General features: G+C 43.0%; 354 protein-coding genes, 7 tRNA genes, 6 rRNA genes, 3 pseudogenes and 1 riboswitch (2 of these 371 running past the window's edge). Of the genes and pseudogenes, 188 read left to right on the top strand and 182 right to left on the bottom strand.

The window, feature by feature from the left end:
* Positions 1-658: the 5' portion of a C45 family autoproteolytic acyltransferase/hydrolase gene (locus PNK_RS05175; RefSeq protein ID WP_059060721.1), read on the bottom strand. 584 nt of this gene lie to the left of the window's left edge; 658 of the gene's 1,242 nt are visible here — the first part of the coding sequence; its start codon is at positions 656-658; the stop codon falls past the left edge of the window.
* Positions 659-821: 163 nt separating this feature from the next.
* Here PNK_RS05175 and PNK_RS13350 point away from each other — a divergent pair, with 163 nt between their 5' ends.
* Positions 822-998, top strand: coding sequence for a hypothetical protein (locus PNK_RS13350; RefSeq protein ID WP_158021706.1), 177 nt, complete (start codon positions 822-824; stop codon positions 996-998).
* A gap of 143 nt (positions 999-1,141) precedes the next feature.
* Here PNK_RS13350 and rrf (PNK_RS05170) read toward each other — a convergent pair.
* The 7 genes from rrf (PNK_RS05170) to PNK_RS05140 all read right to left on the bottom strand — a co-directional run bounded on the left by rrf (PNK_RS05170) (position 1,142) and on the right by PNK_RS05140 (position 9,180).
* A 5S ribosomal RNA gene (rrf, locus tag PNK_RS05170) occupies positions 1,142-1,256 on the bottom strand.
* Between the two features lie 156 nt (positions 1,257-1,412).
* Positions 1,413-4,359: ribosomal RNA gene (locus tag PNK_RS05165) — 23S ribosomal RNA — on the bottom strand.
* A 290-nt stretch (positions 4,360-4,649) separates the two neighbouring features.
* A tRNA-Ile gene (locus tag PNK_RS05160) sits at positions 4,650-4,726 on the bottom strand.
* A gap of 12 nt (positions 4,727-4,738) precedes the next feature.
* Positions 4,739-4,811, bottom strand: a tRNA-Ala gene (locus PNK_RS05155).
* Positions 4,812-4,945: 134 nt separating this feature from the next.
* Positions 4,946-6,485: ribosomal RNA gene (locus tag PNK_RS05150) — 16S ribosomal RNA — on the bottom strand.
* The 16S, 23S and 5S rRNA genes sit together here with 2 tRNA genes alongside, the layout of an rRNA operon.
* A 376-nt stretch (positions 6,486-6,861) precedes the next feature.
* Positions 6,862-8,028 (bottom strand): hypothetical protein, encoded by a 1,167-nt coding sequence (locus PNK_RS05145; protein ID WP_032123683.1) that lies wholly within the window; start codon positions 8,026-8,028, stop codon positions 6,862-6,864.
* Between the two features lie 339 nt (positions 8,029-8,367).
* Entirely contained in the window at positions 8,368-9,180 is an 813-nt protein-coding gene (locus PNK_RS05140) for a GNAT family N-acetyltransferase (RefSeq protein ID WP_059060719.1), read from the bottom strand.
* Between the two features lie 613 nt (positions 9,181-9,793).
* Here PNK_RS05140 and PNK_RS05125 point away from each other — a divergent pair.
* On the top strand, positions 9,794-10,072 hold the full coding sequence (locus PNK_RS05125) for a hypothetical protein (RefSeq protein ID WP_059060713.1): 279 nt from the start codon (positions 9,794-9,796) through the stop codon (positions 10,070-10,072).
* A 20-nt stretch (positions 10,073-10,092) separates the two neighbouring features.
* On the opposite strand, the gene PNK_RS05120 is transcribed toward PNK_RS05125, so the two are convergent.
* Together PNK_RS05120 and PNK_RS05115 are read right to left on the bottom strand one after the other, a co-directional pair.
* Positions 10,093-10,866, bottom strand: a complete 774-nt coding sequence (locus PNK_RS05120; protein ID WP_032123682.1) for a GSU2403 family nucleotidyltransferase fold protein — start codon at positions 10,864-10,866, stop codon at positions 10,093-10,095.
* Positions 10,863-11,594: a type IV toxin-antitoxin system AbiEi family antitoxin gene (locus tag PNK_RS05115; RefSeq protein ID WP_059060710.1), complete on the bottom strand. Its 732-nt coding sequence runs from the start codon at positions 11,592-11,594 to the stop codon at positions 10,863-10,865. Before PNK_RS05115 ends, PNK_RS05120 begins: the two co-directional genes overlap by 4 nt.
* Positions 11,595-11,710: 116 nt before the next feature.
* Between PNK_RS05115 and PNK_RS05110 the strand changes: the two genes are divergently transcribed.
* Positions 11,711-12,103 (top strand): hypothetical protein, encoded by a 393-nt coding sequence (locus PNK_RS05110; RefSeq protein WP_059060708.1) that lies wholly within the window; start codon positions 11,711-11,713, stop codon positions 12,101-12,103.
* Between the two features lie 296 nt (positions 12,104-12,399).
* On the opposite strand, the gene PNK_RS05105 is transcribed toward PNK_RS05110, so the two are convergent.
* Complete coding sequence (locus PNK_RS05105; protein WP_059060706.1) at positions 12,400-14,109, bottom strand: hypothetical protein; 1,710 nt, start codon at positions 14,107-14,109, stop codon at positions 12,400-12,402.
* Between the two features lie 488 nt (positions 14,110-14,597).
* On the opposite strand from PNK_RS05105, the gene PNK_RS05100 reads away from it, so the two are divergent.
* Positions 14,598-16,034, top strand: a complete 1,437-nt coding sequence (locus PNK_RS05100) for a hypothetical protein (protein ID WP_032123672.1) — start codon at positions 14,598-14,600, stop codon at positions 16,032-16,034.
* 446 nt (positions 16,035-16,480) lie between these two features.
* Here the strand turns inward: PNK_RS05100 and rrf (PNK_RS05095) are convergent.
* From rrf (PNK_RS05095) to PNK_RS05075, 5 genes are all read right to left on the bottom strand, one after another.
* Positions 16,481-16,595, bottom strand: a 5S ribosomal RNA gene (rrf, locus tag PNK_RS05095).
* Between the two features lie 156 nt (positions 16,596-16,751).
* Positions 16,752-19,698 (bottom strand): 23S ribosomal RNA (locus tag PNK_RS05090).
* A 290-nt stretch (positions 19,699-19,988) separates the two neighbouring features.
* Positions 19,989-20,065: transfer RNA gene (locus tag PNK_RS05085), tRNA-Ile, on the bottom strand.
* 12 nt (positions 20,066-20,077) lie between these two features.
* Positions 20,078-20,150 (bottom strand) — tRNA-Ala (locus PNK_RS05080).
* A 134-nt stretch (positions 20,151-20,284) separates the two neighbouring features.
* Positions 20,285-21,824 (bottom strand): 16S ribosomal RNA (locus PNK_RS05075).
* Between the two features lie 460 nt (positions 21,825-22,284).
* Between PNK_RS05075 and PNK_RS05065 the strand changes: the two genes are divergently transcribed.
* The 3 genes from PNK_RS05065 (at position 22,285) to PNK_RS05055 (ending at position 25,211) form a co-directional block, all read left to right on the top strand.
* A complete protein-coding gene (locus tag PNK_RS05065; protein WP_059060701.1) occupies positions 22,285-23,163 on the top strand; it encodes a fasciclin domain-containing protein in 879 nt (292 codons plus the stop codon).
* Between the two features lie 223 nt (positions 23,164-23,386).
* Positions 23,387-24,532, top strand: a complete 1,146-nt coding sequence (locus PNK_RS05060) for a fasciclin domain-containing protein (RefSeq protein WP_059060699.1) — start codon at positions 23,387-23,389, stop codon at positions 24,530-24,532.
* 106 nt (positions 24,533-24,638) lie between these two features.
* Entirely contained in the window at positions 24,639-25,211 is a 573-nt protein-coding gene (locus tag PNK_RS05055; RefSeq protein ID WP_059060697.1) for a hypothetical protein, read from the top strand.
* Positions 25,212-25,429: 218 nt separating this feature from the next.
* On the opposite strand, the gene treY is transcribed toward PNK_RS05055, so the two are convergent.
* The 12 genes from treY to PNK_RS04995 form a co-directional block, all read right to left on the bottom strand.
* Positions 25,430-28,315 carry a malto-oligosyltrehalose synthase gene (gene treY, locus PNK_RS05050; protein ID WP_059060694.1) on the bottom strand — a complete coding sequence of 962 codons (2,886 nt, stop codon included), beginning with the start codon at positions 28,313-28,315 and terminating at the stop codon, positions 25,430-25,432.
* 187 nt (positions 28,316-28,502) lie between these two features.
* Positions 28,503-29,897 carry a hypothetical protein gene (locus tag PNK_RS05045; protein WP_059060693.1) on the bottom strand — a complete coding sequence of 465 codons (1,395 nt, stop codon included), beginning with the start codon at positions 29,895-29,897 and terminating at the stop codon, positions 28,503-28,505.
* 184 nt (positions 29,898-30,081) lie between these two features.
* A complete protein-coding gene (hemH, locus tag PNK_RS05040) occupies positions 30,082-31,140 on the bottom strand; it encodes a ferrochelatase (protein WP_059060690.1) in 1,059 nt (352 codons plus the stop codon).
* A 227-nt stretch (positions 31,141-31,367) separates the two neighbouring features.
* The gene (locus PNK_RS05035) at positions 31,368-33,401 is read right to left on the bottom strand and encodes an ATP-dependent Clp protease ATP-binding subunit (RefSeq protein ID WP_059060688.1); all 2,034 of its coding nucleotides are present in this window, start codon (positions 33,399-33,401) and stop codon (positions 31,368-31,370) included.
* A 200-nt stretch (positions 33,402-33,601) separates the two neighbouring features.
* A riboswitch (cobalamin riboswitch) is annotated at positions 33,602-33,829 on the bottom strand.
* A 266-nt stretch (positions 33,830-34,095) separates the two neighbouring features.
* A complete protein-coding gene (locus PNK_RS05030; RefSeq protein ID WP_059060687.1) occupies positions 34,096-35,667 on the bottom strand; it encodes a DEAD/DEAH box helicase in 1,572 nt (523 codons plus the stop codon).
* A gap of 753 nt (positions 35,668-36,420) precedes the next feature.
* Positions 36,421-36,720, bottom strand: coding sequence for a hypothetical protein (locus PNK_RS05025; protein WP_032125481.1), 300 nt, complete (start codon positions 36,718-36,720; stop codon positions 36,421-36,423).
* Positions 36,721-36,922: 202 nt separating this feature from the next.
* A complete protein-coding gene (locus PNK_RS05020; protein ID WP_059060685.1) occupies positions 36,923-37,657 on the bottom strand; it encodes a cytidylyltransferase domain-containing protein in 735 nt (244 codons plus the stop codon).
* Positions 37,657-38,325, bottom strand: coding sequence for an HAD family hydrolase (locus tag PNK_RS05015; RefSeq protein ID WP_059060683.1), 669 nt, complete (start codon positions 38,323-38,325; stop codon positions 37,657-37,659). Before PNK_RS05015 ends, PNK_RS05020 begins: the two co-directional genes overlap by 1 nt.
* Positions 38,304-40,223: an NAD-dependent epimerase/dehydratase family protein gene (locus PNK_RS13010; RefSeq protein ID WP_079992813.1), complete on the bottom strand. Its 1,920-nt coding sequence runs from the start codon at positions 40,221-40,223 to the stop codon at positions 38,304-38,306. Before PNK_RS13010 ends, PNK_RS05015 begins: the two co-directional genes overlap by 22 nt.
* Entirely contained in the window at positions 40,213-40,803 is a 591-nt protein-coding gene (locus PNK_RS05005; protein ID WP_051981942.1) for a GNAT family N-acetyltransferase, read from the bottom strand. Before PNK_RS05005 ends, PNK_RS13010 begins: the two co-directional genes overlap by 11 nt.
* Positions 40,804-41,119: 316 nt before the next feature.
* On the bottom strand, positions 41,120-42,178 hold the full coding sequence (locus tag PNK_RS05000; protein ID WP_059060681.1) for a hypothetical protein: 1,059 nt from the start codon (positions 42,176-42,178) through the stop codon (positions 41,120-41,122).
* 262 nt (positions 42,179-42,440) lie between these two features.
* Positions 42,441-45,179: a bifunctional acetate--CoA ligase family protein/GNAT family N-acetyltransferase gene (locus PNK_RS04995; protein WP_059060680.1), complete on the bottom strand. Its 2,739-nt coding sequence runs from the start codon at positions 45,177-45,179 to the stop codon at positions 42,441-42,443.
* A gap of 274 nt (positions 45,180-45,453) precedes the next feature.
* On the opposite strand from PNK_RS04995, the gene PNK_RS04990 reads away from it, so the two are divergent.
* The 3 genes from PNK_RS04990 to PNK_RS04980 all read left to right on the top strand — a co-directional run bounded on the left by PNK_RS04990 (position 45,454) and on the right by PNK_RS04980 (position 49,001).
* The gene (locus PNK_RS04990; protein WP_059060678.1) at positions 45,454-46,920 is read left to right on the top strand and encodes an RNB domain-containing ribonuclease; all 1,467 of its coding nucleotides are present in this window, start codon (positions 45,454-45,456) and stop codon (positions 46,918-46,920) included.
* A gap of 142 nt (positions 46,921-47,062) precedes the next feature.
* Positions 47,063-48,064: an F-box protein gene (locus PNK_RS04985; protein ID WP_059060676.1), complete on the top strand. Its 1,002-nt coding sequence runs from the start codon at positions 47,063-47,065 to the stop codon at positions 48,062-48,064.
* Positions 48,065-48,239: 175 nt separating this feature from the next.
* Positions 48,240-49,001 (top strand): hypothetical protein, encoded by a 762-nt coding sequence (locus tag PNK_RS04980; protein WP_059060674.1) that lies wholly within the window; start codon positions 48,240-48,242, stop codon positions 48,999-49,001.
* A gap of 86 nt (positions 49,002-49,087) precedes the next feature.
* Here the strand turns inward: PNK_RS04980 and PNK_RS04975 are convergent, their stop codons facing one another.
* Positions 49,088-49,789 carry a pirin family protein gene (locus PNK_RS04975; RefSeq protein WP_059060671.1) on the bottom strand — a complete coding sequence of 234 codons (702 nt, stop codon included), beginning with the start codon at positions 49,787-49,789 and terminating at the stop codon, positions 49,088-49,090.
* Between the two features lie 199 nt (positions 49,790-49,988).
* On the opposite strand from PNK_RS04975, the gene PNK_RS04970 reads away from it, so the two are divergent.
* The 3 genes from PNK_RS04970 to PNK_RS04960 all read left to right on the top strand — a co-directional run bounded on the left by PNK_RS04970 (position 49,989) and on the right by PNK_RS04960 (position 55,241).
* Positions 49,989-51,530, top strand: coding sequence for an FAD-dependent oxidoreductase (locus PNK_RS04970; RefSeq protein WP_059060669.1), 1,542 nt, complete (start codon positions 49,989-49,991; stop codon positions 51,528-51,530).
* Between the two features lie 180 nt (positions 51,531-51,710).
* Entirely contained in the window at positions 51,711-53,522 is a 1,812-nt protein-coding gene (locus tag PNK_RS04965) for an ABC-F family ATP-binding cassette domain-containing protein (protein WP_059060668.1), read from the top strand.
* Positions 53,523-53,636: 114 nt separating this feature from the next.
* Positions 53,637-55,241 (top strand): peptide chain release factor 3, encoded by a 1,605-nt coding sequence (locus PNK_RS04960; RefSeq protein WP_032125470.1) that lies wholly within the window; start codon positions 53,637-53,639, stop codon positions 55,239-55,241.
* Between the two features lie 76 nt (positions 55,242-55,317).
* On the opposite strand, the gene PNK_RS04955 is transcribed toward PNK_RS04960, so the two are convergent.
* Positions 55,318-55,845, bottom strand: a complete 528-nt coding sequence (locus PNK_RS04955; protein WP_079992811.1) for a methyltransferase — start codon at positions 55,843-55,845, stop codon at positions 55,318-55,320.
* 124 nt (positions 55,846-55,969) lie between these two features.
* The gene (locus PNK_RS04950) at positions 55,970-56,404 is read right to left on the bottom strand and encodes a hypothetical protein (protein WP_059060666.1); all 435 of its coding nucleotides are present in this window, start codon (positions 56,402-56,404) and stop codon (positions 55,970-55,972) included.
* A gap of 1,044 nt (positions 56,405-57,448) precedes the next feature.
* Between PNK_RS04950 and PNK_RS04940 the strand changes: the two genes are divergently transcribed.
* The 3 genes from PNK_RS04940 to PNK_RS04930 all read left to right on the top strand — a co-directional run bounded on the left by PNK_RS04940 (position 57,449) and on the right by PNK_RS04930 (position 60,485).
* A complete protein-coding gene (locus PNK_RS04940) occupies positions 57,449-58,249 on the top strand; it encodes an inositol monophosphatase family protein (RefSeq protein WP_059060661.1) in 801 nt (266 codons plus the stop codon).
* Between the two features lie 188 nt (positions 58,250-58,437).
* Complete coding sequence (locus PNK_RS04935; protein ID WP_059060658.1) at positions 58,438-59,622, top strand: hypothetical protein; 1,185 nt, start codon at positions 58,438-58,440, stop codon at positions 59,620-59,622.
* A gap of 86 nt (positions 59,623-59,708) precedes the next feature.
* Positions 59,709-60,485, top strand: coding sequence for an SDR family NAD(P)-dependent oxidoreductase (locus tag PNK_RS04930; protein ID WP_059060656.1), 777 nt, complete (start codon positions 59,709-59,711; stop codon positions 60,483-60,485).
* 56 nt (positions 60,486-60,541) lie between these two features.
* On the opposite strand, the gene PNK_RS13005 is transcribed toward PNK_RS04930, so the two are convergent.
* The 3 genes from PNK_RS13005 to PNK_RS04920 all read right to left on the bottom strand — a co-directional run bounded on the left by PNK_RS13005 (position 60,542) and on the right by PNK_RS04920 (position 63,471).
* Positions 60,542-60,697, bottom strand: coding sequence for a DUF3309 family protein (locus PNK_RS13005; RefSeq protein WP_079992810.1), 156 nt, complete (start codon positions 60,695-60,697; stop codon positions 60,542-60,544).
* A gap of 324 nt (positions 60,698-61,021) precedes the next feature.
* Positions 61,022-62,062: a tRNA dihydrouridine synthase gene (locus PNK_RS04925; protein WP_231909304.1), complete on the bottom strand. Its 1,041-nt coding sequence runs from the start codon at positions 62,060-62,062 to the stop codon at positions 61,022-61,024.
* A gap of 146 nt (positions 62,063-62,208) precedes the next feature.
* Positions 62,209-63,471 carry a hypothetical protein gene (locus tag PNK_RS04920; RefSeq protein WP_059060654.1) on the bottom strand — a complete coding sequence of 421 codons (1,263 nt, stop codon included), beginning with the start codon at positions 63,469-63,471 and terminating at the stop codon, positions 62,209-62,211.
* Between the two features lie 415 nt (positions 63,472-63,886).
* On the opposite strand from PNK_RS04920, the gene PNK_RS04915 reads away from it, so the two are divergent.
* Positions 63,887-64,789, top strand: coding sequence for a DUF6492 family protein (locus PNK_RS04915; RefSeq protein ID WP_032125463.1), 903 nt, complete (start codon positions 63,887-63,889; stop codon positions 64,787-64,789).
* 38 nt (positions 64,790-64,827) lie between these two features.
* Here PNK_RS04915 and PNK_RS04910 read toward each other — a convergent pair whose 3' ends face one another.
* Positions 64,828-65,658, bottom strand: coding sequence for a hypothetical protein (locus tag PNK_RS04910; protein ID WP_059060652.1), 831 nt, complete (start codon positions 65,656-65,658; stop codon positions 64,828-64,830).
* Positions 65,659-65,854: 196 nt separating this feature from the next.
* On the opposite strand from PNK_RS04910, the gene PNK_RS04905 reads away from it, so the two are divergent.
* Positions 65,855-66,649 carry a hypothetical protein gene (locus tag PNK_RS04905; RefSeq protein WP_059060650.1) on the top strand — a complete coding sequence of 265 codons (795 nt, stop codon included), beginning with the start codon at positions 65,855-65,857 and terminating at the stop codon, positions 66,647-66,649.
* Positions 66,650-66,721: 72 nt separating this feature from the next.
* Here PNK_RS04905 and PNK_RS04900 read toward each other — a convergent pair whose 3' ends face one another.
* Positions 66,722-67,150 carry a hypothetical protein gene (locus tag PNK_RS04900; RefSeq protein ID WP_197560231.1) on the bottom strand — a complete coding sequence of 143 codons (429 nt, stop codon included), beginning with the start codon at positions 67,148-67,150 and terminating at the stop codon, positions 66,722-66,724.
* A 334-nt stretch (positions 67,151-67,484) separates the two neighbouring features.
* Between PNK_RS04900 and PNK_RS04895 the strand changes: the two genes are divergently transcribed.
* From PNK_RS04895 to PNK_RS04880, 4 genes are all read left to right on the top strand, one after another.
* A complete protein-coding gene (locus PNK_RS04895; protein WP_079992809.1) occupies positions 67,485-68,876 on the top strand; it encodes a TolC family protein in 1,392 nt (463 codons plus the stop codon).
* A gap of 3 nt (positions 68,877-68,879) precedes the next feature.
* Entirely contained in the window at positions 68,880-70,427 is a 1,548-nt protein-coding gene (locus tag PNK_RS04890; protein WP_231909303.1) for a multicopper oxidase family protein, read from the top strand.
* 149 nt (positions 70,428-70,576) lie between these two features.
* Positions 70,577-70,870, top strand: coding sequence for a metal-sensitive transcriptional regulator (locus PNK_RS04885; protein WP_032125459.1), 294 nt, complete (start codon positions 70,577-70,579; stop codon positions 70,868-70,870).
* A 29-nt stretch (positions 70,871-70,899) separates the two neighbouring features.
* Positions 70,900-71,136, top strand: a complete 237-nt coding sequence (locus PNK_RS04880) for a hypothetical protein (RefSeq protein ID WP_059060645.1) — start codon at positions 70,900-70,902, stop codon at positions 71,134-71,136.
* Positions 71,137-71,260: 124 nt separating this feature from the next.
* Here PNK_RS04880 and PNK_RS04875 read toward each other — a convergent pair whose 3' ends face one another.
* The 7 genes from PNK_RS04875 to PNK_RS04845 form a co-directional block, all read right to left on the bottom strand.
* Complete coding sequence (locus PNK_RS04875; RefSeq protein ID WP_197560230.1) at positions 71,261-73,657, bottom strand: heavy metal translocating P-type ATPase; 2,397 nt, start codon at positions 73,655-73,657, stop codon at positions 71,261-71,263.
* Between the two features lie 190 nt (positions 73,658-73,847).
* Complete coding sequence (locus tag PNK_RS04870; protein WP_059060640.1) at positions 73,848-75,407, bottom strand: hypothetical protein; 1,560 nt, start codon at positions 75,405-75,407, stop codon at positions 73,848-73,850.
* A 52-nt stretch (positions 75,408-75,459) separates the two neighbouring features.
* Positions 75,460-76,827, bottom strand: a complete 1,368-nt coding sequence (locus PNK_RS04865; RefSeq protein ID WP_162264030.1) for a hypothetical protein — start codon at positions 76,825-76,827, stop codon at positions 75,460-75,462.
* A gap of 1,793 nt (positions 76,828-78,620) precedes the next feature.
* A tRNA-Met gene (locus PNK_RS04860) sits at positions 78,621-78,693 on the bottom strand.
* Between the two features lie 13 nt (positions 78,694-78,706).
* A tRNA-Met gene (locus PNK_RS04855) sits at positions 78,707-78,779 on the bottom strand.
* A gap of 130 nt (positions 78,780-78,909) precedes the next feature.
* Complete coding sequence (locus PNK_RS04850) at positions 78,910-80,208, bottom strand: 3-deoxy-D-manno-octulosonic acid transferase (RefSeq protein WP_059060637.1); 1,299 nt, start codon at positions 80,206-80,208, stop codon at positions 78,910-78,912.
* 21 nt (positions 80,209-80,229) lie between these two features.
* Entirely contained in the window at positions 80,230-81,177 is a 948-nt protein-coding gene (locus PNK_RS04845) for an MBL fold metallo-hydrolase (RefSeq protein ID WP_059060635.1), read from the bottom strand.
* A gap of 436 nt (positions 81,178-81,613) precedes the next feature.
* Between PNK_RS04845 and kdsB the strand changes: the two genes are divergently transcribed.
* From kdsB to ruvX, 3 genes are read left to right on the top strand one after another with little or no spacing between them, the layout of a single operon-like run.
* Positions 81,614-82,378 carry a 3-deoxy-manno-octulosonate cytidylyltransferase gene (kdsB, locus tag PNK_RS04840; RefSeq protein ID WP_059060633.1) on the top strand — a complete coding sequence of 255 codons (765 nt, stop codon included), beginning with the start codon at positions 81,614-81,616 and terminating at the stop codon, positions 82,376-82,378.
* On the top strand, positions 82,354-83,985 hold the full coding sequence (locus PNK_RS04835; protein ID WP_032125451.1) for a CTP synthase: 1,632 nt from the start codon (positions 82,354-82,356) through the stop codon (positions 83,983-83,985). Before kdsB ends, PNK_RS04835 begins: the two co-directional genes overlap by 25 nt.
* Positions 83,972-84,466, top strand: a complete 495-nt coding sequence (gene ruvX / locus PNK_RS04830; RefSeq protein WP_231909302.1) for a Holliday junction resolvase RuvX — start codon at positions 83,972-83,974, stop codon at positions 84,464-84,466. Before PNK_RS04835 ends, ruvX begins: the two co-directional genes overlap by 14 nt.
* Before the next feature lie 63 nt (positions 84,467-84,529).
* Here the strand turns inward: ruvX and PNK_RS04825 are convergent, their stop codons facing one another.
* On the bottom strand, positions 84,530-86,815 hold the full coding sequence (locus tag PNK_RS04825; RefSeq protein WP_059060632.1) for an amino acid permease: 2,286 nt from the start codon (positions 86,813-86,815) through the stop codon (positions 84,530-84,532).
* A gap of 797 nt (positions 86,816-87,612) precedes the next feature.
* On the opposite strand from PNK_RS04825, the gene zwf reads away from it, so the two are divergent.
* The 7 genes from zwf (at position 87,613) to PNK_RS04790 (ending at position 95,472) form a co-directional block, all read left to right on the top strand.
* Entirely contained in the window at positions 87,613-89,163 is a 1,551-nt protein-coding gene (zwf, locus tag PNK_RS04820; RefSeq protein ID WP_079992944.1) for a glucose-6-phosphate dehydrogenase, read from the top strand.
* Between the two features lie 19 nt (positions 89,164-89,182).
* A complete protein-coding gene (locus PNK_RS04815; protein WP_032125449.1) occupies positions 89,183-90,262 on the top strand; it encodes a glucose-6-phosphate dehydrogenase assembly protein OpcA in 1,080 nt (359 codons plus the stop codon).
* A 1-nt stretch (position 90,263) separates the two neighbouring features.
* Positions 90,264-91,046: a 6-phosphogluconolactonase gene (gene pgl / locus PNK_RS04810; protein WP_059060630.1), complete on the top strand. Its 783-nt coding sequence runs from the start codon at positions 90,264-90,266 to the stop codon at positions 91,044-91,046.
* A 290-nt stretch (positions 91,047-91,336) separates the two neighbouring features.
* Positions 91,337-92,365 carry a tRNA (adenosine(37)-N6)-threonylcarbamoyltransferase complex transferase subunit TsaD gene (gene tsaD / locus PNK_RS04805; RefSeq protein ID WP_032125447.1) on the top strand — a complete coding sequence of 343 codons (1,029 nt, stop codon included), beginning with the start codon at positions 91,337-91,339 and terminating at the stop codon, positions 92,363-92,365.
* A 77-nt stretch (positions 92,366-92,442) separates the two neighbouring features.
* The gene (gene rpmG, locus PNK_RS04800; RefSeq protein WP_032125446.1) at positions 92,443-92,598 is read left to right on the top strand and encodes a 50S ribosomal protein L33; all 156 of its coding nucleotides are present in this window, start codon (positions 92,443-92,445) and stop codon (positions 92,596-92,598) included.
* 27 nt (positions 92,599-92,625) lie between these two features.
* Positions 92,626-94,770: an ABC transporter permease gene (locus PNK_RS04795; RefSeq protein ID WP_059060628.1), complete on the top strand. Its 2,145-nt coding sequence runs from the start codon at positions 92,626-92,628 to the stop codon at positions 94,768-94,770.
* Complete coding sequence (locus tag PNK_RS04790; RefSeq protein ID WP_059060626.1) at positions 94,771-95,472, top strand: ABC transporter ATP-binding protein; 702 nt, start codon at positions 94,771-94,773, stop codon at positions 95,470-95,472.
* A 132-nt stretch (positions 95,473-95,604) separates the two neighbouring features.
* Here PNK_RS04790 and PNK_RS04785 read toward each other — a convergent pair whose 3' ends face one another.
* Both PNK_RS04785 and PNK_RS04780 read right to left on the bottom strand, forming a co-directional pair.
* Positions 95,605-96,327: a hypothetical protein gene (locus tag PNK_RS04785; protein WP_059060625.1), complete on the bottom strand. Its 723-nt coding sequence runs from the start codon at positions 96,325-96,327 to the stop codon at positions 95,605-95,607.
* A 30-nt stretch (positions 96,328-96,357) separates the two neighbouring features.
* Entirely contained in the window at positions 96,358-97,305 is a 948-nt protein-coding gene (locus PNK_RS04780; protein WP_059060623.1) for a hypothetical protein, read from the bottom strand.
* 314 nt (positions 97,306-97,619) lie between these two features.
* Here PNK_RS04780 and PNK_RS04775 point away from each other — a divergent pair, with 314 nt between their 5' ends.
* From PNK_RS04775 to tdh, 6 genes and pseudogenes are all read left to right on the top strand, one after another.
* Positions 97,620-98,678, top strand: a complete 1,059-nt coding sequence (locus PNK_RS04775) for a thioredoxin domain-containing protein (RefSeq protein ID WP_158021704.1) — start codon at positions 97,620-97,622, stop codon at positions 98,676-98,678.
* Between the two features lie 8 nt (positions 98,679-98,686).
* Positions 98,687-99,829, top strand: a complete 1,143-nt coding sequence (locus PNK_RS04770; protein WP_059060620.1) for a trans-sulfuration enzyme family protein — start codon at positions 98,687-98,689, stop codon at positions 99,827-99,829.
* A gap of 190 nt (positions 99,830-100,019) precedes the next feature.
* Positions 100,020-101,210, top strand: coding sequence for a glycine C-acetyltransferase (locus PNK_RS04765; RefSeq protein WP_032125440.1), 1,191 nt, complete (start codon positions 100,020-100,022; stop codon positions 101,208-101,210).
* Positions 101,211-101,418: 208 nt separating this feature from the next.
* Positions 101,419-101,829 (top strand): hypothetical protein, encoded by a 411-nt coding sequence (locus tag PNK_RS04760; protein ID WP_032125439.1) that lies wholly within the window; start codon positions 101,419-101,421, stop codon positions 101,827-101,829.
* A gap of 24 nt (positions 101,830-101,853) precedes the next feature.
* Positions 101,854-102,210, top strand: coding sequence for a hypothetical protein (locus tag PNK_RS04755; RefSeq protein ID WP_032125438.1), 357 nt, complete (start codon positions 101,854-101,856; stop codon positions 102,208-102,210).
* A 288-nt stretch (positions 102,211-102,498) separates the two neighbouring features.
* Positions 102,499-103,524: pseudogene (tdh, locus tag PNK_RS04750) on the top strand (L-threonine 3-dehydrogenase).
* Positions 103,525-103,578: 54 nt separating this feature from the next.
* Here tdh and PNK_RS04745 read toward each other — a convergent pair.
* On the bottom strand, positions 103,579-106,260 hold the full coding sequence (locus PNK_RS04745; RefSeq protein ID WP_059060617.1) for a hypothetical protein: 2,682 nt from the start codon (positions 106,258-106,260) through the stop codon (positions 103,579-103,581).
* A 315-nt stretch (positions 106,261-106,575) separates the two neighbouring features.
* Complete coding sequence (locus PNK_RS04740; protein WP_231909300.1) at positions 106,576-108,969, bottom strand: heavy metal translocating P-type ATPase; 2,394 nt, start codon at positions 108,967-108,969, stop codon at positions 106,576-106,578.
* Positions 108,970-109,231: 262 nt separating this feature from the next.
* Here PNK_RS04740 and def point away from each other — a divergent pair, with 262 nt between their 5' ends.
* Entirely contained in the window at positions 109,232-109,762 is a 531-nt protein-coding gene (gene def / locus PNK_RS04735) for a peptide deformylase (protein WP_059060613.1), read from the top strand.
* A 250-nt stretch (positions 109,763-110,012) separates the two neighbouring features.
* Here the strand turns inward: def and secG are convergent, their stop codons facing one another.
* From secG to PNK_RS04720, 4 genes are all read right to left on the bottom strand, one after another.
* On the bottom strand, positions 110,013-110,306 hold the full coding sequence (gene secG / locus PNK_RS04730) for a preprotein translocase subunit SecG (protein WP_032125434.1): 294 nt from the start codon (positions 110,304-110,306) through the stop codon (positions 110,013-110,015).
* A 6-nt stretch (positions 110,307-110,312) separates the two neighbouring features.
* Positions 110,313-111,098, bottom strand: coding sequence for a triose-phosphate isomerase (tpiA, locus tag PNK_RS04725; RefSeq protein ID WP_032125433.1), 786 nt, complete (start codon positions 111,096-111,098; stop codon positions 110,313-110,315).
* A 233-nt stretch (positions 111,099-111,331) separates the two neighbouring features.
* A complete protein-coding gene (locus PNK_RS13345; RefSeq protein ID WP_158021703.1) occupies positions 111,332-111,481 on the bottom strand; it encodes a hypothetical protein in 150 nt (49 codons plus the stop codon).
* A 203-nt stretch (positions 111,482-111,684) separates the two neighbouring features.
* Positions 111,685-113,793, bottom strand: coding sequence for an MORN repeat-containing protein (locus PNK_RS04720; RefSeq protein WP_059060612.1), 2,109 nt, complete (start codon positions 113,791-113,793; stop codon positions 111,685-111,687).
* 349 nt (positions 113,794-114,142) lie between these two features.
* On the opposite strand from PNK_RS04720, the gene xseA reads away from it, so the two are divergent.
* From xseA to PNK_RS04700, 4 genes are all read left to right on the top strand, one after another.
* Positions 114,143-115,636: an exodeoxyribonuclease VII large subunit gene (gene xseA, locus PNK_RS04715; protein WP_032125431.1), complete on the top strand. Its 1,494-nt coding sequence runs from the start codon at positions 114,143-114,145 to the stop codon at positions 115,634-115,636.
* The gene (locus PNK_RS04710) at positions 115,629-115,901 is read left to right on the top strand and encodes an exodeoxyribonuclease VII small subunit (protein ID WP_032125430.1); all 273 of its coding nucleotides are present in this window, start codon (positions 115,629-115,631) and stop codon (positions 115,899-115,901) included. Before xseA ends, PNK_RS04710 begins: the two co-directional genes overlap by 8 nt.
* Positions 115,902-116,356: 455 nt before the next feature.
* Positions 116,357-118,267 carry a 1-deoxy-D-xylulose-5-phosphate synthase gene (locus tag PNK_RS04705; protein WP_059060610.1) on the top strand — a complete coding sequence of 637 codons (1,911 nt, stop codon included), beginning with the start codon at positions 116,357-116,359 and terminating at the stop codon, positions 118,265-118,267.
* Between the two features lie 77 nt (positions 118,268-118,344).
* Positions 118,345-119,187 carry an NAD(+)/NADH kinase gene (locus tag PNK_RS04700; protein ID WP_032125428.1) on the top strand — a complete coding sequence of 281 codons (843 nt, stop codon included), beginning with the start codon at positions 118,345-118,347 and terminating at the stop codon, positions 119,185-119,187.
* Between the two features lie 1,074 nt (positions 119,188-120,261).
* On the opposite strand, the gene PNK_RS13740 is transcribed toward PNK_RS04700, so the two are convergent.
* The gene (locus PNK_RS13740; protein WP_231909299.1) at positions 120,262-120,804 is read right to left on the bottom strand and encodes a hypothetical protein; all 543 of its coding nucleotides are present in this window, start codon (positions 120,802-120,804) and stop codon (positions 120,262-120,264) included.
* Here PNK_RS13740 and PNK_RS04695 point away from each other — a divergent pair.
* Positions 120,797-122,095: a COG1470 family protein gene (locus tag PNK_RS04695; RefSeq protein ID WP_231909298.1), complete on the top strand. Its 1,299-nt coding sequence runs from the start codon at positions 120,797-120,799 to the stop codon at positions 122,093-122,095. The genes PNK_RS13740 and PNK_RS04695 overlap by 8 nt on opposite strands.
* 190 nt (positions 122,096-122,285) lie before the next feature.
* The gene (locus PNK_RS04690) at positions 122,286-123,659 is read left to right on the top strand and encodes a hypothetical protein (RefSeq protein WP_059060608.1); all 1,374 of its coding nucleotides are present in this window, start codon (positions 122,286-122,288) and stop codon (positions 123,657-123,659) included.
* 81 nt (positions 123,660-123,740) lie between these two features.
* On the opposite strand, the gene PNK_RS04685 is transcribed toward PNK_RS04690, so the two are convergent.
* Positions 123,741-124,724, bottom strand: a complete 984-nt coding sequence (locus tag PNK_RS04685; protein ID WP_059060606.1) for a hypothetical protein — start codon at positions 124,722-124,724, stop codon at positions 123,741-123,743.
* 116 nt (positions 124,725-124,840) lie between these two features.
* Between PNK_RS04685 and PNK_RS04680 the strand changes: the two genes are divergently transcribed.
* From PNK_RS04680 to PNK_RS04625, 12 genes are all read left to right on the top strand, one after another.
* Positions 124,841-125,134: a hypothetical protein gene (locus PNK_RS04680; RefSeq protein WP_032125425.1), complete on the top strand. Its 294-nt coding sequence runs from the start codon at positions 124,841-124,843 to the stop codon at positions 125,132-125,134.
* 48 nt (positions 125,135-125,182) lie between these two features.
* Positions 125,183-125,791: a Maf family protein gene (locus tag PNK_RS04675; protein ID WP_059060604.1), complete on the top strand. Its 609-nt coding sequence runs from the start codon at positions 125,183-125,185 to the stop codon at positions 125,789-125,791.
* A gap of 43 nt (positions 125,792-125,834) precedes the next feature.
* Positions 125,835-127,472 carry a HEAT repeat domain-containing protein gene (locus PNK_RS04670; RefSeq protein WP_059060602.1) on the top strand — a complete coding sequence of 546 codons (1,638 nt, stop codon included), beginning with the start codon at positions 125,835-125,837 and terminating at the stop codon, positions 127,470-127,472.
* A 110-nt stretch (positions 127,473-127,582) separates the two neighbouring features.
* Complete coding sequence (locus PNK_RS04665; protein WP_059060600.1) at positions 127,583-128,776, top strand: hypothetical protein; 1,194 nt, start codon at positions 127,583-127,585, stop codon at positions 128,774-128,776.
* A 391-nt stretch (positions 128,777-129,167) separates the two neighbouring features.
* A complete protein-coding gene (locus PNK_RS04660) occupies positions 129,168-131,342 on the top strand; it encodes an LPS-assembly protein LptD (RefSeq protein WP_059060598.1) in 2,175 nt (724 codons plus the stop codon).
* Positions 131,343-131,591: 249 nt separating this feature from the next.
* A complete protein-coding gene (locus PNK_RS04655) occupies positions 131,592-132,827 on the top strand; it encodes a hypothetical protein (RefSeq protein WP_059060597.1) in 1,236 nt (411 codons plus the stop codon).
* Between the two features lie 29 nt (positions 132,828-132,856).
* On the top strand, positions 132,857-135,871 hold the full coding sequence (locus tag PNK_RS04650; RefSeq protein ID WP_059060595.1) for a hypothetical protein: 3,015 nt from the start codon (positions 132,857-132,859) through the stop codon (positions 135,869-135,871).
* Positions 135,872-136,056: 185 nt separating this feature from the next.
* Positions 136,057-137,454 carry a UDP-glucose dehydrogenase family protein gene (locus PNK_RS04645; protein ID WP_059060593.1) on the top strand — a complete coding sequence of 466 codons (1,398 nt, stop codon included), beginning with the start codon at positions 136,057-136,059 and terminating at the stop codon, positions 137,452-137,454.
* Positions 137,451-138,335, top strand: a complete 885-nt coding sequence (locus PNK_RS04640) for a polyprenyl synthetase family protein (protein WP_051981936.1) — start codon at positions 137,451-137,453, stop codon at positions 138,333-138,335. Before PNK_RS04645 ends, PNK_RS04640 begins: the two co-directional genes overlap by 4 nt.
* Positions 138,336-138,581: 246 nt before the next feature.
* Positions 138,582-139,268 carry a sugar transferase gene (locus PNK_RS04635; protein WP_051981935.1) on the top strand — a complete coding sequence of 229 codons (687 nt, stop codon included), beginning with the start codon at positions 138,582-138,584 and terminating at the stop codon, positions 139,266-139,268.
* 241 nt (positions 139,269-139,509) lie between these two features.
* The gene (locus tag PNK_RS04630) at positions 139,510-140,031 is read left to right on the top strand and encodes a hypothetical protein (RefSeq protein ID WP_059060590.1); all 522 of its coding nucleotides are present in this window, start codon (positions 139,510-139,512) and stop codon (positions 140,029-140,031) included.
* Positions 140,028-141,299: a replication-associated recombination protein A gene (locus PNK_RS04625; RefSeq protein ID WP_059060588.1), complete on the top strand. Its 1,272-nt coding sequence runs from the start codon at positions 140,028-140,030 to the stop codon at positions 141,297-141,299. The genes PNK_RS04630 and PNK_RS04625 overlap by 4 nt, the downstream gene beginning before the upstream one ends.
* Positions 141,300-141,303: 4 nt before the next feature.
* Here the strand turns inward: PNK_RS04625 and PNK_RS04620 are convergent, their stop codons facing one another.
* Positions 141,304-141,807, bottom strand: a complete 504-nt coding sequence (locus PNK_RS04620) for a hypothetical protein (protein ID WP_158021702.1) — start codon at positions 141,805-141,807, stop codon at positions 141,304-141,306.
* Positions 141,808-142,384: 577 nt separating this feature from the next.
* On the opposite strand from PNK_RS04620, the gene folD reads away from it, so the two are divergent.
* On the top strand, positions 142,385-143,263 hold the full coding sequence (gene folD, locus PNK_RS04615; protein ID WP_059060586.1) for a bifunctional methylenetetrahydrofolate dehydrogenase/methenyltetrahydrofolate cyclohydrolase FolD: 879 nt from the start codon (positions 142,385-142,387) through the stop codon (positions 143,261-143,263).
* Between the two features lie 27 nt (positions 143,264-143,290).
* Entirely contained in the window at positions 143,291-144,301 is a 1,011-nt protein-coding gene (locus PNK_RS04610; protein ID WP_059060584.1) for an FAD:protein FMN transferase, read from the top strand.
* Between the two features lie 4 nt (positions 144,302-144,305).
* Here PNK_RS04610 and PNK_RS04605 read toward each other — a convergent pair whose 3' ends face one another.
* On the bottom strand, positions 144,306-144,584 hold the full coding sequence (locus PNK_RS04605) for a hypothetical protein (RefSeq protein WP_158021701.1): 279 nt from the start codon (positions 144,582-144,584) through the stop codon (positions 144,306-144,308).
* A gap of 340 nt (positions 144,585-144,924) precedes the next feature.
* Between PNK_RS04605 and PNK_RS04600 the strand changes: the two genes are divergently transcribed.
* The 4 genes from PNK_RS04600 to PNK_RS04585 all read left to right on the top strand — a co-directional run bounded on the left by PNK_RS04600 (position 144,925) and on the right by PNK_RS04585 (position 148,738).
* Positions 144,925-146,295 carry a MarR family transcriptional regulator gene (locus tag PNK_RS04600; RefSeq protein WP_032125415.1) on the top strand — a complete coding sequence of 457 codons (1,371 nt, stop codon included), beginning with the start codon at positions 144,925-144,927 and terminating at the stop codon, positions 146,293-146,295.
* A gap of 223 nt (positions 146,296-146,518) precedes the next feature.
* Complete coding sequence (locus PNK_RS04595; protein WP_051981931.1) at positions 146,519-147,199, top strand: phosphoribosyltransferase; 681 nt, start codon at positions 146,519-146,521, stop codon at positions 147,197-147,199.
* Positions 147,187-148,101, top strand: coding sequence for a ribose-phosphate diphosphokinase (locus PNK_RS04590; protein WP_059060582.1), 915 nt, complete (start codon positions 147,187-147,189; stop codon positions 148,099-148,101). Before PNK_RS04595 ends, PNK_RS04590 begins: the two co-directional genes overlap by 13 nt.
* Positions 148,102-148,108: 7 nt before the next feature.
* Positions 148,109-148,738 (top strand): dienelactone hydrolase family protein, encoded by a 630-nt coding sequence (locus PNK_RS04585; protein WP_059060580.1) that lies wholly within the window; start codon positions 148,109-148,111, stop codon positions 148,736-148,738.
* A gap of 10 nt (positions 148,739-148,748) precedes the next feature.
* On the opposite strand, the gene PNK_RS04580 is transcribed toward PNK_RS04585, so the two are convergent.
* Positions 148,749-149,402: a hypothetical protein gene (locus PNK_RS04580; RefSeq protein WP_059060578.1), complete on the bottom strand. Its 654-nt coding sequence runs from the start codon at positions 149,400-149,402 to the stop codon at positions 148,749-148,751.
* Between the two features lie 433 nt (positions 149,403-149,835).
* Between PNK_RS04580 and dnaN the strand changes: the two genes are divergently transcribed.
* The 5 genes from dnaN (at position 149,836) to PNK_RS04555 (ending at position 154,245) form a co-directional block, all read left to right on the top strand.
* Positions 149,836-150,960, top strand: a complete 1,125-nt coding sequence (gene dnaN / locus PNK_RS04575) for a DNA polymerase III subunit beta (protein ID WP_059060577.1) — start codon at positions 149,836-149,838, stop codon at positions 150,958-150,960.
* Positions 150,961-150,971: 11 nt separating this feature from the next.
* Entirely contained in the window at positions 150,972-152,060 is a 1,089-nt protein-coding gene (gene recF / locus PNK_RS04570) for a DNA replication/repair protein RecF (protein WP_059060575.1), read from the top strand.
* Between the two features lie 150 nt (positions 152,061-152,210).
* Entirely contained in the window at positions 152,211-152,672 is a 462-nt protein-coding gene (gene smpB / locus PNK_RS04565; protein ID WP_059060573.1) for an SsrA-binding protein SmpB, read from the top strand.
* 3 nt (positions 152,673-152,675) lie between these two features.
* Complete coding sequence (locus PNK_RS04560) at positions 152,676-153,098, top strand: 23S rRNA (pseudouridine(1915)-N(3))-methyltransferase RlmH (RefSeq protein ID WP_059060571.1); 423 nt, start codon at positions 152,676-152,678, stop codon at positions 153,096-153,098.
* 217 nt (positions 153,099-153,315) lie between these two features.
* A complete protein-coding gene (locus PNK_RS04555; protein ID WP_059060569.1) occupies positions 153,316-154,245 on the top strand; it encodes a macro domain-containing protein in 930 nt (309 codons plus the stop codon).
* Positions 154,246-154,309: 64 nt separating this feature from the next.
* On the opposite strand, the gene PNK_RS04550 is transcribed toward PNK_RS04555, so the two are convergent.
* Positions 154,310-154,801 (bottom strand): hypothetical protein, encoded by a 492-nt coding sequence (locus PNK_RS04550; protein ID WP_032125407.1) that lies wholly within the window; start codon positions 154,799-154,801, stop codon positions 154,310-154,312.
* Positions 154,802-155,245: 444 nt separating this feature from the next.
* On the opposite strand from PNK_RS04550, the gene PNK_RS04545 reads away from it, so the two are divergent.
* The 3 genes from PNK_RS04545 to PNK_RS04535 all read left to right on the top strand — a co-directional run bounded on the left by PNK_RS04545 (position 155,246) and on the right by PNK_RS04535 (position 157,457).
* Complete coding sequence (locus PNK_RS04545) at positions 155,246-156,343, top strand: PIN/TRAM domain-containing protein (RefSeq protein ID WP_032126011.1); 1,098 nt, start codon at positions 155,246-155,248, stop codon at positions 156,341-156,343.
* Positions 156,344-156,727, top strand: a complete 384-nt coding sequence (gene acpS / locus PNK_RS04540; protein ID WP_032125406.1) for a holo-ACP synthase — start codon at positions 156,344-156,346, stop codon at positions 156,725-156,727.
* A 241-nt stretch (positions 156,728-156,968) separates the two neighbouring features.
* Complete coding sequence (locus PNK_RS04535; RefSeq protein WP_032125405.1) at positions 156,969-157,457, top strand: hypothetical protein; 489 nt, start codon at positions 156,969-156,971, stop codon at positions 157,455-157,457.
* Positions 157,458-157,636: 179 nt separating this feature from the next.
* Here PNK_RS04535 and PNK_RS04530 read toward each other — a convergent pair whose 3' ends face one another.
* Together PNK_RS04530 and trxB are read right to left on the bottom strand one after the other, a co-directional pair.
* Positions 157,637-158,461, bottom strand: coding sequence for a hypothetical protein (locus tag PNK_RS04530; RefSeq protein ID WP_059060567.1), 825 nt, complete (start codon positions 158,459-158,461; stop codon positions 157,637-157,639).
* On the bottom strand, positions 158,461-159,411 hold the full coding sequence (gene trxB, locus PNK_RS04525) for a thioredoxin-disulfide reductase (RefSeq protein WP_032125403.1): 951 nt from the start codon (positions 159,409-159,411) through the stop codon (positions 158,461-158,463). The genes PNK_RS04530 and trxB overlap by 1 nt, the downstream gene beginning before the upstream one ends.
* Positions 159,412-159,684: 273 nt before the next feature.
* Here trxB and PNK_RS04520 point away from each other — a divergent pair, with 273 nt between their 5' ends.
* The 4 genes from PNK_RS04520 (at position 159,685) to PNK_RS04505 (ending at position 164,500) form a co-directional block, all read left to right on the top strand.
* Entirely contained in the window at positions 159,685-160,260 is a 576-nt protein-coding gene (locus PNK_RS04520) for a hypothetical protein (protein WP_032125402.1), read from the top strand.
* Between the two features lie 229 nt (positions 160,261-160,489).
* Complete coding sequence (locus PNK_RS13865; protein WP_269446524.1) at positions 160,490-160,615, top strand: hypothetical protein; 126 nt, start codon at positions 160,490-160,492, stop codon at positions 160,613-160,615.
* A gap of 325 nt (positions 160,616-160,940) precedes the next feature.
* The gene (locus PNK_RS04510) at positions 160,941-162,395 is read left to right on the top strand and encodes a sodium/proline symporter (RefSeq protein WP_032125400.1); all 1,455 of its coding nucleotides are present in this window, start codon (positions 160,941-160,943) and stop codon (positions 162,393-162,395) included.
* A 344-nt stretch (positions 162,396-162,739) separates the two neighbouring features.
* Entirely contained in the window at positions 162,740-164,500 is a 1,761-nt protein-coding gene (locus PNK_RS04505; protein ID WP_059060562.1) for an MORN repeat-containing protein, read from the top strand.
* 103 nt (positions 164,501-164,603) lie between these two features.
* Here PNK_RS04505 and PNK_RS04500 read toward each other — a convergent pair whose 3' ends face one another.
* The 5 genes from PNK_RS04500 to PNK_RS04480 all read right to left on the bottom strand — a co-directional run bounded on the left by PNK_RS04500 (position 164,604) and on the right by PNK_RS04480 (position 169,989).
* Positions 164,604-166,070 carry a sodium/proline symporter gene (locus PNK_RS04500; protein ID WP_059060560.1) on the bottom strand — a complete coding sequence of 489 codons (1,467 nt, stop codon included), beginning with the start codon at positions 166,068-166,070 and terminating at the stop codon, positions 164,604-164,606.
* Between the two features lie 629 nt (positions 166,071-166,699).
* Positions 166,700-166,933, bottom strand: a complete 234-nt coding sequence (gene acpP, locus PNK_RS04495; protein ID WP_032125398.1) for an acyl carrier protein — start codon at positions 166,931-166,933, stop codon at positions 166,700-166,702.
* Positions 166,934-167,275: 342 nt separating this feature from the next.
* Positions 167,276-168,028 (bottom strand): 3-oxoacyl-ACP reductase FabG, encoded by a 753-nt coding sequence (gene fabG / locus PNK_RS04490; RefSeq protein ID WP_059060559.1) that lies wholly within the window; start codon positions 168,026-168,028, stop codon positions 167,276-167,278.
* 3 nt (positions 168,029-168,031) lie between these two features.
* Positions 168,032-168,982 carry an ACP S-malonyltransferase gene (gene fabD, locus PNK_RS04485; RefSeq protein ID WP_032125396.1) on the bottom strand — a complete coding sequence of 317 codons (951 nt, stop codon included), beginning with the start codon at positions 168,980-168,982 and terminating at the stop codon, positions 168,032-168,034.
* Between the two features lie 8 nt (positions 168,983-168,990).
* Positions 168,991-169,989 (bottom strand): beta-ketoacyl-ACP synthase III, encoded by a 999-nt coding sequence (locus PNK_RS04480; protein ID WP_032125395.1) that lies wholly within the window; start codon positions 169,987-169,989, stop codon positions 168,991-168,993.
* Between the two features lie 478 nt (positions 169,990-170,467).
* Between PNK_RS04480 and PNK_RS04475 the strand changes: the two genes are divergently transcribed.
* From PNK_RS04475 to PNK_RS04460, 4 genes are read left to right on the top strand one after another with little or no spacing between them, the layout of a single operon-like run.
* Complete coding sequence (locus tag PNK_RS04475) at positions 170,468-171,718, top strand: urea ABC transporter substrate-binding protein (protein ID WP_059060556.1); 1,251 nt, start codon at positions 170,468-170,470, stop codon at positions 171,716-171,718.
* 8 nt (positions 171,719-171,726) lie between these two features.
* Entirely contained in the window at positions 171,727-173,823 is a 2,097-nt protein-coding gene (locus PNK_RS04470; protein ID WP_051981927.1) for a sensor histidine kinase, read from the top strand.
* A 52-nt stretch (positions 173,824-173,875) separates the two neighbouring features.
* Positions 173,876-174,298, top strand: coding sequence for a response regulator (locus PNK_RS04465; RefSeq protein ID WP_197560229.1), 423 nt, complete (start codon positions 173,876-173,878; stop codon positions 174,296-174,298).
* On the top strand, positions 174,291-175,448 hold the full coding sequence (locus PNK_RS04460) for a PP2C family protein-serine/threonine phosphatase (RefSeq protein ID WP_059060554.1): 1,158 nt from the start codon (positions 174,291-174,293) through the stop codon (positions 175,446-175,448). The genes PNK_RS04465 and PNK_RS04460 overlap by 8 nt, the downstream gene beginning before the upstream one ends.
* 113 nt (positions 175,449-175,561) lie before the next feature.
* Here PNK_RS04460 and lpxD read toward each other — a convergent pair whose 3' ends face one another.
* The 9 genes from lpxD to PNK_RS04415 form a co-directional block, all read right to left on the bottom strand.
* Positions 175,562-176,611, bottom strand: a complete 1,050-nt coding sequence (gene lpxD, locus PNK_RS04455; protein ID WP_059060553.1) for a UDP-3-O-(3-hydroxymyristoyl)glucosamine N-acyltransferase — start codon at positions 176,609-176,611, stop codon at positions 175,562-175,564.
* 200 nt (positions 176,612-176,811) lie between these two features.
* Complete coding sequence (locus tag PNK_RS04450; RefSeq protein WP_032125391.1) at positions 176,812-177,405, bottom strand: OmpH/Skp family outer membrane protein; 594 nt, start codon at positions 177,403-177,405, stop codon at positions 176,812-176,814.
* Between the two features lie 40 nt (positions 177,406-177,445).
* Positions 177,446-179,794, bottom strand: coding sequence for an outer membrane protein assembly factor BamA (gene bamA, locus PNK_RS04445; RefSeq protein ID WP_079992808.1), 2,349 nt, complete (start codon positions 179,792-179,794; stop codon positions 177,446-177,448).
* Positions 179,795-180,071: 277 nt separating this feature from the next.
* Positions 180,072-180,671, bottom strand: a complete 600-nt coding sequence (recR, locus tag PNK_RS04440) for a recombination mediator RecR (protein WP_032125390.1) — start codon at positions 180,669-180,671, stop codon at positions 180,072-180,074.
* A 106-nt stretch (positions 180,672-180,777) separates the two neighbouring features.
* The gene (locus PNK_RS04435) at positions 180,778-182,133 is read right to left on the bottom strand and encodes a PP2C family serine/threonine-protein phosphatase (protein ID WP_059060551.1); all 1,356 of its coding nucleotides are present in this window, start codon (positions 182,131-182,133) and stop codon (positions 180,778-180,780) included.
* A 625-nt stretch (positions 182,134-182,758) separates the two neighbouring features.
* Positions 182,759-184,057 carry a pyruvate dehydrogenase complex dihydrolipoamide acetyltransferase gene (locus PNK_RS04430; RefSeq protein ID WP_059060549.1) on the bottom strand — a complete coding sequence of 433 codons (1,299 nt, stop codon included), beginning with the start codon at positions 184,055-184,057 and terminating at the stop codon, positions 182,759-182,761.
* Positions 184,058-184,077: 20 nt separating this feature from the next.
* Positions 184,078-185,064, bottom strand: a complete 987-nt coding sequence (locus PNK_RS04425; protein ID WP_032125387.1) for a pyruvate dehydrogenase complex E1 component subunit beta — start codon at positions 185,062-185,064, stop codon at positions 184,078-184,080.
* Between the two features lie 36 nt (positions 185,065-185,100).
* The gene (gene pdhA / locus PNK_RS04420) at positions 185,101-186,015 is read right to left on the bottom strand and encodes a pyruvate dehydrogenase (acetyl-transferring) E1 component subunit alpha (RefSeq protein ID WP_231909296.1); all 915 of its coding nucleotides are present in this window, start codon (positions 186,013-186,015) and stop codon (positions 185,101-185,103) included.
* A gap of 498 nt (positions 186,016-186,513) precedes the next feature.
* Entirely contained in the window at positions 186,514-187,782 is a 1,269-nt protein-coding gene (locus PNK_RS04415; protein ID WP_059060547.1) for a dicarboxylate/amino acid:cation symporter, read from the bottom strand.
* A gap of 190 nt (positions 187,783-187,972) precedes the next feature.
* Between PNK_RS04415 and PNK_RS04410 the strand changes: the two genes are divergently transcribed.
* Positions 187,973-189,469: a tetratricopeptide repeat protein gene (locus PNK_RS04410; protein ID WP_059060544.1), complete on the top strand. Its 1,497-nt coding sequence runs from the start codon at positions 187,973-187,975 to the stop codon at positions 189,467-189,469.
* Positions 189,470-189,572: 103 nt separating this feature from the next.
* Here PNK_RS04410 and PNK_RS04405 read toward each other — a convergent pair whose 3' ends face one another.
* The 5 genes from PNK_RS04405 to PNK_RS04385 are packed head-to-tail and all read right to left on the bottom strand — an operon-like array spanning position 189,573 to position 194,564.
* A complete protein-coding gene (locus PNK_RS04405; RefSeq protein ID WP_231909295.1) occupies positions 189,573-190,280 on the bottom strand; it encodes a YggS family pyridoxal phosphate-dependent enzyme in 708 nt (235 codons plus the stop codon).
* Between the two features lies 1 nt (position 190,281).
* Positions 190,282-190,785, bottom strand: coding sequence for a hypothetical protein (locus PNK_RS04400; protein WP_059060542.1), 504 nt, complete (start codon positions 190,783-190,785; stop codon positions 190,282-190,284).
* A gap of 9 nt (positions 190,786-190,794) precedes the next feature.
* Positions 190,795-191,829: a flotillin-like protein FloA gene (floA, locus tag PNK_RS04395; RefSeq protein ID WP_059060540.1), complete on the bottom strand. Its 1,035-nt coding sequence runs from the start codon at positions 191,827-191,829 to the stop codon at positions 190,795-190,797.
* A gap of 3 nt (positions 191,830-191,832) precedes the next feature.
* Positions 191,833-192,306, bottom strand: coding sequence for an NfeD family protein (locus PNK_RS04390; RefSeq protein ID WP_059060539.1), 474 nt, complete (start codon positions 192,304-192,306; stop codon positions 191,833-191,835).
* Positions 192,303-194,564 (bottom strand): NfeD family protein, encoded by a 2,262-nt coding sequence (locus PNK_RS04385; RefSeq protein WP_059060537.1) that lies wholly within the window; start codon positions 194,562-194,564, stop codon positions 192,303-192,305. The genes PNK_RS04390 and PNK_RS04385 overlap by 4 nt, the downstream gene beginning before the upstream one ends.
* Positions 194,565-195,037: 473 nt before the next feature.
* Here PNK_RS04385 and PNK_RS04380 point away from each other — a divergent pair, with 473 nt between their 5' ends.
* From PNK_RS04380 to PNK_RS13590, 3 genes are all read left to right on the top strand, one after another.
* Positions 195,038-195,292, top strand: a complete 255-nt coding sequence (locus PNK_RS04380; RefSeq protein WP_158021699.1) for a hypothetical protein — start codon at positions 195,038-195,040, stop codon at positions 195,290-195,292.
* 75 nt (positions 195,293-195,367) lie between these two features.
* Positions 195,368-195,712: a hypothetical protein gene (locus PNK_RS04375; RefSeq protein WP_158021698.1), complete on the top strand. Its 345-nt coding sequence runs from the start codon at positions 195,368-195,370 to the stop codon at positions 195,710-195,712.
* A complete protein-coding gene (locus PNK_RS13590; RefSeq protein WP_032125378.1) occupies positions 195,645-196,088 on the top strand; it encodes a hypothetical protein in 444 nt (147 codons plus the stop codon). The genes PNK_RS04375 and PNK_RS13590 overlap by 68 nt, the downstream gene beginning before the upstream one ends.
* 54 nt (positions 196,089-196,142) lie before the next feature.
* On the opposite strand, the gene PNK_RS04365 is transcribed toward PNK_RS13590, so the two are convergent.
* Positions 196,143-196,979: a class I SAM-dependent methyltransferase gene (locus PNK_RS04365; protein ID WP_051981924.1), complete on the bottom strand. Its 837-nt coding sequence runs from the start codon at positions 196,977-196,979 to the stop codon at positions 196,143-196,145.
* A 697-nt stretch (positions 196,980-197,676) separates the two neighbouring features.
* Here PNK_RS04365 and PNK_RS04360 point away from each other — a divergent pair.
* From PNK_RS04360 to PNK_RS04340, 5 genes are read left to right on the top strand one after another with little or no spacing between them, the layout of a single operon-like run.
* Positions 197,677-199,029, top strand: coding sequence for a hypothetical protein (locus tag PNK_RS04360; protein WP_032125377.1), 1,353 nt, complete (start codon positions 197,677-197,679; stop codon positions 199,027-199,029).
* Position 199,030: 1 nt separating this feature from the next.
* On the top strand, positions 199,031-199,729 hold the full coding sequence (locus tag PNK_RS04355) for an aspartate/glutamate racemase family protein (protein WP_032125376.1): 699 nt from the start codon (positions 199,031-199,033) through the stop codon (positions 199,727-199,729).
* Complete coding sequence (locus PNK_RS04350) at positions 199,726-200,739, top strand: ABC transporter substrate-binding protein (protein ID WP_059060535.1); 1,014 nt, start codon at positions 199,726-199,728, stop codon at positions 200,737-200,739. Before PNK_RS04355 ends, PNK_RS04350 begins: the two co-directional genes overlap by 4 nt.
* Entirely contained in the window at positions 200,736-201,614 is an 879-nt protein-coding gene (locus PNK_RS04345; protein WP_032125374.1) for an ABC transporter permease, read from the top strand. Before PNK_RS04350 ends, PNK_RS04345 begins: the two co-directional genes overlap by 4 nt.
* Positions 201,615-201,616: 2 nt before the next feature.
* Complete coding sequence (locus PNK_RS04340) at positions 201,617-202,333, top strand: ABC transporter ATP-binding protein (protein ID WP_032125373.1); 717 nt, start codon at positions 201,617-201,619, stop codon at positions 202,331-202,333.
* A 76-nt stretch (positions 202,334-202,409) separates the two neighbouring features.
* Here PNK_RS04340 and hemL read toward each other — a convergent pair whose 3' ends face one another.
* Positions 202,410-203,711, bottom strand: a complete 1,302-nt coding sequence (gene hemL, locus PNK_RS04335) for a glutamate-1-semialdehyde 2,1-aminomutase (RefSeq protein WP_059060533.1) — start codon at positions 203,709-203,711, stop codon at positions 202,410-202,412.
* A gap of 107 nt (positions 203,712-203,818) precedes the next feature.
* Here hemL and PNK_RS04330 point away from each other — a divergent pair, with 107 nt between their 5' ends.
* From PNK_RS04330 to PNK_RS04295, 8 genes are all read left to right on the top strand, one after another.
* The gene (locus tag PNK_RS04330) at positions 203,819-205,615 is read left to right on the top strand and encodes an autotransporter assembly complex protein TamA (protein WP_059060531.1); all 1,797 of its coding nucleotides are present in this window, start codon (positions 203,819-203,821) and stop codon (positions 205,613-205,615) included.
* A 55-nt stretch (positions 205,616-205,670) separates the two neighbouring features.
* A complete protein-coding gene (locus PNK_RS04325) occupies positions 205,671-209,537 on the top strand; it encodes a translocation/assembly module TamB domain-containing protein (RefSeq protein WP_059060529.1) in 3,867 nt (1,288 codons plus the stop codon).
* A gap of 455 nt (positions 209,538-209,992) precedes the next feature.
* Positions 209,993-210,388 carry a hypothetical protein gene (locus PNK_RS04320; RefSeq protein WP_059060527.1) on the top strand — a complete coding sequence of 132 codons (396 nt, stop codon included), beginning with the start codon at positions 209,993-209,995 and terminating at the stop codon, positions 210,386-210,388.
* Positions 210,389-210,649: 261 nt separating this feature from the next.
* Positions 210,650-211,462 carry an MlaE family ABC transporter permease gene (locus tag PNK_RS04315; protein ID WP_059060525.1) on the top strand — a complete coding sequence of 271 codons (813 nt, stop codon included), beginning with the start codon at positions 210,650-210,652 and terminating at the stop codon, positions 211,460-211,462.
* Between the two features lie 38 nt (positions 211,463-211,500).
* The gene (locus tag PNK_RS04310; protein ID WP_051981921.1) at positions 211,501-212,277 is read left to right on the top strand and encodes an ABC transporter ATP-binding protein; all 777 of its coding nucleotides are present in this window, start codon (positions 211,501-211,503) and stop codon (positions 212,275-212,277) included.
* 5 nt (positions 212,278-212,282) lie between these two features.
* Positions 212,283-213,533, top strand: coding sequence for an MlaD family protein (locus PNK_RS04305; RefSeq protein ID WP_032125368.1), 1,251 nt, complete (start codon positions 212,283-212,285; stop codon positions 213,531-213,533).
* A gap of 15 nt (positions 213,534-213,548) precedes the next feature.
* On the top strand, positions 213,549-214,118 hold the full coding sequence (locus PNK_RS04300; protein ID WP_059060523.1) for a YqgE/AlgH family protein: 570 nt from the start codon (positions 213,549-213,551) through the stop codon (positions 214,116-214,118).
* A gap of 106 nt (positions 214,119-214,224) precedes the next feature.
* Positions 214,225-214,854 (top strand): FMN-dependent NADH-azoreductase, encoded by a 630-nt coding sequence (locus PNK_RS04295; RefSeq protein ID WP_032125366.1) that lies wholly within the window; start codon positions 214,225-214,227, stop codon positions 214,852-214,854.
* Positions 214,855-215,366: 512 nt separating this feature from the next.
* Here PNK_RS04295 and rpsI read toward each other — a convergent pair.
* Positions 215,367-215,756: a 30S ribosomal protein S9 gene (rpsI, locus tag PNK_RS04290; RefSeq protein ID WP_032125365.1), complete on the bottom strand. Its 390-nt coding sequence runs from the start codon at positions 215,754-215,756 to the stop codon at positions 215,367-215,369.
* Between the two features lie 17 nt (positions 215,757-215,773).
* Positions 215,774-216,214 carry a 50S ribosomal protein L13 gene (gene rplM / locus PNK_RS04285; protein WP_032125364.1) on the bottom strand — a complete coding sequence of 147 codons (441 nt, stop codon included), beginning with the start codon at positions 216,212-216,214 and terminating at the stop codon, positions 215,774-215,776.
* A gap of 374 nt (positions 216,215-216,588) precedes the next feature.
* Here rplM and miaB point away from each other — a divergent pair, with 374 nt between their 5' ends.
* Entirely contained in the window at positions 216,589-217,929 is a 1,341-nt protein-coding gene (miaB, locus tag PNK_RS04280; protein ID WP_032125363.1) for a tRNA (N6-isopentenyl adenosine(37)-C2)-methylthiotransferase MiaB, read from the top strand.
* A 90-nt stretch (positions 217,930-218,019) separates the two neighbouring features.
* Here the strand turns inward: miaB and PNK_RS04275 are convergent, their stop codons facing one another.
* From PNK_RS04275 to PNK_RS04225, 11 genes are all read right to left on the bottom strand, one after another.
* Positions 218,020-218,649, bottom strand: a complete 630-nt coding sequence (locus PNK_RS04275) for a superoxide dismutase family protein (RefSeq protein ID WP_032125362.1) — start codon at positions 218,647-218,649, stop codon at positions 218,020-218,022.
* Positions 218,650-218,821: 172 nt separating this feature from the next.
* Positions 218,822-220,816 (bottom strand): NAD-dependent DNA ligase LigA, encoded by a 1,995-nt coding sequence (ligA, locus tag PNK_RS04270; RefSeq protein ID WP_059060521.1) that lies wholly within the window; start codon positions 220,814-220,816, stop codon positions 218,822-218,824.
* Between the two features lie 163 nt (positions 220,817-220,979).
* Positions 220,980-221,756, bottom strand: a complete 777-nt coding sequence (locus tag PNK_RS04265) for a hypothetical protein (protein ID WP_059060519.1) — start codon at positions 221,754-221,756, stop codon at positions 220,980-220,982.
* A gap of 905 nt (positions 221,757-222,661) precedes the next feature.
* Complete coding sequence (gene glgB / locus PNK_RS04260; protein ID WP_059060517.1) at positions 222,662-224,836, bottom strand: 1,4-alpha-glucan branching protein GlgB; 2,175 nt, start codon at positions 224,834-224,836, stop codon at positions 222,662-222,664.
* A 77-nt stretch (positions 224,837-224,913) separates the two neighbouring features.
* Positions 224,914-226,020, bottom strand: a complete 1,107-nt coding sequence (locus tag PNK_RS04255) for a hypothetical protein (protein ID WP_059060515.1) — start codon at positions 226,018-226,020, stop codon at positions 224,914-224,916.
* Positions 226,017-227,339, bottom strand: coding sequence for a tRNA (N(6)-L-threonylcarbamoyladenosine(37)-C(2))-methylthiotransferase MtaB (gene mtaB / locus PNK_RS04250; protein WP_051982030.1), 1,323 nt, complete (start codon positions 227,337-227,339; stop codon positions 226,017-226,019). Before mtaB ends, PNK_RS04255 begins: the two co-directional genes overlap by 4 nt.
* A gap of 228 nt (positions 227,340-227,567) precedes the next feature.
* Positions 227,568-234,836 carry a hypothetical protein gene (locus tag PNK_RS04245; protein ID WP_059060513.1) on the bottom strand — a complete coding sequence of 2,423 codons (7,269 nt, stop codon included), beginning with the start codon at positions 234,834-234,836 and terminating at the stop codon, positions 227,568-227,570.
* 265 nt (positions 234,837-235,101) lie between these two features.
* Complete coding sequence (gene radC / locus PNK_RS04240; protein WP_158021696.1) at positions 235,102-235,794, bottom strand: RadC family protein; 693 nt, start codon at positions 235,792-235,794, stop codon at positions 235,102-235,104.
* Between the two features lie 21 nt (positions 235,795-235,815).
* Positions 235,816-237,162 carry a GTPase HflX gene (gene hflX, locus PNK_RS04235; protein WP_059060509.1) on the bottom strand — a complete coding sequence of 449 codons (1,347 nt, stop codon included), beginning with the start codon at positions 237,160-237,162 and terminating at the stop codon, positions 235,816-235,818.
* Positions 237,152-237,925 (bottom strand): MBL fold metallo-hydrolase, encoded by a 774-nt coding sequence (locus tag PNK_RS04230; protein WP_079992941.1) that lies wholly within the window; start codon positions 237,923-237,925, stop codon positions 237,152-237,154. The genes hflX and PNK_RS04230 overlap by 11 nt, the downstream gene beginning before the upstream one ends.
* Positions 237,926-237,961: 36 nt before the next feature.
* Positions 237,962-238,549 (bottom strand): hypothetical protein, encoded by a 588-nt coding sequence (locus tag PNK_RS04225; protein ID WP_059060504.1) that lies wholly within the window; start codon positions 238,547-238,549, stop codon positions 237,962-237,964.
* 179 nt (positions 238,550-238,728) lie between these two features.
* On the opposite strand from PNK_RS04225, the gene PNK_RS04220 reads away from it, so the two are divergent.
* Positions 238,729-239,739: an NAD(P)/FAD-dependent oxidoreductase gene (locus PNK_RS04220; RefSeq protein WP_059060502.1), complete on the top strand. Its 1,011-nt coding sequence runs from the start codon at positions 238,729-238,731 to the stop codon at positions 239,737-239,739.
* A gap of 548 nt (positions 239,740-240,287) precedes the next feature.
* On the opposite strand, the gene PNK_RS04215 is transcribed toward PNK_RS04220, so the two are convergent.
* The 5 genes from PNK_RS04215 to PNK_RS04195 all read right to left on the bottom strand — a co-directional run bounded on the left by PNK_RS04215 (position 240,288) and on the right by PNK_RS04195 (position 249,317).
* Complete coding sequence (locus PNK_RS04215) at positions 240,288-241,094, bottom strand: hypothetical protein (protein WP_158021695.1); 807 nt, start codon at positions 241,092-241,094, stop codon at positions 240,288-240,290.
* 208 nt (positions 241,095-241,302) lie between these two features.
* Positions 241,303-242,472: a citrate (Si)-synthase gene (locus PNK_RS04210; protein ID WP_059060500.1), complete on the bottom strand. Its 1,170-nt coding sequence runs from the start codon at positions 242,470-242,472 to the stop codon at positions 241,303-241,305.
* Positions 242,473-242,498: 26 nt separating this feature from the next.
* Positions 242,499-243,485 carry a malate dehydrogenase gene (locus tag PNK_RS04205; protein ID WP_059060499.1) on the bottom strand — a complete coding sequence of 329 codons (987 nt, stop codon included), beginning with the start codon at positions 243,483-243,485 and terminating at the stop codon, positions 242,499-242,501.
* Positions 243,486-243,767: 282 nt separating this feature from the next.
* Entirely contained in the window at positions 243,768-246,494 is a 2,727-nt protein-coding gene (locus PNK_RS04200; RefSeq protein WP_059060497.1) for a coiled-coil domain-containing protein, read from the bottom strand.
* Positions 246,495-246,605: 111 nt separating this feature from the next.
* Positions 246,606-249,317, bottom strand: a complete 2,712-nt coding sequence (locus PNK_RS04195) for a coiled-coil domain-containing protein (protein WP_059060495.1) — start codon at positions 249,315-249,317, stop codon at positions 246,606-246,608.
* Positions 249,318-249,986: 669 nt separating this feature from the next.
* Between PNK_RS04195 and PNK_RS04190 the strand changes: the two genes are divergently transcribed.
* Entirely contained in the window at positions 249,987-251,075 is a 1,089-nt protein-coding gene (locus PNK_RS04190; protein ID WP_059060493.1) for a hypothetical protein, read from the top strand.
* Positions 251,076-251,171: 96 nt separating this feature from the next.
* On the opposite strand, the gene PNK_RS04185 is transcribed toward PNK_RS04190, so the two are convergent.
* On the bottom strand, positions 251,172-251,858 hold the full coding sequence (locus PNK_RS04185) for an adenylate kinase (RefSeq protein ID WP_231909293.1): 687 nt from the start codon (positions 251,856-251,858) through the stop codon (positions 251,172-251,174).
* A 567-nt stretch (positions 251,859-252,425) separates the two neighbouring features.
* Here PNK_RS04185 and ribD point away from each other — a divergent pair.
* Positions 252,426-253,535: a bifunctional diaminohydroxyphosphoribosylaminopyrimidine deaminase/5-amino-6-(5-phosphoribosylamino)uracil reductase RibD gene (gene ribD / locus PNK_RS04180; protein WP_231909292.1), complete on the top strand. Its 1,110-nt coding sequence runs from the start codon at positions 252,426-252,428 to the stop codon at positions 253,533-253,535.
* A gap of 1 nt (position 253,536) precedes the next feature.
* Here the strand turns inward: ribD and PNK_RS04175 are convergent, their stop codons facing one another.
* From PNK_RS04175 to PNK_RS04160, 4 genes are all read right to left on the bottom strand, one after another.
* Positions 253,537-254,709, bottom strand: a complete 1,173-nt coding sequence (locus tag PNK_RS04175; RefSeq protein WP_059060491.1) for a class I SAM-dependent rRNA methyltransferase — start codon at positions 254,707-254,709, stop codon at positions 253,537-253,539.
* Between the two features lie 207 nt (positions 254,710-254,916).
* Positions 254,917-255,315, bottom strand: a complete 399-nt coding sequence (locus tag PNK_RS04170; protein ID WP_231909291.1) for a DUF423 domain-containing protein — start codon at positions 255,313-255,315, stop codon at positions 254,917-254,919.
* Positions 255,316-255,319: 4 nt separating this feature from the next.
* Positions 255,320-255,769 carry a YbhB/YbcL family Raf kinase inhibitor-like protein gene (locus PNK_RS04165; RefSeq protein ID WP_059060489.1) on the bottom strand — a complete coding sequence of 150 codons (450 nt, stop codon included), beginning with the start codon at positions 255,767-255,769 and terminating at the stop codon, positions 255,320-255,322.
* A gap of 8 nt (positions 255,770-255,777) precedes the next feature.
* On the bottom strand, positions 255,778-256,236 hold the full coding sequence (locus PNK_RS04160; RefSeq protein ID WP_158021694.1) for a hypothetical protein: 459 nt from the start codon (positions 256,234-256,236) through the stop codon (positions 255,778-255,780).
* Between the two features lie 173 nt (positions 256,237-256,409).
* Here PNK_RS04160 and PNK_RS04155 point away from each other — a divergent pair, with 173 nt between their 5' ends.
* Complete coding sequence (locus tag PNK_RS04155; RefSeq protein ID WP_059060486.1) at positions 256,410-257,183, top strand: class I SAM-dependent methyltransferase; 774 nt, start codon at positions 256,410-256,412, stop codon at positions 257,181-257,183.
* Between the two features lie 293 nt (positions 257,184-257,476).
* Here PNK_RS04155 and PNK_RS04150 read toward each other — a convergent pair whose 3' ends face one another.
* From PNK_RS04150 to leuS, 3 genes are all read right to left on the bottom strand, one after another.
* Positions 257,477-258,721 (bottom strand): autotransporter family protein, encoded by a 1,245-nt coding sequence (locus tag PNK_RS04150; RefSeq protein ID WP_269446531.1) that lies wholly within the window; start codon positions 258,719-258,721, stop codon positions 257,477-257,479.
* A 4-nt stretch (positions 258,722-258,725) separates the two neighbouring features.
* Positions 258,726-260,183, bottom strand: a complete 1,458-nt coding sequence (locus PNK_RS13860; protein WP_158021693.1) for an autotransporter outer membrane beta-barrel domain-containing protein — start codon at positions 260,181-260,183, stop codon at positions 258,726-258,728.
* 607 nt (positions 260,184-260,790) lie between these two features.
* Positions 260,791-263,328, bottom strand: coding sequence for a leucine--tRNA ligase (gene leuS, locus PNK_RS04140; RefSeq protein WP_059060480.1), 2,538 nt, complete (start codon positions 263,326-263,328; stop codon positions 260,791-260,793).
* Between the two features lie 355 nt (positions 263,329-263,683).
* On the opposite strand from leuS, the gene rnr reads away from it, so the two are divergent.
* From rnr to PNK_RS04120, 4 genes are all read left to right on the top strand, one after another.
* A complete protein-coding gene (gene rnr / locus PNK_RS04135) occupies positions 263,684-266,038 on the top strand; it encodes a ribonuclease R (protein WP_079992803.1) in 2,355 nt (784 codons plus the stop codon).
* Positions 266,039-266,286: 248 nt separating this feature from the next.
* Positions 266,287-267,000, top strand: a complete 714-nt coding sequence (locus PNK_RS04130) for a DUF502 domain-containing protein (protein WP_079992802.1) — start codon at positions 266,287-266,289, stop codon at positions 266,998-267,000.
* Positions 266,997-267,632 carry a DUF502 domain-containing protein gene (locus tag PNK_RS04125; RefSeq protein WP_059060478.1) on the top strand — a complete coding sequence of 212 codons (636 nt, stop codon included), beginning with the start codon at positions 266,997-266,999 and terminating at the stop codon, positions 267,630-267,632. Before PNK_RS04130 ends, PNK_RS04125 begins: the two co-directional genes overlap by 4 nt.
* Positions 267,629-268,054, top strand: a complete 426-nt coding sequence (locus PNK_RS04120) for a DNA polymerase III subunit chi (protein WP_032125338.1) — start codon at positions 267,629-267,631, stop codon at positions 268,052-268,054. Before PNK_RS04125 ends, PNK_RS04120 begins: the two co-directional genes overlap by 4 nt.
* Before the next feature lie 65 nt (positions 268,055-268,119).
* Here the strand turns inward: PNK_RS04120 and PNK_RS04115 are convergent, their stop codons facing one another.
* The 4 genes from PNK_RS04115 to PNK_RS04100 form a co-directional block, all read right to left on the bottom strand.
* Positions 268,120-268,416, bottom strand: a complete 297-nt coding sequence (locus tag PNK_RS04115; RefSeq protein WP_231909289.1) for a putative quinol monooxygenase — start codon at positions 268,414-268,416, stop codon at positions 268,120-268,122.
* Positions 268,417-268,584: 168 nt separating this feature from the next.
* Entirely contained in the window at positions 268,585-269,418 is an 834-nt protein-coding gene (locus PNK_RS04110; RefSeq protein WP_158021692.1) for a hypothetical protein, read from the bottom strand.
* 143 nt (positions 269,419-269,561) lie between these two features.
* The gene (locus PNK_RS04105) at positions 269,562-269,972 is read right to left on the bottom strand and encodes a hypothetical protein (RefSeq protein WP_059060475.1); all 411 of its coding nucleotides are present in this window, start codon (positions 269,970-269,972) and stop codon (positions 269,562-269,564) included.
* A complete protein-coding gene (locus tag PNK_RS04100; protein ID WP_059060473.1) occupies positions 269,965-271,473 on the bottom strand; it encodes a hypothetical protein in 1,509 nt (502 codons plus the stop codon). Before PNK_RS04100 ends, PNK_RS04105 begins: the two co-directional genes overlap by 8 nt.
* A 307-nt stretch (positions 271,474-271,780) precedes the next feature.
* On the opposite strand from PNK_RS04100, the gene PNK_RS13630 reads away from it, so the two are divergent.
* The 6 genes from PNK_RS13630 to PNK_RS13335 all read left to right on the top strand — a co-directional run bounded on the left by PNK_RS13630 (position 271,781) and on the right by PNK_RS13335 (position 277,186).
* A complete protein-coding gene (locus PNK_RS13630; RefSeq protein WP_173636862.1) occupies positions 271,781-271,954 on the top strand; it encodes a hypothetical protein in 174 nt (57 codons plus the stop codon).
* A 36-nt stretch (positions 271,955-271,990) separates the two neighbouring features.
* A complete protein-coding gene (locus PNK_RS13000; RefSeq protein ID WP_079992801.1) occupies positions 271,991-272,152 on the top strand; it encodes a small basic protein in 162 nt (53 codons plus the stop codon).
* Between the two features lie 169 nt (positions 272,153-272,321).
* Positions 272,322-272,774, top strand: a complete 453-nt coding sequence (gene ybeY / locus PNK_RS04095) for an rRNA maturation RNase YbeY (protein ID WP_032125333.1) — start codon at positions 272,322-272,324, stop codon at positions 272,772-272,774.
* Between the two features lie 298 nt (positions 272,775-273,072).
* Positions 273,073-274,446 (top strand): hemolysin family protein, encoded by a 1,374-nt coding sequence (locus PNK_RS04090; protein ID WP_059060471.1) that lies wholly within the window; start codon positions 273,073-273,075, stop codon positions 274,444-274,446.
* A gap of 502 nt (positions 274,447-274,948) precedes the next feature.
* Complete coding sequence (gene rny, locus PNK_RS04085) at positions 274,949-276,508, top strand: ribonuclease Y (protein ID WP_059060470.1); 1,560 nt, start codon at positions 274,949-274,951, stop codon at positions 276,506-276,508.
* A 330-nt stretch (positions 276,509-276,838) separates the two neighbouring features.
* Positions 276,839-277,186 carry a hypothetical protein gene (locus PNK_RS13335; RefSeq protein WP_158021691.1) on the top strand — a complete coding sequence of 116 codons (348 nt, stop codon included), beginning with the start codon at positions 276,839-276,841 and terminating at the stop codon, positions 277,184-277,186.
* On the opposite strand, the gene PNK_RS04080 is transcribed toward PNK_RS13335, so the two are convergent.
* On the bottom strand, positions 277,098-280,703 hold the full coding sequence (locus PNK_RS04080; RefSeq protein WP_059060468.1) for a tetratricopeptide repeat protein: 3,606 nt from the start codon (positions 280,701-280,703) through the stop codon (positions 277,098-277,100). The genes PNK_RS13335 and PNK_RS04080 overlap by 89 nt on opposite strands.
* Positions 280,704-281,037: 334 nt before the next feature.
* Here PNK_RS04080 and PNK_RS04075 point away from each other — a divergent pair, with 334 nt between their 5' ends.
* Complete coding sequence (locus PNK_RS04075; RefSeq protein ID WP_059060466.1) at positions 281,038-283,041, top strand: DUF3604 domain-containing protein; 2,004 nt, start codon at positions 281,038-281,040, stop codon at positions 283,039-283,041.
* Between the two features lie 55 nt (positions 283,042-283,096).
* Here the strand turns inward: PNK_RS04075 and PNK_RS04070 are convergent, their stop codons facing one another.
* Positions 283,097-283,909: a carbonic anhydrase gene (locus tag PNK_RS04070; RefSeq protein ID WP_197560228.1), complete on the bottom strand. Its 813-nt coding sequence runs from the start codon at positions 283,907-283,909 to the stop codon at positions 283,097-283,099.
* 268 nt (positions 283,910-284,177) lie between these two features.
* Between PNK_RS04070 and PNK_RS04065 the strand changes: the two genes are divergently transcribed.
* The 4 genes from PNK_RS04065 to PNK_RS04050 all read left to right on the top strand — a co-directional run bounded on the left by PNK_RS04065 (position 284,178) and on the right by PNK_RS04050 (position 287,540).
* A complete protein-coding gene (locus PNK_RS04065; RefSeq protein ID WP_059060463.1) occupies positions 284,178-284,447 on the top strand; it encodes a hypothetical protein in 270 nt (89 codons plus the stop codon).
* 170 nt (positions 284,448-284,617) lie between these two features.
* Entirely contained in the window at positions 284,618-285,352 is a 735-nt protein-coding gene (gene ubiE, locus PNK_RS04060; RefSeq protein WP_059060462.1) for a bifunctional demethylmenaquinone methyltransferase/2-methoxy-6-polyprenyl-1,4-benzoquinol methylase UbiE, read from the top strand.
* Positions 285,353-285,365: 13 nt separating this feature from the next.
* Complete coding sequence (locus PNK_RS04055) at positions 285,366-285,782, top strand: acyl-CoA thioesterase (protein ID WP_059060460.1); 417 nt, start codon at positions 285,366-285,368, stop codon at positions 285,780-285,782.
* Between the two features lie 237 nt (positions 285,783-286,019).
* Positions 286,020-287,540, top strand: coding sequence for a hypothetical protein (locus PNK_RS04050; protein ID WP_059060457.1), 1,521 nt, complete (start codon positions 286,020-286,022; stop codon positions 287,538-287,540).
* 27 nt (positions 287,541-287,567) lie between these two features.
* On the opposite strand, the gene PNK_RS04045 is transcribed toward PNK_RS04050, so the two are convergent.
* From PNK_RS04045 to PNK_RS04030, 4 genes are all read right to left on the bottom strand, one after another.
* A complete protein-coding gene (locus PNK_RS04045; RefSeq protein WP_059060455.1) occupies positions 287,568-288,719 on the bottom strand; it encodes an AMP-binding protein in 1,152 nt (383 codons plus the stop codon).
* 39 nt (positions 288,720-288,758) lie between these two features.
* Positions 288,759-289,682, bottom strand: a complete 924-nt coding sequence (menA, locus tag PNK_RS04040) for a 1,4-dihydroxy-2-naphthoate octaprenyltransferase (protein WP_059060453.1) — start codon at positions 289,680-289,682, stop codon at positions 288,759-288,761.
* Positions 289,683-289,697: 15 nt separating this feature from the next.
* Positions 289,698-290,525, bottom strand: coding sequence for a 1,4-dihydroxy-2-naphthoyl-CoA synthase (gene menB / locus PNK_RS04035; RefSeq protein WP_032125324.1), 828 nt, complete (start codon positions 290,523-290,525; stop codon positions 289,698-289,700).
* A gap of 354 nt (positions 290,526-290,879) precedes the next feature.
* A complete protein-coding gene (locus tag PNK_RS04030) occupies positions 290,880-291,848 on the bottom strand; it encodes a hypothetical protein (protein WP_059060452.1) in 969 nt (322 codons plus the stop codon).
* Between the two features lie 603 nt (positions 291,849-292,451).
* Here PNK_RS04030 and PNK_RS04025 point away from each other — a divergent pair.
* Positions 292,452-294,044 carry a coiled-coil domain-containing protein gene (locus PNK_RS04025; protein WP_158021690.1) on the top strand — a complete coding sequence of 531 codons (1,593 nt, stop codon included), beginning with the start codon at positions 292,452-292,454 and terminating at the stop codon, positions 294,042-294,044.
* A 26-nt stretch (positions 294,045-294,070) separates the two neighbouring features.
* Here the strand turns inward: PNK_RS04025 and PNK_RS04020 are convergent, their stop codons facing one another.
* From PNK_RS04020 to PNK_RS13330, 13 genes are all read right to left on the bottom strand, one after another.
* Positions 294,071-294,808 (bottom strand): alpha/beta fold hydrolase, encoded by a 738-nt coding sequence (locus PNK_RS04020; protein WP_059060448.1) that lies wholly within the window; start codon positions 294,806-294,808, stop codon positions 294,071-294,073.
* Positions 294,805-296,442 carry a 2-succinyl-5-enolpyruvyl-6-hydroxy-3-cyclohexene-1-carboxylic-acid synthase gene (gene menD, locus PNK_RS04015; RefSeq protein ID WP_079992800.1) on the bottom strand — a complete coding sequence of 546 codons (1,638 nt, stop codon included), beginning with the start codon at positions 296,440-296,442 and terminating at the stop codon, positions 294,805-294,807. The genes PNK_RS04020 and menD overlap by 4 nt, the downstream gene beginning before the upstream one ends.
* Positions 296,376-297,446: a chorismate-binding protein gene (locus tag PNK_RS04010; protein WP_158021689.1), complete on the bottom strand. Its 1,071-nt coding sequence runs from the start codon at positions 297,444-297,446 to the stop codon at positions 296,376-296,378. Before PNK_RS04010 ends, menD begins: the two co-directional genes overlap by 67 nt.
* 117 nt (positions 297,447-297,563) lie before the next feature.
* On the bottom strand, positions 297,564-298,670 hold the full coding sequence (locus PNK_RS04005; protein ID WP_032125319.1) for a DNA polymerase III subunit: 1,107 nt from the start codon (positions 298,668-298,670) through the stop codon (positions 297,564-297,566).
* Positions 298,667-299,350, bottom strand: coding sequence for a dTMP kinase (gene tmk / locus PNK_RS04000; protein WP_059060441.1), 684 nt, complete (start codon positions 299,348-299,350; stop codon positions 298,667-298,669). The genes PNK_RS04005 and tmk overlap by 4 nt, the downstream gene beginning before the upstream one ends.
* Positions 299,351-299,357: 7 nt before the next feature.
* Positions 299,358-301,943, bottom strand: a complete 2,586-nt coding sequence (gene gyrA, locus PNK_RS03995; RefSeq protein ID WP_059060440.1) for a DNA topoisomerase (ATP-hydrolyzing) subunit A — start codon at positions 301,941-301,943, stop codon at positions 299,358-299,360.
* 83 nt (positions 301,944-302,026) lie between these two features.
* Positions 302,027-304,534, bottom strand: a complete 2,508-nt coding sequence (gene gyrB / locus PNK_RS03990) for a DNA topoisomerase (ATP-hydrolyzing) subunit B (RefSeq protein WP_051981916.1) — start codon at positions 304,532-304,534, stop codon at positions 302,027-302,029.
* A gap of 36 nt (positions 304,535-304,570) precedes the next feature.
* The gene (locus PNK_RS03985) at positions 304,571-304,909 is read right to left on the bottom strand and encodes a DciA family protein (RefSeq protein ID WP_032125317.1); all 339 of its coding nucleotides are present in this window, start codon (positions 304,907-304,909) and stop codon (positions 304,571-304,573) included.
* Positions 304,910-305,957: 1,048 nt separating this feature from the next.
* The gene (locus PNK_RS03980; RefSeq protein WP_059060438.1) at positions 305,958-307,013 is read right to left on the bottom strand and encodes an outer membrane beta-barrel protein; all 1,056 of its coding nucleotides are present in this window, start codon (positions 307,011-307,013) and stop codon (positions 305,958-305,960) included.
* A 71-nt stretch (positions 307,014-307,084) separates the two neighbouring features.
* Positions 307,085-308,026, bottom strand: a complete 942-nt coding sequence (gene ispH / locus PNK_RS03975; protein WP_032125315.1) for a 4-hydroxy-3-methylbut-2-enyl diphosphate reductase — start codon at positions 308,024-308,026, stop codon at positions 307,085-307,087.
* A gap of 68 nt (positions 308,027-308,094) precedes the next feature.
* On the bottom strand, positions 308,095-308,574 hold the full coding sequence (locus PNK_RS03970; RefSeq protein ID WP_032125314.1) for a low molecular weight protein-tyrosine-phosphatase: 480 nt from the start codon (positions 308,572-308,574) through the stop codon (positions 308,095-308,097).
* 40 nt (positions 308,575-308,614) lie between these two features.
* Positions 308,615-310,651, bottom strand: coding sequence for a bifunctional serine/threonine-protein kinase/formylglycine-generating enzyme family protein (locus PNK_RS03965; RefSeq protein WP_059060436.1), 2,037 nt, complete (start codon positions 310,649-310,651; stop codon positions 308,615-308,617).
* 275 nt (positions 310,652-310,926) lie between these two features.
* Positions 310,927-311,949, bottom strand: coding sequence for a tetratricopeptide repeat protein (locus PNK_RS13330; RefSeq protein WP_158021688.1), 1,023 nt, complete (start codon positions 311,947-311,949; stop codon positions 310,927-310,929).
* A gap of 1,190 nt (positions 311,950-313,139) precedes the next feature.
* On the opposite strand from PNK_RS13330, the gene yidC reads away from it, so the two are divergent.
* From yidC to PNK_RS03925, 9 genes are all read left to right on the top strand, one after another.
* Positions 313,140-315,629, top strand: a complete 2,490-nt coding sequence (gene yidC, locus PNK_RS03955; RefSeq protein ID WP_059060432.1) for a membrane protein insertase YidC — start codon at positions 313,140-313,142, stop codon at positions 315,627-315,629.
* 159 nt (positions 315,630-315,788) lie between these two features.
* Positions 315,789-317,147 carry a chromosomal replication initiator protein DnaA gene (gene dnaA, locus PNK_RS03950; protein WP_032125310.1) on the top strand — a complete coding sequence of 453 codons (1,359 nt, stop codon included), beginning with the start codon at positions 315,789-315,791 and terminating at the stop codon, positions 317,145-317,147.
* A 258-nt stretch (positions 317,148-317,405) separates the two neighbouring features.
* A complete protein-coding gene (locus tag PNK_RS03945) occupies positions 317,406-317,996 on the top strand; it encodes a hypothetical protein (protein WP_059060430.1) in 591 nt (196 codons plus the stop codon).
* A 121-nt stretch (positions 317,997-318,117) separates the two neighbouring features.
* Positions 318,118-319,443, top strand: a complete 1,326-nt coding sequence (ahcY, locus tag PNK_RS03940; RefSeq protein ID WP_032125308.1) for an adenosylhomocysteinase — start codon at positions 318,118-318,120, stop codon at positions 319,441-319,443.
* A gap of 60 nt (positions 319,444-319,503) precedes the next feature.
* Positions 319,504-319,650, top strand: a complete 147-nt coding sequence (locus tag PNK_RS13325) for a hypothetical protein (protein ID WP_158021687.1) — start codon at positions 319,504-319,506, stop codon at positions 319,648-319,650.
* 161 nt (positions 319,651-319,811) lie between these two features.
* A tRNA-Pro gene (locus tag PNK_RS03935) sits at positions 319,812-319,886 on the top strand.
* An 85-nt stretch (positions 319,887-319,971) separates the two neighbouring features.
* Complete coding sequence (lgt, locus tag PNK_RS12995; protein ID WP_079992799.1) at positions 319,972-321,138, top strand: prolipoprotein diacylglyceryl transferase; 1,167 nt, start codon at positions 319,972-319,974, stop codon at positions 321,136-321,138.
* A gap of 410 nt (positions 321,139-321,548) precedes the next feature.
* On the top strand, positions 321,549-321,815 hold the full coding sequence (locus PNK_RS03930) for a 2Fe-2S iron-sulfur cluster-binding protein (RefSeq protein ID WP_032125307.1): 267 nt from the start codon (positions 321,549-321,551) through the stop codon (positions 321,813-321,815).
* Between the two features lie 178 nt (positions 321,816-321,993).
* On the top strand, positions 321,994-322,731 hold the full coding sequence (locus PNK_RS03925) for an iron-sulfur cluster assembly accessory protein (protein ID WP_173636861.1): 738 nt from the start codon (positions 321,994-321,996) through the stop codon (positions 322,729-322,731).
* An 89-nt stretch (positions 322,732-322,820) separates the two neighbouring features.
* On the opposite strand, the gene lpdA is transcribed toward PNK_RS03925, so the two are convergent.
* The 3 genes from lpdA to PNK_RS03910 are packed head-to-tail and all read right to left on the bottom strand — an operon-like array spanning position 322,821 to position 328,157.
* On the bottom strand, positions 322,821-324,218 hold the full coding sequence (gene lpdA / locus PNK_RS03920; RefSeq protein WP_059060428.1) for a dihydrolipoyl dehydrogenase: 1,398 nt from the start codon (positions 324,216-324,218) through the stop codon (positions 322,821-322,823).
* Between the two features lie 25 nt (positions 324,219-324,243).
* Positions 324,244-325,434 carry a 2-oxoglutarate dehydrogenase complex dihydrolipoyllysine-residue succinyltransferase gene (gene odhB / locus PNK_RS03915; protein ID WP_059060426.1) on the bottom strand — a complete coding sequence of 397 codons (1,191 nt, stop codon included), beginning with the start codon at positions 325,432-325,434 and terminating at the stop codon, positions 324,244-324,246.
* Positions 325,431-328,157: a 2-oxoglutarate dehydrogenase E1 component gene (locus PNK_RS03910; RefSeq protein WP_059060424.1), complete on the bottom strand. Its 2,727-nt coding sequence runs from the start codon at positions 328,155-328,157 to the stop codon at positions 325,431-325,433. The genes odhB and PNK_RS03910 overlap by 4 nt, the downstream gene beginning before the upstream one ends.
* A gap of 292 nt (positions 328,158-328,449) precedes the next feature.
* Here PNK_RS03910 and PNK_RS03905 point away from each other — a divergent pair, with 292 nt between their 5' ends.
* The 4 genes from PNK_RS03905 to PNK_RS03890 all read left to right on the top strand — a co-directional run bounded on the left by PNK_RS03905 (position 328,450) and on the right by PNK_RS03890 (position 333,369).
* A complete protein-coding gene (locus tag PNK_RS03905) occupies positions 328,450-329,121 on the top strand; it encodes a hypothetical protein (protein WP_032125304.1) in 672 nt (223 codons plus the stop codon).
* On the top strand, positions 329,118-331,520 hold the full coding sequence (locus PNK_RS03900) for a hypothetical protein (RefSeq protein ID WP_059060422.1): 2,403 nt from the start codon (positions 329,118-329,120) through the stop codon (positions 331,518-331,520). The genes PNK_RS03905 and PNK_RS03900 overlap by 4 nt, the downstream gene beginning before the upstream one ends.
* Before the next feature lie 158 nt (positions 331,521-331,678).
* Entirely contained in the window at positions 331,679-332,740 is a 1,062-nt protein-coding gene (locus tag PNK_RS03895; protein WP_059060420.1) for an NAD(P)-dependent alcohol dehydrogenase, read from the top strand.
* A 41-nt stretch (positions 332,741-332,781) separates the two neighbouring features.
* A complete protein-coding gene (locus tag PNK_RS03890) occupies positions 332,782-333,369 on the top strand; it encodes a hypothetical protein (RefSeq protein ID WP_059060418.1) in 588 nt (195 codons plus the stop codon).
* 437 nt (positions 333,370-333,806) lie between these two features.
* Here the strand turns inward: PNK_RS03890 and PNK_RS03880 are convergent, their stop codons facing one another.
* The gene (locus PNK_RS03880; protein ID WP_059060416.1) at positions 333,807-334,544 is read right to left on the bottom strand and encodes a dienelactone hydrolase family protein; all 738 of its coding nucleotides are present in this window, start codon (positions 334,542-334,544) and stop codon (positions 333,807-333,809) included.
* Positions 334,545-334,942: 398 nt separating this feature from the next.
* Between PNK_RS03880 and PNK_RS03875 the strand changes: the two genes are divergently transcribed.
* From PNK_RS03875 to hemW, 3 genes are all read left to right on the top strand, one after another.
* Positions 334,943-337,021 carry a cytochrome c biogenesis protein gene (locus PNK_RS03875; protein ID WP_059060415.1) on the top strand — a complete coding sequence of 693 codons (2,079 nt, stop codon included), beginning with the start codon at positions 334,943-334,945 and terminating at the stop codon, positions 337,019-337,021.
* A gap of 317 nt (positions 337,022-337,338) precedes the next feature.
* Complete coding sequence (locus PNK_RS03870; RefSeq protein WP_032125985.1) at positions 337,339-337,800, top strand: hypothetical protein; 462 nt, start codon at positions 337,339-337,341, stop codon at positions 337,798-337,800.
* Positions 337,784-338,941 carry a radical SAM family heme chaperone HemW gene (gene hemW / locus PNK_RS03865; RefSeq protein ID WP_059060414.1) on the top strand — a complete coding sequence of 386 codons (1,158 nt, stop codon included), beginning with the start codon at positions 337,784-337,786 and terminating at the stop codon, positions 338,939-338,941. Before PNK_RS03870 ends, hemW begins: the two co-directional genes overlap by 17 nt.
* A gap of 100 nt (positions 338,942-339,041) precedes the next feature.
* Here hemW and PNK_RS03860 read toward each other — a convergent pair whose 3' ends face one another.
* The 6 genes from PNK_RS03860 to PNK_RS03835 form a co-directional block, all read right to left on the bottom strand.
* Positions 339,042-339,764: an SAM-dependent methyltransferase gene (locus tag PNK_RS03860; protein ID WP_059062348.1), complete on the bottom strand. Its 723-nt coding sequence runs from the start codon at positions 339,762-339,764 to the stop codon at positions 339,042-339,044.
* On the bottom strand, positions 339,757-340,800 hold the full coding sequence (holA, locus tag PNK_RS03855) for a DNA polymerase III subunit delta (protein WP_059060413.1): 1,044 nt from the start codon (positions 340,798-340,800) through the stop codon (positions 339,757-339,759). Before holA ends, PNK_RS03860 begins: the two co-directional genes overlap by 8 nt.
* A gap of 166 nt (positions 340,801-340,966) precedes the next feature.
* Positions 340,967-341,161: a hypothetical protein gene (locus PNK_RS03850; protein WP_032125297.1), complete on the bottom strand. Its 195-nt coding sequence runs from the start codon at positions 341,159-341,161 to the stop codon at positions 340,967-340,969.
* An 849-nt stretch (positions 341,162-342,010) separates the two neighbouring features.
* Complete coding sequence (asd, locus tag PNK_RS03845) at positions 342,011-343,084, bottom strand: aspartate-semialdehyde dehydrogenase (RefSeq protein WP_079992795.1); 1,074 nt, start codon at positions 343,082-343,084, stop codon at positions 342,011-342,013.
* Between the two features lie 5 nt (positions 343,085-343,089).
* A complete protein-coding gene (locus PNK_RS03840; protein ID WP_059060412.1) occupies positions 343,090-344,595 on the bottom strand; it encodes a leucyl aminopeptidase in 1,506 nt (501 codons plus the stop codon).
* Between the two features lie 12 nt (positions 344,596-344,607).
* Positions 344,608-345,108, bottom strand: coding sequence for a single-stranded DNA-binding protein (locus tag PNK_RS03835; protein WP_059060411.1), 501 nt, complete (start codon positions 345,106-345,108; stop codon positions 344,608-344,610).
* A 302-nt stretch (positions 345,109-345,410) separates the two neighbouring features.
* Here PNK_RS03835 and PNK_RS03830 point away from each other — a divergent pair, with 302 nt between their 5' ends.
* Positions 345,411-346,250, top strand: a complete 840-nt coding sequence (locus PNK_RS03830; RefSeq protein ID WP_059060410.1) for a hypothetical protein — start codon at positions 345,411-345,413, stop codon at positions 346,248-346,250.
* Between the two features lie 128 nt (positions 346,251-346,378).
* Here the strand turns inward: PNK_RS03830 and PNK_RS03825 are convergent, their stop codons facing one another.
* Positions 346,379-346,891 carry a CesT family type III secretion system chaperone gene (locus tag PNK_RS03825; RefSeq protein WP_032125294.1) on the bottom strand — a complete coding sequence of 171 codons (513 nt, stop codon included), beginning with the start codon at positions 346,889-346,891 and terminating at the stop codon, positions 346,379-346,381.
* Between the two features lie 504 nt (positions 346,892-347,395).
* Between PNK_RS03825 and PNK_RS03820 the strand changes: the two genes are divergently transcribed.
* Positions 347,396-349,459 carry a glycogen debranching protein gene (locus tag PNK_RS03820; protein WP_231909288.1) on the top strand — a complete coding sequence of 688 codons (2,064 nt, stop codon included), beginning with the start codon at positions 347,396-347,398 and terminating at the stop codon, positions 349,457-349,459.
* Between the two features lie 106 nt (positions 349,460-349,565).
* Here PNK_RS03820 and PNK_RS03815 read toward each other — a convergent pair whose 3' ends face one another.
* On the bottom strand, positions 349,566-350,429 hold the full coding sequence (locus tag PNK_RS03815; protein ID WP_059060409.1) for a SpoIID/LytB domain-containing protein: 864 nt from the start codon (positions 350,427-350,429) through the stop codon (positions 349,566-349,568).
* A 40-nt stretch (positions 350,430-350,469) separates the two neighbouring features.
* A complete protein-coding gene (gene ruvB / locus PNK_RS03810) occupies positions 350,470-351,459 on the bottom strand; it encodes a Holliday junction branch migration DNA helicase RuvB (protein WP_032125291.1) in 990 nt (329 codons plus the stop codon).
* Positions 351,460-352,233: 774 nt separating this feature from the next.
* Between ruvB and PNK_RS03805 the strand changes: the two genes are divergently transcribed.
* The 5 genes from PNK_RS03805 to PNK_RS03785 all read left to right on the top strand — a co-directional run bounded on the left by PNK_RS03805 (position 352,234) and on the right by PNK_RS03785 (position 357,455).
* Positions 352,234-354,630, top strand: a complete 2,397-nt coding sequence (locus PNK_RS03805; protein WP_059060408.1) for a methyl-accepting chemotaxis protein — start codon at positions 352,234-352,236, stop codon at positions 354,628-354,630.
* Between the two features lie 226 nt (positions 354,631-354,856).
* On the top strand, positions 354,857-355,402 hold the full coding sequence (locus PNK_RS03800; RefSeq protein WP_032125289.1) for a hypothetical protein: 546 nt from the start codon (positions 354,857-354,859) through the stop codon (positions 355,400-355,402).
* A gap of 4 nt (positions 355,403-355,406) precedes the next feature.
* Positions 355,407-355,886: a hypothetical protein gene (locus PNK_RS03795; protein ID WP_032125288.1), complete on the top strand. Its 480-nt coding sequence runs from the start codon at positions 355,407-355,409 to the stop codon at positions 355,884-355,886.
* 15 nt (positions 355,887-355,901) lie between these two features.
* Positions 355,902-356,876, top strand: a complete 975-nt coding sequence (locus PNK_RS03790) for a hypothetical protein (protein ID WP_032125287.1) — start codon at positions 355,902-355,904, stop codon at positions 356,874-356,876.
* Between the two features lie 18 nt (positions 356,877-356,894).
* A complete protein-coding gene (locus PNK_RS03785) occupies positions 356,895-357,455 on the top strand; it encodes a hypothetical protein (protein WP_059060407.1) in 561 nt (186 codons plus the stop codon).
* 44 nt (positions 357,456-357,499) lie between these two features.
* Here the strand turns inward: PNK_RS03785 and PNK_RS03780 are convergent, their stop codons facing one another.
* On the bottom strand, positions 357,500-358,201 hold the full coding sequence (locus PNK_RS03780; RefSeq protein ID WP_059060406.1) for a class I SAM-dependent methyltransferase: 702 nt from the start codon (positions 358,199-358,201) through the stop codon (positions 357,500-357,502).
* Positions 358,202-358,338: 137 nt separating this feature from the next.
* Between PNK_RS03780 and PNK_RS03775 the strand changes: the two genes are divergently transcribed.
* Complete coding sequence (locus PNK_RS03775) at positions 358,339-359,301, top strand: hypothetical protein (RefSeq protein ID WP_059060405.1); 963 nt, start codon at positions 358,339-358,341, stop codon at positions 359,299-359,301.
* A 177-nt stretch (positions 359,302-359,478) separates the two neighbouring features.
* On the opposite strand, the gene mgtE is transcribed toward PNK_RS03775, so the two are convergent.
* Positions 359,479-360,882, bottom strand: a complete 1,404-nt coding sequence (gene mgtE / locus PNK_RS03770) for a magnesium transporter (protein ID WP_032125979.1) — start codon at positions 360,880-360,882, stop codon at positions 359,479-359,481.
* A 416-nt stretch (positions 360,883-361,298) separates the two neighbouring features.
* Positions 361,299-362,351: a hypothetical protein gene (locus PNK_RS03765; RefSeq protein ID WP_059060404.1), complete on the bottom strand. Its 1,053-nt coding sequence runs from the start codon at positions 362,349-362,351 to the stop codon at positions 361,299-361,301.
* Between the two features lie 505 nt (positions 362,352-362,856).
* Between PNK_RS03765 and typA the strand changes: the two genes are divergently transcribed.
* Positions 362,857-364,674, top strand: a complete 1,818-nt coding sequence (gene typA, locus PNK_RS03755; protein ID WP_032125283.1) for a translational GTPase TypA — start codon at positions 362,857-362,859, stop codon at positions 364,672-364,674.
* 701 nt (positions 364,675-365,375) lie between these two features.
* On the opposite strand, the gene PNK_RS03750 is transcribed toward typA, so the two are convergent.
* From PNK_RS03750 to PNK_RS03740, 3 genes are all read right to left on the bottom strand, one after another.
* On the bottom strand, positions 365,376-365,819 hold the full coding sequence (locus tag PNK_RS03750; RefSeq protein WP_032125282.1) for a hypothetical protein: 444 nt from the start codon (positions 365,817-365,819) through the stop codon (positions 365,376-365,378).
* Between the two features lie 188 nt (positions 365,820-366,007).
* On the bottom strand, positions 366,008-368,092 hold the full coding sequence (locus PNK_RS03745) for a tetratricopeptide repeat protein (protein ID WP_158021686.1): 2,085 nt from the start codon (positions 368,090-368,092) through the stop codon (positions 366,008-366,010).
* A gap of 261 nt (positions 368,093-368,353) precedes the next feature.
* On the bottom strand, positions 368,354-370,423 hold the full coding sequence (locus PNK_RS03740; protein ID WP_059060399.1) for a thioredoxin domain-containing protein: 2,070 nt from the start codon (positions 370,421-370,423) through the stop codon (positions 368,354-368,356).
* A gap of 641 nt (positions 370,424-371,064) precedes the next feature.
* Between PNK_RS03740 and PNK_RS03730 the strand changes: the two genes are divergently transcribed.
* The 6 genes from PNK_RS03730 (at position 371,065) to PNK_RS03705 (ending at position 378,998) form a co-directional block, all read left to right on the top strand.
* Positions 371,065-372,678, top strand: a complete 1,614-nt coding sequence (locus PNK_RS03730; protein ID WP_059060396.1) for a tetratricopeptide repeat protein — start codon at positions 371,065-371,067, stop codon at positions 372,676-372,678.
* Between the two features lie 63 nt (positions 372,679-372,741).
* Entirely contained in the window at positions 372,742-374,109 is a 1,368-nt protein-coding gene (locus PNK_RS03725) for a COG3014 family protein (RefSeq protein WP_059060394.1), read from the top strand.
* A gap of 1 nt (position 374,110) precedes the next feature.
* Positions 374,111-374,722, top strand: coding sequence for a hypothetical protein (locus PNK_RS03720; protein WP_059060392.1), 612 nt, complete (start codon positions 374,111-374,113; stop codon positions 374,720-374,722).
* A gap of 764 nt (positions 374,723-375,486) precedes the next feature.
* Complete coding sequence (locus tag PNK_RS03715) at positions 375,487-376,719, top strand: hypothetical protein (protein ID WP_032125274.1); 1,233 nt, start codon at positions 375,487-375,489, stop codon at positions 376,717-376,719.
* On the top strand, positions 376,716-377,948 hold the full coding sequence (locus PNK_RS03710) for a hemolysin family protein (protein WP_059060390.1): 1,233 nt from the start codon (positions 376,716-376,718) through the stop codon (positions 377,946-377,948). The genes PNK_RS03715 and PNK_RS03710 overlap by 4 nt, the downstream gene beginning before the upstream one ends.
* Before the next feature lie 6 nt (positions 377,949-377,954).
* A complete protein-coding gene (locus PNK_RS03705; protein ID WP_059060387.1) occupies positions 377,955-378,998 on the top strand; it encodes a pyridoxal-phosphate dependent enzyme in 1,044 nt (347 codons plus the stop codon).
* Here the strand turns inward: PNK_RS03705 and PNK_RS03700 are convergent.
* Entirely contained in the window at positions 378,962-379,936 is a 975-nt protein-coding gene (locus tag PNK_RS03700; RefSeq protein WP_059060385.1) for a DUF1853 family protein, read from the bottom strand. The genes PNK_RS03705 and PNK_RS03700 overlap by 37 nt on opposite strands.
* 53 nt (positions 379,937-379,989) lie before the next feature.
* Here PNK_RS03700 and PNK_RS03695 point away from each other — a divergent pair, with 53 nt between their 5' ends.
* Complete coding sequence (locus PNK_RS03695; protein WP_059060384.1) at positions 379,990-380,640, top strand: DUF6629 family protein; 651 nt, start codon at positions 379,990-379,992, stop codon at positions 380,638-380,640.
* A 26-nt stretch (positions 380,641-380,666) separates the two neighbouring features.
* Here the strand turns inward: PNK_RS03695 and PNK_RS03690 are convergent, their stop codons facing one another.
* Positions 380,667-381,077, bottom strand: a complete 411-nt coding sequence (locus PNK_RS03690) for a DUF1622 domain-containing protein (RefSeq protein WP_079992794.1) — start codon at positions 381,075-381,077, stop codon at positions 380,667-380,669.
* A gap of 51 nt (positions 381,078-381,128) precedes the next feature.
* Here PNK_RS03690 and PNK_RS03685 point away from each other — a divergent pair, with 51 nt between their 5' ends.
* The 5 genes from PNK_RS03685 to PNK_RS03665 all read left to right on the top strand — a co-directional run bounded on the left by PNK_RS03685 (position 381,129) and on the right by PNK_RS03665 (position 386,164).
* Complete coding sequence (locus tag PNK_RS03685; protein WP_059060382.1) at positions 381,129-382,886, top strand: M3 family oligoendopeptidase; 1,758 nt, start codon at positions 381,129-381,131, stop codon at positions 382,884-382,886.
* Positions 382,887-382,952: 66 nt separating this feature from the next.
* Positions 382,953-383,399, top strand: coding sequence for a hypothetical protein (locus PNK_RS13320; RefSeq protein ID WP_059060379.1), 447 nt, complete (start codon positions 382,953-382,955; stop codon positions 383,397-383,399).
* 19 nt (positions 383,400-383,418) lie between these two features.
* Entirely contained in the window at positions 383,419-384,249 is an 831-nt protein-coding gene (locus tag PNK_RS03675) for a protein kinase domain-containing protein (protein WP_158021685.1), read from the top strand.
* Between the two features lie 179 nt (positions 384,250-384,428).
* Positions 384,429-385,784: a protein kinase domain-containing protein gene (locus PNK_RS03670; protein WP_059060375.1), complete on the top strand. Its 1,356-nt coding sequence runs from the start codon at positions 384,429-384,431 to the stop codon at positions 385,782-385,784.
* A 170-nt stretch (positions 385,785-385,954) separates the two neighbouring features.
* Positions 385,955-386,164 (top strand): hypothetical protein, encoded by a 210-nt coding sequence (locus PNK_RS03665; protein WP_059060374.1) that lies wholly within the window; start codon positions 385,955-385,957, stop codon positions 386,162-386,164.
* Here the strand turns inward: PNK_RS03665 and trhA are convergent.
* Positions 386,148-386,804 carry a PAQR family membrane homeostasis protein TrhA gene (gene trhA / locus PNK_RS03660; RefSeq protein WP_059060372.1) on the bottom strand — a complete coding sequence of 219 codons (657 nt, stop codon included), beginning with the start codon at positions 386,802-386,804 and terminating at the stop codon, positions 386,148-386,150. The two genes, PNK_RS03665 and trhA, sit on opposite strands and share 17 nt — an antisense overlap.
* Positions 386,805-386,970: 166 nt before the next feature.
* On the opposite strand from trhA, the gene PNK_RS03655 reads away from it, so the two are divergent.
* Positions 386,971-387,474 (top strand): DUF6790 family protein, encoded by a 504-nt coding sequence (locus tag PNK_RS03655; RefSeq protein ID WP_059060370.1) that lies wholly within the window; start codon positions 386,971-386,973, stop codon positions 387,472-387,474.
* Between the two features lie 9 nt (positions 387,475-387,483).
* Here PNK_RS03655 and recQ read toward each other — a convergent pair whose 3' ends face one another.
* On the bottom strand, positions 387,484-389,661 hold the full coding sequence (gene recQ, locus PNK_RS03650) for a DNA helicase RecQ (protein ID WP_059060368.1): 2,178 nt from the start codon (positions 389,659-389,661) through the stop codon (positions 387,484-387,486).
* Between the two features lie 248 nt (positions 389,662-389,909).
* Here recQ and PNK_RS03645 point away from each other — a divergent pair, with 248 nt between their 5' ends.
* The 3 genes and pseudogenes from PNK_RS03645 to PNK_RS03635 all read left to right on the top strand — a co-directional run.
* Positions 389,910-391,115: an alpha/beta hydrolase family protein gene (locus PNK_RS03645; protein ID WP_059060367.1), complete on the top strand. Its 1,206-nt coding sequence runs from the start codon at positions 389,910-389,912 to the stop codon at positions 391,113-391,115.
* Positions 391,112-391,771 (top strand): deoxyribose-phosphate aldolase, encoded by a 660-nt coding sequence (gene deoC, locus PNK_RS03640; RefSeq protein ID WP_059060365.1) that lies wholly within the window; start codon positions 391,112-391,114, stop codon positions 391,769-391,771. The genes PNK_RS03645 and deoC overlap by 4 nt, the downstream gene beginning before the upstream one ends.
* A 150-nt stretch (positions 391,772-391,921) precedes the next feature.
* Positions 391,922-392,125, top strand: a pseudogene (locus PNK_RS03635) (DUF885 family protein); the annotation flags it as partial.
* Positions 392,126-392,150: 25 nt separating this feature from the next.
* Here PNK_RS03635 and PNK_RS03630 read toward each other — a convergent pair.
* On the bottom strand, positions 392,151-393,221 hold the full coding sequence (locus tag PNK_RS03630; RefSeq protein WP_059060361.1) for a hypothetical protein: 1,071 nt from the start codon (positions 393,219-393,221) through the stop codon (positions 392,151-392,153).
* 8 nt (positions 393,222-393,229) lie between these two features.
* A complete protein-coding gene (locus PNK_RS03625) occupies positions 393,230-393,469 on the bottom strand; it encodes a hypothetical protein (protein ID WP_032125264.1) in 240 nt (79 codons plus the stop codon).
* 292 nt (positions 393,470-393,761) lie between these two features.
* Between PNK_RS03625 and PNK_RS03620 the strand changes: the two genes are divergently transcribed.
* Positions 393,762-394,772: an alpha/beta fold hydrolase gene (locus tag PNK_RS03620; protein ID WP_059060359.1), complete on the top strand. Its 1,011-nt coding sequence runs from the start codon at positions 393,762-393,764 to the stop codon at positions 394,770-394,772.
* Positions 394,773-394,858: 86 nt separating this feature from the next.
* Here the strand turns inward: PNK_RS03620 and PNK_RS03615 are convergent, their stop codons facing one another.
* Positions 394,859-395,776 (bottom strand): NAD-dependent epimerase/dehydratase family protein, encoded by a 918-nt coding sequence (locus PNK_RS03615; RefSeq protein WP_059060358.1) that lies wholly within the window; start codon positions 395,774-395,776, stop codon positions 394,859-394,861.
* Positions 395,777-396,054: 278 nt separating this feature from the next.
* Here PNK_RS03615 and proB point away from each other — a divergent pair, with 278 nt between their 5' ends.
* From proB to PNK_RS03595, 4 genes are all read left to right on the top strand, one after another.
* A complete protein-coding gene (proB, locus tag PNK_RS03610; RefSeq protein ID WP_032125261.1) occupies positions 396,055-397,173 on the top strand; it encodes a glutamate 5-kinase in 1,119 nt (372 codons plus the stop codon).
* A 2-nt stretch (positions 397,174-397,175) separates the two neighbouring features.
* Positions 397,176-398,447, top strand: a complete 1,272-nt coding sequence (locus PNK_RS03605; RefSeq protein WP_059060356.1) for a glutamate-5-semialdehyde dehydrogenase — start codon at positions 397,176-397,178, stop codon at positions 398,445-398,447.
* 112 nt (positions 398,448-398,559) lie between these two features.
* Entirely contained in the window at positions 398,560-399,402 is an 843-nt protein-coding gene (gene proC / locus PNK_RS03600) for a pyrroline-5-carboxylate reductase (protein WP_059060354.1), read from the top strand.
* A 245-nt stretch (positions 399,403-399,647) separates the two neighbouring features.
* On the top strand, positions 399,648-400,133 hold the full coding sequence (locus PNK_RS03595) for a peptidylprolyl isomerase (RefSeq protein ID WP_059062339.1): 486 nt from the start codon (positions 399,648-399,650) through the stop codon (positions 400,131-400,133).
* Between the two features lie 120 nt (positions 400,134-400,253).
* Here the strand turns inward: PNK_RS03595 and PNK_RS03590 are convergent, their stop codons facing one another.
* Both PNK_RS03590 and aroQ read right to left on the bottom strand, forming a co-directional pair.
* Positions 400,254-402,755 carry a response regulator gene (locus PNK_RS03590; protein WP_059060352.1) on the bottom strand — a complete coding sequence of 834 codons (2,502 nt, stop codon included), beginning with the start codon at positions 402,753-402,755 and terminating at the stop codon, positions 400,254-400,256.
* A 132-nt stretch (positions 402,756-402,887) separates the two neighbouring features.
* A complete protein-coding gene (gene aroQ / locus PNK_RS03585; RefSeq protein ID WP_059060350.1) occupies positions 402,888-403,472 on the bottom strand; it encodes a gamma subclass chorismate mutase AroQ in 585 nt (194 codons plus the stop codon).
* Positions 403,473-403,646: 174 nt separating this feature from the next.
* Between aroQ and PNK_RS03580 the strand changes: the two genes are divergently transcribed.
* The 3 genes from PNK_RS03580 to PNK_RS03570 all read left to right on the top strand — a co-directional run bounded on the left by PNK_RS03580 (position 403,647) and on the right by PNK_RS03570 (position 407,506).
* Positions 403,647-406,361 (top strand): sensor histidine kinase, encoded by a 2,715-nt coding sequence (locus PNK_RS03580; protein ID WP_059060349.1) that lies wholly within the window; start codon positions 403,647-403,649, stop codon positions 406,359-406,361.
* Between the two features lie 21 nt (positions 406,362-406,382).
* The gene (locus tag PNK_RS03575; RefSeq protein WP_032125257.1) at positions 406,383-406,754 is read left to right on the top strand and encodes a response regulator; all 372 of its coding nucleotides are present in this window, start codon (positions 406,383-406,385) and stop codon (positions 406,752-406,754) included.
* A gap of 89 nt (positions 406,755-406,843) precedes the next feature.
* The gene (locus PNK_RS03570; protein ID WP_059060347.1) at positions 406,844-407,506 is read left to right on the top strand and encodes a DsbA family protein; all 663 of its coding nucleotides are present in this window, start codon (positions 406,844-406,846) and stop codon (positions 407,504-407,506) included.
* Between the two features lie 77 nt (positions 407,507-407,583).
* Here PNK_RS03570 and PNK_RS03565 read toward each other — a convergent pair whose 3' ends face one another.
* Together PNK_RS03565 and PNK_RS03560 are read right to left on the bottom strand one after the other, a co-directional pair.
* Positions 407,584-409,371, bottom strand: coding sequence for a CHASE3 domain-containing protein (locus tag PNK_RS03565; RefSeq protein ID WP_059060346.1), 1,788 nt, complete (start codon positions 409,369-409,371; stop codon positions 407,584-407,586).
* A gap of 3 nt (positions 409,372-409,374) precedes the next feature.
* Complete coding sequence (locus PNK_RS03560) at positions 409,375-410,487, bottom strand: FUSC family protein (protein ID WP_059060340.1); 1,113 nt, start codon at positions 410,485-410,487, stop codon at positions 409,375-409,377.
* 525 nt (positions 410,488-411,012) lie between these two features.
* On the opposite strand from PNK_RS03560, the gene PNK_RS03550 reads away from it, so the two are divergent.
* From PNK_RS03550 to PNK_RS03540, 3 genes are all read left to right on the top strand, one after another.
* Complete coding sequence (locus tag PNK_RS03550) at positions 411,013-411,585, top strand: ferritin-like domain-containing protein (RefSeq protein WP_032125253.1); 573 nt, start codon at positions 411,013-411,015, stop codon at positions 411,583-411,585.
* A gap of 106 nt (positions 411,586-411,691) precedes the next feature.
* Complete coding sequence (locus PNK_RS03545; protein ID WP_059060335.1) at positions 411,692-412,156, top strand: Dps family protein; 465 nt, start codon at positions 411,692-411,694, stop codon at positions 412,154-412,156.
* Positions 412,157-412,173: 17 nt separating this feature from the next.
* Entirely contained in the window at positions 412,174-413,139 is a 966-nt protein-coding gene (locus PNK_RS03540) for an NADP-dependent oxidoreductase (protein ID WP_231909286.1), read from the top strand.
* A 71-nt stretch (positions 413,140-413,210) separates the two neighbouring features.
* Here the strand turns inward: PNK_RS03540 and PNK_RS03535 are convergent, their stop codons facing one another.
* Complete coding sequence (locus PNK_RS03535) at positions 413,211-414,152, bottom strand: hypothetical protein (protein ID WP_059060333.1); 942 nt, start codon at positions 414,150-414,152, stop codon at positions 413,211-413,213.
* Between the two features lie 225 nt (positions 414,153-414,377).
* Between PNK_RS03535 and PNK_RS03530 the strand changes: the two genes are divergently transcribed.
* Positions 414,378-416,552: a methyl-accepting chemotaxis protein gene (locus PNK_RS03530; protein WP_059060332.1), complete on the top strand. Its 2,175-nt coding sequence runs from the start codon at positions 414,378-414,380 to the stop codon at positions 416,550-416,552.
* 96 nt (positions 416,553-416,648) lie between these two features.
* Here PNK_RS03530 and PNK_RS03525 read toward each other — a convergent pair whose 3' ends face one another.
* Positions 416,649-419,225 carry a protein kinase domain-containing protein gene (locus PNK_RS03525; RefSeq protein ID WP_059060330.1) on the bottom strand — a complete coding sequence of 859 codons (2,577 nt, stop codon included), beginning with the start codon at positions 419,223-419,225 and terminating at the stop codon, positions 416,649-416,651.
* 449 nt (positions 419,226-419,674) lie between these two features.
* On the opposite strand from PNK_RS03525, the gene PNK_RS03520 reads away from it, so the two are divergent.
* Positions 419,675-420,586 carry an enoyl-[acyl-carrier-protein] reductase gene (locus PNK_RS03520; protein WP_059060327.1) on the top strand — a complete coding sequence of 304 codons (912 nt, stop codon included), beginning with the start codon at positions 419,675-419,677 and terminating at the stop codon, positions 420,584-420,586.
* Positions 420,583-421,209, top strand: coding sequence for a histidine phosphatase family protein (locus tag PNK_RS03515; RefSeq protein ID WP_059060325.1), 627 nt, complete (start codon positions 420,583-420,585; stop codon positions 421,207-421,209). The genes PNK_RS03520 and PNK_RS03515 overlap by 4 nt, the downstream gene beginning before the upstream one ends.
* Positions 421,210-421,261: 52 nt before the next feature.
* Here PNK_RS03515 and PNK_RS03510 read toward each other — a convergent pair whose 3' ends face one another.
* Together PNK_RS03510 and PNK_RS03505 are read right to left on the bottom strand one after the other, a co-directional pair.
* Positions 421,262-423,853 carry a hypothetical protein gene (locus PNK_RS03510; RefSeq protein ID WP_158021684.1) on the bottom strand — a complete coding sequence of 864 codons (2,592 nt, stop codon included), beginning with the start codon at positions 423,851-423,853 and terminating at the stop codon, positions 421,262-421,264.
* A 601-nt stretch (positions 423,854-424,454) separates the two neighbouring features.
* Positions 424,455-425,312 carry a hypothetical protein gene (locus tag PNK_RS03505; RefSeq protein WP_158021683.1) on the bottom strand — a complete coding sequence of 286 codons (858 nt, stop codon included), beginning with the start codon at positions 425,310-425,312 and terminating at the stop codon, positions 424,455-424,457.
* Between the two features lie 103 nt (positions 425,313-425,415).
* On the opposite strand from PNK_RS03505, the gene PNK_RS13315 reads away from it, so the two are divergent.
* Entirely contained in the window at positions 425,416-425,559 is a 144-nt protein-coding gene (locus tag PNK_RS13315) for a hypothetical protein (RefSeq protein WP_158021682.1), read from the top strand.
* Here the strand turns inward: PNK_RS13315 and PNK_RS03500 are convergent.
* The 4 genes from PNK_RS03500 to PNK_RS03485 are packed head-to-tail and all read right to left on the bottom strand — an operon-like array spanning position 425,556 to position 429,478.
* On the bottom strand, positions 425,556-427,046 hold the full coding sequence (locus PNK_RS03500; RefSeq protein WP_059060320.1) for a hypothetical protein: 1,491 nt from the start codon (positions 427,044-427,046) through the stop codon (positions 425,556-425,558). The genes PNK_RS13315 and PNK_RS03500 overlap by 4 nt on opposite strands.
* Positions 427,043-427,762, bottom strand: coding sequence for an SDR family NAD(P)-dependent oxidoreductase (locus tag PNK_RS03495; RefSeq protein ID WP_059060319.1), 720 nt, complete (start codon positions 427,760-427,762; stop codon positions 427,043-427,045). Before PNK_RS03495 ends, PNK_RS03500 begins: the two co-directional genes overlap by 4 nt.
* Positions 427,759-428,550, bottom strand: a complete 792-nt coding sequence (gene folB / locus PNK_RS03490) for a dihydroneopterin aldolase (protein WP_059060317.1) — start codon at positions 428,548-428,550, stop codon at positions 427,759-427,761. The genes PNK_RS03495 and folB overlap by 4 nt, the downstream gene beginning before the upstream one ends.
* Positions 428,543-429,478, bottom strand: a complete 936-nt coding sequence (locus PNK_RS03485; protein ID WP_079992792.1) for an HAD-IIB family hydrolase — start codon at positions 429,476-429,478, stop codon at positions 428,543-428,545. The genes folB and PNK_RS03485 overlap by 8 nt, the downstream gene beginning before the upstream one ends.
* Before the next feature lie 30 nt (positions 429,479-429,508).
* Here PNK_RS03485 and PNK_RS03480 point away from each other — a divergent pair, with 30 nt between their 5' ends.
* From PNK_RS03480 to PNK_RS03455, 7 genes are all read left to right on the top strand, one after another.
* Positions 429,509-430,069, top strand: coding sequence for a flagellar biosynthetic protein FliO (locus PNK_RS03480; RefSeq protein ID WP_158021681.1), 561 nt, complete (start codon positions 429,509-429,511; stop codon positions 430,067-430,069).
* A 387-nt stretch (positions 430,070-430,456) separates the two neighbouring features.
* Entirely contained in the window at positions 430,457-431,308 is an 852-nt protein-coding gene (locus PNK_RS03475) for a hypothetical protein (RefSeq protein WP_059060313.1), read from the top strand.
* A gap of 500 nt (positions 431,309-431,808) precedes the next feature.
* Positions 431,809-432,747, top strand: a complete 939-nt coding sequence (locus PNK_RS03470) for a hypothetical protein (RefSeq protein WP_032125244.1) — start codon at positions 431,809-431,811, stop codon at positions 432,745-432,747.
* A gap of 92 nt (positions 432,748-432,839) precedes the next feature.
* Positions 432,840-433,016 (top strand): hypothetical protein, encoded by a 177-nt coding sequence (locus PNK_RS13310; protein WP_158021680.1) that lies wholly within the window; start codon positions 432,840-432,842, stop codon positions 433,014-433,016.
* A gap of 51 nt (positions 433,017-433,067) precedes the next feature.
* Positions 433,068-433,538: a YbjN domain-containing protein gene (locus PNK_RS03465; RefSeq protein ID WP_032125243.1), complete on the top strand. Its 471-nt coding sequence runs from the start codon at positions 433,068-433,070 to the stop codon at positions 433,536-433,538.
* A gap of 4 nt (positions 433,539-433,542) precedes the next feature.
* On the top strand, positions 433,543-434,265 hold the full coding sequence (locus PNK_RS03460) for a putative quorum-sensing-regulated virulence factor (protein WP_032125242.1): 723 nt from the start codon (positions 433,543-433,545) through the stop codon (positions 434,263-434,265).
* A complete protein-coding gene (locus PNK_RS03455) occupies positions 434,262-435,068 on the top strand; it encodes an SDR family oxidoreductase (RefSeq protein ID WP_059060311.1) in 807 nt (268 codons plus the stop codon). Before PNK_RS03460 ends, PNK_RS03455 begins: the two co-directional genes overlap by 4 nt.
* Before the next feature lie 128 nt (positions 435,069-435,196).
* On the opposite strand, the gene PNK_RS03450 is transcribed toward PNK_RS03455, so the two are convergent.
* The 4 genes from PNK_RS03450 to PNK_RS03435 form a co-directional block, all read right to left on the bottom strand.
* Positions 435,197-437,128, bottom strand: a complete 1,932-nt coding sequence (locus PNK_RS03450; protein ID WP_032125240.1) for an ABC transporter ATP-binding protein — start codon at positions 437,126-437,128, stop codon at positions 435,197-435,199.
* A gap of 9 nt (positions 437,129-437,137) precedes the next feature.
* Positions 437,138-438,088, bottom strand: a complete 951-nt coding sequence (locus tag PNK_RS03445; protein WP_032125239.1) for an acetyl-CoA carboxylase carboxyltransferase subunit alpha — start codon at positions 438,086-438,088, stop codon at positions 437,138-437,140.
* 29 nt (positions 438,089-438,117) lie between these two features.
* The gene (locus tag PNK_RS03440; RefSeq protein WP_032125238.1) at positions 438,118-439,119 is read right to left on the bottom strand and encodes a L,D-transpeptidase; all 1,002 of its coding nucleotides are present in this window, start codon (positions 439,117-439,119) and stop codon (positions 438,118-438,120) included.
* A 586-nt stretch (positions 439,120-439,705) separates the two neighbouring features.
* Complete coding sequence (locus tag PNK_RS03435; protein WP_158021679.1) at positions 439,706-440,065, bottom strand: hypothetical protein; 360 nt, start codon at positions 440,063-440,065, stop codon at positions 439,706-439,708.
* 272 nt (positions 440,066-440,337) lie between these two features.
* Here PNK_RS03435 and PNK_RS03430 point away from each other — a divergent pair, with 272 nt between their 5' ends.
* Entirely contained in the window at positions 440,338-440,616 is a 279-nt protein-coding gene (locus tag PNK_RS03430; RefSeq protein WP_032125236.1) for a hypothetical protein, read from the top strand.
* Positions 440,617-440,740: 124 nt separating this feature from the next.
* Here PNK_RS03430 and PNK_RS03425 read toward each other — a convergent pair whose 3' ends face one another.
* The 3 genes from PNK_RS03425 to tyrS form a co-directional block, all read right to left on the bottom strand.
* Positions 440,741-442,267: a hypothetical protein gene (locus PNK_RS03425; RefSeq protein ID WP_059060310.1), complete on the bottom strand. Its 1,527-nt coding sequence runs from the start codon at positions 442,265-442,267 to the stop codon at positions 440,741-440,743.
* A 384-nt stretch (positions 442,268-442,651) separates the two neighbouring features.
* Positions 442,652-442,984: an HU family DNA-binding protein gene (locus PNK_RS03420; protein WP_032125234.1), complete on the bottom strand. Its 333-nt coding sequence runs from the start codon at positions 442,982-442,984 to the stop codon at positions 442,652-442,654.
* A 241-nt stretch (positions 442,985-443,225) separates the two neighbouring features.
* The gene (gene tyrS / locus PNK_RS03415; RefSeq protein WP_231909284.1) at positions 443,226-444,506 is read right to left on the bottom strand and encodes a tyrosine--tRNA ligase; all 1,281 of its coding nucleotides are present in this window, start codon (positions 444,504-444,506) and stop codon (positions 443,226-443,228) included.
* Between the two features lie 419 nt (positions 444,507-444,925).
* Between tyrS and PNK_RS03410 the strand changes: the two genes are divergently transcribed.
* Together PNK_RS03410 and PNK_RS03405 are read left to right on the top strand one after the other, a co-directional pair.
* Positions 444,926-445,357, top strand: a complete 432-nt coding sequence (locus PNK_RS03410) for a BON domain-containing protein (RefSeq protein WP_079992791.1) — start codon at positions 444,926-444,928, stop codon at positions 445,355-445,357.
* A 100-nt stretch (positions 445,358-445,457) separates the two neighbouring features.
* Positions 445,458-446,144: a hypothetical protein gene (locus PNK_RS03405; protein WP_059060308.1), complete on the top strand. Its 687-nt coding sequence runs from the start codon at positions 445,458-445,460 to the stop codon at positions 446,142-446,144.
* 48 nt (positions 446,145-446,192) lie between these two features.
* Here PNK_RS03405 and PNK_RS03400 read toward each other — a convergent pair.
* Positions 446,193-446,950 (bottom strand): annotated as a pseudogene (locus PNK_RS03400) (Nif3-like dinuclear metal center hexameric protein).
* 220 nt (positions 446,951-447,170) lie between these two features.
* On the opposite strand from PNK_RS03400, the gene rpiA reads away from it, so the two are divergent.
* Together rpiA and PNK_RS03390 are read left to right on the top strand one after the other, a co-directional pair.
* Complete coding sequence (rpiA, locus tag PNK_RS03395) at positions 447,171-447,869, top strand: ribose 5-phosphate isomerase A (RefSeq protein WP_059062334.1); 699 nt, start codon at positions 447,171-447,173, stop codon at positions 447,867-447,869.
* 163 nt (positions 447,870-448,032) lie between these two features.
* The gene (locus tag PNK_RS03390) at positions 448,033-448,446 is read left to right on the top strand and encodes a bifunctional nuclease family protein (protein WP_032125232.1); all 414 of its coding nucleotides are present in this window, start codon (positions 448,033-448,035) and stop codon (positions 448,444-448,446) included.
* A gap of 57 nt (positions 448,447-448,503) precedes the next feature.
* Here PNK_RS03390 and PNK_RS03385 read toward each other — a convergent pair whose 3' ends face one another.
* The gene (locus tag PNK_RS03385) at positions 448,504-448,800 is read right to left on the bottom strand and encodes an HPr family phosphocarrier protein (RefSeq protein ID WP_051981894.1); all 297 of its coding nucleotides are present in this window, start codon (positions 448,798-448,800) and stop codon (positions 448,504-448,506) included.
* A 678-nt stretch (positions 448,801-449,478) separates the two neighbouring features.
* On the opposite strand from PNK_RS03385, the gene pepF reads away from it, so the two are divergent.
* The 3 genes from pepF to groL all read left to right on the top strand — a co-directional run bounded on the left by pepF (position 449,479) and on the right by groL (position 453,439).
* A complete protein-coding gene (gene pepF / locus PNK_RS03380) occupies positions 449,479-451,314 on the top strand; it encodes an oligoendopeptidase F (protein ID WP_059060306.1) in 1,836 nt (611 codons plus the stop codon).
* A gap of 145 nt (positions 451,315-451,459) precedes the next feature.
* Positions 451,460-451,777 (top strand): co-chaperone GroES, encoded by a 318-nt coding sequence (locus PNK_RS03375; protein ID WP_032125230.1) that lies wholly within the window; start codon positions 451,460-451,462, stop codon positions 451,775-451,777.
* Between the two features lie 39 nt (positions 451,778-451,816).
* A complete protein-coding gene (groL, locus tag PNK_RS03370; protein ID WP_032125229.1) occupies positions 451,817-453,439 on the top strand; it encodes a chaperonin GroEL in 1,623 nt (540 codons plus the stop codon).
* 87 nt (positions 453,440-453,526) lie between these two features.
* Here the strand turns inward: groL and PNK_RS03365 are convergent, their stop codons facing one another.
* The 5 genes from PNK_RS03365 to PNK_RS03345 all read right to left on the bottom strand — a co-directional run.
* A complete protein-coding gene (locus tag PNK_RS03365) occupies positions 453,527-454,555 on the bottom strand; it encodes a ubiquitin carboxyl-terminal hydrolase family protein (protein WP_059060304.1) in 1,029 nt (342 codons plus the stop codon).
* Positions 454,556-454,657: 102 nt separating this feature from the next.
* Positions 454,658-456,634, bottom strand: coding sequence for a hypothetical protein (locus PNK_RS03360; RefSeq protein ID WP_059060303.1), 1,977 nt, complete (start codon positions 456,632-456,634; stop codon positions 454,658-454,660).
* 204 nt (positions 456,635-456,838) lie between these two features.
* Positions 456,839-459,637 carry a hypothetical protein gene (locus tag PNK_RS03355; protein WP_158021678.1) on the bottom strand — a complete coding sequence of 933 codons (2,799 nt, stop codon included), beginning with the start codon at positions 459,635-459,637 and terminating at the stop codon, positions 456,839-456,841.
* Between the two features lie 108 nt (positions 459,638-459,745).
* A complete protein-coding gene (locus tag PNK_RS03350) occupies positions 459,746-460,939 on the bottom strand; it encodes an alpha/beta hydrolase (RefSeq protein WP_059060300.1) in 1,194 nt (397 codons plus the stop codon).
* 154 nt (positions 460,940-461,093) lie between these two features.
* Positions 461,094-461,373, bottom strand: the 3' portion of a protein-coding gene (locus tag PNK_RS03345; RefSeq protein WP_059060298.1) for a hypothetical protein. 950 nt of this gene lie beyond the right edge of the window; the window shows 280 of its 1,230 coding nt (coding positions 951-1,230); the start codon falls outside the window, past its right edge; its stop codon occupies positions 461,094-461,096.

Raw genomic sequence — 461,373 nt, 5'->3', positions numbered from 1 at the left:
GGCGCAAAAGAAAAGCCATTGGCATGCCATTCCATTGCCCGTAACCCCTTCCTCCAATTTCACCGATGGCAATGTGCTGGGCGTTCATTCCCGTAATGGAACCAATAAATCCCGCATAAGAAACATTGAGGAAAGAGATTTTTCCAAGCGGTTCCATGACCATCAATACTGCGGTGTCCTGCAAATCTTGCCCGGCTCCATAATCTAAGACGCGCACATGATAGAGCTCGCCTTTTTCTGTAGCTTGCCCAGAAACTGTCAGACCTGAGCAATGAAACATTTCAGGAAAAAGATTCAATAAAAGAAGCTTCTCAAAGGGAAGCTGCGCCCCATCTGCCATTCCACACAGCTCATCGATCATCGACTGTGGAATATGGGGCATGATAGAGGGCAAGGTCTCCATAAATTGCTTGATGATCGGCATGTCTCGGCCGAGTAAAATCTTTTGGTCAATATACCGCTCAACATTGTAGGCTATCGCTGATTTAAGCAAACGCCCATGCTGATAACCCATTTGGTAAGGAGTTCCTTTGAGATGCAAGATAAGCTGAGACTCTTTGCTTTCTAAAAGTCCTTTTCCTTCCCTTGCTAGCTCTTTTGCTTGTAGACCAATCATAGTAACCAGTAAGCCAAATGAAGCTAAAATAAACCTAAACATTCCTATACCTATGAAATATAATTCGTTCAGATATTTTTTAAAAGCCATTAGACCAACAAGTCAATTTAATTTGCAAATTCAACTCTTTATAAAGGATGTCTTTTATTGTTATAATAATACTAATGAAGGAGTTCTTTAAATTTTTAGTCCTCAGGAGGGATGAATGCCTCACAGGTCAGATTCGCGCAGCCGCACAAAACCAACTCAGCACGAGTACAAGCACATTCAAAAGGCAATTGAAAGCCTTGAGCAGTGTTTATCCTCGGAATTTCTAACCGAACTGGAGCGACACAATCTCGAAGAAGCCGTCAGGAAGCTCAAGTCGCTTGAGTCCAATTGAAAATTTAAACTTTTGACAACTTCTGAGCGAACGATGAGTAAGAGGAAGATAATGCGGGCGTGGAGGGCGACTAGAAAAAAATGGATTATTTGAGGGCAAAAAAAAAGGCCTTAAAACGTTTGTTTTAAGGCCATGAAAAAAAAGCTTGGCGGCGACCTACTCTCCCACACTCTTGTGTGCAGTACCATCGGCGATCAGAGGCTTGACTTCTGAGTTCGGAATGGGATCAGGTATTTCCCTCTCTCTAATGCCACCAAGCGAAAATCATAAAAGTTTAGTCTTGTCGTTTAAATCTGAATCGTAAATTCACTAAACCAAAAACAGTGCTTGAAAATAATCTCACACGCTTGATTTTGTATATTGGACCACACTTTGTGCTGAAGGGAATGGTCTTCGTCCTTCAGTAAAAAAAAGGTGGTCAAGCCGATCGACCGATTAGTATTGGTAAGCTCAACGCATTACTGCGCTTACACACCCAACCTATTAACCACATCGTCTATATGGTGTCTGATAGGGATACCTTATCTTGAGGGAGGCTTGGCGTTTATATGCTTTCAACGCTTATCCGTTCCGAACATAGCTACCCGGCAATGCTCTTGGCAGAACAACCGGCTCACCATTGGTTCGTCCACTTCGGTCCTCTCGTACTAGAAGCAGCTCCTCTCAAGTATCCTACGCCCACAAAAGATAGGGACCAAACTGTCTCACGACGTTTTGAACCCAACTCGCGTACCGCTTTAATTGGCGAACAGCCAAACCCTTGGGACCTTCTTCAGCCCCAGGATGCGATGAGTCGACATCGAGGTGCCAAACCGCCACGTCGATATGAACTCTTGGTGGCGATAAGCCTGTTATCCCCGGAGTACCTTTTATCCGTTGAGCGACGGCGATTCCACATTCCACCGCCGGATCACTAAGCCCGACTTTCGTCTCTGTTCGACTTGCAGGTCTCACAGTTAATTTGCCTTATACCTTTACGCTCTACTCGTGATTGCCAACCACGATGAGGCAAACTTTGGACTCCTCCGTTACTCTTTAGGAGGATACCGCCCCAGCAAAACTGCCCGTCTGACAATGTCCGAATCCCAGCTTCATGGGATTTCGTTAGATTCCCGACTTATCAAGACCAGTATTTCAACGACGACTCCAGCCTACCTGACGGCAGACCTTCTTAGTCTCCTGGTTATTCTACACATGACAAGTCAAGAGCCAATATCAGAGTACAGTAAAGGTTCACGGGGTCTTTCCGTCTTATTGCGGGTAAACAGCATCTTCACTGCTACTACAATTTCACCGAGTCTCTTGTTGAGACAGTGCCCAGATCGTTATACCATTCGTGCAGGTCGGAACTTACCCGACAAGGAATTTCGCTACCTTAGGACCGTTATAGTTACGGCCGCCATTCACCAGGGCTTAAATTCAATGCGTTGCCTTACGGCTAACATCTCCTTTTGACCTTTTGGCATTGGGCAGGCATCACACCATATACTTCGACTTAGACGTCTTTGCATAGTGCTGTGTTTTTGTTAAACAGTCGCCTGGGCCATTTCTCTGCGGCCACATGATGCTCAAGCAGCAAGTGCTGTCACAACTTGTGGCTCCTCTTCTCCCGAAGTTACGAGGATAATTTGCCGAGTTCCTTAACAAGAGTTCTCTCGCGCGCCTTAGAATATTCTTCCCACCCACCTGTGTCGGTTTTGGTACGGTCGCCATCAACGATTAGAGTCTATTTCTTGGAAGCATTGCGCTACACTATCGGTTCCTCCGAAGATTCCCCTTAGTCCCAACCTGGCGTTATGTTGGCGGATTTGCCTACCAACCGGCCTCATTGTTCCACGGACACATCCAATGGTCCGCGTGCTTGACGTACTCCGTCGACCCTTCATCATAGTTTTAGGCGGCGCAGGAATATTTAACCTGCTTTCCATCACCTACGCTTTTCAGCCTCGGCTTAGGGACCGGCTAACCCAGGGAAGACGAGCTTTACCCTGGAAACCTTAGGTTTTCGGCGAGGAGGATTTTCACCTCCTTTATCGTTTACTCATGCCATGCATTATCACTAGTATGCGCTCCAGCGCTCCTTACGGTACGCCTTCGACGCTGCATACTACGCTCTCCTACCGCTTATTCTTATACAGAATAAACCCGCGATTTCGGCTCTATGCTTTAGTCCCGGATATTATCGGCGCAGAGTTTCTCGATTGGTGAGCTGTTACGCACTCTTTAAATGATGGCTGCCTCTAAGCCAACATCCCAACTGTTTTAGAAACTCCACTTCCTTACTCACTTAGCATAGAATTAGGGGCCTTAATCGGCGATCTGGGCTGTTCCCCTTTTGACAACGTAGCTTATCCCACGCTGTCTATCTCCCGGACGACTTTACAGTATTCGGAGTTTGATTTCCTTTGGTAGGTCGGTAGACCCCCGCGTGAATTCAGTGCTCTACCCCTGTAAAGGGCTGTCCGAGGCTAACCCGAAAGTTATTTCGAAGAGAACAAGATATCTCCAAGTTTGATTGGCCTTTCACCCCTATCCACAACTCATCCAAAACTTTTTCAACAGTTACTAGTTCGGTCCTCCACAAGGTGTTACCCTTGCTTCAACCTGGTCATGGATAGATCACTTGGTTTCGTGTCTGCGCCAAATGACTTAACGCCCTTTTAAGACTTGCTTTCGCTTCGGCTTCGGAACGATGTCCCTTAACCTTGCCATTTAACGCAACTCGCTGGCTCATCATGCAAAAGGCACGCCGTCAGCCATTCCCAAAAAATTGGGCATAGGCCTTCGACCGTTTGTAAGCTATTGGTTTCAGGTTCTATTTCACTCCCCTAACAGGGGTTCTTTTCACCTTTCCCTCACGGTACTGGTTCACTATCGGTCATTAACGAGTATTTAGCCTTGGAGGGTGGTCCCTCCGGATTCAGACCGGGTTTCACGTGTCCGGCCCTACTCAGGTGCTCATCTAGCTAGCTTGCTTTTTCGCATACGGGGCTTTCACCCTGTGTCGCCTGACTTTCCAGAAATGTTCTGCTAAAGTTTGCTAGCCATTGTGATGAGTCCTACAACCCCGCTATTAGAAATAGCGGTTTGGGCTCTTCCCAGTTCGCTCGCCGCTACTATGGGAATCTCTGATTTGATTTCTTTTCCTCTGCCTACTTAGATGTTTCAGTTCGGCAGGTGTCGCTTCCTTAACCTATGTATTCAGTTAAGGATAACCAGACATTACTCTGGTTGGGTTTCCCCATTCGGATATCTCCGGGTCAAAGCTTTTATCCAGCTCACCGAAGCTTTTCGCAGGTTTCGCGTCCTTCATCGCCTGTTAATGCCAAGGCATCCACCAATAGCCCTTAATAGCTTGACCAAAAATTAGTCTCAAGCAATTAAGTATGAGTACGACTCACATAAGTATTGCTACTTATGTCACTTAAATTTTGTGTGAAGATTATTCTCAAGCGCTGATTTTGATCAGTGAATTGTTTTAATAAGATGATTTACATCTACTTTACGTATTCACGTTTCATTGTTTGTTACCAAACAATCAACGTTTTTAGATTAAACTTGATTCTTAAACTTTTATGACTTTCAAAATAACGTATTTGCCTACACGAAGCAGGCTATTTTATAACAATAAGCTGTTATGTAAATTTTAACTGGTGCGGTTACCAAGACTTGAACTTGGGACCTCGACATTATCAGTGTCGCGCTCTAACCAACTGAGCTATAACCGCAAGTGCAAATCTTGGAGGCTAGGAGATTCGAACTCCTGACCTTCTGAATGCAAATCAGACGCTCTACCAACTAAGCTAAGCCCCCGATTCAATAAAGATCGGATGTCTTAAGATTTGCGATCTTTTATAGATAACGATGCTTTCACAGCACAAGTAAGACAATGTACGAGCTAATAGAGCTTGCCCAACCTGTTTGCTAATTAAAGCAAACTGTCCTTTAAAGGAGGTGATCCAGCCCCACCTTCCGGTAGGGCTACCTTGTTACGACTTCATCCCAGTCATCGGCCTTACCTTACACGCCTCTTTCCTTGCGGTTAAGCCAGCGGATTCGGGTAAAACCAACTCCCATGATGTGACGGGCGGTGTGTACAAGACCCGGGAACGTATTCACGGCGATGTTGCTGACTCGCCATTACTAGCAATTCCGTCTTCATGTAGTCGAGTTGCAGACTACAATCTGAACTGGGGCCGGCTTTCGGGATTTGCTTCACCTCGCGGTTTCGCTGCCTTTTGTACCGACCATTGTAGCACGTGTGTAGCCCCAGACATAAGGGCCATGCGGACTTGACGTCATCCTCACCTTCCTCCTGGTTAACCCAGGCAGTCTCATTAGAGTTCCCACCTTAAATGTTGGCAACTAATGATAAGGGTTGCGCTCGTTGCGGGACTTAACCCAACACCTCACGGCACGAGCTGACGACAGCCATGCAGCACCTGTGCAGCAGTCCCGAAGGAAAGGCCTATTTCTAGACCGGTCTACTGCATGTCAAGTCTGGGTAAGGTTCTTCGCGTTGCATCGAATTAAACCACATGCTCCACTGCTTGTGCGGGTCCCCGTCAATTCTTTTGAGTTTCAGCCTTGCGACTGTACTCCCCAGGCGGTATACTTAACGCGTTAGCTACGGCACAACTAGGGTTGAGTCCAGTTACACCAAGTATACATAGTTTACGGCAAGGACTACCAGGGTATCTAATCCTGTTTGATCCCCTTGCTTTCGCGCTTTAGCGTCAGGAATAAGCTAGAAAACCGCCTTCGCCACCGGTGTTCTTCCACATATCTACGCATTTCACCGCTACTTGTGGAATTCCGTTTTCTCCGCCTACCCTCGAGAGATGTAGTTTCAAATGCTGTTCCGAGGTTGAGCCCCGGGATTTCACGTCTGACTTACATCCCCGCCTACGCGCCCTTTACGCCCAATAAATCCGATTAATGCTTGCACCCTCCGTATTACCGCAGCTGCTGGCACGGAGTTAGCCGGTGCTTCTTTACCTGGTACGTTCAAACTTACTGGATATTAGCCAGTTTATCTTATTCCCAAGCGAAAGAGCTTTACGACCCTAAGGCCTTCTTCGCTCACACGGCGTCGCATCGTCAGGCTTTCGCCCATTGCGAATGATTCTCGACTGCAGCCTCCCGTAGGAGTCTGGGCAGTTCTCAGTCCCAGTGTTGGCGGTCAATCTCTCAATCCGCCTAGACGTCTTAGCCTTGGTGCGCCTTTACCACACCAACTAGCTGATATCGCATGGGCCCCTCTTTAACCGCGAGGTCTTACGATCCCCCACTTTAATAAGAAAAAGATGTCTTATTCTCACCGTATCTGGTATTAGCGGTCGTTTCCAACCGTTATCCCAGAGTTAAAGGCAGGTTACCCATGTATTACTAACCCTTCCGCCACTGAACCCGAAGGTTCCGTTCGACTTGCATGCCTCATCCACGCCGTCAGCATTCAATCTGAACCAAGATCAAATTCTCACAGAAAAAATAAACTCTTGAAAAATTGAGTTGATTATATTAATCGTATCGCATCTTGAGCGATACTAATATGTGTGACAGGTAAACTGTCTCACACAAGCTCTATTGTTTATGCTTGCACATTGTCTCTCTTATACTGTCAAAACACTCATGCAGAGCTCGTTGGCATCTGCTATTTACGATTTATTCATCGTTGAAGTACCAAAAGATTAGCGAAACGGAGAATTAACTGCAACACATAAATAAAAAAAAAGAAAGAAAATCACCCTAATCCACTCATTATCAAAATACTTTGCAACACACTAAAGAATTCACAGGCGAACTCTTTAGCTCTACTCTTGGGTGTAGGACCTCGAACGCGGCGCTCACATTGGCCATTAATTTAGACCTCTTCAAGCTCGACGCGATATCCCGCTGCTTGACTCCCCGTTCGCTGCAGCACTTTAAATGTTGTAAAAGGTTTAAATAGCACCTCGTTCTCTGGAAGTTGGCTAAAGCTCCGAACGTATTTGCCATTTTTAGAGTAAATGATGAATTTGACCCGGGAACACTCCTCGCTACAAGGGCCGCCACCAGCAAACATTCCACCTGGTGCAGAGGCACTCATAAACCCTCTTTCGACGATTTCTGCTCCCTCTTCCATTTCCTCAAAAACATCTATTGGCACATGAGCCATTCTAATGACTCGACACTCAGCCTTATATCTGTGTGGAAGTGCATTTAACCTAGCTGCTGTTATCATGCTTATGAAAAGCAATTCTTTAGCCACGCGATCGACTACCTCACTGTTTTTTTGAAGAACCTGTTTGACGGTTTCTTGAGTCGCAAATGGCAAGCGTCCCTCTACTAAGACGCCTTTGCGCAATAAAGGGTTGAGCCAAGAATAGAGGCCGTGGGTTGTATAACAGCGGATAAAAGGCTCTGACATCCTAAATGGTGAAGAACCCTCTGCCTGGATTGTTTCGAAAACAAGTGAGCGGTTTAGGTAGCTTTGCAATTCTTCTTGAGAACATCCACCCCACTTCTCTTCTAAGGCACGCCAATCGACATGATTCAGAAGCTCGCTTAAAGCCATTTCTTGTTCATGATGTCGAACTGTCAGGTACCCTTCCGGTTGCAAAGCAACCATAAACCGCCGTTCTTTTTGCTCTCCCACAAGCTCATCAAAGATCTGCTGTAAAAAATCCTGGGCAAATTCCCGAACTGAAAGCGCTGGAGGAGACGTTTCATTGGGCCGAGCCTGTGGGACATTCGTGCAAAATGAAGGCTCAAACCCACGCTCTGGAAACCGGCCATTTGATTGAGCAAAAAGACGCTGGCTCTCGCCAAAGAAACGGAAGGCGAGCAATGCAATCGAATTGATAAGGGGAATGCTCAAGATGAGCCCTGCCATGAAATGCTTTGCCCCCTGAATCCAGCTAATTTCTTTGCCACCAAATGCTAAAGCAAGATTATGCTTAGCTTCTCGAAAGGGCTGAGTCAATAAGAATGTAGGAGTAATGGGTGCTGACAGTCCATGAGGAGATAAATAAGCCATATCTAAAACCATAAAGTTTCATTGTTAATAAAACCCCATGACTCTAGCTGTAGTTCGTTAATTTCTTTTAAACCGGCTGTTAATTTAATAAAAAACAACCGTTAATCTGGCTATTGTATAAAAAAAAGACCCTAAAACGATTGTTTTAAGGTCTAATTAATAATCCGCTGGCCCTTGGTTCAAGTCCAAGTTGCCCCATCCTTTTGGACACTGCTTGTAGTCCATTAACGTAGTAAATGGTTCACAAGTCTTGACCCCTTTCCACTGCCGAAACCACCCATACAAATTCAACCTGATTTTATCCGAAATCTATAAACTAACTTAAAAAGACACATCTATAAAGCTGGAAATTTAAGAGACATTCCATCTGAGGAACAAATATCTACAATTTTCTTCAAAACCAAGCTTTTTAGCGACTATGGCTGAGGCAGGATTACTAATATCACAATTCCAATAAGGTTCTATATCATTTTTATAGCAGTAATCCAACATAAAGGCACTGACAATAGTCCCTAAGTTCTGATTGCGATAATTTTTATCTGTAATAACGCCAATTTCCGCTGTATCCTTAGCAATAAATCCATAAGATTCAGCCGCGACTTTACCTTGGTCAATTAAGCAAAATCCCATTCCGTTATTAAAAAAACGATCACTATCTCCATATAGACTTAAAAGGTATGAATACCAATTACATTGAGAAAAATTTTCGCTGTTAACCTTATCTACTAAATATTGATGAGAAAGAGATTTCTTAAGAGTATCCACGTTGAAAAAACCAAAAGGCCTCCGCAATTGAAGCCTGTCAATAGGCTTAAACCCAGCTTCTTCAAAGGAGAGTCTAAACTCCCAATCGGAAAAGGCTACTAAAGACACTTTGGGGAGGGATTTCAAATAAGCGATTACTTTCTTTAAAGAATCCTGATCCAATTTACCACCTAGATAGACAGGGGCATTGAGATTAGCGATTACCGAAGAACTACAGACTAAAACAAAGGATGGATTACTTTTATCGTCCGTAAAAATTGTCCCTACACTCCTTTTTTCCAGAATAGAATGTAAAATGGATGCATAGGTATTAAAACCATCAAAAAACGGCTTAGCAATCTCATACTCATCTGAATTAAGCATTTCTAATTCATTTTCTTCAGTTAACGAATATTCCATTTTCATCTCTCGCACAAACCAGTTGTATTTCGCCTATTAGGAATACAGCAACTACATAAACCCATTTATCATTCAGACGACTAAAAAAAATCGCTCCCAACATACCTCTTGATTGAGAATTTTTCAACGTTGCATCGCAAAAAATATACCTTTGTCTAGATTTCATGTCTTGCGTGATATTTGCTATAGCTCGTTTACCACTGTTCAATTCCTATTAAAAATGGAGTGGAAAAGATCAAAGATTATATTATAAATTTTATTAGAAAAAGCGTTATATTTTATGATGTGAGTCCCAATTGCTGAATTGGCGGGGTTAAACATAGCGCTTCTCGCTTCCTTTAGCATGCAATTCTTGATTCGAGTTGAAATAGCTCACTTTTAAAAAGGATTGAATGATGGACATAAACGCAGAGATAAGAACATTTAATAATTTAAAGTTTCAAACAGAAGAAACAGCTGGCAAAATTCTCTGGATTGAATTCAAATTAAGATATCTTGCGGAGAGATCTCAGAAAGTTGTTGATAAATTGAATGAGGTCACAAATTTAAAAGATGAAGATCAGAAATATTATTAGAACTGTAAATTAGATGATTTATTGAAAGTGATAAAAATGTGTTTCAAGAACAATTATCAAAAGAAGAAAGAAATATAATTAACCAATATCAAATGGTAAGGAACTGGTACCTCCATTCAAACTTTGTTGGGACTTTGGAAAAATTAGGCTTACCTACTGGCGCAAGGCTGATAAAAAACGGCCAAAAAGTTCCCTTAGAAAAGAAAGAAATAGGTGAATCTTTAAAAGCTTTACACACTAATGAGGGAATAAGAAATGAGCTCTCGGATCTCTCTGTAATACAGGCTTCCAAAAGAAGTTTTGAGTACCTCTATTAACACATAGACGAAAACAAAATTTAAATAAAAGAGTGAGAGATTTGCTCAAAATTAAGCTTGCGTAATTTCCCAGAAGGATCTTGAGCTTCTAACTTCATCCAATCACTCGGAGATGCATTTTCAAACCAGTTCTTTAAATTTTTCTGAAAAGTTTTAAACCATTTTGGATGTTGTTTTGCTAGTCCCTTGAATTCATCTAAGGCATGGTCAGAAAATTCACCCAACTGAGAAGCAACATACCAAATACCATAAAGATCCTTAAGTATCTTTAGCGAACTTTTGCGTTTCGTAAAAGTTAGGCCTTTATGGAGTATCCAAGCAGCGGGTGTCACCACATTTCCAGTAACGTTTGAGTAGGTCTGAAACTTTAATGTTGTCTGCAAACTTAAAGTTAAGTAGCTGAGTGGTTGAGCTACCACGCCTGCTATAACTACATTTTTATCTTTGTTGTTTCTGGCAGAGTCATCGGTCAAGAATTCGATTTCAACCTCTGCCCCTGCAATGTCCTTCACATAGGCTTCAGTTGCTGGATCGTCTAGATCTTTAAAAACATGATTGAAGCCAGCTTCTCGAAGGTAACTTTGAATATTCTTTTTCGATATTTCTGGAATTTTTCTTGGAATGAGAGAATCGATATCTCGTGTACCAACCGGAGGATTTTTCAATTTTGGATCGCTTAAGTAAAGTTTGTAGATAAAAAGAGCAAAACCACCTCCAATGATGACAAAATCTCGCCATGGGCCAATAGATTCTAAAAATTCCGAAATGATTTTGTCTTCTTGATTAGATGTCATGACGATTTACCGCCTTTAAAAATACGCTTAAGCTCGGGAAGGCGTTCTGCCATAAATTCTGCTTGTTCTTGTCCACGTAAAGGAAAGTGATATAAATCCAAAAAAGTCAAAATGGAAGGAGAGGCATTGATATCTAGATTTGCGTCGCAATTATTTTTAAGCAAGCTTTTGTAGTAGGGCTCTATAAGCAAAACTTCATAGCCTCTTTCTTGAGGTTCTAATAGTAGTTTTTTCTCAAGTTGTGGTCTAAGCAAAGGATCAAGCAGGTATAGTTCAAGGGTGTTTAAGTTGGTGTTTTTATATCCATACACTTCAGCAGCAGAATGAAGAGCCAATACTACTTTATTGCTTAGATTGGACTTTTTGATTGTCTCTAAAAGCTCTGCTTTATCCTGGAACCCTGAACGATAAGTTCTCATTTTGCATTTTTTGACAATGCTGTAATGTTCTAACCAGCCTTCAAGAAGGCGTTTGGATTCTTTCAAGAAGAATTTTTTGGCCGTTCTTATTCCCTCGACTTGCAAAATTCCTTTTAAAACTAAAGTCTCAAAAACGCGTTGCACCGATCCAAGACTTACTCCCGCTTCTTTAGACACATTTCGCACAGATAACTCTCGACTCTTTATGTCTTCTCTCAATAACCAATCAAGAACCACGGCAGATTTGTCCGAATAGATATTCCCTTCCACAAGTTTTTCATTTGAGCCTATCAAAAATCGACCTTCCATACGCCCTCCTTGTCTGTTCATTATTTTACACTGTTCAATATTTATGGGACAGGTTAAAATTCGGAACAGTCAAAAGACAACTCTAACTGTATAAAAAACAAGAAAAGGGGCTCAACATGGAAATGATAAATAAATTAAGGACTCATTACGAGCAATACCCACCACGTCTGTCTTATGGTGGGAATGAAGGAAAGAATGTAACAGCAAAAAGTTACCCAAAGTGGCCAACTGAAGAAGAATCTAAGCCCTTAGGAGTCTCTGCTGTAAAAGTTTGGTATGAAAAGTTTCCTGCAAAAGCTGATACTTTTCCAGTTGAAGGCTATTGTGTCGTGGACGCTTGTTTGGATGAAAGCGGGCGTTTGACTCCGGATGCATTGCCATTGTGGCCAGAAATGGAAGGGCATGAGCTGTCTATTTGCGTTTATGTTGACATGTATGACCGAATCTTTATGAGGGCTATCGGAGGGTTTACGTCATTCAATACGAGAGCAACTATAAGATCTGCCTAGAACATTTTTCTCTAGGAAAGTCACCAAATCAAGAATTCCTGATTTGGTGATGTGTTTTTCAAACGCTAAATTCATCACCAAATCGATCATTATCCTTGATAATCGAAACGTCGGCAATTTTTAACTTCTGCATGCGTTTTTATCATTAACTAATCTCGCAAAATCCGTGGAGCACTGGTGGACCAAATAGGAGTAGCAAGCCACGTTAAACCACCTCAAATTGATTTTTGGTGGTTTAAGAAGAAGGAAGGGACTCATAATCCGCTTAAACGGTAAGAGCAGTGGCCTTCTCCTGCTTATCTAGAAAGGTGTCTCCAAAACGCTGTCATGCGATTCCAAAATTCGAAAGCTGTCTTTTGGGCATAGCTTTTAAATCGGTTGAAAGCGTTTATCAATCTAAACTTTAAAGTAGGGATCGCCTCGGCATTTAGCTCAACACCTCTCCCTATGCTAGCAGACGCTGAAACCCCATCTTCTGAATCTGATGATTTTGCTAATGCAGCAACTTCATTAGTCGGCATCAAGGCATCATCGACTCGATCCAGCGTATATAAAGGATCTATCCAAGGAGTTTCGGAAGCAAGGGCTGTCAAATCAAAATCTGGGAATTGAGCTAAAACGTGAACGCTCGTTTCAGCTTGGCCAGCCTCTCTTATTCTTTCATAGTTTGTGCCATTCATGCTTTGCTCTTCGCGATTTGCACACGCTTCACTTTTTTCCTCTTCCAAACTCATCAATGAAACGGGTTCTTCAACTCTCAATGCAGGGAGTTCTTCAAAGAAATCAGCGTATGGAGTAACAAGTGTCGGGCTTTCCCCGCCATCTGTTTTTCCATCTTCTATCTCGCTAACTTGCTCACTGTTTTGCTGGAAGATAGATAAACCTTCAAACAAACCATTATCCATCACAAACCCAATACCAGAGTCCTCATCCTCTTCATCTTTAGCTTCAGTTTCACCATTGACTTCTAAGTGGCTCTGGAGATGCTTTTCTTCTATCTGCCTGGTTAAACAATCGATGGAGTTTTCAAGCTCCTCGACCTCTACACAATAAAGTTCAATATCTTTCAGCAGCATGCATAGGGCATCTTTAAAAGCTTGAAACACCGATTTAGGGTTTTTCCAACTCCAAAAATCCTCTTGGTTTTCTTCAAGATTATTCCATGCATTGAGAACTTTTTCTAAGCATCTTCTGTTGGCAACACCTCTATTGACAATCTCTTTGAGCTCTTCAAAGGGCATGCTCTCTTTTCTTAAGAAGACAAGCAGCTCGTTTAAATTTTCTTTCGACTCTCTTGTGCTTAAAGTGAAAGCCGGAGTTTTTTTCTCATCCAAAAGCTTTAGCTGGATGAGATCTAAGTCTATCCCATTAAAGCTTTCTGTTAAGTTGGCATTCCTTTCCTTAAGGCGGGCTAACTCATTTTTTTTAATTGCTAGCTGCCCCTCCAAACTCTTTTTGAATGCTTTATGTTCCTGCCTTTCGCTAGACGACCGCATGCTTCGTTCCTGAACTTTATTTACTAAGCGACTGCAGTTTTCATTCAAGTGATCATACCCTTTCTGTGGCTCTCTAAGAGGGTTTTCTTTATTTAATTTATAGTGAAGGAATGTTTGCAAATTCTGCACCTCTTCAGAAGACTCTTCTCCAATCACTCGACTTGCCAACTTAGGAATCAGGCGATGGGTTAAAAAGTCGTTTAAATAGGTTTTACTTTGCTTCTCAGTGCTTTTATAGTAGGTTGAAAAAACTGTAACGAAAGCTGGTGACATCAGAGTAAATTTATGTTTCTCTAAATCATACAGGGAAACATCCGCACACTCATAATCCCCCAACTGCTGCAATTTCCAAAGTTTGTCCTGAGCCTGTCTAAGTGCCGTTTGAAAGTCTTCAAAAGCTTGCAGCACGGCGATTGGAACTTCTTTTAACTTTTGATACAGCAGCTCTCTTCCAAGCGCATAATGAAGTGGCAAATCCTGAGAAGCTGGGCTTGATAAATTAAAATTCATATAACCATTAATTTTTTTATTAAAAGAATTCATATTTTAAAGATAAAAGTCAATAAAAGCAAAACAAACAACTGCAAAAACAATTTCATTCTCCTTCATTATACTAAAGCGAGTGAAAATGCTATAAAGAAAATATTTAGATAAGATAAAGGGCCATTTTCATAAATAAAAATTTGGCCCGACTGACTTAGAAATAACAAATCCACTTCTCACCGATTCTCTCTCTCCCTTGATTGATAATCTGTCAACCACATATGCTGCTTGGTCGAATCCCTTATCTTGAAGAAACTATGTCGTGAGAAAGGTCTGGCATTTGTAGCATAAAAAATAGAGCAAACTCTTTTAGAGCGTTTAATCTGCCGTTTATTAAAATTTATATTACCACAACAAACTCACGATTATTAAAATAAATCATTCGACTAAATAAACTAATAATGATAAAATAACAACTTCTTAATAATAAGCTTTTTACTTAAAAGGAAATTATCATGATCCATCTAGATCCCTATTCGGGAGTTCATTCTATGGTAATGGCTCAAGATCCGGAAATTATAACAGATGCTTTCAAGCATGTAGGAAACGCATTAAAAAGCGCCCTGAAAGGAATTCCTTCTGTTTGTGGCAAAATCAAGCAAGCCATTCATAACAAGCGTTACAGCCATCTTCTTAATTCTGCTCAAGGCAATCCTCAACTATTTTCTAAAATCGATGCTGCCGTCAAAAACACCCTTCTACAAGGCGGCACACAGATTGTGGAAGACTCAAAAGACTACAACCAGCTATTTAAAGTGTGTAAAAAAGCGGTTTATAACAAGTTAAACGAAAGAATTTCGCTTATCAGCCAACTCGAAAAAATGTCCGATTGTGAAATTGGCGAGTACTATGCCTCGGGTAGATTTAAAGAAGATGAACTTCTCGCCACTTTCTCTCAAAACGCCCTTCCAGAGGCGATTAAGCAAAAAGTAGCTGTTTATAGCCAGCAGCAAAAAGATCAGAAGACTATCGATAACATCAAACAGAAAAGTCAAAATATTGAGCAAATCTGCCAAACGTTGACAACTTCAAAGCAAGCCGTGTCTCAGACAGCAGATCAACTGTTAAATATGCATGATGAAGGGTATGTCCATCCTCTTCAAGAAAACTTTTTAGCAAAGAAAGACTATTTTCACACTCGTGTTTTAAGTACAGAAGCTAAAATAAAATACGTTCAGACCTTTCTAGATGAAGTGCAAAAGCATCCAAATCTTGCTCAATCGGCGTTGGCCGGCAATCAAGCATTAATTAAGATCGCTCGTCAAACATGCGAAGAAGTCAATCCTCGCAAGTTTAAGAACGAAATGAACAAAGCACAAAAAGAAATCGTACAATTAGCGGTTATGCGTACGATGAGCCACAACTTTACTAAAGTTGTCTCGTTATTGAATACCTATCTCAAGAATTCTCGTGATTCTAAGATGCGATCCAATTTGGATACTGCTTTAAACGACTACTTAAACGGCTGCAAAGCAACGGAAAAACTCTCTGTCTATAAATTGAATTACCCGCATCATGCCGCGGACATTCAGCTTATCCGAGATTTCATACAAGAGAGAGATAAACTGCAGTCTTTGAACGACGCCGACTTTAGCGATCAACTCATCATACTTAAGTTCGCGTATGTTAACCGCGCTGCAGATAAAAATCTGCAACAAGCTTTTGGAAAACAAAATCAGAAAACTTTTCATAAGCCATCTCAGTCTATTAGCGTTATTCCTCAAACAATTGAAAAAACACCTTCTCTAAAAGACTTAGTCCATCCTAAGCCAAAGGGCACTTCTAGCGATACGAATCAGAAGACGCTAAGCAACCCTGCAGAAGCTTGTGTCCACCAAAAAAGAGAAAGGCGCTATATCCATACCCGCTTGTCCAGCGCAGCGGCGGCTTAAAGACTTAAGCTATTCAAGTGCCTTTGACAGGTAATTGAATAGCTTAATTTTCTTCTAATGAAGCTCTTAGTCAAAATGCAAAACTTCCTCCCTTGATCAGCTCTCCGAGCTCTGTTTATTTTTTATTCCGTCATCCATAGTCCCTCGCTAGACGCTCACTATGGGCTCTAAGATCAGTCGGCCTAAAGACCTCTAACACATTAAGTTTATTTGACAGACGTTAACAAAAAGAGCCATGTGCTTGGATAGAATATTACCTACGTGATCGTATTGAATCAGCGTTGTGAGAGGCCGGTAGGCCGGCTGAAAACCTCTAGTGAGGACCGAGCGAACGATGAGTAAGGGGAAGATAATGTGAGCGTGGAGGGCGACTAGAAAAAAATGGATTATTTGAGGGCAAAAAAAAAGGACCTTAAAACGTTTGTTTTAAGGCCATGAAAAAAAAGACTTGGCGGCGACCTACTCTCCCACACTCTTGTGTGCAGTACCATCGGCGATCAGAGGCTTGACTTCTGAGTTCGGAATGGGATCAGGTATTTCCCTCTCTCTAATGCCACCAAGCGAAAATCATAAAAGTTTAGTCTTGTCGTTTAAATCTGAATCGTAAATTCACTAAACCAAAAACAGTGCTTGAAAATAATCTCACACGCTTGATTTTGTATATTGGACCACACTTTGTGCTGAAGGGAATGGTCTTCGTCCTTCAGTAAAAAAAAGGTGGTCAAGCCGATCGACCGATTAGTATTGGTAAGCTCAACGCATTACTGCGCTTACACACCCAACCTATTAACCACATCGTCTATATGGTGTCTGATAGGGATACCTTATCTTGAGGGAGGCTTGGCGTTTATATGCTTTCAACGCTTATCCGTTCCGAACATAGCTACCCGGCAATGCTCTTGGCAGAACAACCGGCTCACCATTGGTTCGTCCACTTCGGTCCTCTCGTACTAGAAGCAGCTCCTCTCAAGTATCCTACGCCCACAAAAGATAGGGACCAAACTGTCTCACGACGTTTTGAACCCAACTCGCGTACCGCTTTAATTGGCGAACAGCCAAACCCTTGGGACCTTCTTCAGCCCCAGGATGCGATGAGTCGACATCGAGGTGCCAAACCGCCACGTCGATATGAACTCTTGGTGGCGATAAGCCTGTTATCCCCGGAGTACCTTTTATCCGTTGAGCGACGGCGATTCCACATTCCACCGCCGGATCACTAAGCCCGACTTTCGTCTCTGTTCGACTTGCAGGTCTCACAGTTAATTTGCCTTATACCTTTACGCTCTACTCGTGATTGCCAACCACGATGAGGCAAACTTTGGACTCCTCCGTTACTCTTTAGGAGGATACCGCCCCAGCAAAACTGCCCGTCTGACAATGTCCGAATCCCAGCTTCATGGGATTTCGTTAGATTCCCGACTTATCAAGACCAGTATTTCAACGACGACTCCAGCCTACCTGACGGCAGACCTTCTTAGTCTCCTGGTTATTCTACACATGACAAGTCAAGAGCCAATATCAGAGTACAGTAAAGGTTCACGGGGTCTTTCCGTCTTATTGCGGGTAAACAGCATCTTCACTGCTACTACAATTTCACCGAGTCTCTTGTTGAGACAGTGCCCAGATCGTTATACCATTCGTGCAGGTCGGAACTTACCCGACAAGGAATTTCGCTACCTTAGGACCGTTATAGTTACGGCCGCCATTCACCAGGGCTTAAATTCAATGCGTTGCCTTACGGCTAACATCTCCTTTTGACCTTTTGGCATTGGGCAGGCATCACACCATATACTTCGACTTAGACGTCTTTGCATAGTGCTGTGTTTTTGTTAAACAGTCGCCTGGGCCATTTCTCTGCGGCCACATGATGCTCAAGCAGCAAGTGCTGTCACAACTTGTGGCTCCTCTTCTCCCGAAGTTACGAGGATAATTTGCCGAGTTCCTTAACAAGAGTTCTCTCGCGCGCCTTAGAATATTCTTCCCACCCACCTGTGTCGGTTTTGGTACGGTCGCCATCAACGATTAGAGTCTATTTCTTGGAAGCATTGCGCTACACTATCGGTTCCTCCGAAGATTCCCCTTAGTCCCAACCTGGCGTTATGTTGGCGGATTTGCCTACCAACCGGCCTCATTGTTCCACGGACACATCCAATGGTCCGCGTGCTTGACGTACTCCGTCGACCCTTCATCATAGTTTTAGGCGGCGCAGGAATATTTAACCTGCTTTCCATCACCTACGCTTTTCAGCCTCGGCTTAGGGACCGGCTAACCCAGGGAAGACGAGCTTTACCCTGGAAACCTTAGGTTTTCGGCGAGGAGGATTTTCACCTCCTTTATCGTTTACTCATGCCATGCATTATCACTAGTATGCGCTCCAGCGCTCCTTACGGTACGCCTTCGACGCTGCATACTACGCTCTCCTACCGCTTATTCTTATACAGAATAAACCCGCGATTTCGGCTCTATGCTTTAGTCCCGGATATTATCGGCGCAGAGTTTCTCGATTGGTGAGCTGTTACGCACTCTTTAAATGATGGCTGCCTCTAAGCCAACATCCCAACTGTTTTAGAAACTCCACTTCCTTACTCACTTAGCATAGAATTAGGGGCCTTAATCGGCGATCTGGGCTGTTCCCCTTTTGACAACGTAGCTTATCCCACGCTGTCTATCTCCCGGACGACTTTACAGTATTCGGAGTTTGATTTCCTTTGGTAGGTCGGTAGACCCCCGCGTGAATTCAGTGCTCTACCCCTGTAAAGGGCTGTCCGAGGCTAACCCGAAAGTTATTTCGAAGAGAACAAGATATCTCCAAGTTTGATTGGCCTTTCACCCCTATCCACAACTCATCCAAAACTTTTTCAACAGTTACTAGTTCGGTCCTCCACAAGGTGTTACCCTTGCTTCAACCTGGTCATGGATAGATCACTTGGTTTCGTGTCTGCGCCAAATGACTTAACGCCCTTTTAAGACTTGCTTTCGCTTCGGCTTCGGAACGATGTCCCTTAACCTTGCCATTTAACGCAACTCGCTGGCTCATCATGCAAAAGGCACGCCGTCAGCCATTCCCAAAAAATTGGGCATAGGCCTTCGACCGTTTGTAAGCTATTGGTTTCAGGTTCTATTTCACTCCCCTAACAGGGGTTCTTTTCACCTTTCCCTCACGGTACTGGTTCACTATCGGTCATTAACGAGTATTTAGCCTTGGAGGGTGGTCCCTCCGGATTCAGACCGGGTTTCACGTGTCCGGCCCTACTCAGGTGCTCATCTAGCTAGCTTGCTTTTTCGCATACGGGGCTTTCACCCTGTGTCGCCTGACTTTCCAGAAATGTTCTGCTAAAGTTTGCTAGCCATTGTGATGAGTCCTACAACCCCGCTATTAGAAATAGCGGTTTGGGCTCTTCCCAGTTCGCTCGCCGCTACTATGGGAATCTCTGATTTGATTTCTTTTCCTCTGCCTACTTAGATGTTTCAGTTCGGCAGGTGTCGCTTCCTTAACCTATGTATTCAGTTAAGGATAACCAGACATTACTCTGGTTGGGTTTCCCCATTCGGATATCTCCGGGTCAAAGCTTTTATCCAGCTCACCGAAGCTTTTCGCAGGTTTCGCGTCCTTCATCGCCTGTTAATGCCAAGGCATCCACCAATAGCCCTTAATAGCTTGACCAAAAATTAGTCTCAAGCAATTAAGTATGAGTACGACTCACATAAGTATTGCTACTTATGTCACTTAAATTTTGTGTGAAGATTATTCTCAAGCGCTGATTTTGATCAGTGAATTGTTTTAATAAGATGATTTACATCTACTTTACGTATTCACGTTTCATTGTTTGTTACCAAACAATCAACGTTTTTAGATTAAACTTGATTCTTAAACTTTTATGACTTTCAAAATAACGTATTTGCCTACACGAAGCAGGCTATTTTATAACAATAAGCTGTTATGTAAATTTTAACTGGTGCGGTTACCAAGACTTGAACTTGGGACCTCGACATTATCAGTGTCGCGCTCTAACCAACTGAGCTATAACCGCAAGTGCAAATCTTGGAGGCTAGGAGATTCGAACTCCTGACCTTCTGAATGCAAATCAGACGCTCTACCAACTAAGCTAAGCCCCCGATTCAATAAAGATCGGATGTCTTAAGATTTGCGATCTTTTATAGATAACGATGCTTTCACAGCACAAGTAAGACAATGTACGAGCTAATAGAGCTTGCCCAACCTGTTTGCTAATTAAAGCAAACTGTCCTTTAAAGGAGGTGATCCAGCCCCACCTTCCGGTAGGGCTACCTTGTTACGACTTCATCCCAGTCATCGGCCTTACCTTACACGCCTCTTTCCTTGCGGTTAAGCCAGCGGATTCGGGTAAAACCAACTCCCATGATGTGACGGGCGGTGTGTACAAGACCCGGGAACGTATTCACGGCGATGTTGCTGACTCGCCATTACTAGCAATTCCGTCTTCATGTAGTCGAGTTGCAGACTACAATCTGAACTGGGGCCGGCTTTCGGGATTTGCTTCACCTCGCGGTTTCGCTGCCTTTTGTACCGACCATTGTAGCACGTGTGTAGCCCCAGACATAAGGGCCATGCGGACTTGACGTCATCCTCACCTTCCTCCTGGTTAACCCAGGCAGTCTCATTAGAGTTCCCACCTTAAATGTTGGCAACTAATGATAAGGGTTGCGCTCGTTGCGGGACTTAACCCAACACCTCACGGCACGAGCTGACGACAGCCATGCAGCACCTGTGCAGCAGTCCCGAAGGAAAGGCCTATTTCTAGACCGGTCTACTGCATGTCAAGTCTGGGTAAGGTTCTTCGCGTTGCATCGAATTAAACCACATGCTCCACTGCTTGTGCGGGTCCCCGTCAATTCTTTTGAGTTTCAGCCTTGCGACTGTACTCCCCAGGCGGTATACTTAACGCGTTAGCTACGGCACAACTAGGGTTGAGTCCAGTTACACCAAGTATACATAGTTTACGGCAAGGACTACCAGGGTATCTAATCCTGTTTGATCCCCTTGCTTTCGCGCTTTAGCGTCAGGAATAAGCTAGAAAACCGCCTTCGCCACCGGTGTTCTTCCACATATCTACGCATTTCACCGCTACTTGTGGAATTCCGTTTTCTCCGCCTACCCTCGAGAGATGTAGTTTCAAATGCTGTTCCGAGGTTGAGCCCCGGGATTTCACGTCTGACTTACATCCCCGCCTACGCGCCCTTTACGCCCAATAAATCCGATTAATGCTTGCACCCTCCGTATTACCGCAGCTGCTGGCACGGAGTTAGCCGGTGCTTCTTTACCTGGTACGTTCAAACTTACTGGATATTAGCCAGTTTATCTTATTCCCAAGCGAAAGAGCTTTACGACCCTAAGGCCTTCTTCGCTCACACGGCGTCGCATCGTCAGGCTTTCGCCCATTGCGAATGATTCTCGACTGCAGCCTCCCGTAGGAGTCTGGGCAGTTCTCAGTCCCAGTGTTGGCGGTCAATCTCTCAATCCGCCTAGACGTCTTAGCCTTGGTGCGCCTTTACCACACCAACTAGCTGATATCGCATGGGCCCCTCTTTAACCGCGAGGTCTTACGATCCCCCACTTTAATAAGAAAAAGATGTCTTATTCTCACTGTATCTGGTATTAGCGGTCGTTTCCAACCGTTATCCCAGAGTTAAAGGCAGGTTACCCATGTATTACTAACCCTTCCGCCACTGAACCCGAAGGTTCCGTTCGACTTGCATGCCTCATCCACGCCGTCAGCATTCAATCTGAACCAAGATCAAATTCTCACAGAAAAAATAAACTCTTGAAAAATTGAGTTGATTATATTAATCGTATCGCTTCTTGAGCGATACTAATATGTGTGACAGGTAAACTGTCCCACACAAGCTCTATTGTTTATGCTTGCACATTGTCTCTCTTATACTGTCAAAACACCTACACAATCACTCAGAGGCGATTATTATTCTTGCAACACTGTCGTTTTTTACGTATTTCGTTCGCAAGAAGTTCCTAATGTAACTAAAAGTCGTGATTTGCTGCAACATCTTTTCTTTCGCTCTTTATTTTTTTTATTAAAAGTTCATAATCAACCATTTACGATTCAATGTTTTTTAGGTGGAAAAAGCGCTGTGGTGATTTAATAGTTTAGGCCATCAAAAGGTGAAAGTTGTTTTCTCATTTCAAATAATTTATACGCCTGTATAATCCAGATAGACATGTCCGATCGAACATCTATATATTAGGAGGTAATTCATGCAGACATTTTCCAAAGCAGCATTAATCGCTTTTTTAGCCGTTTCCAGCTTATCGATTAACCAAACAGATGCTTTTTGCGCCCGTTGTCAAAAAATTGAGTCCGACCGAGAAAAGGAACAAGCCGCGCATCCCAAGGCTGCTGGCTATTATGATGATGAGATTAGTCTGGCAACCGAAGAGTCTACAGGGCTGCCTTCTACGACGCTGACACCGATAGAACCAGCTGCTGGATCTGTCGATCGCTCGGCCTTAGGTGCGCCCGCGATTAAAGCCCCTGCTGCTCAAAATGCGCATGGCATGAAAAAACCTGAGACAGCAAACGGCTACAATTTTACATCGCCAAAGCAGAGCACCCCTTCCTCTTCGGCACAAAATAATCTAAATGAAAAGGGAGCAACCAGTCGAGCGGCTGAGGGTTTGCCTTCTTTACCAAAAGAAAGCACATTTAATGTATCGCAACAGCCAGCCAAACTGCGCAATGCACAAACATACTCGACGATTGAAACCATTTTACTATCTAAAGATTTGCTAACAACGCTCGGAGGATCTTTCACTCTTTTTATCCCTTCAGATGAAGCCTTCCGGCACCTTCCGCAAGGAACGCTTCATGAACTTTTCCGTCCAGAAAATAAGGAACAACTTTCAGCACTAGTTGGAGGCTATATTGTGCCCACTAAAATTGTGCATAAAGACATTAAAAATGTACAAGTCAGCACATTGAGCGGTAAAAATTTAGATATTCGCGTACAAAATGAGACTTTAACCGTCAACGGAGTACGGGCGATTCATTTTGAATCGGTAGGCGATAATGGAATCATTTACATCCTAGAGACCGTCTTACCCTCGCCCTCTGCAGTTTCTACATCCGCTCAATAATATAAAAGCTCAAGAAGCATTGATTTGTCTGCTTGAGCTTTTTTGCCTTTCAGCATTTTCGATTGAGCAGCAATTCCTCAACAGATGCTATCCCTGAACAGATGCTATCCCTGCAGTCGATTCTCTTCAGTTATTTTAAATTTTTCTTTATAAAAAAAATACGATGAGGCATGAAAGGACTATAATCTTTTTAGTAGGATTTGCTTAACCCCGTGGAGTTTTTATGGATAAGATGACAAAATTATTCGCTCTTGCGGCTTTTTCTCTAACCGCTTATCAGCAAATGGTTTTGGCCGATTATCGGCCTGAGTGGCAATCTAATGATGCGACTTCGGCACCAGCCAATTCACGCCAAGGGCCTGCTTATAGTCAGTCAACGAATCGGGATAGTAATCAAGAAAGTGGGCGTCGAAAAGAGCCTAGCCTACGAGAAGACCGCCGCCTCCTGCGCGATGAGCGTCATGTTATTCGCGATGAAAACAGACTGGAAAGAGATGAACGCAAACTGTTGCGCGATGATTTTCGTTTAAAAAAGGATGAAAATAGGCTAAAAGAGGAAAACCGCGGCAATACTGCCCCTAAATTTACCTCTCCTGAAGCAACTCCAAAGAGCTATCCACTAAGCGACTGGCCTCCTAAGGCATCTAAAAATGATTCTAAAGCGGAGCAATATTCTCGCTCGAGCGATGCCGATAATGACGATAATGATTCTGATGACGATACTAGCGATCAAGACAATCGCGAAGATGTGTCTTACCACAATCACATGGGAACCCCAAGAAGTTACCAGTATGAAAATGAGAGAAACGGGGATAGGGACTCTAAGACCCCCCAACCAGATAATCGCTCATCTTATAATAGCGGCCACTCCCACTCCCACTCTCACGCGCATCAGCTGATTAGCGAGGCAACAACACCTGCTGCTGCACATCCTTCAAAAAAGGTGCACTTTAACCGCCCTCACGAAACGACAATCGTAGATATCGCAGCGAACGACCCTTCGCTTTCAACCTTTGTCCAAGCTCTTCAGGCCTCAGACTTGTCACAAGTTCTAGCAGGTAAAGGACCATTTACTGTCTTTGCGCCCGACAACCAGGCTTTCAAGAAAATATCACCTATTCAGTTAAGTGATTTATTAAAGCCTGAAAACAAGCAGAAGCTGACGACATTCTTAAAGAACCACGTCATTGCCGGAAAAATTTTAGCGGCAGACATTAAAGAAGGGCATGTAACGACGGCTAATGGTAAAGAGCTAACGATTAAAAAGACTGGGACTAAAGTGACTGTGAATGGAGCCAATGTCACCAAAACGGACTTAACAAGCTCAAATGGAGTTGTACACATTATTGATGCGGTTTTAGTACCTTAATTTTCCACCGCTTTAGAGCAGTAAACGACATTTTACTGTTCTTAGACCATTTACAATGGCTTTTTAGCCTAAAAATATTTGATTCTCAACCTAAAAGGAGATTTGTATGAAAATGTTGTCTAAATCAGTATTAGCTTCGATCCTTTCCACATTAGTTGCTGCTAGCGCGATGGCTCAGTGCCCTTCAGGTGGATGTCCTTGGGGTAGCTACAACCGCAACTATGGCGGATCTGGCGGATACAGCAACTACTCTTATCCTCAGCAAGGCTATTACAATGCACCAAGTCGTGGTTTTTACGGTCATGATGGCGATCACTTTGATCACTCGTCTAATAATGCCTACCCCTACCCATATGGTGGACAAACTTATTACAATGATTTCGAAGATCACAAAGGTTTTGACCATCCAGCAGGCGGATACGAGCAAGGCTATAATAGATCGGGCTTCCAACAAGACGACTATTATCAAGGCGGACAACAGGCTTATGATAACTCACCTGACCGCGACTATGGCTTCAGTGAACATCCAGCAGGCAATCAAGGTTACAACTATAACAATCAAAGCTATGGTTCAAACCAGTCATTTAACACAGCATCTCAAGGCCAAGGCAGCAGCACTTATACTAACCCAATGCCTGCTCCAACACAGCCAAATACAAACAATCCAAACGCTCGTTAATCTAACGAATCTTAGTTGGCTTGCATAGTCCAGGACCTTGCTGAATTAGCATTAGCAAGGTCCTTTTCATTTGGCTCAAATTCCCCTTTCTCCTTTAATTTTCTCTTTTTCTTGAAGAAGCGGCTTTGCAACCCTCGCCTGCCAGGTACGGCAAGTGCTTCCAATTCGGTGATGTACGTTCATTCACCCATCAAATTGCATCATGGGTTAAGACATGTCTAAAGGATCTTTTCCAGAACGAAAAAGGGTAGCGCGGCAAAAGCTTGGAATAAAAAGAGCGGGCGATCGGCCTCTATTTGCACTACTTGACCGCTTAGAATGTCCCGATAACTGCCAGCTAGGCGGGGTGCAACAAGCAGGTGAGTATCTTCCCAAACGTCACCGACGGGCAGCGTCGTTGCAGGATTTGTCAGCCGCGTGAAAAAGCGGCCAACGCCAATTAAAAGATGTTCTTGCCCCCACGAGCGGCTAAAAGCTACAGCCTGACGTGCTTTTTTTCCAGCTGATTCAATGGGATGATAATCCCCTTCTTGAAAAAGCTTGGAAGCCCTCATCCTAAAGTTTAAGAGTTGTGAGGTGACATATAATTTAATTAGGCCATCTTCGGGCGTTTTGATAAGATGGCTCACAAATGCACCATGATCGAGCTCTTTTTTTTGTTTGATCATCTCGAGTAGCTGGCGCCGATTTGAATAATCAACTGGATGACGGTTATCAGGATCGACGAGTGTAAATTCCCATAGCTCGCTTCCCTGGTAAAAGTCAGGAATGCCTGGACAAGTCATCTTGAGTACAATCTGCGCTAATGAGTTAAATAATCCGGCCTTAATGATGGGTTTAATAAATTGAGTGAAATCCTCTAAGAAAGGATTATCCTGGCCAGGATTTAAAATTTTACCAATAAACTCTTGGATCCCCTTCTCATATGCTTCATAGGGATTGGTCCAACTCGTATGAACTTTAGCTTCCTTCAGAGCTTTCAACATATACTTGTTAATGCGGTCGATATACTGAGGCCGGCTATTTATATCCATCTCATGAAGTGGCCATGAGCCGATTAGTGTCTGATAAAGCAGATATTCTTCATTGTGGTCAGGTATTTTTCGATTATCCAACGATACTTTAAAAGGCTTGTTGAGCTGGCTCCAGCATTGAAGAGCCTGCTGCCAAGCTTCGGGATTCTCAGATAAAACATTCATTCTAGCTCTGACATCTTCGCTTCTCTTTGTATCGTGTGTAAATGTTGTCAATAGCGTGTGCGGCCAGTTTTGTTTTCTTTCCTGATTCTTTGCATGAAAATCTGTTCGATGCGTTCCAAACTGAGAAGGATCCATTCCAACCTCATTGAGCGAGGCAAGAGGATAGTGCCGATAAAAGGCTGTATCTTCCACTCCTTTAGCTGTCACGGGCCCTGTTAGTTGCTGAAAGCGCATGACAAACAGGCGCCGAAAAGCGATCTGCTCTTCTGTTAGACCTGGTGGATCCTGCAATAACAACACGCTTTGAATAAAGTCGAAAATTGACAAATCACCCGCAGGATTGGCACGCTTAGCATAGTCAATAGCGGCCACAATACAGCGAAGATCAGCCTCTTTCACACAAACGTCATTCAAGCGAATATAGCTGCGATAAACAGGAAAACAAGCAATGATTTCCCTCAGCGCTGTTCTTAAACTTTCAAGAGTATAATCACGCGACCACCGATGCTGTTCGGAAATCTCCTCCAAATGGCGAGCTAAGATGTGAAGCTCGCTTGACATCGAAACAATGAGAATCAATTTTTTACAGGTATAAATGACCTCATCCATCTCTTCGTTACGCCTAATAAATTGCTCATAGATCGCAAGAATGTCCTCTCTATGCTCGGGCAAAACAAATAACCCATTGACTAAATTCAAAAAGTCGTAACCCGTAGTCCCACTCACCAACCAGTTTGAACGGAGCCTCTCTTCCCCTACTAGAATTTTCTCGACAACCATATAGAAGGGATCCGCTAATTTATCCGTAACGTGTCTTACCTCTGCACAACGGCGCTGCAGACGAATAAAATACTGCTCAGGATCAAACAATCCATCTACGTGATCAATACGCAAGCCTGTAACCAAGCCCTGTGCAACGATTTTTAAAGTGAATGCATGAATGTCTTCGAATACAGCTTCATTCTCAGATTGCATGCTCACAAGCTCGTTGATATCGAAAAAACGCTTGTAGTTAATCTCATCATTCGTCACGCTCCAAAAACTTAGCCGATAGGATTGATTCCTTAAAAGCTCTTCCAAGCGATTAAAACTGCCAAGATCTTCTGTATTACCGCTTAAGATTCGCATCGACTCTTGAACGGCCTCTACAATCAAAGGGGCTTTTTCCCCTTTTTCCATCAGCCGCTTTAACCTGTTTTTTATAATTTCTTTTTCACGGTGACGCTCTATGCATTTATCAGGATCGGTCTCTGTCGCGTTCGGTAAATGATCCAATGCTGTTACAATGCTTTCTAATTCGAGTAGATAAGAATCCGACGCTCCCAGCTCATCTTTTAACTTTTCGATAGCAGGAATTAAAATTGCTGGCCATGTGCTGGGATTGAGAGGAAATCGCCGGGTGCCATATTCAACTAAGAATGCTGCGCCATCGCAGACAATTTTAAAACCTTGCCTATCAACGACTTTTCCATATTGCTGATCGAGAACTGGCAGCAAAACTTTATTTTTCAGCTCTGCTTTTGGAGGATTCCAAACGATGTTAAAGTGTTGAGCATAAAGAGAGCTTGGCCCATTCTCAAGAACATCGCTCCACCATTTATTTCCATCTGCGATGCACATGTGATTGGGAACGATATCGATCACTAACCCCATTCCATTACGGCGCAACTCTCCCGCCAGTTGTTGCAGCTCTTCTTCCGTGCCAATTTCCGGATCGATTTGATTTGAATCTAAAACATCGTATCCATGCAGGCTTCCTGGATTAGACTTGAAAATGGGAGAGGCGTAAAGATCGGAAATTCCCAATTCACGAAAGTATTGAACTAATTCAAGAGCTTGCTTGAACGTGAAGTATCGATTGAATTGTAAACGATACGTTGCCCTTGGAATATGAAGCATTTCCATAAATCATTGACCTATTCACTGAACCCAGCTTATCGCGAATCGTAAAGTGCTCTTCTTTCAAGGTCAATGAAATTATTTAATAATCTCCGAAGAATTTCTCCTTGTTTCATACAAAACTAAGCGGGTTATAAAAACTAAATTTTCATTTCGTTTATAACCCGCTGCTGCTCTTAAGAGGCTGGCTCCTCTAACGATCCGTGCCCATTTCTAAAATGGAAGTTGTTGAAGGGGGAGTCCCAAATAAAACTTCTGCTTGTTGCAGTGTATACCCTATCGAATCAAGGGCCACTTCCAAGGAGCCTATCCCCGCTTCCTTAAACTGACTGTTGCCCGCGATTAAACGACTTGTCCACTGATCATAATCCCCTCGCTTCATAAGATAGGGAGTTTCTTTCACTGGAATGTAAAATTTTTTGCCTTGAATGGTATATTGCAAGTAATCAAAGTCTTGCACTCTCTTACCCTGAAATGTCACCTCTTCATCTATTTTTTTATAAAAAATATTTCTCAGTTTATCATCGGCAATTTGCAATTTGAAGCGGTTATGCATCAGATTATCTGTACAAACTAGCTGGATAGTCATGGCTGCTTTTTGCTCTTTTGTAAGGATCGGCCAAAGCTTTTCAAAGTCCCCATCCATTAGCTCCATCAAGTAGCCACTACAGCTTCCTTTTAGATTCATAGGTATAAACTCACGCCCCTTCTTGACCGCCTCAGTATCAACCTTAAAGGTCTCAAAAATACGAGTTAAATGACAAGTATGCCCGAAATCTAAAGCATGAGAAATGGTTCCAATCGCAAGCCTATTTTGATCACAATCTGTCTTAGTGATTTTTAGGGCCTTGAGATCACCAGCTGTTTTGTCCAATACTTTATAAACAACGCCCTCGCCACCCGATCCCAAACAGGCCTGTTTAACGAAGGACTCTTGAAGCGATCTTTCATCTAAATGACGTGTTGCCTGATAAGAATTAAAATAAATCGCTTTAAGATCTTGCGAATCGGCATCTTTAGACTCTGTAATATTCACAAAACCTTCAAATTCTCCGGGATAAAATATTTCTCGAGAAATCTTCTTGTTAGCATAGTGCTTAATCTCTCCGATACTGAGCTTGCTTTCAAAAGAACCTTCTAAGTCGCCAAACTTTGCCGCTTTTTGAGAGCATAATAAATGCAATTTTTGCCCCCAAATGTTCAACGTAATCAAACGCCCTTCTTGTCCTTTAAAAAGCATTCTTAAAGGTAAATATGTCGGGAAACGCTGCTCCGCAATAGGCGCCTTTCGATTTTGCCAACTACCATGTTCGCGGCTCCAAACATACACTTCCTGCATCGGCTCGTTTTCTTCTACCTCAATCTGATAGATCTGGCGATACAGGGTCGGATTGAGCTCGTTTTGAAACATAGAGTTTGCCCTGATCGGATAATCCGGAAAAAAAGCAATTCTCGCACCTTCAAAAACATGATTTGATACCTTACTAATGACTGCACTAATCGTTTGTTCCGTCTCTGAATCGCAATCAACTAAATAAGACATGATGTTATGTTGAACATGATTAGAAACCAAATTAGATAAAACCATAAACACCTTTAATATTAGAATTTTAATCAATAATAACAAATTAAATAAAAATTTACTATAAAAACAATCAATTAAATCAAAAAAAACAAAATATATTTATTAGTTTTTATGAAATAGCAGATTTCAAGAAGAATCGATCGAATCTTAGCTGAGTTAGAAGTTGCTCTAAACTCAGCAATTGTTATTAGACCTTGATTGGCAGCTTAGCAGATACTTTGTGATGAGACAGGTTTTCAAAAATAATGGTACGGATGGCTTCTATCCAAAGAGGGTGGCTATTTAAGCCTTCCACTAAATGAAGTTCCTCTCCGCCTAGATGCTTAAATTCCTCTGCATACTCAAACGAAACTTCGCACGTTGTTTCCAGACAGTCGCAGACAAAGGCAGGGCAAAAGACGAGGACCCGTTTATTACCTCTTTCCACGCAAGCTTTAAGTTGATCGGCCGTATAGGGTTGAATCCAAGGTTCTTTACCAAGCCTCGACTGGAAACATATCGTGTAGAGAGAAGTATCTAATGCAAGCTTGCGAGCAATGGCATGTGCAGTCGTATAACACTGCGCCTTGTAACAAAATTGATTATCCTTTCCAAGTTGCTGACAGCACTGAGCCTTAAGGCAGCATCCAGTAGCATCAGCTTTTCGTATCTGCCTTTCTGGTAGTCCATGAAAACTGAATAAAATATGGTCGTACGAATCGAGATCGTACTGTTTGGCACGTTGGCAAAAGGCTTCAATCATGCCGGGGTGGTCGGGATAACTATTGATGAAGGTAAGCTTGGGAATGACCTGCCATTGTTGTAGGTGACTCATTACTTGCTGATGAACCGATCCGGTTGTAGCCGATGCATATTGAGGAAACAGAGGGAAGATCAGAATTTCATCAACATGAGCCTTTCTCAAGCTTTCTAATCCTTCTGCAATCGACGGAATTTGATAGCGCATAGCCAATTCCACTTTAAATTGCTGCCCGAGCAGACTTTGGAGCTTGCTTTGGACGGCCAATCCATGAACGAGTAGAGGCGATCCCTCCTCCGTCCATAGCTTTTGATAAAGCTTTGCCGACTGTTTATAGCGGAAAGGAACGATAATCCCCCTTACTAATAACTGTCTTTGCAGCCATGGAATATCGATGACACGGCCATCGGTTAAAAACTCATTGAGGTAATGAAAAACATCTTTAGGCTGAGGAGTTTTGGGCGTTCCCAAATTCACAAGCAAAATGCCCGTCTTCTTGTTTGTCATATTCTTCCTTGCGCGCTGTCTATGGAAATTTAAAGCAAATCGCTTATGCGATTTAAAAGAGCGATTTTTAAAAGTCAATTCTTGCTCAAAGAAATCATTAAACTTTCACTCATAAAAAGCCTTAAAAAAAGACAGGACCTTAAAAAATATTAAGGCCCTGTGGAATATGTTGTTAAAAAATTTTAGTGAAGAGGCTGTTGATAGATTTTCGGTGGTCTAGCAAAAACCTATTCATCCCCAAGTCTTGGTTCATTCTCTCCAAGCACAACATTATCGACTTCAGTTTCAACTTCGGCGGCTATTGCATGAACTGGTTCTGCCGGTTCGTTTGCAGCTCTTCCGTCCACTTTTTCTGCGATACGTTCATCAACCTGTTTTGCTTCATCAAATACTTTGCTGATGAGGGCTTCATCTACTTGCACATGAAAGCTTTCTTTGACTTCATCTAACTTCTCTTGCAAATACGATTTATAAGCACCGATTCCATAAAAGTAGGTTAAGAGATAAAGCTTTTGCTCTTCACCAGTCACCCGCGCCACTCTTCTCTCTTGGGCCAGATTCGGCCTCGCGTTTGCCATTCGATGTGTCAATTTATAATAGCGGTTCTTAAAAACTAATTCTTGCTCAATTAGGAGCCTAATTTTCTGAATTTTTTGCTTATGAATCAGGTGTTCGCTTTCAAGCACTCTCACTCTCTCGCGCAGTGCTGCATATTCGCGCAAATCGGCAGAGGTTTCCTTTATATTGCGCGATAAGTGCGATTCAAAATTCTGGACAGCCTGCCGAGCTTGCTCAAGCTCTGGGCAAACAAAATGGGAATTATAAGTCCATTCACACCGCCCAATTGCATCTTTCATCAACTTGATTGCTTTTGCGGGACGGCCGATTTGGGGCAAATACTCTTCCGACTCAGTCAGTTCTAAAACCTTGTCAATGGCATCATCGGTAACGGGAATTTTAGCTGCGACGCGGTTGACCAATTCGCTAAGAATCAGCCTATTTTGTGTTTCATCTGCATCATCAACCACGATCGGCACCACTCGCCGTCTAAATGAACCATCGTCATCCAATTCTTTAATTTTTTCAAATTCCTTAAACGTTGTAGTGGCAATAAATGCAGGACTTGGCCGATCTTCCAAAAACCGCTTCTTAAAGGCCTGAAAAGCCCCGCCATTTTTCACCAATTGATCAATCTCATCTAGATGAAATAAGACTTGATGTTCGTATCCTGCCAATTGATCTTTAACTTGGTTGATTAATTCCGAATGGCCGAAGCTGACATTCGACATGAGCAACCCGCAGTCGACCTCATAGTTGGCTAATTTTTGCAGCGCCTGGGGGAGACGCCCCTCTTTCTTCAATTGAATTAATCGCTTGCCTGCGGCCGATTTCCCCGCGCCTGACCTCCCAAGTAAAAGCACATTGGATCCGGTTAACAAGGCAGAAATGATGCGATCCATTGTCGCACTCATGCCGACTGTTGGCTCAATGAAGCCTAGCTCCATTTGTTTATCGAGATTGGTACAGTTGACAATCTCATCAGGCAGCGGCTTTAACCATTTTTGATAGCAAGCAGCTAAAACGCCTCCACATACGATGATGCCAGCAGCAATGGCATATACTTTTGCCGTTACAACAAAAATGGGCTGAAGAACTTGAATGAGAAAAAAAGGAATCACGAAGAACTTGTATACAATTTCAAGAAGTAGATGCTTTTCCCATAAAGTCGTAAATTTTTTGTGAGAGTCTAAAAAATTGAAGGCACCTAAGAAGATGTTAATCAGATTGGGAATAAAATAGATCGCCATGGGTCGAAAGCGGTTCCATTCCGAATGTACCTGTTGCTTAAATGAAATTTCAGGACTAATCGGGAAAAGAGGTGCTCTTAAAGCTGCCCATTCAAAAATGTTTTCAAAAGGAGGAAATCCGTCTGCCTGCGCTTTGAAACGAGCCACTTGGCTTAAGCTTTCCAAATCAAGAATGTCTGCCAAAAAAGTCAATGCTTCTTGAGGATCTTTGGCAATCATCCCCGTAATTACCTCTGACAAGAATCGATCGAGCGCTTCATGATCGCCCTGATGCTGCCGAATGATCGATTGAATGTCAGCTTTCCAAACGGTCCACTGTTTAACATCCCATTCTTCTGATAAAAGGAGCCTTCCAAGCTCATCTAACTGCCGAATCGCATTTAAGGGCGATGCAGGTTCTACAGCCTGCTGATGAAAAAAAGGGATATAAGGTCTCATCGCATTCACTAACATTACTCACTCCTCAATCATGATTAAATTAATTTAAGAGGGAAATGTGCGTGGCTGACACCCAATAAAAGCTGCTAAACAACTCTCATAAAAGGAATAGATAAACGCTTTCCCCCATCCTGTCTTTTAGGAGACAGTCATCCTCATTCGCGTTAGCTTAAGTTTTGTCTATTATCATCCAAAACTTGCAGTAACGCGCAGATTGCGATAGGTATAGAAAAGCAGGTCTTCTGGCTCCGAAATCACTCTCTTGCTCAACCTTCCCGCCAACGAGATTTCTCTCTTAGAGGCAGTGGTTTAAATAAATCTATTGCAGATTTACCTTAAGCATTCGTCATTCGATACAGCGGCCTAACCGCACAGGATTTACACCTGTTTCCCTATTCTCCTCTAAAATCATCTTTAGAGGCACTTTTCTATAAAAATATTCATTGGCGCTAAAAGCTTATAATTCTTATTAAATAAAAAGTCAATCTGCTTTATTAAACTAAACTTTTAGTGATCGTGTTAAATTATACAAAAAAATATCAAAGATAAATTCTAGTGTTTTTTCCTTAAACTGATGCGTTTCAAGAAGGATCATTTCCATTTTGATATGCAAAAAAAATAGCCCTAACACATCGAAGCAATTTCAATGTGTTAGGGCTATATCAAATAACTATCAAAAAGATTCGCTCTTTTCTAGTTTCTCTTCAGCTTAGACTGCGCGGGCGCGTTCTTTAAATCCGCCTGCACTGCCACTACCTGAACGAGTCGAGTAGTTGCCAGCATTGGAGCGATTCTTTGGAAAGCCTGATTTCTTATAACCGCCTTTATCAAAGTCTTTTTTAAACCCACCAGGCTTACCAGAAAACTTCTTTGGACCATTATTATTAGCTCTGCGACGCTCGTCATTAAAACGGTCGGAACGCTGTCCTTTTGTTTCTCTTTCTTGCCCTCTTGGCTCGACGCCGATGTTATCTGGGCCTTGAATCGTTTCTTGATCCAATACGAAAGAGATGAACTTAGAAGCCATAGTCGCATGATCCATCTCAACCATCAGTTCCAAGACTAAAGAAACATCCTGGTGAACAGCTTGACCTTGAATGCGATCAACCAGTTTCTGGCGTTTTAGCTTTTTCACATCTTCGAGATTTGGAATGAGTTCTCGCTTAATTGGAGCGCCAATGATTTTTTCATAACGTTGGAAATCGCGCCATTCACGCAAAGTCACAAACGTGCTCGCCATACCTTTGTTACCTGCTCTTCCTGTACGGCCGATACGGTGTACATAGCTCGCAGGATCGAATGGTAGGTGATAATTGAAAACGTGAGACACATCCGATACGCTCAATCCTCTTGCAGCAACGTCTGTTGCGACTAAGACGCGAATTTGTTCGGCGCGGAAATGACGAATCACCTCTTCACGCTGAGGCTGTTCCATGTCTCCATGCAAGCCACGCGCATGGTATCCACTAGCAACGAGCAAAGTTGAAAGACGATCGACATCTTTTTTCGTACGGCAGAAAATGATCGCCTTGCTTGGTTCTTCGCTATCTAGCAAGCGGAGAATCGCATCATCGCGCTCTTCTTCGCGAATCACATAGTAAACTTGCTTAATGTCTTTGTTAGTTGTCTCTTTTTGAGTCACACTGATAAACAATGGGCTCTTCAAGATTTGTTGTGCCAAACGTTGAATCTGTGGAGGCATCGTTGCTGAAAATAGCAATGTTTGTCTTTTTGCTGGCAAGAAAGTGAAAATCTTTTGAATGGCTTCTAAAAAGCCCATGTCTAGCATTTCATCGGCTTCGTCTAGAACAACAATCGCTGGTCTAAAGTCTGTTAAACTGTCAGATTCTAGAAGATCGAGCAAACGACCAGGAGTCGCTACGAGTACCTGAACTCCTCTCTGCAAGGCTTCAATCTGTGGTCTAAAAGATTTTCCACCGCAAATCGTAGCAGTGCGAATTCCCAAATGACGGCCTAGGCGGAAAAGCTCATCGCTTACTTGGCTTGCAAGCTCACGAGTCGGAGTCAAAACTAACAACTGTGTGCCTGGCTTTTCGCTGATCAAATGCAAAGCCGGAAGGCCAAAAGCTGCCGTTTTTCCAGTACCTGTATGGGCTTGCGCAACCATGTCATGTCCAGCTAATACTGCTGGAATAGCTTGCTTCTGAATCGGGCTCGGCGTTTTAAATCCGGCTTCATGCAGTGCTTGTACAATCGGCTCTTTTAAGCCAAATTGATCAAAATTAAATTCTTCAACAGGTGATTGATTTTCTGGGGTCATATAATTTTCTTTTCCTAAAGTATATCCCTATAGGGGATCTTATAGTTGATATTTGTGGTGCTGGTTGCATAAACGACAAGGTATCGAGAATATGTATCTTTGAATCTCAGATAAAAAAGAAAATAACATGACGCTTGGTCAGCTGTGCTTGGCAAAGCAAATTACCGGGGCTGATTAACGACCTTTTTCTCTATAAACCCATCGTTAATAAATGTGTCCTTGGCTAATCCAGCCATTGAATAAAGAAACGCACCTAATAACCTGGATTTCGCCCCAGGTCATACCAATCATTATTGGTAAAGTCTCTTTTCTCATCCCCTACTCATCTATTTAACTAGATCGAGTAGATGAAAAATGATCTTTTAAATCCCTATCCTTCATTCAACAGGCCTTTTTATAACCCTCTTGCAGTGAAGAGGTTTAAAAAGAACGAATCAAAGCCAAGCTTTAAGAGATGCCTCAACGATCGAATAGGCCAGATGCCTATTTGGAACCATTCTTAGGTTCTTAGTTGGATTGACTACAAAAGCTGCAGTCAAAAAATGACAGAATCTCTGGATCTAAAAAATTAAATACGGACAATTTATTGCTATATAATGTTAAGATTAGCAAAAGGGAGATTTAAAATAAACCATTAAATCATAATATAATATATTAATTCTTTTTGAAAAAGCGTGCCATAAAAAAACAAACCAACTCATTTTTAGAGTCATGTTTCTTATAGCACGCCTTAACTACCGTTAAATCAAAAGATTAACGAGAGTGAGGGAGAGGGAAGACTTCTTTTTTCTGCCAGCGATTGATCTCTTCTTCGTCTTCGATCTCGCTATCGTCATAAGGAATCGCGTAGATATCAGAACCATCCGCCTGATCACGATTCATGATGTTAAAGCGCGCGTCGGTTTTAGCAGCCTGACTTTGATCAAATTGTCTATTTGGATTAGCTGGATTGTTGGCCTGATTGGCAGCCGGTTGATTAGGCGCTGCTTCAATCGATAGAGTGAGTAAACAAAAGGCTGTTAGAATTCCAGATAGTTGTTTTTTATTGCGCATATGCTTCTCCTATAAAGCAATTTTTTGCGAATGATGTATAACAAAACTTTTGATTCCGGTCAAATCCCATCATTCGTTTGACCCATCCTGATACAAATCTATTTAAAAGAGAAATGTTTTATAGACAATTATTGAAAGTGCGCCCAGTTCTTATCTGCAGCAGTCTCCTTCTTTCCCTGCAAAAAAACAGTCGAGTCCCCTCTCAAGAGACTTTTTTTTGTTCAATATGTGCGTTGATCAAATTCCACTCAGGATACTTCTTCAATAGGTTCAATACATCTTGCAGGCGAAAAGTGGGGTTGTCCGGATAAAGGTGCTCTAAGATCAAACGGATCAGAGTAAAATCCTCTTGCGTATCAACGGTCCAGCGATACTGGCTCAAAGAAGGATGGTGAGCCATATTTTTTAGTTTAAAAAGCTCTGGATGCCGATAAAGGTAGACTGTAACGTGTTCCCGCTCTTCCGGCTTAATAGCTAGCTGATAAGCTTTTTTAAGAGCTTCAAAAGAAAAAATCTCAACGTCCAGCCCTCTTGGATAAGTCCTCTTCAAGCTATTTGAGATGTAATCAATGGCCGGACTCTCTCTTTTAAAAGCATCTATGACGGCATCGACGATCTCCGGATCAATAAGCGGGCAATCGGCTGTAACCCGCACAATAGCATCCGGCCGCCTTTGCAAGGCTGCTTGATAATACCTTTCAAGAACATCATTTTCAGATCCCCGAAAGCAGGCAACCCCTTCTTTTTGGCAAAAATCCTCTACAATATCATCAGAGGCTTCTGTAGTGGTCAAAACAACAATCTCGTCAGCATTTTTCACCTCTCGCAAGCGCTCGACTATGTACTTCAAAAGAGGTTTACCAAAAACGGGTTGCAAAATTTTACCAGGCAGCCTGGTCGATCCCATGCGGGCTTGCACAAAGATTTCTACGCGCATCACATCTCCAATCGCTTCAATAGCTTATCATCTAATTCGTTTAAACTATGAATTTGCACCTCAGCCTCATGCGCCTCGTCTATAAAAACATTGCTGTAAGGACCTGTTAAGACTCGAATCGTTTGGAATCCTAAAGGTTTTATTCCAACAAAATCTTTGTTGGGATTATCGGCAATGTAAACAACCCTGGATGGGGAAACCTTCTCAAGCCGGCAAATTTTTTCGAAACAATAAGGCGAGGGTTTGCTGCGGTGAAGCCCATGAGCATAAGTAAAAAAGCAGCGCTTCACAAAAGGGGCCAATTTCAAGGCCAAAAACTTGCTTTTTTGCACCAGCTTATTTCCATCCGTAACAATGTAAAGAGGATGCTGCTGCAGCCTTTTTAAACAGGCCTCGGCCGTAGGATAAAGATGAATAGTAGGGCTGTGGGACCGATAAACGCTTAAAGCCCTTTTGACAAGCTCCTGTCGATATTTCCCAACTTTTTGCAAAAATCGATCAAATACCTTCTCCCGCTTAATCTCCAGTTCTTTTTTCAATCCCTCGTAAATCAGCTCTGAGTGGATTCCAATTAAGGGGCTTAGATCTATTGAAACAGCCTTAAATCCGCTGAAGACAAAGGTTAGCTCTTCATAAAGTGTATCGTCTAAGTCAAATACGATGACCATGGAATCATCCTATCTGTCACATAGCGAATTTGGCGTATCTCTCCATTTCTGCGTCTGAAAGGATAAGACTGTAGGCTCAGCCCCAGGCATTCGATAAAAAACCAAAAAAAGCTGTCCAGTCCAGCTGCCAGGCTTGCTGTGGAAGCTCCGCCAAAGCGAGGATTGCATTCGATAACGTGGAACAATCCCTGATCGTCTTCAATAATTTGAAAAATGACATGTCCATACACATTCAAACGATCGGCCATGTCTTGACAAAGATGTTCTAAGGCCGGGTAAGATACCGTCGTTGTGACTTGAGACTCTCCGCCTACAACATAGTCCCGCAGACGCGCTACACATCCTTTGACACGTCCTTCCTTAGAGCGATAGACATCTACGCTCCACTCTTTTCCTTCAATAAAAGACTGAAAAATAGCCTCTTTCAATGACTGTCCCCATTGGATAGCCTCTTCTTTAGCAAGCTTAAAACCAATCTTTTGGGAGCCAGCCCCTCTTCGCTCTTTAACAACGAATAAAGAGGCTCTAATATTGTCTGGAGACAGGGCTGTTGGAATCACCGGAAAATGGTGTTTAGTTAAAAAATCGGCAAATTGCTTTTTATCAAGACAGGTTGTCACCGCTTCAAGACTTGAGCACATGACGTGGATGCCTTGAGCTAGAAGCGCTGGTGCATGACGCGCATAAAAATCAAGATCTGCATCGCGCGTTGGAATAATGGCCTCGATGTGGTTCCTTTGGCAATAGTCGATCACCTCTTCAACCGTTAATTCCTTGAGTGGAGGGCAAAGCCAAAATTCGTCTACTCCGTATTGTCCAATACAGTCAGGATCGGAATCGCATCCATGAATAGTTTTAAACTGCCCAATCTTATCTGCAGCTTTGCGAACAGCTTCTATTAGCGGCATTTTTTTAGAAATGCTCGTGATAAGGACCGCAGAATGATCGAGCTCTTGCGCAGGCAATTGAAGTGCTCTTTTCTCGAATTCAATTAATTTGGGCAGAGCCTGTGCTAAAGAATGAGTAGGCCTCCAATTGATCCACTCTTCGAGTTTTCTAATATCTGCCTGGGAATGCTCAAATGGGATATTGCTTTCTACATACTCTGTCTGCAGCTTTGGAAAATGCGAATGCAAGAGATCAATAAACGACTGTACGGATTGAGAAACTCCCGATCCCACATTGACGACACCCGAGTGATTCGTCTTAGCCAATCGCAACAAGGCCTCAGCCACATCATCTGCAAAAACATAGTCAAATTGACCTTCAGGTCGGAAAACCATTAGCTTTTCTCCGCGCAGAGCGGCTCTTATCCATCTTGAAATGACATCTCGAGAATGGTAGCCGTATACCCTAAAGATGCGTGCTGAAGTAAAAGACACTCGTCCTTTAAGGAATTGGCTTAGAAAACGCAGCTCCAGTTCGTGGAATAGTTTTGCTCCTCCACAAGTATTTCGAGGATAGATTTGATCATTCTCGCTTAGTATGGATACATCGCTTTGCTGGGCCGGAAACTGGTATAGGCGCGGATCGTAAATGAGATAGCTCGAGGCAAACACCACTTTTTTAAGGGAGTTTCCTTGCTTCAAACAATTCATCAAATAGTGGCTAAGCTGAATGTTATGATGAAAATTCTCGGCAAAGAAGGGAAAACTTTCTTCAGAACGCTCAAATGTAGCAGCAAGGTGAAAGAAAATTTCAGGATCGAAAGCGAGTAGATTTTCGGGAGCAATTGTGTTGAGATCCCCCTGTCTATAGCGGACCTTTCCAAGCCACTCCCTAGGACAAGGTTTGAGATCGCCTACAAAAACATCAGCCCCTTCTTTCAATAAAAAGTTGACAAGTGCTGTTCCAATGACCCCTGCACCACCACTTACAAATATACGCTTATTGCGCATGCCCAACCTCTCCTTCTAATAATCCATGCATAATCGAATCGACCCACTCTTGCCTCTTATACACATGATCTCTCAAAACCCCTTCTCTCTTAAAGCCGCATGCCTCTAAAATCTGCATATGCTTCTTTCGAAAGGCAAAGGTTTCGGTAAAAAGGCGGTGCAATTTGATCTCTTTAAAGGCTATCTTGCTCAACAGACTAAGAAAATGGCTAAAATCGGCAGTATATTGCCCTTGATCTTCTGCTCTAGCCGGATCGACCAAAAAAGAGACCTCTGCGCGGCGAGCCTCCCAATCGATGTTAGTTAACCCTCCATATCCTATGAAAGCATGCTGAAAAAGAAAACTAAATAACACTTGCTTAGGCTCTTTCAAGTCAAATGCTGGCTCGACGACCTCTTCAAAGTAGAGCCTCTGTTGCTCTTGTGTAATTGGAGTCAGCTGCCTCAATACATCCGTCTGGGCATTGCGCCAAAGTCGGATACTTTCCGCATCATCTCTTCGGATGACAACAAGTTGATAGCCATCTTGATCTTTAAAATCACTCTTTTTCAAACACTGGTAAATCGGCGCGGTCTCCATCAAACCTCAAAATGATATGCTTGCATTAAAACTAGCAGCTTCACACTTTTCCAAAAATAAGTTCAACCAACAACGACCCATTTTTTTAAAGCGAGATTAAGTTTTAGAAAAAAACGAATGATGCCTATTTAACTAGCAAAAAGAAGCCCTGTATAGAAAAAACAAATAGAGGCGTAAATAGAAAATTAGAATCAGATTCACAAATATTTCTAGAACACGCATGAGCGGGAAGAATATTTAAAATGAAGCAAAACAGCAGGTCCGAAAATCGTGCTCGCCTACTGTTACCTTCTATTTAAGCAATTGATGGCGTGAATCAATCCATCAAACTTTTTTTAAGCTTACCCAGCTCCTGCTGCATGCCATTTATATAAGCGTCACTCGAGGGAGTTTTGAATATCAATTGCTGTTGATTGAGCTTTTCCGCAAACTTTGTCAGGAGCTTGACAAAATTCTTTCTTTCTTCCGTTCCTTTAGGCAACTTAGGAAGGAGAAGCTTGGCTTGTTTATGCAAAGAAGTTGCCCGTTCCATCATATATTTGACTTTTTCGCTAATCTCTTTGCGTGTATGAATATCACCTTCTTCAACGCTCAGTTTGGCGTAATAGGGAATTGCCTTGAGATCCTCCTGATGCTTTTGCAGCTCAGACAAAAAGAGCTTTCCTTCCTCATCACTAAAAAAATCGCCATTTTGATTGGTAAAAGCCTTGACCGCGCCAGCATAATTGAGACATTGGCCTTTCAACCCATCCAATTTGATTTTTAAAACCCACACAAGAGCTTTTTGTAATCTTTCAATCTCTTGCTCAATTTTAACAACGTCCGAATCCAATAAACGCTTTGCCCCCAGCCCTTCTTTTTCCTCTATGTCCTCTTCCTTTAAAACACGAGCCTCAATAACGTCAGACTCTAACCTTTTTTCCTCTGTTTTGCCATCCTTGAAACTGCCGACCTTTTTCTCAACAAAGTCCTGCTTTTCTTTCCCCTGAACTTCGATGATATTTTCTACAATCGCCCTCAATCCCTCTAAATATTCTTTTTGTTGTAAACGCGCCGATTTATCTGATTGATAAAAGAGATAGCGGAAAAATCCCCGTATTCCCCCTGTATCTGCCCGAATAGCAGAAATTTCTTTGCTTAAAACCTGATGCAATTGATTTAATTCATTCGCATTTAGCTTATCCTGATTGTTTGAAATAAAATGAGCAATCCTCAAGTAAACTAAATTTCCTACCTGAAAGCGATCAAGCCTAACGTGTTTAACCTCTTTAAATGCTAGAGTATCTCCATATCTATTAACTTTTAAAGGCTTATGTTGAGCAATGCACTCAGTAATCATTCCCAATTGCTCAGAAGGACCTTGAATTTGATTCATAATTCACCAACTAATAGTTATTACTATTAAACTCAATAATTAAATCTAAAAATAATTATAGCATTAATAAAATAATTTATTAACATCAAAACCACTAGTTACTATAAACAATCAAAATTAACCCAAATAAAGATTATTATAAATTTCTTGTAAATTTTAATTGCTATTGGCAGTTAGGCTGGATTGAATGAGAGGAAAAATGAATTCATTTAAGGATTAAGAAGAAAAAGGCAAAAGAGTGAAATTCTGCCTTTTTGATGAGTTACCCTTTCCACTTAGCGTGGATGATGACGGGGTCCTGAGTTGGAATAAGCTCGAAACCGGCGCGTTGGCAAATCTTTAGCATGCCACCATTTTCCGACAGAATATAGGCATCAATTTCTTCTATTTTTTCTTGTTTAGTGATGGCTATTAAATGCTGAAGCAATTGAGTTCCCAAGCCAAGGTGGTGATAAGCATCGATAATCGTGATTGTCAATTGAGCAAAATGGGTGCCGGGAATGCGAAAGAGGCGTCCAACTCCTATGATCTCCTTATGCCCATTTTTACTCACTTCTGCAACGATCGCCCATTCTCGATCGTAATCATTAAAGCAAATTCGCAGAAGCCTTTCATGGGCCACTCTTTCATCTAGACTGACAAATTCTAGATAGCGCTGTCTGACGCTATTTTCTGATAATTCGTGATGGAACCGGACGATGAGCGGTTCATCTTCTGGCCGGATAGGCCTAAGAATGACAGATGTTCCATCTTTTAGATTCATCTTACTCACGTAATTGAGCGGATAGGGGCGAATGGCTAATTTAGGTAAATCTTCATCCTTTATTTCCGCCTCGTGCAAAACGATTCTAGCATCGAGCGCTACAAGACCTTCATCTGACACCAAGAGCGGATTAATATCGCATTCTTTGATCCGCTTGTTTTCAACAATCAGCTGTGAAAATCGCACTAGGATCTCTTTTAAGAGTTCAATGTTGACAGCTTTCCTTCCGCGCACACCTAAAAGAGCTTCATAAATCTTTGTTTTCTGCATGAGCTGAAGGGCTAAGTTTTTATTGAGAGGTGGAAGCGCCAATGCCCTGTCTTTAAAGACCTCGACCAGTTGCCCCCCCATGCCAAATAATAAAACGGGACCAAACTGAGGATCGGTCGAACTTCCCAAAATCAATTCGTATCCCGTTTGCTTAATCATCTTCTGAACAGTCACACCCTCGAAGTGGTGTGCACTCATTTTTTCCGTTACTGATTTTAAAATTTCATCAAATGCACGAAGAACCTCTTCAGGAGATTTCAAGTTAAGTTTAACACCACCAACATCGGTCTTATGCGTAATTGTTTGTGAAAACAGTTTTAAAACGACTGGATATCCAACTTTATCAGCCAATTTAACAGCCTCAGAAGAATCTTGGGCCACAAATGTCTGTACTACCGGGATTCCATATAGGTCCAGAACTTGCTTCGATTCAAACTCAGTCAAGATAGCCCTTTTGTCGCTCAGTACCCCATTAATGATCGCCTGTACTGTTTCTAAAGATTGCTCTTCTCCTTTCCAGGCCATTGAATTAGCAGCTGGTGTTTCGTATAATGTTTTCAAGTTTTGACTATAGCGCCACATCGTCGCAAAAGCCCGTGCTGCATCATCTGGATAGTTAAACGTTGGAATATTGGCCTCTGACAAAATCGTCTTACCCGTTTCGACCGTTTCTCCCCCCATCCAGCTGGCAAGCAAAGGCTTATCGCTTAGATGAGCAAAGCGAGTGAGCGTTTGGGCCGTCCCGCTAGCATCTGTCATATCTTGAGGTGAAAGAATGACTAATAAACCATCTGTCTGTTTGTCGTGAGCTAAAACATCGATCGTTTGAGCATAGCGTTTAGCATCGGCATCGCCTAAAATGTCAATAGGATTACTGCGGCTCCAGGCAGAAGGTAGGAATGTATCGAGTTCTTGAATAGTCTTTAGTCCCACAGGGGCCAATTCTGCCTGATTTAAGACCGTAGCATCGGTTGCTAAAACAGCTGGTCCGCCCGCATTTGTAATAATTGATAAACGGGGCCCCTTAGGGAGTGGTTGGCGGGCCAATACAGAAGCCATACTAAAAAGTTCTGAAATACTATTGACTCGCAAGACTCCGATCCTCTCTAAAGCAGCATCAAACACTTCATCACTGCCTGCTAAAGAGCCTGTATGAGAGGCGGCAGCTTTAGCGGCGGCTTGGCTTCTACCAGCTTTAATCACGATAATCGGCTTTTCTAAGGCCACTTCTCGTGCAGCCGTCATAAATGAGCGCGCATCTCCAATTGTTTCCATATAAAGTAAAAGGCTGTGCGTATTGGGATCGCTTCCCAAATAGTCGATGAGCGTTCCCCAGTTGACATCGGCCATTGATCCAATCGATACAAATGCACTAAAACCCACCTTTTCTTGAAGGCTCCAGTCTAGTACTGCCGTGCACATAGCCCCTGACTGGCTAATAAAGGCCAGCTGTCCAGGCAGTGCCATTCCTTTAGCAAAAGTTGCATTCAATCCCAAAATTGGATTCATGACACCCAAGCAATTTGGGCCAATGATTGATAATGGCCCCTGGCTGGCATAAAAAAGAATTTCTTCTTCAAGTTTTTGACCTGCTGCTCCAAGTTCTTTAAAGCCGGCCGAAATGATAATTGCTGTTTTAGCCCCAGCTTCAACGCATTCTTTAACAATGCCTGGAACAGTTGGCGCAGGTGTTACGATAATGGCCAAATCAATCGTTTCCGGAACAGAAGAAATGGTCGGAAAAGCCTTTAGCCCAAAGACTTGATCCCGTTTAGGATTAACTGGATAAATATTGCCTTTAAAGTCGCCAGCCAACAGATTGACCATGATTGTACAACCAACGCTTCCAGGTGTATCTTTAGCTCCTATGACAGCCACAGCCTTAGGATGGAAAAGAGCATCTAATCGTTGGGGATAGCGATGAATAAAATTTTGCGACGGATCTGTTCGATTCACATACTTTTCCATATTTAGTTCTCCATTTAGAATGGCCATCTACCAGCTTCGAAGTATACCGATGCGACTTTCAACATAGGCTATTCCAAGTTAGAAGCGCCTCACTCAATCGTCAATTGCATTAAATCATCATCCTCATTAAAAAATATAGAAAGATTTATTTACATCAAGAGTGCTGAAGTATTTTTTATACCTACACTTATTCCTTAGAAACTTTCTCGTTTGTTCAAAAGCCATTTTACGGCTTAAAACATGTGCACAAGACACCTTCTTATCAAGGATTTTTATGACATTTCAAGGACAACCAGCCATCGATTTAACAGAGCTTGCCAAAACAGCTATGCGGGAACGAGATCTTTTAACAGAATTTTCCTCGGATGTTCAAAAAGCAGCTGATCAAGCACCTGAGGCTATTTCTTTCCCTCCTTCTACAAAAGATGCGAGGCAGTTACTTTGGTGTTCGATCGACAACGATGACTCAAGGGACTTAGACCAGCTCACGTATGCTGAAAGCCTTGATGAAGGGCGATTTCGAATTTTTATTGCCATTGCAGACGTCGATGAACGCGTTCCTAAAAATTCCTTGGTCGACCGCCATGCCCAATACAATACGGTGTCTGTCTATACTCCGACAAAAGTATTTTCAATGCTTCCAGAGCGATTTTCAACCGATCTTACTTCGTTAAATGAAGGCCAAGACCGATTAGCAATAGTTGTTGAAGTTGAGGTAAATGCTGATGGATCTTTGGGGGCACACACCCTTTACCAGGCGCTTGTCTACAATCATGCCAAACTTGCCTATAATAGCGTCGCAGCATGGCTTGATGGCACTGAGCCCATGCCTAACAAAATCGGAGAGGTCGCTGGCATGGAAGCGCAACTCCGCCTTCAAGATCAGATTACTACGCTCTTAAAGCAATACCGTCACTATCATGGAGCGCTTACTTTAGAGACTCTGGAGCCTCAAGCTGTTGTTCAAAATCATCGCATCGTCGACATCAAAATTGCTAAAAAAAATCGGGCCCGCGATTTAATCGAAGACTTTATGATTGCAGCTAATACTTCAACAGCTATTTTTTTAAAAAACCGCGAACTTCCTTCTTTTAGGCGCATTGTTAGGGTTCCCAAGAGATGGGACCGCATCGTAGAAATTGCAAAAGAACTGGGCGAAAAGCTTCCCGATGAACCAGACTCGAAAGCATTGGATCTGTTTTTGATCAAGCGTCGCTCGCTTGATCCCCTTCATTTCCCCGATCTTTCCCTGACAATCATAAAGCTTCTCGGTAACGGTGAATACATCGTTGAATATCCAAATGATATGCCAATTGGTCATTTTGGATTGGCTTTAAGAGACTATACCCATTCAACAGCTCCAAACAGGCGCTATCCGGATCTTATCACTCAGCGCATTCTCAAATCAGCGCTTGAAAACAAGTCCCTTCCCTATCCTTCGAAAGAACTAGAAAAGCTAGCTAAACACTGCACTATAAAAGAAGATGAAGCCGAAAAGGTTGAGCGTAAAATGAGAAAATCTGCCGCTATTCTTCTTCTTTACTCAAAATTCGGAGAGGTGTTTGATGCAATTGTAACAGGTGCAAGCGTAAAAGGAACCTGGGTGCGAATTCTTCACCCTCCTGTCGAAGGCAAACTTGTTAAAGGATACGAACATAAGGATGTCGGTGACCAAATTCGCGTCAAACTCACAAATCTGGATATAGAAAATGGCTTCATCGACTTTGTAAGAGTTCATTAAAGCACTCTTAAGCTCGCAAACAAGGCTTGCGCCCCTCAGAAACGAGCCTTTATAGCGGCTAGTTTCTTGGGATAGACGTCTAAAGGGATGTTAATTTTTTGATTGTGCAAGTAAGCATCAAATTTATGGGAAAATGAGATTTATGAGCTATTTTAATGCGCTATCATCAACTCCGCATGCTTTTAGCACAGAGCCTGACAGCTCCCTTTTAAAGAGCAATCAAAATGCAATGAATCAATCATCAAACCAAGAAGTTTCACAGAATCAGTCCTCAAACCTGGATGAGCTACAGGTCGAGGCTGCAAAGAAGGAGGAAAATGCATACGAGCCCCTCCCTCTCATTTCAGACCTTCTGCTGAAAATTTTTTCTCATTTGAAACCTGCTGAATTGGATCAAGTGGGACAGACATGCCAAGAACTCTACAGCCTTTGCCAAACGAATTGGCTTTGGAAAAAGCATGTCCAAATAGATTTCTCAGACTGCCTGTCCCTAATTCCCGAAAAAGAGGAACAAACAATTAATTGGCGCTCTCTTTACCAAACGGAACTATTCTGGAAGAACAAATCCATTCAATTTATTCGCAAGCATGCATGCGCTTCTTTTCCAAGACAACAACGGATAACGTCTGCCGCCCACTCCTATTTTTTAGCCCTCAATGATGAAGGAAGATTAAGGGCTATTGCCTATTTTAAAAAACCCCTCAATTTAAAAGATGCAGCTGGCACGCCTCAAACGATTGCGGCAGAAGAGTGGAAAGTCAGCCTGCTCGTTCATTCTCAATTTGTCCAACATGCGACACTGGATGGTCACTATCCAATTAACGCTGCGATCGAATTAAAAGTTCTTTCGTCGCTTACGCCTCTGCAAACGAGAAGAATCAATCAATTGAATGATCAAATTAAAAGCTGGCTAAAAACGACCGCTAAGGCTGAAGACCTTGACGCCAAAGTTGCCAAAGCATTAGCCGGCCATTTTACTCCTAAGACCACCATAGAAGGCGTGCGAGGAGGAGAAGGACTCATTACACCAGACGTGAAGGCCTATTTCGTTTTTTTTAGAGAACTTCCCGAACGCTTTAAGTTTATCCAAGAGCATGGCATCCTGTTTAATGATTTGGAAAACTCTCATTTAGAGGATGTTTAAAGATTAATCCTTGACCGTTATCAATTAATCAGTTAACAATTTAGTTTTGAGCTTTTTTTAAATTCTTCGGCTTGTGACTCGCTATTTTTTGCAAAACGCCCATTTTTACTTATTCCTCTGCTCATCATTAGCGTTAAGTACTTGATAAATTATCAAACTAAGGAAAGGAGGAAAAATGCAAGCTACTAATAACCTATACACAGGCTCAATTTCACAAGATTTACAGGAAAATCCTCTTTTATCCTCCTCTCAAAAGAATGGACAATATCCCGCCTCTCCCAGCCTGATTTTAAGCGATAGTCGCATTTGCCAAACGAATGTAGAGAGCGAGCAATCAGTCCAAGATTTCCACATTCGCAAGCCAGGTCAAGAGCAGCTAACCCGACTAAGGACATATTTATGCTCTTTTCATCCTCTACATAACGCTTCGCTGCCTTGCCGGATTAACTATTATTTGGCTTTAAATGAAGAAGGTGAAATCGTCGCCATCTCGACCTCCAATAAAACAATGTCTCTGCGCAATCACAAGAATGAATTAAAAGAAATCAATTCCATAGACTGGAAAATTCAACTATTGATCCATGCTCAATTCATACAAATGGGCATGTTAGATGGAGACTTTCCCTTCAATTCAGCCATCACATTGAAAATCATCCACCCTCTAAGCGAACAGCAATGGAAAGCTGCTGAGTGTCTGCAACATGCAATTGATGGATGGCTCGATAAGACAGCTCAAGCGTCTGATTTAGATTTAAGAATTGTCAACACGCTTAAGTCGAAAATTAAAACTCAGCGCGGTGCCGTCTTAACGCCTAAAATCAAAGCCTATTTCCTTTTGCTAAGAGAACTTCTAACAAAGTGCTGCTTGATTAAAGAACAAGGCATTTTGTTGCCTCCGAAAAAGCGAGGCACTTTTACTAGTCATTCAAGCTCTTAAGACACTTTCACAAGGTCCCGAATTTTGCCTACCCAAATTGCCTCTGGCGACTAATTTTACGCATTCTAGTTATAGTCGGCACATGGCTAATCCAGATCAAAGAATATGATTCTGCTTGTCTTCAAGGCCTTTAATTGGAGCATTTCTGAACGGCTAATCGCTGCTCCATCTCCATCTTCCAGTTCTTTTCCGTCCCACACAATCTTCCCTTCCATGACTTGCAGCCAACCATAGCGATTAGGTTCAAGTTCCATCTTCAATTCCACGCCTGGGCTTAAATTGGATAGATAGACTGAAACATCCTGGTTGATCTGCAATGACCCCTCTCGCCCATCTTTAGACAGAATCAAACACCATTGGTTCTGCCTTGTGGCAGGATCTAAGAATTTCGACTGATAACTTGGCTTTAGCTTTTTCTGAGAGGGAGTGATCCAGAATTGATAGAAATGGGCGCTGTCTCTATCAGACGCATTAAATTCGCTATGTTCTAAGCCTCGACCGGCAGACATAAGTTGAATATGGCCCGCTCGCATAATTGAGCCATTCCCTAAGCTATCCTGATGAGACACGCCGCCTTCCAAGATAATCGAAAATATTTCCATATCCTGATGAATTTTTACAGGAAAGCCGACGGCTGGATTCAGCCAATTCTCATTAATGACGCGAAGGGAGCGAAATCCCATTTTATCTGGGTCATGATACTCGCCAAATGAAAAGGTGTGAAACGTTTTTAACCACCCATAATCAAAATAGCCTCTTTGCGACGCGCGCCGAATTTCGCCAGTCATATACACCTCATAAAGACTCAGTCGTGATTTTTATAGGCCGATCCAACATTTAACACGATCAGTTTTTTTTTAGAAAGAGAGACAAAAAAAGATTATAAAAAATAATTTCTGTTTTTATAAAAAATCGACTAGATTGCAGATTTGAATCTTTCTGACTAAATGTCTTAAGTGATTTATCATCATACAGAAAGGGAATCCTATGTCCATAGATAAAAACAAAAGCATTTCAATATGGATGGAAGAAGAGCTCCCCTCCTTCGCTTCGCTCAATCATTCACTTGCAACAGACGTCTGCATCGTCGGAGCAGGCATTGCCGGGCTCACTTGCGCTTATTTACTCTGCAAAGAAGGGCTGGCTGTCACCGTTTTAGAAAGTGGTTTAATAGGCTCGGGAGAAACTTCCCACACTACCGGTCACTTGGCTTGGCTTTTAGATGATCGCTTTTACGAGCTTGAACGTCTATTAGGGCTAGAGGGCGCTTATTTAGCTGCTCAGAGCCATTTAGAGGCCATCAAAACAGTTAAAAAAATCATCGAAGAAGAAAACATCGAATGTGATTTTAAAGAACTCGATGCCTATTTGTTTCGGGCTCCAGAGGATCCTCCCTGCATTCTAACTAAAGAATTTGCCACCCTGCAGAAATTGAATATGCCGGTTGAGCGCCTTGAGCAGGCGCCCTTTCCCCACTTCGACACAGGCCCCTGCTTGCGCTGTCCTCATCAAGCCCAATTCCACGTTATGAAATATTTATTGGGTTTGATTAAAGCGATCGAACGAATGGGAGGGAAAATCTTTTCCCATACGACTGTTACGCAAGTAATCGATGGATCTATTTGCCGCATCATTACCGAAGAAAACCATGAAATTTCTGCCAGACAAGTCATTGTCGCAACTAATACACCCATCAATGATCGCTTTTTTATTCATACTAAACAAGCTTCCTATCGAACCTACGTCATAGCAGCACGCATTCCAAAAGGATCTATTCCAAGGGCCTTGTACTATGACACTCTGGACCCCTATCACTATATCCGCTTGTATTCACATCCGAGCGACGAAGAAAGCGACTGGATTATCATCGGCGGAGAAGATCATAAAACAGGACAGGAAGAGCATCCCTCAGAAAAATATCTCATTCTCGAGAACTGGGCAAAAGAGCGCTTCCCGAATATGAGCAAGGTTGAATTTTACTGGTCAGGCCAAATTATTGAAACAATAGATGGCTTAGCATTCATTGGACGCAATCCTCACGACGACAATGTCTACATTGCAACTGGGGACTCTGGCAATGGCTTAACACATAGTACCATTGCTGGATTGCTCTTAACCGATTTAATCATGAAAAGAAAAAATCCCTGGGCTCATCTCTATGACCCATCACGCAAAACACTGTCTGCTTTTACAGAATTCACAAAGGAAAACCTAAACGTTGCAGCTCAATACGGCGAGTGGCTAATGCCTGGTGAAATCGACCGTTTAAACCAACTCCACTCCGGCGAAGGAGCGATTATTAGAAAGGGATTAAAAAAATATGCCATTTACCGCGATTCAGAAGGAGGCTTGCATTGCTATTCTGCCGTCTGCCCTCACTTGGGCTGCTTTGTCAAATGGAATCAAAGCGAAAAGAGCTGGGATTGCCCCTGCCATGGCTCTCGCTTTGCAACAGATGGTCATGTTCTAAATGGACCAGCAATTAGCCCTTTAAAACCGGCTCAAGACGCTTTAAAAAATATTGATTGAAAAAAGATTCACAAAGCCAATTGCCCCTGAATAAAAGAAAAACGCCTTTCCTATTCTTTTCTTGTCATTCATTGGCAAAAATTGTTATTATGATAAACTACTATTTAATTAATTATTTAATCCATTCAGCAATTAGTGATAATTTCCTCATTAAAAGCTGCGACATTCACTATTTTTATTATGACATTACTCTTAAGCTGCCAAGGGCTCACCAAATCATTCAGCTCACGCCTGTTATTTAAAGACATGGCTTTGGGAATTTTTCGCGGTGATAAAATTGGATTAATTGGGCCAAATGGATCGGGCAAGTCAACGCTATTAAAAATCCTAGCAGGCATAGAACCGTCCGATGAAGGAACTGTTGCACGTAACCGATCGTTGCGGGTCGGATACATTCCTCAAGAAACCATTTTTCCAGCGCTTTCATTACAGGACATTGTGAGCAATGCCTTAGCCGACGATCATCATTTAAGCGCCGAGGAAAGAGAAACTCAAGCCATTATCACCCTCAGTAAACTAGGCTTTACAGAATTTACAACTCTCGCCCCTTCTCTTTCAGGGGGATGGAAAAAGCGATTGGCTTTGGCCGTCGAACTTGTTAAATCGCCCGACGTCCTTCTGCTCGATGAACCTACTAACCACTTAGATTTAGAAGGGGTCATTTGGCTCGAAAAGTTTCTTAAAACAGCTCCTTTTGCTTATATCGTGATTAGCCACGACCGCTATTTTCTCGAACACATCACGACCCGCATGATCGAGCTCAACAAGAGCTATCCCAAAGGGCTATTTAGCGTTGAAGGCTCCTACAGTTCCTTCCTAGAGAAAAGGGATGAATTTTTAAGCGGCCAGGTCCAGCAAGAGCGCTCTTTAGCTTCTAAAGTTAGGCGGGAAGTGGAATGGCTGAAGCAAAATCCTAAAGCACGTACAACAAAGTCTCAGTCGCGCATCCAAGAGGCAGAGCGGCTGATTGGAGAACTGGACGACATCAAAACTCGCAATAAAGACACAAAAACGCAAATCGACTTTTCCTCGACCAAACGCGACACTCAAAAATTACTAGTTGCAACCAATCTTACCAAATCCATGGGAGAGCGCCAGCTTTTTGCTGGAGTCGACCTAACTCTTTCTCCTGGCACAAGACTTGGGATTGTTGGATTGAACGGCAGCGGCAAAACAACTTTGCTCCGTTTATTGATGGGAGAGCTCTCACCGGACAAAGGGACGGTTAAATATGCGGATGGAATCAAAATTGTTTATTTTGACCAGCACCGTGCCCAGCTCCCAGACGATACAACTTTAAGGCGTGGATTGGCTCCTGAAGGCGACACCGTATATTATCGTGGTCAGCCCATCCACGTCAATTCGTGGTGCAGACGCTTTCTATTCAGTCCAGACCGTCTGGACCTTCCTTTCGGACAGTTATCAGGAGGAGAAAAGGCTCGGGTCCATTTAGCGCGCCTCATGCTTAAGCCTGCCGATATTTTATTACTCGATGAGCCGACCAACGACCTAGACATTCCAACCCTTGAAATTCTTGAAGAAAGCTTAAGCGACTTTCCAGGGGCCATCGTGCTCATTTCGCACGATCGCTATTTGCTAGATCAAATCTCCAACGTGATTCTAGGACTTGGAACAGAAAGCGATGCAACCCTTTTTGCCGATTACCGTCAATGGGAGTACCACCAAGCGCGGCTCGAACAAGCCCCCTCTAAAGAAAAAGAAGAAAAAAAAGAGAGTTCAACTAGCCGTCCAGCGGAGAGCCGCTCCAAAAAAATGAGCTATTCAGAAAAAAGAGAGTGGGAACAGATCGAAGGAAAAATCTTGCAGCTCGAAGAGGAAATCAAAAAACTCGAAGTCCTCATACACGACCCCGTAGTGGCAAGCCAGGCTGACAAACTTCAACAAGCCTGTGAAGAACTCGATCAAAAGCACACGACTTTAGATTCTCTCTACCAGCGGTGGGAAGAATTGGAATCCAAGAACGCTTCCTAACCTGAACTTTAGGTCCCCAGAAAGGGTCTTAAAAAGGATGAATTAAATAACATAAAACTTTATACTAAAAGACTTTATTCATCCTGTTCTTTGAGAAAAACTAGGTAAATTTCTATGACACCAAGTGATATACAGCAATTATCAGAAGCCTGCCAGAAAAGGCGTACCTTTGCAATTATCAGCCACCCTGACGCCGGTAAAACCACTTTAACTGAAAAACTGCTTCTCTATTCTGGAATGATTCATACAGCCGGAATGGTGAGAGGCCGTAAGGGACGCAAGGCGGCTGCGTCGGATTGGATGGCCATGGAACAAGAAAGAGGGATTTCCATCACGGCATCTGCCATGCAGTTTACCTATAAAGATACTATTATCAACGTGCTCGATACCCCTGGCCACGAAGACTTTTCAGAAGATACTTACCGTACATTGACAGCCGCCGATTGCGCTATCATGGTTATTGATGCCTCAAAAGGCGTTGAAAGGCAAACGCGCAAGCTTTTTGAAGTGTGCCGTCTGCGCAAAATCCCAGTCTTAACCTTCATCAATAAAATGGATATGCCAGGTCGCGATCCTCTTGACCTGATGCATGAGGTTGAAAATGTTTTACAAATCCATTCCACCCCCTTTAACTGGCCCATCGGGGCTGGTAAGGACTTCTGCGGAGTCGTTGACTGCGCAACACGTGAATGTTTATTTTTCTCTAAAATTTCTGCTGGGGGAGCCCAAAAAGCAGGCATTGCCCGGCTTCCTTTAGAAGATGAAGGAGTAAAAAAACGCTTAGGAGAAGAACAGTACCAACAGCTCTTGCAAGAATTAGAACTGCTTGAAATGGCCGGCAATCCTTTTTGCCAAAACGACTTCCTGGCAGGCGATGTCACACCTGTCTTTTTCGCTTCCGCCTTGACAAACTTCGGTATTGAGCCCTTCTTCGATGCCTTTATCCATTTAGCACCCTCTCCTCACATAAGATTCGCCAACAGCGATAAAGGCGAAGATGTAGAAATCGACCCCATTCAAACACCGTTTAGCGCCTACGTTTTCAAATTGCAAGCCAATATGGATAAGCGACATCGCGACAGCATGGCATTCTTGCGGATTTGCTCCGGACGCTTCGATCGTGATTTAGTCGTCAAGCACCATCGCTTAGGTAGAGAAGTCCGCTTATCACGACCCCACGGAATGGTGGCAGGTGAGAGAACGACGCTCGACATCGCTTACGCGGGTGATGTGATTGGAGTGATCAATCCCGGCGTTTTTGCCATTGGAGATACCATCTCTTTAACTGGCGGCTTCAACTTCAAACCGCTCCCTCAATTTCAGCCTGAAATTTTTGCACGTGTACAACCGAAAGATGTGGGCAAAAGAAAGTCTTTCGATAAAGGCGTCTTACAGCTAACAGACGAAGGAGCCATTCAATTGCTTAGGCCCTTTGACCTTAGCGGAGACTTAATTTTTGCCGCTGTTGGTCAGCTTCAATTCGAAGTCATGCAGTATAGATTAAAAGATGAGTATGGCGTAGAAACACTTGTCAGCCCCCTCCCCTATCAATGCAGCGCTTGGCTACTTGGCAATAAAGATACATTCAAAAAAACGACGACAGCCATCATCGTTCAGGACCGCTTTGACCGCCCCATGGTCTTATTTAGCGAGCAATGGGAAAAGCAGTATGCTATCAAGCAAAATCCGGACCACCAACTCGTTGACATTCTTTCTTAAACCGTTCACACACGATAGGCTCAACGCAGAGCCACCCTTCAGGCAAGCTCTGCGTTAATGATTTCAACCTGAAATGTCAGCCCATGCGATAAATAAAAATGGGTGTATGGTAAAGATCGTCAGCATAGGATCTGTGAATAGGAGTCCATCCGTGAATGGCAAAGGTATGAGTTAAAACCAGCGTACCGGGCTTTAATTCACATTCAAACTTTTCTTTCAACTTATACATAGCTCCTGGATAGAGATAGCACACAATCAGCGCGCTATTGGCTAAAGGAACCTGAAAAAAATCTTTTCTATATAAGTGCACCCAGCTCAATTTTTTCAACCTGATCAATAACCATGAAATAAGAAAAGGAATGGGTGAAATTTCGTAAGCATCAATCGGATGCTGAGGATAACGCTTAGCTAATGCAAGCGCCAAATGCCCCCACCCCGATCCTAACTCAACTATCTTACCATCTACAGTCAAAGGCAGAGCTTTCAGAATCGCTCTTCTAACTTTTGAGGAGGTCGGCGTAGGTGTAATCCCATAACGCCATGAATACCATAAAATATTAAGCAGAAAGAAGAGGAGAAGGATAAGAAACAGAACCCATTCCATTTGAGCAATCTCATGAAAAAACCCCAGGTTTTAGCCTGGGGCCAAGGCGTGACTTATTTCGACTTAAAGCCGCTTTTTTATAAGTGCTAAAGCTTTTAATTTGAGCCAATTGAAAACGGCTTTCTCAAGCGCATTTTCTGATTTGTCTTAATTGTTGAAGATTACATTTAGCATAATTTGAATAGAAATTTTCTTCATCCTCATCATCTTCGTCGCTAGAATCATCATCGGACTCCTCATCTTCATCCTCGTCATCGTAATCGTCGTCATCGTCATCGAAATCATCATCATCGCTAGAATCATCATCGGCCTCATCATCCCCATTGCCTGCAGCGCGATAAGGTTTTGAATTGACTAATGTTTTATCAGAAAACTCTTCGTCTTCCATGGCTATAGAAAAAGAAACGGACTTGAGAGCCTCTTCCTCCTCATTTTTTATGCAATAGACCGGGTTTGCTCCTTGTCCGCTTAGAGAAGAACTCGCTTGACCTACCTGTTGATCAGGTATCCGGAAAGCCATTCGGCTGCCATTTTCTTGTTTATGATTTCTAGAAGCCATACTAAATCTCTTGTTAATGTTTAGTTTTGTATTCTAAGTCTATTTCCCATTCAGCTTGAATAGGATGACTTTTCTCTCATGATAGAATGCTTTCATCTCTTTATTGCCACAGGGTGAAAATAAGAAGTGGATTTATAAGAGAATGTTGGACACCTTAGATGCGCTTTTAAGCATTCTTTCGCTGACTCTAGTCTAAGAATAGAATAATAGGCTAATTCCCACAACAAATTTAAAATATTTTATACATAAAATTAGAGTACCCTTCCACATCCTGCTACGGCTTGCTAGAAATCATAGTGGAAGTTGGTGAAGGCCACGATGACACAGATCTTGATAGAGTTGAGATTTAAAAGAATTTTCGCATCACTAGTGATGTGGGCACTAAAGGGTATTCACAAAATCCGATCGATTGATCCATTCGGTTAATTTGTGAATACCTTCTTATAACGGGTTGAGGGACACTGGAAGTCATCATCCTAGCTGCTAATAATGATATCGATATTCACCTGTTTGAATTAAACATCCATTAATATCATACTATTCTTCAACAGGTCTTATTTTTTAAGTATGTCTTCATCTTTGTTAGCAAGAATGGTAAGCCATTGATATTTCTGCACCTTCAAGTAAAGATTTTCTTTTAGCTCTGAATTTGTAGAGTAATGCAATATATGATTATATTGTGCTCTTGCTCTTTTAATTTGACCTGTCTTCGCATAGCACTCGCCAAAATAACGCGAATACAAAACCAGCTCTTGATCTTCTTCATTCAGGGAAGAAATACTTTCCTCAATTACTTGATATGTTGAGGAAGCAAAGGCTTTTGAATATCGAGATTGGCGATTAAAATAAGGAAAGTTAACTTTATTCTATTGTTTAACCCTTCATTTTTTATTTTTGAACACCGTCTAATCCTCAGTCAACCGTGGATAGAGGCAATAAAAGTAGCAAGAAAAGATAGGCTATGAAAGAATCAAAACATCGCAACTTTACATTTTCTGACTCCCGTCTCAAGTTTCTAGTTCAAAAACGTATGAGAGAAATCACATGCCCCTTTCTTTTGACCTGTCTTCCCTGACCTTTGTTGCTATGCAAGCGGCGCTCAAAGCCGGCGAAATTATTAGAAAAGGGTTTGGTACCTCTTATCAAACTACGGCTAAACCCGGCAGGCAAAATTTCGTCACAGAATACGACAAACAGTCGGAAGCTTGTATCATTGCAGCTATTCAAAAACAATTTCCTTCTCATGCCTTTCTGGGAGAAGAAAGCGGTCTATCGCAATCCATCGACGAAGAAAATATTCTATGGATCATTGACCCATTAGATGGAACGACTAATTTTACCCACCATTTGCCTTTGTTTGCCGTAAGCATCGCCGCCTATTACCGAAATGAAAGTCTATGTGGAGTCATTTATCAGCCCCTTACAAATGAATTATTTGTCTCAGAAAAAGATAAAGGCTCTTATCTAAACGGGGAAAAGCTTAAGGTCAGTTCCACTCAACTCATAGAAGACGCCTTGATTGGAGCCGGATTTCCCTATGATGTACATGACCATCCCACACTTGGAATTGAACAATTAGCCCATTTAACAAGGCTTGGAGCAACTTTACGCAATTTAGGCTCGGCTTCATTAGCTTTAGCTTACGTGGCAGCAGGTAAGCTTGATGGATTTTGGATGAATCACCTACACCCATGGGACTGGGCAGCTGGTAAACTGCTCATTCAAGAAGCTGGGGGCTTACTGACTTTTTATAAAGAGCCTCACCAACCCTTCACCACTTCCTCAAGCATTTTAGCAACGAATCAAGCCCTGCACCAGCAACTCCTCATACACCTCACCAGCTAACGCGTGAATGTTTTTTAAAATCTGCCCTTAAAAACCCGCCAAGAAACTCGATTTAAAAAAAATACTTCCTTACTGCCTCATTGATAGGCATTTTGAAAGAAACGATTAATTTTCAGATTGAAGTTGAATGACTATTATGCTAAACCTAGCCACTTTAAATTGAACTGAAATTTATTGTTACGGGTTTTATGACTAATTTCAAGCGCCTTCCTTCGTATTTTTTATCCGGTGTCAGCTATTTTTTTCTGCTCACAACGCCTCTTGCCAATCTTTTTGCAATTCCAATCGATCAAAGTGTGCAAGACGAATACATCCATGCATTGGCTTCTTTGACCTCTTCTCTTCAAGATCAAAGCACCGCTGCAAAAACATTTCTGTCTGCAGATGACAGCTTATTTACAGATCAGGATATTGACAATCTGTGGGTCCGCGCATCTCAAGCAATCGCCCCTCTTCCCAGCACCCCTGCTGTAGAAGAAGCTACAGATGGCCTTCAAAAAGCCTATACTCTTTACAGCCAAGCTAAAAATGGCAATAGCGCGCAGACAAGCGCGCTTTTAGACAAAGCTTATCATTCTGTGGCAGCCTTATGGGAAAAGGCAGTCGATCAAGAATGCTCAAGCTTATGCAAAAAACAAACAGCAGCCATCAACCAAGACTTCGAAAATAATACAGTCATCCCTAAAAATGTGAAAGCAAAGATACGTCCTTACATCATTGAGGACCATCATCCGATGAAAGCTAAACTGGATGAGATCTTTTATAAACAGCGTGTCACGACCAATAAAAAAACATTTAAAAAAGCGGGTTTTAAGACCCTCAGACAAGGACCTCGCTCTTACGTACACGTGGCAAGACATCCGCTCTTGTCTGGCTACCTTGTCAAAGCTTATATGGATGATGAATTGAGAGAAAAAAGAAAGCGCCCAAGCTGGCATTGGCTTGCTAAACGATGTGAAGGGGCTAAAAAAATTGATGAAATCATTAAAAGTCGAAAAATTCGCTTTTTTACAGTCGCCTCTAAATGGATCTATCCTCTTCCAGAACACCCATCTCCTCCATTAGACTCTTCTCATACGAGGCATTATGCATTGCTGTTAGCCAAAGATATGAACTTAGTCTCAAAGGATGCTAACCTCCACGTCTGGTCTCATGACATTACAGAAGCCCATCTTGATGAACTCTATGCCATCATCAGCCGGGCAAAAGGATCCAGCTATCGCCCAGATAACATTTCGTTTACAAAACAGGGAGTCTTTGCCTTCATTGATACAGAATATCCTTCTCAAGGCCCAGACTACAAAAGCATCCGTCCCTTTTTGAATTCAAACATGCGCGACTACTGGGATCAACTTGTTAAGCATGGCAACTAGTTTCCAAAAATAACTGTAAATCTAAGGCGTTGAATCCTATGATGAGATAAGATTCAACGCCTCAGCTCGTAAAGGAGCGAACCATTATGACATCTCTGTTCAGCCAATCAACAGTCATGATTACAGGCGCCAGCTCTGGATTTGGAGCCGAAACGGCCCGCCTGTTTGCCAAAGAGGGCGCCCGCCTCATCTTATTAGCCAGACGCAAAGAGAGGCTCGAACAACTGCAGCAAGAGTTAAAAGAACGCTATCAAACTCAAAGCCATCTCATTGCGACAGATATAACTGATTATCAAAGAGTTGAGGAAGAGATAATCAAGCTCCAAGGCTCTTTTGAAATGCCAACCATTTTGATTAACAATGCAGGCATGGTTAAAGGATTGGACAAGCTATGGGAGATTCAGCCGGATGCCTGGAATGAAATGCTCGATACGAATATTAAAGGAGTATTGACAGCAACGAGACTGATTTTACCATCGATGCTAAAAGCAAATGACGGGCATGTGATCAATGTTGGAAGCATCTCTGGCCATTCGACTTATCCGGGAGGAGGTGTGTATTGTGCGACCAAATTTGCACTACGGGCGTTAACAGATACTCTGCGCATGGAACTCGTCTCTACACCGATTCGTGTTTCCCTGATTTCCCCTGGAATGGCTAAAACCGAGTTTAGCTTGATTCGTTTTGAGGGCGACGAAAAGAAAGCCAATCAGGTTTACGAGGGTGTAGAAGCCTTGACAGCAACCGACATCGCCGAAACCATTATCTTTGCCGCTTCTCGTCCTTCCCATGTCAACATCGCCGATATTATTTTGTATCCAAAGTGCCAAGCATCGACAAGCCTTATTCACAGACGTCAATAAAACAAAAAGCCGGTCGCAAAATCTAGCTACCGGCTTCAAAATATATTAGGCAATTATCAGATCCTTCCCAATAAAATTAGAATAATAAATATAATCAATACGGTACCCAAGATACCGCTTGGGCCATATCCCCAACCAGCACTATATGGCCAGGTTGGCAGTGCGCCTAATAAAATCAAAATCAATAAAATTAACAGAATAGTACTTAACATAACCTACTCCATTGTTTGATGATAAGATTCCATACAACCTATTGAACGAATATAGGCTTCCCATATCCATGCATCTCGACTACAATCAACCCTATTTCACTAACAAAGAAATAGTTACAATCAAAAAACAACGACTTAGGAAGCTGGCCTCTACAGAATACCCCTATGCTCAAAGCAAAGTTTATCCCTGAGAGGGTGCGATATTTTTAATTATAGCACGTTCAATTTTTTTATTTATGCAATGAAACATTAATAATGCTTATAAGGCGACAATTTGCACCTACAGAAAAAGAAATGAAAGCAGGTCAAAGAGAAAAACGTACTTTAACATTCATTCGTTGAACAATAATTTGACTCATCGCGACAATCGAGTGTCTCAAGCCAGTTAGGTTGCTCCCATCCTTCTCGATAAAGAGAGAGGGCAAAGGTTAGAAAGTCTTGGACTTCTGTAAACCGCGTGGTTAAAACATCCTGCTTTTTACTGCGAAGCCAGGAGCTGCCTTTAAACAAGAAACTCATCAGCTGTTTAAGCTTATTAATTTGCCCCTTTGTTGGCATATTAATCATGTCCTGCGTAAAAATTTGGATATAGCGTTCAAAATCCTGCCACGTTCTGTGATAGGGCTCTCCCGAAAAGGAGGCTTTAATTTCGTGAAAAATGAAGGGATTGATGACGCTTCCTCGTCCAATCATCAACGCATCACAGCCTGTTTGCTGCAGCATGTTTAAAGCATCTTGGACAGTCAGGATATCGCCATTTCCAACAACGGGAATAGATAGAAGTTGTTTAGCTTCAGCGATCAGGTCCCATTTTGCAGGCGGCCCATAGCCATCGACTTTGGTGCGGGGATGAAGGGTGAGAAATTTAATTCCACTTGCTTGGGCTGCTAGTAAATTGTCTTTAAATAAAGCCGTATCGGCAAAACCGGATCGCAATTTAGCCGTCACTGGAATATCCACAGCATCAACCAAAGCCTTGGCTATTTTATACAAATGCTCTGGCTCCTTCAACAAACTCGATCCAGCTCCTCTTCCCGTGACAGTATTAGACGGGCATCCGCAGTTAAGGTCGATACGAGGGGCTCCTCTCTCTGCAACGGCTCTCGCCATCTCTGCCATTAAATCGGGATCGGATCCCATCAGCTGGGCTGCCTGAGGAATGGGATGAGTCTCATCCGCCTCATAACGTTTCGCTAAACTCGGAACATGAGCATTAGTTGGAACACGCATAAATTCAGTACAAGCCTCATCAAAGCCACCAATCGACGCCATCGCTCGTCTAAAACTGCGGTCTCCCACTCCCTCCATAGGAGCAAGAAATAAATAAGGGCAACCAGAGGGTTGTTTGGGAAGCAAAGTACTCATAATAAATGGGATCTTATAGGATTGTGAATAAGATGGTTAATCACCAAGAGATGACGATTACCTGAATTCCAACGTGCATCTTTTAACCAACGCCAAAATAAGCAGATTAATTATATGTAGAAAACTCATTTGATTAAAGGGATATTTCACTCTTTTCCACTAAACGTAAAAGCATAGACTTTAATACCTTGAGGAATTGTCAAGACAAGTTCATGCCTTCCATTTTCGCCTTTTAAATTGAGAAGCTGATAAAGGCGCGACTTATCGACAAAAATGTCCCCTGTGTCATTGGCATCGCTTGAATGATAATTCGCAGGAATAGGTTTACCATCCAATTGCAATTGGATTGGCAGTTCGCTCTTTCCTCCAAGAACAAGATAGACTCTGTCGGCTTTAAAATTGACCTTCAACTGGGAAGTATTGGACTGAGAAAGAATATCATTCGCGTGAGCCTCCCATTTTCCCTTCAATCCCACTTGATTCAGCCCAATTGTATCGAAGCGATCGTTATAAGAGTAGGTCAGATCAGGTAGAAGCTGAGGTGTTTGCATGAGAGAGTTTCCCCTTTCATACCCTAAGTAAATGGCAGGCGTGATGTCTACTGAAGCAGTTGAAATGATTCTTGAAAAAGGGTCTTGATCTTGATTGGGAAAACTTGGGTTTGGAGAGCGTAAGGGTTGGAGCTGCTTGTCTACCCAAGCCTGATTTTCAATTTGCATATCGGGCAGGTCATGTAGGACAGCGTGCTCAAAGAAGGTATCCCAATTGTAGGCAAAAATCGCAGCCGTTACAATCATAAGACCGCCAATGACTTGACGAGCTTTATCAGCATAATCTACATAAGTTGGTGCTTCATCAATGAACGGGCGCGTTCCTGATGCGAAAAGGAACAAGGGGACTCCAACTCCTAGACTATAAATGCAGGCCAATAGAGTGCTAACGGCTGTGACGTGCTGAGTCGTCATGAGCGTGGCACAAGCTGCTAATATCAACCATGCAAAGGGGGCCCATGTAAGACCGAGCATTCCTCCTAATAAGATGCCTCCTCTTTTTTCCTCCTCAATGTTTGGAGAAAAAAGCAGGTCTGTATTCCACTTTGTAAATAGAGCGACACATTTAGCAAATAGCAAGCTAAAGGTTGGAAGGACTAAAACGAATCCAAAAAAACCAATCAGCAAAACAGCTGTATATCTGACAGCCGTAGCCTGCAATCCAAAGTGCTGCATAAATAAAGTCAAAGCCGTAAAACAAGCGACAAAACTCACGAGCCATCCCGTCAAAATGGCTACGGCTCGGCTTTTATCCAAACGGTCATTTGGCGGAAGCAACGGGGTGATCACAGGAAGGATTGAATAAGACAGAATGGTTACTAGGCCCGCTAAAAAAGCAAAGATTAGAATCAGCAGCATGACTCACCCTTTTTAAATAATGAAATCGAAGAAAACCTTTTCTATTGGAGTTAAGATTTTTTTTCACCAGAAATAAGAGCGATCCCTCTTTTCGTAAAGAAGTTTTCCATACATCCACTCTTGGCAAAGGACAAATGGGCTTTAGCCCCTCTTTTATGGCAATTTTTTAAAAGAACTTTACGAAAAAGCCGCTTATTGTTAAGAACTTTCTTTCAAATGAATATTCCAAATGCAAATACAAATTTAAAAAAACACTTTTCACACACTATCGAGCAAAACGGAAGCCACTATCGATAGACTAAGCTAGGAAACTGTAAGCCTTGCGTTAGATTATTTCGTAAAGGCTGCATTGCCCTACAATCGAGACAAAGGTTTATCATCCTTTCAAATCCACTGTAATTTTAACGAGGAGACTATGAACAGACGCTTACTGCTAATCTTATTTATCTTGTGTTTTCATACTTTCATACATGCAGAAAAAAATCAGCATACCAAAAAAATGTATCGATTGGCTAATGATCCTATTGATATCGTCATCGTTTCTCATCCTAAAGACAAAGAAACATTAGACCATTGTATCAATGGCATCCGCGAAAATGGGCACAATGTCAGGCGAGTCATCGTCGTATCAGAGACAAAGTTAACTGAAAATGCTGAATGGTTTGATGAAGCAAAATTCCCCTTCAACAAAAACGACATTGCTTTCGTCATTGGACGAGGCGACAAGAAAAAAAGCGAAAAGTTTTTCAAAAAATCGAACCGTGGCGCTGGATGGTACTTGCAGCAACTATTGAAGCTCTATTCCCCATTCGTTATACCAGGCATTTCTTCAAACGTGCTCGTCATCGATGCCGACACCATTTTTATGAATCCTGTCAAATTTCTTAATGAATCGAATGGCGGCCTTTTTTGCATCAGCTATGCTCCTGGTAAAGAGCCCTATTTTAAACACGCCGAACGTTTAGTGCCAGGCTATGAGCGCATTTATCCAGAGTTCTATAGCGTGTGCCATCATATGCTCTTTCAAAAACCTATTTTGAAAGAATTATTCAAGACTGTTGAAAAGCACCACAAATGTGACTTTTGGGTCGCCTTTTGCTCGTCTGTTGATACAAAGGGAAAAAAAGGAGCTTCGGAATACGAGATTTACTACAACTACGCTCTAAGACACACAGACCAAGTCCAAATACGGGAATTGATCTGGGCTAATAGTGCTCATTTAAGTGATTGGCCCTATTACAAGAGAGATGGCTACCACTTTGTCTCTTTCCATACATATATGAAAGGAAAGTGGCCCAGCATTTATGCCAATCAATAAGTGCAAGGATGGGCTTAAAAGCCCATCCTATTATATCCCTAGCCATCGATTGACCGCTTAGCAAGTCTTCGCTCGTTTTCTTCATCTTCGAGCTTGTTCCACAAAGCAATTGCATAAGCTTGCAATTCTTCGTTTAGCGCAGGCACAATGTGCTTAAGGAAATGCCCCTTCATTTTTCCCACATGTTCCGTGTCTACAAAAGCTATTTTACCTTCCTTAGTAAAAGGCTGATTGCGCGGAAATGCATCACACCCTCCTACAGCATGTAAAATGGTGCAAAGCTCGGTTAACATCTCTACACTCATATTGTAATAAAGCTGCCGGCATATGCCATTTGGATCATTGTAATCTCTGTGAATATCCATGTTATCGACGACTAAGACGTAAGAACGATCTTTATCGCCTTGAGAAAATGATCGGGGAAGTTTAATAAGCCATTTTTGCGGAATGACAAGGTACTTGTAGTTGTGTGTTAGAATGTAATTGCGCAAGACTTGAGCCCCTTTTTGGCGCTTGAGAAAATTTTCTAACTGCTTTGCTTGCGGCATGCTATTGGGGAACTTTTTAAAGAGGTAATCGGGTACATGAGGATGTCCCCCCACCATAAGCTTGCGATGTCCTCTAATGACGTGAAAGCCAGCTTTTCTAAAATGGCTGGAGGACTTGAACATATTAGGATTACTAAAAAGAATGCTTAAATATCCCTTCAAAGGGTGATTTCGGGGCAACATATAAGGCTCTAAAGCCTTATCCGCTCCATTCTCGTTTTGCTTCTTTCTCAACTCTAAATCGGCAGAAAGAGAGGCATGAGAACTAAAAAGAAGTGTTAAAAGAGAAATAACAAGAGGAATAGTCCGTTTTTTTAACATATCAACCTTCAGTATGTTTTAATGGTAAGATTTACAAGCAGGCTATGTAAAAGTAGATTCAATCATTTGCAAACCTGTCAAAAAGAGTGTCTTACTGTATAAAAAACTCCACTCAAATAAATCAAGAGATTGGATCAAAAAATAAGGTTTGCATAGAATGTCGGACCACATCAACTCATCAATTGTGGTTATCATTATGCAGTTTCTTTCCAGATTATCTCTAACGGCTCTTCTAATCCTCGGATTACACCTCTGTTTTACGCCTATACAAAGTCACGAATGCGTAAATGAATTCTCCCTTCGCAAGCACGAACTAAAAGAGTATTTACTGCCCAATGACCACCCTCTTCAATCTGCCTTAAAAAACATTTTCAATGATTCAAACATGTTTGAATCCCCATCTCACTGGCATCTGGCAGGCTTTCAAGTGCTCGACAGGGTACACCGCAACTTGATGCTCGCTCGCCACCCCTCCATCAAGAATTATCTCTTTAAAAAATTTAGCAATCCCATTTCGCAAAAAGACCAAGTCAACAATTACCTAAAACGCATCAGTGGTGCGCGCAGCCTTAGAACATTTATTGCAAAAAACCGCTTGCAACACATTACCGTTCCAAAAAAGTGGCTATACCAACTGCCAAAAAAGTTCAATGACTCAAAAACGAAGGAAAAAACCTATATTCTGATTGTTGAGGAAATGGATATTTGTAGCGGAGGAGCAGATCCCTTTGGAGAGGTAGCTCAAAAATACTATCATATTGAAGATGAGGTGTTAAGAGAGCTATGTATCGTTCTTTATCACTTTAGAGGACTAGATTCCATGCTTCACAACATGCCCTTTACCTATCAAAATAAAATCGCATTCATTGACACCGAAAAGTGGAAAATAAAAAGAAAGGGATACTTGCGAAATGCCATGCAGTTCCTTTCGCCAGAAAAGCAAGCCTATGCACTAGCTATTTTTCAAGAGCTTGAAAATCAAAATCAGTGAGAAAGACGTTGAAGAAAAAAGGCCTTGCACAGTCTGTCAATCGACAAGTTTCGCAAAACAAAAGAGTACGGCTTAATGGCACTTATAGCAATGATCATACGTTTGACTTAGTCTTCCGAGTGCAAGTGCCCCAAAAAGCAGACCTACATCCCTCAAAGCCACATCGTAATAATGCTGGAGAAATAGTAAGTTAATGATGATGGCAAGCAGCCAAAGGGCTACGATATAGGCAAAGATTTTTGGCTTTAGCCATACGCCAATGCCTGCAATGACCTCGATAACGCCCACAACAAGCATGGTTGTATGGGGATTTCCAAAGACATTAAATGGAGAAGAAAGATACTGTTCCCAGTTAGTCATGAAATTAAAAAATTTATCCAGTCCAAAAAGGATAGGAGCAACTGTAAAGACAAAATGCAAAAGTTGATAGGCTTGATAACTCGGCTCTCTACAATACGAAATATCGCAGGGCTGCTTAATAACCTCATCAGACATGACCATACTCTCTCCTTAATTATTTTCTCCACACTTCTCGTTTAGATAGAGCGCGCTCTAAATAACTGGTAATCAAATGAGAATTTAGGTGAGGCACAAGTAGAATTTTGATAGAGCAACTCAAACCTTACTCTAAAAACAGGGGTGTAAAAAGTAAATAAAATATTTTTTAAATATTGGAATTTATCCGTAAAAGATGCTTCTTACAAATGGGAAGCTTCAGACATTTGACTCGAGAAGGAGCTTAGAAAGAGGAATGGTTTTGAAAGCATACATTCAATAAAAAACTTGCTTTTTGAGAAGATGAGCTGCTATTAAAAATCGGGTATGATGGATCGATATGATGAATAAATGGAGTTGCTTAGTTTCTTATCTTCTCGCTTATTTAATGAGTAGCTGTTCCATTATTGGAAGGGAAAACGGAGAGCAAGTTACAAATTTAGTTCGGGCACAAATAGCCCAAGAGGTGGATTGGCAAAAAGAATGTTATCATGACTCTCTTTTGACAGACATTATTAACAAGATGGCTAACCAAAAGCTCTCTATCGATCAGGCAGTTCAAATCGCACTCCTCAACAACCCCCACGTTCAAGCTGCCTTTGAAGAGGTCGGCATTGCTCAGGCCGATTTAATCGAAGCAGGTCTCCTTTCTAATCCGATCTTTGAAGGATTTATTCGCTATCCAGACAAAAAGCATTTGAAAAGCAATACTGAGCTGTCTGTTATGCAGAGCTTTCTCGATCTTTTCCTTATTCCTCTAAGAACAAAGATTGCCGCGGCCGAATTACAAGCTGTGATTTATAAAGTCAGTCATCGAATCATTCTACTCTCATTTGAAGTCGAAACAACCTATTACCAATTGATGGCCGCCCACAAAAAGAAAACACTGCTTAAAATGATGATTGAATTGGCTGAAGTGGCCAATCAGATCTCCCTTGCGCAAAACAGGATTGGCAACGTTAGTGATTTAGATCTTAACTTGCGCACGGCTCAGTATTTAGAAAAAACAGTCGAACTTGTAGAAGTCGAAAAAGAGATGATCGAACTGCGAGACATGCTCAATCGACTCATGGGATTGAGCCATGACAGCTGCTGGATCATAGAAGATGAATTCTCTTTTATACCGGAATGTGAATTAGATTTAGATTGCTTGGAGTGGAAGGCTTTTAATGAAAGGCTTGATATTCAAGCTGCAAGATGGGAAGTTGAACGCATCCGAAGATCTTTTCCAACAGCCGAAGGGTGGACGTTTACAGACTTGCAAGGAGGAATTCTAACCGAAAGGGATTCCGATGGCATACGTGTAACGGGTCCTCAGTTTGCAGCCAGGCTCCCCATCTTTAATTATGGCCAAGCCGTAAACAAACGCTTCATGGCTCAATTTAGGCAAGCCCAAGCCGATTTAATCGGCTTAGAGATCGATTCCTATGCCGAGGTGAGAAAAGCCAGAAATACTTTGCTTGTTTTCCGCAATCAAGTCATCTTTTATGCAACTAAAATTTTACCCAATCAAGAGCAGATCGTAAATTCAACAGAAGAGCTTTACAATGTCATGGGAATAGGAATTTATGCTCTACTCGATAGCAAACGCAACCAACTTCAAGCTTATTACAATTACTATCTTGCTCTAAGGGATTACTGGGTAGCTAAAGTCAATTTGAACAAAGCTGTGGGCGGGAAATTTGACATCATTGGAAATCACTGCCGAGAAGCCTGTGAAGGAGAAGAATAAACAATGAAAAAACAACTGGCCCTCATAGCATGCCTACTTACTAGTTTTTTAGCAGCCCAACATGCAGGACACTCTCCCTTTTTCCAGAGCTTAGAACTCAATCAAGGCAATTCCTCTGGCAATGCATCAGAACCTTCTACCTCTTCTCGAATGAATGAAATCCCTGATGAAGCAACTAAATACCGGGCTGTAGTTACTCCTAACGTTGGATCGCTTCCTTGGACAATGGATGGGGATATTAAAGTTTTTCATTTAATAGCCGAGCACGTCAGAAGGGAATTCGCTCCAGGATTTTGGGTCAACTGCTGGGGCTATAATGGCTCGAGCCCAGGTCCGACAATTGAAGCTGTTGAAGGCGATAGAGTCCGCATTTACGTCACAAACAAGCTCAATGAGCCCACTTCAACCCACTGGCATGGACTCATTTTACCAAATGGGATGGATGGCATAGCAGGACTTACCCAAAAAGCCATTCTGCCTGGTGAAACCTTCAAGTATGAGTTTACACTCAAGCAGAATGGGACTTTCATGTATCATCCCCATGCCGATGAAATGGTTCAAATTGCACTTGGAATGATGGGCTTTTTTATCATTCATCCCAAAGTGAATGAGAATCCTCCCGTAGACCGCGATTTTGCCATTTTTCTGCACGAATGGCACATTCCCATGGGAGCAAAAACTCCAGCTCCTTTTGAAATGCTGGATTTCAATATTTTTACTTTCAATAGCGTCCTTTACCCAATGACTGAACCATTAGTAGTCAAAAAAGGAGATAGGGTCCGCATCCGCTTAGCAAATGTCATGATGAATAGCCATCCAATCCACCTTCATGGTCATGAGTTTACTGTCACAAGACGAGGTGCTAAACACTTGCCTCTATCGGCCCAATATACAGAAGTCACCACATCTGTTGCACCGGGCGAAACAAGGGATTTCGAGCTGATTGCCGATAATCCAGGCGACTGGCCTTTTCATTGCCATAAATCGCACCATACAATGAATCAAATGCAAGACGACTTACCTAATCTAGTTGGGGTCGATCGAGGCACAATCAACGAGAAGATTCGCAAGTACTTCCCCGATTTTATGGGGCTCATGAGCATCAATGGGATGGGGGAAATGTTTGAAATGTTTGGACCTTCTCGCAATGAGATAGACATGGGAATGAAAATCCCCAAAAATCAATCTCCAATCGGAAGCCCCGGCCCTTTCGGCATCATCGAGCTTGGAGGCATGTTTACACTCTTTAAAGTGCGTGAAAATCTGGCCAACTATACTGATCCCGGCTGGTATCAACATCCTTCTGGAACAGTTGCAAGTGCTATAACCGGCGAAGAACTCGAACGCCTTTCCCAACTACCAAAACGAAGCGACTTCAAACTATCGTCCCCCAACCAAGAAACAATCAGTTGGCTGAGCCAAGAAGAAGACAAGCGCGCCCCATATGAAGCCCACTCAAATTGGATGGAAGGCAAACCAGCTCATGGACATGAATCATCAGGGCACCTCATGAACCCGCAAGAAATGGATCTGCCACATGCTAACCACTAAGCGAACCTTTGAGAAAATGTAGCTCCTCCTAGCAATAACAGACCATTTTTTGCCCGCTCAATTCCTGCTTTTCAAATTGTGTTGACAGTTTTAATACCCGTTTATACCATAGGGGGGTATGGTATAAAAACAAAAAAAGGAATGATGGTATGGATAAGCAATGCTGTGTGTCGGAGCATCCATCGCACAAGAAAGAGCTTCCTCACTTAAATCGCATTAGTGGACAAGTCGAGGGAATCAAAAAAATGATCGAAGAGGGACGATATTGCCCAGAGATCTTAACTCAGCTGCGAGCCATTCGCGCTGCCATCAAAAGCGTGGAATTGCGCATTTTAGATACCCATCTTTCTTTTTGTGTGACTCAAGCTTGCCTTTCCCATGATGAGCAAGAGCAAAAAAAGAAAATCGAAGAAATTCGAGAACTGATTAAAAGATTTGATTAACGCAGTTTTTATAAAAAAAGGAGAATTGCATGAATATGAAAGCATTTTTAGGATTATTGGGAGCCTCTTTAATGGCCATCAGTTTTATAACAGCGGCCCCTTCGCAGGAAAATTGCAGCTGCCAAAACTGTGCTTGCGCGCCCGGCAAGCAGTGTGGCTGCTTGCAGCAGACAGAGTGCCGCTGTTCAAACCAATGCCAATGTAAAGATGGCTGTGCATGCAGTAAACAGCACTCTTGCAGCGCTCATTGCCGTTGCGGTCAATAATAAGAATTATACCTGAAAAAATAGTGTGAATGAATCATGACCGCTTTTCATTCACACTATTGAGAAAAAAATCTCAAGACCACGCCTCACTCCTCTTACTTCTTGAACGTCGCCTTCCTCGACCTCAAAGCTTCAATTTACGCAATCTTAAAGCATTAACAATGACCGAAAAAGAGCTCAAGCTCATGGCTAAAGCAGCAATCATCGGATCGAGCAGCAGACCCGTCAAAGGATAAAGCAGCCCTGCTGCGATGGGAACCCCCAATACGTTGTAAATGAAGGCAAAGAAAAGATTCTGGCGGATATTCCTCATCATTGCATGGCTTAAATGAATCGCACGCACAATGCCCATTAAATCCCCCTTGACCAGCGTCACCTCAGCACTCTCCATGGCAACATCAGTTCCGGTCCCCATTGCAATGCCCACATCGGCCATAGCTAAAGCAGGGGCATCATTAACACCGTCACCAGCCATAGCCACCAATCCCTCTTCGTCTTTAGCTTGTCGAATAAATTCTTGCTTATCCTGAGGAGCAACTCCAGCATGAACCTCATCTATCCCCAATTGTTTAGCAACGGCCTTAGCTGTGTATTCGTTATCACCAGACAGCATGACAATTTTTTTTCCTAACCGATGAAGCTCTTTAATGGCATCAGAAGCGGAATGCTTAATAGGATCACTGACAGCAATTAGTCCAGCAGCTTGTCCATTGATAGCCACAAAAAGAACCGTTTGAGCAGCTTTTTGAAGAGGCTCTCCCCTTTCTTGCAGAGAAGCCATTCTTGTAACTTTTTGTGCCTGCAAAAAAGAAAGCTTGCCAACCACTACTTCTCGTCCCTCGACCCTTCCGATGACTCCACCACCGGTCACTGAATTAAATTCTTGAACTTTAGGAAGAGTTAAATGCCGATCCTTGGCTTCTTGGATAAGCGCTTGTGCAAGTGGATGTTCGCTGCTTTGCTCTACGGCTGCAACTAGGCGGAGAAGGTCATTTTCTTTTTCATTTAAGCTTACAACTTGTGAAACCTTTGGTTTACCATCAGTCAATGTACCGGTTTTATCAACAACAACTGTTTTTACTTTCTCAAGCTTTTCTAGAGCCCCGGCATTTCTGATAAGCACTCCATTCTCTGCACCCTTCCCCATTCCAACCATAATCGACATGGGTGTGGCGAGGCCAAGAGCGCAAGGGCAAGCTATAATTAAGACGGCAACAGCATTGACCAAACCATATACAAAAGAGGGTTCTGGGCCAATTAAAGCCCATATGATAAAGGTTAAAATAGCGATCAGGACAACTGCTGGTACAAAATAGCTAGAGACTTTATCAGCCAAGCCTTGAATAGGGGCTCGACTGCGCTGAGCAGCGGCAACCATTTGTACAATGCGCGCCAATAGCGTTGCATTCCCAACCTTTTCAGCCCGCATTAAAAAGCTTCCTGTTTGATTAATGGCCCCTCCAGTTACCACATCACCGGTGCTCTTTTCAACGGGTATGGGCTCTCCTGTCATCATGGATTCATCAATAGTACTTTTTCCCTCGACAACTTTACCATCCACTGGAACCTTATCTCCAGGCTTCACACGCAGAATATCGCCAACTTTTACCCGGTCGATCCCAACCTCCACTTCTTCTCCATTGCGTATGAGCCTTGCAGACTTTGCTGCACGTCCAAGAAGGGCTTTAATAGCCTGGCTTGTCTTGCTGCGCGCTTTTAACTCAAGAACTTGGCCTAGCAGCACTAAAACCGTAATAATTGCCGCTGTTTCAAAATAGAGTGGAATAGTCCCTTGATGCTTAAATGTGTCTGGAAACAGGCCCGGGAAAAAATAGGCAACCAGACTGTAGAAGTAGGCTGTTCCGATGCCAATTGAAATTAAACTAAACATATTGAGGTGCCGGTTCACAAGCGACTGCCATCCTCTTTGAAATAAGGGCCAACCACACCAGAGAACGACAGGAGTACTCAAAATCACTTGTAAGAGATGAGACGTTGGAGAAGGGATTATATTCCTAAAAGCTGGAAACATTTCGCCCATTCCTAAAATGAAGACGGGTAAAGCCAGCAAAAGACCGATCCAAAAACGGCTTAGAAAGTTTTGATATTCGGAATCATCTGCTCTTACCTCAACATCTTTTGGCTCCAGCACCATTCCACAAATGGGACAATTGCCAGGATGATCCTGCTGAATTTCTGGATGCATGGGACATGTGTACGTGCTTTGACTTGATAGGACTGGGATCATAGGCTCCAATGCCATCCCACAAATGGGGCAATCGCCAGGCTTATTTGAGCTTATCTCTGGATCCATCGGACAAAAATAGGCCTGCCCAGCTTCAACCTTTTGGCTCTGATTCACTGAGGATGTGAGATAGCGAGCGGAATTGCCTTTAAATTTCTCCACACAATGTGCGCTGCAAAAAGCAAATGATTGTCCATTGTAATCAAATGTGTGAGGGGATGTTTCGGCATCTACCATCATTCCACAAACAGGATCGAGCTGTTTTTTTACCATCATTTCTCCTCAAAACATTATGAAAGATTGCCTGTAGGCAATGAATCTAAAATAATTTATTAGGAATTTTAGAGAGAATAAGAATCTGAAGGAAAGAGTCATTTATAGGCTCTATACAAAAGGAGGGCAAGAGTACTTTGCTGCACTCTCCTCTGCTATCCGGATGGTAGCAAGAGGAGATACAGCCTTTTTCTTAATAGGTCCAGTTATCAAAATCTTCAAAACGCAATCCGGAGCGTTCCAGATTGCTATGCGATTTCTTTACAGGTTGAACATATGGCACCCCTACAGGTTCAACAGGCGCAGCCACAGGCTTGACAGGCGACACCGCTACTGGTTCGACAGGCAATGCTGTTGCTGACACAACATTAGAGGAAACAAAGATCTCTTCTAAAGCTGAGACCTCATCGTCACTGTCAAAGTCTGTAGTGAAATTAGAGCCTGTCTCTGTCCCCATATAATGCGTTGTAGAATCAATCGATGTCCCAAGCTTCAATATCTGGTCATCCTCATCCTCATCCGAACTGTAATGGAATTCATCCTCTCTCGGCGTTGTTTGATTCGAAGAGGAGACTAGAGAATTAGCTTCCCGCGGTGTCGTTCCACGAGGTGTAGCTTGCTGTGAAGCCACCTGCGGATTCACTGGTTCATTAATATCTAACGTTTCATGCATAGAAGAGAAAAGGCATGCGATTCCTGAATCACTATCATTTTCCACTGCAGCCTGGGTCTCCTCTCTTATTATACTGGGAGATTGGTGGGAGGCTTTTGGCGTAGTAGGCGGGCTTATATGGAAGTTATCTTCTTTAGGTTGCGTAGATAAAGGAGGCGCTTCTACTGATTGTTCTGCCGTGATTGAATGCTCTGCTTTTGGTGAAAGCTTCTGTGGAATTTGCTCTCTTGGTGTGATTTCTTTAGATAAAGCTGGGGTTGGATGAATGACTTCGCTCACCGGTAAAGAAGAAGTCCCTTCTTCGACTGATTCCTGAGTCTTTACCTCAAGTGTCGAAGTTGCATCTTTCGGGTGAGGCGTAGCCTCTCTCCCTCCTGTTAATGGACGGCGAGATTGAGCCTTGGAAGATTTTATTTCAGCCTCTACCTCGTTAATTCCCTCAAAGTTTAAAAGAGGAATGTCCGGTTTAATCCGTACAGTCTTCTCTCCATTTCCACTAGTACTCAGCCTGCGCGGCATCTCCCGCGGTGTTGGTTGCATGCGGGGTGTCGATCGCGAATAAGATGTAGGCGAATCCCCTGTAGTCATATAGACAGTATCAGCATTCACGTTAGTTCTAGAAACTGGATTTTCAACAGGTGGAAGAAGTTGTTGTTTAGGGCGCCCCTTGAATTCCTGCCATAAAATCGAGCTCACGACACTAACCGTTGTGATGACAGCTAAAATGTAAGAATCGAACTTTAGTTGCAGGGCTCTATTTAATGCCACGTTAAGCCCCGTTGTTAAACCACCTGTGACTAGCACTTGAATCGCACGACTCGCTAGGTTTTTTTTAAAAGAATCTCTACCTGCTTGATGAGGTAAAAGAATATCTATTCGAGAAACGATTTTTTCTGATATCACCCACATTGCCAAATTACTTGCTGCCAAAATACCTGTTTGTCTCAGATTATAACGGATAAATGTTTGGGCTGGTTGAATCAGGGTGACAATTCTGTTGAACCACGCTTTTCCAACCGAGCCGGTTGTTGTAATAGTGTAACGTAATTGATCTCTAATCCCACTTAAATAAATACTCATGATTACCTCATCGATTATATTAAAAAAATCGCTTTTTTAATTGGTTCACAGGCTAAAAATAGCCGAACCAAGTTTTTTTTCCAGGTTGCTCTGGGGCCTTCGAATCCCGTTCTAGTTTGAAAATCTTGTCCCAGATAGTTTGAATCTCTATATGTGGATCTTTGATTGCTTTAAAACTATTTTTCTCCTCGTTAATTAATTGCGTGATCTCTTTTTGCAAAGCTTGTAAATTGCCCCCCGCTGTTGTTGCCTCTTCTACCACTTTCGAGAACTGTTCTTGATCTTGTGCATCTTTAGGTAATTTTAAGGTTGATCTAGCCCAGAGGCGTTCTTTAAGTTCAACAATTTTGCACAACAGATTTAAATGCATTTCCCAGTCTTGTTTAAATGTATAGCCAACTTCCATTTCACTTAATGCTTTGCTTGAACTCTCTGTAGAATCTAAAGTTAAACCGGCAAATAGGTTTCTCACTTCTTTTACCCTATGAATAATCCGTTCAGCCACAAGCTTTTTTTCTGTAGATTTCGATTCATTGGCAGCAGCCAAAACCTGACTTGAATCGAGTTCTTTTTCGATACATCTAAATGTTTCGAAATACTTGGCTTTGATTCGCTCTTTGTAGGCTACTACCAGAAAATCTTTGGTAATAAATTTATTATCTAACGCATACCTTAAACAGGTTAACTCCTCTTTCATCTTCACTAAAGTGGCAAGCTTGTCGATCAAGGGCTCAAACTCTGTCCGGCTAGGTTGCTCAGTTCCTTTAGATGTAGAGGCTAGTTTAGAGTTAGTTTCTATCAAATCTTCCAACCTGTACAACTCATCCAGCCTGTATTTGATACCAAACTGGTAGTAAGGTCCCATTGAAAATAAAACAAGGTTGTAGCTAGGCTTGCCTTCCCACATGATTGTTAACTGACTGGCTAGCGAAGTTAAATGTTCAATACTTACATTCGTGAGTTCCTCGATAAATCTGACAACTCCATTGCTCTTATCAAAATCAATTCTATTCTTGTCGATACTCAAAAGAGTCCTCTCCAACCCTCCCAAACTTGACAAGTCAATTTCAGGATTTTCTTCGCCCTGAGCCTTTTTTTGAAGCTTATCCTTCTCACTCATTGCTTTTAAAATGACACTTGGAGTCGATTGTCCCAGCTCATCAGATATCGTTCGCATGGTTTTTAAAAATGCTTCATACTTCTGCTGAAAATTGGCTGTCCTCGCTGCGCGTTGCTGAATTTGCTCAACTGTATAGATTTTAGGACCCGATTTAAGGGTCCAAACGCGGTTATCTATTGGCGACGGAGGTGTCTGTGTAGGCGTGATTATAACATGTGCTGTATGCATTACCCCTGTTGGCTCTACAGGGGTAATTACTGTATTGTTTGAATCGTACCCATCTACCAAATCTGTTTGCACATGTAGGGGTTGGGTTAGTAGTGGTTGCATGCTATTACTCCCTTATTTGCTTCTTACGTTTTTCTTTTTTTGAGTAATCGTATAAGCTTTGGTTTGTTCATTAATTTAATTATCATCCACCTAGTAGTATTTGCAGATGATTTTTGGCATACGCCAACTTGATTGATTAACAATTAATAAAAGAATTGACGCCTGTTTTACATTCGTCAATTCTTTTAGAAGCAACTATCTATTCAATTTCTACATGTTGCTTTTAATCATTTCATCGAATGTTAGAAAAAAAATGCATTACTATCGTGTCTTTTGAATGTTTTAGAATTACCTAAAATAGGAAATAGATCCGAAGACCTCTTACAAAATAAATTAACATTATGTTCATTCATTTTTTAGACTCTTTCCTTCTTCAGGTCTCTCTTGAATTGGTCCGATCTTCAGCTCATGCACGTTCAATGCCCTCATAGCTGATATGTGTAAAGAAATTTTTTCACATAAAAATGAGATATTGTCAAATAAATTATAGCAAAACAAATTTGAAAATCCCATCTAGTGCGTTATATAAAACACTTCAGGAATAAGTGTAAACAAGAAAAAGGAATATTAAGCTATAAGCATTTATAGCCATATATGGAATGGAATTGCTAATTTACAGGCATTTAGCGGCCATGTCGTACTTTCTTAGCGATTTATAAGCCTCAAAGAACGCTCTCAAGAGAAATGGATTACACATCATAGCCTTGCAAATAGCTTGTCAGTGCCATCTTTTACATCTTTATCTTCTTACAATAACACTCGAAAATTTCCGCCTGAAATGCATCATTAGCCTTTAAGCTATAATGAAAGAGCGCACGGTGAAATGCTATTGATTCTCATCTATATCTTCCTGATTCTCATAACATCCTGAAATCACTTCAATTCTTTCTCCAAGCCTGACGCTAATACCTGGACCTTTGGGTGGTAAATAGATCTAGTAGTAGCTACGGTATCATAGTACCCATTAGCATTGTGAAAAGTTTTTTAGAGCTGACATTACCGCTAGAAACTAGCCGATGGCATACTCATTCTCAAACTTGCATTGAGTCTTAAGTAAGTTTAACAAGGCTCAAGGTAGGCTTTAAGATCAGCTCACCTTTCATCCCCTAACGACATGTATGCTTGCAAGATGATGAAGCATTTAATTGATTTGTTTGCGGCCGCTTGGTCGACCCATTTTAAAGCCCATAAACAAAGGAAAACGCAAAAGATGAAATGGAGCTCGTAAGAACGGCAATCATTATCTGAGACACGTCAAAGAAAAGGAAACCCCTTAGAGCTACAACCTAAAGCTAGAGCCAGAATTTTAGGACTCTCCATAGAGTTTTGAAAGTTCTTTTATTACATCTAAATGTCTATTTTTGCTATGCCAGATCAACTAAAAGAGGAAATGGTTAAAAAATACCATTGAAAAAATGTTGTAATGCAAGGGCAATCACTTGGCGAGGAAATGGGAGTCTGTATGGGCTTTGGAACTGATGCACAAACCTTTTTTGATGGACAGTGCCGGAAATGCCTCAGAAGGAATAATATTTATCTGATAGCTATCCGCCAGTCCATGACGATGGAAAATAACGCCTGCTGTTTATCATTTTTGAGGTAGGGATGTTGCAGAGAAACTCGCTCAAACCAACCAAAAAGAATCCATAATGTCTTTCAACATTCGAACAATTATTGCAGAAGCGTCTTATCAGGGAACTATATAAAGAGATGAAGGGATCAGTATAGAAAAGACAAGTAAATGAAGGAGGATATAAACGATGTAGCGGCAGCCGGACTTGAACCGACGACACACGGATTATGATTCCGTTGCTCTACCAACTGAGCTATACCGCCAAACAAGAGAAAATAGCGGGGGAAGGATTCGAACCTCCGGCCTTTGGGTTATGAGCCCAACGAGCTAACCCCTGCTCCACCCCGCGTCACAAGCAAACTGGGTTAAGTTTGCTGAAGAAACATTGACTATAGCAAAGCGTATAATTTATGACAACCCCTTTTGTTTTATTTTTTCAAAATAGTTTCATTTTTACTCCCACAAGTACCTGGGAAGAACTATTTAATTTTGCACAAAATTGGTTCGATTGCATTTAACGTGCGCTTAGTTGATCCTTTTAAGTTTTGAATCAGTCTCAGACCATTGTGCCCAATTTCATGGCGAAGAGAATCACTCATCAGCCACTCTTCTAAAGTTTTTCCAAGCTGCTCCTGAGTGACTTGCATGCCTGCCTGAGCCTGCTGGATAAGATCCACCAATTCGAGCTGCGAATACATAGAAGGACCGAACAAGACGGGCTTGCCATACCAGCACGGCTCTAAAATATTGTGCCCTCCAACTTTTGTTGTAAAACTTCCAGCCACTAAAGCGATGTCAGACAGTTGATAGCACATGCGCAGCATCCCCATTGCATCGATTAAAATGATTTGTTCTTTTCCAGTTCTTCGATTGATATCGGTGAAACTAATCCATTCTAGCGGCTCATTTTCAAGGAGCGTCGCAACCTCTTTGAATCGCTCTGGATGGCGAGGAACGAGGATCACCTTGAGCTGTGGAAATCGATTCCAAATGTCTTTAGCCAGATCAAGAATGAGTTGTTCCTCAGGATAATGAGAGGAGCCTACTGTTAAAACGACTTGGTTTGGACTGATTCCCAGTTTTTCTCTCCACTCTCTAACCTCTGCATCTGAAAGTCTTGGATATTCATCATCTAATTTAAGATTGCCTGTCACCTTTAACTTTTCCGTTGCTGCGCCAACTTGTAAAAATCTCTTTCTATACAATTCATTTTGAACGCATAGAATATCGAATAAATTGAAGAGCATACGAGAAAAAAAAGGGATTTTGCAAAAACGAGCTTCAGACTCGCTCGACATTTTTCCATTTACCAAAGCAAGAGAAGCGCCTTGCTTTTTAGCACAGCGCAAAAAGTTAAACCAAAAGTCTGATTCACAAAGGATAACCAATTGCGGGGAAGCCTTACGGATAATTCTTCGCACAAGCCAATAAAAGTCAAAAGGGAGAAAGACGTGGAAATCGGCGAAAGGCAGGCTTCTTTTCGCCTCAGCCTGCCCAGTTTCTGTAACAGAGGAGACGACAAGGCGAGAGGTTGGATAACTCAATTTCAACTCGCGCGCCAAAGACACTATAGCCTTAGTTTCGCCAACCGAAACGGCATGAATCCAAATTAATGGCTGTTCATTCTTCTCGATATTAGGATAATTAAACCCTAAGCGCAGCAACAAGCTTTGATGGTACTTTTTGTGCACAAAAAAATAGTAGAGCATCCTTGGTATGGCAATAAGGGCAAGGATCCATAAACAAATTTCATAAACAATGATCAGTAAACGATTCACAGATTAACTCATGGCTCTAGGTTAATTAACTTTTTTTGATTCGCCCGGTTTTAAGGTCCAAAATTGATCAATCGGCAATTGATGGGCATGCATGGCTATATGCAAGCTTTTCACCGGCTCGTCAATCCCCTCATCAGCTAAAGGAAAAGTTCCAAAATGAATGGCTAAACTTTGCTTGGCATTTAAGTCGAGGTGGGCTTGAACAGCTTCTTGTGGAGAGAGGTGGATAGATTGCATTAACCAGCGCGGTTTATAAGCTCCAATAGGCAAGCAAGCAAGCGTTGGATTTCCACATCTCGTTGCAATTTCCTTGAAATGCTTTCCATATCCGCTATCGCCCGCAAAATAAATGACCTGATCGATTCCTTTAAGAACAAATCCTCCCCAAAGGGTGCGATTGCGGTCCCCCAAACTCCTTGAGGAAAAGTGCTGTGCAGGTACGAAAATGAGAGTTTCATGCTCAGAAAAGGCTATTTCTTCCCACCAATCGAGTTCCCTAACCTGGGCAAGCCCCTCCCTTTCCAAAAAACTTTTATTTCCCATGGGGACGTAAAAAAGAGGTTTATGGTGCTTTTCCAAAAGCCGAAGAGTGGGCAAGTCCATATGGTCATAGTGATTATGGCTAACCAACACGATATCGATCGGAGGGAGATCCTCAAACTTAACTCCTGGTGCCGCCACGCGTTTAGGCCCTAACCAGTTAAAGGGCCCCGCTCTTTCAGACCAGATGGGATCCGTTAAAATATTCCACTTTCCCATCTGAATCAATAGGGTTGAATGTGTAATAAATGTCACAACAATGCCATTCGACTCTAGGCGAGCTTTTTCCACCTGACATTGCTGTACAGGAACAGATGTTGGCCATTTGGTGCGCTTTCTTGTCAGCATCCAATAAAATACTTGCCAAAGCGGACGTAAGATCACATCTTGGTTAAAATAATATTTCCCGTCGAAATGTTCGGATGGCATGAAAGTCTCTTAGGTCTTATGGAAAATAGGCACAATAGAATCACTGCTTCTCCTATTCTCCATGAATTTTTTATACTGTGCAAACTGTGCTGCATGCTAATTTTTTCGAACAAAGCCTTGCAGACAACATGCTCTCTTCACAAGAGACTAGAATAACTATCCCCGTATTATTAAGCAACTTAGAGGGATTTCCCTTCAAAATTCATTTTTTAGGCAAAAGGTGCGACGGATAGTGTATTTTTAAACAGCTCTAATGTTAGAGTAAAAAAAGCCCCCAATAAAATCTAACCGAGTCTCTTAAGATCTCTAGAGTTAGTTTTGGCTCTCATCCAGAAATTAAACAATTAATTTTAACCCTTGATGATTTCCTTGTTATTTAATAAGTGTTAAGCTACCATTGTCCCGTTATTGATTTATTTTTAAGATAAAGTGGAAGATGACCGAAGAAATTATTGGGATTATTCCCGCTCGTTATGGCAGTACGCGCTTTCCAGGAAAACCCCTCTTTCCCATTCTCGGTAAAACCCTCCTCCAAAGAACTTATGAAAATGCCAAGCGTGCGGCTTCTTTAAGTGAAGTCATTGTCGCAACGGATGATCAACGCATTTTCGACCATGTGAAGTCGTTTAATGGCCAAGTCGTTATGACATCGCCCGACTGTCCAACCGGAACAGATCGTTTAGCAGAAGTTCTTCGCCTCCATCCTGAATGGATGCAAGCCGCTGTCATTGTCAATATACAAGGGGATGAACCCTGTTTAGAGCCTCAAGCCATCAATTTGGCCGCAGATGCTTTACTAAACGATTCTAATGGCCACATGTCGACTGTTGTGACCCCACTATTATCAGAAGAGGATGCGTTCAATCCATCCATCGTCAAGTGCGTCATGGATCAAAAAGGAAATGCCCTCTATTTTAGCCGCACCTTGATTCCCTCCAATAAAAGGCAGTGCTTTGAACCACAAACGTCCTATTTCCGTCATTTGGGGTTGTATGCCTACCGTCCAGCTTTCATATTGGAGTATCAACAATTATCTCCCACGCCTCTGCAACTAGAGGAAGACTTAGAACAATTAAAAGTATTGGAACACGGATATCGCATTAAAGTGGCTGTAGTCGACCATGTCAGTATTGGCGTTGACACTCCCGAAGATATCCATAAAATTGAGCAATGGTTATGCAAACAAAATACATTTTTATAACAGGTGGCGTTTGTTCCTCTTTGGGCAAAGGTCTCACCTCTGCTGCGATTGGATTATTGCTTGAGAAGAAAGGCTTAAAAGTAGCCATGCTTAAGCTCGATCCTTACCTAAACGTTGATCCGGGCACAATGAGTCCTTTCCAACACGGAGAAGTCTATGTGACTGATGACGGAGCCGAAACTGACTTGGATTTAGGTCACTATTACCGCTACACCAACTCCAGCCTATCGCGTGCTTCTAATGCAACTTCAGGGCAGATCTACAACACCGTTATTCGTCGTGAACGCCATGGTGATTACTTGGGAAAAACAGTCCAAGTCATTCCTCACATCACAGATGAGATTAAGCAGAGAATCATCAATTGCGGCAAACAGCAAGAAAAAACAGATGTTGTTTTGGTTGAAATAGGCGGCACAGCAGGTGACATCGAATCACTGCCTTTCTTAGAGGCTATTCGCCAATTTACTTATGATCATCGCTCTGACTGCCTCAATATCCACTTAACCTATGTTCCCTACTTGCAGGCCGCCGGCGAAGTAAAAACAAAACCTTCCCAGCACTCTGTACAGGTTTTAAGGGGCATTGGCATTTTCCCTGACATCCTCGTTTGCCGCTGTGAAGTGAATCTGTCTGATGAAGTTAAAGAAAAAATCAGCCTATTCTGCAACGTCAACAAAAAAGCGGTTATCGAAGAAATCGACGTCAAGCACAGCATTTATGAAGTTCCTTTAGACTTGCACAAACAAGGCATTGACACTCTTATTTGCGAACTCCTCCACCTCCCAAACCCTCCCGTCGATTTAACCGAGTGGGAAACAATCATTGAAACGATTAAGAATCCAAAAGGTTCTATCACGGTTGGAATCGTTGGAAAATACGTCCAACACCAAGATGCTTATAAATCAGTATTTGAATCTTTGGTTCATGGTGCATTGGCAGCCGGTTACAAGCTGCATATCAAGCGCTTTGAAGCAGATAAGCTTCCGACAGAACCTGCCCAATTAGCAAAAGCCATTGAGGGATGCGACGGCTATCTCGTTCCTGGCGGATTTGGAGAAAGAGGATGGCTCGGTAAAATTCACACAGCTAAGCACTGCCGCGAAAAGAAGATTCCTTATTTTGGAATTTGCCTCGGCATGCAAGTTATGGCGGTTGAATTTGCAAGGCATGCTGTTGGACTGGAAGACGCAAACTCGACCGAATTCGATCCTGACACCAAACACCCGGTCATTTCTTTGCTAAGCGAACAAAGGGGTGTTCAAGATCTTGGCGGTACTATGCGCCTGGGAGCCTACATTTGCGACTTGAAGCCGCACTCAAAGGCCCATAAAGCTTATAAACAGCCTCAAATCAGCGAAAGGCATCGCCATCGCTATGAGTTCAATAATAACTATAAAGAAGCAATGGAAAAAGCCGGTTTTATCATCGCAGGAACGCTCAAAGGGGAAGCCCTTTGTGAAATTGCAGAAATTAGCGATCATCCTTGGATGGTTGGAGTTCAATTCCACCCAGAATTTAAGTCCAAACCTACAGATCCACATCCACTCTTCCGTGATTTCATTCAAGCCATGATTACTCACAACAAGAGTCTGCATGCAAATGAATAAGCCAAAGCCAAGTCGAATTCTTGGCATTGATTTTGGCATGAGCCGCTTAGGCTTGGCATTGTCTGATGAGAGAAAGATTATTGCCATGCCTACGGCTACTTTGCAAGCCGAAAAACGCTCTGAGCAAACGGTTCTCAAATTATTGGAGACCATTTCCAAGCTATGTGAAACGCACAGGTGCGACATAGAAGAGATTGTGATCGGCCTCCCCCTCATGATGAGCGGCCGCACTGGTTTTTTAGCTGATGAAGTCAAGCACTTTGCTCAGTTATTGACCCAATCCACTTCAGTCCCCATTCGCCTATGGGACGAGCGCTTGACAACCGTGCAAGCCGAGCGTTCCTTGCGCGAAAGTAGTCTGACGCGTAAAAAACGATCCAAAGTCGTCGATACGGTTAGTGCTGCCATCATTTTGCAAAGCTATTTAGATAGCAGGCCCAATCCAGAGCTTTTTAGCAACGCCCCCATCTCTTCTGTTTAATGTAACTAGAAAAAAGTTCTAGATGCTGGTGAATCTTCATTCACCAGCTTTGAAATGCACCTCCTAGAGCTCTCCATCGATCGGATCCAATTGCAAGACCTCTTGCAAATTGGTCTGTTCGGCGCTCATGACTAAGGCAACAGGCGGAAACTCAGCACTCTTCTGAGGAAGACTCTGGAAATAAGTTGCATACTCTTCCAACAACTCCCCTTCGAATGGCGGACGCATCCCCAAAAAGACCATCGCTGCATCCATAGAAAATGATTTCATGATACCAAACCGCTCTTGCTCTGGATTGGGCGAAACCAAAATACTGGTTTCAATCTTTAAACGATTGCGTTTAATCAATTCTTGAAACTCTTGCAAACGCTGCACTCGTACACTTTCATCAGAAACGACGCTTACCAGGCAAATACGGGTGCGCCTCCAAGCGGGATTCTTGCGAAGCATGTAAGCGAAAACTGTCATTAATTCGCAGTTGCGCTGTGAATGATCATCCCACCATATGTGAATATCACCTTTGATTGGGGAGCGGCTAGTTGGATGCTGGGAAGACTTTTGCTCCTCATTCACAATAACCACATTGCGTCCACGCCTATGCGCCAAGCGAATAACCTCTAGATAATTGATTAGATTTTCCTCTTGGGATGTTCCTCCGCATACAATGGTATTTGGCGTCAATGGGCCAATGCCATAATGGGCAATCATTTGCTTCATGCCAGATGTTACTGTTTTGGCTTGATTTAGCGTGACCAATGCTTCAATCTTGTGATGCTTAAGAAGAGTCTTAATCGTGTGATCCAACTCTGCAATTTGCTCATGATTAGCCTGTTCCGGAGCAAAGAAAGAGGCCATTGTCAAAAACCCTTTTGTCTGCGTAATAGCGGTCGAAAAGCTCAGAATGTGGTCCGATACTGAAGAAGGTTTGCCTGTAAAGACCAAGAAGTGTGGCCTCCATGAGCGTGATGAGGGCACAGCGCATGCCAGGCGGTAAATGGCAAAGCGAGAGAAAAACGCTAAAATTCCGTAGCGAATATCGTCCCACTTAGAATGAATTCTTTGCCTTTTCAGTGCCATGTAAATTGCTAAGACCATACCTAAAGCTAAAATCGCAGCCCCGGAATTGATCATCAGCATAGCGATGACGCACAGCACAGTTCCTGTCAAAGAAATGATCCAGGGTAAAGGAAAAGTTGGACGCCAGCTGGGATTAGCCATTAAATCTTCCAATCCAGTTGCCAAGTTCAACATGGCATAGCAAATGAGGCAAATCATCGTTAGCAGCGGAGCAATTACGTTAATACTGCCAAAGCAGACGCCAATTAAAGCTAAAGCTACGGTTAAAGCTGTTGCAATGCGAGGCTCACGATAGGTTCCATATTCTTTTGCGAATACTTTTGGCACAATACCATCTTCAGCTAAGGCCTGCAATGTACGTGGCGCTCCTAGGAGTCCGCCAATCGCGCTCGACAAAGTCGCTCCCCAAATCCCTAAAATAATCAGTGATTCAAACTTGGCAACGTGCTGAATAACTAGCGGATCTGAAACCAGCCGCTCTAATGACACCGACTGGAACAGAAAAATTGAAATAGCCATATAAACAAAATAGGCCGTTAAAACAGCAGTAATGGTTCCAAGCGGCAAAGAACGGCTTGGATTCTTCAAATCACCCGATAAAGAGGCGCTAGACTCAATTCCCGTCAACGCAGGGAAAAACATTGCAAAGATACCCCAAAAAGAAGGAGATGAGTCGCTGACAGGAGTATAAGAGTAGTTTTCAAGCATCTCTGAGCCACCTGCAAAGAGGGAGTAAAGAGAAGCGATGATGATGACAAAGATGGCCATCTGAATTTTCAATGCAAAATTTGTTGAAACATAGGCCAAAAGGGTTAATACAGCAAGCGTCGCAACTCCAATCGCCGGAAGAGAAAATTGGGGATAGAGAGAATGAAATGATTCGGCAAAACCAACCGTACAAAAGGAAATGCTAATACTTTGCTTCAAAAAAAGAGGAAGTCCGATTGCGCTACCCACCTCAATGCCAAGCGCGCGGGAAATCATGTAATAGGCACCTCCTTTCCCTACTTTAATATTAGTAGCTGCGGCAGACATCGATAAAATGGTGATTAAAGTAATGACGCTTGCCAACGTGATGATTGTCAACGTAGAGTAAAGACCTGCGCTCCCGACAATCCATCCTAAACGAAGAAAAATAATCACGCCAAACATCATCAAGATACTGGGGACATAAATACCGAAAAATGTTCCAAATTTTGTTTTTTGCTCAATAGAAGCCTCTTCTACCATGGATGGTTGAAAGGCTTTAATTTGATCGACTGTAAAACTCATAAGCCGCTTCCTATTTCAGTTAAATCGTTAAATAGGAGGGATAGGAGAGAATAATCATCCAAAACTTTAAGGCCACATCACAATGAAAGCCGCCAGTTTGTAAAAAAAACTATAAATTGGTTGTATGACTTAAGCCCATACACACATTTTCAAGCTTTTTAATGGTGTGATTCTGCCTACCCACCTAAAATAGTGGGGCTCGCAAACAGGGATATCCCTGCTAAAGCGACAACACATTTAAAATTGTATTTTACTGCAATCCAAATCCAGTTCACTAAATGAAGCTATCTAACCCGAGCGGACCAGCTAGTTGATTTTAATCATTTGAGTGTATTGAATTCGGCACTGGCAAAAAACCCACTTAAATTGGGCATAAACGTGTCGGGAAAGAAAGAGGTGTCTTCTGCAGACTCTCGCTCTAGCGTTTAAATCTTCTAGAGCTTCTTCCCCATTGATTTCTTCAACCTTTTTAAGGCTGAAGCGTGTTCGTTTGCATTGCAGCTTTGAAAACTTACCTAAAGTTAAGATAAGTTCTGAAAAATTCCTATTCGGTCCATTAAACTATAACTTGTGTTTAAATGCAAGAATCTAGCAATCTTGTCAACTTTTTATTTCAATATTCTGCATCACATCGCTCTTAAACCTGGCTGCAGAAAAAATCAGACTTTCGGCAGTCAAGCATGCAAAGACCAACTTTAGATGCCGAAGTAAACTTCCTATCTTGAGTATAAATTCACATAGATTCAGAAATGATAATTCGCTATGCTGCATTTAAATTATTAGATGGTTTACGTACTATGATGTCTTCTCACTCTTTTGCTAATCCCCTTACAGAAACAAATCGATCGGCAAAAATCGCAGAATCATGCATTTTAGTCATCTTTGGTGCGACTGGCGACTTGACAGCTCGTAAACTCGTTCCAGCCCTTTACAATTTAGCTCGTGAAGGTCAATTGCCTGCCCATTTTGCCTGCGTAGGGTTCGCCAGAAGGCCTAAGAATCATGATCAATTTCGAGAAGAAATGCTTCAGGCTGTTAATCAATTTTCCCGTTCAAAACCAGTTGACCAGGAACTTTGGAAAACTTTTCGCGAGCAGCTTTATTACCATCAATCTGAATTTGATAATGACGAAGGATATGAAAGTTTAAACCGCTTTTTACAAAAACTCGATTCACAAATGGGAACAAAAGGGAATCGAGTTTTCTATTTATCCATTCAGCCAAGCTACTTCACAACGGTTGTTGAAAAACTCAGTCAACATCACTTAACCTATCCGGTCGATACTGTTAAGGATAAGTGGAGCCGGGTGATCATTGAAAAGCCTTTTGGAGAAGATCTCGACTCTGCAAGGCAGCTGCAGCAGGACCTCATGCAGCACTTAAATGAAAACCAAATCTACCGCATCGATCATTACCTTGGCAAAGAAACGGTACAGAACCTTCTCGTCTTCCGCTTTGGCAATCCCATCTTTGAATCGGTTTGGAATAATCATCACATTGACAATATTCAAATTACAGTGGGGGAAGAAATTGGCATCGGCACAAGAGGACGCTTTTGGGAAGAAGCAGGCATGCTACGAGATATTGTGCAAAATCACATGATGCAACTTCTTTCCATGGTCGCCATGGAGCCCCCTACCAATCTGTCGGCTAATGCAATTCGCGATGAAAAAGTGAAAGTGATCGAATCCATCCGCCCCATACCACTAGACACAATGGATCAACAGGTGATTCGCGGGCAATATGGGCCAGGTTTTATCAATGGCGAGCCGGTCAAGGGGTATCGGGAAGAAGACAATGTCAATCCTGAGTCTTTTGTCGAAACCTATGTAGCCATGCAATTATCGATCGATAACTGGCGCTGGGCTGGCGTTCCGTTTTATTTAAGAGCTGGCAAGCGTCTGCCTAAAAGGGCTACAGAAATTGCCATTACATTTAAAAAAGCTCCGGGCTATTTGTTTGAGGGAACGACTTCCTCGATCGACTCTAACGTATTAGTCATCCGCATTCAACCGGATGAAGGAATTTCACTAAGAATCAACTGCAAAGTGCCAGCTCTTAACACTGTGATACAGCCAGTAAAAATGGATTTCCGGTACGGCTCTTACTTTGGTGCTGCACCTCCAGAAGCTTACGAAAGATTGATTTGCGACTGCATGGCCGGTGATAATACCTTATTTGCAAGGGATGATGAGGTCATCATGTCTTGGAAATTGCTTACACCTGTTTTAGAGCATTGGCAAGAAACAACGCCTAAAGATTTTCCTAATTATGCTGCCGGCACTTGGGGACCAGAGGCCGCAGAAGAGATGTTAAAGCGTCAAGGACGGCATTGGAGACTCATTTAACCCAATTTCGGTGATTGATATGGATACTAAAGAAAATGTTGCATCTACTAACATTCAAGCAGAATTAAATCGCCTTTGGGATACACAGCCAGGTTCATCGAAAGCCAAAGCGTGCTTATTCAATCTGATTATTTATACTCAAGAAACGTGCCGCTCCGATTATTTCAAAGACATGGTCCGGATGATCATTGAGCAGTTTCCGTGCAGGATTATTTTCATTCAGGGCGACCGCTCAACGCACGACTCCTACTTGCGCGTCCACGTTTCAGCGGAAACTGGAAAAGACAAGCGAGGGATGGCTTGCGATCAAATCCTAATAGAAGCTGCTGGAAAAGATTTATCTCGGGTTCCTTACTTAATTTTGCCCTTATTTATTCCGGGACTGCCCATTTATCTACTTTGGGGAGAAGATCCAACGACCGAAAATACTGTTCTCCCGCATCTGCAAAAATTTGCCACACGGCTCATATTCGATTCAGAATGCACAGAGGACCTGCAACACTTCAGCCAGATCATGCAACAAAAACTCAATTCGTCATCGATTCAAGTGGTCGACATGAACTGGGCCCGCATTGGGGGTTGGCGCGAAATTTTAGCTCAAACGTTCGACAGCAAAGAGCGGCTGGCGCAGCTTGCCTCCGTTCAATATGTCAAAATTATTTACAATGATCTGCATTCCCCTTTCTTTCGGCATCCCGATACACAAGCGATCTACTTGCAAGCGTGGCTAGCATCGAGGCTTGGCTGGAAATTTATCAAGAGTGAAAAAAAAGAGAATACCCTCGTTCTCAACTATCAAGGGCAACAAGATCCTATACAGATTGATCTAGTAGCCGACACAAGAACTGACCTACTCCCAGAAGACATCATAGCGGCCGAAGTATCCAATCAAAAAAACTACATCTGCAATCTCATGCGCCAAGGGAATAACCAAGTCGTCGTGCATGCATCGAATCAATATCAATGCGAGCTCCCCTTTACCCTATGGCTTCCAACGATTCGATCAGGACGAAGCTTTATGCAAGAAATCTTTTATCAAAAGGTAAGCGATCACTACTCAGAGATGCTGAACCTGATTAGCAAGACAAAATGGAGTTAGTATGGCAGGACTTCAATGGAAAGCCGCAATTAAATCGCTGGATGAAAGACGGGATATTATCATTCCGGGCAATATGGAAAAGACTATTCACTTTTGCGTTCAACAGTTTTTAGAAACTGGGCGTGAGGCAATCGAAGAAAGGGGTCTTTTTACCCTTGCTTTGTCAGGTGGACAAACGCCAAATGCCATCTTCAAAGAACTTAGTAATCCATCTTATCAAAAAGCGCTTGATTGGACAAAAGTTCTTTGTTTTTGGAGCGATGAACGCAGCGTCCCGCCAACTGATCCTGAAAGTAATTATGCCATGGCCATGAAATCAGGACTGGCAAAGCTGCCCCTGCCCCAAGAAAATATTTTCCGGATGGTAGCAGAGAACGACATTGAAGAAAACGCTCTCGCATACGAAGAACTGATTCGCGAGAAAGTTCCATCGGTAAGCTTCGACTTGTTAATGCTAGGCATGGGCGAAGATGGACATACAGCCTCGCTTTTTCCACGCACACACGGACTTCACACTAAAGATCGCTTAGTAATCGCCAATTATATTCCGCAAAAACATACGTGGCGCATGTCTTTAACCTATGAATGCATTCATGCTGCCAAGGTTATTTCCATCTACGCCATGGGAAAAAATAAAAGCGAAATGGTTGCGCAAGCCTTAACTTCTGCCTATGATCCTGATAACATCCCCATTCAACGCGTCGGAACGCCACACCACAAGGCGCTTTGGATTTTGGACAATGAGGCCAGTGAAAAGCTTTTGCACGTTTTAGGTTTGTCTTAAAACCAGCCTTCTTTTTGGCTAGGGTGCGCAACCAGCCTCTAGGTTGAGATTGAGTGCGCCTAACTAAGCCGTTTTAGAACTTTTTTCGACTCTGGACTTAAAGTAGTTTATTCAACATAGCCGCTTGGTTTAAGTTTTAAGAAATGAGAAATCGCGCATAAAGGCAAAGGGTGAGAAGAAGAAAGGCTGAAAAGGAAATGTCTTTATAACTCAATTTTTGGTAAACTTTTCATCACCCTTAGAGGATGGTTCGCAACTATGCACTCCTCTCATATTGATGGAAGGATCTTATGCTCGTTTTAGGAATTGAAAGCACGTGTGATGAAACGGCCTGCGCGATTGTGCGTGATGGCCAAGATATTTTGGCAAATGTTGTTGCATCGCAAATCGACCTGCACGACGAGTACGGCGGCGTCGTTCCAGAACTTGCCTGCAGGCGCCACATCGATCTCATGATTCCTGTAATCGAGCAGGCTCGCGAACAAGCAAAAATCTCGTTAGATGACATCGACTTAATTGCCGTCGCCCACGGCCCTGGGTTAATCGGCGCTTTGCTGATCGGGCTCAACACCGCCAAGGCTTTATCGTTTGCACTGCAAAAACCCTTTATCGGAGTTAACCACGTTGAAGCGCATCTCTATGCAGCTTTAATGTCTAATCCCCAAACCGTCGAATTCCCCTGTCTTGGCGTCGTCCTATCGGGAGGGCATACGGCTCTCGTCTTAATCAACCAAATCGGCGAATACGAACTCATCGGGCAAACGGTTGATGATGCGGTCGGCGAGGCCTTTGATAAAGTTGCCAAGATGCTAGATTTGCCTTATCCGGGCGGTCCGCAGATCGAACAACTGGCCCGTTTGGGCAATCCTCAGCGGCATTCATTCAAGGCTGGCCAGGTTAAAGGGCATCCCCTAGACTTTTCCTTCAGCGGACTCAAAACTGCCGTGCTATATACCATTAGAGGACCCAAAGGACAAGGAAGCGACATCGTTTTAACAGACGCGGACAAAACCGATATCGCCGCTTCCTTCCAGCAAGCGGCCTTAGAAGACATCGTCAAAAAAACGCTCTCGGCCGCCAATCGGCACGGAATTAAAACGCTTTTATTTGGCGGAGGAGTTACCAATAACCAACACTTACGTCACCTCTTTCAAGTAGCCGCCCCCTCCTTTAATTATTGCTGGCCATCTGCTGGACTCAGTCTGGACAATGCCGCCATGATTGCTGGTTTGGGGTATCACCGCTATCGTTTGCAAGGAAAAGGAGATGAAATGGAACTCGAGCCACTCGTCCGGATTCCTTTTCATTCAAAACCTTGACAATAACCATTGAATTTAAATCATTTGTTAGGGTAAGATAATGGGTTTTAAGAAAACCCTTTGGACGGAGCTTAACAATGGCTAGTAAACGTGAAAAAATCAAAATGAAAAGTTCTAAAAGTCACTTTCATTATTACACGACAAAAAACAAAACATCAACACCTGGGCGTTTGGCATTAACAAAATACGATCCAGTTATCCGTGAAAGAGTTGAATTCAAAGAAACAAAATAACTTTTTCATCCCTACTGCGTGTTGGATATGTTTGAGCTTTCTGTCGCCTGCAAATACCTAATTCCTCGCCGGCGACAGCTCTCTGTTTCCATCATCAGCCTTATTTCCGTGCTGGTGATTACACTCGTTGTTTGGTTAATCGTCGTTTTTTTTTCTGTCACTGACGGATTAGAAAAAAACTGGATTCACAAATTAACGGCTCTTACAGCTCCTGTACGCATTACCCCTACCGACGCCTATTACAATTCTTATTACTATCAGGTTGACAGCCTAAGCGAAAACTCTGGCTACAGCCATAAGACTATTCGCGAAAAAAAAGAATTCGCTTTAGACGATCCTTACAATCCAGATTATGATGAAGAGATTCCTTCTCACTGGCCTACACCCGATCGCCAGCCTGATGGATCGCTGAAAAACCTTGTCCATCTAGCCTACGCCTCTATCGACGAACTTCAAGGTATTTCAGGCCTAAAGGCACAAGACTTTGAGCTGACTGCAGGGCACATTCGCATCCGTCTTTTAAGAGACATGGCTGTCATGCATGCCCACAATCTCTACGGAGGAACGACTCAATCTTATCTTGCCTACCCCTCTTATCTGGGTAATTTCGAATCAGACAATCCCAATCTCGGTCAAACACTCCTGCCGCTGGAAGCCAAAGATCTCAATAACTACCTACAACTGATCGCCATAGCCGAAAGCACAAAAGAAGACCAGGCAGATGAAAAAGTGCTTTTCAATGCAGACACTGTACAAAAGCGCTTGAAAGCTTTTTTTGATCAGGTCACTGTCAACCAATTGCAAGCCCGCTCCTTTGGCTGGACCATTCCGCGCTCACTACTCCCCACTACCGGAAAATGGGAAGGTTGTGCCGTCCTGAAAGAGCAGACTGTTTTGCGCGTTGTCATTCCAAGCAACTCCTCTAGCTGCTCAGACATAAAAAAAGCACTCGAGGAGCAAGGGTTGAGTGTTTTAAAAGGACAATTGAATCTCGATCAAGGCGTTCTGACTTTTACTCAGCCTGATCAAGCGATTCACTCCCTATCGAAGCGCATACCCATCACATTTGCCGCCGGAACTCCATTTTCGGCGCATCTAGTCACTGATTCTCTGGAACAGGCAAAAAAACTTGATGACATTAAATTCGAAGTAGAACTTCCTCTTCAAGGCGACATTCTCAAGGGAGTTGTTCCCTTTCGAGGCCTAGAAATTGCTTCAGCCCAATTCAGCTTTTCCTACCCCGACAATGCTTCGACGACTCCTTTTTGGATCCACCAAAACCTTCCCTCACTCCGCTATACCCTTCCCAAAGATTCAGATGTCGGCGAAGGAATCGTTTTACCAAAGAGTTTTAGAGAAGCGGGCGTCTTAGCCGGTGATCGCGGTCATTTAAGTTATTTTGCTGCAACAGCAAGCCTCCTGCAAGAGCAGCATTTACCCGTCTATGTAGCAGGGTTTTATGATCCAGGCATTATTCCAATTGGCGGTAAATTCATTTTAGCCAGCCCTGAAGCAACATCTATTATCAGAGCTTCACACCAGCAAGATGACAAAGCGGCTTTAACTAATGGAATCAATATCCGCTTCGATCGTTTAGAACAGGCTGAGGAGGTAAAAACTCAACTCCTTAAAGCTTTTCAAGCAAAAGGAATTAGCCGCTACTGGGATGTACAGACCTATCGAGAATATGAATTTACAAAGGAAATCCTTCAGGAGCTGCAAAGCCAGAAGAATATTTTCATGCTCATCGCAGTTGTAATTATCATTGTGGCATGCTCCAACATCATTTCCATGCTGATCATTCTCGTAAACGACAAGAAGGTTGAAATAGGCATCCTTCGTTCGATGGGAGCCTCTTCCAAAAGCATCGCTCTGATTTTTGGACTAGCAGGAGCGGCCATTGGCGTCTTTGGAAGCGTTCTTGGCATTTTAGCTGCCGTTTTGACTTTGAAGCACTTGGGAACATTAATAGCTTTCCTCAGCCGTCTACAAGGCTATGACATGTTTAACACTGCTTTTTATGGGCAAATTTTGCCTCATGAATTAAGCTACGAAGCCTTATTATTCGTTTTTGGAGCAACTTGCGCCATTTCTTTATTGGCTGGTATTGTCCCTGCAGTCAAAGCCTGCTTACTCCGCCCCTCACAAATACTGAGATCCTCAGGAGGTTAGATGCACGAATCTGCTCAAACTCACCCCATTCTGGAAGCTCAAGATATCCAAAAGACCTTCCACCACCCAGTGTCAGTCAAAATCTTGCAAAGTATCAATCTGAAGGTCTCAGCCGGGGAATCAGTGGCCATCATTGGGCGATCAGGCGAAGGCAAAAGCACCTTATTGCAGATTTTGGGTACCCTTGAACAGCCTTGTCACGGTTCTTTAAAAATTAATAATCAGGAAGTTGGTTCATCTAATCGCACACACTTTCGCAACCAATTCATCGGATTTATTTTTCAGTCTTTCCATCTGCTCGAAGATTACACGGCATTGGAAAACGTAGTCATGCCTGCACGCATTGCGCGCCAAGACATTTCAAAAGGCAGCGCTGGTGAGCAAAGAGGAATGGAGCTGTTAGCAAAGGTTGGATTAGCCGAACGCGCTCACTTCAACACCAAGCTCTTATCCGGAGGCGAAAAGCAACGCGTCGCACTAGCAAGAGCCATGTGCAATGACCCCAAAATTATTTTTGCAGACGAGCCTTCGGGAAATTTAGATCGGCAAACAGCCACCCTCATCCATGACATTTTGCTAGGTTTTGTAGCCGATCAGCAAAAAGCACTCATCCTCGTTACACATGATAAAGAGCTTGCTAAACTTTGCTCGACGCAGTATGAGCTCATCAATGGACGCCTATACCTCTCGAGCGCAAGCTAGATTCAGCTTCGCATATATTCTATGAAATAGATTATTGAACATGTACCGCATTAGCAAGTCCTAAACCATGCTGACTTGCTTGTCCTTTGAGTCTCAGGCAAGGCTCGGAAGAGCGGACTGATCTAGCATGAATTAAAGCGGGGGAAGAATCCTTTTCAACCACTCTGCTCTTTGAGAGGGCGTCGAAGCAGCTCCCTCATCGATCTCTGCAGCTAAATGATTGCAAAAATTCATATACTTATACATCATTGGAATCAAGAAAATATTCTTGGCAATGCTTTGCACAAGAATAAAAAGAGGAATCGATGTGTGCAAGGGAAGAGTAAAACCCATTCTATGAGTCAAACCGTGGGCCAAAGAAAAGCTCGTATTGTCTAAAATTGTCGATTTAAATACGTTCCAAAGCCTGAAACGGCTCATCTCAACAAAAGAAGCATCCTGTACATTTTCAGCCGTTATTTCGCGATAAGGCCTAATGTTAAAAACATAGGAAAAGCAGTCATCGATTTTTGTTAACACATAATCTTTAACGACAATGACTTTCCAGCACGTCAGGCGTAGTTGATCGCTAACAGCCATTTCTCTATCATCTTGCCGCTCTAAATAGTCAAAATAATGCCTTGCACCCAGGAAATTTCCACCCTCTAACTCTACGCGCTGGAAAAGCTGCTTCACTTGGTAAGCGACCACAAACCAAACGGCATAATTAATCGGGTTGATACCAGACTGAGGATAGACAGCTCGTCCAATCAGTCCATAAGCACCTCCGAAAACTGCGGCTAAACCAAACGATCCCACAGATGTAAATAGATGGCTTGGAGCTGGAATAAATCGATCTAATGATACTTGAAACATACTCAAATTCGGTTTCTCTTTCTAAACTTATTACACTGCAATTAAATCTGCTTGTCGGTCGAGCTCTGTTGGATTCACAAGAATAAACCCATTTTCGCCTTCCACCTCAATCTGCTCAGGCCATTCAGCCATTTGACTTCTATCGCGCTCTATCTCGCTTGGGTTGATTAAAATAAACCCATCAACATCTTCGACTTGGTCTACAGTTAAAGAGTTTTCTGCTAAATTATTATGCAGATCATAGTCTAAGTTTGCAAGTGCTTGTGCTTGCAGTTGATAAACGCCAGCTATTCTCATATGCAAATGAGTCAAAAATGTAATAGCATGTAGCACCATGAATACATGACCGCCTAGAACTTTATAGCCAAAGGATTCAACCAAAGAAATACCAAGCTCTTTGGGAATCGCAACGCTCAATGTTGCGGCAGCTTCACGCCAAAATTCGCGACGCCATACTTCCCAACGCTCTGGGTTGATGATAGAAATCCCCTCCTCATCTACTTGCCTTCGCGTTCTAATTCCAAGCAAATGGGAAAAAAGGGAATCGACTTTGTGTTCAATATACTCTACACTCGACACAAGCTTCCAAGCACGGCTGCGTAACCGAGCACCGAAAGAAGCTTGCGGTTCATTTTCGTATCTCTCTCTATCCCCTAAAATCTTTAAAGCCGTGAAATGCGTTAACTTCGCAGTCTCTACAATGGCGGCACTTGCCACTCCCGCCAATACATTCGGAATTGGAGAAAAAGGAGCATTAGGCTTCATAAAACCGATGAAAATCATCCCTCTATGCATCCAATAGATAACATAACCACCCAGGGCTCCAACCGTTAAATTACCCAAAGTCTTCATGATAACTGAGCTCTCTTCAGACTCTCCAGCTCCAGCTATTGGAGGATTAACCACGACCGGAGCCTGGGCAAGAGAATCTGGAGCAATTGGAAATGAAGCATTTTGTATATTATTAGTTGGCGTCATAAACTCTCTTTTTATGTTATTAAAAAATAATATAAGCGAAATTATATTCAAAACTAATTTAATAGTCAATATTTACTAAATTAATTTTTAGTAAAGATGTTGGGATATGAGTCGTTGTTTCCGATTGTGTAGTGTCTCTTATGCGCTGAAAGAAATTTCTTGACAATAGCGCTCTCTTTTTCAATGATGACTTTAATAGTTTAGTGAGAAAGATGACCACACAGCGGAAAATGGGCAGCAGTGTGCTAGCCTAGTATTGAATATGGACACGAGAACCTTAACCAAGTGAACGAATGAACACGAACCCCTCTAAGATGAATAAAGCAAAAACGATAAATTGGAGTTTCTGGATTGTGGGACTCGCTTTGATAGCGGGGCTTATTTTATCAATTTTATCTTGGCTGGAACTTTGTGTTGAGCACTGCTCTGCCAATCAACATTACCGCTTATTTGGTTTTCCTTTTGCTTCTGTTGGAATGGCTTTTTTCATCACAACGATGGTGATCCATTTTAGTTCTAAACAATCTCCATTGTTGAAAACGATAACAGGCTGGTTAATTGCGATGGCATTGGGATCAGAAATCATGTTTATTTTGATTCAAAAGTTCCAAATTGGGCATTGGTGTCCTGTTTGCCTAAGTATTGCCGTTTCCATTGCAATTGCAGGACTCGCCCTATCTTGGGATTACATTAAAACAATCTATTCAGATATACAACAAGGCAACCGAGGTAACATCATGAGCAAAATCAAACAAGGATTAACATCTTTTTCTTTCATTCTCTTAGGTTTTTTAATGGCTTTTATTGGAGTTGGTAAATCGAATGAAGCAGAAGCGGCGGTGACAGATATGAAAGGAAGGCTTGCATTTGGTTCTAAAACGAGCCCTGTCGAAGTCTATTTTGTTACAGACTGGTTTTGCCCTTCCTGCAAAAAAGTTGAGCCTCAAATAGAAAAGATATTTCCCACGCTTCAATCTCAAGTAGCCTTTTACTTTATCGATTATCCAATCCATAAGAAGAGTCTCAATTTTACGCCTTATAACTTGGCATTTCTGATTAACTCGAAGCCTCAATATTTAAAGGCTCGCCAAGCATTGGCAGAACTGACCGACAAGACTGAGACCCCGACAGATAATGACATCGCGAAAGCAGTAAAGCCTTACAATATTCCATTTAAGGAATTGTCTTTCTTGGACGTTAAAACAGGCATGGAATTTTTCGATAAGATCGTTGAGAAATACAATTTAAATGCGACTCCTACGATTATCATCACAAACACCAAGAGCAATAAAGTGATCAAATTTGAAGGAAGAGATGAAATCAGTGAGGAGAAAATTCTCGAAGCGATTGAATCTATGAATAAGGCAGCTTAAAGGTAAACATGAAATTTGCCACAAAGGCTATTCACATGGGGTGGGAGCCGGATCCTGTCACTGGATCTGTCATGCCACCTATTTATATGACCTCTACCTTTGAACTCGACGCCCCAGGCATAAGCCGGGGCTTTGACTATACGCGCGCCAACAATCCCAATTTTGTCATTTTAGAAAAAACGCTAGCCTCCTTGGAAGAGGCAACTTATGCAACAGTCTTTTCATCGGGAATCGGAGCTTTAATGGCCCTAACATCCACTCTTGTCAGTGGTGATAAGGTTGTAGCTATCGATGGAGTATATGGGGGAACGTACCGCCTCTTCACGCAGATTCTAAATAAATTCGGCGTCGAATTTATTAATCTTTTTTCAACCTCTATCGATGACATTGAAAAAGCGCTGATCGAACATAAGCCTAAATGGTTGCTTTTTGAAACGCCGACTAATCCCCTCATGAACCTCTTCGACATCGAAGCACTCTCTCAACTTGCAAGAAAACATGGTGTTTTAAGCGTTGTCGATAATACCTTTGCCTCTCCTTATTGCCAAAATCCCTTGAGATGGGGAGCCGATATCGTTTGGCACAGCACAACAAAATACATTGGTGGTCACTCAGATGTATTGGGGGGTGCTATCATGACAAATAATGGAGAACTTAAAAAAAGCCTGGATTTTGCAAGAAAAACCCTCGGCCTCAATCCAAGCCCTTTTGATTGCTGGCTAATCACAAGAGGCGTCAAGACCCTCGCTGTCCGCATGGAACAACATCAGAAGAACGCACTTACTCTCGCCCAATTTTTAGAAAAGCATCCTAAAGTTAGGCAAGTCAATTACCCCGGACTTCCCTCTACCCCCTCTCATCATCTTGCTAAAAAACAAATGAGAGCCTTTAATGGGATGTTGTCTGCCGAATTCAACCTTTCATTAGAAGCAACCTTGAAGATGATCGCTTCCTATCGCTATTTCACGCTAGCAGAAAGTTTAGGCGGGGTCGAGTCATTGGTCAGCCATCCCGTTACGATGACACACGCCATCATACCCAAAGAAGAGCGCGAGCGCCTTGGCTTACGCGATGGGCTCATCCGCTTTTCTGTCGGCTTAGAAGAAGCTTCTGATTTAATAGAAGACCTGTCCCGAGGACTAGAATCCTAGCCGCTTTAAAAGCCTCCCTAAAAACTTACTTATATCATGTCAATTTAGAAGGCACTTAGAAGCTTTTTAGTTCTCAAGAAAAAAGTTGCGAAAAACAGCTGTACCTTGTCTAATACCTGTTAGGCTTCTCAAACATTCACAGGAACCCGTGAATCAGCCTAGCGCTTGATTCAACTACCCCTAGTACTTTATGGATACATCATTTCTTACACATATTGAAAATCAACTAGAAGAACTTAAAACTCAGGGCTTATATAAGCAAGAAAGAGAAATCACATCACCGCAAGATGCAGAAATTACCGTTGCAGGCAGCAAAAAAGTGTTAAACTTTTGCTCCAACAACTACTTAGGCCTTGCTAATCACAGCTCCGTCATTCGGGCAGCGATGGAAAGTTATTCTCACTATGGCTTTGGCCTCTCCTCAGTCCGCTTTATCTGCGGCACACAAACGGTTCACAAGGAGTTAGAAAGACGTCTTTCACATTTTTTGGGAACAGATGAAACGATCCTTTATTGTTCTTGCTTTGATGCCAATGGAGGCCTCTTTGAAACGCTGCTTGGACCAGAAGATGCCGTCATCAGCGACGCGTTAAATCACGCCAGCATTATTGATGGAATCCGGCTATGTAAAGCCAAACGTCTGCGCTACGACAACAACAATATGAAGAGTTTGGAAGAACAGCTTAAAGAAGCTAAAGACTCCCGCTTCCGCTTGATTGCGACCGATGGGGTCTTTTCAATGGACGGAACCATTGCCGATCTCCATGCCATTTGCGATTTAGCCGATGAATATCAAGCTCTCGTCATGGTTGATGACTGCCACGCAGTTGGCTTCATGGGAGCCAAAGGTCGGGGCACATCAGAATTTTGCGATGTCATGGGACGCGTCGACTTGATAACGGGAACTCTCGGTAAAGCACTTGGAGGCGCATTGGGCGGCTACACTTCCGGACGCAAACCCCTGATCGACTGGCTACGGCAGCGCTCCCGCCCCTATCTGTTCTCCAATACATTGGCTCCAAGCATCGCCGCCGCTTCATTAAAAGTGCTCGACCTCATCGAAGGCTCAGACGACAGACGCGAGCGCCTCCAAGCAAACAGTCGCTATTTCCGTGAACGAATGACAAGCCTTGGCTTTAACCTCGTTCCTGGCTCCCACCCCATTATTCCCGTCATGCTGGGAGATGCTAAGCTCGCACAAGAATTTGCTGCTCGCATGCTCGAAGAAGGTGTTTACGTCATAGGCTTTGCCTATCCCGTCGTTCCCCAAGGAAAAGCTCGCATTCGCACTCAAATGTGCGCCAACCATACGCAGGCGGACTTGGATCGAGCCCTTCAAGCCTTCGAAAAAGTGGGCAAAGACCTTAAGGTCATTTCCTAGCCTGCCAAATTGAGGATCCCAAACCTTAATCCCGCTTATTTAACCTTAGTGAGGCTCTTGCAAAATGCAGGAGCCTCATGAGTTACGTCCCTTCACAACGATTTCTCTTGAATCACCTCAATCTTTTAATTAAATAAAACAATTTAACATTTAAATTTTAATCAATTTTGATTATAATAAAATTTTAAGGTTTAATGTTTTAGTTAATATGAGTCAAAATGATTTGAAATTGCGTATGTCATTTATTCAACAGGCGCTTACTCGCTATTCGCGCGATCCAGAAAAAGAAGAGTTAGCAAGAGGAATTCAGTCTCAGTTTCAGCAGCCGACCATGGCTAAGGTTTTTAAATCCATTACTCATTTTATTGAGCATCATCCTCAAAGCAGCCTTAAATCTTTAAGATCCTTACAGATCTCAATCACCAAACTTCTTCGCCAAGAGGAAAAATTTAAAAATTCAAACGAATCTATTCTTTACAAGGCGAATAAAGTGGTTGATTTCTTCGGTTCCCTTTTCATTCCGAATTGGTCCAAGAAGCGTATCCAAGAAATTGAGAATGCTCGTCAAGAGTTAGAGATTTTAAAAGATACTGTCCAAAAAAAAATCATTGAGTATTAGGTTAATGAAAGACTAGAAGGGCTCGTGTCTCTCGAACAGGATAAAAGAAGATTCTTCAAGAGATTATCTTACAAGAGCCGTGCCCTTCCCCTTTTAGAATGCGAAAGAGAAGGGCGAGATCCCTTTTTCTGCAATTTTTACTACAATTCGCGCTTTTGCCAGCTGACAATCCAAGCTTGCAATCAGTTTCAGTATTTGCAGACGAATCGTCAAAGGCTCATTTACCTGGATGCTTTATTTAAAGATGCGCAGACATTGTTTCGTGCAAGTGTTAAAGGTGCCCCAAGCCAAGAACTGACTCAAGAAAAGCATCTCATGCGGCTTCTCGTTTTAAAGATCGATATTCCTCCCTCTTTTAAAGATGGAGGCTTTATTATCTGAAAAAGAAAAACGAACGACTTTAGGACAGACTCTATCTGATTTTTCAGCGACTCTTGCCTCCATTATTAAGTATTAGCACCATTCCTCTTTTCACTAATCTTTTTGATGCTTACATTTATACTTGAGCTTTAATGACGCAAAGTCCTTTTCTACTTTCTCCGATTATTTATCTGCAAATGCTTTTACTAGTTTAGCTTCAGGGGATGATTTAATTTTGGCAAAATGAGTTGATAGTTTAAAATTCTCATTTATTTAAACACCTAAACGATAATTTTATAAAAGGTTACTATGAAAGGTTTAGTCAAAAGAGAACGCACCGAGGGACTTTGGATGGAAAAAGTTCCAATGCCTGAAGTAGGTGATCATGAAGTCCTGATTAAGACGCGCAAAACATCCATTTGCGGAACAGATCTTCACATTTACAAGTGGGATGCTTGGGCACAAAAAACAATTCCAGTCCCCATGGTAATTGGCCATGAGTTCATGGGAGAAATTGCAGCCCTTGGCAAAAATGTCAAAGGCTTAAAAGAGGGAGACCGAGTCTGTGGAGAAGGTCATATCGTTTGTGGCCAATGCCCCAATTGCCGGATGGGTCGCAAACACGTATGCATGCATACAAAAGGGTTGGGAGTTAACCGTTCCGGCTGTTTTGCCGAGTATTTTGTCCTTCCAGCCGAAAATGTCTTCCCCTTACCAGCTTCTGTTTCCGATGATTTAGGAGCGATTTTCGATCCTTATGGCAATGCTGTCCATACGGCCCTTTCGTTTAATCTGGTTGGAGAAGATGTTCTCATTACAGGAGCCGGACCGATCGGTATTATGGCTGCCGCAGTTGCCCGCCAAGCTGGTGCACGTCATGTTGTCGTTACAGATCTCAATGATTATCGCTTAGATCTAGCAAAAAAAATGGGAGCGACCCATGCAGTGAACATTAAAAACACCTCTTTAGATGAAGCCATGCGTTCTCTTGGAATTGACTATGGCTTTACAGTCGGATTGGAAATGTCCGGTCATCCCAATGGACTAGCAACTTTAACTGAAAAGTAACGCCATGGCGGTAATATTGCTCTTCTAGGCATCCTTCCTCCGGGAACTGCCATCGATTGGGATCTCATTATTTTTAAAATGCTGACTATTAAGGGCATTTACGGACGAGAAATCTTTTCAACTTGGTATCAAATGGTCCACCTACTAGAAAGCGGCCTCAACTTGGCTCCGATCATTACCCATCAATTTCCTATTGACGATTATGAAAAAGGATTCCAAACCATGTTTTCCGGCCAGTCTGGCAAGGTTATCCTCAACTGGGATTAAGTGAATATTTAGCAAGAGAAGCCTGTTTCCAGGCTTTTCTTGCTAGTAGCCAATTTACATCTTTAGCTTTTCAGCCGCTTCAGGCAACTTCAGAATTTGACATTGCGCTGTCAAAATCTTCTTCTTAAACAGGTCTTCAATCGTATAGCACCCTAACTCTCTAAACTTTTCCCAAGCCGCTTTTAATTCCTTTCCTTGCTTAAGGTAATACTGTAAACAAAAAATAGTTTGCCGTCTTCGAATGATTTTTAAGCTTTCTGCCGTCAAAGAAGTGCAAATGGGTGTCAAATTAGGAACCGACGAAGAGCTCAACTTATTCAAAGTCTTTTGCAGAAAACGCTTTTGCTTAAAGGGAAGGTAATCAATCTTGATCAATTCGCCACAGATTTCAATAAAAAATGTTTTGATGTTGCCTTTTTCTGGCAAGTCGAAATTGAAAAATTGAAGAAGCTCTTCAAGAAACGCGTTTGCCTCTTTAATTGAATAGGCTGGATTAAAAAGTTTATTCCATACAATCTCCCATTCGTTAGTCTGAGGCACCAGAGTGGTAAATAACCCCCGTATTTTATGGCTTAATTTTTCAATGAAGACTTGCCGATCCTTGGAAATTAAAAGATAGCCCAAATCGCAGTCCGTCTTAATGCCAACCAATTGTAATTGACCCAAATTTTCAACCCCTGTTGGACTGTTTGGAAAAATGCCGACAGGCTCCATGACTTTCTTTGGAAGGCTACTCCAAAAGCCTTCATAAAGAGAGGTAAAAGGATCGTATTCTTCTTGGCGCTCCTTTGGATTGATTAATTTTTCGACCGCTTCCAAACGACTAAAAACAAGCGAGGCACGTCCTTCCAACAAACCTTTTCTAGCTTCATACTCTTCAATAATCTCCTTTAGGCTCTCGAGGGTATTTGGATGAGGATAGCGATTGCCGAGTGTCTCGAGATATCTCATCAATCTATTGACAGAAAAGCCAAAGCTTGTACGCCCTAAGCTCACTAATTCTCGGGTACTCTTTTGATAACTTTCATATTGGGCTAAGGAAATCATTTTCCCATCTTTAATGCCCTTATCCAAACTGCAGAGCAGCTGATTTAATTTAAGCTTATAGTCAGCATAGGTCTCTTGCAGAAGAAAAACCCTCTTGTCGGCATAGTCTACCAATTGCTCTTCTGAAAAAGCTTCTAAAATGGTCTTAAATTGATCTGTGCGAAGTTTTGCTATGAGAGGATGAATAATGTTATAAGCTTGGTTGCCGTCAATCGATATAACCAAAAACTTTAACTGCTCATCAGTCAAATGCCTAGCCAGCTTCAAAAAAGTCGCTCGATAGGCAGGATCGCTACAAGCAATCCCGACCAAGAAAGGGGGCATTTTTGTGATAAAAGAGATGTAATTAGCTTCTAAGTCCTCAACACTATTTGCCATGAGTTGCAAATACTCATGACAATTTTCTACTGAAATGCCTCCATCAACATCGATTAACTCTGTAGTCATGTCTAATGCCATGACAGAGTAGAGAAGCGTTTTTATGCTCTCTGGAGCCTCCTCATCATCCATTCCGTTCTGGCTGACTTCCTCTATTAAATCTCGCGTAGTCGAGTCCATTTTAAAGCTCGAAAACAATTTCGTTCTTCCGCTCGCACTGCGATTTAGCAAGAAATCTTCTATCTCCTTGGTTTCTAGGCAGACAAGCATGAAAAGAAGAGCTTGCGAATCAACGGCTTCAAGAGTTTGCAAAAAATCGTTTTTGCTCTCTCTCACAATGCGATTATAAAAAACTCGAAAAAGGTCTTTGCGTTCATCATAGTCCCCTTTTCTTTCATACAATTCATCCAACCAATTGCATAACAGCAGCACATTATGACACTCTTGGGCAAGAACAGTCTTTCTCTGATTGTAAGACATGACACTCAACATATTGACACGGCTCTTAGCACTCAAAGACTTAAAGTGGTCCGTCAAATGCTTCAATTTATTCTGATTGCAGTAAGAATTGAGGATATGATTCAAAATATCTTCCAATTTAACATCGTAGGGCAGCTCCTGGGATAGAGCATCAATGAGTACTTGATAACCGCCTTCAAAGTTTTCTAAAGACCCCTGTTCTGCAAATTTGTTTAAGCCAAATTTAGTCCATTGCGGATTCAACGCGGCTAATAAAATCGCATAGCAATCTTCTGGCAAATTGCCGGCGCAAAACCGAATTAATCCTCTCATTTGCTTTCTATTCAAAACCTCTACGAATGCGACAAAACGACCTCGCTTTTGAAAATAGGTCAACCCATCCTCTCGTTTAGCCTCTTCCAGCATCTTCTCAAAAGCATTTTTCCATTCGCTAGGCGTCATGATTTTAATCAGCTGCTGAATTAAACTTTTGCGCACATCCGTTCCCAAGGCTAGCAAAAGATGACCCATTACAAGAGGCTGATGCATGAAAACAGTGCGAACAATGGGCAGCTCTTTTGATTTTATTTGATTGACACAAGCCTCTAAATGATTTGATAAAAGAATGGGATTTTGGAGTTCTCTTCGCATACCATCGACAAACCCAGAAAAATAGTGCACAGCCTGTTCTTCTTGAAAAAGTTTAGCCATCCATATCTCGATACATGCCGGATCTTTCAATACTTGATTGATCATGATCTTCACAAAAGAGCCTTTTTGCGGCTGTTGTATTAACGTGTGATTATTAATATGATAAATGGGAAAAGGTGCGATACCAGAAAAAGAATTCATTGCAGCCTCCTTATTTTTGATTACAGCGCCACTAAACAAAAATTCTATTAAATGGGTTACAAACGAAGGAATCAAAAAGCAGCTTCAAATATAATTAAGAGCCTTGTTAATCAATTTGCATTGAAATTTCAATATTAATGATAGATGACTAATACTCAACTACAATCGTTTTAAATCGTGAGTTTTATGTTAATAAAATAATTTTCATATTGTTTTTTTGATAAAAACATTGCTCAAGCTTGGACGTGTCTATTGCTAATCGCCTAAATTTCAAGTTATTTCCAGGTAGGTTGAATGTAGGGAATTTGACACGCCCTAGATCCTTTTCGCATTAAACAAGACGATTAAGCTGCTAGCCACCATGGCGAAGGCAGCAAAGAGGGGGGTTAGAGCTCCCGATAGGGCTAATGCTAGGCCTACGCAGTTATAGAAAAATGCCCAAAAAAGGTTTTGTTTAATGATTGACTGACCTTTTTTTGCCATTTTGCGCAGCGTCGAAATCGCTTGAAGGCGATCTGTTGTCAGTAAGAGATCAGACACTTGAATTGAGATATCCGTCGCCGACATGACGGCTATTCCTATATGAGAGGCTGTAAGAGCCGGGGCATCATTGATTCCATCCCCTATCATGGCGACAATTTCATCATTCTTTTTTAACTTATCGATTAAATCTCTTTTTTGCAAGGGATGGCAGCCTGCATGCCAAGCGTGAAACCCGCAAGTGCGAGCAACTTGTTCAACGGCTTGTGAGGCATCCCCTGACACAAGCAACACCTTGGCATCGCTTAGAGTCTGAACAAGCTGTTTAGCCTCGGGTCTGATGCGATCGCCAAGCCGAATGGCTGCCAAGCACTTATTGTCACGAGCAAAAAAGACAACTGTCTGCGCTTCTGCTTGCGCATTGTCGGAGCATGGCAATATAGTTATCCCTTGCTGCTCTAAAAAGGTTGCAGATCCGAGCAAATACACACTTAAGCCTTGCTCTCCTTTGATTCCTCTTCCAATCACCTCCTCTTTTTTTTCGATGCTCATAGCAGGGCAAAGAAGTGATCGGTCGATCGCTGCGGAAACTGGATGGTTAGAACAGGAGACCAAGCTCTTTAACAAGCGCTTTTCTTCGAAAGAAAGGGTTTCCAGTCCATTTAAAACAGTGTATTTACCTTCTGTGATTGTGCCTGTTTTATCGCAAACAACAGTTGTCTCTTTGCCAAGGAAAGCCAAGCTGCCCCGATTGCGCACAATAATGCCAAGCTTTGCCAAGGCGTTAAGCAGCTGAGACTCTGCCAATGGCGCTGCGATCCCAATTGCGCAGGGACATGAAATGAGCAGCACAGAAACCGCGCGAATGATTCCTGTTTGCAAAGAAGTTTGCCCTTGATCGCTAACATCAAAGGCTAAGCAATAGGCACATACACCAACAGCTAAAGCCAGAACAAACGGGACAAACCACTTAACGATTGGATCAACCGCCCGCACATAATGCGATTTATGGCCAATATCGTGTTCAACCATTTCTATGATGTGGAAAAGGGCTGTCTCTTCCGCCGTCGCAGTCACCTTCACAACTAAATGGCCTTGCTGCAAGACAGTTCCAGCCAGGACAGACAAGCCTGGTCGTTTGGAAACAGGCAAAGATTCACCTGTCATCAAGGACTCGTCGCAAATCCCCTCACCTTCTTCGACCAATCCATCTAGCACAATTTTTTCACCGCTAAGCACAATGAGGCAATCGCCTATTTGAATCTCTTTCAATGGCACAAACTGCCCTTGGCCTGACTTTAGTCGTTTCCGTCCACGCCTTGGCAAGGCTCTCGTTAAATGAAGCAGGGAATCTTTGGCTGAGAATTTTGCTTTCGATTCAATCATTTTGCCGAGCAAAACAAAAACGATGATGACTGTCATGGAGTCGAAATAAACATAGGGACTGCCTCGCCACAATTCATAAATAGAGAGTCCAGTTGCAGCCGCAACCCCTAAAACGACAAGAGATTCCATTCCCCACAGCCCCACACGCGCTCCTGTATAAAAGCGGCGCCAAATAGGCCACGCACTATAGGTTAAAACGGGTAAAGAACCTAAGAGAGAGAGCCATGCAAATAAGGTTGGGTAGCCATCTGTATCGTCATAAAAGTAACTCGCATAAATTGGATAGGCAAACATCATGATATTCATCGAAAAAAAGGCCGCAATGACCATGCGCAGCGACAATGTACGGCTCACTGCTTGCTGACGCGGGTCATGCAAAAAGGCGGGGCGATATCCCAACTGTGTAATCAAGCGAAGGATCTTCTCTTTTGAAATGGAACAAGGAGCATACTCGATCGATGCCAGATCAGTTGTGTAATCCACAGCACACCGCCTTATTCCAGCCTCTTTAAGGAGAGTCAAACAAATCACTTGGGCACAGGAAGGACACCACATGTCTTGAATTTCAAGATGGAGCTTTTCGCTATTACCCTCTTGCGCTTCTTCCTTATTTTGCCTGATTTGCTCCAGAAGTGCGGGATTTGCGATTAAGCCAGAGCGAAGGGCCTGTTGAAAAAGAGGATGCTCTTGAGGGTTTACAAGCGCTTCTTGACTGGCTAAAATTTGATAAACCGCTTGACATCCTGCACAGCAAAAAGGCAGTTCTCCATCCCTGTAAGAAGAGGCTAAAAGAGGGCTTTGGCAGAGAGTACATTCAGAAGAAATCGATTGCTCAACAGACACTGTAAACTCCTTGAGAGACATCTAAAATTGGAAATTGCGCATCAAATACTGCTCAATGTGCGCGTTCAATTGTATAAACTCAATAAAAAATCTTAAAAGCCAGATTTGCCCTAGCCTGCTTACCCTAAAAACCTAAAAACCGCTTTGCTTCACCTATTCTCAATTAGAGCTTAAACCCGTTTAATGCGAATGAATTGAATTGAGAAGGGATTTGTGCTATAATGATAAGCACAATAATTAATCTCCTTTACCAAGAGTTTTTATGAAACTTCCCTTAGCCTATTTCGGCGACCCCGTTCTACGCAAAAAAACAGCGCCCGTAGAAGACATTAACGACACCATTCGTCAGCTCATCATCGATATGACAGAAACGATGGAAGCAAACGATGGCTGTGGCTTGGCAGCGCCTCAAGTTCATCAGTCCCTCGCACTTTTTATCACCTGCATTCCCCGCTACGTAGACGATGATACGGTCCTACCGGGAAAATTAAAAGTCTTCATCAACCCCAAAATCGTCGCTTATAGCCCAGAAACATGGGAGTGTCAGGAGGGATGTCTGTCGATTCCAGGCATTCGCGAGACAGTTTCTCGTCCGTTAAAAGTCACCATCCAAGCCACCGATCTCGAAGGCAATCCTTTTATAGAAGAATTTGTCGGATTCGATGCACACGTGGTCATGCATGAAAATGATCATATTAACGGCGTTCTCTATATCGACCGCCTCCCACCAAGACGTAAGAAGGAGCTCGAACAACACCTAAAAGCAATCAAGAAAAAGTATTCTAAAAATTAGTTTCGCCTAGTTTCCTTTCACGCAATAATGGCCAAATACCTTGTGCATTCAAGGGCGTTTGGCCATTTGCATTTCTCGAAGTGATTCAAAAACCAGTTAAGCGAAGAGGGATAGAATCCAGAAAAAATTGTGCAGAGAGAAGGAACGAGGGAGAATCACAATATCCTTGCGGGTTAGGCCTATCGATGCGGAAAAGAAAATTGGAAGAAAAAAAAGAACGGCAATGGGGTACTTGCCGTTCTTGACAGAGTTAGTTAGACTCGATGTGGTCCATTGTAAAGGCAGGTGCATTGGCCTTTGAGTGACCTAAAGCAGTTGTCCATAATGACAGCAAAATGCAAGCTACCAAAAACACAAGAGCCAACCAGGCTGTAAACTTTTTTAAGACATCTGCTGTCGAAGTTCCAAAAAGAGATTCGCTAGAATCGCCACCAAAAGAAGCACCTAAGCCTGCACTTTTACTTTCTTGCATCAAAATCACTGTACACAGAAAGACGCAAACAAGCAAGAAAAGGGCAATAGTAAAAAAGTATAGAAACGTCATAGTTGCTTAACCTTGAGATTGAATTTTTGACTTACTATCATTCACAATTTGAATAAAAGATTCAAGAGAAAGTGACGCTCCTCCGATCAAAAGACCATCAATATCGGGCTGACTCAACAATTCTTTAGCATTAGAAGTATTCACCGATCCTCCATACTGGATCACAAGCTGCTCTGCCAATTCCGAAGAAAACTGTTCCGCCATCACTTGGCGGCAAAAGCTCTGCACCTCTTGTGCGATCTCTGGGGTCGCACTTTGGCCATGACCTATGGCCCAAACAGGTTCATAGGCAATGACTAAGGATTTCAACTGCTCTGCAGCCAACTCTTTTAAACACTCTGTTAGTTGCGTTTGAATCACATGCTGCGTTTCGCCGGCCTCATATTCTTGCAGGGTCTCTCCAACACATAAGACGGGTCTCAATCCGGCTTCTAAAGCCCGCTTGACCTTACGATTGATAAAAGCATTGTCTTCGTGATAAAGGCGACGGCGCTCAGAATGCCCCAATAAAACAAAAGAAGCTCCCGCCTCCTTCAACATTTTACCAGCGATCTCTCCTGTAAAAGCTCCCTCAGACGCATCATTCATATTTTGCGCCCCAATCATTAAAGGAGTTTTTTGAACTTCTTGTGCAAGAGAATAAATGGCAGTAAAGGGAACGGCTAACCAAACCCCCACGTCATCTTCTTCAACGACAGGAATAAGCTGACTCACAAAAGACTGAGCCTCCTGAATGGTCTTATACATTTTCCAATTACCTGTAATGACCACGGGACGGTGAAATGAAACCATCAAACGCTCTCCTTTAACTCTCAAATCTTAAGAAAAAATTGTAATCTAGCCAAAGAAGAAATTCAAGCAATTTTGCGTCCTCGCATTTAAAGGATATTGATGATTTTGTAAATCAAATCCAATCTTAAGAGAATCTGACAGGCTTCCAATTCGAAGTCTACCAACTCTTTCTTCCTGGCCGAACCTAACCCATGAGCCTCTTACAAAATTCTAGCCACTTGCAAAAGCTTCAGTCAAAAAGGAGCAGCTATCCAGTCATTTTCACCGATAAAAAGTTCCTCGTCAAACATCGCATCGTCATCAAGCGGTGCTTCGACCGCTTTTCCATGCGTCCTTTCAACAAATAAGGCCTGCCTCTCTGAAACAATCTCTTGTATTGCCACTTATATTGCTAGTAACGGTAAACTAAATATTTATTACATCCTATAAGACATTTCAATAATTAATTAACATCTCATCAAATAATAAAAAAAATAATTAAAATTCCTAATCCCAAACAAATTAATCAGCAGACAGAACAATTGAGTTGAGCAATTTATTTGTAAGACGCAAAAAGAAGGCTGCATAGAGGCAGCCTTCTAAAGAATTATTCAATAGAAATAAATCCTTCGACAGTGAGACCGTGCGTCGTTTTATAGACCCCTCTCCCGCAAGGCTGGTCAGATTTAAATTCCCCAGTAAATACATCGCCATTAGCAAAATGCATGACGCCCTGCCCAGATGCTTGAAAGTCAAGGTATTCACCCTGATAGGTATTTTTATTAGGATAAGTCATGATCCCGCCATACATGCCGTCATTCTTAAATTCCCCAGCATAACTTCTCTTGTCGGCAAATTGCATATTCCCTTTGCCATGCTTCCGCCCTTCAACAAATTCCCCATCATATAGATAGTCCGCAGATTGAAGAGTTCCCTTTCCATGAAATAGTCCTTTTTGCAAAGCTCCTTTATAAACCACTCCTTTAGGGAATGTGACCATACCTTGCACCATATGACCATGCACAAAAGTTCCTTCATAAATAGTGCCATCCGGCACTATTTCTTTCCCAAATCCATGCTTCAAGCCATTTTCAAATGCGCCCGTATAGCTAGATTTGCTTACGCAACAACTCCCCTTTCCTTGCAAAAGGCCAGCTTCATCAAAAACGCCCTGATACCAGTCGTTGTTGGGATAAGCAAGAAAGCCTTGCCCCTTAATTTTTTCATCTTCAAATAGCCCTGTATAGATAGAAGGGTGGTCGCCTTTTTTCTCAATAACCCCTTTCCCATGCCTTTTTCCTTTAACAAAAGAGCCTTGGTAAGTATCTCCGTTAGGATATATCAATAACCCCTCCCCATGCATAAGATCTTCGCTAAATTGCCCCTGATAGCTTAAGCCTGTTTTTTTGCTTGTAAAGGTACCAGAGCCATGCATTTTGCCATTTTTTAAATCGCCTTCGTATACGTCCTTATTGGAAAAGATCACAAGTCCCTTGATGGGACATTGAGTGCCATGAAAAATACCCACAATTTCCCGATCCGCCATTTCCAGGGATCCCTTGCCCAAAAGAATCCCTTCAGAGAAATGACCGCAAAACTTATGCTTATTAAATAAAGTTAAGACCCCCTCACCATGGGGTTTTCCGTTTAGACAGTCCCCATCGTATAAAGATCCATTTGGCAAATTTAAGTGTCCACTTGTCACTGGCAAGTCATTTTCAAATTGCCCCTCAAAAATTGTGCTATCGGGATAAAAAAGCCTGCCTTTGCCATGCTTCTTAAGGCCGCGCATCTCCCCATCATAATGCGACCCATCCGGATAATAAACAGTCGCAAAACTTTGCTCTTTGCCTTTTATAAATTCTCTTTCGTAGACAGCTCCATCAGGCATGGTTATTTTACCATAGCCATGCTTGACAAGCCCCATTCCTTTGACCATCCCTTCATACTTAATTTGATTAGAATACATGATCGTTCCCTGTCCGTTGGGCTCATCTTCTTCGAACTCCCCCTTGTAAACAGTTCCATTGCGATAGCTCAAAGTCCCCTTTTGCCGCACGCCATCAATCACTTCGCCTTCGAAGCGGCATCCATTTTCATACGTAAATGTCCCTTTACCAGTCATCTTACCCAAAACGAAATCACCCGTATAAATGCTCTTGGAAAAGGTTAATTCCCCACTGCCATGAGGTATGCCTTCAACAAACACTCCTCTATAAACAGCCCCGCTCGAATAAGTCATCACTCCTTCTCCATGAAAGCGATGACCAAAAAAATGTCCCCTATAAACTGAACCATCTTTGAGAAGCATCTCCCCATACCCGCTCTCAATGCTTTTAGTAGATATTTTAGATACCCTATGCATATCGACTAATCCTAAAATCCTCTCCTCCGATCGTCTTGAGCCTATCGCACCCTTCCCAACTGTTTCTTCACAAGAATCTTCAAAATGCTTAGACTTCTTCGGTGACAATACCAGACCCTCAGAAGGGTAGAATGCCATCTCCTGGGATTCCTGGCTCGTTACTGAGCTCTTAGCACCTTCCATCGCACAATATTTTCGTTTCTTAGGAGGTATATCAAAAGGAAGAGCTGAATTCGTAACCTTAACGACTGAGGCCAAGGAAGTCTTGCCGCTTGAAGGCCGGCCGCTACCTCTTTCTGGAACATTCGATGGATTAAATGAAGTTGAAAAATTGTTCGGCAAGGGTTGCATAAAAATTTCCTTATAAAAATTAATATAAAAATTAAAAACAAATCAATCTCAGAAAAGAGAGAATCTACGGCCCAGGTATTAATAATATCAGCTAACACAAAAACCACACATAAACCAAACAATTAAATTTTACATCAAGATTTCTTTTATCAATTATTAAAAGTCCAGTATAAGCCAAAAAGCTAAAGAAGCTCTTATTAAAGATGATTCGCGAATCGCACCTACTTACGATTGCTGAATAACTGAATAAAAACTTATCCTTGCTTACCGGATACTTTCAAATTAGAATGATTGTCTCGCTCTAGCGCGGGTACCCACATTTTTTAATTTTTTTAATTCGTAGTTTTTTATGGAAAATGGCTCGCAACAAGCTCCTCTACTAACTGTTACCCAGCTTACGCAAGCGATCAAGCTAAGCTTAGAATCGATGTTTCCTTTTATTTACATGCAAGGGGAAATTTCTAATTTCAAGATACAGACTTCTGGCCACTTGTACTTTTCGCTGAAAGATGCCAATGCTCAAATTTCGGCAGTGATGTTCAAAGGAGAGGCATCAGCACTTAGATTGATGCCAAAAGGGGGCGACCATGTCATGATCAAAGGTGAAATCAGCGTTTATCCCCCTAAAGGAAATTATCAGCTGATTGTGCGTGAACTTTCCTACATGGGATTAGGCGAGTTATTGCAAAAACTTGAGCAGTTAAAAATCAAACTCCATCAAAAAGGCTGGTTTAAGTCTGCGCATAAAAAGCCTCTTCCCCGTTTTCCAAAAAGAATTGGTGTTATTACGAGTCCGACGGGTGCCGTCATTCAAGATATTTTACACATTTTGACTCGCCGCTTTTCAGGCTTTCAACTTATTTTAAATCCCGTCAAAGTTCAAGGTGAGGGAGCCGCTAAAGAAATAGCAGAGGCCATCAAGCAGTTTAACCACTATCAATTGGCCGATGTTTTGATTGTTGGAAGAGGTGGCGGAAGCCTCGAGGATTTGTGGGCCTTTAACGAAGAAGTTGTAGCCGAAGCCATTTATAACAGCGACATTCCAATCATTAGTGCTGTTGGCCATGAAACCGACCATTGTATTGCCGATTATGTAGCAGACGTGCGTGCTCCCACTCCATCAGCAGCAGCCGAAATAGTCATTGCCGAGAAAGGGCAGCAGCTTGAGCACTTAAGAACGCTCAAAAAACGGATGCAGCAATCAATTCAAAACCTTATGCAGCAAGGGCGCTACCGCTTAGAAGGATTGAGTCGGCATCCTTTTTTCACACAGCCCAGCCTTCTTCTCGAATGGCGCATGCAAAAAATGGACGACTCGCGAGAAGATTTAACCTACAGCATGGAGCAAATCATCCGTTTTAAGAGGCATCGCTTAGAATCATGCATGCGGCAAGCCTTGGCCTTAAAGCCTATCAATCAAATTCAGCATCTACGCCGTCGGCTTCTCGATTGGAATCGAGTATTAACCCAGCGGCTGCAAGATCGCATTTGGCAGGCCAAAAGGCAAATTCAGCACGATGAGTATCGGCTGCAGCAAGCCTGGACGCATCACTGCCTTCAAAGGCGCCATCTCATCGATGGTAAACGATACTTGCAGCGCATCGATCAATTTATTACAGAGCGTCATCTATCTTATCAACAAAGGCTCTTGCATATTAATAATTTATTAAAGGCCATCGATCCAAAAAATCTTTTGAAACAAGGCTATAGCATTCTATTTGCGGAAAAAGAGTCGTTCGTTATAAATTCAGTCCATAAGCTTAAAAAAGGACAACAAGCCAAACTCTTATTGTCTGATGGCGAAGCCTTAATTACAATCAATGAAGTGCACCCCCGTGAATAATAACACTCCTCAAGACTCTACTAGCTTCGAAACTGCTCTCTCTCGCCTAGAAGAAATTCTCGAACGCATGAATGGTGGAACCATCAGCTTAGATGAATCTCTTAAGCTTTATGAAGAAGCTGATCAATTAATAGCGATTTGCAATAAACGTTTAAACGAAGCAGAGCGCAAAATTGAAATTCTTGTTAAAAACCGAAGTGGAGAGCTGGCAATTGGCAGTGACGATAAGCCTCTCGTGCAAGATTACAAAATTCCGAGTGCTTAATCGCTTATCTTCCAGGCTTTGTTTTTACACCCTATCAAAATCTCAAGAATTACTTTTTGTCAATTATGGACTTATTGCAATTTAACAGACATTTTCCAGCAAAAAAACGTTGAATTATGCCTTGCTAATGAATTAGAATAATTGCCTCTAGTTTTAATTAATCGCTATTCTCAGAATAACCGTAAAATTCAAACAGAAGATGTGCATAAGCACAAAACATCCGACAAATGCGTTTTTTCCGTGCTTTGATTTTTAAAAGATTGCGACTAGGTCTTAAGCCTTTGCCAATCATTTAACAGATGAGGCTTTAAAAGCTTATATTTCAGATGTTTTGTGGATGATCATAGCAAAGTCACATTTGCTAGGCTGGCAAGATTGAATAGCACTTAGTTATTTCAATCTATTGAGATGATTTCTCTTCTACCAACCAATAAGAGCTCACGAAGGATTTTAGAATGAAAAAAGCTTTTCTTTCCTCAATTAACTCGCCTGAAGACATTAAAAATCTATCGATTCAAGAACTCAATCAATTAGCTTCTGAGATCCGCCATCGCATCATTGAAGTGTTGTCCGTCAATGGGGGGCACTTAGCCTCTAATCTTGGTGTAGTTGAACTCACCTTAGCCCTTCACAAAGTGTTCGATTCCCCAGATGATAAATTCATTTGGGACGTGAGCCATCAAACCTATGTGCATAAGCTTCTAACCGGCCGCAATGACCGCTTTGACGAAATTAGGCAATTCAAAGGATTGTGCGGCTTTTGCCACCCAAAAGAGTCGCCTCACGACCACTTTCATGCAGGGCATGCCGGAACAGCCCTTTCATTAGCTTTGGGTGTTGCCAAAAATCGAGATTTAACTAAAAGACAAGAATACGTTGTCCCAATCATTGGCGATGCCACGCTGACCTGTGGTTTAGCTTTAGAGGCGCTTAACAATGTTTCAAGGGATCTCAAACGCTTTATTGTCATTCTCAATGACAATGCGATGTCTATTTCTAAAAATGTAGGCGCCATCACCCATATTTTAAGCCGCCTATTAAGCAATCCAACAACCAACAAGATTTATCAGGAACTTGACACCATCGTTTCTAAAATCCCAAGCTATGGTCCCCTTCTTTCGCAGCAAGGGCATAAAATCACCGAATCCTTAAAGAACCTTGTAAGCCCAGCCGCCTATTTCGAACAATATGGCTTGTCATATATTGGCCCCATTGACGGGCATGACGTGAAAAAACTCGTCGATGTACTCGAAGGAGTCAAAGATTCAACCTGGCCAGTCGTCATTCACGTATTAACGAGAAAAGGCGAAGGAATGGATGAAGCCATTAAAAATCCTATATCTTACCATGGAGCCAAGCCTTTTAGCCGCGATACGGGAAAATTTCTGCCAAACCCGACAAGCAATCCAACTTTCCCTAAAGTATTTGGAACCCACCTTTTAAAAATGGCGGAAAAAGATCCAAGCGTTGTAGCAGTCACTCCGGCCATGTCGGCAGGTTCCTGCCTTGATGAATTTATGAAAGCCTTTCCCGAGCGCTGCTTAGATGTTGGAATAGCCGAGTCCCATGCAGTTACCTATGCAGGAGGGATCGCTTATGGAAGGAAAATGAAAGTTGTCACATCGATTTATGCAACTTTCTTGCAGCGCGCTTTTGACAACCTTTTTCACGACGTCTGCCTCCAAGAACTCCCTGTTGTATTTGCAATTGACCGGGCCGGTATTTCAGGCCCAGATGGTGCAACTCATCATGGCATTTACGACATTTCCTTCCTCAATGCAATGCCCAATATGATTATTACTCAGCCGCGCAACGGCCACGTCTTAAAAGAACTCATGGAGTCTGCCTTTTCATGGAAGCGGCCTGTAGCCATTCGTTACCCGAATTTAGCAACCGATGAGCCCAATGAGCCGATTAAAGAGAGAGAGCTTGGCAAGGGAGAAGTCCTCGTTGAAGGAAAAGATCTTCTCATCATTGCGCTTGGGCACATGAATGCAACAGCCTTAAAAGCCCGAGACTTGCTCGCCGAAAATGGCATCGAAGCTACTGTATTAGACCCTGTTTTTGTAAAGCCCCTCGATGCAGACCTTCTCTGCCGCTTACTTTTGACTCATAACAAGATTGTGACTATTGAAGAGCACTGCGTAGTCGCTGGAATGGGCTCGATTGTCAACAATTTCTTGATGAAGCAAGGATTCAACCAAGTTCAAGTCTTGAATTTGGGAATTCCCGAAACCTTCTTAGACCACGGAAGCAACAAAGATCTATTAAATGAGATAGGATTGGTTCCTGAGAAGATTGTTAAGCAAATTCAATCCCATTTTAATTTAGCACTCACAGGCTCTTCTCAAGCCATTAATATATAAAAGCAGCATAAAAGGGAAAAATGTCTTGAAAACTTTTCTGGGTTTTTCAAGACATTCTCTAAGGTAGCCGTAAGCTTATGATGATTGCGTTATTTCCCAATGAAAGCAAAAACTCTTCTCTAAAGATTGCCACCGAAATTTGCCAATTTTTGGCTGAAAAAGGTGTGCGAGTGGTTGCTGAAGATCGGCACACTCAAACAATCGGCGCAGATCCCCTCTCACAAGTCAATCAAGACCAGATTAATTTTCGCATTTCATTAGGCGGAGATGGTACCATTTTACGCCTCGTTCATCGCCATCCGACTCTCCAAGCTCCTCTGCTTGGAATCAATCTAGGTAGCCTGGGCTTTCTAGCCGACATTCCTCTCCACGACATTTATCCAAGCCTCCAAGACCTGCTAAATGGGCATTACCATGTGCAAAAAAGAATGGTGATGGAGGGAATCACAACAACTGGATCAAACTGCTTTGCAGTCAACGAAGTCGTCATTCATCGCGCTCAAAACCCTTGCCTGATCGATCTTGCCGTTTATGTAGATGAACGCTATCTCAATACTTTTTCAGCAGATGGATTGATTATTTCCACACCCAGTGGATCGACAGCCTATTCGCTTGCAGCCGGAGGGCCCATTTTAACACCCGAGCTCAACGCTTTTGTCCTGACCCCTATTTGCCCGCATACCATTTCCAATCGCCCCATTGTGCTGATGCCAAAAAAATCCCTCCAGGTGCGCTATCTAAGTGCCCTTCCACCCGTAGAAGTCTCTGCCGACGGCATAGCAAGCTTTAGTCTATCTACCGACGAAGTATTTACCGCTCACCTTTCCAACCAAACCTTCAATCTGGTAAGCTTATCCAGGCATGACTATTTCTCCACCTTGCGTGAAAAATTAGGCTGGCAAGGACGGCTTAAGACTTAGGATCCATCCTCCGTTCGCCAAACGAATGATTTTTACGCACTTATAATAAAATTCAGCAAAAAACGTCCTCATCAGGATTACTCCGCACCCCCTCTCCCTTTTTTTATCAAGTTTTTTTTATACCATTACGGCAAGATTTTTTTTACACTCTGCAATATTTTCTATCGGATTGGATCACAACCACTTAAACATTATTTTATTCAAAACCAAAGCTTGATAATAAAAATCTTCTGGAAGAATTAATTCCTAAGGGGTATTTAAAGGAGTTAAATCCTTTTTTGTTAGACGACACCTGATCAACATGTCCGCATGAAGAGAAAAGTCGATCTAGGAAGGGGTAATAAGAAACGAAAACGAAAAGTTATCCTTTAAACTCTAAAAACTAACAGGAGTTCTTGTATGAAAAAAATCTTAGGTTTCAGCGTATTGGCAGCTTTGGTTATGTCTTTATCTAGCTGCTGCTGCGATCGCGACCCATGCTGCGAGCCATGCCCACCAAAGCCACGTTGCTGCGAACCAAGACCATGTTGTCCAAAGCCAGTATGCCCTCCTAAGTGTGAGCCAAGATACTACGACAACGAGTGCTGCTACTAACATGCAATTTGCGTGCCATAGCATGCGAAACCTAAAAGCAGAGGGGGCAACCTCTCTGCTTAGTTATATAAAGCCTAAATAAATTGGCAAAAAAAGGACTTGTGTGAATTGAAAGAGTCGAACACTAAAGCTCACGTTAATCCAACTGATGAGTCCTATGTGAATGCGAAGTATTCAACGTGCACACGACACCTGATTAACTGTTTCGCAATCAAATACGAATCATGAGTGGCAATAGGGGTTTAGAAATGGTCGATTCATCTCACTCTTTCTTAGCCAAACCATTCAATGAATTGTATAGGGCATGTAACGATACTGACGCGAAAATTAAAAGTCAAAAAGAATTATCTAAAAAATCTTCGTACAACCAAGACCTTAACACAAGGAGTCTTTAATGAGAAAACAACTAGGGATATTAGCCTCGTTGGTTTTTTTAGGTGTTTCGGCACTTCTTTGGACAGGCTGTTCCGGTTCAAACCGTTACAGTGATGACTGTTGCGAACCATGCGCTCCTGTTTGCGAGCCATGCAAGCCAGTATGTCCGCCTCCATGCAAGCCTTGTCCAGAGCCTTGCAAACCTATCTGTCTTCCACCAAGACCAATCTGCGATGAGCCATGCGAACAAGTATGTCCTCCTCCAAGACCAATGGCTGAGCCATGCAGACCAGCATGTCCTCCTCCATGTAAGCCAGTTTGCCCAGAGCCATGCCCACCAAAGCCATGTCCTCCACCATGCAAACCAGTTTGCCCACCACCTTGCAAGCCTGTATGTCCGCCACCTTGCAAACCAATGTGCCCACCAGAGCCATGTAAGCCAATTTGTCCTCCAGAGCCATGCAAACCTCTTTGCCCACCAGAGCCATGCAAACCTGTATGTCCTCCTCCATGCAAGCCAGTTTGCCCTCCTGTAGACAATTGCCCATCTAAGTGTGCAGCTCCTTTGAAGCCATGTAAATTTGGCCCATCAGGCGAGTGCTCTTGCAATGGTGTAACAGTCAGAGCGAAAAACCCAAAGATGTGCATCCTTGGTGATCAATATCCTTTAGATCTCGAAATCACAGCTTGCTGCGATGTTTGCGAAGTTATCTTGACAACTACGCTTCCAGAAGGCGTTACTTATATGAGAAGCCAGCCTGAAGCTAGAATGGAAGGTCGTAACCTCGTTTGGCAATTTGGCAGCATCAATAAAGGCCAAACTATCCCAGCCAGAATCTGGTTGAAGAGTGAAAGAGAAGGCGATCTTTGCACATGCTTCTGCGTAAAAGCAACACCAGTTGCCTTCTGCGCTCTCTTGTGTGCAAAACCAGTTCTCGTTTGCGAGAAGTGCGCTCCAGCTGAAGTTGGCCCAGGCGAGCCAATCAATTACACAATCACAGTTACAAACATCGGTACATGCCCAGCTGAAGATGTTGTCGTCACAGACAATCTCCCAGAAGGTGTAGAACATGCCAGCGGCCAAAGAACACTTAACTTCAAGTTAGGCACACTAGAAGCTTGCCAAACGAAGAAAGTTAACTTCTGCGTCAATGCATGCCGTCGTGGAAATGTTTGCAACACAGCGATCGTATCTGCTTGCAATGCAAACCAAACATCTTGCGAAGCTTGCACATGTGTTGCTTGCTGCCAAGTTGAGTGTCAAAAAGTTGGACCAAAAGAAGTACCTATTGGCCAAAATGCTGACTACCAAATCACAGTTGTTAACACAGGTGACAAGTCCTTGCATGAAGTTGTCGTAACAGATATGGCTCCTTCTACAACAAGCATCGTGACAGCTCCTGGCGCTAACATCTGCGGCAAACAAGCAGTTTGGAAGCTCAGAGAGTTAAAAGCTGGTGAAAAAGTAACATTCAACATCACGTTGACAACTTGCACACCTGGCTACTTCGTAAACAGAGTCAACCTCACAAACTGTGAAGGCTGCAACTCTTGCTGCGAATTTGGTACACATTGGAAAGGACGTCCAGCTCTTGATATCTGCATCACAAATTCAGATAACCCAATCTGCGTCGGTGAGACAAGCCGCTTTAAAGTTGTTGTCACCAACAAAGGTCAAGAGTATGATTCAAATGTTAACGTTGTTGTCAACTTCCCAGCAGAATTAGCCCCAGTCAATGCATCTGGCGCATCTGCTGCACAGTTGAATGGACAAACAGTAACATTTGCTCCATTCCCAAATCTAGCTCCTCGTCAAACACTTGAATACTATGTCACAGTTAAGGCCAATGGCCGCGGTGACCTACGTCCTAAAGTACAAGTAAGCTCGGATTTCATTAAGAATCCGATCACACAAGAAGAAAGCTTGATTGTGAACTAAGACTCTGATTCTCTGAATCAGTTCTCTGAAAGGCAGACCCTTTGGGTCTGCCTTTCTCATTTCGCGCATTTTCACAAACATTTACCATGCATTCTTCCCAGATCATTTAGTCTATTGCAGGAAATGATGATCAAAAAAAGTTGGCATCTTATTTGCAAAAGATAGGTCAAGCTCATTGAAGGAGATGGCCATGACAAAAGATTCCCCACACTATCAAATCTATGCATGCCTTCCATTCGTCGAACTCGCACAAGAAGCGAGCATTCAGATTGGCCCCGTTCGTTTCTGGCCGGCATCTAAATATACTCAATACGTCGAAAAAGAGTATCATGCAGCTTTTGAAGCGTATATGGCATCTATTGGACAAATTAAAGCACAAAGTGGCGAGAAAAAAATTAAATGGATCAATACGATTAAATTGAATCTTGCCGGAACAACCTGCCTTTCCATTTCCAATTACGTTCCTCAAAGCCAAAGAGAGGCAGTCTTAATCGACTCACTTTACCTTCTCTATTTCGCATGCATCTTTCGCGATCTTTACTACAGCAATGAAATCCCTTCTTTCAATGCCTTTCGAAAAATCATCCCTTCCTCGCTAGATTTCATTCAAGCGCGGCAAAATTGGGAAAACCTCTATATCAACGAGACTTACCGGGAAGAGACGGTCTGCATTAACCTTTTTGATCAAGAGATTTGCAAGGGGCTGGGTAAAACACTTTCGGCCATTTACGAAGAAAACACCCCTCCCATGGATTCTACCATCGTTCACGCCTATAAAAGGCTGATTCGCTCGATCCGCTATCTCGTTGATCGCTTCTTTCAACGCTTTGTGAATTTAGTTGAAAAAGGGCTCCATTTTTCAGAAGAATTATTCGAACCAGAAGATGTCATTTTCCTGGCTTCGAGCTTTGAGGCCTTATTTGACATCAACGACAAGCAGGTAACTGCCGACTTTAAACACAAGGTGCGTCCCCTCCTTCATTTGAAGTTTTCAAAACCATTAGAAATATTCTGGAAATGGGTCGATGACTTCTATGAAGTTAGGCGCAAGATTGTTCATGGAGGGGTCACTCCCGATCCCCTTTTTCGCATCAACCCAAACTTTGAAATTTCGCACATCTTAATCGGCATTAAGCTCTTCATTTATTCGGCCTATTATACGCTCTACAGTTATCATTTATTGCATTCAACCCATGACGATCCCTATACACCGCCAGATTTCAAGTGGATCCACCCTGAAGAAATTCTTCTATTCTTTTGGACCGAAGAAAGCCTCTTAAACAAGCTAAAAGTCTACGTCAAGCAGGCAGAAGAGGAGAGTAAAAAAGAGGAGGTTTATGCCGACATTTACCTCTTAACCAGCTTATTTGTTTCAATGTACGAAAGATATTATTCCACCCCACACAACCATGAAATACGCTTCATCCCAACCCCATTAGCAGATATTCAACACACCGGCGAACAGCTTATCGAACACTTAGATCACGCAACCGATCACCGTTTAATGAAAGCCATTGCTCCGCACTTTAAGCGGTCTTTAAAAAAGAGGCTGCAAGAGGTATAAGAAAGATTAATCAGGATGTTAGTCCTGTTTTAAATTAGAGTGGATGAACCAAAAACTTGGGGTTAATCGGATGGGTAAAGCTTACAACCTTGGGTGCTCGATCTCTTTTGTCAATCGCCTCTTTACTCGCTCGATTTGACTAGTTAAGTTTCCCTCAATCAATCCGTTTCTCACATTTCCAACTCCTTCGGGGTCGACATAGAGGCTGATTAAAAGCTCGGCTATCACCTCTTTAAAAGTCGCCATGCGATAGCTAATCTTGAGATTGTCAATCAAGACATTCATTTCAAGACTGATATTCTCCATTTCTCTTCTCAATTTTATGCGCAGCTGCCTCAGCTGTTCTTTAAGAAAGGGAATGGTAAATTTTCCTTGATGATCTTGTTTCAACTGGTCGACTTGATCCGCAAACGCCTCAATCTTTTGCAAGCGACTCCGAGTATAGGCGATGTGATCTTCAAAGAGTTTGATTAAATGTTGGGGAGAAGCAAGCAGCAAAACTCTTATTTTCTGCAGATTTAAGGGATGATCTTTGGCTAATTGAGCCAGATAACAATCGATTTCTTCCCTAAACTGCAAAAAGGCCTTTTTACGCTCTTCTTCTTGCTCGTAAGCCGTTTTTTGCACACTATTTTCGAAAATTGAGAGCGCTTTTTGCTCGATAGCTTTTAGACGGCGTTCGATGGCTTGCGGATTGCCAACGTGAAGGTAATGAAAAGCATAGTCATTTTTCAAAGATTTTAGGCATTCCAACTTAGCCTTGATGACCTTAAACTCTTTGGACACCAAAAATGAGCTCTGCAAAGTATTCGTCTCAAAATTAGAGAGTAACTTATCGATTGCATCCAAATGGCCACTTTTATTAAGGTGGGTTTGAATCCAAAAGACAATGATCTCCCATGTAGAAGAATATTTGGAAGGAACTTTAAGACGATGGATGCATCCCCGACTGTCTTGCATTAACGTTTCATTAGGCTGCAGTGGGTGAAGAATGAGATCTTCATACTCCATCTCTAGTCCGAAGACATTCAAAGGATTCCATCGAGACAGCATGCTCTCAATCATAATTCCGCCCAAGAAGATTTAAACACCTTCTTAATGAATTGTACAGCTAATTACAACTTATCAGGGTAAACTTGTTATTTAATAAATTTCGCATAAATTTCTTATAAAGTTGGTTCATGTCATCACTCGAAGTCCGCATCTTTTTAGGCTATTTATTGCAGGGTGAAATTGCCGTTCACCTAAGTCAGGGATCGCAAACCCTAAAACAGCGTTGGCAGCTCGAAACGCCCTTAACACAGGCTTATTGGCAAGAAAGGGAATACATTGGCCTGTTTATTGTGGAAGCATCCTCCTATGAACAGTTAAAACAAACTGAACAGGCGATTAAATCTCAGTTGCAAGTTTATTGTCCTAAACTTAATCTGGATAAACATACAATTTATCTTTTCCCTCAAGTTTTTTTATCTTAGAAGCTATTCACTTCTTTCATTGTGAATAGGTTTTAAAAGTTTGGACACATGAAATTGATTTTAGGATCGCAATCCCCCAGAAGAAGAGAGATTTTAAATTTTTTCTCACTCCCTTTCGAGCAAGTTAGTCCTTCATTTGACGAAGACTCCGTTCCTTTTGATGGTGACCCTCGCCTTTACGTGACTATTTTATCTGCCGGTAAAGCGAACTCACTTAAAAGTCGCTTTCCACAAGAGATCATTGTCACCGCCGATACTATTGTTTACAAAGATGGCAAAATTTTTGGCAAACCGCGCAATAAAGAAGAGGCCTTTCAGAACTTGCGTGAATTAGCCGGCCATTGGCACACTGTCTTTACAGGCATTACTCTTTGCTACCAGGATAAAGAGATCCATGTGGTACAGGACACCCACGTCCTATTCAACTCTCTTTCCGACCAACAAATCCACTATTATCAAGACTCTCTCCATTGCGCCGATAAAGCGGGTGGCTATATGATTCAAGGCGCTGGAAGCCTGATTGTCAATCGCATTGAAGGCTGTTACTACAATGTGATGGGATTGCCGGTCAATGCCCTTCGACAAGCCTTGCAAGAAGCCGGAATCGATCTATGGCAGCATCTAAAAGACTTACCAAAAGGCCATCTTTGTGAATAAGTGCTTGTTTAGTTTGTGTGTCATATTGGGCTGGCTGATAAGAATGCCCCTCTGCGCAAACGAGTGTACTCTCGCATCAGAAGGGCGTATTTTATTTCTCATCCAACAAGGCGATCATTCTCAAGCCATAGCGCTTTACAATGCCTGCGCTCAAATGAGTGGACAGCACGACTACGAATTGCTGCATCGAATAGGCCTTGGGATTTTAGATTATGGCTATCGGCAAAGTGATCCTGAAATCCAGCTTCTATCGCTTTTTGGCGCCGGGGCATCTGCTCACGAAGACGCTTACTACATTCTAGAAGATGGATTAAAAAATCGCTACCCACAGATCCAACTCATCGCTTTGAGTGCTTTGGCAAAGATTCAAAATGACCGCGCAGACCAAGCCATGCTGCGTGCAATGGGATCGAACCAATTACTTGTCCGTTTAGAAGCCGCCAAGCAGCTTTGTTTAAAAAAGCACCCAGAGGCTGTCAATCAAACAGAATCGTTCATGTACAAGTCCCCCAAGGCTTTAGCTTCTATCTATCCCCCTCTTTTAGCCTCTGCCGGAACACCTCAAGCCATTCGCATTTTGCGCAAGCTTCTTCATCACTCTTCAGAAGAGGTTCGCTTGGCTGTCATCCTCAATGTTGCCAAATACAAAAGAGACGATCTTCTTCCGCAAATCCGGCAACAAGCCTTTGAAGTCAACCATAGCCAACAAGAAGCCGGTGCCTATGCGCTTGGGCTCTTTCACGACGCACAATCGCAAGTAAAACTGCAAAAGTTAGCTCAATCCACCTATCCAACAGTTGCCTTAGCCGCCCAATTAGCCCTTTACCGCCTAGGTGATGAGAATGCCCCCAATGCCATCGAACAAGAGGCATTAAAGGGAAATTTATTTGCCTTAAGTGCTCTTAGCGAAATTCCTGAAAAATCGGCCACGTTAGAGAATTTTGTAACTCATTCGGACACCCAAGTACGCATCAATGCCATCCTAGCCCTTTTACGCTTGAAAAACCCCGTCAGCTTTAGTCGCCTTAAGGAAATATTGCTCCGCAATAAAAAGGATTTAGCCTTTATTCCCCATAAATCCCCTGGTAAAACACTTAAAGTTTGGAAGGTCGTTCCCTCTGCAAGCCAAACAATGCAAGACGATATGAATGCCTATCAATCTCATTTAGAGCTGAAAGAATCGATCGTCGAAACCATCCGGGAGTTGTCGGAAGCCTCTTTCCTCGCGCTTGCCCATCAAATCTTTAATGCCCAGCAAAATGACTTGGTTCCTTTGACAGCGACTCTCTTAGAAGACATGGGAACAACGGACGCCATTGCCTGCTTAAAAGCACACCAACAACAATTAGGTGCCCCTCTTGTTCGCCATTACTGCAACCTGGCCCTCTATCGGCTACAAGAACCGGGTCCTTACGGTGAACAACTCAGACAATGGGTGAAGACTCAAAACAAAACAGAATTCATCCGTTTCCAAGCAGGCGATTTCAGTCCATGGGATCTGAATAAAAACCACTACAACCTAACCCCAGAAGAAGCATCCCAACTTCTCATCAAGGCCTTTGAGGCTTTTGCCATCAATCAAGATGCCCAAGGAATCGAATCCTTGCTCGACGCCATCGCTAACGGACACGCCAAAAACAAGTATGCATTGGCAGGCCTCCTCTTGCGCGCTACGCAATAAACGCATGACGTATAATAATACTTTTAATATATTTTCCAATAAAACAAGCACATGTTATAATCCATATAGATAACTAATAAAAGCCATTTTTAATTAACATGGAGTTTTATATGTTATACGGTGATTATTCAGCCTGGAAACCTGGTGATATATTTCAGAATCATCCTCAACCCGATCAAGTTGAACAAACACAAACAGAAGAATCTTCCCATCCCCATAACCCGACAACCGAAGAAAAAGAGACTAAGCAAGGTCATTATTCACAAGTGCTCACAACGGGTCAATTGAAGCAAGAGGGAGTCTTATTTGAGTTAGCTTTAGGCGATATGATGGCTACAGATTTAGAGAATCCACCTCCTCTAGGCGATGAGTTACCCCCTTTACTGCTCAAAAGCTTCGAAACCATTCCAGTTACAGACATTTCCCTTAGTGAAGCCGCTGCCTCCCCTCCTGTTAGTTTCAAAGAATTAATCTCATCCGTTGATAACTACAAGACATCTTTGGGAAGTGATGAAAATACCGCTCGACCTCATTTAATATTAAATAAAACGTTTTTATTTTTTCCGATTAATAGTGTTCGGAATTTTGTTAATAAGGCGCTTAAAAATGAATGGCAGCCATCAAGTTTTTGGAAATTATTTGCTCAAAAAATTGGTTTAAGTCCTGAAGGATTAAGTAAATATGAATATGTCTCTCTTACATTGCAGAGTTTTTCAAAAATCAAAGATTATCAAAAGGAGATGAATCAACGCCTCCTTGAAGCAAATAATCCTAACCAGTTCATGCAGGAAATAAGCGGACTCTCTTGTCACCCAGGTGCAAACTCTGCCCAATCTCTTATTCAAACCATTGAATATACACTCAAAATAGTAGAAGAGCAGTATGCCTATCACAAAAAAAAGGGAACGCTCGAAGCCTTTTTTAATGAAGCCTTTGATGATTCAAACATTTGTTTTGAAGCACGTGCGCGCCATTTACAAGAGTATGCGAACAATAACCCTATAATGAATAATAAAACTGTCGATGTTAATATACTACCCGACTATACAAGAGAAAGCCCTTTCAATAAAATTTTTGAAGAAGAATTGAGAGTTTTGAGAGAGATCAAAAAGCGCAATCACACCTTAAAAGAGGATGAAAATATAACAGGCGAAGAATTTAAAAATTATTTAATCAATGAACGTAAAATCCTAGAAGTCGAAGGGAAAGAAAAAAAAGAGTCTCAAACTATTCGCCTCATAACCGAGCAAGACGTGGATGCGCTCATTGAATTTTATCGAGACACTGTCATGATTCTAGACTAAATCTAGGCCATTAGTCAATTTGAGGACACGCCCTAGTAAATGAACAGATAAAAAGCCAGGTCAAAGATCTTATTTTAAGCAGATGATTTTTTCAATATCATCACAAACTCCCCAGCAAACTGGGCGCGCCCTCTTTCAAAAATAGCTTCCCTATCGAAAGAGAGCTTTTCAAGTCTCATTTGTCCCTCCTGGCCAAATCTCTTCTTTCTGACTAATAACTTGATGTAAATCATTTTGAGATGGATAAGTGAATGCAGCCCCAGAGAATGTACTTTAGGAATTGCGACTCATTTTGCCTTACTTTTATCATTAAAAGTATTTCTCATCTTTAGAGTTAATCGTTTTCCAGCTATACTCTTTCTCTATCGTCTCCCACAACCTATCAATCAATATGTATAGATCTTATCTTTCGCGCTCGTTCTCGACCGTTTTTCTCCTTATCTTAAGCATTGCTTCTATTTTTCCTTGCATGGCCCAAGAGATCGCCAAACTCGTTCAAGAAGGCTTTACAGAAGGGGTTACTGTCGATTTAAGAGAGCCCTTATACGAAGATGGAGTCCTTTCTAGTGATAAAGGAGGCGTTATCACAGCGCCCCATATGCGCATTCAAGCCCTGCACATTCGCTACACGCGCAAAGTGATTGATGCTGTGCCTGTCTTGACTATCGAAGCCGAGGATCAACTGATTGTCGAATTCGGCGAGTACCTTTTTATTGGAAAAAAACTTTTTTACGATTTCCAAAAGAAAGAAGGGATTATTTATGATGGACGCACATCTGTCGAGCCATGGTTTTTCGGAGGAGAGAAAATTGAACTGCGCTCTGATGGAAGCTATCTTATTTACAATGGATACTTAACGACATCGGAAAAAGATCAGCCTGAATGGGGGCTCTACGCCGGCCGTGTGCATGTGGAGGAAGAGCACTACATAAAGGCTCAACAGGTGCAGCTCCGTCTACAAAATTACCCCATTCTCTGGGTTCCTTCTTTGGCTGCTAATCTCGACTCCATCTTTGATTCTCCCATCCGCTACCGCTTTCGCTGGGGAGGCAAGCAGGGTCCTCGCCTAGGCTTAACTTATGAAGTCTTTTCATGGGAACGCTGGAAAACCTTTATCCGCTTTGACTACCGCTTAACGCGTGGCCCAGGAGGTGGGATTGAGACGCGCTACCGTTCCGCAGATCACAAGACTGAACTTCAAAGCATTAACTACCTTGCCCGCGATTCGTCGCTCTTAGACCCAGACGAAAAAGTTCGCTATCGTTTCGAAGGAATGTTTAAAACGCTTTTGGATCACGATAAAGTCAGCGTTTTATTGACTTATGACAAGATTAGCGACCGCGATATGCCGAGCAGCTACTACGACCGGGATTTTGACTTCGATCCTTCCGAACGGACTCAGCTTTTGATACGGCGTCAAGAAGAGAATTGGATTGGAAACTTCTACACTCGCTTACGGGTCAATAGCTTTCAAACAGTCAAGCAAGAACTTCCAACCTTTGCCATTAGTTTTAAACCTCTTGAATACCCAAAAACTGGCATCATTTTCGAAAATTGGGCTAATGTCTCTTACTTGGATTTTAAGTATTCCAAACACTTAGTCAATGTTCACGACTATTCCTCCACTAGATTCGAATACAGGCCAACTCTCTACCGTCCCTTCGTTTATGGGCCTGTAACCATTACACCGGAGACAGGCTTTATCGGTATTTTTTATGGCAGCAGTCCCAATCGCGACTCGCAATGGCTAAGTCTTGGATTAGCTGGCTGCAATATTGAGACGCAACTGTATCGCTATTATGGCACTTTCAAACATGTGATCAATCCTTATACCTCTTATCATTATTACTCTTCTCCCACCTCGTCTCCACACGAGCACTATATTTTTGATATCACCGATGGCTGGACGCATCTCAATCAACTGACCTTTGGTATGAGGAACTCCCTCTTTTCCAAGCATGGTAACTGCATTTCGCGCCTCTTTTATGCAGATATTTATACACACGCATTCTTCGACTCCCCGACCATGCACCGAACCTTCCCCAAATTGTACGGTAAATTCGTTTTCTCCTCCCTACAAACAATCCGCCACACCATCCGAACTGCCTGGGACTTCGAGCATGGACAATTGGATCACTTTAATTTCCGTTCTGAATGGACTTTGAGTGCTGACTTCGCAGTTGCAGCCGAATATCGCCATCGCAGTGCCTATAGCTGGCGCAAGGTAGATCCGGATAATTTTTTCCTAGATAATTTTCGAAGCGAAGAAAGTCTGCTCCATTCAGCTTTGTCTGATCGCCGAGATACCCTCTTACTTCACTTTTTCTATCGCTTCCATCCCAATTGGGCTTGCGAATTCTCTTCGCGCCAAGGCTGGAATCGAAAAAGAGAGCCAAGCTATTTGGAATACGAAATCGACCTACTCACAACGATTCAAACAGCCTGGCATCTACGCCTGTCTTTCCAGCACAGAGAAAATGATAACCGTGTCGCCATCTACGTCAATGTTGGTCTAAAAAGACCCGATGAAAATTGCTGTGAACGCAAAGTTTATTGCTACGACTAATGACCCGGCATGCCATGCTAGCTTACCTTCCTTTACTTCTCTAAAGTAATGCTCGATCAATCGATCCGATCGAGCACTACTATTTAAAACTACCTCTATTCCTTGTCTCCTAATTATTATTTTCTTTTATATCTCACTAAAAAACAATCACAATAAAAAATCAATAAACAAATACATTTTTATCTGTTTAATGCTATAATAATATTTGAAAATCATTATATCAAGATTTAATATATTCAGGAGGATAATATGAATAATGTCAACATATTAAACATCCGATTATTCGAAAACAATAACAAGCAAGAACAAATTAAATACTCTAAAGAAATCGATCGCAAACAAGAAATTACTATCCGACATAAGATTTTAAGCATTGCACATTCTATTCGCTCTCAGTTACCAAAAGAAGATATACAAGATTTGAAATTCGTCATGAAATCCAATGGGGAATTTCGCATTATAGTCCGAATGAAAGATAAGGATGTGGAATACAATTTTGACAATCTTGATTCTAAGGTAAAAAAAGAGGCCTCGTTGCTAATTGATATCGTCAAGCGATTAAATATTACCTCTTTAAAAGATGCCCCAAAAGCCCCTTCTTACCCTTTAATTCAGACTCATACCACTTTTACAAATTCCTTTTCAAAGCCCGAACCCAAATCGGTTCTTCAGCGAGCTGCAACGTTTTTCCAAACTTTTTTCTCATTTTATGGCTTTGTCCGTCCTCTCACAAATCGATTAATTGGAAAAGAGATTGACCGTTCTTTAGGAATGACCGATTTGAAGAATTTATATATCAACAATCAAGACTTGTTAAATCAGATCAAACAAGAGATTCGAACCAAACATCCAAGTATTTTTGAGCATTACTCAGAGAGCGAGATTAACTCTTATATCAATGATCAATTGATTCACCGGATTAATGACCGATTAGCCCGGCTCAATATGCCGCCTATTAGTGAAAAAACTCTATATCAGTTGGACGTGCAAAGAATCCTTAAACACATAGCCACCAAAGGCTTATCTAAAGATGGATACTCTAGCTTAATGAAGGTAAATCCCTTAGATATGCCCCTTAAAGAACTAGCTGAAGTACCAATCACCTCTCAAGAAGAGGATGCCTTAGCAGAGATTTGGAAAGGAGTTATAGGAAACCTTTTTGCCAAAGGGCGACTTGACAAACTATCTTCAGAATCAGATGAGCGCGGTATTATTGTTCAAACTGCTTATGTAAACCATTATCTAGAAGCATTGGAACTCATGCCTGAACCAATTAAACGCGATTTAGCAGACTTTATTGCAGAGCTCAATCAGAAGCAATCCCCTGAAGCTCTACAAGATTTTATCATTCAGCATTCTGCCATAACGGGCGGAAAAGTAAAAACGGCTGATCCTCTTTTTAAAGAAAAGCAAGTCACTTACCGCGAAAAAATTCAGCCTCAAATTAAAAGTTTTCTAGAAAAAGTTTTAAAAGAAAAAAAATAGACTCTTCCCAGGTCGTCAAGTATTTAACCATGCAAGGAAGCAGCTATGCAAAAATAGAACAGCTGACAGATGAAATTTGGAAGAGTTTATCAGAAGATGAATCAAAATTATATGACAAGGAAACAATTAAAAAATTTATTTTCAATGAATTGGAACATAAAGCTGTCTTTGATTACCATTTCAGCACTCCTCAAATTGCCAATTTGAGAAATGCAAGACATGGTGATGAGATGAAAGGCAAACATAAAGAGATCATTGACGGCAACATAGAAAAGTATAGAGATAAAAGAAGTGAATTAAAAGCCAAATATAAAGAAGAATTGCAGCTACAGAGAAGCAAGACGATTGACCCCTTGGTTCAATTACCTCCCCTTGAATTACCTTTAGAGCTCGCATCAGAAGAAGATCGGCAGGCAACCATTCAAGAAATCCTAAGCCAAATTCCACAGTCTCTTCAGCTCATCGAAAAAAACTTAAAGCAGATCGACAAAGAGGTCAAGAATTTAAAGAAAGTGCAGGGGCGAAGAGCCACTGAGGCGAAAGAGTCTATCACAGCTAAACTCTTAGAAAAATCTGAATTGGAAGTTAAAAAAAGCTCTTTAGAAGCACTTAAGGTAGCCAAAGAGAAAGGCGACCGAGAACTATTGAATAAACTATTATCTGAAATGGCTAGAATCTCAGTCAAAAGCCGTAAAGTGGATGTCACAACTCTAAATCCACTGTATATTAATGCCTTACAAGATGCGCTCAAGACTGAAGAAAAAAAACTAGCCGAATTAGATGAAAAAATTTCCCAAATCCATAACCATCGCGAAGCTAAAAAACTGCGCGAGGCTAGACCACCTATCGAAGAAAAAATAGTTGGGCTCAAAGCTTTGTTTGAAAGAATTGAAAAAATCAAAGAAAATCACGAGTCTGTCAATCAAGTAGAAAAGCAATATCAAGCTCAACTGCAAAAAGTGGATGAGGTATTTATTGCCCATTACGAAAGGCTTTTAAACTCTTACGTTTCAATCGAAGCCCTGCAAAGTTTTGCCAAAAATCCCTATCTTGCAGATCTTTATCCTATAATGTGGGAAAAAGCTCTTAAGAAGCTGCTCGATGCAACTCCTGCTGCTACAGGACCAGCTCCCAAATTCGATCAAGCGCTCAAAAAAAGCCTCCAACCCTACATTCAAGCCAAAGCAAAGCTTTTAAGCTTAAGCATGGCAGAAGATGCAAAAATTATTGAAATGCTAGACCGAATAGAGAGCCGCATTCAAACAGAAGAAGTAAAAAACTATATCCAGGAAGCTGCGCAAACATATCAAGAGCCAACTGTTGAAGAAATGCTGTTTGACGAGGAAGTTTTAAATCATATTACGACACCTGAATCATCCCCCTTCAGAGCAGATCAACAGGCTGATTTAATGCGATTGACCAAGTTATTTAACAGAGCTACGAAAGTTGAAGTGAAGCGTGGAAAACATCAACCCCCTGTGCCACTCACAGGATCAGAAAAGCAAGAACTTAAGGAAGCGCTTAATCGGCTCGAAAAAGATGATTCTATTTTTGAAGCCTTGAAGCGCTTTTCTTCAAACGACGATCGTGAGGATGTCGAGCAATTTTTAAGCTTCATACCGCCTTTCATCCGCTGGATTGCCAAAAAATTTGTGGTTGATGACGCAAAGAAAGTAGAAAAATTTATTCCAGGAGGAATCACCAGTCAATCCATTGAATTCCTAACGACATATTTATCTAAAACAAAAAAAATAGCCAAAGAAGAAGCTGCCATCAAGCAGCTGCATTCTAAAGCTGAAACTCTTATTGCAAAATATCGGGAAAATCCCGAATCCATCACCCCAGCAGAGCGTTTAAGTTTGAAAGAGTTGGGAATAATCAGCCGTGTGGCACGCCTAAATGAATCTGATGATGAAGATAAAAAAAGCTTTCTCGCTCAACTGGATGCGTTAGGATTAATCGAGGTAGATCCTAAATTACAGGATTTGAAAGAACTTGCCCAGAAGTCCCAAGCCCTCTTAAAAGAAATCGATGACCTTATCAGGCCAAGCATAAATGCTCATTATAAAGATGGAGATTTATTGGCTTATGTTGGTAACAAAAAAAGCACCTGGATGGGCACTCCTATTTCTTTTGAAGAACGCATGACCATGTTTGCTGCCAATGGCTTTACCCACGGTGCCAAACTTTATCGGAAAAATGATGAAGTTCAAATTTCTCACATCTACGGAAATTTAGAGCAGGATAAAATCAGCCTTTATCAGCTTTGCATTTCTGATGTTTGGGAACTAGACGTGGTTCCACTTGTTCCAGCTTCCATGCAAGATGTCTTAAAAGAGGTCTACGGAGAGAATTGGAAGACAACCGTTAATGAATTATATCAATCGATAGAACAAGAGCTTCACACAAAAGGCGCAACACAATTTGCAAACGTGGGCAACAACCAAGAAAGAAGATTAGCAGCAGGCTTTGCCGATCATCCCCTTTTATTCAAACTTCTTGGCAAAGAAGGCATAAAAGGGCATGAAAAGGAATTTGAAAGAGATTTTAATCAAATCCACGGCAAGTTCTTCGAAGGAGCTCCACTGCACGATGACCAAATATGCTCTGAATTTGCAAGTAAGGCAACTCTTGTTTCAATGATCGAACTGAACAAGCGGCTTACAAGAGACATTCAGGCAAAACTAGGAAATGATTATTTCCCAAAAGAGGTTTTGGCTAAATTAAATGCCAATGGCACTGCTCTTCCTAGTGAAGTTAAAGATTATTTACAGGGTATACGCCACTTCAAAAAAGATCGAGAGATCACAAAAAAAGCAGAGAAAGATCTTAAACAGCTGCTTAAGAATAATGGCTACACTCCTCAGGAAATTAATCTCATTATACGTCTCGGCAACGAAGAAGTGCTCGATTTGCCCTACAGCAAGAAAGAGCGGCTTAAGGCCATCCACCCAGGACGTATGGTTAGCCTTCTAGTCGATAAAAAATGTGCGCGATTAAGACCCCCTCCTAAGGCTGTCGAAGCTTTGATCGCCATGAAGTAAGGGCTTGCAATCTTGAATTTAGCCCGATCAGAATTACCTGATCGGGCTTCTATGTAAGAATCCCCCCTTTTTTCTTTTTTTGCTTTCCAAGTCCCTCTTTTCATTCACTTTTGCTTATATACCCAATGCACCAAAAGCGGCAATGCGCTATGATAGTTGCTTCATGTGAGAGTAAAGGTGTTTTTATGAATCTTCTTATTATTGGCGTAGGCTACGTTGGCCTGGTCACCGCAACCTGCTTTGCCGAAATGGGTTATCGCGTTACTTGCTTAGATATCAATAAAGAAAAAATTGAGAATCTTAAAAAAGGGCTCATCCCCATTTACGAACCAGGCCTTGAAGAAATGGTTAAGCGCAATATCAAAGCCAATCGCTTAACTTTTACAACTGACTACGCTTCCGCAGTTCCCCCAGCGACTATCTGTTTTATCGCAGTCGATACCCCCACCACTCCTGAAGGAGGAGCAGATACCACTCAAGTTCAACGAGTTGCAAAAAGCCTCGGGCAATTTCTGAATCACTATTGTGTCATCGTCTCCAAATCTACTGTCCCGGTTGGAACAACCCACCAAGTTGCTTCGCTTATCCAAGAGAGCTTAACAGAGCGGAATGTCGACGTTGAGTTTGATGTTGTATCCAATCCCGAATTTCTAAAAGAAGGGAATGCGGTTCAAGATTTTATGAAGCCCGACCGCATCATTGTAGGAACCGATACTCCGCGCGCTGCAGCTATCATGCGCGATCTCTATGCACCTTTCATGCTTAATCATGAAAGATTACTCATCATGGACATTCTTTCTGCCGAACTTGCAAAATATGCGGCGAATGCCATGCTCGCCACGCGCATCTCTTTCATGAATGAAATGTCAGGCTTATGCGAAAGGCTGGGAGCTAATATCAATTGGATTCGCAAGGCGATTGGATCGGACGAAAGAATCGGCAATAAATTTTTATATCCAGGCCCAGGTTATGGAGGCTCTTGCTTGCCAAAAGACGTCAAAGCCCTTGTGGCGCAAGCTCAACAAGCCGACTATCCTCTGACACTCTTGAGCGCTGTTCATGACGTCAATCAGAAACAAAAGAGAGTCATTGGGCAAAAGGTAAAGGCTTATTTTAGTTCTAAAGGAGGACTAAAAGGTAAAACATTTGGCATCTTGGGACTCTCTTTTAAACCCGATACGGATGATATGCGTGAAGCCTCTTCATTAACTCTCATCCAAGATCTTTTAGCCGAAGGAGTTTGCCTTAGACTATATGATCCAATCGCCATTCCAAGAGCCCAGCAACTGCTTGGCGCCCCAGACTCTATCACCTGGTGCCAAACAGAACTAGAAGCTGCCGAGAATGCCGACGCCCTGATTCTCATGACCGAGTGGAAACAGTTTCGCTTACTCAATTTCCAATCGTTATTGGATGGCATGAAGGGAAAGGCCTTTTTCGATGGACGCAATCAATACAATCCCGATGAGATGGCTCGCAAAGGCTTCGATTATTTCAGTCTCGGCCGCTCCCCTACCTACGCACAGGCTCCTGAAGAATTGTCCGCCTCTCTTTCAGCCACCAATCCAGGAATTCATCTATGAGCGATATAGCCAATTACCTACAGTCTCAAGGTCAAGCGATTGAAAAGCACCTCGATCAACTCGTTTCTTTGAGACATGGCCCTTATCAACATTTGATTGAAGCCGCGCGCTATGCACTCTTGGGAGGAGGAAAAAGGCTCCGCCCCATTTTAGCATTAGCTACTGTACAAATGCTTGGAGGCAATCAAACAACAGCCCTGTCTCCGGCTTGTACGCTTGAGTTGATTCACACCTACTCATTGATTCACGATGATTTACCATGCATGGATGATGACGATTACCGGCGCGGAAAGCTAACAGTCCATCGCAAATACACAGAAGGCCACGCCGTTTTAACTGGCGACTTTCTCTTGACCTACGCATTCGAAGTATTGGCTACAGATAAACACCTTTCTCCAGATAAAAAGGTTAAACTCATCACCCTTTTATCGCGGCAAAGTGGCTGCGACGGCATGATCGGCGGCCAAGTTTTAGATCTCGCTTGCGAAGGAAAAAAAATCGACTTAGAGACGCTGCGTCTTCTCCATCGCAACAAAACGGCCGCCTTGATTACGGCATCCGTCGAATTTGGGGGCATCCTTGCCGATGCGACTGAGCCTCAACTCATACACTTGAGGGAATTTGGTGAAAATGTGGGCCTTGCCTTCCAGGTTGTCGACGACATTTTAGATGTAACTTCAAGCGAAGCCAAGCATGGGCGTGCTGTTGCATCGGATCTTTTGAATGACAAGTCGACCTACGTAACGCTGCTTGGACTGGAGCAAGCCAAAGCCTACGCTCTCAATTTTTATCATCAGGCTCTTAAAGCTTTAAAACCGCTTCCTTTCGACACCTCATTTTTGGTGAATTTGGCCGACTTTATCATCCGACGCAATCACTAAGCTCCTTAAATCCGCGCCTCTCTTGCAAAAACGACTCGTTTTTGCAAGAGGCTAGAAATTCTCGAGTAGAGCTCAATTTGATTGATTCTATTAATAGCAAGCCCTTCCCTCCTTTCGATCGAGCTCATAATCAATATTTTAACTAAATGAGACTCTCCTATTGGTTTTTTTTCCTGCAATGTTTATAAGGAAAGTAGACAAACCTAGGGTTTAGTTTATTAAACAAAACAACCGACAGTAAAATATATGGAAGATATCGACAATTTGCCTCAACGCCCCATTATTCCTCTCCACTCTCACCTCGATTATAAAATTAAGCATGTCCCTTTCAAAAGAGCTTTTGATATTTTTTTTAGCCTCACTTGCCTCATCCTCGGCTCCCCATTCTTTTTACTCATTGCCCTCTTCGTCCTACTGACTTCCCCTGGGAAAATCGTTTATTCCCACGAAAGAATTGGCAGAGGCGGAAAACCTTTTCTCTGTTATAAGTTTCGCACCATGTACAAAGATGCCGATCAGCGCCTAAAAGACATTTTAAATGCCAACCCTGAATGGCGTAAAGAATGGGAAAGGAGTTACAAACTCAAGAAAGATCCCCGGATCACCCCTTTTGGATCCTTCTTACGCAAAACATCGCTCGATGAGCTGCCCCAGTTCTGGAATGTCTTAAAAGGAGACCTAAGCGTTGTGGGACCCCGTCCAGTTGTTAAAGCAGAAGTCGAAAAGTACTTGGGCGTCAAAGCCTATAAAATTCTCTCGATTAGGCCTGGGTTGACTGGCCCATGGCAGGTTTCTGGCAGAAGCGATATTACTTGCTATCAAACGCGTGTGCAGTTAGACGAATACTACGTCGATCATCACTCCATCCTGCTAGACCTAAAACTTATAGCTAAGACAATTCCCGCCATGCTTTTTTCCAAGGGAGCCTACTAGTCTGTGTTTTAGGGGCAGATAACTCCTTGGCGACTATTTGCTCGACATGGATTGAGCCTATCTTTCATGATAGGCTCTTAAATAACCTCTTCAAAGAAATGCAATCCCTGCCTGACACATTGTCCTTAAAGGACAAAAAAACAGCTCTTAAGCAGTCTATTGTTGTTCGAAGAGCTTCATTTGAGGTAAGATTGTACATTTCAAAACCGGCAAGTAGTTGGTTACTGGCTAAAAGAAAGTTATGGCACGTTTATCTATTCTATTTTTATATACTCTTAGCCTAGCATTGATTCTGCCATCCCTATTGCCAAATCTTCCCCTTTTATTTTTTGCCCCTTTCCTCATTTCAGCTGTTTACCAACAAAATAAAATAAGCTGTTTATGGCTGGCAATGGCTTGTGGTTTAGTGATAGATCTCCTCTCTTCGCAGATGAGATTTGGCTTTTATGCGCTCAATTACGTTTTAGCTGTCAAGTTACTCTATGGTTATAAATACCATTTTTTTGAGGACAGCGTGACGACTTTACCTATTTTAACTTCTATTTTTGCTATCCTATTGACGACCATTCAGCTTATCTTGCTCTATCTATTTGGTTATGGAATCATTCCCACATGGGCCTGGATAAAAAATGATCTGATTTTGATGCCGCTCTGCGATGGCCTGTATGCCTTTATCGCCTTCTCTCTACCAGCTCTCTTTTTATCTCGTCCCTCTATTCCCAGGCGCTCTAAAACTATTTTACAACGAAAGGCGGAACCATGAAAAAATTGCAGCCTCTAGCTGAAGAGTTGCGCCCAAAAAACCTGGAAGATGTCGTTGGGCAAGATCATCTGCTTGGGGAAAATGGTTTGATCACCAAGACGATTCAGGCTCAAACGCCTCTTTCAATTATTCTTTGGGGACCGCCGGGCTGTGGTAAAACATCACTCGCACGCCTGTATGCAAAAGCCTTCAATATGCGCTTTGTAGCGATGAGTGCCATTTTTAGCGGCATTGCAGACTTAAAAAAAACGGTCAAAGAAGCGCAAGATGAACCCCTTTTTCATAAAGGCACCTTATTATTCGTAGACGAAATTCATCGCTTTAATAAGGCCCAGCAAGATGCTTTTTTGCCCTACGTCGAAAACGGTACGGTTATTTTAATCGGTGCCACAGCCGAAAATCCCTCTTTTTATTTGAATGGAGCCCTACTATCGCGCCTGCGAGTCTTACCCCTTTATCCCTTAGATGCTTTCAGCCTTGAGCGGCTGCTCGAACGATATGAAAAACATTTTGCACCTCTTCCTCTAACACCCGAGGCTCGCCATCTGCTCATTGCTTGGGCCCAAGGGGATGGACGCTACCTTTATAATTTAGTGGAAAATTTGAGACATTTATCGAACGAAAAACTCGATGTTCCTCTATTAGAAGAAGTTTTACAAAAAAGATCGCCCTTATTTGACAAAGCGGGAGATCAGCACTACAACCTGATTTCTGCCCTGCACAAGTCGGTTAGGGGATCGGATCCAGATGCTGCTCTTTACTGGTTTACCCGTATGCTTGAAGGGGGTGAAGAGCCCTTGTTTCTCGCACGGCGTTTAATACGCATGGCCGTCGAAGACATTGGACTAAGCGATCCGCAAGCGCTTCAATTAGCTATTGCAGCCAAAGAGGCCTACCAAATGCTCGGCTCTCCAGAAGGGGAGCTCGCTCTTGCCGAGGTTGTCGTTTACCTTGCCTTGTCTCCTAAGAGCAACTCAATTTACCAAGCCTACAATGAAGCGAAGCAAGTAGCCTCCCAAACAGGACACTTGAATCCCCCTGCCATTACTCTCAATGCTCCTACACAACTAATGAAAAAACTAGGATATGGAAGGGGTTACATGTATGATCATGACCAACCAGAGGCTTTTTCTGGCCAAAACTACTTCCCATCTGAACTTGAGCGCCAACAGTTTTATCTGCCAGTTGAAAGAGGTTTTGAACGCGAGCTCAAAAAACGGCTCGATTACTTTGAGCAACTACGCCAGAAAAGAATAAAAACGATCTAAGTCGTTAGGATGAAGGGGGCAGTGGGGAATTGACCTTTTTCGGGGAATTTTGCTCTCTACGAATGCAATCGATGAATAATTTGCTCTTTGCCAGTTGCATTTCATCAAGAAGCGTTTGAATCTGGTCTTCGCTCGTAATTCCATGATTTTTCATGACTTTAGCAAATACCTCATATAATGTTTCCCGATAAATTTTAATTGCCACATCACGCTGACTTAAATCTTTGAACGGATTGGGATCCAATTTAGCCGCTTTTTCAGCCACAACTTTCTCTAATTCCTGCCCTTTCTGAGCCAAATCTTCCGCTATTGCCGCTGCTTGTTCCTCTTGAACATTCGATTTCAATAAAATAGCTTTTACTAAAGGTTGCGGAAAATAGGTCATGAGCTCTTCCTTTGTACAAAAAGAAGGCTCTACTGCCACCCCAGTTTTTTCATCAGTCGCTACGTCAGCAAAACAATTCAAAGCCATAATTGTACAACATACACACGAAAGTATCTGTCTCATATAAATCCTTTTGCATTTTAGAAATTCATTTTGTTCAATCAATTCTCAAGGTATCTGAAAAGCTGGCTTTGAAGCCATGTAAAGCTAGCTTTTCAAATACCCTGTACTTTTGAGGATGCTTAACACCTTAAAAAGTAAGACCCTCTCCTCATTCTCCATTTTCTTGTTTTTCCATTAAATTGCCTATGAAAATTATTCCATTTACTCTGAAGTTTGATTTTTATGCACGAAAATCTAAAAAATCTCAAAACTACAGCCCATTTAAACTTAATTAATGATTCAATCATTTAAACATTTATATATAGCCCACTCCAGTGGCCCCGAACATTTTAACAAATCCTGAAAAAACTTTTCTCAAAGTTGATCTTATCTTCCAAAAAAGCCTGCGCTCTCCCCAAACTGGTCACAAAAAGTTCATTGTCAAAATCTTGCATTTGATGCAAAAGGGAGCTTTGCAGATTCTTTGTAGATATTAGCTCACATGCTATGATTGAATACCGCATACACAAGTATTTGGTTTTTAGAGGATGTTTGACAAACACTTAAGACCCATTCCATTCTACTAAGAGGAGCGCTCATGATCATTGATGGAAAAAAAATTGCCGCTACGATCCAGCAGGAAATAAAAGAATCGGTTCAAAACCTATCGGCGCGCCCTCCTTGTTTGGCAGTTGTCATTATCGGCGATCACCCAGCTTCTCAAATTTACGTTAATCGAAAAACCCAAGCCTGTGAATCTGTCGGAATGCGCTCTCTTAAAATCGAGCTTCCAGCCACATTCAGTGAATCTGAACTCCTAGCAGAAGTGGAGCGCTTAAATCAAGACCCGGCAATCGACGGAATCCTCGTGCAGCTTCCTTTGCCCGCCCACATTAACCCTAATCGGATTACCTATCATATCAGTCCCGAAAAAGATGTCGATGGCTTCCATCCTTTTAATGTCGGTAAAATGTTAATTGGAGAATTAGACGGTTTCCTGCCCTGCACACCTTTGGGCATTAAAACCCTCCTCGAGCGTTCATCCATCGACATTTCAGGCAAACATGCCTTAATCATCGGAAGAAGCAATATTGTTGGCAAACCCATGGCAGCCTTACTCATGCAAGCAACTCCTGGAGGCAATGCAACTGTCACGGTCGCCCACCGCCACACAACGGATCTCAAAAGCCTTTCTCTATTGGCAGACATCATAATCGTCGCCATAGGACAGCCCAAATTTATCACAGCTGACATGGTTAAAGAAGGAGCCATCGTCGTTGACGTTGGAATTAATAAAGTTGCCGATGCAAGTAAAAAGAGCGGCTATCAAATAGTGGGAGACGTCGACTTTGAACATGTCGCCCCTAAATGCTCATTCATTACGCCAGTTCCTGGGGGAATTGGCCCCATGACGATTGCCATGCTTTTGCACAATACCTTTCTTAGCTACAGGCAACGATTCCCCACAAAAAACTAAGCGGCCATCAAACTTTTCAGGTACATCGTGCAGATTTTTTGCTCCAGCCTAAAGAAGCTCTTTTTAGCCCTCATCCTTCTTAGCGGCGCTGGCTGCCAAACGCAAGCACCGTCTCCACAAGTGACAGCCTTTCAAGAGACTGTCATGACCGTCAGCTATCGAATTTTGGTGGGCCACTCCTTGTCTGAGCTGCAAGTAGAACAGATTCGAGCGCTTATTCGTACAACTTTTGAAGAAATCGATGCCGTCTACAACAAATGGAATCCAAATTCTGAACTTTCACATCTAAATCGTTTAAAAGCAGGAGAAATCAAGCCGCTTTCTCCCGGTCTTTTCCAGTTTTTCCAACGAATCGATACTCTAGTGCACTTAAGCCATGGCCGATTTGATCCAACAGTTGAGCCCTTGCAAAAACTTTGGAAAAGCAGGCTAGAACAGAATCAAATGCCAAGCGAACAAGAGATTGCCAATCTTAAATCATGCATCGGATGGGATAAGATCCACTTCGCAGACGGAACATTTTATAAAGAGGACAGCCGCACCCAATTAGACCTTGGAGGAATTGCCAAGGGATGGTGCGTCGACCTGCTCATCCAACGCCTAAATCAAGCAGGATTTGACAACCTTTACGTCGAATGGGGCGGAGATATTCGCACATCAGGCTTACACCCCCATCATCGCCCCTGGAATGTCTACATCAGCCGCCTAGGCGATTCCGATCCTCGCCATGCCCTAGCTTATGTAAGCTTAAAAGATCAAGCTATCGCTACAAGCGGCGACTACTTTCAATACTGGACCCTCAAAGAAGATGGACAAGAAACAACCTATTGCCACATTTTTAACCCTTTAACTCTCAAACCATTGGAAGTAAAAGCTGGATCCATTGCAAGCGCCAGCCTCATTGCCGATGATTGCTTGACGGCCGATGGACTCGCCAAAGTATTGATGCTATTTGATTCTAAAGAAGAAGCCGAAGATTGGATCAAGCAAGCACAGCTCGGCACCCCAAACTTAAGCTATTGGATGATAACAAGATAGGAAATCATTCTTTATTCAGATCGTGATTAGAAGGATCGTGCAACACGTCTATGAGAGACTCATAACCCTTAATGAACTGTTTGCGAAAAACTTGTGAATCAGTATGAATGTGCGAACGAAGTTTTTGAGCATAGATTTCAAAAGGCTCCCAGTCAGATTTATACCCTTCTTCTAGGCTTTCCAAAACAAATGCAGCCAATTCCCCTATCGACTCATCTTCTATCTCTTTAGATGGCTTCGATAGCGGCTCTTGGTTGTCTCGATTATTATGTTGACTACGCATAGCCTGCTCCTTTTCGCAAACTTCCATCCTTAATCCACCTTTTATTATAATGACCTCTGTATAAAAACAACAAATTATTTGTAACAAATCTTTATTTACATTATACATTTTGTTTAAAATTGATTAAAATCACATACGTCAATAAAATAGGTTCGAATATTTTCTATCATTCAGTGACACGCTATATTACCGTCCTTTCCCTTTCGACCGCCGCTGATCTCGACAGGAACTTAAGTTAACTTTTAAGCACCTGAAAATTTGGACACTAGAGCCAAAACTCACAAGATACCTCGTGTATCTAGCTGAATACTGTAAAACATTGTAGCTAGTAGGTTTAATAATGAATGTGTCTTCCATCGTACGTAAAACTAAAATTGTTTTAACAGACTATCCTTATCGTCGAGATATTGAAAATCGCTTATTGCTTTCTCATTTAAGCATCATCGAAGTTGACGTTTTACAAGAAATTCTCCATAGCTCTCTTAAAATTTCAGTGGATCAGCTAGCTGACAGCTTAGACATTTCCGCACACGAATTAATTGTAATCCTCGATCGATTGAGTGCGACCAAACTCTTCAAAAGAGAGCAGCATACCCTGACTGTAGATAAGGAAATGCGCAAGTATTACGAGATTCAGCTGGAAAAATTTGACGACGATTTTGAACCCAACTTAGAGTTTTTACAGAGTCTGCTCAATAAAGTGCCTATTCATATTCTTCCCGCTTGGTATGCGATTCCAAGAAGTTCGGATAACATTTTTGCCTCGATTGTAGAAAAGTTTTTTCTGACTCCAAAAATCTATCGCCAGCACTTAGAGGAGCTTGAATTTGACGACCCCATTTTAACTAACATCATGCAAGACGTCTATCAAGCACCAGGCTTTAAATTGACAGCTTCTGCCTTGATAGAAAAATATAACCTTTCACGAGAGCGCTTCGAAGAGGCTCTTCTTCAGCTCGAATATCACTTTGTCTGCTGCTTAACCTATAGGCGAATGGGCGATCACTGGGAAGAGGTCGTTACTCCTTTTTATGAATGGCATGAGTACTTGCTTTTTGAATCTACCACTCGTCCAAAGGCCATTGTTAATAAAGCAGAGATTCAATCTACCTGTTCAAAAGAGTTTGGATTTATCAGTGAAATGGCCTCCGTCTTGTCGGCCTGCCAAAGCAAGCCTATCCAGCGAACAGCGCTTACGCCTCTTTACTTGCAGACAACAAAAGAGTTCGACTCTCTGCTTGCCAAGCTAATCCAATTTGGATTTATCCAGCAAGCCGCTTCCGGTTTCAGCGCGACAGACAAGGGAGTCTTATGGCTCAAAAAATCGATTTATGAGCAAGTGAATGCTCTTGCCGTAGACTGGCTCAGTGAACCGCCTGCTGCGGCTCCGTTTTCTGCCTCGCTCTGGAATCCCCGCAACCTTCGCTTGATTGAAAAATATTTGAAGCGCTTGCACCACCAAGAATGGGTTTATCTCGACGATTTCTTAAAAGGTTTTGCGGCTCCCTTAGGCGACCGAGAGCCCATTTCCCTCAAAAATAAAGGGAAAAAGTGGAAGTATCTCCTCCCAACCTACCTGCCAGAAGAGCTTGCTTTCATTCGCCTCATGATCACAGAGCGCCTATTTGAACTCGGAATCGTATCAACAGGCCTGCACAACAACCAAGTCTGCTTTTGCGTGACCCCCTTTGGCCATCAATTTATTCACTAGATTTTTTCGAGCAGCGGACAAAACCGCTGCTCACCCCTCCCACCCCATTGCCACTTCCCCCTTCCCTCAAAACCCTTTAAGTTTATCAATCCCAGCTGCCCCTCGATTTGACACTAAAACACTCTTTTGCTAAGAAGTAGAAATCAAACAAGATTCAACCTACTCGAATTGAAACCCAATTGCTGCCTATGAAGGTAGACCACTTAGGGTTTGAGGATTGCCCATGGTTTTCAAAAATCGACGCGATGCAGGAAAGCAGCTATGCAAACTGTTGACTGAATACCAAGGACAAGAAACGGTGATTTATGCGATCCCACGGGGCGGGATTGTGGTCGCTGAACCGCTAGCCAACTATTTAGCAGCACCTATCGACCTGCTTCTCTGTCACAAGATCGGTCACCCCTATCAGCCAGAATATGCCATTGCAGCGATTTCAGAAAGCGGCCATGTGATTGGAAATCCTCGCGAAATCATGTCTATCGATCAAAAATGGTTCCAAAATGAAAAGAAGCAGCAGGTCGAGGAAATCAAAAGAAAAAGAAAAGCCTATTTGAAGGAGAGAGGCCCCATTCCTCTGCAAGGTAAAATTGCAGTAATTGTAGACGATGGAATTGCAACCGGCCTAACTATGCAAGCTGGAATTAAGGAATTAAGAGATCGCCGTCCCTCAAAAATTATCGTAGCCGTACCTATTGCTCCCAAGAGCACAGCAGATATAATCAAAAACGTTGTCGACGAATTCATCGCCGTCGATGTGCCAAGTGATGAGAGCTTCCTTGGGGCCGTAGGAGCCTACTATGACGAGTTCTACCAGGTGGAGGATGACGAAGTTATTGCCATTTTAGACCTTTGCATCAAAGAAGCTAAGAAATATAAGCCTGAAGGGACAGAGTGGAGCAGATAAAACCGAGCCTACTTTTTACTAGCTACCCTCATGAAGCCTTAGCACAAGAGCTCGCTTGCCACTCCTCTTTGGAATGTCGAACGTTCTTGCTCGATCATTTTCCCAATCAAGAACTTTGCTTGGCTCTTTCAACATCCGTAGCCAATCGAAATTGCGTCATTCTCGGATCGCTCACACCCCCTGAAATTCATTTGGTCACCTTCCTCATGCTTTGCCATACTTTAAAAAAAGACAAAGCCAAGCAGGTATCTGCCTGCATTCCTTATCTTGCTTACTCGCGCCATGAAAAAGATGAGCCTCAAAAAAGCCAGATGACAGCCTTAGTAGGCGCTCTTCTTAAGGCGGCAGGCTTAGATTCAATCCTAACGCTCGATCTTCACAATCCTAAAAAGAAAGACCTTTTTCCCATTCCCATTCATTCTATCTCCCCGGCTAAACTATTTGCTGAAGAAATCCGACGGCTGGCTTTGACCGAAGCGACCATCGTCGCTCCGGACAAGGGGGCGATTGCACGCTGTGAGGATCTTGCTCAAGAGCTCGAAAAAAAAGAAAACCTCATTTGGATCGAAAAAATGCGCGATCAAAAAAATATCTTTCACTACGACTTGCGATTTGGCGTAAAAAAGCAAGCCCTCATCGTCGATGACATTCTCGATACGGGGCAAACGCTTATTTCCTGCTGTGAAAAACTAGTCGAGAAAGGAGCCCAAGAAATGGTTGTAATGATCACACATGGGCTCTTTACAGGTGAAAAGTGGAAAGAGCTATTTGACATCGGCGTAACAAAAATCTATTGCACCGATTCTGTCCCTTTGAGTTCAAAGCTGCAAAATGACCCCCGCATTCAAGTCCTTTCTGCGGCTCCACTCCTACTTGAGGCCTTGAGTATTTATTCACCATGAGGGAAAAATGGAAAAATTGATTCACATCAAGCAAGAAAAAGTGACTTTGGAAGGAATGCTAAAATTACCGCCAAAAGCACAAGGGCTCGTCCTTTTTGCCCACGGGAGCGGAAGCAGCCGCTTATCACCTCGCAATAACTATGTAGCCGATAGTTTAAATGAAGGCCATCTTGCCACTTTGTTAATCGACCTACTCTCCCCTCAAGAAGATGAGATCTATCAAACACGCTTTGACATTAACTTATTAACCGATCGCCTAGTAAGAGTGATTGATTGGCTGCAACAGCAGAGTGAAACCAAAGAACTTCCCATTGGGCTTTTTGGATCCAGTACAGGAGCTGCTGCTGCACTCCAAGTAGCTGCCGCATTAGGAGACAATATTAAAGCCGTCGTTTCGCGAGGCGGACGTCCAGACTTAGCCATGACGGTATTAGAAAGAGTTGTTGCACCTACACTATTAATAGTTGGAGGAAGCGATTTTGGCGTCATCAAACTGAATCAAGAGGCTTATGAGAAGCTCCATTGCGTCAAGAAGCTCGCATCCATTCCACACGCAACCCATCTGTTTGAAGAGCCCGGCTCTCTAGAACAAGTGGCTCAAAACGCCCAAGATTGGTTTAAAAAGTACTTGAAATAACACCCATAGTCTAACGAATTTTTAAGACATCGATAAAGAACATTGTAGCAATCTTCGTTATAGCAGCTAAGGGATAGGCAATACCATTAGCTAAAATAGGATTCTTAAAGAGGATCGTCAACACAATGCTCGATGCGAATAAAGCAACCGAAGCCAGCCTATCCGACTTGAATTCAATCATTAAAAGCCTCGTTTGGCTCAAATGGCTAAAGCGATCTGGACTCCAAACGAGGCTTTTGATCGCTCCTTCCAAAGTAATGAGTCCCAGCGCATCATCTCTCCAAGAGGCTTGTGAAAACAGCTGCATTGCCGTGCTATGACAACCTAAAATAGCTCCGTTGATCAATGAGGAGGTGAGAAGTGCATAAAAAGTATAAGAAACAAAGGTCGAAATGGCTATGCCCGATAATGGAGCTATCCAGCTAATCCTGCGAAAAACAACATCCTCGTCTCCTGCAACACGTTGAATGAAAGCGGTAGGCAAAAAAACAGACTGAAACCTTGAAGATGAACTTACAACATTTTGAGCTATTTTTTGAGACGCGTAAAAAACCACTCCACTAATCAATACAGGTGAGGCATAAATCGTCTGAACGATTTCGCGGCAGCGCTCGGCATTCCTAAATGTTGGAGATGGCAATAAAGGCAATAAAAAATCATTCATAAAACTCCCTATGACAATTCTCGCACGAACCGATGCATGCCAACTAAAGATAAAAGTCTGTAACGAGCGGAAAAGACCAAATCCATCCCAGACTAGAGTCTTAAAGCACAATCAATCCAATCATGACTCAGGTCTTCTTGGAAAGCCTCTTATCAAGCTTCCCCCCTTCTTTGCCTAGATGTAAATTCATTTAATCATAAAAAAGAAAAAGTTAAGCCTATTCAAAAGTTTGGTTCAATCTTATTTTAATTTTAATATGGTTGATTCAAAAAAATCTTCCAAAGTCATGCATAAATACTAACAGGCGTCTAAGAGAAAGCTGGTGCGGCACACTCCCCCGGGAATGCTTTGACGCGCTTTTTGCCTTGACAGCGAGGACTCGATCGCGTATCTTCAAGCACCATTATAGATTATAGGCAAAGGAATTGAGGCTATGAAATTTGTTATCTCTACCCAAGAACTCAACTACCTCATCAGCAAAATTTTGAACGTCGTATCTCAAAAGCCAACGATTCCCATTTTATCGAATTTTTTGTTGGAAGCTTATAACGACGAATTAATTTTAACAGCAACCGACCTAACTGTCGGTATCCGCTGCCATACCGAAGCCAAAATTTTAGAAGAAGGCGCTACCACTTTGCCTGCTAAACGTTTGGCCCAATTAATCCGTGAATTGACCGCCGTCAACGTCGAAGTGTCGACCAATAGCAATGAAGTCACAACCATCGTGGCTGGGACGTCCCGCTTTAAGTTGAATGGGATGAGCAAAACCGAATACCCGGCTCTTCCAGATCTCTCGCAAGCGCATACCTTCCACATGAAGCAATCTGAACTAAAAGATTTGCTTTACCGCACCTCATTTGCTGTTTCAAAAGAAGACAATCGCTATGTCTTAACAGGCGTCTTGATGCAGATTGCCAATGGAATGGCAACTTTTGTGGGAACTGATGGGAAGCGCTTAGCACGCTCACATGGTCCGATCGACATCGGCTCTTCTTTTACAGGCCAGTCTATCATTCCTTTAAAGGCTGTCGATGAAATTCTAAAGAATTTAAGCGACGAAGGCGATGTGAAAATTTCTTTAATGTCCGATAAGATTGCCGTAGAAGCCAACCAGATACGCCTTTTAACCAAGCTTCTTGCTGGCGACTATCCTGATGTCAATCGCGTCATACCAGAGCGCTCTGATATTATTGTATCCTTGCACCGCGAAGAATTATCGAGCTTATTGCGTCAAATCTCTCTTTTCACGGCTGACCACAATCACTCAGTGCGCTTTACTTTTTCACAAGGCGAGCTCAAGTTGACGGCCAACACGATGGATATTGGAGAAGGGAATGTTACGATGCCTGCCAATTATCAAGGGTCAAAGCTTGAAATTGCTTTCAACCCCGGCTTCTTCATTGACATTTTGCGCCATTGCAAAGGTGAAACTGTGACAATGGGCTTAACCGATGCTTATAACCCAGGTATCATCACAGATGGCGACCAGCTCTCCACTCCGTTGCAGGCCTCCCCTCTTTTTGTGATCATGCCGATGCGTTTGTCTGAAGACTAAAAGAAGGTTTCATGGCTCTCCGCTCTCTTTACTTGCACCATTTTCGCAACTATGAAGAGGCTTATTTAGAGTTCAGTCCTTCCGTCAACTTCATATGCGGGCCGAATGCAAGAGGCAAGACAACGCTCTTAGAAGCCATTCATTGCCTAATGATCGGCCGCTCATTTCGCACCTCTACCGATTCCGATTTGATTCAAAAGGGCTTTTCCTCATTTTTTCTTGAAGCCCATTTCCTCAAACACGGAATCGCTCAAACGCTGCGCTATGGATTAAGAGAAAATGAGCGGAAAGTCATCTACAATAGCACGGCTCTAACGAGTCTATCGGCTCTGCTTGGACTGATCCAAGGTGTGATTATTACGCCCGACGACGCCCAACTCGTCAAAGGGGCTCCACAGCAGCGCCGACAATTTCTAGACATCCAAATAGCCCAAATCGACCCCTTATACGTCCATCATCTCAATCGCTATGCAAGGGCTTTACGCCAGCGCAATCACCTCTTGAAAGCCAAGCAGCAGGCAACGATCGAAAGCTGGGAACAAGAGATGGCTCATTCAGCCGCTTATCTTGTCTCCCAAAGACGGCTGACAGTCGACGATTTGCAAACAAAAAGCCAATTCTACTATCTCGAGCTAACGGGAGAAAAAGAAAATTTGACCCTCGACTATCGCTCGAGTATTGGCAAGGAAGCAAGCGTTGAGGAGACAAAATGGCGCTATATGCAACAACTACTGAAGAATCGACCAAAGGAAATGCTCATTGGGCATACCCTCACGGGTCCTCATAAAGACGACTTGATCATTGCCATCGGCGACCGCGATGTGCGCAACTTTGCAAGCGAAGGACAGCAGCGCAGCTGTGTCAATGCGCTCCACTTCGCTGAATGGAAACGCTTAAAAGAACTCGGCGACGAGGAATTCCCCCTTTTTATGATCGATGACATGGGCATGAGCCTTGACTCAAACCGCAAGGAGCGTTTACTTGCTCAGCTTCAAACACTTGGGCAGGTTTTTTTAACAGCCACTGATCCAGCACTACTGGATGACTTTAAAGGCGATAAAAAAATTTTCAACCTCCCCTTCTACGGCAAGCCTCCTTGAACCCAACTTGCTAACCGAGCTAATTTTCAAAAGAATCGATTGATCGCCTTGCCACTTACTCCCCTATCGTTTAACATGGTCTATCGAAAACATATGAATAGATACCAATTGGTATACAACACTCTAATCAGCTTTAAAGCACCACAATCTATGAATGAAAAACACGCCGACCTGGTCTCAAACCGAAGAGCCACGCACGATTACGAAATTTTAGAAACATTCGAGGCAGGAATCGTTTTACAAGGAACAGAAATTAAATCTATCCGTGACCATGGCGCTACTCTGCAAGACGCTTACGTCAAAGTCCTGGATAGTGAACTTTGGCTGATCGGATGCAACATTGCCCCGTACCGCTTCGGCAATATCTATAACCACGAAGAAAAGCGCGATCGCAAATTACTCATGCACAAGCGAGAAATCAGACGCTTTAAAGTGGCTTCGCAAGAAAAGGGATTAACTCTCATTCCTCTAGCTCTTTATCTCAAGCATGGACGCATTAAAGTCCGCATCGCCATCGCTAAAGGTAAAAAAACAGTCGATAAACGTGCTGACATCAAAGAGCGCGATGACAAACGGCGCATCCAACAAGCGATCAAGCAACAGCAGTATTAACCCATGCTTAAACTCAAGATCCTCTCTGTTGGGAAAACTAAGGAAAAATGGCTGGATGAAGCATTTGGAGAATATCAAAAGCGGCTAAAGCCCCTCATGCAAGTCGATTGCCAATGGGCTAAAGACTCCTCCCAATTACTGGACTGGGCCCTAAAAGAGCCCTATCTCATCTGCTTAGATCCCACAGGATGTCTCTTGTCCAGTGAACAATTTGCAACCCTCATTGAACAAAGCTGGGATAGGGGAGGATCGCGCCTAACCATTGTCATTGGAGGGGCAGAGGGGCTCCCACTCGAGCTTAAACAAAACGCCCAACTCATTAGCCTCTCTCCTCTCACATTCACCCACCAAATTACACGCCTAGTTCTCATCGAGCAAATCTACCGTGCAACCGAAATTCAGAAAGGCTCAAATTATCATAAATAGCCTTTTCAACTTGCAACCCTTAGCTTACCCTAGCTATCTCAATTGACATTCAATTCAAACCACTTGTTTATATAAATAAACTAGCGATTTATTTAAACTTTAGATATAATTAATGATTTAATAATTTACTATCTTATTTTATGATCAACAGTCAAAATAGTTTATATCGAGAATTGCCCTTTTGGACTCCAATCGTTCATCCTCAAGCGACTTCAACATGGACAAATCTTTTTTATTTCAGCTGGGAGTTTTTGCAGATCGCTACGTTTATTTAGGAAATCAAGAAATCGTCTTGAAGGCCCATCAACAACGTCTGCCGCCCCATACTGTGCGTTATATAGCAGAGACAAAAAAAAGTGATGATTTTTTAGTAGCGGTCGTTTTAAAGATCAGCTCGTTTTTGCTATCCGGTTTTATTTTACCGGTTATTGCTCTACCCATTAAAGGACTTTACAAGGCGTATATTCATCGGCTGGAAATTCATCAACTAAGAGATAGTCGAGCAGCCCAGATCACTCAAACGCAGCCGATGAGTCCGAGTCCGATTCAGACTCCCGAAAATGTCACAATGACCGAAAAAGCAATTGGCAGCTCAAAAATCGCACTCGTAACAGGAGACCTAACCAGCGAATCGGCCGATCTTATCGTCAATGCTGCCAATGCGTATCTAATGGCTGGAAACGGGGTCTGTGGCGCCATCTACAATGCAGCAGGATCCGAGGTTTTTGAGGAATGTCGTCGTATATTAAAATTTCAGTCAAAGGATCGCTTATCTTGCGGTGAAGTTGCTTTGACAGCGGCTGGGCAGTTAGCGCCTCGCATCAAAGGCATTGTACATGCGGTCGGACCAGATTGTAGAATTCTTACTGAAAATCAAGAGCGAAGAGAGTTACTGAGAAAGGCTTATGAGAATGCTCTAGCAGCCGCCATCAAGAAACATCCAACCTCTTGCACCATTTCGTTCCCCTCTATCAGCACAGGTATTTATGAATTCCCTGCAAATGAAGCAGCAGAAGTTGCTTTAAACGCCGTGAAAGACTTTATCCTGCAACACCCGGAAACCGCCTTAAATGTTCGTTTTGTTTTTTTAAAAAACGATAGCAGCGCAATCTTTAATTATAAAACAACACTGAACAATTTTGATTGATCCAAAGAGCGGGAAAACATTTTCCCGCTCTTTAAGAGAATGACAACCTCTGTCTTGATTTTTCTTAAGAGGCTTTTTGAGAACGGGTTGAAAAAGCCCGTCTAAAATAAAGCATGGCGCCCTGAATAAGCGCTGAGCCAATAATCACATCAACAGCTCCTCTTACATCAATGGGCGTAAAACGCATGAGAACGCCTAAAAGGATCATGGACCCGAGGAGAATATAGTATTTCTTAGTGTATATTTGACTAATGTTTGCCGGATTCGGAAGAGAACGAATACGATCGACACTCGATTGTACAGTCTTTGCAAAAACAAATCTTCCCTTGATAAATCCTACCCACAGTGCTATAGCAATCAAAACTAAAACTGCCTGATCAGGCCCACCTGTTAATGACATCAACGGATCCAAAAGGGGGCGACTCATTGTTGTTAAATTATCTTTTAAAATTGATTCAACAATAAAATTTAGACCTAAAGGTAAAAGTAAGCAGCCTACGGCTAACCAAATCAATCCCGATATAACGACTAAAGTTGTATGACTGACTTTAAACATGCGACCTCTCTATATTTGGGTTGAAAAAAGTGTAATCGATTCAATAAGTTATTTTCCAAGCATTTCCCCGTTCGAGAGACAAACCCCTATCTTTCGAACTCTATCACATACCAGTTTCGAAACCTTAAAATGAATCTAATGAATTAAGTTTTTTAAATTTATGTACATAAAATGAAGATTTTGTTAAGATCAAACAAGCGTTGCTTAAATCGACTGAATTAATAGGATTCCTAGTATAATTGTCGTGTCAGAGATTTGTTAGATTGCTACATGATTTATTTTGTTGGTTTGTCTGCCAACTAACCGATAACTGTCAGACGAACCAACAAAATAAATCTCATTGCAAGATCAAGCATGCATGATGCAAATGCTCTAGCAAAAGCAAGCGGTATTAACTACTCCATAACTGGTTTATTAAGCCATTTAGCACACAGGATTAAAGGCATGAGTATTTCACTCTCATTTATACGAGTTTTATTCCTCATTATATGCGTTTTATTTTCCGTTACTTTTACAACCCAAAATCTCGAAGGCGGATTAAATCTCATCAATGCAGCTGTGGGGCTGCTCGGCGGGATTGCTTTTGCAGGACTGTTGGTTGGATCCGACTTTGTTTTTAAGCGCTTTAATTTGAGATCTTTCAATACAGCTATTTTAGGGCTATTCTGCGGATATTTAATGGCTCAAGCCATTTTATTTATTTTAACAGGTGTAACAGGGATAGAATCGTCTGCTGCAGCGTTAACACCCATTCGCTTTTTTGTTTACCTTTTCTGCGCCTATCTTGGCATGGTCATGACAGCAAGAGCTGCGGAAGAGCTTCACGTAAGCATCCCATTTGTTGAATTCAAGGCGATGGGCCATAAAAAGAAGGACGTTTTAGTAGATGTGTCGGTCTTAATGGATCCACGCATCATCGACTTGGCGTCATCTGGCCTTTTAGACCATCACTTAATCATCCCGCGCTTTGCCATTAAAGATATGTACGCCCAGGCAGAAAGCAATGATGAAGCGGTCAAAGCCAAGGCTCGCCGTTCATTAGAAGTCATCAAAAAACTCGAAAGCCTTCCAGCTTTAGACTTACGTTATGTCGATACTGATTTCCCTGAAATCAAAGAACCTATGACAAAGCTTATCCGCTTAGCTAGGTTTTTAGACACCAACATCATTACATCAGACATCAACCGCATCCAGCAGTCCTCCATCGAAGGGGTTCGCATCATCAACATTCACATGTTGTCAAATGCATTAAAGCCCATCACTCAGGCCGGAGAAGTCATCAACATCAAGATTCAACGCTACGGAAAAGAAGCACGTCAAGGTGTTGGCTATCTCGAAGACGGAACCATGGTGGTCGTCAATGGCGGTGCTGAATTTATTGGCGAAACGATTAAAGGACACGTGTTATCTGTTAAACACACCTCTTCAGGACGCATGATTTTTTGCAATGCATCCGAAGAAGGCAGCTTGTTGACCGAGCAGGATTTCGCTCATACCTTATCAGATTTAGAAAGTAGCCATAAAAACTACCTGGCTCTCTAAATGATTTTAGGAATAGGAAATGACATTATCGAGATCGACCGCGTTAAGCGCAACATAGAACACTATCAACAACGCTTTCTCGATCGCATTTTTACTTCAAGAGAGCAGGCTTATTGCTTAAAACGCAAAGAGCCTGCCATTCATTTTGCCGGCCGTTTTGCAGCCAAAGAAGCTATCGTCAAGGCTCTTGGTACGGGCTTCAGCCAAGGAATCTCATGGCTAGATATTGAAATCTACAACGATGAGAAAGGCAAACCTTCCATCAACGTTTCGCCAAAAATCGCGGAACTCTTTGACTCTCCAGAACTTTCCCTCTCAATTAGCCATTGCCGTGACTACGCAACAGCTTTTGCCATTTGGACTAAAAATCCAAAATTCTCATAAGAATCCCTGTGCTAAAGCCCCTTTAAAAGCTTGAGGATTAGTCATAACATTCTCAAGGACATCAAAATAATCGCATAGTACTACAAAGTAAATATCCTTTATAAGCAAAACTCTTATTAATTATTTAATCGATTCATATCATTTAAACAAAGAATCTATCTTTAAAAAAAATTATTTTATTTTATTACAGATTTATTTATAATAAATATGCATTTTTAATAATAACAACAGGTTTTTATAAATGATTAATAATGATCCAATTCATTCATTTAATATTGATTCAATTTATATAGATGAGTGTAATTCCAACGATTCATCAAATTTTTTAACCTTCAGCCTATCAACTACCTCGCAAGCATCAGAAAAAAAGGGAGTAAAAAGAGCAAGAGAGGATGGTTGTTTTGAAGTCAATGCCAAAATACAGAAAATCGGCCTTATAAGATGGTGTGGAAAAGAGTTATGTGATGACGTTGTTCGACATGTCACCTTATTTTTAGATTTCCGCTCCCTTAATCGATTCGAACAATCTCACAAAGCCCATCGAACAATCACGGATCTGGCCTGGAGAGAACTGCGTCTACAAGCAGGCTTTAAAATGCATCCTGAAAGTCAAAACACAGACAAGCCAGAAAAATGGAGTTTTCTTATTGAACATCGACTCAACAATGAGTTGAAAATTTTTGTAGACATCTTTGCCTTTGAAGATCAGCTGGATTTGCCAGCCACCTAAGTATAGAGCTTCAGGTTCTGCCACGATCAATTTTAGAGGTTAAATGTCTATCGCCTGCGCGATTATGATAGAGATTCTTAGTAAGAGCTCATTAGATCTGCATTGCATTTGTCTGGAAGATATCACATAACTTCTGTGATGTCTTCCTTAGCAAACAACTGTGAATGCTTGCCGTTTGCCTATAGGCCAAAAGTATAGAGTAATGAGAGGCTAATTTGGTGAGCCTGAACAGGAAAATTGCGTGCATAAACCCGTTTAGCATATTCAATCGATGCACTGCCAAAAAACTGGATAAGATAAGTATAGCGGCATCCTAAATCAATCGATTGATGATCAATCGCACCATACCCATGAAAATGAGAGCGATGGAGCTGCTTACTCCCCAGCCCCCATAGCGTATGGACAAAGAATTCAAACTCATGACATTGTTTGATGCGCTGCGCATAAGCCATATCATAGCGCATCCAAGGAGATCCCCTTGCGGCAGATCCCAAAGCAGCCATTGCCCAAGCTCTTGAAATCCATTGGTCACCCTGAGCCCACTCTTTGCCAACTGACAAAAAAATCTCTGCCTCGCTTCGGCCGTGATGGAAGGAGCTTTTATCTTTCAAACTCCAGTCAAAAGCCTGAATGAAGCCAGCCCCGGTTGTTAAAGTAACTGGATCGCCCACAATGTCGTCTAACCACACGATACGCCCATTTAACCTGATCTGATCGATGCTACCACTTTGCCGTCGAGTCCGAGCAGCTGTCGCTTCTACATCCAAAGAAAAATCAGGCTTTGCAGCCAAGGCCAGGCTTGTCGTTAAAAAAAAATCATGCGAAGCATAAGGGAATCGATGAGAACCGGCAGCTAAATCTTGAAAGGCTTGAAAGCGCAAAGTAGAATTCCACTCAAATTCGAGGTAATTACCTATCCAGGGACGATACTCTACAGTCCACCCCAAAATAGGTAATAAGGAGAAGAAAAAAATGCAGATTAAGCCATTTTTTCCCAAACGCATTAGGTGTCCAATCCTTTTTCGGCAAGCCATCTTTCGGCATCAAGAGCAGACATGCATCCACTGCCAGCTGCCGTAATCGCTTGGCGGTACTCGTGGTCCTGGACATCCCCTGCAGCAAAAACCCCTTCTATACTCGTATGGGTCCCTTTAAAGACTTTGATATAGCCATTAGGATGCACTTCTAATTGATCATTTAAAAAAGCTGTATTGGGTGTATGACCAATCGCAAAGAATAGCCCCCCTGCTTCATGTTCAGTCAATTCGTTGGTCTTAACATTCTTGACAGTCACGTTGCGCACTACCTGATCCCCTCCGACATGCACCACTTCCGAATCCCATAGAATCTCAATCTTAGGATGATTCATAGCCCGCTCTTGCATAATCTTTGAAGCACGCAATTTGTCTCTTCGATGCACGATATAGACACGGCTTCCAAATTTAGTCAAGAAAGTCGCCTCTTCTACAGCTGAATCCCCCCCTCCAATCACAAATAAAGGGCGATTGCGAAAAATAGGAGCAGCCCCATCGCACACAGCACAAGCTGTGACGCCTTTTTGCCAAAACTCACCATCTCCGGCTCCTGGGATCTCCAAACGCTTGGCCGTAGCGCCAGTCGAGACAATGATTGCTTGGGCCTCGTAATGTGTCTTACGCCCTTTAACAACAAATGGATAACTTTGTAAATCTACACTTTCAACATCTTCACTAATCACTTCTGTCCCAAAGCGAATCGCTTGCTGTCGAAACCGATCAACCAATTCTGGACCTGTAATTCCTTCTGGAAAACCCGGAAAATTCTCGACTTCCGTCGTTGTCATCAACTGACCACCAGCCGGCCCTGTATAAAAACCTTCAAATAAAACAGGCTCTAAATTGGCACGTGCCGCATAAATGGCAGCCGTATACCCAGCTGGACCAGATCCAATAATCAGTAATTTAGCTTTCTTCATGGCTCCTCTTTTTTCAAACGTATGTTCTGGGCAGCGCTATCATCATTGAACAGATCAAAATTGCCCCCTTTTCAATAAAAAGAATAGTTTATCTGCATAAGATCAAAAGTGCAAGCAGATAAATACTAATAAACCTTAACAGTTGTTTAATCCTCAACAAATAAATTAATTTTAAACTAACAATTGACTAATATTATTAAATATAATAAAATTTATTTAAATAAATTAAAAAGTAATACGTTTTAATAATATTAATAATAAAAAAAGGTTAAAATGAATTATTTAAGTACAACTTTGAATGCAGTCGATGCTAATGCCCGCTATTACGCAGACAGCTGTGTTACAACACTATCTGATGGAGTTTCAAAGGGCAAGCAGTCGATAACAAATGGTATTACGAAGGGAACAGAAGCTGTGGCTGCCGGTTGCAAAGCTGCATCAAATAAGACATCTAACTTTGTAGCAAGCAATTACCAAACGATTTTCTTTGCAGCATCGACCTGTGCCACGGCCTATTTTGCTCCCCATCTCTTCTTACCGGGTACCATCGCAGCGGTGATTGTTCGCTTGGAACTTCGCAAACTGATTGATACCTATATTAAAGATGAGCACAATCCCTACATTAAGGATTCAAAATTCGGGCCTAAATACGTTAACACAACAGAATTTGTGCTAGCTCTAGCTGCGGCTGTCGATGCAGCAGCTCTGGCAACAGTCTTTTACACTAGTTCTTGGACTGTTGCGCTAATGCCAATCTTAGGCGGAGTCGTAGCCGGCAATGTCGCAACCAAGATCGGCATGGACTTATTTTATCCAGCCTCTCAACCAGCCCAGGCCTTGGTAGCATAAACTCTCCTTAAAAGAATCGTTCAGCTCATTCCGGCTGAACGATTAAAATCTTTTGTCGCAGGGTCCCTCTTTCTGCTTTTTCTATAACTACTTTTCTTTTTATCATTAACAATAAAACTTGTATTAATCTCTTATTAAAAACATGATCTGATCTTTTTATTCCTACTCTTTGTTTAAAATAAATGACTCATGTCGCCCCGTTAACATATTGATTAAAAGCAGATTAGATATGTCCCCCTATTCTTTCCATGCGCTTGGAACAGACGGTCTGGACAACAGAGCATTTTTTCCAACGCCATGCCTGCACTTTCGTATTAATTGGGACCTCATGTGCATCGACTTGTTTAATGCCTAACGCCTTTTTTGCCGGGACACTCGTGGCATTTGCAGGCTCTCATCTCTTAGAACAGAACTCTCAACTTTTCGATAAAGCTCCTTATGTTAGCAGGCGCTGCTACTGCTGGATATTGTGCTTATAAGTTTTCAAAAAATTCTCGTTCGGCGACGATTCAAACCCGTCGCCCCAATAATTGATTTTAGATCTCACCTCTTATCTGGCCTATTAATTCGCAAGTGTTTATAAGAAAAAGGCCAAAGCAAATCCAGAGATTCATTTTAAACTTTTCTCAAAAAGATAGAATAGTTAAACCGTTAATCCAAGAGTTTTACGAGAAACACTTATGCATACTCAAGTCATCGCAGCCTTCATCGTTTATTTCAGTTTATTACTTATTCTCGGACTTATTTTTCACACGAAACAGAAAACCTCCTCTGATTTCATCATGGGTAATCGCTCATTGAGTTTTTGGCTGGTCGCTCTTTCTGCGCATGCAAGTGACATGAGTGCCTGGCTTTTCATGGCCTTTCCAATGACCATTCTAGTATTAGGTCTCCCCCATGTCTGGATTGCCGTGGGCCTTTTAGGCGGCATGTTTCTCAATTGGCAGTTTGTCGCCCCCAAGCTTCGTTCGATGACTGAAAAATATGACTGCTATACCCTTTCTTCTTTTTTTGAAAAGCGCTTTCACGATCATTCCGGCTCTATTAGATTGCTCAGTGCCGTCATCATGGTAATCTTTTTAACCCACTATCTCTCGGCTGGACTGATTGCCATGGGATATCTGCTTGAATCTCTCTTTAATTTAAATTACTTTTTCGGCCTTTCACTTGCCATGCTAGTCGTAGTGATCTATACATTTGTTGGAGGTTATACAACAGTTGCTTGGACTGATTTATTTCAAGGCATTTTCCTCCTCCTCATGATCATTCTAGTGCCATTCATGGCATTTTCAAAGATTGATGGGTGGCACTCTATCATAGAGATTGCTCAGCAAAAAAATATTCCCCTCACATTTGCCGGCGACAACACTTTTGACTCCTGGGTCAAAATTTTATCTTTATCGCTTGGATGGGGGCTTGGCTATTTTGGAATGCCTCACATCATTACCAAATTCATGGGAATCAGAGACGTTAAAGAAATGCACAAATCGAAATGGCTAGGAATGTCTTGGCAAGTAGTCGCTTTGGGAGCTGCTGCCGTCGTTGGATTAATCGGCATTGCTTATTTTCCCAATGGGCTCGAAAAACCAGAGATGGTCTTCGTTGAAATGGTAAAGGACTTATTTAATCCCTTCGTAGCAGGATTCATCCTTTGCTCCGTTATCGCTGCCAATATGTCAACGATGGATTCTCAAATTTTGGTGTGCGGATCGATACTGAGTGAAGACTTATACAAGCACTTTCACAAAACCCCTCCCTCTGATCGCAAACTGCTATGGTTCTCAAAATTAAGCGTTGTAGCCGTGGCTGTTTTTGCTCTCTTACTGGCCTTCAATAAAAGCTCGACCATCTTAGATACCGTCCTCTACTCCTGGTCAGGACTGGGCAGTGCATTCGGACCCATGGTCTTAATGAGCCTCTACTCCGAAAAAACCAATCGCTACGGAGCCATCGCAGGAATGATCGTGGGAACCTGCGTTGTCATGATCTGGCCAACACTCAATCCCCTTTTAACTCAATATGAACTCCTTCCCATGATCCCAGGATTTATTTTGAGTGCGCTCGCCATCTACTTAGTTTCCATGTGGACCAAAACAACCCCCTCACTCGATAATAATATCCCATCCACTCTCTAATCTTCTTTGAGCAGTCAACAATGCTGACTGCTCATTAATTACCCCACTCACCGTGATTCTTTTTTTACTTTCGACAACAACTTGTAAATTAAATATCAACAATTTTCAAATAAAGATCAAAGTTAATACAAAATTTAATTTATCTTTAAATTATTAAGATGATCTGCTAAATTTTCTAACTTGACATTAGACTAATTTCGAAACTTGCTTTGATTGAAAAATTGCCATTTTGGCTCTTTGCGCCAAAAATTTTCAATTTTAAATCAAAGCAAGTTTGAAAAGAGGCCTATTATATTGAATGGCGAACAAGAGCCGTTCTTCAAATAACACAACATAGGTTTATCATGATCACATTTCCGAACATTTCTCCGGTTTCGCTGGAAAGATCTCATCCAAGTTCAGTTAGTTTGATCCAAAACATCACGTTTTTCCTAGGAAGAATTTGGACGTTTATTTCGCTTACCAGCCACGTTTCCATTCAACTCATTAGACGAATCAATGGGGCTTCACAGCCTATTTTTAAGGCAACTCAAAATGCATTGCCTTCACTTCAAGCGGAACGCATTCACTCACCCCGCAAAGATCACACCCCTAGAATCGAGCCGCGATCAACGCCTTTGAAACCACCTTCTTCTGAAAGCGATCAAGAGAAGCCGCAAATTACAGAAAGAGAAAGAGGAACACCAAGACATTCCCCAAAAGCATCTCCGCTCTCTTCACCTAGAAGTCAAAGCCCAATTTCTTTTGAAAAAGAACCATCCCTGCTCCTTCCACTAGGATCCACCAAGGTGGCAGAATGGCCGCAGTCACCAAAATTGTCTCGAGATAGTGTATCATCGCCAGTTCAATCTCCGATAGAATCACCACAGCCTCATCATCCAAATCCTTCTCAGGCAACCCCTTCCCAGGTCCCGCTAATTCCCAATTTGCATTTACCCTTGCAATCTAAAAGTCTGTCTGGGCACTTCCCGCTTAGCTCACCAACCGTTTCTGGCTTTGAAGATGACTATGGAGATGAGAGCTTGCATTCGAGCCGCTCTTCCCAATCAGCCACCTCTTCCGATTTTGATGACGAACTCGAAGAGCTCGCTGCAATTGAAGACGACCTGCTAGAAACTTGCCTTATTGAAGCCTATCTATATGACTATGACACTCTAGAAGATGCTTTGGATGCTGCAGACATTTACGATGAAACGCAGCAACCAATTGAGCTAAAAGATGCGAATGGCTCATGCATATTAGTCTGGAAAGAGTCTATCACCTATGTCGGAGATCTAGAAGCTGGCAAATTGCATGGGCACGGCCTATTTTACCAGGGACTTCCAAGAGATCCTCAGAAAAAAGTTTTACTCGAAGGGGAGTTTAAAGAGAACCGCTTTGTATCTGGATGGGTTAACTATCAGAATGAGCGCATTTATGAGAGCTCATCTTTTGAGGATGGGGAATTGACAACCTCTCGAGGAACCCTCAGATTCGATTTAAAAGGCAGCCCTGTCGAATATAGAGGGGCCCTTCAAAACGGCTTACCTCACGGAATCGGTAAAATACTTCGCCATACCAAAGATGGCTCAGAAATTATTGAAGAAGGCTTATATGAGGAAGGATGCTTAAGAGAAGGAATTCGAGAGGAATCCAACGGAAAAATAAATCATGCAACCGTGAAAACCTACTATGAAGGCTGCTTTAAAGACGGGCTTAAAGATGGAAAAGGCATAATAAAAGCGGTCTACCATTTTTGCCGCGATGATAAAACGTTCACCTTTTCAACGCATGCCGAGGCCGATTACGAACAAAATAAGGAACCGCAACTAGGCAGCCCTGACCTCTTTTGGAGCGATGGAGCCGAGGGAAGGCTTCACCTTGGTGATACTCCATACGCAGACATCAAGTTAACCAATGGGTTTAGCTACACGCTATATCCTAAGTCTCTCACAGACTTGTCGGATGTTGCCTTTATTACGGGCCGAGGCATTTTACGCTCACCCGCAGGCGATCAATACGAGGGTGGTTTAAAAAATGCCTATATGGATGGACAAGGAAAAATCACTTACGCCGACGGCAGAGTAGAAGAAGGCATTTTCCAAGAAAATCAGTTGATTTCTTAGAGAGCTAATAGCCGCAAATCTACATTTTCGATCTACTTGGATGCCAACCAGGGAATCTAAGTAGATCGATTCACTATAATTTGTGCTATACATAAATTCGGGTTTAAGAAACCTGCTCATGTACAAGGGGCATCGACTCCCTATCCCCCACAGTCCTGTTCGTCAATGCAGATACCAAAAAGATAGAGCCCATGCCAGATAAAAAGCCTGGTATCATGGCTGGAATGTGATAAGCCATAAGCATTGGATTAAGATGAGGCCATGTCATAACGACAATCCCACCAACAATAATGCCTGAGACCGCTCCGTAGCGATTAGCCTTTTTTGAATAAAGAGAGGTCAGCACTAAAGGCCCAAAAGCACTGCCAAGCCCTGCCCATGAATAGCTCACCGTTTCCATAATTGTAACGCTTTTATTCATAGAAAGCATGAAAGCCACAATAGAAACTCCTACTACCCCAAAGCGAGAACTTAGCAATTTCTTTTCAGGCGTTAAAGAATGATGAGCCAGCCTACAATAGATGTCCTCGCTCAAAACCGAGGCACAGACCAAAATCTGCGAATCCATCGTTGATAGGCTAGCTGCTAAAACGGCGCAAAGAATGAATCCGGCTAAAAATGGGGAAAAAAGGGATTTGACCATTTCAACGAATACCATCTGAGGGTCTGAAAGACCTTCTGGAAAAAAGCCAACAGCGATAACTCCCACCATTATTGCCGCAGACAACACAACTAACTGCCAACTCATTCCAAGCCATTTAGATTTATTCAATTCAGAAGGGCTTTTAATACTCATGAATTTAGTTACAACATGCGGCATGCCAAAATAGCCTACCCCCCAGCTAAAGGCCAATAAAAGCATCGAAAGCCAGGCTAAGGGATCGCTGCTTGGTAAAATCGACAAAGGAATATCTTTCATGGCTGCAAAATTTGCCACTTCAGCAAAACCATCCATTTTAAACAAGGCTAAAGCTGGAACAATTAAAATGACTAATAACAAAAACATGCCTTGAACAAGATCGGTCCAAGCCACAGCGACAAAGCCGCCAACGAGCGTATAAGCAACAACAACGCATACCGTCAGCAACAAACCCACATAGTAATTTAAGCCAAAAAGAGACTCTAGCAGCACCCCGATGCCAATCATTCCAGCAGATAAATAGTGAGTCAAAAATAGAACGAGCATGACAGCGCTTAGGGATCTGATCGTTCCTGAACGATCTTGAAAGCGCTTCTCAAAAAAAGAGGAAAGGGTATAACAGTCGTATTTTTCTGTCATCGCACGCAGTTTAGGAGCAACAAATTGCCAGTTCAAGAACATGCCAGCTACCAGTCCAAAGGCTATCCAGACCTGAGATAATCCCAGCAAAAAAACAGACATTGGAAGGCCCATAAATAACCAAGCACTCATATCGCTTGCATGCGCCGAAAGAGCGACCAGCCAAAAGCTCAAAGAACGGTTGCCCATGATGAAATCAGCAGAAGAGGTTTGCTTTTTGTGAGCAAGAAGCCCTATTATTAATAGAATGGCAAAGTAGCACAGGAAAGCAGCGATGAAAAATAGATTCATTGTTTATTTATCCTTCTAACAAAACACAAATAAGTATCACAGATCGCTAAATGGGCTCCCTCTTGGCTTAGGAAAAGATCGTCCATTGAATTTAGCAGAGATTAATCACATGCTCTCAAAACCAGCAAATGATCAACAATTACTATTTTAGGATTAGACATTCAAGAGAGAGAGTAGAAAACTAAATGACTTTTGCCGAGCAGATTTCTCAAATAACTTAGTCGAGGTTAAAAGGCCTCCTAAAAAGAGATGCGTCATTTTAAGCAACAAAAGATCATTCCATTCAGCTTAATGCCACTCAATCCCCTAAAATCATGCTCAAATAACACCTGCAATTTTGCCAAACATTACCTGAGGCCTTATTTTTATCCCATCAATTTTAGCCATGTCGGAAAATTTTTAAAGCTCCATACGCTGTGACTATTTATAGGCAAAAATAGCTCGATGCAACTTTTGAGCTCATAGCATTCGAAAATCGCGACTAGAGGAAAATTTTAGCACAAATAGCAACACTGCTATTTACTAAATAATGAATAGAATGAGCTAATAGAGTGGTCGAGAATCGATTTCGAGAGAATTACCGAATAAAAGCAAGCCATGCTTTCGCATGGCTTGCTTTTGACTATCCACTAACCTTTGCGGTTTTCAAGGTAGCTGATGACATCGCGAACGGTCTTGAGCTTCTCAGCATCTTCTTGAGAAATTTCGCATCCAAAACGCTCTTCGAAAGTCATGATGAGCTCTGTCAAATCCAATGAATCTGCGTTGAGATCTTCGACAAACGATTTTTCTGTCGTTACATCGTCTTTATCGACTCCCAATTGTTCTACAACAATATCAATTACTTCTTGTTCAATTGACATAAGTATCCTTTCGTTAAGGCTGTTAATTTTTTCATTAAATTTATAAATTAGTCATTTACACAGAGAACTCTTGATCATTTAATCGAATAAGCCTCTAAGCTCGTATAATCTTTGCCAAAATGGACTCTATTCCCTATCAATTAGCAAATGAATCCATTATTCAAGGGTCAATAGCAAGGAACTCTATGCATGAAAGGGAAAACTTTTAAATGGTCCATTTTCCCTTTCAACTAAAAGAGGATATTTTCTTAAAAAGTCTCATTTTAAATCAACTGTTGAAATGACTTAAACTGTGTATCTTCCAAACTTTTTTATCATTAGGACAACTTCCAAAGTTGCCTATTACATCACCATTCCGCCATCCACAGTCAAAACTTGACCAGTGATATAGCTAGAAAGAGGGCTAGCTAAAAACCATGCCATATTGGCTATGTCGGCCACCTCTCCCATATGACCTAGCGGAATATCTTTTAAAATCGCCTCTTTTTGGGCATCTGATAAAAGGTCGGTCATCTTAGTGCGAATAAAACCGGGAGCAATGCAATTGACCAAAATCCCTCGCGATGCGAGCTCTTTAGCTAAAGCTTTTGTAAAACCAATCATTCCTGCTTTTGAAGCCGCGTAATTGACTTGACCTGCATTGCCGGTTAATCCAACAACAGAGCTAATATTGATAACTCTTCCCTTTTTAGCTTTCATCATCCCACGCACAACAGCTCGGCAGGTATTATAACAGGACTTCAAGTTAATATCGAGCACCCGATCCCAGTCCTGCTCCGACATTTTCATTAAAAGCTGATCAGCTGTGATCCCAGCATTATTGACCAGAATATCTATTTGACCAAATTGCTCGACGACTTTTTTCATGGCCTCATCAACCGCTCCAGTTTGAGAGACATCGACTACAGCAAAATGAACATCGGAAGTTTGCGTTTGGCTTCGAATCTCTGCCACCGCTGAAGCACCAGCCTCTGCATTCGTTCCAAATATAACGACTTTTGCTCCCTCTTCGGCAAATTTCAACGCAATGGCTTTTCCAATTCCGGCATTTCCTCCGGTAATGATGGCGACCTGATCTTTTAGCAACTGTTTCATCATTTATCCTTTCTCTATAGTCTTTAATAGGTCTAGATCTTCAACTTTTTCAATTGATAGCGTAGGGGCTTTTGCACCGATGCGTTTGTTCAATCCCGACAGCGTTTTACCTGGCCCAAATTCGATAAATAAATCGACGCTCTGCTTTTCAAGAGCCCGAATGCCTTGCTCCCAGCGCACAGAATGAGTCACTTGCTTAATCAAATTGTGCTTGACTTGAGAAAGTTCAGAAACAAAATCTCCAGGAACATTCATGATAAGTTGAGAGCAGCCTTGCACAAAAGGCGCTTGTTCGATGAAAGGTGCCAAACGATCCTCTGCCGGCTGCATCAGGCCACTATGAAAAGCTCCTGAAACCTGAAGTGGAAGGACCCTCTTTGCTCCAAGTTCTTTTGCTGCCGCAGAGCCTGCTTCAATGCCTTTTGCTGTTCCAGAAAGGACAATTTGTCCAGGACAGTTGAAATTGGCTACCCATAAATCATTGGGTAGATTGATCTTGTGAACCATGCTTTCTACAACTTCGTTGTCCAATCCCATGACGACAGCCATCGTCCCTTTGGTCTGTTCGCAAGCGGCGTGCATAAAATCCCCGCGATGCTGAACCAGAGGCAAGGCATGACGAAAAGGAAGCCATTCACCAGCTGTCAAAGCTGTGTATTCTCCAAGGCTCAAACCTGCGCAAGCAAAAGGCTGCAAATCATAAAGCTCGCGTACAACGCGCAGCACAGCCATACTCGCGACAAAAATTCCTGTCTGGCTATTCTTAGTTTGCGTCAGCTCTTCTTCAGAACCATTAAAAACAGCAGTAGAAAGAGGACGTTTTAATAAATCGTCAGCCTCTTCAAAAGTCAAACGAGCAGCAGAAAACTGTTGAGCAAAATCTTGAGCCATTCCAGGATACTGCGCTCCTTGTCCTGGAAATAAAAAAGCAATGCGGTGAATTTTCTTTTCCATATATCCCTTTATCTTGCCACTTTTGTCAGGATGGAGGCTCCCCACGTTAAACCGCCACCAAAAGCGGTCAATAACAGATGTTCTCCATCATTAAATTCTTGTTCGCGCATTAATTCATCCAAGGCAATCGCAATGCTGGATGCCGATGTGTTCCCATATTTGTGAACGGTCTGGTATACTTTTTCATCGGGAATGTTAAAGTTTTTAGCTATGGCGTCAATGATTCGCTTATTGGCTTGATGGGGAACTAGCCAGCTCAGATTGGCCTCTTCAAGTCCTGCCTGGGCAAGGCAATCACGAGCTGCCGCGCTCATGCGCCTTACGGCGTGCTTAAACACTTCATTGCCACTCATTTTAAAGTAATGCAATCCTTGTGCTACAGTCTCTGCCGAAGCTGGATTGCGGGACCCGCCTGCTGGAATGAAAATCAAATTGGCTAAATCGCCATCGGCTCCCAAACAGAGTGTATCAATGCGGAGCCCTTCTCCTTCGACTGCCACAACTGCTGCTGCTGCCCCGTCTCCAAACAATACACAGGTTGCACGGTCTTTATAATCGATAAAAGCCGACATTTTTTCTGCTGCCACAACAAGGATGTATTTGTACATTTTTGATTCAAGGTAGGCCTTAGCCAGCGAAAGAGCGTATAAAAAGCCGGTACAAGCCGCCTGTATATCCATTGCCGCTGCTTTTGACGCCCCGATCTTGGATTGAATGAGATTGGCTGTACTAGGAGAGACATAGTCAGGACTCATCGTCGCAACAATAATCATATCAATTTGATCAGATCCTATTCCTGCTGAGTCGAGCGCTTTTTGAGCCGCATAGGCTCCCATATCAGACGGAAATTCATCCTTTGCAGCTAAACGGCGCTCATGCATACCGGTCCGCGAAACGATCCATTCATTAGTCGTCTCGACTAGCTTTTCTAAATCTTGATTTGTCAAGATACGCTCGGGAAGATAAGATCCTAGCCCCGTGATCCGCGCGGTTAAACGATTTGCCATGCACTTTTTCCTTCATTCCTTTCTCAATAAGGGTTTTAATATAACAAACAATCTAATAAATAAAAAGTCTGTGTATTGCTGCCACACTTTATCTCAGTAAAACGTCAAGCAAATGTTTGTTTTACACTCCTTCTTCCTTCCCTTTTAGAGCATCAAGCCAAAACTGCGCCGAGCCGGATGTTATTTAAATCACCCTAACTTAATCAAAAAGACATTCGTCATATCGTAAAACAGATTAGGCTTATTTTTTCTTTGGCTTATCAAGCTAATGCTCGACCAAACGCTTCGTGAATTCCAGAGCCAGTATTAATAAAAAAATTTATTTATGAATTCAAATTTTTATGCTTTTATGGAAAGATGAAATGTTACTTGATGAGATCTCCTAGCGTTCAACATCTAAAAGAATGGAACTGCCAGATAACTTAAGAGTTCAAAGCACGAGGTGTCTCTAATAACGAATGGAACTTTAAGAGCAAACATGAGAACACTCCTAGCCATTTTATTCATTTTGCTATTGATCTTCCAAATCAGCTTATTCGTCTTTGACTTCTATTTTTTCCGTCCTTCCTCTACTCCTTTCAAAGTTGGATTAGTCTTTTCTACTACCGGATTTCGTGCCCAAGCGGAAAAGCCGGCATTAGAAGCTGCCTTAATGGCTATTGAAGAGATCAATCAAAAAGGAGGAATTCATGAAAGAAAAATTGAGCCCATCATTATAGACGCCCAATCAGATTGGGAAAAAGCCAAACCGGCCATTGAACGGCTCATTTCAAAAGATCATGTCGATGTATTTTTTGGAGGATGGACAAAGGCCAGCCGCTACACAACTAAAGAGTTATTTGAAAAATATAACAGCTTGTTGATTAATCCTTTTCAATTTGAAGGCACCCTAACCTCTCCCAATATTATTTGGGTGGGAGCGACTCTTAACCAGCAAGTATTGCCAACAGTCGCATACATCCTAAAAAATGTAGGCAAGCGCATTTACTTAGTCGGTTCAAAAGATTACATTCTCTCGCACCTCATTAGTACGATGGTCAAAGATCAATTGAGCGCTCTAGAAGGTGAAATAGTAGGGGAGACATACATTCCAATCCACGAGCAGGAGATGGATGATCTCATGCTCGATATTGAAGCAAAGAAACCAGACGCCATTTTAAGCTCTTTAATAAGTGAAAGCAACAATGCTTTTTACACGAATTTGGTTAAGGCTGGAGTAACGGCATTACCTCCTCCCGTTTTTTCGCTGAGTACCGATGAGATTATATTGCAACAAGCCCCTGAAGAGATAGTTGGCACTTATGCTACTTGGAACTATTTTCAAAGCATTGATACGCCACGCAACCACGCATTTGTAAAAAATTTCCAGACTTTTTCTGATTTAAAAGCGATTGATAACGCGACCGAGGCGACTTATCTAGGCGTGCATTTATGGGCGAAAGCCGTGGCAGAAGCTGGAACGACCAATCCAAGAGCTTTGAGCTACATCCTTGCCAGCATGCGCATAGAAGCCCCAGAAGGAACTGTTATCATGGATATCGAAGGGAGAAGAGCATGGAAATTTGTCAGAATTGGGCAGGTCCAGCCCAATGGACAATTCAGGATTGTCTGGCAATCAAAGACTCCCATTCGCCCAGTACCTTTTGAAATTCATCGCTCGCAAGCCGAGTGGGATGAATTAACAGACTATTTATATAAAGAAATCATACCGCCCAATGCTTCTCCGTAAAGGCTGACATGCAAAATCCATTCACTTTTTTTCGAAATTTAAGTCTAAGAGTGCATCTCATTTTATGGTTTCTACTCCTTGTATTGCTGCCTCTTGGCTGGACAACCTTTGTATCTTATGAATTGTCTAAAAAAATCATTTTAGATCAGTCAACCAATCACTTACGGGCTTTAAGTCTAAGGCAAGCTCAATTGATCGAGACCTATTTCAAGGAAAAAGAGCGCAACGCGGCCTACTTAGCCAAAGACGAAACATTGGCAGAGGCAACCGAAGCTTTTAGGCAAGCGTTGATGCTAGGAAGATTCGCACCCCCGTATCAAACGATCGAACAGGAATATCGCTCGCTTTTGGCCTATAAAACCGAAACTCTCGGTTATCGAAACATGTTTTTGTTAACAAAAGATGGTGAAATTGTTTTTTCTCTTTTTCCTTCCTACTTAAAAGTCGGAATGAATTTACTCAGCAATTCCCCTCCTATTCCCGATCTTGTAGAAGTCATCAACAATACTGCCAACTTCTTAGAGATCCAGGTCTCCCCTCTGCTCTATTTTCAGCCCACAGCTCCAACTACCTTCATTAGCGTACCGACACTAAAAGACGGCAAATTAGAAGGGGTTGTTTTGGTCCAACTCGACAATTTGGCTATTTATCGTTTGATAGGGAATTATAATGGCTTAGGAAATACTGGTGAAACGATTTTAGTTGGTAAAGATAAGAAAGAAATTGTCTCTATTACGCCTTTGCGCAATTTAGACGATGGAATCGCTGTACATGAAATTTCTTCAGCTAGCTCCTTTGGAAAGTTTATTCAACAAGTCTTGGAGGGCCAACGGCTAGTTGATAGAGTCATAGACTACCGAGACAAAGAAACCCTGATGGTTGGAAGGCATTTTCTGCCAGCCTTAAATTTGGGAATCATTACCAAGATGGATACAGAAGAGCTTTTAGCTCCTATTAATAAATTGAAATACCTTTTTTGGATCTTAGGCATGACGACCGCTGCAATTGTCGCACTGGTCGCCTCGAACGTTGCCAAAGAAATTACCCATCCTCTTTTAATTCTAACAAAAAAAACACGTCTCATGGCGGCTGGTGACCTCTCGCAACGCATTGAAAATCCATCAAAGAATGAAATTGGACGGCTAGGCGAGTCTTTTAACGACATGGCCTCTCAATTAAATAATATGATCCAAAACCTCGATACGCTTGTGGCAACCAGGACGCAAGAAGTCGAAATGCAAAATATCCAGCTTGAGCAAACAATAGACGAACTTCAACAAACACAAAACCGTTTGATCAATCAAGAAAAACTAGCCTCTCTTGGAGCCTTGACAGCCGGTATTGCGCATGAGATCAAAAACCCCTTAAACTTCATCAATAACTTTGCAGAGCTTTCATTAGATATACAAACAGAAATCCGCAAAAAACTTTCTCAAATCCAAGCACAGCCATCCGAGGAGGAAAAGAGCGAACTTGATGAGTTATTTGAAAGGCTTGAACTCAATATGACTAAAATTTTCGAACATGGAAAACGGGCTGACAGCATTGTACGTAATATGCTTCAACATTCGCGAGGGACGCCTGGCGAAGAGGATTTAACCAATTTAAATTCCCTGCTTGATGAATATGTTGGCTTATCTTATCACGGCATGCGAGCCCAAGATATATCTTTTAATGTCAAAATCGAGAAATTTTACGATCAAACGCTCCCTCTTATTCCGCTTGTCCCTCAAGAAATGAGCCGAGTCTTTCTTAATTTGCTCAATAATGCCTACTATGCCGTTCATCAAAGGAAGCTACTCGAGCCATCCTCTTTTATTCCAATCGTCCGCGTATCGACTGAAAATCACCACGACCACGCCGTAATAAAAATATGGGACAATGGGATGGGAATGTCTGAGGAAGTTTATTCAAAGCTCTTCACTCCCTTTTTTACAACCAAGCCAACAGGAGAAGGCACAGGCCTTGGGCTCTCCTTGAGTTATAATATTGTACAAGGTCACGAAGGAACCTTAATTGCCAATACGGTATATGGTCAATTTACAGAGCTAGTTATCACACTGCCATTTGGGCATAAACAGCGGACAAGCCAGAAACATCATTGAAATTATACGTAAGCCTCGCTATACCAGTAAATGTTGCAACCAAAGGTTTATAGTGGAAAAAGCAATACTTAGAGTTTTGGTCATCGATGATGAAGAAGATATCTATCTTTTGTTTGAGCAGCAATTTCGGTCCGAGATCAAGAAAAAATCTTTAGAGTTCCACTATGCACGCTCTGCAGAAGAGGCCTTGATCTTTTTACATCAACCCATTGATCCCCAATTAGTTTTGATCTTATCCGATATCAGTATGCCTGGTATGAATGGGCTAGAACTGCTTAAGCTTTTAAAAAATGCTTACCCGGAGATCACAGTTTTTATGATTACAGCTTATGGGGATCACGAAAACAGTAAAACAGCCCTGGAGCTTGGAGCATCGGAAATTATCAGTAAACCCATTGATTTCTCCTATTTAAAAGAATTAATCTTAGATTTCATGCTCAATCAGTTAAAAAAAATGGATGAAAGCGATGGCTAAAATTCTCGTTGTTGACGATGAACCCGACGTCGAACTGTTAATCAGGCAAAAATTTGCTAAGCAGCTCAAGACTAAAGAGCTCGAATTCATTTTTGCCTCCAATGGCACAGAAGCCTTAAAGGCCTTACATCAAGACAAGGAAATCAGCGTCATCTTGACAGACATTAACATGCCAGAAATGGATGGTTTGGTCCTCCTTTCCCACCTCCCAGAGCTCAAACGCATCTTCAAAGCAGTCATTATTTCAGCTTACGGTGACATGTCTAACATCCGCAAAGCCATGAACCGGGGTGCTTGCGATTTTATTACGAAGCCCATCGATTTTAAAGATTTGGAAATCACTATTTTTAATGCCATTGAACAGTGTTTGACTCTAAAGAAAGCTATGGAAGCACAGGCAATGCTTTCGGATCTAGAAAAAGAGCTGGCAATTGCTTACAACATTCAGCAATCTATCATACCACACCACTTTAAACCCATTCCAAGCTCTCAAACTTTTGATATTTTGGGAACAATGATTCCCGCAAAGCACGTTGGCGGAGATTTTTTCGACTTTTTCCAAATCGACCACAACCATCTTGGATTTCTCATTGCCGACGTATCTGGAAAAGGAATTCCTGCAGCGCTATTCATGGCAATGAGCCGAGCCATCATTCGCACGGTTGCTCAAAAAGCCTCTTCACCGAAGAATTGTTTAAAAGAAGCCAACCGCATCCTTTGCATAGACAACGATGCCTGCATGTTTGTCACTGCATTTTATGGCATCTTAAACATTCAAACAGGCCGGGTCGAATGTGCGAATGCAGGCCATAACCCTCCTGTTTTATTGCAGGCGGATGGCGCCCTATTCGGACTCGCTCGCAATGAGGGCATCCCTCTTGGAGTGTCTGAAGATGCAATTTATCTTCAGCATGAATTTCAGCTCAAAAAAGATGATTGCTTGATCCTTTATACCGACGGTATTACTGAAGCCATGAATCCTCAACAGGAACTGTACACTGAGGAAAGATTTATCAACTCTCTAAAGACCTGGAAGCCTGACTCTTTGACGACATTAGTCGACCATATTTTGCACGACTTGTATCAATTCACGTCAGGCGCACCCTATTCTGATGACATCACACTCCTATGCTTGAAACAACAGGTTTGAAGCATTGGCAGTTTTTAAGATGGGGAAATTGCTTCAAAGACGACAGTAAATGAACCACTGTCAAGGAGCAATTTCAAACAACCTTGAGAGGCTGCAAGCGGATGACTCGAAGCTCAGATTACTTCTTCGAGCTTTTGCAAGCGAGCCTCGACCCCTTTGAGCTGGTTAACGAAGGTTTCAATTTTTCTCAAAAAAACTTGATTGCGGTTATAATCAGCAATAGGAACAGCTGGGATCCCTCCATACTTACCTGCAGGTAAAGACTTTGTGATACCACTTTTTCCAGCAACAGTCACACCATCAGCTAAATGAATATGGCCAGCTACAGCCACTTGACCGGCCAAAACCACGTATTTACCTGTGGTCGTTGAGCCTGCAATGCCGCTTTGCGCAACGATGATATTGTATGGACCGATGCTGACACCATGTCCTATTTGGACCAGGTTGTCAATTTTACTGCCCTGTCCAATAACTGTGCTTTTAAAGCGGGCACGGTCAATCGTCGCATTGGCACCAATTTCAACATCATCTTCAATGCGAACATTGCCAACTTGATTGAGTTTGACATGCCTTCCTTGTTTATCAGTCAAGTAACCAAAGCCACACGAACCGATGACGCATCCTGGCTGCAAGATGACACGGTTACCTATCCAACAATCTTCCCTAACAACAACGCGCGGATGAATGAGGCAGTTCTGTCCAATTTGAGTGCAGGCTCCGATATACGAACCAGCTCCGATAAAAGTATGCGCCCCAATTACAACGCCTTCATCAATCACGGCTTGAGGACCAATTGTAACCCCATCAGCAATTTGAGCCGTATCGTGAATCACAGCAGTCGGGTGAATGCCTGTGAATCCACTTGGATGAACGCGTTGTGGAAATAGTGTATCTACAAGTTGTTGAAAGGCTCGAGATGGCTGTTCCGATACCAGGTAATTTTTACCATCCACAAGCGGCGCTTGAGAATCGATGAAGATGACTCCAGCTTTTGAATCCTTCATGGCTTGCAAATAGCGTGGATTCGCCAAAAAGGAAGCATCTTCAGACGAGGCATTTTCCAAATCGGCGACATTGCGAATGAGATGAGTAGGATTGCCGACCAATTTGCAATTCGTTATAGTCGCAAGCTCTTGCAGATTAAAACTTTTTTCTTCTCTCATAAAACCAGCTTTAAATTTTATGTTGCAGCATCGCTCATTAAACGATGGTTAGCTAAGGGGCTAATATTTAAATTTTTATCGGGTGCTAAGAAGCCGTCTTCAAATCTAATTACAGTTTTGAGACGGCTTCTAGTGACATTTCTAGAGATCTAGTCTTGAGCGAACTCAAAACCAGGCTAAGTGCAAATCTCTTTTAAAGATTATCTCTTTGCTGAATCTTTTGATTCGACATCAAAAATAGCATTCATCTTAGCAACAACTCGGTCTGTGATATCCAACTGAGGAGCAAAATAAGTGCATGCTTCATCGCTAAAGATCACATCGATTGTTTGTCCGCTAGAAGAATCTTGAGCCACTTGATTTGATGCTTTCGCAATCGTGTCTGTCAACTTCTGAACGATTTTAAGATTTGTTTGCTGCAGAGTCTGAATGTATTGATTTTGGAGCTGCAACCCTTCATTTCTCAAATTACGCTTTTTGCGTTTGAGCTCAAGCGCAGCTTCTTCAGAGATACTATCCATGTAGTCTTCATCATTTAGCTTGGCTTCGATCTCTTCTAAATCATGCTCTTTATCTTGGAGGATAGACTCCATCTGCTTCTTCATTTTTTCAAAATTAGCCTGCTCTTGCTTGCCGAGTTTTGACTCATCCAAACATCTCTTTGCATTGACAACCCCAATTTTGAGCGATTGTCCAGCAGCAGAACTATAGCTTGCCTGTTGAGCAAATGCGGGTGCTGTTAAAGCACAAGCACACGCAGCAACTGCTAAGAGCAAATGACGTAAATTTTTCATAATGTTCTCCTTATTGGTAAGTAAATCGAAATCTCATATCTTAAAAATTTCCACCTAAAGAAAGAAAGAATTTTTTAACTTCACTACGATTAGTCGCATTCAATGGATAACCCATACCAAGTGTAATTGGTGGAATACTATCAATTAACTTAAAGCGCGTTCCGTAACCCACGGCGACGCTTAATCTTCCAAACTCCCAGGTATCTTCAGACAGGTGCCCCGCATCCAAGAATCCAAAGACTTCGACGTCAGCCACAATGCGGCGAGACAACTCAACCGAGTAAAGCTGCATCGAAAGTCCCCCACGAGGAACATGCGTGTGGTCATATTGAGGCCCTAAACGATAAGGACGGAAGCCGCGGACAGCAAAGTCACCTCCCAAGAAAATTCTTTCATCCAAAGGAAGGTCATCATAATGTGTGTCTCCAATAGGCTGAATAAAGCGGAAATCAGCTCTGTATTTCAAGACCATGCGGCTTCCTACTGGATAATAGTAGGAGTTAAAATAGCCAATGCTAAAAAACGTATGGTCGCCGCCGAGGCCTGCATACTCTAATAACAATTTCGATCTAAATCCGCAACTTGGTTTAAGAGGATGGTTAGTCGAATCATAGTTTAACGATGTACCAACGGCTGAAATCAAACCATGGATATGAGAATCGTCTTCCAATTGAGAAATCGATCCACCACCGTGATGCAAGTGAACCGCGCCATTCTTTAAACGATACTGCACACCAAAGCGAACAAATTGATTAATGTTATACTGAGCACGCAAGACTAAAGAAATGGTATCCAAATCATAGTCTTTCGAAATATAGCGCGTACAAGATTTAGATAAGTCAAAGCCTATCGTCCACTTTGTATCCATGAAATAGGGCTTTGTCCACGAGAAGGTGTAGTTGCGGCTCTTTTGCCCGATCTGCGTTGTAAATTGAGCATACTCACCACCACCTCTTAAGGCACGTAAACCATCGCGCCACAGGTAGTAAAAGCCTTCGTGATTGAAGTTTCTTTCGGTGATGTTAATCCCTCCAAAAAGCTCCTCAACACTACTGTATCCCATAAATGCGCTGAATTGCCCTGTGCTCGTTTCTTCAACCTCGATATACACATCGCGATAATTACCTCCCAAGCAAGATTCAGTTCCCTTTACAATGTAAACATTGACATGCTTGAAGTAACCGATGTTGATTAAACGTTGCTCTGTGGCTTTAAGCTTCAAGGTGTTGAATACCTCGCCTGGAATCATTAACGTTTCATGCAAAATAACAGACGTCTTCGTAGAAATATTGCCAAAAACGCGAACCAAGCCAACGTGAAACTGCTCTCCTTCTTCGATTTTGAAATGAACATTGTAGCGATAGTCGCACTCATCCAATTCAGGTTCAAAGTCAACGACAGCATCTACATATCCCAAACGACCATAAGCATCCGTTAAGGTGTCTAAAGTCTCTCTAATCTCTTCAATGGAAAAAGGCTCTCCTGGGCGGACACCAAATAGACGATCAATTTCTTCATCGCAAATGACCTGGTTGCCTTCAAAAGAAAGTTGGCCAAAATAATAGCGCTCTCCTTTGTCTGCAGTGATAGTAACAATAATGCGGTCAGCCTCGCAAGACTCTGTAACAGTGATATCAACAGATGCGTCTGCATAACCTTCGTTTTGCAAGTAGTTGGTAATAATCAAGCGGTCTTGCTGAATCGCATCTTCATTGTAAGTTCCTTCTTGAGTGAACCAACTCATAAAAATATTGTACTTCTTTGTGATCATCTGCCCAAGAATGTCATGCTCTTCATTCTCACAGAAGTTCTCAAAGATGATTTTTTGAATTTTCCCCGATCTTCCTTCTACAATCTCAATCGTGATGTCTACTTCATTCGTTTCACAATCCAAATCAACATGGTAATCTAAATGTGCCTCAAAGAAGCCTTTACGAATGTAGTAGGCTTTAAGCTTATGAAAAGCCTGATTGAACGCTTGACGCTCAAAAGTTGCAAAACAACCAATTCCAAGTTCTCTTTGAAGGCGGTTAGTCGATACACGATGATTTCCATGCCAACGAATCGAGTGAATAGTTGGCTTAGGCCAAACATGCAAAATGATCGAAACGCGGTCATCGTCGGTCTTTACTGCCGGATCAACGCGATCATAGTCTTGTGCAAGCGTTTTTAGATCTTCATCAAAGTCTGCCTGAGAAAAGAACCCGCCGGGCTGCGTACGCAAACGAGTCAAAATAGCCTGATTGTCTACTACGGTTCCTGTCCTTGTATGGACAATGATGTCAACGGTGTCAATTGTTTGATTTTCAAACTGTAGAATTTGTCCATATACAGAATGAAGAAAAAGTAGGCACAAACAATGGAAAGCAAAAATAATTTTCTTCAACATAACAAGCCTCGGCGTTGGCAAAAGGAATTCCTTATTGCATCTATTAGTACACGTGGAAAAGGTAAGTGATCATAGGTGATCAACAGCTATTTTGCAACTAGAAGTCGATTAATGAGTTGAGATATGCGGAAGTGACTTCAAAAATTGGATTTTCTACCGCCCTAAAGCCTCAGGCTTGAGGCTATCGCCGATCAAAGAGCAAATTACGGACCCAAGCATGTTAAACTCAAAGCTTAGGTTAATAGCCATATACTTAGTAACCCACACATTTCCGCAGTTAAAACTGGTTACGGCCCGCTAAAGCCCGCGCAAGCGTGCCTCCATCGACATAATCTAAAGAACTTCCCATTGGAATGCCGAATGCTAGGCGAGATATTTGAATCCCATAAGAGGCCAGCTCCTGCTTCAAAAAAAGTGATGTAGCATCGCCCTCTAAAGTGGAATCTAAAGCGATAACAACCTCTTTAATATTTAACGCGCGGATGCGCTGCTTAAGCTTGGCGATCGATAGATGCTCTGGACCTCGATTGTCTAAAGGAGACAGCACCCCTCCTAGAACGTGATATAAACCGCGATATTCGTGCGTTTCTTCAATCGAAAAGACATCGCGAGGAAAAGCTGTGACACAAATGACCTGAGCATCCCTTTTATTGAAATCGCAAAAGTAGCAGCTCTCCTCATCGACTAAGCACCCGCAAGAGGAACACTGTTTTAACTTATCTTTAGTGCTCTTAACAATATCGCTCAGTTCCCCCAATTGCTCGGCTGGCCATGTCAGTAAATGAAAAGCAAAACGTTCGGCACTCTTATTGCCAACGCCTGGAAATTTCTTTAACATGTGAATCAACTTCAACAAATGCTCAGGATAACGCATCATAGCCTCATTTTAAGTGCTGAATTTTAACATGTTCGTCTTCCTTTTGTATAGGCAAAAAGGGAAGAGAATCAGGTTTTTATAAGCAGCTGTTGTCAAACAACTATTTTTAAATCACCCGTAAAGCAATAACTGAAATGTTATCTTCGCTACACTTGGCGTCCAATGCAAAATGGGCAATTTCTTGGGCTATATCTGTTTCATCGCTCAGCCAACAAGGAGCAATGACCTGATCGACCAACTCTTTATTTTGCACATAGTCCCAAACTCCATCGCAGGCCAAGACGAGCAGATCGTTTTTTTCTAATTCAAACAGTGTCACTTTGGGCTTCTGAATAACAGCTGGATGACCATTTAGCGTATTAAATTCTTGATCTCCAATGGAACGACTTACATTGACGCCATAAAAGGGATCAGGGAATCTAAGATATTTAGAATTCAATGCCTTTGGCCAATTATCGGCAATGCCAGGCTTATCCAAGGCACTCGATGCCCGCTTAGCGTCTTTCTCAGAAGACCAGTCGCGTACACAAGATAATGGAAAGATAGAAATGTCCCCGCCCACTTTCCTAAACAACTTAGCCTCTGAATCTCCAAGAGTGGCCACATAACAGCGATTTGTTTGCTTTTCAATAAAACAAATAACAGCCGTACTCCCCCCTGATTCAGCAATTTGCTTTTCGAGCACTTCTTGATGAATCTGAGCCAATAAAGTAGAGAAAGCCTCGATCCGATTATTTGAATGCTCTGCCCATTTCTCTGAAAATAGCTGTTGACAGCGCAAGGAGATGTACTCTGCAATCCTTCCTCCATCGCCATGCCCATCACAGATCCCTAGCACATAGCCATTCGAAAGCTGTCTATGAAAATGGGAGTCTTCCATTGAGCTGCGCCGACCTTTTAAAACAGCATCCTGCACGTTAAAAGACAATTTCCTTCTCACAGAACCTGATAAATCAAGCCTTGGCATGGCAGCCACTTGGGCAGGATCTTTTTTCCGATGCTCGTTAAAGGCCTTTTTCAAATTCTTTAACATGCGCACTTCCGATAAGTTAACTGGAACGACTTCAGCAAGTGGATCTTCCGAGGCCTTTACTTGCTCATCTCCCTCTATAAGGGCTATAGGCTCCCTTTGCTGAACGATCGGGGCCGGCATCTCACGAACATCCAGTTTAGCGGGAAAATCTACTTCAGATCGTGGATTCACACTAGAGTCCTTAAATAGACAGCTAAAGACCTGTATGCTTAAAGCGACAATCCTTTCTATCAAAGAGACAAAAACACCTAAAAGTGGAAGCTTTTCTACGAAAGCAATAATCTTATGACCATAGCGATAACTTTCCTTGCAAGTCAGAGAAAGCTCTTGATGCCTTCCTGCATAAGGCGCCGTAAAAGGAAAAGTACAAAACTCATAAAAAGAAAGTTGATAACCTCTTTCATGGCTAGCCAAAGTAAAGTCCGACATGTCTAAAACTCTTAGTTGATAAAAATAACTTTAAGCCGGAAAAATAACGTCATACATTCAGTTTTAAAAACTCTAGTTAATTTTCATTCTAAGTTTTACTAATAACTCAGATTAAAACTGAATTTGTGACGTTATTCTTCCGATTTCGGTATAAATTTAAGCAAACGACAGCAAAAATTTCAATTACTTTAATTGTATGCTAATTGAATGACACGTATAGTTGCATAAACTAGTTTACTGTGGGAGAGTTAGCGAAATCAGAGCAAATAATGGACTTAGCCATCTATCGAATCTGATCCTTCCTATCCAAGACCACAGCTCTTTTTGTTAGCGTTTATAAAGTAAATGCATGTGTGAGAGGCTGGGAGGCCGACTGATTTTAAAGCCCATAGTGAAGAGCCTGGCGAGGAACGATGGATAACCGAATTAAAAAACCAAGAAGAGCTCGTTAGAGCGACTGATTGTAAATTTCAGCTCTAGGGTAACTTAGAGAGTATTTAAAAATCCGAGTTTATTTGTGTGCTAAATTGTCTAAAAGTTGCGAAATTTTTTGCAACTTTTAGACAATTTATAGCAGCAAAGCAGCCAGATCATGTTTGGTAAACACCCTCTTAGCCAGCACGAATTAAACTAAAAGCAGGGCTGGATTCTCCAAAAGCTGCTTTAGAGCCTGCAAAAATTTAGCGGAAGCTACGCCGTCGATGACGCGATGGTCAACCGACAAGGTTAGAGTCATGATTTTACCCGGCACGACTGAACCATTGCGGACAACGGGAACATCTTGAATTCCACTCACAGCCAAAATAGCCGCTTGAGGCGGGTTCAAAATAGCTTGAAACTCAGATACACCAAACATGCCGAGATTTGAAATGGTAAAAGACCCTCCCTTATATTCTTGAGGATCGAGTTTCCCGTCGCGGGCTTTCTGCGCCAACGAGCGGACCTCGGTAGATATTTCTCCCAGGTTCTTAAAATCAGCATGCCTAACAATCGGTGTAATGAGTCCCGATTCCAAACTGACCGCGATGGCAATGTCGATAGTCTTAAATTGAATGATCGATTGATTGACTGAATTAAACCCGCAATTGATAGCAGGATGTTGGCGCAATGCCAGGGCTGAGGCCCTTACAACCAAATCATTGACCGAAACTTTAATTTGACCATTCTTCAACTGCTCTCTTACAGCCACGAGTGGTTCAGCATCAATTTGCAGAGAAACATAAAAATGAGGAATAAAAGATTTAGATTCTTGCAAGCGCTGCCCAATAACTTTACGCATGGGCGTAAGAGGCAACTCTTCGTAAGTGCCTGGAGGCAAGGAAGGGTTTTCCCTGTGACCAAATGCCACCGTATTGGCCGGCTGGGCTTTTTCAAGATCGCGGCTCATGATACGCTTGTTCGGACCACTCCCTTTGACTGTTGATAAGTCTAACCCTTTTTCTTTAGCCAACTTTTTTGCCAAAGGAGATGCTAAAAGGCGCTTTTCAAGCCTCTCTGTTGGAAACTGAAATACATAGTTTTCTAAAGCTGGCTCAGGAGTAAAGCTAGGCTGTTGAAGAACAGCTCCCTTGCGCTTTGGCTCTTCATCTTGCGCTTTGGCAGCTTGAGGCACTTCTTCGACATCTTTTTTCTCTTCTTGTAACTTAGCGACATCCTGAGGCTGATATCCCTCTAAGCTTTCATTGGGATCTGATGTTAAAACAGCAATGGATTGATTGACAACCGCATCCTCACCTTCTTGAACGAGAATTTGCCTCACCCATCCCTCATCGAGAGCATTGTATTCGACAGTCGCTTTATCTGTTGCAACTTCGATCAACAGATCACCTGCCTGAACCGAGTCTCCAACTTTCTTATGCCACTTAACAAGCGTTCCCTCTTCCATCGTAGGTGAAAGCTTTGGCATGGTCAATGTGAAAGGCATAGCAACTCGTCTCCTAATTTTTATTGCAGTGTTTTATAGATTGCAGCTAAGACCCTCTCCACATTGGGAATCGTCTCTTTTTCTAAAACTTTAGAGTAAGGCATCGGTGTCTCTCGCTGGCAAACCCTTTCCAAAGGAGCATCTAGATAGCCAAAACAGTGCTCCATGATTTGAAAGCCTACTTCAGCAGCAATTCCTGCAAAAACGTGTCCTTCTTCTACAATAACGCAACGACTTGTTTTGCGGACAGATGTTGCAATGGTCGCAATGTCTAACGGCTTTATTGTCCGAAGATCGATGAGCTCAACGCGTATCCCTTTTTTCGCCAATTCTTTGGCAGCTTCTTTACAAACATTGACCATACGGCTGTGAGTAATTACGGTAACATCTTGCCCTGGAATGACGACTTGCGCCTTACCGATAGGAACGAGATATTCTTGTGTCGGAATCTCCATTTTATCCCCATACAACAGCTCCGACTCCAAAAAGAGAACTGGATTGTTGTCGCGAATCGCCGACTTCAATAATCCCTTTGCATCGTAAGAGTTGCTCGGAGCCACAATGTGCCAGCCCGGCAAGTTACCGTAAATAGCCTCTACGCAGTGGGAATGCTGACTGGATACCTGAGCCGCTGCACCGTTTGGCCCTCTAAAAACCATCGGAACAGAAAAGCGATTGCCTGACATATAATGCATTTTTATTGCATTCGATATCATCTGATCAGCAGCAACAAAGGAAAAATTAAAACTCATAAATTCGACAATAGGCCTTAAGCCTGTCATGGCGGCTCCTACGCATAAGCCTGCAAAGCCAAGCTCTGAAATAGGCGTATCAACAATACGAGTCGGGCCCCATTTATCCAACATTCCTTTTGTCACTTTGTAGGCGCCATTATATTCGCCAACCTCTTCACCCATGACAAAAACAGCAGAGTCCCGCTCCATTTCTTCATCGATCGCTTGACGAAGCGCTTCTCTCATTTCTACGACTTGTTTTCCATTATCCATTATTGAAATGCTCCTATGGATTGACTTTGGATGGGCTTATGGGGCAAAAACATCTTCTTCCAGAGTTTGAAGATCCGGCCATGGACTATTATCTGCAAATTGCATGGACGCAATCACCTTTTCGCGCAATTCTTTATCCATCTCTTTAATCTGTTCTTCGGTCAAAATCCCTTGCTCGGTTAGCACGGCTTGCATGGCTAAAATAGGATCTTTAGTCATGATTTGCTTAAGGTTTTCTTTTGACCTATAAAGACCTGGATCGGAAATTGAATGACCTTTAAAACGCTCTGTTACCACTTCAATTAGGACCGGGCGCTGCGTCTCTAAAACCTCTTTAAAAACATGCTCAAACCCGGCATAGCAATTGAAAAAGTCCATTCCATCAAAAGTGTAACCTTTCATGTTATATCCTGGAGCTTTATCTTCAGCTAGGCGATCGACGCAGACTGCACGTTGAACAGCTGTTCCCATTCCCCATTGGTTATTCTCGACAACGTAAATGCAAGGAAGGTTCCAAAGCGATGCCAAGTTTAAAGATTCATGGAAAGATCCTTGGGGAACAGCCCCGTCTCCCATAAAGCAAATCGAGACTTGATCTTTTATACCCTTATATTTAAGGGTAAAGCCCGCCCCCGTCGAAATGGGCACTTGGCCCGTCACAATACCAAATCCCCCAAGCAGACGCTCAGTAAAAAAGTGCATAGATCCGCCGCGCCCCATCGCATTTCCTGTTGCACGACCGTACAACTCTGCCATTAATTCATCAGGCGTCGCACCAAGAAGCAAAGCCAATGCGTGACAACGATAAGAAGTTGCATACCAATTGTTTGGCCCCAAAGCTTGAACGGCCGCCGTTTGAATCGCTTCTTGCCCTATATAGGCATGAAAAAAGCCACCAATCTTTCCTTGCTGATAGGCAGACTCGGCACGCAACTCAAAATTGCGAATCAATAACATCCGTCGGAAACACTCAATGAGCGTTTGTGCTCCCAATTTTTTTATTGACAGCTGCTCGGTCTACAGAAAAAAATTGACGTGAAACGCATGTATTCATTTCTATCCTTATTTGTGGGAAGACCTTTAAATAGTTAGAACTATCTTATCAGATCGGCTAAAAAAAGCAAAAAAAGATAGTCCGCTCAAATAACGCAAGCCAACTCTTTTGTCCAATCTTTGCTCTATTTTTTTAATAGAGGAAAATTTATAACGGTCTTGCTCTTTGAAAGTCAAGCTTTCAGATTGGCAGCGTCATCTACAGACAGGCTCTATGATTGCAAGAAAGCGTACATGTTTCATTCTACTCACGACTGAATAGCTGCAAGGAACATGTCCGGAAAAAGAAAACAGAACAGATAGTAAGCGATCTTACAGGAAAGCAAACGGCCTATTATCAAGCATGGGGCTCTTGCAACGTTCCTGTCATTTGCAAGAGCCTCATGGGTTTAAGCCCTAACTGACACTATTCATGGCACCTAGATGAAGATTTGTATTCGATTCCAGCAAGGAAGAATCCTCTTGCTGAACTTCCTTATTTACCACGGCAGCCACACATGAATCAGACCACACATTGATCGCACTTTCCAGCATGTCAATGAGCGTGTAAAAAGGTAAAATGACCCCTAAAATATTGAGAGGAACATTCATCGCCGCTAAAAAAGCGCTCGCCAAAAAGTAGCATCCCATCGGGACGCCAGCATTCCCAATCGCAGCAATAGTTGCCAAAATAACCCAAAGCCCCATTTCAGCCAACGAATAGGTGACGCCTTGACTCATTGAAACAAATAAGACTGTCGTTAGAATAAAGGCTGCACACGCATTCATGTTGATGGTCGTGCATAGCGGCAATGTAAAGCTTGCGACTTTGCGAGAAATCCCCACATTTTCTTCCGCACAACGCATCGCCATTGGCAAAGCCGCTGCCGATGATTTCGTAAAAAAGGCAACAGATAATGCCGGAAACATACCCCGCGCCATGCGAATGGGAGAAATCCCTTTGATTTTAAGTAGAGTCGGCAAAACCACGCCTGCCTGAATTACATTCGCAGCAAGGACAACTGTCAGGTAAAGAGCTAAACTTTTAACATCTAATCCCTGACTTAAATCGCGCATGAAAAGGGTAATAAACGCCCAAATCGCAATTGGCATAACGGCCACGATCCAGCGAGTGATCGTAATGATGGCTGCATAAATGCTCGAAAAAAATGAATGGAGGACTGTGCGGTGCTGAACTGGCAAAGTAACGATTGCAAAGCTCAAGAGCATCGCCAAGAATAATACCCCTATCACATTATTTTCACTAAATGGCTGAATGATGTTGGAAGGGACAATTTGAATGAAAAAAGAGAGATAACTTGGTTGAGTACCATTCAATGCCACCGTTTGATCGGCAACAATTTGCCCCCTAACTGGATCGATGGCCAAAAATAAAGCTAAAGCAATGCTGGCCGCAATGATCGTCGTCAATAGCGTGTATTTGACAACCTTTTTGCCAAGCAACTTAATTTGCTGCATATTTTCCATGCCCGATGCAGTCGATACAATGGAAAGAAAAATGATGGGCAGGCTGACGAGCTTTAAAAGGTTAATAAATAATTGAGAAATAGTCTCGGCCGCACTAAAAATGAAAGGCTCTTGTAAGTACCCACTACAGACGCCACAGATAGTCGCTAGAGCAAAAAATAAATTTGGATTTATTTTATGTTTGACTTCTGTGCACATGGCGTAACCTCTTGTATGGTTGTTTGGAGGTTATCCTTTGTAAGGCACATTTTCTATTTTTATCAATAAAAAATTAGCCTTAACCAGTACTATCAAAATTCAAACGTCATTAATTTTAATATTCCAATTAATAGAAAAAAGACTTATTATGTTAAAATTTATATTAATTTTAACATAATTTAAAGGCTACATGCAAATTTCCCATTTTTTTAGCACACAATTCTTTCATGGATTTAAAGATAAATTAATTGAATCCCTAAGTCCTCAGCAAAAATTAATCTGCCAGATTGCATCGACTGCCCTTGTAGGTGTAGCAGCAGTTTATGGGCTCATCTTTTGTTATCGCAAGTTAAAGGCTGCTATTCTCAATAGCATACCACATCCAACTTTAAGCCAACAGCCTCTTTCAAGCCCTTTACAACCTTTCACTCCAAGCAACGAAGCTGAAAGACGTCAAACATCTGAGCCAGATTTTCTCCAGAATCCTTTCCCCTCTCTTGCAAATAACGAAGCCGTAAATGTATGGAACAAAGCAAGCGAGTTAAATAAACAGGGTAAGCCTGAAGAAGCATTAGTAGAAATCGAGTTAGCTTTGGCTACCGACTCTAGAAATCTATTATTAGGAATTTACGGAGAAACTCTTCGGGTGCTAGGAAAATTAGACCAGTCAATAGAGGTCTTTCACGAATGTTTAACTCTCGATCCAAGAAATGACTATGTTTTAGCCTCCTATGCACAAATCCTCCATATGCAAGGCAAGTTAGATGAGGCGGCTGCAGAGTTCGAGAAATCCCTGGACATTAATCCCACTAGACTTTTTGCAGTCACTCATTATGTGAAACTCTTATGCAATCAGGATAAAAATGCTGAAGCCGCAGCCGTTTTAAGAAAGTACTTAGAAAACATACCTGATGATGCGGAAATTTTAAGCTGGCTTGGTGACATTTTAAGAAATCAAAAGAAACAATTTGAGGCGGCGGATGTATTTGAAAAAGTACTAAGCATTGATCCTACCCATCGCTTTGCGCTAGCCTCATATGGTGACTCTTTACGCATGTTGTATCAATTTGATAAAGCCGCTGCAGTCCTAAAAAAGCACCTGGAGCTTTATCCTGACAACACTTTTGCGTTAAGTTCATATGGGGATGTTCTCCGATTCCAAAAAAAATTCGACGAATCTGCCCATGTTTTAAATCATTGCCTAAAACTCGATCCAGAAGACGATTTTGCCTTAGGTTGCTTAGGACAAGTTCATTTGGATCAAGGCAACATCCAAGAAGCTACACGTCTATTTTCTGAAGTCTTGCAGCTTAATGACGAAAATACATTTGCCCTGACAGGCTATGGTGTGCTCTTTCGTTTGGAAGGCAAGCTTGCTCAATCGTTGGTCTGGCTAGAGAAGTCGGTTGCCCTTGATCCGGACTCAGAAACATTAGGAGAATACGCAGAAACTCTTCGTTGCCTGGATAGGCCAGAGGAGGCCCTTCCTCATTTTGAAAAAGCCTTGACAGATGAACCGCAAAAAATCAGCTGGTTCTTAGGAGCTGCCAGATGCTTATGCATGCTAGGTCGTCTGCCTGAAGCGCGAGTTAAATTTCAAGCTGTGCTAGATATCGAACCAAGCCATAAAGAAGCGCTGGACGGCTATAACTTATGCGAAGATCCGAATTGGGGACAAGCTATCTAACATTTCACGCTGATAACTTTGGATCGGCGTTTTTGGCCGATCCTATCGAGAGATAACGGTCTAGTTTTTTTTGAAAGGGCTTGGATTGCAACAAGCAAGCTTGCTAGTGCCTTACCAAGGGGCGGCCGCCAAAAATGGCCGACCCAATTCTCACAAGCGTGGCTCCCTCTTCAATGGCTATCTCATAATCATTGGTCATTCCCATCGACAAGTGAGAAAAAATAGCGGGATTCTGCATATATCCTTTCCATTTATCCCTTAAATGGGCGAGAGCCTTAAAACAACTGCGGATAAGAACTTGATCATTGGTAAAAGGAGCAATGGTCATCAATCCTTCGATTCTCAAGGCGGGAAGTTGAGCCACCCTTTCCAGCACGGCTTCCCAACACTCCTGCGAGAAGCCATGCTTAGATGCCTCACCAGAAATATTGACCTGCAGCAAAATGGGCGTTTCTTTTTGCCTTGCTTGGCCCGCAAAGGCAATTTTTTCGGCTAGTGCAAGGCTATCGACAGAGTGGATGAGTTTAATTGAAGAATCTAATACCTTGCCCACTTTATTGCTTTGAAGACTGCCTATTAGATGCCAATTGCAATCGTTTGGCAAAGCAGGTATTTTTGGCAAAAGCTCCTGCACCCGATTTTCACCGAAGTGACGCCCCCCTGCCTGATACGCCTCTTGAATGAAAGAAGGGGGATGTGTTTTAGTCACGGCAATGAGCGCCACCTCTTCAGGTTTGCGTCCACAAGCCATAGCTCTTTGCCATATAGAATCTTGAATCATCCGATAGCGATCAGCAATTGACTCCATCATTCTATTCCCACGGTCTCAAACTTTTAGGTTTATCCAAAATCTCCCGAAAAACCACGAGATCTTTTAGATCAGCGAGCCGCTCAACCATGAGACGTATCCGAGCAGGCTTTTGAAGAATTTCTACTCCATGCGTATAATAATGGGCTTCATGCCGCTTAGCTAAGGGACTGACTAGTTGCTGCTTTTCTAAAGGGCTTGCTAACTTACGCGACTCTAACTGATTTTTAGCCAGCGCATCCTCTTTTGAGGAGGTTTTTTTAGACTTTTTCACCTCTGCGTAAGCTGGACGGTAAGCAATAGGCGGCGGCGGTGAAGGAGGCGCCTCTCGTTTGAGGCGCTCCTTTTCCATAGCCTTTAGAAAAGCCTGGATCGGATCGTCTTCTGGAAATTCCTCCTGAGAATCCCTTGGCTCACCTTGGCCGGCTAGCTGCCGCCGATTGCGAAAGAATAAAAACAACAAAGAGAGTAGGCTTACCGCAAAACCGATAAATTCTACGACTGACATGTCGAACTCCTAGCCCTGGTTTTGTTTCTTTTCAACATCCGGCTTCGCCAAAGCGCTCCGCATATCCGTATCCGACTGAATATTTTGGATGCGCTGATAATCCATGATTCCAAGCTTTCCAGTTCTAAAAGCCTCAGCCATGGCTAAAGGAACCGCTGCTTGCGCCTCAACAAGCTTAGCCTCCATGTCTCTCACTTTGGCTAGATTTTCTTGTTCCTGTGCGACAGCCATCGTGCGACGTTTTTCTGCCTCGGCTTTAGCAATGCGAATATCCGACTCCGCTTGGTCTGTTCGCAATTTCGCGCCAATGTTTTCTCCAAGATTAATTTCGACAATGTCGATAGAAAGAATCAAGAAAGCTGTCGAAGAGTCGAGCCCCTTTTCCAACACAAGTTTAGAAATGCGCTGTGGAGATTCAAGAACCTGTTTATGAGTATCCGATCCGCCGATGGCGCTCACGATCCCCTCACCAACTCTTGCAACAATTGTCTCTTCTGTTGCACCGCCGACTAGCTGGGCAATGTTAGTTCTAACCGTTACACGAGCGCGGCAATTTAATTGAATCCCATCCTTGGCAACCCCTGTAATATACCCGCCATGACTTGGACAATCGATCACGCGTGGATTAACCGAGGTTTGAACCGCAGCCTTAATATCTCTGCCTGCAAGGTCGATAGCTGTCGCTCTGCGCCAGTCTAGTGGAATATTGGCCTTATCGGCTGCAATCAGAGCCTCAACAACGTTTGGCACATGGCCGCCAGCCAAATAGTGCGTCTCTAAATCGCCGACGCTGATTTGCTTAAGCCCCGCCTTAAATAAATTGATGCGAGCATTGACGATCACTCTAGGTGGGATTTTGCGCAAACTCATCCCAATAATATTAAATAGAGGAATGGGCGTTCCCGATACAAAAGCTTGAAACCACAAACTGATAAATTTGCCCAAAATACTCAAAATAATAATGAGAATGACAGCCAACACAAACACAAGAAAATAAAATTCCATACTCACATTGTCAGACATCCCCTGTAATAAAACCGACATAACTTAAGTTTCCTTGTTACTAATTTTCACTATAAGACTCTCTTCTTGCCCAGAGACCACTTCAACATGCTCTCCTTTCGGAATATACCCAGTCAAAGAGATTGCTTGATGCTGCTTACCATCTATGAGGATATATCCACCGGGTTTTAGATCGGACAATACCACCCCTATTTTGCCAATGGCTTCCTGATCGAAAGAAGAAGCCTGGTACCCTTCTTGATCTTCGTTTAAATATATGCTGTATTCCGGCTTTGCTCGAACAATGCGCCAAAGAGCAAATCGAATGAGCAATCCGACACAAAGAATTGTTCCAAGCACAAAAAAGACAATAGCCAATAATGAATTGGTTTGGGAGGCAAAAAGAAGGATGCTCACCAAGACAAAAATGCTGCCCAACACTCCCATGACAGCGCCTGGAATGTAAAACTCTATTAAAATGAGTAGAAGGCCAATAAAAAGTAAAAGAAAAGGGGTCATAAGAGTTCGTTTTCCGTTAAAAGACTAACTATAATTGTGCTCCCCTCTAAACGCGCGACAATAATCGGCTCGCCAGCCTCGATGAATCCTCCCGTGCTCAAAGCCTCGTAGATACGATCCTTGACAATGATCTTTCCGGCTGGACGAAGGGTAGTCAGGGCCTTTCCAATCGCGCCCGACTGAGGAAGGTCGATTGGATTTTCACCCGCAATAAAACCCTCTTGCTCCCTGCCTATCAAGACAAAGCGGCTAAAACCTGCAAAACTTGGAAGCACATACTGGGCCAATAAGGCAATGATGACAGCACTCGCAAGCATGGCTCCGCAAAGCCAAGCCAGTCGCTGGATCACATACTGCCCTGCAGCATTCATTGTTTGGGTGTCATATTCAAAACTAACCGAGCTTAAACCAGGAATGAGCATTCCAAATAAACCAGCAATAAACAAAATAAATCCCACTATCCCCAATAATCCAAACGTTGGCAAGACAAAAAGCTCAACCAAAATGATGGCAAGACCGGTCAAAAGCAAAATCAGCTCCAGCCAATTCGCAACTTCCAAAGAGAAGCTCGATAAAATGATTAAAAACAAACACGCTGCAGCAACCGCTCCTGGCAGGCCAAAGCCTGGCGAGTTTAATTCGATATAGCCCCCAATCATCAAGCCCATAAAAAGAAGCGAAGAAACAATAGGGGTGGCCAATAAAACAAAAAAATGCGTTTTCCAATCCATTTGATAGGGCTTAACGGTAGCTTGAGGAATCTTAGAAAAGTAGGGCGTATGAAAAAGAAGCATCTTTTCTACAGGCCATTGACCTGCCGCCTTTTCTTCAGGAGAAATCACTTCTAGTTTTTGAGGAGGCAACAAAAGATCCGCCACACCGTATTCTAGCATTTGTTCTGCTTCTAAAGTCAGCAGCTTTCCTTTTGGACTGATCACCTTATCAGGATCGGCTCCTGTCAAGCGAACCTGACTCTCATTGTCGAGCTTTACCACTTTGCCATGGCGCCATACAAGAATCGTGTCTTTATCCACCATCGCTTCGGCAATCAAAGGATTGCGGTCAAAAAAACGTGCCCGGCTTGCAAAATCGGCCCTCAAAGCTGAATTCACCTTTTCAGAAGCCGTCTCCATTTTCCCGCCTTCGCCTGCATAGACAGGTTCTGCAGCCCCCATACTTCCATCCTTGACCACGCTTATGAAACGGGTCGAATAGGCCAGCATGGCACCAGCCGAAATGGCCCAGTTGTTAATGAAGGTGACAACGGGAATATTATATTGCAGATCGATCTCTTTTAGAGCGTCCGAGATCTTCTGCGCCGCAAAAACCTCTCCACCGGGAGTATTGAGCTCTAAAATAATAAAAAGAGGAGGATTTTTCTTATAATGGTCAAGCCCTTGCTTAATGTAAAGCCAGGTGGATTGGCTAATTGAGCTTTCATGATCGCCCACATAAAGATACCCAACCGTGTTGGGACCCTCTTTATTAAAATGGATGGCACGCTGAAGTCTTTCTTCAATCGAGGTTGAAGAGGTCGTTTTTCCCTCCTCTACTATTCCCTCTTTTGAATCCACTTTACTTTCAATTGCATAGCGCTTTTCAAATTCCCCAAGAGGCATAATTGATTTTACAATCCCCAGATCCTTGAGCTGATTTTGATTAACAACTAAGGTTTGCCCTCCAGACGAAATTAATGGAAAGTTTGTTTCTTTTTCTCTTGCGATCTTCCAACCTTGATTATCAATGACTCGCACAGACGGATCTGTCATGGCATCTGCTAAAAGATATAGGGTGGGTGCGTCCGAGCTTTGAGAATCAATTAAACTGCGCACCCGATTCTGAAGCAAATTGGTCGGAAGAACTCTCTCAGCACCAGAGGGAATATCCCCCCAGGAAGCTACAAGAGAAGTATTAATTTCATCAGCTAAAAAGGGAAGCATGGCTGCCGGCCCCACCACATTATCGTCCAAGTAGACCACGACTGTCAGCTGCTTCAGCTTTTTTAGACTGTAGATCGATTTGGCAAGGTCGAGCATTTGAATGAGATCGCCAGATGTCGAATTAATCACAATCACCAATGTCTGCTTAGATTCCTCTGACAAGCGAGTTAGGGTCTCCTTAGCAGATGCCAACTCATCTTTGCCTAAGAATCCCTTTAAATTTATCTTGGTCGTTTGACTCTCGGTAGAGTGAACCATCCCCCAAAAAGATATCAAAGAGGCGAAGAAAATAGAAAGTAAGGCGGGAAACTTAAACATATGACCTATCGCTCTTTACCGGTAATTGAATGCCATTCTCAAATATTAAAATCTCAATTCGCGACTATGCTCCCTAATGGAAGAATGCATGAATAGTCCCTTATGCAAGCCCCATTCTTAACATATAATAGAATTAAAAGAAAAAACAAGCGCGAGGAAATCTTCTTCCCGCTCTAATTTCAAAAAACAATAAAAATCAACACCTCATTAATAAGAAATTATTTTAAAAAAATACAAACCAATCATTTTCATATTAAAATAGAATTTCGAAAGACTTAACACTAAAAAAGCATGAGGAGTTTAGTTTTGAAGATGTTCAAAAATTTAAAGATATTAAAAAAGAGGCAAAAGAGCTGCTCAAAAAGGCGATTGATTCCCATATTAAGGCCGAACTAAAAGAAATCATAAAAACATATGACAGCCTCGTAGAGTCGACTGAAGTTTTAAAAGGTTTGAGAGAGTTGAGCCGGGCAGTGAGAAGCAAAACAACAACCGATGAGCAAAGAGTGGCACTTCACAAATTTGCGCACTTCCTTTTTGGGGATCTGTCCGAAGATCCAGAGAGCCGGAGTGGAGTAGGCGTTCAGGGAGACGTGATTTCAGAAGACTTGGACAAATTAGTAGATGATGAACTGACAAATATTCAAGGCAAGCAAGGAATTTTTGCGCCTGACAAGTGGAAGGCAAAATGGAATGAGGTGCGTCAAAAAATGTGGAGTGGGGTGTAAGAAATTGCAAGCCTACCCAGAAAAAAACCCATTATCTGGATGACTGGAAGCAACTCGGCTGCTTTAATCGGCATTATGAGAGTTGCAGATGATCGCTTCATTGTGAAAAATAGAATCAATCCTCTACAAATAGAACCAACTCCAACTCTAATTCCAACAGGAGCTTTAAGACTCCTCACCTTTTTAGTGCCGATGAGCGGAGAATTAGAGAGTGGGATTACCAAGGATAGCGGGATCAATTTTGGATCTTTATCGGGTGTTGGGATTGCTCAAATGCAGGTCGCCTCCTATTACGCCTATAATGAAAGCTTTCAATTCGATCCTGAAAAAGAAATGAAGCTCATCCTCGATTATGATCCAACTGCAAGGCCACACCCAATACGTAGAGAATACTATTCAACCAATCGAGCATTCAGATGATTATGCACAGAAGTCAGATATTCAAAGCATAATTGACATCGTTGATCAAGTTCCCATTTTAGATCTTGATTCGGAAGAAGAAAACTTTTTAAGTGACTCATTCCCCATTATTTGGGCATCTACTACTCTTTACGGAAAAGAAATGAGAGGAAGTGTCTTAAACGAGCGCAGGATCCACAATAAGGCCGACTTAGGCACTGACTTGCACATCGCCTTTACTTCGGCTGATAAGGTGCAAACACTTCAAACCTATTTAGACAAGATGAATGTCGATGTCAAAGTCTGTAGCTTAGATGCCGCCCATTATCTTAGAAGCCTTCAAGGTGACTTTTCTCCAGAAGGTGCTACATCTCCCGAAAATGCCGAATCGGCTTAATCCTTATTACGGCATGCCGCTTTAGCAGGCATGTCGTCAATTAATCCTGCCCTTCTAGTAAAGCCTGCGTGCGATTATTTCTATTTTAACATCAGGGATGGCAACAGAGCCAGTAAAAAAGAGATCTTTTTGAATCATCTGATCGGCAAGTTCTTCAATAAAACTTTGCTGAAGATCTGGTGCGAGATGATCTACGAAATTGACCAAAGGCTTAAGCCAGGCAATAAAAGCCTCTTTATTCTCATATATCGTGACAGACTCTTCAGCTCTAAGTGCTTGAATGTCTAATCCAATTACCTGTAGCAGGTTTTTATAGGCCTTTGGACTGTAGTAAACTCTTTCCATCTTAAAATGTGGAAAATATCCCCTCCACTTTTCAGTGGATGCAATTTTTTTAGCGAGGGTGCCTAAATTGCTTGAAGACTCTCCAGGTATAACAAGCAGCATCCCTCCTCCAACTTTGAAACTCTCTTTCATCGAAATCAGCGCTTTTTCCTGCTCAACTATCCATTGAAGGGTGCAGAATGAAACAACCTTATCGAATTCCTCTTTAAAAGGAATATCATTCGCATTTCCTTTTATAAATTTCAAATTACCTTCTTGAAAGGCGTTTGAAGCCTGTTCAATCATTTTTTCAGAAATATCTAAACCCACCACAGATCCGCTTTGCACCTGATTTGCTATCAAAGCTGTGATTCTGCCATCTCTGCACCCCACATCGAGAACCTTGTCTTGCTCTGTGAAGGGAAAATTTGCCAAGCTTGTTAGAGCCCATTCCCATTGTTGGTTTGAATTTTTTTTATACTCCTCTACCAAAGAAATTCCCTCCGCAGCTCTACAAGGAGTATGAGTGCAAAACAAAACAATAAGGTTTACAAATAGTCGGAACATAGTCTTCCTCGCTAAAAATTTTCCAAAAGTTTCTGATAAAAATATAAGCACTGCAACGCATCTAAAAAAATACAAGACTTGACTGCGCAAACAGTTCTGAAAGCACCGCCGGGCAATCTTCCAATTAATTTTACTTGCCTAAAAAAGAAGGCTAAAGCTAAAATTGAGGGTAATTCTTAAAATATAGAGATTTATGTACTCGCAAGTCCATTCATCACTTTCTAGCCTTTCTTTTGCACCTAACGCCATATGGCGTTGGCGTCGCTAATTATTCCCCTTTTATTTTGTCTATACGTTTGTCCAAAATTTAAATTAACAGTCAATTTGCATGTGAGGGCATCATAAAGCGGACCGCATTGGTTCAAAGCTTAAGCACCTCTCACAACAGGAGGAATCTATGTCTATACACCTTGCTGCCGATAGCCTTGATCTATTTCATAAGCGGAATCTTTTTATTTTCCCGTTTTCTCAATTCTGCTTTTCTTTTTCTCCTTCCTGGTGCAGCTGGCACGCCTAATTCTAATCCCTTTTTTTATTGTCTTTAAACGCATTCTGAAAGGTTTTTGACCATCCTTAGATGATCATTCCCCGTCAGGACATATTTTAGCTAAGCAATCAGAGCGCATGCTCCTGCGGGAAAGCTTTGTGCTCAGATTTTAATTTTAAATAATTTTTATATTTTTTTTAGGAGAATATCATGACTAGCCTAACACTCACACGTTTCTATCAAACAGAAACATGTACTCAGCAAACATATTGCAGCTTTCTATTCAACAAGTCTGCAGAAGAGTTGGAGATCAACTCTCAAATAGCCGAACACGTATTTGGGGCTTTAGAAGAAAGAGCCATTACTCTTTTTCAAAAGGGACAGCTCAGCTATTTCGATGCGCTCGGAGGCAACAATCAATGCCATTTGGTCGCCTCTCTTATCACAAACATTTACCAGCACTACTTAAAGGGCTATCTGAACATTGAAAAAGGAGGCCGTAAACCTGAAAACCAGTTCTTGCAGCTAACATTCTTAATCAGTTCGATTTTCTTTAGACGGAAAGAAGAAACGCTGAAATTGCTATTTCTAGAACAGTCTCTCAAATCTTTAAATCTTAAAGCTAAAGATCTATCCCTTATTTTAAGCGCTCCAAACGTCTTGCAGGAAAGCAAAAGGTTGTTAAGTCAGCACATACAGACTTATATTATAAAAACTTTAAATTCGTTTCCACAGTCTAGCCTTGAAGAGGAGACTCTGCTGCAGGAATTAAAGTCATTGACAAGTGAAGACCGCTTATTTTCCGGCTCTAAGACAGGCAAAGAGCTGTATTGCTATCCAAAGTTTTCAGGCGTTTTAGTTCTTATGCAACGCCTGGAAAAACTCCCCACTCCTCTAATTTTTAAAGCCAAAGTGCTTTGCGAACACGGGCAACGCCTCAAAAAGTTTGGCTGCATGCGTGGACAAGATGTATTGAAGCCTCTTGAAGAGCTCGATCTTAAAGATCAGGCTCCTTCCTTAATCGTCGAGGGATTTTCCGCCTCCAATACAAACATTAACATGGAAGCGTATGGCACCCTGCGCGCCTTCTGCCCTCATAGCCTTCTAGGAGATAAGCCAGGAAGTAAAGCCAGTTTTCTTTCGCATAAAGGCTTTATCCACAAATTAGACACCCATTGCAAAGCATGCACCCCATGTCAAGATGATCATTGTCAATCGCTCCAGCTGCTCGGTAAAAAAATTGAGGAATTGGCATTAAGCGGATTTGACCTCTTAAATTTGGTCAGTGCCGATTTTACCGCTGACTGTCAGCCTGAGTACGTCAAGCGTTTCTTTGCAGACTCTTCCGACTACCCAATTCTCTCCAAATTGTTTAAAGAGGCTCATCAAAAGGCAGGCGAATATGGCCTTTCCTCAAACAACCCCTCAACTTTTTTAATTGAGCATCTTTATGCCGATACCATCGAACATGCCAAGAGCCCAAAGCGCTTTCTCGACGCGCCTGGGATTGAGCATGTCAAAGCGATGCTAACGGGAGAAAATCAAAAAGAAGGAGGGCTCTAAAATGGCTCCTGTAAAACAAAAATTGGGAATCATTGGAGGCGCGGGCCCTTATGCCAGTGCGCTCCTCTATCAATCCATCATTAAAAAACACTATGAAGCAGAAAGGGAGCAAACACCAGAGATCGTATTGCTCAACTATCCCTTCACAAGAGGATTGTCTCTCAAAGAATCGCAGTCTCATATGCAGCAGCTCCGCTTGGAGCTGCAGTACTGCATGAATTGCTTGGCTTTACAAGGCGTAGATCGCTTTGCCATTGCCTGCAATACGCTTCATTCTTTTCTGCCAGGACTCGATTTGAAAGGAATGAACGTATTGTCTATTCCACAGCTTGTCATAGAAACGGCGTTGAAGGCAGACTTGCATAAACTTTTGCTTTTAAGTACAGCAACGACGATTCAAAGCAGATTATATCAACATCCATCGATTAGACTAGTCACCCCTCAAGCTCCTGAACAAAAAGTTCTAGATGCAATCATTGATCGCATCTTAGCTGGGGTGATTAGCAAAAAAGACAGTGAAGAGCTGAGCCATCTCATCCACACATGTGCCTTAAGAGATGGCATTGATGGCATCATACTGGGCTGTACCGATTTGCCGGTGTTACACGCCCATCATCCCATTGATGTAGGCCCTTTGCCTATCTTAGATTCCATTCAAATCCCGGCCCATCATTTCATTCACGTTGAGAGGTTAGTATGAAAAAGAGTCTTATTATTATCTGCCTTTTATTGGGCTTATCTTTTGCAATCGCAGAGTTTTTTCAAGATAAAAGCATTGACTCGGATACAGATGCAACAACAAATCAAAAATTATTTAGAGTTGCGATCTTAACGCCCGTCACCCACCCGAGTTTGGAGCAGATCCAGCAAGGTTTTTGCGAAACGCTTACCCATAATGGAATCGATCGCTATCAATTTACCGTTTACAATGCACAAGGCAGTCAAACGTTGATGCGGTCTGAGCTCGAAGAAATGAGTAGCAAACGGTATGACCTCATTTTTGCCATCGGGACGCAGGCCGCCAAAATGAGCAAAGAAGTCCTAACAAAAAAACACCAAACAACGCCTTTAGTCTTTGCTGCCGTTCCCAATCCAGAAGAGCATCATCTCGTCCAATCGGAGAGCACACCCAATGGATTTGTGACAGGCATCAGTGAAATCACCGATTACTCTAAGCAAATGGATCTTTTGGCTCATCTAAAGCCAGACTTGAAAAGCGTCTTGCTCGTCTATGATCCGACGAATGCAGGTTTGGATCGAGACAGAATAATTGTAGAAAATAAACTATCAACAATGGGAATCAGACTCATTCCAATCGAAGTTTTTAAAACCAATGAAATCAAACAAAAAGTCTCTCCATTCATTCATGAAGTGGATGTTGTCATGACTCTCAAAGATAACACGGTTGTGGCCGGACTTGAAACCTTGGTTAAGCTCTGCCATACCACGCAAACCCTTTTGATGGCAAGCGATCTAGATTCTCCATTAAAAGGAGCCGCTATTGGCTTTGGAGTGAAAGAATATGACTTTGGGGTAGAGGCTGCCAAAAAGGCACGCCTCATTTTGCACGACGGCCTTTCACCGCATCAAATACCTGTGACAGCAGTCGATCAATTCAAGCTCAAATTCAATACACTTTCAATGGCACAACAAGGGCTGCCACTCGATCCATTCTTACACTATCTAATCGAAAACGGAGAGGGAATATGACATCCATTTTAGAGCAAATGCTCCTTGTTTTGCCGCTTCTGATTGGAGCCTATCTTTCACTTTCGCTCATGAAAGTGCCAGATTTAAGCCTAGAAAGCGCCTACCTTTTTGGAGCCACACTGGGATTGACTTGTCAATCCCTTCCCTTGCCAATCGGAATCAAAATTCCGCTCGTCATTATAGCCGCCATCGCGGGAGGAATGTCAGTGGGTCTTGTTGCCAGTTGCTTGAATCAATACTTCTGCTTGCCCTTTTTACTCGGCGCCATCATGACAAATGGCCTCTTTCACGGATTAACGCTGCTGATTTTAGGGCAGTCGGTAAAAAGCTTTGATCCCGGCTTTAATCTGCTGGCTCTCTTGCCATTTGGATTTTCCCATCAGGAATTGGGAATGCTGATGGCCATCAACCTTTTCATCGTTTTAATCGTCGGAATTATTTTATCGAGCCAGCTCGGGGTGTCATTTGCCATCTTTGGCAATAATTCCCAATTCTTCAAGCACCACGGCCTATCGACGAAGTATATCGTAATTGCCGGTATTTGCCTAGCTGATGGCTGTGCTGGCCTTGGAGGCTATCTATTTGCCCAGTCAAATGGATTTGTCGATCTCACAATGGGATATGGAATTATTTTGCTATGCCTAACCTCTCTAATTTTAGGCAAAATGCTTGTTCAATCCTCATATCCAACACTTGCCATCCCGTGCATCGGATTGCTCTGCTACTTTGTCATTCAACAATTTTTGCTGAATGTGGGACTAAACTTAAAATACTTTAACGCCTTTCAAGCCTTGCTCATCATGGCAGCATTGATGACCTACTACTATCAAAAAAGCCCTCTTAACCGACTCGATATTGACCATTTAGGAGTTTAATTATGAACGCAAATGCCCTCTCTATCTCTCTAAATCGCTATCAATTTCAGAACTCTTCCACTCCTTTTTTTGAAAATCTTGCTTTTCAATTAGAGAGAGGAAAACTCCACTGTTTGAAAGGTAAAAATGGGTCTGGCAAATCAACGCTATTCTCCCTTTTAAGAGGCAATATGCAAGGACAGCAGTGCGAAGGCTCGATTACTGTACACGGCAAAGTGTATGACCTTTCTCACCCGCAAGCATTCGTCAAAATTAACAGGCACCTGTCTTTGGTCAATCAGCGCTATGACGCCATGATTGCAGACCAATTCAGCTTTGCCGATAATTTGCAATTTGCTTGCCTAGCCAATTACCCATCCCCTTTCAAGTCCCTAAAAATGTCTAAGCCTTTGCCGGACTTTTTGGAGACCTTCAAGATCAATGTTGATACTCCCGCTTACTTATTATCTGGCGGTCAACGACAAATTTTGGCGCTATCGATGGTTTTGCAAAAACAACCCTCTATTTTATTGTTGGATGAACCTACGGCAACACTCGATCCGGCAAATGCCAGACTCGTTTTTGAATTTTTGCATTCGCTTGCCAAAAATCATCAACTGACCATGTTGATCATCAGTCACGACCCAGAGCTAGTCGAAGAATTTTGTGATGGAAGTCATCTAGAAGTTATCGTAGGGCAAGAGGGAAAAAGAATGCTTTGTCAAAGAGCCTTACGATAGCCAAAAAACTGCAAAAAAACGGCGAAGGGCTTTCTTCGCCGTTTTTAAACCAAAAATTTTGGTTAGGAATAAGAGTCTAAGCATAAGTCTCTTCTAAAAACGCCAAGACAGCCTCGCGTGTACGAATGAGATTCTCTTCTTGATGAGCTTGGGAAATAAACCATGCCTCATGCTGCGAAGGTGGAATGTAAATTCCTTGATCGAACATGGCTCTGAAAAACTTAGCAAACAAAACTGTATTGGCTTCCAAAGCATCTTTTAAATTGTGGATGCTTTTCTTGCAGAAAAATAGCGTAAACATCGATCCGACTTGCTGAATGCAGATGGGCCATTTCTTATGGTTGGCGTGCTCCTTAATTGGATCTAGAAGCAAATCTGTTTTCTTTTGAAGCTCTAAATAAAAACCAGGCTCTTGCAACAGGCGCAAGCTTTGCAGTCCGGCTTCCATAGCAAGTGGATTCCCAGAGAGCGTTCCTGCTTGATACACAGGGCCAAGAGGAGCCAGGAATTCCATAATTTCCGCCCTTCCCCCAAAAGCCGCAGCTGGAAATCCTCCCCCTACAATTTTTCCAAAACAAGTCAAATCGGGTTTCACAGGATAAAGCTCCTGTGCTCCTTTCATCGCCACCCTAAAACCAGTCATGACTTCGTCAAAAATAAGCAGGGCCCCCATAGCCAAAGTCTCGTCTCTTAAAAACTGGATAAATTCAGAAGTGGCAGGTACGACACCCATGTTACCGGCAATAGGCTCTAAAATTACAGCTGCAATGCGATCGCGATAGTCTGAATGATTGAAGACGGCTCGACACGCTTCGATGTCGTTATATGGCAAACAAAGGGTATGCTTAACAATCTCGTCAGGAATTCCGGCCGACGAAGCGGTTGGAGAAATTTCTAAGACGCCAGATCCCGCTTGCACTAGAAAGAAGTCCGCATGCCCATGGTAGTTTCCAATAAATTTTACCAGGATTTCTCGATTCGTAAATCCCCTTGCCAGACGAGCAACACTCATGGTTGCCTCTGTTCCAGACGACACAAAGCGGATTTTTTCGACCGAGTCAATCAAACCCGTCACTTCTTTGGCAAGTTCCCCTTCAATGGGTGTCGTGATGCCAAAAGTTGTCCCTTTCTTCATTCTCTCCTGCACCGCCTGCAAAATAACTGGATGCGCATGTCCATGAATTAAAGCCCCCCATGAACCACAGTAATCAATATAGGTTCTTCCATCGACATCCACCAATAAATCGCGATGGGCGTGATCGATGACCATTGGAATTTGCCCTACATTCGCACATGCCCGAACAGGCGAATTGACCCCTCCTGGGATGACTTGACTCATTTGACTATAGACCTGCTCACTGACTGGACGACTTACCATAAAAAGCCTCAAAAATTAAAAAACAAAAAGAGAGTTTAATTTATTCATCAAAATTTATATTATTCTTGGTTTAAGTCTTTATCTTGAAACGAATAAGGTATAATCTCTTGTTTATTTCCGCTGTCATTAAAAATTTAGGTTTGCACTTTAGCAGAGTCGTTTTTATTTTTGCAGTGTTATTTTTGACATCTTTCTCTACCTGTTGTGCTTATGACGTTCATTTTGAAGGAGTGGAAGATAAGTCAACTTTAAAACTCGTTGAATCAGTCTCTCAACTCGTCAAACTCAAAAATAATCCCCCCGCCACCCTGGTAGGGTTGAAAAGGCGTGCCGAAGGAGATATTCCGAATCTGACTTTAGCTCTGCACAGCTTGGCTTACTATGAAGCGAAGGTCAGTTTTCAGGTTGCCGATCATGGCTCTTCTGTTGTCATCCAAATTGAAACCGGGCCCATTTATCCTTTATCCGATTTTACCATCCGTTACTTTCAAAACGGTGAAGAAACCACGCCAGCTTGTCCTCCTTCTCTTGAAGATCTTAAAGTGGTCCTAGGACAGCCTGCCATCCCCGAAACGATTCTTACAGCCGAAGATATTTTGCTCGACAAACTCAATTTACAGGGCTATGCCTTTGCGTCGATTCGCAAGCGAGATGTTTTTGCCGATCAACAACAAAATGTTGTCATCGTATCGATAGAAGTAGATACAGGCCCTTTAACCTATTTTGGGCCTATAGATATCAAAGGGCTTGACCGCTTACAAAAAAGTCTTTTTTATAAAAAGTTGCGCTGGCACGAGGGGGAACTGTATGATCCTAAAAAGCTCGAGAAGACGCAAGAAGCGCTCGAACTGTCTGGTCTTTTTCGATCAGTTAACATTCGAACGGATCAGCAATCCCTCAATGGAAACCTTTTGCCGATAGAGATCAACGTCGTAGAGGCAAAGCAGCGAAGCATTGGATTTGGATTAAATTATACAACCCAGCTTGGACCAGGTATCACTGGCGAGTGGGAAGATCGCAACATTGCGGGAGAAGGGCAAAAACTAAGCTTTCGTACAGATATTTGGGAAAAGCTTCAAGACACTCGTGTCACCTATCTTATCCCAGATTATAAGCGTCAAAACCAAAATTTGATCTGGCAGCTTGATTCCCATCGTGAACACACCAAAGCCTTTACCGAAAAAGCCTTGTCTCTCTCAGCTACAATTGAAAGAAAACTTTCCGAGCGCTTGCGCATATCATATGGATTAATGTATAAGTTGCTTCGAAGTGAGCGCTCCGAACGCAATGGAACTTTCGATTTAGCTAAAGTTCCCCTCCAGCTCCAATGGGCCAACGTCGATAGCATCTTAGATCCTACTAAAGGAGCCATGGTACATCTGAGAGTCATCCCGTCTCTGCAGTTTATACCACCCTGCTTTGCCTATTCGATCAATACCCTGACAACGTCATTTTATCAAGCACTAACGAAAGACAAGCGGCATGTTTTTGCTGCTAAGCTCATGCTTGGATCGATCATTGGAGCTAGCAAGCACGATATTCCACCTCCAGAGCGTTTTTATGCAGGCTCTGAAAATGCCTTGAGAGGCTATCGATACTTGACAGTAAGCCCCATAGGCAGGGATCATAAACCGCTTGGTGGCCGCTCCTTATTGATTTATTCTTTAGAGCTGCGTAGCCGGATAGGTAAAAATTTTGGTTTAGTGACTTTTTATGAAATTGGGAATGTTTTCAGAAATTATTACCCCGACTTTCGCAAGGAATTTTTACAGTCTGCAGGAGTTGGCATCCGTTACCACACCCCTGTTGGTCCATTGCGAGCCGATTTTGCCGTCCCTTTGAATCGTAGGCACCACATCGATAATCCATTTGAAGTCTACTTCAGCATTGGACAAGCCTTTTAATTAAGTTTACCTTGAGCATAGGTGAGTAATCGCCGTTGAACAGTTAGAGAACGTAATGACAATTTTGAGAACTCTTCTAAAATTCATCTTAGCCTTAGTTTTAATCGTTGTTTTGCTTTGGCTTGTTGCTTTAGGAGCCTTGCATACAAAGATAGGCCAAAAATGGGCGCTCAAGCAAACCGTTCATTATTTCGAAAGACAGACTCAAACGCGCATTCATGCTGATGATATTGATTTTATTTTCCCTTTAGGCCTTAGCATTCAAGGGCTTTCGCTCACTGATGGCGGGGAAGAGATGCTGACTATTCAACAATTAGACTTCTCTTGCGCCTATTGGCTTTTGCTCGAAGGACGATTTGTCTGCTCATCTCTCCACGCAAAAGGCATTCACGTCATCAAACTTCCCTCAAACGAACAGGCAAGCACAAGTGAGGCGCCGTCTAAGCCCCTCAAAATACTCGAAAATGCCTTGATCCCGTTTTATGTCAAGTTTGAGAACATTCTCTTTAGAGACATTGAACTAAGCCCAGCCGTCATAAATAGACTCGCCTTGCCAGCTCAAATCGCTGAGAAAGCCAATCAATCGCTTTTCAGTTTGAAGGGGTCCGTTAGCAACAACCCTTTTAGAAATACCATTTCTTCCCAGCTGCTTATTCGAATCACTGATAAAACCGAGCAGACTCCTCCAATCTTATTCGGAATCGATTTATACGATCGCCAACTGGCTTTATCTACGCATTACAACCACCTATCATATCCTATCAAAATCGGCGACGAACCAACTATTATCGACGCAACCATGGCTCTGTTTGCAGCGGCTCCCTTAAACATTTGGCAAGAGGCTTTAGAAAATGGGATGCAGGGAGACAATTCTATCGAGGGACAATTCAAAATCATAGCCAATCTGCCAGACACGCCCTCATCCCTTGCAACGCTGCTTGGAAATGAAGTTGTACTCAAAGGAAAGTATGCATGGAAAGCAGATAATCGCCTCCATGTATGGAACACCCAATTGAAAAGCCATGGGATAAATTTGAAGGGCAGTGCGGTCATTGACAGCAGCTACAACATCCACGATGGACTGTTTGAAGGGAATTTACAAAACCTATCTTATTTATCTCCCTTTATCCAAAGAGATTTGGAAGGCCCCCTTGCTCTTCAAGGAGAAATTTCCGGCCCATTAATGACTCCGACAATGACCTTGCAAGGATCCAGCGCTGCTATAAGAATTCAAAACCATCTCTTTAAACAGGTCAGTTCCACCTTGATTGCAGCTTTTCAAGCAGATCATTTAGAAGGAATCTTAAATCTTTCTCTTAATTATAAAGACAACCCCTGCCATCTGCTGACAGCTTTTAAATCGAGCCCTGGATGGATCCAATTTTCAGATTTAGAGCTTAATGCTCTACATTCTCGGATTCAAGGCTCGCTGCAACTTAATTCAAGCAACTCGATACTAGAAGGTTATTTAGAAGCTTATTCGAGAAATTTCAATGAATTTACGGCTTTTCTTCCCTTCCCCATTTATGGCGAGGGGGAGGCTAAAATTCACTTGAAACCCATTTCCGGCCAAAGAGGAATAAGGCAAGGGGGCATTTGCGACCTATCGGGTTATGCATTGCGTTGGAGCGATTTATATGCGGAACAGCTGACAGGCCAAATTGTGATTGAACCATCTGACAGCGGAAAGGACATTTATCATCTAACCTCTAAGATTGATGCCCAAAATATTCGATGGGCTGATAAGCAAATGGCTTCCCTTTCTTTAACATCTACTCATGAAGCCGATTTAATCAATTTCTCTCTAAACGATCTATCAGCAAAAGTTTTTGCCAAGGAAGTTAAATGGCCCCAAGGCAAGGCCCAAGAAGCCGCTGTAGACGTTTATCTAGCCGATCCTTTGAAGAGCCTGCAAGGAGAGTTAAGGTTTTCAATTCAAAAAATTAAAACACCCGTTGCTGTATTTGACCATCTCCAAGGTCAGACAACCATTAATCCATCTGACAAGTTTTGGCCGTTCACTCTGCAAGGCCAGGGACAGTGGAAAGATCAATGGACTGCACAAACTGAGGGCTTCTGGCATATTGGAAAAGATTCACGCGAACTGATCCTCACTCATTTAAATGGATCATTTGGCCCGTATCCGCTAATGCTCTTAAAGGATTTAACGCTTGTCCAAGAATCAGATAAAATCCAAGTCTCGGACTTATTAGTTAGGTGGGGTGAGGCAGAGCTTGCAGCCGAATTTTTAATGGAAAGGCAAACAGTTTCTTTTCATTTTAATACCAATGAAATATCCACAGAAATTCTCCACTCTATCGCCCCAGATCTCCCACTGACAGGAAAAGCTTCTTTCAATGGCTACCTGGAAGGTCTCATTCAACAACCGACTGGTGAATTAAAGGTTCATCTGCACAACATGCAAATCACCGAGGACATTTTTACCCAGAAACCATTGATTCAAGGAGAAATTGACTTCAGCATTCACGAATCTGGAATCGAACTGCAAAGCACCTTGAATGGTATCGGTAATACTCCTGTGATTGCCTACGGAACACTGCCGTTTACAGCGAGCCTGTCCCCCCCTGGTCTAAATGTCAGTCAAATTACCCCCTTCTCCTTGAATTTAGAAGCCGAGGGCAAGATCGATCCTTACATGCATCTTCTGTACAACGATAGCACAAATCTTACAGGCGATGTGAAAATCGCTTTGAATTTGAGTGGCCAGATTAATGCTCCGCGCATTCAAGGTTCTATTGATCTTTATAACGGAGCCTATGAGAGCCTGAGCTCTGGGAGTACTTTTCACAATATTCAAGCACATTTAGAGGGAGATGGCTCAAAAATAGTTCTTAAAAATTTATCTGCTGAAAACACCAAAAGCGGCTCTATTACAGCCTCTGGGGTCATTGATGTGGATAAAAATAAAGACTTTCCATTCGATCTTCAAATCCATCCCTCGCACATTTTTATTATGGAATCAGACTATGCCAATATTTCGGCAAGCGGGCCTTTAAGGCTAATTGGAACGCGTAAAAAAGCTAAATTGCAAGGGAATCTGGCAGTAGACACTGCTGTTATTGACATGGAAGGCGCTTTGCCCAAGCAAATTAAATCCGTTGAAGTAAAATATATCAATTTGAAAGAAGGAGAGCAACTTCCACAGCATTTGGAAGCCCCTTCAACCCTATCTTCAGTCGAATTTGACATCAAGCTTCAATTTCCTGGTAAAGTTCTGATCGAAGGCAAACACCTGACATCGGAATGGAAAGGAGCCATCGCCATTACAGGAACTCCAACAGATCCGTTATTAAACGGCGATTTGAGAGTCATGCGTGGAGAGTATAATTTTAACGGAAAAGTGTTTAATCTGACTCAAGGAAGCATCCATTTCGCAGGATCTCCCGGCAAAAAAACAAGCATCTACGTCGTTGCCAGCAAAGAAATTGACCGTATCAAAGCCGATATCATCGTCAAAGGCCCTACGAATAAACTTGTCGTTAGCTTTAGATCGAATCCACCTCTCTCTCAAAGGGAAATCTTATCTTACATTCTTTTTAATCGGGGGATTTCAGATATCACGCCCGATCAAGGCGATCAGTTGAGCCAATCTTTTATTTCACTAAATGAAAGTGAACAAACATCCAGCAGCGATGACTTTTTAACGCGCATCCGCAATAACATTGGAATAGACCGTCTAGACATTACCTCCAATGACAGCGAAAATAAAGACCTTGCGCTGCAGGTTGGCAAGTACATCACTGAAGGTGTTTTTGTATCCATCAATAAAAGCATCAGTGATATCGGCAACCGCCTAGCGATTGAAGCCAAAATTCACAAGAATTTAAAGGCGCAAGCCGAAGTTGAAATTGGAGGCGATGCACAAGGTAAGGTTTCATTAAAATGGAAAAAGGACTATTAACCAGAATTTTGAGTTTACCTATCTATAGATAAGTGATTTCTCAAGGTTATTCCAGCCTGCGCGCTCCGGAAACCTCTTTGCAAGGCTAAATTTGTAAGAGAGGCACCCAGGTCTTTTCTCTAATCTTACTTATTGCTTAGCAAGCTACAGCTGTTCTTTTCAAACCCTTTTTATCAACTTATTTCTTGACAAAAATCTTTTAGCTTTTTTATCTTCCCCATCTTGCGTCTCCAATTTCTTTTGAAGATGCAATAGCAAAGTCGAACGAAAGGTATATCAAGTACCAAAAAGTTGACCGAGCCAAACTGTGTGATAGAATAACTTCAGTTTTATTTACGCTCTTTGAAAGCCAAATGGACAAAGTGTCCTAGCAAATGCTACTCCAACTTGAAGTTCGAGTCAGCAGCTAAAAACTGAAGGACGGAATCATTACTGAAACTACATAGGAGTTTTTCATGTTTGCAAATCTGAATGCTAAAACCTTCAAGATCGATACAATTGTTCCTACTCTTCAAACTGCAGCCGTTTTTGGCATTAACGAAGTCTTAGGCAGCCTAGGCCACTACTCTGTTACTTCTCAAGCGGCAATGATTGTTGGCGGTGTGGCAGCACTAGTCACTGGCGTCGCTCGCAATTTCTTCGATAATTCCCTCGCTCGTTATGCTTCAACGGCCATAGGCGTGTTGGCTGGTGTGGGTGCATGCCGCTTCTTCTATCCACCTCTTCAATCTTTCGATCCAAAAGCTGCTTTAGCCATTGGGGGCGTTCTATTCGTCATCCAAGCAGCAGCCGACTTTGCTCGCCGTCCAAGAATGGCTAGAGTGGGAGCTGTAGAAACGGTAACGATCTAATCTTACGTGTCCCTGAGGAAATTTCCTCAGGGACACTTTTTTTGTTGGCTTCTTCTCATTGTGCCCCTATCTTGACTCTAATCTTTGCATCTCCTAATATGCGCTTGAAAATTTTATTAAGAAACATGGGGTCGGGCATCTCGACTATTTTGTGAATGAAGAGGGTGTGTTCTCAAACTCAATTTGCGACTTTAAGACTGGTAGTTGCTGCTATGCTTGGCATAGTTAAGCCCTAAAAGTTGCAACCCCCGCAAGCCCGCCATGCCAAGAAATTTACGTTTAATGGAGTCTCCTATTCTTAGCATTCTTTCCTCTTTTGGAGATTACGTTCTGCTCATTGCAGGAGTCATTTTTGTCACGCTGCGCCGCCCACCGGCTTGGATCCTTGTGCGCGATCAGCTATTCGATATCGGAGTCATGTCACTACCCGTTGTTGCCATTACAGGATTTTCAACCGGCATGGTGCTTGCTGCCCAATCATTTTTTCAGCTCTCAGACAAAGGATTAGCTAGCGCAACTGGATTGATGGTAGCCAAAGCCATGTTGGTAGAATTAGGGCCTGTTTTGACAGCCTTTATGGTCACTGGAAGAGTGGGAGCTGCCATGTGCGCGGAACTTGGAACCATGCGCGTTACAGAGCAAATCGATGCCATGCGTTCGATGTCTGTTAATCCCCTTAGATATTTAGTTGCTCCCCGCTTTGTTGCCGGAATGCTTATGATGCCTCTTTTAACGGTATTTAGTGCTGTCATGGGGATTTTTGGTGGCTACATCATCGCCGTCTATTTTTATAAAATGTCTCCGAGCGCTTTCATCGATCCCCTGCCCATTCACATTACGACATTCGATTTTGTAAGCGGGATGGTTAAAGCCTTTGTTTTTGGAATTCTGATTGTTACCATATCCTGTTATAAAGGAATGACGACTCGGGGCGGGGCGGCCGGCGTTGGACGCTCGACAACTAACAGCGTTGTCATTTGCTATTCTGCGATTTTAATTATTAATTTCCTCTTAACACTAGGACTCAATTCTTCTTATACGTATATTACAGAATTTATGGCCGAATGGTTCTAGTTTATGAATAACGTAATCGAAAAATTGACGATTAACCTATGATCCACGCACACAATGTCTGGAAAAGTTATGGTAAGTTGCAAGTTCTCAAAGGACTCAACTTAGATATTTTAGATGGGGAAACGCTTGTCATTCTGGGAAGATCTGGCGTTGGAAAAAGCGTATTACTCAAGCAAATCATTGGTCTGGAAGCACCCGATGAGGGCTACGTCGAAGTGGAAGGCGAGCGCATTACGGATTTGAATAAACGGGTTTACCGCGCCAAAATCAAGCCCATGGGAATGCTTTTTCAAGGAGCTGCCTTATTCGACTCAATGGATGTGGGTGATAATACAGCTTTTTATTTGCGCCAGCATCCCCACGCGGCATTCTCTGAATCGGAGATTATCGATCGGGTCGATGCTGCTTTAAAAATGGTTGGGCTGGAAGGAACTCAAAGAAAAATGCCATCCGAGCTTTCAGGCGGGATGCGCAAACGCGCTGCCTTAGCCCGTTTAATCGTCTACCGCCCGCAAATTATCCTATACGATGAACCAACAACAGGATTAGACCCCATTACGTCAATGCAAATCAACGAACTCATCAACAAAACCAAGCATGAGCTTAATGCAACCAGCATTGTTGTCACTCACGATATACGATCTGCCCTAGAAGTGGGAGACCGCTTAGCCTTTCACAACGATGGCAAAATTGCTCAAATTGCCCCAAAAGAAGATTTTTTTAAAATTGACGACCCTACTCTACATGAATTTTTCAATAATGCTATTATCGATAAAAGCAGTCTTGAAAAACATCAACTTTCTGGAGGTTCTTAGATATTATGGCTGCATCGGTTAAGAACATCCTTATCGGAATTTTTGTTCTCCTCGCTTTAGCAATTATTGTCTTTATGATCTTATTTCTCCATCCCTCGGTTGGAGATAATGCCAAGACTTTGCGTGTGCGCTTTACCAATATCGATAAAGTTAATGTAGGGACGCGTGTCACCTATGCCGGACGCCCTGTCGGAGAAGTCGTTTCGATTTCCGAATTACCGGATGCTAGAACAGACCGCATCGCACATAATGGCGACATCTATGTCTATGAGCTCATTCTTAAAGTAGACTCCAGCGTCAATGTCTACAATACGGATGAAATCTCTATCCGCACCTCTGGCTTGCTTGGCGAAAAAAATGTAGAAATTGATCCGCAACCGCTCCATCCAGGAGAGCGCCTTTTTTCAGTTGAAGATCAGATCCTTTATGCAACGCCAGCCGGCTCTGTGGAAGATACTTTGAAGCAAATGGGCCAACTCTCTGCTAAATTTCAAGTTGTATTGGATGATTTCCATGATGTTATGATGGAAATCAAAAAAGAGAAGATTGTTGAAAATCTGGCTCAAACTATGAAAAATGCGGTGAACATTACAGATTCCCTCAACCAGCCTGATAAATTGAATCGAACCTTGAATAACCTAGTCGATCTGTCAGAACGCGCCCACCGATCTTGGGATGTGATCGATGAAACGCTGCACAACGTGCGCCACCTAAGCTACCGGGCTGAAAACTCTTGGGCATCTGTAGACAATACTCTTCAAGAATTTAATAACGCATCCAAAGAACTTAGCCTTGCCTCCAGCCGCCTGCATCAAATCACTGAGCAGACGGATCAACTCGTTGCTAATATAGCTCAAGGTCAAGGAACAATTGGCCGCCTGTTTGTGGGTGATGACCTTTACTTGCGCTTCAAGTCTATTTTAAATAAAGGTGAAACAATTTTTAGCGATGTCAAGCAATATGGGATTTTATTTCAAAATGATAAACGCTGGCAACGAATTCAGGCCCGTCGCATGCGCTTATTGGAAAAATTATCTGATCCAGCTCAATTTGCAAATTATTTCAATCGAGAAGTTGATGAAATCTCAACTTCCCTTTCTAGCGTTTCTATGGTATTAAATGAGGCAGAGTGCTATCCGTACTCGCTATTAAATACCCCCGAGTTTAGCTGCCGTTTCGCCGACTTGCTCAGACGAGTGACAGAAATGGAAGACTCCTTAAAAATGTACAATGAACAAGTGGTCGCTCAAGAGTGATGCAGGAGACTATTGATGGAAAATATGCCCTATTCTCAAATTCAAAAAGGAACTTTTCTGATTGCCACCCCAGATATTGACTCCGGCTTTTTCTTTCGCGGCGTCATACTCATTTGCGAGCACAATGCAAATGGCTCATTCGGGTTATTAATCAATAAGAGCCTGGATTTAGAACTTCCGGAAGAAATTGTCAATATCAGTCAGTTGGTTAATCCAAATATCAGTATTCGCGCTGGAGGCCCCGTTCAAACCAATCAGATGATGCTCCTGCATACCTCCGATCAAATCGAGCATCAAACATTGAAAATTTGCGATGGTGTCTTTTTAGGAGGCGATCTACAGTTTTTACAAGAAGCCATCACAGACCAAAATGGCCCGCATATTCATTTATGCTTTGGCTATGCGGGATGGGGTGCAGGTCAACTCGAACGTGAATTTTTAGATGGACACTGGTTCTTGCATCCGGCCGACTCAAAGCACATTTTCTACACACCGGCCGAGAAGCTATGGCAATCCCTTCTACGGGAAATGGGTGGTAAATACGCAACATTATCCATGATCCCCGAAGATTTATCCCTCAATTAACCATTACCGACCCTTCAAAACAAATACATTAAATTTTTAATTTTATTGTTTTGACAAACAAAATCTCAGACTGCTAAAAGATAAAAAATTTAGCAGGAGAATTTGAATGAGTCGCCTTCTTTATATTGAATCTTCTCCAAGAAAAAAACGAGCAGCCTCGATCGACGTTGCCCACACATTCTTAAATGAGTATCGGGAAACTCATCCAACAGATGAAGTCATTACTTTAGATCTTTGGAATCATGACATCCCCCCTTTTGATGGAGACATCATCGATGCTAAATACGCCATCATGCATAACCAAGCCCATACAGAAGCTCAGCGCAAAGCTTGGCGTGCAGTAGAGCACACCATTGCAGAATTCAAAAATGCCGATAAATACGTATTCTCTTTACCCATGTGGAATTTTGGCATCCCCTATAAACTCAAACATTACATAGATGTCATCGTTCAACCAGGATACACCTTTAACTACTCGCCAGCAGATGGATATAAAGGACTCGTCACAAATAAGCCTGCGTTATTAATTTGTGCACGAGGCGGAGCTTATGGCTCAGGAACTGGTGGTGAAAGCCTCGACCTGCAAATTCCCTATATGGAAACGATTTTGAAATTTATCGGGTTTACCGATATTAGAAGCCTGATCATTGAACCCATGCTGAGTGGGCCTGAAGTCAAAGATAAAGCCGTCCAAAAAGCAAAAGAAAATGCAGTTAAATGGGCCAATTCCTTTTAAGAAGCCTCGCGATGCTGAATGAGCCATTCTGCATCGCCCTAAATCCTAGGAAATAACAACTCTCTAAGGCCTCAAAAAGCCCAAAGCTTTTATTTTGCCACTGTCAATGTCTTCTAAAGGCTTTTAATAAATTGTCCACCCTTACCCCTTCCTTGGCAGTCATTCAATCCCAAGTAGAGATGAAACTATTTCAATCCATTCCGATGAACCTCAACGGGTTATCAATAGCATGAAGCTCAGCTTATTAAAAGAGATTGTACAAAATATTGATCTAGCCAGGCTGCAAAATAAAATCAAAATATCGATATTATCTTCGCACATGTCTAAAATGATTGAAGGTGAAGATTAATGCTATTTGCAACGATTACGAATCCTAGTCTGCTTCAATAAGCTGTTTTGAAAGCGGGCCAAATAGGTAATGAGGATGAGTCAAGAAAAGGCAAAACCGGGAAGATATAATGAGAAAAAAAGACACAAAAGACTTGTCCTTTGTGTCTTTGAAGGAAATGCTTTTAACGCTTAGAGAACTGGAAGCGCTTACGGGCACCAGCACGGCCGTATTTCTTACGTTCTTTCTTACGAGAATCGCGAGTTAAATAGCCATGGCTCTTAAAATCATGACGGAGGTTTTCATCGTTTTCAACAAGCGCTCTTGCCAATCCTAAACGGATAGCAACCGCTTGAGCTTCAACACCACCACCTTTAACGCGGATGATCATGTCGTAACGATTATTGCCGCCCAACTTTTCAAGAGGAGCGAATACGGTTCTGCGTTGGATTTCAAGGGGAAAGTACTCTTCAAGTGATCTTCCGTTAATATCAACTTGGCCGTTCCCACTTCTAAGTCTGATGGACGCAACAGCTGTTTTTCGTCGTCCAGTTGCTACTGTTTCTTCTAACATAATCCTCTTACTTCTTCTTAAATGTTAACGTGAATAGGTTGTTGAGCGGATAGATCGTGCTCTTTTCCGGGGAATACACGTAATTTTTTAATTTGTTGTCTTGCCAAACGAGTTTTTGGCATCATACCTTTTACAGCGTGCTCAATGATGTATTCAGGCTTACGAGCTTTCATAATGCGGTAAGGAATCTCACGCAGACCGCTCATTGAACCTGTATAGTAGTGATATGTCTTCTGAGCTTCTTTAGAACCCGTTACTTCAATTTTATCAGCGTTGATCACGATAACGCCATCTCCACAATCCATATATGTCGTGTAAGTTGGCTTATGTTTGCCGCGAAGAATTTTCGCGATTTCAGATGTCAAGCGACCTAAAGTCTTTCCAGAAGCATCTAAAACAAACCAGTTTAGCTTTGTCTCATTTTTATTCGGAATAAATGTTTTAGCGTTTTTTTGCATGTCCTCGAACCTTATGCGTAATTTTCACTCTTTTTATCTTAAAAAAGAGTTCAGGCTAACGGTTAGGTCGCTAAACCTGACTATTTAACTATAATAAGCCGTAATCATATCGATTTAGACCTATTTTTGCCAAGCTTTTTTTCATAGTTGAAATAAAGATCTTCAACCTTTAAACTTTCTCTTTTTGACTAAGAGAGTGTTCAAAACTTGGAATGATTGCTTTGATGTTTTAAAAACCTTCTTAGATCTTTGAATGTGAATGATTCTTGAGAACCCATCTTCACACTTTAGATGTTTTTACTCAAAATGTATACCGAAACGAGTCGGTATAAAGATGGTTCTCAATTTAACGATAACTAACCCAATTAAATTTTATGCGACAGTTGAAAAAATTTTACGTCCGTACATATGGCTGCCAAATGAACGAATTGGACTCCGAGGTAATGATCGGCCAATTGGAAACACGAGGGCTTGTGCGCAGTCATGATGAAAATGATGCCGATCTCCTCATCTTTAATACCTGCTCGATCCGTGATTTAGCCGAAAGAAAAGTCATGGGCAAGCTTGGTCAGCTCGGCTTAACCAAACAAAGTCAGGCCATTATCGGAGTGACAGGCTGTATGGCTAATGCCAAAAAAGATTCTCTTTTTCAAAAACTTCCCCATATCGACTTCGTTCTGGGAACCAATAACATTCACGACTTAAATCACGTCCTCGATGAAGTTCTAGCTTCCGGACAGCAATCTATCCGCACGGATGATCACTTTGAATTTGAACTCGATTACCTCAATGCCAAGAGAGAAGATAAGGTCAAAGCCTATGTCTCGATCATTCGCGGTTGCGACAAATTCTGCACCTATTGCGTTGTCCCTTATACGCGCGGATCCGAAGTTTCCCGTTCACCAGAAAGCATCTTAGAAGAGTGCCGCCACCTGGTTGAGCAGGGCTATAAAGAAATTACCCTACTCGGACAAAACGTCAATAGCTACGGAAAAGACAAACCGGAATGGAAGTGCCTATTCCACGACCTGCTCTATCAACTGGACAAAATACCTGGTCTCGAAAGAGTGCGTTTCATGACAAGCCACCCAGTCGACATCACAAGAGAGTTGATGGAAGCTATTCGCGATCTTAGAACGCTTTGCGAATTCGTTCACTTCCCCCTACAAGCTGGTGCGAATCGCGTGCTTAAGAAAATGCACCGCATTTACACCGTAGAGCAGTACTTAGAGAAAGTGCAAATGCTGCGGGAGATTGTTCCAAATGTTGCACTCGGAACCGATATCATCGTCGGATTCCCAACTGAAACGGAAGAGGAATTCCAAGAGACCTATCGCCTCTTAAAAGAGATCGAATACTCTGTTGCCTTTCTGTTTTCTTATAGCCCGCGCAAAGGCACTCCTGCCATGCGTTGGAGAGATGATATTCCAGAAGAGATCAAACAAGACCGCCTCCAGAGACTCATCCAATTGCAAGAAGACATTTACGCCAAGCAAAGACAAAGCTTTTTAGGAGGCACAGTAGAGGTGTTAGTCGAGCGACGCAATTTTAAAGACGATCGCTTGGTAAAAGGAAGAACGCGTTGCTGGAAGAACGTCTTGTTCCCAGGTGGGGATGAATTGATTGGTACGATGCAGCACGTGCAAATCCATGGCTATAGCCACCAAACACTTTTAGGCGAATGGGTTCCCACACCTATCATCCAATCTTTCTAAGATCGTTCGCTATAAAACAAGAAGGCGGGTTATTAAGACCCGCCTTTTCCCTTGAAGTTGCTTCAATTAGAGCTTAATCGTCCAAGACCATCAAGGCTTACTCTCAATGACCCCACATCCAATTCGAGCACCTGAATTTCCAGATGGCTGAGAGACTAGGTCATCCTCATCGGCATGAATCATAATCGACCGGCCAATGATTGAGTTATCCCCTTCTAGTTCAATGAGATTATCTACTCTCTCATAATGCGCATGCCCTTTTGCATCGGCTTCTAGGTTTCCAAAATCACCAACATGCCTTTCTGGGCTATCAGGACCACCATGCTTGTGATTGGTCGGATTAAAGTGCGCACCAGCAGCCATTCCATCTTCACCGCCGCAGTCACCATGCTCATGAACGTGAAAACCGTGCTTCCCAGGAGTTAGCCCATCAATATCGGCAACGATCTTTACTCCGCCAGGCACTTTCGTAAACGTCACAATTCCTTTTACATCACTCTTTATTCCATGAACGACTGCTTCAGCTTTTTTAACTTGCCGAGCTTGAATGACGCCTGCATCAGCTATTTCATTATTCTTATTGTTTCCATTGCGGGCGTGGGGCTTGCGAGAATCGGTACAGGCACAGCTTGTGACCGCGGTGATGAGCAAGGCTCCCACAAAAAAACGTGAGAATTTTAACGCGTGGCAAAATGATGTTGGTAAGTGTTTTTTTAACATACTCTCTATCCTTAGTGTTGCTATGTACGATCTTGTTGAAAAAATTACCATAACGAACCAAATGGTATTATTCAATCAATTTTACAATAAAAACTATAACCCTAGAGAAGAGAAAATTGGGTTTTCCGCTACGCGAATGCACCCAATCTTTCTAGAAAAGAGAATCTTTAGATTAAGCTAAAAGCGCTGTAAAGTCTTCTTCGCTCAAAACAGTAATTCCAAGTGAACGGGCCTTATCGAGCTTTGAGCCCGGATCTGCACCAACCAGTACATAGTCAGTCTTTTTGCTAACCGAGTCAGACACCTTCCCTCCCCGTTCTTTAATCAAACTAGAGGCTCCCTGCCGGGTATAATGCTCCAAACTTCCTGTTAAGACAAATATCCTGCCTTGAAACACATGATCGGTAAAAATCTGCACCTGTCTCGTACGTGGCTTAACACCCAGCTCTAAAAGACGAAAAACTTCTTGCCGATGCTGCTCTGTCGCAAAATATTCAACGACTGCTTGAGCAACTTTTTCACCGACACCTTCAATTTTCATCAATTCGCCTTCGCTCATTTGCATTAAAGCTTCTACACTCCCAGCTCTTGCAGCCAACAGCTCAGCCGTTCCAGTTCCTACGTATTTAATACCGAGGGCCATGATGAACCTCTCAAGCGAAACCTCTTTTGCCTGTTCAATGCTGCTAAGTAAATTGTGAATGGATTTGGCTTTAAAGCCACTCAACTGGGCAACCTGTGTCTCTGTCAATGCAAAGATATCTGAAGGGGATTTGACAAATCCTTTCTGAAAAAGTTGTATGACTACTTTCTCGCCCATGTGATTGATGTCCATTGCTTGTTTACCGGCAAAATAAGCAAGCCTCCTGATTTGCTGCTCGGGGCAGAGGCTTTCATTGGGACAGCGCACGGCAACCTCTCCTAGCATCCTTACAACAGGCGTACCACAGGCTGGGCACTCTTTTGGCATTTCCCAGGCTATTGACTCTTGAGAGCGGCGTGAAAGATCTACACTGACTACCTTGGGAATGACGTCCCCCCCCTTTTCAATCGTCGCAAAGTCCCCAACGCGAATATCTTTTCTTTGAATTTCTTCTTCATTGTGAAGTGTTGCCCTGGCAATGGTACTGCCGGCTAAAAAAACAGGTTCAAGCTCAGCAACGGGAGTCAAAATACCTGTGCGCCCAACTTGAACAGTAATCAACACGATACGCGTCACGGCCTGTTCGGCAGCAAATTTATAGGCAATGGCCCATCTGGGATTTTTACCTGTCACTCCAAGCCGCCGTTGGTCCTTAAAATCGTCCAACTTGATGACAATTCCATCTATATCATAAGGAAGGGAAAGGCGAATGGCCCGAATTTTTTCGGCAAATTGCCATATATCTTCTAAATGATGACAATAAGCGTGGTAATCAAGCGTTGGAAGGCCGACTGAGCGCAAAAAAGGAATGACTTCTGACTGTTTGGTCACTGTGGCCGAGGATTCTTCGGCAACGCCATAAAAAACAATCGCCAATTTGCGGTCTGCAACGGTTTGCGGATCCAAAAGCTTTAATGAACCAGCAGCAGCATTACGGGGATTGGCCCAAAGAGGCTCGCCATCTTGAAGTTTTTGTTCATTCAACTCTGTAAACACTAAGCGAGGCATAAAAACCTCTCCTCTAACTTCCAGAAAATCAGGAACTTCTTTACCTGAAAGCTGTAAGGGCAGTGCCGCAATGGTCCGCATGTTCGTTGTAATGTCATCTCCCTGCTTGCCATCCCCCCTTGTCACGCCGCGCGTAAAAACCCCCTTTTCAAATGTCGCCGAAATGGCAATTCCATCCATCTTCAACTCTGCTGAAAAAGCAAATTGTTTTTTATCCACCAACTTCTGAATGCGCTTGATAAAATCTTCAATCTCCTCTTTCGAATAGCTATTGGCAAGCGATAGCATAGGAGTTTGATGAGTGACCGTTTTAAATCCGGTAGTTAGACTTTCATTCACCCTTTGCGAGGGAGAGGCAGCAGTAATCCATTCCGGATGGCTGGCCTCCATGTATTCGAGGCGTTTAAAAAGTGCATCGTACTCTTCATCAGAAATAGCCGGTTGATGCTCAATGTAATAAAGTCTGTTATGGTGCCAAATTTCACGGCAAAGGTCTTCATATTGCTGCTGGGTCATTTTTTTACTACGATAGATTAAAAAGAAACTAAAAAAATAACACACTCAGGCAAAAAGGAACAAATGAATAGTTAAACAACTACCTGCAGAAAATGGCATGAATTGGAACGTTTAAAATAAATACAATAAAAGGCCAAACATGTTTGGCCTTTTATTGTTCTTGTTACGGCAAAGCTGCAGGCGAATACGTATAAGCAAAAGTCACTTCTTGCCCAAATTGCCCTGAAGCTCCCGACGTATTAAAGGTAGAGCTTTCAATGGGATTAAGACTGTTATTAACAATAAGAGAGCCAAAGCTGCTAAGAGTCCCGCGACTGATTCTGTTCACATAGAAAGTTGCCACATAAGTCCCGATCAAAGCAGGTGCAGGAACAATTAAAGTTTCAAAATTGCTTGTCGTTGTAAGCGGAATCGGAGCAGTTGTATGCGTGGATTGATCGGGATAGGTAAGAATGCCGATTATTTCACCTTCGAGCAAAGGTAAACCAATATCTGTTGTTACGACATTAAAGGTAAATGCCAGTTCGGCAGGACCTCGTGGAATAGAAAAACTACCTGAAGGACCCGTTGGACCGGTGTTACCACTACCGCCGATCGGCCCAATCGGGCCAATTGGCCCAACCCCACCACTATAACCCGAAGATCCCGCATACCCGGTTGGCCCCCGGCTTCCACTATGGCCTTTATGATTCGATCTTGCCAAAGCAGCTATTCCAGTTCCCGCACCAACGAGAGCAACCGCTCCGAGCATATAAGCCTGACATGTAGTCAGACAGCAGGGGCTAGGTTCGCAGCAAGCATTCTCATTGCAAGCATCAGCGTAATTCTCCTGAGCATGCAAATGCGACGTCTGAAAACCACCGAAAGCTATTATCAAACAAAAAAAGCCCAATCCAACGTTTTTTGACCGGGCTATCATACGTAATAAAAAACTATTCATAATCATCCTACATTAAAAGATTTAGCCGTTGCTATTTCACTGAATAAATAGTTACAAAGCAATGACTCGCAAATTCAAAAGTCTTTATAAAAATGTAAAACAATCAGAAATTATTGATAGTCGAAAGTATATGAATAAGAATAATCCATAGAAAAACTTAGTTCATTGCTTAGACACTAGCCTCCTTTCACCTGATTTCTTTTCAAGACCCATATACTCCAATACTTATTTTTCCATAAATATTTTTTACAAAAATATCACAAACAACTGACAATCAGATATTTAAATAATTAATATCATTTAAATATCACTTATTTAATTCCAGTTTTTGTTTCTTTTCACCAACATCTAATTAATTTTCTGAGTGAAAGTTGGAATAACATTAATAATGGATAGTCAAAAATCGATATTAGAACGTGCCATCAATCAAACAATCATTATTTGAAAGATCCAAAGAATGGCGACTCACATTTGCATGAAGCAGGACTTTTTTTGCTATAATTAACGGATCAGAGAGTGTTGCTATTTGCTATAAAATCACTCCCAACTTTTTGTAAGCTATTTATATAGCATCTTGGTGATATAGCTCAATCGGCGCGATGCGCTAGTCTTTCAGCCATAGTTATTCTTGGCCAACGAGCCTCAACATAAGCTGTAGGTCATTTACATTTTTTATTCTGCAACAATTTTGCCATTCAAATCTCTCCTGGGGCCATAGGCTGCTGTCAGCCAGAATTTGCTTCACATAGAATATTCCCTGGGCATCCATTGTCAGGCCTTCTCATAGATAAGCGCCTCACTTTTCCATTATGCAAGGATCATGGGGCAAGCCCCATGCATTTTTAGTCGAAAGATAAGCCTGTCTTTAGGGTAAAATTCGCATTGCATATGCGCAGAGGTTGGAATTATACCAACTTAAAAATCATCGTGGCCAAAGGGGCTAAAGCTAAGCGGACTCCAATGACTTTTCCAGCCGCGTCTTTAATGACTTCTGGATGAGTATGCTTGCCTGATCCGCCATATTTTTGATCATCGGAATTGAAAATTTCTTCAATGTTCTGAAACTGGCTCAAATGAAGAACGTAGTCTGAATGATACAGCGGTGTATAATTGTGAACACAAAGTAGCTTCTCTTCAGAACTCTTGCGAAGATAACTAATCACACTGTTTTGAATGTCAGCAAAATCAACCCATTCAAACGACTCATGGGTACAATCTTTTTGCCAAAAGGCTGGGTGATTAAGATAAAAATGGTTGATATCCCTAACAAAATTTTGGATTCCTTGATGTGTCGGAAATTGCAGTAAAAACCACTCGAGATCCGATTTACAATTCCACTCATTCCACTGCCCAATCTCAGCCCCCATGAAGAGCAGCTTCTTGCCTGGCTGGCAAATCATGTAACTTAGTAGAAGGCGCAAATTGGCAAATTGCTGCCACATGTCGCCCGGCATTTTGCTAAGCAAACTTCGCTTGCCATGAACCACTTCATCATGCGACAGGACAGAAATGAATTTTTCTGAAAAAACGTAAATCAAACCAAATGTTAAATCGTGGTGGTGGTGGGAGCGAAAAAGCGTGTCTTTGGAGAAATAGCGAAGAGTGTCATTCATCCACCCCATATTCCATTTGAAGTCGAATCCAAGCCCTCCACTTTCCACCGAATGAGTAACACCCGGGAAAGAAGTAGACTCTTCTGCAATGGTTAAGACGCCGGGGCAGCGAGAATGGACAATTGAGTTGAGATGTTTGATAAACTCAATCGCTTGCAAATTCTCCTTACCGCCAAAATCGTTCGGAATCCACTCACTTTCTTCACGTCCATAATCCAGATACAGCATTGAGGCAACAGCATCCACCCTCAACCCATCTATATGCATGACTTCAAACCAGTAAAGAGCATTGGCTATCAAAAAGTTAGATACTTCGTGGCGTCCAAAATTAAAGATGTGCGTGTGCCAGTGAGGATGATAACCTTGGCGAGGATCGGCATGCTCATATAAGGCCGAACCGTCAAAACGCCCAATCGAAAAAGCATCCATCGGAAAGTGGCCAGGAACCCAGTCTAAAATGACTCCGAGCTGGTGATTGTGAAAATAATTGACAAAGTACTGGAAATCTTCCGGGGTTCCAAAACGACTGGTAGGGGCATAAAATCCAGATACTTGATAGCCCCAAGACTCATCTAAAGGGTGCTCTTGAATGGGCAGAAGCTCCACATGTGTAAACCCCATGTCTAAACAGTAGGCAACAAGCTCGTGTGCAAGCTCCCGGTAATTGAGAAAATCGTTTCCCCTTTTTCTCCAAGAGCCTAAATGCACCTCGTAGACATTCATGGGAGCAGATGTCAAATTGGCACTCGTACGCTTTTCTATCCACGCCTGATCTTGCCACTTAAAGCGCTCAATATTGGCAATCACTGAAGCGGTGGCCGGGCGCAACTCGCAGGAATAAGCAAAAGGATCTGATTTGAGAATTCTTTCGCCTTGCTGAGTGTGAATTTCAAATTTATACTTCTCTCCCTCACCAATGCCAGGAACAAACAATTCCCATATACCCGAATAGCCCATGACGCGCATAGGATTAACTCGGCCATCCCAATAATTAAAGTCTGCGACTAACGAAACGCTTTTAGCATTAGGAGCCCATACACTAAATTTAACGCCGCTAACGCCACCATGAGTCGTAAGCCTTCCCCCCATGCACTCGTAGAGCTCATAGTGAACACCTTTCCCAAACAGGTACTGATCCATTTCCCCAAAAGTTGGTAGAAACGCATAAGGATCGTAAGCAAGCAATCCATTTTGATGAAAAACGCGGTAGTCCAAAGCCGTTGTATGCCCAGGCACTACACATTCAAAGATCCCCTCTTCATGAATGCGCTTAGCTTCAATCAGATCTCCAAACACTTCGATAAAGACTTGCTGGGCGCCTGGCCTCCACAAATGGATCACTTTAGACCCTCCAAAAAAAGGATGAAGCCCTAAAATCGTATGGGGTTGATGGTGAATCATTTGAATAATGCGAAGTAAATTGTCGTAAAAATGGGGTTCAAATTCAGTCGGCTGCATAGTCATCATCACGCGTTATAACCTGTTAATGCAAAAAGCTAAAATGCTTCTGGCAAGACATTCAATCATAGCTAGATCTTACTTGATTAATTAAAATTGTCAAAGAGGTAATGACAATTTTTTTCTAGAGCAAGCCGCTCACCAGAGCGAATCCACACCCCTTTTTCCGTACCATTTTTTCTAAAGCGGCAACGTTCGGTTTTTTTGAAGTGGCAAACAAGCTCTTGATCACTATGAGAATGAAGAGAAACGCGACGAATGACCTTTTTAGTCCATTCCAAGTCTAGAGTCCCTTTATCATCCAACTGGACGTTCAATAAACGACCGCAATGCAACTCTGGAGGTAGAACTGGCAGTAGGGTCACTACGTTTTGCTGCTGCTCAATAAAATGGCGTCGCATGAGATGCATGCCTTGCTTCAAAATAACCAATGGCGACTGATCGACGATAGGAAACGCGGAATCAACAATCCCTTGAAAGTATTCATCATGCCAAAAAGGGACTAAAATCCCCTGAAAGGCGGCTTGAAAAAGCTGCGTCCATGATGAAGCACTCTCATCAGGTCGATTGTGATTGATTGTTTCTTCGCATTTAAGCAATAGGCGCTGCATCCCGGATTCGATTGAGCGGTTAGGGAAAGAAGGAATCCATTGACTAAGCCGATGCCAAACGGGAAATATTTCAACTAAATCCAAACGGCGCTTAACAAGATCCCAATCTTGTGATTTATGGTTACCTAAAGACAGCCTCTCGTGTCCGGCATGCTTGATTGCAGGCAATGATATTTGCAAGCCATTGCTGAGGTTTAACAAGTCGACAGGCTGGTGAATTAAAACCGATTGCTCATCCTCTTTGTCCTGCATAATCAAACGCCCCTGAGGAGCCTTATCAAGAAAAAAGGCTATTTCCTCTTCTCTTTGAGCCTCTATTTCATAGCGGATGAAACCGCAGGATGCCTCCCCCCAAACCCGAATGACTCCTTTTTCCAGGTCCTTTTGCACAGTAAAGTCCTTAAAAGGCCCTTTCAAAACAAGGTGATACTCGCGCAAAAGCTCAGGAAAAGAGCCATCCAAGCGGAACAAACGCAGCAAAGTAGGAAACACTTGAACAGCATAAGCAGTGCCCGGTAACAAGCAAAAAGTTCCTGGCTGATGACTAAAGGGACGGAGCCGTTCTGCGATTGAAAAGGTCATGCAATGTTTTCCTTTACTAGTTTGAGGGGGTGGGGTTTAGAGATGAGCCGTCCGATCAAACCGCTTGGCGTATTGGAAACGAGCTCGACCTCTACGAGCTGATTGGACCGCAATGCATCACTTTGAACCCAAACATTCAAAAAGTTCTCCGTATGGCCCGAAATCTCGCCCAGTCGTGTATCATCCATGCTTTCAGTCAAAACCCACATGCGCCGCCCAACATAAAGCTCTCGCAATTCAAAAGCCGTCTGCTCGGCTATACGCAACACATCTTGCTTGCGCGAGCGAATGACCTCTGGTGAAACTTTGTTAGGCATAAGAGCCGAACGAGTACGAGGACGATCACTATATGGAAACATGTGAACCTTGGCAAATTTAACCTGCTGCATCACCTCGATGGTATCAGCAAAGTCAACATCCGTTTCACCTGGAAAACCAACGATGATATCCGTTGTAAAAGTAAAGTCGGGGCTCGCTGAACGAAGCCGATCCACGGTATCAAAAAAGATCTGTCGCGTATATTTTCGATTCATGCGCTTCAAAATAACATTAGAGCCCGACTGTAACACAATATGCATCGAATGGCATGTCTTCTTACCATTGAGGATTGCATCTGCAAGGTCATCATCCACTTCGTCTGGATCGATAGAAGAGACTCGCAAACGCTCCAACCCAGGGAGTTGATCGACTAGGCGGATGAGCTCAGCCAATCGGACCGGCTCTTCTTCCTTTGCTACCCCACCGTCAAAATCACCTATATTAATCCCTGTTAAGACAATCTCTTTATAGCCATTGGCAAGCAATGCTTTCGCCTCTTGAATCACTTCTTCGACTGTGCGCGATCTCGAACGGCCCCTTACATAAGGGATTATGCAGTAAGTACAAAAAGAATTACACCCATCCTGAACCTTTAAAAATGCACGCGTATGCGACTCAAACCGGGTAATGGAAAATTCAGGAAGGTCGGCTTCCGGAAAAATGCGGGCCAGCAGATGCTCTTTTTCGCTGTTGGGAACAACGTGAGCCACTCCTTCGATTTGCTTAATCACATCCGGCTGTCTTTCAGCAAAACATCCGGTAACCAATAATTGAGTTCCTTGATTTTCACGCGCTAACTGACGGATCGCATGGCGACTGCTGCTGTCTGCAGATTCGGTGACGGTACACGTATTGACAATGCAAATTTCAGCCGCTTCATCTTCCCCGGCTTGTGTATAGCCTAAAGCAATCAATTGATCTTGATACGCCTGCGATTCATATTGATTGGTACGGCAACCCAATGTGACGATCTTAAATGTCTTGTTTTTCTCTTCTTGCATGTACATTCACTCTTAAATTTGGAAAAAGTTTAGCATAGCTTGAAACGCGATGTAAATTAAAAAACTCGACTTAAAGGTGTTCACAAAATTCAATAAGTTGATTTTCTACAATTGCCCGAGAAGTTGCTGCAAAATCATTGAAAGATACAAATAAAAAATAGGCAACCTTTCTTTCAAAAAATTGCCTATTTTATTTTGTTAAAGCGGCTGACTAGCTACTTAATGTTCTTAAGGAGTCACTCTTCGCTCTCTTAGAGTTTCTTCAACAGTTTCTTGCAAGACACCGGCTATTTTATAAACCAGATCTTCATTCGCAAGAACATGAGTATCAACAGGCTGCCCTTCAGGTATTTTCGTGAACCAATTTAAAATTCTTTCACGATTTGCATCGAGAGAAAGAAACTCATGGAACTTTTTCCTCAGCCACGCTTCAAGTCCCGACTGGGTAAAGAGGAATCCAAGAACTGTTCCAATCACCTTAAAGAAGATGAATCCAAATACGGCATCTAAGGCGTTCTTGAATTTTTTGCCTATTTTCCCAAAGGCCTTTTCAACGAGTTGATCGAACTTATACTGTGCCGCCTTCCATGTGCTCCTAATGAAATAGGTAACACTGGCATCTGCCACATCATAAGTTTGCTGTTTAATTTTCGCATCGAGTTCAGGAATACGTCTCGCATCTTTCGCAATTTTTTCAGCACCTGTAGAAGCATCAAACTTGATGGTTGGCTCTCCTGTTACAGGATCGCGCTTAGCGGCACTTTCCAAAGCCTTTTCCAGGCTTTTTTTAATGAACTGGCCATCAAACTGCTTTCTCAGCGATGCACCAAGAGATTCCTTAACCGAAGGATTAATCTCTCCAGTCTTTGGGTTCTTTATCTGCTTCTTGATCAAGGCTGGCAATTCGAGCATATCAATCAGGGCACTCATAAATTCGCCAGACACATGGTCAAGCTGATCGTATGAAGGATCATCAGGGATGCTAAAATCAATCTCGACTTCCCCATTCAAAGTCTCAAGAGTCGAATCTAAAGAACTTGAAACGATTTCTTTGAGCATTGATTCCTCTAAGACCGTTTCGACGATCTGATTGATTGCTGATGGAAAGATATCTTTTTTAAGAGCCTGCCATACAGGCTTTCTTAATGCCTCGTCAATAAAATCCAAATCGTTTTTGCCATTTGGGAATATGACACTCAACAATGTTTTAGTTGCAGAATCTCCAAAGAATTCCTTTCTTTGCTGCTGATGCGCATTGGCCTCTTCCCGAATCACATCTCTAACAGATTTTCCGTCTTGGAGTTTACCCAAACGCTTTTTAGCGGCTTTACTTAAAGGCTCGCCTCGAATGTCCTCAATCTTCTTGATTAAGATTTTATGAGTGAAAACGAGATCCCCCTTAAGCTCTTGCTTCATCAAACTGGTCAATTCCTCTTTCAAGCGAGCCTGCTGTTCGACAGTTAAAATGCCAAGCAGCCTTTCATTGATAAGCGCAACTGACCGATCATACGTAATAGGCTGGACCGGAATGGCAGAATGCAATCTGCCGCCTGCAGCCGCCAGGAAATCAGCCTGAGCAATATTGGCTCTTCCTCCGGCCTTAGCCATTTTTTGAGCTTCATTCAATGTCTTGATGTGATTAGTCGCGACAAGTAAGATATTGCCCATTAGCTTGCGATTGAATTGAGCCCCTTCAGCCTCCTCAAAGTCGACTGTTTTCGCAAATAGTCTATTGAGGTTGACTAAAACAAGATCGTTGACAAAATTGGCTGCTCTCATCTTCTCTTCAGGCAGATTTGTGGATTGCGCCACTCTTCCCATTTGATCTTGCAGCATTCCTTTTAAAGCCGGAGCGCGCGTGTAATTGAGCAACACACGAGCCACTTCGACATTACCTCTTGCCAACTCTTCCAAGTACTCATCTACCCCTTTAACGATCTGATTGACAACTCGTATTCCATTATCACCAGATTTGGTTAAAAAGTGCGGAACAGCCTGGCCAATGACAACATGAGCCACATCGCGTGCTATAATTGTTGCGTAGGCCTCTTGAGAAGCCTGATCTATTCCAAAACGCTTCAGATCTTCTTTGACGTTACCGGCAGAGAGAGTCTCTTCTGCTTTATGAATGCCCTCATGAATCTTCAGCACTAACTGGCCTAACTGGTCCTTTAGCAAATCATACACTTGTTTCTTCATAGGCTCTGGCAAACCATTTAAGGCATCCTCAGAGTCGATCCCCAAGATGTCTTTAAATATTTCATCGTTTAATTCTTGAGCTATCAGGACCGTGCTTGGCAATTGCTGCACACCCTCAATATCCCGAAGAGTTTTAGCCTCTTGAAACTTACGCTCGACGACAGCCAATAAATTCTCTAACAAAACAACTAAGCTGTCTTTGCCATCGGCTGGCGGATTCTTCTCCGCAATGCGCATAAACAAGCGCAGAATCATCCCTTCCACATATTCAGATGCAAATCCAGATAAATCTTTATAAGCAGCCTCTCCAGGACGTGTGACAGCATGAAGCTTGTCAGCAAGCTCCTGTTTTAACTCATTGTCAATCTGGGGCAATGCCTGCTGCAGCGACTCTGTCAACTCTTCTGGCGTGGCCTGAATGGTAGACAACTGCTCTAATACGGTACGAATATTTGCTGCATAGCCTCTTTCCTCTAAATTCCTGACTAAATCAGCCTTAACTTCCTCTTCGTTGTCTAATTGGACAGGAGCTGCGCTTAAGAAAGCTTCCGCTAATAATTCACTTGTTAAAGGCTGCTCAGTTAGATTCCCAGCCAATTCCACGAGCTTATTAGAAAACGCTGTCAACTCTTCCGAAGTCGGCGCCCGCTCTGCCAAGTCAACAAAGATACGCTCCGCAATAGGGCGCGCACTTCCGAAAACAACCGGCGCTAAACTAAAGATATCTTTAGAAATGGCTGTTGCCAAGTTGCCAAACATTTTAGATCCGGATAACTGGCGAACCCTTTCTTTATTCTTTGCTTTTTCGATAGCCGGGAAAAGCAATGGACTCAACTGGAGATAAGCTTGTTCTTTAATGACATCATAAGCCATTTTTTGAACAGCTCCAGGAACGCCTGGCAAATCCCTCTCAGATTTAATACCAAGAACATTTACCATAAGCTCATCGATCATGAGCTGGGCAGCCTCTTCACGGCTCTTACCCCTAATGAAGGCTGGATTTTGAATCAACTCTTTCAGTTTTCCTGCAATAGCTTCTAGAGACTGCTCACCATCATTGACTTCTGCTAGTTTGACAAAAACAGCCAGCAGCATTCCTTCCACATAACGCTCAACAAGCCCCCAGTTAGCTTGGAAAGCAGGATCGCTTCCTGACAAGACTGCCTGAAGTTGTGGTGCCATCAAGGCGTGCAAGTTAGTAGCGCCAGGAATCGCATCATTGAGCAATTCGGCAATCCGCTCAGGTGTAAACTGAACTTTTTTAATCTTTTCAACTACTTGCTGATCTTTCAAAGCCGTTTGAAGAGCAATCTTAGCCTCTACCTCTAAATCTGTATCCGTAGCTTTTTCGTAGGCTTGAATGACCAAATCGGAATTCAGATCGGTTTTGCCTAGCTGAATGAGGAAATGGCGCAGCTTAGCAGCCACTTGATGCGCTTTTTTATCCAAGAGTTCAGCATCCATGTCTCGATTTCCTGCAGCCAGTACCTCTCTTACACGAGCTTCTACTAATCCTTCATCTCTAATAATCGAGAATAGCCCTTGCGCAAGGCGTTGCAACTCTTCTTCAGCTACCTCACCTTTCAAGTGTGGTTTAAGAGTATCGAAAGTAAGCAAGCTGCGGCCAAGATCTAACATCTCTCCATTGAGAGCATTTTCCATCTCAACAATCTGTTCATTAGATGGATTTTCAATGCCTGCCAGGATTAGAACCGATTGAGCAAATGGTCTATAGCTCGTAATCAGGTTCGGTATCTCTTTTACAAGACCTTTGGATGCTGCTTGAGCAAGTTTGGCAAGCAAGCCTCCTCCATCGCCCAATTGGCCAAGTTTTTGGCGGTTGCTGTCAGCCTCTATGGCTGGTAAAATCATTGGCGTAATTTGCTCGAATAACAGGCGAGCCAATTGAGTTTTCTTGGCTTCTTCAATATGCTTCCAAAGCTTATCTTGAACAGATTCTGGCAATTGGAGCTTTTCTTTTTGATCTAGCCCTAAAAGAATAGACAATTCTTGCGCAAGATTTCTGAATACTTCCAAGTGGGTATCCAACTGAGCAATCAAGTCCTTATTTTCACGCGTCAGCTCATTGATTCTTTCCTGGGCAGTCATGACGCCTATCATCCAGTCACAAGCCACCTTCCATGCTTCTGCATTAGGCAAATTAACTTTTCTGCTTTCAACTCTAATGAGCTTTTCTTTCTGGTCGATATCAGCCAGAATATATTCCAGTTCCTTAGCTGCATGCTCCAGTGTTTTTTCAATATTTAATGCATCAGACACTAATTTCAGCCTTTCTTTAGGAAGCTCTAAGAGGCGGATAAGCACTTCGCAATGAGCCGCTTGCTGTTGGATTTGATTGAGCTCGACTGGATCTTGAATGCTTTCGCTCTTATCGATCAGCTTTGCTCTTAGAATTTTTAATGCGGCTAAGTCAGAAACGAGGCCGCGCGCTTCTTTTTCAATTTCTAATTGAGGCTGAATCCCTTTACGAAAGGCAATCGCTTCACGGACACGGCCAAGTTGTTCGTCATTCCAAACAACTGTAGAGTTAACATTGAGCTGTTCAAAAATTTTAAACTTTTCCTTTGTCAGGCTTTCTACATAATTATCAGCACGCACTCCACGCGCAGTCGCTTGCAAGAAGTTTTGAATCAATTGCAACTGAGTAGGCTCAATATCGCTTGGCAATGTTGCCATCAATTTGCGCAGCTCTGCAATCTTCTGCTCGTTGGATTGGATCAAGCCCTGTATACCAAGAGCCGCCTGCATAATGACTTTTTGCTCGGCTGTAAACTCAGGAAGTGCTTTTTCGAAGGCCTGATGGATATTCTTAAGTAGTTGAGCAGCATAATCTTCACCATCATCTTTAAAATTGCTTTCAATAGTGTTGATTAAGGCTTTTAGAATTCCTGCTTGAACCCCTTGCTTAAGTAAAATGGCCGATCCTGTCTCTTGCTCCCCTTCCTTGACTCCAAGCGCACTTACATTGTTTTTGAACCACTCTTTCAGTGTATTGTCAAATTTCACATCTGGCAAATAAACGCTGAACAATTCCTCAAGCGTGGCACCTAAAGCTTCCGACGACGAAGCAAGATCGATATTCTTGGCGAGAATGCCATCTACCACTTGATCGGCGATAGCCTGGCTAATGGCCAAGAACTGATCTCCACCCTTGTAGGTTTGTACCTTTTCAACAACTGTTGCATGAAGAGACTGAATCACTTGAATGTCAGGAGCCGACTCCGTCAAAGTCTTCTGCAAGCTCTTCGCCTGCTCTATCAGTTTGGGAGTAAAATACTCAATAACTTCCGCTGGCAGTGGCAATTGCTTAGTAAAATCTATCCAAAACTGGTCGGGAATACTTTCACCCGTTTGCAAAGACTTAAATTTGGCAATGGCGCCATCAACTAATTCCTTAATAAACTTATCTTGCTCTACTGGCTGTTCATCAGAAATAACGAGAGCCGATCCTTGAGCCACTAAAGCCAAGGTTAAATTATGCAAAACATCTTGGACAAACAAACCCGCCTTTAATACATGCGGATCTTCAGTGTGCAAGAGTGCTTGAGCCGACTCGACAATCCAGCTAGCTAGCTGCCCCTGAGACATTTTTGCAACGATACCTTCTTTAGATAGCGTTTCTTTAGCTTCTGCTGTCTTTGGATCTTGCTGTTTCTTCAAGGCATTGGTGAGCGCCTCTTCCACTCGATCTACAACACTTGGATCTGCCTGGATGTAAGTCTTGGCGCCATTCACAAGTAAGGATGCAGGAGCATCGATTATGCCATCAATATTGACATCACCTACGCGAGCATGCACGATCGCTTCCCATCCATGACGGCGTGTTGCATCATTTTCCAGTGGATTATAGGCTTTAACCAACATTTCGGTCAGCATGTCGCTTCCCTTATTATAGAGATAATTCTGGACGAACGAAATGTTTAAAATGCTTGAAAAAGGAACGATGATGTCATTGGTTCTATTGGGTAAAAGATAAGCCAGAACATCTTCGATCACGGGCTTGAAAATAGTTTTAAGCTCGAGGTGTCGCTTATGAGCAGTTTCCATGCTCCGCATCAACGAACTAGCGTCCTCCCAACGATTTTTTAAATCTGACTCGGCATACTCCCCATCCAAATAACTTAGCTCGAACTCTGAAAGTTCTTCGAACTCTGGAAAAAGAACTTTTCGACCATTATCAGATAAGTTCCCAGTGGTAACCCACTCGCTTAAGATCTTTTGCTTCTCGGGTTCATTGTTCAAGTTTGGAAAAAGTTTTTTAAGGAGATTTCCTTGCTTTTTGCGGTGTTCTCGGTATTGCTCCTCAAGTTGACTCATTCTAGCAGGATCGATGTGAGCCTCTACCTTCTTTACAAATAAGGAGATCATGCTTGCCAGCGCAGGCTGGTTATCAAAATTGTGAATGGAGTCTTTATTTTGCTTCATTTGGACAGCAAGATTTGCAAATGCATTGGCAATGTTGATATCGATCAAGTCTTTAACGGCGTGAGGATCGAGAGGAATGGAGTCCATTTTATTCTTGGCAATCCCTTCCAATAAAGCACTTACAAAATTAGACAGCTCTACAAATTGTGGCCCCGCTCCAGCCAGAATCATGCGTTGGTGACTAGTGCTTAGCAACTTGGCTTTATCCTGTTTATTGACAAAATAAGAGGCGTAAGCTTTAAAAGCGACCTTACTACCTTTTTTGGCAACATAAGTCGTAGCTGATTTCACCGCAGAACCCACTGTCAAAACACCCGATCCAACCGCGTTCAACACGCCCCATAAATGGGAATAGCTGGTCTGATCAGTTTTTTCTGCCGTCGATGTTAAATTAGGTTGCTTTGCAGACCTCTGCGGCCGTGGCTGAATGATTAGATTTTCTTCTTCCACATTCTCTGCATCAATATTCAAAAGAAGATCTGAATCGCTCTCTACTGTAGGCACTTCATGCTTAAATTCAATGACATCATTTAATACTTCTACATCCGACATATCCGATTCATCTTCTGAATCTTTAGATTCCAAATCCAACTCGTCATCTAGCTGATCTTCCTTTATATCATCTCGCCCCTTAGAAGGGATTTTTTCGGACTCCCCCCATTTCAGCCAAGTTGGAGCTGACCATGTCCATGGTTTCCATGCACTAAAATGAGAGGCAGATTTGTCAAGCGTCTCTTGAGCCTTTTCGGTTGTCGTCTGCTTGATGCCAGGCTCAATAGACAGATTATCTAACTCTGGCACTTCAAAATTGCTCTGGACATCACCTCTAGGTGAAATTGGAGGCGTACTCATAGGGAAACCCCATCTAAATTTTTTTAACTTTTATTAATTAAATTATCTATATTCATAATAGCAAACTAAATCATATTAGTAAATAACGCGTAGACCAAAAAACGCCTCTTAAAACAAAACTTAAAAATTCTTAAAATATTCTTTAAAAACCAAGAAGATCACATAGAGTACATTGTTTAAGGTTAATAAATTTTAAAAATTTTATTTGCCTAAAATAAAAAGCAGCATTTTTCTTGAGATTAAGTTTAGGTTAGTATGGTAAACATTATGGCTCGAATGAAAATCCATTTTGTCGAAGGGAAAGGTAAGAGTGTTTACCAATGATGAGGTGATCATGCAGAGGGATGCCGATTAAGCGGCCCGCTTCCAATAAAAGCCGCGTGAGTTCCAGATCCTGAGCTGAAGGCGTTGGATCTCCGCTTGGATGATTATGGGCCACGAGCAAACTAGCCGCCTTGTGCCGAATGGCTGGGTAGAAGACCTCACGCGGGTGAACAAGCGTTTGGGACAAGCTTCCAATCGAGACCACTTCATGGCAGATTAAAAACCCCTTCGTATCTTGCAAAATGACGACGAATACCTCTCTGCTTTCATTTTCCAATTCATCTTTGATGAGTTGATAAGCATGGGAGGGGTGTTCAATTCGATACCTGGATTTGATTTGTTGACGCGAAGCTCGGCTCCCAAGATTTAAAGCCGCCTTTAATTGAACGGCTTTAACTAATCCAATCCCCTTAATTTCTAACAGCTCTGCCAAAGTAGCCTCTGTCAATTGTTGCAGACCTCCAAAACGGGCGACCAGCTCTTGCGCCATTTGAAGAACGGGCATAGTCTTGCTTCCGCTTCCCAAAATAACGGCAATCAGTTCAATTAAAGAGAGGCTATCCGGCCCAAACCGGAGAAGTCTCTCTCTTGGCCGATCTTCTTCTGGCAAGCATTGAATGGAATAATGCCCCATGGAATTTATACCTTTATACTATCAATCCGATGACTCTTCCTGATCCCGAGTTTGGTAATGGAAATATTTATTGACAATGGCCGTTGGCAAATCTGCCTTTAACAAAATATCATTTTCATCGTAATCTTGATTCAAAATGTTGCCAACTCTCATGATTTCGCTGACGCACGCATACGCACTTTGTGGAATGCGGAGCTCAACAACCTGCCTTTGCCGGCTCATCTCTTGAATCATCACATCTTGCAACTCATCGAATCCAAGCTTCTGCAGTGCAGAAATTTGAACGTTTTTCGGATAGGTCATTCTGATGCGATGGATCATTTGCGGATTGGAGCATTTGTCAATTTTATTTAAAACGGTAATAATTGACTTTTTTCCAGCCCCTAACTCTTTTAACACCTCATGCGTCGTTGCAGCCTGTTCCTCAGCCATGGGGTGGCTCACATCGATGAGATGCAGCAAAATATCGGCTTCAATAGCTTCTTCAAGCGTACTCTTGAAAGCAGCGACGAGTAGGTGAGGCAGCTTACGGATAAAGCCGACTGTATCGATCAGCAAGACCTCCTGATTATTAGCCAACGTAAATTTACGAGTCGTCGTATCAAGTGTTGCAAAGAGTTTGTCTTCTACAAAAACTCCAGCATCCGTTAAAGCATTAAGCAAGGTCGATTTTCCAGCATTTGTATAACCGATGATGGCAAAGACCGGAATTTCAGAACGTACGCGAGAGATGCGCTGCGTTTCACGGTGCGCTTTGACCTCTTCAATCTCTTTTTGAAGCTGGTCAATTTTGCGTTTGAGAATGCGTCGGTCGATCTCAATTTGCTTTTCCCCCTCGCCCTTCAAGTAGGCTCCGCCGCCACCCGAGCCGGACGTCCCTTGCTGTCGAGATAAGTGCGTCCACAGCCTCTTTAAACGAGGAGCTTCATACTTGACTTGCGCAAGCTCAATTTGCAAACGAGCCTCCTTGGTTTGAGCCCGCTGCGCAAACACCCCCAAAATCACTTCAGTCCTATCCATCACAGGTATTTCGAAAGCCTTTTGCAAGTTCCTTTGCTGAGCAGGTGTGATTTCGTCATCAAAAATCACCAAATCGACTTTCAGCTCGCGAGCCTTCTCGATCAGCTCTTCTAATTTACCCTTGCTCAAATAGGTCGATGCATCATATTTGCGAAGCGGACAAGCGACCTTCTGCGCAACTTCAACGCCAAACGTGCGCGTTAAAAGAGCTAACTCATCTAAATGCTCCTCGCAAATCATTTTTTGCTGACTGCCGTGATAAACAGAAATCAGCAATGCTCTTTGTATTTTCTCTTCTTCATGAAGAATTAGATTAGATTCATCTTTAATCGTTTTTTCATTCATCATAACTATTATTCCTTAACTCATTAAAATCTAATTCGAGCCCATCATACGCCAACTTCACATGCGATGAAAGATAAGCATTCACTTTTTCATGCTCCAACTCATGTGAAATATGAGTCAACCAAACAGACTCAGCACCTGCCCGCTCTGCAAAGTCAACAGCCTCATCTATCGAAAAATGAAGAAGAGATGGCGTGTACCGCAAAGCACTTATAATCAAAGTTTTAACACCCTTTAGACGTGAAAAAATGGTCTCTGGAAAATGGCGGATATCGGATAAGTAAGCTAGGTCTCCCATTCGAAAGCCATTCACCGCCATCCCACCCTGTTCATAGGTGACATAGTCAATTGTCAAGCCTTCAAAATGCACGCGTCCTTCTATTTGATCGGGCAAGAGTTGTAGATGAAGGCGGGAGATAAAATCTTTATCCCCTTGTATAGCCCCAAAAAGATAATGATAGCGCATTTGGATATCTTCTGCTGTCACTTTTGAGAGCAGTATGGGAAGTGGACTCGATCGATTATAATAGATTGGGCGTAAATCATCAATACCGGCTGTATGATCGTGATGGGCGTGCGTAAACAAGACACCATCCAAACGGCTTATTTTGTGTTGCAAAGCCTGCATGCGAAAGTCTGGACCTACATCGATAATCAGCTGCTTGTTTAACTGCGTTTTAATCAAGACAGATGGGCGAGTACGGCGATTAAAAGAAGAGGGCGACTGGCAAACGGCGCATCCACATCCAATGACTGGGATTCCCATGGAAGCCCCTGTGCCAAGAAATAAAAGCTTGCCCATTTAAGACTGACTTGGTTGATGGGCCATGAATAAGTGCATAATTGCCTCATAGATGCCAGCCTGATAAAAATAGGCCCATTCTCCTTCAGCTTGTTCTCCATGCAACTGGATGCGAAAAAAGTCCTGTGGGGTAAACTGGACCACCTGGAAAATTTTTGCGGCGATATTCGCGTGATTGACATCGGTCCGCAGCTTAGTCGTCAGGAGCACGGGATACGATTGGAACAGAAGCTGTATGTCATGCTCTACTTTTTCAAGACTCTTTTCAGGGGCAACCAATTGGTAAAATTTGCCGTAAGCCTCAAAAGAGACGGGATAGTGTGTAAAATGGCCTTTTTTACGGTCAAAGTAGGAAAAATCCACCTGATCGAAAATAAAGTTTACAGTCTGGCCCGTATGTGGATGCTTGTCTCTCAAATTAATTTGATTCATTACTGAGGGTGCTAACAGAGCATTTCCTGCAAGATAGCGGCCGGATGGGCTGTAAACATAAAGCATGAGAGCTGTCAAGAGACAGGCACATAGCACCGCCATTCCAAGAATGGCGATGACGCGCCTCACTTGTCTTTTGATGGTAAGCTTTTCCAATGGACTCCTTGCACTAGAACTAAAGACTTGCCTCTAGATTTAAAGGCTTATTAATAAAAATGGATTCTCTCCAAAAAATGGGTTAAAATCTATAAAATAATAGAATTTCACTCAAAAAAGCGCTAAACTAAATGGCTATGCAAACCCCATCTAACCCACTTTCATAGGCGATCACTTCGATGCACATCACTATTGTAGGAGCTGGATTTTGCGGACTAGCTACCGCTTGGCATTTGCTCAATCAACAGCCAGCCTTAAGCTCTTTGAAAATTCGTCTCATCGATTCAGTTGGTATCGGAGGCGGAGCCTCCGGGATCGCCGCAGGACTGCTGCACCCTTATGTCGGAGCACACGCCAAGCTCAACTGGATGGGGCGGGAAGGATTTCAAGAAACGCTCAACTTGCTTCAAGTTGCCTCAAAAGTTGTTGGAAGGCCTGTATACGCACATGGAAAAGGAATTTTACGATTAGCATTAACGGTGCAGCAAAGAGAAGACTATAAACGCTGTGTTGACGCTCATGCTCCCGATGTCGAGTGGCTGACAAGCGAGCAATGCCAAACCCTCGTACCCGGTATTGCAGAAGCCCCAGGTTTATGGATTAAAAATGGACTGACAGTCCATTCCTCTTTATATCTCCAAGGTCTTTGGAAGGCTTGTGAAGAGCGGGGTGTTGTATTCGAACAAAAAAACATCCGCTCCTTAAAAGAGATTGAAAACACAGATCTGCTTATTTTAACAACAGGCGCTGCCACACGTACAATCCCAGAACTCTCTCATCTAGCTCTCAGAACTATCAAAGGACAAGTTATCGAGCTTGCCTGGCCAACTCACATGCCCCCTCTTTCCTGCGCATTAAATTCCCAAGCTTACATCTTAATGTCTGAAAACCAGCAAACATGCCTTGTCGGAGCTACATATGAAAGAAACTATCTGAATGAAAACGCACAGCCCAAACTAGCCCTCGCGGATATTATGCCTAAGGCATGTGCCATTTTACCTTTTCTTCAAGACCTGCCCTTAATCAATTGCTACGCAGGAGCGCGCGTCATGACCCCGCAACGCCACCCGCTCATTCACTCTCTTTCCCCGACCCAGTGGCTTTTGACAGGCATGGGTTCGAAAGGACTGCTCTATCATGCATTGATGGCAAAAGAACTCATTAAACGCACCGCTATAAATTCCAAGTAGACTTTGATTGCAGATAAGCATTCCACTCATTGCCATGGGACTTTTGTTTAGATATATAAAAAAAGTGCACCCCATTAAACCCAAGGGATCCGCGGATTATGAGGATGCAATACATTCGTCGGTGTACCGCCACTGCACCACCCTTCTTTAGAAATAGAATCTTTTGTCGAGCTTACATGATATTTTCCTCTTTAGAAGAAAGATTGAAAGGCTAAAGTATTCATCGACAATTCATTATTGGATCAAGAATAAGGACCTAATTGACAAGTGGCTGGTTCTAGTGAGCGTGTTGATAGCATGCTCGAACCTTCTCTTCCCATTTCACTTTAATTTATAGGTTGGAATAAGACAGCAATAGGGCTTCTATCCATAATTCTAAAACCGGAAGGGGAAGCTGATACAATTCTATTTGGAAAGTAACTTTATCAATACCACTTCCTCGTTCTTCTACTTTATTTAAAGGTGGCAGCAGAGGACGCATTTGAACTAAACGGAAACGGTGGAGAGGAGAAGATAGTTTGCCCTTCTTATCCTCCACCTGAGATTGGCTAGTCTTGGCGCTGCAGCTTTTGCATCAACACATGGGCCTCAGCCGCAAAATTAAAAAAGAAAATGACGGGAGGGGTTAAAAAGGCAGTGAAAGGAAGCATAATGAAAAACCATTTAAGCACGGTGTGTACAGGCGTCTGACAATCCAAACAAATGGCGCCCGTAATCCAGGCAGCAAGGGTCAATAATCCCAAAATGAAGGCCACTGGCAATAAAGATAAAAAGACCAAAATCATATTATTGAAGGGATTTTGCTCTAAACGCTTAATCGTCATTTGAAACACAGCCCCTTTTTCCATTCCTTTCAAAGCAATAATTGGGGCAACAAAAAACAGAATCAACAAGCTAATCAAGCACAAAATCAGCGTACCCAGGTTAATAAGAAAAGGGGCAAACGCTAAAATGAGACTAAAAAGTTCACCAACTGCAGGCATCTCCTGTAAAAGCACAAAAATGCCCAGTAAAATCCAAAGCAGTAAATAACTTAAGATAATTGGAATGGCAAAATAAGAGGCACCAATAATGACTTCCCACGAATTAGCTAAAATACCCCAATAGTTGACCTCCCGTTTTTTGACTTCATCATGATAGATGCGAATCAGCATGATTCCGGTCGAAAGCAAAATGCCCGCACAAATAAAAATGGGCAGGAAAGTCAAACTCAATTGAACCCATTGTCCAGCATGCAAAGCCAAGCCTCTAAAAAAAACAATTAAGACTCCACTTAAAGCTAGTATGCAAAAGACTAAGAGAAGCTTCTTTTTGGCAAATGTTAAAGAAAGGGCTCGGTTAAAAATGAAGGACATTGCATTAAAATCCATCGCGGTCTTTACTCTCATTAACTAAAGGATTTAGGACTTTAGGGCTGGCTGATTACCCTCTTAAAACCCAACGGCTCCTATGAAGGTAATTGGGCTGAAACTTAGGTATTGTATCGCATGGCAAGCAATTTGTCCTGCTAAATCTTAGCCGTTTTGGCACCAAAACCCCTTAATAGAGCCTTGGTGCTATTTTTTACCCCGCCAACTCTTCCTTCGCCTTAAAGAAGTACTTAGGTCTGATAATGGGTGTCCCTTTGCCCTCCCTCGCCTCTTCGCGCTCATAAACAATTTGCCTGCCGATTCCAACCACCCGGGCGAGCCCGAATAAGACCGTGTAATAATCGGGATAAGGGAAACCGGCTGCCGTCAATAAAATTCCCGAGATAGCGTCCACATTTGGATAAGGGTCAGAAATTTTGGGATTTTCCTTTAAAACTTTAGTTCCGGCACTTCGCAGCAAGCGGGCCATTTTAACAAGCGGGTGATTGGGGTAGTACTGATCGGCAACTTGATAAAGCAGGGTAGCTCTTGGATCCTCTACCCTCAAAACTGCATGGCCAAATCCAAAGACCAGCTCTTTTTTTTCTAAACGATCGCGTATAGCTTGCTCAACCTGAGCTTCATCCGCACCCTCGCCTAATTCTTGGACGAGTCCATGCACAAATGTTAAACAATCTTGATTGGCTTTGCCGTGGCGAGGCCCCGCAAGTGCGCACATGGCAGCAGAAATGGAACCATAAAGGTCTTCTAAGCCTGAAGCTACAGCTTTCCCCACAAAGGCAGATAAGTTTCCGCCCCCATGGTCATAATGTAGAATATTAAACAGTTTAAAAGCCCGGGTCAGCTCCTCTTTGTTTCCATTGGGAACTTTCAACATTTGGGTAAAATTTTCCATGTAGCCAAGCTCTGGTTTAGAGGGATTTGTTGCTCCCCAACCTGCATGGTGGTTGATCACCGTTGCGGCGATTTCTGGCACTTGAGCAATTAGATTTAGGCAGTCTTCCCGGTAATCATTTTTCCCCTCAAAAGTTCCTGCCAATAGAAGGGCTGCAGAAAACAACTTCATGGGATGTCCATTCTTGGGTAGTTGCTGAATGGATTTAATCAATTCCGGTACACACTTTGAGCGTCCTCTCAACTCTTCAGTAAACTTTGCTACCTCATCAGCTGTCCCTACACGACCATGATTCAACAGATAAATGACCTGCTCAGGCTCCCAGCTGTCGAGTTCAGAAACGGGATGCCCCACATAAAAGAGGCCTTTAACAGGATCTACACTCGAAGTTGTGCAATACCCTACTGGATACCCTCTTAACCCTGTTTCCAAATTATCCTTCGTCACCTCAAAAAGTACTTCAGACATGGCTACTCCTTATCTATTGGAGACTGTTATTTGACTGCTTTAACAAGGTCTCTTTCTTCTTTTAATTCCTTCTCCGTCATTTTCAGCTTCTTTTCCAAAAATGAATCCAATGCTAGCCCAGGTACAATGGAAATCTTGCCATCGGCCCCTGTACGACACGGAAATGAAAAAATCAACCCCTCTTCCATCCCATAAGGATTCCCATCAGAGCAAATGCTTGCAGAAAACCATTTTCCTTCGGGTGTTGGAAAAAAGCGATCCCGAATCGCATCAATCAACGCACTGGCAGCAGAAGCAGCTGAAGACTTACCTCGAGCCTGGATAATGGCCGCTCCCCTCTTTTGAACCAAACTAATAAAATCATTTTCTAGCCATTCGCGATCACGGATCACGGACTCTACCGGACTACCACCGATCTTGGCATGCATAAAGTCTGGCACTTGAGTCGCAGAGTGATTTCCCCAAATGGTCACATTGGAGACGGCTGTTATGGGAACCTCAGCTTTTTGAGCAAGGAGAAAGGTCGCGCGGTTCTGGTCAAGCCGCGTCATCGCGTAGAAATTTTCTTTCGGAATGCGCGGAGCATGCTGCATGGCAATCAGGCAGTTCGTGTTGCAAGGATTGCCAACAACAAAAATCTTCACTGAAGGATCTGCAACCTCATTTAAGGCACGTCCTTGCTCGATAAAAATTTTTCCATTCTCTTGAAGCAAATCCCCTCTTTCCATTCCGGGCCCTCTTGGCTTAGCTCCAATCAGAAGAGCATAATGAACTCCCTCAAAGGCTTGATAAGGATCGGCAGTCACGCGAATGGAGGTCAAAAGCGGATAAGCCCCATCCTCCAGCTCCATCCGCACCCCTTCTAGGGCTTGCAAAGCCGCCGGCACTTCTAAAATTTGCAACGCAATGGGTTGGTCGAGTCCAAATAAATCTCCACATGCAATTCTAAACAAGAGGCTGTAGGCAATCTGTCCAGCTCCACCTGTCACGGCAATTTTCAAAGGTTTTGGCATAGTCGCTCCTCATTCTTAAATGAGCCTACTATAGTGCGCCTAGTGTTATTCCGCAAAAAAATTCTATATCTTTTATTTTTAGGTCGCTTACACCGATTTTTCTGAAGTGGAGGAAAGATAGGGCTAGAGAATCTCTTCTTTATTGTGAAGCAAAAATGATAGGCACTTCGAGTTCAATCCGTGAGGCTCTTTAAAAGACTAGATCGGGTTTAAAGACAAAGACCCCAATCACAGCAATGTGAATGGGGTCTTAAAGCAGACTCGAAGTTTTGAGCGCAACGATTAGCTTGTAGAAAAAGTGGTTACATAAGTCGAAAGCGAGCGCGCTGCCGTTTTCATTTCTTCCGATGCAAATTCATTCGTTTTCATTTTTGGCCACAACCCAGCGTAGGTACATCCCGTGCTGTTGTAAAGATACAGGGTTTCTTTCGTATTTGGACCATAATAAAAGCGTTCATCGGCAGGAACAGTCAATCCAAACTCATTCAATTTAGTTGGCTGTCCTGGATAGAAGACGGCGATGCGCACGCCTATCAAATTAGCTACCAGTTCAATTTCGACGTCGCCCAAATTGCTAGTGCTAATTAAACCCCCATTTAGCAACCAAGATTGATAGTCCTTAACGTTCTTTTGCAACCATTGTTCTAAGATTGGCTCGTATTCCTCGGCAGTCATTCTACCTTGAACAGGGCGGCTAGTTCTGCTATGATTAGCCGCAATTTTATTCGCAAAACGGTCGGCATTTTCTTTGACATCTAAGTATGCAGCCATCGCATTTTTTAGTTTCTGCGTAGTTGAACCATGGGCCTTAGAAGTATCTGTCATAAGGATGGAGGTCATCGCTGACATTAAACATCCATGACTATTATACATAGGGTGCTTATAGATAAACTGATTTAACAATCCCTTAATCTCGAGGTTTCCTAATTGCTGATCGCTTGTGCTTGACGTGTAGAGAATGTTATTCGGATTATCGATAACCTTCTTTGACATTCCAGCATAAATCGTTTTATACATGCTGACAGAGCCTTGAATTGTAGTCGCAAAATCTTCTTGCGAATAAGGGGAAAACCTATTTGACGTTTTAACTTTAAGGGCTTCTAGATCAGGAGTCCATTCTACAATCGGGTTTGCCGGTTGAACAGGCTGATCAACAATAGGCGCTTGCACCTCTTCTTTATGAAAAGGTTCCAGATCGTAATCATCTGCTTTTCCACCCAATGTTTGCCCCAATCCCTTGTTCGCAAAATTTTTCTCGATTGCGAGGGCGATATCACAGATCAATTCATAAGCATTCTGCACAAGTTTCACACGTCCGGAAGCCCCGCTACGCATAAATGCTTTTGTGCCCTGCAAATCTGGATGCTCATGTGCGATAAGAGGATCCAATAACAGGTTTTGAAGATGTCCTTTTTCATCTTCTGAAAGCTGAGCAAATATCCGTTTAGCACTCAAAGGATCTATTCCGAACGGCAATGACAAATCTCCGATAGCAGGAGTAAAGTCATCGATAATGGTTGGCAATACACATACCTCTACTTCACGCTGAGTCTCTACGACCTTGCGCCCCTCTACCTCACTCTCCACTCTAGTCTCGCGCACGCCTTTCATGCAGCGCACTGGCATAGAAGAGGCCATTGTTACCCCCTCATTATTAAGCCTGAGAGCATAAGAGTGCTGATCAACTTGAATGAGGCTTGAATGGGAGATAAAGTCCCATACCATGTGACGATAAAGCGCACTTTTATTCTCTGTGTATTTCCCTTCCGTGTCGTACCAGATAGAAGCACTCGCGTTCCAATTGATTTTTGGATTATCCTTCTTAGCCATCTCGATTAAATCGTCAAATGCAAATTCTAAACTTGTATGCATAAGCTCTGCAGCCGTTTTTTTACCTGCATAACGCTTCGTATAATCAGTCCATCGTTCTTCCTCGCCATCTTCAACGCCAAGACCATAATCACCTGCAATTTCACCACTTCCAGGACATTTCAAAGGAATAGGCCCAAGCTCAAGGTGAGCGCGTTGCACGTCATTCAAAGAAACTTGACGCAATCCTGTGAGTTCTAAGTTTAAGCTTTGCTCTTTATTAAACGCCGACTGGACTCTTGTTGCTTCTTCTCCCAATTGCTGTGCTTCCATTCTCAATTGAGAAATCGACATTCCATTGAGTTCTCGCGCCCTTTCTGAACGCAATTCAGCATTGCGTTGTTTTGCAGCTTCCAGTTCATTGCCTCTTTGAACAATACTTTCATTCAATTGAAGCTGATTGCGTCTTAAGTGGGCCTCATTAGCTTCTAAGCTTGTAAGCCTCTGAGTAAGCTCTTCTTTCTCTTGCTCGAGTCGGCTTGCATTCCTTTCAGCTTCTTTTTTACCAAAAAATGCTTGCCCAACTTCGCTTTGCATCACTTCTTTTTTTTCTTGTGAAATGCGCAAATTTACTCTTAAGGTATTCAATTGACTTTCAATGCTTGTTGCATGAGCTTGTCTCTTTTCCTCTACGACTTCTTTAATCTGCTCATTATGAGCCTCTAAGGTCGCTAGACGTGAATTTTGATTGGAATTTTGAAACATCCCATACAATCCACCTGTCACAATATTTGACAGTAAAATGCCCACTAACTGAATAAAGGGTGTAGCTACCTGAGTGATCTGGTGATCCAGCTCTGTTAGGTTTGCTACATCTATAACTCGAAGTTCCAAGTTATCGATTGCAGCTGCCACAGCTTCGCCAGTTTCATCTCGGTTCAACCGCCTTCTGATCTCATGAATCTCTGCATTTAAACGATCAAATTGTCCGAATATTCTTGCTGCTTGTGCTTGCAGATGTTGTTGCTTTAGATGGAGTTCTTTAATTTTATGATCTTTTGCAAGACTCTGGATTGTTCCGTAAACTCCCAAACTAATGATGTTAAAGAATAGGAATGAAAAAGACTCGAAAGAAAAGGGAGAGGTGGTAGTTGGGATTTGAAAGTCTCTTGTTTCAATTGGACGCAATTGGCTAATCATACACTTCCTTCTTGTATACAGCTCGTTAACTAAACTAATATTATAATTATTTATTAAACAGAGAGTCTAAAAAGCCGCACTAAGCGACTTTTTAGTCCCTTTTAAATTCTACTAATCGCGGTCTACTATTTCGCGTGACGACCAATACTGTCTAAGCTGCTGAATGGCATCATAAGCCTCATGCCCCATCTCTGGACTCTTCAATTTCGGAAATAAACCATAATAAGTCGATCCAGACTTGTTGTATAACAACAATGTCTCTTGCGTATGTGGTCCAAAATAACGCTCTTTGTCAGCTGGGACCAGCAAACCGTTTTCATCAATTTTTGTCTCTTGACCAGCCACAAATACTCCAATTCGGACACCAAAAGCGAGGGCTGTCAATTCGATTTCAATTTGACCATAGTTTGACTTGTCAAGTCTATCCTCTGCCAAAGCTTTCTGATATTCCTCTACAGTCATCCCCTCTCTTCCAAATATCCCGTTGGTACCGCGTCTTACTATAGTATGAGTTTGCCTAATGCGATCAGCAAATTTTCTTGCTGTATCAGGGTTATCTAAGCTCGCAGCGACTAACTTTCTAAGCTGAACGACCATTTGTTCCGAGATAGAATCGCGCTGTCCCATCAAGACAGTTAACAGACTGCCGAATAAAGTATCTTGCATACTACCGCTTGCGAATGAACTTCCATGATATTGATGAGAGATACCATAACGCATGGCAGATGACTCCCAAGCATTGTTAACTATGCGAGTATTCCAGCGCACAGGATTATCCCATGACTCATCATCGTCTATTGCTAATGGTTTCAATAACAGATCCGGTGTCATAAATTGGAAAACTGTCTGATACTGGAGTTGCGCCTCAAAGAAATTCTGAACAAAAAGCTGGCGATTAAGATCGACTTCGCCTCCAAAAAGCAAATCCATATTTGGCGTCCATTGAACATAGACAGGCTCCCGAGAGTCGTTAATAAGCATCTGCTCTTTTTCTAAAGGCAATAAATCTTCAGCATTAGCCTTTTCAGACCAAAGCTCTGTCAATAGCCCCTTATCTTCAAAATTTTTCTCCAATGCCAGAGCCATATCACATATCAAATCACAAGCCGTTCTTACAAGCTCAACGCGTTTATTATCTACTTGCCCTAAGAAGACTTGCAGATCTACTAGCTGCTGCGTATTATTAGCAATCAAAGGCTCCATCAAGAGATTAAAAAGATGCTTTTTCTCTTCTTCAGATAATTGTTCAAAAATCCATTTAGCACTTGGCGGATCGATACCGTATCTTAAATCCCGATCTTCCATTGGCGGGGAAAAATCGCCTGTCTGAGTCAGTAGTACACGCAGTTGAAGTTCTCGGCCATCTCCGGTATCACGATACGTTTGAACGCGTACGGGATTAGAGGCTCTCATTAAAATGTCATTATTGTTGAGGTTGAGCCCATAGCCATGACAGTCCACCTGTTGCAGTCTTGCATTTTCAACAAAGTCCCAGACAATTCGTCGGAAAACGGCTTTCTTTTGGGGGAGATACTTCACATTTTGGTGAATCTTGGAACTTTTGTTAAAAGTAATGTAGGCATCCGTCTCTTGCGCTTTTGCAAGCAAATCATCAAATGCAAATTTAAAGCCTGCTTGAACTAATTCCACAGCAGTTTTTTTATCATTATAGCGCTTTGCATAATCGGACATGAGATCATCATCATCCTCTCCCATTACAAGCCCATAAGCACCTGCTAGTTCTCCATCCTCAGCCCTCTTTTCATACTTCGGTGCAATAGGACCTAAATTTTTTTGAGTCCTTTGGATTTCGCCCCAATTCGATTGGATGAATTTGCGCTGACTTACCTCTTTTTGAATGAGAGCCACGCGATCGGCAGCAGCCTTAGCCAATTCAATATCTCGCTGGCAAGCAGCGATTTGCCCCTGAAGTCTTCTAGCCTCAGTCCCTTGCGTATTGCCGGATCTTGTTAGTCTCTCATGTTCTTCATTAAGATTTCTCAGCTCCCTATTGTGACCGTTCAAAAGCGTCTCTAAATCTTGAACTGCTTTTCTCAATTGTACATCTGTCGTTTTTGCAGCCGTAAACTGATTGCTAAGCTCCCTTGTTTCCAATTGTAGCGCTTCAACCTGCTGGTTTAAACGAGTAATCGATGCGCGCGTTTCTTCTAAATTTATTTGACGGATCTCTTTCAACTCTCTTTCGCTTGCCAACATACCCCGCAATTGCGCGACTTGCATATCGATGGCGCCACCCTTAGTATCTTTTAACAGGTTAATTTGCCCAATAATATAGCCATTTTCTGCAGTGATTAATTCGATCTGATTTTTTAACGCACAATTCTGATAAGCGCCATAAAGGCCTAAGGTAATCACATTGACAAATAGCTGGCCGAAAAAGGCAATACAGTCCAGGGCAACGCGTGCTACGCTGCTTTCAAGCCTCTCATTCAAATTGCTCAAACGTGTACGATTATAATTGTTTCGGCCTTCAATCGCATTTAGTGTAGACTGAATATTTTGATCATCAGCTTCCGGGTTAGTCAGACTCTCATTTACATGAGCACTTACTTCTCTCAAATTATTTTCTAACTCTTCCCAAGACTGGTTAAGCGCATGAGCCTTTTGCTGCAGGATGTCTCCATTAAAATTCAAAGCTGCTATTTTGTGTTGTTTGGAAAGAATTTCAATGCTTCCATAAACTCCAAACGTCATGGCATTGAGCAATATAAAGGCTAGTGACTTCGATGAAAGCACTGATTCGGGTTGCGGTGGAACAAAATCAGGATTAATCCCAATAGGTCTAACAGAAGTATCTATCATCTCAAACACCTTTTAATAGAAGAGATTATTAATTTAATACATTAATAATATTTTTCATAGTTTTAATTTAAAGTCAACACAAACAAAATTTTACAGTTTTACTTTAAGTGCGATTAACAACTAATAAACTTCAATCTCAAGAGCATTCCACTTATCACTTAAAGAAATTAGAAACTTAGCAAGCTTTTGAAAACATCCTTTAAAGCTTTTATTAATTTTTAATTAAATCTCAAGCACTTGAAGGTTAAAATCTTACATCAACAGAACCATTCAAAATTATTTGTTCGAATGGCTAAGTGCCCATCTTCGAGAAAGCGGGGCTTTCTTTTTTCAAAATGCCTACAAGAAAAATGCATAGGGTTTTTTACTCTAATTTGCTACAAGACTTAAAAAAGCAATTTGGGCTTAGACGCACAATAGCACGGACACTCAGAGTGCCCATTTACTTGCAAGATGTGCATGTTCCTGGGCGAACACCGCAATTATTTTTCGCAGTTGGATATTAGGTCAACTGGATAAATGATAAATAAGAACTATGATTTGAGTTAGGGGCTATTTTCAAAATCAAGTCCTAACAGCCGTGATGACATTATGTTGACTCAATGAGTGCAATTTTCTCTGCAACCCTGATATAAAAACTAATTTTACACACTAACTAGCAGATGGCTTATGACTTTTCATTCACCTAGTAACGAAGAATTACTCAACCTGTTAAAGCAGGCTTCACCTACGCATTTACAAGAAATCCTGCCCGCCCTAGCAGAACCGCAGCTTACACAATGCGCGAGGTTTCTGGATGAACATTCCATTCCCAATGCTTTTTCCAAGCTTTCGCACATTTTAGAACAGGTTAATGAATCTAATCGCTTAGAAAGCTTTGCAAGGGGCCTATCGACCAATCAGTTTCTCATGATTCTCGAACATCTTTCCCAAACCCCTTCACTAAAGCATAAACTTTCCCCCTTATTAGTAGGCCTTCCCTCGCCAATCTTTCTCCAGACTCTTGAAAAAATCAATCCTCTATTCTTAAATTGCTTGAAGCACGAAAGCATGACTGAGCCGCTGCAACACCTGCTAACTCTTTTCATCCACGATTGCGAGCATTTACTGCAGACAACTCATGAATCCGTTGTGAATCATATGCGTCTTATTCACGAGCTGCAGCCTCAAACTCTTTCTTTTGAAGAATTAGAAGACTTAGAAGCTCAAATTTTCAAGCTCCATCAAGTACTCATCGCCCGATTAGAAGCCATTAACCATGCCCAAGCTATCCTTTGGAATGCAAATCGTATTGATTTAATTGACAAACTCAGCCAGCTAAAAGAGCAGTTTTTCTTCTTGCTGAAGCAAATAGGACATGCCTCAGACACGGAACCAGCAGCAGGCCTTTACCAAGCGCTGGAAGAGCACTTAGCTCAAATATTTACAGCTGCCGACCCTTCTTTGGATATTGATACGAGTTTACAAGATGAGGATTCAGCCCTAGAGGGATTCACAAAATTCTCGATTTGGTACTTCAAAGATTATTGGGAGCTTGGCCTTCTTCCCTCCCTCAAACAGGCTGAACAGCTCGAATTAGATCCAGCCACCCATTCAGAGCAGGAGCTTTTAAATCACAGGCAACAGCTATTTATGGCAGTACAAGAAAGCTTAGACAAGCTAAAATTAAGCAGTGTGAGAGACTTAAAAAAGGCCAGGATTTTTTCTAAATCTTTACTAGAACACTATATTAAAGCTCATAGGCATTTATTGACCTAAAGGGCAGGCAAGCGACAAAAAATACACAAAGATTGAGAGTTAAGCTCTCAATCTTTGAAGTCTAATTTAATCCCTATAAAGGCAGCCAATTGAGTTTTAAAGATGGTTGTCGATGTATCTTTTCAGTTCCGAATAAACGACATCGGGTGGCTGATTTCCATCAAAAGAGGTTAACACCTCTTGCTTTCGATAGTATTCGATGAGCGGACGCGTTTGCTCATGATACACTTTCAATCTCTCCAAAACAACTTCAGGAGCATCGTCGTGGCGGCGATAAACCTCTCCACCGCATTTATCGCAAACACCTGGATGAACAGGCGGTGAAAAATCGCGGTTATAAATGACTCCACACTGTTTACAGACCAAACGACCACTCGCGCGTTGCACAATGACATCATCTACAACATCTAAACACAAAACCAAAAAAGGCATTTTAAGGTCTCGCTTTTTTCCCAATTGATCAGCCTGAGCAACTGTGCGCGGAAAACCGTCTAACAAGTATCCCCTTAAGCAATCGGGATGCTCCAGCCGATCAAAAAGCATATCCATCACAACCTCATCGGGCACTAATTTACCAGCTTGAATAAAGGCCTTCGCCCGCATGCCAATCGAAGTCTCTTTTGACATGTGCTCCCTAAAAAGATCTCCTGTAGAAATATGTGGAACTTGATAAGCATGAGCAAGTCTCTTAGATTGGGTGCCTTTTCCAGAACCTGGAGGACCTAATAAAATTAAAGCAAGGGCAGCTTGAGGACTAATAATTGGTTTTGTACTTTGTAACATAATCATCTAAGGGTTAAATAAAAATAATTACGATAGATCAAATAAAAAAGTAAATCAAGATGCAAATTCAATCTATTTGTTCCGCAACACAAGGCACCCCTAGGCACATTTAATCCCATAATACTCCCTCTTTTCGACCTACAACTTGACAGATTAATCATAAGTTCATATAATCTAATAAGTTAGATTTCATTTTCACGACTCAACGAGATATCCACGCGGCTTATTTTTCAGACTCCCCTTGCACTTACCAAAGAATAAATACACGAAGAAAGGTTTTATGATTTAGAAGGTTCAGGGACGTTCGCTTCTTATTCCTCGCTTTTCTTCGTGTACTTATTCTTTGGTAGTTTTACTAAGCAGGCCAAGTTTCTCTTCATTCATGGCAATCAGTTTTGTCTATCTAGTGTGAGGCATAACCTCATGGATCCGCTATTCTTCCCGCCTATTAAAATAAAGACTACTTTTTCTTTCAATTTGATTGGTTATTGGCTTAAACGGCTAGCTTGAGAAATAATCCCCAGAAGGAGCATGATGAATCTCTGACTAAGCTTTAGAGATAACCGTTTGAGAGTTCCCATCGTCATGCACACAATCTTCATGCAACAAGCCTTAGTTCTGGCTGAAAAGGCCCGCTTTCAGGCCCCTCCGAACCCTTGGGTCGGCTGCGTCATCGTCAAGGATCAGCAAATTATTGGACAAGGCTATACTTCCCTTCCAGGTCAAGCTCACGCAGAAGTCAAGGCTTTGCATGAGGCTGGAGAAAAGGCACAAGACGCCGCACTATACGTTACTTTAGAACCATGCTCTCACTTTGGACGCACACCTCCTTGTGTCGAAGCTATTATCCGAGCGGGAATCAAACAAGTTTATATTGCACAAGAAGACCCCGATCCGCGTGTCCAAGGAAAAGGAATTCAGCGTTTACAGGAAGCCGGAATTCAAGTGTTTACAGGACTGTGCGAAGAGGAAGCCCGTCTCTCTCTTACTCCCTATCTCTATCAGAGACGCACACGCCTTCCTTATACAGTCATTAAAATTGCGGCAAGCGCAGATGGGCGCACAGCCGCAGCCGACGGAACATCTCAGTGGATCACCTCGCCAGAAGCACGCCTAGACGGCCATTTTCAGAGAGCCCAATCTCAAGCAATTATTGTAGGGGCTGGCACGGCTCTTATCGACACTCCTAATCTGACAGTCAGGCACCCTCTTGTACATCTGCCTCAACAACCCTTGCGCGTTATCTTGGATGGGAACGGAAGAGTTCCGGCCGAAGGCCCTCTTTTCGACCTATCCCTGGCCCAGACTTTGGTGCTGACAAGTCATTCATCGAGCATCAGGCAGAAGGAGTGGGAAAATAGAGGGGCAGAGGTCGTTTTGATTTCAGCCGACCGAGATGGACGGCTCGATTTAAAAGATGCCTGGAACTTGCTTGGCAGCCGAGGTATTCTTCAAGTATTAATTGAAGGAGGATCTACGCTGCAAACCAACTTGTTCAAAACACAGCTTGTCAATCGTCTTTCTCTCTATTTGGGAGCGCTTTTGCTCGGAAGCCAGGGATTGCCTCTATTTTCAGAAAAGATTGCGACTTTAAAGCAAGCCTATCCCCTTTCTCTAAAAAGCATTAAGCAATTGGGAGATAGCGTACGCATCGATTACGACACTCTGCATCAATAGCTTATTCGACGTAAAGGAGCAGGCTTTTCAAATAGTCGCTTTCAGGATGGAAAAGATTGACAGGATGATCCCCCGCCAAGCGGTGTTTTCCAATGATGCGCACTTTGCGTTTAGCGTCTACCGCCGCTTGAAAAACAACCTTTTGAAATAAACTTTCATCTACATGGTGTGAACAAGAACAGGTCAAAAGAAGCGAACTGGCTGGCATCTTTTGCATGGCAAGGCGATTGATGTCTTTATAGCCGCGGCAAGCAGGCACAATATCTTTATGCCTTTTTGCAAAAGCCGGAGGATCTAAAATTACCAGATCATAAGGCAGACTGCTTTCTCGTAAAAAAGCAAACACATCAGCACAAATAAATCCTTGTTCAGCCGCATTAAAGCCGTTCAAGCCAATATGCCTCTTGGATGCATCAACAGCCTCTTGAGAGATATCCACCGAATCCACATGCTTGGCACCCCCGGCCAAAGCGTAGACGCTAAAGCCCCCTGTATAAGAAAATGCATTCAAAACTCGCTTTCCATGGGATAGCGAACGAATCCATTGCCTCATTTCTCGATGATCGAGAAAAAAACCGGTCTTTTGCGACTTCATCACAGAGGTTGTAAACGTCAGGCCATTCTCAAGAAATGCAATCTCTGGAACATCCTCTCCGGCCAATAAACCTTGAACATCTCCAAGTCCCTCCTCTTTACGCGACGGCAAGGCTGATTTTTCATAAATAGAGCGCGGCTGAAAATGTTTCTGCAATGTTTCGATTAACCAAGGCTTAAGCAAGTCGATTCCTTTGGTAGCGCTTTGCAAGACAAAGACATCACCATACACATCGATTGTCAAACCCGGGATCCCATCCCCTTCACCGTGAAGCAAGCGGAATGCATTTGTCACTTGCGGATCAAATAATTGCTTTCTTAAGGCCCATGCCGCTAACAAGCTTTGTTCGATGCTTTCTAAGGGAGGCGTTGCATCAAAAGAGACCATGCGTCCCGCAATGCCGGAACGTCGATTAAAGTAACCGCTCCCAAGCAATTGCCCCTCTGAAGAATAAACGGGAAGAATGTGACCATCTTGAAATGCAGGATAGGCTTGCACGGCTCCTGAAAAAATCCAATGGTGGTAGTTTCGTACAGCTTTATCTTTGCCGGGTTTTAAAATGACACCGTTTTTTTGCATGAAATCACGAGAGGGTTAGGCTTTTAGACTTTTTCGCATCCGCTGGCGGAACGATCGATTTAAAACGTTAGACAAAAACAATTCTGCAAAAAGTCTAATCCATGAAAGATTAAATGAATAGATGAAAGATCTAAGGTTTTCACATTCATAATGCCTACATTCAAATCATTTCTAGGCAGGTTAAATTTCAATTTGACACGCCTTTGACTAGCCTTGACGAGTAAGCATCCCTCCAAGAACCAAACAAGCCCAGCCAATGAGCAAAAAGAGGCCGCCGACAGGGGTGATTATTCCCCAACTTCTCACTTCTGTTAAGACGAGGATGTACAAACTTCCTGAAAACAGCACTGTTCCCAAAATAAATGACCACCCTGCCGCAGCGAACCATGAAGAAGCAAAAGGTCCAAGACAGAGAGCCACTATAATCAAGGCTAAAGCGTGATAAATTTGATAACGTACAGCAACTTCAAAGACGTTAAGATAGTCAGGAGAAAGTTTAGAACGCAAAAGATGGGCCCCAAAGGCTCCAGCTCCTATTGAAAGCATTCCCAATAAAGCCCCAAAAACGAAGAAAAATTGCTGCTGAAATGACATGGATGTTGACACTCTCTTAGCGTTGATACGTTCCAATTAATTCAGCTCTTTCAATGATATGCCCTTTCATAGCCTCTTCCACATCCGTCTTTTTAGATCCTTCAGGAATAGAGAGCTCTTGGTCCAACGCATAAAGCTTAAAAAAATAGCGGTGGGGCTTTCCTGGCGGAGGAGCTGGACCGCGGTAAATGGATTGACCGAACCCATTTATCCCCTGTTTAGACTCTACACTCACACGAAGCTCGGGAGCCCCTTCTGATAATTCTTCAAGTCTTGGCGGAATATTCCAGACAATCCAATGATCAAATGTGCCTCGCGGCGCATCGGGATCATCGACAATCAATGCCAAACTTTTGGCACTAGAGGGAAGCTGTAAAAATTTCAAAGGAGGAGAAATGTCGGCTCCATCGCCTGTGTATTTAGATGGAATAGGATGCTGAGACTCAAAAACCGACTCAATGATCATTCGACCACCTATGCTTGTTTGCTTTTACCAGACTCTTGAATTTTTTGTGAAAAAGCCTTCCACTTCTCTTTTAAATTTTTGACAGTTTCATCAGAAACCATTTCTGTATTTAACTTAGCAAATAAAGAGGCGATTAACTCACCAATGTTTTTCTGGGCTACTGTCGATGGCTGCGTTTTATGATAAGTGAAAAATGTGTTTAAAGCCTGCGCAATGCGCTCGTTAATTTGCTTGCCTTGCGCCAAAACAAGTTTTCTGTTTTCAAGCACATCGGTATCAATCGTCTCATTTATTCTTTCCAGATCACGAATGATATCTATAATATCCGTTTTGGTAACGGCATTCGCATTCTGCTTGCATTTATTTTCTAACGTTTCAATTTTGGCGGACAGGCTATCAACTTGTTGCTGGAAATTCGCCTTTGATAAAGGATCACTAACCATATAACTAACTCCTAAAGACACCATTGATTGAGACTCCCTTTCAGCATTTAAACATTTTTTGGCATCATATCAACTAAAATTAAATGCGTCAATTGCATTATTTGATTCTAATTGATACTAATATGAGTCGAAGCTCGACAAAAAATAACTGATCATGAGATTCTTAGACAAAAAAAAATTCGGAAAAATTGATATTTATGGCAAAACAACCTACTACATCTTGGAATTCTGTTGGTCGCTGGTACGATGATGCTGTTGGCGAACAAGGACACTATTATCATCAAAATATTATCATTCCAAACATCGTAAAAATGCTCAATTTTTCGGACAAAGAAAAGGCAGCAGCATTGTTGGATTTGGCTTGCGGTCAAGGCGTTTTAAGCCGCCATCTTCCGCCACATGTCTCTTACACTGGAATCGATATCGCCCCCCAATTGATCACTTCCGCTCGTCAATACAATCGCAATCCTAACCATCAATTCATGCAGGGAGATGCAACCTATCCACTCCCCACAAAAAAAACAGATTTTACCCACGCGACCATCATTTTGGCCCTTCAAAATATTGAAGCCCCTCTCAAAGTTTTCCAAAATGCAGCTCGCCACCTTCAACCGAACGCTCCCTTTATCATTGTTCTCAACCACCCATGCTTTCGCATTCCCCGCCAATCTTCTTGGAAAGTAGATCAAGAAAATAAAGTCCAATATCGCCGCATCGACCGCTACATGTCAGACATGAAAATTCCGATTCAAATGCATCCGGGGAAAGGGAAAGAATCGCAACAAACTTGGTCTTTCCACCATCCTTTGTCCTCTTATACTCACTGGCTATATGAAACAGGATTCACCGTTGATCTCATCGAAGAGTGGTGCTCGAATAAGATCAGCGAAGGAAAGGCTGCCAAAATGGAAAACCGCAGTCGGGAAGAAATCCCGCTCTTCATGGCCCTTCTTGCAAGAAAAAAAGGCTAATTCTTTCTTTCAAAATGTCAGCCACTCGGATGAGTGGCTGCACTAGTCATAGCGCATTCATCTCCCATCATCTTTCTTTAACCTCGCCGCAGATCTTTAAAATAACCCCTAAAAAATAACCCTTCACGCTTTCTAGATTTTTGCAAGAATCTTACATATGCTGAACAGCTTGTTAGGCAACACATGACCAGTCTCTTTGCCGCCAATAAATTGCTGAATGTGCAGATTAAGCTACACAGCTTCTAGAACAGCCTCTTGAGGCTGATGAAGCCATGCAACTTAAGCATAGATTGTTAGAAATTTGCTTGAAGACCCGCCATTCCCCCATAAGAATATCCACGGCCATTAAGATAAACATCTCCGCTAAAAGAACCATAAAAAGAGATACTATCTGTAAGCTGAGCCGTCACCCCAAAACTGCCTTCAAACCAACTACCATGTAAATCAGAAACAAAACCTATCGGCCCTTCTCCTGAAGGAAAGAATGTTTTAGACTTACCATGAAAGTCGTGCCAAATATCAGTTCTAATCCATACAGTTAATTGACGAGCTTCATTAGAAGGAAAAGCCCCGAGACACCAGGTATTAAACAAACGTACACCAAACCTTCCCAAAACAGATTGGGTTCTATGAAAATCAATTTTGGCAATGAATTCTCTTGCGTCATGTAAGGACAATGTCTGATAAACAACTTGAGCTTGAGGCTCCAAAGTAAAATATTTAAGTTTCCAGGGATACCCCGCTTCAACCGACCCCATAAAATCTTGACCGTGAGTTTTTAAAGACCGAATGCGTCTCGAGTCAGCTTTAATGCGATCGTACCAACTAGTCTGAAGCACACTATCTATATACCATCCGGAACAACCAAAGTGTGTCCAATAAGCTCCGGCTGTATAAGCATTAAATTTATTCGTACCTGCATTTATATGAGCAATAAAATGCCTTACACTGCTTCTACCGCGTCCAATAACCCCTAAAACTCCCACATGATCGCGGCTGCCATCCCAATGGATTCCTCGATAAATGTCCACGCCTGCTTGAAAAGCCGAAAAGTTGAATTTGAAATTAGGGCCATGATGGAAAATATCTCCCCCATGCTGCTTGCCATTCTGATTGATGAAACGAGTCCAGAAATTTTTAAAAAATGAACTTGTATTGAAGTCATAGCATTCGCATTCACATTGCTGAGATATATCACCCACGCGTTGATGTAATGTGTCAAGCAATGCGCGCCCATAAAGCAATACTGTAGAAGGTAAGGCGGAATACAAAGAAACTTCCCGTCTGAAATGAGGAATCGGAGGAGGAGTTGGTGGAACTGGTGGTGTTGGAGGAATAGGGATAGGAGGAATTGGAATTGGTGGAACAGGTGTTGGAGGCGTAGGAGATGGAGGAGTTGGATCCAGAGTAGAGCGCAGATACCAATTATCAGGATCTGTGCCATCCATATCGCCGCGGAATAGGGCATATTCATAAGGACCCGCGATCACCAAATTCCCTAAAGAAAAAGCATCAGGGCTCGTTGTTCCTCCATTGATTGCATCAACGACTAAAATTCCGTCGCCAACTGTCAGCGCTCCTCCCCCCTGTCGTATTATGAATCGTCAAGGCTGTACTACCCGAAGCTGTTCCACCGTTAATAATAAGCAGATCTGAAGGTGAGCCATCCCCTCCCAAAAATGTATTAAGCCCCATGGAACCGTTTTGACCGATATAAGGACCGCTTACTGTCAATGTTTTAAAAATGTCTCCTTGAGCGACGAAATCAATGATTCCGGCATTTATCAATTGATTTGTAATAGTCGAATTGGCTGTTAAATTCCAAGTACTTGAATTGACTGCAAGGTTTGTGACATCCAATGCTGCGCCCGTCCATGTGGAATTACCTAAAGTCACGTTACCCGTATTGCCACTTATTACCTGCATATCTCCTGAAAGATTAGAAGTGTCAGCAATCCAGTTTAAAGTAGCAGGATTAGACCCGTCGACTAAAAGAAGACGATGATTGGCTGCAGCATCTGCGGAAACACCCGTAAAATTTATATTTGCAATTCCTCCGGCAATTGAAATTAAATCCTCATTTGCTGCAGAAAAAGTTGTATTCGTAGCCTGAAGCGCATTAACTCTTCCAACATTCCCAAAAGTTGTTATAGCGCTTGCCCCATTTCCATTTGTTGAAATAGCGGAATTGGAGATGTTTGCTTGGTTGTCTGCGCTAAAACCTATCATGAAAATGCCCTGAGCATTTGTCCCCGAAGTCTCGATGCTGCTATCAAATACATTGCCTGTACTTCCATCTTGAATGACAAATCCGTGAGCATTGTTGCCACCAGCTGTAGTGACACTTGTGTTATTTTGTAGCGTGATTGTTGTGTTATTTTGAGCATAAGCGCCAAATACAGCGGCATTGGCATTGATATTGACTGCCGTGTTGTCCACAACAATTGAAGCGCCCCCATCAATAGAATGTACGCCATACACTTCACTATTAATCGTGCTATCTTGGACAACAATAGAAGAGCCATTTCTAGCGACTACGGCCCCAAAAGAAGGAGGACCTACGCCTTGTGCTGTATTAATGATGCAATTATTAAGAGAGGCGGAGCTTGCAGCGCCGGTGCCCAAACCTACATCAACCCCCTCTCCTCCATTAGCAGTTGTTGTAATGGTGCAATTCGTCGCATTGACTGCATTCCCCCCCAACTGCACAAACAAGCCGACTCCTGCTGTTCCGTTTGTCTGAATACTCACATTGTCCAAAGTTAATAGTGAGTTCGTTCCCAATAATTGAGCGCCATTAGTGGATGCACCTATTGTCAAAATGCTACCGGTATTAAAACTCATTTTCCCACTATTGAGAAAAAGCGCATTTGCACTGGCTGTTGTAAAAGAAACGTTGTTGAGGTTTATGGTGGAGCCAGTCCGATTGGCATACGCTCCATAGGCTCCACCACCACTTGTTGTAACCGATCCATTACTAAAATTGATCGTCCCAGCCAAGTTGGACTGTAACCCCGGAGTCGCAACAGTGGTAATAGTACACCCACTTTCTGTTGCAGTTGTCCCATTTACAACAATCCCCGACCCCGGTATAGGACAGGCTGCATGAGAAGCCGTATTAAGAAAACTGAAGAATATGAAGGTAAAGAATACACTTCTCGGTTGCTTTAAATACATGTTGTTCTACCTAGTTAGCCAATGCCTTCCCTAAAATATTTTAGACCAAGGCCATCATTATACTTTGGTTTCATTCATTCTCTAGCAAAGGAACAAGCCCTTTTCCTCGTGAACTTACTGTATAAGAGCAGCGAGCAGTGCATGGTAATTCGATATATGTAAAGACACGATTTGGCTAAAGTCTGATCAATATCAATTAAAGCTATTAAATACTATAAATATGATTATGAAAGTCATAGATTTACTAATTAGCACAGATGGACAGGTAGAGGTACTTAGCTGTGGAAAATTGAAAGAGAATGAAGAATAAAGAATAAACTCTTCGAGGTCTTTTCCAAATGAGGGAATGAGCAGCTCAATCCTTTAAAGAAATCTCCTCGAATGCTTGCTTTACACGTCAGGCTATGCAGCCTGACGTGTAAAAGAGACTTTAAGCTAGTACAATGCTGAGAAGCTTGTTTGGCACAAAAATGACCTTTTCAATCTCTTTGCCACCAATAAATTGCTGAATGTGCGGGTTAAGCTTAGCAGCTTCCAGAACAGCCTCTTGAGGCTGATCTTTCGGCAACTCAAAGCGCCCTCTCACCTTTCCATTGACCTGTACGACGTAAGTGATCACCTCGTCTTGCAAATACTTTTCCTCTATCTGGGGAAAAGGTGTATAAGAAAGCGATTCTTCACAATTCAGTTGCTCCCAAACCTCTTCGGCAAGATGTGGTGCAAAGGGAGCCAGCACTTGGGTTGCCATGCGAACGACAATGCGAGGGTAGATGGGAAGCTTTGTAAAATCATTCATAAATTCCATCATCTTCGCAATCGCCGTATTAAACTGCAGCGACTCGACGTCCTTGGTCACACCGTGAACCAAACGATGTCCAAGCTTTAAGGCCTCATCAGAAATTTCATTCGACACTTTCTCAGAAAAAGCCATGTCGTAAAAACGGTTGAGGAAACGACGCGCTCCAGAAACAGCATCGGTATTCCACACTTTTTCTTTATCTAGAGGCCCCATAAACATTTCATAGATGCGAAGAGCATCTGCACCATATTCTTGAATAACGTCATCTGGACTTTCTCCATTCAACTTACTCTTTGACATCTTATCGATTTGGCTAGTCAACTCCTCCCCAGTGCGCCGGTCGTAATACTTGCCCTCTTTTTCTTGAACATGCTGAGGTTCGACGTAAGCGCGGGACTGATTCTGATAGGAACGAGCAACAACCAACCCCTGATTGCGCAGTGTTTGGAAAGGCTCAAGCGTGTGGACATAGCCGCAATCATAGAGCACTTTATGCCAAAAACGAGCATACAGAAGGTGTAAAACGGCATGTTCCACTCCGCCTACGTATAAATCGACAGGAAGCCAATACTTTTCTTTTTCTGGATCAAATGCCTGCTTGTCGTTGTGCGGATCGCAAAAACGCAGGTAATACCAGCAAGACCCTGCCCATTGAGGCATGATATTGGTATCACGAAAAGCTTTCTTGCCAGTTTTTGCATCGACAATCTCTACCCATTCACGAACTTGCGTCAGCGGTCCCTTGCCATCCCCCGTTGGTTTGTAGTTGGTAATCTCTGGCGGGCATAAAGGAAGCTCATCTTCATCTAAGATGCGGATTGAGCCATCTTCAAACTTCAGCAATGGGAATGGCTCGCCCCAATAGCGCTGGCGTGAAAAAAGCCAGTCGCGCAATTTATAGGTTGTTGCGGCCTTTCCTTTCTTATTCTTTTCTAGCCATTCGATCGTGGCACGCTTAGCCTCTTCCACCTTTAAGCCATTCAGAGTCAAGTCACCGTGCGAACTATTAATGCTAATCCCTTCTCCTGGCCAGCATTTCTTTCCAGCAACGACATCTTGCCGAATACTTTCTTCTTCATCTTGAGGGTCATAAACAGGAATAATCGGCAGCTTAAAGCTTGTCGCAAATTCAAAATCGCGCTCATCGTGAGCTGGAACAGCCATGATAGAGCCCGTTCCCACATTCATGAGCACATAGTCAGAAATCCAGATCGGAACCGATTGGCCATTAACAGGATTGATGGCATACGCTCCTGTGAAAACGCCTGTCTTTTCACGATTCAATTCGGTACGGTCTAAGTCGCTCTTGCTAGCTACCTGAGCCTGATAGTCTTCAACAGCACTAAGTTGCTCAGCTGTTGTTATGCGAGGAACTAAGGGATGCTCCGGTGCCAAAACGACGTAAGTGGCCCCAAATAAGGTATCCGGACGAGTCGTAAAAACTGAAATAGGCTCCTTTGTCGACGCTTCAGTAAACTGTACGTGAGCCCCTTCGCTCTTTCCGATCCAATTGATTTGCAACTTCTTTAAGCTTTCAGGCCAGTCTAGCAAATCCAAATCTTGAATGAGGCGATCAGCGTAAGCCGTAATTTTTAGAATCCACTGCCGAAGAGGTCTTCGCTCAACTGGATATCCCCCATCTTTAGTTTTGCCATCTTCAATCTCTTCATTGGCCAATACTGTACCAAGGGCTGGGCAGTAATTGACGAGCATTTCAGCCTCATAGGCCAGCCCTTTTTCATAAAGCTTCGTGAAGATCCATTGCGTCCATTTATAGTAACTTGGATCACTCGTAGCCAATTCTCGATCCCAGTCATAGCTAAATCCAAGAGAACGAAGCTGGCGGCGGTAATTGTCAATATTTTCTTGTGTAGACTTAGCTGGATGAGTGCCTGTCCGAATGGCATATTGTTCTGCCGGCAATCCAAAGCTATCCCATCCCATTGGGTGCAGCACATTATATCCTTTGGCCCGCATATAGCGAGAAAGAATATCAGTCGCCGTGTAGCCAACAACATGCCCCACGTGGAGCCCAGCTCCGGAAGGATAAGGGAACATGTCCAAAATGTAGTATTTCGGCTTTTGAACATCGTCTTCGGTTTTATAAGTCTTATTTTCCAACCAAAACTTTTGCCATTTAGTTTCAATCTGTTGATGATCGTATTTCATTTTTTTCCATCAGGTTAACATAATATTTGCGATTGCAAGCCACCAACCATGCGAATAATTGGCATTTGAATCACTTAAAATTCAACGCAATCATACCATTTAGAAACTTTCATGCTAAGTAAAACCCGACTTGCTATCTTCATAGGCTGTAAGTCGGGTTTAAATCGTCCTAAAAGGAGTAAAATTTTTTCGGAATAGTGCGAATTTTTTTTGCAACTTTTTGGCAATTTTAGCATACAAATCAATCGATCTGATTTGGTAAACACCCTCTAACGCTGAATTAGTCTAGCATAGATTAACAACCTATGTTACAGTCGCTTTTTTAAATTACATACAAGGATATTTCGTTAATTTTATGGTAAAAAGCAGCAAAAAGTCAAAACAAAAGGAACCGTCCGGAAGAAGTGCTAAAGAAGAGAAATTGTTTAGTAATTTATTTAAAATTACAGAGCAATTTATGGGCGGCAAAAGTTTTATGCCTTTGAGCAAAGAGGAGTTAATGCAACGCCTCGCTTTACCTCCACAGCATGAACCGATTTTCCAAGATGTTCTCAACGAATTAGTCGAATCGAATTTAGTTCTATGCGAGCAGAATCGCTATGCCTGGAAAAAATCACGCTCAGACGTAGTGACCGGCACAATCAAAATGCATCCACGCGGATTCGGCTTTGTTCAACTCAACGCGCCAACCGACTACGACCAAGATATCTTCATTCCAAAGCACCTGACTAAAAATGCTGTTGATGGCGATGTCGTCGAAGTACTCGTCAATCAAGAAGTCATCTCAGATAAAGGCCCGGAAGGAAAAGTCATCGCCATTTTATCAAGAGGCAGAACTCACATGGCTGGAATCATCCGTCATGTCGATCAAGAAGGCTCATTTATCGTCCACGTCCCCCTCCTTGGAACGCAGCAACGCGTTGTACTCCATCCAACCGATGAGCGTGCCTTGCAAATTGGCGATCGCATTGTCATGGAAATTGTCGATTGGGGATCAAAAGAAACAGAAACGCTTTGCCGCTTTTCACACTACTTAGGGCACATCTCTGATCCATCATGTGACATTTATGCCGCCATTGAAGAATTTGAGCTAAGATCTGATTTTACAACGCGTGCAATAGAAGAAGCCGAAAGTCTTGGAAAAGTGGTCTCACAAAAAGATATTAAAAGTAGAGAAGATCTAAGACACCTGACAACCTTTACTATCGATCCTGATACAGCTAAAGACTTTGACGACGCCTTAAGTTTAACGCGCGATGACAATGGCATTTATCATCTAGGGGTGCACATTGCAGACGTCTCTCATTATGTGAGGCCGGGCACAGCCCTGGATGCCGAAGCACAGGTTCGCTGCAACTCCACTTACTTTCCCGGCTGCTGCATTCCCATGCTGCCAGGAGCCCTATCCGAAAACTTATGTAGCTTGAAACCTAATGTCAACCGTTTGGCAGTTTCAGTTTTAATGCGCATCGATGCATCCGGAAAGTTAATCGACTATCGCTTTAGCCGCTCAGTCATCAAAAGCTGCAAGCGCTTCACCTACAAAGAAGCTAAAAAAGTGCTTGATGGGCAAAAAAGCAGCCCTCATAAAGCCAACTTAGATCTCATGGTGGAGTTATGCCGGCTCTTTAAACAAAAGCGCTATGAACGCGGTAGCATTGAGTTTTCACTGCCCGAGCTCGTTGTCTTGGTGGATGAGAAAGGCAAGCCCCATGCAACTGATTACATCACTTATGACATTACGCACCAGATGGTAGAAGAGTTCATGCTAAAGGCTAACGAAGTCGTGGCATGGGACTTGAGCGAACGCGGCAAAAACCTCACCTATCGCATTCACGATGAACCGGCTGAAGAAAATTTACGCGACTTCTCGGTCTTGGCGACGGCTTTCGGTTTTAGATTGCCTGACATACCAACTCCTCGCGATCTTCAAAAGCTTTTTGAAGAAGCTGGAGAAACGGCCTACAGCAACTACCTGGCTTCCAGCTACATTCGCCGCATGCGCCTCGCTGCCTATTCGGCCGAAAATATTGGGCATTATGGCTTAAGTTTAACACACTATTGCCACTTTACGAGCCCTATTCGGCGCTATGTAGACCTCGTCGTACACCGCATTCTCTTCGGTGAAAGCGACGTTTTTGAATATCTCCAACAAGTCGCAAGCCAATGCTCTGAGCAAGAGCGAATCAGTGCCAAGGCAGAAAATAGCGTTGTCGTTTTAAAGAAATTGCGCCTGCTTCAAGAAATGCATCAGAAAGATCCGAGTCAAGAATTTCGCGCCATCATCACACGCGTTAAAAACTTTGGCATCTACTTTGAGATCATAGATCTTCTATTAGAGGGATTCATTCACATCTCAGATCTTGGTGAGGATTATTTTGTTTTCGAAGATGAGCAGATGCTCTTGCGGGGCACGCGCCATGGAGCGCGCTATGCACCAGGCGACAATCTTGTCGTCATGCTTGAAAGCGTTGACTTTATCTCTCAAGAAACAAAATGGTATATTGTCGCCTCTGACAGCCCTCAACGAACAGGAGAAACCCTAAAGCAACACAAAAAAGCTTCTCAAAAGAAATCAGAAAAGTTTTTCAATAAAAAATGGGCTCCAAAAAAGAGCTCGCAAAAAAACACCGCGCGCCCCAAAAACGTTAAATCTTCTAAAAACCGCTCCTCTTCTAAAAAAAGCAAAAAAAAGCCTGGAAAAAAGTAGTCGCCGCTAAAACCTCTAATCTTAAGCTACTTGCTATGGTAAAATAAGAACTTTCCAGTTATCATTTTACCATATTAATGTGCTTTCGAAACCGCAAAGGATTAAGTAAACTAGAAATTGGAATCAACAGGATTCCTTTTTTAGTTCCCTGACAATATTCATGTCCTGTTTGGTTTCATTCTATTTACCACTCTTTGTCAAAAACACTCCTTGATCCTATGTCAAGGTGAATAAAGGTTCATGATACCATGAAAAAATTCTTCATTACGGGGCTTGTGATACTGCTTCCCGTTGCCCTCACGCTTGCCATCGTTATCTTCGTCTTTAACCTATTGACAACGCCTTTTCTAGGAATAGTCAAGACGGTCTTCGATCACTACGATTTATTTGCACAAGGATTTCTGTTCTTAAGCGCCAAACAATTGCAAAATCTCCTGGCCCAGCTGCTGATATTAACAAGCTTATTTTTCATCACCATCGGACTTGGGTTTATCGTGCGGTGGTTTTTTTTCCGTAGCTTGATCAAATTCGCCGAATACATTGTCAAGCAAATCCCCCTTGTCAGCTCAATTTACAAAACATGCAAAGACGTCATCAAAACCTTGTTCAATTCAAACACTAACTCCTTCAAACAGGTTGTCTTAGTTCGCTTCCCCAATGCTGCGACTTATTCAATAGGCTTTATTACCCGCGAAGGATTGCCAGGCTTACAGGAAACTCCCTTTGCCAGTGCCGTCACCGTATTCGTTCCAACCACTCCCAATCCCACATCGGGCTTCCTTGTCATCTACCGCCAAGAAGACCTGGTCTATTTAGATATGAAGGTCGAAGAGGCTTTTAAATACATCATTTCGTGCGGAATGATCGCACCGTCTTTTAATCCCATCCAAAAAGGGCCCGCCCCTCAAGCAGAGAAAATATTCTCTCCTTTGATTTCTCAAGAAAGCTGTGAGGCATCATGAGGAAAAATTTTTCGACAGGTATTGCTATCTTATTGCCTATTGCCTTGACTTGCATCATTGTGGGCTTTTTAGTTAATTTTCTTACTACCCCATTTTTGGATGCAGCTCAAGGAATGCTCGCTAAATTGAGCCTCTCCTTGCCCTCGCAAGATAATATTTTTACAACATTTGCGAGCAAGCTTGTTATCTTGGTTACCTTAACCCTTTTCATTTCATTCGTCGGTTTAGTCGGGCAGCTGTTTTTGATTGATTACTGCCTTAAGCTAGGCAATACCCTCCTTCTACATGTCCCTTACATCAATAAAATTTACAAGGCATGCCAAGACGTTGTGCATAGTGCATTTTCCTCAAGTTCCAGCTCTTTTTCCCACGTCGTGTTAGTCCCTTATCCTTCAACAGACAGCTTAAGCCTTGGATTTGTCGCTCAAGATTCATTAAAGCTACAAAAAGAAGATGCATTCGCCGTTTTCGTGCCCGGAACCCCCAATCCTTCAGTGGGCTTCATGCTAAAGTTTAGAAAGGAAGAGCTTATATTCGTCGATATGAAGGTTGAAGAGGCGATGAAATGTGTGATATCGTGCGGAACTGTCATGCCCGATTTTAGAACTATTCAACCCAATGACCTGCCATGAAACAATCAATTCCAAAAATTATTTTCTACAGAGTCAAAGACAATCAAGCCAAGATTCGATTCATCTGCACAAAAGCGCAGGAAGCTCTAAATCAAGAAAAGCGATTATTAATTTTAGTGCCTAATCCAGAAGCCGGCCATTACATCGACACTCTCTTGTGGCGCCAGCCGGAAGAAGATTTTCTCCCTCATGTATTCACCCAGTCTTCGACAATGGAATGGATTGCAATTACAACTCAAGAAGGAGCTAATCTCAATCAAGCCGATCTCCTTCTAAATTTATGCTCACACAGCGTTCAGACGTACCAGCCATATCATGAAATTTACGAACTTTATGACGAAACCCATCCCCAGAAGCTTGAAAGCTCTAAGCAGCGGCTCAAAGACTATCTGGATAAAGGGCTCTTTGTTAAAGAACTTTAAAATGCGAGCAGAAAAAGCGGCAGAGATCATTCACGACCTCTTCGCTACTACTTGAAAAAGCGATTCTACACCTTTTTTAAGAGGTCAATCTCAACAGGCTTTGCAAGCAGTTCGTGCGATCTCTCTACAAAATCCGCGATGTGCTTGCTAGCTAAATGCCTATCTAACAACTCCTTACTTTCCCACTCTTCGTGGAAAATAAAGACGTTTTTTTCTTCTATACTCTCATACAGCTCATAAGAGCGGCATCCCTCTTCTTTAAGAGTGGAAGCAACAAGATTCTCTAAGACTTCTTTCGTTGCAAGAACTTGATCTTGTCGGGCAGTGATTTTTGCAATCACGGTTAACATATTTCCTCTCATAAATGCTGCATTTGCTAGTCAGCCTTCAACCATCAAAAATATAGACACTTACTTTAATTTTAAACAATAAAACAAGCCTTGCCTTGGATTGAGAAACGTCATCCAGGAAATGAGGGTATATAAATCAAATCCATGTGATTTATACACCCTCTAAGCAAGGCAATGGCTTTATAATGAAGTTGAATCGGAACTATTATTGTACATATATCCTCTCAGATCATGGCTCCTAGGATACTCTCGCTCCTTTCTAATGTAAAGAATGGCATCTTGAAAAAGATCAAAAATATCTTCCAGATCATTTTTATCCAAGTAATCTCGCTCCCCAGCTTCCCGAAGCAACTGAACCTCGATTTTATTAGCCAAATCTTTTGCACTTTCTGGAGAAGAAAGGTTAAGCTCCATCAATTCTTTAGCCAATTCATCGTATATCCCTTTCACTCTTTGAACCATCGATTGCTTGGCATTGTCAGCATCTTTAGAACGAGTTGGATTAATTCCCGTTATATATAAAGAAAGCATGTTAAGAGCGACAGAGCTTATTGCCCCTACCGTCCCAGAAATTGCCGCGACTCTGAGCGTTGAAAGGCTCGTCGTCCCCAAAAGGCCTATAAAGCTTGAAGATGAAATCACCGTAAAAGGTAAAATGGCATACTTCAAACAACCTAAATTCAGACGCGCTTCTCGATGACTAGCCTTAAAAACCTCGATGTGCTCTTCAAGAAATGGGGACTTTTCACCATCTTTTTTGAATGTACTCAAATAGCACAACCGGATCCGGTCTATCCGACGAAAGTTTTGATCTTCCATGGAGGGAAGATAAAGACCGCAAAGCCTCTTTAAAGCATCCTCATCGCTAACATGGGGAACAATAGCCTGAAAATGCTCTTTAGCCGCCTCGACAGTCATCTGGTCGATAGAAGACATCTCGATCACAAACTCATTCGCATTCACCTCCTCTTGAGGTGATTGATAAGGCGTTTGTTCTATTATTGTATTACTCACTGAACTACTCATCATTATCCTTAAAAAATTTATTATTATTCCACAATTCAATGGATGTGGGTTTTCACTCAAATAGATTAGTTACTAATCATTTAAGAAATGAATAGCGCTTTTACGCGGCTATTCACAAAAAAAATAAAAATTTAAAGAGGCAGAGTTGGAGGATGAGCCTGAGAAGAGAGAACATTTAGCCGATGAAATTGATAGGATATGAATGGCTGCCATAGCGACGAGTGAAAAGCTAGTGACGCATTCATTTGAAATGGAATGGCCAAATCAAATTCGAGCAGGATTTTCTTCAAATAGCTGAAAGAGATAAATCCCTGTTTAACAGAAGAAGAAAGCAGGCAGAAAATAGGCTTTTGGGGCACTTTTGGAAGGTGATAGCTCGTCGATTGAACCCCGAAGGCAGCCTCGCCAATCTGCTCACTTCTTGCTGATTCCTGGTTAGCGGGATCGCTATAAGAAAAATACGTTAGGCTACAAATAGTTAGCAACAGCACAATAAAGCGCACCATGAATAAATGGATGCTAAAAAAAACCTTCTTACTCATCCTGCATGGCCACTTTGGTAGATTTGAACGGAATGGCCTTAGAAAGCTTTTGCATCAAGTCTCCGAGCAATTGAAAACCCCATGCACAAATTATGCTCAACATGATCATGAATAAGAGCGATCCATAAACGCCCTTTTTAATTCCACTATTCCCGATGCCAATTCCCCTAGCCACAAAGCGGGTTCCTAAAGAAATTGCCGACTGAATCGAATGAAAAAGAGTCTTTAGCCCATTTCGAAAGAGTTGAAAGACCTGAGACACATTGTTAATCAAGAAGCCAAATCCTTTTAAGAAGACAACTAAACAAGACGCTGCCGCCTTAAAACTTCCTTTGAAAATAAGCTGAAAGAGGCTATTTCCCATAACTTTTTGAATGATTAACTGCAAAAAGGCTGGCCAGCTAGCAAAGCGCGAAGTAGAGCAAAGCCAATCGAGTGTCTCTTGATAGCTCACCTGCTTTAATTTTTCTTGCCCTTGCTGCAAAAGCTGCAATGCTCGCTGCTTCTTCTGTCCGCAAAACCCCTTGAAACGCAGCCTTTGACCGCGCAAAAAGCTAAAAGCCTGCCGCCATGTAGGCTGCAATGCTTGCTGATAAATGCGTCTCAGAGGATTCAACAGCTTCGCAATCCCCTGCTTGCCGCGCTCAGCTTGTTTTGCGAGCCATTCAGTCCCTTTACGAGCCGCCGTACTGGAAACCTCGAATTTTCCCTTCCACTTTTGTCCGACCGACTCAAAGCGGCCGCTCAAGCGCTGCAATTGAACTCCACCCCACTGAGGAATCTGCGCGATCCAATTAAACGATGCCTTCACGTGATTGAGCTGCGTCGTTGCCCATTCTTGAACTGCACGCTTGCCATTTTGAACCCGGTCCTGCAAACGCTTGCCCAAGTGCCCCACTCTCTCAGAAGTGCGCTTAAATAGCTGCATTGTCTGATTAATTTTCTTCAATCGGCTCTTAATCTGCACTAAAACCTGTTTAACAAACACCTGAGCGGTCTGCCGCATGCGATGGAAAGCCTGCCCAATATCTAGGGCCAACCTTACAATCGGCCTAATCAGGCGCTGCACAAGCTGCTGCATAGATAGAACCGCCTGCCTGACCTTTTGCTGAACAACTTCGATGCGCTTTTTAACCTTCTGCTTAACTTTCTCAGCTACTGTTGTGCAAATCGTCATGATAGCCGGCAAGCCACGGACCAAAATCCATTTTGGCATTCCATAGATAACGAAATAAGGAGGAAAAGCGACCGCTAAAAAAAGATACTTTCCAACACGCATAAACCCTGTTTGGAAAATCATGTATTTCGAAGTATGCCGCAGGCGATTCAAGGCTTCTTTCTTTAACTGATCGCGCGAAATCTCAAGCGTATCTTTATTGATCGGTTGCGTAGCCGTGACTGGCTCCTGCCTTACATCAACTCTCTTCCCCGCATCATAGAAATTTGAATAATTATTCGGATCGCAACGAGTCAAACTGTCTGATGTGTGGCGAATTGCCATAAAATCCTCTATAAAGTGAAACAAATCTATAAATTATTACAAGTATAATATCAAACTTAAAATTAATTTTAAATATAATTATCAAAAGCATTTTAACAATTAATTTTACAAACGCTATATTCAAGTAATTTTTACAAGAGTTCAATTGATGAATTTGGGTTATAGGTTTAAATTTCGTTGTTGAGTCATAAAATGAGAGAGTCATTTGAGTGAGCATTGCCATTAACTTATCATAATCACGAAAAAAGCTTGCACATTTTCATCCATCTTTCTATACTAATAGCTTGCATTTATAAGGAGAATTCACATGGTTCGTATGAGTAAACAAGGCGAAAGACGCAATCGTTTTCCTCGCAAGCATCGTAAGCCTAGCATCAAAACTGGTCCAGTTCAAGATAATCTACCTAATGGTTTTAAAGCACATGCTAACGCCATTGAAGGCGATCTCGCTGCAGCCGTTTTTATCCCTAAAATTAAATAAAGCTTACGCTTTAAGTCTGAAATGAAAGGTTAACACATGTCTAGACATCCAAGTTTTGGTAAAGCAGGTAAGACTGCATCTAAGCGCAACGTTTTAAAGCGCTTTGAAAGAATTGACGTTTTGAAAAAGATTGGCCGTTGGAAAGAGTCAGAAAACAAACGTATTACAGGTCTTCCTAAGACTCCTGTCTTACAATAATAGCTTCCCTCCTCTATTCAACATATTTCTTTTTTATTCCATTTTAAAGAGTGTTTAAAGTGATTGCGAATCATTAGACAGACACTCTTTAAAATGTATATGTATAAGTTCTGAAAAATGGTTTTTAGAACTTTCCTATCTTTTTTTCTACTAACAAACGTTTTCCATCGTGATTATTAACGTTTTTGACCAACAAGAGTCATTAAAATTTTCCCTTGACCAACTAGACCCACTCGTCGAGCAGGTTTTGCAAGAGGAAAATCGCACGTGCGACGAAGTCAGCGTGTATTTTGTCGACACTCCTACGATTTCCAATTTACATCTGGAATACTTTGATGACGGTTCTACCACTGATTGCATCTCATTTCCATTAGATGAAGAGGATGATTCTCCTTATCGCGTTCTAGGTGATGTTTTCATCTGCCCTGAAACTGCGATTCATTATGCGCAGGCTCATAATCTCGACCCTTACGAAGAAGCAACTCTGTACCTTGTTCATGGCCTTTTGCATTTAATGGGCTATGATGACATTGAAGAAGAGGATCAAAGAGAAATGAGGCAAGCAGAGCAAAGGCATATGAATCGGCTCAAAGATCTCAATCTTTGCCTAAAACCCTTATAAGGGAACCCATCCCAGCTCTAAAGAAGTTTTTCTAAAAATTAAAATGTTTTATATAAGAAGAACGGATTAGAATGAGTGGAAGCTCGAGCTCGGATACAATCACTTTAAGCCCAACTTGCTATCTATGAATAGGTCCGAGTATGACTACCATCATAGGCAGCTTGGCTTTAAATCCAAGTACAGATGCCTAAGAATTTTTTAGATACCATTCGAAAAAGGCTCTAATACAATCACAAGAGAACGATACGGCCAGCACCCTTTCCAAGCTTCGCTGATATCCGCTAACAGGAGAACCATTTTGTCTCTTAATCTTTCTATAACCATTTTGTTATTGTTACTGATTGGTTTATTTTGCTTAACGGCTGTCAATACAGCCCTCAGACGCCTTCACAAAAGAGACTCAAAAAAGCAGCTCTCATTGACAGGCAAGCTTTTTTTCTATCGCTACCTTCACGCCTTATTTTTCCGCAATCAGGAAATTGAGGAACTTTTTTTTGCAAGCACCCTCGCTCAAAACATTGTACGCTTTGCCTATGCCATTTTTTCCCTGTCCATTCTCGTACAATTAAAACTCGTCAGCTGGGCCACCGATCCTGTCACACAGACCTCTTTTCTTTCCATCAATTGGCCCGCAGGATTGCTTTGCCTCGTCAGCCTCTTTTTCTTGTTTTTTATCGTAGGAGACTACTTAGCTCGCATTGTAGGCAGCCGCTACCCCGAAATATCCATTCAACTATGCGCGCTCGTCTCCTCCTTTTTCATGATCGCCATTTTTCCGCTCACCTTTTTATTTTTAAAATTCTCTCACTGTTTTTCAAAAACGATCTACTTCAATCCGCTTTCAGAAAAAGCTCCCGAGGCTAAACAAGAGATCATCGAAATCATCGAAGAATCTAATTTCACAGCAACCCTCGATCCACACGACAAAAAGCTGATCGAAAGCGTCATGGCATTTAAGGACCGCATTGCGCGCGAAGTCATGGTTCCAAGAGTCGATATTTTTAGTTTATCTCACGATACGACGATGGAAGAAGCCGCTGTTTTTCTGCACAATGAAGGCTATAGCCGAACCCCCGTCTACAAACACACGCTCGACAATATTATCGGCGTCTTAATGTACAAAGACATTTTGGCCAAATACATGGAATACGCTCGTACCAACGATCAGAAAATCTTAAAGGCGCCCATTTCGACTTTAGTCAAAAACGTCCTTTACATGCCTGAAACAAAAAAGATCTCCCACCTCTTGCAAGAGTTCCGCAAAAAACAAGTTCATTTAGCCATCATCGTCGATGAATATGGCGGAACCGAAGGAATCGTCACCATTGAGGATATCTTAGAAGAAATTGTAGGCGATATTGCCGACGAGTACGACGAGAGCGAAGAAGCCCTTTACCTCGCCCTTCCAGAAGGAGGATGGCTAGTGGATGCCCGCATGCCAATTTTTGATATTGAAGAGCAGTTCAATATCGAAATTCCGCAGGATGGCGACTATGACACCATAGGCGGCTACATCTTCCATGAAACAGGGACGATCCCGGCCAAGGGCTTCACGCTCACTAAACCGACCTTCGAACTGGAAGTCGTTCGCTCCAATGACCGCCGCGTCGAAAAATTGCGCATTAAACCAATTAATGTCGAATCGGAAGACAATGATGACTTTTCATCGTAACCGTTAACAGCCTCAACTTGCATGCCTGTTTTGAATCCGAAAATAGGCATGCAGAAACTCTTCTTTTTCCCTAATCTTGCCTTCTGATATCCAAAGAAAAACACTGATTTAATCTTATACCCACCCTCCCTTTTCAAGTGATTTTCGCCACCCTTTTCAAGTAGATTTTGAAATCAAAATTGATTATGCTGAGCCAACTCGGCTTTAAACGCATAGCGTTTCATCAAACTTCTTGCACGCCAGAGATTTAAAATTTTTAATGCGTTTCAAGCACTTATTTTACGAACCAGAATTTCCAGATCACAGGATAAGAGTGCTGACCTAGCAGAATAATTCGCAGACAAAAAAATATTAAATCGTTGATGATGCAATACGCTGCCTCGCCTCCAGGCTTGGCAGCATTTATCTTGCTTGAGTCAAGTCTTGAGTCAAGTTTTTATATAAAAAGCATAGCCGTTTATTTTTAAACATTAGAGATTGATTATAAAGGACATAAAATCCAATGAATGAAACTCAAATAGCCCTTTACCTCCTGCTCTTCCTGATTGGCAGTGCTATAGGGGCTTTAGCCTTTTGGGCCTATCACAGGTTCGCCCTTGGCGGGGTAAAGCGGCTTTCGGTAGACATTATTAACCGAGCAGAGCAAGAAGCCACAGAGATGAGAAGGCTCAACGAACTTGGCATCAAACAAAAACAAGTTGAGCAGCAACGGGATCTTGAGCAAGTTTGGCAACAAGAGCGGAAGAAAATTCAGCGCGAGGATGAGAGGCTCAAGCAGCGGGAAGATAAACTCGAAAGCCGGATGAATCTCGTCGAGAAAAAGCTTTCAGACATTGAAAAGCGCGAGGCTGTCTTAATCGGGCGCAAGGCACAAGTCGATGAAGAAAAAAGGCAGGCGACTGAAACGCATGCCAAACTCGTCGCCGTCTTGGAAAAAGCCTCGGGTCTCAGTTCGTCTGAGGCCAAGGAAATGCTGCTATCAAGACTGACTAACGAGGTTAAAACGGATGCTGCCAATCTCATTCGCCGCATCAAAAAAGAAGCAGAAGAAGAAGCTGGAAAACAAGCCTCTACCATTATTGCCACCGCCATTAATCGTTTAGCAGTTTCGTGCGCATCTGAATCTACTGTATGCACCGTAGCCATTCCAAACGAGGAAATGAAAGGGCGCATCATCGGGCGGGAGGGACGCAATATTCGCGCCCTGGAGCGAGAAACCGGCATCAACTTCATCATTGACGACACCCCTGGAGCCGTTGTCCTCTCAGGCTTTGATCCTGTAAGAAAGCATGTAGCCAAGACTGCCTTAACGGAACTCGTGCAGGATGGCCGCATTCATCCTACGCGCATTGAAGAGGTAGTAGAAAAAGCGACGATTAATGTGCACAAGCAAATCAAGCAGTATGGGGAAGATGCGGCTCTTCGCGCAGGAGCGATGAATTTGCATCCAGAAATCATCAACTTGCTTGGCAAGCTTAAATTCCGCTATAGCTATGGACAAAATGTACTAGACCATTCGTTGGAAGTTTCCCATTTAATGGGCCTCATGGCAGCCGAGCTTGGCTTAGATATCCGTTTAGCAAAAAGAATTGGACTCTTGCACGATATGGGTAAAGCCGTTACCCATGAGATTGAAGGTTCGCATGCCGTCATCGGACATGACCTCGCCCTCAAATTTGGCGAAAGCAAAGAGGTTGCCAATGGCATTGGCTGTCACCACCATGAAATGCCGCCTTTAACCATTGAAGCCGATCTTTGCAGCGCAGCCGATGCCATTTCAGCCTCTCGAGAAGGAGCTCGCATCGAAGCTGTTGAAGAGTACATCAAGCGATTGAGAAAGCTCGAAGACATCGCCTTAGAATTTGCCGGGGTCGACAAAGCCTATGCTATGCAAGCGGGACGTGAAATACGCATTGTCGTCCTCCCCGATCAGATCGACGATGCAGGCGTCATCAATCTAGCTCGCGACTTAACTAAGCGCATCGAACAAGAGCTCAGCTATCCAGGCAAAATCAAAGTCACCGTCATACGCGAAAAGCGCGTTGTCGAATACGCAGTCTGACAATCTATGAGCACAGGTTTTTCTGGTGTCGATTCGCCGGAAAAACCAAGTTTCACCCTCCTTTAAAAAGGAGGAACCATGGATGTAGCCCGTATATCAAATTTTGAGGAATTGGACATCAATCAACTCAATCGGTTGTAAACTCAAGCAGATTCTCCATCTTCTTCAGCCATTCAAATCGTCGCCCAGCACGCCTTGCAAAACTCCCAAGATCTACCGTTGCTTTACAGCTGTGACCCAATTCATCAATGAGCAGCTCCCTTCACCCAAAACAACTGAGCGGTCCTTTTTCTCTCTACAGGCGCCATTTGGGCTGCAGGGCAAGGGCTAATGGTAGCTGGGCAACAAAATCCAGTTATTTATGCCGTGGGAGCGGGATTAAACAGCTTTGCTACCTTTGCCCTGACAGGAGGAACGGTGATGGGCGGAGGTGTGATGCTAAAAAATGCACTCAAAGAAGAATTCACAAAAGAGATTCTCGCTGCCATAGCTGAGAGAGATGAAAATGATACAGCGATTCCATGTAGAAAATCGCGTTTAAGACTGCTTACTCCCACCCTCTTAAAAGAAGGTGGAAGTAATGGAGAACTTACTTTTCCAACCGGTCGAGATTCCATTGGTAGTAAGAGTATCCTTGATCTATCAAAATGCGATACTGCTCGGCTGCTTTGTCTTTAAAGCCTGCTTCAACCAACACAGAAGCATAGTCAGGGCGCAGATTTTCAAGAGCGCCAGCTCGACTATTTGGATCTTGCTTCAATCCCTCTTCGCATTGTTGTATGGCATCAGCATAGCGGCCTTCTCGGGAGAGAAAATTAACATATGACTTGCGGACAGAAACAGCGCTAGGATCAATTCTTAGACTCTCTTTACACTGCAATTCGGCCTCACCTTTCCTTTTCTCTAGCCGCAAATAGTGGATATATCCTAAACGAGCAGCTAGATTGCCTGAATTCTTATTGAGGGCTTTTCGATAATAGCCATCAAGATCAGGCAATCGTCCTAACTCGGCAAAAAGGTCACACATTAAGTTCCACACCCATTCTGTCATTGGATGGCTTTCAGCAACCCGAAGGCACCAGCGAGCAGCTTCTTCTGGCTTCCCTTCCTGACTCAAGAATTTGATGTAGTCATATAGCAATTCAAACTTAAAATTCTCATCACTTTCTTTAGATTTTTCGATTGCTTCTAAATAGAATCGATCTATCTGATCGATCTTTCCTCGCTCGCGCAAAAGATCGATATATTGGCCTCTAGCATAATAACTCTTCAGATCTGCCTCTACGCAAAGCTTCAATTGCACTTCTTCCTCATCAAACCTATTGTGTTCTCTTAAATAGTTGGCATAATTCATGCGTGCATCAAGAGGCTCTTCACTATTCTGGATTTTTTGCTGAAAGAATTGGTCGATTTCATCAAACTGATTCAACGCCTCCAACACCTCCAAGTAAGGTTTATGGTTAAAATATAAAGGATCGGACTTTAAAACCTCCCTGAATTGTTCAGCAGCCTCCGCAAGCCTGTTTTGACCCTTTAACCACAACGCATAACTCTCGCGCACATGCTCTTGTTTAGACTCAATTAGGATGCTATAACCGATCTCTACTTCTTCAATGCGATTCAAATCGTTCAATAATTTAAAGTATTCATCGTAAGAATAAAAACGTGCAGGTGTAGAATTCAACACTTGCTTGTACTGCTCTACAGCTTCTTCCTGCCTATTCAGTTCAATTAAAACTCTGGCAAACTCTACTCTAATTGCACTCCCCGTTCCTGTCTCCAATAGCATTTCATACTGTTCGGCGGCTTCAGCAAATTTGCCCTCGCCAGCCAAATATTTAGCATAGCTAGAGCGCATTTCATGGTTGTTGACATTTTGTCCCAAAGCCTTTTCATAGAAAAGAGGGATCTCGCCGGCTTTGTTTATTCGCTTTAAGAGCGCAACATATGTCATAAGATAGTAATCAGAAAAATTGCATTCTAAGGCTTGCCTATACTGTTCAGCAGCTTCCTCATGCCTGTTTAAACGGGCTAACAAATCACCATATTTCCTTCGCAGATAGACATCGCTAGGAGCGAGGTTTAAATGCATTTCATAGCACTCTCTTAACTTTTCAAACTCCCCAGCCTGTTCCAATAGCTCCATGAGCTTTCTACGAGCCCCAAGACTATCGGGAAAACGGGCAAGAAAAGCTTCAACCACCTCAATGGCTTTGTCTAATCGCTGCTGTTCATTCCAAAAATCGGCCAGCTGTTCATGCCCTTTAAAATCATTAGGATTTTGCTGGATAATACTTTGAATGGATTGCTCAATTATCTCGCTTCGTCCTAAGTCTTTTAATACTTCAAAATATTGATTCTCAATAGATCTTCTCTGATAGCTATTGGGTGAAATTTTCCCTAAAAGATCGCGAAGCTGAACTTCAGCCGCCTCAAATTCTTCGAGGCTTATTAATGAACAGGCATAAACAAGCTGCCCATCAATACTATTCACTCCATCTTCCACTCGCTTTTGATGATATAAACTGATTTTCCCACCCTCACCCAAGCTCATCAATAGTTCGTAATAAGCACTTAATGCGCCCATATCATTGGGCTCATGCTCCAAAATCATAGAAAACTGCTGAGCAGCCTCTTCTTCTTCATCTTGTTCTAATAACACTTGAGCGTAAATGGTGCGAATAGCACAAGCTCCAGGCTCTTCATTTAAGCGCTGCTGGCAATAGCGTCGAAGTTTTTCAACCTCTCCTTGCTCATTCAAGGCCGTGCAATAAATTCCTTCAAAATTTCCGGAATCAATAGGTAGCTGGAATCCTTCTTCACAAACTCGAATAATTTCAGCGCTAAGATTTAGCCCTCTCAATAAATGCAAATAACTATCTCGAATGTCTACATTGAGAGGTGCTAACTCCAATGCCTTTTCATACTGTTCTTTCGCTTCTGGAGAATCTTGCTGCTCTAGAATTGTTGCATATTCGAACCTGAGTGCGCTGTTTTCAGGGGCAAGAGCGATCGCTTTTTCGAGCTCGCTGCAAGCTTGAAGTGGGGCATCCATTCTCCCCAAGCATCTTGCATGTAAGAAGAGGGCCGCTACATCGTCTGCATTTGATGCCAGCAGTTGTTTACACTGCTCTGCAGCCTTTTCAATTTCGTATTCTTTGTACAAGAGTTCGCCATAATGGAACCGCATATCACTATCATTTGGCTCAAGTGCTAAAAACGCTTCTAAATGGGAAAGCAAGTCTTTAATAAAAGCTCGTTTTCCCAAAAAGTTAATGGCTTCCTTTCTGATCGCTAAATTATCAGGATTTCTCTCTACAATCGCCGAATAGATCTCGTAAGCCTTCTGAGGCATATCCCAATCATCTATAAGCCGAGCGTAAGCAAGGGACCTCTCAAAATTAGCCGGAGCATGTTCAATCCACTCTTCGACCAAATCAAAAGTCTCCCGCAAAAAATCATTCGCCTCTTTGCGATTCTCTTTTTTCTCCCACTCATCTTTACCATGTTCAAAGCGTTTTTCTACCACTTCCATAACAGCTTCGATATTTTGCTCGTCAGGAGAGAAGGAAAGAGGCGAAGTAATCGGTATGGGGGAATCAGGAAGTGTCTCTTGCACAGACCTTGGGCTTTGCGGTAGTAGTGGACTCATTAGAGGCCTAGGATTATCAATTTCCATAACGGCTTCGACATTTTGCTCATCAGCAGAGAATGAAAGAGGCAAAGTAGTCGGTATGGGGGAATCAGGAAGTGTCTCTTGCACAGGCCTTGGGCTTTGCGGTAGTAGTGGATTCGTTAGAGGCCTAGGATTATCCCCTCGTGAAGCACTCTCCCGCTCAGCTAATTCTTGAAAAAAAGGTTGCCGCCCAAAAGCTCTTAACACATACACATTGACAGTCTCTTCTCTTCTCCAAGCCTGCTCTATAGACTTAAGAAAAGCCTTAAAGCATGAATGCGAATTAGAGGGTCTGCAACAAAGCGACAAGGGTAAAGTCATCACAGCAATAACACCGCAAGAAATACCTTTAAAGACTTGCCCAATGCTCCACAGAATGGAACGCGCTTCTTGCGTCGTTCCCAACTTCCGATAGATGCGGCCATTGTGCTCTTTCTCTTTAACTTCCTTATTCGGGTTTCGAGCGGCAAAATGCTGCGTATAAGTCACTTCATCGTGATCATAAAATCGTATAGTCATAAATCCCATTTCTTTTTATTATTAAACTAAAGCTGAAAAGCGAACTTCTTTTTACCCTCAACATTCAAGCCTTCTTCAGCGACTCACTTCATAAAATACAGTGATTTTACACAATCACGCATTTTTTTTACAATTTTTATTACAAAAAGACTTTTGTATTATTAATTAATTAGAAAAATTAAGATTAAATAAAGATTGATAAATAAATGGCCCATTTAAACATTCTCTATCATTTCTAACTCGATCAACATGGATAATTTTCTCTTCTCTTGAAAAACAAACGCTTATAGGGCAATATATCCTCAATTCAAGATCTAAAGGGAGTCTGTCTCACATGCGTCGATCTATCTGTTATTGTGATCCCACTTTTGCATCAGCTGGTGAAGCTAGAACGTGGAAATTTATTTACACCCCCTCTGTCACCTTACCCAAAGGAGCTCGAATCAAATTCGACTTACAATCAAAGGGTAGAGAAATCGACTGGCAGATTCCAAGTGTGAATTTAAAAAAGCCTGGAGGGGTCATTTACGCCATAATGGAAAATGGCAAAGTGCTGCAAGCCAATGAAGTTGAAGTTCCAGACAGCTTTACTCCTCTCTACGAATTCACTCTTCCAAATGCGCTCGAAGCTGGCGAGCATCTGAGCATCATCCTGGGAGCGAAAGAAGGAGAGCAGGGCAAAAAAAATGCTACAATCCGCACCCAAACAACGGCTCAGCGCAGAAAACCCTTTCTTCTCTACGTTGATCCAACAGGGAAAGGGCACTACGACGACCCTGAAATGTTTTCGATGGACATCCGTGGAGGAGAACTTGCCAACATTCGCATTCTAACTCCCTCTTTTGTAGCCAAGAATAAGCGCTTTGACGTTGTCGTGCGCTTTGAAGATGAATTTGGCAATTTGACGAATAATGCTCCAGAAGACACTCTGATCGAATTATCGCACGAGCATCTCCGTGAAAATCTCAACTGGAAACTATTTGTTCCAGAAACGGGTTTTATTGCCCTCCCCAACCTTTATTTCAATGAAGCTGGTGTTTACACGATTCAACTTTTGAATAGCCACACCAAGCAAATCTTCCGCTCTTCTCCAATCAGATGCTTTTCAGAAAACAATCGCCATCTATTTTGGGGGCTATTGCATGGTGAGTCTGATCGCTTTGACTCGACAGAAAATATTGAAAGCTGCATGCGCCACTTCCGTGATGACAAGGCCTTCAATTACTATGCAGTTTCTCCATTCGAAAGCCAGGAAGAGACCTCTAACGACGCCTGGAAAATGATGACCCAAAACATCTCTGATTTCGACGAAGATGAACGATTTACGACATTTTTAGGCTTCCAATGGTCAGGGGAAAGCAAATCCGAAGGCACAAGAGTGTTTGTCTATGCAAAAGAAAACAAGCCTTTGCTGCGTAAGAAAGATTTAAAGAGCAATACGCTTAAGAAAATCCACAAGAGCTATTCTCCGAAAGAATTGATTTCTATTCCTTCTTTTACGATGGGAAAAGGCTTTGAGTATAATTTTGAGAACTTTGATCCCGATTACGAGCGTGTGGTAGAAATTTACAACGCCTGGGGATCATCGGAGATGACCAAAAAAGAAGGCAATACGCGCCCTATCGCTTCAAGCGGCTCGTCTGGCGTCCAAGAGACTACCGAAGGATCCATTCAAAAGGCTCTGCAGCGCAACTGCCGCTTTGGATTTGTAGCTGGAGGATTAGATGACAGAGGCATTTATGCCGATCTATATGAAAGCGAGCAAGAACAGTACTCTCCTGGTCTAACGGCCATCATTGCCCCAACCCATTCACGAGAAGCATTGGCAGAAGCGCTTTATCAGCGTTCTTGCTATGCAACAACTGGCGAGCGGATGATTGTCGGCCTTTATTTGGCTGGCGTCAGCATGGGAAAAGAAATCAGCACGGCCGAGAAGCCTGGCTTGGCAGTCAATCGCCATCTATCCGGCTACGTGGCAGGGACAACCAAACTGAAAACGGTTGAAATCATCCGCAATGGCAAGGTACTCAAATTGTATGAACCCGATCAATACCATTTCGAGTTCACCTACGACGATTTGACCCCTCTAGAAAAAGTCTGCATCGACGCTAAGGATAAAAAACCGCCTTTTGTCTATTACTACTTGCGAGTCACACAAGAAGATGGTCACATTGCCTGGAGCTCGCCTATCTGGGTCGATTATATTCCTTTATCCTCGCTTCCCAAGAGCCAAAGCAAGCGTAGTGTGCCAAAAATTGCACCTAAAAAGGTTCTCATTGAAGATGATTTCGATGAGGATGAGGACGATTTCGACGACTTCGATGAAGACGATGAATAGCAATTAAAACGTCTAAAAAGAGTGATAGAGACACGTCGCTATCACTCTTTCCTTACTATTTTCTTGCCTGAGACAGCGAGGCTGCTTGTTTTTGGCGCTTCAAATTGCTCAAAGGCTTAAATTGATACGCCTCCGGATCATAATAAGTCACTTCACCCGTTTCAATTTTATAATACCATCCGTGTAAAACGAGCGAACCGTCATCAACTCTTTTTTTAACGCCAGGGAAAGTCAGAATATGTTCGAGCTGATAGATCACAGAAATCTGTTCTGCAATGCTGTATAAATCTTTTTCCGGGGTGCCTGGTTTGGCCACCTTCAGTGCCATTTGCTTCGCTTCTTCGCCAAATTGAAGCCAGCGCTTTAATATCCCAAGCGTCGTGGGGTCTATTGTTTGAAAGAGCCCTTTAATCGCCCCGCAATGCGAATGGCCGCACACGATAATGTGCTTCACATTTAAGACCTCTAAAGCATACTGAATAGTCGCAGAGACCCCATCGTCCCCCTTTTCATCGTAAGGAGGAACAAAATTTCCCGCCGTGCGAACGACGAATAAGTCGCCAGGACGCGTTCCTAAAATTAAATCTGGGACCATGCGTGAATCGCTGCAGCCAATAAAAAGAGTATGGGGATCTTGCCCCTCCTCCACCAACCGGACAAACTCTTGCTCGTGCTCTTTAAAAAACACATCTTTAAATTCCCGATGCCCCCTTGCAAAGTTAAGCGCCTGATTGAGCATTGTTTGCGCTTGTGAATCCACATTTTGTTGCGCGTTAGATACTTGTACATTATCAGCTAAAATACTATTAACCTGGATGATTGTGAATAGGTTGATTAAAGCAGTCCATAGCAGATACCGCCATTTCATAAGTTTCTCCTAAAAAGTTGTTGTAGGCCGGCATTCAGTGGCGTCTCTGATTGCCACCGAAAATCTCGCAGATCTATAAATATTTTTTTTGATTTATCCTGGCAAGCTAAAACCGGCCGATTAAAACCTTAATTGCCCTAAGCGGTCCATTCCGGCCCCCTTCTTAGAGAGTTTCCACACACAAAAATTTCTTATAGACAGTCGCAATCGACATTGCAGACTTTCCCATACTTTGCTATCTTTGCTTCAAATTAAAAAGGAGAAAAATGTGTCTAATTTATTCCTAACTTTGGTGATTGCATTCGTCGTTATTGTCATTGCCATCGCTTGTTTAGCCATCGGATGGTTAATTACGGGAAAGACCAAAATTGAAAGAGGCGCTTGCGGGCGCGATCCTCATCAAAAACGTGATGACAGCTGTGGACCTAGGCAATCATGCGATCTTTGTTCGAATCCGAACGAGAAAGGCACTCTACAAAAAGAGGATGATTTAAGCGAAGAAGAGAGCGAGGAAGCCGATCACCCGCAAAAGCCTTAAGTGCTTTTTTGTTTGTGTTTCCATTGACGAATAGATTCCAATCTGAGAGGGTGTTTACAAAATATGATCAAGCAGCTTTGCTGCTATAAATCGATCGGATTTTGTAAACACGCTCTGAGCTTCTCTTAGCCTTAAGATAGCAGCGCAGATTATAACTAGAGCCGAATAACATGCCTACGTACAATAAAAATCGACCTCAGACCATCCAAGCGATGTTCAATAGCATAGCTAAACGTTATGACCGCACTAACGCTGTTCTTTCTTTTTATCTTCACAAAAGATGGAATAATGAACTCGTCAAACGTGTCCAATCGCAGCAAACTTCTCACTCGCTGTTGGATCTTTGCGCTGGAACAGGCGATATCGCTTTTGCTTATCTTCGCCAAACGTCTGCACCCTGCCAGGCCTATTTAGTAGATTTTTCGTCAGAAATGCTTGCTTGCGCCAAGGCTAAAGCAGAGGTATTCGATCACGCCTCCCACTCAATCGATTACGTACAGGCTGATGTTCAGCGCCTTCCCTTTTCCAACCAGACAATCGATTGCGCCACAATGGCCTACGGAATTCGCAATGTCCATCATCCGCTTCAATGCCTTCAAGAAGTCTTTAGGGTCTTAAAACCAGGCGGCTGCTTAGGCATTTTGGAACTCACAAGACCTCAAAATAAGCTGCTTCATCTAGGCCATCAAGTCTATTTGCGCACCCTTCTTCCCCTTTTAGGAAAGTGGCTGACAGCAAATGAAGATGCCTATCAATATTTGCGCCAAAGCATTCATACGTTTGTTTCGCCAGACGGACTCGAAGATCTTGTGAGAGAAGCTGGCTTTTCAAAAACAGGGCGCTATGCTTTAGCTGGTGGGATCGCAACAATTATTACCGGCTATAAGCCCATGAAAACCCATTAACGACTTTCAAAGCATGAGCCAAGCCTTCCAACAAGACGTTTTCATCCCTTTTCACTATGTGGATGCTGCTGGGATTGCCTTTTTTGGACATGCCTTTACATTGGCTCATCAAACGTTTGAAGCCTTTGTGGTTGAAGCCCTGCACTGTCCATGGCAACACTGGTTTCACCATCCTGAACGGATCGTTCCCATTAAAAATACGCAAGCAAGCTACTTTGCCCCCCTCTTGGCCGGACAAGCATGCCAAATTCGGCTAAGGATCGAAGAGCTGCGCACAAGCTCATTTTGCACTCATTATGATTTCTTTCAAAACGAGCGCCATTGCTGTACAGTCAAAATGGTTCACGTTTTTTGTGATCGCCTTAAACAGCAAAAAATCCCCATTCCATCCGAGCTTTTAACAACATTAAAAACAATCCTACACGAATAGGGTAAAGCGATCCTTCATAAGCTAATAACAATTAAGCATTTGAAGTTTAACGCAGAAACGAGGAGAGAATGATATGCATCTATTCATCCCTCCCTGTCTTTGCCCTTTCATCTAAATCCGCTCAGTTTCAGCTTTACACTCTATTTACTAATTCAATCTAAAATTATTTCATCTATTATATTAAAAAACAATGTTGTAAAATTATATATAAAGAAACACTAATTCGGATTTATTATTATGGAGAATATTAATTTTACAGGGGATCGCAGTCAGGGCGTATTTTCAAATAAATTAAATCTATCCTTTGAGCTAGAAGGAAACAATGTCCAACTAAAAGAAGTAACCAGTTATAAGGGCATAGCAGCCTTGATTACTAGATTTTTTAATATTGGCATAAAAATTACTGATGCAGCGGGAAAATGCTACGTTGTGAATAAAAAAATTCTTAGAAATAAAATGATAGAAAGCGGTCTGAGTACAGCTACTATTCATTCTCTTGTTCAAAAACTCAAACAAGGCAAAGAGGCGCCCATTGCCACAGTCAAAGCCTCGCAATTTCACAATGCTGAGCAACAAAACCCGCTTCCAACCTCGCATCTTTTAGGGCACGTTTCACATTCCAGAGGCAGTCTCTCTCAAACCATCAAAGAGCATAACAAGGCGATTGATCACCGCACATATGCCAGTGAAAATGGGACCGTTAGCTCTAGCAGCGTTAACTCAAGGGTTGTATCAGATTACAAGCTTGTAAAAAAAAACTATAGTCAAGAAGAAATCGAAAGCTTTTTACCCATGCCTCCTCATGAAGACCAGTCTGTCAATTCCGGTGGAAAACACATCATCACAAAAAAACTCATGGATGCGCTAAAAGCTGGAGAGAAAGGAATTATTTCCCACTTCAGTCCTAAAAAAATGTCTTCTCAACAAGTTACTCAAATTCTAAGAGACTGTGTCGAACGTCAAGATAGAAATGGGCTGCGCCTATTGGCCCAAGTTTTATTCAACAGTGGAAATGCAATGGAATCCGAGTCTATTAGAACCTTAAGGGGCCTCTTTTTTCATCCGGCCGTTGATGAGATGTGCATAGCCCGAATGATGGCTAAGGCTTTTGAAGACCGAAAACAAGACTACAGATTTACCCCGCTTGCCTCGAATCGCAAAAGCCAAAATCCCCCCTTCGATAATCCAAGTGAGCTCGTTAAAATCTCACACGGAGGAGGCTTGGAAAACATTCGCAGCTTTTTAGCTAATGAAATAGATGGATATCAATTGGAGTCGGGTGCACCCTCAGGCCTGCAGGTATCGATCAATGAACCCACCCGCGACGAATCTTATGCGATAAATGGAGCTTGGAGACACTTTGATCTCCCGGCTGTTTTTACGGCTGAAGTGGAAAGAGCGCATTTGCATCATGCCAATCAGGCATTTGAAGCAGGCTTATCTCCACCCCATGTCTCTTCTTTAAAAAACGTACATATTCGCCTTGTTGAAAATCCCTTAACCATACACTCGAGCGCTCTGAGTAATCTAGACTCTGCATTTGGCGACGAAATAGCTGCTGCCGTAGAACAGAGTATCCGTGAATTCAATCGGCACAACAATTTTAATGAAACCCCAAAAGAAATACATGGTCTTTCCGTTCACCTCTTCGCGACCGATTTACCACCGGCAATTTCGCAAGGATTAAATGAATTAAAAAAAGCCTCGTTCATTAGCAACAGCAATGTGACAACAGCGGAAGAGAGCCAACTAGATTAGCCTCAACTAACAAAAGGTTTAACTTCTTCAAGGCAGGATCACATTCTGCCTTTCTCGAACCATGGCTTGCAGCTCATTTTTCAAAATCTTTGATAAGGCTGAACGTGGAAAATAAGGCAGATGGCAAACGGCACGTATTTTCTCAAATGGCAGCACGCTCTTTTGAAATCTGTCTATAATCTCCTGCAATGCAAAAATGTCTGCTTTGGCCGCTGCCAAATGCAAGACATTCCCTAAGCGGGAATCAGGCAGCGCAACTAAAGTCACTTCCCCTCGAAAATCTGCTTTTAGCGCAAGTGATTGTAAATGGGCTTCTAAGCAAGCAAGGTCGACGCTTTCTCCCCCAATTTTAATGCAGGCATCTGAGCGCCCAAAAACAGATAACTCCGTTCCTTGAATTTCCCCTCTGTCTTCGCTAACTAACCATCCATTAACCTTGGGGTCACTGAGGCGAATGCCGCCCGGCTCAAAATGGGCATAGGCACTCAAAAGCGAAGGACCTTTAAACGCTAAACGCCCTCCTTGCTCTTCACCCCTCATATGGGGCAGGAGCTCTAAAGTTGGGCACTCTAATCCGGCTTTCCACGACCCTAAAGCGGCCGTAGCAACCTGTGACGCGCATTCGGTCAATCCATAACTTGGCAGAACAGGCCAGCCAAGCTCAACCGCTTTGGCATACAGCTCTGGCATTAACTTCCCTCCTCCAATAATGACTGCTCGCAAAGAGGGAGGAGCAGCCATTCCAAGTTGAATGAGGTCATGCAATTGGGCAGGAACAAGCGAAGTGAGCGATCCTTTTACTCCTTCTAAAAAAGCGGAAAATAACGAGGCATGCCATTTTCCTCCATTAACCGATTTGAAATCGAAGACAGGCGCACGGCTTAGATACGCGCGAGCCCAGATACTCAATCCACCGACGTGAAAATCTGGCAAGGCAGTCACCCAACGGTCGTTGGCTGTAGCCAGTAGATGTTGATTGACCCCCGATGCAGAAGCGAGTAGGGCTTCTTTGGACAGTCCTACCCATTTTTGACTCGTCGAACCGGAAGTTGATAACCAAACATGCCCCCGGTAGGAAGAGGCCACTTCTAATAATTTCTGGTACTCCTTTTGCCTGTTCACCGAATAGGTCGGATTGCAAAGAACATGCGATTCAAGACTCGTCCAATCGATTGTCATTTAACCTCATCTATACCAAATATACCGAAGCGATTATTATTACAGCAAACAAGCCACCCCTAAAACAAAGGCAAAAAGAAAGAGCAGAAGAATGCTTTGGCCAAAGCTTTCTACAAAAGAAGAGCCTTGAGAGGTGTTCCAGATTGTATTAACTAAACGAACTGCTAGCGGAAAAGCTGCAAACGGCAAAAGAGCCAAAAGCGGGTGCCCTTTTAAGAGCCATGCAAATCCTACAACGAAAGGTGCTAAACTAAATACAGTAATTTCCCAGCGAGCAAAAGTCGGGCCGAATCTGACTGCTAAAGTAAACTTATTGACTTTGGCATCACTTGCGATGTCTCTAAGATTATTTATCGCATTGGGAATCATCGCTAATAATCCCATCTGTATCCCGGCAATCAAGCAAGCAGCATCAATAAAGCCTGTTTGCAGATAGAAAACGGCTGGACTTGCAACGAGCCCATAAAAAATAAAAATAAAAGGCTCTCCTAAGCCATGGTAGGCCAAGGGCTTGGGTCCGCCTGTATACAGATAGCCACAGGTAACCGAAAAAAGAAGGATCAAAGCCAATGGCCAGCCTCCAGCTACAATCAAAGGGATGCCAAGCAAGAGTGCAAGAGTAAAACAAAAAAGGCCTCCTTTTAAGACTTGCTGAAAAGATAAGAGACCCGCCTGAGTCATACGCTTCGGGCCTAATCGCTCTTGCGTGTCGGCCCCTTTTTTAAAGTCCAAGGCATCATTGACCAGATTGGTTCCAACTTGAATAAATAGAACGCTTAAAAAAGCCAGAATAGCTAAAATCCAATTAATGTTGGCTACTTCTCCCTTTGCCAGCAAGGTCCCCACGAAAATGGGAGCCAAGCAAATAGGCAGTGTTCTTGGACGAGCTGCTAAAAACCACGGTTTAAGCAGACCAATCTCTTGCTTAATGGCCATCGAAGGGTCAGCTAACTTTTTTTTCATACTCTTGCAGCCCTTTTAAGGTAAACGGGGAAATTGATTAAAGTCAGGCTTGCGCTTTTCCAAAAAGGCCTGCTTTCCCTCTTGAGCCTCTTCCGTCATGTAGTACATCATAGTAGCATTGCCGGCCAGGTCCAATAGCCCGACTTGCCCATCACAATCGGCATTCAAGCATGCTTTTAAACAACGCAAGGCAAGCGGCGAGTGTTGCAGAATTTCACGGCACCATTTCAGCGTTTCTTTTTCTAAATCGGCAAGTGGAACAACGCAGTTGACAAGCCCCATCTCTAACGCCTCTTGAGCATCATATTGGCGACATAAATACCAAATTTCACGTGCCTTTTTTTGGCCGACAATGCGAGCTAAATAACTACTGCCCAACCCACCGTCAAACGAACCCACACGCGGGCCAACTTGACCAAAACGGGCATTATCGGCAGCAATCGTTAAATCGCAAACGACATGCAGTACATGACCGCCCCCAATGGCATAACCAGCCACCATGGCTATCACAGGTTTGGGAAGCGAGCGGATTTGCTTTTGTAAATCGAGTACATTAAGACGTGGAATCCCGTCTTGCCCAAGATATCCCTCTTCACCCCTAACCCGCTGGTCGCCGCCTGAGCAAAAAGCATGAGCCCCCTCTCCTGTCAAAATAATCACTCCAATCGATGAATCATTACGGCATCTTTCAAAAGCATCTTGCATCTCTTGCACTGTTTCGGGACGAAATGCATTGCGCACTTCGGGACGGTTGATTGTAATTTTAGCAATACCATCTTCTGTTCTTTCAAAACGAATGTCTTGATAAGTTTTAATCTCTTCCCAATTTGAAGTCGCTAGCATAAGCCTTTAATCCTCTTTAACTCATTTATGGCACCAAAATATTTGATCACTGCCTTATGGACATCCCAGCTGCCCAGCTAAACAACGATAAAAAATTGGCTCTACATCTAAACACCAATGTATGGTTTAGATGTCATCTAAAGCAAATTTTCTCAGATATTTTGAGTATATATAGTCAAGCATTGATTAAAGGTAAAGAACTTACAAGGCACATAGCTTGAGAGAACTAAAACCATGCTTTAATAAAGAGGGTTAGAGAAAAGGAGCAGGCTCCATCGTTTTTTTAGAGACCTATCTTTTGGGCCGGGATGGTCAAGGAAAGGCACAGCTCTTTCCTTGACCGCAAAGAGAGAATTAGTACTGCTCTTCATCCTCAATGTAATCGATCTCAAGATCGTAATCCTTTTCCCAAGGCGACCTGGACCGTTGATTGCTTAGACGATTGAGTTTTCTTTGACGGCTTAGGAAGCTGTCTTCCTCCTCATCCTCTTCATCAATATCGAATACCTGTACCCAACGCCAAGGCGATTTCGGCTGTTTCTTCTCTGCCTGCACGCGTCCTGGAGCATAAGGACGGGTTAACCTTGCATTTTGCTCCAAAAAAAGTTCATCTTCATCCTCAAAATTTTGCCTCCAAGGCGATTGAGCTAAGCGACGAGACACAGCTTCCCGTGTTAATCCACTTTCTTGCGAATGGCGGCCCAATCGCCTCTTCCCTCCGCGCTCATTTTCTTCTCTTCCCCAGCGCACCTCTGCACCTCTGCAGCCCGCCTCAGAGCGAGAAAGTGCTCCCCTCACTTGGCTTCTTGCAGGAGTATGCTCTTGACGCTCTTCTAGGCGGGGTCCCCAGCGTGCCTCAGCTCCCCGCCTTCCAGCTTCCGATCGAGACATATGACCTGTTTTTTGCTGAGAACGCACTCCCCGACGCTCTCCATTTTCATCCAAGCGATATCCCCAGCGCACCTCCGCACCGCGCTTCCCAGCCTCTGAACGGGACATAGGCCCAGGCGCTGCACGCGTTTTGGCTTTATGCATCGCAACTGTCCCTTCGCGCTTGCCCCAACGCGCCTCAGCCCCTCGTCGCCCAGCTTCTGCACGTGACATATTTGCAGCTGGCGAATGATTGCGAGAGGCTGGAAGCCCTCTTTCCTCTTCCTCACGACGGCCCCAGCGAACTTCCGCCCCTTTACGGCCCGCTTCTGAGCGAGACATCGAACGATGCCCCCTAGAAGAGGAGCGGTTACTTCCTTCTTTAACATGACGCACTTGAGCAGCTTTGTGTGCCGCTGCTTGCCTGGTATGAGATCCAGTTCTTGCTGGCATAGTGACACCTCTTTTTAAATGTTATTCAATTCACAATAGACATGAAAATATTACCTATCGCAATGAATGCGATGTGAATCCTTGAAAAACTTAAAATGACTACCGACTCAAAAAGATTCGTCTCGGATCAGCATTTCTTGATTTACAGAAATAGTAATTAGAAGTTTCTCGTAACTATTGACTTATCAAATTCCAATTGAAGCGATCAAAATGGCACCGTCTATGAAAGGTTCAGCAGTGTTCATTTTTACGCGGCGCGAAAGCATAAAGAGATTGGCTAGTCAAAGCAGACCATAGTTAACACCACCATATCCGTCAAATTATTTTTTAAAAAATTTAAGTAGCTTCCTTTTCCTATCAAACTAACCATCAACCATTCTCATGCCTCCTCCCTGCCATTTTCCCTCTAACTAAACATAAAAATTAAATTTTAATTAATATTGTTAAAGCTTACTTAACAAATAATAAACAATAAATTAACACACAAAAACTAGTTAACAAATTGACAAAAGAATGTGAATTTATTAAAATATTTGTATTAATGTTTTGCATTCAACCTATTAAAAACAAATTAAGAAACGTAATATAAAAAAAAGGACTTAAATGAATAGTATATCTAATAGTGTATCTATTAGTTCGGGGGACATGCATGTTACTACCGATAGAAGAGAGATGACAAAAGCATCGCTCGGAAGCAAGCTGTGCACAACTGTCGAAAATGTAGTAACAACAGCGGTTGCTTTGAAGAAGATTGCAGAATTTGGTGCCCAAAAAGGTACGCGCACCCTCTGTTCGACTGCAGCCCTTGTAACTGGATTGGGTCAAATATGGGAAGGTAATATTCTCATGGGAAGCTCCCTGACGATAGCAGGTGCTTTCGAGCTGTATAAAACATTGGGCTCAAATTATGACAAGTCTGAAGTCTCGCGTTTGATTGGTGATGCGAAAGCTGGCGTTCAGATGATTCAAACATTGGAAGAAGCCAATAAAGAATCATTTAGTAAGGTGGACGCCAACTTAGACCTCGTCAGCCAGAACGTTGCAAAATTGACGCAGCAACTCACAGACATTAAGCAACTTTCAGCCAACGGCAGCATCGAGCTGGAAGGTCAAAAAGCGACCGCGTGCAAACTATATGAAGAAGCTAATGAGTTATTTGCTCAGGCACAACAAGCTTTACAAGGCAGCCGCGAAGAAATTGGTGAGGCTGACGAGCTCTTTACTAGGGCCTTAAACCAATTTGGCAGTTTACTGCAATCGGCTCAATCGAATGAAGGCAAGTTTGAAGAGCGTGTAAAGCAATTCACAAGTGATGCAGAAAAAGTTCATAAGCAATGCCTTGAGGCTAAAACCCACTTGGAAACGTCAGGAGCTTCTTTTGATAAGGCCTTGTTAATTCTTCAAGCAGCTATTGATAAAAACAATGCAGCTTCAATTGAGGCTGGAAAGGCTATGCAATTGGCAGCCGATAATTTGAAAATGATCCAAGCTAAAGCTGAAATTGAAAATGACTGCCAGGAAGAAATCCAGGTCATCAGAGACGAGTTAAATGATGTTAAGCAGCGCAAAAAAGTTCAAGACGCGCTTCTTACAGACATCTATAATGACCTCAACGAAGCAGAGCAAATCAATCAAGCCAATTGGGGCACATTCAGCGTATGTGTAGGAGCTCCATTAGGGTTTATCACCGGTAATGCCATAGGAGGTATTGCAGGTGGCGCTGTTGGCGTTCCAGTAGCGGTGCAGCTTGTCCACGATCGTAACAAAATCGGAAATTTCTTGTTCGGCGCCGATAAAGAACCCGTGCCTGAAAAAGCAAGCGATCGCAGCCCGGTCACTTTTAAGTATAACGAACATTCGACCGGTTTTTGGGGACGTTATATTCAAAAACGTCAATCATATACGGCTGGAAAGGTGAGCATCTGTTTGGGCGATGAAGAGATCTCTTACAAATTTAATCTCAATGATAAGAACCGTATCTGCAAGAAAGATCTTCTCGACATTAGCAAGCGCTTGGCTGATAAGCTAAACCGCGGAATTATTACCCCGGCCTATTGCCAAAAAGTTATCAGCAATTTGGAGACAATGAAAATGGATCGTAATACCAAGAAAGCAGCAATCGGGCTCGTAACCAAAAACAACCCTTACTTTGGTCACGTGCAAATGATGTGCGCTACCTTAATCAAAAATCAATAAGCTTGTTAAGCCAATAAGCTAAATGCTTATTGGCTTTTTTTTATCTGGCCTCTTTCAGGATTGAGGCTATTTAAGAACTGTTCAACAGACTGCTTAAATTGCAGGGGCCGTGCCCACATCAAGCGATGTCCAGCTTGCTCTATCGTCAAATATTTCGACAAGGGATGAGCGAGCTTGACGGTTTTAGCCGCTTCGCAAAATTTTTGATCTTTCTCTCCTACCATCCAAAGCACAGGCATCGAAAGAGCCGCAATATTCTCCCTTAAGTCTTCTTGATGGCCCAAGGAAAACGATAGCAACTGTTTGGCTAATTGCAACCGCTCATAATACTTCTCTTGGCGGTCAGGAGGACAGCCGTCTTGAGCAAAAACGGCCTGATGATTCCAACTTGCCATCAGCTGCTCCCATGGCTCCTCTTCAAAGCGCTTAGCCCAAATGGTATCATTCTTCAACCGCTCTTCTTTTAAATCGAGTTGCGTAAGCCCCGGGTGGGCCGAAACGATAATGGCTGCCTGCCAAAGTGATGGTTTTTGACATAAGGCATGCAGCGCTAATCTCCCTCCCAAAGAATACCCCATTAAAACGGAAGGAAGCGACGCCTGGGATTCGATATACGCGTTAAATTGATGTGCCCATGTGACCATGTTTGAAGAGGAAAAAGAGTCTATCTCCACGGCCTGTAATTGTTCCATCCGAAGAGTATTCCAATCAGACGTCTGCCCCAAAAAACCATGAATGGCCCATAATGCACAAGGAAAGTTCATAATTGCTTCATTCTGTTTAAAAACCTGTCAGTCGCTGCCTGATCGGGCATGAGTTCAATAAATCGCCCTCCAGTGCAGGCAGTAATCGTATCGGGAATAGATTCCCATTTCTCGTAATGCCAGTTCCAAAAATCCGCCAACGGTTTAAAGCATAGATCATGTGCATTGCGGAAATGCTGGTGAGCAAACATTCGGGCAAAAATTTGTCCACCTCCATTATTGACTATCACGGCTGTGGCATTCAAAGCCGGCATTTGACTCAGTACCCAAGGCGCTACCATGTCGTAAAGGGCTGTTAGATCACCTAAAATGGCCCAATTCTCTTGTTCCTGTGTACAAAATCCCAAAAATGTTGCCAGCTGACCATCGATTCCATTGGCTCCGCGGCTTGCAGTCATTTGAAACTGTCTATTTTCCCGCACAGCCGCCTGATCCCATTCACGAATGGGCAAGCTGTTGCCGATATAGACTTTTGAACGTAGAGGAATGCGTTTGGAAAGAGTATGGAAAAGACTCGGTTCTGCAAGAGGCTCTTCCTCAAATAGATTTAAAAGAGCTATTTGATAAAGGCGATCGGCTTGAATCCACGCTTGGCATGGATAGCTGCGCTCTTGCTTCAATTGAAAGCTTTCCAGAAAATTGGGAATAGAGGCATGGATAACTCCAGCCCAACTCAAGCCTGAAAAAGGATGTTCGCTAATCGAGCAAACTGCTCTTTTCCCCTCCCCCTCTTCCAAGTCTCTCCATAAGCGAGCCGTTGGAATTCCGCCAAGGCGCAACACGCCATCGATTGGATAGCCCTGCTTAGCCGACAACTCCCACAGGCGCTCGATCGATTCAATGCGAATGGACTCTAAACGAGAGTCTTCTCGCAATCCCGACTGAGCCTCCAAGTAAACGGGGGCCTTAAGCTTGAGTAAAAAGGAGACAACAGATTCTCCATCGACTGCATTTAAGGCTCCCACAACAACCAAAGGAAAACGGCTCATCTCAAGAAATTGATCCAACTCCGTTTCCTTCTTACTCGTAACCAATTGAATTTCAAAGTCTTCTTGCGGCAAGGAAATGCTGATCTCAAGAGATTGGCAATCGGCTTCCTTTGGCTCTTCGAAACAAATATTCAGATGTGCAGGCCCTCTTCCAATCCATTTATCAAGGCAGCACAAGTCGTTTTCTGCCAAATCTTGCATATAATGACAGTAGTAGCTGAACAATCCAATTTGTTCGATTGACTGGGGAGCACCCGACCCTCGATAACGCCTTGGCCGATCCGCCGTCATAAGCAGAAGGGGAAGGCTCGTATAATAGGCCTCTATCGCAGCAGGTAATAGCTCTGCAGCTGCCGTACCAGAGGTTGTCAAGACGGCAACTGGCCGCCCAGTCGCTTTAATTCGACCAAGCGCAAAAAATGCTGACGAGCGCTCTTCAGGCCAGTGGTAGAGTTTAATAAATGGAATTTGCGAAAGTACGTAAACAAGCGGAGCGTTGCGCGCACCTGGAGAAATGCAAAATTCTCTGACGCCTTTATCGATGACTTGCTGGACGACGTGTTGGGCCAAACGATTATTCATAGGGCAAATACACTCCTCACAGCTTGCAGCTTCAAACAAATCTCTTCCCATTCCTGATTGCATTCACTTTCCTTTACGACACCGCAGCCAGCACCAATGCGCATCCCTTCTTCGCACCACTGCACATGTCTAATCGACACATAGCAAACAGTCACGCCTCGCTCTGGAAAAGAGAAGCCAACCGGTGCTCCAAAATAACTACGATCTAGCCTGGCCTGGTAGAGGCACAGCCACTCCCACCCCTCTTTTCTTGGGAAAGCCCCAAGAGCCGGAGTCGGATGCAAAGCGCAAACAAGCTTTTCAAAATCAAAAGGCTCTTTTAAATCGACTTGAATAGGTGTCAAGAGATGGGTCAGAGCCGGCAGCGGCAAAAGACGCTTTTTTTCTACTTCTACCCTCCCAAAAGAACTCAATACCTGGCAAATGTCTGCCACTACTAGTTCATGCTCTGCGTTTTCCTTCTTGTTGCCTTCAAAATCTGCTTCACACCCTTGCTTTTTTGTTCCGGCTAAGGCCATTGTCTGCACAAGCGTTGGCCTTTGCTCATGATGCGAAAAGAGAGTCTCTGGAGTAATGCCGATAACACCTTTACTCTTATTCCAATAGCCATAGAGCCAGACAGGATAGTTTTCTATGCGGTGCAACGCTTTTTTTAAGCAAAACTTAAGCCTTTCAGAACTCATTTTAGAAGATGAGTAGGCAAAGGTATAAGGAACGACTTTGATAAGCCTTTGGCTTTCAAAAGCTTCTTGCAATCCCTCAAAAGCATGCTTAAATAGCTCTTGATGACCAATTGTCCACTCTGATTGATCGGCTGAAGCGGAGGCTAGCTCTTGCGCCAGTTCCTCAAGACTCAAAATGCTCCACGAGGAAAATTGAATCCAAGGCATCTCAGCCTTTAAGAAAAAGTCTGGATAGTAAAAAGCTGGTTTAGAAGAATCCAGCTCCTCTTTAGTTGCCTTAAAGTCTTGCAAACCATAGGCAATTAATACAGATCGTTGATCCAAATTGATCACCGCTCCTGATTCCCAAAACGACTGGTCGATAGCCATATGCACTGATGCCACTATTGATTCGTAAGGCAAAAATGTATAGCTAAAAAAACAGCTTGAGGCAAATAAATTTACACTAAGCCCCAAACTTACGGAGAAAGGTCCCGGATAAGCCAACATTCAAACAGGTCTTTAAACCCAAGCGAGCTTCAAGAAAAGATTTTCTAGGCAAATATTTAAGGATGTAGAGCGCTGTAAAGCCAGTTGAGCCTCATCGATGGCTTTTTGAACCTTTTCAATGGGCATCAAATCCCCTTTTTGCACAACTTGCTCGAGCTGCTCGGCATAATCTAAATTGATGAGATAGGATCTATTCTGCGTTAGCTGTAAAAGATGCAAATCGCGGTACCAGGCTAGCAATTGATTGAATAAGGCTTGCGCATCTTGCACAAACGCCAGCGTTGAAAATCCTTCAATCTCTTTTTCAAGGCTACTCTGCTGGACGGCCGATAGATACTCGCCTGATGCCTTCAGCAATTCCTCTTTGGCTGCATCTTCGGCCTGCTTTCTAGAAGATTCGATTTCTTCCACAATGCGTTCGACGGCAGCTCCAAGGGCTTTATAGTTGGCCAAAGGCAGATTTGAAAGCGTATCGAGTAGATGAAGGCGGGTTGAATCCCCCCCTTTATGAGCTAGATGCAATGCACGCCCCAATGATCCATGTGCTAAGCCTGCAATGCTTTGAATGGCTTCGCCGCTTAAGTCTGTGCGCTGAACTAATGCCTGTTCGATGTCGTGCTGAGAAATGGGCTTAAAATGAAGAGTGCGGCATCTAGAAACAATTGTCGGCAACAAAGCAGCTTGCGACCGGCTAAGCAAGATAATGACAGTGCGAGGCGGCGGTTCCTCGAACGTCTTCAAAAGAGCATTAGCACTGTATGTCAACATACGCTCGGCTTCATGTACAATGAAAACCTTCCAGTCGGCTTCATAAGGAGGAAGACAAACCTCTTCACTTAACTGCCTTAAAGACTGAATGCTGTGTAATCCAAGCTTCCCCTCAGGCCGATAGACATGAATGTCTGGATGCTGCCCCTTTTCGATTTTAGAACGGTGCCGCTCTCCATTCTGACCGCTCATCAGCTGTGCCGCTAAAACATAGGCAAACAATCCCTTTCCAATCCCCTCCTGTCCTGCAAAGAGCAAAGAATTTCCTATAGCTTTTTTTGCGAGCATGCGCTGCAAATAAAGCTTAATAGGCTCATTGCCAATGAGGGATGAAAAAGAAGTTGGAATCATGCACGGGCCTTGTGATTGGGAAACAAGATGAGCTCATCCATCGCACGAATGGCTTCTTTTAAAACGCCGGCTTGGGAATGGCTCGCATCGATGCGATAAATCCTAAGAGGCTCTCGCTTGGCAAGAGCTTGAAAAGCTTCCCTTACACGTTGATGAAAATCTACCTTTTCAGACTCAATCCGGTCCAATTCTCCAGCTTGAGCATGCTCCTTCTGAAGGCGTTGGGTGCGCTGCAGCCCCACTTCTGGAGCCACATCTAAAAACAGGGTCAGTTGCGGTAAAACGTCGCCGCAAACCAAATTGCAAAACTGCTGAACTTGTCTGTGATCTAGTCCCCGGGCAGCACCTTGATAAGCAATGGTCGAGTCATTAAAGCGGTCGCATAAAACAATTTTTCCCGCATCCAAAGCCGGCTTAATCAATTCCTCAATGTGCTGAGCCCGGGCAGCTAAGAAAAGCAGCAGCTCAGCCTGATGGCCAATTTTGATCGCATCATCGCAATTTAATAGCCAACTGCGAATGGATTCGCCAAGCTTTGATCCACCAGGCTCTCTTGTCTGAACAACTTCGTAGCCACATGACTGGAGATGTTCAGCCAATTGCTTGAGAAGGGTCGATTTACCCGACCCTTCTCCCCCTTCGATTGTAATGAAATAGCCTTTAGATAGCGTTTTTGTCATCACAGTCCTATTCCAATGGCTCTTCATTCGGCTCTTCAACCTGATCTACTTCAACATCAGCCTCATCAACCCAATTCTCTTCCAGTTCATCAGCAGAAGAACTTTCTACTGCACTTTCAGGAGATCCTTCAGAAACTGTCATATCTTGATTTTCGCTACCTTCCAGCTTCTGGATGGCAACTAGGTAATCAGCGTCACGCAAGTTGGCAAGCTTGACACCTTGAGTATTGCGTCCCATGACGCGCAAATCGCGCATGCTAATGCGTACCGTTTGTCCAGTCGACGACATCATGACCATGCCATCGTCATCTGTGACGCAAAGGGCACCCACAACGTTTCCATTGCGCTCGCTTGTTATAATCGAACGCACCCCGACACCTCCACGATTGGTTTGCCGGAAGTCTTCGACTTGGGAGCGTTTCCCAAAGCCGTTTTCGCAAACGACCAAGATAGACTCATCACCGTTAACTACCTCGCAGCCGACAATATAGTCATCTTCTTCGCGCAAAGTGGCCCCTTTTACGCCGCGAGCCGTACGCCCCATAGGACGGACATTGCTTTCATCGAAGCGAACAGCCATGCCTTGATGAGTGAAAAGCATCACCTGCTGCTCAGGTTTTACAAGTCTTGCAGCAACAAGTTCATCCCCTTCATCGATATCAAGCGCCCATACGCCTTTGCGCCTAGGGTTGCTGAATTCACTCAAAAGCGATTTTTTAACCACAGCGCGCTTAGTTGCCATGAGGATACACGCCTCTTCCTCAAATGAGGAAACCCGTTGAATGGTGGCAATTTTTTCTTCCGGTCTCAAATCTTCGAGCAGATTGATGAGAGGTTTCCCTTTCGATTTACGGCCCGTTTCAGGAATCTGCCAGACTTTAAGCCAGTAGCAACGTCCCAGGTTTGTAAAGATGAGCAAGTAATCATGCGTCGTCGCTACATACAAGCCTTTGATGGTATCCTCTTCACGCTTAAGCTGCATGCCTGTGACTCCTTGGCCACCTCTACGCTGTTCGCGGAAAGTACTGACAGGCATACGCTTGATATAGTCGTCTTGGGAAATCGTGATGATGACAGGATCGTTTGCAATCAGATCTTCCATATTGACTTCGCTTTCCGCAGCAATGATCTGTGTCTGGCGCTCAGACTTATGATGCTTCTGAATGTCCAGCAGCTCGTCGCGGATAATCTCTTTAACCATCGCCTCACTGGCTAAAACAGCGCGGTAGTAATCGATTTTCTTTAGAAGCTCTTGATATTCTTCATTGATCTTATCTCTTTCCAGACCTGTCAACTGGTACAGCCTCAAATCTAAAATCGCATTCGCTTGACGCTCGGTAAACTGGAATCTTTCGATCAGTTGAGCGCGTGCCTCGTCTCGGTTTTGGCTGGCGCGAATTAAGCGCACCACTTCATCCATGTGATCGATAGCTCTTAAATAGCCTTCTAAAATGTGGGCGCGAGCTTCGGCCTTATTCAACTCGAAGCGGGTACGGCGGCGCACCACATCGATGCGATGTTCAATCCAAACAGCGATCAATTGCTTCACGTTCATGGTACGCGGCAGGCCTTTGTCCAGGGCGAGCATATTGCAGCCAAAAGTGATTTGCAAATCGCTGAATTTGTATAGCTGGTTGATGATGACTTCTGGAACTTCTCCGCGCTTTAATTCGACAACAATGCGCATCCCGTCTTTGTCGGACTCATCGCGCAAGTCCGAAATACCGGTAATCGTCTTATTATTGATTAATTCAGCAATTTGTTCGATCAAACGCGACTTATTCACGTTGTAAGGAATCTCATCGATTGCTAAACGCGGCCTATCAGGCGTCTCTTCATTTTCTTCTACACGGATGACACCACGTAGAATGAGTTTGCCTCTGCCGGTATGAAAAGCCTCCTTGATTCCGCGATAGCCGCAAATGATTCCCCCTGTTGGGAAGTCCGGGCCTGGCATCACCTTCATGATCTCATCAACCGAAGTCGTAGGATTTTCCAATACCATGAGGGTGGCTTTGATCAATTCGTTGAGATTATGAGGAGGAATATTTGTCGCCATTCCGACGGCAATCCCCGAGGAGCCGTTGCAAAGCAAATTGGGGAATTTAGATGGAAAAACCGTGGGTTCCTTTTTAGTTTCATCGTAGTTAGGAACCATCTCGACAGTGTCTTTATCCAAATCATCCATCAGCTGCACAGCTGCAGTCGTTAAACGAGCTTCTGTATAACGCATCGCAGCAGGAGGGTCTCCATCGACCGAACCAAAGTTTCCTTGCCCATCAACCAAATTATAGCGCATCACCCACTTCTGGGCCATCCGTACAAGTGTTGGATAAATGACCATTTCACCGTGCGGATGGTAGTCACCCGATGTGTCACCGGAGATTTTGGCACACTTACGATGCTTGCCATTAGGTCCTAGATTGAGTTGTCGCATAGCATAGAGAATACGGCGCTGAGATGGTTTTAAACCATCGCGCGCATCTGGAAGAGCACGAGCGATGATGACAGACATCGAATAGCGCAAATAGCTATCCTTCATTTCATCTTCTACATTCCGAGTAACGATGACTTCGTCTTTAGTATAGGACATATTAACCTCTTTTTAGGCCAGTTAAACCCCGTCTCTCTCATCAGAATTGACAAGCGAAAGAGACAGGCTTACCTGATTCGCAATTAGACATCTAAATTTTTAACTGACAAGGCATGCTGTTCAATAAATGCACGGCGCGGCGGAACATCTTCACCCATCAACATGGTAAACATATGGTCGGCTGCAATAACATCCGGCAAGGTCACTTGAATGAGAGTGCGCTTCAGAGGATCCATCGTCGTCTCCCAAAGCTGATCCGCATTCATCTCTCCCAAACCCTTATAGCGCTGGATCTCAATTCCCTTGCGACCGTTGACGCGCAAGAAGTCGATTACTTCGCGAAGGGTGTGATAGGGGTGCGCCTTGCCTCCTTCCTCTGTTATTTCCACTAAAGGCCCATTGGCAACTAAATAGTTGTTGAGGTCTAAGCCAAATTCGTGCAAAGGCTCTTGAATCTCTTCGATGCCGCCTTCTTCAAAAAGTTCGATAAAGTGGAGGCGGCTCGGTTTAAAGGCCCTCATCTCTTGCGTAATCTCGCCTTCTGGAATAGACGCAAGTGTTTCTTGATGCCGCTGGCGTTGACTGTCTTCCTCAGACTGCCTAAGGGCCACAAACTCATCTTCAGAATAGGCAAAGCGAGACCCTTCGACCAAATTCACCTGGAAGCGAGGGAGCTGTCCAGCCCCATTCTTCAGGGCAAGAAACTCTCTGAAAGGAATCCCTTTTCTTTCAATGCGGGCAATAAATGCCTCCACTTCTAGAATGCCTGTAATCAGTTTTTTCGTTTCATCTGCACTCAGCACTCCATCCCGGCCGGCAAGTTTAATCAACACATCGCTCATGCCAAGCTCGAGCAAGTAATCATCCATTTCTTTTTCCGAATGGATGTAACGGCTCGTTTTCTTGCGTGAAACGCGATACAGGGGCGGTTGAGCAATATAGACGAAATTGTTTTCGACGAGAGCCGGCATGTGACGGTAAAAAAATGTCAGCAGCAATGTACGAATGTGGGAGCCGTCGACGTCGGCGTCGGTCATGATGATGACTTTGTGATAACGCAGCTTGTCGATATTAAAGCTATCTTTTCCAATTCCACACCCCAATGCAGCGACCATCGTGCCGACTTCGGTGTTCTGCAAGACTTTTTCAAGGCGAGCTTTCTCAACGTTCAAAATTTTACCGCGTATCGGCAAAATGGCTTGAAAACGGCGGTCTCTTCCAGATTTGGCAGATCCACCCGCAGAGTCCCCTTCCACAATGTAAATTTCGCAAAGAGCCGGATTCTTTTCTTGACAGTCGGTCAATTTACCTGGCAAACGCGCACTATCTAAAGCAGACTTACGCAAAGTCAGCTCACGCGCCTTGCGCGCGGCTTCACGCGCTTGAGCAGCAATAATAGCCTTATCGGCAATCAACTTAGCCATAGAGGGATTTTCATCCAGGAAAATCGTCAGCTCTTCACCCACAATCTGCTGCACAACCGATCCTACATCGCTATTGCCCAAACGCTGTTTGGTCTGCCCTTCAAACTGGGGATTGGCGACCTTCACAGAAATGACCGCCGTTAATCCCTCACGCATATCTTCACCGTTGATGGAGATCTTATCGCTCTTCAAGAGATTGTGATTCTTGATATAGTTGTTCAAGACGCGTGTTAAAGCCGTTGAAAAGCCTGTTAAATGCGATCCGCCCTGGCGGGTTGGAATGTTATTGACATATGAAAAAATGGTTTCGGAATAACCATCATTCCACTGCATGGCCACTTCAAATTCAATGGGGGCATCATCGCCTGGACGCGCTCCATGAAAGTAGATAGGAGCCGGGAAAAGAGGTTCTTTATTTTCGTTGAGATAGGAAACAAATGAACTCAAACCACCCTGATAACAGAAATTGACATCTTCTTTATCGGGATGCTTTTCATCTCTAAAGAAAATATTGATTCCTTTATTAAGAAAGGCTAGCTCTCGGAAACGTTTAGCTAAAATATCATAGTCAAAATCAATCGTCGACATGACTTCATTGTCGGGCCAAAACCAGACTCTTGTTCCCCTCTTGGTCGTCTCACCAATAACCTGCACCGGACGAATCACTTTTCCTTGCGAGAACTCAATTTCGTGCACTTTTCCATTTTTGTAGACCTGTACGAGCATTTTTTTAGACAACGCGTTGACGCAAGAAACCCCCACACCGTGCAGACCACCAGACACCTTGTAGGTATCTTTGTCAAATTTTCCGCCTGCGTGCAAGATAGTCATAACGACTTCCAAGGCTGATACCTCACGCCCTTGTTTACGAGACTCTTTTTCGTGCTTTTCAACCGGAATCCCCCGACCATTATCTTCAATACTAATTGAATTATCCTTATGCAAAATAATATCAATCGCGCTGCAATAGCCTGCCATTGCTTCGTCAATGCAGTTATCGACAACTTCATACACTAGATGGTGAAGCCCATTGACACCTGTGTCGCCTATATACATACCAGGGCGCTCACGCACGGCTTGGAGACCCTCTAGAACCGTAATAGAACTAGCATTGTATTCTTTAATTTGAATCTTGGACTGATCTGAATTTAGTGTATCCTGAGACATTCGATTACCTTAAATATTGAAAATTTATCTCTTGTTTCAACCAATTCGAAAAGAAATCGTCTTAATCTCGACATGAGGAAACTTCTGTCTAAGCTGGCTTAAAATGCGTGGCTTATCATTCTGGCTTAACAAACTATAGAGGGTAGAGTTTTTCACCTTTACTACAAGGACACCCTCTGAAAATGATACTGCTTGCGTCATCGCTGCAAGCTTTGGCCCAATAATAGAGGGCCACATCGTAAGAATTAAATCAGAGCGTTGCTGATAAACTTCTCCAATTTTTGATAAAACATCTGGCAATAAGTCATTGATGCGATGAGTCGTTACCCCCGTTCCATCATAATAACGGGGTGTGCGAGAATAGGGCTTACCCACAGCTTTTTCCGCCTTAATTTAAAAGGGCTTGAGAAAAAAATTTAAGCCCTAGCATACCACAAAATTACGGTCTAGACAACCTTTTTATGCGTATTTTCACAGGGTATTAATCAAATCAGTAACCCCATACAAAAAGAAACAAACAAAAGTGAATCGCAAGTATTCAATTAATACAAAAACTTGAAAAATGTAAAAAAAGTAAAGTAAATGATTCACGCAAACAGATCGAAAACTTTTTATAAGCACCTTAAGGAAGTCTAATAAACCCAATTTTTTACTAGCTGCACGGCTATACCAATGTTTTTTTAAGCACAACATCGAAAATCATAAGAAGTAATTTTTTTCCACTCTCTTTTGACATGACTTTCTTCAAATTGCTTTACCAATCTGCAATCAGCCACTCTCCGAGCTAATAGAGGTAAAATTAACTTTCATAAGCAAATAATAATTAAACATTTAAAATAAGAAAGCGAACACAAGCTAAACGCAGAGACGGAGACACGATGGGAATAATAAGCCATCGATTACCCTGCTCCACCCATCTATGAATGCTATATCCAAAGTTGATTAAAATCAGAACTGTTTCTGTGCTTTTACTTAGACGATTACTTTACGGTTCACAAGATAAAGACGCACTGGGTCACGTAGCCTACAATTTTTATATGCTCCCGCTATCTGTATCTATACATCGCTCCTACCGTTTTTGTATTAATCTTCTACCTTCTCATTTATTGGAAGAATCAGAAATTCGATCGATTTTCTCCTGACAGACCGAGCTTGGATACGGTAGGCCGACTGATTTTTAAAGCCCATAGTACGAGCCTAATGAGAACCTATAGGTAACGGAATAATAAGAGAGCGGAGAGCGACTAATTGCAAAAAAACCAGGAATTATTTGAAGCAAAAAAGAAGTTCAAGGCAAAAATCTAATTCTTATGGTCTTTTACATAACATCTAGATCATAAAGGTAATGGAAAAACCAGGATGGGAAGGGAATGCAAAAAAAGCATTGCCAAGAAGATTCTCGGCAATGCTTTAACGGGTTCAATTAGAACGCCATACCTACATCAACAGAAACGCTACCAGAACACCACTTAACATCTCTTAACGGGATAGTTACGTAGCATCTTGTATCGATATCGCCTTCAGATACATCAGCAATCAAAGCACGATCATGTCCATGGCTTGCTTTGAAGTACTGGAATCCGCCTTTAAGAGCGACTGTCCAGCAATCACAAACATCCCATCTTACGCCGAAATCAACAACATGACCATAAGCTCTTTTTGCACGGTGGTGGAAGCCTTCTGGTAAGTCTTCACGTAAGTTCCAACGAGCTTTTGCATGGTATGTAGCAAAATGGTATTCGTAATCTAAGAATAGAGACCAATCACACCAGAAACGGTAGTTAAGATCGAAACCGATGAATGGACCGTTCCAACGTGTGTGGTAACGGCTGTTCAATCTACCGCCAGAAGAATAAGAGCTGTCGCTATAAGAATAGTAATCGCTGTAGTAAGAATCGCTGTAAGATTGACGCGTAGACTCAGAACCGTCGAACACGAGCGGGAAGCCGCTAGCAAATCTTAAATGACGATCTTTCAAGTGCTGACCTTTCCAAGAATAACCAACTAAAGGAGTGATAGAGAAGCTATCATCACACAATTTGAATTGGTATCCAACTGCAACGTCTGCATCGTACACATGACCTTTAGTCTTAGCATGTGTGCGAGAAAATTCGAACTGAGATTCTTCATTGAAATCGAAGAAGTCAGAATCTGTGTTTTTGCCGCTGACGATCCAGCCGTAATCTCCACTAGCACGCAAGTAGATGTTGTCACATGTGACGTACTCGCCTCTAGCTTCGATTTGCCATATTTTTAAATTTTTCCATTTCAGGTCAGACTGAACGCCAAATGGGCTGCTGCTGTCGCTATAGCTTGAATCGCTAGAGCCGAAGAAATCAGCATGGGTCTTCCATTTTAGTTCGTCTCTACGGTAGCCTACGCCTACTTCAATAGAAGAATCTGTTGCTTCAGGCCAGAAAGCTTGAGCAGCAGAGCAACTTAGAAGGGACGCCATAAGTGTCAAAAGGATTTTGCGCATATATGTCCTCTTAATGATTTTTAATGGTTCAGGGATCTTGATAAAATACACTCTAACAATAAATTCTAGAATTAAGCAACACTAAAACGTGCATTAACAATAGGTTTAGGCAATTGGAAGACAACATCTTCATTGGTATACACTACATCTTCGACTTCATCCACTCCCAATTCGATCAAACGCTGAATACACTTCTGAACAATCTCTTCAGGCGTAGAAGCCCCAGCGGTCAAACCTATCATTTGCTTACCAACCAACCACTCCGACTGGATTTCTTTCTCGTCATTAATCAAATACGACTCAATTCCCCTCGTAGAGGCAGCTTCCCTCAAACGATTGGAATTTGAACTCTGCGGATCGCCAACAACCAAGACCAAGTCGGTCAAGTCGGTAATTTCTCTTAAAGCCATTTGGCGATTTGTCGTCGCATAACAAATGGACGAACTTGGCAGTGTTTCAATGTAAGGATATTTAGTGATCAAAGCTTGCGTAATCTCTTTAACATCATCCAGACTCAAAGTCGTCTGAGTGATATAAAAAAGCTTCTCCTCAGGCAAGTAGCTTAAACCCTTAACATCTTCAACTGATTCCACAATCGTCGTTACATCAGGCGCTTCCCCTGCTGTTCCAACGATTTCAACGTGATTGCGATGCCCGATTAAAATGATTTGATAACCTTGCGAAGCGAAGCGCTTCACAGCCGAATGAACGCGGGTTACAAGACCGCACGTAGCATCGATTTCAATGAGTTGCCGCTTTTTAGCCTGCTCTCTAACAGCCGGTGAAACGCCATGGGCAGAATAAATGAGCCGGGCTCCGACAGGCACATCATCAACTTCCTCGATGAAAATCGCCCCCTTAGCCTTTAATCCTTGTACAACGTGGCGATTATGCACGATCTCATGCTTAACGTAGATAGGAGATCCCCACAGCTCGAGGGCTTTTTCAACGGTCTCAATAGCCCGCTCAACTCCCGCACAAAAACCACGTGGCTTAGATAACAACAACTTCATTTAGCAACCTTGACATCTCATAAATTTAGATCAGGCATCATAAAGAAAAAGCGACTATTTGACAATCACTAAGTCACTCCCTCTTTGTTTCTGATGTGATTCAACAGTCCTTCACAGGACTCTTCCAACATATCCAAAACCAGCTCAAAAGCACCCCCAGGCTGATAATAAGGATCTGGAACGTCCTGCCCTTTATAGAGAGAACTAAACTCAGTCATCAGCGCAATTTTCGCCTTATATTCTGGCGTTCTCGCATATTGATAAAGAAACTTAAGAACCTCTTTATCTGCAACTAAAATGTAATCAAAATGATCAAAAAAGTCTTTCTGGAACTGTTGAGCCCGGCTGGTTAAAACAATTCCGCGAGCCTTAGACGCCTCCTGAATGCGCCTGTCAGGCGCCTGCCCCACATGCCAGTCTCCAACTCCACAGCTTTCAACGTGAAGAGAGAGAGATTCATTTTGAGCCAAATGTTTAAGAATTCCTTCAGCCGCTGGAGACCTACAAATATTACCCATGCAGACAAACATCACACGTACTGTTTTCATCACTCATCCTATAATCGATTAAAACCCTTTCAAAATACGCTCATGATCGCTGAACATCTGTTGCACAACGAAAACCGTACGTTCCATTAACAGTCCCAGGATTATTGCGATGACGCCTAGAGCAACGCAAATCTTCTTTCAAGCTTTTCCAACAGCCACCTCTCAATACGCGATAGACGCCTTGCAAAGGACCTGGAGGATTATCTGGCTCTTGGATCGATACTTCATAGTAGTTATAGCCGTACCAATCATGACACCACTCGTACACATTTCCCGCCATATCATAAAGTCCATACCCATTTGGCGCATAACTCATGACAGCTGTTGTATCGGAACTGAAAAAATTAGCTTGCGTCTTCTCAATATCATCTCCTGTCGGATACAGCACATGTTCATGCCCGCCGCGCGAGGCGATTTCCCACTCAGCTTCAGTTGGAAGGCGCTTGCCCACCCACCTTGCATAAGCAACAGCTCCATACCACGTTACCCCTACAACAGGATGCTTGGCATATCCCGACTCGATGCTCAATTTTCCAGCACTCCGCTTAATGCGGGAATCACGCAAACGAATGATATCGTTGTGATTACTATCTTTTTCTCCGCCCATCACTTCCAAGAAACGAACAAATTGCTCATTTGTAATGGGGTGGACATCGAGAGCAAAACTTGCTAACGTCATTTGGTGACGAGGCATTTCATCACGACTTCCGTCTTGACTGCCTCGGTAAAAAGCGCCGCCTTCAATAACAACCATTTCTGTTAAAATGGGCTTAATATTGGTCACATCCTTTCTCTCTGGATTGTAGACCTTTACCGCGGAATTCACCTGAAAAATAGCTGCCGGATCAGGATCTGTTTGCGGACGCTCAAGCAGGGGATTTTGCAAAACAGGTTTAAGCGTCGGAGCCTGGGCAGAAGGAGCCTCTTCAATCTTCACAGTTTCTTGCTTAACCGCCTCTTGCTGATGCACAGTCTCTTCAATCACTGCACCAACAAATACCTCTTCGAATAGATCAACTTCCTTCTCTGGAACGGCATATTTAATTGTTTCCAGAAAGGCAACCACCTCTTCACGTTTTTCAGCCACAGCAGGCTCTTCACAGGCTATAGAGAGCTCTTCTTTCGCAATGACCAGCATCGGTTTTTCTACATAGCGAACGGCTTCCAAAGCCTCTACTAAAGAGCTTGGACGCTTGGAGGGCTGGCTCTGCAGGCAATGCTGCAGAAGAGAATCCCACTGATGGCGATACTGGCGCGGGCTGGAAGAAGGCATCTCAAAAACACCTTCTGGTAGCTCGTTCATCAACAAAAAGTAGGCCAATATTCCAAAAGCATACACATCGGCTTTTTCATCGACTACATGGGCACCATCGAGCCTCTTTTGCTCGGGAGCTAGAAAAGCGTAACTTTGCAAGAAAGAGGCATGCAAGGGAATGAGTTTTTGCTGATCGATTGCAGGATTTGGATAGCGATCTTGCCCGGCTCTTTGTCCAATACTTTGCAGGCCTATTTCTAACGCTTCGGCAACATTTTTATACGTTCGGGTTAAGACTGCACCGGCCCCCACAATCCAAGAGAGACCAAAATCAGAAAGATAAACTTGCAGCCCCTTGCGCTTATTCCCCACTAAAATATTATTGAGCTTTAAGCCGCGGTGAACAATCCCCCTATTTCCAATTTTTTTAGCATGCGCATAATCCAGCGCTTCAGCAACCTGCTTGAGAACACTAAAAACCTCCTCTTCTTCAAGAGGACGATCTAAACCCATTATATAGTGTGCTAAGTTTGTTATCTCTCCCACGTGATCCACGATGCAGTCGGTCACAACAAAGTAGACACCTTGCGCAAAAGAAATATTATGTGTCTTTACAATGGAGGGATGCTCAAGGGCAGCAAGATGGCCGATATCCTCTTGAAAGCGCTGAATAAAACCCCTGTCAGAAGAAAGTTCTTCGGGAAGAACCTTAAGAATGTACTGGCATTTCATAAAACGGTGTTCTGCCAAATAAACCATTCCCAACGTTCCCTGACCCATAGGCTTGATAATCGTATAATCGCCTAATATGCGCTGCTCCATGCTAAATCCTTATTTTCTCAACTTTATGTATAAAAGATAGTCGCTCGGGAGATTATTTTCAAACCTCAAGAAAGACCAAAGTCTAAATGAATTTTTACTTTCACCAATTATCAAATTAAAGATTTCTAAATTAAGCATTAATTGACTAAGCGCAATGAATCAATAGGAGAATTTTATAATCTCCATGCTCAAAAAGAAAAAAACGTTGAAGCCCAGAAATAGAAAACCCCTGCTATTTTTATAACAAGGGCCTTTATCTCTTTATCTAATAACGATTAACTGCCAAGAGAAATAGGGTTATTTTCTTCGGCAAACATTCGAAGCGCTTCACAATTGTCCTGTTGCCTAAAAAACTCTTTGCAGCGCTCATAAGCATCAGTTTTTAGATCTCCAGCTTGATCTGCAAATATTTTAGCCTCTTTGCTATTACCATGTTCGGCAAATATTTCAGCGCATTCCAAATAAGCTTCTTCTTTTGCGCCCAGGTTAAGCTCATGAAGCTCAATTTGCTCCACAAAACATTGTGCATTCTCCACCTCGCCTCTTTCAGCAAAGATTTTAGCTAATTCGGCATAAGCCTTATTTTTTTCAAAGGTTTCGACTATTTTATCCGCAAATGCTCGCGCATTTTCAACATCGCCACGCTCAGCAAAAATTTTAGCACAAATACGATATGCTATACCGTTTCCTTGCTGCATTTGCGCAATAAAAATCATAGCATTGATTGCATCTCCTAAGATAGCAAGCTCTCTAGCACATCCTTGGTAAGCACGATCCTTAGGAAAAACAGAGGAGATTTGATCGATAAACAGTTGAAACTTGGCGCTCTCTCCTCGTTTGATAAAAGCAATGGCACATGATACGCATGCACTATTTCTTTGTTCTCCAGATAAATCCATAAAAGTCCAAGCTTCTTCGCTATTTCCCAACTCAGCAAAAATTTGAGCACAGCTGCTATAAGCATACTTTGATTGATTTCCTGCCGCTTCACAAAAAACTTTAGCCACTGCACTTTTGTGAAGTTTGGCAAAAGCCTCTGCACAACTTACGTAAACGTTTAGCTTTCCAGCTCCATCTGCAAAAAACTGCGCATGTTCAAAATCACCCAGCACGGCAAAAGCCTTTGCACAACTTGCGTAAGCCTCATCTTTTAGCTCTCCAGCTCCATCTGCAAAAAACTGCGCATGTTCAAAATCACCTAACTCTGCAAACGAGCGTGCACCGACTACATATGCACGATTTTTGTAATCTTCGATGGAATCGATAAAAAATTGGGTACTCTCTTTATCACCTTGCAAGGCAAAAGCTTTGACACAGTTCATGCACGCTTGATCTTTCAAATTGATATCAACTATTATATTTCCAACAAAAGCCCTGGAAAATATAAAATCCCCCCGCTTCGCACAATCTTCGGCACAACGCAAATAGGCACGCTCCTTCCGTTCTCCTGCCTGGTTGGCACAGGTTAGAGCCCTGTCAAAATCCCCTTGCTGCGAAAAGGCAACAGCCATTTCTTCATACAGACAATTCAAACTTAGCTTGTAAGTGAGACTGATCTCCTCAGCACATCTCATCAGTTCCCTTTCATCTCTTTCTCCATTAACGATCCATAAGGCAGATGCTCGTAAAAGAAAGTTCATTTTATTTAGAAGGCTTACAAATGGCCAACTTTTTAAGTTAGAAGTTTCCGTTAAAATAACGCTTAGCTCTTCAGCATCCAAGCTCAAGCTTTCCAGTCGTTTTAAATAAGACTTGATATACGTGCTAAAGTCCTTCGCAACCCATATCTTATCTTCTTCTAAACGATTTCGAAGCTCATGCATTCTCAACTTTCCTTGAAGAATATCCCACTCATTTCTTCTAACTGAGATCGTATGATGATGTGGACCGCACAAAAGCTTAGCTAAATGCATAAGCCTGGGATCGGCCTGAGCTTTAATAACCAATCGAGAAAGCATACACTTTCTTTCCTGGAAAGAAAGTCCTTCCCATTCTTTTTTTCTTCCCGATGTTAACTCGTCTTGCGATTGCAGATAAAAATGAAAACTGATGTCCAAAGCCGCTTTCCACTCACGGCTTACACTTTCTATCATCCTCTCCCGCGCAGGAAAAAAAGAACAAACATAAGAAAGAACGTCCGATGAAATTTGATTAAATTGCATTATACCCCCTCAATTTAAAAATAATTAATTTTTCAAAAAGATTAACAAACATAAAAATAAAAAACCATCCCTTAATTACATTAAAATAAATATATATTTTTTAATTACATAAAAATAAACACAGATCAAGAAAATCAGTTTAAATTTCTATAAAACACCTGCTTCGGTGCTTAGTATGATTTCATGAATGATAGAATGAATCTGCCAAAGCAAAAACTCTACTGGTATCGCACGCCAAGCAGACGTTTTACTTGTCACTTTCAGGAGGGTATGCTAATTTATTCCTTTTAATGTTTTGATTTTAACACTTTAAAGGTTACTAGCTCATGGATAGACGCACCATCTTGTTTGTCATCGCCCTTTCTTTAACTTTATTTGGGATGAATATCTTTTTTCAGAACCAAAATACTCAGCAAAAACAAGAATGGTTGGCTCAACAGCAAGCCAAACAAGTTCTCAAAAGCAAGAAACAGGCTGAAGACATTCGTCAACGCACAGCAACGCTCGATTCGCTTCCTTTAGCAGCAGTCTATGCTGATGCATCTCAGCAGCAACGCTTAACTTCCGGCCTTCTTAAGCAAGATCTCCTTTTGACTTTAGCTTGGGCAGAAGAGGCGCCCTCCCATATTTTTGTTTCAACGCCTCAATCCGATCAAGCAGAAGAATACACCCTAGTTTATCAGGAGCCTGGAGTGCGCGCCCCTGTTCTTTACCGCTTAAAAGGGAGCTCGGCCAATTTACCAGTTGGCTCTCTGCCAGATTTTGGCCGCTATGAGCTGCAACTAGTGGCCTTCAACGATGCTGATTTCTCAACCCAGGTTGCCTTGGGTGAGTATATAGATGGGCATCTCGCCATTCTCAATCCTGAAGTTCTCCATTTAGAAAACGGCTCTTCCGGCTATGCAGCCCTTGCATTGCTGAAAACTCCACAAGGCTACTTACCGGTTGGACTCTATGATGCAAATGACAAAGCATTGGTCCGTTTATCAGCCATCAACGAGCTTGCCCCATTCTTAGCCATTGCTAAGCAGCAAACCAGCCAAGCAGCCGGCCAAAAGGGCGAAGAAAAATTTTATGTCCTAGAAAATGCCTATCAGCAATTAGTCTTTTCTAACCGCGGCGCGGCCTTAGCCGAAGTCAACCTTCCCTTTAAAACAAATGAAGATCACGTAAGCGTTGTACGCGAGATTGAGTTTGACCGCGACATGGTCAAAAACCATCCTTACAATGCCCACTTCCCAGCCCATTCCTACTACACACCGGCTGAATCGGACGGTAAAGAATTCACTTTTCACGAGCAGGGATTTTTAGGCGGCTACTACCCCTTGCTGCGCCGCGACCTGATCCAAGCTGCTCCTCGCAAATCGGTACAGGTTAAACCCCAATACTACGCACTCAACATTGTTTCTGATTATCCAGAGCTTGCCGAACTACCTTATGAAGTCACACACTTTGATGAGAAATCCATCACGTTTGAAGCCGTGCAAAACCATCGTCGCATCACCAAAACCTACTCTTTTGGAGATTCTGCCCAAGAAAGCCCTTACACCCTCAACTTAGCCATTCAAATTGATGGCGATAGCCGAGGATTGTGGCTAACATCGGGCATACCCGAAGTCGAATGGATTTCTGGAGGAGCCGCACCTTCTTTAAAGTATCGCATCACGCGCAATCAAAAATCTGAAGTCGAGAAGATCGATCTACCTAAGGATTCGGCTACCGTAACCTCCATTTATCCAGATTGGATTTGTAATTCCAACGGCTTCTTAGGAATGATTGTCGACCCTCTAAAAGAAATTGATGCCGGCTTCCGCGTCCAAACAATTTCTGGCCTAACCGTTCCTTCGCGCTTGACTGAGATCGATCAAGAATACGACATGTATAAAGCTGCCGATCTTCCAGGTTACATGGTCTACCTTCCCCTCAAATCTCAGGGCGGGTCAATGAATTTCCGCTTCTTTGCAGGCCCTTTTGAAGGCGATATCTTAAAAGAAGTCGATGCCAAGTATTCCAATGCAGAAACCGGCTACAACCCAGACTACGTTGCCTGCCAAACCATGCACGGCTGGTTTACCTTTATTTCAGAGCCTTTTGCAAAATTCTTGTTAGTATTGATGAAATTCTTTCACTACCTAACAGGATCGTGGGGGCTTTCGATCATCTTACTGACAGTTAGCTTGCGCCTTATGCTCTATCCGTTAAACACATGGTCAACCAAGTCCATGGTGCGCATGCAGCAAATCAGCCCGGAAGTGGCCGCTTTGCAAGAAAAATACAAGAAAGATCCTAAGAAAGCACAAATTGAAATCATGTCTCTGTACAAAGAACGAGGTGTCAATCCAGCTTCTGGATGCCTCCCCTTGTTGATTCAGATGCCTTTCTTAATCGGAATGTTCGACCTATTGAAATCGAGCTTTGCTCTTCGCGGCGCTCCATTTATTCCTGGCTGGATCGATGACTTAACAGCACCGGACGTTTTGTTTAGCTGGAGCAAGCCGATTTTCTTCATCGGAACCGAATTCCACCTCCTGCCCATACTGCTCGGCCTTGTGATGTTCATTCAGCAAAGATTCATGGCTACAGGACCGAAAGATCCAGACTTGATGACAGATCAGCAGCGTCAGCAAAGAGCCATGGGAACAATGATGACAGTTGTTTTCGCAGTGATGTTCTACAACTTCCCATCAGGATTGAACATCTACTGGCTCTCATCCATGCTGTTGGGCATCCTACAACAGTGGTATATCACTAAAAAACTGAAAAAAGAGCCGACGACAGCTCCTAAGCCAGCCCCTAAAAAAGGACGCTCTCGCTAGGCCTTTTAGACTTCTTGCTTAATGATTCATTAAGCAAGAAGTCTAAATCAAAGCATGCTTAAGAGGTCGAGGAGGTTCTTAATGAGAAAAATCAACATCCGAGTTACAATGCAACTGATGCGAAAAACAGATGGAATCGATCCACAAGGATAAACATACATGCAAGCTTGGGAAAATTTTCTGCAATCGCAAGAAGCCGAATTAGGGATCGATACTGTCCAGAAATGGCTCAGAACCCTAAAAATCCAACGCTTCGATGCATGCAATCTTTATCTTGAAGCAAAAGACTCCTTTCAGGCTCTTTGGTTTGAAGAGCACATCCGCAGCAAAGCTCAAGTCAAATTGCTAAACGGCAACAACAAAAGAATTAAAATCCATTTAGACGTTGCCAATTCCCCTCAAAAAGTCAAAAAAACCAAACCGAAATTCGCAGAAAAGAATCCCAAAGCTCCTCCTTTTCAACTTAACTTCGATGACTTAGACCCTCATTGCTTGTTCCAGTACTTTATGCACAGTGAAGAGAACAACCTGACCCACAAGCTTCTGCTAGAAATTGCAGGCCTCTCCCCGCAAGCCCACTCTACAAAACTTGGCACTTTCAACCCTATTTATTTATACGGGAGTACCGGCACAGGAAAGACGCATCTGTTGATGAGCTTAGCGCACGCTTTGAGAGCCCAAGGATTGAGAACTGTTTACGTAAGAGCCGAAACCTTTACGGACCATGTGGTAACAGCCATTCGAGCTGGTGAAATGAGCGTTTTTAGACAGGCTTACCGCAACATCGACGCCTTGCTAGTCGACGATGTACACGTCTTTTCAAGAAAGGGTGCCACCCAAGAAGAATTCTTCCACACTTTTAACACCCTCCACTTGGAAGGTAAGCAAATTATTTTATCCGCCAACTGTGCGCCGCAAGAACTTCAGCTCATCGAACCTCGCTTAGTGAGCCGCTTTGAATGGGGCATTGTTCTCCCCTTAAAACCTCTCAAGAATGAAGACATCCGTCAGCTCCTGACTGCGAAATCGCAAGCTCTCCACTTTGCTCTGCCCGTAAAAATCGCCGATTTCCTCATTGAAACCTTTACGAGCAATTCAAAAGCATTAATTCGCGCATTAGAAGCTTTAGTCTTAAGGCTCCACCTAGACTCCAAAAACACGCTCGCAGCGCTCACCCCAACGGCTGCCAAAACTCTTTTGAACGACTTGATCGAAGAAGAGCAAAAGTCCGCCATCACCTCTGCCAAAATTATCCAAGCCGTAGCCGAACAATATGGAATCCGTACAGAAGACATCTTAGGCAAAGCCCAAACCCGTGAATGCGCACTTCCACGCCAGCTAGCCATGCACCTATGCCGGGAACAACTCAAGATGCCATACATGAAAATTGGCCTTCTCTTTTCACGCGATCATTCAACCGTCATGTCCAGCGTCAAGCACATTCAAAAAGCCTTAGATCAAGATGACCGCGATATCGCAGCAACTTGGCACGCCATCATCAAAAAACTCCAAGCCTAGACTCTTCCAGGAATCCCTCCTGCCCCATTAGCCCCTTCTTATTGTTACTCATGCGTTTGTATGCAAAATGAAATAGAGTTCTTAAGAAAGGCAGATCGAACAATTACATAGTCAGAACCATTTAAGTATATTTATGGTTACCAAAAATTCTCAAACTCATTACAAGTTAGCCTATTGAAGGATATTAAACGTATCATTCATCTAACAAAAACTAACAACTAATTTTAATGAATCATATTGTAATTGATTGAGGAAAAAATGAACCAGGACATTTCGTTCGCCAACATAAATGAATGTGAAAACCAAATAAATCAGTGGATGAAAGAGGCCCAGGGGGACTTAGCCAACAGTAAAGCCATTCACTCCTCTACGCAAAAGGTTTTAGCTATTGCCAAAGCTTCTCTCTTGGCAGGAGCCTTATTAGCGCTTCTAACGCCGCGCTATGCGCATTGCTTCAATGTCAAGCGAAGGGAAGCGTGGAAAATTAGCTTTGTCTTAATGACCGCAGGAGCTACCCTGACGCTATTCAACCTCAAAGAGCTTCAAGCAAGTTATCTGCAGCAAGATCCCGAGTCTGCAAAGTCTTTAAAGCATCGCATTAGATGCTTAAAACTGCTTAAAAAAGGAAAAGTTTCAGAAGCCATAGAGAATTTAAGAAAGCATCCTGAATGGATAACAACTGATAAAGGTCTTGAAGTATTGGATCAGTTTGCCAACAAGCAATACAATGCCCTTTATTCTATAAAATCACTCAACCAGAACGCTCAAAGCCCGCAGTCCGCCTATCGAGCTATGGATTACGTGGCCAAGCTGCTTTGCCGCATATGTAAAATTGCGTTGCCTATTTAAATATTGTTTATATATTAATCAGCTTAGCGAAATTCTCAACTGGATCTCTTTTATTGAATCAAAACAGCAAAAGAGATCCTTAAATGTTTCCTAGACAACAAGTCCATTGAGTGAGGCTACCATGACCAAAGACTATCGCATTGCAAGAGATCTATCCATTGATTCCGAAGAAGGAATTGCACTCGCTCAACTAGGCCTTCGAGAGATTGAGCTGGCTGAAAAAGAAATGCCAGGCTTAATGGCCTTACGCCGAGAATATGGCGACAGCAAACCGCTGAAAGGCGCCCGCATTGCTGGATGTCTCCACCTGACTATTCAAACGGCTGTCTTGATTGAAACACTAATTGCCTTAGGAGCACAGGTGCGCTGGTCATCATGCAATATTTATTCGACGCAAGATGAAGCCGCTGCTGCCATGGCATACAAAGGCATTCCGGTCTTTGCATGGAAAGGCATGTCATTAGAAGAGTATGAATGGTGCATCGAACAAACGCTTCACTTTGGCGAACATCCTTTGAATATGATATTAGACGATGGCGGGGACTTAACGCAGCTGGTACACAACAAGCATCCAGACCTCCTGGCTGGTATTCGAGGCATTTCAGAGGAAACCACAACGGGCGTGCGCAACCTCTACCGCCTTGAAAAGCAGGGAATGCTGGGAGCTCCAGCCATCGACGTCAATAATTCTGTGACAAAGTCGAAATTCGACAACTTGTATGGATGCCGCGAATCTCTAATCGATGGAATCAAGCGGGCCACGGACGTCATGCTAGCTGGCAAAGTGGCTGTCATCATAGGGTTCGGCGATGTCGGCAAAGGGTCGGCAAAATCCTTGGCTGGAATGGGAGCCAGAGTCATCATTTGCGAAATCGATCCCATCTGCGCCTATCAAGCCTCTATGGAGGGGCTCGAGGTGCGAACCATGGAAGAGGCTGCCCCCATCGGAGATGTTTTTGTGACAGCTACTGGTTGCATCGATGTCATCCGTGGCGAGCACATGGAACAAATGAAAGACGGCGCCATTCTTTGCAATATTGGACACTTCGACAGTGAAATTGATGTGCGCTGGTTAAAGGAACATTCTGAAATTGAAGAAATTCCCATTAAACCGCAGGTCGACCGCTATCAATGGAAACGCAAGAATAAATGCTTAATTTTACTTGCCCAAGGAAGACTCGTCAATCTCGGCTGCGCAAAAGGCCATCCGTCCTTCGTTATGTCCAATTCATTTTCCAATCAAATTCTTGCTCAAATCGACTTGTGGACTGCACCAAAGCGCCATCCGATCAGCATTCGCCGCCTCCCAAAAATTCTCGATGAAAAAGTAGCCAGGCTTCACTTAGAAAAACTAGGCGTGCATTTGACAACCTTAACCCCAAATCAAGCAGCTTATCTCGATGTTCCAATCGGTGGCCCCTACAAGCCAGACTACTATTTGTACTGAATCCATGATGTTCTTGCAAAAATCGAGCGTTAAATCGGTTGATTTTTGCAAAAACCTCCCATGACTAATACGGCCACTCATCTGACAGCTAAATTTCATCTTTTTCATCTTTTTTCTCCGGAAGAGAGGACATTCTCTTCAGCGAAAGCTAAAAAACCAGCTGTCCATACAGCAATTGACCTCGAATTAGGGCGCAATCACGAATAAAATGCCTCATTAACGCTAAAAAATTACAAAAAAATAGAGATCAAATACCCACTCAAAACCCATCTTAGAGCCATAAAAACGCAAGATAACAAAAATATCACATTTTCATTTGTCGAAAAATTGGAAAATATGTTAGTTTTCTATTCTCTTTCGAGAGAAATCGGAGTATAGCGCAGCTTGGCTAGCGCGGCTGCTTTGGGAGCAGTAGGTCGGGGGTTCGAATCCCTCTACTCCGATTCAGCCCTATCTTTGGAAACGGAGATAGGGCTTTTTTTGTACCTAAAAAATCGATTTCAAAAAAAGCATTACAGAGGTTGTTCCATGCAAATAGGAAACTGGATTGCTTGGCTTTACTGGAATCCCCCTCGCGAGGCATTCACAGTCCCCCTTCTCGATCGTCCCGTCATGTGGTATGGCATCAGTTTTGTGACAGGGTTTATTCTTGGCTATTTTCTGATCGTCCCCATCCTCGCCAGCTTCCTCCGCCAAAGCAAACACCTTGCATCAATCGATATCCTCAACTGGCCGCTTCTTGTCAAACACCTCCACACAAACAACTCTTCCCCTCTCGTTCAACGTTGTTTATCAGCCTTGAATCCTAAGGCGCGCGAGCACCTGCAAAAAGCAGATGGCAATCAAGCAAGCGATCCTTTTCTACAAGAGCAGTTGCTTAATAGCTTCAACCAGGTGCTGCAAGGATGCGGAGTTAAGCGGGAAGACTTCGAACAAACCTTTAAAGGCGCCATCGCAACAGCAACCCATACCAGCCATTTTTTATCCGACCGTTTATGTTGGTTTATTGTTGCCGGAACTTTGATCGGCGCCCGCCTCGGAGCCGTTTTTTTCTATGACTGGCCCTACTTCAAAGAACACCCCCTAGAGATTTTTCAAGTTTGGAAGGGAGGCTTAGCAAGTCATGGCGGTGTCCTTGGAGTCATGCTTGCACTTTACCTCTATATCCTATATGCCCGCCAATGGATGCCAAGCCTCTCCTTTCTAAGACTCCTGGACTTTGTCGCGATTCCAAGCGCTTTAGCCGCCTTCTTTATCAGGCTCGGCAATTTTATGAACCAAGAGATCCTAGGAACCCCCTCATCTCTGCCATGGGCCGTTCTCTTTGGACAGCCGGCCGATGGAAGTGCTCTTGTTCCAAGACATCCGGTTCAACTCTATGAAGGAGTCACCTATCTGATCACTTTCTTCTTTCTCTATGCTTTATGGAGAAAGAGAGGTAATGAAGTGGGAGCTGGCACCTATGTGGGTTATCTCTTCATCTTCATCTTTTCAAGCCGCTTTATTTTAGAATTTTGGAAGGCGACGCAAGAATCGATCCTAGAGAGCGGCTCCCTACAAATGGGGCAATGGCTCAGCATTCCCTTTATCTTATTAGGCATCCTCTTAGTCTATAAAGGGCAAACAGCATGCGGCAATTGCGCAACTTGCCCAAAGAGAAGAAATCAGGCTGAACAGTCATCTTGCAAAAAATAAAATTCTCTCAAATGCCGGTAATGCTTGCACAAACAACCTTTGACTCGTCATCCAAAAGGCCTAATGGCCTTTTGGATCGGGCAAACTCTACTTGGCTGTTAATATTGCCTTTTAGCACTTTGATCACCAATTGTTCGGCCCTATAGTCCTATATGCTCTCAAGTAATGATCAATCTACTCAAAAATCTTCGCATTTTTAAAGAAGCCTTCTATTCAATCACTTACAACCTGTGCTTGGCTATGGGCCTCTTAGTAAAAAAACCTTGATCTTATAATAAATTTAAACGATAATTTAACATAATTAAATTATTCAGTATGAATTTATTAGAAACTTGAGCTTTAAGAACTCAAGTTAGAACCGGTCTTACCGACCAGGTTTTATAAAAAGCCGTTGTTAGGAGTAAAGATTCATGGCTACATTAGTATTTGACCATAATGATGAAGAAACTGAATTGCCAGACGATTCTCCAATTGCCGAAGTTTGCGAAGAAGCTGGTGTTCCTTTTGCATGCACGGAAGGAGTTTGCGGAACTTGTGTCATCGAAGTGAAAGAAGGCAAAGAAAACCTCTCTTCTCCAACGCAAGAAGAGGAAGATTTCCTTGGTGAAGGAACTTGTCACGAACGTTTAGCTTGTCAATGCCGCATTAAAAAAGGGCGCGTTCGCATTTCATTTTAATTACATTTAGACTATACCAAAGTAACTTCAGAACCCCGTTTTGGAGTCACTTCGGCATCCATTACACAACTAAGCAAAGAACTAGAGGGTGTTTTCAAATCTAATTAGTTAAGCCATTTTTTGCGCGACTGGTTGGATTTGAAAACATCCTCTTAACAATTATTAAAGAGGAAATACTATGTCCTGTTGTTCAAAACCTAAACATGACGATCATTCTCATTCCCACTCGCATTCTGGTGGTTGCTGCTCTCCAGCTCCTAAAGAGCATTCACATTCTGGCGGCTGTTGCTCTCCCGCTCCTAAAGAGGATTCTCATTCAGGTGGATGCTGCTCTGCACCGAAGAAGCAGCAGCAAGCTCCAACAAAAATTACACGTCTGATGACGATCGAAGACATCTTAGGCATGTTCCCCTTCAAGGCGCAAAAGCTCTCTCAAGAAATTACGAATGCCGGCCTCCACTGTGTGGGTTGCCATGCGGCCGTATGGGAAACTCTTGAAGGTGGAATGATGAGCCATGGCAAGACCAATGAACAAATCGATGAACTTGTCCATCGCCTCAATGTTTTATTAGAAGAGCCTATCGATCAATCATCCATCAGCATCACAGCTCGCGGCGCTTCAAAATTTCTAGAAATTTTGAATGACGAGAACAAGCAGGGATGGGGCATGCGCTTTGCTGAAGAAATGGCTGGCTGCAATGGTTTCGAATACGTTTTAGATTTTTCTGAAAAAGCAGATGCGGAAGATCAAATCTTCACATCTAATGGTATTGAAATCCATGTAAAAAAAGCCATGGTTCCGCGTCTCCTCGGTTCAGAAATCGATTTCGTCGATGGCTTGCGCGGATCTGGATTTAAAATCTCAAATCCAAACGTCCGCTCTTCTTGCGGATGCGGAACATCGCACAACTACTAAGAGCCGGATTGCCTTAAACCTTAACTGGGATATGTGGCAGCGTAGCAGTTACGAAGGCAAGGGTCCATCCCTTGCCGGATACGTAGAGTCTAAGAATTAATGGGGCGCCCAAGTGCTTGCAGAGCGGCTTCTTTAATGGCTTCGCTTAAAGTGGGATGCGCTTGCACAGCTTGTCCAATCTCTGCCAATGTAGCTCCAAGCTGCATCGCGAGCATTCCTTCTGCAATTAGCTCAGATGCATGCGTCCCAATAATATGCATCCCCATCAATCGGCCAGTCTCTCTATCTCCAATGACTTTCACAAATCCTTCAGTCTCGCCTGTGCAGCGTGCACGTGAATTTCCCCTAAAAAAAGAGGTCCCTACAAGCAATGAGCGCCCGGTCTCTTTCGCCTCTTGCTCTGTCAATCCCACTGACGCCACTTCTGGATCTGTGTAAATCACGTTTGGAATTGCCAAATAATTTACGTTTGACCGCTCTCCCTTCAACCATTCAATAACGACCACCCCTTCTTCAGTCGCTCTGTGGGCCAACATTACTCCATCAATCAAATCTCCAATGGCAAAAATATGGGGCTGCTGAGTGCGGAAGAATCCATCGACAGGCACAAATCCCCTTCGATCGACTGTAATGCCAATCTTGTCGAGTCCAAGCCCCTGACTATAGGGCCTGCGCCCGACAGCCACTAAGACGGAATCGCCGCTCACATTTTGCAGCTGCCCTTCCGACTCAACCGTCAAAATAACTTCTTCTGGCTGTACAACGGCATTCACAACCTTGGATGATAATTTGAATTGGATCCCTTGCTTCTTAAGAATTTGCAGAAGCTGCTTCGTAAGCGCTACCTCCATGGCAGGGCAAAGGCGGTCGAGCATCTCGATGATAGTCACGCTAGAACCTAGTCGATTGTAAACAGAAGCAAGCTCCACGCCAATGACGCCGCCGCCTATAACAAGAAGCCTTTTTGGAGCTTGCAAGAAGCTCAATGCTCCTGTCGATGACACGACATTTTTTTCATTAAAAGGCAGGCCCGGCAAGGCAATGGGCTCAGAACCTGTAGCAAGGATAATCGAATCGGCCTCAATTTCGCTCGCCTGCGAACCACTGCTCACCCTTAGACGATGAGGATCAATAAATGATGCCTCTCCTTGTAAAGAGACTACTCCATTTTTTTTAAAAAGCCCTGCAACGCCATCAACAAGTCCTTTAACAACCTCTCTTTTGCGCGCCATGAGTTTTGGAAAGTCCATTTTCACTTGCGAGCATTCGATCGCATTCAAGCTTCCTTCTCGCTGTAAAATAGAGAAAAGCCCTGTAGCATGCAGCAGCGTCTTAGAAGGAATGCACCCCACATTGAGGCATGTCCCTCCAAGGGTGTTTCTTTTATCAATGCAAATGGTCTTAAATCCGAGCTGAGCCGCGCGGATGGCTGCTGCATATCCGCCAGGACCTGCCCCAATAATTGCTACATCATAACGCTCAGCCATCTGATTGACTCCTCTTTCTTTCTGTTTATAAGTCTAACAATAAGCGTGAAGGATCTTCTAAAGCATTCTTAATATGAACTAAAAAGGCGACCGACTCCTTTCCATCTATCAGGCGGTGATCGTAACTTAGTGCCAGATACATCATGGGGCGAATCACGATTTGATCATTGACTACGACCGCTCTCTTTTCAATCTTATGCATTCCTAGGATTCCACATTGAGGCGGATTTAAAATAGGAGTCGACAAAAGCGATCCATAGACGCCGCCATTTGTGATGGTAAAGCCGCCTCCCTGCAGATCATCAGCCGCAACCTTTCCATCCCTCGATTTTTTGGCAAACTCGTCGATGGCAAGCTCAATCTGTGCAAAACTTAGCCGATCACAGCCTCGCACGACTGGAACAAGCGTTCCCCTATCGGTTCCAACAGCAATGCCTATGTCATAGTAGTGGCGCTGAACAATATCTTCGCCATCAAGATAAGAATTGACGTTAGGATAAGCTTGCAGTGCCGATACAGCAGCCTTCACAAAAAAAGACATGAAACCAAGCTTCGTGCCATACTTCTTGATAAAAAGCTCCTTGTGTTTTTCCCTTAAAGCGATCACCTCTGACAAATCAACCTCATTAAAGGTTGTGAGCATGGCCATCGTCTGCTGAGCCTCCACTAGCCTGCTCGCAATGACCCGCCGAATTTTTGACATGGGCTTCCTCGTTTCCTCTTTGCCGGCCGCAGATTTTGAAGCAGGGCTCGTGACTGGACCTGTTGCCGAGGGGATCTGCTTAGGAGCAGCACCTTGGAGAGCCTGCAGCTCGGATAGAAAAGATTCCTTCGTCCAACGCAAAGAAGGGTCATCAGTTTCACTTTTTGCAGAAGCTAGCTGAACAGGGACAATTGATGCTTGTTGCTTGGCAGAATCAGAAGAGGGAGCTTCCTGCCTTGCAACTGGAGAAGACTTCGCCACTTCGGCTTGCACAGCGCTGCTCTCTTCAACGAAGCCGATGACCTGCCCAATTTTGACAGTCTCTCCAAGCTTCACAGACAAGAAAACCTTGCCCGCTCGCGGAGCATAGAGCACCTGATTGACTTTATCCGTTTCCAATTCCAAAATTTCTGCATCGGCTTTGACGATGGATCCTTCTGGTGAAAGAATTTGACCAATCACAGCTTCAGCTATGGATTCCCCCATGGCAGGCACTTTAATTTCACTCTTCATGTCTGAAAGACCTGTTTTAAAATGTTAACATGTTCTTGTTCGTGAAGCTGATGCGATCCAGTAGCAGGTGTTGCACTACACTGACGCCCCACGTAAAGCAAAGACAATCCCTTCGCAAGCATTGGAATCAAATAAGGGGAGATAAAACTCCAAGCTCCCATATTTTGAGGCTCTTCTTGCACCCATAAATAGTCCTTTACCTTGCTATAACGAGCCAAAATCTCTTTCAAGCGCACCTTATTCAAAGGATAGAGCTGTTCGATGCGAATCAAAGCAATATCGCTACGCTTAGTTTTAGCCTTCTCAGCCAAGAGGTCATAATACAGACGTCCACTGCACAAAACGAGCCGCTTGATAGCAGTCCCATCCTGCACTGGATCGTCCAAAATATCTTGAAAAGTTAATTGAGCCAAATCAGCCAAGGAACTGACACAGGCTGGATGGCGGAGCAATCCTTTCGGCGTAAAGACAATCAAAGGCTTATGAAAAGAGCGATGCATTTGGCGCCGCAAAAGATGAAAAAGCTGGGCCGGCGTCGTGGGATTGACGACTTGCATATTGTCGTGACCAGCTAGAGATAAAAAGCGCTCAAGCCTTGCAGAAGAGTGCTCTGGACCCTGTCCTTCATACCCGTGAGGGAGAAGCATGACGAGACCAGACTTTTGTCCCCATTTTTGCTCACCACTCGCAATGTACTGATCGATAATGACCTGAGCCCCATTGGCAAAGTCACCAAACTGAGCTTCCCATATGGTGAGCCCCTTTAAACAGGCAACGCTATAGCCATATTCAAATCCCAAAACCGCCATCTCCGATAGAGGGGAATTGACAACTTCAAACTTTCCCTGCTTGGCTTTGAGATGCGCGAGCGGATAATAGTCCTTTTCTACTTGCTGATCGACCCATATCGCATGGCGATGGCTAAATGTGCCACGGCAGCTATCTTGACCAGAAATGCGCACCGGGACTTCTTCATCAAGCAGCGTCGCGTAGGCTAAATACTCGCCTAAGCCCCAATCAATTGGCTTATCTTCTTTGATGCGATTCAATCGATCTTTGACTAGATGCTCGATTTTTGGATGGAGGCTAAATCCTTCAGGAACGTGGCTAAAACGCTCGGCCAAAGAAAGCAAAAGCTCCCGATCAACTCCTGTCTTAACCGGCTGAAATAAGGCCTGATCACTTGGACGCTCCATCTGATCGCGAGCCGGAGAAGCGCCCTTTTTCTCCTGCAGCTTCCCATAGACCTCTTGCAAGCCTGCTTTAAATCCCTCTTCCATTTGCTCGACAACGTCCTTAGCGATCGCTTGATCCTCGAGGAGCCGGTTGCGGTAGAGCTCTCTAATCGATTTCTTGCTCTTGATTAAACGATACTCTAAAGGCTGCGTATAAGCGGGCTCATCCCCCTCATTGTGCCCATATTTGCGATATCCATTTAAGTCGATGAAGACATCGCAATGGAACCTTTGACGGATCTCCAATGCAAGCAGCGTTGCAAGAACACAGCTGTCTGGATCTTCAGCATTGACGTGAAAAACAGGCAGCCCAAAGGCTCTAGCAATATCTGTGCAGTATGGCGTCGAGCGGGAGTCGCGTGGAATGGTTGTAAAACCGATTTGATTGTTGATGACAAAATGAATTGTCCCTCCCGTCGTATACCCTCCAACCTTGGCCAGCTGCAAGGTTTCATAGACAACCCCCTGCCCCGAAACTGCGGCATCACCGTGTATTAAAATGGGAACGATTTTCTTTCGCGCAAGCTCGTCATTGGCAAGGAATTGCTTAGCTCTCGTCTTACCTTCCACAACAGCGTCGACCGATTCCAGATGGCTTGGATTAGGGCTCAAGATCAATTTGATAGCCTTGCCTAAAGGCGTTTTAAGATTATCACCTGTATATCCCTTATGATACTTGACATCCCCCATTCCTTCTAGCGAATCGGGAATATATCCTTCGTCAAATTCAGAAAAAATGGTGTGGTAAGACTTATTGAGAATATTAGCCAATACATTGAGACGTCCTCGATGAGCCATTCCCAAAATAAACTCTTGAATTCCTTGTTCCGCGCCAGCCTCGATTAAAAAAGCCAGCATGGGAATCAAAGTTTCAGCCCCTTCAAGAGAAAATCGCTTTTGCCCCACGTACTTTGTATGCAAAAAAGTCTCAAACAGCTCCGATCGATTCAAATAATCCAATATGCGCTGCTTTTGCTCGTTGGACAAAGTCTGCTGGAACAGCTTGGTCTCAATATAATCTTGAATCCACTGCTCCATTTCCTTGTGATCAACATGCTTATATTCAAATCCAATGCGGTTGCAATATAAGTTGCGCAGCCCATCAATTAAAAGAGCCAAAGATGTGTGTGCCTCTTTTAAAACCCCATGAGTCGCAACCATTTTGCTAAGATCTTCCTGTTTGAGTCCCCATTTGGCTAAATCGAATGGATCACTTTTTTTCTGCTCTCCATTCAAAGCGATGGGATTAATCTTCGTTGTCAAGTGGCCATAGCGGCGATAAGCATCGATGAGTTGCTCGACAGGCAAAGAGGGAGCCTGAGGCGCGATGCCATTGATGATGGGTGCTGCAGCTTCATGGTCGAGCGACTGAAAATAGTTTTTCCATGATGGATCTAGTCCATTGGGATCGACTTGATACTGTTCGTACAAATGCTCAAGAAGATCTAGATTGGCTAGTTCTCCCTCTAGGATTGGATTGTATTTCATGAGAGATGCCCCCGAATTGCTCTTTTCCAATACGAAAAGTCTTTAACCACCGTTTTTAGTTATCAATCAGACATCTTGCATCATTCATCATTTGGCATTTTTTGTCTTTCGCTTCAACTTCCTTGGCTCAGGCTACCCCTTTCGCTTACCTCAGAGAATTAAAAAAATTTGTAAAAAACAAATGATACAAGATGCTTATTTAGCCTAGAGATAAATATTTTTAAAGAGTAAAGTCTTCCTAATAACTCCAACTGTAGCTTTTTCTAACCTCATCAATCGAGCAATTTGAAGCATGCCCAATAGACTCAAAACAGCTCTCTTCGTCATGACTCGGACAGTTCTCCTCGCTTTTTTATTCGGCTGTTCCGATGGCTCTAAACAATCCACCGAACAAAGCTGGCAAAACATCAACGCGCGAGAAGAGGCCGCAAATGAACCCCGCTCCCCGCTCTACCGAGCCCTTGCTCCAATCTCATGGATTTGCCACACGCCAAGCCCCAGCGACTCTCTTTTAGACACGACTAAATCGGTGTGTGAATTTTTCATTCAAGACGGAACAGAAAAATTGCGCTTAACCATTCACACCTTTCCCGTCAATGAAGTGCAACCTCGCATTCCTCCTTTAGCCCAAATCACTCGTTGGAAAACTCAATTTGAAGAATTAGATCCCCTTACCATCCAAGTGATACCTCAGTCGCAAGGAGGGTTTGTTGGCCTCTTGCTAGAAGCCGAGGGGCTCTATCAAGGACAATTGCAAAAAATGCTCGGATGGAGTATGCAACTGGCTCCGGAATACGATAGACAGCTGCAAAATAAGAGCGATCTATTAAAAAACAGGCTGCGCCGCGCCGATTACACGATCAAAATTGTAGGACCGACTTTATTGATTAACAAGCATCGCAAAGCATTACTTCATTTTGCCAACAGTTTTGAACTAATAGACGAACTCCCCACTCCTTTATGAATTGGATTAAGCGTTGTTTCCATTTTTTAGGCGGTATTTACCTAGCCATTGTTCTTATTGGAGCATTCGCAGCCATCGTCGTGGCTGGAACAATCATAGAATCTTACACCGACTCCCATCTTTATGCCGCTGAATGGACCTATCAAAGTCCTTTTTTTCACATGCTGCTATGGCTTTTATTCATCAACATCCTCTTTGCCGCTCTGAGACGCTGGCCTTTTAAGCCGCGCCACATTCCCTTTCTCATCACGCACTTAGGATTGCTCATGGTGATTGGAGGGACAATCATCAAGCAACGCACAGGCATTCAAGGAAATTTAAATCTGTGGGAGGGAAGTGCAAACCAAACTCTCCTTCTCCCCAATACGCATGCCCTCCAAGTTGAAAAAATAGATTCCGTCTCGCTCGATCCTATTCGAGACATGTACACCATAGCCTTGGGCGGCAGGCAGATTTACCAGCAGCAGCGCTTTCCAAACCTCAAAATCAAAATTTTAGGGCAAACGTCGCATGTCAGCGAGGTGTGGGAAACTTGGATTAAAGGCGACCGCGCCTACCTCACTGGACTGCTTCCTTTCCCCGTGCAGTCGTGGAATAAAGAAGAGCCTTTTCCCAAAGGGGTCTTCACCCTCCTGGCCGGACAAAAAAAGAACTGGAATCTTTTGGCTCTTCGATCTCCTCACCTTCAAGAGAGCGTAACAGCTTTCTATTTGGATAATCTGACTCTCCGCCTCTCCCTGAAAAATGAACCGGATAACCATGTAGACATCGCCTTGCAAGAGGCTCTTGCAAACGGAGTGAATTGGCATGGAAAAGAAATGCGAACCGAACTCGATCTTGCCTATTCGCCAATCGACGGCTTCAACCAACCATTGCTAGCCCTCAAATGGGAAACGGCAAATGGAGAAGCAAAACACCTTTGGGTGAATCTTTTAGGAAGCCGCTCCTTGTATGTCAATGAAGAATCTAGCAAAGGCCTTCCTCCTCCCTTTGAGATCGATCTCATTCGCCCCGCTCCAGCCCTTTTGTTAGTCGAAGACGAACAAAAAGATACCTTTCTTTTTGCCTTTGATGAATATGGGCGTGTCCACGGAGAAGCCTTCCGGCAAGGCCACCTTCAATCCTTACTGGCTTACGAACACGGCTATGCCGGCTATGCTGTTCAAGCTCAGCTCCCCATCCCAAGCTTTCCAAACGGACGCCTAAATAAAGAATCAGCCGATGCCTATTTTTTATCCCAACAGCTGCGTCAAGCCTTGCAAACAAAAGCGCGTCTCGCTCCGCCCCTTGAGCTTTTTGCCCAAGCCTGCCAACAAGCCCAGACTGACTTTGTCGACCATTTCATCGAATTTTTGCAACAATGGGACAATAGCCGCTCTCCTCTCATCTCTTCTTTAGAAGGCTGTAGCAACTCTTTAAAAACCACTTTGACCCTGCTAAATTGGCAAAAAGTTCCCGCTTTAGACCAAAAAGCGTCCCACTGGACCTACCTGCTTTTCGAACAGCTTCAAGCGCCCATTCAAACAGACGAAGACCTCATGAATTATTTAAAGGAGCGTCAATGGCCCTTTCTCAAAGGACTGGAAGACTCTAATGATCAGAATCAATCCAAAGATCTCTTGACGCGTTTAGCCCAGCAGCTCTTTGCAATCGCCCATCACTTGCCAGATCATCAGAAACAGGCCCCCTTCTCAACGCTGCAAAAAGCGCAGCATCTTTCGGCCTACCTAAAAGCCTTCGGCATCGACTATCAAAGCTTGCTTACAAGGCCGGAAGAAGGCGAGGAGACCTTTGACCGGTTGCAAACATACTGGCAAATGACAGCCCAAAATGAATCCGAGGCAAGTCAAACATCCATTACTTTAGAAACGCCTCTAACAGTCTACCATAAAACAGAAACACCTTTGCAAAAGCGAGAAGACAATCGTCCAGGCTTATTTGTGGAAGTCCAAGAAGGCACTCGCAAACAGCTGCTTTCTTTAGCCTATGATTCGGCCGCCATGGGGCTCAAGTGGCCCATTCTAAATGGGCACTATCTCATCCGCTTTCAACCAAGCCAGATTGAGCTCCCCTATAGGCTGCGCCTGAGGCAAGCGCGCCAGATCAATTATCCGCACACACAGCAACCCTATAGCTATGAGGGAGACTTGCTCATCAGTGATGCGGCTGGTAAGGAAACTGCCACAACACTTAGTATGAATCGCGTCTTCGAAACATGGGACGGCTTTCGCTTTTATTTGGCTGGCATGCATTCCACCTCTCCCCAAAATGCCAAGCGGGTACAGATCATCGTCAACCAAGATCCCGCCAAGTATTTTCTTACTTATCCCGGAGCCCTCATCGTGACTCTTGGAACAACGCTTCTTTTTTGGCTTCGCCCTTATCGAAAAAGAGAGTAGGCAGTTGGAGATACCCTTCATTATTTGATTTAATCATTGATCAAGCTTTCACTCTTATTACAGCCGGAAGAGAAGCGCTCTTAATTAAAAAAAGATTGACTACCACCTTTCGATTATTTAGAAGTACCTATATGGAGTCTAAAGAAGGAGAACATCTTATGGTAAAAGTACACGGCTATGCAGCACAGCAAGCAACAACCCCACTTGCACCCTTCGATTTTGATCGGCGGGATCTGCGTCCGAACGACGTTCAAATTGACATTCTTTATTGCGGTGTATGCCACTCCGATTTACATACGGCTCGCAATGAATGGAAAAGCACCATCTATCCTTTTGTACCGGGGCATGAGATTGTTGGAAAGGTTCTAGAAGTTGGTGAAGAAGTCAAAGATTTAAAAAAAGGCGATGTAGTCGCCGTTGGCTGCATGGTTGATTCATGCAGAACGTGTAAAAACTGCAAAGATGGTTTAGAACAATACTGCGATACTGAAACCATTTTCACCTATAACAGCCGCGATAGACATGATAAAAGCGTGACCTACGGAGGATATTCCACTCAAATTATCGTCGATCGTGCCTTTGTTCTGCATGTTCCCAAAGAATTCAAAGAAACAGATTATCCCGGCGTTGCCCCGCTTCTTTGTGCAGGCATCACAACCTATTCTCCCTTAAAGCATTGGAAGGTCGGCGAAGGAAGCCTGGTTGGCGTTGTAGGATTAGGAGGACTTGGACACATGGCTATCAAACTTGCTCATGCCATGGGTGCCCATGTCGTGCTCTTTACAACCTCTGCCAGCAAGGTTCAAGATGCAAAGAGGCTTGGCGCCGATGAAGTTGTTCTTTCAAAAAATGAAGAGGAAATGAAAAAGCATGTAGGCAGTTTTGATTTCATTCTCGATACAGTCGCCGCTTCCCACAACTTAGATCCCTTTATTCAGCTACTCAAACGCGACGGCACATTATGCCTCGTTGGAGCCCCAGAATTCCCCCATCCATCTCCAACCATCAATCAGCTGATTTTTAAACGGCGCCAAATAGCCGGTTCGCTGATTGGCGGAATTAAGGAAACGCAAGAGATGTTAGATTTTTGCGCCAAGCACCACATCACGGCAGACATTGAACTCATTCCAATTGGCAAAATCAATGAAGCCTACGACCGCATGCTCAAAAGCGATGTTAAGTACCGCTTCGTGATTGATAGTGCGACTTTGAAAAAGTAATCTCGCTGCAAAGCTTTCATCATCTAATTGAAGGAGGTCTTATGTTCCGCTATCTTGCCGATATGGGATACACAGCTTTTTCATCCCTTTATTGTTTTACGAGACAACTGCAGAATGATATCTATCGCCAAGAAGCGCTCGAAGCAGCTTCTAGAGCCAAAGAAATCAAGGATCCCTACACTTCCGAGAAACACGTTGGAACAGTGAATCGGCTCTCTTGTTTAACGTTTAGACGAATCAATCGCGAGTCGGAAAAAGACGAGTATACTTCACGCCTCAATCTGTTGAACAAGATTAGGCAGCAGAAGAAAGAAAAACTCCCCATCGCCCATTTGATTTTTAACGAACTATCGACTCCTAGCCAAGATCCTTGGGCTACGACCACTCCAGTTTTTGCCGGATACACGAGCCTACCAGACCCCCATGCCCGCCTCTTAATCACTAAAGGGCAATACGTACGCTGCCCAAGCGAGACAGAAAACAGAGGCGAGCTGATCATTACCAACACAACTGATTCCACGTTTTGCAAAGAGTTGCAGACCCTTTTAGACGATGCGGAGGCAATTGATTTACTTTTGAAGTTGCGCAACGGCCTTTTGGAGCATCAGAAGAAAAAAAACAACGAATAAAACCTTTGAATTTCGGTGAATTATTTTTACCAGTCTGCAATCAGTCGCCTAAAGACTTCTAACATGCATTCACTTTACTTTATAGACGCTAACAAAAAGAGCCATAGACTTTAGATAGAAAAAATCAGAAATCCGATCGATTTTCACCGGTCCCCGTGCTTGAATGCAGATGTTGTGAAAGGCCTTTAGGCCGACTGATTTTAAAGCCCAGGGTGAGCGCCTAGCAAACTGTGGATAAATGGGATAGAAAGCAATAAGAGCTCGGATAGCGATGATTGCCAATTACTTAAGAAAGTCATCTTTACCCTATTCAGCTTTAGGTTTTAAGGCCAGCTTGATGGGCCTCTGAATCAATCAAAAATAACCATTTCTCTAACAGCTCCTTAGCTGCCTTGGTTGGTTGCCATCAGCAATGCCCTAATGCCAAAAACACCTAGTTAGGAGGCAAAAATTTCGGCAAAAAAGGCCTTCATTGCTTTCCAAGAACGGCTATTAGCCTTAGGCTCAAAATACATGCCATTCTCTTTGTCGTGTTGATTTAAGTTGGTAAAGGCATGAGCGGCAAGTCCATAGATATTGAACTGCCAATCGACTCCAGCAGCTGTCATTTCCTCTTGTAAATGAGTCACATCTTGCTGGGAAACAAGCGGATCGTGATATCCATGCAACACAAGCAACGATCCTTGAATCGGGGCAATGGGCACAGTTACAGCTTGGAGATCTTGGAGCCTGCTCCCTAATACGCCGTGAAAGCTGACTACTCCCTTGACTGGGGCACCGCTTCGCAACAATTCAATGACCGAAAGCCCGCCAAAGCAAAAGCCTATGGCTCCGATCTTGGTAGGATTCACAAGCACATCCCGTTGCAACACATTCAAAGCCCCAATGAGCCGCTTTTGAAGCAGGGTGCGCTGTATAAAAAGAGGCTCCATCAGCTGAGCCGCTTCCTCTGGGTTGCTAGCCACCCTTCCTTTACCGTATAGATCAACCGCAAGCGCCACATACCCCAATTCTGCAAGATCTCGAGCCTTTTGACAGGCAAAATCATCTCTACCCATCCACGTATGTACGACTAAAACGGCCGGTTTTGGCTGTGTTGACTCATTCTCAGGATAGGCTAAAAACCCTTTAAATTCCTCTTCATCTATTTGATAAGAAACGTCTTCGTACCGCATAAAAAAACCATGAATTCATTGAACATATTAATTACCTTATAAATAAAGCAAAGGCCTTAATCCCCATGCCTATCAACCTCGTTATGGGATAGTTGAATCATTAAAATAAAGATAATTTGTCGCACTTGAACGAAAAAAACGCACATGCGAGGTTCACGATTATAGGCAACGCTTTCTTTGTAGCAGAATTAATCCCAATTTTGCTAAGAGGGTTGTTCATAAAATAGGAATGGGCTTTTTTCGGAACTTAATTATTGCAAGATTTTTGCACAGATTGTCATTACTTTGAGGAGAATATGGTCGAAAAATTTAGTGCCAAAGTCCAAAATGGCAATAACAACCACCTACCATTCCGAAAACAGCCTGATGATCCGTTTATACCGAAGTGACTCGAGCATATGAAAACAAAATCAGTATTTTGGGCTTTGATCTGCTTAACCGCCATCTGCGTTAACATTGTAAATGGCAGTGAGCAAGACTTTCCAGTCCTCTACAAAGGACGCTTCCGCCCAGCGGATGCTTATGCCCGTTTGTGGCTCTACGAGCCCTATCACTCTCAAGTTATTCGAAATGAAGATTTAACCTTATTTAAAACCCAGTCTTCATCGGCTCTTGAATGGCTGTGGCAACTCGATCTCGCAGGTCATATACCTTATGACTCTGCTCCTCTTTTTTGGATCACCTCTGCCGATCTCAAGCAACTGGCACACCTTGATCCCTTAAAAAACAGGTTCAGCTACCTTGAACTGACCCATTCCTTATACCACGATCCAGCAACAAGCCAAGCCATCCTCAACCGCTTGATAGCCTACCACTATTGGAATGCCCTATCAGAAGCTTCTAACCGTGGTCAATCTGAAAAGCTTGAGTTGAATCAACTGCTTCCGGGCCTTTGGGTACAGCAAAGCAATGAGCGATTACTGGTCACAGCTGCCCCTTCACAGTCGCCTTGGCCATTCCTAAAGACAGGGTATACTATCGATCACGCCTCTCAACAGGAGACAAGCAAAAACCGCAAACTGGCTGACGCCTTGTCCCACCTTATTCAGGATTTAAGGCAGTTTTCACAGATCGAAGGAGCCAATGGTAAAGGCGAAGCCTTTAAAATCCAAGTCAGCCAACTTCAAATGCTTGCCCTTTCGCCTAAGCAAATCGAAGCTTCGCTCGAAAAAGAGTATCCTCTACTCAACCGTCTAAAAAACGCAGGAATGCTTTTTAAGGCGCTTCCTAGCCGCTATAACGGAAATGATTGGTTTTCGCTCCATGCCCTTAAACTTCAGGTCTATGATAGGCAATCCAACTCATTAAAGCCGATAGGCAATTTCACCCTCTATTCTAATGAAGAATTCGAGGCAATTCGGCAAGCCTACCTGGCTTTTGAAAAGGAGCTATCCAACCCTAACACAGCCTATAAGAAAAATCACTCCTATCAAGAGCTCGTTTCAGCCTTAAAAAAAGGATATGAACAATTAGCCGGGACCCCTTTTCAAGAAGCTGCAGGTAAGGCTCTTTACTATCCAACCTTCAATCAGCTAAAGGCAGAGTCCTGGTATTATCACTATTCCTGGATCAAGCTATTGATCGCTCTTTACGCCCTTAGCTGCCTCTTGCTAATCTGTTTGTCTAAGCTTCCACCCTCCTCATGGTTCAAAAAAGGAGTGATCGGCTTGCTTCTCGCAACTTTTGCCCTGCATACCGTCATTCTGCTATGGCGTTGCTACATTCTCAATCGCCCTCCAGTCTCAAACATGTTTGAAACCGTGATCTATGTCCCATGGGTAGCAGTTCTCTCAGCCCTTACCTTAACAGTGTTGCGCCGCAATCCTTTTGTCCTGCCAGCTGCATCCCTGGCTTCTATGCTTTTGCTCATCTTGCTCGAGTTAACCGACCTCAACCATAGCTTAGATCAAGTCCAAGCCGTTTTAGATTCACAATTTTGGCTCCTCATTCATGTCTTGATGGTCGTTGGAAGCTATGGGGTCTTCATCTTAGGATCGATTTTAGGCCATTTTTACCTGGGTTCCTATCTCTATCATCGCGCCCAAACAAAACAGGCGGCTCTCTTAGCGCAGCTCATTCTGCAGACCCTTTACGTCGGCACGGCTCTTTTAATCACAGGAACCATCTTAGGAGGAATCTGGGCGGCAGAAAGCTGGGGCCGTTTTTGGGATTGGGATCCCAAAGAATCATGGGCCTTTATTTCGAGCTGCCTCTATCTCATCTGGATTCACGCCTATCGTTTTCATCGCATTGGCAACTTTGGCTTAGCATTTGGAGCCGTCAGCGGCTTTTTGGCCATCAGCTTCACTTGGTACGGAGTCAATTACATCTTGGGCACAGGTTTGCATAGCTATGGTTTTGGATCTGGCGGAGAGGGCTATTACTACGCCTATCTTTTAGCAGAGGCGCTCTTCTTGGCAGCCGCCCTTTGGGTGTATCGAAGCGGTCGCGCTTCAAGCCAGAGGCTCTCCACATGAGGAGTGCCAAGTCTGGTCCAGCCTCATAAGCATTTGTATATTAAATAATTACCCTTCCTGATACAATAGAGATGAGTAAAAGAACAAAGAATCCATTTTTTCCATTTCCCCAGAGCCTGCCTCAGAACTGCATTTCAATGTTCCCAGACATTTATCTCTAAGAGCATCGGATAAAATCTTTCTTTTAATTCGCTCATTATTTATCTAAATGGTTGAAAAAAACTCGCCAAACCCCCTAGTATCGCTGATCCAAGCCTGAACCCCAAAAAATGGATCACATGGGGCTAGATTTAACTTATGGAAGTGTCATGAAACATATAAAAAGTGAAAGACTCAAAAAGCTAGAAACCGAGCTCAATGACCTTGAACAATGGTTAAAACTCGGGTTGGTTCCCAAAAAAGACGTGGATAAGCATAAAGAAGAGATCCACGCCGTCAAAGCGAAAATTGAGGAAGAAAAGGAAAGACTTCAATTTCTCAAAGAAAGCGGCGAGGCAGAAGAATACATTGCGCCTAAACGCGTCCCAGGCCGTGCTGGCTATAACGATATGCCCACCATTCCCGATATCGACATTGGAGAAACCATGGGTGGCAGCGATACCGGCTTTGACATGGAAACCGATGCCATCGAAGTCGACAATTCGTTAGAAGAGCGCGACGATGAAGAGGAAGAAGCCGAAAACGAAGAGGAAGAAGAAGAAGATGACGAATCCTACTTCAGCGACCGCAATCGTTGGCGCCGTGGAGGAATCGTAGATCCTGATGCTAACGATTGGTAACCCCTCTTCTAAGGAAGCCAGTCTTTACTTTCACATCCCTTTTTGCACGCGCAAATGTGAGTATTGCCACTTTTATGTGCTTCCCGACCAAGAGCCTCTAAAGAATCAATTGCTTGAAGGCTTTAAATTAGAATGGGAGCGTATGCTCCCATTCTTGCAAGACAAGTCGATTGCAACCATCTATTTTGGGGGCGGAACGCCCTCGCTCTTTGGCCCCGATCGAATCCGCTCGATCTTGGAAATGATTCATCACTCTCTCCCCTTCGATTTTTCGCAAACTGAAATCACCCTAGAAGTCAATCCAGAAAATGCACAGCCGGCTTTGATGCAGGCCTATGCGCAAGCCGGGATCAACCGGGCAAGCCTAGGCATTCAAACTCTCGATCCAGATCTATTAACCCTTCTGGGCCGGCTCCACAGCCCCTCACTTGCCATAAAAGCGGTCCAAGACACCTATCAAGCCGGTATAAGCAATATCTCCGTCGATTTAATGTACGACCTGCCCAAACAAAGCCTGCACCACTGGGAAATGACTCTCGAATACATTCGCTCTCTTCCCCTCTCTCATCTTTCCCTTTACAACCTTACCATTGAACCTCACACCATCTTCTTCAAGAAGCAGGCCGAGCTGACCCCCTTACTGCCGAATGAAGAAGCCAGCCTTGCCATGTATAATAGCGCCATCGAGCGCTTGACAAATTTTGGCTTGGAGCAATATGAGATTTCGGCCTTTGCCAAACCTGGATTCTATTCCAGGCACAATACAGGCTACTGGACTGCACGCCCTTTCTTGGGATTCGGCCCCTCGGCCTTTAGTTACTGGCAAGGGAAGCGTTTTCGCAACATTGCCCATTTAGGCAAATACTACCGCGCCCTAAAGTCGGGCCATTCACCCATCGATTTCGAAGAGCAGCTCGATGCCGAGGCACACTTAAAAGAATTATTTGTGATTCAAATCCGCCTCTGCCAAGGGATTTTGCAATCTGAATTTGAAAGACGCCACGGAGCCTTAAGTCAAGAGACATTGCAAACGTTAGAATATCTCCTGCAAGAAGGCTTTTTCAGCCATAGCAAAGGGTGTTGGAAATTGACCAAGAAAGGGATCTTATTTTACGACACGGTAGCCACAGAACTCATTTAGAGGCAAGTTTTCGCAAAAGCCTCAAGGGTATAAAGCCCACCGTGACACGCAATAAGCAAGAAACGGTGGGAATAAAAACAACGAACGTCCAAATGAATGATTAATCGCCTAGGTGGACGAGGAAAATGGCTGGCTTCTTCTCCAAATTGGGTAAGGTGCTTTTTTTCCAGCTTTCGACCGTTTGCGTAATGACGCCTTGCGTCGGCATGGTCAAATCCCAGGCCACACATAGCCATGCATGATTGGGTAGTACTTTTAAAGCAGCCTCGAGCGTGTGAGCATTGCGGTAAGGAGCTTCCATAAAAATTTGCGTCGCTTGCTCTTCTTTACCCATCTGTACAAGATGTTTAAGCTGAGCCTGCCGCTTTTCTGGTTCGCGATCTAAATAACCATGGAAAAAGAACTTCTGGCCAGGCAATCCAGATAGCATCAAGGACATCAAAATGGAAGATGGGCCCACAAAGCTTTGCACAACTAGGCTTTTTTGACGCGCACGTCGCACCAATTTAGAGCCTGGATCTGCGATGCATGGAAGCCCTGCATCGGAGACCAATCCCCAGCGCTCGCCGTTGATGATCGGCTCCAGCAAGAAATCGATGTGATCATCGGGTGTATGCTCATTGAATAGAGCAATCGGGATTTCGGCTGCTGGCTTCTTGGTCTCAAACTGAGTTAAATAACGGCGCCCAGCTGCCTCGCTTTCTGCGATTAAACCATCGATTGACCGCATGGCTTTAACAACACTCGAGGGTAGGAAAACTTCTACATGGCGATGCTCGCCTAATAGATTGGGCAATAATAATAAAGCAGGTTTATCACTCATAAAATTCATCTGTCCGGGTTAAGTGAATCATTAATAATTCCATCAATAATTTTTCATCGACTTGCGAATTTTTAGCTCGCATCTCGGTCGCATCGATAGCTAAAAGTCCTTGTCTAAAAGATTCTAGTCCATACCGCTGCGCTTGTTGCATTGTACGATCTAGAAGATTCCCCTTAAGATAGGGAAATTCTAAAGCCACCTCTTGAGACGTCTTGCCTTGCGCAAGCAATAGGCAAACGTGAAACTGTGTCTGAAATTGCGAGCGGATTTGTCGCAAAAGAGGTAAAAGAGGTTGTCCGTCCATTTGCATAGAATATGCCATATGGATGGATGCTGCCGCATCTCGGCGAAAAATAGCTTCGCCCAGCTGCCAAACCGTATCGGAAGGCTGATAATTGCAAATTTTGACAATATCTTGAATGGTAATTTCTGGGCGCTCGCCAATGTAGCAGAGCAATTTTTCCAATTCTTGATCTAATAGCAAAGAATCCAGTCCCGTTTGCTTGACAAGGGCCTGGCACACTTGATAGGAAATGACTTTGCGCTTCGCAGCTAATTGCTTTGTCGCCCAGTCAACAAGCCGCTTTTCTTTTTCCCATGGCTTAGGCTCTGCCATTTCTAAAATTACCCCTTCCTTTTCAACAGCCTTGTAAAAGTTCGTCTGCTTCATCCAGCTCGGAGCCGTTAAAATTAAATATTGGGAAGAGGAGATGCGGGCAAAATATTTCTCAAGCGCCTCGATGAGATTCTTCTTTAGCTTATCAGCGTGTTGAATCCAAAAAATGCGTTGATCTGCAAAAAAAGTATTTGAATACAGATCGCTCAACAAGACATCTAAGGTTAGTTGATTGCCATCCATTATTTTAAGGGCAAATTCTCGTGCTTGCAGGGAAGGCTGCAAAGCCTTAAGCGTACATTCGACCGCTTCGCGCTGCTCTACCGGATCCTTACCTAAAATAAGATAGAGGCGGCTGAAATGATTCGGAGCCGCCCCTTCCAGATGTTTCTCAAAAGCGCGGCTGTTATCGTATTTCACAGTTAATCGGGAGATCCTTACTCCATAAACAAGGGCTCATCTTAAGGCCATCGCCTCACTAGACAAACTCTTTTAAAGGTTTAGTACCCATCGCAAGAAAGAAGGCCTCTCTGCGCAGGAATAATTCCATAGTTGGGCACTAGCATAAACCAAGCGTGGAAATGTTTCAACCTTTGGCCTTTTGCTGTTTTTCACGACGCTTCTTCAGCTGAGTTCTTTTCCAGCCTTCAGCCGTTTGAATGCGAGGACGAATAGGAGCAACCGGATTGAGAGGATTGACAAGCGGTTGACCACTCTCTTCTATAAATGCTCCTTCTTCCTTTCCTTCCTCTTCATGCTTATCAATCTTTTTAGGTCCCATAGTTACCTCCTTTTCAATCCGTTACATCCTTGAAATTGCAACTTTCATGCCAAACACTCATTTTAAAAACCCTTAAACCCCTAAAACCTTATCACTAAAAAGACAAGCGCGGCTGCAAGAGCCGCGCTTGCGGGAATGTGCATCCGTGCATTAGCTTTCCAATTTTCCTTTCTTAACTTTTTTTGCGCCTTTCTTCGCTTTGCCTTTTGCACTTTCGCGCTCTATTTTTCGTTTAGCCATCTGACACCTCCTTTTTGTGTTGATGGGTACGTTTTAGTTAATATGCAAGCGGCGTGCCAATATGCAGAATGGCAAATGTTTCAGTCTAATGATGGGGAATGTTTGCTCCAGTCCCGAGAAGTAATAAAGGCCTTTGATTTATTAGAGGTCGCAAGACCGGGCCTTAAAGCGGACAGTGGCTGGTAAAGGCAAAAAAATGGATGGAGCTTGAGAGAGAATAGCGGTAAAGCCAACTTTCCAAATCGTTATAATTAAGTAACCTACAATTCCGTTCTATTTAGATCTCCTAAAGCCATTCAAGAAGTGTTTCCAATCTATTCATTCCTGCCAAGCCACTTGTTACACGCTTCGTAGAACTGGATAATTCAACGGCATAGCATCGAGGTCATAAGAGAGTAATCTTTTTTAGAGGGTAATGGACGCTGTGAGAGGCCGGCAGGTCGACTGATTTTAAAGCCCATAGTGACGAGCCTAGCGAGGAATTATGGGTAACGAGATAAAAAATAATAAGAGCTCGGAGAGCGACTGATCAAGCTTGATATAACACGACAAAGGAAAACTAAATCTCTATTCAAGAACTGCCAAAAATTGGCTGGCTGGTGAGAGCTTTTAAGTTGCCCAGTAGATCCATCCTTTTTTGAGGAGCAGCTCGGCATTGAGTAGGGCAGAGCCTGCAGCACCGCGCATAGTGTTATGCGAAAGAACGACAAATTTATAGTCCAATAAAGGACAAGGGCGCAAACGACCGATACTGACCGCCATTTCCTTGTCGAGAGAGCGATGCAGCCTAGTTTGGGGATAAGAAGGATGATCGAAATAGTGAATGGGTTGAAAAGGAGCCGAAGGGAGCTGCAATTGCTGGGGCTCTCCATTAAACTGGCACCATGCCTGAATGAGTGCTTCCTGAGAAGCCTTTTGCTTCAATTTTACCGAAACACACGCCATATGCCCATCCGTGACAGCCACCCGGTTGCACTGGGCGCTGATTTTGAAGTCAGCCGGAATAATCGCCTGCTCTTGGAAGCGTCCCAGGATTTTTAGAGGCTCCGTTTCAAGCTTGTCCTCTTCGCCGTCTATATAGGGTATGACATTGTCAAAGATATCCAAACTCGCGATCCCAGGGTAACCCGCACCAGAAATGGCTTGCATAGTCACGACTTGAACAGCCTCAAGGCCGAATTGATCCATTAGCGGTTTTAAGGCAAGCACCAGCCCAATGACTGAACAGTTAGGATTGGTCACAATCTTTCCCTTCCCATGACTCTGAGCATTGGCCAGGTTGAGGTGATCAGCATTGACTTCACCAATGACTAGAGGCACAGCTGGGTCCATGCGATGATTGCGGCTATTCGAGACAACTAGGTAGCCTGCCTGTGCAAATTCCGTTTCAATAGAACCTGCAACAGACGAGTCGAGGCCCGAAAAGACCAGCTGGCAATCGAGCGCGGGAGAACAAGGCAACACCTCCATCTCTGCAATGGAGGCTGGCAGCGGCGTTTGCAAAAGCCAATTGACCGCGTCCTTGTAGCGCTTGCCAACCGATCGCTCAGAAGCGCAAAGAGCTGTGATTTCAAACCAGGGGTGCTTATCGAGAAGTTGAACAAACTTTTGACCCACACATCCCGTCGCACCTAAAATGGCTACGCGAATCTTATTACGAAAAAAGAAATCACCGCTCATCATAGCATTTAAGACCTTTTAGAAACCGGTAAGCGCTTTAAAAATTCTACGAGCAAACGAACACCAACCCCTGACGCATATTTAGGCATATACTTCTTAGGTTCAGTCACATAGGCCGTTCCAGCAATATCCAAATGTGCCCAAGGAATGGTATCTTCAACAAAAAATTTCAAAAAGGTTGCCGCAACACAGGAGCTCGCTGAGCGCCCATTCCAGCTCTTAAAATCGGCAATGTCAGACTTCAACCGTTCTTTATATTCATCATAAAGCGGCATGCGCCATAAACGTTCAAAAGTCTGCTCACCAGCTTCCATCAAGGCATTAGCCAGCCCATCATCTGTACTCATGATCCCTGAAGCTTCTGAACCAAGTGAAATCTCGATTGCCCCTGTTAAAGTCGCCAAATCGATGATGCGAGTCGGTTTAAGCTTTTGACACGCATAGGCCAATGCATCTGCTAAAACCAAACGCCCTTCAGCATCGGAATTCATCATTTCTACCGTCTTACCCAAATAGCTGCGATATACATCGCCAGGCTTAAAGCTGTTGGCATCAACGCTATTTTCAGTCGCAGGAATCACGGCCGTTAGATTGACTTTGAGGCCTAAATTGCAGACTGCCAGCAAGGTGCCAAAACAAGCCGCTGCCCCAGACATATCGCACTTCATTGTTTCCATGCCGCCCGTTGGCTTAATATTCAATCCACCCGTATCATAGGTAATTCCTTTGCCAATGATGACCGTATGATCAGAAGATTTGGGGTTTCCCTTGTACTCCATGATGATGAAGGCAGGTTCGAGCGCTGAGCCGCGATTGACTGCCAGAAGAAGTCCCATCTCCTCTTTTTCGATCCGCTTTTTATCAAAAACGGTCGTCTTGATCTGCTTATGCTCTTTTGCAAGTCCATGAGCGCATTGCGCCAAATACTGAGGAGTTACTTCGTCAGCATTGCCATTGATCAAATCGCGTGCATAATCCACGCCATCGCAAATGGCTGCCACCTCTTCGGCATGCTCTAAAGCATTTTTATCATCGCTGATAAACGTTACTTTCTGCAGCAGAATAGCCTCGTCTGCATCTTCAGGATTAGGGCTCTTCAGGCGATCATACACGTAATTGGGAAGCAAAAGCCCTTCTGCAACACCTGCCATTCTTTCTTGGTCCGTCAAACGATCGCTCAAAGGAACAGCGACATTCAACGTTTTGAATTTTTTCGCTAAACAAGCCTTCGACAGGGCCCCATAGCTCTTTCTAAGGGATTCGAGGGTCATTTTGTCTTTTGGCCCTAACCCCAGCAAAGCTATGCGGCTCTCAGCCTGTCCTTCAGCGTACAAGAATAAGACTTCCCCTTCTTTCCCTTGAAAATCGCCCATTTTTAAAACGGCGGTTAATAGAGGAATTTGAAGCTTGTAAGTCGTTGCCTCTTCAGGACGGGAAGCTCCTTTCCAAAAAGGCAGAACTAAGAGGTCGGCTTTTTTTCTTTTTTCAAACTGCGTTAAATGTACGAGTTCCATGTTCTATACTCCTTAAAAGGGAAGGGCGTCATCATCAATTGTCGTATGCTGACCCTGTCCTGCATTCGTGTAAGACCCATAATTTTGCTGTTGCGGCTTATTGTAAGAATTCTGCTGCGAATATTGGTTATTATCATAGCTACCTTGCTCTTGAGAGCTATAGCCCCCTTGCTGTCCAGACTGCTCGGCTGCACGATCAGGATTGCCAAAAGGACTGAACTCTATCATATCGGCAGTCATTTCTAAGCTAATTTGCGTGCGCCCTTCTTTATCTGTGTAGCTAGATGGCGGATTCATTTTACCAACCACGATCGCTGCACTTCCCTTCTTTAAATAGGACATGATTTTATCGAAACGATCACCCCAAACAGTGACGCGTATCCAAATCGTAATGTCTTCTTTACCCTTGCGTTGAGTCGTGGCAATATTAAAGGATGTCACTTTTTGCCCGCTTGGGGTAAAGCGCGTTTCTGGATCTTTGCCTAAACGACCGGCAATATTTACAATAAACATGTCTGCAGCCCTCTTTTATGGATTCAATCAATCTTCCCACTAACCGATTTCATGGGTTTGTGAGCTCTTTTATGACTCTCGTTACCAGCCATCAACAATCTTAAACTAAAGAAGTGCAACATGCGCAAAATAACAAGAACCATAAAAGAGCCCAGAATTACAACAGAGTAACACAAAAGGGTTTATTTCGAGTATTCAAAAAGAAATTAAACCCTTGCAACAAAAAGATCATTAGACATCATTGTGTAGAAAGCGTACAAGTAAAAGCCAGCCTTCCACTTTAAAATACATGCATCAGACTTATGACCCCATTAACTCACGCCGATATTATTCGCTTACGCCTAGAATTGAAAAAAGCAGAGCAGCTCTACCAATCCCATGCCCACCTGGCAAGCCAGCGTGAAGAATGCGAAAAAATGATCGGACGCCTCCAAGAAGAAGTTGAAATCGATCCTTATCATCTCCCAGAGCAAGACTCATTACCAGAACCCCACAAACAGCCTCTTCGGCAACAACAGTTGCAGGAGTTAAAACGGAAAAAACAAGAAATCGATCTCCTGTTAGATGAATCGGAAGACTTGTCTGAAGAAGAGTTGCGCCTCAAGCAACAAGCCTTGCTTACATGCATTTGGACCGTCTACCCTTCCTATCAGCAAGAGTGGGAAAACCGGTGGAAAGACTATCAAATCTCTCTGACTCTTGAAGAGCAGTTTCTCGACTTAAAACAATTTACCAAGGATCTGAGCAACCACCTCCACTACGCCATTCAACATCGTCAAACAATCAAGGGAATTGGAATATTGAATTATATTCTTGGAACGAGCCCCAATCTGGTCATTGAAAAACAGCTATTAACTTGTCATCAAGCCATTCAACGCTTTTTACCACGCCTTCAAACGCTCAGCCAACAAACGGCTGGAATGCACCATCAAATTGTACTAAAAGACTTTTTGCCTTTTCTAGAGCAGTTAAAAAAACAGTGTCAAACCCCTTGGAGCTTTAAACACCTAGATACCGTCTTTACAGATGCACATAAACAACTCGTCCATTTTCATCAAATAATCGAACAAGACTTATCCCAGCTACAACGCCGCTCAAACGAGCTTAAACAACAACTTAACGATTGGCTCCAACAAATCTGATAAGAACAAAAAAAATACCTGAAAAATACGTTTCTGATGTTAACAGAAACCAATCTTTCAGGTATTTTGTACCTCTAATAGGCTTCAGAACTAAACGAGTTAACTCTGATCTAGTAGCAAGGGCGAGATTAAATTTTGATAAACCCTTGGCCTTGTTTGCCGCCTTGAAGTCCGCCTGGCATTGGCGAAGAAGAAGTAGCTTTTGTGCTCGATCCCTCATCTCTGCCTTCAGAAACTTCGCTGCAAATCTTACGCCATTTTTCGACAGTTTCTACGTACAGAGGAGCAAAAGCGCGCAATGCCGATGAAACAGCATGTTCCATGTCCAGTGTGCAATGCATCAAGATGAGCTCTTCTTTCACAGCCACGCCTACGCCGCCGCCTGCCATCTGACCGCCTAACATAGATCCTTCGAGCAAACGTTCGTACAGTCTTAACTTCGTCTTTTCGTCGCGTGGAAGCCCATCGAGAAGAGGAGAATATAAATACAGACGCTTTGAATTTGGTTCATACGTCAAGTGCAGGGAAAACTCATCGTCAATCCCTAAAATACACGTATTATTTTCGTCAAATTCTAACCCCTCTAGACCCAGCTCTTTTCCAAACTCTTTAAGATTCTCTTTTGCATTCTCAAATGACATAATAACCTCCTGAAGGTTAGATAACGCCTGCAATCGTGGCTGATTATCTAAAAATTTTTAGCTTATTCTTTTCTCTTTCTTTGGTCTCAAGATCTTAAATACATAAAATCAAATCCAACTTAAGAGCGCAGTGAATCAGGCTTAAGATGCTATACCCTACTTTAAAAGTAAATAAAATTTCCTCTCAATCATCAGCGAGCTTTTTAAAAAAACAACCGCTAATTATAGGCTATAACGTCTTGTGATTCCTTTAGAATGAAATGATTTATTGTTTTTATATTAATAAAATATATTTAATTTCCCACTCTTTTATAATTATACAGATAAGCAAAAATTTGAGGCAAATTAATTCTAATCTTTTAACCCAGCACCTCGCTCTCTGCCAATAGATCGTGACGAAGGCGAGGAAAACAGATTGGTAAATAATTTTGTTAAAAAGTTGGATAAAAACAGTTAATGCGCTATGACAGAAGGAAACTTTAAGAATTTACAGGTGAGCGACGCATGAAAAAACAAGCCATTTTGCCCGTCAAATCTGAAATCGACTTGGAAGTGACTGCTGGCATTCCCTATCCATTCGGCACGAGTGACTATCAAGGAGGGGTCAATTTTGCCGTTTACGCCAAAGAAGCTGAAAAACTTTCTCTCTGCTTATTTTTAGAAAATAATACCTTGACACCTTTTAAAGAAATTGAGCTTGATCCAGCCCTTCATAAAACGGGCGATGTGTGGCATGTCCTAATCCGCAACTTACCTCCTTTTACAGTCTATGCTTATCGTGTCACTCCAATTGGGTCTGCAGACGCCCACCTATTGCTCGATCCTTACGCCAAAGCTGTTGTCAGCCATACCAGTTGGGGAGGCAGGCCAGGCGTGAAAGAGATCTACCGTCCGCTTGGAAAAATGACTCTTACCTCTTCTCCATTCGATTGGGAAGGAGTTAAGCATCCCCGCCTGCCTTTCAAAGATCTCATCCTTTACGAGATGCATGTGCGCGGATTTACTCGTGATGAATCGAGCGCAGTCCAGCATCCTGGCACGTTCTTGGGAATCATTGAAAAGATTCCTTACTTAAAAGAGCTTGGAGTCAACGCACTCGAATTGATGCCTGTCTATGAGTTCAATGAAACCGAAGTGATGCAGCAAAACCCCAAAACAAAACAAAAGCTCGTCAACTACTTCGGCTATTCTACGGTCAATTTTTTTTCTCCCATGAATCGCTACGCAAGCGAAATGAATCAAGACAAGGCAATTCTTGAATTTAAAACAATGGTCAAGGAATTGCATCGCAATGGCATTGAGGTCATTCTAGATGTCGTCTACAATCACACCTTCGAGGGTAATGAAATGGGCCCAACCCTCACATTCCGGGGATTTGATCGCTCAGCCTACTACATGATGGAAGGCGACAATTATCTTAATTTTTCAGGGTGCGGCAATACGATTAATAGTAACCACCCCACTGTGATAGAATTCATCATAGCCTCTCTACGCTATTGGGTAACAGAGATGCATGTCGACGGTTTCCGCTTCGACCTCGCCTCTATCATGAGCCGTGCAGAAAATGGAGCCCCTTTGAACAACGCCCCTCTCATCGAAGCGATTTCCCGAGACCCCATTTTGTCTGAAACGAAACTCATCGCCGAAGCCTGGGATGCGGGTGGGCTCTACCAAGTTGGAGGATTCTACCATACCAGCCGCTGGGCCGAGTGGAATGGACGCTACCGCGACGTTGTGCGGCGCTTCATTAAAGGAACGTCTGATCATAAAACAGCCTTTGCAACAGCCTTAAGTGGATCACAAGACATGTATGGATGGCGGGGCACCCCTTGCTGTAGCATCAATTTTATCACGGCTCATGACGGCTTCAGCCTGGCCGATCTGGTAACCTATAATGAAAAGCATAATCTAGAGAATGGAGAAGAGAATCGGGATGGCTTTGATCACAACGACAGCTGGAACTGCGGGATCGAAGGGCATTCGAGCAATAAAAAAATTGTCTATTTGCGCGAAAGGCAAATTAGAAATTTTTTCCTCGCGCTCATGGTATCGCAAGGCATTCCCATGATCTTAATGGGCGATGAGTATGCGCACACAAGGAATGGCAACAACAATACGTGGTGTCAAGATAATGAACTTAACTGGTTTTTATGGAACAACCTAGAAAATCGGCCCGGATTTTCCCGCTTTTTCCGCTCCTTGATTGCCTTCAGAAAAGGATATAGCCTGCTTGGGAGAGACACCTTCTTGGATGATTCCAGCGTCTCTTGGCATGGAACGACTCCCCTGCATCCGGAATGGGAAAATGACAATCGCTTTGTCGCCTTTTCCCTAAACATTCCCGATCAAGGACCCGATCTTTACGTCGCCTTCAACGCCTCGCATACACCTTTAATGGTTACTATTCCTCAGCCAGCAGAAGGTAAGCATTGGGTCTGCGTGGTTAACACGCATAATCCTCCACCAGAAGATTACTACGAGGAAGGCTATCGCAAACGAGTCATCTCAACAAGCATTCGCATCCCCTCGTATACATCCATCATGTTACAGGCAGTAGCAGAGCCTTAAGTAGGACGTCTTTTTTTGAGCAGATAAATAATGAAAAAATAGAATCGAAGCAAGCGATCGATTGAGAGAGGATTGGCTAACAATCTCCTCTCAATCGATAAAGTGATTAGTTAGCGTATTCCATCAGCATAATGGTTGTGCCAGGAAATGCCTTAGCTAAAATTTGAGCCGCATGCTCTCCATTCTCAGCCATTTTATTGGCCTCTTCTAATGAAATCTTAGCTGTTTCCATTTCTTTATTAGGCTGTCCACCAATCACATACCCATTTAATTGAGCAGGAAAAGGTGTTGCCATTCCTTCATACACTCCTGTTCGACTCATAATCATGTAGCGAGTCAGACGTACAGCCTCTTCAACATCAGAAGGGACATGAACCAATCCTTGATAACCCACTTTCTGCGCATCGATCGCCCAATAGGTATTTTTCGGATTGACTGCCTGAAAATAGGCATTCGTGCGAGCCACAATGGCTAAGGCAGCCAACATCTCTGGATGCAGGTGATCCCCTTGATAATCGGCTAAAACCAAGCGAATGAAGTCTTCGACTAAAACCTGATTAACAATACTGATCGTTCCACCAATATCATAAACATAAATCGAACCACCATATTCTTTCCCATCAACGACCATCACAGTGGATGCATCATCAGGTTTCACCTTGATTTGATAAAGTCCAGGAAACGCCTCTCCCCATTTTAGACCATCGCTCAAAGCCTGCACCTGGCGGCTCTTCCCAATAAAACGGGAGCTGATATAAGAATCGGTATAGGGATCAAATAAAGTGTACTTACCTTTGACTTCTAACTGGACGCTTTCGACGTCATGAGTCACTAAGACGCGAATCACTGGAGGGGTAGGCTTGCTGCGTCCTCGAAAAGTATCAACGACATCGCTCCAGATACCTCCATGCAAACTCGCACTAAAAGGTAGAATCGTTAGAACGAGCAGAAGCAATCTCACTATCATCATCTGCTTTCTCCTTTGTTAAATTCTTGAATTGAATGTTTTTTCATTGTTTGGCCATGTGTTCATAGCCCAAAGTGGTCACTTCACGTCCTCTTGGAGTACGCTTCAATAACCCTTGTAAAATTAAATAGGGTTCGTAAACCTCTTCAACAGTTGAAGGCTCTTCTCCAATCGATGCCGCAATCGCATTCACTCCAACAGGGCCGCCGCTGTAGTGGTCTATCATTGTTTGCAGCATCTTCTTATCCATTTCATCTAACCCCTTTTCGTCGATCGACAACATGGCAAGAGCACGGTTGGCAACAGAGATATCGATGTAATTATTAGCCTTGATTTGTGCAAAATCGCGCACCCATCGAAGCAAATGGTTGGCTACGCGGGGTGTCCCCCTCGATCGCTTTGCAATTTCTAAGGCAGCATCCTCATCTATCCTAACGTTCAAAATGCGGCTTGTTCTCAGAATAATGCGCTGTAAAATCAAGGGGTCGTAGTACTCTAAACGCGATATAAAAGCAAATCGGGAACGCAAAGGCTCAGAAAGAAGCCCCAAACGGGTTGTGGCCCCAGCTAAAGTAAATTGATTCAACTTTACTTGAATGCTGCGAGCATTGGGACCATGATCGATCATTAAGTCGAGAGAAAAGTCTTCCATCGCCTGGTACAAGTACTCTTCAACGGCCCGATTTAACCGGTGAATTTCATCGATAAATAAAACATCGCCGGTTTTCAGGCTGGTTAAAATCCCAGCCAGGTCCCCCGCCTTTTCAATCACAGGGCCTGAAGTGAGAACCAGATTCGTTCCCATGGCTTTAGATAAGATGGTAGCAAGCGTTGTCTTGCCAAGACCTGGAGGACCGCTAAACAAACAATGCCCAAGAGTCTCCCCTCGCTGCTTGGCAGCCTCGACGTGGACTTCCAGGCGCTCTCGAATAGGATCTTGTCCCACAAAATCGGTTAAGCATTGCGGACGCAAAGGAACTTCAAAAGAGAGCTCTTGCTTTGTCAAGGAAGACTCTATAAAATTTTTACTCATCTCCACAAAGTCCTTCACACTGCATGGTGGCAATTAAAGCCCAAAAGAGGCTTGTTAAAAATAAACATCTTTCCCATTCACAAATCAACCTGAGTCCACCTTAAGCAAACCATATCGGCTCACTTTTTCCTGAAGGGGATTTTCAAAGAAAAATAGAACCTTCGCGCCAAAGAGCTTGAGAACGAAATCGCAAAACCATTTGGTTGTAAGAATAGGTACTCAGAAATCAGTTTTAACTATTAAATCGAGCTGGGAAAATACAGAATACAGAATAGGGAGGATTAAAATCAAAGTTCTCGAACATTAAATGAAATCACTAATTAAACGCATAAAAAAGATTATTAAATTGTGAACCTATTATGCCATCTTTTCCATCTTTCCACTCGGAAATTCACTAAACCTTCAACGAAGGCTCAAGCCGCCCATCTGCATTTGACCGCAAATTTATCGAAAACCTATTTCTTTGATTTTTAAACCTGTTGGCAATAACAGCTCACATTCGCAGCAACAATTTTAAATTAATACAAAGGTTGAAAATATTTACAAACATTTCAATATTGATGAAAACGCGTTCGAGTGAAATAAGAGCTGCAAGCTGCTTTCAAGGACAGCTTGTCTTAAACAATAGTTATCCAGCCTCACTCAATCCTCCCCCATTCCTCATTTTCATTGAAAAACATCCCTCGTTTTTTTATGTATAAATAAAACCTCAGCCATTTGTTTTTATCCAATGAACGCGCACGGCTAAATGTGTTTTCGGCCTAAGGAAAGAGCATGACCAACCTTTCTTCATTCTATCGCTGGATATTTAATAACCTAAGCTATGTTAGCACCTATACGCTCATCAGTACCCTTTTCTGCCTAGCCCCTCTTCCGCTCACCTATTTTTGGATTACAGACCACCTGCGCAATATCCATTTGATTGAGCACCAAATTGAAAGATTGAACGAGGAAGGAAGCTTAAAAACATTAGTCAATCAAATTCAAAAACACCGCCTCTTATCCAATCGCCAGCAAACAAAAAAGCTTCCCGATCTCAACACACTAGAGGCGCAAATCGATCAATCATGGCAAATCATTGCCAATCAACAGGCACGCCTAAAACAATTAGAGGAACAATCAGGCTCTGTTAAAACATCGATGGATCTTGAAGAATTTGAAAACAAATGGAAGGTTCTGAAACAAAATAACTCAAACCTTTCTCCCGACGAAAGTGAAGCGCAGCATAATGTCCTCATCGAATCGCTGCTTATTCAACTCAATTTGCTAGGAGATAAGGAAACTCCTTTTTTTTCGACCTCAAGCACAATCTACGAAACAACCAGGCGCCTTTTCATGCGTCTTCCCTTTTTACAAGAAGATCTTTCGTTGCTTACTTTAACTAGTGAAAAATATTTAGCTCATCCAACCACAGAACAGCGCCTTGAAATCAGCAATTTAATCAATTACATACACTCAAACATCAATTATTTGAAAACCATCACGAACTACTACGCAAATTCTCAAGAACCTACCATTCCGGCACTGTTCAATGCCATCGACCAATACATCAAAACGAATGAAAGCTTTGTCAATTTAGTCGAGTCCAAAGTCTTAAATGAGAACAATCAAGAAATTAATAGCGGTCAGTTAGCATCAGAGAGTGAAACGGCCTTTCTTTCAGGATCTCAGTTATGGGATCTTGGACTGCAAGACCTCAAGTCATTTTACTCGCAAGGAAAAGATCAAACCTATTTTCAGCTCTGGCTAGTCCTCGTGCTCACCTTTATCTATCTCGCTTTCATCTTTTATTTAGGCTTATCGGTCACGCATAAAGTAACCAATCGCCTACTCGATCTCACAGAAGCCACCAATAGTTTTACCGATGGAAATTTATCCATCCGCATCTCTTCTCTTCCCTATGACGACGAAGTGGGGCGGCAAGGCGTAGCTTTTAATCGCATGGCCCAAAAGCTTGGCGAACTGATCAACCACCTATACGAGTTATTAGATGCCACAACGGCTTTATCCAATGGAGATCTAACCGCTCGCATTCAAGTTCGCAATAACCAAACCGAATTTGACCAAGTTGCTCAATCGTTCAATCAAATGGCAGAAAACTTTGAGGCCATCATTGGCCGGTTGCAACAAATCGGCATTGTCCTTTCCAATTCGGCAACCGAAATTGCCTCAGCATCCAAAGAACAGGAAATCATCATCGTCGAACAAGAGGCAACGACGCGCGAAATCGCCATTGCCGCCAATGAAATTTCCTCTACAGCCAAAGAATTTGCGACGACTATGAACGACGTCAATCGGGTAGCAGAGCAGACATCAGGCCTCGCCCTCAAAGGAAAGGATTCGCTAAGCAACATGGAAACGATCATGAGGCAAATGGTCGATGCCTCGAGCAATATTGCAGCCAAACTCGCCATCTTGAACGAGAAGGCTGGCAATATTACGAGCGTCATCACCACGATAACCAAAGTCGCCGACCAGACCAATCTTCTCTCGCTCAATGCATCGATTGAAGCCGAAAAAGCGGGTGAATATGGTCGAAGCTTTGCCGTCATCGCAAGAGAAATCCGCCGCCTGGCAGACCAAACTGCCATCTCAACTCTCGATATCGAAAAAATGGTCAACGAAATTATGACTGCCGTTTCGTCAAGTGTCATGGGGGTAGACGATTTTACCCAGGAAATTCGCAACGGAGTCGAGCAAGTAGGCAAAGTGAGTGGACAATTTACAACCATCATCGAACAGGTTCAAGCCTTTACGGCCCGGTTTGAATTGGTCAATCAGGGAATGCAGGCCCAATCGACTGGGGCCGAACAAATCAATGAATCGATTTCCCAGCTCAGCCAAACGGCTCAACAAACAAGCGAATCCATTCACCAATTCCACAAAACCATCCAAGAGTTGAATCAAGCCGCCAACGAACTACGCATCTTGACTCCTTTCATGAGCCATCTGGTTCAAAACAAAGAAGCCTTGATCTCAGCCCAACCCCGCAGCCGTAGAATTTTCTCCAACGAACCGCGCTCTAAAGAGGCCAAAGAAAAAACCGAAATCATCGAATCCATGCACCAATTCAACCAAACCCTCAATAATTTAAATCGAGCAACCAATCAATTAAAAAATTTAAATACACAAAGACAAAGTTCTGAAGATAAAGATGAAAAAGAAGAATAATTGCGTCAGCTCGCTCAAAAACCATCCTGAATCAATCTACAAACCATTTAACGCTTCTTTTCAATAAAAGTCTTCAGTGCTCTTCTTTACGCAAAATTAACAATTGATTTTTTTAAATTGTCTCTAAACTTATTTACTTTATTATTTACACCTGATACAATTAGTGATACTTATTATATTATTAGTTTAATAATTTAGACGAACAAGCATTTTTCAGGAGGAGTTTATGGCAGGCACTAAAATGATCGAGGAAGATATAGCGATTAGATTACCTACCCATGAGATCTTGTCGACGCCCGTAACGATTGAGGCCGTGAAGTTTTATGCCCAGCAAGGCAAAGAAATGAAGAGCAAAATCGACGTCTTAGCCGCCGAAGTGACGCAGCGCCAGCAAAAGATCAAGTTGGTGCAAGAAATCATGCAAGAACTCAATAGTTCCATCGATAGCAACGGCGAGTTAGACATTTCGCAAAAGCCTGGGCTTTTGGAAAAGTTGCGTGTGGCTAAAGAAATGGGGATCAACATTCCGATGGATCCCAAATCGACAGATGAGAATCCTTTATGCAAGTCTAAATTTAGCTCGGACGAAAAAGACCGCCTCTTGCAAAATTTAGGTTTGAGCACCGATTCTTGGGATAAAGAAAATAAGCAGCACACGCAAAAGATGCAAATTTATTTAGACGAGTCGAATCGCTATCTGACTCTTGCGACTCAGGCAATGAAATACGAAGATAAACCCAAGCGAGCCTCGATTGCAGGAATGGGGAAATAACGGTATGTTGAAAGAGTCATTCGGTCAATTTGAAGCAGATTTAATTGAATGGATGAATCAATTCACGCAAGCAGGAGACAACCAGTTAGTCGATGTGACGCCTCAAAAAGAGAAAGAGCTCTATTATATGGCTTATCATCTTTACCGCGATCAGCAGTATAGGGAAGCTAATTATTTCTTTCGCCTTTTGGTTACGGCCTGTCCTTCGGAACCTAAATACTGGAAAGGGCTCGGTGCTTGCTTACAAATGAAGCAAGAGTATGTCGAAGCACTCAATTGCTACATTTACACACAACTTTTATATCGCGATCAGCCCGACCCTTATTTATACATTTATGCGGCTGATTGCTACTTTGCCCTTAAGCAAATTGCTGCTGGCTTAAAGGCTTTAGAAGCTGCTCGTTTGAGCGGCGAAGAAAAGCGCGACGCTCGGGTTCTCAAACACGTCGCGCTCATGAAAGCCTTATGGACTAAAGCAACATAAAAATAGGATCGGATTATGGGAGTTAAAGCAAGCCAATCAAGAATTGATGGCATTCCAAGCATTGAAGACGATTTTACGTCTTGCGCCCCTAAAGGCATTGGCTCTGTACAAGGACAAGCTATCCATCAGCTGTTTAGCAAAGATGTCTTCATTCAAGACTTATCGCAAGCATCTCTCGAAGAGACCACCTCCCCTTCTTTTTGGAGCAAAATTAATCCCTGGTGGATTCCTGAAATTCAAGCCAATAAAATTGAAACGTCTAAAACTGTATCTGACATGGAAATTCAAAAGGCTGAACCCATCAGCTCGGTGCCTGGATTAGATAAACCCACCCTTCCCGGTGAAGCCAGCCTAGAAGGCGTTGTTCCTCAATTTGCTCCGCAAAGCATTAAGAAGCAGGAAGTCAAGCTGAGCGAAAAGGATCTTTTGGAAGTCGTTTCGAATTTAGAGCAAAGAACCGTTGATGAAGTCATGGCGATTGTGATCAAAGCGCAGCTTGAGATTGAAAGAGATGGGGCCGCCCTTTCACAAGATTCTTTTACGCGCTTGCAAAACATGCGCAAGATTCAAGAGCAGATGCTGGAAGACGTTAAAGAGGCTCTTGCCAAGGATCAAAGATTGGCAGGTTACCTGGATAAGGCACAAATGGTTGCCATCGCCGGTGCCGCCCTTTGCGGCCTTGCCTCTATAGCCATCACAGCAGGAATGTCAACGCCTGCCGTCATTGCCGCCGCCAAATTCAGCGGTTTCTTCACAGCAGCCATCACTGCCATCACGGCCGGAGGCAAAGGCTACAATAACGTGCGCACGAATGAAGATAAGGCCAGCCAAACGACCTACAAGCACGAGTTGCAAAAAACAAACGAGTCTGCCGACGATCATCGAGATGAGATGGTTAAATTTGCCGAAAGCAATGGCCACTTCCAAGATGAGTTGATCAGACTTTTAAAAAGACTTAAAAAAATGAACGACACTGTTTTTCAAGGTTAAAAATAGGAGAATAATAACATGACTATTGAGGTATTACCACAATCTCCCGCTAATGTTTCACCTGCTTACCAGCATTTGTTCACATTAGATCCCCAATTAGTAAAAGAAATCAGCAAGAAGAACATCGACTTGATTTTTCTAGACTTCACGGCTGCGGAAGGTCAACTGCGCGTTCAAAATAAGCGCTTGTCTTATGAAATGCGCACGATTGGGCAAGATGACTTAGTCAAAAGAGTCAATGAAAAATTAGCCGAATACGACCGCATCGGCTCAGTCGCTTGGCCAGCTCTTTCTGGCGTGATTGCCGTAGCTGGTGCTTTTTCAGGCGCAGGCACAGCCATCTTCCTCGTCAGCCAAGCCGGTAGCCAAGTGGCTACATCAACTGGCCAACACTTCGACAGCATGTCTAAAGGACGCATTGACAGTGCAGACCACCTTTACCAAACGACAAGCGGCCTCAATCAAGAGCGCACGCAAGCTATGCGTGAAGAAGATCAGCAATTTGACCGCTCTCTCTCTGCGGTTGAGCGTGCTATGCAAGCCCTTCAAAAAGGTTTTGATTCCTTAAACGGAGTCTAAGCAGCAAATCAGGCATAAGGGGATTCCTTATGCCTGATTCCATTTTATTTTTTGATTTGCAAGTAGGCATCTGCTACGCCCCATGTAAAACGAACCGCAAAGCGTTTGCTAACCTCGAAAGAAACTGCTGGTTGAAAGTCGGCTAACGCATAGCTAACGGTTATCACCTTAGTTCCACGAGGAAGACTCTCTAAGCGCTTGATGAGTTGTTTAATGAATGTGGCCGGATAACAGGTTCCATACAAGTAAATGACCGTAGCATCGGATAAATCTGTTTCCAAAAAATTTTCTAAGCGAAAGTCAACGCCTTGTACATGAAACTTTGCTTTAACGCGGTTGGCCTTTTCAATAAAGGCAGGAACGTAATCGACTCCGACTACTTGACAGCCAAGGAAATGATTGAGCCAAAAGCAGGTGCGCCCCCGTCCGCATCCCAATTCGAAAACGGTATCGCTTATGGATAAGCGGCATTGCTTGGCAATGACATCCAAAGCTGTTAAAGGGGTTTCGCCATACGTGTAAACTTCCTGTTCCCCCTTGCTCATCAAAAACTGCTTGCTGATGCGGAACGGATTGTTGAACAAATAAGAAAGAAGTAAAGAAGCATCTATTTTGAAAAAGGCAGGATCTGAATAGTAATGTGCGATGACCCGTGCATACTCGATCGCATTGGTCAGCTTCGTTTTGAGGTTGAGACCAACTAATTGTGCGTATTCGCGCCATGATAGGTGCGATAGACTGGGCATAGCGTTTACCAAGATCGATAGAAGTATTCATGGATTAAACACCTGATTCCTTTTCTCAATATAGATAAGTATAAGCAATCAGTGTAATTGCCAAATTAAGGCAACCTACTAATTAAATAAAGATAAAAGGAGAAAACATGCGAGTGCCAGCCTTTATCGGACACGCTCAAAACCACCTACACACAGCCTGGACAAGTGCAGGGCAAATAGCCCGAAGGGCATCGGCAAGCATTGCTAAACTGCCTGAAATCTCAAAAACCTGGATCGTTGCTCAGTTCACTGCCATAAAAAGCTTCTGGGAAGCGTCAGTCTGGACTCCGTTTCTCAAACCCTTACATGAACGCCATATTGAACCGCTTGGCAAACCCGATGCCGTCTATCTAACCACTAGTGCAATTGTAGCAGCTTCTATTGCCGTACTCACGCCCTTCATTTTCGGCAAGGCTCTCTTTGCCATAGCAGCCGTAAGCAGTGTCACTATCTTTTTAGGTGCATGTACGTTTGCAAGTTACCGCGCTCAGCGTCATCATAGTGAAAAAGCCTGGGACTTTGTGGAACATATGAGAGGGGCTGCAAATAGTACAACAGCCCGCAGGAACTACTTCACGAAGATGCATCAAGACATGACTGAACTACAAAAACCTCTCTACAGCCATCACGCAGAAGATGTAAAGGTACTTGCAAAGCAGCTAGAAGCATTTAAAAAAGTCGCCTCTGCCCCCTATTACGAAGATCGCAAAACGCTAGTCACTCAACTAATCACTCACTTAAAAACTTTGGTAACTGCCCCAGGAGATACCCCTTTACTGGAGCAACTGGAACAAGAAGTTGCCCATGTCGGAACTGAGCGGCAGAATTTTGGCGAAATTGAAAGCAAGCGCCTGGCCCTCTCAGCCATTCAGACTGCTGCCGTAAGGCAAGAACTCGGGAACTTAGCAACGCGCATCGATGAATTAAGACAATCGACCGAGGGAATCTCTTTCGCAGAAAGCAAAAGAGTGTTTGACGAACAGCTCAAACAATTGCAATCGAAGCTTAAAGGAGAAAAAGGACCAAACCTAGTTCCCCCTAACCTGGACACAATTGTAGACTTCAATTAACCGCTCCCATCTCATCCCCACTCATCCATCTTGGAGTGGGGGATTCCACTCCCCTAAAACTTTTCTGTCCTCTCCTCTCATGCAGCGTCCTCTACAAGCTTGAAGAACGACTAATTGGCGAGGTTATTTTGCCCTTGATGTCATCAAGCAACATGAGGCCAGCAGGTCATTTTACTTCTAGACTAGAAAAAACGAGCTGATGATTTTAGCAATGAAGATGTACATTAAGGTCGACAACACATCGTTGAAAGCCGTCACGATCGGACCTGATGCCACTGCAGGATCGATCCGAAAGCGAGCAAAAAAGAATGGAGAAAGAGTTCCCAGAAGCGTCGCCATCAGGCAGGCACCAAGCAAACCGCAGCTCACAATTGCCCCTAAAACAAGTGGGCTAGAACCGGCATAGTGAACATCATAGCGATTCAATAGATAAACAAAGATCCCGCAAAGCAAACCAAAAACGATCCCGATTAATACTCCGATGCTCAGTTCCCCAAAGACCGCGTCGCGGCGCGATCCATGCGAAAGCTCTCCCGTTGACATCCCGCGCACTAAAATCGTACTGCATTGAATGCCCACATTGCCGGACATTCCTGCAATCAAGGGAACGAAAAGGGCAACAAAGGTAAACCAGTCCCGATCTTTAAAGTAAGACAAAGCCGTCGCCGTTACAAGTCCGGCACACAGCGTGACAATCAACCAAGGAGCACGCCATAAAAAACGCTTAAAAATGGGCTCATGTTCGCTAAAATCTTCAGCCGTACCTGCAATGCTTGCAATGGTCTCATCGGCGATGTCTTCTAATGCTTCTACAACGCTTTCATAGGTAATGACCCCCACGAGCCGGTCTTGCTCGTCAACGACCGGTAAGGCAGGAATTTTATAGCGCTCGACTAAATCAACAGCCTCGTCGCGGGATGCATCGACGCCAATCTGATGAAGGACAGGACGCATCACCTGACGAATGGGAACATAGGGAGGATTTACAATTAAATTGCGTGCCGGAACGAAACCAACAAGCTCCTCTTCATCTGTCAAAACAAAAATACGACGCGTAAGATCAATGCCTGGATTGTCTCGAATGACAGCCGCCACTTCGCCAATGGTTGCATGCATATTGAAAGAAAAAAACTCGTTGGTCATAAGGCGGCCCGCACTATTGCGATCGTGTTTGTAGAGCTCGCGAATACGCACCGCTTTTTTGGGGTCCAGAAGATCCAAGACGCGCTTCATGCGCCGATTAGACATGTCGTCGAGCAACCAAGTTGCCTCATCCGGAGGCATCCTCTCTAAAAGTCGCTTGATCTCCATGTCATTGATCTGAGAGAAAATAGCCGTACGCGTGGTGCTTCCTGTATTGATCATAAAAATGATCTTGGCATTCAAATCGGGAAGATTGTCATAAACGACAACGCGGGCACTTGGGGGAAGGCGGGTCACTGCATAGGCCAAGTCAATGGGATCATGCTCGCTTGCAATTTTGGCAATGTCATGCAACATAAACTGCGAAGTTGGCTTATGAAAAGCCTGCTCAAGCTTCTCATTGAGAACGTCGTCCAATTGACTCGTCCGGGAATCCATCAAATTACCCGATACGACTACGTCTTCTAGCTTATCTTGATCATTTTGTACATCTGCTTCCACGCTGCATTCCTTGATGGTATACACACAAAGTGGCTGAAAAATAGGCTTTTCGGAAATCCCAAGCTCTGACTAAACAATCTTCACTCAAATCATCATCAATGACTGACCAAAAGCCAATTTTTTAACTACTTTGCGTCTATCGGTTACTTCTTTTTGAAAGTAACAAGAATTTAACGGTTACTCAAGAAAAAATCAATTATTATAGACAGCGGTTTGAAAAATAAAAGCAATTCGAATGAATTGCTTTATTAAATTATTAGAACTAACCAGATCGGCACCTAAAAGCAATTAACTTCTACCTGTCGGAAGTGTTTACTTCCAGTAAAGTTTTAGGAGGGCCTGGCTGCTAGCCATTATAACCCTGAATCAACCGGAACACCTAAACGAGGCAGGATAATCTCCTCACCCTTTATCGCCCCCTTATAGCCAAGCATCGCAGCTTCAACAATCCTTTCCCTAATTGGACAGGGAATATAGCCTTCATCGCTGACACTATCAGATCCAGCCGCCTGAGAATGGGCGCTTTTGAGCTGCTGGTACATTTCACTGATCCCAAATGTTTTTCCCTTCCGGATCCCCTCTTCTTTCTCGCTTGCTTGCAAATCGGGACTCTTTTCATATAGATCATTCATCGCTTTTACAAACAGCTCCTTCACATGCGTCGGTACATCTTCCCTAAATGTCTTCTTAATCAGTTTTGGCTTTTCCAAGACACGTGTAATAATATAATCCGAAGTGTGCCCCATAAACTCCAACGCGTTCGCATATGAGCAATGTTTGTATTGCCAAAATGGAGGACAGCCACTCTCTTCAATTTTAAGATAAAGCGTTTGATCGGGTTGTTGCGCAAATAAAATCGTGTGTTTTTCAGCTGGTAGTTTTTGGTCCCTCACATCAAGCCCCCACTGTCCCTCCATAGGACCTAGATTTTCCGCCATGTGAGTGGAAATGCGACCATAACAATTTTCCTTACCACAGGCTTTTAAAAAATCAAAAATGAGCCCTCTAGGATCATCGATTCGAAAAGCCCCGCTGATATGGAGCTTATTTTGCTGCCCCGCCTTTACCATCAGTAACCACATCAAACAAACAGCATCACGCGATGTCAAACTCTTCCTGACCTTTGAAGACAGTTTCCGTTTATTGAAAATACAGTTAGAAATCAACCGCTCAATCTCTTCCCCGCGGCACACCATACTCTTCATCTCCGCGCTCGAAATGCCCGGACACGTAACTAAGTACTCTTCCATCCGGACCGCCAATGCCGGATCATTCACAAATATCTGGGGCTCTTTATCCTCAACTTGAATACCTGAAGAAATAGGAAGCGAAACCAAATCATCTTGTTTTGATTCAGAGTAAAAATAACTTAAAGGATTATAAGTCGATAAACTTAAAAAACTCATTTTAACTCTCACCTATAAATTTATAAATAAATTATAAACAAATACAATTAAAACATTGTTAATCAGATATTAAAATTTAAAATAAAAATAATTTAAAAATTTCCAATCAATAAACAGGGATCTGGATCTCCTTAGAAGAGGGTTTTAAAGTTCAAGGAGGGGTGATTACAGGCTGCGATTCTGAAGGCAGGATCTTTTGGGCTTCGGCTTGCAGGTGGGATAAAATGCGACCGGCTAACAGTCAATTAATACTGAATTTTAAACTTGATTTTTTAAATTGCTGCAGTTTATTATTTTCATTTACGTTTCAAATGTTCAACTCAATTACTTATCTTGTTCTACGAACTTTATTTCTTTTGAGAAAATTTGAAATGAAGCCATTTCCTCCGGTCTTTGAGGTTTTAAAGGTCTTTCCAAAAAACTTCTCTTAGAGATTTAAACTCTTAAAAGACAGGCGAGTGTGAACGTGTATATATTCAACCTTTAACCGAAAGATCTAATTTGTATGTATTCTCCCGATAAAATTCGCAATATCGCGATTATTGCGCACATTGACCATGGTAAGACTACCTTACTTGATGCATTGCTCAAACAGTCTAAGATTTTCCGCGACAACCAGCAAGTACGCGAGCGTGTCATGGACTCTTATGACCAGGAACAAGAGCGTGGAATCACTATTTTTGCTAAGCACACATCTGTTTATTTTGATGATTTCAAGATTAACATCATCGACACTCCAGGACACGCCGACTTCTCAGGAGAAGTAGAGCGCATTTTAGGGATGGTGGATTCGGTTCTTCTCTTGGTCGACGCCCAAGAAGGTCCGATGCCACAAACGCGTTTCGTTCTATCTAAATCTTTGAAAATGGGCATCAAACCTATTGTCGTCTTAAACAAGATTGACCGCCCTCATGCCAACCCAGATCGCGTCTTAGACCTCACCTTCGATCTCTTCAGCGAACTCGGCGCAACAGATGAACAGCTCGATTTCCGCTATTGCTACGCTTCAGGTCTGTCAGGATTTGCGATACATCATGTCCACGACAAGCATACCGACATGCGCCCGTTATTCGAACTCATCACCTACGCCGTTCATCCTCCAAAAGGCGACCTCGAAAACCCATTCCTCATGCACGTTTCAACCATCACCTATGACGATTACGTGGGCAGGCAGGCATGCGGAAAAATCATGGAAGGAACGGTCAAAAAAGGACAGCAGCTCGTTCACATCGATGAAAACGGCGTAGAAACTAAGTGCACCATTACACGCATTGAAGGACATCTTGGAATTGAAAAAGTCGAAATGGAAGAAGCGGGTGTAGGCGATATCGTCATCCTATCTGGTATTCCTGAAGTTACCATTGGTGACACGATTTGCGATCCTAGAAAAATCGTTCGCCTTCCTCGCATTAAATTAGATGAGCCAACTGTTTCTGTCGACATGACAGTTAACAATAGCCCATTTGTTGGACGCAGTGGAAAGCACGTGACAATGAATAAAATTCGCGATCGCCTGGAAAAAGAAAAGCGCGCCAACATCTCTCTTCGCATTGAAGATGAAGGTGGCGATGATAAAATCACAGTTTCCGGCCGAGGCGAGCTTCACTTGGCTGTCTTAGTCGAGGCGATGCGCCGTGAGCAATATGAGTTTAGCATTTCTAAGCCGCGCGTCATCATCAAAGAACAAAATGGTGAAAAATACGAACCGATCGAGCGCGTCCACATCGAAGTACCGCAAGATTATTCGGGAACCGTTATTGAAGAATTGTCGCGTCGCAAAGGAGAGCTTCAATTGCTCGACACCGACGAGAATGGCATCACAGCTATCGACTTCTTGATTCCAACTAGAGGCTTGATGGGTTACCGCAATGACTTCTTAACGGCTACACGCGGTCTTGGTATTTTGACATCGGTCTTTGAAAACTTTGCTCCTTGGAAAGGCACCATACCAGGCCGTACACGTGGCGTCTTGATTTCCAACGGACCTGGTAAAACGAGCGGTTACGCCTGCTTTAACTTGCAAGATCGCGGCGTTCTCTTCGTTTCTCCAAGCGATGAAGTCTATGAAGGAATGGTTGTGGGCGAAAACAGCCGAGACAATGACCTCGTGGTCAATGTCACAAAAGGTAAGCAGCTCACAAACGTACGCGCTTCTGGAAGCGATGAAAACATCATCTTGACCCCGGCTCGCCGCTTCACGCTCGAGCAAGCCATCGACTACATTCAAGACGATGAGCTAATTGAAGTCACACCAGACAGCATCCGTATGCGTAAACGTCATCTCACAGAGAATGAACGCAAACGCGCTGGCGGCAAAGCCTAAGTCCTCGCTCAAGCGCAAGAATTGGCAAGCCAATTCTTGCGCCTCCGTTAATCCTCTCTATCACATCTTACGATCCCAATTGCCTCTTAACCAGCTCTTCCGAGTTCCATTTCATTTTTGATTCCTTTACCCACGGTTCTCAAGGCGGGCTTTAAAATCAGTCGCCCTAGTAACCTCTAGCGCGTAAACAAGCGCCTAAATAACACTTTACCTAAGCACATGGGTAATGGGCATACCTGAGATTTTGCACGATCATGCATAAAGACAATTGCAGCGAGAGGCTGGCAGGCCGACTGATCTTAAAGCCCGCCTTGAGAACCGTGGCTAAAGGAATCAAAAATGAAATGGAACTCCGAAGAGCGACTGATTGACAGGATAGTGATTAGAAATTGTGAGTAAGACTTTAAATAGTTAAACATGCCATAGCTGACTCAAAACTTTCGCCATATAAAAAACTCCACCTAAATAGGTGGAGTTCGAATAACATGCCCTTAATGCCTTAATAAAAGCATTAATCGTTTGGATCTTTTGACTGCTGACTAGACAATTCATTGATGAATTGACGGAAAAGAATATATCCAATCAATTGATCACTGTAAACCATTAACAAATACATTTTGACAAGTGTTCCGGAGTTACTTTATTAAAGCATCTGCTAAGAATCAAAATGAGACAAAATTAAAGCCTATGGTTTAACTAAATCAAAAGCCGAGCCTTTCTTGCGGAGGCATATTATCGGTGCCATAAAAGGTATTTTGCACGCTCATAGCCAAACCAAAAGCAGCAAGAGCGAATTGACCATTGATGGCTGAAAGCATCATCCCCGATGCAAATGATCCAGTCCATCCAAAGTGAGTCGCCGCTATTGCTGTCACCGTTGCCGAACTCAAGCATGCAATCATCCCGATGGTGAAAGCCCGTGCTTTACTAGGTTCCCATCCCAAAGAATCGAATATTTTTTTAGCAACAATCCCTATTGTGAGCATGAATGGAACCTGCATAGCTCCAGCCTTAAGAAGCACTACAGATGAATTAGCAAGCCCAATATTCTTCGCATTTTCAGCCCCTTTAAGTACACAATAACCCGCAAACCATAAAGGACAGACAGTCTTCCAAGCTCTATCAATGACTCTATCGAAGTTCATAATTAAATCCCCTATTGTATACATTTGATTGAAATATAAAATTGCAAACCGGAGTGATTAGAAATTGTGAGCAAGACTTTAAATAGTTAAAAATGCCAGATAGCTGACTCAAAACTTTCGCCATATAAAAAACTCCACCTAAATAGGTGGAGTTCGAATAACATGCCCTTAATGCCTTAATAAAAGCATTAATCGTTTGGATCTTTTGACTGCTGACTAGACAATTCATTGATGAATTGACGGAATGGGGCTGTTTGCCTCAAAGCCTCCAACCAATCATCGTGCAGCAAATCCTCTAAAGGAGGAAGAGCGCCAAAAAACTGCGCCCGTTCCAGATAGTGCATCGCATGCTGGTGATGGGCCGTCAAAGAGTACAATCCAGTCAATTGATAATAGGCTTGCGTATTCCCCAATGAAACTGCCTGCATCAAATATCCCTCAGCCTGCCTATAAAGAGCATAAGAACGCTCAGGATGGTGAATGTCGTGCACGAGGACGGCCAAGTTGATTAATGATACGCCATAATCCACGTAAATAACTTCATCTTCAGGATCCTGCTCTAGTAAGGCTTGAAAATGTTCAAGAGCCTTATAATACGGTTCAACATCACACATTGCCTCTCCCAAATGAGAATAGGACAAGGCGAGGTTATAGCGCGCCTGAATGTAGTCGGGATCCAGCTGCAAGACCTGAGTAAGAATCTGAATGGATTTTTCAAAATGCTGAGGCTCCTCAGTCAAGTCACCTAAAAGATCAAATGCACATCCATAGTTATAGACCCACTCCAAATCCAAATCCTCGGCATCAATCTCAATGAGAGGCTGCTTTAAGGCATGTTCAAACTTTTCGATTGCTTGCTCACAATAGCTCGAATGCCCCGTCACTTCAGCCAACTTCATCAAGGCAACACCCCAATCGTTCCAAAACTGCGCAAATACACCGCCGCCGCACTCTATGACGCGCGAGCAGTAACGCACAGCCTTTTCAAAGAGGCTCTGCTCTTCTGTTAATTCACCTAAAGCAAAGCAGGCCAGTGCCATCCCATACCAAAGCAAAGGATTTTGACGTGTCAGCGACAAACCATACTGAAACTTTTCTATAGCTTCATTGTAGTAATCTTCTTCACTGAAATAGCGGCCAAGCTCATTTAGGCAGGAACCATAAAGATACCAACCATCTGGGCTCTCTGGATTGATCTCTAAGCTCTTTATTATTTTCGCACGCGCAGACTGAATCAAGTCAAGGCGTTCATGATGAGCACCCAAAAAGAGCTCTGTTTCTGCCCAGCTGCTCAATAGATGAGGATGGTCGGGTTCAAGCTGATTAGCCTTCGCAAACTTATCAAGGCTAGCCTCTAGCTTGGTCATATCGCGAGTCGACTTGCCAAGAATCATTTCCAGCTGTCCCCACTTTAACCACAGTAAACTGTTATTAGAATTGAGTTCGACAGCCTTGGCAAAACTTTGATCCGCCTGCTCCAAAAGAGATGGCTCTAACGATGTTTCGCTAAGACGCAATAAACAGCATGCTTGATTGTACCACCCCTCAAAGTTTGAGGCATTCTTTTGCACAGCTTGCGTAAAGCAGTTTAAAGCCTCGCTAAAATAGGACGGATTATCCAATAGAGAAGCTAGATCTGCTAAAGCATGTCCGAAATCGTTAAGAAAGGACTCAGATTGACATCCCACTTCCGATGCTTTTCGATATTTCTCAATGGCTCGATAAAAATCGTGCGGCTCTCCCGAACATTTGCCAAGAGAGGCTAAACACAATCCCCATTTCCAGTAAAACTCTTCCTGTATCAATGAGTCAAAACTCTCATTCAATAAACCGGCCGCCTGTTCAAATTTCGCATCCGCTTCGGTCAAATACTGGGTATCCATTTCGAATAACCCCATTTCCAATAACACCAAAGCGCCTTGATACCAGCCATCGAATAAAGAAGAATCTTTCTGGGTCGCTTGACTAAAAGCCTGATGAGCCAAAGTTAAGCAACGCATGTTTTCCGGATAGGCAGCAAAAATCAGACCTTGCTGATAAAATATTGTAGGTGAGTGACTTGCAACTTTGATAGCTGTTTCAAAGTTGTCCAATACTTGATGATTACCTTGAGCTAACTGTTGAGCCCCGTGTAAAACAAGCAAACGAGCGAACAATGAACGTTCGTTGTCTGCCATTTTGTTCCAAACGTTGGAGTCTTTGAACCCCTCTAATCTCTCAAATGATTGAGAGTCTTGTATATCGATCAATGCTTTGTAAATAACTGTCATCATCTGCCGTATGCTATTTAAACGATCCTATTATACAAATTCAACTCTTTTTAGCGAAATGTTTAATTACAAATTATTATTAATCAAACATTTAAAAATCAGTAAAACAATTCTTTTACCCTTATGGGGAATCGTTCTTATCGAATGCAGAAAAGATTTTATGCACACTTTCCCATTGAATCAAAGAGAAGGGCAAAAGGAATAAATCCACCTTCGATAGAGATTTCAGAAGTGTAAAAGTCATCCGACTCACTTACAGTAATCTTACAACTTTTCAATCGCCTCTCGCATCTCTTTAAGATCATTCAAGGGCTTCTGACAAGCGCCATCGTAACAAATGTACAAGGTCGTTTGATCATTGCGTGCATCCTGTTCCTTTATGAACGGAATCAACTCTTCTAACTCCACGTCCTGGGTCTGCCAAATGACGGCTTTATGCGGGATAAAGTTATGGTAGAGCAGCTGCTTGATTTCCGGCTCAAATTCGCGCTTAGAATTAAGAGCCACCACAATCGTTGGAGTTTTATCGTCGTAATAGCGATTCAAGTTCATCACGTGATAGCAATAGCCTGGAGAGTAATTTTCAAGGTATTCTTTAACTCCTTTGAAAATATCTTCAGCCTGTATTAAAAAGTTCTCGTCACCAGTTATCTGATAGAGCCTTAATAGATTTTCACAATGAACAGCATTGCCAGATGGCTCGGCCCCATCTGAAAACTGGCACTTCCTCAAAAGCAGATTTTTATCTGTCCCATCGGTTTGATAAAAAGCCCCCTCTTCGGCTTTATAGTGATCTTTTAAAATCTCAGCCATTTCAACAGCCCACTGCAGCCATTCAGTTCCGGCATTGGCTTCAAATAAGGATAAGATTCCTTTAATCATAAAAGCATATTCATCGAGGCTTGCTGGAAACATCGCCTGCCCATCGCGCCAGCGGCGCAAAAGCCTTTGCTGCTGCCACAAGTGATTCTTAATGAAGCGCGCAGATTTGACAGCTATTTCCAGGTAGGCTGGGCGATCAAATGCGTAAGCCGCCTCAGCTAAAGAATAAATCATCAATCCATTCCAAGAGCTTAGTATTTTATCATCTTTGAAAGGATGAATGCGCTTTTCTCTTACGCTCCAAAGTTTAAGCCGCTGCGCATCGAACAGGGCCTTGATGAGACCCGGATCTTGGTGGATTTGACTGGCAAATTCTTCGAGGCTCAGGACGTTATGGAGAATATTCCGTCCTTCGAAATTCCCCTCAGGAGTCACATCATAAAACTGGCAAAAGAGTTTACCGTCTTCTTCCCCTAAAACCTGCTTGACCTCATCATATGTCCACGTATAAAAGAATCCTTCATGCCATTCAGAATCTGCATCCTCGGCCGAATAAAAACCACCGCCTGGATAAGTCATGTCACGAATAATGTAGTTAAAAATCTCTTCAGCCACTTCTTGATACAGGGGTTTTTTAGTCAGCTGCCAGGCCTCTAAGTAGCTTTGTGCCAAAATAGCATTATCGTAGAGCATTTTTTCGAAGTGGGGGATCAACCACTTTTCATCGACGCTGTAGCGCGAAAAACCGCCCCCTAAATGATCATAGATACCACCCCTGTGCATCATATCCAAAGTCCGCTCAACTAAAAATAAAGCTCTGCTATCCTTCATACCTTCATAGAAACGGAGCATAAAGCTGTATTGATAGCCTATTGGAAATTTCGGAGCTCCCTTAATTCCTCCATAAGTGGGGTCAGCCATCTTGTATAACAAATCGGCCGTCATCCCCACCTGCTCTTCATCGGGAATGTCGTCTCCCGTCGTATGAACACTTTCTGAAAAGACTTCGACTATCTTTTCTGCTTGAGTAAGAATTTTTTCCCGCTCTTCTCCCGACCAAAGCTCTGAAATACGGGTAATCAAGTCGGTCAATCCCATTAATCCATGGCTGCTATGAGGAGGAAGGTAGGTCGTTGCAAAAAACGGCTGCAGGTCTGGCGTCAAAATAACGTTCAGAGGCCATCCAGCGGCTCCTGCCATCATGCTCTGTGAAAATTCCATATACAAGCTATCGACTTCTGGCAGCTCCTCGCGGTCGACCTTAACATTAATAAACACATGGTTCATTAAATCAGCCACTTCGACATTTTCAAAAGATTCTCTCTCCATCACGTGGCACCAATGGCAAGTAGCATACCCAATCGATAAAAAAATCGGCTTATCCTGATCTTTGGCTGCTTGAAATGCCTCCTCACCCCATGGATACCAATCAACGGGATTATGAGCGTGCTGTAAGAGATAGGGGGATTTCTGAGAAATCAAGCGATTCTTATAGAGAGGATGATCAGCCATGGTGTTGACAACTATTTTAAAATTTTCTAATCGAAGCTTATAATTGAAAATTTTATATATAGCGTTTATCCAATAAACTCAACTCATTCTGCTCAACATTTTTAAAAAGTCGCCCTTTAGTCATTCAGCCATCAATCCTAAGAGCGTTTCTACAAACCCTATCGGTTGATTTATGTGCGAAAATTGCCTTGATAGTTGTAACAGCAAAGCAAGCTGATAATACTTTGTAAAGAACTCTAACAATCCATTTAACGACTGAACACTTTTCTTGTCTTTTTCAAACGAATAAAAATGCCTTCTAATGCATTTAAGGTGTTTGAATCCATGCCTGAACCAAATTTTGTAAGCCAAATTCCCCATTTCTCTTAAGATGCGTCATGCTATAAATGTCTCTCAAAGGCCTAATCGCTGTTTTGGATAACATCAGCCTCTAAGCCCATTTTCGGGCTAGCGCCCCCACACTTTATCTAGAGCTTTTTCAAGAAATCAAGATCAAACAAAATTGATCAAATCTTATCTTTAAACCCAATAAGATTTGCAAATATGTATCAACAAAACATAACATTTAAAAGTCGTAATTAATAAATTATTACATTCAACCAACAAAATCAATACTTCTCTAATAACTAAACTATAGACTTATGACTATTACTTTTAATCCCTATTATCCCTCATTTTTGCCTTCTCATGTGCCTGGCAGTCGGCAGCAAACCAGGCAGGTTGTTTGGAATGCCATCCCAATCTGTGAAGATGTCGTGGAGCATGTTTTCTCTTTTTTATCTTTTAAAGACTTGTTGAATGTCGAACGAGTTGAAAAAGTTAATGGCCTCTTAACCGATCGTGCTTGGCAAAGGCTGAGAAAAACGGATCATTTTCTAGCCGACTGGTCCGAATGTTGCTCCTTACCCAATTCCCATAAGTGGCATTACTTATTTGGAGCCATGATCCAAAGCTTTGTCGACGAAAAAATTGACCGATCCTGCAGCCATTTTGAACAGCGGACCATAAAGAAGCAAAGCCTTCAGAAAAAAATTTGGAGAAAAAAATTTGCTTTTTCCATAAAAAACTCTTCCACGCTGGGAGCTTACTTAGACATTGAAACAAGCCATTTGCTACCCCCTATCCGTACAGGAAATATTCAGGCACTCGATAAAAAATTGCGCATCATTTCTAAAGAACCTGCTGGTCCGAATTATGGCGGAGAGCAGTTTATACGAGCCTTGCTGGCAACAGAAGATTGGCTAGGCCCTGACTGGCTTGGCCCCTTATGTACGGTAGATCTCGTTCTTTTTAATGAGATGTTGACCGATGCCATCACTAACCGCATGACTTATTCGAGCATCTTTCTATCGAAATTCTCATTTTTACAAGAGCATGTAGGCATCGCGATGTTGAATTGGGACATGGCTTTTAACGCAGCCGCGCAAGGCGATTACCGAGGCCTGGAAAGGCTTGCAAAAAATGCCAGTCTCAAGCGCTTAAAAATATATTACCAGGCGGATTATCGCTCGCCACCTCTTCTCTATCGTCTGGCATGTCTTTATGATCAAAAGAAAAACATTCAAAAAGCCAGCTTCTTTTTTAAACAGGCTTTAGAGGCTTATAAATCTGACATGCCGATAGAACATGTAGCCCATGCCGCCAAGTTTTATCAAGACACGAAACAATTCGACTTGTCAGAGCCGCTCCTGCAAAAGCTTACCGATCGCTCAAGAGCCCCTTCCAAACTGTTTTGGCTTATACAGTTAGGGAACGTTAAATACTCATTGAAAAAAGATGTAGAAGCACTCATGATTTTTCAAACCGCGGCTCTTGAAGTCAATAAAATGACTCCAACCATCATTTTGACAGATCTAGCTAATCGCCTATTTAATTTGAAAGACTATTCAACGGCTTATAAGCTCTATGAACAAGCCTATCTATGCCTTCGCAAAAAAAGATTTTCCACCCCTGATGATTTAAGAATGAAATTGGCATTAAGTGCCTATAAATCAAAGCAATTCGATCAAGCGGTTTATCTTTTTAAAAAGGTTTTCAAAAATAATCCAACTATTATCAATACCGATCCCCTATTTGCTCTAAAGGCTGTGGATGCCTATTTCAAGACTGGTCAGTTCAAAGCGGCCTTAGCCCTTCTAAGCAAGCTGGCAGACCTTGGCAAAAACAGCGGTGTATACCACAAAGTCTTATTCTTTCAGGAAAATTGCTATCAGGCTTTAAACGGCAATTTGCATCAGCACCTTGCAAAGAAGTAGGAACTTGCCCAACTAATCACCTTAATTCGCAGGCATCAATTCCAAGTAAAAAGAGAGTAGCTCATGTTATATTTAACGCCGCCTATGGCAAAACAAATGACTAAAGCGCCTAATTATTGCCTGGTTACTCTCTTTTCGATTGCACTATTGCTAGGCATGCTTACGGGCTGTTCGACTCCCCTTTTATCGCAAAGAGGCCCTTATTTAAGGGCATATCATGCAGGCGATTTTAATGAAGCGGAAGAGAAGCTCGATCAACTCGTTCAAGAAAGCATCCCTCAAAACTACAGCCAATCCAAAGAAGCCAGCTGGATTCTACTAGATAGAGCCACCACCTGCTTTGCCAATGGAAAAATAGAAAAAGCGATTCAAGACTATACACAAGCGTTAGAATCTCTTGATTACTATGGACAAGACTTGCCCGTCGATCAGCTTTCGCAGCTCATGCTGCAAGATGAAACAGGAGCCTACCAGGCCGCGGATTATGAGCAAGTTTTGGCACGCCTCTATTTTGCCCTTGCTCTTTTGCATCAAGGCGATGAATCCAATGCATATGCCCTATTGCGCCAAGCCGAAGAATATCAACAAAATAAGGAAAATCTTTACACTAAAGTTCCTTTTACCAGGCATTACCGTGTGGCAGGCAATGGCTTAAGCAAATTCCTTTTTGCTACCTTGCTCGCAAAGAGGGGCGACCACTCTAATGCCCGGTTGCTTTATCGCCAAGCGGCTGCCCTTATCCCTCACCTGCAGGAGCCAGTAGAAGCGCCTGGCAACCAGGCAACTATTCTTATTCTCTGCCATAACGGCAATGCCCCCTACAAAGCATCAGGAATCAGCCCTGGTTCTGTCGCCTCTGCCGCAGCTTTGGAGTGCTTGCTTGCCTCACCGCAGCGCGATCCTCTATGGTCGACCTTAACAGGTATTCCCATCCCAATTTTGCGACAATGGCTTTCTTCTTATCCCATACCCACTTGTGCCAGCCTAGACGGAATCAGACAACGTCTGCTCCCATTTTATGACGTTCAACAAGCAGCCGCGAATGAGCTGCAGCAAAAAACACCCGTCATTGTAGCAAGAGGAGTCGCAAGACTCCTCTTGAGGCGCTGTGCGGTTAATTATGCAGAAGATAAAGATCCATGCCTTGGAGCCATGGCAGACTTAGCCATACTGATCATCAATGAAAATACTCGTGCAGACACTCGTTCCTGGACAACTTTACCAGCCTTAATAGAGGCCACGACCTTTCAAGTTGAGGCCGGTATTCATCCCTTGACTCTCGACGTCTTTGAAAGGGGATGTTTGGATCAAAGTGAATACCTGCTGAATCTGAAACCAAATGACTTATGTATTATCCACGTCTTCAATATCCATCCCGGAGTGAGACGTATTTTAATTTCACATCGCTATCTTGCTAACCCAGGAGAATAATATGAATAAATGCTTGATAAACCTAGCCTTCACTTGTTTAGTCTTATGCACAACGAGCTGCTACAGCCGTCATGTGAGAACTGCCGAAGACATCACACCTGGCAATTCTTGCGAAAAACTAGATTGGCGTTATGGAGCGGCAGATATCCGCATTCAAACGACAAAACTACACAAGCAATTGATGGACAGTTGGTATGCCAAAACTGGCTATCAATGGCACACAGGTAAGCCCCGTTTAATCATCACAGAAATCGACAACTGTACGGATCAATATATTCCAAGTGATATGATCCGAGACATTATCGAAGGCGTTGCTATCAATGACGGACGCTATACGGTAGTCGTTGGAAATCGGCAAGATGAACGGGAGCTAGATTATTTGATGAACAAAAACATCCTAGCTGCCAAATACAACAATCCAAGCAGCCTTCAACCCGGGCAAGCAACGGCTCCTCAATTTCTCGGCAAAATCCGCATCACAAAAGCCATGCGCTCTGATCGCTTTTATGATTATGAAGATTACCGCATGACTGTAACTCTGTACGACATCGAAACACAAGAAGCCATCGATTCGGCCTGGGACGTTCTTTGTAAAAAAGTGCGCCGCTGCTAGGGTGCCTCGTACCAGTCTTTTAGACCGTCTAGGAGCTCTTTAGATTGCCTAAAGAGCTCCTGCAATTATAGGGGTAAATATTAAGATTCCTCTGCGCCTCTCTATCTCCTCATCCCTGCGTTAGTCTTTTGTTCTCTAATTCACATTAACATGTTAATTGTTAATGACTTATGAAAAAATCTTTACCCTATGTTATCCAGGCTTTCATTATTCTTATCCCATTTACCCAAGCTTCTAGCTAATGCGAGCTCTAAATCTAAAGAGCTCTACCACGCGTTCATTTTACTTTATAGACGTTAACAAAAGAGCGGGCTTGGATGCAGATATTGTGAGAGGCCTTTAGCCCGGCTGATTTTAAAGCTCATAGTCAGCGATTAGCGAACTGTGATTAACGCAATAAAAAAAATTAGAGATGAGAGAGCGACTCATTGCCAATCATTTAAGAAATTAACTTTACCCAAATTCTCCTACAATTCGCTCTCCACAACAAAAAAAGCAGATAAAGTTTTTTTATTCAGAAAAAGTTCAATAATTCCTTTTAAGCAAAGGTGATCTTCAAAAATAAATATAAAATAATTTTTTTAAAGAGCATAAGAAGAATTGGAGTCTAAAACATTTATCCAACTTTCATCTTTTGATTCGCTCGCCTAAAAGACCTATAGCGAATCTCTTGTCTGTAAGCTTCAGATCAGAAGATCTCTGAACTGGGCTTCGACAAAAAAGACCGAGCGATCGCAAGGTGGGATAGGAAAAGGAAGGCAAACATGAGTTCTATTGCAGAAAATTGGAGCCACTCTTTTCACATTGTTGAAGAACAAATCACTGCTTTTAATAGCAAAGTGCAAAGCTCAACTCAGCTTGAAGAAATTGATGCTGCTTATCAAAGCGAAGAGCTTGAGAAAATTTATCAAATCGTTAAAACAGAAACAGCGCGCTTAAAACACTTTGCTGAACAAGTTGATCAGAGGTTAGAAAACCTCGAACGTGGCTGTTGCGGCAATTCCCGCCGGGCCGTCATACTAACAAGCATATTAGTGGGAATATCCAGCGTAGGAGGAATTGCAGGCGGAGCCGTTGCCGTCTGGTTAGACAATCCGATTGGAAAAGGCATAGGATTTGGTATCCTTATCCTGACCAGCGCATTTGAATGGGGTGCAACTGTCTATTCAACCAAAGTATCGCTCGACCTCAATTCCAGCGTCGAATTAGCTCTCATCAATAAAGATGGTTTAGAGCAAGCTAGAGTTTTTAAGAAATTTATCAAAACCCTCAAATCGATTAAAAAAATTGAAAAGGAAAAACTTGAGCAGCTACGCAAGGCAGAAGCCGAAAAAGCCTTGGATTTAAATATCAGCGTTTGCCTAAGACATTATGAAAACCTTGGGCGTTATCGCAAAGATGAGGTCTATTTCAGACTCTTATCGCTCCTCATCCAACACTTGCCAGAAGAAGATCCTCTCAAAGTTGAACTCGGACAGTTTACTCCCATTAACCCCTCAAGAGCAAAAGATATCTCATCGCTTGCTCAAGAACCTCTTCCCATTACCTATTTGCCAAGCAATAAAAAAGAGAGCCCAAGCGAAACAAGTCAGAGCTCGGATTCAAATCCATCCCTCAAAATCGTGATCCCTACAGACGAAGATGATCAACAAACAGAAAAGATTAGTAAAAAAGAGAAGTGGACCGGAGAGCAAGGCAGTAGGCTTCTCTTAGATAATGAGAGCCAAATGATTCAACCTTTGCAGAGTAAAGCTAAATATGCTAAAAAGCTCGCAGATTACAAACGTACGGTAGCTCAAAGATTTGGGATTGAAAGAACCATCTCTTTCATCGATGTACCACATGGAATGCGCCTGACAACAGATGGTTGTTACCCCATTCCTACTATCGATGACAGGGAACTCGATGAGCTACCTCCCAGAAGAAACCTCAACGATGACGTGATCATTGATATAAAAGATGGCCACGAGACAATCGATATTAACTCTTTGGTATGACAGCCTTAATATTTTATTTTCTTTTTTCTCATTTTATCTCTTTCACCTGCTCAATATTGGAGGCGGTACTGCTGTGTTGTACGAACGGCTATATTGGGTTGCTCAAAAAAAAGAAACCCAAAGTGGGATTCATTTTAGCCGATCTTAAACACCGCATCGACCGCCCCTTGGCTGCCATTCTCACTCTCAATACATCGGCTCATACCTTTGGTGCAGCAGGGGTAGGAGCCAAAGTCGTCGAACTATTTGGCGATAAGACTCTTGCCATAGCTTCCGTCATTTTGACCCTGACAATGTTATTTTTGACCGAGATGATTCCAAAAACGCTCGGAGCCCTCTACTGGAAAAAACTTGCTCCAATGAGTGCCTACTGCATTCAATTCCTCATTTGGGTTACCTACCCCTTAGTCATTGCTTTTGAACACATTGCACGCTTGCTTGCTCGTGGCAAAACGCATGAAAAAATCACTGAAGAAGAAATTAAATTAATTTTAGAAGAAGGGTCCCAGGCAGGCGTAATACGGGAAGCCGAACACGACATGGTCGAAAGTATTTTCCGCCTTGGCAACCGTCGTGTGGGCATCTTAATGATTCCTCGCATGGACATCGAATGGCTTAACCTCAAACACAGCACCGAAGAATTGCTCAAACAAATAGACCAATCTCCCCACAACAGATTCCCTGCCTGTGATGGAGAGTTGGATGAGGTGATTGGCCTTGTCACATCGAAAGATATTCTAAACGAACTCTTAGAAAAGGGAACATTCGATCTTAAGACACTAGTTAAACCTCCTCTGTTCGTTCCAGAAAACATGCGCGTAGTCCAATTACTTGATCTTTTTAAAAAGACACCCGACCACATTGCTCTTGTGACGGACGAGTATGGTGGAGTACAGGGGCTCATTACCCTTCACGACGTCCTAGAGTCGATTGTCGGAGATGTCCCCTCAACTTCCATCTTACCGGAAACCCAAATCATCCAGCGAAAAGATGGCTCCTGGCTAGTAGACGGCATGCTGCCAATTGACGAATTAAAAGAGCAATTCGACATTGACACCTTGCCAGAAGAAGAAAAAGGAACCTATCGGACTTTGGGTGGTTTTTGCATGCGGCAAATTGGCAGTATTCCAAATGTAGGCGATACCTTCAGCTGGCAGAAATTCCGCTTTAAGATTGTAAAAATGAATGGAAAGCGCGTTGAAAAAGTCCTCATTCACTACATCCCTTAAGCATCCATGACGCCAGCCGACAGTCTAAGAGAACGCTTGAGTCTCATTCCTCAAGCGCCCTATCCCCATCATTCACGCCTGCATGCTCTAAAGTCCTTTAGTACTCCTCATACTGCCGTCTATATCAAAAGAGAAGATGAACTAGGATTTGGCATAGCAGGATCCAAAATCCGTAAATACCGCTCTTTAATCCCCCACTTGCTCAGCCAAGGGATCGAAGAAGTTCTTGTCATTGGAAGTGCTTATTCTAATCATGTACTCGGGATCAGCCAACTCTTAATCGAGAATAGTCTGAATCCAACTCTCTTTTTAAGAGGTGATCCGGATAGGGTATTAAAAGGAAATGCTTTCCTCACAACTCTTTTAGTCGGAAAAGATTCCATTCATTGGTTTTCAAAGTCTCAATGGTCGATGGTTCACGAATGCGTTAAGAACTATGCTCAAAAAACACCCCGGCGCTGCTTTATTCTTCCAGAAGGTGCACACCTTCCAGAATCGCTTCCTGGTGCGTTATCTTTGCCTTTAGATATCATCCACAATGAAAAAGAAAACAATTTAAGCTTCGACCACCTCTTTATTGATTCAGGTACCGGCTTAACTGCCATAGCATTGATCTTGGCCTATCAGTGGCTCGGCAAAAAGAACATGATCCACGTTTTTTTGATGGCTGAGGATGAAGATTATTTCCTGAAGCAGCTCACAGCCTTTCATAGCCATTTTCAGCGACTCATGCAAACCTTTGACTTGCCTCTACCTACCCGTTTTCAACTGCATAAACCGCTGAGGGCCCCCCGCTTTGGTCAAATGCACCCCCTTTTATTTCAAGACATCATTAAATTGGCACGAACAGAAGGCTTCCTGACCGATCCAATTTACACTGGAAAGCTCTTTCACGAAGCACAAAGGCTTATCCAGGATCAGGAACTGAAAGGGCAAATTTTGATCGTCCATTCAGGAGGAGCCTTAACTCTTATGGGATTCGAAGAGCAGCTCAAAAGCGCTTTTTTGAGTCTTTATCCAGATTCAAAAGGCTCAGCAGAAGGCCAATGAGCTCCCACAATAAAACCTCGGCTCATCTCTTTCCAATCACCTGCACAATCTTCTAACTGAGCAATCAGCAGACAATTTGATGCTTCTTCGAAATGATCGTGAATGGCTTGTAAAAGCCCATTTGAAGTATGAAGAACAAACAGGTCCTGACTAGACCAGCTTTGAGGTGTAAGCCAACAGCTTTTGGGAAGAATACACCATCTCGATTCCTGAAGTGAGATGATATGTTTCGACCATGCATCCCAATCGGGCGAACGATAGCCGGCCCACCATCCCCTCAAATGACAAGGATGAATTTCCTTTGGCATTTCGCAAAAGAGATCCCCCCAAGGATAAAATATATAGCCTTTGATGAACGCTTCAACCTTAGGATCGCTAAGACCCTGACTTGCTAACCAGGATTGAGCCAAAGAGTGAAGGCTTAGCCTCAATTGCCTCTCTTGCAAGTGGCCGAGCTTGGCTTGCAAACTGTCCTTGAGATTGGGGCCCAATAGGCGAGTGCCTCTTAGGTCCCGATAATACAAAAAGTACTTTACAGCAACTTCCCAATGCATGGTTCGCTGCTCCCTTAAAGAAAAATAGATAAAGTCGAATTCCCCAACTGTCCGCTCCCCTTTAATTTGCACATTCGCATGCAGATTGATGACATCTGGGCGATGCAAAAGCCAAAATTCGACTAACCGGGCAAAATAATCTCCAAGGCGTTTGGAAGTCAGGCAGCCAACAAAATTGAGCAGCGCAGACGGATCTTCATCTAGTTCTTTTAATCGCGGTGTCCATTCTATCAACCAGGAGCGGCAGCTACTCTCTTCGCAGCAAGGCAGATGTACACTATTTTTAACCAAAGGGCAACTTCCAACTGCCCAGGCTAACTCTCTGACTACTTTATGCTTAAAAATGCTCATCAATGCTCTATCTCTTTCTAAGGCTTTTTCCATACCCTAAAATCATTTCATTATATAAAATTTTCTTAAAAAAAAGAGGGAATAACATGTGCTTTTCTGCTGAAGCAAGCTTTACCGCAGCTGCTGTTTTAGGAACTATTGGCGCCACAACATTAAAAAACTGCTCGTCCCGCTCTCAATTTTTTTTAGCCGCCATTCCCTTCCTATTTGCAATCCAGCAATTATCTGAAGGGGTCCTCTGGCTCCAGTTGACCAATCAATGGAGCGGGAGCGGTGCTTCATATCACGCTAAAAAAGTTTTTTTGACCTTCGCTTTTTTAATTTGGCCCGTTTGGATTCCTCTTGCCTTAGCATGCGTCGAAAAAGTTGCCTGGCGCCGCCATCTCATTTTCTTGGATTTGGCCTGCGGCATTCTTCTCTCCCTGCTCAACTTATCTTATGCAATGCAGCAAGACATTTCAGTCAAAATCATTAATCACAGCCTGCAATACGTCGGTAACGCCCCTTCTCAAACCATCCTTTATCCCTTCATCGTCCTCATCCCTTGCTTTCTTTCGAGCGTCAGAAGTATGTGGATTTTTGGGATTTTGATCGCATTAGCTTACGGCGTTGCCGATTACTACTACACCTCGACTTTTGTCTCAGTCTGGTGCTTTTTTTCAGCCATCGTTAGCCTAGTCATTTACAAAATCATTAAGAATAACCAAGTTGGGCTCGAGAAAAGTACAAATACATAAGAAACCCTTCTCAAGCATAAAGATAGTCAGCGATCAAGTTCTTTTGCTTCACGAGCCATTAAAGAGGAAATGTCCTTGTTCAAGGAGTAATTTAAAAAAGTTCGAATGACGACGAGCACGCCAAGAATGCCAAGCTCGTAATAATCTGGCGTCGTCGTGGTTTCAATCACGTCGGCTGCAATGATGAATTCTAGCCCTAAAATAATTGATCGAGCTAGATCCAGGCGAATAGCGTCAAAAACAATCAGGTAAGGTTGGTTTCCTTTCCAAATTCCCCTGAAAAACTGGCAGACAGCATAAAGAGCGCCTGCCAAGATGACAAGCCCTCCAATCAATGCCAGTAGCTGCTTGATGGACATAAGAATAGAATGGAGAAGCACAAAGGATTCTGTCGTTGCAATCGCCTGTGCGAGCATGTGATGAGCCAGATTCGCCATGTTGCCTCCACCAAACAATTAAACACTATTATGTAATTTTTAAAGAGATGTATGTCAAATCATTATTCCAATAGATGGGAACTAGACTCGCTTTTTTCAGGCGGGAGCCAGTCGCCTGCCCTCATTCTAGCCTTACAGACTTTGAAGAGCGATTTAGAACAAATGCTCCCTTCCCCCAGCGCTGCCCTGCACACAATTATTCTAGCCCTTCAGGATTTTGATGCGCGCTGCTATGAATTGCAAGCATTGATTGACTGCCTTTTATCTCAAAATGTCAATGACGAAAAAGCTATCCAACTCCAAGAGCAAATTGTTGTCATCCGCGCACTTTACGAAAATCTCTCTTCAGTACTTGACGAATATCTGTCCAAGTTAAGCGAAAGCGATTTTAAGCAACTACTTGAGCATCCGGACCTGCAAAACATCACCTTCTCGATCCAAGAAAGACGCGAATGGAATCGCGAACTTCTCCCTTTAGCTCAAGAGCAGCTTATACACCGTTTGTGGATCAATGGCTATCAAGGCTGGAATGATATGTATGAGGCCTTCATGGGTCAATTTCGCATTCCCTTTCCAGATCAAGCAGGAGCAGAACGCCTGTCTGTCGGGCAAGCGGAAAATCTACTTTCACACCCCGATCGAAAAGTGAGACACACCGTTTTTAAAGAGTGGGAAAAGACCTGGAGCATGCATGAGGGAAGCTTTGCACAAATCCTTAATCATCTAGCTGGATTTCGCCTGCAACTTTACGAAGCAAGAGGATGGACTTCGGTCTTAAAGGAGCCTCTTTTTTGCAACCGCATGCAAGACACTACTTTAAATAGCATGTGGAAAGCTGTCGAAAGGCACAAACAAGGATTAGTACGCTATTTAAACAAAAGGGCCCGGTTGTTTGATAGTTCGCAGCTTGCCTGGTTTGACATAAGCGCACCCCTGCCGCAAGAGACGCTTCCTTTTATTTCTTTCAATGAGGCTGCAGAGCTTATCAAAAGCCAATTTTCAAAATTCAGCCCTCGTATGGGCGCTTTTGCTACAAAGGCTTTTCAAAACAAGTGGATTGAGGCAGAAGATCGCGAAGGTAAAAGAGCCGGGGGATTTTGCGCACATTTTCCAATAAGCCAGCAAAGCCGCATTTTCATGACCTATAATGGAAGCATGACAAATATTTTTACATTGGCACATGAGCTTGGACATGCTTATCACAATGAAGTCGTGGATCCTCTTCCGCGTTTTTCTCAGCACTATCGCATGAACGTCGCTGAAACAGCGTCCACATTGTGCGAAACAATCGTCATTGACTCCCTGATCCATCAAACAACAAACCTTGGCCTAAAAACAGTGCTTCTCGACCATAAAATTCAGCGGGCTGTTGTCTTCCTAATGAACATCCACGCCCGCTTTCTTTTTGAAACACGCTTTTATGCTGAACGTAAAAAAGGCTTCGTCTTGCCATCCATGCTCAATTCTTTAATGCAAGAAGCCCAACAAGAGGCATTTTGCAATGCCTTGTCCGAATGGCATCCACACTTCTGGGTTGCCAAACAACACTTCTATGCAACAAGTGTCCCTTTTTATAACTTCCCCTATACATTCGGCTATTTATTCAGCCTTGGTATTTATGCCCATTTGCAGCAACTTGGACCCAAATCTTGCGGAAAATATGACAGCTTGCTGGCTGATACTGGTCGAATGGAAGTTGAAAAATTAGCTCAGAAACATCTTGGTGTCGATCTAACTCAACCAGATTTCTGGGAAAAGGCCTTGGAATTAATTGAAGAAGACATATCAAAGCTGCTTCAAATAATATGACAAAGCCGCATATGCGACAAATTGTTTACTTTTTACATAACATTTGACCTGAAAGGAGCCTTAGCTATGAGCATTTTTGCCTCCAACTTATCTCCTCACAACAGCCTATCCAATATACAAGATATGCAAGAAAAGGGGCTGTCAATTTTACCAGATCAACTAGACGTTTATTTACCATCTATTGCTGCAGAACACTCCACTCAGGGAGTGCTCAATCCATTTTTAAAAATAACTGTTTGCGTTACATCCACTCATAACAGCATTCCCAAAACGCATTTATGCGGACTCAAAACACTTGTCAAGGAAGGAGCCTTGAAAACAACGGCTGCCAAAGTTGCCAAATTGATAGATTTGCAAATTCCCACTTCACACGAAATTTTAACCACTATTTATGAACAGCTTGAAAATGCTTCCTTTTTTTTTAATCGAAAGGTCGCTTATCCCGTCCTATTCCAATGTAGCTTCGAAAATGTTGGTGAGTCTGCCCCTGAATTTTTTTTTAGAAGTTCATAAAACGAAAAAAGTTTTTCTTTTGATTTTCAATCATACATCAACGACCATTTCTGAAGGGCGTTTTAAGAGCGTAATTAAAGTCTATGACTTGAAAAATCCTGCCATTTATGCCTATGCTCTTTCTATACCATCCGGTGATAGGTATGTAGATAACTATATACATAAAAATGAAGAAGACTTTTTAGGTCTTTTTAACGGCACCAAGCAAATCATCAAAGTATACGCTCTCCATTATTATGGAGAATACCAAGCCATTTTGATGAAATACTATCCTCAGGATTTATTTGGCGTGATCGAGCAAATAAGCCGCGATCCCGTCTCAATTGCGCCCCAAATAAAAATAAACTATTGCCAGCAAATGCTGGAAACCATTCAACTGCTGCATGCAAAGCATGTCATCCATCGCGACATTAAAGCCGACAACTTTCTTGTCGAAGATAAAGCGGCTAAAGGCCACAGGCTGAAAGTCGCGGATTTCGGTTTAGCTTGCTACGATGACGACCAAGACAGTTTAAAACTCGTCGTTGGAACGCCTAGCTATCTTGCACCAGAAGGATGGAATAAGAACATCCCTGCTCGTGGCAAGCCTCTAGATATTTGGGCTGCAGGTTGCGTCTTCTGGATGATCTGGAAAGGAGCAGCCTATCCTTGGTACGACCACGACCCAGAAAAGCCGGATGATCAAGAAGATCTCATGAAAGAACTCCTGTGGTTTCATAAAACACGTCCATCGCCCGAAAACCATCTCGAGTTACTTTTGTGGCATATGCTCAATCCCAATCCCGAAAAGCGCTGGAACGTAGAACTATGCTTGGACTACCTCAACCAATACGGGTCTAGTTTTAGATAATATTTAAGACAAAATCCGCATAAAACTCTCTATAAGGTTCTTAAAGAGGTAAAGTCACTCCTTGAAATGCAATAAAATTTTTATCAAAAGCTTTCTAAGAAAATGTTTATGAGTTAGCGTTTGTATTTATAGCGCCATTTATTTTAGCACAAACTGGACGAACAAAGGAGCCTGAATTTATGATAACACCTGCTACCTCATCCCATCAAACCGTTTATACATTCTCTCAAACGCCAAATGATGATGTGAATGGAAAAGCAATTTATCAACAGAAGTCTTTTCCGCCCTTTCTAAAACCAGATTTACATGCCTATTTACACAACCATACAACGAATCAAAATCCTCCGCCAAAACCCCAAACAAAACTCTTTACAAGACTGTATTCTCAATGCAGCAAAAATTGCATTCCTAAAACCCACCTATGCGGGCTTGCACGCCTTAAGCAGGAGGAGCCTAAAAAAAACACGGAAGAGGCAGAGAACGTTTCAAAAAACAGATCTGTGCATATAGAAAAATTGATGTCATTCAATCTCCCTGTTTCAAGAAGCATTCTAGAAGCTCTCTACAAACAATTAGATGAACAGTCCGATTTCCTTTTTAATCAAGAAATTATTTACCCAGCCCTATTCAAGTGTACATTTGGATCTGCAGAAGAGAACAAATTTTATTTGGAGGCGCATAAATCAGGAAAAATTTTCCTTCTCATGTTCAACACCAAAGCCACAAAAATCTCATCTGGAAGCGTTAAACGGGTTATTAAGGCATTTGAGTTAAATGATCCTGGAAAAATTTATGCTTATGCTCGTTCCAAGCAAAAAGTGCAGAAAAATGCATATAATCAACTTGAAAACGAGGAGGAATTTCTCGGCCTTTTAAACGGGGTCAAACATCTCGTCAAAGTTTACTCTCTCCATTATTATGGCAACCATCAAGCCATTGTGATGGATTACTATCCTGAAGACTTATTTACGACACTCACCAACATCCAAAATCAAACCATCTTTCTGTCAGCCGAGCTAAAAATTGGTTTTTGCCGGCAGCTTTTAGAGTTTCTGAAAGAGATGCACCAAAGAGGCATTATTCATCGTGATATCAAGCCAGAGAATCTTTTCATTAAAGGAGGCTGCAAGCTCAAGGTCGCAGATTTTGGCTTATCGTGCCGGGATAGCGATCAAAGCAAACTAGAGCAGGCGGTTGGCACGCTGAGCTACTTAGCACCTGAAGGATGGAGCTTCAACTTCGAGTCGCGCAATAAATCTTTAGATATATGGTCTGCTGGCTGCGTGGCCTGGCTATTGCTAAAAGGAGAAACGTTCCCTTGGTTTGGCTTGGATTTAAAAAGCCGGGAAGATGAAGGCAACCTGCTTGAACAAATCTATCAGTTCCACCTCACTTTACCTTCTCGAAGAGATTATGTTGGTATTCTTTTGTGGCATATGCTCGACCCTGACCCCAAACAGCGTTGGACGGCACAACAGTGTTTGACATACATCGACAAAACAATCACTCCTTTAATGATTGCCTCACCAAAATAAACGAGCAAATAAAGAAGATCCAGCATGTTTATTAACCCTTCTCCTTGAGATTTGCTCCGCGAGATACAAAAGACTAATGGAGCAGCATCGAATCAAAAGCTGCGCCTTCAAAGACGGCTGCCGTTCGCACCATTCAGAATTGTATCGCTCCCGACTCGCTATCAAAGGAGTTGAAAACACGTGCAAGACTCGACATAGATGATTTTGTCCTTGTAGAGCATTTACCGGACGATTGGAATGAACCTTTTACCATTCACTCCATTCCCTTTGCCCAAAGCTTGCAAACGATCATCAAGGCCAAATCCTGTCCAGCCCGCATTTCCGATACTGAAAAAGATGCTGAATTTACGAAGAACTCACAGGCTAAAGATGGAACATAATGGCCAAATAATGGCAAAGGCTGCCGCCCATGACGAATAGATGCCAAATGGCATGGAAAAAGCGTTTTTTGTCTAAGGCATAAAAGATGACGCCGCATGAATAGGACAATCCTCCTGCAAAAAGCCAATACAGCCCCTCTTGAGAAACACTATTTATCAAAGGCTCTATCGCAATGATGACAAGCCATCCCATTCCCAGATAAATCCATGTAGAGATTTTTTTAAATCGATGAATAAAAAACGCTTTAAAGATTACTCCTAAACAAGCCATTCCCCACACCAATCCGAACAATAACCAGCCCCAAAAGCCATGCAATGGAATCATCGTAAAAGGTGTGTAAGATCCGGCGATGAGGAGATAGATGGCGCAATGGTCGACTTTGCGGAACAGCTTTTTTAAATGGGGCTTTTTAAAAAAATGATAGAGAGTGGAAGCCAAATAAAGAAGCACAAGGCTTGAACCATAAATGGTAAAGTTTAAGAGCTTCCAGTAATCCCCATTTTCCAAAGGAACGGCTATCAGGAAAAAAAATCCAATCAAACTTAAAATAAACCCAATTCCGTGAGTTAAGCTATTGGCCCACTCGTCATTGAGCCGCAGCCCTTGCGCCCATTCCTCTTCCAAAAAATGGATAGCCATTTCATCCCTAAGTACTGCTTGATCGACATTCATCGCAAAACCGATAGACTTTTTGAACTGTATTGATTACATATAAACAGCAAGGACTTTCTTATACCCGATAACCATTTTATACCCAATGAAATGGAATATCAATGTGCTCTTCAACGCTAAGATTAGGAAGCTCATGGGCCTATTTCCTTTTATTTTTACTCTTGCCTGGGTAGGCTCTATCATTCATTTACTGATTCTTAAAAAACCGCGCCCATTGTCTTACATCGTCGAAATTTTTTTGCTTTACCAGTTAGTCTTTAGCGTTGGGTTCAACAGCTTATTTGTGTTTTACAGTCATGCCTTTACGCCCAATCAGATGGCCGAATACATGGGCTGGCCTCCGGAAAACCCTTTCCAGCAACAAGTTGCCTATGCCAATTTAACTTTTGCCATCCTGGGATTTTTATGTATTTGGTTTCGTGGTCTCTTTTGGGTCGCAACAACTCTTGGACTTTCCTGTTGGTATTGGGCAAATGCCTACGGTCACATTCAAGATTGGATGCTTCGCCAAAATGAAGCCCCAGGAAATATTGGACTCCCTCTCTACATAGACATCTTTCTACCGATCATTTTAATCCTCTTATTAATCGGATATGTATGCTGTTCCCACGATCCAATTAATCACAAAGAAGAGTGAAGATCATTGTTAAAGAGCTCTTTGGTAATAAGCACTGACCAGGCGGATTTCTTCATATGTAATTGCCTCTGGCAACAGCTCTTTAATGGGCGTCAGCCTCTCTGCTCCTATTTGAGCAATAGCTTGCTGAATAGCCTCTCGCTTGTCGGCAGAAATGAGTCCTGAAAGATCGAGATCGAGCCCTTGCTGGATGGATTCGACTAAGTGGCTCAAGACAGTGCTTCGTGCTAGCCCTCTTTGCTCCATGATCCCTTCAATTCCATGCCCAAGCTGATATAGCCGAACCGTCTCTTCTCTCGAATGTTGGCGCTGATAGGGCGGTGTTGGCGAACTTGCCTCTTGCGGCCAGTTCGATTCGTGAACCAGGGCATGTTGCTGAACGAGCAGAAGAAATTGCGCTCCATACTTAACCCACTTAATTGGGCCCACTCCATTAATTCTAGAAAAAGCCTGCTGGTCTCGAGGGAAAAAGGTTGCCATTTCTTGCAAGGCACGATCACTAAATACGACATAGGGAGGAACCTGCTCAGAGCGAGCGAATTCGGTCCTCAATTGTTTCAAGGCTTCATACAGCTCCTCATGATAGTAAAGAGCTTGAGCCTCCTTAGGCTTAGACTTTACCTTCTCTTTCTTTTCATGGAACAGCTTCTTCCTGAAATAGACCTTCTGGTGCCCTATTATGACAGATTTGGTCTGCTCGGTCCATTTTAAAACGGGATAATCTCCCTCTGTTCTCATTAGAAAACCCATCTGAATCAAAGACTCAATATAGTAGCGAAGCTCTTCCGAAGATCGATCTGCCAGTAAGCCGAATGTTGACAATTCTTGATAGCCTTTTTGCATGATGACCTGGCTGCTCGAGCCGCGCAAAACGTCAATGACAATGCGCACACCTACTTGTTGCTGAACACGGTAAACACATGAGAGAATTTTTTGGGCGATGACCGATCCGTCAAACTTATTATCATCATCCAGACAGTTATCACAAGCTTGACACTCTCCCTCGGGAAAGGACTCGCTAAAGTAGTTTAACAACCCTTTACGGCGGCATTCTGGCGATGTGCATAAACGATAAAGACTGTCTGTCTTTTTTTTCATTTCCTGCCGAAGAATGGGATCTGTCAGATCCTCAGCAAAAGCTTTATATAAAACCAAGTCCTGCAGACCATACAGCATCAGGCAATCGGCCGGAAGCCCGTCCCGCCCTGCTCGTCCAATCTCTTGATAGTATTGTTCAATCGTACGCGGCATGTCGAGATGTACAATGAAGCGCACATCAGGCTTGTGAATTCCCATTCCAAAAGCAACTGTCGCAACCATTAAAGTGACTTTGTCGTGCTGAAAATCTTGCTGCGATAAAGCACGCTCTTGATCTGACAAACCCGCATGGTAACGCCCCACCGGAAAGCCTGCTTGCAAAAGCTGTGCATAGGTTGTTTCTACTCCTTTCCGAGTTGACGCATAAATAATGCCCGATTGATTAGCATGCTCTTGCAGAAACTTCATGAGCTGCTTATCCGATTGTATCTTGGGATGAATGTGAATGGTTAAATTCGGCCTGTCAAAGCTTCCCTTAATAAGGACTGGATCCCTCATAAGGAGCTGAATGATCAAATCTTTTTCCACTTCCCGCGTAGCTGTTGCCGTCAAAGCCATCACAGGCTTGGTAGGAAACGTTTCTTTCAAAATAGAAAGCTTCCGGTATTCCTGACGAAAAGAATGCCCCCATTGAGAAATGCAGTGAGCTTCATCTATCACAAAAAATGAAACATCAATATTTTTCAACCGTTCAATAAAAATAGGGTCGGCAAACCTCTCCGGAGCCACATAAATAAGCTTATAATCATTTAAATGATTGAGTACCTGCTGCATATCTTGATAAGATAAACTACTATTCAGAAAAGCCGCCGCAATGCCATTTTTAAACAAAGAAACGACTTGATCCTGCATCAATGAAATCAAAGGCGAAATTACAATCGCCGTTCCAGACTGCAAAAGGGCCGGTAGCTGATAGCACAGAGACTTTCCAGCCCCTGTCGGCAAGATGGCAACCACATCCTCTTGATTCAAAACAGCTTGAATAATCCCTTTTTGATGCGCACGAAAAGCATTATAGCCAAAAAATTCTTTCAATCTTTCTTCAAGATACCCCTCGTTAATCAAGGCTTTATTCATCTCTTTCATCATAAAATCGTTTAGTTATTTTTCCTGCAAATTAGATTATCTATATTTAAAATAAAAGAAATGAGAATTTTAAAACACCTTGAAAAACATATTATCGTTTTACAACATCTCCTCCTTTTACAGCTTTTTTTAAGAGAATGATCAAAGTTCAGGTTCGTAAGAAAGCCTTTCTCTTTTATACTTTCCATTGATCCAGTTTGCGGCTCACGCCATAACATTTAATAATTGGAGCTAAAAAGATAGGTTCATCCATGAAAGCTTTTTTTGATCATCCAGCCTTTGATGGACAATTGCTGCGCATTCTGTCCCTCATTTACTACCGGGGAGCAGATTACGGGGAATGTCTTGCAACAGCGTCTCGTATTGAACCGGGTAATTATGACAGCTGGTTCACAGAGTGGTTTCAAACAGCCGAACAGCTGAATGGATTGGGAACCGTTTCCGAACAGCATAACCATTTGACAAGCGCTAAAGAAGCCTATTTTAGGGCTTGCCATTATTACCGGACAGCGCTCTTCTTTCTCTATGGCTCTCCCATCGGCGCAGGCTTTATTGAGGCTTATGATAAGCATGTAGCCATGTTTGATAAAGGAATGCTGCTATCCAACTTTTTGGTCGAAAAAGTTTTTTTCCCTTTCGAAAATACGCATTTGATGGGTTACTTTATTCGCGCTGATGACCGGGTGAGACCTACTTTGATTATCAATACCGGCTATGACGGAACCTGCCAGGAAGCTTTCTTCTGTAACGGATTTGCAGCGCTTGAGCGAGGCTACCATGTCTTCTGCTTCGATGGACCAGGTCAAGGATATAGCCTGATCAAACAAGAACTTTACATGCGTCCTGATTGGGAAAGAGTCGTCTCAGCTGTCATAGATTATTTAACAACGCTTTCGCTGGTCGATGCAGAAAAAATTTCCTTGCTCGGTCAAAGCTGGGGAGGCTATCTTACTCCCCGCGCCGCGTGCTTCGAAACCCGCCTGGCAGCCCTGATTGCCAATCCAGGTCAATATGAGGCACTACGCCCTTTCAGAGCGCATTTTCCAGCTATTGATGCCCTTCTTGAGCCCGATCAGGCGCATCACTTAGAACAGCTGATGCAGCAAGTAATGAGTCAGCCGGGCATGGCTTTTAAAATGAAAAGCAAAGCCTGGATTCATGGAAAGGACCAACCAGCCGACCTGGTCCGCGCTTGGAAGGCCTATACACTAGTCGATATAGCCAGCCGCATCCAATGCCCATCTCTAATTCTCGACAGTGAAAATGAAACCTTTAGCCAAGGACAGGCAAGAGAGCTTTATAATGCCCTAACTTGTAAAAAGGAATACAGGCTCCTCACCGAAAAAGAAGGTGCCGCGGAGCACTGTGGAATCGGAGCTTATTCCCTTGTCAATCAAATCGTCTTTGATTGGCTCGACCACCTATTTTTTAAATCTAACGGAGCGAGTAAAAAATGACCCCAGAATCAGTCGCCCAAACCATTGAGTATACCCAGTTGAAGCCTTTTGCCACAGAGGCAGACATTGAAAAGCTTTGCTGGGGCGCTATGCACTGGAAGTTTTACGGTGTATGCCTCTACTCTATTTGGCTTCCCCTCGCCCGATCCATCGTGTCCTCCTCGTCCCTTAAACTAATCACAGTCGCAGGGTTTCCAACAGGGGCCTCTTCTACGCAACTAAAATGCCTGGAGGTTGCAGAAGCAATCGAAAAAGGGGCTGATGAAATTGATTTTGTCATCAACATTGGTTGGTTGAAAGACAGACGTTTAAAACCCATCGAAGATGAATTTAAATATCTTGTGGAATTAGCTTCCCCTTGTCCGCTCAAAGTGATTATTGAAACATGCTATCTGAGCGAAGAGGAAAAAAAACTTGCCTGTCAATTAGCTGCTGCAACGGGCATTTCATTTGTCAAGACCTCAACCGGATTCGGCCCAGCCGGAGCAACCGTATCCGATGTTGAACTGATGAAGCAGATTGTTCCACAAGTTAAAGCATCTGGAGGAATTAAAGATGCATCCACGGCTATCAGCCTCATAAAAGCGGGAGCTACAAGACTTGGAACCTCTGCCGGGCCTAGCATCATGGAAAACCTGCCCTGCTGTATAGACTAACCTTAGCCCCAAGGATTTTATTCTCATGGCTATCAAGAATGCAATCTGTGCTGCGACAATCCTCTCTGGGATTGAGCCGCGAAAAGACCATTCCATACTTTAAACGCTATGTAAGGCTCGGAAAGCATTAAATAGCAGGTAGATCGCTACCTAGTCATGCCAGGACAAGCTTTCGCCTACAAAATAGGCGAATTGAAGATTCAAAAACTGCGCCAATTCTCCATGCAGGCGCAAAGAGAGCACCTCGACATTCGCCACTTCCACAATGAATGGCTCAAGCATGGAGCTCTGCCTTTGGACATTACCGACGCACTCATAAGAAAATGGGGCGATCAAGCAGGAGTCATGGCATGATAGGCCACTTAAGTCGTAAAGCTCTCTATTCCCTGAACTTTGTTTGATGAGAAGGAAGCGCTTTGCGAATTTTTTCAGGCAAACACCATAATAGAGCCTGCTGGATAGTCTGCTGATGCTTGGTATAGAGGATCCCGATATAGATGACTCCAACGCCAAGCATGCTTAGCACCAATGGAAATAGAAGAGAGTCGTGGAAAACTCCGTAGACTAGATAACAAAGATAAGCAAAAACTCCCAAGGCTCCGAAAACCAGAAAACTTTGCCTGTTCAAAAGAATAGCTAAAAAAAGAAATAAAAGATTAATGCAGGCATAGCCAAGTCTTAACCACTCATTCGTCCCAACCATCATGAGGCCTATCAAGCTTCCAGAAGTCGCCATCAATCCTATCAAATAAGCCCAAAATGCAAAATCTTGATACACCCGTTTATCTAGTATGTAAGCCGTGATTAAAGCACCCATGCCAAATAGCAAAGAAACCCATTCATAGGCTCGATTAGATAACTCCTCTGCTCCTTGCAAAATAGCAACAGCATCGAGGGTTAAAAACCAGAGCGCCAACAAGAGAGGGACCATGATAAAAGGAAAACGGATGAAATAGAGTGCGATCAGAGCAGCCATGATTGTTCCCACTTCAAGCGTCAGCCAGTATCGATGACTGACGATTTCATAGTTGCGGTAGGCGACTTCATCAAAATGGGAAAATGAAAACGTGGGCCAAAAGCCCAGCCCCTTTTCTAAACCATAAATCATCAAAGGTACAGTGCAGACTGCCAAGGCGCATAACACCCCTCCGCCCACTCGATAAATGGTTTGATTCCATAAATAGAGGCCTAATGAGGCAAATAACAAGGTGTAGGCTAACGTAATAAAAAAAAGACCAAACCCGCCCAGCTGCTCATTTCCCAATGATGCTAGCCAAATCATGGCTGCCAAAATAATAAAGGCACCTAAATAGTAGATCACCGAAGCAAAATTAAAGCGCGACTCTGCTAAAGAACGATTCATCAACATTTCCCAAAGCTGATCCGCCTGCTGCTGATTTAAAATATGCCGATCAACAGCGTTTTGAAGATCCTCTCTCGAAAGATTCATTAATAAATCTAGCCTCTTTTGGCAAGCAAATAGGGCATGAATACCATCGAACCTAAAGTCTGTTGAGGTAGGCTATGATCGCCTCTGGAAGCTTGGATTCTAGCCGACAGCTGCATGAATAAATCCTTAAAGAACTCATACGTATGGTTCGCCCAGGAAACTAAAGTCTGGAAAGCCTCAGGAAAGAACAAATAGATCAAATAAAATAAAATGCCAAAAAGAAAGAAATTAAAAATAAAGCGCAGCATAAGACCTCCCTTTTAAGTGAGCTCATATCCATTTGTTTTGGTCGACTGAATTTATTATATTCCAGATTAAAATTAAAAAAAAATCAGCAATGAAGCATTTTTATGAGCCGCTTTGCTCATTATTTCCTTTGAGCACAAATATAAAATGTTTAGAATTAAGGTGTTTTAAATCGCCTAGAGAGTTATCTCTGAAAAGAGGGAAAGAGGTGAAAGAGTGGCTTTATTGGAGCTGCCTCTATTCAAAAAAGAATCGATCTCCTATTTATAATTAGAGGGGAATCAAGGGGAACAAATGTCAAAAAAGAAGCGGCCGCTACTTCATCGCGTCGTTCTCTCAGCGCTCTTTGTCGCTGCAGGACTTATGGGCTTACTTTTTTTTACACAAACACCCATGCTTGATCCTTTGCAACAACAAGCTTGCAAGCAAGGCAAACTCTTTTGGGATTGGAAGACTCCCGAAGGGGATTGGAGAGTCCACTATACTGAGCATGGGGAAGGATCTAACCATCTTTTGCTCATTCATGGCTTTCGGGCCAATACCTTTACTTGGCGTCATCTAGTCACTCCCCTTGCCGAGGCAGGCTATCATGTATGGACGATTGATTTGATTGGCTATGGTTTGAGTGATAAACCTAAAGCAGCTTCGTATGATGTGTCCTTATTTGTCCAGCAGCTAAAGGCCTTCATGGAGGCACGCGACATCCCCTCTGCGCACCTTGTCGGCAATTCGATGGGTGGAGGATTAGCCTTGAGCCTAGCCCTTGACCATCCCCAAAAAGTTCGCTCTTTAACCCTCATCAGTGCATTGGGATATCCATTCGACTTACCCTTCTACCTCTCACTTACAAAGCACCTGGGTCCTTTATGGGTCCCTTTTGTAGGCCCGGCTATCATTCGCTCAGGGCTCAAGCAAATCGTTTTCGATGCTAAGACAGTGACGGATGAGCAGGTAGAAGCTTATTCTCTCCCTTATCGCTTTCCCGGCGGTGCAGACGCTTCCTTAATGACGCTCAAACAATTCGACAAGCAGAAATTAGTCGACTTAAGCGTGCGCTACGAGACCTTATTTCAACCTCTATTGATCATTTGGGGCGATCATGACAACTTGATTCCCGTTACGCATTATGAAAAATTTCTAAGCGATTTTCCATCGGCCGATAGACTATTAATCCCCAATTGCGGCCATATTCCCCAAGAAGAGAAGCCCGAGCTAGTTGTAGAGGCTATGATCCGCTTTCTAAAGCGGCAAGCGCTTTTAGATGAAAAGTTTGAAACCTCTGCATTAATTGCCGAAATGGAATGAATAGAAGGCCTGAACTCATGCTCTACAGGAGGCCTGTAGAGCTCACAACAGCACGGAAGAAGAGCTTGTAAGCAAATACGGAAAGCTTAAAATTCTTCCGCTTGCTGTGTTGTTTTCCACACGTTGTAGTAGAGGTCGCTCTCATTAACAAAAGGGACGTGGTGGATTTGCCAGCCAAGCAAACGCTTGATCCTTGAATTATTTGCCTGGAGGTCGACCAAAAGACCATCTACCAGCTCTCCAAACTGTTTTTTCGCCTCATCCATGCCAAGGACTTGAATTTTCCCCTCCATTTTTGCGCTTCTCGCAACGGCTTCTGCCATTTCACGGACCGTGTTGCTTGAATCGTCAACGACATTTAGTGTCACATTCGTCAATTCTTTTTCGGCGGCGGCAACATAAGCGTAGGCTAAATCTTGTACATGCACCATGGGCCAGCGATTGTGCCCCTCTCCTACAATCTTTACTGCCCCACTTTGAGTAGAGGTAAAGAGCAGATTAGTCAAACCTCCCACGTTTCCATAGACACATCCGGGCCTTAACACGACCGTTTTCAAATTCACATTCGTCGCTTTCAAGACTTTTTCTTCATGTATGGGACGCCACTTGGAGATTTCAATGGGATTAACCGGAGATGATTCATCCATAATTTGATGCCCTCGCGACCCATAAATCCAAACGCCAGAGGTGTAAATAAATGTGCGCGGCAAAGAACTCTTTCCGAAGACTTCTGTAATCGTATCGATAGTTTTGGCATCGCGCTCTATTCCCTTGTCTAGCCAATCAAAGGCACAGTGGACAGCAACCTCAACGTTATCTAATAACTGCTTGTAGCTATCGGGCTGATCCAAATCACCCATTACAGGCCAAATTTCGTCCAAGCTTAATAAATCGCCATCTTCTTGCGAGCGAACGAGTCCATAAACAGTATGTCCTTTAGCTCGAAAAGCTTTCGCAACGGCATGTCCAATATAACCCGTTGCCCCTGTGACAAAAACGCGCATATCGACTCCTCTAAAAACTTAATGATCTTAATATGAATTTTTGGTATTTTGAGTATATGCTGTAAGGATATTCATGCAATTCTTTTCTTTAAAACCTTCTTTTTCATTTGCATTCCCTCCCCGCTTGGGGTAAATCCAAACTGCCCTTATTTTTTTCTTTATTAAATTTTTTCACTATCAGTATGTATACGCCAAACTGCTCTTTGTGCGTATAAAACTCCATGCGAGTCATTATTAAAGTTAATCATCTCATTGAGTCTTAAAAATTGGATTCACCCATGAATAAGATCGTTATTAAACTTGGCACAAGCACCCTAACCCAAGGGACAAAGCAGCTCTCAAGGCGCTACATGCTCGAAATTGCACGCCAAATCACTCATTTATTAGAACAAGGCAAGCAAGTGGTACTTGTCACTTCAGGCGCGGTTGCTGCAGGAAGGGAAATGCTTGGACATCCGACCGTTGAGCGCTACCTCCCCTCCAAGCAAATGTTTGCCTCCGTTGGGCAAGGGCGTTTAATGCAAATCTGGGCAGAATTGTTTAGCCTTTTTAGCATCCAAGTAGGGCAATTACTTCTTACGCGAGGCGACTTTTCAAATCGCCAACGCTATCTCAATATTCGCGATACCCTGCACTGCCTGATGCAACATGGCGTTCTCCCAATCATCAACGAGAATGATACCGTAGCGACCAAAGACAGCCGCGTTGGCGATAATGATAATTTAGCCGCTCTTGTTTCCAATCTAATTGCAGCCGATCGCTTAATATTATTGACCGATCAAAAAGGGCTCTATACGAGCGACCCGCGCCAAGATTCTAAAGCAGAGCTCATTCCGGTCGTCAAACACATCGACTCCTCCATTTTCGCTTTAGCAGGAGGCGCTTCTGCAGCCCTCGGGCTGGGGACTGGAGGGATGTATACCAAAGTACAGGCCGCACAGCTTGCCTCCCAAAGCGGTACAAGCACGACCATCGCCTCATCCTCCTGTCCTAATGTATTGATAGAAATTGCCGCTGAAAAACCGCTCGGCACACTTTTTCTAGCCGAAACGACAACCCGTGAAAGCCGCAAAAGGTGGCTGCTGTCCGAAAAACACCAAGGAGCCATTCAAATCGACTCGGGTGCAGAACATCAGCTGCGTCACGGGGGAGCAAGCTTGTTGGCCGTCGGCATAAAAAAAACGATGCAATCATTCGAAAGAGGAGCTTTAGTCCAACTAGTTTCCCTCTCCGGACAACCGATTGCAGTCGGTGTGACCAATTATGGCAATCAAGAGATTCAACGCTTAATCGGATCCCATTCTAGACATATAGAAGACATTTTAGGCTACAGCTACGGACAAGAAATCATCCATCGAGACAATATGACCCGCATCAAATTTAATGAGGATCTTTAACCATGACCATTCCTTTACCGCTAATGGGTCAACAAGCCAAGCAAGCCACTTATCTCTTGGGTCAGGCCTCTGAGTCTCAAAAAAACCACTGCCTGGAACTCATCGCACAAGGGCTCAAGCAGAATGCAGCGCTCATTCTCGCAGCCAATCAGAAAGATCGGCAAAAAGGGAAAGAAAATGGCTTAAGCGATGCCATGATAGACCGCTTGAACTTAGAGGGGAGAATGGACTCTTTAATTCAAGATGTGCGCCACATAGCCTCATTGCCAGACCCGATCGGTGAAGTGATTGAAGAAAACACTCTACCAAACGGCCTCAAGGTTTCAAAATGCCGCATTCCAATTGGTGTGCTAGGCGTCATCTACGAATCGAGGCCCAATGTCACGATTGACGTGGCTAGCCTTTGCATTAAAACGGGCAATTGCGCCCTTTTAAGGGGAGGGTCTGAAACCCTTCAAACCAACCAAATCCTGATGCAAGTCATCCAGCACGCCCTAATAGGAGCATCCCTTCCGGCTACGGCCATGCAACTCATCCAAAGCCCTGATCGCGAATACGTCAAAGAACTCCTCCATCTGCACCAATTCATAGATTTAATCATTCCACGCGGAGGAGCCGCCCTTCATCAATTTTGCCGTGAAAATAGTTTAATACCTGTCATCACAGGAGGGATTGGAATTTGCCATTTATTTGTCGATCAAACAGCCGATTTAAAAAAAGCCCGCTCTGTCATTTTCAATGCCAAAACTCAAAGGCCGACCGTTTGCAATGCTTTAGACACGGTCCTCATCCATGAAGCAATCGCACCCGCCTTTCTACCAGCCCTAACCTCCCAACTAGTCGACGCTGGAGTCGAGATACGCAGCGACGAAAAGGGATGGAAAATTCTCGAAGAGCTCAATCTAAATAGAGCAAAAGTCAGGCAAGCCAATGCCACTGACTGGGATACAGAGTGGCTTAGCCTCGTTTTAGGAGTAAAAATTGTGGACAGCCTCGAAGAAGCCATTCAACACATCCGCTTGCATAGCAGCGGACACAGCGATGGTATTCTAACCGAAAACCGCTCCCACGCCGGTCGCTTCATCAAAGAAATCGACTCTGCTGCCGTCTATGTCAACGCTTCCACCCGCTTCACAGATGGAGGGCAGCTAGGACTTGGAGCCGAAGTTGCTATTAGTACTCAAAAACTGCACGCGAGAGGTCCAATGGGATTAAAAGAACTTACAACCTATAAATGGATCATCTTAGGAGATTATCATACGCGCCTTCCTTGACTGTACTCAGTCAGCAATCAGATCAAACCCTTCACACCGTAAATGAAGACAAAAAATGGGTAAATCCCTAATTATGCAAGAAATCTATTACATCTAAGCAAGGAGAAGTGACGTGCACATTGCCATTATCGGTTGCGGAAACATGGGTGCTGGAATCGCCAAAAGTCTACACACCTATCATCAATTGACTCTATACGATCGCTATCCAGCAGCTGCTCAATCTCTCGCCCGCCAAATCCCGGCTACTGTCTGCCAAGAACTCGTATCAGCTGTAGAAGAAGCTGACTTGATTGTTTTAGCTGTAAAACCCCAGAATTTAAGCGATATTTCAGATCAGTTGGCGCCTCTCTTAAAGCCCCATCAAATATTAGTGAGCATCTTAGCCGGTACAACTTACGCATCGCTTAAGCAAGTCTTCCCCCATTCTATTATTGTTCGCATGATGCCAAATCTCGCTTTGGTTCATGGAAAAGGGGTAATTGGCTTGGTGGAGAATCCAATCCTGAGTGAAAAGCAAAAATTGCTATTACAGGCATTGTTTGAACCTTTGGGTGCTGTTTACTGGCTTCCTGAATCAAAAATTGATGCTCTTACGGCTTTGACAGGATCAGGACCTGCTTTCGTTTTCGTTTTGGTCGAAGCAATGATAGAAGCCGGCATCTACATGGGATTTCAAGCATCTGATGCTAAGCTCCTGACGCTGCAAATGTTGAAGGGCAGCATTGCACTTTTGGAAGAATCCAACAAACATCCGGGCGAACTAAAGTGGCAAATTACATCGCCTGGCGGCACCACCATTGAGGGATTAAAAACGCTTGAAGATTATGCAATTCGAAGCGGCATCCTTCATACTTTTTTAGCCTCTTTTAATCGCACAAAAAATTTATCAGGACCCCTTAATAGCCCCTCAACTACGCCAAAAGATGAAACTAAAGGCTTGTTAACAAATGACTAAAATGGGAAAGTAGGTGGGCGTTTGCAAATCGCGAGATGGCTTGCATGATCTATGGCACAAATGGACATACAAAGCATCCCACTTGCAGTCTGTGAACATCCTCTAAGAATTATCTTTGATTAACTTACATCAATAGCATTTTTATTAACCCAGGAGGAATAATGAATTTATTCACATTTACTTTTTTTGCTCTTGCAACTTGTTTAGTTCATTGCCTAATTCCCCTACAAGCAACGGAGTCTACGATGCCCCACCAACCCATAGCTGTTATTGAGACGACTCAAGGCACTATAGAAATTGCTTTAAGACCAGATATTGCTCCTAAAGCCACAGAAAATTTCATTAAACATGCTCAAGATGGCTACTACAACGATGTCATTTTCCATAGAATCATTAAGGGATTCATGATTCAAGGCGGCGACCCAACAGGCACGGGCCGCGGTGGCGAGTCTATTTGGAATAAGCCATTCGAAGATGAAGTTACAGATAGCGCTAAATTTGATAAACCAGGCGTGCTCGCGATGGCAAATGCTGGTCCAAGAACAAATGGAAGCCAATTCTTTATTACAACTGCTGCAACTCCGTGGTTGCATAAAAAGCACACTATCTTTGGTGAAGTGGTAAAAGGATACGACATCGTACAAAAACTTGAAAACACAAAGACGGGACCTGGCGACCGCCCAGTTCAAGAACAAAAAATCCTCAAGATTACAATTAAGGACGCTCAATAATTGAGTATCGCCTTAGGCCCTGATTGCTCCCCGACATCCTAACTTTTTTGGGGGGCAATCAGGGCCTAAGGAGCCTATTGACCATACATACACAATGGCCCCTCTTCTCCCTGTCTCACACTAATTTTCACCAACTGTTTCGATTAGAATCATCAAGTTAAAGGGATAGTTCAAATAGTTGACTCCGCTTTCACCGAGCAATTCTTGCAACTTGTCCAAGGAAGGAATGGTTGGAAAATAGAGCACTGGCAAATGCCACTGGTTTTGTTCGCTCAATTTTTGCAGCAATGCAATGCCTTGTGAAATGGCGCTTTCTCCTACCATCACAAGAAGCGGTAGAGCCGTTTGTTTTTTTTGTGAGGAACGCTCAAATAGCCTCTCTTCCAAATCTGTTGCCAAACTCACTTCGCAATCGAGCTGCTGAAAGGCATTCTCTAAGGATTCTATACGGTCCAGCTGATCCGACACAATCAAGGCTTTACTGCTCTCGACAGGCTCAACAATTTCATTTTCGACCCACACTTTTACAAGAACGAGTTGATTGGAATAGGAAGCTACCTCTTGCAAGGCCGATTGAATTTCGCTTTCCATCTGATCGAAACTCCTAAAAGTCGTTTGTAATGGAATAACCGTACCAATCAAACGAATGGGCGTGCTTTCTGGCATCAGTTCTTGAATGTCCTGATGCAATTCTTTTAGGCATTCGCTCATAAAAAGGCGTAAGAACCACGGATCTAATCCTTTAAAAAGCAGCACAAACCGACCATTTCCTGCATAGGCTGCCATCTCATATTTTTTTAACAGCTGATCAAGCGATTGATTGATATGAGTAACAATCTCTTCTTCGGTCCGATTTTCAGAAATCTTAATCAACTCGGCTAATTGTTTAATTTCAAAGGCAACCAATGTTTCAGCATTATTATCGAGAGGAATTTGTAGGCATTGATAGAAGTAAGACAGATTAAACAAACCAGTCAAGGTGTCCCGATCTTTTTTAGATGCTTCTTTACGGGCTTTGGAAAGCAAGTCAAAGATCCGCTTTTGCAAAGAACGCCCTTCTAGGGGCTTAAATAAGACATCATCGACCCGCGCATCATAAATCGTCTGAACCAAATGAATATCTTTGGTCACTGTAACCATGGGCAGGGTTAAATGATCTCTATTTACAGCTTTTAAAGCATTCAAGGCAGCAATTGTTTTTTCCTCGGCTAAATTGACATCTAATAAAATAGCATCAAAGGACTGCTGAGTCAATGTGTGTTGCAAATCAGCAAAGTCCTGTACAACAGTTATATCCGCACCCGTCAACCTAAGTGCCAGCGCAATATACTGGCAAACATCCGGATCGTCATCAACAACCAAAATACGATAACCTTTTAAAGCAAACTTCATCATCGCCTGTTCAAGCAAAGGCCAAAAAGTCTCTTTAGATAAAGGCTCTATCAAAACAAATTGAATTCCTCTTTTAATCGCCCGAGATTGTTCACTAGCGTCTTCGAACGGCACCGCCATGGCGACCGTAGAAATTCGCTCTTCTTTTTTTTGATAAAAAGGGCGAATTAAATCGTATCCGGATACCCCTTGATTGCCATAACGGGCATTTACTAAAAGAACTTGAGGAGCGAACTCGGAAAAGGCCAGCTTTTCCAATGCAACTTGCGGATCAGGCTCTGTTAACACACGGAAAATTTGCCCTGAGCTCCGCGTCGTCTCTAAAAGAGACAGCAAGGAAGGCTCATTCGTCACAGCATAAATTAATGGCAATAAAGAAAAATCGGTTGCTTTAAGCTTTTCTTTTTTTTCTTCGGCTTGTGGTATTTGGAAATTCAGCTTAATTTGAGTGAAAAATTCATCCAGGCTCGCAAGCCACGCAGAATTAAATTTTCCAAGCTTTACAAGCTCTATTTTATCGGCCAAGTTTTTTTCCATCTCTTTGCACAGCTCACCGACACGCGGATATCCATAGGACCCTGAACTGCCCGCAATCTTGTGAATTTCCATTTTAAAGGCTTGCATATGCTCGCTCGTCGGAGCCTTCTGAATGGCTAGAATCATTTTTTCCAAACGCTCTAGCTTATCACTGATTGATCTTTGATATCTTTCTGTAATCTCTGCTAAAAAATTATCCGAAATATCCTCTTCGCTCGGTTCAGATAGTTGCGCTTCAATCCTGCACATTTGCTTAAGAAGTCGCTTCACTTCGCCTGGATTGATGGGTTTATCCAAAACAAAATCGACCTTCAACGTTTCTTTTAAGATGCGAAAGCTGGCTGCATCTTGATAGATGCGGGATAGGAAAGCAATCGGTGCATCCAAGTCTTTTTTTTCTCTTAGCCATGCAACTAATTCGAATCCAGAGCCATCTGGAAGATGCCCATCAATAATAAAAGCTTGATAGATCCCCCCTTCTTCAATTTTCTGCTTAGCCTCGGCAATCGAATAAGCCTTATCTAAAGTAATCTCCAACTCTTTAGCCAGCCGTTGGATATAAAAGCAAAAATCTGGATCGTCATCTACGCATAATAGATAGCGTTGATCAGCACTATCTTGAATGGATGGCTTTTTCCTTAGTTGTAACCAGGAATAAAGCTCTTCCCATTTCTTCGAAAAAAAAGACAGCATGAATGCACCTATTTAATGACTCAAAACTTTTTCAAAACCAGGGATATCTAAATTTTTTTAGAAGGTAAAGAATATACAGATGAGAGCAAAAAAAATTTAGTTCTGAAGTTGATGACAGGCATTGGGTCGCAATCATGATCTAAGTGGCGAGATAGCTAACTGCCAGATATTCTCCTCAATGTCATCTGTGGCTCTTATCGAAAGGGGTCTTTCTAGAATCAGTCCCTCAACAATAGGCAATTGACTGTAGATCTGACTTAATAGTTCAATCATCTCTCCATTGATCTGATCTATATATGTACGTAAATCCTCTTTTAAGCTTATAACTCCTTCAAATGTTTGCGCCCTACATTGGCGCCAAAGTGCAAAATCTCCTTTTTGAATCTCTTTAGCCGCATCAAATTGAGCCAAAAAGAACACCGCGGCCCACTTCTCATTTAATCCTCTCAGATGCGCTTGTTCAATGAGGCCTCTTAAAATCTGCTTTTCACGCTCTCGATCTTCAATCGCCAGACTTTGATTCCATTTTGCCCTGGCTACTTCGTGCATGATGACAAGCCTTTTTTGAATCAATAGAAGTAGCTGGTCGACTCTTTTCTCAATCTTATAATCTTCAATGTTTCGCCCAACTTGAGCGGCCTGCAATCCTGATCCGACCAAGTGAACACAAAGCATGCATGCTAAAAAAAAGGTTGTCTTGTCTTTTAAAAACTTCATCTTTCACCCTGTTTAAATTCCTATAAAGACTCTTTGAAAAAGATAGAATTTAAATAATTATGAATAAGAAGTCCAATTGAAGAAAAATGATGGAGTTGTATATATCAATCTTACGGGCCCGTTCAAAAATACCGATTACTTTAAATTAGCACAACTCATTGAAAATGAGTCAAAATGACCTTCAACCCATTTAAATTTCCTTGGAGCCGCTATTTAGCCCATAGTCAGCATTATGGACTTCCTTTGGCTATTTTTATAATTTGCCTCCTTTTGACTGGTGCGGCATTCCGCTTCTATCAAACGCAGGATTATAACCGCACGCACGCAGAATTCGATCGTTTAGCCGATATCGATTTAGTTGTGATTCAAGAAGTAATTCAAGGAACAGTCGAACAATTTAATTTTATTACTCAACTGTTTTACGCATCGGAGAATGTCACAAAAGAAGAGTTTCGCACCTTTACTCTCAATTCAATTGACCTGTATCCCAATTTGATCGCTATTGGGTGGAAGCCCCTTTCGGATGACTCAAAAATTTCTTTTGACCAAAAACAATACATCCAATTTATTTCACCTGATGCCCAAGATCCAAAGACTAGCCAGTTTGTCTCTTTAGACTATCTTGAATTAAGTACAGCCGAGCCTCTATACATCGACCGCAATGCTTATGCCTCATTTCAACACTTACTCAGCCTAGCTGCGACCTCTACGAAGCTAATCGTATCAGATGAGGTAACCTTCTACAGAGAAGGTGAACGCACGGGCTTTTTTTTATTAAGCCCTATCTTTTGGGAATCGCCGGATTTAAAATCAGAGCAAGCCTCCCTTCCATTAAAAGGAATTATCATTGGATTCTCTGACTTCGAGAAAATCCTGCAAGAAGTGGTCTCCCGCATTCCTATCGATCTAAATTTTGAAATTTATAAAAAGCTACCCGAGTCAAACAAACGTCTATTTTCTCGCTATCCAAGCCAATCTTCTCCACATCCCAAGGGCGATTCCAGCACATACTGGTCTCGTAACTTAAGCTTTAATGTGGGAGACCAGGTCTGGACTGTACGAGCCTTTCCAAACGCCAATTCACCCCTCATAACTAACCCTTGGAGCCATTTAGAAGTTTTAATCATCGGCACTCTATTATCGGCCCTGACAGCATTGTATTTTTTAGTCCTAGGAAACAGACACCTCCTAGTCGAACAAGAGGTACACAAGCGGACCGAAGAACTAGCCGAAACCAACCGCATTTTAGAACAGGAAATCCACGAAAGGCAGCGAATAGAAGAGGAATATTTACAAGCCCAACACTACCTGCAAAGAAGACATGAAGCGTTAGAATACCTAACCAAGTTTACAACTTCCGAATTAAAGAGCTCTATTCAGGAAGTCATTTTAAAAACGGCTTCAGTCATGGAGGTTGACCGGGTAAGCATTTGGTTTTACGAAGAAGAAGATCAACGCCACCTTCTATCCTGCGCAGGGCTCTATGTTTTTTCGACCAATTCTTTTTCCAATCACTTAGAATTTATTTCCGACTATTTTCCCCATTATTTTCACGCCCTAACGATGCACTCTCATTTAACCATCCCTTCCCATGACGATGCAGAGCTCAATCAAGAGCTCGCCTCCTATCTGGCTTCTTTTCACATCATTTCTAAACTAGACATTCCGATTATTTTTGAAGGCAAACTGCTTGGAGTTCTATGCTGTGAAGAAACAAGGGAACACCGGGACTGGAATTTACAAGACCGCCACTTTGGACAAACCATTGCCGATATCATTGCAATCATGATAGAACAATCTGCGCGAAGAAAGGCCGAAAAAGCTCTGCAGGAAAGTGAAGAGCGTTTGCGTTTTCTTACCCAAAAGTCTATCGACGCAATCATTTCAATCACCGAAAAAGGAGAAATTGTCTCGTGGAATTACGGTGCAGAGCAAATGTTCGGTTTTAGCGAAATCGAGATGTTGGGTAAACCGTTAAGCTTAATCTTTCCCCATCAAGACATGCATCTGGTTGAAATTGCCACAAAGCCCGTCGAATTAAAGGGGAAAAATAAGCAAGAGCTCATTTTTCCTGTTGAAATTTCTCATACGCGCTGGAAAAGTGGCCTGCTGTATTTTGATACGATTATTGTCCGAGACATCACAGAACGTAAGGAGTACGAAACCAAGCTCATTAAGGCCATTAGAGACGCAAAGGCTGCAAATGAAGCCAAAAGTGAGTTCTTAACAACCATTTCACACGAACTGCGAACTCCTCTCAATGCGATTATTGGATTTGATCAATGCCTATTGATGGGAATGGATGGTACCATTAATTCTCAACAAACAGATAGCCTCAAAAAAATTGAAAAATCCTCCTTTCATTTGCTCACTTTAATCAATGACATCCTCGACCTCGCTAAAATTGAAGCCAGTAAAATGGAGTTAGAAATTACTCCTCAAAACATTGTTGAAATCATCACCTCTTGCGTCGAAGAAATTCAGCCTCTGGCCAAACAAAAAAACTTAACTATTAATCTTTCTATTGATAAACCCTATATCTTGATGGAAATTGACAAGCTGCGCATTAGACAAGTATTACTAAATCTACTGGGCAATGCCGTCAAGTTTACAGAGGCGGGATCCATTAACGTTCATCTGATCAACCATTCCCAAGAGGTGGAAATCCGCATTGAAGATACAGGAATTGGCTTATCGGCTGACGAAATGCTTAAGCTCTTTAAACCGTTTTCCCAAGCTGATAGCTCCATTACCCGGAAATATGGTGGAACTGGACTTGGACTCGCCATTTCCAAAAGAATTATTGACTTACATGGTGGAATGATTAATGTACAGAGTGAAAAAGGCAAAGGAAGCATCTTTTCTGTCATCCTTTCCAAAACGCAGTAGATCCAAACGCAGGTTAAACCTATGAATGAACCCAAAGAAGTTTTAATCGTTGAAGATAATGAAGATAACAGCTTGCTGGCAGAAAAAATTCTCAATTATTATGGCTTTAAAACTGTTGTCATGGCGCATGGACATTCAGCTCTTGAGTATTGTGAATCTCACAGGCCAGATCTGATTTTAATGGATCTCTCTTTGCCAGATATGGATGGGATGGAGCTCACCCGCCTCCTAAGAAAAAAAACTAATTATCAAACCGTACCCATCATAGCCCTGACAGCGCATGCCATGCGCGGAATTCAAGAATACAGTCAAGAGGCGGGGTTAAATGAGTTTTTAACAAAGCCTTTTCTTCCTAATGATTTGATCGATCTTGTACGTAAATATTTGCAATAAGATTCTGATGATAGACAGAACTCATTTAAGGATTTATGCACCTGAATGATCGATTGAATACAATGAACAAATGAACTCAAGGAGTTACCATGAACAAATTGAATAAACGCCTTTTTTTTCCTCTAGCTTATCTATTCGCATTCATGTGTGCAGTTTTTTTTACCCCTTCCTCCGCTCATGCGGATGAAGAAGATATTCAAGAGATTAAACAACGCCTGGTCTTAGGAAAAGCTGATAGCCCAATTGAAATTTATATTGTCTCTGATTGGTTCTGCAGCTCTTGCAAAAAATTAGAGCCTAAAATCGAACAACTCTACACCGCTCTTAAATCCAAAGCAGCCTTTTACTTCGTTGACTTCCCAATCAATCGCCAGAGCGCAAACTTTTCTCCCTATCACTTATCTTTTTTGATTAACGAAAAAACCAAATACTTAACTGCGCGCCAAAGCTTAATGGATCTGACAGATGAAACTCAAAAGCCAACCGATATCGATGTAGCCAAGCTGGCTAAAACTAAAAAGTTAAAATTCGAAGAGCTTTCTTTCGAAGATGTTAAGAATGGCACAGAATTTTTTGATGACATTGTCAAACGCTACAGCATTAGTGCAACTCCATCTGTTGTCGTTGTCAATAAAGAGACTGAAAAATTTGAAAAATTTAAAGGCAGCCAAGCTAAAGAAAAAACCATTTTGGAAGCTATCGACAAGTTAGAAGGAAAGACTAAGCCAAAAAAATCGTGGTTTAGCTTTTAAACCATCTACAAAATCCCCTGCGATCAGTGCTCGCAGGGGACACGCCTGGACTAATAGCAACGCTTACCCATTCTCTCCTATTGCACGCTCTTTCCCGAATACAATCTAGGCGATAAAACAAGAGTGTACACCCACATTCCTTCCCCTCTTTTAGAAACTGTCACACGATATCCGAGCACTTTCGCAATAGACTGTGCAAGAGATAAGCTTAGGGCTTCTCTTTCAGGCTTTACCTGCAGCTTGCTTTCTTTGACAGTCTTGCCTTTACTTCCATCTTCTAGGCACATTATATCTATTTCTGCCGCACAAAGTGTTTGAGGGTCGGCTTTGACATGCACAATAATTTGATCCGTTTTTTGGAAGGCAAGTGCGGTTTGAATTAAGTTAATTAGAATATCGTGCAATTTTTCAGGATCTGTCTCTAGAGGCTTTAGTGAATGGGGAATTTCAGATTGAAATTGAACCTGTTTAGTTCTATTTAACTGCTGTATCTCGACCTCTTTAATGATTTTTTCAATGAAGACATCTAGAGTTAACTCCTTAGGATTCAAAGAAACTAATCCCCCCTCTATTTTAGATAACTCCACAATGCGATTAGTCAAGTTAAGAACTTGCTGACTATTCGTTAATATTTGAGCCAAAATCGTACGCTCCTGCACATTTAAATGATCACTTTTTGTTCTCAGCAAAAGATTAGTGCCATTTACAATGGTTGTTAAAGGAGGTCTAAAATCATGTCCAAGGCTAGATAAGAACTTATTTCTAGACAAATACGCTGCTTCCATAGCATCATGTGCAACTTTAACATGCTCTTCCAGTTTTTTATCTTGCGTAAGATCGGATGCCATAAACAAGAATCCTATGACTTGATTCTGCTCGTCCCTTAAAGCTGTAATGGATAGCAAACAAGGAAAAACATTCCCATTTTTCTTCTTCATGAGCCATTCCGAGTCTGCCCAAACAAGCGAACGGGTAGGCGAAACGAGCAGGTCGAAGCCGATTGGCAGCTCGATAGGACGTTGATATAAATGGGTAAGTTTGTCATGCAGGTTGTCTTTGTCATACAAATTCAAAATAGAGGTCTTATGAATGACTTCCTGGGCTCGATAACCCAGCATTTTTTCGGCCTTTTTATTAAAAGAAACAATAACACCTTTGTTATCGGTTCTAATAATTACCTGCCTGGTAGTATCTAGAATGGTCTGATAGATATGAGACGTTTGATTTAATTCCTTAGACGTTTTCAGGGAGCGCTGTGAGTCCCGGTAAAATAAATAAGAGTAAAATCCGACAATAAAATTGACTAATGCAACGCTCCCGATCATTGTCCATAGCGACCGGTCAGACGACTGCTCGATGTCAGCCTCCTTATACCCCCGCTCACTCTCTGCTGAACTGGTAAGCTGAACAATGAGAGAGCCAATATTATCCATTACCCTTTTTTCACTGCCCACTCCCCCTTCTTTTTTTTGGCTTTCAGTTATTCCTTCCGACTTAACCTTGTCAATGGATTGACTCATAGACTGTATTTGCATCTTAATTAGCCGGCTCAACTCTTGATAAAGAGCTATTTGAGAAGGTAGCGATCCTTCTTGTGCTTGAGATAGGTAAGAATCTAGTGTGTGCAACGTACTATAATAAGGCTCTAAATAATTGCTTTTACCAGTTAGAAGATAGCTTCTTTGACTTATCTCAGCATCTTTGATCGCCGCTAAGAGCTTATGCAAAGATTCTTCTTGTACAAACAATCTCCGTCGCTCTTCATAAGAGGCAAGCAAGCATTTGAAATTGAAAAGGGCAGCCAGGCTAAGAGCCAGCGTTCCCGCCATTCCAAGCACGAGGATAAACAAATATCTCTTCTTCATACCCTACTCTATTGCTAGCTGTTGATCGATGATCCCATTAAGCTGTTGTAATTCATTCAGAATGTGTTTAAAGTTATAGAAAAATACAAAGTAGTTTTCTACGCGCTCTAAGCTGTATTTCTTCATGACTCGAGTCGCGCGAAACCGGACAAGCTCCTCTATCAAGCTTTCTTGCAACACGGCAATGCGTCCGTAATCATAGCTTGAATGCCCACTTTTAAGTTTTTCTGAGAGGTCTTTCAAGATAAAATCGATCTGCTCGCTTAAATGATGCACCTCTTTTTTCAGTTCTTCATCAAAAACCTCTTCGAGCATCGATGGGTCGAAAACTTTTTTCAAATCTCGAACACTTTCCCACAAACGCTCAAGACAACTCAATAGGTCTACCCAGATAGTAATAGGAGACATTCCTACTAGTAATTCTACCTTTGATTCTTCCAGATTAAAGTGCGCTTGAATAAAGGCTTGATTCACATCATTGATGAGATCATCAGCGATCGTTTCGCTTTTATGGGGACTGCTCGACACTAATGTGTACTCATAAAATTGCCGTACAAGCGATAAAATATCGGCCATTTGAGACTGCATTGTCGTCAATGCCTGCGATGGCCAGACAGCCTGAGCAACAAACATAGCAACTCCAAGCCCCACACACGTGTCTAAAAATCTAAAGAATGCATAAATCCAAGGGCTAATGCTTGGATTGATTCCCCAAGGAATCATGATGACAGCCAAAGATAGGCAGGCCATGCGATAATTTTCTTTCAATCCACTGGCAAAGCAAATACATGCGGTGCAAAAAATGGCTACTCCCAAAATAAAAGGATGCGCCCCCCATTGGCTTGCAAAAAAGCCCCCTAAAGCCGATCCAACCAAAACACCTAAGAAACGATTCCAAATGGCCTTGTAAGTCCCACCAAGTGTAGGCTGAGAAGCAAAAATTGAGGCAACAACGCACCAAATACCACTGATAAAGGCATCTGGATGTTTAATGAAGCGATCCAATTCATGGCAGACATATAAACTCAACAAAGCTGCTAAGCTAGTTTTCAAAGCCAGTTTAAAGTTTATCTGACTATAGAAGTCTTGCCATTTGGCTTGAGTAAAAATCGCCATTTAATCTCCCTTCAAAAAATTGAATCTCGGCCATCAACAAATATTTTTCAAATATTTTTCCCAAGTAAATCCCAATTGGTTTATAACTTAACTCAATTATTTGTGTATATGTAGACAATGCCCTAACAGAATGTCGTTTGGAGCTATACTTATCGTGGAAAATCAAGAATCCACCCAATCATCGCCTGTAAAAAACTATTTTAAACAAAGGCGGCTCTTGAATCAAAACCCAAAACCTGGTCTCAGCATCGAGGATATGGGTAAACGAATCGCCCAGTTTAAACGCCCTCAAGCTCATTTTTTTTGCAGTCCCCTTAATGGTAACTCTTCCTATTAAATTTGATCCTTTAGCTTTCACGCATCGCTTCATCCCCAAGCGCTAGAATAACTGCGGGTGCCGTAAGAAATCCAACTCAAGACTGGCATTCCAGGAAATCAATCATTTCAAATTAAAAGAGTTGCTGCAATCAATTCATTGCTATAACATCCAAATATGCTAAACTTTTTTTAAACAGGGGGGTTGTGATGCAGCAAAATTCTTTTTATGAATTGTTTCTTGAATTGTTAAGAGATGTGTTTGATGCAGAGAATCAAATCGTTGTCGGCCTACCAAAAGTCATCAAAGCATCAACCCATGCAGAATTAAAAGAGGCGCTTGCTCATCATCTTGATGAAACGAAGAATCAGGTCCTGCGCTTGAAGAAAATTTTCAAAATGCTGAATGAAAATCCAACTGGTGTCGAGTGTACAGCTATGGCTGGGTTAATGAAAGAAGCGGAAGAAGAGATAGCCAAAAAAACGACCCCATCCGTCAAAGATGCGGGTTTAATTATTTGCTGCCAAAAAGTAGAGCATTATGAAATTGCCAGTTACGGGTCTGCAAGAGCACTAGCGAGACATTTAAACCAGTCAGAGATTAACGAGCGCTTCAATTTTGATGAGATTGCAGACCTCCTCCAAGAAACATTGGATGAAGAAAGCTCTGCAGACGAAAAGTTGACTGATATTGCCGAAGGCGGCTTTTTCAGCCAAGGAATCAATGACGAGGCAGAAACAGAAGCGCAAACACCTACAAAAACGACTCGTCCGAAATCTTAAAACGATCGCGCAAGAGATTTCAAAAGCTAAGCGAACCCAGGCCCTGCCTGGGCTCGACTTTAAACGGCTGACTTTCCAAATCATTCTTATTTAGCTAAGGCATGCCATGACAACTAATTTCACTTTAGACCGGAACAAGCAAATTGCCCAATTTTTAAATTTGATTCTCGCTGATACTTACATCCTGTACGTAAAAACGCAGAATTTTCATTGGAATATCGTCGACCCTCGCTTTTATGCCTTGCATCAATTCTTAGAAAAACAATATGAAGAACTAGCCGAAGCCATTGATGAACTAGCTGAGCGCATTCGCATACTAGGCGAACGAGCTCCCGGCACACTTAAGCAATTTTTAGACATGACATCCTACAAAGAATCGAATGGGGATGAAAACAGCGATGACATGCTTCAGCAGCTATTTGAAGATCACGAAGCCATGTGTCGCCATTTAAGGGAACGAATTGAACGTTCTAATGAACTCGGGGATCACGGTACAACCGATCTTCTGACCAAGCGGCTGAGTGTCCATGAAAAGAGTGCCTGGATGCTTCGTAGCCACTTATCAAACTAACCGTAGAGAGAAAAACTGTGAATCAGCACACCATGAAAGCCATCGTTCTTGAAGAATTTGGGGGAGCCGACCGATTGAAATTAGCGCAGCTTCCAACTCCCTCGCCAGGTCCAAGCGAAGTTCAAATCCAAATTGCGTATGCGGCTGTCAATCCAGTCGATTGGAAAATTCGGGAAGGCCGCCTGAAAAATCGCGTACCGCATGAATTCCCTCTCATTCCAGGATGGGATGCAACGGGCACTATTTCAGCTGTCGGCAAAAATGTTAGAAGATTTAAAGTAGGCGATTCTGTCTTCGCTTATTGTCGCAAACCCACAATCAAATGGGGCACCTACGCCGAATACATTTGCTACGAAGCCGACAATGTAGCTTTTAAGCCTGCCGCCCTTTCTTTTGCTCAAGCAGCCGCCATTCCACTCGCTGGTTTGACAGCTTGGCAATCGTTGTTTGACTCAGCACAGCTCAAAAAGGGAGAGATCGTTTTAATTCACGCCGGAGCCGGTGGTGTCGGCAGTTTAGCGATTCAATTTGCCAAACTGGCAGGCGCCTGTGTCCTGACAACGGCCAGTGAATCCAATCACGCTTATGTCAAACAATTGGGAGCAGATATAGTTATCGATTATAAACAGCAAAATGCTCTTGAAAGCATCAAAGCTCTTTATCCAAAAGGCATTGACGTGGTCTTCGATACGGTTGGCGGCGAGACTCAAAAAAAGAGCTTTGAGCTGCTAAAAGAAGGTGGCCGTCTAGTTTCAATTGTAGAACCGCCAGACAACTCCCTTTCCGAAGCCCATCATGCAAAAGGGCTCTATGTCTTTGTCACTCCCAATGGCGGAGAGCTCCAGCACATTTCAGATTTGATCCAACAAGGGAAAGTTGGCCCGATTCAAATCCAGGAACTCCCCTTAGAAAAGGCCTCAGAAGCCCAAGAAAAGAACCAGAAAGGGCAGTCAAAAGGTAAGATTGTTTTAAAAATTCGCTAATACCTGCTCTCTTGCACAATCTAATTTACAAGCAATCGCAAGTCGAAAAGGGGGCGCTGTCCCCCATTTTCTTATTTTGGTCGAAATTTAGGCTTCATCGTCAGATAGTCTGGTCCAATGATCTGGCTCAATTGAAGGTCTAAAAACTCAGCTAATTCAGGATAAAATTCATTCAACCACAGCTTAAACTTGTACGTTTTCGTGTAAAGCTCTTGATGATAGACTCTTGGGTCTTTGATGGCTTCATTTTGGACAAATTGTCCCACGTCAATGTGAATCGGTTGTCCATGAAGAACTCCTGTATTTTGCATCAGGGCATGGTCATTATCTGCAAGTCCGCGGTAATACTCGGAAAGAATGAGATTTAAAAGAGCCGTGATAAGCTGTTGGGCCTGCGCTGTCTGCCCGTTCTTTTTAAATTCGAGCAAGGAATCACAAAGCATTTGAGCGCATCCTTGAACGCAAAACTCCATCTGATCCAAATCTACCAGGTGCGCTTGGCCTATTTTATCATAAATGGTCAGTTGCTTATGGAGGGTATCGGTCTTATTCAAATGGACAAAGAGCAATCCGGTTTCATCTTTCAAATGCTCAAAAGCAACCTTCCAACTCTTGACAAAGCCATCGAGCTTGTTCCATTTTTTCTCTATTTTCTCTTCCCGGTATTTAACTAGGGCCGGTAAAGGAGGGGCATAGGCTAACCAAGGCTGAAGGCGGTAGCGTTGATACTTAAAAAACTTAATCACGTAGTGCCTATCTTCGCTAATAAACACATAAGATTGGCATCCTTTTCCCAAATAGCGATAAGGCTGATCGAAAACCCGGCTCATTTGATCTTGCTCAGCTGCCGATAAAGGTCTAACTTCCCATTCAGGATTATAGGCAAAATCTGAAGAAATATTAGCTATCGTAAATCCGGCCGTTAGCTGGAAGTATAGACGGCCTAATCCGTAAAGAGCAGCAAAGATTACACCCAGAATAGCAAAGCGGAAGAGGATTTTTTTTAAGTTCATTTTTATCTCAACTTTACTTCAAAGAAAAAGCATTCATTTCAAAAACAAAAGCATTTTAAGCGACTGATCAGAAAAAGTCTATGAATTGCTGAACGAAAAAATGCTGCCCACGAGGACTCAAAAAATTATTCCAAAGCTTAGCGAAGTTTTAGAAATAACTTTTTTTAAAGATCGGAATAGACTAGTTTAAGGCTAGCTTCTTAACTAGACTATTTGTATTTAACTATGCGTTTTACTCTTCTTCAACGCTATCGACTCTTAGCCTGCGTGTTTGGGCTCTCTTTGTTCCCCCTTTTCTATTTTGCTTATTCGACCTACGCGCAAGCCTACTCTCTGCTAGAGTTTGGCATTCAAAGCAACCAATATCAAACGATCTTAAAGAAACTGATTCATGCCCTTCCCCAACACCAAATGCTTCATCACCGACTGATGAAAGGGGAAAATGGGCTGAGCGAAGAATTGAACTATCTAAAGAGCCAAATTAGTAGCTACATTGCCGAACTTACATCGACCTATCCGAACACCTCTTTAGATGACCTAGCTCCGAATGCGGCAAAAGACACTTCCAATCACTGGGAAAGGCTCAATCAATACCCATTGACACAAGAGAGCAATCGCCACTGGCATAAGCAAATTATCGCGCAGACGCAAAAAATTTTTGGCTCAATGGGAGCCTATTATCCCTCTACTGAACAGAGCCCTTCTTCATATTTAATTTTATCGACTCTAATCGAACTTCCTCACTTGCAATCCCTTATCTATCAGGCCACCTTTGGTATTGGAGAAGCATTACTGGACCAACAGTTCAACTCTCAGACAAGAGAAGAATTGATCGCAATAATTGCCCTCTTGAAGCTTCGCCTCGAAAATCTAAAAGATCATATCGAGCGAACCTGGCACTCACGCGCTCTGCCGAACTCTACTCTTTCAGACAGTTTTCAAGAGTACTATCGCGTAACTGAGGATTTAATCAATGCGCTTCAACAAAACCTCGTTGATTCACAAACTCCCCACCTAACAAGTGACGAGCTCATAAGCCTTGGAAACACTGCCATCCTGCCCGGTTTAAAGCTCTGGAATAAGGCAAATGAAGATATTCATCACCTCCTCCTGCAAAAGCAAAGCCATTTAAAGTTTCGCTTTTGGCTTCTCACTCTCCTGACACTAATCCTGGCCTTTGCAACTTTTCTGTGGGGGTATGCGATGTGCCGCAAGACAGTTGAACAACTAAAAGAGGTGACCCATACAGTCAACCAGCTTGCAGATGGACAAACATCGACTCGCATGATAGAGACGGGCCAAGAAGAATATGACCAATTGGGAGCCTCCTTCAATCGGCTTGCCCAAAGACTCGATGAAACACTTTCACAATTTCACGAACTTTTGCGCGGCATTCACCTGTTGAGTGAAGGAGATTTAAGCATTCGATTGCAAAATACGTATCAAGATAGTGAATTCGCACATGTAGTCCTGGCTTTCAATCAAATGGCCCAGTCTTATGAAGCCATCATCGGCCACTTGCAGCAACTCGGATTCGTTTTGACAAGCTCAGCGAGTCAATTGTCGGCCGCCTCCAAGGAACAAGAAGTCATCAGCGTCGAACAAGAAGCTACAACCCGGGAAATTGCCGTGGCGGCTAATGAAATTTCATCGACCTCTAAAGAATTTGTCCTGACTTTGAATGACATCAGCAATTCGGCCGAACAAACGTCACTATTAGCAACAATCGGTAAACAATCGCTTTCTAACATGGAATCGATCATGCGGCAAATGGTGGAAGCCTCAACGAATATTGCCGCCAAACTGGCAATTTTAAACGAGAAGGCCGGCAATATTACAAGCGTTATCACAGCCATTACCAAAGTTGCCGATCAGACCAACCTTCTCTCACTCAATGCCTCTATTGAAGCCGAAAAAGCAGGGGAATATGGAAGAAGCTTTGCCGTCATCGCAAGGGAAATCCGCCGCTTAGCAGATCAAACAGCTATTTCTACACTCGACATTGAAAAGATGATTAATGAAATCAATACCGCTGTTTCCTCAAGTGTCATGGGTGTGGATGATTTTACTCAAGATATTCGGATAGGAGTCGAACAAGCTGGTAAAGTCAGTGAACAATTGGCCTTAATCATTCAACAGGTGCAAGAATTAATCGCCAAATTTAAAATGGTCAATGAAGGGATGCAGGCCCAATCGGCTGGTGCCGAACAAATCAATGAAGCCATAGGGGAACTAAGCCAAACGGCGCAGCAAACGGCACAGTCTAATCATCAATTCCACCAAACAATCGAAGAGCTCAATGCCGCCGCCAATCAGCTGCGTACCTTCACTAACCTAAAGGCGCCCTCCTCTCCGCTGATACAAACGCTCGCACCAAACGCAAATAGGCGCAACAGCTAAGATCCAAGGCGTGTCAATTTGGATTAACATTTCGGCTCCAAAAAAAGCCCAGGGCAATGACCTTGCCCTGGGCTTTTACAAGAGAAATCGAGCGTCTTAGAAGACATCTATGACAGAGGTAATCTTGCCGTCTTGGAGCAAGGTAACAGCTTCTTGCTTCCATGTCTGGAAGTGCTGCATGACTTGATCAATCGTTGGACGCTTCTCCGGCTCAACTTCAGTACATTGCTTGATCAAATGAAACAGAGACATTCTATACCCTTTGCTCCGCTCATCTTGACCATTCTCATCGATGATCCCGTAGCGATCCGTCCTGGCCGTCTCATACCGCTTGTAGTACTTTGCTTGTTGCATCGGGATAAATAATTGACCCATGGATAGAACGGCTCTTGTTGGACTCGCAATATTGTCGTTAGCCGGGTGAGCCGGTGCATTTTCTCCTGACAGCATATCCCACAAAGTCAATCCCACAGCCCAAATATCGGCTTTCCCGTCAATCTTCTTCCAGTTTTCTCCCTGAATGCGCGAATTGTTGTAATAAACAATTTCAGGGGCTATGAAGTACGGCGTTCCAATCAATGTTTGTCTTTCTTCAGATTCATTGCCACAAACCAATCCGAAATCCGAGAGCCCCGCTTTCCCATCACTTGTACAAAGAATGTTACCTGGCTTGATATCGCGGTGAATGAGGTTTTGCTCATGAATGCTCTTAACACCCTTCAAAAACCATTCGATCATATCTAAAAAGGCGATTTGATCTTTTACAGACAACTCCCTTGTGTGCGCCAAAAGTGCCATGTCATACAACTCAATCGCTTGCTTATCTTTGCCTTCTACTGCATAGCCCGCTTTCTTTTGAATGATGGCTACCTGGCCATTGACCGTTGTAATTTTATGCGTTGGCCAAATCCCCGGAAGCTTGCCCAATCGAACGCACAACTCAGCCTCTTTTTTAAAGGCTTCAGCTTCCTCATCAAAAACAGAATTGACAGTCGGAGCTTTAACAAGCGGCTGGATGAGTGTTTTATTGATAGTCAACCGAACAGGATGGCTTGGCTGCTCTGGATCAACGATATCTGGCTCCATTTGATCATCAGATTCGATCATATCATCATCCAACTCGACAATTTCATCGCTCGGGGATCCTTGTTGCCCCTGCAAGATGATCCCCTGAGGTTCATCATGTGGCAAGCTTTTCAAGATAACCATTGTTCCCGACGACTCCTCACTCGAAGACGAAGAACCCGTTCCTGGCTGGCTAGAGCCTTCCTGTAAGACAGCCTTATGTTGATCCAAGGCTATACCATCGAGTTCATCACTCGACCCACCCAAGCAAATCATCGTTAATGGCCCACTTGAAGACGAAGAAGAACTTGTTGCATGTCTGATCATTGTGTCTGAAGTTCCGACTGTATGCATCACGACCGAAGAGCCTAAAGAGTTTGACGAGTCGCTGTCATACTCATAGCTATCAGAATCAGAATCTGAATCCGTGCCAGGTTTGCTTGGCTGAGGGGCTTTTAAAGCCTGAAAATGCTTAATCTCTTCTTCAACCTTGTCTGCCGGCTGTAAAACAACAAATTCACTGCGCTCAGCGCTCTTCACGGTTGGAAGAAAATGAGTAGCGACAAAAGCAGCCTTGTAGCTTCCTGAATTCAAAAAGTCTTCTTTAAGAAATACTCCTCCATCTTCACCTGGAATGACGAGTGCGCGATACTGCTCAATCTGTACTTCCACGCTTTTTTTCTCTTGCCTAGCTATCATCTCTTGCCAAGTGGTTTCAATAGCTGTAATTAAGGATAAAGAAAAATCGGTCCGCTCGGCCTTGATAAGGCGCTTGACGTAAAGCGCTTTGATTTCACTTTCCGTGCACTGAAATAATGTCTTATCTCTCTCGATCTGTTCTGCAGTAGGCTGGTATTTGAAATTCACGTGGTCTTGGTAGAGATTTTCAATCGTTTCCTTGAATGTAGGCCGTAAAACATCTTCACCAAACACTTTCACTATGTCTTTGACGCGTGGCCAGTGCGGCAGCTGCGAAGCCAAAGCATTTTCTGCTGCGGTAATTTCTTTTCTCTGAAGATCGCTTGGTAAAAGGGTCTTTTTCAAGGCTCTCAAATGATTGGAATAGGCATAGACCGATTCAGAAAGCGAACCATGATAATACTCTACAAACTCGTTGAAAGATGAGAGATCATTGACTTGACTTTGAGCAGCAACCTTTACCGAAGGAACCTGACTTGATTGAGGAGCTATACGCGATTGCAAAGCCGCGGCAACAGGATTTGCCGCTAATTGATCAATAAAAGCCTTCTCATCACTGAGCTTTTTCTCCACCCCTAACAACTTTGCACACCACCGGAAAATGAAGAATAAATTTTGATAGCGCTCCTGCCTTTGCTTCGAAATATAGCGCAATCCGCTCAACATTTTCGTTTTATTTTCTGCACAAACATCTCTTGATTCTAAATTAGCCTGAGTCAGTTCTAAAATAGACTGAAAAGAAACGACTCGCACCGCAGCCGTTTGCGCCGCTTGCTTGTCATTTAAATAACGGAATTTAGAACCCTCTTGCACAATTTTACCGTGCTGGGGATTCTCAGCGATAGAATTTAACCAATCTGCCCATAAAAAAGGATGGGGAGAGAGATTTTGAGGCTGATTAGCTTGCATGCTTTTATCCTTAACAAATAATTTTATTAGCTTATATTTATGGTTTTAGTTAAATAAAACTTTTGTTTTTCAACCGGTTCCAATCCTCTCAAATCACTAAACAATAGCACTTAAACAGTGTTTTATTTTAAACAAACTATCATCTTGACAAGTCAACCAAAACTTTTATCAATGATTAATTATATCAAAATCCTAGACTTTAAAACAAATTATTTCTAACTTAACACAATTAAAGGCCTGCAATCATTATTATTTTATTAACATCCGGTAGAATTAAGTCTGCATTACTCAGTAGCGAGAAACTTTTTGCTGTTTGCAAGAAAGGGGTAACCTTTTAGAATAAAAAGTCTTTTATCGAGCATGGTTCAAATAGAGGAGTGATGAGGTGTTTACAATAGAAATATCTTACCTTTGCTTGTCCTGCCATTTATCAAGTAGATGAGGTTTTTATGTTGCAGATCAATTTAAAGGGTAAAAAAGCTTTCATTGCTGGGATCGGGGATGATCAAGGATTTGGCTGGGCAATTGCCAAGGCTTTAGCGGAAGCGGGAGCAGAAATCATTGTTGGAACCTGGACACCGATTTTAAAAATTTTCACTTCAAGCTTGCAAGCCGGTAAGTTTGACGCTTCGCGTCGTCTATCGAATGGATCGATGCTTGAATTTACTAAAATCTATCCGCTCGATGCGTCCTTCGATACGCCAGCTGACGTACCAGAAGAGATTAGAGAAAACAAACGATATAAAGATATCGGCGGCTATACTATCTCAGAAGTCTGCGAAGCAATAGGACGCGACTTTGGCAAAATCGACATTTTTATTCATTCCTTAGCCAATGCACCAGAAGTTCAAAAACCGCTCTTGGAAACAAGCCGCAAGGGATATTTAGCAGCCGTTGGTTCTTCCGCCTACTCCTTTGTTAGCCTGCTAGCTCATTTAGGCCCCCATTTAAATGCTGGCGGATCGGCTTTATCCCTAACCTATCTTGCCTCAGAAAAAATTATACCCGGTTATGGTGGCGGAATGAGTTCAGCCAAGGCGGCTCTCGAGAGCGATACGCGCACCCTAGCTTGGGAAGCTGGCAGAAAATGGAGCGTTCGCGTTAATACCATTTCAGCAGGGCCCCTTCGCAGCAGAGCAGCTAGAGCCATTGGTTTCATCGATCGCATGATAGACTACTCTCAAGCCAATGCCCCGCTTGCAAAAGAGCTCTTCGCTGAAGAGGTTGGCTATACAGCCGCGTTTTTAGCCTCGAATCTGGCATCGGCTGTTACCGGCACAACGATCTATGTCGATAATGGTCTTCATTCCATGGGTGTGGGAGTCGATAGCCCAACCTTAGTGGTTGAAGAACTCGTATGAATAAAAGCTGCGAAATCTATCTAGTTCGGCACGGAGAGACCGATTGGAATGCAGCCGGACGCATCCAAGGACATACAGATATTCCCTTGAATACTCTGAGCCTGGGCCAAGCGGCGCAACTCGGCTCGAGTTTAGCGCACATAGATTTTTCAGCCGTCTATTCGTCGGACTTATCGCGCGCCAAAGAAACAGCCAGACTGATCATTGGCCCGCGTGTTCTCCCCTTTATTGAGACGCCAGCCCTGCGAGAACGTTGGGCCGGCTCATTTGAAGGTCAATCGAAAGAAACACTCGATCACTGGACCGAAAAGTTCTTTCTCTCTCAGGAAGCCTTATCACAAGACTATTGTTTAAAAACCCCTTGGCATCCAGAAATTGAATCCCAAGCATCGATCTTTAAACGAGCCTTAACATTTTTAGCAGAACAGCTGTCAACCTACTGCGAACAAACGATTCTTGCCGTAACTCATGGCGGAGTCATCAGAGCCTTCCTCGATCACCTATCTTTCATACCTAAGAATAAGTGGATCGTTCCCAATTGCGGCTTTATTAAGCTCAAACTGACAGAAAGCGCGTTGCACTTGGAAGAAATACATGGAATAATAAGAAGCCATCTTCCTTAGAGCTCAAAACTCATTAACGAAAAAATCCCTAATGCTTTCAACGATGCAATGTTTATAAAAAAGCTGTTTGCTCTTTCTCTCGCAATTCATCAGCTAAAGCCGGATATTTGCTGCAAAGCCCCGCCATTGCCAATCTGAAAGACTCTTCCCCCTCTTGCTGGTTTATTCGCTTTAATGCCTCATCTGACTTTAGCAATAGGGCCATTTCAAATGCCTCGCCAGATGCAACCCAATCCGTTAAATGCAGATGAAAAAACTCTGCAAAAGAAAGGGTCTTTTCTTCATTTTGCCATTCCAAATGCTTTTCTTGAGTATAGGGATAGGCCTTCAAAATAGGATAAAGCAGCTCGTGTTCGCGCACCTTATTTAAGATCGAGACCGATTGAAGCAGGGCTTGACGCATCCATAAATCGGGAAGATACTCTTCAAATAAATCAAAGAGAAAAGCACACCGTTCGCTAGAATGAAATTGCCGCACAACCAGATTTAATAGCGAGTCTGTCTCACAGAAGGGCTCCTGAACAGAGCTGATCCGATAAGCGTTCTCCGCTAAAGATCGCAGCCCAGCCAGCCTTTTCATCGCATCCGGCGCTAACATCACCTGTGCAAAAAGAGAAGGCGTTCTTTGCAGCAATACCCTTAAAAAAGAGCCCTCTTCGCTCTTCCAGAGCATATTCACCCACTCGCACTGATTATTTTGCGGAGTCAATAAATAGTCGTAAAGAGCGGATGGACAGCGTTGAAGGAGCTCTTCTACAAGAACACGCATCATCAGAGGATATTTATTGAGATTATAGCGAATCCTTTCACTGGTCGAAGTCAACGCCTTTACAGCAGCCGTCAATAATAAAGCATGATCAGGAACGGTTAAATGAGAGCTCCCTTCTTGAGATAGTTTAACTTGCATCTCGACGGTATCAGTCCTAAGAGAGGGGTACCTGTAGCAAAAATCGTCTACAATTTCACTGAAGCCCTCTTCTCCCAATTGCTGTGCAACCTGCTTGATGAGATGTGTGTCTTTTGAAAAAAGAGCTGCCAGCATTCCCATATAAGACTCAATTAATCCGCTTACATTTTGCCCTAAAAGGTGATCCACCCTAAAATCCAAAATTGTGAATGCACACTCTTCTTGAAACACCTTTACCCCTATCTCTAATAGCTCTTCTTTCAGGCGCGGATATTTTTGGCCAAGACGGAGTATGTCAGCCTTAAAACCCTCTTCACCCAAGCATTTTGCAATTTGATAAAGGAGATGCTTGCTTTTAATCAAAAGCGCCACTTCGATCGCCTCATCCGATTCGATCAAATTCTCTAGATTTTCTGCTAAAAAGGCTTCAAAAGAAATTTCAGAGCCATCATGCCAATTAGTGTATTGTTGATGAAGATATGGGTAAGAGCGAAATAAATGGTGCAATTTCGAATGATTGAACCTATATAAAAGGGGTAAAGCCCCTTCCACTAGCGCCTGCTTTAACCACAGCTCAGGCATAGCATCAGAAAAGAGCTTAAGCAGCCGCTCGCTTTGATCGTGCAGCGGATATTTGTTTAAGACAAGTTCTAACATCGAATCGCTCTCATACAACTCGATAACGGCATACTCGTGACTTCTTAAATGACTCCTACAGTTTAAGGATATGATTCCCTGTTCATCGGAAGGCAATTCCGCATAGGCATTCTTTTTTAAGAGCCTGTCTAAAAATTCCCGAGGGCTTGCTTCCACAAGAACCTCTACAAATGCCAGGTAATAAGGATTGGAAATAAAAAGATTCCAATGGCTTTTGTTCAAATTGGGGTTATGTTCAGATATCTTCTGATAAAACAATCGAATGTCATAATTAATCAACTTCTTCATCTCTTGTCTTGCAGACTCTTCGTCATTCATCATCATTCCCCTTATAGTATCCCAAGATAAAGGCGAGCGAGGAGACCTATAAACAGGAATTTTTTGGGCAGCTCTTCGAACAGGCCGAGCCGGTCGATTAGGGATAATCCTCGCAATGGGGCGTGCAGGAATAATTTGCACTCTTTCTTCGATCAAATGATTATTAGCGGCCTCTCGCGGTGTCGCCAGATTTTGTACGCTGGGATGAGCGGCGGGATTAGTGGCATGATATACCCTGGGAGCTTCACCAACCACATAAAATTCTTCAGCAGAGGGAATTCTTCGAAGAGGAGGCTCTGCGTCTTGATTGTTTAGCATGAAGAATTGCATCCTCGAGGAAACAATATTCCAAATAGCTAATTGTCGCATTGTAGCACTTGGGAGGATGAGTCCAGCTGCGATCAAACCTAAAGCACCAAATAAGAGAAGGGATGCTATTTTTACTGTTTTGACAACAACATTGCCTACTTGTGTTGCTATATTTAGCAACTCTTGTTTTTCCTGACTTCGTCCTTGGCCTTTGGCTAGGCAAACAATAAAGTGGGTAGAAACAGCAATGACAACAATCGTTCTTGGAATACTTAAGACTAGTTCAAATGACAGCTGTAACGCTAAAAAGACGGGCATGGTCGCTGCCATCATCCGAGCTTTGACAAGGGATTGATTTTCGGCCTTTGCATAGTCATAGACTTTATCGACACACCAATCTGAGAATAAATTAGAATTCCAAATACTATTACTATAATCTTGAAAAACCATCATCACCCCTTTTACAAGCTTTCAATTGAAACTAAATATTAACTAAAACAAGAAAACCGCCTTTTTAGTGGGTGTTGAGGGTCTAAAAATTTTATGCTAGCGACTTATCTTTTCTTGGTCAAATAAAAGCTTGATAAAAGAGCCATTCTTTAAAAACGACTAGAGAAGCTTTTGTGAGCCAAGATTATGAAGTTTTTTCTCAATAGAGTTAAGGCAAAAGACGGGGGAAGCACAGAGAGGCAGAGAGAATGATAAATCATTGACTCCCTGCTCCACCCATCTATGAAGTACTCTATCCAAAATTGACTATAGCTCATTTTTATTGCTTTTACTTAGATGATACTTTAGGACCCGCAAGCATTAAGACGTATGTTACTGCTATTGTCTCTTGGTGAATCTCCTTCAAATATTTAATTGCTATTTATTTGCGAAAGTTAGCTTTACCACTATTAACTAGAAAAGCGACTGAGTGCAGAAAAAATAGGATTATTTTTGGGAAAAAACGAAGCTCATGGGAAAGAGTGAATCCTTATGCTCTTTACATAACATCTAGATCATAGAGGTAATTGTTTTCTACTCTCATTGAGCATGACTTAAGGTTGATTTAATTTTGCATACGGGAAGAGGATCTAGCTTGCCTCTTGTTTCTGCGCAAGTACCAATCCAATGCATACTCGGCACGCCCATCCTTCACGGCCTTCATCAATCCTTTTTCGATCAAATCAGGTGTCGCAAGCGCGATGCAGGCATAAGATGGATCATCCCATAGCCGGACCCAAACCCCTCCATAATAAACGCGTGGCTGGATTGTCATAGGCGTCATCGATTCAACGTAAAAGTCTGCCAAAGAAGCAACTTGAGACACAAAAGTCGAACATTGCTGCTGAGTCAGTGAATAGAATTGATAGGGATAGGAACGGATAAAATTCACAATGAGATGATACTGCTGCTTGGTCAAGGAGACCTTGGCAGCATAAGTAGGCCGATGTCCACCCGCTCCTTTTTGAAAGAACCCATCATTTAAAGTCGACCACAAATACTTGACTGGATTGGGCTCATAGCGGGGATTTTGCATTTGTGCGATGGTTGGATTGGCATATCCCCAGTCATTGTAATTCATGATGCCATCAAAATAGCGCGCCTGCAAACGGCCACGCTCTCCCGAATGCCCCCCTTCTAAAACATGAGTCTGCCCACCTATTTTTCCTTGCAAATAGATCCAGGCATGGCCTAAATCGCCCGTCGTACTTCCATCACTTGGATGCTTGGCAACGGTATGAAAAAAAGAACACGTGTCGGTGTAGTCGAGATGGCGAGCATTGACTAAAATGACGAGAAAGTATTCCTCCTCTTCCATAGGACACACGCAAGGACGCGGCTGATGCAAATGAGCATAGAAGGCTCGGTAGCTTGCCGAGCCTGGACAACAGCCAACCAATTGGATTAAGAAAAAGCCGACCAATACAATTCTAAATAAGAGACTTCTTGCAGAATTTGCTTTGGTTGGAAAAATGAGATATTTTGGAACAGATCTTCTGTAGAATTTTGAGAGCATATGTGTACACATGGTCGCAAAATTCATCAAAAAAGCTGTCAAAAATGAGCATTTTAACAGCCGCATGGAATGTCGCAAAAAGTCTAATAAGGAAATGAAGCTCATCTATGAATTGGGGGTTGCTCCTGTCTCGCCATCTAACGGTACGCTTTAAGTAAACTTGAGCGTGGCTTTAATCAAACAAGGCGTCTTTCGCCTAACTGTCCGGACAAAAAGCAAGGCATCGTAAGCTTGAAAGTGCTTTTCCTCGCTGATCAACTTCAATTGCGAAGGCCGATTACCTCGTGCTATATGGCCAAAAAATTGGCCCTCCCCTTCAGCGAGCTCAAAAGTCATTAAAAGCGTTTTTCCATTGTCAAAACTGAAAGAAAGCTCTTTGCCGAATTCGAAAGTATTGGACATTTCCCCCTCAACGCGCACCTGCCAATCAGGATGATCATCCCAATAAAAGCAAATGTCTCGCTGCCTATCCTTTTCCTCTTTTTCCGACTCTTCGCCAAAATAAAAAAAGAGCTCCAAACACCGGCCGGCTTCATGCGTTTGATAGCTGGCCTGGCTGTATTTTCCACCTTGGCAAACTAGAGTATGAAGACGCTCTGGTGCACCCCAGGCTAAACGAAAAGGGGTTATCGTTTTTTCGCCAATCGGGCCAGCATGGCCTTTCTTTTCCAATAACGCATAGGCCTGTGTTGAATCTCCAGCTAGCTGCCACATTTGCTCTTTGTAGAGCCCAGATAGTTGATGAGAACATTGGCTTTCAATACCTGCAGGAATCTGCGATTGAATCAAGCTCCCTTGCAGGTGATAAATGCCAAGAGCCTCCACTCTGTGCGAAAAGTGGCCGCAAAAAAAGCCCATGAAAAGGTCATAGAGATTTGCTTGAGGCTCATCTTTATTTTGCCATTCCCTCACGCACGGACCAATATAACAGCTTAACTGAGGATGCCAAGAACCATTGACAAAGCTCCAAAAAGACTTCCAATCCGAGTCTTGCATCCCAACCATCTGATGCGCAATTAAGAGATCTGCCAAATAGACAGTCGCGTACCAGCTAATCGACGGCTGAGAAAGCTCTTTCCATAAGCTTATGCCTTTTTCCAGCCACTCTTGGTTCTTCAACAACCCTCCGCACGCTTGCAAGCCCGCCGCTAAACGAGCCGCCAAAGAATAGGGGAAAGGATGCTCGGCATGTGTTCGAATTCCATAGCGCACGAGATTGGCTAATCTTTTTTCAAGCTTTTGCTTTAAGTCAAGCCCCAGCACATGTCCAAACTGCTTTAAAATCCAGTAAAAGGGGGCAATTAGCCTCACTCCCACTTCAGAGTCATAACAAAAAGGATACTCGTGCACATAGAAGGGAAAATTACCTTCTGCTTCACCTTGAATAGCTTGAAAATTTAAGAGCTTATCTAAAAGCTCCTTTGCCTCATTCATATTTTCTACGAGGCGTGAACGCAAGAGAGCCAAGACAAACAAACCATTCTCATAAAGGGGAATGGTCTGATGAATAGCTGGAACAGGCAGGCTGTTGTAATAATGCACGAAACCTGTTTGGGAGCTCTGAAAAGCACGCCCTGATAATAAAGCCTTGTCTATAAGCACTTTTAAGCGCTCCGTCTGGTCCGTTTTTTCGTTGATCATGATAAGCCGACGCCTCCTGCAACTTCGATGTTTTGTCCTGTTAAATAAGCGCTGTCCGGGTGAAGTAAAAAGGCCGCAACGCGGCTCACCTCCCAGCACGTGGCTGGCCGCCCCATGGGAAGCTTGCAAGCCTCCGGCAAGTTGATCGAGGTCGATAAATGGCCTGGCGAAATCATATTAACGCGGACGCCTTGCGGGGCCAGCTCTTTTGCAAGTGAACGCGTTAGCATCAATAAACCAGCCTTGGTCATGCTATAAGCCGTTGAATAGGTTCGAGCCTGATGAGTTTCCAGCCCGCAAATCCCAATATTGATAATCTGCCCCTTCAAATTAGTCAAAGAAGGCAAAAGCTCTTTAATTAAAACGAAAGGAGTATGAAGATTGGTCTGAAATAGAGCCATCCACTCGTCAACTTCAGTCAGAACAGCCGATTTAATTAAATAGTTGCCCACATTATTGATTAGATGCCGGGTATCGGGAAATTGCTTCACATATCTTCCAGTAAAGTCCAAAAGGGAGTCTAACGATGAAAAGTCGCCTTGAATCGCAACTGCCTCCACTCCAAATGCTTGACAGTGCTTTACTACTTCCAAGGCCTCTTTTTCACTTCGGTTATAATGGACGGCAATTGAATACCCTTCTTTCGCAAGAGTATGGCACAAATCGGCTCCAAGCCCTTTAGCACCTCCTGTCACCAATGTCCAAGCCACTCTCATCCCTCCTTGCGCTCTTCAATTTCTATGACAGCGTATTCAGCGCTTGGAATGGCAGCCGGTTTCTTAATGCGAATCTTAACCCATCGAACTTTGAAAAGCGCAAAGATACGATTCATGATCGTACAAGCAAGGGTTTCTAATAATTGATAGCCGCCTTCTTGAGCCACTTTTGTGCAGAGATCAGTCAGTTGAGTATAGTCCAAGGTGTCTTGAACATTGTCTGTGGCGGCAGGTGTTGCAAAATCAATCTCCGCTTTAACATCAAAATAGAGATCTTGCTCTTGCGTGCGTTCATGAGGATACACACCGATTTTACAGCGTACATGATGGTGCTCAAATCCAATGACTCCCAAGCGAGGCTTTCTAAATGGATTATGAGACAAATACCATTCGATGAGCACGCGACATTCACGATGCAGGGGTAAATTAAGAGCTTCTTTGGGCTGTACCCAGATAAATTCATAAGCTTCGTCGTTTAAAACAACGGTCGTTTTAGCGCATGAAGAGTCTAATTTGGCAATGAAGTCGTTCATGACAAAGTGTCGAGGCTGCCAAAACTCAGGAGAGGCAATGCATTCTTGAACAAAGGCAAAGCGAATATCGGTAATTTCCAACCCAGTTTCTTCCCTCACTTCTCTCTGAAAAGCATCTTCTAGCCGCTCCCCCCACTCAACTTTGCCGCCAGGCAATGAATAAAGGTCTTTCCATTTTTTCGAACGAACAAGAAAAAGATCGCCATCATCGGCAATGATTAATCCGCCAACGGTTGCAAGTGGACGATCAACCATGGCTGCCCCCTTTATTTTGAGAAAGATGTGTCAAGGCCTTGGTCAAGCCTTCAATAATGCCCTGTTCACTGGCAGGAGGAGCCACGATATCGGCAATCGATAAAAGCTTTTGCGGTGCATTGCTCATCGCAATTTTTATTGTCGCTGCTTTCAAAAGCGAATAGTCGTTAAGGTCGTCACCGGCGGCTATAACTGGAGTCTTTATCCCTTTTAACTTCACATATTCTTTTAAAGCCGCTCCTTTCGTTGCGTCAGGGTGGGTGACTTGTACGACAAAATAGTCGGTGCTAAAAGGATCGCGAATGAGCGGAGCATGGAGAGCGAGTTCTTGCTCGATCTGTTCGCTTAGTAAAAAGGCGGCTCGTTCTTTGGCAAAGCATTTGAAAGAGGCGAAAGAAGAGGTGGGCAAGTGCTCAAAGGTTTGCATGGGCTGCCATTTTTCACCAAGTTGGGCCGTCCGCTTTTGCACGTATTCCAAAACATTAGATGGAAATTTTTTAGGACGGTAATAGCAGTGATCTTGATTCTCATACCCTCCATAGACCACGAAATCGGTATGGTGCTGAGAACAGATAACTTCCATATTGGAGATGTCCGCATGAGAAAGATACTTTCTTGCCAAAATTTTCTCTGCCGGCATCTCTACCAAAAGAGCACCATTTTGCACAGCCACAGCATAGGGAAAGGGAAGCCTTTGCAACGAACGCATCCCCCATTGAAAGGGGCGTCCTGTGATAAAAATAACTTGCCATCCCTTTTGATAGAGAGAGTGTAAAAACTGAATGACATCGGGAGGAATGTGCTCTGCTTCTGCTGTTACCGTACCATCGATATCCAAGGCGATAATTCCCTGAACAGGGTGAAAAAACATAGGAAAAAACTCTTTTATGGGTAGTGTTACATTTCGCTTTGTTCGACGTTTTGCCATCTTTTAACATTAATGGTCATCATTATAGCTATGAAACAATATCTTCTCATCCCTTTCTTGTTCTTAACGCTCTTTTCAGCCTCATTAAGTATGGCCCAGGAATCTCAAACCCAGCCTCCTCTCGCCAAAGATGCCCATTCTATTGAACAAGACAGCTCCGACTATCCTGTTTACGATGCCAATGCCGTACACCTTCCAGACGCCTATCATGATCCCTTAGTCGATCCCGTTGTAAAGGATTCAGACACTTTTCAATCTAAATTTATGAATATGCTCTTTTTATTGGGTTTATTGATCGGTTTCATGCTCTTAGCCTCCTGGATGCTTAAGAAGATGACCAAGACGCGGGTAACTCAACTCAATCAAGCAAGCTCCATTAAAGTCTTAGAGACACGCTATCTTTCCCCACGCTCCACTCTTTATCTCTTGGACGTCCAGGGTCAGACCTTATTGATCGCAGAATCCCCAATGGGTGTTGCCCAGCTCGCTTCTCTTGGGGCCGCGCCGGAGTCCGATGAAAAAGGGGACAGCGATTCGGCTCGTACTCTCCCTCCCTTTTTTTCCGATCAACCCAAGCCAAAAAATTCTTAAGTTTTGCCCTTCAAACAGTAGCAATTCTTTTAAGGATCAATCACTCGTTTGAACCGAAAATCCAAATTTAATTTCTTTTAATTAATTACAACTTGATTCAATTAAAAGCCAAACTGATTTACAAAAAAAATAATTACAATTCTATTTGAAATAGATTATTTTTTTATTATTATTTAAGTCTGTACAAATCTAATAAATAAACCATATTTATGCTGATATAAAATTCATTATTTGATTTCATGTGCATTTCACAACAAGAATTTCAGGAAGGTGCTTGTGACAGCAAACTTGAATAGGCTTGCAAGAAATAAAATCTTTTAGCAAGCAGGAAATGAAATCTAATTAAAAACACAAGTAAATATTTAATAAGACTAAAAGGATATATATATGAATCCCCTTCTAATTTCCCTCCACCCCCAACAAGGCTCGCCACACCCTACTCAACTAAAGCTTGAGGCTCAACTCTGTGAATGGCTTGGTCATGCTATTTACAATTTAAAAAATCTCGATGCTATCAAAGAGTCTTTTAAGATAAAAAATTTGTTTGAATTTTCCAGGCTGCCATCAGAGCCCATAGTCTTATGCCTTGTTCAAAGAATAGTCAAACACTTAAAAGGACAAGAGCCGGTTTTATATAATCATTTTGATAAAATAATTGATAAAGAAATGCAAAAACATTCTAAATTATTCTCACCTGAGCTTGGAGCAGAAAAGGGAGATCCTTTATTTATAGCCTTTGCGGCTACAGCCGAAACCTTAGATCAACTCAACTGTGCTTGGGAGCTTGCTAGTAGCCCGCTTCTTCAGCTAAAGATGCTAAAGCAATTGAAAGCTGATAAGCATCCTCTTTTATTGGATCTTTTGAAACATCAATTAAAAACTTCTGGATTTCAAAACTTAAGTCATGAGGAATGCCAGCAAAAGCTTAATGAGATGGCTTGCTCTCCAGAAAAACAGCTCTTTTTAAGTCATTTGATTGAAATGGGGAAGTATTATAATTTATTAATTCCTAAATATAAAACAGAAGCTCAAGAGGCTCTCAAAACAAATACAGGCAGCTCTATAGACGATTTTTCAGCCGCTGTTGCAAAAGATGTTCTAAATTATATTACACCTGATTATATCACATCTGGCTCAAGTCTATCTCATCTGGCTGATCAGTATCCACATCTTCCAGCTAGTTTATTAGGTGAACTAGCTGAACAGATGAAAGACAACCTCTTTCCTCAAAACTCATGAAAAACGCGGAGAAAATATAAAATGCATGGAGTAGTCTGCTTTTGATAAAAAATGCAGAGACTACCCATGCAAACTGAACCTAATTATCGCATTAGAAATTGGTCTGAGCATAACAAAGACCTCATTCAAAGGGGAAGTCCAACTACTTGGATTGATGAAAAAGCAATCAAAAATTGGTTTTCCTCCCATCATACCTGTCCAGCAGGAAGGTGCGGCAACACATTCTGATTTGGGAGAAAGTTCATAGCAAAGGTGGCATTTGTATTGTGCCGCCGCCGAAAGATGCGATTAGAAGAATCAGGTTGGGAAAAGGCGCGGGATGATGCAATTGCCGCAATTTATGGATTTGGTGGAGGCTTTTTATGCTGTAAAGGCTATTACGTACCAAGGACACACTCCTATAGCAGTTGGCTGAACTTCCTCTTCTAAAACCATCGTTTTAATTGAGATTTTATTACGTTTTTAATATCCTTTCTTATTTAGAGAGAGGTTTGGTTAAAATGAACAGTCGCACCTCCATAACCAACTTAAACAATCAATACGAATTTGATGTACTCTGTGCGCAAAAAAGTATTGAAATTTTTGAGATGGCATTGAAAACAGGCGCTCTTCCTACAAGAGCCAATCTGTTTATCAACGTATTGGGCGAGGCCATCCGTTTCCCCTTTTACCTGGCCATCAAAATACTTGCTGCCTTATCACACCTATTGGCCTATTTAACCGTAAAAATCCGGAACCAGGCTATTGAGCTAAGTTTTAGTGGGTTTTTTCACCTTATTTTTTTAACTCTCATCCAATTATTGTGCCCTCTTCTTTGCACCGCTATTCGCATGATAAGTTCGTTGATCGGTTTCTTTTCGCCCTATTGGGCCTTACAAGGTTGGTGTTGGGCCGAAAAAAAAGAGGAGTGTTCGCATCAGCTCGTCGCTCATCATTGGCAGACTGCGATGCCCCTACCTCCTGGAAAAGGAAGCCTGCAAAAAGACATCCGTCCTGCTAACGCCCTCTTCTATCTTGGCTGGCATCGCACGCATACTATTGCCCAAAGTGCTTCTTTACCTACCCATACGCAAAAACTAGAAACGACCATTCGCTCATCAGTCTTAAGATTCCTGCAAACCTTAGAACAGCATCAGGAGAATGGGCTTGAAATTAAAGATGAACCCATTTCCTCTAACACCAACGAAGCTTGGAAAAAACTCAGGGAAGCGGCGGAAGCCTCTGATGAAAATCACGACTGGATGCACAGCTTCTCCCAAGAGCTTACGATAGAAGAATTGCACGCTTTATTTAGCGATTTATGCCTGTGGCTGGAAACGCATTGTTTTGAACAAACCCATTGTGGCAATCGAGTCCTTCTTTTGTCGCAAGTCAACCAACTAAAGAACCTATTCAGCCATAGACTCAAGTTTGGACGTGCCAGTTTTCCGGTCAGCTAAATAACTTACAAGGGCAATTTTTTGGCAAATGACGTATAACATTGATCGAATTTCGCAAAACCGTTAAATTACAATCCATTTTATGTTTTAATATGGATGATACAATGAAACGCACGCTCTCTTACTGGACTCTTCTTCCTCTTTTATTGGTTTTATCAAGCTGCTATCGCATGCCTGGCGAAAATGAATTTTCTGTGGTGCCAACGACAAATAATCCGTCCGTAACGTGTGAAAAAGCCAGTAGCATGTTACCTGGTATGGGAATGTAAAAGACTGTTTACGCCCTTGCGAACAGCCTCTAAGATTAAAAGGATTAGATCATGATTAATATGACCCCAGAAGCGTTATTAGCTTTCATGCAGAAGAATAAGTATGAAGCAGATATCCAGTCGGAAACCCAGCAAGTCTATACAATTTTAAAAGTTTCGCAAAAAGAATACCCTCTTTTTCTCCGAGTCTTTGATGATGGCCATCTTTTGCAAATGCTAGCCTTCATTCCTTGCCAGCTAGAACGCAATGTCGTTCCAGACATGGCTCGTTTGCTCCATTTATTGAACAAAGAATTGGATGTTCCAGGCTTTGGCATGGATGAAACGGCCGGAGTTGTATTCTATCGCCTGATGCTACCAACGCCAAATAAAAAAATCGATGGAGAGCTTTTACTAGCCTTCCTTAAAACGGTTGAGCATGTCTGCCAAATGTTTGCGACGCCTATCGAAGCAGTTGGATTTGGCCAAACAACGCTAGATGAAATCTTAGAAAAAGCCCAGGAAATGGATCAGGGAAAGTAAGGACATGCCTCTAAGAGCCATTTATTACGATACAGAAACCACCGGAGTAAAGGCAGAAAGGGATCGGGTCATTGAAATTGCCGCCTATGATCCCCTTCTTAACCGCCGCTTTGAAAGATTCGTCAATCCTGGCTTCCCCATTCCTCCTGAATCCACTGCCATTCACCACATTACAGATGAGATGGTGGCAGATGCTCCCTCCTTCGCCCAAATTGGACTCGAATTTGCCGAATTTTGCGAAGGTGAGGTGGTTCTGATCGCCCACAACAATGACAACTTCGACTACCACTTTTTACGCCTCGAATACGAGCGCAATCAACTGTCAATGCCCACGCATTGGAAGTTTTTAGATACTCTGAAATGGGCAAGACGTTATCGTTCGGATCTTCCCCGCCATACGCTTCAATTCTTGCGTGAAATTTATGGAGTCGCTGCCAATAATGCCCACCGCGCACTCGATGACGTGATCGTTCTTCATCAGGTCTTTAGCTACATGATCGATGACTTGGAAATCGATGAAGTATATTCCCTTCTAAATCGCCCTCGCCTCATCCAGCATATGCCATTTGGTAAACATCAAGGCCAACCGCTAAGCCAAATCCCGCGCAATTACATTCAATGGCTTGTATCAACGGGTGCCTTTGACAAGCCTGAAAACCACGAATTGAAAGAGAGCTTCTCACGGCTCGGTATGCTAGAACCTGCAGGAGCTGCCGGGGCCGCATGAAGATCGGAATCCTGGGTTGCGGATACGTTGGCCAAGCGGCCGCCCATTACTGGAAGCTTGCTGGTCATCACATTTCCGTCACCACTCGCAAGCAAGAGCGAATAGCTTCTTTGCAGCAATGTGCCGATGAAGTTCATCTAATCCAAGACCTGCTCCTTTTTCCCTTTTTAAGCGAAATAGAAGCCCTTCTAGTAAGCGTAGCACCGGATTCAAATTCCACTTATCTAGCAACTTACCTCCAAACGGCACAGCAGATTGCAGAGCATCTTCCCAGGCTGCCGAAGCTTAAGCACATACTTTACACTAGCAGCACCTCTGTATATGGAGATTTCCAAGGGGATTGGGTAGACGAGGCGACACCTTTGGCTGCACTAAGCGATAATGGCCGATGCTTATACCAAACCGAGCAAACTTTTCTTGAAACAACCGTTGGACGCGTCGTCATTTTCCGATTGGGAGAAATCTATGGCCCAGGTCGCTATGTTAGCGATCGTTTGCGACGATCCCCTACGCTTACATTCCCAGGGACCGGTAATCAATACACCAATCTCATTCACTTAACGGATATTGTAAGAGCTCTTGATTTTGCATTGGCAAAGTCACTGCACGGCCTTTTTAATTTATGCAATGATCTGCATCTGCCAAGACGTGAATTCTATGACAAACTATGCCAGCAGGCTAATCTTCCCAAAATAGCTTGGGATCCTTCGCGAGCCAGCCCCCATGGCGGAAATAAAAAAGTTTCCAATCAAAAAATCAAAAATCTAGGTTTTGCTTTTCTTGAAAATGACTGCTCCCATTAAGTACTCACCTTTATGCAAACAGAGAAATTGGGCTTAAGCCAAAGCTACACTGTTTGTATAAAGATGAGTTCATTTAAGCCAGACCTACCATCCCTTTTTATCATTGATTAAAGACAGAGCGAGTGGAGCTATCCATTGCCGGCTTGCAAAGCTGGCTGCTGGTACATCAACTCCCACATCTTCTTGAAAGGAGGGCATGTTTGTAAAAGCTCATCTTTGGTCCCCTCGGCAATCTTTTCACCGTGCTCCAAGAAGATGATTTTATCGGCATCTTCGATGGTTGACAAGCGATGAGCAATGACAATCTGAGTCATTTTTCCATGCAGCTGCCCCAAAGCGGACTTGATGTGGGCTTCACTCATGGCATCAAGAGACGAGGTAGCCTCATCCATGATCAAAATAGGAGCCTTCTTAACAAGCGCGCGTGCAATCGCTAAACGCTGCTGTTGCCCGCCAGACAGGTTTTTACCAGCCTCAGATAATTCAGTTTGATAGCCGTTTGGCAACTGACAAATAAACTCGTCAGCATGGGCCTGCCTTGCAGCTTCTTGAATATCTGCCTGGCTAAAAGGGCGGCCAAAAGAGATATTTTCAGAAACAGTATCAAGAAAAAGAAAAGGCTTTTGCGGCACAAAAGCCATCTGTTCACGCAGTGACTTTTGGGTATAGGTAGTAAGTGGGCGACCATTAATGCGGATTTCCCCTTTCTGAACGTCGTAAAGGCGCGGAAGCAGTTGCACAATGGTCGATTTACCAGACCCTGTCGGGCCCACAAGCGCAACCGTTTGCCCTTTGCGGACAGAAAAGCTGACTCCTTTTAAGACCCACTTAGACTCATACTTAAACCAGACATCATCAAATTCGATCGTCTCATCTAAGGTGTTTAAATGAAGGGCACCATCGTGATCTCGAATCTGCGGCTGCAAATCTAAAACCTCTTGCATTCTTTCTGCCGCTGCAATGCCTCTTTGGATATGTGTATTTTCTTCAGCAAATTTTTTAATGGGTTCATAGAAAACATAAAGCAAGCCGCAATACACAAGGACATCCGACACATTAAGCTGTAAAACGTATAAGCCATATAAAAGCGCTGTTGCCAAAAAGAACATCCCAATGGTGTGTACGATTGGTCTAGAAGAAAGATCATAGCGGGCGCTTTTTTGCTCTAAAGCTGCCATCTTCGCATTCTGTTCGCGGTATTTTTTTAGCGAAAATTCTTCCATGGCAAAGACTTTGACAGTTTGAATTCCCGCTAGAAAATCGATCAAAACGGTAGCAAAGGTTTCCTGATTTTTTTGAATCTGTTTAGAAATCTTTTTGACCTTTTTAGCCAAAAATACGATAGGGAAAACAATCAAAGGGAAACCAAAGAAAATGATAAGAGAAAGCTGCCAAGATGTATAGAAACAGAGCCCAAGCGTTGTTAAAACAGTAAATGGAGTCTGGAGATAATTCACCAAACAAGCATTCAAGGCCTCTGCCACAAGCGAAGCATCTCCCACTACACGTGAAGAAAGGCTTCCGATGTTGTGCTTCTGATAAAACTCCATCGGCAAGGCTTGAATGTGCTCAAAATAAGCCTGACGCAAATCACGACTTACTCGAATGGCAACAAGCCTGGCTGCAAAGCGTTGGCAAAAAAGAGAAATAGCTTTAAAGAGAGCGACAAAGACGATAAATAAAGCCAGAGCTTTTAAGCTCGTCCCAATCGGAATAATAACGTTCAACCCTTCAACAACTTTCTCGACTAAATCGCGCCCCTTATACTCGCTCAAAAATTGGTTTGTATCATGAAGCGTCACCATCCCTTCCTGAGCCGGATCCAATTGAGTCCAACGCTGCTCAACCTCTTCCCACGTTACCTCTAGCTGACGGTCTAATTTACCTTCTTTAATAGGAGCGAATAATTCAAAAAAGTCGGGACCTTTTCTTGTAATGACTCCTAGCGCCACAACTTCTAACTGGGAAGCAAAAGTCAAAAGAATCATAGACAAGATAGTTAAGCCAATTAACAAACGGTGTCGTTGGCCAAGCAAAGCAGTTCGCAATAAAAGACGCATAGTTAATCATTAACCTTCTAAAAACTGTCCCATTTGACGAAACTTCAAATAACGCTGCTCTAGCAGCAAAGAAGAAGGGATGCGTCTGAGGATATGCATTTGTTCTAAAATAAATTGCTTAAGATTATGGGAAGCCAGCTGCGGGTCATGATGAGCACCGCCAAGAGGTTCAGGAATAATAGCATCAATAATTTTCAACTCTAGTAGATTTTCAGCATTGAGTTTAAGAGCGGATGCGGCTTCAACGTTCTTCGAGGCGTCTTTCCACAAAATGGAAGCACAGCCTTCGGGCGAAATGACCGAATAGTAGGAATGTTCAAGCATTCCAATAACATCCCCTATACCCATTCCAAGAGCACCTCCAGAGCAGCCCTCACCAATTACCGCCACGATAATGGGAGTATTGATGCGCATCATTTCACGCAGATTTTGAGCAATCGCCCATCCCTGTCCACGCTCTTCCGCCTCAAGGCCCGGATAAGCACCTGGAGTATCCAGAAGCGACACGATAGGCAAATGGAATTTTTCAGCCAATTGCATCAAACGAAGAGCTTTACGGAAACCTTCCGGATTTAGCATACCAAAATTGCGATAGACACGGCTCTCGGTGTCATACCCCTTCTCTTGACCCATGATCACACATTTGACTCCGCCGATTTTAGCCAAACCGCCAACAATCGCATGATCGTCTTTATAGCTGCGATCACCGGCCAACTCAGTAAAGCTTTCACACATATTGCGGATAAAATCAATGGCATGCGGCCGCGCAGAATGGCGGCAAATCATAATTCTTTGCCAAGGTGTCAACTCTGAATACACATGCTGCTTGAGCTTCTCTAATTTCTGTTCCAACTTGAGAATTTCAACATCAAAAATAGGATTGTCCTGGCTTTGCTTTTTTAGATGCTCAATCGTTTTGATATACTCATGAATTTGTTTTTCATGGGGTAAAATATCCAACGGCAACTCCTTGAGTTAATTCATTATTTTTAAGGTGATAATCCAACTAGTGTAGAGTCTGCAAAATCGCGGACAATTTCTATCGTAGTCGGCTTAGTAATGATGATGGAAAACAGCTCTTCAATGTCAGGGGTAGCCAAGCGTATGCATCCATCACTTTCATACTTTCCAATGCTCTCTATATTATCAGCAGGCTCGCCCGACCGATATTCCCATGGCGTTCCATGGATACCAAATCCTTTTGCCGGCGCCGTACAAGCTGGACTCAACTCTTCTTCAAAAGGAATCCAACGTGTCCCAAAGATTGTTATCATTTCGGCTTTTTTACCGTGATAAATTCCTGTCGCTTTAGGCTTATAAGTAGCAATCCGATCACCTAAAGAATATTTACCAAGTGGCGTTAAAAGGCCGGAAACACAGGAGGAATCTAACCTACCAAGACCTACTGCATAAGTTTTCACTAAAACGGGACGCTTTTCATCAGATGCTAAATAATAGAACCACATCTTACAGCGCGATGTGTCGATTAATAGATAGAACTGAATGTCCTTATCTTTGCGCAATACATTAAAACGGTCCCCTTCTGCCAATTCCTGCTTCAAATAGTCCGGCTTTCCATTGAGACTGCGCGCAATAAAATGACGCGAGGTATCGTAATGAGACGCATAATCCGAAAGCCATGCCGGACGCCCTTTCTGCCAAGTAACGCGGCTTTTATAAGTCACTGTTTCTACAATGGGAAACTTTGGCTCGTTCTTATTAAAAAACTCTTCAACACGATTGGCCTCAGGCAAATCGATGGCTGCCGCAGATTTCGAAGTAACAGAAGAAAAGGAAGGCTTTACTGACTGAGGCGCTACCGCCAAGGCCGGAGCAATTAATTGAATTTCTTGATCTAGCTCCACCTCAAGCGGAACCTGGCTGGTCGTTACTACAACCGGCGGTACTGACTTACTTTTAAAAATGGCTGCAATGCCGATTGCTCCAAACAGAATAAGTGAAACAAGGGCTAACAGTTTGGGTAGTGTCATCTTTGGCCTCTCTTTAACTTATACACAAAATACCTTCAATAGGAGTCTTTCTATCGCACTAATGCACAGGATTCATCAAGCTCTTCAACTAGTCTATTCAGCTTACAACCAACTAGTTAAAACCATTTATTTCCGACTCGCTCTTTCATTCTTTCTAGAAATAAACATCTCTACCTAAACAATCAGCTAACATGATAAGCCCTTACCGCCTTTTTGCCAAGTTATACGCCAAGTGCTAAAAAAATAGCCTTTTAAAGAATCAAAAGCACTCCCCTTTAACCGATTCAACCTTATTACAGTCAAATACATGTGACAGTGGCCCGCGCTTTTCAAAATATAGACATCACGTCTTGCCACGAACGAAAACTTAAGAGAGAAGCATCAGACTATCAGATTATAAGGAAAATCCTCTTTAAATTTAACACAATCTATTCCAAATAAAACAGATAAGTGTAAATAGGCTGCTAGAAAGATGCAATGCGAGGTAAAGGGATTGAGAAAAACGATCGTTTCAAGCCTTGATGCCAGAAACGATCGTTCGTTTCTCAAAAGAATAATTAAGAATGTATCGATGAATCGATAACTGTTAAGAGCTGGCCTTATGGTGAATTAAGGCAGATAATTCATTACGAAAGTGGTGGGGAAGATGGGAAAAGATATTGTGAATTTTGCGGATCAAATGCGCTTGTTCATCATCTTGCGAAGACAACTCATCCCAATCGATTTCCAAGAAATGAGGTTCAATCTTTCCTTGGGCAAATTCGATTAAAGCATTCAAGCCATTACGTGTTAAAATCAAAAGCTGCTCTGGATCTCTCTCATCTTGCTTTAAGTCGGCTACGCTCTGCTCGACTGCATGCAGACGATTTCCTTCCAAGATGATAAAAGCTGTTTCTGGATTTTCACCGATTACAGCGGCATTAAATAGATTCTCATTGTTTTCCATAATACCTCCCATAAATAAAAACGTTTGACTGCTCTTTCTCTCTTTACCCCTTTCAACCTTTAAGGATCAAGGGAGATCGACACCCTCGTTTCATTTCATGAACCATGCCAACACTCCCATAAATCTACATAATACGTTAAAAACAAATGATTTAACTAACAAAACCCTTCTCTTTTTAAATTGAGAATCTCAAAGGCGACTTCATTTAGAGTCGACGTTAATCAATTGAAGTTGTTATAGTTATACTATTTAATTAAACTAAGGAGGAGATCGTGTACTGCTGGCACTGCGGCTTTTCAACGCCCGACCCTTTTCAAGGAAAGGTTTCATTTCGTGAAACCTGTGACAAATGCGGCTCAGCCTTGCATTGTTGCCAGAACTGCAAGTATTACAAGCCGAGGCTGGCCAATGACTGTGCTGTGCCTGGAACAGACTCTGTTTCGGATCGGCAAGCAAATAATTTTTGCGAAGAATTCAGCTTACTTGGCAAACCACCCGTGCCATCCAACCATGAAGCCGCTAAAAAGCGCTTCGAAGACCTTTTCTGCTAATACTCATGAGATTCTTGCAATGAGATTTTTACGCATTAATCGATTCGAAGATGGATCAATTATTTAGGCCAAGGTAGTTACAGATTTGCACAATCACCGATTACATAGAAAATTTAAGGAACGCTTACAGGGCTGTTTCCGGCATATCCAACGATTCCATTTGCCATTGATAATGGCGCTGATCGGAATGGAGGATATAGGCGATTAAAAAATTAGCCCCCCAAAAACTACTTTTCCCCCAACGAGGTATGGCCTGAATCGTCCCTTTGAACGAGGGAATACTCAAACAAAGCGATGAGTGCTTGCCGTCTAAGTAGATTGGTTGCGCACTTCCCTCATAGCGATCAAGAGTGCTTGGAAAAAGAATCTTTTCATCCCCCACACGGCACTTCTCGGCTTTGGCAAAAAAACTAAAAGCCGTCCCTTCCCATCCATCCAATCCCAGGAATGAGGTTTTGAGATTAAAGCGGGCTTGCTTAAACTCCTGCAAAATTTCGAACCAAATGCCTCGAAACTGGCCTATCTGAAAAGGCAGGGATGAGGGCTGATCGACTAAACGGACACACCCTTTCAAGGAAAACCCTTGCCGCCTTAGCTCGATCATAGATTTGCGCAAGCCATGATCCGATAAGTGGTTCCCCTCAATTCCAAACCCTAGGCAGTCGCCTAAAGGCAAATATTGGGGTCCATAATTGATAATTTCAACATCTTCTAACTTGATAGACCCAAGCCCCGTATGCCCTCCGTGCAAGGTGCAAACAGCATGCATGTTGGAAGATCGGTAGCCGACTAAGGCTGTTGACGAGTCATAGATGTGTTCTGGAAGCGTAAAAGGAAGGCAAGCCTCTTTTTTTTCGGTTATAAACAGTTTCTCGACTAACACCCACAAAGGATGGATCGGCTTAGAAGCGTCGCTCCAATCCTTTTGCAGGCGGCCCAATAAGGCATTTGCCGCGCTGTCAAATTCATTTTCTTGTGTTAAGGCTGAAACACTATGAAAAAAGAGATAGTAAAGAAGAAGGTTATTTAAAGGATCACCATCTTGCTCGCGAGCGAATAAAGCCGTAAATGGAAAATAGTTAGCATCTAATGTATTATTGAGCTGCCACTTTGCTAAACGAATCACGCTGTTCAGCAAATCTTCGCGCTTCGTTAATTGGGCTAACATGCAAAGAAAAATGCCGAATTCAAGATGATAAGGCGCATAGGGGAGTGCTTGCCAAGAGCAATACTCTTGCAAATCGATAAGAGCCGCTCCACTTTCTAATAGATGGCTACCAACCTCTGGAACAGACATTTTAGTCAGTAGATGATTGAGCGCAACAATGACTCTAAAATACTGTGAACTTTGATTCCAAGGCTGCTGCTCAAACGCACGAACCTTAGCAGCCAGCTCTTTCACGGGAGAAGCAAGAAAATGGTTGAGAAGATTAACGGTTAAAAGAGACTTCCAATTCTCAATTGCCTTCTCAGACGACATGAGCGTCTCATGCCAGTAACACTCCTCTACAACCTCTTCCATAGGAAAGGATTGCTGATCCAACCAAGATTTAACCGCTAGCTCGAGACCGAAAGGAGCCTCAATTGCCGCCATTCGTGATGCAAAAAGGGTTTGAAGAGAAAACTTATCGATCATTGTTGCTGTAACCATTAAATCCTAATATAGCCAATCGCATGCGAGTTCAATTCCGATCGAAATACTATCCCTAGCAAATACTGGATCTAATCTTGAAATCATTCAAGCCCTAAAAGACCAGCAAATCCATTCACAAGTCCAGCAAAACATTTTCTTTACACGCTTAATTAACCAAGCTTGGCTCTGCTCAAAGCTTACGGCAAGCATGTCAATTTTTCTTATCGCAGCGCTCAAACTTATCCTAAAGCGAACAAGTCAAGCGCTTAAAAAATCCGGGATATTCAATGACTCAAATTTAAATAGCTAAATGCTTCGGATTCATTTTATGGATCATGAATAACCAACGTGCACTTATCTATTTAAATGATTTTTTAGAGTCATTTGAAAGATCAAAAGATGTTATGAACCAACTTCTGCAAAAATTTCTTCCGACTCGACAACTTGACGCATCTTTTTACCAGGCGTAAATTTCACCGCTTGGCGTGCTGGGATTACGATAGGTACAGCTGCGTTTTTAGGATTGCGTCCGATTTTTTGCTTTCTTTCGACAACCTCAAACACACCGAATTCTCTAAATTCTAATCTCTCACCTTGAGATAAACAATCTGTGATCTTATCGAGGAAGGCTTGAATCACATGGCGGACATCATTTGGATGAATCCCCTTATCCTGCGAAATAGAATTAATCAGTTTTTTCTTTGTCATGGTGCTCTTCTTTGTACTGGTTGCCATAGGCGCGGACTCCTCCATTGCACTTTTTCGTTAAGATTAAGTTGTTTCTGACATTTTCATATCCTTTTGATTTTCAATCAAGTTCTTTTTGTCGTTTCGACTTTTTCGATTCAACTGACAAAAAAAACTTTCTGAGCCATTCCAGGATAAAAACAGCTTCGAAATACATCGTCAAGCAAATTCTTTAATTTATACCTCTCATGATAAGCAAAGGCCCTTTGAATTCAATACTAATCTTCAATCATCCTTTCAAACGAATGAGCATTTTATTTTTCTTACCCGCAGCCAAGAGAATTAAACGATTAGAAATTAAATAGTTATCTCCAACAACGCAGTTCTCGTCTTCAATTTTCTCATTATTGATATAGACTCCACCATTCCGTAACAGACGTTTTGCATCGCCCTTACTAGCTTGCAGCCCAGCCTCAACCAGTAGATCTATCAATTTCTTATTTACAACGCTATCAAAAGCCATTTCACAACTCGGCATATCTGCAGCTAGGCTTTCAAGCATTTCAGCATCAAGTTTTGTTTGTGAGCCAGGTGCAATTCCTTCAGTCACTTTAATTGCCGTCTTAAGCCCCTCACCACCATGCACCATGCGAGTAATCTCTTCTGCAAGTCTTTTTTGGGCCGTACGGGGGACGTAGTCAGCCTCTTTCATCATTTTTTCATATGTGCGAATTTCTGCCATATCCATAAAGGTCAACATACGCATGAGATTGATGACATCAGCATCTTCAACGCGCACCAAGTATTGGTAAAATTCATAAGAAGATAGCTTGTCTGGAGAAAGCCAGATAGCCCCTTTTTCCGATTTGCCAAATTTTTGCCCGTCGCTCTTTGTCAACAAGGGAAACGTCACTCCATAAGCCGGCTTTCCATGGACTTTGCGGATCAAGTCAGTACCAGCAATGATATTCCCCCACTGATCGCTTCCGCCGAGCTGAATCGTCACACCTTGCGTCTCAAATAAATGAAGAAAATCGTATCCTTGCAATGTTTGGTAACAAAATTCTGTAAAGCTCATTCCTTCTTCCGACTGCAAACGGGTCTTCACACTGTCTTTTGCAAGCATGGGCCCCAATCGGAAGAGTTTACCCACATCCCGCAAAAAGCCAATGAACGAAAAGTCTTTGAACCAATCAAAGTTATTTAAAATGATTGCCTTTGCAGTTGGGTGATTGAAATCCAGCACTGCTTCAAGGTTCTTCCGAATCCCTTGCAGATTGTGTTGAATCGTTTTTTCATCTAAAAGCTGCCTTTCAGCACTCTTACCAGACGGGTCTCCAATCATTCCGGTGGCTCCGCCCACAATAGCAACTGGAGTATGTCCAAAGCGTTGAAACCAAGCCAGTCCCATAATGGCCACGAGATTTCCCAAATGAAGACTGTCAGCCGTTGGATCGAATCCGCAGTATACCTTAACGGGTTGTTGTGTCAATTGGCGAATTTCTTCGCTAGTCACAGCATCTATAAAACCGCGCTCGCGCAAAACATCAATAATAGTGCTCATCATCATCACCCATTTAAGAATAAAGCTTTATACGTTGATACCCAAGTCTCTTCGGCATAGTATCCGGAAAATTTTAACATTTTTCTAAATGTTTTGTTTTCTGTCAACGCCTGTTCAACAGAATCCGCAATCAATAACAAGGACTAGCTAAAACCCCCACCTCTTTTTCAAGGCCTTTTAGTGCCAAAGATTTGAATTTACAAAAACTCTTTTTTGATTCATTAGTCTTAGAGCAAGCAGCCATTCAACTCAAGAAGAGGTGAATAATTCGCAACCAAGTTTAAAAAAAATATTTGCTTGATTTTTTTAAACTTTTCCCTATTCTCCGAACTGAAATAGTCAAGGATCTTTGGCTTCTAACAGCGAATCCAAGCTTTAAGTCTTGATTAAAATGACCTATCAAACACCCTAGGGAGGTTATCAAAATGAAAAAGCAGCTTTTTATTCTGTCTTCTTTATGCTTAATGCTATCTGCTTGTGAAAACACGGCACACAACACAGCTCCTGGAGCAGACAACACAGCCCGAAATGCCCGCAACGGACATGCCGTCACAGCAGGTGATCAAGCTGAAAATGAAGCAGACCGCGGAATCACCCAAAAAGTTCGCCAAGCCTTATTAGAAGATGATTCCTTATCAACCAATGCCAAAAATATTAAGATCATTACGATTAACGGCGTCATTACATTACGCGGCCCTGTTAACAATGATCGCGAAAAGAATGAAATTGGCAAAAAAGCTAAAGCTGTTAGCGGCGTAAGAAACGTAGACAATCAGTTAGAAGTCATCCGCGAAGTCAACGTGAACCGCCTAGATAATGCTATGCGCAGTGAGGGTAGAAGTGATATTAATCGCTAATTAATTCAAATCTTAGAAGCGTTCGCAAACCTCTGTGTGAGTTATCAACTCAAGCAATTTGGGGTTTGTGAGCGCCCTCTTAACATATAAGGAGAAATTTATGGCTAATCAAGCAGTCTATGGAATCGTCGGAAGCCGTACACAGGCAGAGCAGCTCGTACAAGCCTTGGTGGATGCAAATGTCAATCACGGGGACATCTCTTTCCTTGCAGCTCAAATCGAAGAATTTCAAGAATTTGATAAAAGAAGCAGTAGAACAGAAGCCAATCGCAATTGGCGTACAGAGGAAAGACTAGAGAATTACTCCGATAGAGACACAGAAGAAGAGATGCGCACAGAAAGAGCGACAGGCAAAAAAGCAAAAGGCATGACCACTCCGGGTGGTTTAGCCCATGAAAAACATTCCAAAGCTCCTGAAGGCGCCACCGCTGGCGCAGCAGCTGGTGGACTCATTGGCGGAACGCTTGGCCTTTTAGCGGGTATTGGAGCCTTATCTATTCCAGGCCTAGGGCCCTTTATTGCTGCAGGACCTTTGATGGCTGCATTAAGTGGACTCGGTGCCGGAGGAACAATCGGCGGAATCATTGGCTCGCTAGTTGGTAGCGGCATCCCTGAATATGAAGCAAAAAGATATGAAAATCGCTTAAAAGAAGGCGGAATCTTAGTGGCTGTAAGAGCCAATTCCGACACCTTGGCCAAGCGCATTAAAGAAGTCATGGAACATAATGGCGCAGAAGATGTCTCAATCTCTTCAGAAGCCTCAATGCCCAAAAACTACCAAAAATAGTTGCCTTTTTCGGCCATGCTTGCATGGCCGCTTTTGCCTTAATCCAAGCTAAAATGGGTTAGGAAGATCTAAAAAGAAGCAAGGTAAGCCCAATTCTTTCTCTAAGTACTTAGCAAGCGCCAAAGGACCAATTTTTTCTGTTGCCGAATGCCCTAAAGCAAAAAAGTTAGATTTTTTCTTTCAAAAGCATGGTGCCAAACAGGCTCATCAAAGCTCCCTGTAATAAACGCATCGATCCCTTGGCCTGCCGCTTCTAAAATAGATTTATGAGCCCCGCCAGATACGAGAGCTATAGTCTCAATGGTTTCAGGACCGCCAAACGCGCAAGCTGCTGGATGCTGGTAATAACTCTCCAGTAGACTTTGAATCTCTTCCCTCTTTGTTGGCTGGATTTTTCCCTTCACCCCAATGGGTACACCATTGATAAAAGCAAAAGGCTGTAAATTGGTCCAACCCAACTCTTGTGCTGCCTTCCAATTATTACCTAAAAAAGGATGTTTATCTAACGGTAAATGATAGGCAAAAAGAGACATGCCGTGCTTAAACAAAGCTTGCAGCTTTAACTTCTTGCTTCCTTCGATGACATAGCTATCGCGCTGCCAAAAAAGGCCATGGTGAACTATCAATACATCAGCATTTCTTTCAATAGCTGCCTCAATCGTTGCTTGACTAGCCGTCACAGCAGTAGCAATGACTTTAACAGACTCTTTTCCTTCCACTTGCAAGCCATTTGGACAGTAATCAGTCAAACCATCTTGAGGAAGGAGTTGATTCAATAGATCTCTCAAATTTTTTAACGCTAACATTTTCAATTCCATTCGATTTTGCAGAACTAACTTAAAAAACAATAAATTGCTCTTTTACACAATTTACTCCTTGAGTGCAATCTTGATTTAACTTATGTAAGTAAATAGTTTATCTAATCAAATAGCCGCTCCTAACTAAATTATTTTTTAGAATAGGCTATTTGAAAGACAGCGTTTGGAGCCAGCCCTTATTAATGCACCATTATCAACCGAGAGCTACATGACAAAAACAGACTTTTCACCGATTATCTCAGCCAAAAAAGCAGCTGGAAAAGCAGCTGTAGAGCTTATCAAAGAAGGCATGCTAGTCGGCCTTGGAACCGGTTCAACAACGTCCTATTTTATAGAAGCCCTAGGCCAGCGCTGCCGTTCAGGCTTGAACATTTCAGCAGTCGCTTCATCGGTACAGTCCATGCGTCAAGCCCATTTCGAAGGCATTCCACTAATTGATGCTGATAAAATCACCTTATTAGATTTAACAATCGATGGAGCAGATGAAATTGATCATCATAAGAATATGATTAAGGGAGGCGGTGGAGCTCTTTTACGTGAAAAACTTCTTGCCTTAGCAAGCAAAGAAATGGTCGTCGTCGTAGATGAAAATAAACTTGTAGAGCAATTAGGAGCCTTTCCAGTTCCTGTTGAGATAGCAACTTTTGCTTATCGCACCACTTTAAAGCGGCTCGAATCTAATGGCTATTCATGCATACTGCGACTCAATCGGGATAAAAGCCTCTATCTGACAGACAATGGGAATTACATCATAGATATTCAATATCAAAAGCCAATTGCAAACCCAAAGCTTGAGCATGAAAGGCTCAAAAGCCTTGCAGGAGTTTTAGAAACTGGCTTATTTTTTAACGTAGCAGGCCGTGTAGTTGTTGGCTATGAAGATGGTTTTGCCAAAATTCTTACGTGACTTTAAAAAAATTTTAACTAAACTTGGGCCAGCACAAAAAAATCAGTCCAAATTCAAGCAGCAGCCATTGAAAGGCTACTTGAAGTAAAAGTAAAAGAAGCCCTAAAAGGCAAAGAGCTCTTGTTATTCTTTGCCAAAATAGTATTTAGGATGGAATCACCGCATGCAATCAGAACTTATTCAGCTTTCATTTGATAAAATCATGCAAACGCGCTCTTATACGGTTGTGATTTTGGGAGCTCAAGACAAACGTTTTGCAATTTATACCGATCCAAGCATTGGCAGAACCCTGCAGATGTTTCTAACCGAAGTGGAAAGACCTCGTCCCCTAACACATGATTTGATAGACAAGATTTTTGATGGTTTTGACGTTCGAGTTAAGCAGGTTGTAATTAACGATGTTCAAGATACGGTCTATTTTGCACGGCTGTTTTTAGAACAAGACTGCGGTGACATGCGCCATATCCTAGAAATTGATGCGCGCCCAAGCGATTGCTTAACCCTTGCCTTAATGAATAATGCCCCAGTCTACTGCACAAAAGAGGTGCTGGAAAAAACAATAGCCGTCGAAGAATAAGAGACGGCCAGTGAACCAGCCGTTTTAGCCTAGCACATTGGCAGGCGGTGGATTTTTCTAATACTTGATATAGAATTTATTGTTAGCCAAGGCAATGATTGATTCTACAGCCTCTTCCGCATCAACCCCTTCAGCTTCAATTCCGATCCTAGCTCCTTTAGAAGCCGCAAGCATTAAAACACCCAATAGCGACTTAGCATTAACAGCATGTTTTTGATATTTTAAAAACACTTGCGCTTTAAAAGCACTCGCACACTTAACAAGTTCGGTGGATGGTCTTGTATGAAGACCTCGATCATTGCCTACAATAAACTTACCCTTTACAACAAGTTTTTTAATAGCTGGATTTATCATGGCTTGGATCCTTGCATTGCGATAATGGCTCTATGGCGCAATGACTGTTTTGGTCGTACACATTTATCAAGCTTATATATGGCAGAATAGGCAATATCAGGCTTCTTTAGATTTTCCTGAACAATAGTTGCTTCAATGGCTCACAACCAACTACACTCATGGATTCGTCACAAGATTAGTCTCACCAAAAATTGCCATCTCCCCTTAATAAAATGAATACTTTGTTAAATTGGCTATATAGGAAATTATTAAGTAAATACCCCTATTTAGCTTGCTTATCTAAATAATGCAACTATCTTTTGCTAATATGGCTTACAAAAATTTCTAGTCCCCTTGAATGCTCCTAATTCGCCGTGTTAAGTGCCAAAAAATGCTGCCGGGCTGTTTTGCTTTTCCTTGAAAAGCTACCCCCATTCGAGTAAGATGGCGCACAGCATTCATGAAAAATTGTTTTTGCATGAAGGCCTATTTCCCGCGAATGATATTTAATAGGTCGTCTAAAACTCATTTGATCCATGTCTGTTAGCCCCCTCTAGAAGATTTAAAACAAATCATTTAATTTTTTAGGATTGCCACAAATAAAAATCTTATCGTCAAATAACAGCTTTGTATCATCTATCAGGCGTTTAGATCTCTGATTGATGAGCTAAAGCGCAGGTTAGTAATGAGGAAGACCATATGAATAAAACACGCGAAGAAGTTTCATTAGAAGACCGCTGGAACGTTGAAGGCTTATACCCCTCTCATGAAGACTGGGAGCAGGCATTTCAAAGCTTTGCTAGTCAGGCTCAGCAAACTCCTAGTTGGCCAGCCTTACATGCCTATCAAGGAACTCTTCAGAGGAACCCTGAACAAGTTAAAAACGCTCTGGATCTCATGATGACTATCGATCGTGAACTTTCCAAGCTTTATACGTATGCACACTTACGTCACGATGAAGACATCGCCAATCCAAACTTTAAAAAGTCTTACGAGCAAATTTTAACATTGGCCCATGCCTTCGCACAAGAAACCGCCTGGTTTCAGCCCGAATTGCTCGCGTTAGCCGACGATCTTTTAGAAAGTTATTTAGAAGCTCCCATTCTAACGGCGTACCGTTTTTACTTAGAGAAAATGATCCGGATTAAAAAGCACACTTTGTCTAGCGAAAATGAAAAACTAATGGCATTGGCGGGACAAGCCTTACAAACCTCCTACAAAGCCTTTAATGCCATCAGCGATGCAGACTTTAAATTTGGATCTGTCCTAGATAGCCAAGGGGAAGAAAAACCTTTATCGCACGCGACGTATAGCCTGTACATCCGGGATCAAGACCGCACCTTGCGTGAAAGAGCATTCAAACACTACCATAAGAAGTACTTAAACTACGAAAACACCTTATGCGAGCTTTTGAGTGGACAAGTCCAGAACCATCTTTTCCAAGCACGCTCCCGCCACTATTCTTCCTGTTTAGAAGCAGCTCTGTTTCCAAAGAACATTCCCACATCGGTCTATCATGCTCTCATTCAAGCGGTCTCCGAACAGACCCCAGTTTTACACCGCTATATGGATCTGCGCAAAAGAATCTTAAAGTTAGACCAACTACACCTTTACGATATCTATGTACCTCTAACCAGTGCTATCGATATACGTTTATCCTATCAAGAAGCGGAAGATATTGTGATCGAATCGGTCGCCCCCCTCGGCCCCGAGTATCAGTCCTTCCTGGCTCAAGGCTTAAAAGACCAGCGCTGGGTCGACCGCTATGAAAATCGCAACAAGCGCTCGGGTGCTTATTCTAGTGGCTGCTTCGACAGCATGCCCTACATCTTGATGAACTACAAAGATTTGCTAAGAGATGTCTTTACGCTCGCCCACGAGGCAGGCCATAGCATGCATAGCCTCTATAGCCGCCGCACGCAACCTTATCAATATAGTGACTATCCCATCTTTTTAGCAGAAGTCGCCTCCACCTTTAATGAAGACCTCTTGGGTCGCTTGCTCATTGACCGATGCCAAAATCCCATCGAAAAGATCTTTTTGCTCAACCAAAAAATCGAAGATATCCGAGGCACCCTATTCCGCCAAACCATGTTTGCCGAATTCGAACTCCTCATTCACCAACTCGTCGAAAAAGGAACCCCTCTCACTCCTCACCTAATTAAACAAGAGTATAGACAGCTCAACTATAAATACTTTGGACCCCATGTCGTCATTGATGAAGAAATTGATATCGAATGGGCCCGTATCCCCCACTTCTACTACAATTTTTACGTCTTCCAATACGCAACCGGAATCAGTGCAGCGCTTGCCCTCTCCGATAAAGTTGTAAACGGAGATGATAAAGATCGAGAAGATTATCTTAGCTTCCTCAAAGGGGGCTCAAGCCAATACCCAATCGACATGCTAAAAATGGCCGGTATTGATATGGAATCGCCTGCCCCTGTGAAAGCTGCAATCCTTAAATTCGACAGACTTCTCACAGAACTCGATCATCTACTGACCAGTGTAGAGATATCGACCGCTAAGCCTTAAAACCTTGAGGAGAGACCCCTCTCCTTTTTAAATTTAGCAATCAAAACACCATACTGCTAATTCACTTGCTAAAAAAAGCTTGGAACGCTATGGTATTATCACTAAGAGTTAAATGGATTATCAATACAATATAGGAGAGATTACTATGGCTCATACACAAACAGCCCCTGCGACTCAACTGAAACCTTTGGGAAATCGAGTACTTGTCCGCCGTTTAGCGGCTGAAGAGAAGTTGAAAGGAGGGATCATTCTTCCTGATACGGCTAAAAAGAAACAAGAGCAAGCTGAAGTCGTAGCGATTGGAACGGGTAAGAAAGATAAGAATGGTGCGTTGATTCCAATGCCTGTGAAAATTGGCGATGTCATCTTGATGGAAAAATATTCTGGCCAGGAAGTCACATTGAATGATGAAGAATTTGTCATTCTTCGTGCCGATGATATCATTGCCATCGTAGAAAAGTAAGATAACATTTAAATTCACGGTCTAAATAGGAGATTTCACATGGCTGCAAAGACAATTAAGTTCAAAGAAGATGCCAGACAAAAGATTTTAAAAGGCGTTCGCACCCTAGCCGATGCTGTCAAAGTCACACTCGGTCCAAAAGGTCGCAACGTTGTAATTGATAAATCGTATGGCACTCCCCACATCACAAAAGACGGCGTCACTGTTGCAAAAGAAATTGAGCTCGAAGACAAGTTCGAAAACATGGGCGCTCAAATGGTTAAAGAAGTGGCAAGCAAGACTGCTGACAAAGCAGGAGACGGGACCACAACAGCAACTGTTTTGGCAGAAGCGATTTATGCAGAAGGCTTACGCAACGTCGCTGCTGGAGCCAATCCTCTAGATCTTAAGCGTGGGATGGAAAAAGCGCTTAAAGTCGTTGTACAAGAGTTAGAAAAAAGAAGCAAGAAAGTAGATGATCGCAACGAGATCGCTCAAGTTGCAACCATTTCTGCCAATAACGACTCTGAAATTGGTGAAATTATCGCACAAGCGATGGAAAGAGTAGGTCGAGATGGAACGATTACGGTTGAAGAAGGCAAAGGCTTTGAAACAGAACTAGATGTCGTTAAAGGGATGAAATTTGATCGCGGCTACCTTTCGGCTTATTTCATGACAAATCCTGAGTCGCAAGAATGCATTTTAGAAGATGCTTACGTGCTCATTTACGACAAAAAAATCAGCTCAATTAAAGAAATCATTCCTTTGCTCCAGGCTGTGGTTGAAACGGGCCGTCCGCTCCTCATCATCGCTGAAGACGTTGAAGGTGAAGCACTAGCTACTCTCGTTGTTAACCGTTTACGTGCCGGCTTAAAAGTTTGTGCTGTGAAGGCGCCAGGATTTGGTGACCGTCGCAAAGCCATGCTGCAAGATATCGCAATTGTTACCGGTGGTGAGCTTATCAGCGAAGAGATTGGCTTAAAGCTTGAAACAACAACGATCGAGCAGTTAGGACGCGTAAAAAAGGCTGTCTTGACAAAAGACGAGACAACATTGGTTGAAGGGGCTGGAACAAAAGCTGCTATCCAAGACCGTGCTGCTCAAATTAAGCGTCAAATCGAAGAAAGCACCTCTGATTACGACAAGGAAAAATTGCAAGAGCGTCTAGCCAAGCTAGTTGGCGGGGTCGCTGTCATCCACGTTGGTGCTGCAACAGAAATTGAAATGAAAGAAAAGAAAGACCGTGTAGACGATGCACAGCGTGCAACGGCAGCTGCTGTTGAGGAAGGAATCCTTCCAGGCGGAGGAACAGCCTTTATTCGCTGTATTCCAGCCGTCAACAACTTAGCCGATACGTTAGATGGTGACGAACGCACAGGAGCTAGAATCATGGCTCGTTCACTCAGTGCTCCTTTGCGCCAAATCGCTGAAAATGCTGGCCAAGAAGGCGCGATCATTCTACAGACTGTTGAAAGAATGAAAGAAAAAGAAGGATATAATGCCTTAACTGGCGAGTATGTAGATATGATTGTGGCTGGTATCTTAGATCCAACTAAAGTCGTTCGCTGCGCCTTGGAAAACGCTGTCTCTGTCGCTTCAATGTTATTGACGACAGAAGCCATTGTAGCCGATATTCCAGAAGACAAGCCTGCTGCTGCTGCGCCTGTTGGCATGGATTACTAAGACCCCCCATCTTTAGGCTCTATTTGAAGGGAAGAACGCTGTTCTTCCCTTTTTTCTCAATTTCAATTTAGCTTAGCAGTCTCTGATTTAGGTTTGCCGATCTTCGAGTTGGTAGAAGACCATCGTTGACCAGGCTTTGCTCATCTCGCTTTGCTCCGGCACTCTTTGAATCAACACATCGTCATCAAAGAACACCCAGCCATCTCCACTTCTAACATGCGCCGTCGTATGCCCATCACAGCTGAGAATCGATACCAATTTATAACGAAGCGGGGCTGAAAATCCCTCGCAAGCCATTTCTAATGATTCGGGCGGAGTGATTCCCCTATCTCCAAACGTATCTGTTCTAAGAGCTAAAATAGGCGATACTTTCATCAGCTTGGTCCCTTCCAGATGCCTTGCTAAATCATTAAAGAAAAGAGATTCCAATACAATCGCGTTGGATAATGCAAATACCTGATCGCTTGTGATGGAGAGATCTGGAAGACCTAAAATTTTGCTTAGCGCACACCACACTTCTCGCGAATCTTCCGGACCTCTTTCTGAAAGGATCGTTGCATCATAATCGCGTATTTGATGACGAAACGCATTGATATGATCAGCCGTCACAAGCTCTCCTCTTAACGACATCTTCAGCAATTCTTTTAATTGCATGCGTAGAGCCTGCCGCTTGGCATAATTCTCGCCAGTCTCATTGACGTAATGGTGCAAAGGATTCTTCTCTTCATCTAGATAACTCCAAAAATAAGGAATCGTCTTAACACACTGCAAAAGCGCGCTTAGATAACAGCTATTGCCCCCATTGGCCATGCCGCCGGTTTGCTCTAGAAGAAGAGCTGGCTGACCTTCAAAGAAAATATTTTGAGCCAAATGATCAATCTTTAAAATCTCTTTTTGCTTTTCAAAATTCTCTATTTTTTTCCACTTATAATGGGCCGATAAAACGCGAGAGGCCAATAAATACCCTCCAATTCCCAATAAGAAAGGAGTCAGCATAGCAAAAATGATCGATAAAGCGATCACCCTGGTCTTATATTCTGTGATATCGATCACGCGCTCTTCATGACAACAATGATAGAGGTCGATATTTTGAGGAGAAAAAATTAAATTAATCATATTACTTATTACTTAAGTTGTTTGTTTATTATAATTACAAAAAAATAGATTAGCTTGATTGCGCAATAAAATCCAACTAAACGCTATTGAAGCGCATTAATATTAATCGTGCGTGCAAGTCGTAATAAATGCTTCTGCTTTTTGGATGCGTGTCAAGAGATCATTCAAATTACGCTTAATTTCATTGTAATCTAACGTTTCTTCATCCACGTTGCTTAATGCAAAGTCCGTCACTGCCCGGCGTCCAAATTCTCTAACTAAGAAATCGCATAAATCATTTTCTGAGTTTACGCTTACTTGATTCAGAACTAATGTATTATTCCTCATTTCCATCGAAGGAACAGGATAAATGACTCCATTCTCGCAATCATCCTCAAAGCGTTCTGCTCCGATGAAATTCCCTCGATGAGTATCTTCAAGCCAACGATTGCCAACTTGAGGATCATTGACCCAAGCATCCTGGTGAGTAGGTGGAAGTATAATTAATGCGATGGCCTGGATTGTAAAATCGCTATTGTCCCAAAAACCGTAGATAGCTGGATTGCGTGAAATAGAAAATTGGGCTTCCAAATCATTATTTACAAGTGCCGAAATATTGCGTTTAATAGAACCGGTGACTCCCGTATCAACTAAAATAATAGGCTCATGCGCTTCAATCCCAAGCTGCTTAAAATATCTTTGGGCCAAATCACCGCGGCCTTCCAAATTCATCGAAGATTTACGGGAAAGCCATGCTACAATCAAGTGATCGTCTGGATAGTCTCCGTATTTTTCATGGTTTTTTTCTAATAAGATTTTTGCCACGTCATAAAAGACAATTCCGTCTCGTGCTAAAAAAACAAGCTTTTTGTTACTTTCTCGCGCGTGCAATAGCAGTGAATGTATCCAAAGCGTGATAGCCGGTGAATAGTATTGCATCGTCAAAAGATAGTGTTGGGCAACTTTATCGACGATTGCATCTTTCATTTCTTCTGATAAATCAATCGCAAAATTTTCAATCTCTTGGTAAATCGAATTTTTAATAGTTGGTAGTCGCTCACAGTATCGCTCTTCAACAATGTCCCTCTCCACTTGAGTAAGTAAAGGGAGCTTCTGCCTAGCTTCAAATCTTGCTCTTCTCCATTTGCGTCTGTCTTGAGATGATAACGTTAACGTATCTAATTTTCCCTTTGGGAATTGTATATTTTTGAATGAGTCAATCCTTTCAGCTAAGGAAGGCTCCCAAGAGAGTGAGGACTCCGGTTTTTTTAATTTTACTTCATTATCATTAAGTGAATTAAAAGCACCTTCACCTAAAGCGTCTTCATCGATAGGCTTCAAAGATTTTGAGCCTAGTAAATTATTGAATGATCCAATTCCTTCAGCTAAAGAAGACTCCCACGAGAGTGATGGTTCCGATTTTTTTAATTTTACTTCATTATCATTGAGTGAATTAAAATCGCCTTCATCTAGGGGCGGCTCTAAGGATTTTGAGCCTAGTAAATTATTAAATGATCCAATTCCTTCATTTACTGGAGGCTCCAAAGACTTTTGTGAAGGCTCAGAAGGTAAAATATCAATGGAGAGGTTAATAGGAATGTGGAAGCTGGTTTCATTCCCTTCATCTTCTACCCGTTCTAAGTCTTGTTGGCATTCTGGCAACGCTGGTGAACCAAGACATTCTTGTTGGACAATCTCTGTCTTTAAAGCCGTATCTGCCACTTTCGTTTCTGGATGTTCTATGTCTTCTTCACCGGCGATCAAGCCTTCTTTATCGATCAACACCTCTGAAAGATTTTGAGAGCTTTTTTGACTTATCCTTTCTTGCCTTAGCTCTACTTGCCCGATATTTTGGCTCAACGGTTGCAAGGATGGTATAGTGCGCTCAACATCCTTTTGCGTACAAGAAAACAGGTTGGTTGCAACTGAATGAACTCTTCCGATCAAGCTTCCAAGATTTTTAAAGCCTAGCAACACTTGTGCATAAAAGCATGTAAACAACCGAGCTACTCTCCAGCTCGATGATCGAGTAGCAGGTACAATCTCTGCCAGAACGAGGCTATTCGTATTAATATAAGAGGTGTTGCCTAAAGGCGTCATATACATCTCCTGCTAAACTACACTCAAAAAAATTTAACTCTTATATGATTTAACTAAAATAGTTGACGCATGTTAAATCTGATGATTGACAAGAATGGCAATTGAGGTTTCAGATATCTCAGATTACAAAATCCTTTGAAAATGCAAATCCCCGGCATATTATTGCCGAGGATTTGTATATTTTACAGCAAAATAGACGCTCGATTAATCATGTTTACAAGATGCGTATGCTGTTTCTCCTTTTTGAATGCGTGTCAATAAATCATTGAAATTCAGTTTAATTTCATCATAATTTAAATTAGCATCTGGAATTGAAACATCCCTTGCAAAATCCATGATGGCTTGCCGGCCAAAATCCCTGACCAAAAAGTCGCTTAGTTCAGCAGCGTTGTTCGCCTCTGTCTCTCTAATCACTAATTCTCTCTCTTGGCCATTGTCAACCCATTCCATGGAAGGGTAGGGATAAATGACACCGTTTTCTTCTACTAATCTTTCAGCGCCAATAAAATTGCCGCGATGCGTGTCTTCTACCCAATCATTCGCACTCTTAGGATCATTTGCCCAAGCATCTTCGTGGTTAGGAGGTAGAATCACAAACGCGAGTGCTTGGAGGCTAAAATCACAGTTATCCCAAAAGCCGCGAATAGCAGGATTGCGCGAAACAGAAAACTGGCATTCGATTTCGTTTTTGATTAGTGGAGCAATTTCCCTCTTAATGGAACCCGTGCAACCTGTATCAACCAACACTATAGACTCATTAGGTTCGATGCCCAGCTGTTTAAAATACCTTTCAGCCAGCTCTCCACGTGATGCCGCATCTTTGGACGATTTTCTGGACAACCAAGCAACAACTAACTTCTCTTTCGTCATGTTGGGATATCTCTCGGGATATTTCTCCAAAAGTGTGGCTGCTACATCGTGAAAGACAATTCCATCTCTTGCTAAGAAGACGAGTTTCTTGTCATCGCCTCTTTGAAGCAATGAGTCCATCCACTTAACAATCACTGGAGAGTAGTATTGCATCGACAAAAGATAATGTTTAGAAACTTTATCTATCATTTCCAATTTGACAGCCTCTTCAAGGACAATTCCCGATTGCTCGATGCGCTCTTCAATGTTTCTCTGAATCGTTGGCAGTTTTTCCAGATAGCGCGACTCAACTTCACCGCGCTTCTCAACGCTTAATAAAGGCAGCTTTTTTCTATGGACAAACTTTTCTGCACGCCACTGAATTTGCTCGGGTATCGTCAATGTTAAGGTGTCGAAAGGAGCCTCTTCCCTTGGCTGGTCAAGAATGGCTGTCTCTCTAACACTTATATCTTGAATGTAATCATTTTGCGGTAATGGCTTGGCAACAGGTTGATTGGCTCCCAAAAACACCCTTGCAAAGTTTGATAAGCGCTGCAAATAGACTTGCTGAATCTGACGATTTCCTACTAACAAGGCCGGCAGAAACGTCAAGTATAACAAGTAGTTAAACTGCTCAGGCTGGATTACACCCTGCTTTTTGATTAAATAGTACATGTACATGATTGCATTCGTTAATCCCCCTCGATCAATACAGCTTTTACAGGAGAAATTACAGCTATCTGGCTCTAGCTTAGCAATTAACGTATCGATAATCGTACAGTAGGTAAATTCAATAAAGGCTTGACGCTGCTCATGGCTCAGCTGTTCAACCGATTGAAAATAAGTCGCATGGATCTCTTCAATCATCGTATCAAGTTCTGCTGGCCATGTTTGCTGATCTAATTCACTGGACCAATAGAAAGATCGATCATTTCTAAGATGTGTTTTGAATTCCGCTTTAAAATTCTCGGCTTGAGATTGATTGAAATAAGGACCCGACTGAAAATAAAATCGGGAATTGCGGTCGAGGCTGACAACATTTAATGTGCCTGGATAATCTGCTTCTAAACTTTCAATCACTTCACTACGAACAGTCTCATTTTCTCCTTCAGATTTGCGCTTCATCAAATTGACGTATAAATGCTTCTTACCTTCTCTTCGGCAAGCATCAAAATACAAGTTAAACTGCTCTCCATCACTTGCTCTTACAAGCCTATTGCCGCTTCGTTCTTCGTCTTTGGCCAAATTTGCACACCGAAAAACCTTAATAGCCTTACCATTTTTTGCTTGAAGTTCAAATGTTTGAAAAGGAATATTGCCCAATAAATTAGGATCGAAAAGACCAGGAGACACTCCCGCACATAAATTATTACTCAATTGAGCAAATCCTTGTTCCAAGGCATTTCCAATATCACTCATCTGCGTGATAGCTAAATCTCTGGAAAGACCGCGCGAATAAAGGAAATTCATCCCCGGTTCGTAAAAAACAGCCTCTTGCATATAATTTTGAATAAACTTGTCGAGAAAGTTTCTAACCAAAACAAATGAAGGATCCGTTTGAAAAGTAACCAAGCGAGATTCTGTTTGGCAGTTGCGTAGCAATTCTAAAAATCTTGCATAGTAAGCGCGATTCACCTCTGTCGAAAAAACAGCGGGAGTATTATTCAAATGCTGATAAAGCTCTAACACTCTATCTTTAAATGGTGAAGGCTCTAACTGATCAATGTTTGCTCTTAATGCAGGTTGCTGGCTTAGCACGCATTTTAACTGATCCAAATAAGGCTTGAAAAGAGAACTCTTCAAGAAATTGTCACAGCTACCATCTAAATAACTATGTGCTGGCTCATCATCAATAACAAGTGGATGCTCTTGAGTTGGATTTACAGAAGCTACCGGTTGCTGAAAATTACGTAATTCGCTCAAAAATTTCTGAAACTTAAAAGCCTGAGGAATAAAGATTAAACTAATAGCCAAAAGCGCGGTAAAAGCCACTGCCCAAACCTTTGCACATGCTCGCTCAAACCCATGAGGAGATTTACTTTTCTCATTTACCCATTTAGCATGACGACCCAGCCATGTCTCTGTAACAGGCATCGCCCCCTGACTAACAGGCATAGGATGCAGTGGTAGTCCCTGTGTAATAATTGATGACATATTTTCAACCTTATTATTAATGATTAAGCAAATAAAAGTTTACATACTTGCTAAATTTTATTTTATTTTACAATTAAGGTAAATACTTTTATTTTTATAGTTTCAAATTCAAACAAAGTTACCTATTAAATTAGATTCAGTTAAAAATCTCCCTAGGGATAGACGGGCTGATTCGTCGCTAACTAGATCCCTATCGTGATCACTATCAATGACTAATTTAACCTTCGTTTGGGCTTGCATTGCGTGATCATAAAGTTCTTGGATGTAGGCACCGGGAATGATTTCATCTCTTGCGGCTTCGATGAGAGCCACCCTTCCTTGAACATGTTCTATTTTTTTGCGATTGTCGTAATTAAAGCACCGATTCATGACGCGCTTAATCGGTTCGGCTAAAAAATGTAAAAAGCGTGGCAATCGGCGAGTAGCACGCAACTTAGCAAAATCGCCCATATCGGCAAAGACTCGATCGAGGAGCAAAGCAATGGGATATTTGGAGGCCAATTCCAAAATAGGCCCTCCTCCCATGCAATGGCCGTAACCCAGGATTTTTTGATCTGGCAGATCTTTTTGCTTTAAATATCGATAGGCTGCTTCGACATTATCATAAGTCGCCTGTTCAGAAATTTTACCTTCACTTTGCCCTGTCTGCGAATAATGGAAAACTAGCATGTTCATGCCATAGCCGATCATGAACGTTCCAATTGTCGGGCGCCTGTATTCAAATATGTGCCCGCTTCCAGGTGCATAAATAACAGTTCCTGGCATTGTCTCAGCTTGATCTGCTTCCGGAACTCCTAATATTTTAGGAATACCCAAGTGAATATACTGGCGCCCCTCTTCTTCATGTAAAGGAAGTCCCATTCTTTCAATCAGAGTGCAAAGTTCGGTCTGATGAGGAGGTATAAACAATATATCCTGAACTAATCCATTTGCTAACGGCTTACGGCCTTTTTCTCCACCCAGCTCAATGAGCTTTTCCAGGCAGCGCTTCGTATCCAAATACATGGCAGACATTTGATGCCCATCAGGCATCGGTAAATTAACTTCTTGCCCACCGAGCGTTTGCAGGGTTTGGCGCGAACGAGCAACTCTTTCATAGTCACATTTACTTTCTTTAAAAGTTCGAGAAGAAGTAAAAACGACAGCTCGAGCCGCAAGAAAAAATAAACAATGAGCCAAAATAGTTATTGGATCGAGTTTATCTTTAATCCAGCGAAATGTGCGCCCCATTGATTTAACTAAAGATCTGTCTTTCTGATCTACAAGTCCTGTCGGTTGATGAGCCCTTATTGATTCAATCATATTTATCTCATTTTATGACTTAGCCTCAAACAATCTGCTTAAAATACAGACGTGAAGATGCGCAAACACTACCGTGCACGGCATTTTAAAGAAGAAGTCGAACTGGCTAAACAGCCAGTACAACTTCTATACAACCTATTAAACGAATTTCAGCTTATACGTGAGAAACAGCAAGAGGGAGTTCGAATCTTACAATTCGGTGGAGTGTTTCATCAAACTTTCTCACAGCTTCATCGCGATTGAGGGTTTCCAAAGGCATCCCACATGCTTCTTTAACGACTGCTTTTTGACAAAACTTTCTCAGCAAGAAATTTCTCGAACCTTTTGGGGCAGTATATTCCTTTCGACCAGGAACGCCTGTATTAGGATAAATAACGCCATCAACCTCTACTAGATGAGAAGCAGATTTACGCGTTCCTTGGTGTGTGTCTTCC

The organism is Candidatus Protochlamydia naegleriophila, from assembly GCF_001499655.1.
GTDB classification, from domain to species: domain Bacteria; phylum Chlamydiota; class Chlamydiia; order Chlamydiales; family Parachlamydiaceae; genus Protochlamydia; species Protochlamydia naegleriophila.
Note: the sequence above shows the minus strand (reverse complement) of the source record. Positions and strands in the feature narration are given on the sequence as shown.

Coding starts and splice junctions, on each gene's coding strand:
- PNK_RS03795 (WP_032125288.1), top strand. CDS start 355,407: ATGTTGAAAGAGTCATTCGGTCAATTTGAAGCAGATTTAATTGAATGG.
- PNK_RS03565 (WP_059060346.1), bottom strand. CDS start 409,371: ATGAAGAAGAGATATTTGTTTATCCTCGTGCTTGGAATGGCGGGAACG.
- PNK_RS13005 (WP_079992810.1), bottom strand. CDS start 60,697: ATGTTAAGTACTATTCTGTTAATTTTATTGATTTTGATTTTATTAGGC.
- PNK_RS03410 (WP_079992791.1), top strand. CDS start 444,926: ATGAAAAAGCAGCTTTTTATTCTGTCTTCTTTATGCTTAATGCTATCT.
- acpP (WP_032125398.1), bottom strand. CDS start 166,933: ATGTCAATTGAACAAGAAGTAATTGATATTGTTGTAGAACAATTGGGA.
- gyrA (WP_059060440.1), bottom strand. CDS start 301,943: ATGTCCTATACTAAAGACGAAGTCATCGTTACTCGGAATGTAGAAGAT.
- PNK_RS03905 (WP_032125304.1), top strand. CDS start 328,450: ATGCCCAATAGACTCAAAACAGCTCTCTTCGTCATGACTCGGACAGTT.
- PNK_RS03510 (WP_158021684.1), bottom strand. CDS start 423,853: ATGATGGTTTTTCAAGATTATAGTAATAGTATTTGGAATTCTAATTTA.
- PNK_RS03910 (WP_059060424.1), bottom strand. CDS start 328,157: ATGAAATACAATCCAATCCTAGAGGGAGAACTAGCCAATCTAGATCTT.
- PNK_RS03895 (WP_059060420.1), top strand. CDS start 331,679: ATGGTAAAAGTACACGGCTATGCAGCACAGCAAGCAACAACCCCACTT.
- PNK_RS05140 (WP_059060719.1), bottom strand. CDS start 9,180: ATGGAATATTCGTTAACTGAAGAAAATGAATTAGAAATGCTTAATTCA.
- ubiE (WP_059060462.1), top strand. CDS start 284,618: ATGCCTACGTACAATAAAAATCGACCTCAGACCATCCAAGCGATGTTC.
- PNK_RS13335 (WP_158021691.1), top strand. CDS start 276,839: ATGGTAGCTGGGCAACAAAATCCAGTTATTTATGCCGTGGGAGCGGGA.
- zwf (WP_079992944.1), top strand. CDS start 87,613: ATGATGTCTTCTCACTCTTTTGCTAATCCCCTTACAGAAACAAATCGA.
- PNK_RS05005 (WP_051981942.1), bottom strand. CDS start 40,803: ATGGAGACCGCGCCGATTTACCAGTGTTTGAAAAAGAGTGATTTTAAA.
- PNK_RS03655 (WP_059060370.1), top strand. CDS start 386,971: ATGGGCCTATTTCCTTTTATTTTTACTCTTGCCTGGGTAGGCTCTATC.
- PNK_RS04795 (WP_059060628.1), top strand. CDS start 92,626: ATGTTTGAGCTTTCTGTCGCCTGCAAATACCTAATTCCTCGCCGGCGA.
- PNK_RS04625 (WP_059060588.1), top strand. CDS start 140,028: ATGAAAAAATTGCAGCCTCTAGCTGAAGAGTTGCGCCCAAAAAACCTG.
- PNK_RS04050 (WP_059060457.1), top strand. CDS start 286,020: ATGGAGAATATTAATTTTACAGGGGATCGCAGTCAGGGCGTATTTTCA.
- PNK_RS04940 (WP_059060661.1), top strand. CDS start 57,449: ATGCCCCTTTCTTTTGACCTGTCTTCCCTGACCTTTGTTGCTATGCAA.
- PNK_RS03710 (WP_059060390.1), top strand. CDS start 376,716: ATGACAGCCTTAATATTTTATTTTCTTTTTTCTCATTTTATCTCTTTC.
- mgtE (WP_032125979.1), bottom strand. CDS start 360,882: ATGGATTCCCGGACGAGTCAATTGGACGACGTTCTCAATGAGAAGCTT.
- ispH (WP_032125315.1), bottom strand. CDS start 308,026: ATGAAGTTGTTGTTATCTAAGCCACGTGGTTTTTGTGCGGGAGTTGAG.
- PNK_RS04320 (WP_059060527.1), top strand. CDS start 209,993: ATGTTTGCAAATCTGAATGCTAAAACCTTCAAGATCGATACAATTGTT.
- rpsI (WP_032125365.1), bottom strand. CDS start 215,756: ATGTTAGAAGAAACAGTAGCAACTGGACGACGAAAAACAGCTGTTGCG.
- proB (WP_032125261.1), top strand. CDS start 396,055: ATGAATAAGATCGTTATTAAACTTGGCACAAGCACCCTAACCCAAGGG.
- PNK_RS04915 (WP_032125463.1), top strand. CDS start 63,887: ATGAACAGACGCTTACTGCTAATCTTATTTATCTTGTGTTTTCATACT.
- PNK_RS13350 (WP_158021706.1), top strand. CDS start 822: ATGCCTCACAGGTCAGATTCGCGCAGCCGCACAAAACCAACTCAGCAC.
- PNK_RS13310 (WP_158021680.1), top strand. CDS start 432,840: ATGGATGATACAATGAAACGCACGCTCTCTTACTGGACTCTTCTTCCT.
- PNK_RS03515 (WP_059060325.1), top strand. CDS start 420,583: ATGAATAAAAGCTGCGAAATCTATCTAGTTCGGCACGGAGAGACCGAT.
- PNK_RS04070 (WP_197560228.1), bottom strand. CDS start 283,909: ATGAAATGGCGGTATCTGCTATGGACTGCTTTAATCAACCTATTCACA.
- PNK_RS04905 (WP_059060650.1), top strand. CDS start 65,855: ATGCAGTTTCTTTCCAGATTATCTCTAACGGCTCTTCTAATCCTCGGA.
- PNK_RS03965 (WP_059060436.1), bottom strand. CDS start 310,651: ATGGAGCAGCGCATATTAGGCGATTATACGATTATCAAGCCTATGGGT.
- xseA (WP_032125431.1), top strand. CDS start 114,143: ATGGAAAATGGCTCGCAACAAGCTCCTCTACTAACTGTTACCCAGCTT.
- PNK_RS03720 (WP_059060392.1), top strand. CDS start 374,111: ATGAATAAATGCTTGATAAACCTAGCCTTCACTTGTTTAGTCTTATGC.
- PNK_RS03785 (WP_059060407.1), top strand. CDS start 356,895: ATGACTATTGAGGTATTACCACAATCTCCCGCTAATGTTTCACCTGCT.
- PNK_RS04410 (WP_059060544.1), top strand. CDS start 187,973: ATGCAAATTTCCCATTTTTTTAGCACACAATTCTTTCATGGATTTAAA.
- PNK_RS04765 (WP_032125440.1), top strand. CDS start 100,020: ATGGATACATCATTTCTTACACATATTGAAAATCAACTAGAAGAACTT.
- PNK_RS04120 (WP_032125338.1), top strand. CDS start 267,629: ATGAAACAATCAATTCCAAAAATTATTTTCTACAGAGTCAAAGACAAT.
- PNK_RS04115 (WP_231909289.1), bottom strand. CDS start 268,416: ATGAGAGGAAATATGTTAACCGTGATTGCAAAAATCACTGCCCGACAA.
- recF (WP_059060575.1), top strand. CDS start 150,972: ATGGCTCTCCGCTCTCTTTACTTGCACCATTTTCGCAACTATGAAGAG.
- PNK_RS04985 (WP_059060676.1), top strand. CDS start 47,063: ATGAGCTATTTTAATGCGCTATCATCAACTCCGCATGCTTTTAGCACA.
- PNK_RS04545 (WP_032126011.1), top strand. CDS start 155,246: ATGAGTATTTCACTCTCATTTATACGAGTTTTATTCCTCATTATATGC.
- PNK_RS03435 (WP_158021679.1), bottom strand. CDS start 440,065: ATGGAAAACAATGAGAATCTATTTAATGCCGCTGTAATCGGTGAAAAT.
- PNK_RS04675 (WP_059060604.1), top strand. CDS start 125,183: ATGAAATTGATTTTAGGATCGCAATCCCCCAGAAGAAGAGAGATTTTA.
- ruvX (WP_231909302.1), top strand. CDS start 83,972: ATGCAAATGAATAAGCCAAAGCCAAGTCGAATTCTTGGCATTGATTTT.
- folD (WP_059060586.1), top strand. CDS start 142,385: ATGATCATTGATGGAAAAAAAATTGCCGCTACGATCCAGCAGGAAATA.
- dnaA (WP_032125310.1), top strand. CDS start 315,789: ATGCAAGCTTGGGAAAATTTTCTGCAATCGCAAGAAGCCGAATTAGGG.
- trxB (WP_032125403.1), bottom strand. CDS start 159,411: ATGAAGAAAGCTAAATTACTGATTATTGGATCTGGTCCAGCTGGGTAT.
- PNK_RS04550 (WP_032125407.1), bottom strand. CDS start 154,801: ATGTTTAAAGTCAGTCATACAACTTTAGTCGTTATATCGGGATTGATT.
- PNK_RS03725 (WP_059060394.1), top strand. CDS start 372,742: ATGTTATATTTAACGCCGCCTATGGCAAAACAAATGACTAAAGCGCCT.
- PNK_RS04245 (WP_059060513.1), bottom strand. CDS start 234,836: ATGAGTACGCCTCCAATTTCACCTAGAGGTGATGTCCAGAGCAATTTT.
- PNK_RS03705 (WP_059060387.1), top strand. CDS start 377,955: ATGACGCCAGCCGACAGTCTAAGAGAACGCTTGAGTCTCATTCCTCAA.
- PNK_RS04770 (WP_059060620.1), top strand. CDS start 98,687: ATGAAATTTGCCACAAAGGCTATTCACATGGGGTGGGAGCCGGATCCT.
- PNK_RS03425 (WP_059060310.1), bottom strand. CDS start 442,267: ATGGTTACAGCAACAATGATCGATAAGTTTTCTCTTCAAACCCTTTTT.
- typA (WP_032125283.1), top strand. CDS start 362,857: ATGTATTCTCCCGATAAAATTCGCAATATCGCGATTATTGCGCACATT.
- PNK_RS03480 (WP_158021681.1), top strand. CDS start 429,509: ATGAAACAATATCTTCTCATCCCTTTCTTGTTCTTAACGCTCTTTTCA.
- PNK_RS04310 (WP_051981921.1), top strand. CDS start 211,501: ATGATCCACGCACACAATGTCTGGAAAAGTTATGGTAAGTTGCAAGTT.
- PNK_RS05045 (WP_059060693.1), bottom strand. CDS start 29,897: ATGGTTTTATCTAATTTGGTTTCTAATCATGTTCAACATAACATCATG.
- PNK_RS03740 (WP_059060399.1), bottom strand. CDS start 370,423: ATGGCTGATCATCCTCTCTATAAGAATCGCTTGATTTCTCAGAAATCC.
- fabD (WP_032125396.1), bottom strand. CDS start 168,982: ATGGAAAAGAAAATTCACCGCATTGCTTTTTTATTTCCAGGACAAGGA.
- ruvB (WP_032125291.1), bottom strand. CDS start 351,459: ATGAGTAAAAATTTTATAGAGTCTTCCTTGACAAAGCAAGAGCTCTCT.
- PNK_RS04275 (WP_032125362.1), bottom strand. CDS start 218,649: ATGTTAAAAAAACACTTACCAACATCATTTTGCCACGCGTTAAAATTC.
- PNK_RS04845 (WP_059060635.1), bottom strand. CDS start 81,177: ATGCCATCCGAACATTTCGACGGGAAATATTATTTTAACCAAGATGTG.
- PNK_RS04425 (WP_032125387.1), bottom strand. CDS start 185,064: ATGGATAATGGAAAACAAGTCGTAGAAATGAGAGAAGCGCTTCGTCAA.
- PNK_RS04970 (WP_059060669.1), top strand. CDS start 49,989: ATGTCCATAGATAAAAACAAAAGCATTTCAATATGGATGGAAGAAGAG.
- PNK_RS03495 (WP_059060319.1), bottom strand. CDS start 427,762: ATGAGAGTGGCTTGGACATTGGTGACAGGAGGTGCTAAAGGGCTTGGA.
- PNK_RS04175 (WP_059060491.1), bottom strand. CDS start 254,709: ATGCAAAAAAACGGTGTCATTTTAAAACCCGGCAAAGATAAAGCTGTA.
- PNK_RS04415 (WP_059060547.1), bottom strand. CDS start 187,782: ATGTGCACAGAAGTCAAACATAAAATAAATCCAAATTTATTTTTTGCT.
- PNK_RS04990 (WP_059060678.1), top strand. CDS start 45,454: ATGACATTTCAAGGACAACCAGCCATCGATTTAACAGAGCTTGCCAAA.
- folB (WP_059060317.1), bottom strand. CDS start 428,550: ATGGTTGATCGTCCACTTGCAACCGTTGGCGGATTAATCATTGCCGAT.
- PNK_RS03695 (WP_059060384.1), top strand. CDS start 379,990: ATGTGCTTTTCTGCTGAAGCAAGCTTTACCGCAGCTGCTGTTTTAGGA.
- PNK_RS04195 (WP_059060495.1), bottom strand. CDS start 249,317: ATGATAGATACTTCTGTTAGACCTATTGGGATTAATCCTGATTTTGTT.
- PNK_RS03685 (WP_059060382.1), top strand. CDS start 381,129: ATGTCAAATCATTATTCCAATAGATGGGAACTAGACTCGCTTTTTTCA.
- PNK_RS03620 (WP_059060359.1), top strand. CDS start 393,762: ATGTCAAAAAAGAAGCGGCCGCTACTTCATCGCGTCGTTCTCTCAGCG.
- PNK_RS13630 (WP_173636862.1), top strand. CDS start 271,781: ATGGTTCGTATGAGTAAACAAGGCGAAAGACGCAATCGTTTTCCTCGC.
- tyrS (WP_231909284.1), bottom strand. CDS start 444,506: ATGATGATGAGCACTATTATTGATGTTTTGCGCGAGCGCGGTTTTATA.
- trhA (WP_059060372.1), bottom strand. CDS start 386,804: ATGGCTATCCATTTTTTGGAAGAGGAATGGGCGCAAGGGCTGCGGCTC.
- PNK_RS04390 (WP_059060539.1), bottom strand. CDS start 192,306: ATGACCCCTTTTCTTTTACTTTTTATTGGCCTTCTACTCATTTTAATA.
- PNK_RS13315 (WP_158021682.1), top strand. CDS start 425,416: ATGGTCGCAAAATTCATCAAAAAAGCTGTCAAAAATGAGCATTTTAAC.
- PNK_RS03560 (WP_059060340.1), bottom strand. CDS start 410,487: ATGGCGATTTTTACTCAAGCCAAATGGCAAGACTTCTATAGTCAGATA.
- PNK_RS03570 (WP_059060347.1), top strand. CDS start 406,844: ATGAACAAATTGAATAAACGCCTTTTTTTTCCTCTAGCTTATCTATTC.
- PNK_RS03805 (WP_059060408.1), top strand. CDS start 352,234: ATGACCAACCTTTCTTCATTCTATCGCTGGATATTTAATAACCTAAGC.
- radC (WP_158021696.1), bottom strand. CDS start 235,794: ATGGGGCATTATTCCATTCAATGCTTGCCAGAAGAAGATCGGCCAAGA.
- PNK_RS04325 (WP_059060529.1), top strand. CDS start 205,671: ATGACAATTTTGAGAACTCTTCTAAAATTCATCTTAGCCTTAGTTTTA.
- PNK_RS04405 (WP_231909295.1), bottom strand. CDS start 190,280: ATGATGGAGTCAATTGCTGATCGCTATCGGATGATTCAAGATTCTATA.
- PNK_RS04230 (WP_079992941.1), bottom strand. CDS start 237,925: ATGGGAATCCCAGTCATTGGATGTGGATGCGCCGTTTGCCAGTCGCCC.
- PNK_RS03780 (WP_059060406.1), bottom strand. CDS start 358,201: ATGCCCAGTCTATCGCACCTATCATGGCGCGAATACGCACAATTAGTT.
- PNK_RS03365 (WP_059060304.1), bottom strand. CDS start 454,555: ATGATTAATTTAATTTTTTCTCCTCAAAATATCGACCTCTATCATTGT.
- PNK_RS04460 (WP_059060554.1), top strand. CDS start 174,291: ATGGCTAAAATTCTCGTTGTTGACGATGAACCCGACGTCGAACTGTTA.
- PNK_RS03375 (WP_032125230.1), top strand. CDS start 451,460: ATGGCTCATACACAAACAGCCCCTGCGACTCAACTGAAACCTTTGGGA.
- PNK_RS03545 (WP_059060335.1), top strand. CDS start 411,692: ATGACAACTAATTTCACTTTAGACCGGAACAAGCAAATTGCCCAATTT.
- floA (WP_059060540.1), bottom strand. CDS start 191,829: ATGTCGGTTTTATTACAGGGGATGTCTGACAATGTGAGTATGGAATTT.
- PNK_RS04685 (WP_059060606.1), bottom strand. CDS start 124,724: ATGATTGAGAGCATGCTGTCTCGATGGAATCCTTTGAATGTCTTCGGA.
- PNK_RS04365 (WP_051981924.1), bottom strand. CDS start 196,979: ATGTTCCGACTATTTGTAAACCTTATTGTTTTGTTTTGCACTCATACT.
- PNK_RS04560 (WP_059060571.1), top strand. CDS start 152,676: ATGCTTAAACTCAAGATCCTCTCTGTTGGGAAAACTAAGGAAAAATGG.
- PNK_RS04950 (WP_059060666.1), bottom strand. CDS start 56,404: ATGGCTTCTAGAAATCATAAACAAGAAAATGGCAGCCGAATGGCTTTC.
- PNK_RS04360 (WP_032125377.1), top strand. CDS start 197,677: ATGACTAGCCTAACACTCACACGTTTCTATCAAACAGAAACATGTACT.
- rpmG (WP_032125446.1), top strand. CDS start 92,443: ATGGCTAGTAAACGTGAAAAAATCAAAATGAAAAGTTCTAAAAGTCAC.
- PNK_RS04965 (WP_059060668.1), top strand. CDS start 51,711: ATGACATTACTCTTAAGCTGCCAAGGGCTCACCAAATCATTCAGCTCA.
- PNK_RS04165 (WP_059060489.1), bottom strand. CDS start 255,769: ATGATCATTGAGTCGGTTTTTGAGTCTCAGCATCCTATTCCATCTAAA.
- recQ (WP_059060368.1), bottom strand. CDS start 389,661: ATGATGAAAGAGATGAATAAAGCCTTGATTAACGAGGGGTATCTTGAA.
- PNK_RS04430 (WP_059060549.1), bottom strand. CDS start 184,057: ATGCCTTTCACATTGACCATGCCAAAGCTTTCACCTACGATGGAAGAG.
- yidC (WP_059060432.1), top strand. CDS start 313,140: ATGGATAGACGCACCATCTTGTTTGTCATCGCCCTTTCTTTAACTTTA.
- PNK_RS03730 (WP_059060396.1), top strand. CDS start 371,065: ATGACTATTACTTTTAATCCCTATTATCCCTCATTTTTGCCTTCTCAT.
- PNK_RS04315 (WP_059060525.1), top strand. CDS start 210,650: ATGCCAAGAAATTTACGTTTAATGGAGTCTCCTATTCTTAGCATTCTT.
- PNK_RS03390 (WP_032125232.1), top strand. CDS start 448,033: ATGCAATCAGAACTTATTCAGCTTTCATTTGATAAAATCATGCAAACG.
- gyrB (WP_051981916.1), bottom strand. CDS start 304,534: ATGTCTCAGGATACACTAAATTCAGATCAGTCCAAGATTCAAATTAAA.
- PNK_RS05105 (WP_059060706.1), bottom strand. CDS start 14,109: ATGAATTTTAATTTATCAAGCCCAGCTTCTCAGGATTTGCCACTTCAT.
- hflX (WP_059060509.1), bottom strand. CDS start 237,162: ATGATGAATGAAAAAACGATTAAAGATGAATCTAATCTAATTCTTCAT.
- lpdA (WP_059060428.1), bottom strand. CDS start 324,218: ATGGCTGAGCGTTATGATGTAGCAATTATTGGGGCAGGTCCTGGCGGA.
- PNK_RS04780 (WP_059060623.1), bottom strand. CDS start 97,305: ATGACGCCAACTAATAATATACAAAATGCTTCATTTCCAATTGCTCCA.
- PNK_RS03520 (WP_059060327.1), top strand. CDS start 419,675: ATGTTGCAGATCAATTTAAAGGGTAAAAAAGCTTTCATTGCTGGGATC.
- PNK_RS04475 (WP_059060556.1), top strand. CDS start 170,468: ATGAGAACACTCCTAGCCATTTTATTCATTTTGCTATTGATCTTCCAA.
- PNK_RS05110 (WP_059060708.1), top strand. CDS start 11,711: ATGGAAATGATAAATAAATTAAGGACTCATTACGAGCAATACCCACCA.
- PNK_RS04075 (WP_059060466.1), top strand. CDS start 281,038: ATGCGTCGATCTATCTGTTATTGTGATCCCACTTTTGCATCAGCTGGT.
- PNK_RS03945 (WP_059060430.1), top strand. CDS start 317,406: ATGAACCAGGACATTTCGTTCGCCAACATAAATGAATGTGAAAACCAA.
- PNK_RS13010 (WP_079992813.1), bottom strand. CDS start 40,223: ATGCGCAATAAGCGTATATTTGTAAGTGGTGGTGCAGGGGTCATTGGA.
- hemW (WP_059060414.1), top strand. CDS start 337,784: ATGCTAACGATTGGTAACCCCTCTTCTAAGGAAGCCAGTCTTTACTTT.
- PNK_RS04605 (WP_158021701.1), bottom strand. CDS start 144,584: ATGCGTAGTCAACATAATAATCGAGACAACCAAGAGCCGCTATCGAAG.
- PNK_RS03605 (WP_059060356.1), top strand. CDS start 397,176: ATGACCATTCCTTTACCGCTAATGGGTCAACAAGCCAAGCAAGCCACT.
- PNK_RS03630 (WP_059060361.1), bottom strand. CDS start 393,221: ATGAATCTTTCGAGAGAGGATCTTCAAAACGCTGTTGATCGGCATATT.
- menD (WP_079992800.1), bottom strand. CDS start 296,442: ATGCAATCAGGAATGGGAAGAGATTTGTTTGAAGCTGCAAGCTGTGAG.
- ahcY (WP_032125308.1), top strand. CDS start 318,118: ATGACCAAAGACTATCGCATTGCAAGAGATCTATCCATTGATTCCGAA.
- PNK_RS04155 (WP_059060486.1), top strand. CDS start 256,410: ATGGCAAAACAACCTACTACATCTTGGAATTCTGTTGGTCGCTGGTAC.
- PNK_RS04910 (WP_059060652.1), bottom strand. CDS start 65,658: ATGTTAAAAAAACGGACTATTCCTCTTGTTATTTCTCTTTTAACACTT.
- PNK_RS04520 (WP_032125402.1), top strand. CDS start 159,685: ATGAATTATTTAAGTACAACTTTGAATGCAGTCGATGCTAATGCCCGC.
- PNK_RS04025 (WP_158021690.1), top strand. CDS start 292,452: ATGAATAGTATATCTAATAGTGTATCTATTAGTTCGGGGGACATGCAT.
- PNK_RS13325 (WP_158021687.1), top strand. CDS start 319,504: ATGACTAATACGGCCACTCATCTGACAGCTAAATTTCATCTTTTTCAT.
- PNK_RS03595 (WP_059062339.1), top strand. CDS start 399,648: ATGCCCCACCAACCCATAGCTGTTATTGAGACGACTCAAGGCACTATA.
- PNK_RS03590 (WP_059060352.1), bottom strand. CDS start 402,755: ATGCTGTCTTTTTTTTCGAAGAAATGGGAAGAGCTTTATTCCTGGTTA.
- PNK_RS03690 (WP_079992794.1), bottom strand. CDS start 381,077: ATGGCGAATCTGGCTCATCACATGCTCGCACAGGCGATTGCAACGACA.
- PNK_RS04925 (WP_231909304.1), bottom strand. CDS start 62,062: ATGAGTACTTTGCTTCCCAAACAACCCTCTGGTTGCCCTTATTTATTT.
- PNK_RS04875 (WP_197560230.1), bottom strand. CDS start 73,657: ATGATGGTAAAAAAACAGCTCGATCCTGTTTGTGGAATGATGGTAGAT.
- PNK_RS03550 (WP_032125253.1), top strand. CDS start 411,013: ATGCAGCAAAATTCTTTTTATGAATTGTTTCTTGAATTGTTAAGAGAT.
- leuS (WP_059060480.1), bottom strand. CDS start 263,328: ATGAAATACGATCATCAACAGATTGAAACTAAATGGCAAAAGTTTTGG.
- PNK_RS04030 (WP_059060452.1), bottom strand. CDS start 291,848: ATGCCAGCAAGAACTGGATCTCATACCAGGCAAGCAGCGGCACACAAA.
- pepF (WP_059060306.1), top strand. CDS start 449,479: ATGAATAAAACACGCGAAGAAGTTTCATTAGAAGACCGCTGGAACGTT.
- PNK_RS04055 (WP_059060460.1), top strand. CDS start 285,366: ATGAGCCAAGCCTTCCAACAAGACGTTTTCATCCCTTTTCACTATGTG.
- PNK_RS04220 (WP_059060502.1), top strand. CDS start 238,729: ATGCACATCACTATTGTAGGAGCTGGATTTTGCGGACTAGCTACCGCT.
- PNK_RS04530 (WP_059060567.1), bottom strand. CDS start 158,461: ATGCGTTTGGGAAAAAATGGCTTAATCTGCATTTTTTTCTTCTCCTTA.
- PNK_RS04470 (WP_051981927.1), top strand. CDS start 171,727: ATGCAAAATCCATTCACTTTTTTTCGAAATTTAAGTCTAAGAGTGCAT.
- dnaN (WP_059060577.1), top strand. CDS start 149,836: ATGAAATTTGTTATCTCTACCCAAGAACTCAACTACCTCATCAGCAAA.
- PNK_RS04505 (WP_059060562.1), top strand. CDS start 162,740: ATGATCACATTTCCGAACATTTCTCCGGTTTCGCTGGAAAGATCTCAT.
- PNK_RS03835 (WP_059060411.1), bottom strand. CDS start 345,108: ATGTTTATTGTAAATATTGCCGGTCGTTTAGGCAAAGATCCAGAAACG.
- PNK_RS04980 (WP_059060674.1), top strand. CDS start 48,240: ATGCAAGCTACTAATAACCTATACACAGGCTCAATTTCACAAGATTTA.
- PNK_RS05120 (WP_032123682.1), bottom strand. CDS start 10,866: ATGACATCTAATCAAGAAGACAAAATCATTTCGGAATTTTTAGAATCT.
- PNK_RS04930 (WP_059060656.1), top strand. CDS start 59,709: ATGACATCTCTGTTCAGCCAATCAACAGTCATGATTACAGGCGCCAGC.
- PNK_RS04960 (WP_032125470.1), top strand. CDS start 53,637: ATGACACCAAGTGATATACAGCAATTATCAGAAGCCTGCCAGAAAAGG.
- PNK_RS04595 (WP_051981931.1), top strand. CDS start 146,519: ATGGTTTTCAAAAATCGACGCGATGCAGGAAAGCAGCTATGCAAACTG.
- PNK_RS04745 (WP_059060617.1), bottom strand. CDS start 106,260: ATGAATTCTTTTTCTGGTATCGCACCTTTTCCCATTTATCATATTAAT.
- PNK_RS04870 (WP_059060640.1), bottom strand. CDS start 75,407: ATGAGTATTTATTTAAGTGGGATTAGAGATCAATTACGTTACACTATT.
- PNK_RS04655 (WP_059060597.1), top strand. CDS start 131,592: ATGAATAATGTCAACATATTAAACATCCGATTATTCGAAAACAATAAC.
- PNK_RS05115 (WP_059060710.1), bottom strand. CDS start 11,594: ATGGAAGGTCGATTTTTGATAGGCTCAAATGAAAAACTTGTGGAAGGG.
- PNK_RS03820 (WP_231909288.1), top strand. CDS start 347,396: ATGAAAAAACAAGCCATTTTGCCCGTCAAATCTGAAATCGACTTGGAA.
- PNK_RS04255 (WP_059060515.1), bottom strand. CDS start 226,020: ATGACCTTTTCAATCGCAGAACGGCTCCGTCCCTTTAGTCATCAGCCA.
- PNK_RS04720 (WP_059060612.1), bottom strand. CDS start 113,793: ATGCAACCCTTGCCGAACAATTTTTCAACTTCATTTAATCCATCGAAT.
- PNK_RS03825 (WP_032125294.1), bottom strand. CDS start 346,891: ATGTCATTTGAGAATGCAAAAGAGAATCTTAAAGAGTTTGGAAAAGAG.
- PNK_RS05015 (WP_059060683.1), bottom strand. CDS start 38,325: ATGGTCATCGTATTTGACTTAGACGATACACTTTATGAAGAGCTAACC.
- PNK_RS05000 (WP_059060681.1), bottom strand. CDS start 42,178: ATGAATCAAATTCAAGGTCCTTCTGAGCAATTGGGAATGATTACTGAG.
- PNK_RS03360 (WP_059060303.1), bottom strand. CDS start 456,634: ATGACGCCTTTAGGCAACACCTCTTATATTAATACGAATAGCCTCGTT.
- ligA (WP_059060521.1), bottom strand. CDS start 220,816: ATGACCCAGCAGCAATATGAAGACCTTTGCCGTGAAATTTGGCACCAT.
- PNK_RS03350 (WP_059060300.1), bottom strand. CDS start 460,939: ATGATTGAATCAATAAGGGCTCATCAACCGACAGGACTTGTAGATCAG.
- menB (WP_032125324.1), bottom strand. CDS start 290,525: ATGCTAGCGACTTCAAATTGGGAAGAGATTAAAACTTATCAAGACATT.
- PNK_RS04350 (WP_059060535.1), top strand. CDS start 199,726: ATGAAAAAGAGTCTTATTATTATCTGCCTTTTATTGGGCTTATCTTTT.
- PNK_RS03525 (WP_059060330.1), bottom strand. CDS start 419,225: ATGCAAGCTAATCAGCCTCAAAATCTCTCTCCCCATCCTTTTTTATGG.
- PNK_RS04355 (WP_032125376.1), top strand. CDS start 199,031: ATGGCTCCTGTAAAACAAAAATTGGGAATCATTGGAGGCGCGGGCCCT.
- PNK_RS03765 (WP_059060404.1), bottom strand. CDS start 362,351: ATGAGTTTTTTAAGTTTATCGACTTATAATCCTTTAAGTTATTTTTAC.
- PNK_RS04700 (WP_032125428.1), top strand. CDS start 118,345: ATGATGATTGCGTTATTTCCCAATGAAAGCAAAAACTCTTCTCTAAAG.
- bamA (WP_079992808.1), bottom strand. CDS start 179,794: ATGTTGAAGAAAATTATTTTTGCTTTCCATTGTTTGTGCCTACTTTTT.
- PNK_RS04300 (WP_059060523.1), top strand. CDS start 213,549: ATGGAAAATATGCCCTATTCTCAAATTCAAAAAGGAACTTTTCTGATT.
- PNK_RS04785 (WP_059060625.1), bottom strand. CDS start 96,327: ATGTTTCAAGTATCATTAGATCGATTTATTCCAGCTCCAAGCCATCTA.
- PNK_RS03385 (WP_051981894.1), bottom strand. CDS start 448,800: ATGATAAATCCAGCTATTAAAAAACTTGTTGTAAAGGGTAAGTTTATT.
- tsaD (WP_032125447.1), top strand. CDS start 91,337: ATGCTCGTTTTAGGAATTGAAAGCACGTGTGATGAAACGGCCTGCGCG.
- PNK_RS04450 (WP_032125391.1), bottom strand. CDS start 177,405: ATGAAAAATTTACGTCATTTGCTCTTAGCAGTTGCTGCGTGTGCTTGT.
- PNK_RS05055 (WP_059060697.1), top strand. CDS start 24,639: ATGAAAATGTTGTCTAAATCAGTATTAGCTTCGATCCTTTCCACATTA.
- PNK_RS05065 (WP_059060701.1), top strand. CDS start 22,285: ATGCAGACATTTTCCAAAGCAGCATTAATCGCTTTTTTAGCCGTTTCC.
- asd (WP_079992795.1), bottom strand. CDS start 343,084: ATGATGAGCGGTGATTTCTTTTTTCGTAATAAGATTCGCGTAGCCATT.
- PNK_RS03970 (WP_032125314.1), bottom strand. CDS start 308,574: ATGAAAACAGTACGTGTGATGTTTGTCTGCATGGGTAATATTTGTAGG.
- PNK_RS03900 (WP_059060422.1), top strand. CDS start 329,118: ATGAATTGGATTAAGCGTTGTTTCCATTTTTTAGGCGGTATTTACCTA.
- PNK_RS04265 (WP_059060519.1), bottom strand. CDS start 221,756: ATGAATAGTTTTTTATTACGTATGATAGCCCGGTCAAAAAACGTTGGA.
- lpxD (WP_059060553.1), bottom strand. CDS start 176,611: ATGAGAGAAGAAAAAAGTTTTAATCTGCAAGAGCTTGCGACTATAACG.
- PNK_RS04790 (WP_059060626.1), top strand. CDS start 94,771: ATGCACGAATCTGCTCAAACTCACCCCATTCTGGAAGCTCAAGATATC.
- odhB (WP_059060426.1), bottom strand. CDS start 325,434: ATGAAGAGTGAAATTAAAGTGCCTGCCATGGGGGAATCCATAGCTGAA.
- PNK_RS03745 (WP_158021686.1), bottom strand. CDS start 368,092: ATGATGACAGTTATTTACAAAGCATTGATCGATATACAAGACTCTCAA.
- tpiA (WP_032125433.1), bottom strand. CDS start 111,098: ATGGTTTCATTTCACCGTCCCGTGGTCATTACAGGTAATTGGAAAATG.
- PNK_RS04680 (WP_032125425.1), top strand. CDS start 124,841: ATGTCATCACTCGAAGTCCGCATCTTTTTAGGCTATTTATTGCAGGGT.
- lgt (WP_079992799.1), top strand. CDS start 319,972: ATGCAAATAGGAAACTGGATTGCTTGGCTTTACTGGAATCCCCCTCGC.
- PNK_RS04900 (WP_197560231.1), bottom strand. CDS start 67,150: ATGGTCATGTCTGATGAGGTTATTAAGCAGCCCTGCGATATTTCGTAT.
- PNK_RS05145 (WP_032123683.1), bottom strand. CDS start 8,028: ATGGTTTTAGATATGGCTTATTTATCTCCTCATGGACTGTCAGCACCC.
- tmk (WP_059060441.1), bottom strand. CDS start 299,350: ATGACAAAAACGCTATCTAAAGGCTATTTCATTACAATCGAAGGGGGA.
- aroQ (WP_059060350.1), bottom strand. CDS start 403,472: ATGAAGTTTTTAAAAGACAAGACAACCTTTTTTTTAGCATGCATGCTT.
- PNK_RS04105 (WP_059060475.1), bottom strand. CDS start 269,972: ATGAGTAAGAAGGTTTTTTTTAGCATCCATTTATTCATGGTGCGCTTT.
- PNK_RS04205 (WP_059060499.1), bottom strand. CDS start 243,485: ATGCCAAAACCTTTGAAAATTGCCGTGACAGGTGGAGCTGGACAGATT.
- PNK_RS03980 (WP_059060438.1), bottom strand. CDS start 307,013: ATGCGCAAAATCCTTTTGACACTTATGGCGTCCCTTCTAAGTTGCTCT.
- PNK_RS04295 (WP_032125366.1), top strand. CDS start 214,225: ATGAGTCGCCTTCTTTATATTGAATCTTCTCCAAGAAAAAAACGAGCA.
- PNK_RS03930 (WP_032125307.1), top strand. CDS start 321,549: ATGGCTACATTAGTATTTGACCATAATGATGAAGAAACTGAATTGCCA.
- treY (WP_059060694.1), bottom strand. CDS start 28,315: ATGGAAATGCTTCATATTCCAAGGGCAACGTATCGTTTACAATTCAAT.
- menA (WP_059060453.1), bottom strand. CDS start 289,682: ATGAAAAAAAAGTTAGCTGACCCTTCGATGGCCATTAAGCAAGAGATT.
- PNK_RS05100 (WP_032123672.1), top strand. CDS start 14,598: ATGATCCATCTAGATCCCTATTCGGGAGTTCATTCTATGGTAATGGCT.
- PNK_RS04955 (WP_079992811.1), bottom strand. CDS start 55,845: ATGGAATGGGTTCTGTTTCTTATCCTTCTCCTCTTCTTTCTGCTTAAT.
- PNK_RS04975 (WP_059060671.1), bottom strand. CDS start 49,789: ATGACTGGCGAAATTCGGCGCGCGTCGCAAAGAGGCTATTTTGATTAT.
- acpS (WP_032125406.1), top strand. CDS start 156,344: ATGATTTTAGGAATAGGAAATGACATTATCGAGATCGACCGCGTTAAG.
- PNK_RS04695 (WP_231909298.1), top strand. CDS start 120,797: ATGTGCATCCTTGGTGATCAATATCCTTTAGATCTCGAAATCACAGCT.
- PNK_RS04815 (WP_032125449.1), top strand. CDS start 89,183: ATGGATACTAAAGAAAATGTTGCATCTACTAACATTCAAGCAGAATTA.
- PNK_RS04215 (WP_158021695.1), bottom strand. CDS start 241,094: ATGTCCTTCATTTTTAACCGAGCCCTTTCTTTAACATTTGCCAAAAAG.
- PNK_RS03875 (WP_059060415.1), top strand. CDS start 334,943: ATGAAAACAAAATCAGTATTTTGGGCTTTGATCTGCTTAACCGCCATC.
- PNK_RS04080 (WP_059060468.1), bottom strand. CDS start 280,703: ATGACTATACGATTTTATGATCACGATGAAGTGACTTATACGCAGCAT.
- PNK_RS03535 (WP_059060333.1), bottom strand. CDS start 414,152: ATGAACTTAAAAAAAATCCTCTTCCGCTTTGCTATTCTGGGTGTAATC.
- PNK_RS03625 (WP_032125264.1), bottom strand. CDS start 393,469: ATGCTGCGCTTTATTTTTAATTTCTTTCTTTTTGGCATTTTATTTTAT.
- PNK_RS04190 (WP_059060493.1), top strand. CDS start 249,987: ATGACTTTTCATTCACCTAGTAACGAAGAATTACTCAACCTGTTAAAG.
- PNK_RS04340 (WP_032125373.1), top strand. CDS start 201,617: ATGAACGCAAATGCCCTCTCTATCTCTCTAAATCGCTATCAATTTCAG.
- PNK_RS04920 (WP_059060654.1), bottom strand. CDS start 63,471: ATGCTGCTGATTCTAATCTTTGCTTTTTTAGCGGGCCTAGTAACCATT.
- fabG (WP_059060559.1), bottom strand. CDS start 168,028: ATGAAACAGTTGCTAAAAGATCAGGTCGCCATCATTACCGGAGGAAAT.
- PNK_RS03420 (WP_032125234.1), bottom strand. CDS start 442,984: ATGGCAACCAGTACAAAGAAGAGCACCATGACAAAGAAAAAACTGATT.
- deoC (WP_059060365.1), top strand. CDS start 391,112: ATGACCCCAGAATCAGTCGCCCAAACCATTGAGTATACCCAGTTGAAG.
- PNK_RS04435 (WP_059060551.1), bottom strand. CDS start 182,133: ATGTCGGACTTTACTTTGGCTAGCCATGAAAGAGGTTATCAACTTTCT.
- PNK_RS03670 (WP_059060375.1), top strand. CDS start 384,429: ATGATAACACCTGCTACCTCATCCCATCAAACCGTTTATACATTCTCT.
- PNK_RS03475 (WP_059060313.1), top strand. CDS start 430,457: ATGAATCCCCTTCTAATTTCCCTCCACCCCCAACAAGGCTCGCCACAC.
- recR (WP_032125390.1), bottom strand. CDS start 180,671: ATGATGCGTTATCCTGAGCATTTGTTGAAGTTGATTCACATGTTAAAG.
- hemL (WP_059060533.1), bottom strand. CDS start 203,711: ATGGTAAGTCGTCCAGTCAGTGAGCAGGTCTATAGTCAAATGAGTCAA.
- smpB (WP_059060573.1), top strand. CDS start 152,211: ATGAATGAAAAACACGCCGACCTGGTCTCAAACCGAAGAGCCACGCAC.
- PNK_RS03815 (WP_059060409.1), bottom strand. CDS start 350,429: ATGATGATAGTGAGATTGCTTCTGCTCGTTCTAACGATTCTACCTTTT.
- PNK_RS05020 (WP_059060685.1), bottom strand. CDS start 37,657: ATGCGCGTAGAAATCTTTGTGCAAGCCCGCATGGGATCGACCAGGCTG.
- PNK_RS03775 (WP_059060405.1), top strand. CDS start 358,339: ATGCGAGTGCCAGCCTTTATCGGACACGCTCAAAACCACCTACACACA.
- PNK_RS04400 (WP_059060542.1), bottom strand. CDS start 190,785: ATGTCAGTCGTAGAATTTATCGGTTTTGCGGTAAGCCTACTCTCTTTG.
- rny (WP_059060470.1), top strand. CDS start 274,949: ATGAATGAAACTCAAATAGCCCTTTACCTCCTGCTCTTCCTGATTGGC.
- PNK_RS05025 (WP_032125481.1), bottom strand. CDS start 36,720: ATGCGCAATAAAAAACAACTATCTGGAATTCTAACAGCCTTTTGTTTA.
- PNK_RS04890 (WP_231909303.1), top strand. CDS start 68,880: ATGAAAAAACAACTGGCCCTCATAGCATGCCTACTTACTAGTTTTTTA.
- PNK_RS04600 (WP_032125415.1), top strand. CDS start 144,925: ATGAATGTGTCTTCCATCGTACGTAAAACTAAAATTGTTTTAACAGAC.
- PNK_RS13865 (WP_269446524.1), top strand. CDS start 160,490: ATGTCCCCCTATTCTTTCCATGCGCTTGGAACAGACGGTCTGGACAAC.
- def (WP_059060613.1), top strand. CDS start 109,232: ATGAAACTTCCCTTAGCCTATTTCGGCGACCCCGTTCTACGCAAAAAA.
- PNK_RS04130 (WP_079992802.1), top strand. CDS start 266,287: ATGAAAAAATTCTTCATTACGGGGCTTGTGATACTGCTTCCCGTTGCC.
- PNK_RS04510 (WP_032125400.1), top strand. CDS start 160,941: ATGCATACTCAAGTCATCGCAGCCTTCATCGTTTATTTCAGTTTATTA.
- PNK_RS03860 (WP_059062348.1), bottom strand. CDS start 339,764: ATGAGTGATAAACCTGCTTTATTATTATTGCCCAATCTATTAGGCGAG.
- PNK_RS04385 (WP_059060537.1), bottom strand. CDS start 194,564: ATGTTTAAGTTTCCCGCCTTACTTTCTATTTTCTTCGCCTCTTTGATA.
- PNK_RS04100 (WP_059060473.1), bottom strand. CDS start 271,473: ATGGCAATTCGCCACACATCAGACAGTTTGACTCGTTGCGATCCGAAT.
- PNK_RS13000 (WP_079992801.1), top strand. CDS start 271,991: ATGTCTAGACATCCAAGTTTTGGTAAAGCAGGTAAGACTGCATCTAAG.
- PNK_RS03465 (WP_032125243.1), top strand. CDS start 433,068: ATGATTAATATGACCCCAGAAGCGTTATTAGCTTTCATGCAGAAGAAT.
- PNK_RS04880 (WP_059060645.1), top strand. CDS start 70,900: ATGAATATGAAAGCATTTTTAGGATTATTGGGAGCCTCTTTAATGGCC.
- PNK_RS03715 (WP_032125274.1), top strand. CDS start 375,487: ATGAGTTCTATTGCAGAAAATTGGAGCCACTCTTTTCACATTGTTGAA.
- PNK_RS13590 (WP_032125378.1), top strand. CDS start 195,645: ATGATCCAACTGCAAGGCCACACCCAATACGTAGAGAATACTATTCAA.
- hemH (WP_059060690.1), bottom strand. CDS start 31,140: ATGACAAACAAGAAGACGGGCATTTTGCTTGTGAATTTGGGAACGCCC.
- PNK_RS03450 (WP_032125240.1), bottom strand. CDS start 437,128: ATGCGTCTTTTATTGCGAACTGCTTTGCTTGGCCAACGACACCGTTTG.
- PNK_RS13740 (WP_231909299.1), bottom strand. CDS start 120,804: ATGCACATCTTTGGGTTTTTCGCTCTGACTGTTACACCATTGCAAGAG.
- PNK_RS04500 (WP_059060560.1), bottom strand. CDS start 166,070: ATGAATCTATTTTTCATCGCTGCTTTCCTGTGCTACTTTGCCATTCTA.
- PNK_RS03485 (WP_079992792.1), bottom strand. CDS start 429,478: ATGGCAAAACGTCGAACAAAGCGAAATGTAACACTACCCATAAAAGAG.
- PNK_RS04020 (WP_059060448.1), bottom strand. CDS start 294,808: ATGAACTTTCCTTGTGCATTATGGGCCATTCATGGTTTTTTGGGGCAG.
- PNK_RS04760 (WP_032125439.1), top strand. CDS start 101,419: ATGAGTCAAAATGATTTGAAATTGCGTATGTCATTTATTCAACAGGCG.
- PNK_RS04650 (WP_059060595.1), top strand. CDS start 132,857: ATGCAAGGAAGCAGCTATGCAAAAATAGAACAGCTGACAGATGAAATT.
- PNK_RS04375 (WP_158021698.1), top strand. CDS start 195,368: ATGAGAGTTGCAGATGATCGCTTCATTGTGAAAAATAGAATCAATCCT.
- PNK_RS03830 (WP_059060410.1), top strand. CDS start 345,411: ATGACCCCATTAACTCACGCCGATATTATTCGCTTACGCCTAGAATTG.
- PNK_RS04635 (WP_051981935.1), top strand. CDS start 138,582: ATGGAAGATATCGACAATTTGCCTCAACGCCCCATTATTCCTCTCCAC.
- PNK_RS04620 (WP_158021702.1), bottom strand. CDS start 141,807: ATGAGACAGATACTTTCGTGTGTATGTTGTACAATTATGGCTTTGAAT.
- PNK_RS03575 (WP_032125257.1), top strand. CDS start 406,383: ATGAATGAACCCAAAGAAGTTTTAATCGTTGAAGATAATGAAGATAAC.
- PNK_RS04005 (WP_032125319.1), bottom strand. CDS start 298,670: ATGATTCCAACTTCTTTTTCATCCCTCATTGGCAATGAGCCTATTAAG.
- PNK_RS04585 (WP_059060580.1), top strand. CDS start 148,109: ATGGAAAAATTGATTCACATCAAGCAAGAAAAAGTGACTTTGGAAGGA.
- PNK_RS03880 (WP_059060416.1), bottom strand. CDS start 334,544: ATGCGGTACGAAGACGTTTCTTATCAAATAGATGAAGAGGAATTTAAA.
- miaB (WP_032125363.1), top strand. CDS start 216,589: ATGCGACAGTTGAAAAAATTTTACGTCCGTACATATGGCTGCCAAATG.
- PNK_RS04125 (WP_059060478.1), top strand. CDS start 266,997: ATGAGGAAAAATTTTTCGACAGGTATTGCTATCTTATTGCCTATTGCC.
- PNK_RS04640 (WP_051981936.1), top strand. CDS start 137,451: ATGAGCGATATAGCCAATTACCTACAGTCTCAAGGTCAAGCGATTGAA.
- PNK_RS04535 (WP_032125405.1), top strand. CDS start 156,969: ATGATTAATAATGATCCAATTCATTCATTTAATATTGATTCAATTTAT.
- PNK_RS04185 (WP_231909293.1), bottom strand. CDS start 251,858: ATGTTACAAAGTACAAAACCAATTATTAGTCCTCAAGCTGCCCTTGCT.
- PNK_RS03850 (WP_032125297.1), bottom strand. CDS start 341,161: ATGGGACCTAAAAAGATTGATAAGCATGAAGAGGAAGGAAAGGAAGAA.
- kdsB (WP_059060633.1), top strand. CDS start 81,614: ATGACCGAAGAAATTATTGGGATTATTCCCGCTCGTTATGGCAGTACG.
- PNK_RS04705 (WP_059060610.1), top strand. CDS start 116,357: ATGAAAAAAGCTTTTCTTTCCTCAATTAACTCGCCTGAAGACATTAAA.
- PNK_RS03440 (WP_032125238.1), bottom strand. CDS start 439,119: ATGACACTACCCAAACTGTTAGCCCTTGTTTCACTTATTCTGTTTGGA.
- PNK_RS03580 (WP_059060349.1), top strand. CDS start 403,647: ATGACCTTCAACCCATTTAAATTTCCTTGGAGCCGCTATTTAGCCCAT.
- PNK_RS03500 (WP_059060320.1), bottom strand. CDS start 427,046: ATGATCAACGAAAAAACGGACCAGACGGAGCGCTTAAAAGTGCTTATA.
- PNK_RS03355 (WP_158021678.1), bottom strand. CDS start 459,637: ATGTCATCAATTATTACACAGGGACTACCACTGCATCCTATGCCTGTT.
- PNK_RS04645 (WP_059060593.1), top strand. CDS start 136,057: ATGAATCTTCTTATTATTGGCGTAGGCTACGTTGGCCTGGTCACCGCA.
- groL (WP_032125229.1), top strand. CDS start 451,817: ATGGCTGCAAAGACAATTAAGTTCAAAGAAGATGCCAGACAAAAGATT.
- PNK_RS04935 (WP_059060658.1), top strand. CDS start 58,438: ATGACTAATTTCAAGCGCCTTCCTTCGTATTTTTTATCCGGTGTCAGC.
- PNK_RS04895 (WP_079992809.1), top strand. CDS start 67,485: ATGATGAATAAATGGAGTTGCTTAGTTTCTTATCTTCTCGCTTATTTA.
- PNK_RS04555 (WP_059060569.1), top strand. CDS start 153,316: ATGGACAAATCTTTTTTATTTCAGCTGGGAGTTTTTGCAGATCGCTAC.
- PNK_RS04305 (WP_032125368.1), top strand. CDS start 212,283: ATGGCTGCATCGGTTAAGAACATCCTTATCGGAATTTTTGTTCTCCTC.
- PNK_RS04210 (WP_059060500.1), bottom strand. CDS start 242,472: ATGTCTGAAGTACTTTTTGAGGTGACGAAGGATAATTTGGAAACAGGG.
- PNK_RS04835 (WP_032125451.1), top strand. CDS start 82,354: ATGCAAACAAAATACATTTTTATAACAGGTGGCGTTTGTTCCTCTTTG.
- PNK_RS04670 (WP_059060602.1), top strand. CDS start 125,835: ATGCCCCTCTGCGCAAACGAGTGTACTCTCGCATCAGAAGGGCGTATT.
- glgB (WP_059060517.1), bottom strand. CDS start 224,836: ATGATGACTATGCAGCCGACTGAATTTGAACCCCATTTTTACGACAAT.
- PNK_RS03470 (WP_032125244.1), top strand. CDS start 431,809: ATGAACAGTCGCACCTCCATAACCAACTTAAACAATCAATACGAATTT.
- PNK_RS04665 (WP_059060600.1), top strand. CDS start 127,583: ATGTTATACGGTGATTATTCAGCCTGGAAACCTGGTGATATATTTCAG.
- PNK_RS04995 (WP_059060680.1), bottom strand. CDS start 45,179: ATGGAAAAGTATGTGAATCGAACAGATCCGTCGCAAAATTTTATTCAT.
- PNK_RS04580 (WP_059060578.1), bottom strand. CDS start 149,402: ATGAATGATTTTTTATTGCCTTTATTGCCATCTCCAACATTTAGGAAT.
- mtaB (WP_051982030.1), bottom strand. CDS start 227,339: ATGCAAGAAGAGAAAAACAAGACATTTAAGATCGTCACATTGGGTTGC.
- PNK_RS04825 (WP_059060632.1), bottom strand. CDS start 86,815: ATGAGTTTTACAGTCGATCAAATTAAAGCCTTTCAACCATCCATGGTA.
- PNK_RS04480 (WP_032125395.1), bottom strand. CDS start 169,989: ATGGCAAATCGTTTAACCGCGCGGATCACGGGGCTAGGATCTTATCTT.
- PNK_RS03800 (WP_032125289.1), top strand. CDS start 354,857: ATGGCAGGCACTAAAATGATCGAGGAAGATATAGCGATTAGATTACCT.
- PNK_RS05035 (WP_059060688.1), bottom strand. CDS start 33,401: ATGTTAGTGAATGCGATGAGACCTTATATCCCTTTTTTTCATCAGCAG.
- PNK_RS04200 (WP_059060497.1), bottom strand. CDS start 246,494: ATGATTAGCCAATTGCGTCCAATTGAAACAAGAGACTTTCAAATCCCA.
- rpiA (WP_059062334.1), top strand. CDS start 447,171: ATGACAAAAACAGACTTTTCACCGATTATCTCAGCCAAAAAAGCAGCT.
- PNK_RS03925 (WP_173636861.1), top strand. CDS start 321,994: ATGTCCTGTTGTTCAAAACCTAAACATGACGATCATTCTCATTCCCAC.
- PNK_RS03460 (WP_032125242.1), top strand. CDS start 433,543: ATGCCTCTAAGAGCCATTTATTACGATACAGAAACCACCGGAGTAAAG.
- rplM (WP_032125364.1), bottom strand. CDS start 216,214: ATGCAAAAAAACGCTAAAACATTTATTCCGAATAAAAATGAGACAAAG.
- pgl (WP_059060630.1), top strand. CDS start 90,264: ATGGCAGGACTTCAATGGAAAGCCGCAATTAAATCGCTGGATGAAAGA.
- PNK_RS03645 (WP_059060367.1), top strand. CDS start 389,910: ATGAAAGCTTTTTTTGATCATCCAGCCTTTGATGGACAATTGCTGCGC.
- PNK_RS04660 (WP_059060598.1), top strand. CDS start 129,168: ATGTATAGATCTTATCTTTCGCGCTCGTTCTCGACCGTTTTTCTCCTT.
- rnr (WP_079992803.1), top strand. CDS start 263,684: ATGGTAAAAAGCAGCAAAAAGTCAAAACAAAAGGAACCGTCCGGAAGA.
- PNK_RS03840 (WP_059060412.1), bottom strand. CDS start 344,595: ATGGAACTCGTACATTTAACGCAGTTTGAAAAAAGAAAAAAAGCCGAC.
- PNK_RS05030 (WP_059060687.1), bottom strand. CDS start 35,667: ATGACCCCAGAAAATCAATCACCTGTTGAAGAATTTAATTTTGATCAA.
- PNK_RS03530 (WP_059060332.1), top strand. CDS start 414,378: ATGCGTTTTACTCTTCTTCAACGCTATCGACTCTTAGCCTGCGTGTTT.
- PNK_RS03405 (WP_059060308.1), top strand. CDS start 445,458: ATGGCTAATCAAGCAGTCTATGGAATCGTCGGAAGCCGTACACAGGCA.
- PNK_RS03790 (WP_032125287.1), top strand. CDS start 355,902: ATGGGAGTTAAAGCAAGCCAATCAAGAATTGATGGCATTCCAAGCATT.
- PNK_RS04885 (WP_032125459.1), top strand. CDS start 70,577: ATGGATAAGCAATGCTGTGTGTCGGAGCATCCATCGCACAAGAAAGAG.
- PNK_RS03615 (WP_059060358.1), bottom strand. CDS start 395,776: ATGCGCGTTTTTGTCACAGGGGCAACGGGTTATATTGGACATGCCGTT.
- PNK_RS04045 (WP_059060455.1), bottom strand. CDS start 288,719: ATGACAATCGATTGGACGAGTCTTGAATCGCATGTTCTTTGCAATCCG.
- PNK_RS04160 (WP_158021694.1), bottom strand. CDS start 256,236: ATGGTGTCTTTAGGAGTTAGTTATATGGTTAGTGATCCTTTATCAAAG.
- PNK_RS03890 (WP_059060418.1), top strand. CDS start 332,782: ATGTTCCGCTATCTTGCCGATATGGGATACACAGCTTTTTCATCCCTT.
- PNK_RS03700 (WP_059060385.1), bottom strand. CDS start 379,936: ATGGAAAAAGCCTTAGAAAGAGATAGAGCATTGATGAGCATTTTTAAG.
- PNK_RS03750 (WP_032125282.1), bottom strand. CDS start 365,819: ATGAACTTCGATAGAGTCATTGATAGAGCTTGGAAGACTGTCTGTCCT.
- PNK_RS04630 (WP_059060590.1), top strand. CDS start 139,510: ATGGCACGTTTATCTATTCTATTTTTATATACTCTTAGCCTAGCATTG.
- PNK_RS04690 (WP_059060608.1), top strand. CDS start 122,286: ATGACAAAAGATTCCCCACACTATCAAATCTATGCATGCCTTCCATTC.
- PNK_RS04345 (WP_032125374.1), top strand. CDS start 200,736: ATGACATCCATTTTAGAGCAAATGCTCCTTGTTTTGCCGCTTCTGATT.
- PNK_RS13320 (WP_059060379.1), top strand. CDS start 382,953: ATGAGCATTTTTGCCTCCAACTTATCTCCTCACAACAGCCTATCCAAT.
- PNK_RS04775 (WP_158021704.1), top strand. CDS start 97,620: ATGAATAAAGCAAAAACGATAAATTGGAGTTTCTGGATTGTGGGACTC.
- PNK_RS03455 (WP_059060311.1), top strand. CDS start 434,262: ATGAAGATCGGAATCCTGGGTTGCGGATACGTTGGCCAAGCGGCCGCC.
- secG (WP_032125434.1), bottom strand. CDS start 110,306: ATGACGTTTCTATACTTTTTTACTATTGCCCTTTTCTTGCTTGTTTGC.
- PNK_RS05060 (WP_059060699.1), top strand. CDS start 23,387: ATGGATAAGATGACAAAATTATTCGCTCTTGCGGCTTTTTCTCTAACC.